This is a genomic window from Ruegeria sp. CI5, assembly GCF_056536885.1.
Genome location: NZ_JBQFQN010000001.1, coordinates 57672 through 504783, shown reverse-complemented (window position 1 = coordinate 504783; position 447112 = coordinate 57672). Strand labels below are relative to the sequence as shown.

The window sequence follows — 447112 nt, the reverse complement described above, 5'->3', positions numbered from 1 at the left end:
CCAGCCACGGCGACGAGGACGGCCCCGAGACGTTCCGCGCCAATCTGACGGTCGATCCCGAGAGCCTACCCGAGTCCGACCGCCGTCATGCCGCCACCATCCGCGAGGACTACTGGCGCGACCTCGAGACCACGCTGGCCCAGCCCGGCTATTTCGACGAGGATGGCGAATTCTGGATGCCGCACCAGTGGCGGCTTACCCTGCCAGCGAAGCTGGATCCGTTCACCGCCTATTTCGTGACCGGTCAGGATGTCACCCTGCGCCAGGCCCCAAACCGCGGCGCGCCCATTCTGGACCTGATCAGCCACGAGGTGGTGATCGTGCCGGACTATCTGGAAGAGGCCGAATATCAGGGCGTCATCCTGACCGACGGAACGCGCGGCTATATCTATTCCGAATTCCTGTGGTCGATGGTCGGCTATCGCGCGGCCTTCGTGAAGTCGGACAGCGGTGACTGGCAGCTGTGTACGTTCGTGGCCGGGGACTAGGCCGCGCCCTCAGGCGCTGGCCTTCTTCTTTTTCTCGGCGGCGACCTTCTCGGCCAGATCGCGGGCAATGGCAAAGGCGCCCTTGATCTTGTCGCTGTCCTTTTTCCAGTCGCGCCGCACCACGATCTTGTTGTCCTTGACCTTGGCCAGCCCGCGCTGGTTCTGGATGAACTCGACCAAACCTTCCGGCGAGGCGAACTTGTCATTGTGGAACTGGATCGTGGCCCCCTTCGGTCCGCCGTCCAGCTTGGCAATGCCGGCGCGTTTGCACATGGCCTTGATCCGCACCACCAGAAGCAGGGTGTTCACCTCTTTCGGCAGCGGGCCGAACCGGTCGATCAGCTCGGCGGCAAAACCCTCCAGCTCGACCTTGGTCGACAGCGACGACAGGCGGCGATAGAGGCCCAGCCGCACGTCCAGATCGGGCACATAGTCTTCGGGGATCAGTACCGGAACGCTCAGGTTGATCTGCGGCGCCCACTGGTCGTCGGCCTCGCTCAGCCCCTCCATCTCACCGGCCTTGATCTTGGCGATCGCCTCTTCCAGCATCGACTGGTAGAGTTCATAGCCCACGTCGCGCATCTGGCCCGACTGTTCCTCGCCCAGCAAGTTGCCCGCGCCGCGAATGTCCAGGTCCTGGCTGGCCAGCGTGAACCCCGCCCCCAGCGTATCGAGCGACCCCAGAACCCGCAGCCGCTTTTCGGCGGCCGGCGTCAACCGCGCGCGCGGCTTGGTGGTCAGATAGGCGTAGGCGCGGGTCTTGGACCGCCCCACCCGGCCCCGGATCTGATAGAGCTGCGCCAGCCCGAACATGTCGGCCCGGTGCACGACCATTGTGTTCGCGGTGGGAATGTCCAGCCCGCTTTCCACGATCGTGGTGGCCAGCAGGATGTCATACTTGCCGTCATAGAAGGCGTTCATCCGGTCGTCCAACTCGCCCGCGGCCATCTGGCCATGGGCCACCACATAGGTCAGTTCCGGCAGCTGTTCCTTCAGGAATTCCTCGATCTCGGGGAGGTCCGAGATGCGCGGCACCACATAGAAACTCTGCCCGCCACGATAGTGCTCACGCAGCAGTGCCTCGCGGATGGTGACGGCATCGAACTCGCTGACATAGGTGCGGATCGCCAGACGATCGACGGGCGGCGTGCCGATGATCGACAGGTCGCGCACGCCGGTCAGGCTCAGTTGCAGGGTGCGCGGGATCGGCGTTGCGGTCAGTGTCAGCACATGCACGTCCGAGCGCAACTGCTTGAGCCGCTCCTTGTGGGCCACGCCAAAATGCTGCTCTTCGTCGATGATCAGCAGGCCGAGATTCTGGAACCGGATGCCCTTGGCTAGCAGCGCATGGGTGCCGATCACGATATCGACCGTGCCCTTGGCCAGCCCCTCGCGGGTCTGCTGCGCCTCTTTGGCCGAGACGAAACGTGACAATTGCCGGACTTCCAGCGGGAAGCCCCGGAACCGGTCCTTGAAACTGGCGGCGTGCTGGCGCGCCAGCAGCGTGGTGGGAGCGATCACCGCCACCTGCAGTCCGGACATGGCCGCAACAAAGGCCGCACGCATGGCGACCTCGGTCTTGCCAAAGCCCACGTCGCCGCAGATCAGGCGATCCATCGGCGTTCCCGAGTGCAGGTCCTCCATCACGTCGGCGATGGCGCGCAGCTGGTCCTCGGTTTCCTGATAAGGGAAGCGGGCGCTGAACTCCTCCCACGCGTGGGGCGGCGGGTCCATGATCGGGGCCTTGCGCAAGGCGCGTTCGGCCGCGATGCGGATCAGCCGGTCGGCCATCTCGCGGATGCGTTCCTTGAGCCGCGCCTTCTTGGCCTGCCACGCGCCACCGCCCAGCTTGTCGAGCAGGCCTTCCTCGTGCCCGTATTTCGACAGCAGCTCGATGTTTTCGACCGGTAGGTACAGCTTGGCGCCTTCGGCATATTCCAGCAGCAGGCATTCATGCGCGGCGCCAAGGGCGGTCACGACCTCCATGCCCATGTACCGGCCGATGCCGTGATCGACATGCACCACCAGATCGCCGGGGCTGAGCGACTGGGTCTCGGTCAGGAAGTTCTCGGCCTTGCGGCGTTTCTTGGGCTGGCGGATCAGCCGGTCGCCCAGCACGTCCTGCTCCGAGATCACGGTCATGTCGGGCGTCTCGAACCCGTGCTCCAGCGCCCAGACCGCCAAGTGCAGGCCGCGCTTGCCGATCCGCGAACCGTCGGGCACCGGGATTGCCTCGGCCAGGCCCTCATCCTCGATCAACCCGGTCAGGCGTTCGCGCGCGCCTTCGGAATAGGACGCGACCAGAACCGGCCCCTTCTCAAGCTTGTTTTTGATGTGGCTGGCCAGCGCGCCGAACAGGCTGATGCTTTCCTGCTGGCGCTCGGGGGCAAAATTGCGCCCGATCCGACCGCCCGCGTCGATCACCCCCGGGCCGCTGGCCTGTGGCAGAGGGCCGAACTGCAGCACCCGCCGCTGCGCCACCGCCTTGGTCCAAGCAGCGTCGTCCAGATACAGCAGGCCCGGCGGCGTGGGTTTATAGACCGAATCCATCCGCGAGCGATTCTCGAGCGCCAGGCGTCGGGTTTCGTATTGATCGGCGATGCTGTCCCACCGGGCCAGACGCGCGGGCGTGACCTGATCGTCCAGCGTGATCGTCGCATCCGGCAGATAGTCGAACAGCGTTTCCAGCTTTTCGTGGAACAGGGGCAGCCAGTGTTCCATGCCCTGATGCTTGCGCCCGGCGCTGACCGCCTCGTACAGCGGATCATCCGTGCCGGCCGCACCGAATTCGATGCGATAGTTCTGACGGAACCGGGTGATGGCGGCCTCGTCCAGTATCACCTCGGAGACCGGAGCCAGCTCGACCAGATCGAGCTTTTCCGTGGTGCGCTGGGTGGCCGGATCGAAGCGGCGCGCGCCGTCCAGCACGTCACCGAACAGGTCCAGCCGCACCGGCCCTGCTTCGCCCGGCGGGAAGATGTCGATGATTCCGCCGCGCACCGCATAGTCGCCGGGCTCCATCACCGTGGGGCTTTGGCTGAACCCCATGCGCACCAGAAAATCGCGCAGCGCGGCCTCGTCGATGCGCTGGCCGACCCGAGCGGTGAACGCCGCCTGCCGCAGCACGTCGCGCGCCGGCACGCGCTGGGTGGCCGCGTTCAGCGTGGTTAGTAGGACAAAGCGCTCAGGCATCTGGTGCACCAGCGCCGCCAGGGTCGCCACCCGCGCCGCCGCGATGTCGGGGTTGGGCGACACCCGGTCATAGGGCAGGCAATCCCAGCCGGGAAACAGGATCACCGGCATGTCGGGCGCAAAGAAACGCAGCGCCGCGCGCATTGCCTCGGCACGTTTGTCGTCGCGTGCCACATGCAGAACCGGCCCGCCCGAGCGGGCAACCTCGTTCAGCACCAGCTGCGCGTCAAACCCCTCGGGGGCGCCGCCGACTGTCACGTGGTTCGGAGCCTTCATCACGCTGCCTTTCTGAATCTGCTATCCCAGAACGCCTATCGAAAGGTTCTGATACATGCCCCACATCGAAGTGACCAGTATCGCAAACATGCCGATGACCTGCGTCGCCAGCCGGCATCGATGCAGCGCCTTGGACACAGCTTCAATCGTCAACTCCTGCCGCCGCAGGTTTCGGGCCACCCGCAGGCTGTTTGCGCCGACAAGAACCATCGGGAACAACAGCAGGAACACCGCCTGGGCGAACTCGACCTGATAGTAAAACCCCAGTGTCGCCAGCCCCGCGAACAGGAAACAACACAGCGCCAAGATCACGACCCCCGAAACATCGGCAATGTAGAGGATGCGATTGGTGTTGATCCGCACGATGTCTAGCAGGTCGGTCTCGGCCTGGCCTCCGACGCGGCGGGCGCGCACGACCAGATCATAGGGAACGCCCATCACCCAATGGCTGGCTGTCGACCACAGCACCGCAAGCGCGATCCAGTACCACAGATTCGAAAAGCTGCGCATGTCGATGAGTTCGAAAATCGAGGAGTACCAGTCCAAACTCGGTCCTTTAATTCAAAATTCTCAGGCGGTTCTATCGCAACGGCGCGGCTATTGGTACCCTTGAGACCTGTGCAAATTCATGCCACCCAATGCGCGAATGTTCAAGGAGAACGCGCCATGAAACCGACAATCGCCCCCTACCCCTACGGCCGCTTTCGTCGCGCCCGCCAGTCCGAGGCGATCCGGGGCCTGGTACGCGAGAACACCCTGACCGTTGATGACCTGATCTGGCCGGTGTTCGTGCGTGATGGCGAGGGCATCGAAGAGCCCGTGCCCTCGATGCCCGGCGTGGTGCGCCGCTCGGTCGATCTGATCGCCAAGGCGGCGGCCGAGGCGCAAGCCATGGGCATCCCGGCGATCTGCCTGTTTCCCTACACCGATCCCAGCCTCAAGACGCAGGATTGCGCCGAGGCGTGGAACCCCGACAACCTGTCGAACCGCGCCATCCGCGCGATCAAGCAGGCCGCACCTGAAATCGCGGTGATGACCGACGTCGCGCTGGACCCCTACAACATCAACGGCCATGACGGTTACGTGGTGGACGGCAAGATCGTGAATGACGAAACGGTCGAGGCGCTGGTCAAGATGACGCTGGCTCAGGCCGAGGCCGGAGCCGACATCATCGGCCCGTCCGACATGATGGACGGCCGGATCGGCGCGATGCGCCAGGCGCTTGAGGCCGCCGGCCATCACGACGTCATGATCCTCAGCTATGCCGCGAAATATGCCAGCGCCTTCTACGGACCCTTCCGCGATGCGGTGGGGGCATCGGGCGCGCTGACCGGCGACAAGAAGACCTATCAGATGGACCCGGCCAACTCGAACGAAGCGCTGCGCCTGATCCAGCGTGACCTGACCGAGGGCGCCGACATGGTGATGATCAAGCCCGGCATGCCCTATCTGGACATCTGCCGGCGGGTCAAGGACACGTTCGGCGCACCCACCTATGCCTATCAGGTGTCGGGTGAATACGCGATGATCCAGGCCGCAGCGCAGAACGGTTGGATCGACGGCGAAAAGGTGATGCTGGAAAGCCTGCTGGCCTTCAAACGCGCGGGCTGTGACGGCATCCTGACCTATTTCGCGCCGCAGGTCGCCCGGCTGCTGCAAGGCTAATCCCACGGGACTCCGCGATTTTTCGCCGATCGGCCGGCCTTGGTCTGCCGGTTTTCCCGTGACACCCGACGCCGTTCGGCGTATTCTTGCACACAAGACCGGGACCACCCGGCTTTTCAGGCACATCGACAGAGAAAAAGAAACATGAGCAGCTCCAACACACCACGACTGAGCCGTCGCGGCTTTGCCTTTGGCATGGCCGGACTGACCCTGACCGCCGCTTGCGGCAACGGCGTCGGAAACTCGAACGCGGCAACGATCGATGCCCGCGTCGATGCCACGCTGACCGAGATGTATACCCGCTACCCGAACACCCAGGAAATCGCCAACAAGGCCAACGGGATGCTGGTCATGCCGCTGATCACCGAGGCGGGCTTCGTCTTTGGAGGCGGCTACGGAAAAGGCGCACTGCGCATCAATGGCGCCACGGTCGACTACTACTCGGCTGTCAAAGGCACTGCGGGGCTGCAGATTGGCGCCCAGCAATACGCCCATGTCCTGTTCTTCATGACCGAAGACGCCCTGAACGATTTCCGCCGCTCAAGCGGATGGACCGCCGGCGCGGACATTGGATATGTCGTCAGCGACCAGGCGGACCAGTTGTCGACCGACCTGACCACCCTGCGCAAACCCGTGCTGGCGGCGGTCTTCGGTCAGGCTGGGCTGCAATTGGGCGCGACGGTCGAAGGCATCAAATACACGCGCATTATTCCCTGACCCCCTGACCCCCCTCAAGAAAACTCCGTCACTGGCCAATGCCGTGGCGGAGTTTTTCGTTTCAGGCGCAGATTCCGCGGCGCGGCCTCTTTCGGTCGCCAGAGCCATGAATTAACCTTCGCCTGATCTGCAAATTCAAATGGTGCGCTGCTGATGGGTGTCGTCTTTCGCTGGTTGATGCGTATCGCCTCGGGTCTGGTCCTGCTGACCCTCGCGGCGATCGGTCTGGTGTATTTCCTGGCCAGCCAGTCGCTGCCTGACTACGACCAAACGCTGCAGGTCAAAGGCCTGAATGCCCCGGTCGAGATCGTGCGCGACACAGCCAACGTGCCTCACATCCTGGGGCAGACCGACCCCGACGTGTTCTTCGGTCTGGGCTATGCGCATGCCCAGGACCGGTTGTGGCAGATGACGGTCATGCGCCGGACCGTGCAGGGACGCCTGTCCGAGGTTTTTGGCCAGCGGACCGTGCATATCGACAAACTCATGCGTCGGCTGGATCTATACGGGCTGGCGCATCAGTCCTTCGAGGTTCAGGACGATTACACCAAGGCCGCTCTTCGCGCCTATGCCGCCGGTGTCAATGCGCGGCTGGACGAAATCAACGAAAACGCCCTGGGCCGCGGCGCGCCCGAAATGTTCTTGTTCAACGCACCGGTTGCTCCTTGGCAACCGGGTGACAGCATAGCCATGATCAAGCTGATGGCGGTTCAGCTATCCGGGCATTTGCAGGACGAAGTGCTGCGGGCGCGCACCTCGTTGATGCTGAACGATCCGCAGCGGCTGTCAGATATTCTGCCGGACGTGCCTGGCGCGGGCATTGCAGCGCTGCCCGAATATGCGGCGCTGTTTCCCAACCTGCCCCGCTATGCCGCCAATTCTGAACCGGCGCCCTCATGGCTGAACCCGGTCCCGCAGCGCGGGTTGGCGGGTGCCTCGAATGCATGGTCTGCGGCTCCGTCGCGCTCGGCCACCGGTGGAACCCTGTTGGCCAACGATCCCCATCTGGGCCTGACTGCGCCGGGGATCTGGTATCTGGCGCGTCTTGAACTGGCCAAGGGCGGCGTGATCGGCGCCACCATCCCCGGCATTCCGGCGGTTATGTCCGGCCGCAGTGACCGGCTGGGATGGGGCTTGACCTCGTCCTATCTGGACGATCAGGACGTGCATATCGAAAGAGTGAATCCCGACAACCCCGAGGAATACCTGACGCCCGAGGGATTCAAACCCTTCAAGTCGCGCCCTTCAATCATCGAGATCAAGGACGCCCCCCCGATCACTCTGACCCTGCGCTGGACCGAGAACGGCCCCGTCCTGCCCGGCACCCATTACAACTTGGAAACCATCACACCGCCGGGGCATGTCGCCTCGCTGTCTTGGACGGCGCTCAGCCCGCGCGACACCTCGATCAGCGCCTCAATGGCGCTGATGAGCGCGGATACCGTGCGTGAAGCGATTGAAGCCGCTGAGCTGTTCATCGCACCGTCGCAAAACCTGTCGGTAGTCGACAAGACGACCGTCGGCATGAAACTCATCGGCGCAATGCCCAGCCGCGACCTCAACAACCAAAGCCGCGGCCGCATCCCGACGCCGGGCTGGATCGCGGCAAACCGCTGGCAGGGGCGTCTGCCCTATTCCGACAACCCCGAATTCGTGGCTCCGGCCGGCGGCGTACTGGGCAACACCAACAACAAGATCATGGACCGGCCCTTCCCCCTGCACGTGTCCTATGAATGGGGCGATACGCAGCGCGTCCACCGCTGGGAATTCCTGATGCAATCCCGCGAGGTGCACACCCGCGACAGCTTCATCGAGGCGCAGCTGGACACGGTCAGCTTCACCGCGCGGTCGCTGCTGCCGCTAATTGGGGCCGACCTTTGGTTCACCGGCGATGCCGCGCCCGAAGGCACCCTCGAACGCCAGCGCCAGATCGCCCTGACCCTGCTGGCCGAATGGAACGGCGAGATGAACGAGCACCTGCCCGAGCCGCTAATCTACGCGGCCTGGGTCCGCGCGCTGCAAAAACGCCTGATCGCCGATGACCTCGGGCCGCTGGCCAAGGAATTCAAGCATGTCGAGCCCCTGTTCATCGAACGCGTCTACCGCGACATCGACGGGGCCTCGGCCTGGTGCGACGTCCGGCAGAGCGCGCCGGTGGAAACCTGCACCGACATGGCCCGGCTGGCCCTGGACGATGCGCTGGTCTGGATCTCCGAACGTTATGGCAGCCAACTGGAATCCTTGCGCTGGGGCGATGCCCACCAGGCCACCCATGACCACCCGGTGCTGGGCGAGGTTCCGGTGCTGCGCTATTTTGTTAACATCCGCCAATCGACCAGCGGCGGCGACAACACCCTGCTGCGCGGGCGCACCTCGGGCGAAGGGCCTGACCCGTTCCAGAACGTGCACGGCGCGGGCTATCGCGGGGTCTATGACTTTGCCGACCCCGACAGCTCGGTCTTCATCACGGCCACCGGGCAATCGGGCCACTTCCTGTCGCGCTACTATGACGATCAGGCGCAACTTTGGCGCAGGGGTGAGTACATTCCAATGTCGCTGGATCTGGATCTGGCCCGCGCCGCCGCCGTCGGGACCACCCGTCTGATGCCGCAATAGGCGGGGTTTCGGCGGACCCCCGCCCCTTTTTTGTCGCCCCGTGGACGTGGCCCCGTGGCTTGGCCTACCATTCCGGAGCGCCCGGACCGCAGCGCGAGGGGGAAAATCATGGCCAGTTTGCGCGATACCCTGAACAATCTAGCCCGCGACTATGCCATCGCCTGGAGCTCGGGTGACGCCGATGCCGTGGCCCAATTCTTTACGTCGGATGGGCAGATCACGATCAATCGCGGCGACCCTATCGTCGGCCGGGCGGCCATCGCGGAAATGGCGCGCGGGTTTCAGACTGACTTTCCCGATCTTGAAGTGCGCTGCGATATGCTGCGATGGGCCGGTCCCCACGCCATTTTCGTCTGGACCCTTGAAGGGCACCATGCCCAGACCGGCAATGCGGTGATCACGCGCGGCTGGGAAGAATGGGAGCTGGATGCGGAGTACAAAATCCAGTCGTCGTTGGGCTGGTTCGATGCCGACGACCATCAGCGCCAGATCGACGGGACCTGACCGTCAGAGGCCCGCAAACTGGTTGGCCTGCTTGTCGGTCCAAAGAACGGTGATCTCGAACCCGTCCTCGGTCTGTTTTTCGCCGCGCACCACGTCCTGTCGGAACAGCCAGGCGCGTTTGTTGCCGTCGGCGAACCCCAGTTTCAGAACCTCTTCCCGGCGCACGCCCTGCAGGATTGTGGCGATCTCGGACAGCAGCGGGTCGATGCCCTCACCGGTCACGGCCGAGATCGGGAACACCGCCGGATCGCGCTCGGCCCGGGCCTGCACGGCCTGCCGGTCTTCGTCGGACAGAAGGTCGATCTTGTTCCAGACTTCAAGCTGTGGGCGGGTATCGTCCACACCCAGCGAGGCCATGATCGTGCGCACATCCTCGGCCTGCTCTTCGGTCTCGGCATGGCTGATGTCGCGGACATGCACGATCAGATCGGCGGCCAGAACCTCCTCGAGCGTGGCGCGGAAGGCCGCGACCAGTTCGGTCGGCAGGTTCGAGATGAAACCCACGGTGTCCGACAGGATCACCTCGGGGCCGTCGGGCAGTTCAATCCGGCGCATGGTCGGATCCAGCGTGGCAAACAGCATGTCCTTGGCCATGACTTCGGCCCCGGTCAGGCGGTTGAACAGCGTCGATTTGCCCGCGTTGGTGTAGCCCACCAGCGCCACGATCGGATAGGGCACCTTGGCCCGCGCGGCGCGGTGCAGGCTTCGGGTTTTCACGACCTTCTGCAACTGGCGGCGCAAGCGGACCAATTGATCGTCGATCGCACGCCGGTCGGCCTCGATCTGGGTTTCCCCCGGCCCGCCGACAAAGCCCAGCCCACCGCGCTGACGTTCAAGGTGGGTCCAGGCCCGCACCAGGCGCGTGCGCTGATAGCTGAGCGCGGCCATCTCGACCTGCAGCACCCCCTCGCGCGTGCGGGCGCGGTCCGAGAAGATTTCCAGAATCAGCCCCGTCCGGTCGAGGATCTTGACCTTCCAGGCCTTTTCCAAGTTGCGCTGCTGAACCGGGGTGACCGGCCCGTCGATCAGAACCAGCTCGATCTCGTTTTCCGCAAAACGCGCGCCCAGTTCCTCGATCTTGCCGCTGCCGAACAGCAGGCCGGGCTGCGCGCGTGGCAGGCGCACGATCTCGGACCCGATCACATCCAGATCGGGCAAGGCGGCAGCCAGCGCCACCGCCTCTTCCAGCGCCGGAACCGGGTCGCGGCGCTGGTCATCTGACTTGATATCGGGATGCAGCACCCAAGCCCGGGTGCGCCTCCGGTCATGTTCCATCAAGAGGCGTCTTCGCCCTCATACAGGTTGATCGGCTGCGACGGCATGATGGTCGAGATCGCGTGCTTGTAGACAAGCTGCGACTGTCCGTCGCGGCGCAACAATACGCAGAAATTGTCGAACCAGGTGATGACACCCTGCAATTTCACGCCGTTGATCAGGAAAATTGTAACGGGAACCTTTGCTTTCCGTACATTGTTCAGGAAGGCATCCTGAAGATTCTGTCTGTCCGAAGCCATATTTTGTTATCTCGCCGTTGTTCTTGCTTACGCGCTGCGGACCAACGCGCTCCCTCCGCGCGAGTATGGAGTGACGCGCAGAGATATTCCAGATGAAAAATCAGGCAGTAACGTGAAGGCCCGAATTGGCGGTTCAATCCCGCCACAGGGCCGGAGTGATCAACGCGATGATCGCCAGAGTCTCCAGCCGGCCGATCACCATCCCGGCGCACATGGTCAGCTTGGACCCGGCCGACAGATCGATCAGACGGATCGGCAGATCGGTGGCCAGTTCGATCAACGGACCGGTCGTGCTCAGCACCGCGACGCTCAGCACCATGGCTCGCTCAAACCCAACCCCCTCGGCGGCCAGAACGACATCAAGCAACGCAAGCGTCAGCGCGAACATCATCAGAAAGACCCAGGCGATGAACGCACCCTGACTTTGGATGCGGCGGTTGCCACCGCCTGCCCCGCTTACCGATGACGGGTGGATCAGCCTGTCCAGTTCACGCGCGCCATTCAGGTACAAAGCATAAACCCGCAACAGCTTGACCCCGCCGGCGGTGGTGGCGACTCCGCCCCCGATAAGCGCAAGCCCCATCAGCACAAGCCCCGGTGTTCCCAGACCGGACAACTGTTGCGCGTCGTTCCAATAAGCGCTTTCGAACCCGGCCGTCGTCAGGAACGACATCACCGTGAACAACATGCCCCAGATGACGTTCAGCGTTTGCAGGCCCGTCACCTGCCCGCCGATCTCGGCAACCCCGGCCAGCACCCGGAAGACCAACAATGCCGCCACGCCGACAACGATCATCAGGCCGATCCGGAATTCCGGATCGTGGTCCAGCCGGGAATAGCCGGTTGTTGCGGTGTCCTTTGAGAAGGTCAGGCGGGACAAGGCAAAGAACAGGAACAGAAACAGGATGGCCTCGCCGGTGATCCCGGCGGTGGACCCTTCCAACCCGCCCACTGGCGATATGCCGGACGTGGCCATCACCGACATTGCGTGGCAGATGGCCGTCAGGCCCTTTTCTCCGGCGATCAACAGCAAGACCCAGATTACCGCTGTGAGGCTGGCATAAACCGGGGTCAATGTCGCCGTCACACGGAGCAGTCGCCCCCGCGGGTCAACCCTTTCGCTCTGGGCTACGCCGGAAACCGGGCGGCCCGGCTGTCCGCGCGCGGTAATCTCGAACCCGCCCAAGGACAGAGGCGCCAGGATCGCAGCCGCCGAGATCCACATCAGCAACCCACCCATCCAGCCGACGAGTGCCCGCCACAGGTGAACCGGCGCCGACAGGCGCTCGGGGTCGGGAAACAGGTCCGCTCCGGTGGTGGTGATGGCGCTGACCATGTCAAAATAGGCGTTCAGAAAGGTCGTGTTCCCCAACGCGTCATGGACCGGAACGGCCAGAAACAACGGCAATACCGTCAACGAGCCCAGCAGGACCGCCAACTGCCCCAAGGTTCCGCGCCGCGGCTGCCGGCTGGCCGTCGCCAGGCCTACGATCGTGACCAGGAACAGCCCAACCAAACCCGAATAGAAGAACGACCGCGACGTTGGATGGTCATCCAAGGCAAGGGCGTAGATCGCCGGGATCCACATCGCCAGGGACACAACCGCCGAGATCAACAGAAACAGCGGTAGCCGCCGAATAACGCTGATTTTGGGTGCGCGGGCGACAGCCATCAGAAAAAGTCGATCGAAACCTGCATCAGGCGTTCGACCTCGGGTACATCATTGGCCATTGCAAAAATCGCAACCACGTCCTTTTCGTCAATCCGCAGACTGCCAGTGGGCCGCAGGACCTCGTCGCCCTTGCGCACCGCGCCGACCAGGACGCCTTCGGGAAAGTCGATGTCGCGCAGTTTCTGCCCGGCCATTGGCGAGGTCGACAGCACTTCGGCCTCGATCACTTCGGCCTCGGCATCGCCGATCGAATAGACCTGTCGCACCCGGCCATGCCGGATATGGCGAAGGATCGAACTGACGGTCGTGGCCCGCGGGTTGATATAGGCGTCAATCCCCAATGGCCCCATCAAGGCCACCATGCTGGGGTCGTTGATCAGCGCAATCGCCAGCGGACAACCTTCGGCCTTGGCCCGTACCGCAGCCAGCATGTTGGTCCGGTCATCATCGGTGACGGCCAGCATCGCGTCCGCGCGCTCGATCCCCGCTTCGCTCAACAGCGCGGAATCCAGACCGTCGCCGTTCAGAACGATCGTACGCTCCAGCGACTCGGCGGCCAGTTCCGCACAGCGCCGGTCACGTTCGATAACCTTTGCACGGATGCGTCCCTCGCGCTCTTCCAGCGTCCGGGCGACTTCGAGGCCGACGTTCCCGCCGCCCACGATGACCACGCGATCCTGTTTTTTCTGTGATTTACCGAATACTTCCATCGTACGATCAACGTCTTGGACGCTGGTAAAGACATAGCATTCGTCACCGACGAACAATTGGTCCTCGGATTCCGGCGCAAACAGCGTTCCGTCGCGGCGAATACCCACCACGATGGCGCTAAGCGTTGAAAACAGGTCTGTCAGTTGGCGCAGGGGCGTGTTGACGATCGGGCAATCCTCGGCGATCCGAATACCCAGAAGCTGCGCCTTGCCATCCATGAACAGTTCCGTGTCAAAAGCCGCAGGCGCCGACAGGCGGCGCATGGCTGCTGCGGCCACTTCACGTTCGGGGCTGATCACCACGTCGATCGGAAGATGGTCGCGGCGGTACAAGTCGCGATGGATCGCTTCGAGGTAGGATTTCGACCGCAACCGCGCGATCTTGCGCTGGATCGAGAACACCGAGTGCGCCATCTGGCAGGTGACCATGTTCACCTCGTCCGAATGGGTCGCGGCGATGATCATGTCGGCGTCACGGGCTCCGGCCCGCTCGAGCACGTCGGGATAGCTGGCGAAGCCGGCGATGCCCTGAACGTCCAGAGTCTCGGTCGCCCGGCGTACCAGGTCAGGGTTGTTGTCCACAACGGTGACGTCATTCAATTCGCCCGAAAGGTGCCGAGCAATCTGCCAGCCCACCTGGCCGGCGCCACAAATGATGACCTTCATGCCTTTGGCCTTTCTGCCTGAGCGTTTTGAATGACAGATGCCCACAGAGCGGTCAATCGAATTGTCATGACGGCCTGTGTGATGCAAGATAAGCGAATGAAAACAGTGCTTCGATTGCTTGTTCCCCTTGCCCTGCTGGCCGGATGCGGGCCGTTGTCGATGTATTATCGCGAAGGCGAAAGCGTCTCGCGGATGCAGGCCGAAACGACCGAATGCCAAGTGCAGGCGCTGAAGGATGCACCGGTTGCAAACCAGGTGCGCCAAAGCCCGCCCACCTATTGGCCGGGCCGCACCTATTGCGACGGGCGCGGGCGATGCTACCGCACCGGAGGATGGTGGGAGCCGGGCCGCGTTTACACCGTAGATGTAAATCAGGGGCTGCGAAACACGGTCGAGGCGCAGTGCATGGCCAAGAAGGGATACCGCCCCGTCAGCCTGCCGCCCTGCAAACAGTCGGTCAAATCGGGCGTTCCGCCGACCCGAACAACCGTCCTGCCGCCATTGGGCACGGCCTCTTGTTTCGTCAAATTCGACGACGGGTCATTCCAGATCATCACGCCGGGGTTGCCGGGCTGATCGACTGACCTCAGTCCAGATCGTCGGGTGACGATCGCCGGCGGAGTGACAGGAACAAATGTGCTGCGATGGCGGCCGCATAGAATACAAGTACTGCCACAAACATCGAGCCTTCTCCGGCGCGCCAAAGGATTGCAAGCAGAACAGGTGTGCCCAGCAGGTTTCCCGCATTTCCCATCTGCGCCATCGCCCCATAACTCAGCGCCTGATCCCGGGCCGAGCCATTCAGTTGAGGAACCGCCGCGAAACTGCCGCCCTGCACCAGGCCCAACACCGCAAACAGTGCAATGCCGACAATGGGCAGAGGCGCTCCGAAAAACAGCAGGGCAAGGGCAGCCATCCCGGCCGCAAAACCAAGATTTACAACCGTGACCGCGGTCAGGAACGTCAAGAGCACGGGTACCGCGATCCACGACAGCACGATACCTGCCAGCGGCATCAGACTGGCTACAAGAACCGACTGATCTTCGGGCATACGGCCGGGCAGGATCGCCAGCAACGACACGAAGGTCAGTGTATAGAAGAACCATCCGATCGCCGGTGCTGCCATGCGAGGCGAGCGGTAGGTTTCTAGATGCGTCTGCAGGATGGACCCCAGCCCCCACCCATGCCGTTCCGTCGCGATGGGCGGAACCTTTGGCGGAAACAGGGCGACCAGTCCTGCAATCAGCGCCATCAGGAACCCGTGGCCCATGAAGAAATCCGCCAATCCAAAACGCTGGATCAACGGAAGGCCGAACCAAGCGTTCAGCGCAAAGGCAACTCCAAAGAAAGAACTCCACAACACCATGGCGGCATTGCGCGCGGCTCCGCGTGTGATCTGTGCGATCAGCGTCGGAGCAGCAACCACGATCGCCAGATGCGAAACGCCCTCGATGATCCGGCTGCCCAGCATCACGTGAAAACCGGGAATGGTGGACTGGAACACCGATACAACGCCGCCCAGAAGCAAACCGAACACCAGCAGGCGGACCGGTCCTAACTGCGCGGTAATGGCGCCTGACATGGCCCCCAGCACGGCGCCCATCAAACTGATGATCGACAACAACCAGCCGATCGAATCCCCATAGCCTGGGTACAATGCACCGACCGCGTCGAAGGCAACGGCGATCTTGGCGAATTGCGTGGCCGCGCCCAGTCCGGCCACCCATAACAGGATCACCTGCAGGAATATGCGAAAAGATTGTGTCACACCCGAGTTCTACCCTCGCCCCCCGGCGAGGTGAACGCATATATTATGCGGCGCGTACGCGCGTGCCGCTGACAAGGCGCACTGGGGTTCCATCGGCCAGATACAGCCGCTCCCATACGATTTGGCCTGCGCTGATGGTGATCTGGTCGTGCATGGCCTGAGAAGTGATGAAAGCTTTGGGATTTGGCACCTGAAGGTCCCACCAACCCTCGTCCGTCAGCTCCATTTCGGCCTGGCGGATCTCGTCGGTCGCAAACTGCCACAGCGACACCCCCAACAACGAGTGCTGGCTCGCTGACCAATCCCGTGCGCGGCTGGGTGAATAGGCCAGACAAACATGGCTCGCTTCGTCCACCAGATGCAGACAGGCTTGCGAAGTGCCGACAAGCCGCTTCAGTGCTGCATCGTCGGCGCGGTGATCCGAAAGCGCCGCGAAAACCGCGGCCTGTTGTTCAGGGCTTGGGGTCTGGACCCCGTTTTCCCAGCGCGACACCGTGGCCTGATCGACCCGCATCACATGTGCAAGCGCCGCCTGCTTCATCCCGGTGGCCCGCCGAAGCCGTTTGAGACGACGACCAAAGGCGGGAAATCCCTTCTGGATCATCGATAGCGTCATGGCCGGGCGCCTCCCGTTGTCCTGCCGGTATGGCCGGCCCCTATTCCGCCGGTTCAGGCTCGTCTAGTTGCGCCACCCGCGCGCCCGACTTGTTCGACGTGACTACACCCAACGATTTCAGCTTGCGGTGCAAGGCGCTGCGTTCCATTCCAACGAAACTGGCCGTGCGGCTGATATTGCCGCCAAAGCGATTGATCTGGGTCAGCAGATACTCACGCTCGAACGCCTCTCGTGCCTCGCGCAGTGGCAGCGTTGCCAGAGCGCCCGACAGCACGACCCGGCCGGAATCGTCGGCCTTTTCCTCCTCATTCGGCAATTCCCGCGCTTCGATCGGTCCGGTGCCATCACCAAGGATCAAGACCCGCTCGACCAGGTTCTTCAACTGGCGCACGTTGCCGGGCCAACTCATGGTCTGCAGCAGAGCGACGGCCTCTTCCGACAACTCGCGCACGGGGAGGCCCTGGGTTTCGTTGCACATCTCGATGAAATGCTTGGCGAGGACAGGAATATCCTCGCGCCGTTCTTCCAAAGACGGCACCGCGATCGGGACGACGTTGAGGCGGTGATACAGCTCTTCGCGGAACCGGTCCGCGGCAATCTCGGTTTCAAGGTCGCGGTTAGTGGAAGAGATCACACGCAGATCGACACGGACGTTGTCCGAGCCACCCACCCGCTGAAACTGCTGATCAACGAGAACGCGCAAGATCTTGGACTGCGTGCCCAACGGCATGTCGGCAACCTCGTCGAAATAGACCACACCGCCATGGGCCTGTTCGAGCAGACCGGATTCAACGCCACGCTCGGCGGATTCACGGCCGAACAGAACTTCTTCCATGCGCTCGGGCTCGACCCCGGCGCAGTTGACCGTGACAAAGGGCGCGTTCGCCCGGTTCGAGTGGGCGTGAATGTAGCGCGCGGCGATTTCCTTGCCCGATCCGGCGGGACCGCGCAGCATGACCCGACCGTTGGATTTGGTCACCTTGTCCAACTGGCTCAGCATCGCGCGGAACGCAGCCGACTTGCCGATCATATCGGAATTGCTGACTTCCTTGCGCTTGAGCGAGGCATTCTCGCGACGAAGGCGCGACGTTTCCATCGCGCGGCGGATCACCACCATCAACTGATCGATGTTGAAGGGTTTTTCGATGAAATCATATGCCCCCTGCTTGATCGCAGCGACGGCGATTTCGATATTTCCGTGCCCCGATATGATCACCACCGGAACATCCGGATTGTCGCGTTTGACCGCCTTCAGAATGTCGATCCCATCCATGCGGCTGTCCTTGAGCCAGATGTCCAGGATCAACAGCCCGGGTGGTTCCGCGTTGATCGCAGCCATGCACTCGTCCGAGTTGCCGGCCAGCCGGGTGGAATATCCTTCGTCCTCCAGAATGTCGGACACCAGTTCGCGAATATCGCGCTCGTCATCTACGATCAGAATGTCGCTCATCTTTGGCCTGCTTTCAGTGTCTTGGATTTAATTGCCTGCTTTTGCGGCGCTGCGACCGGGGCCGTGTTGGCCTTCGGCAACCGGATCACGGCCATTGCGCCAAAATGGTCCTGTCCGTCGAACACGGGCGCATCCTCAAGGGTCAGCGTGCCGCCGTGTTCTTCAATAATTTTCTTGACGATGGGAAGGCCCAGGCCAGTCCCTTCGTCGCGCGTCGTCACATAGGGCTCGAACAGCCGCGCCCGGTCTTCCGGCAGCCCGATGCCGTTGTCCGCGATGGTGATCAGTGTTCCGTCGTCATCCGTGGACAGGCGCACCTTGATCTGCGGGCTGAGGTTGTCGGGCGGGCCCTTCTTTTTCAGGGTTTCGATCGCTTCGCCGGCGTTCTTGATCAGATTCGTGAGCGCTTGGTTCAACATCGTCGCGTCCACATCAGCCAATACTGGCTTGTCCGGGATCTCCGCATCGATCTGAACGTCTGGCTGACCGGCCTGCTGCAGCAGAACCGCCTCACGCACCAAGCCCGCGATGTCTTCCTCGTGCCGGTCGGGCTCGGGCATGCGCGCGAACTTCGAGAATTCGTCGACGATCCGGCGCAGATCGTTGGTCTGACGGACGATCACGTCAGTCATGGATTCCAGGCTGGCGCTGTCCTCTTCATCCAGCTTCCGCGCAAACTTCCGCCGGATGCGTTCGGCGCTCAGCTGAATGGGGGTCAGCGGGTTCTTGATCTCATGCGCGATGCGGCGTGCAACATCACCCCAGGCCGCCATACGCTGGGCGCTGACCAGATCGGTCACGTCGTCAAAGGCGACCACGTAACCTTCCAGCCTGCCGTCCTCGCCGCGTCGGGTCGCCATCCGGACCAGCAGGTTTTCCAACTGTCCCTTGCGGGTGACCTTGATTTCGTCCTGAATTGCTTCCTGGTTGCCTTCTTTCAGCGCTTCGAACAAAGGCAGGAACTCGGGCACGGCGATGCCAATAGCCAGTTGTTGCTCATGGCCTTTCCAGTCAAGCAAGCGCTCGGCCGAGCGGTTGACGAATGTCACCTGACCATCCGGATCCACCCCGACAACGCCAGAAGTCACCGAGCTGAGCACCGAGTCGAACAGTCGGCGGCGGCTTTCGATCTGGCGGGTGTTTTCCAGCAGCGTACCCCGCTGCGCCTTCAATTGCCGGGTCATCTGGTTGAAATAGCGCCCCAGCATGGCGATTTCGTCGTCGCTGGCCTCCTCGATGACCTGCACGTCCAGATCACCGGCCCCTACCCGCTGCGCGGCGGTGGTCAGGCGACCAACCGGGCGCGAGAGCCGCTCGGCGAACCACATACCCAGCGAAACGGCCGCCAAAATAAGGATTACCGCGAACCCCAGATACAGCAGCCCGAACTCGAACAGCACCCTGCCCCGTTCGTTTTCCAACTGTTGATAGAACTGCGCGGTTTCCTTGGTGTCGTCCAAAAGGGTCAACAACTGGCCATCTACGGCGCGGCTGACATACAGGTATCGGTCCAGATAGGCGCGCAGCGGCACCAGAGCCCGGAATTCGTTGTTGGGCCAGTCCGCGATGATCAACAGACCCTCGTCTCGGGCCTGCTCCAACTGCTCGGGTGTCGGCGGTTCGTAGTTGAACAGATAAGACCTGTCTCCGCGGGCCCGGATTTCACCACTGCCGTCAATCACGTAGGCTTCGCGCAGTCCGCGCTGAATCTGTGCCTGCCCCTGGGCCAGCACCTCGCGCAGCTCGGCATCCGAGATGTAGAAGTCCAGCTTGCGTGCATTGTCCAGAAACCGCGCAAGAACCGTGGCATCCTGCGTCAGACCCTGTTCGTGCTCTTGTTCATAGGCCTCGGCGGCCGTCAGCGAAGATCCGACCACCTGCCTGACCCTGTCCGAGAACCATCCCTCAAGCCCGATATTCACGGTCAGACCGGCAAAAATCGCAACCGTCACCGTGGGCACCAGCGCCAACAGCGTGAACGCCCCGATCAGCCTCAGGTGTAGGCGAGAGCCCGCCGATTTGGCCCGGCGCGCCGCAATAAGATTGCCCAACTGCCCCAGAACCAGGGCCGCCACGACCAGAATGTAGACAAGGTCTGCCAGCAGAATCAGCCGAAGCGTGGGGGCATTCGCACCCAGGTCAAACGGCCCGATTACAAGGTAGGTCGCAAGTGTCAGGACCGGCCCCAACACAACCAGCCCCAAGGTGCCGAAATTGCGCAGTTTCCGGGACTTACGCCACCGATTCAGGGATAATGCCGGCCGTTTCTGTGCCCGGGATACCACCGTCTGCCCTCATCCTGATGTGCCGCTTTCGCGGCGTACCGCCATATGTCGTGGTCTTTTCCGGGATCGTGCCCGGATGCCACGGTTTGTGTGGCGAGATTACATCAGTTTGCGTCGACGTGTCACCTGAATATCGAGATCAGTAATTTTTTTGCGCAGCGTATTCCGGTTGATCCCCAGCAAATCAGCACATTTTGCCTGATTTCCTCCGGTCGCATCCAGAGCGATTTCGATCAACGGTGCCTCGACCTCGCGCAGAATGCGCTGGTACAGACCCGGTGGCGGCAGCATGTTTCCATGAAGGTCGAAGTAACGCCGCAGATGCCGCGCAACCGACGACGACAGCTTCTCTCGTTCGCTCCCGCTCAGCAGTGGTTCGGCCTCGGGCTGACTGCCCAAGACGGCCTCGACCTCGGACTTGGTGATTTCGTCGGATCGGCTGGTCAGGCTCAGCCGTCGGATCGCGTTTTCCAATTGCCGCACGTTGCCGGGCCAGGAATACCGGCGCACAAGTTCGATCGCGTCAGGGCCCAACCGCCGCTTTGTGCCGTTTTCGCGTTCTTCACGGGCCAGAAAATGCTCGGCCAGCAACAGGATGTCGTCGACCCGCTCGCGCAGGGCTGGCACATGGATGGTGGCACCGCAGAGGCGGTAGTAAAGGTCCTGCCGCACCCGCCCGCTTTCCATCGCCTCGGTCAGGTCCGACTGGCTGGTCGCCATGAAGCGCGGAACGTGGTCGCCGGGCGTATCCATCATCCGCACGATCCGGGCCTGGATTTCATCGTCCAGGTCTGCAATTTCGTCGATCAGCAAGGTACCGCCGCGCACTCGGGCCATGACCCGGGCCGGACCCTCCAGGTCGCGCAGGTCTGCTGCAGTAGCAGTCACAAAGGGCAGTGTCCGCCGGTCTGAGAAATCGTGAATTGCCCGCGCAATCGAAGATTTGCCCGTGCCACTTTCACCGGAAATCATGACCGAGAGATCGGTGTTCATGACCCGGGCAACCAACCTGTACAGGGCTTGCATCACCGGCGTCCGGCCAACCAATGGCAGCTCGTCGGGGCGGTCTTCGGATGTGTCCGCGGGTTCGATCTGAACCCGCTGCTTGCGGTCCAACGCCCGGGCGGTGCGCTTCATCAGATCCGGCAGGTCGAACGGCTTGGGCAGATAGTCATAGGCATCCGCCTCGGCCGCCTGGATCGCCGTCATGATCGTGTTCTGGGCCGAGATCACGATCACCGGCAAGCCCGGCCGGTCCTGCGCGATTTTGGGCAGCATTTCCAACCCGTTGCCATCGGGCATGACCACGTCCGAGATCACCACGTCGCCCTTGCCCTCGCCGACCCAACGCATCAGCGTCGTCAGGGACGAGGTCGCATGCACCTTGCAGCCCGCCCGCGTCAGGGCCTGGGTCAGAACCGTCCGGATCGTTCTGTCATCATCTGCAACCAGTACCGTGCCATCCATCTGGTGTTCTCCTTGATTATTCTTTGTCCTGCCCTGCCTCGCGCGGCGCGCGGCGCAGTGACAGCCGGAAGACTGTCCGCCCCGGCACCGACTCGGCCGTGATCCAACCGTCGTGGTCGGATACGATCTTGCTGACCAGTGCCAAGCCAAGGCCGGTGCCGTTTTCCTTGCCGGAAACGAACGGGTCGAAAATGTCGCCGCGGATGTCCTCGGGCAGGCCCGGGCCATCATCGATGATCTCGATCTGCAGCGGTAACGAGTGGCCCGAGCCATCACTGCGCCGCAGGCGGAAGGAATGTTCGAAATAGGTGTGCAGGCGGATCGTCCCGCCCTCGGGGCCGGCGGCCTCGGACGCGTTCTTGAGCAGGTTCAGAACCACCTGTAACAGCTGATCCGGATCACCATAGGCCAGTGGCAGCGACGGGTCGTAGTCCTCGATTATGGTCATGTCCGCGCCAAAGCCCAGCAGCGCCGAGCGGCGCGCGCGGTCCAAAACATCGTGGATGTTGACCGGCTTGAACTCGGGCCGCGAGAGGTTTCCGAACTGCTCGACCTGCTCAAGCAACTTCACGATCCGGCGGCTTTCGGCAACTATAAGATCTGTAAGTTCAAGGTCTTGCGGGCCGATATTCATGCTCAGCAACTGTGCGGCACCGGTGATCCCGGCCAGCGGGTTCTTGATTTCATGGGCCAGCATCTCGGCCATGCCGATCGCCGACTGCGCCGCCGATTTGACCGTGTTGCCGCGGGTCATTCGGCTGGCCAGTTCGCGCGGCGAGACGATCATGATCATCGACCCCGGATGCCCCAGCAGAGGCGCGATCTGCAGCGCGCATTGCAGCGGCGCGCGATTGCCCGAACCCACGTCCACGTCATTCACGAACAATGGCGTGCCCTGTTCGCGGGCGCGCGTGAACGCCTCTTCCAACGGCGCGTCCACGGCGATCTGGTCCCAGACCGGATGCCCGACCACCGATTTGCGCGAAGCGTTCAGGAACCCCTCACCCGAGGAATTGACGTCGGCGATGCGATCCTCGGGGTCGATGATGAAGGCGGGAACCGGCAGCGATGCCCAGATGACCTGATCCGAAATCATGCTGCCACCTCGGCATTTTCCGTCAACGCGTCGCCGATCAGCCGCAGAACTTCGGCCGGATCGCGCGAGGTCAGGACAGCGCGGCGCAGCGACGCCGGCGTTCCGGCCTCGTCCATGTACCAGCCCAGATGCTTGCGTGCGACACGCAGCCCCAGATCGGTGCCATAGAACCCCAGCATCGCTTCATAATGCGCCCGCACTATGTCGGCCAGATCGTCGCCCTCGGGAACCTCTGGCGCCGGCGTCCCCCACAACTCGTGCGCGATCTGCGCCAGCAGCCAAGGTTTGCCCTGCGCGCCACGGCCCACCATGACGCCATCCGCGCCCGACTGTTCCAGCGCCGCCTGCGAACGCTCAGGGCTGGTGATGTCGCCATTGGCCACGACCGGAATGCTGACGGCCTCTTTGACCGCCCGGATCGCGGCCCAATCCGCCTCACCCTTGTAGAACTGACAGCGCGTGCGCCCGTGGATCGTCACCATCTGAACGCCGGCCTCCTGCGCCCGCCGCGCCACGTCCGGCGCGTTCAGTAGCGTGTCGTCCCAGCCCAGTCGGGTCTTGAGCGTCACCGGAACGTCCACCGCGCCCACGACCGCCTCGATCAAGGTCAGGGCGTGGTCGGGCGTCTTCAACAGGGCCGAGCCGGAATAGCCGTTCGTCACCTTCTTGGCCGGGCAGCCCATGTTGATGTCGATCACCCGCGCGCCCCGGTCGGCAACCTGCCGCGCGGCCTCGGCCATCCAATAGGCGTCGCGCCCGGCCAGTTGTACGGCGGTGTTTTCCACATCCGCTGACAGTTCGGCCCGTTCGCGCACGCCGGGCTTGGCCTGCACCATTTCCTGGCTGGCGACCATCTCGCTGACCACCATCCCGGCGCCGAACCGCATGACGAGGTCGCGAAACGGCCGGTCGGTGATTCCGGCCATCGGCGCCAGCAGAACCGGCGGGGTCAAAGTTTTCTCGGCAATTCGCAGCGTCAACGTGCCTAATCCTTGAGCATTTGCGGTTTTCATATCGAATCCGGGGCATATGAACAACAAATCCGCGACCAACAAGCCCGCAAAATCATCATGTGCCTAATTTTTAATCGACTTACCGCGAGTGATTGCCTCTGCTTTCACCGCCGCCTAAACACGGAAGCCAAACGAAGGTCGGAAATTCAGACATGACAACCGCCGCAATCATCGTCGCCGCCGGGCGCGGCCTGCGCGCCGGAGGGGGCCAGCCCAAGCAGTGGCGCCCCTTGGCCGAGCGGCGTGTGGCCGACTGGACGATCGAGCGGATCAGGGCGCAGGTGCCACTGGTCGTGCTGGTCCTGTCCCCCGATGACCCCGAGGCTTGGGCGGACTTCGCCGACAGCGGCCTGATTCTTGCGCCCGGCGGCGCAGACCGGGCCGAATCCGTGCGCAACGGGCTGCAGGCGCTGGCCGATCGCGGCGTCAGCAAGGTTCTGATTCATGACGTAGCTCGGCCCTGTGTCAGCGCGCGGGTCATTGGTGACGTGCTGGCGGCCCTCGACACCCACGCCGCCGCGGCGCCGGGGCTGCCCGTCACCGATGCGCTGTGGACCGGAGAGAACGACCAGGTAACCGGCACCCGAGATCGCGCGGGCCTGTTTGCCGCGCAGACGCCGCAGGGGTTCCGCTATGACGCCATCGTGTCCGCGCATGCGGCGCATCCCGGCGGGGCCGCCGATGATGTCGAGGTTGCCCGCGCCGCCGGGATCGACGTGGCCATCGTGCCGGGCGACGCGGACAATCTGAAAATCACACGGCCCGAGGATTTTACCCGGGCCGAACGCATATTGAGGTCAGACATGGATGTAAGGCTGGGCAACGGATATGATGTGCACCGGTTCGGGCCGGGCGATCACGTGATCCTGTGCGGCGTCGAGGTCCCGCATGAGCGGGGGCTGCAGGGCCATTCCGACGCGGATGTGGGCATGCACGCCGTCACCGACGCGATCTATGGCGCGCTGGCGCAGGGCGATATCGGCCAGCACTTCCCCCCTTCCGACCCGCAATGGAAAGGCGCCGCCAGCGAGATCTTTCTGCACCATGCGGTGGATCTGGCCGCGCGCATGGGCTTTCGCATCTCGAACGTCGACTGCACGCTGGTCTGCGAATACCCCAAGATCGGCCCGCACGCTGCGGCGATGCGGCAGAAAATAAGCGAAATCATGGGGCTGGACGCCGACCGCGTGTCGATCAAGGCTACCACGTCCGAGCGTCTGGGCTTTACCGGGCGCAAGGAAGGCATCGCCGCTATCGCGACCGCCTGTCTGGTGAAGACATGACCCTGGCGCGCCTGATCGGAACCGTGGGCGGGGTCGGGTACCTGCGCCCTGCCCCCGGTACTTGGGGCTCGCTGGCCGCACTGCCGCTGGCCTTGGCGCTGCACGTGCTGGGCGGCTTCCCGCTGCTGGCCGTCGCAACCGTCGCCGTTTTTGCGGCCGGCACGTGGGCCACGGGCGTCATGACTGCCGGGCAGGACGATCACGACCCTTCAGAGATCGTCATCGACGAGGTCGCGGGCCAATTCATCGCTATCTGGGCCGTGTCTTATCCGGCCTGGGCGCATGACATCGCGGTCACCGCCCTGTGGCCGGGCTGGATCGCCGGGTTTTTGCTGTTCCGCTTGTTCGACATCACCAAGCCAGGCCCCGTCGGCTGGGCCGACCGTCGTGGCGACCCCTTGGGCGTGATGCTCGATGACGTGATCGCGGGCGTGTTCGCGGCCGTGGGCGTTCTGATCCTGGCCGGGATCTCACATGGAGTACTGGGCTTATGACCGTCGCCGAACTGCTCGACCGCGCCAAGGCGCTGAACGTCATGATCGCCACAGCAGAAAGTTGCACGGGCGGCATGGTCGCCGCCGCGCTGACCGACATACCCGGCAGCTCGGCCGTGGTTGACCGAGGCTTCGTCACCTATACCAACGCCGCCAAGCAGGACATGCTGGGCGTGCGTGCCGAGACGCTGGAGGCCCATGGTGCCGTTTCTGAAGAGGTCGCCCGCGAGATGGCCGAGGGTGCGCTGGCGCATTCCCAAGCGCAGCTTGCGGTCTCGATCACCGGCATCGCGGGGCCCGGCGGGTCCGAGTTCAAGCCCGAGGGCCGGGTCTGTTTCGGCCTTGCAGTCACAGGCCGCCCCACCCTGACCGAAACCGTCGAGTTCGGCGCCGTGGGCCGCGCCAATGTCCGACGCGCGGCGCGGGATCATGCGCTGAAACTGCTGGAAAACGGCCTTTCCGAACTAGCCTAAATTTTTAGCACTTGCCCGGATAAGGCGCACTTTTTGTCACCACTTGGAAAAAGGACGCCAAAACAGGCACCTTTTTCGCACCCTGCCTCTTTTTTCCTCGGCGCCCGTTCGGTTGAACCCACGGCACGTCACTCACACCGCGCCCCTTGGCGCAGCTTCAGGAAAGAGGAGAACGGCCCAATGAACGGAGCCGATACCGCCTGGATCATCGTCGCGACGGCGCTGGTCCTGTTCATGACTTTGCCGGGCCTGGCCCTGTTCTATGGCGGACTGGTGCGCGCCCGCAACGTGCTGAGCGTTTTCATGCACTGCTTCGCGATCGCCTGTCTGATGAGCATCCTGTGGCTGGTCGCCGGGTATTCAATCGCCTTCGGTGACGGCGGTTCAGGGCTGTGGGGCGGGCTGGGAAAGGCGTTTCTGAACGGCGTCGATGCCGACAGCCTGTCGGGCACCCTGCCCGAGGTGCTGTTCTTTGCCTTCCAGATGACCTTTGCCATCATCACTCCGGCCCTGATCGTCGGCGCCTATGTGGAGCGCGTGGGCTTTGGCTTCGTGCTGGTCTTCTCGGGCCTTTGGATGCTGATGTGCTACGCGCCGGTGGTGCATTGGATCTGGGGGGGCGGCATCCTGACCGATGGCGGCATTCTGGGTGAAATCGGCGTGCGCGACTTTGCCGGTGGCATCGTGGTGCACGAAACCGCCGGTCTGGCCGCTCTGATCATCGCGTGGGTCCTGGGGCCGCGCAGGAACCGCACAACCCCGCCGCACAACCCCGGATACGTCATGATCGGGGCCGCGATGCTGTGGGTCGGCTGGTTCGGCTTCAACGGCGGCTCGCAGCTGGCCGCGGATGGCGGCGCGGCCATGGCGCTGACGGTCACGCATATCTCGGCCGCCACCGCATCGCTCAGCTGGGCGCTGTGGGAGCGCATCAAATACGGCAAGGCCTCGCTGGTCGGTCTGGTCACCGGGACTATCGCGGGTCTGGCCTCGATCACTCCGGCCTCGGGCTATGTCGATCCGGTTCAGGCGCTGATCATCGGCGCGGTCGCCGGCATCCTGTGCCAGGAGGCGGTAAACGTGGTCCGCAACGTGTTGAACATCGACGATACGCTGGACGTGTTCGCCGTGCATGGCGTGGGCGGCATTTTCGGCACCATCATGATCGCCGTCTTCGGCCTGGGCGCCTGGACCGCGCAGCTGGGCGGGCTGGTGATCGTGGGTGTCTTTACGTCAGTTGTCACATTTGTGCTGATCAAGGTGGTTGCGCTTGTCACCCCGCTTCGCGTAGACGCCGAGACCGAAACGAACGGGCTCGACCTGTCGGTCCACGGCGAACGGGCCTATGACATGAGCAGCTAAGCCCACCTTGGCTGACTCGACTGCCCATCCGGGCATCAAGCGGACCTCTTGGGAGGTCCGCTTTTCTTTTGCGCCAACCCCTCTCGACATCGGGCCGGTCGGCAGGCTATCAGCCCGCAACGTCATTTCAGCACCGAGGTCCCGCCATGATCCCCAGTTCCTTTCCCGACAGCACGGAAATCGCCCGCCTGACCGCGCGGATGCTGCTGGAGATCAAGGCGGTGCATTTCAACGCGCGCGAGCCGTTCACACTGGCCAGTGGCCTGCCCAGCCCCACCTATATCGACTGCCGCAAGCTGATCTCGTACCCGCGCATCCGGTCGACCCTTATGGACTTCCTGACGGTCACCGTCATGCGGAATGCCGGGTTCGAAGCCTTCGACAACATCGCCGGCGGTGAAACCGCGGGCATCCCCTTCGCCGCGATGGTGGCCGAGCGCATGGCCCTGCCGATGACCTATGTGCGCAAGAAGCCCAAGGGCTATGGCCGCAACGCCCGGATCGAAGGGGCCATGACCGAAGGCCAGCGCGTGCTGCTGGTCGAGGACCTGACCACCGACGGCGGCTCAAAACTGTCCTTCGTGGACGCGATCCGCGAAACGGGCGCCACCTGTGGGCATACGGCGGTGATCTTCTATTATGGCATCTTCCCCGAAACCGAAAAGACGCTGGGCGATCATGGCGTGCAACTGCACCACCTGTGCACCTGGTGGGACGTTCTGGCCGAGGCCAAGGCACAGGGCACGTTCGACGCCGAAACGCTGGACGGGGTCGAGGCCTTCCTGAACGACCCGCGCGGCTGGCAGGACGCCAACAAGAGCTGACTGTCGAGCCATTGTTGCCGGCCAGGAAACACTGGCCGTCAGCCTTGCTACCTATCCACAAGATGTTGACGAATGACCGATCCCTGCGGCAAGATGCAGGAGCGGAAGATATGCACAGCATATCCCCAGAAAACATACAATTTGCCCCGACTCACGGGGCCGCGATATGACCTTTGTCCCATGGGGACAGCGAGAGCAGCAATGAACGAGATCAGCAGTATCGAGCAGGCAGCGGCGCAGATTCAGAACGCCGAGACCATGCCGCATTCCATCGAGGCCGAACAGCAGCTTCTGGGCGCGATCCTGACCAACAACGACCTGTATGACCGGGTCGCCTCGATCATCGGGCCCGAGCATTTCTATGACCCGGTCCATGCCCGCATCTATGAGGTCGCCGCCGCGCGCATCGCCAAGAACGCGCTGGCATCGCCGGTGACGCTGAAATCCTTCATGGCCGAGGACGAGGGTTTGAAGGAACTCGGCGGCCCGGCCTATCTGGTCAAGCTGGCCGGGGCCTCGATCAGCGCCTTCGCCGTGCATGACTATGCCCAGATGATCTATGATCTGGCGATCCGGCGCGAACTGATCCGGCTTGGTCGCGACATCTCGGACAAGGCCGCGCGGGTCGAAGTGGCCAGTGAGCCCAAGGAACAGATCGTCGAGGCCGAGCAAAAGCTCTACAAGCTGTCCGAACAGGGCCAGACCGAACAGGGGTTCAAATCCTTCCTCAAGGCCGTGACCGAGGCGGTGAATGTCACCAACGAGGCCTATCAGCGCGGCGGCGGCATGGCCGGGATTTCGACCGGGCTGGTCGATCTGGACAAACAGCTGGGCGGGTTGCACCCGTCGGACCTGATCATCCTTGCCGGGCGTCCGTCGATGGGTAAGACCTCGCTGGCGACCAACATCGCGTTCAACGTGGCCAAAGCCTATAAGCGGGGTCAGCGCGCCGATGGCACCGAGGGTGCGGTGGACGGCGGCGTCGTCGGATTCTTCTCGCTGGAAATGAGCGCCGAGCAGCTGGCCGGACGGGTTCTGGCCGAGGCGTCCGAAATTTCCAGCCACAAGATCCGTCAAGGCGACATGACCGAGGACGAGTTCCGCCGTTTCGTCGATGCGGCCAAAGCGCTGGAAGCCTGTCCGCTTTACATCGACGACACACCGGCTCTACCGATCTCACAATTGGCGGCCCGGGCGCGGCGGCTCAAGCGGACGCATGGGCTGGACCTGCTGGTCATCGACTATCTGCAGCTGTGCCGCGGCATGTCCGACAACCGCGTGAACGAGATCGCCGAGATCTCGATGGGCATGAAGGCCATCGCGAAAGAGCTGAATATTCCCGTCATCGCCCTGTCGCAGTTGTCGCGTCAGGTGGAAAACCGCGACGATAAGCGCCCGCAGCTGTCCGACCTGCGCGAATCCGGCTCGATCGAGCAGGACGCCGACGTGGTGATGTTCGTGTTCCGCGAGGAATACTACAAAGAGCGCGAAAAGCCCGGCGATCACGAGCTGGAGAAGATGGAAGAGTGGAAGCAGGCGATGGAGCGCCTGCACGGCAAGGCCGAAGTCATCGTCGGCAAGCAGCGCCACGGCCCCATCGGCACGGTCGAGCTGTCCTTCGAGGCGCAGTTCACCCGATTTGGCAACCTTGTCAAACCCTGGCAGCAGGGTGGCCAGATCGAAGGCTACTAAGCCCATCAGGCCCGAATCCATGTGCCGCGGCCCAATGCGCCGGATGAACGATCTGGATCAGCCAACGGTTTTGGCCCGGATAGGCGGACAATGCTGGCAGGCTGTCTTGCCCGCGTTCAAGCCCGCCCGGACCTGCGCAACCCGGCTACAAGCCGCCCATGGCAAGGACTTTACGCGCGTTTGCAGCGCATTCCCCCTTGACCTCGTGCGGCGCAATGTCATGAACGGGTCATGAGTACTGCACGTTTGACGATCAACCTTCATGCGCTGGCCAGTAACTGGCGGGCGCTGGACGCAAAAACCGATGTCGAGACCGGAGCCGTGGTCAAGGCCGACGCCTATGGTCTGGGCGCCGGACCTGTGGCCAACACGCTGGCCGAAGAAGGCGTCCGCAAGTTCTTTGTCGCCGTTGCCGAGGAAGGAGCCGCCGTCCGCCAAGCGATTGGCCCCGGCCCCCTGATCTGCGTCTTTTCAGGCCATATGGAGGGCGACGCCGACCTGTTGCGCGATCACGACCTTGTGCCGCTGATCAACTCGCCCGAGCAATTCCAACGCCACCTGCAGGCGCTACCGGTCCATCCGTTCGGGATTCAGTTGGACAGTGGCATGAACCGCCTCGGGCTGGAGCCTTCCGACTGGGCCGCTCTGCGCAGCCGGGCCGAGGCGCTGAACCCTGTCGTGGTCATGTCGCACTTGGCCTGTTCGGACGAACCGGACCATCCCATGAACCGGCAACAGCTGAAAACCTTCCGCGAGATGACCGATGGCGAATCGGCTCCGCGTTCGTTGGCGGCCACCGGTGGCCTTCTGCTGGGGCCGGAATTCCACTTTGATTTCTGTCGGCCCGGCATCGGCCTGTATGGCGGCTTGCCCTTTGCGGGCGCCAAACCTGTGGTCACCGTCGATCTGCCGGTGATACAGGTGCGCGACCTGGCGGTCGGAGAAACCGTCGGCTACGGCAACACGTGGAAAGCCCGGCGCCCCTCGCGGATCGCAACCGTGGCCGCGGGCTATGCCGACGGGCTGCACCGCGCCATCGGTGGCGGCATCGACACGTTTGCCGGCGACCTGCCCTGCCCCGTCGTCGGACGAATCTCGATGGATCTGATCACCGTCGACGTGACCGACCTGCCGCACACGCCCGAACGTCTGCGCATTCTGAACGGCCATCAGACGGTGGACGACCTAGCCGAGGCCGCGGGCACCATCGGGTACGAGATCCTGACCTCACTCGGCAGCCGCTATTCGCGGGGCTATGTCGAATGAATCCACTCGCATGGCTTGGCGAACTGGGCCGCGCGGTCCTGAACCTGCTGGCGGCGTTCGGCCGCGTGGCGCTGTTTGCATTGGATGCTCTGTCACACATCTTTCGCCCGCCGTTCTACCCGCGTGAACTGGGCATGGCCCTGCTGAACATCGGCTGGCTGTCGCTGCCGGTCGTCGGCCTGACGACCATTTTCACCGGCGGCGCGCTGGCGCTTCAGATCTACGCCGGCGGCGCGCGTTTCAACGCCGAGGCCGTAGTGCCCCAGATCGTCGCCATCGGTATGGTCCGCGAGTTGGGCCCTGTCATGGTCGGCCTGATGATTGCCGCGCGCGTCACCTCGTCGATCGCCGCCGAGATCGCCACAATGAAGGTGACCGAGCAGATCGACGCCCTGGTCACCCTGTCGACCCACCCGATGAAATACCTGGCGGCCCCACGCGTTCTGGCCGCATTGATCACCGTGCCTGTTCTGGTTGCCGTGGGCGACATCATCGGCATCGCAGGCGGATACGCCGTGGCGACGCAGAACCTCGGCTTCAACCCGGCGGCCTACCTGAAAAACACGGTCGATTTCCTCGAGCCGCTCGACATCCTGTCCTCGCTGGTCAAAGGGGCGGCGTTCGGCATGATCGCAGCGATCATGGGCTGCTATTTTGGCATGCATTCGGGACGCGGCGCGCAAGGCGTGGGCCGCGCAACCAAGGGCTCGGTCGAGGCCGCCGCTGTCCTGATCCTTGCCGCCAACTTCGTTCTCACGGGGGTGTTCTTCTCGCTATGATCCGGATGGAGAACGTACACAAGGCCTTCGGCGACAACCAAGTGCTCAGGGGCATGAACCTCGAGATTGCCAAAGGCACGTCCATGGTGATCATCGGTGGCTCGGGCACCGGAAAATCCGTGGCGCTGAAATGCATCCTTGGTCTGATCAAACCCGACAGCGGCAAGATTTTTGTCGATGGGCAGGACGCCCAGACCGGTGACCGAGACGCCTTTCTGGCCAGGTTCGGGATGCTGTTTCAAGGCGCGGCCCTGTTTGACTCGTTGCCCGTCTGGCAGAACGTGGCCTTCCGCCTGCTGCGCGGCTCGTTGAAACGACCGACGGACGAGGCACGTGAAATCGCGATAGAAAAACTGCGCCGCGTGGGCCTGCGCGCCAAGGTGGCAGATCTCTACCCGTCCGAACTGTCGGGCGGCATGCAGAAACGTGTAGGTCTGGCCCGCGCCATCGCCGCCGAGCCCGAAATCATCTTTTTCGACGAACCCACCACGGGGCTGGACCCGATCATGTCGGGCGTCATCAACGACCTGATCCGCGAAATCGTGACCGAAATGGGCGCCACCGCGATGACCATTACCCACGACATGAGCTCGGTCCGTGCGATTGCCGACAACGTGGCGATGCTGCATGACGGGGTGATCCAGTGGACCGGGCCCGTCAGCCAGATGGATTCCTCGGGTGATCCCTATGTCGAGCAGTTCATCAGTGGGAGTGCGGAAGGGCCGATTGAGGCGGTGCGATAGTTTACTGGAGAAGCGATGGACCCGTTTGAGCAACTAGAAATTGCCATCAAAGACGTCAAACAGCTCAACGATGGCGATTTATCCCCCACAAACAACTACGAATACGCGCAAGCAATCGCAGGAGACTTGTTCGAATATTATGGGCAGATTGTGCAACTGGCCAAGTTATGCGGACAACCGGTCCAGACCCTGGACCCCTCTCATGCTGAAGACCTAGAGAGAGCTTGCAATATAGTTTTGAACCAAATTCAACGCATGGAACTAGCGTTTCGGTTAAGAAAAGGTGCAACTAGCATTGCTATTGAGCATGAGAACCATTTGGTCAGGTTATCGAAAGATCAGGTTGAAGAAATCGAGGAACATATTAATGAGGCTCGGCAAAAAATACGCTCCTCTGATGCTTTTGAAGAAAAACACAAGCGCAGACTTTTGAACCGACTTGAAAAGCTTCAAGCAGAAATAAACAAAAAGATTAGCGATTTGGACGTAATGCTTGCAGGGGTGACCGAAGTCACCGCGGTAGCTGGTCAGAGCGCGAAGAACCTGAACCCCGTTGTAGATCTGTTCAAAAAAATCTTCACAATCGCAGAAGGCGAGACAGACGAGCCACTTGGCCTTCCAGCGCCTCCAAAGCAAATTGAAGATAAATCCGGAGAAGCAGAATCCTAAAAGTCGCTACCCTCTCGCTGCTGATCCTCTACCCCATCGCGTGGTTCGCCCCGCTGATGCGCGCGGGCCTGCTGCCGATCTTCGGCCTCAGCGAGATCAGCGTCATCACCGGCCTCCAGTCCTTGTGGAAATCCGACATCTTCCTCGCGCTGGTCGTCACCGTCTTTGCCCTGTTCGCCCCGTACATCAAAACCATCGGCACCGCGCTGGTCCAATGGGACCTGCTGGACCCGCGTGTCCAACCCGCGCTGAACATCATGGGCAAGCTCGCCATGGCCGATATCTTCCTCATCGCGCTCTACATCACGTTGGCCAAGGGCATCTCATACGCAACGATCGAAACAGCGTGGGGCCTGTACCTTTTCACCGGCTGCATCCTTGCGTCGATCGCGCTGGGATACGTTACCGAAGTGAAACTTGGTTCACGAAACCTCCGGACCTGATTGATTGAAAACGCATTTCTGGCTATGATGGCCAGTATTCGAGCAGCCAAGTCATTTTTGTTTCAGGGTCCGACGCGGACCGTCTTGCACGTTTGATGGATACTCCGCCCGGGCCCGGTTTTGCCGGTTTCCAAAGGAGTAGGACTGCCATGGCCGCCCTCCATTCGATTTCAATTCATTTCCAGAACGTATTCCTGCGACTGACTTTTTTCCTGATCTGCGCCGCCGCTCTGTTTGCCGTATCCGCCACCCTGCTTGCCGCCGTGAATGTCTGGCCTTGGCTGACGATGCAGGCTGGATTGGGCAGTCAGGACATTCCGAACGCCGGCGTCTACATCCAGATCGGCCTGACCGCTCTGGTTCTGATGCTCGCCTTCTACCTGCCCTCCAGCGCGCGCATGATGGCGTTGGAAAACGCGCATCGGAAGTTCTCGCTGCAAATGCAGGACGTGGTCGATGCCTACCAGATCGCCCATGCGGCTGACCGCAGCGGCGTGTTCGCGCTGGCCTCGGAATTTGACGCGGTCAAGGAGCGCATGGCCTTCCTGCGCGATCACCCCGACCTGCAATCGCTGGAGCCCGAGATCCTTGAACTGGCCGCGCAGATGAGCCAGGTCAGCCACGAACTGGCCGAAACCTACGGCGCGGCCAAAGTCGCCCGAGCGCGGGCGTTCCTGCAACAGCGGCAGGAAGAGGTCGAACTGTTCCAGCAAAGGATCGAAGACGCCCAGACCATACAGCATGAATTGCGCCAATGGACCCGCGACATCGAGATCGAGGAGTCCATCGCCAAGGCGCAACTGGCCCGCCTGCGCGAGGAATTGTTCGAGCTTTTGCCCGAGCTGTCAGCCCAGTTGCAGACACCGCCGGACGACAGCGACCCGACCGCATCGAGCGTCATCGCCATGCCCCCGCCCCGCGCCGCCGAATAGCCACTCACTCACCAGATGCGGCAGCACCCGCCGCGAAGGATGGCCCTCCCGGGCCTGACGCCGCGGCCCGTCAGTCCGGATTGAACACCGGAAGGGCTTGAAGAGCCGCGCAAGCTCGGGCACGAATTGCGCCATGGCAAAGACGACGACTTTCACCTGCTCGGCCTGTGGCGCCTCGCATTCCCGCTGGTCCGGCCGCTGCGACGGCTGTGGCGAGTGGAACACCATAGTTCAAGAGGCCCCATTGTCGGCAGGCCCGGCCAAGAAATCGCTGGGCGGCAAACGCGGCCAGGCCGTCACCCTGACGGACCTCTCCACCGAGGAGGCCCCGCCGCCCCGCACAGTCTGCGGTGTCGAAGAACTGGACCGTGTCCTGGGCGGCGGGCTGGTCCCTGCCTCGGCCCTGCTGGTGGGCGGCGATCCGGGCATCGGCAAATCCACCCTGCTGTTGCAGGCCGCCGCGCGCTTTGCCCGGTCGGGCCTGAAAACCATCTATGTCTCGGGCGAGGAAGCCAGCGCCCAGGTTCGCATGCGCGCGCGCCGTCTGGGGCTCGAGGACGCGCCGGTTCAACTGGCGGCCGAGACCAACCTTCGCGACATTCTCACCACGCTCGAGGCCGAGAAACCCGGCCTTGCCATCATCGACTCGATCCAGACCATGTGGGCGGACAATGTCGACAGCGCACCGGGATCAGTCAGTCAGGTCCGCGCCGCCGCGCACGAGCTGACCAGCTTTGCCAAGCGCCACGGCGTGTCCATCATCATGGTCGGCCATGTCACCAAAGAAGGCCAGATCGCCGGCCCCCGCGTGGTCGAACACATGGTCGATACCGTCCTCTATTTCGAGGGCGAGCGCGGCCACCAGTTCCGCATCCTGCGCGCGGTCAAGAACCGCTTTGGCCCCGCCGACGAGATCGGCGTGTTCGAGATGACGGGCAAGGGTCTGGCACAGGTCACCAACCCCTCGGCCCTGTTTCTGTCGGAACGCGGCACACCCACCCCCGGCTCGGCCGTTTTCGCAGGCATCGAGGGCACCCGGCCGGTTCTGGTCGAACTGCAGGCGCTGGTCGCGCCCTCGCCCCATTCACAACCTCGCCGCACGGTCGTCGGCTGGGACAGCGGACGGCTTGCGATGATCCTCGCCGTGCTCGAAGCGCGCTGCGGCATCCCCTTTGCGGGGCTCGACGTCTATCTGAACGTGGCCGGGGGCCTGAAGATCAGCGAGCCCGCGGCCGACCTTGCCGTGGCTGCCGCCCTGCTGAGCGCGCGCGAGGACACCGCCCTGCCCGCCGACACCGTGGTTTTCGGAGAAATCTCGCTATCCGGGGCACTTAGACCAGCGCCGCAGACCGAAAACAGGTTGAAAGAAGCGCAAAAACTTGGTTTCACAGCAGCAATTGCTCCGGCAGGCGGCAAAACCGGTACTGTGGCAGGTCTGACACTCACCCGACCCTCTGATTTAGTTGGGTTTGTTGGCGAAACCTTCGGAGCAGGTTAAAGTCGCGCCTCGAGGGGCAGAAAAAGAACAGGCGAGGGCCATGGAAGGTTTTACAATAATTGACGGGCTCGTTGCCCTGATCATCGTGCTGTCGGGGATTCTGGCCTATTCGCGCGGCTTCATGCGCGAGGTCATGGCCATTGCAGGTTGGGTCGCCGCCGCAGTTCTGGCCTTCATCTTTGCACCGCAAGCCGTGCCGCTGGTCAAGGAAATCCCGGTGGTCGGAGACTTCTTGCGTGACAGCTGCGAATTGTCGGTGATTACGGGCTTTGCCGCGGTGTTTGCCATTGCGCTGATCGTGGTCAGCATCTTCACCCCGTTGTTCTCGTCCCTGGTACAGCGCTCGGCGCTGGGTGGGCTGGATCAGGCGCTGGGGTTCTTCTTCGGCATCGCCCGCGGCATTCTGCTGGTTGCCATCGCCTTCTTTGTCTACGACACCGTGATGACCGGCCAGTCCTACACGATCGTCGATGAAAGCCGCTCGGCCAAGGTATTCGAGCAGTTCAGCGACAGGATCGAAGAGCAGAACCCCGAGGCCGCCCTGGGTTGGGTGACCACCCAGTACGAAGAGCTTGTTGCATCCTGCACAGCGGATTCTCAGGGGCAGTAACAGCTACCAGCCAAGCAAAACGAAGCAGCCCGGCGGCCAGCCGGGCTTTTCTTTTGTCAGAGGGTCAGACGAACCCTTCGCCCCCACAAACCGAGCAGCGGTTGGTTTTCAGGCCAAAGCATCCGTCGCACCGGCTGAACTGGGGCTTGCCCAAGTGATCTCGACCCTTCAGGACTTCGCCCTTGCCATTGCATATCTGGCAAGGGGCACGTCCCATTCCGCGGCACCGATGGCACCGGCGTTTGACGTGCTCGTCCTTTTTCTGGCTCGGTCGTCCCTGCCACATACCTGTTTTGTCCTCGGTCAAATGCTGCCGGCGTCATGCCACGCAGCGCGTTCAAAACACGGGAAACACTCATGTTCGCGGCCCCATCAAACCAGAAACCCGGCCTGCGGCAAAACGAATTATGATCCTTTGGTGACATGGGGGGCATTAGGCATTATGTGAGGGCCAACTCGCCATGGAATCGGAGCTGCCTGTCTTGCATAGCCCGCAGATGCCCCCCGCCCACCCGTTCGATGATGACAAGCTCCGCGAGGAATGCGGGATTTTCGGGGTCGTCGGCGTCAAGGATGCCGCCAATTTCGTTGCTCTTGGTCTGCATGCCCTGCAGCACCGCGGGCAGGAAGCCGGCGGGATCGTCACCCATGATCCTGAACTCGGCTTCAACTCGGCCCGTCGATTTGGCTATGTGCGCGACAATTTTACTTCGTCCGACGTGATGGAAAGCCTGCCCGGGCCGATCGGGATCGGCCATGTGCGCTATTCCACGGCCGGGTCCAAGGGCCAGACCGCCATCCGTGACGTACAGCCATTCTTCGGCGAGTTTTCGATGGGCGGCGCCGCGATTGCGCACAATGGCAACATCACGAACGCCAACGCCCTGCGACGCGAGCTGATCGAGCGCGGCTCGATTTTCCAAAGCTCGTCCGACAGCGAATGCATCATCCACCTGATGGCCCGCTCGCTACAGCGCAACATCCCCGAACGGATGGAGGACGCGCTGCGCCGGGTCGAGGGTGCCTTCTCGGTGGTCGCCATGACCCGCACGAAGCTGATCGGCGTCCGCGATCCTCTGGGTGTGCGCCCGCTGGTATTGGGCAAAATCGGCGATGGCTGGTGCCTGGCCTCGGAAACTTGTGCCCTGGACATCATCGGTGCCGAATTCCTGCGCGAGATCGAACCCGGCGAAATGGTTGTGATCAATGCCCAGAACGGTGTTGAGAGCCACTTCCCGTTCCGCCGGCAACCCAGCAAGTTCTGTATCTTCGAGCATGTCTACTTCTCGCGCCCAGACTCGATTCTGGGTGGACGCTCGGTCTATGAGACACGCGAAGCCATCGGGCGCGAGCTGGCCAAGGAAAGCCCCGTCGAGGCGGATCTGGTCTGCCCCGTGCCCGACAGCGGCACGCCCGCGGCCATTGGCTACTCGCTGGAGTCGGGCATCCCCTATGCGATGGGGATCATCCGCAACCAATACATGGGCCGCACCTTCATCGAACCCACCGAACAGATCCGCAACATGGGCGTGCGGCTCAAGCTGAACGTGAACCGCGCCCTGATCGAGGGCAAGCGGGTGATACTGGTCGACGACTCGGTCGTGCGCGGCACGACCAGCCGCAAGATCAAGGAAATGATCCTGGATGCCGGCGCGAAAGAGGTGCATTTCCGCATCGCCTCGCCGCCCACGGCCTGGCCCTGTTTCTACGGCGTGGACACCCCACAGCGCGAAAAGCTGCTGGCCGCCACGATGACCGAGGAAGAAATGACCAAGCATCTGGCGGTCGACAGCCTCAAGTTCATCTCGCTGGACGGGCTGTACCGGGCGGTCGGCGAATCGCAGGGCCGCAGCAAGGACTGCCCGCAATACTGCGATGCATGCTTCTCGGGCGAGTATCCCGTCACTCCGGCGGACATGGTTGAACAAGGGTTCAAGATGCAACCGGCGGCCGAATAAGGCCGAAATTCAGAGACTTCTCCAAGGGGCCGCAGGGCCCCTTTTTTCATGGGCCGGATCGGCGTGGCGAAACATGGCCGAAACCTGCTGCACCGGCTTTTCCTTCCCCTTTGGCTCTGCTAGCCAACCGGCTGCTCACTCACGCAATCACACGGAGGCCGGGCCACCGGGCCGGCCAGTTTAAATGGCAAATCCCAGAGTCGACAGCGCGGCCACCCAAAAGGGCGCGCTCAGCAAGAATGGTACGACCGTCCTGGGCGTCTTTGGCCCGCAGAACGACATGCGCGCCCTGATGCGCTCATCGTCTGGACGGGTGAAAGAGGTCAAGACAGGCAGCCGCTTTGGTTCGGGCACGATCGTGGCCATCGACAAAGACGGCATCATGCTGCGACAAAGCGGCCGGACCCAGCGCATCGCCATCCCCGGAAGCTGATCCGGGCTTGACGGGCTGCGCGCTTGGGTTCAAACCCCGCGCATGACCGATCAGACCAAAACCGCACTTATTACCGGCGCGTCGCGCGGCCTTGGTGCCGCTCTGGCGGAGGCGCTGGCGCCCGAGTATCACATCGTCGCCGTTGCCCGTACCACCGGCGGGCTGGAAGACCTGGATGACCGCATCAAGGCCAAAGGGGGCGCGGCCACCCTGGCGCCGATGGACATCGCCGACCCCAATGCCATGGCTACGCTGTGCCGGGGCATCCATGACCGCTGGGGCAAGCTGGACCTGTGGCTGCATACGGCCATCCACACCGCACCGCTGACGCCCGCAAATTTCATCGACCCCAAGGATTGGCAAAAGTCCGTGGACGTGAACGCCTCGGCAACTTCGGTGCTGATCCCCTATGTCGCGCCCTTGCTGGGTGAGGCTGGACAGGCCGTATTCTTTGACGACCCGCGTGCCGGCGAGAAGTTCTGCGCCACCTACGGCGCAACCAAGGCCGCGCAGATCGCCATGGCGCGCAGCTGGGCCGCCGAAACCGTGCGCACCGGGCCGAAGGTTCATGTGTTGCAGCCCAGGCCGATGGCCACAGCCCTGCGCGCGCGTTTCTTCCCCGGTGAGGACCGGTCGAAGCTGGCCAGCCCCTCGGACGAGGCAGCGCGCCTGCTGTCCATGCTGGGCTGAGACCTTTCGGTCAGATCGACGGGAAAGATGTTGCGGCGCCCCAAGCGGGCGCCGTTTTCATTCGATGTGAACGCCCTGCCGGCCCGCCAGATCGACAAAGAACTGCCACGCCACCCGGCCCGAACGCGCGCCGCGCGTGGCCTGCCATTCGATCGCCTCTGCCCGCAGTACGTCGGCATCGACGCTGACGCCATAGGCCGCGCAATACCGGTCGATCATCGCAAGGTATTCGTCCTGATCGCAGGGGTGGAACCCCAGCCACAGGCCGAACCGGTCGGACAGCGAAACCTTTTCCTCGACCGCCTCGGACGGGTTGATCGCGCTCGAGCGCTCGTTCTCGATCATGTCACGCGGCATCAGGTGGCGGCGGTTTGACGTGGCATAGAACACCACGTTTTCGGGCCGGCCCTCGATCCCGCCGTCCAGCACGGCCTTCAGCGATTTGTAGTGCTGGTCGTCATGGCTGAACGACAGGTCATCGCAGAACAGGATGAACCGGTAAGGTGCGGCGCGCAGGTGGTTCAGCAACCGCGCGACCGAGCCCATGTCCTCGCGCTGAAGTTCGACCAGCTTCAGGTCGGGAAACTCGGGCTGAAGGGTCCCATGCACCGCCTTGACCAAGCTGGACTTGCCCATGCCGCGGGCACCCCACAACAGCGCGTTGTTGGCCTTGTACCCGGCAGCGAAGCGGCGCGTGTTGTCCAGCAGCGTATCGCGCGACCGGTTGATGCCCACCAGCAGATCCAGATCGACGCGGTTGACATTGTGCACCGGCTCAAGCCGGTCGGGCCCGATGTGCCAGACAAAGGCGGGCGCGGCCGAGAAATCGGGCGCGGCCAACGGCGCCGGGGCCATGCGCTCCAAGGCGTCGGTGATGCGGTTCAGGGCTTGGTCGTCCATGGGTCCTCCGAAGTCTTGCGGCCGATTTCAACCACGTTCACGGGCCGCCAACAAGACCCGGATGAAGAAAGGGCGCACCCGCCAAGGCACGCCCTTCCCCATTTACTGCTCGGGTTTATTTGCCGTCTTCTGCGTCAAACTCGTCCATCATCGCATCATCGGCGGCTTCTTCATCGTCATAGTAGCCTTCGGCCCGCAGCTGTTCTTCACGCTTTCTCTCGACCCGGGCCACCAGGAAGATCGAGATCTCGTACAGGCCATAGACCACGACGAACAGGATGATCTGGGTGATCACGTCCGGCGGGGTCACGATGGCGGCCAGAACCAGAATGCCCACCACGGCATATTTGCGCACCGCGCCCAAGCCTTCGGCGCTGACCAGCCCGGCCTTGCCCATCAGGGTCAACAGAACCGGCAGCTGGAAACACAGGCCAAAGGCCACGATGAACTTGATCGTCAGGTTCAGGTATTCCTGTGCCGAACCCTGGAAAACCACGCTCAGCGGCGCAGTGGCACCATCCGCTAAGGCCTCACCCTCGGCCCCGAATTGCTGGAACCCAAGGAAGAAGTCATAGGCCAGCGGCGTGACCACGTAAAAGGCAAAGCTCGCGCCCAGCAGGAACATGAAGGGCGAGGCCAGCAGGAACGGCAGGAAGGCGTTCTTCTCGGATCGATAGAGCCCCGGCGCCACGAACCGCCACATCTGCATACCGATATACGGAAAGGCCAGAATGAACCCACCCAAGAGCGAGACCTTGATCGCCACGAAGAAGCCCTCCTGCGGCGAAATGAAGATCAGGTCGCAGTCCTGTCCCCGCTCGGACAGAACATCGCACAGGGGCTGGGTCAGAAAGTTGAAGATCGGCGTGGCTACCGTGAAACAGATGATCATACCGATCAAAAATGCCACGACGCTGTGGATCAGCCGCGTGCGCAGCTCGGCCAGATGCTCGATCAGGGGGGCCGAGGTATCTTCGATCTCGTCGGTCTTGCTCATGTCTTGCCTTCGGTTCTCAGCGCGGCTTCGGCCTCTTCAGCCTTGGCCAGGGCCTCGGCGGCTTCTTTCGCTTTGCGCTCGGCAGCCGCACGGGCGGTTGAGGCCTGGATCTTCTTGGCCTGCTCGGCGCGCTCAGCAGCAAGTTTGCCGGTTTCGCTGTCGGGGTCGAACTTGGTCGGGTCCATGCTCTTGGCCATGTCCTGGGCCGCCTGCTTGACGCCGTCCATCGCACTGCCCACCGGGTTGGTGGCCGCGTCCAGTCCTTTCTTTATGTCATTCACGCCCGCCTGGTCGGCCGCCTCGTTCATGGCGCTTGAGAACTCGCGCGCCATGCCGCGGGCCTTGCCGACGAACCGTCCGACATTGCGGAACAGAACCGGCAGGTCCTTGGGCCCCACGACGATCAGGGCAACGATGCCGATGACCAGAAGCTCGGTCCAGCCCAGATCAAACATGGGCGATTAGACCTTGTCTTTGTCGGACTCGGGCGTGACATCCTTGGCCAGCTCGGACGCGTCCTGTTCGATCTCTTCGGTACCGTCCTTGACGCCTTTCTTGAATGCGGTGATGCCCTTGCCCACTTCACCCATCAACGAGCTGATCTTGCCGCGGCCGAACAGCACCAGCACCACGACGGCGATCAGCAGCAGGCCGGGAAGGCCGATATTGTTGAGCATGTCTCTTCTCCTTCTACGTCGGCGCGCCGCGCCGGGAATGTGATCTGGAAGCCTGTCTACGCCCACCGGGCCGCCGAAAAAAGTGACGCAAGTCAAATCCGCGTTCAAATCCGGGCCGCTCGGGCGCTTTTTGCGGGCTGGCAATTCTCTACTGACAGGTTTATGTCAGTTGCAGGCGACTAGGAACAGGGCATCGAAACCTGGTCAACGGAGACTCACATGACCCATGTTGCTGAAATCGTCACCTTCACCCTCGCCGATGGCACCACGCCGGAGGAGTTCGTCAGGCTCAGCCAGACGACCGAGGCCTTCGTGCGCGCGGCCCCGGGCTTTGCCCACCGACAGCTGAGCCAGGGCGAGGATGGCCGCTGGACCGATTATGTCATCTGGACCGACATGAAGGCCGCGCAGGACGCCGCCGCGCAGTTCCCGCAGCAGGATTTTGCCGCCGGTCTGATGGCGGCCATCGACCCCGCCAGCATCCAGATGCGTCACGAGAAAGTGCTATGGAACATGACCGCCTGATCGCGGTCCGGACGGCGTGTCATGCGCCGCACTGACCGCCTGTTCGACATCATCCAGATCCTGCGCGACGGCAAACTGCACCGCGCGCAGGACATCGCGGACCGGCTCGAGGTTTCGGTCCGCACCATCTATCGCGACATGGACACGCTGGTGGCGTCGGGCGTCCCGGTCGAGGGTGAACGCGGCGTGGGATACATGGTGCGCGAGCAGATCACCCTGCCCCCGCTGAACCTCACCCCGGCCGAGCTTGAGGCCCTGAACCTCGGCATGGCGATCGTGGCCGAGGCCGCCGACCTCGACCTGAAGGCCGCCGCCGAGTCGCTGGCCGCCAAGATCGACGCGGTACTGCCCACCCAGGTGGTGGCCGAGGCGGATGCGTGGAAATTCGCCGTCTACCCCTTTGCCGATGCCGCGCGCGGGCTGGCGCATATGGCTCCGATCCGGGCGGCCATCAAATCGCGCCAGAAGCTGCGGCTGACCTACCGGCGAATCGACGGAACCCTGACCGAACGCACGATCCGCCCCCTGCACATGGAATACTGGGGCCGGGTCTGGACCCTGACCGCCTGGTGCGAGCTGCGCGACGCCTTCCGCGTGTTCCGCATCGACCTGATCGAAAGCGTCACACCGCTGCCCGAGATATTTGCGGACGAGCCGGGAAAGCGGCTGGCTGACTACAACCCGACCGCCTGATCCCGTTTTTCGCGCAAGGCTACTTGGAACGGCGCTCAGACCCTCAGCGCAGATAGGTTTCGGGGTCGACGGACTCGAACCCTTTGCGTACCTCGAAGTGCACATAGGCGTTCTCACCCCCGCGCAGCTTGGCAATGCTCTGGCCGCGGCTGACCCGGTCGCCCTTCTTGACCGAGATGTTCTCGACATTCGCGTAGACCGTCAGCAAATCGTTGGTGTGCTTGACGACGATGATCGGGATCTGATCCGCATCCGCCGTAATGGCCGCCACGGTACCGGCTTCGGCCGCCTTGACCGATGCACCGGGCGAACCGGCGATGTCGATCCCTTCGTTCTTGCCCTTGGCATACGGGCGAATGATCTTGCCAGTTACCGGCAGAGCCAAGGCTGACGAGCTGGAATTCGTCGGGGCCTCGGCCGTCACGTCCGGAGCGGGCGTCAACGGCGCGACTTTTTCGTCCGGCAGCGGCTGCGTTGCACTGGGCGGCGTCGGGGTGGGCGATCCCTGCCCCGGTTCGGTGGTCGCCGTGGGCGCTGCGGCGGCAGCTTGGCGCGGTGCAGCCTGATTCTTGACGGGGATCAGCAGAAACTGCCCTTCGCGCACGGCGAAGTCCGAACCCAAACCGTTCCATTCAGCCAGCGCATCGACCGGAACCTGATACAGGCGCGAAATGGTATAGGCCGTCTCACCCCGCTTGACCTTATGCCGGATCGGCTCGTCCGTCGAGGTGACGGGTGCCGGTTTGGCCGGCTCAAGGTTCGTGACCCGCACGCCGCCCGTGTCCGGCGCCTGATCAATCGCGGTCGTGGCAATCGAGGCGATATCGACGTTCCCCGCTCCGGCGCCGACGGACCGTGGCAAGGCCAGCACCTCGCCCTCGCGCAGCTGGTCGGTGGGCTTGAGACCGTTGAACCGGGCCAGCTCGGCCTCGGGCAGACCGACCCGCGCAGCCACGGCGGCGACGTTGTCACCCCGTTGCGCGACGGCAACCTGATATGTCGGATAGGTGATCACGCCACGGCTGTCCGGCGCCGGTCGGTTCTTGGTGGCTGATTGTGCGGCCGGAGTGGTCGAAAAACCGCCGACCTGACCGCGCAGGTCGTAATCCAGCGGGCCTTCGCAACCGGCAAGCACCAGCGCGGCCACCATCGCCGTTGTTCCACGACCCAAGACTGACTTGGAAACTGCTCTCATATCACTGTCCTCAACACCTGCCCCTGTTTGCCGGGGTTCTGGCGCCCAATTCCTAAACCTACGTTACGCCTCGTCCTTTCCAAGCCCTTCCAGCAAGGGCACGAACCGAACAGGCAACAGTTCGTCATATTCCAGCCCGGTCTCGGTTCTGGTGACCCGTATCAGGGTCTGAACCGCATCCGACTGCCCAACGGGCAACACCATGATACCGCCGATTTTGAGCTGCGCCAAGAGCGGGCCCGGCGGGTCCTCGGCTGCGGCGGTGACAATGATGCGGTCAAAAGGAGCCTGTTCGGGCAACCCAAAAGATCCATCTGACAGCATCGCCGTGATATTCGTCAGACCCAACTCGCGAAACAGCTCACCGGTTTCGCGTACCAGACGCTTGTGGCGTTCCACGGTGTAGACCCGCCGCGCCAGCTTGGACAGCACTGCAGCCTGATACCCCGACCCCGTCCCCACCTCGAGCACCTTGTCGCGCGGCGTGACCTGCAGCGCCTGCGTCATCAGGCCCACGACCGAGGGCTGGCTGATCGTCTGGCCGCATGCAATCGGCAGCGGCGTGTCCTCGTAGGCACGCTCGGCGAACAGGCCCCGCACGAACTTGCCGCGGTCGATCTGCTCCATCGCGTCCAGAACACGCGCATCCGTCACCCCGCGAGACCGCAGGGCGAACAGGAACTGCATCTTGGTTTCAGGGTCCAGTCCGGTCATTCGATCGTCTTCAACGCCTCCAGCGCATCATCGGCGGTCAGGTCGGCCCGCATCGGCGTGACCGAGATATAGCCGTCCAGGTTCGCCGCAGCATCCGTTCCCGGAGCCGTCGGGTTGTGCTGATAGCCCCCCTTGATCCACAGGAAACGGCGGCCCGAGGGCGAGCTGTGCGGTTCCACCCCAAAATGCGTGTCGCGTCGGAATCCCTGACGCGCGACGCGGGTACCAAGAACTTCATCGGCAGGCACCGGAGGGAAATTCACGTTGTAAAACAGGCGGTAGTCTTCCTGCGCGGGCGGATCAGCCTCAAGAATGCGTCGTACCAGGTCCGCTCCGAACCGCGTGGCGGCCTCGAACGGGTCGTCCAACCCAAGATTGCGCGGACCAAAATACTGCGACAAGGCGATCGCCGGAATGCCCTGGAGTGCTGCCTCCATCGCGCCGCCGATCGTGCCGGAATACAAAGTGTTCTCGGCCGAATTGTTGCCCCGGTTCACGCCTGAAAGAACCAGATCAGGTCGCGCGTCCTTCATCACGTCATGAAGCCCGGCCAGTACGCAGTCGGCCGGCGACCCTTCGGCCGCGTAACGACGCTCGCCCAGTTTGGCCACCATCATGGGATGGGTATAGCTGATGCAATGCCCGACCCCTGACTGTTCGAAAGCCGGAGCCACGATCCAGACCTCACCATCCGGGCCGGCGACATCCGCAGCAATCGCCTCGAGCGCGATCAGGCCCGGGGCGTTGATCCCGTCGTCATTTGTCAGAAGTATGCGCATTGCCTGCCTGTGCCCCCGCGTTTCGCCCTTGATAGACGGCCCCAAAGGATGCGGCAAGCGATGCCCCGGCGCATTCTGCGGCATTCGCGCACCACTCGCCGGGAAATCGACCGGTTGCGGCGTCTAGGCTGGAAAAACGAAGCAGCGATCCCGCCGGATGGTCAACCACATCACCCGGCCCGGATTGGGCACGAACACGTTCGGGACGGTCGCCTTGAGGATCGAGCCGTCATAGTCCATCCGAAACTCGATCAGGCTTTCGTTGCCCAGAAAGCGAGCGCGCTCGACCACGCCGCGGGCTGCAACGCCATCGGTCGCCGTCGGCAGCGGTCCCTTGCCATTGCGATCAAAGTCCAGCCGCACATGCTGAGGGCGGAAAACGATTTCGACGTCAGTGCCATCAGGAACACCCGGTGCCAGGAATTGACCAAATGGCGTTTGCGCCAATGCTCCATTCACCTGGGACTGCAACACATTGACATCACTAAAAAATGCCACGGCAGCCTTGTCTACGGGTCGGGTGTAGACATTGTAGGGCGCACCCTGCTGCACGATCTTGCCGCGGCGCATCAGTGCAATCTCGTCGGCCATGCGCATCGCTTCTTCGGGCTCGTGCGTGACCAGCAGCACGGCGGCGTCCTCTTCCTTGAGGATGGCGAGGGTCTCGTCGCGGATGCCGTCGCGCAGACGGTTGTCGAGGCCAGAAAACGGCTCGTCCATCAGCATGATCCGCGGACGCGGCGCCAACGCTCGGGCCAGCGCGACCCGCTGCTGCTCGCCCCCTGACAGTTGATGCGGAAACCCGTCGATATGGCGGATCAGGTCGACCTTTCTCAGCAACTCTTCGACACGTTCCCGTTTTTGCTCTTTGGCCCCCTTCAGGCCAAAAGCCACGTTGTCGGCCACGCTGAGGTGCGGAAACAAAGCGAAATCCTGGAACATCAGTCCGATCTCGCGACGTTCCGGCGGCACCCTGAACACCGTGTCACAGACCAACTTGCCATCGACGTAGATTTCGCCCGAGTCCTGCATTTCGACGCCGGCAATCATCCGCAACGTAGTGGATTTGCCGCAGCCCGACGGGCCCAGCAGACAGGTCACCTGCCCCGCCTGAACAGTCAGCGAGACATCATCCACCACCGTGCGCCCGCCGAACCGACAGACCAGATTGCGGATTTCCAATCGCGGAGGAGCTGTGTTGATTGCCACCGACGGACCCCAATTGCCTTTTCCCGATCAAATTCATCGGGCTTGCGCCGGGATAACAACCCCGCCCATCGGGCGCAAGAGAGGCGCTAGGTCAGCAGCTCGAACGGCACGCCCGCGCGGACCTTGCCGTTGACCTGAATCTCAAGCCTGTGCGGCCCCGGAACCAGCCGAAACGTGGTGGCGTCGCCCTTGAGTTTGTGACGCTTGCTCAGCCGCAGGCGGCCATCTGACAGATTGGCCTGCTTGAGCTTGTGAACCTTAGGTGAGATTTTCCCGCCAGGTCGCTGAAAATGCACGATATAGTCAATCAAGACCGGTTGATCATCAGGCCCTGAAACCGAGACGGTGAACTCCAGAACCCCGCCGATGCGGGCCTCGCCATTCACCGCAACATCCACCTCCAAAGGTGCGTCGGGATCGTAGCCCAGCAGCGCCATCGCCCCGTCATGGCCGGACTTGACCAGCCCGCGCAGCGCGTGTGCGGTGATCCACCGCATCTCGCCGGCCTCCTGCGCGCCCGAGGCATGCCACGCCTTCAGGCGGTTCGATGCCAAGTCGGGGTCTTTCTTGGTGATGTCGTTGAGATGGTTCGCCACCGACCGCGTGACATAACGCGTCGGATCCGAGTGCAACCGATCCAGCAGTGGCAGCGGGTCCGACAGGTCCAGCCCGACCGCCTGCCCCCAGGGCAGCCGCGGGCGCGTGCCTTCGGAGACCAGCCGCCGGACGTGATAGCTGGAATGCCCGCACCAGTCCTGCATCCGGTCCAGCACCAGATCGGGATGGCCGTTCAAGAATGGCCGGATCGCCCATTCCATCGAAAATCGCTGAGTGATCTCTGCAAGCACATCCAGCGCCACGTCGGGATGGTCCGCGCCGACCTGCGCCACCCACTCGCCCAATGGGGCAAAGATGAAGTCACCGAAATCGTCATCACTCAGGGACGGGTCCAGAGGCGGTGGCAACGCCCGAAGGATCACCGGGGCCACGTCGGGCACTGCGCCGGGAAAGGCCGTCTGCAAACAATCGGCAATCCACGCGATCCGCTGCTTCAGCTCCAGCTCCGGTAGGCGCGACATGACCCGAGCCTCGAACGACTCACCGTCAAAACCGGGGTCGGCCTGCGTGAACAGGCCGGCCAGGTAACGGGCCTTTTCCGCGTTGAACAGCTGATCCTTCAGCGAAAACCCCTGCGCCACGGTCACATCGTCAGGTTGGTCGCGCCACCATCCAGCAGGATGTTCTGCCCCACGATGAACCCGGCATGTTGCGAGCACAGAAACGCGCAAGTCGCGCCGAATTCCTGCCGCGTACCATAGCGCCGCGCCGGGATCGTGGCCGCGCGCTCGGCCCGTGCCTCGTCCAGCGAGATGCCCTTCTGCGCCGAAACCCCGGCATCCAGCGAGTCCGCCCGGTCGGTGGCATGAATGCCGGGCAACAGGTTGTTGATGGTCACGCCGTAGGGCGCAACCTGCCGCGCGGTTCCGGCCACATAGCCGGTCAGCCCCGTGCGCGCAGCGTTCGACAGGCCCAGCACCGCGATGGGCGCCCGCACAGATTGCGAGGTGATGTTCACCACCCGGCCCCAACCCTTGTCCATCATTGACGGCAACAGCGCCTTCATGAAGGCGATCGGCGTCAGCATGTTGGCATCCAGCGCCTTGATGAAATCGTCGCGATCCCAGTCGGACCACAGGCCCGGCGGCGGACCACCGGCGTTTGTCACAAGGATATCAACGCCCTGCGCGGCCTCGATCACCTGCGCCTGGCCTTCGGGCGTGGTCACGTCGCAGGCGACCGTCTGCACCTCGACACCGTAATCGGCGCGCAACCGGTCGGCCTGCGCCTCCAGCGCGTCAGGCCCACGTGCGTTCATCACCAAATCGACACCCTCGGCGGCCAGCGCCTCGGCGCAGCCCAGCCCCAAGCCCTTGCTGCTGGCACAGACCAGCGCGCGTTTTCCTTGTAGTCCCAGATCCATGTGATCCCCCCTGTCATTTGTTACCCGCATGTCTAGCACCGGCCAGACAGGGATGACCAGATTGGCGTCGGCAAATCAGTAGAAGAACTCTTCCCGCACGATCTTGCCGTTGACCACGTGATAGACGCCGACCTCGCGCATGTCGAAAGCTTCACCGCTTTCCTTCACCTTGCCCTGCACTTCAAAAATCACGGCAAAGCTGTTTTCACCATGCAGGAACGGGTCGCTGACCGACGCGCCCGAGACCTCGTGCGCGCTTTCCCACCAATCATGCTTGCCGCGGATGCCCTCGATGCCGTGGGTCTCGCGGCCCATGCCCTGCATGTCCATCGCCTCGACCGAGACGGCATCGGCTGCATACAACTTGTCCAGATTCTCCTTGGCGCGGTTTTCGCGGCAACCCGCCACCAGTTCCTGGGCGATTTCTTTCAAATTCATTGATCCACTCCATTATTTGTTCACTATATGTTCTTATTGGCATATCCACCTGATTCGAACCACCCCCTTTGTCTTGCCTCGGCAGGATTCCCCGCCTATACGCGCCTTCATGCTTGATACCGCCTCGAACCAACCCACCCTGCCGCCCGAGATCGCGCGGCGCCGGACCTTTGCCATCATCTCGCACCCGGATGCGGGCAAGACGACCCTGACCGAAAAGTTCCTTCTGTATGGGGGTGCTATCCAGATGGCCGGACAGGTGCGCGCCAAGGGCGAGGCACGGCGTACGCGGTCGGACTTCATGCAAATGGAAAAGGACCGGGGTATATCGGTCTCGGCCTCGGCCATGTCGTTTGACTATGGCCCCTACCGGTTCAACCTGGTGGACACACCCGGTCACTCGGACTTTTCCGAGGACACCTATCGCACGCTGACCGCCGTTGACGCCGCGGTCATGGTGATTGACGGGGCCAAAGGCGTGGAAAGCCAGACGCAGAAGCTGTTCGAGGTCTGCCGCCTGCGCGATCTGCCGATCCTGACCTTCTGCAACAAGATGGACCGTGAGAGCCGCGATACGTTCGAAATCATCGACGAGATCCAGGAAATGCTGGCCATCGACGTGACCCCGGCCAGCTGGCCCATCGGCGTGGGGCGCGATTTCATCGGCTGCTACGACATGCTGCGTGACCGGTTGGAACTCATGGACCGCGCCGACCGCAACAAGGTGGCCGAAAGCATCGAGATCAACGGGCTGGACGACCCCAAACTGGCCGAGCATGTGCCCGCAGAACTGCTGGACAAGCTTCTGGAAGAGGTCGAGATGGCGCGCGAATTGCTGCCTGCGCTGGACCCGCAGGCGGTGCTTGAAGGCCACATGACCCCGATCTGGTTCGGCTCGGCCATCAACTCGTTCGGCGTCAAGGAACTGATGGAAGGCATCGGTGCCTATGGACCGCAGCCGCAGGTGCAATCGGCCGAACCGCGCCAGATTTCGCCGGACGAGAAAAAGGTGGCGGGCTTTGTCTTCAAGGTGCAGGCCAACATGGACCCCAAGCACCGCGACCGGGTGGCCTTTGTCCGCATGGCCAGCGGCCACTTCAAGCGCGGCATGAAGCTGACCCATGTGCGCAGCAAGAAGCCCATGGCGATCACGAACCCGGTTCTGTTTCTGGCCTCTGACCGGGAACTGGCCGACGAGGCATGGGCCGGCGATATCATCGGCATCCCCAACCACGGCCAGCTGCGCATCGGTGACACTCTGACCGAGGGCGAGGCGATCCGCGTTACCGGAATTCCATCCTTCGCGCCCGAGCTGTTGCAGGGCGTGCGCGCGGGCGATCCGATGAAGGCCAAGCACCTGGAAAAGGCGCTGATGCAGTTTGCCGAGGAAGGCGCGGCCAAGGTGTTCAAACCCTCGATCGGCTCGGGCTTTATCGTCGGCGTGGTGGGCGCGCTGCAGTTCGAGGTGCTGGCCAGCCGGATCGAGCTGGAATACGGCCTGCCGGTGCGGTTCGAGGCCTCGCAATTCACTAGTGCGCGCTGGGTGTCGGGCGACAAGGCTGAGGTCGAGAAGTTCGTAAATGCGAACAAGCAGCACATTGCTCTCGATCACGATGGCGACATCGTCTATCTCACCCGCCTGCAATGGGACATCGACCGCGTGGTGCGCGATTATCCCAAACTGACGCTTACCGCGACCAAGGAAATGATGACCTGATGCTGACCCCGCCCCCCGCCAAAGCGACAGAGGCCGTCATCGCATGACCGCAGCCGGGCCGAGCTGGGGCATCGTCTCGACGGTGCGTGGATCGGCCCGCGACATTCTGAGTTTTGCGGCCTACCACCTGGATCTGGGCGCGGATCACCTCTACCTCTACCTTGATGAGCCCAACCGGCGGGCTTTTCGCCCCCTGCGCCGCCACCCCAAGGTGACCGTCCGCATCTGCGACGATGCGTTCTGGGCAGCGCGCAAACGAGACAAGCCCGAGCGCCACCAGGTCCGCCAGACCGTTCATGCGACCTTTACCTATCGCCACACCGATCTCGATTGGCTAGCGCATATAGATGTGGACGAGTTCCTGTGGCCCACGGCCCCCATCGCGGACTTGCTGGGCGAAGTGCCCGAAACGGTGCACGCGGTTCGGGTTCGTCCGATCGAGGCCCTGGCCTGCGGCAACGATCTCTACAAAGCGTTCATCCCCCAGGGCCCCGAACGCGAAGCGCTTGTCGAGACGATCTATCCAAACTACGGCGCTTTCGTTCTGGGCGGCTTTCTTAGCCACGTACAGGGCAAGCTGTTCGTGCGCACGGGGATGGAGAACCTCAATTATCGCATCCACAATCTGTTTCAGAACAAGGTCATCTTGCCCTGCAAGACCGAGATGCCGCAGATCGACCTGTGCCACCGCCACGCCCCGGATTGGGAGCATTGGTGGTCACACTATCGGTTTCGACTGGAACGCGGCTCGTACCAGCCCGGCATGGCTCCGAACGTACATCGCGATCGGGGCGGGTTGAACATGAACGAACTGCTCAGTTGGATCGAGGCCGAAGAAGGCGAGCAAGGTCTGCGCAAGTTCTTTGACGAACTCAGCGCCACCGACCCGCAGGTTCGCGCGCGCCTGCAGGAACGGGGCCTCATCAAGCACCGACCGCTTGATCTTGAGGAAAAGCTGCAGAAACACTTTCCCGGAAGCTGCTGAATTGTTGCACGAAATCGCCAGTGACGCGATGTAGCGGTATAGATGAAACTGTCTTCATTTGACCCTGCCACACCTTTTTGTTATGTCCGCATCCAAGCCGAAACGCGCATGGTGCGCATGGCCATCCGGGCCCGGCATTTTTCATACGCGCGGGCCAGGTCAGTGTCCGCATGAACCGGACATACATGACGAAATTCAACGATCTGAACCTGAACCCCAAGGTCCTCAAAGCTATTGAGGAAGCCGGCTACGAAACCCCGACCCCGATCCAGGAAGGCGCCATCCCACCGGCGCTGGAAGGGCGAGACGTTCTGGGCATCGCCCAGACCGGCACTGGCAAGACCGCCAGCTTTACCCTGCCGATGATCACTCTGCTGGCGCGCGGCCGCGCCCGGGCGCGGATGCCGCGTTCGCTGGTGTTGTGCCCGACGCGGGAACTGGCGGCGCAGGTGGCGGAAAACTTCGACACCTACACTAAGCATCTGAAGCTGACCAAAGCGCTGCTGATCGGCGGCGTCAGCTTCAAGGAACAAGAGGCCCTGATCGACCGCGGCGTCGACGTGCTGATCGCCACGCCCGGCCGTCTGCTGGACCATTTCGAACGTGGCAAGCTGCTGCTGACCGGCGTGCAGATCATGGTCGTGGACGAGGCTGACCGGATGCTGGACATGGGGTTCATTCCCGATATCGAACGCATCTTCTCGCTGACGCCCTTTACCCGGCAAACGCTGTTTTTCTCGGCTACCATGGCGCCCGAGATCGAGCGGATCACCGACACGTTCCTGTCCGCCCCGGCCCGGATCGAAGTGGCCCGTCAGGCCACCGCGTCCGAGACCATCGAACAGGGTGTCGTGATGGTCAAAGGCGGCCGCCGCGACCGTGAGGGCAGCACCAAGCGCAAGGTCCTGCGCGCGCTGATCGATGCCGAAGGTGACAAATGCACCAACGCCATCATCTTCTGCAACCGCAAGACCGATGTGGACATCACCGCGAAATCGCTCAAGAAATACGGCTATAACGCCGCGCCGATCCACGGCGATCTGGACCAGTCGCAGCGGATGAAGACGCTGGACGGGTTCCGCGACGGCTCGGTACGTCTGCTGGTGGCGTCTGACGTGGCCGCGCGCGGGCTCGACATTCCGTCGGTCAGCCATGTGTTCAACTTCGACGTGCCCAGCCACCCCGAGGACTATGTGCACCGCATCGGCCGCACCGGCCGCGCCGGGCGCGAGGGCAAGGCGATCACCATCTGCTCGGCCCGCGATGAAAAGGCGCTGGATGCGATCGAGAAACTGATCCAGAAGGAAATCCCGCGTCTGGACAACCCGGTTCAGGCCGAACGGGCCGAGGCCGAGGACAAAAAGCCCGAAAAGAAATCGCGCGCCTCGACCCGCAAGGACGAGGTCAAGAAGGACAAGCCCGCCAAGGACGCCGCGTCGAACGACAAACCTGCCAAGGAAAAGCGTGGCAAAGGCCGTGGACGTCGCGACGATGGCGGTCCGGCCGTCGTCGGCATGGGCGATCACTTGCCCAGCTTCATCGCACTCAGCTTTGACGAACGCCGCGCGGGCTGACCCGCCTGCATGGCAAAAAGTTCAGAAGGCGCACGGACCTCCGCGCGCCTTTTTTTGCATCTCAGATCGCGGCGACCAGGATCAGGATCGAAAGGCCCAGCAGGACCATCCCCGCAATCTCGCGCTGGGTCACCGTCTCGCGGAACACCAGAACCGAGGCCATGAGGCTGAAAATCAGCTCCACCTGCCCCAGCGCTTTGACGTAGGCTGCGTTCTGCAGGCTGAAGGCCCAGAACCAGCAGAACGACCCGCCCAGGCTGGTCAGCCCGACAAAGATACCGGTGCGCCGCGTGTCCCACACCGCGCGCAGCTCGGCCCGGTCGCGCCAAACCAGCCACAGCGCCATAGACAGGAACTGGATCGAGACCACGACCGCCAGCGTCACCAGCGCCCGAAACCAGGCCTCGCCATCGCCCAGTTGCAGCGACGCGCCGCGATAGCTGACCGCAGAAAAGGCGAACAAGACGCCCGATCCCAACCCCAGTTGCGAGGCGCGGTTGGTTAGGTGACGCCACCACGCCCCACTGCCGCCCGGTGTTTTCGACAACAGGAGAACCGCCAGCAGCCCCAGCAGGATGGCCCCGAACGCACCGGTTGAAACCCGGTCGCCCAGCACGACGAAACCGACGATTGCGGTCTGGATCACCTCGGTTTTCTTGAAGGTGATGCCGACGGCAAAGTTGCGCTGTTTGAACAGCGCCACGACGCAGATCGTGGCAAGGATCTGGGACAGCCCGCCGATGGCGGCATAAAGCCAGAACAGAGGCGGCAGCGCCGGCAGCGGCAGACCGCTGAGCCGGATCGCTCCTGCCAGACCCAGCAGCACCAGAGGCATCGAGTAGGCAAAGCGCGCAAAGGTCGCGCCGGTCGCCGACAGCTTCACGCTGCTCAGCGATTTCTGCAGCATGAAGCGCACCGTCTGAAAGGTGGCGGCGGCCAAGGTTACGGGAATCCACAAACTCATGACTTCCCTTCTGTCGTCAAATCAAGGTTTTGGCCAGAGCGGATGCGCCACCGGATCCTTGGCGCGCCAGATATACTGCCGGAAAACCTGCCCGTAGGAACGATAGACATAGGCCTCGTTGCAGGCCAGATAGCGCTCTTTCCCTCGGCGATAGAGCGCGGGCAACCGATACCATGGCGCCGCCGGGTTCATGTGATGAACGACGTGCAAGTTGTTGTTCAGAAACAGAAAGGCAAGCGGCCCTCGGTCTTCGACAATCACCGTGCGGGCGCGCGACTTTTCGTGCGCGCGGTGTTCCAGAAAGGTGCGGATCTTGACCAGCGAAAGTCCCAGATAGGCCGAAAGGACAAAGGCCCAGACCGGCATCGCTGATTGCGCCACGACCCACAGAACCACCGCCACGCCGAGCAGATGGAAAGCCCAGGCTAGCCAGATGTCGCGGTCCCCGCGCACCGCACCGCGCCAGTCGTCGCGCAGAAAAGCCAACTGGCCGATGATCGGACCCAGCGCCATGCGCCCCGACAGCGTGTTGTTCGCCTGATAGACCCACCGCTGCCACCGCGGCAGCCTGATCCAGACCGCCGGGTCCAGATAGTTGGACTCCGGATCGTCATAGGGGTCGGTCAGGTTGGCATCCTGATGGTGCGCCAGATGCAGATCGCGGAAGCGGTTGTAGGGGATGAACAGGGTCAGCGGCAGCGCCATCAGCGCCTCGTTCAACCACTTTGCACGGAACGGGTGGCCGTGCAGCGCTTCATGCGTCAGCGAAGAATGCAGCGCCGCGACGACACCCATCATCGGCACCGCCAGCCACAGCGACCACGCCGCCACGCCGAAAATCGCAATCAGCCAAAGGGCATAGCAGGCTACGATCAGGGCAAAGGTCGGCCATTCGGGGGATTTTGGGGTGGTCGCCTCAGCCATGCCGCCCCCAAGAAATTCCGGCCCAGATGCGTTCGTAAATCACGTAGAGCGTCAGCCCGATGGCCGTGTTCACCACCGCCAATACGCCTCCGACGGCGGCCGAGCCGGTGGCGATCAGCCCCACCACGGTCATGACCGCAAGGCCCATCGCATTCCAAATGATTGCCTTCACGACAGATCTTCGCCGCGTTTCCATTCCGGTCCCCAGTCTTTTTTTGGTTTTCACATAAGCGTTACCTGCCGCCGGCCCTGTCGAGAATTCCGAATATGATTAACAAATCTCAGCGACCGTGATATTTATCATCACATGCAGGAAAATTTCGACAAACGAGACCGCGCCGCGCAGTTCCGCCTGCGCCTGGCCCGCGCGATGGACCAGCGGAAGATGAGCCAAAGCGCACTGGCGCGCACCATCGGGGTCGATCGCTCGACCGTGTCCCAGTTGCTGACCGATACGGGCGCGCGCCTGCCCAACGCCCATGTGGTGGGCAGCTGCGCCTCGGCTCTGGGGGTGTCGGCGGATTGGCTGCTCAGCCTGTCGGACCGACCCGAGAGCGCGGCCGAGTTGCTGGCCAGTTCGCTGACCATGACCGAGGCCCCCCGCGCGCTGGTGGACGAACGCATATTTGAATGGCACCAGCAGGCCGCGGGCTACAAGATCCGCTATGTTCCGGCCACCCTGCCCGACATGCTGAAAACCCGCGCCGTGCTGGAATGGGAATACGCGCCGCATCTGGGCCGAACCGCTGACCAGGCCATCGGCGCTTCCGAGGACCGCCTGACCTGGATGCGCGGTGCCCAGTCTGACTATGAAATCGCCATGCCGCTGTACGAGATTCACAGCTTTGCGCATGGCACCGGCTATTATGACGGGCTGCCCCTGAATGAGCGGCTGGACCAGATCGATCACATGCTGGAGCTGTGCGAGCAGCTGTATCCGCGCATGCGCATCTACCTGTTCGATGCCAAGCGACTCTATTCCGCGCCGGTCACCATCTTTGGTCCGCTGCTCTGCGTTTTCTATGCAGGCAGCCATTACATGGCCTTCCGCGACCGGGACCGGATCGAGGTTTTTACGCGCCATTTCGATACCTTGGTCCGCGAATCTGATCTTACTGCCCGGCATTTTCCGACCCATCTTCGCCAGCTGCGCGCGGCCATTTCGGCCGGGTAACGCCAGTCCACGGGTGCAATTTCCCACCTGATCCCCTATATTGAGGTGCGCGAAAATCCGAACGATCCGACCCAAAGGAGGATATCAGGAATGGACGCTCTCAAAACCGCTCAATACGCGCGCGCCCTGTATTCGGCGCATGGCGACAAGGCCGAGGCCGAAGCCGCCCAGAAAGCCCGCGAATTCGAAGCCGCCGGAAACGTGGAAGAGGCACAGAACTGGCAGGCCGTCCGCGCCTCGATCCGCCAGATGCGCGGCCCAAACCAGGGCTAAAGCTTGGGGTCGGGGTTCACGGTATGCCCATCGACGGCGATGACCTGCCCCGACACCAACCGTGCCGCATCCGAGGCCAGGAACACCGCCATGGCGGCAATGTCATGCGCTTCGACGAAGCGGCCCATCGAAGTACCCGCCGCATAGCCCCGATAGACCTGATCGCGGGTCATGCCCTTGGCGGCCGCTTCGCGCTGCAGCACGCCCTCCATCCGAGGGCCTTCCACCGCGCCGGGGCAGATGACGTTGCAGCGCACGCCGTGCGGCCCCAGCTCCATCGCCAGGGTCTTGCCCAACCCGATCACCGCCCATTTCGCCGCCGCATAGGGCGCGCGGTTGGGATAGCCGTACTGCCCGGCGGTCGAGGATGTGATCAGCACCACGCCGCGCCCCTGCCGTTTGAGCATCGGCGCCGCGTATTTTGCGCACAGAAACGCCCCGTCCAGATTGACGGAAATACATTTTTTCCAATCGCTTAGCGCCACATCTTCGACCAATGCGGTCGGCCCCGCGACCCCCGCATTCGCGCACAGAACGTCCAAACCGCCCCACTGCACCGCGATCTCGCCGAACAGCTCTGCGACGGCAGCCTCATCCGATACATCTACCTGCGACCACCCCCAGTGATCCGGGCAGGCCCGTAACGCCTCGGCGTCCACATCCGCCACCCAGACCTGCGCGCCGGCGGCGTCGAACGCTTCGGCCATCGCGCGCCCCACGCCCGAGGCCCCGGCGGTGATCAGAACCCGACCGGTCATGACGGTTTGCGGATCGCCGCCCCTGCGCCCTCGGGATAGGGCAATCCGGCCTGCGCTTCGGCGATGCGGGCCATTGCGGCTTCGATCTGCGGCGACGGCGCACAGGGCCGACGGGTTTCCAGGCTGACATGCAGCAGAAAGCTCTCGCCCGTGGCGAGCAGTTTGTCGCCCTCGTACATGCTGTGGAACAGGTGCAGCTTCTTGCCCTGCCCCAACAGCATCTGGGTGCGCACCTCGATTTTCGCCCCGGCATGGGCCTCGTCCAGATACCGGATGTGATTTTCAGCGGTGAAATAGCTGCCGCCCGAGGCGATGTAGTCGGCATCGCAGCCGATGATCTCCATGAAGCGGTCGGTCGCGGCGGCAAAGGCCTCGAGATACCGCGCCTCGTTCATGTGGCCGTTGTAGTCGGTCCAGTCGAGCGGCACCGCGCGGGCCAGAGTCAGGATCGGCTGGCTCAGATCCGCCTGATCCAGCGTCGGCAGGGCACCCGGCTTCAGCAGCGCGTCATGCTGGTTCAGCACTGCCCCCGCGCCCCAGTCGCGCGCCTTCAGCGCCCGCATCATGCCCACCAGATTGTTGTCACGAATGCGCTCCAACTCGCGGATCGAGTGCATCCCCGATTGCGCGTCCGACTGGTCGGCGATCATATCGACCAAATCATCGGTGAACTCGGGCACATCCATCAGCTTGGTCCAGGGCCATTTCAGCGCCGGGCCGAACTGGGCCATGAAGTGCCGCATCCCGGCCTCGCCCCCGGCCACGCGATAGGTCTCGAACAGGCCCATCTGCGCCCAGCGGATGCCAAAGCCCATCCGGATCGCCTCGTCCACCTCCTCGGTCGTGGCCACGCCGTCCTTGACCAGCCACAGCGCCTCGCGCCAGACGGCCTCGAGGAACCGGTCGGCGATATGCGCGTCGATCTCCTTGCGGACCTGCAGCGGGAAAAAACCGACCGAGCGCAACACGTCCTTGGCCTGCCCGACCTGTTCAGGCGGGTTGACGGCCGAGGGCACCAATTCGACCAGCGGCAGCAGATAGACCGGGTTGAACGGGTGCGTCACCACGATCTGTTCGGGCCGCAGCGCGCCTTCCTGCAGCTCGGATGGTTTGAACCCGCTGGTCGAGGACCCGATGATCGCCCCCGGATCACAGGCCTCCTGTAGCCCCTTGTAGACCTTCCGCTTCAGATCCAGACGCTCGGGCACGCTCTCCTGTATCCAAGTGGCCCCCTGCACCGCGTCGGCCATGTCGCCATGAAAGCTCAGCGCGCCTTCGGGCGGCAGCGGCACATCGCTCAGCCCGGGCAGCGACCGCCGCGCGTTGTCCAGGACCTCGCCGATCTTTCGCTCGGCCTCGGGGTCCGGGTCGAACACCCGCACGTTCCAGCCATTCAGCAGAAACCGCGCGGCCCATCCGCCGCCGATCACGCCACCACCGATGATCGCTGCCGTCTTCATCTTCTCTCCTTCGCCCCGAACGTCCAGGCCGCACCGGGGGCCATCGTTATTCGACAGGTTTTGCGAGGGTCGCCCCGCCCGTCAGGACGCCACAGGCGCCCGTTTGACCAATCCCAGCTTCTCACGCACTTCCTGCGGCCCGATCACCCGCGCGCCCATGTTCTCGATGATAGTGCCTGCGCGCTCGACCAGTTGCCAGTTTTCGGCCAGCACCCCCTTGTCCAGCCACAGGTTGTCCTCGAGCCCCACGCGCACGTTGCCGCCGGCCAGAACCGAAGCCGCCACATAGGCCATCTGATGCCGCCCCAGCGAGAACGCGCTGAATGTCCAGTCGTTGGGCACGTTGTTCACCATCGCCATGAAGGTGTTCAGGTCATCCGGCGCGCCCCACGGCACGCCCATGCACAGCTGCACCAGCGCGTTCGGGGCCAGAACGCCCTCTTTCACCAGTTGCTTGGCGAACCACAGATGGCCGGTGTCAAAGGCCTCGATCTCGGGCTTCACGCCCAGATCGGTCATCATCTGCCCCATCGCCCGCAACGCGCCCGGCGTGTTGGTCATCACATAGTCGGCCTCGGCAAAGTTCATGGTGCCGCAATCCAGCGTGCAGATCTCGGGCAGACATTCGGCCACATGGGCCACGCGTTCCGAGGCACCGATCATGTCGGTCCCCTCGGCCACGGGAAAAGGGGCTTCGACTCCGCCGAACACGATGTCACCGCCCATGCCGGCGGTCAGGTTCAGAACCACGTCCACCTCGGCGTCGCGGATGCGGTCCGTCACCTCGCGATACAGGTCAAGACGGCGGCTGGGCGCGCCGGTTTCGGGGTCGCGCACATGGCAATGAACCACCGCCGCCCCGGCCTTGGCGGCCGCGATCGCACTGTCGGCGATCTGCTTGGGCGAACGCGGCACATGCGGGCTGCGATCCTGCGTCCCACCCGAGCCGGTCACGGCACAAGTGATGAATACTTCGCGGTTCATTTCCAAAGGCATGGTGTTATCCCCAAGTTATACACGGCTTCGCCATGGGTTTTCCCCAGGCTTCTCCCCGGATTCCGATTTGCGTCTGGCCCCGACTCTGGCGCAGCCTTGACCAGACAACTTGCCAGAATGCGAATCAGACTTGATGAAATCCGCAAAAAACATCCTCCAGCCCGAGCACCGCGCGCTGAAAACCGCCGTTCTGGTGCTGGACGAGTGCAACACGCTCAGCTTCGCCTCGGCGGTGGACCCGATGCGCGCCGCCAACCGGCTGGCCGACCGCCCGGCCTTCGACTGGGACTACGTGACCGCCACGCCCGAGCCGGCGATGCTGACCAGCGCGTTGCAAGTGCCGGGCATCCCGCTGGCGCGTCTCGACCACTGCGACCTGATGATCGTGATCGCGGGGTTCAACCTGGTGCGCCACGCCACCCCCAGCCTTCTGGCCGGGCTGCGCCGCATCGCCAATACCGGCGCCACGATGGCGGGCATCGACGGAGGCCCCTGGCTGTTGGCCGAAGCGGGGCTGCTTGACGGTCACGCCGCCACCACCCATTGGGAAGATCTCGAGACCTTCGCCAGCCGCTTCCCCGAAGTCGACGTGCGCCCCGACCGGTTCACCGTGTCCGGCAACCGGCTGACCTCGGGCGGCGCGATCCCCGCGGTCGAGATGATGCTGCATATCATCGCCGCACGCCACGGCGCCGGCTTCGCGGCCCGTGTCTCGGGCCTGTTCCTCTACGAAGGCGCCCCCGAACCCGGCAGACCACAGAGCCGTACTGGGGCACCACACCGCCACAGTGCCCTGACCGCCCGCGCCAACGCGATCATGCAGGCCGCGCTGGACGACCCGCTGCCCCTGGCCGAGATCGCAAAGGCCCTGGGAACCAGCCCGCGCACCCTGCAGCAGCAATTCCGCCTGCGGCTGAACACCACGCCACAGGACCACTATTTGCAACTGCGCCTGGCCGAGGCCCGCCGCCTGGTCACCGATACCGACATGCCGCTGATGGATGTGGCACTGGCCACGGGGTTCACGTCACAATCCAGCTTTGCGCGCGCTTTCCGCACGGCGCATGGACTATCCGCCCGCGACCTCAGGCAGGACCGCACCCAGCCCACCCATCACTGACGGGCGAGCTTCATCTGGTCATAGATTTGGGGGGAGTTGGCCACGGCGACGGGCGCAGCGCCCCCATCCCTCAATACGGCATCGGATGCGCGCGATGGGCCGCGTTGATCTCGGCCATAACCTCATCGGACAGCACGACATCCCGCCCCTCCAGGATCCGCTCCAGCTGCGCCTGCGTGGTCGCGCCGAAGATGACCGAGGTCATGAATGGCCGCGCCTGGCACCAGGCCAGCGCCATGTGCACCGGGTCCAGCCCGTGTTTAGCGGCAATCGCCAGATAGGCTTCGACCGCGTCGAAAACCCGGTCGCCTTTGCGCCCGCCCATCTGCGGCACGATCGACATGCGCGATCCCTCGGGCACCGCCCCGCCCTGATACTTGCCGGTCAGAAATCCAACGGCCAGCGGCGAGAAGGCCAACAGACCCACATCCTCATAGGCGCTCAACTCGGCCATGTCGGTGTCATACAGGCGGCACAGCAGCGAATACTCGTTCTGGACCGACGCCACCCGTGGAGCCCGCATCTCGTCCGACAGGCGCAGCCACTGGGCGGTGCCCCAGGAGCTTTCGTTCGACAGGCCGAAGGCGCGGATATTGCCCTTGTCCACCTGCGCCTGCAGCGCCTCGAGGCATTCGCGCATATTGTCCAGAACCGCCTGCCTGTCGCCGCCCGAGGGGTCATAGTCCCAGTTCTGCCGGAACATGTAACTGCCGCGGTTGGGCCAATGGAATTGGTACAGGTCGATGTAGTCGGTCTGTAGACGCCGCAACGATCCCTCGATGGCCCCGGGGATCGTGCTGGCCGAGATCGGTGCTCCGTCCCGCGCATGCGCGAAGCCGGCGCCCGAATGCTTGGTCGCCAGTACATAACTGCCGCGGCGGGCCGGATGTGCCGCATTCCAGTTGCCGATGATCTGCTCGGTCTTGCCCACGGTCTCCTTGGTGATCGGGTTGACCGGATACATCTCGGCGGCATCAAGGAAATTGATCCCGGCCGCGAGCGCCGTGTCGATCTGACGATGCGCATCCGCCTCGGGGGTCTGCGTGCCGAATGTCATGGTTCCGAGGCATAGGTCCGAGACCTGGATGCCCGTGCGGCCCAACGGTTTCATTTTCATCAATCAATCTCCTGTCGCGCGGATCGCCACGCCTGCAATCTGATTTCGGTCCCGAGTCAGCCGGATTCGGCCTTTTTCTCCCAACGGCCGGATTCCTCCGACCAATACTGCGCCGCGCAACCCGCCGCGGTCAGCGTCTTCCATTGACCGCGCGCATGATCCACCGCGCTTGGATCGTTGCCATCGAACAGGATGCAAACCCGCTCCGAGGCGGTCACCTCATCCGGCGTCACCTCGGCCCCGTCCACCGCCATCAGGCAAGACGGGTTGTTGGCAGCGTCAGCCTCGGTGGTCAGCAGAATCGGCTGAACCGCGTCATGCGGCCCACCTGCCTGCCCATGCGGCAGAAACGCGTCTTCGGGGCCCAGCCAAAGCCTTTCGTCCAGCCAGTCCATCCGCGCAGGGTCAGTGCCTCGCACCGCAATCCGCCACCCGGCCTGCCGTGCCTTGTCCAGCAACACCGGCAATGTCTGCTCAAGTGGATGGCGGGTCAGGTGGTAGAAGTAGACGGCGCCCATCGACCTACTCGAAATTGTCCTGCACGAAACGGCTGAGCGCACGGACGCCCCAACCCGTGGCGCCCTTGGGCGCATAGGACGTTTCCGCCGCGACCGAGGCCACGCCCGCGATATCCAAATGGATCCAGGGTGTTTCTTCCTTGACGAAACGCTGCAGAAACTGCGCTGCGGTGATCGAACCGGCCGGCCGGCCGCCCACGTTCTTCATGTCCGCGATGCGCGACTTCAGCAGATCGTCATAAGCCTGCCCCAGCGGCATACGCCACGCGCCTTCATCCTCGGCCCGGGCCGCCTTCAGGAACGCGTCGCAGAAGGTGTCGTTGTTGGAAAACACGCCTGCGTTTTCATGCCCCAGCCCGATGATGATCGCGCCGGTCAAGGTAGCCAGATCGATCATGCCGACCGGATTGAACCGCTCCTGCGCGTACCACATGACGTCACACAGCACCAAACGCCCCTCGGCGTCGGTGTTGATGATCTCGACCGTGTCGCCCTTCATCGACTTCACGACGTCGCCCGGCCGCGTGGCACTGCCCGAGGGCATGTTCTCGACCAGCCCGACCAGGCCCACGACATTGGCCTTGGCCTTACGCTTGGCCAATGCACGCATGGTGCCTGCGACGACACCTGCGCCGCCCATGTCCATGGTCATGTCTTCCATACCAGCGGCCGGTTTGATCGAAATACCGCCGGTGTCGAAAACGACCCCCTTGCCGACCAGAGCCAGCGGCGCGTCATCAGCATCGCCGCCATTCCACTGCATCACGACGACTTTCGAGGGGCTGTCCGACCCTTGCCCGACGCTCAGCAGGGTCCTCATGCCCAACTCGGCCAGTTTGTCTTCGTCCAGCACCTCGACCTTCAGACCCAACTCCTCCATCTCTTTCAGACGGTTGGCAAATTCGCTCGTTGTCAGGATGTTGGCCGGTTCGTTCGTCAGGTCGCGGGTCATGCGCACACCATCAGCAACCGCATAGAGCGGTGCGAAGGCGGCCTCGGCGGCGTCGGGCTTGGCGTGGCAGATGGTCACCGCGCCCTTTGCGTCATCGTCCTTGGTTTTGTGCGCGTCGAAATCATAGCTGCGCAAGGCAATGCCCAGGGCCAGTTCCTCGGTCCGCACCTGGTTGCCCGCCATGACCAGCAGGTCCTTGCCGCCTGCCAGCTTGGCCAGCGCGGCTCCGCCCTTGCGGGCTTCGTCCGGTTCGGGGCGGCGTGGCAGGACGAGAATGTCCAATGCCTCTGCCTCCATCCCGCCGGGCCAAGCCAACGAGATCACGTCGCCAGTCTTGACCTTGGCGAAACGGTCGCTTTCCACCAGCCGGGCCACGGCACCACGGGTCAGTCGGTTTGCGCGGCGCGCGGCGGGGTTCATCTTGCCATCGGCGGGTATGAGAATGGCCACCCGGCCTTGGGCCTGCGCCATCAGGTCCAGTTCGAAGGCTTGAAAACGGATCGGTACCAGACTGCTCATTTCTTGCTCCTGAAAAACTCTGCCCACAGACCTAGCCCGCGCCGCCGCCATTGACCAGATAGCAGTTTTCCCCGCCCGCCAATTGCATTAAGGTCGCGCCAAAATGACCGGCAGGCTCGGGGGAGAAAACTTGGCATCATTCGGCAGGCATAGGCCGTCGCGCATGTTTTTGTGCCTTGGCGATTCTGGCAACAGGCCTGCTGGACGCCACGTGCCGGGGATGCGGCCGTGATTCTGGACCGGTACTTCGCCCGCCGCTTTTTGCAGAGCTTTCTGGTGATTGGGGCCATCTTCCTGACACTGATGATCCTGATCGACCTGATCGAACAGGCCCGTCGGTTCAATGACGCCGACCTGTCATTTGGCCAGGTTCTGCAGTTGACGCTTTTGAACACACCCGCTGCGATCAGCGAGATGCTGCCGCTGTTGATGATCCTGTCGACCATTGCCCTGTTTGTCGGCCTCGCCCGCAGCTCGGAGTTGGTGGTGACCCGAGCGATCGGCCGCTCGGGTATCCGCGCGCTGGTGGCACCGGTCCTTCTGGCGCTGATAATCGGAACTCTGGCGGTGGCCCTGCTGAACCCGATTGCGGCGGCCACGTCCGAGCAGTACCGGCATTTCTCGGATCTATACAAAAACGGTGGCAGTTCCGCTCTCTCGATCAGCCGCGATGGGCTTTGGCTGCGTCAGGGCTCGCCGCAGGGCCAATCGGTGATCCATGCCCGCGCATCGACCAACGACGCCGAGCTTGAATTGATCGACGTGTCCATCATCACGTTTTCGCCCGAAGGTCTTCCGACCCGTCAGATCATCGCCGACGGCGCTCGCCTCGACGACGGGGCCTGGATCCTGCGCAACACCAAGGAATGGCCCCTGTCCAGCGACACCAACCCCGAGACCCACGCCGTCACGCATGAGACCCTGCGGCTGCCCACTTCGCTGACCCGTCAGCGCATCCTTGAAACCTTGGGCCAACAGGACAGCGTCTCGGTCTATGACCTGCCCCAACTGATCCGCGACCTGCGCGAGGCGGGCTTTTCAACCAAGCAATACGAGGTTTGGCTGCAGGTGCAGCTGGCGCGCCCATTCTTCCTGATTTCGATGGTGTTGATCGGCGCGGCTTTCACCATGCGGCACGTGCGGTTCGGCGGCACCGGCGTCGCCGTGCTGACGGCTGTTCTTCTGGGGTTCGGCGTATACTTCGTGCGCAATTTCGCTCAGATTTTGGGAGAGAACGGCCAATTGCCAATTGTGATTGCGGCCTGGGCACCGCCGTTTGCGGCCATATTGCTGTCGCTCGGCCTTCTGCTGCACGCGGAGGACGGCTGATGCGGCGCCTTCTGCCCCTTCTTTTGTCCAGTGCTGCGTTCTTTTCCGGTCCGGGGCTGGCATTGGCCCAAACCTCGGAGACCAGTACGCCCGCGTCTGACACGGCACAACAACAGGATCAGCCTGCCTTGCTGGTGGCTGACAGGATCTTCATCACCCCGGATCGCAAACTGGTGGCCGAGGGCAATGTCGAAGCCTTTCAGGGCGACGTCAAACTGTCCGCACAGCGCGTGGTGTTCGACCGCGAGTCGGGCGAGCTGACGCTGGAAGGTCCGATCCGGATCGATCAGGGCGGACGCTCGACCGTCCTTGCGGACTCAGCGCAACTGGATGACGGCATCCAGAACGGGTTGCTGACCGGCGCACGGCTGGTGTTCGACCAGCAGGTGCAGATCGCGTCGGTTCAGGCGACCCGCGCGGCAGGACGATACACGCAGTTCAGCAAGGTCTCGGCCACGTCCTGCCATGTCTGCGCCGACGGTCGGCCGCCCCTCTGGCAAATCCGGGCCCGCAAGGTCACGCATGATCAGCTCGAACGGCAGTTGTATTTCGAGGGCGCCCAGTTCCGCATTCTGGATGTGCCGGTTTTCTACTTTCCAACCCTGCGGCTGCCGGACCCGACACTGGACCGGGCAACCGGATTTCTTGTGCCGTCAATCCGCACGACCTCGCAGTTGGGTACCGGCGTCAAGACGCCGTATTTCTTCAAACTGGGCGATCACAGGGATCTGACGCTGACCCCCTACCTGTCGTCCAAGACCACGACGCTTGGCTATCGCTACCGGCAGGCCTTCAAGAACGGCCGCATCCAGTTTGAAGGGGCCTATACCCGCGACGATGTCCAGCAGGAGCAGGATCGGGGCTATTTCTTTGCGAATGGCTGGTTCAATCTTCCGAACGACTTCCGGCTCACCTTTGACGTCCAGACCGCATCGGACGACTCATACCTGGCGGACTACGGGCTGCCTGACTATGACCGTCTGCGCAGCGAGATCGCGCTTGAGCGCATCAAACGAGACACGGCGTTTCGGACCAGCTTCATTCACTACAAGACCCTGCGCGACAGCGAGGAACAGGATGAGATCCCGTCGCAGGTCTTCGATCTGTTCTACCAGAAACGCTATTTCCCAGCGTCCGCTGTCGGCGGCGAGGTGCGGTTGGGCTTCGTCACCCACACCCACACCCGGACCAGCGATGAGGATATCATCGGGCGCGATGTGGCGCGCGCGACATTCGACGCCCAGTGGCTGCGCAGCTGGACCTTTGCCTCCGGGCTGCGCGCGGATGCTGAACTGGGGGCTTCGGTCGACACGTTCGACATTCGCAACGACAGCGCCTACCCCGACCAGATCACCCGGTCGACCCCGCGTGCGGCTCTGACACTGCGCTATCCGATGACCCGGCGCGAAGCCTCTGGCGCGACCCAGTTTCTTGAGCCGATCGCGCAGTTTGGCTGGACTCATGTTTCGGACACCGATGTGCCCGATGACGAAAGCACCTTCCAGGAATTTGACCAGGGCAACCTGTTGTCCCTGTCGCGCTTTCCGGCCGAGGATCGACGCGAAGACGGCACGACGGCGGTCGTGGGCGTGAACTGGGCTCGGTATGCCCCGGGCGGTTGGCGGGCATTGGCCACGGTCGGCCAGGTCTTCCGCTCGACCGCCGATCCGAACTTCACCGCTACGTCCGGCCTGCAGGGAACTTCGTCCGACCTGCTGCTGGCAGGGCAGATCAAGACGAACAATGGCCTGACGCTGGCCGCACGTGGATTGATGGATGGCGATTTCAGCTTTACCAAGGCTGAATTGCGCGGAACCTGGGCCAACGAGGGGACCCAACTGGGCGGAAGCTATATCTGGCAGCAGCCGGACCCGGCCGAAAACCTTGACATGGAGACATCCGAGATACGGTTGACCGCAGGTCAACGACTGGATGAAAACTGGAGAGCCAACGCTCTGGCCCGCTATGATCTGGCAGAATCCGAACCGCTGCGGCTGGGCTTGGGTGTGACGTATGAAAATGAATGTGTGCAGGTTAACATGTCCGTCAGCCGGCGATATACTTCGACATCAAGTATTGAGCCTTCGACGGAATTCGGCTTTACCGTTGCACTGACAGGATACGCCGTTGAAGGCGGGGGCAAGAAGTATAGAAGAAAATGCAGCTGATTTCAGGTTTTTCCAGGTTCTTTCGTTCCCGTTGGCTGACGGTATTTGCGCCCGGCCTCGCGGTCGCCATGCTGACAGTTGCGCCTCAGCAAGCCCCCGCGCAAAGCTTGTTTTCACCGGCTATCCGCGTGAATCAGGATATCGTCACCTGGTACGAACTGGATCAGCGCCAGCGGTTTCTCGAAATTCTGGGTATCCCGGGCAGCTCGGAGGCCGAAGTCCGCAAGGCGCTGATCGACGAGCGCCTGCGCAAACAGGCCATGCGCGAAGCCGGCATCCAGCCCACACCCGAAGACATTCAGGTTGCGATCGACGAATTCGCCTCGCGTGGTCAGCTGACCCCGGATCAGTTCCTGAAGGCACTGGCTGATGCGGGCATCGACCGCGAAACCGTGCGGGATTACGTATCCAGTCAGCTGGCATGGCGCGACTATGTCAGCGCCCGCTTTATCTCTCAGGCCCGTCCGACGGACGACGAAATTGACCGTGCAATGGGTCAGACCGGCGGTGGCGGTCTTCAGGTTTTGCTGTCCGAAATCATCATCCCCGTGAATGCGCAAACCTTGGCACAGGCCGAAGCCTTGGCCGACGAGATCGCCCGTGTCGAAACCATCGATGCATTTTCGGCCGCCGCCACGCAGTACTCGGCAGCGCCGACACGCGAAAATGGCGGACGCCTGGACTGGTTGAACGTCAGCAACCTGCCTCCGGCGCTGCAACCGGTTATCCTTGGCCTGAAGAATGGCGAGGTCACGGCCCCGCTGAGCCTGCCCAACGCCGTAGCCCTGTTCCAGATGCGCGGCCTGCGAGAAGTGGCCGCCAGCACGCCGCGGTTCTCCAAGATCGACTATGCGGCCTATTACCTGCCTGGCGGACTCAGCCCCGAAACACTGCAAAGAGCCGCCGAACTGAAGGAAACGGTGGATACCTGCGACGACCTGTACGGCATCGCCAAGGGGCAACCGCCCGAGGTACTCGACCGGGTCTCGGCAAGTCCGTCCGAAATCCCGCGCGACATCGCGCTGGAACTCGCCAAGCTGGACCCAAACGAGGTGTCGACCTCTCTGACCCGAAACAACGGCCAGACGCTGGTGTTCCTCATGCTGTGCAATCGGACGCGCGATCTGGGTGAGGACACGTCGCGCGAGGACGTGGCCAACGCGCTGACGCAGCAACGCCTGCAGGCATTCGCCAACAGCCTCGTCGAACAGCTGCGCGCCGACGCCACCATCATCGAGCAATGACCGCGCCCATCGCGCTCAGCTGCGGAGAACCTTCGGGCATCGGTCCGGAGATCGCCGCCAAGGCCTGGGCCGCATTGCGCGACAGCTGCCCATTCTTTTACATCGGCGACGCCGGTCACCTGCCCGACGACATCCCCACGACCGAGATCGTAGACCCCGCCCAGGTGGCTGACATCTGCGCAGACGCGCTGCCGGTGTTGCCGCTGACCTTTCCGGCCCCGAACCTGCCCGGCCACCCCGATCCAGCCAATGCGCCTTCGGTGATAGACGCTATCGAAACCGGCGTGTCACTGGTGCAATCGGGCGCGGCCTCGGCCCTCTGCACGGCACCGATCCACAAGAAGGCCCTGATCGACGGCGCCGATTTCGCCTATCCTGGCCATACCGAATTTCTGGCGGCGCTGGCAGGCCGTTCCCGCGTGGTGATGATGCTAGCCAGCGAGCAACTCCGCGTGGTACCCGCCACGATCCACATCCCACTGTCGCAGGTGCCCTCGCGTCTCACGCCCGACCTGCTGCGCGACACGATCGCAATCACCGCCGACGGCCTGCGCCGCCAATTCGGCATCCCGCATCCTCGCATCGCGGTGGCCGGGCTCAACCCCCATGCCGGCGAGGGTGGCAAGATGGGCCGCGAGGAACTGGACTGGATCGCCCCTCTGCTGGCCGATCTCACCCCCGAGGGCTACACCGTCACCGGCCCGCACCCGGCAGACACGATGTTCCACGCCGCCGCACGCGCCCGCTATGACGCCGCCATCGCCATGTATCACGATCAGGCGCTGATCCCGATCAAGACCCTCGACTTCGACCGTGGCGTGAACGTGACCCTGGGCCTGCCCTTCATCCGCACCTCGCCCGACCATGGCACCGCGCTCGACATCGCCGGACAGGGCATCGCAAACCCCACCAGCCTGATCGAGGCGCTGAAACTCGCCCAACGCATGGCACAAAGCACTTGATCCTTCATCTGGCGCCAAATATCCCCGCCGGAGGCAAAAATTCTCTGGCGCACCGCCTGCCCCTCGCGCCACGGTAACCGGATCATGAGCGCAATCGACACCCTCCCCCCGCTGCGCGAGGTCATCGCCAAGCACCAGCTCTCGGCGCGCAAGTCGCTGGGTCAGAACTTCCTGCTCGATCTCAACCTGACGGCCAAGATCGCCCGGCAGGCCGGCGACCTGAGCCAATGCGACGTGCTGGAGATCGGCCCCGGCCCCGGAGGCCTGACCCGCGGTTTGCTGGCCGAAGGTGCGCGCAAGGTGGTGGCGGTGGAAAAAGATATCCGCTGCATCGCCGCGCTTCGGGAAATCGCCGCTGCCTATCCCGGGCGGCTCGAGGTCATCAATGGCGACGCTCTTGAAATCGATCCGCTTGAACATCTGACCCCGCCCATCCGCGTGGCGGCCAATCTGCCCTACAATGTGGGCACGGAACTGCTGGTGCGCTGGCTGACCCCGCCGGAATGGCCACCCTTCTGGCAGAGCCTGACCCTGATGTTCCAGCGCGAGGTGGCCGAGCGCATCGTGGCGCAGCCCGGCACCAAGGCTTATGGGCGGCTGGCGATCCTGGCCCAGTGGCGGGCCGAGGCGCGCATCGCCATGTCCCTGCCCCCCGGTGCGTTCACGCCGCCGCCCAAGGTCAGCAGCGCCGTGGTCCACCTGACCGCCCTGCCCGAACCCCGCTTTCCGGCCGATGCCGGTATTCTGTCACGTGTCGTGGCCGCTGCGTTCAATCAACGCCGCAAGATGCTGCGCGCGTCGCTCAAGGGGATGGCCCCCGATATCGAGGACCGCCTGAACGCCGCCGGCATCAAGCCCACCGACCGTGCCGAGCAGATATCACTCGAAGCGTTCTGCGCGCTGGCGCGTGAGATACAAAAAACCTGATCCCGAACGAAAACGGCCCCGGACATCTCTGACCGGGGCCTTTGAACTCTGTGCGCAACCGCTATGGCTTATTCGGCAGCCTCTGGTGCATCACCGCCGCCTTGGGGGGCCTGCTCTTCTACGGCCTTAGGCTTGCGTGCGCGCGGTCTCCGGGCAGGTTTGTCCTTGCGCTCGGCCGCTTCGGCCTTGGCGCCCGCGCTTTCGGGCGTCTCGACAAGCCCGGATTCAGGAGTATCCGAATCGGCGTTCAGATCAACGATGTCCGGCTGCGGAGCCTCGGCCGGGTCCGCCTGGCGTGCGGCTTCACGTTCCTGCCGTTCCGCCCGCTCCCGATCGCGCTCGGCCTGACGCTCGCGGTTCTGGCGTTCCTGCTCTTCCCGACGCGCTTCCATTTCGCGTTGCGCCTCGCTCAGCAGGCGCAGGTAATGCTCGGCATGTTGCTGAAAGTTTTCGGCAGCGACGCGGTCATTGGCCAGCTGTGCATCGCGCGCCAGCTGGTTGTACTTGTCAATGATCTGCTGCGGCGTGCCGCGCACCTTGCCCTCGGGCCCCGAGCTGTCGAAAACCCGGTTAACGACGTTTCCACCAGAGGGACGATTGCGGTTGTTCTTTGCCCGCGAGCGGGATTTGGAGGATCTCATCTTACTGTACGTCAGCCTTGTCTTGCACTGTCGATCCACCCGTATTCTGCGCTGCTCTGTGGCCTGTGCCGTCACGGGATGTCGACTTTTTTGGGCTTGGCGTCAGGGGTGCGCCGAAGGGGCGTCAACCGCGCTGACTACTCTGAGTAAGCATGTCCTGAAGGCGCAGACAAGGGGTTAATACACCAAATGCCGGGTTTTTTACCCCGACCGGCGTAAATCGGCCTCAGAATCCGCGGCTAGCCCGGCATTCTGGCGCCCACCACCCGGTCCCGCCCGTCCAGATCAGGAACCACACGGATATCCGCCAGCCCCGCCGCGTCGAACAACGCGCCGACCGCCTGCGCCTGTGTCGGGCCGATTTCCACCAGAAGCCGTCCGCCGGGCACAAGGTGATCAGGGGCGCCGGCCGCAATCCGGCGATAGGCGTCCAGCCCGTCCGCTTCATCCGTCAAGGCCAGGCGCGGCTCGTGCTCGCGCACTTCGGGCGACAGGCCGTCCATCTCATCCAGGGCGATATAGGGCGGATTGGAAACGATCAGGTCGAAATGGCCACCAATGTTTTCGAACCAGTCCGAGCGCTGGATTTCCGCCCGGTCCTGCACCCCATGGGCCACTGCATTCGCACTTGCCTGCAGACAGGCGGCCTCGCTCAGATCGACGCCCAGCCCGGTTGCGCTGGTGCGTTCTGCCAGCAGGGTGATCAGGATGCAGCCCGAGCCGACGCCCAGGTCCAGCACGCGGTCGAACGGCTGGCTGAGGGCCGCTTCGATCAGCGCTTCAGTTTCGGGGCGCGGGTCCAGCACGTCGCGGCTGACGCGGAACCGTCGGCCGTAGAATTCGCGCTCGCCCAGAAGATGGGAAACCGGCACCCGGATCGCGCGCAGCGACACCAGTTGCTCATACCGTTCGGCGATCTCGGGCGAGAGCTCTTCGGGCGCAATCAGGGTCACGCGGCTGGCCTCGATCCGGGCGGCATGGGCCAGCAGAACCCGGGCGTCCCGCGCCGGGTCGTCCACACCTGCGGCCCGCAGGCGCGCGGTGGCGGCCACCATGGCCTGTGCCGCTGTCAGCGCCGCGATCATTGCGCCATCTCCGCCAACAGGCGCGCCTGATCATCGGCGGTCAGCGCGTCGATCACCTCGTCCAGATCGCCCTGCATGATCTGGTCGAGCTTGTAGAGCGTCAGGTTGATCCGGTGATCTGTCATCCGGCCCTGCGGGAAATTATAGGTACGGATGCGCTCGGAGCGGTCGCCCGACCCAACCTGGCTGGCCCGGTCGGCCGAGCGTTCACTGTCGATCCGTTGACGTTCGAGGTCATAGAGACGCGTCTTGAGCACCTGCATCGCGATCTCGCGGTTGCGGTGCTGTGACTTCTCGGAACTGGTCACCACGATCCCTGTCGGCAGGTGCGTGATCCGCACGGCCGAGTCGGTGGTGTTCACATGCTGCCCGCCTGCGCCCGAGCTTCGCATCGTGTCGATACGCAGGTCATTGGGGTCGATCTGGATGTCCACGTCCTCGGCCTCGGGCAGAACCGCCACGGTCGCCGCCGAGGTGTGGATGCGCCCACCGCTTTCGGTTTCGGGCACGCGTTGCACGCGGTGCACCCCGGATTCGTATTTCAGCCGAGCAAAGACGTTGTCGCCCTTGATATGGGCCACCACTTCTTTGATGCCACCCAGTTCGGTCTGCTGTTCTTCGATGATCTCTAGCTGCCAGCCGCGCGCCTCTGCATAGCGCTGATACATCCGCAGCAGGTCGCCCGCGAACAAAGCCGCCTCGTCGCCGCCGGTGCCGGGGCGGATCTCCAGCATCGCCGGCCGCGCATCGGCCGCGTCCTTGGGCAGCAGCGCCAGTTGCAGCGCATGCTCGACCTCGGGGATGCGCGCCTTGAGCTGCGGGATCTCCTCCTCGGCCAGCTCTTTCATTTCGGGGTCGCCCAGCATCGCCTCGGCCTCGGCCAGATCGGCCCGCAGCTGGCGCCATGCTGCGATCTGTTCGACCACCGGTTTGAGTTCGGAATATTCCTTGGCCAAAGCCGCGATATCCCCGCCCGAGGCGCCATCGGACATGGCCGCTTCGAGGTACTGGAATCGCTGGGTGATCTGTTCAAGACGTTCTTCGGGGATCATTGGGGCGGTGTCTATCATCCGACGGCTTTGGTCAAGGCCCCGGCTTGTGCTAAGCTATGCCCATGAAACGGATCATGGCCCTGCTGATCGTCTGCGCAACGCCCGGTCTGGCCGATGTCATCGGCCCCGGTGGCAAGGTGCAGGATTGCTATTGCACCGACACCTCCGGCGCGCGGGTGGAACTGGGTGAGATGGTCTGCCTGCAGGTCGATGGCCGCATGTTCATGGCTCAGTGCCAGATGTCGCTGAACGTGCCGATGTGGCGCGAGGTGTCCGAGGGGTGCCTGTCTTCAGGACTGCAGAGCCGCCAGCCAACCGTCGACCCGGGTGCGGTTGACGTCGAAATCCCGTCGGCCAAATCGTAACCGTCCATAGATGCGCAACGTGTCGCCGTCCTGCTGGGCGGTAGTGTAGTCGGGAAAGCCGAACACCCGGCTGCGGGACACATAGGTGATCAGGTCCTCATCCACCGATCCGGCCAGCACCGTCGTACGCGGCGTCGACCGCGCCATCTTGTCCAGCCGCGCGAGGCCGTCCGGCCCGGTCTGCACCACGCGGATCACGCCTCCGGGCAGGTCACGATCTGCCTCGGCCACGACTGGCACATGCCAGCGCGCGGGATCGGCCGGTGCCAGCCGCACATAGAGGCCAAGCCCGACAACCGCGGCGACGATCAACCAAAGAACCATGCGTTTCATTCCAATCAGACCTTCCGGCAGAACCCTAGCCGCCCGCCGGTACCTGGCAAGACCTGCCGGCCCCGCTTACCGTGACGTCACACCGGGCAGGATGCACAGCAGCTCGAACAGCAGGTTGGCCGCCGTCAGCGCAGTGTTGCCCGACGGATCATAGGGCGGTGAGACCTCGACCAGGTCGCAGCCGACCACGTTCATGCCCCCCAGCGCGTGGATCAGCTGCAGCGCCTGCGGCGTGGTCAGTCCGCCGATCTCGGGCGTGCCGGTGCCGGGGGCGTAGGCTGGGTCCAGGCTGTCGATGTCGTAGGTGACATAAACCGGATGTTCGCCGATTTCCTTGCGGATCAACGCTCCGATTTGAGTCAGGTTTTGTTGCCACAACTCCCACGCAGGAAACTGCCGGAACCCCCAGCCCTTTGCCTCGGTGAAATCGCTGGCCGCATAGCCCGAGCCGCGGATACCGACCTGAAAGGTCCTGTCGGGCACGATCAGCCCCTCTTCATACGCGCGGCGGAAGACGGTTCCGTGGGTCTCACGCTCACCGAACATCTCGTCATTGACGTCGGCATGGGCGTCCACATGCACCAGGGCAACAGGCCCATGTTTTGCGGCAACGGCCCGCAGAATTGGCAATGTGATCGAATGATCGCCCCCCATCGCCACCGGGATCACGCCCTGCGCAAGGATCGCGTCATAGCTTTCCTTGATGATCCGAAGGCTGTCGGCCAGCGAGAAGGTGTTGATCGCCAGATCTCCGATATCGGCGATCTGGAGGCTGTCGAAAGGCGCGGCGAAGGTGGCCATGTTGTAGGGCCGGATCATCGCGCTTTCGGCGCGGATCTGCTTGGGGCCGAACCGGGTGCCCGACCGCCACGAGGTTCCGATATCCATCGGCACGCCCAGCACCGCCACGTCCAGCCCCGCCAGCGTATCGGCCGCGGGCAACCGCATGAAGGTGTTCGGCCCCGAAAACCGCGCCAGATCATTGCCGCTGATGGGTTGGTTGAATTGGCTCATGGCGTGCGCGCCCCCTGTCCCGTTGGTTCACCTGATACCGGCCATAGCAAAACCATGGCTAACCAATGGTTAAAGCCGCCCGTCTTTCGCCAGTTTGGTCCATCCCAGCAGGCAGATGATCTGGGTCGCCACATGCGCCCCCGCGATCGCCGTGGCGCCGGATGTATCGAACGGCGGAGACACCTCGACCACGTCGCCGCCCTTGATGTTGATCCCGGCAATGTCGCGCAGGATGATCTGCGCCTGGATCGAGCTGAGCCCGCCCCAGACTGGCGTGCCGGTGCCAGGGGCAAAGGCCGGGTCCAGCCCGTCGATGTCAAAGCTCAGATAGACCGGGCTGTCGCCCAGGATGCCCTTGATCTTCTGCGCCACGGCGGCTGGGCCGGATTCATAGACCTCGCGCGCGTCGATGATGTTGACGCCCAGCGTGTCCTCGTTGGTGGTGCGGATCCCGACCTGGACCGAGCGTTTCGGGTCCACGATTCCCGACTTCACCGCCTTGTAGAACATGGTGCCGTGGTCCACCCGGCTCATGTCGTCATCGGCCCAGGTGTCGGTATGGGCGTCGAACTGCAACAGCGACATCGGCCCGTATTTCTCGGCATAGGCCTTGAGGATCGGAAAGCTGATATAGTGGTCGCCCCCCAGCGTGACCGAGGCCACATCCGCCGCCAGAATGGTGCGGATATGGTTGGTCAGCGTGTCGGGAAAGGCGGGAATGTTGGCATAATCATAGGCCATGTCACCATAGTCGATGATCGCCAGCTCGCTGAGCGCATCGAAGGGCCAGCCATAGGGCGCATCGGGCGATTGCAGGGCGCTGGCCTCGCGGATCGCGCGCGGGCCCAGACGGGTGCCGGGGCGATTGGTCACCGCCTGATCAAACGGCACGCCGGTCACGGCGATATCCACGCCTTTCAGGTTCTTGGTGTAGAGCCGCCGTAGAAAGGATGTGGCCCCGCCAAAGGTGTTTTCATAACTCAACCCCTTCAGGTCGGGGTTGGTAAAGGCCTCATCGACCTGATTTTTTGCGTCTTCCAATGCCATTGTGGCCCGTTTCCTTCCTGATATTGACCGGACCGTCAGGTCAACGGCTGCGCCTTTTCGACGATGCGCGCAAAGAACGAGGCACCCACCTGTGCGATCTCGTCGTTGAAATTGTACTTGGGGTGATGCAGCCCCGGCCCGTCGCCCTGCCCCAGGAACAGATAGGCGCCCGGACGTTCCTGCAGCATGTACGAGAAGTCCTCGGCCCCCATCTCGCGCCCGGAGTTAGCAATCACCCGATCAGCACCTGCCACTTCGCGCGCCACCTCGGCGGCGAAACCGGTCTTGTCTGAATCGTTGACCGTGGCCGGATAGCCCACGACATAATCCAGCGTCGCCGTAACGCCGTAGGACGCCGCCTGCCCCTGCACGATTTCCTCAAGTCGGGTCATCACCATCTGCTGCACCGCCGGATCGAAGGTCCGGACGGTGCCGTTCAGATAGGCGGTGTCGGGGATCACGTTGTTCACGGTCCCGGTGTGGATCTGGGTGACCGAGATCACCAGATCGTCCAGCGCATAGTGGTTGCGGCTGACGATGGTCTGGATCGCCTGCGCGATTCCGCAGGCGGCCATGACTGGGTCGCGCGTGTCGTGCGGCATGGCACCGTGGCCACCCACGCCCTGAATGTGGATGTCGAACGTATCGACCGCCGCCATGATCGGCCCGGGCGTGGTATAGAATGCGCCCTCGGCAAAGCCCGGCGCATTGTGCAGCGCATAGACCTCGGCGATGTCGAACCGGTCCATCACGCCCTCTTTGACCATGATATCGGCGCCGCCTCCCTCTTCTTCGGCGGGTTGGAACAGCAAAGCCACGCGGCCCCGGAAATTCCGCGTCTCGGCCAGGTACCGCGCCGCGCCCAGCAGCATTGTGGTGTGCCCGTCATGCCCGCAGGCATGCATCTTGCCGGGATTCTTCGAGGCATAGTCCACACCCGTTTCTTCAGCGATCGGCAGCGCATCCATATCGGCGCGCAGCCCGATCGTGGGGCCATCGCCCTGCCCGTTGATGATCGCAACGATCCCGGTCTGGGCGATCCCTTCGTGCAGCTCGTCCACGCCGAATTCGCGCAGCCGTTCGGCCACAAAGGCGGCGGTCTGATGGCAGTCGAACTCCAGTTCCGGGATCGTGTGCAGGTGCTGGCGCCATTCGGCCATGTCGGCGGCGTAATCGGCAATTCGGTTGACGACGGGCATCGGGGGTGGACTCCTGATCCAAGCTGCGGGATGGATGCATCTGACACCGGAACAAGGGGCTTCGCAATGGCTGAAAATCCACTGATCCACGATACTGACGCCGGAATCGAGCGGCTGCTGGAAATCATGCGCCGCCTGCGTGACCCCGAAACCGGCTGCCCGTGGGACATCGAACAGGATTTCGCCACCATCGCCCCCTACACGATCGAAGAGGCCTACGAGGTCGCCGACGCCATCGAACGCCAAGCCTGGGACGAGCTCAAGGGCGAGCTGGGAGACCTGCTGTTCCAGTCGGTCTTTCACGCGCAGATGGCCGAAGAGGCTGGGCATTTCACCTTTCAAGACGTGGTGCGCACCATGTCGGACAAGATGGTCGACCGCCACCCGCATGTGTTCGGCGACGAGAGCCGCGACAAGTCCGCCGAACAGCAGACCCGCGACTGGGAGGCGATCAAGGCCGCCGAGCGCGCGGGCAAGGAACAAAAGGGCGCGCTGGACGGCGTGGCCGCCAACCTGCCCGCCTTGCTGCGCGCCTACAAGCTGCAGAAACGCGCCGCGCGGGTGGGTTTCGACTGGCCCGATGTCAGCCATGTGCTGGACAAGATCACCGAAGAGGCCGCCGAACTGGCCGAGGCGCGCGATAGCATGGACGCCGACGCGCTCGAGGACGAATTCGGCGACCTGCTCTTCGTGATGGTCAATCTCGGCCGCCATCTGGGCGTCGAGCCCGAGGCCGCGCTGCGCCGCACCAACGCCAAGTTCACCCGCCGGTTCGAACAGGTCGAAGCCCGGCTGGCCGCTCGTGGCAAGACGCCGTCAGACAGCACGCTGGAAGAGATGGACGCCCTGTGGGACGCGGTGAAAACCGAAGAACACCGCGCCAACGGCAAACTCCCGCCGCTCAAGGCCGCAAGCGACGCCTGAAACGGCTGGACAAGCCGGGCCGCGCTTGCCAGTGTCCGCCCTTCAAGACCCCGGAGACCCCATGACCGCGCGCAAGATCATCATCGACACCGACCCCGGACAGGACGACGCCGTCGCCATCCTGCTGGCCCTGGCCAGCCCCGAAGAGATCGAGGTGCTGGGCATCACCGCCGTCGCGGGCAACGTGCCCCTGCCCCTGACCGCGAGAAACGCCCGCATCGTCTGTGAACTGGCGGGCCGGACCGACGTGCCGGTCTATGCGGGATGCGACGCGCCGCTGAAACGCAAGCTGGTCACCGCCGAGCATGTGCATGGAAAGACCGGGCTGGACGGCCCGGTACTGCCCGACCCTCAGATGCCGTTGGCCGAGGGTCATGGCGTCGATTTCATCATCGACACGCTGCGCGCGCAGGACCCCGGCACCGTCACCCTCTGCCCGCTGGGGCCGCTGACGAACATCGCCACGGCCTTCCAGAAGGCCCCCGACATCATCGAACGGGTGCAGCAGATCGTGCTGATGGGCGGCGCCTATTTCCAGGTGGGCAACATCACCCCGGCTGCCGAATTCAACATTCATGTCGACCCCGAGGCCGCTGATATCGTGTTCAAATCCGGCGTGGACATCGTGGTGATGCCGCTGGACGTGACGCACAAGGCGCTGGTCACCAAACCGCGCAACGACGCCTTCCGTGCCCTTGGCACCAAGGTTGGCATTGCTGTCGCCGAAATGACTGAATTCTTTGAACGTTTCGACAAGGAAAAATACGGCAGCGACGGCGCGCCCCTGCACGATCCCTGCGTGACCGCCTACCTGATTCGGCCCGAGCTGTTCTCGGGCCGCCATGTGAACGTCGAGATCGAAACCCAGTCGGACCTCACGCTCGGCATGACCGTCGCCGACTGGTGGGGCGTCACCGACCGCAAGCCCAACGCGCTGTTCGTCGGAGACGTGGATGCCGACGGGTTCTTTGCCCTTCTGACCGAACGGCTGGCGCGGCTATGAGCGCCGCCCTGCGCCTTGCCCGCCCCGAGGACCTTGATCGGCTGATGGGCCTGGTCGCCGCCTTTCACGCCGAGGCCGGGATCGAACAGGACCCCGACCAAAGGCGCGATGCACTGACGCCGCTGCTGGAAGGCATCCCGCATGGCTGTATCTATCTGATCGGCCCGTCGCGCGCGCCGTTGGGCTACATCATCCTGACCTTCGGTTGGTCGGTCGAGTTCGGGGGGATGGACGGGTTCGTCGATGAAATCTACATCCGGCCCGCCATTCGCGGCCGCGGCATTGCCACTGAGGTTCTATTGGACTTGCCCAAAGCACTGGCCGGGGCCGGCCTGACGGCCCTGCATCTGGAAGTGGATCGAACCAACGAGGCCGCGCAGAAACTCTACCTTCGGACCGGTTTCAAACCGCGCGACCGCTACATGTTGATGAGCAAAAAGCTCTAGCGTGACTCACCGCGGAAGATCAGCCCGGGATTGTAGTACATCTCTTGCACCGGATCGTTCTGCGACACCGGCTCGCCGGTGATCGGGTAGGTGTCAGGCCCTGCGCAGGCCGCCAGAACCCCGACGGAAAGCACGGAAATAACGAGAAGGATTCTTGAAGCGGACATCACGTTCTCCTTTTCTGCTGTACCGTCAAGCTACGCCCGACAACGTCGCACTTGTAGGAACAAGTTCACACATAATCACATTTATGCTTGCATTTTTTCTTCCTGCCTGAATCAAACTCGGGCGTAAAGGGAGATTACCCTGCAATTCCATCGGGTTCGGCAGAGTCGTCCGCCAGTGACATTTCGAAGAACAACAGCTGGCCTTGGGCGATCTTGGGTATATCCGAATAGGCATCGCGCAGCTTGAACCCCAGCGACAGATACAGCCGAGTCGCCGCTTCCAGCGGTTTTCCGGTGTCCATCCGGATCATCTCAAACCCGTCTTTGCGGCACTGGGCAATCAGCGCCTGCATGATCGCACACCCCGCACCAGTGCCCCGAGCGTCATCGGTCACGAACACGCGCTTGATCTCGGCGATACCCGGACCGATCGTCTGAAACATCCCGCAGCCGACCGCCAGCCCGTCCAGCATCGCCAGCCGGGTCCCGCCCTTGGGAGGCATATGCTCGATTTCGATGGCGGACAGAACAGCTGCATATTTCTCGGGTGGATAGAACGTGTTCACGACCTGTCGCGACCGTTCATCCAGCGTCAGCAGGTAGGCGTGATAATCCCAACACAAACGCCGGACAGCATCGAACTGGTCCGGCGTTTTAGGTTCAACGATACTTAGCATGACGGACCCCCGGCCAATGTCGGGGGTCAGCCTAGCAGCTTGTGCCTTACTTGCGAAGGATCGAACGCCCCGCGTATTCGGCGACCTCGCCCAGCGTTTCCTCGATGCGGATCAGCTGGTTGTACTTGGCCAGCCGGTCCGACCGCGCCAGCGAGCCGGTTTTGATCTGACCGCAGTTGGTGGCCACGGCCAGATCGGCGATGGTGGCGTCCTCGGTCTCGCCCGAGCGGTGCGACATCACGTTGGTATAGCGGGCGCGGTGCGCCATATCCACGGCGCGCAGGGTCTCGGTCAGCGAACCGATCTGGTTCACCTTGACCAGCATCGAGTTGGCGCAGCCCTTCTCGATCCCTTCGGCCAGACGCGCGGGGTTGGTCACGAACAAGTCGTCACCTACCAGCTGCACCTTGCCGTCCAGCTCGTCGGTCAGCGCCTTCCAGCCGTCCCAGTCATCCTCGGACATGCCATCCTCGATCGAGATGATCGGATAGTCGTTCACCAGGGCTGCCAGATAGGCCACGTTCTCGTCGCTGCTGAGGGTCTTGCCCTCGCCCGACAGGACGTATTTGCCGTCCTTGTAATACTCGGTGGCGGCGCAATCCAGCGCCAGGTAGATCTCGTCACCCGGCTTGTAGCCCGCCTTCTCGATCGACTTGAGGATGAAATCCAGTGCCTCGCGGGTCGAGGCGATGTTGGGGGCAAACCCGCCCTCGTCGCCGACACCGGTGGCCAGCCCGGCGGCCGAAAGTTCCTTTTTCAGAGTGTGGAACACTTCCGAACCCATGCGCACCGCTTCGCGGATGTTGCTGGCGGCCACGGGCATGATCATGAATTCCTGGATGTCGATCGGGTTGTCGGCATGTTCGCCGCCATTGATGATGTTCATCATCGGCACCGGCAGAACCCGCGCCGAGGTGCCCCCCACGTAGCGATAGAGCGGCTGGGTGGTGAAATCCGCCGCCGCCTTGGCCACGGCCAGCGACACGCCCAGAATGGCGTTGGCGCCCAGGCGGCCCTTGTTCGGGGTGCCGTCCAGCTCGATCATGGCGGCGTCGATCGCCACCTGCTCGGTCGCGTCAAAGCCCACCAGCTCTTCGGCGATCTCGCCGTTCACGGCGGCCACGGCTTCGAGCACGCCCTTGCCCATGTAGCGGGACTTGTCGCCATCGCGCTTTTCCACCGCCTCATAGGCGCCGGTCGATGCGCCCGAAGGCACGGCGGCCCGGCCCATGGTGCCGTCTTCCAGAACCACGTCCACCTCGACGGTGGGGTTGCCCCGGCTGTCCAAGATTTCGCGTGCGTGGATGTCGATGATGGTGCTCATGATACCGGTCCCTGAAAATGCGTTCGGTTGCATGCCTCATACCAGCACGCGGGGAAAAGTAAACCGGGTCCGTTATCGCTAACACGCATATTTTCCGGCCTTTAGCGCCAACAGCGGCGTGTTTGCGCCAACAGGTCAGCAGACCGCCGGAGCCATGGCCCGCGCAATGCGCCGTTCGCGGATGAACGTGTACATGCCCGACCCGATGATCAGCGACGCGCCGATCATGGTCATCAGGTCCGGCCGTTCGCCGAACATCCACATCCCTGCCAGGATCGAGAACAGCAGACGCGTATAGCGGAACGGGGTCAGGGCCGAGGCCTCGCCCACGCGCATTGCGGTCACGATCCCCAGATAGCCTAGAACACCGAATCCAACGGCACCGAGATAGGGTCCGATCTGCCCCATCTGCAGCGGCGCCAGAGGCTGCGCCGAGGTCAGCATCAGCACGCCGCCGGCAATCGCGACTGCCGCATAGGCCTGCAGCGCCACCACGGCCGAGGCCACCCGCGCGTCCAGCCGACGGGTGATCAGGTCCCGCGCGGCAATGGCGATGACGCTGGCCACCACGAACAGAGCCTCGGGCCGAAACCCGTCCAGACCGGGGCGGATGATCATCAATACACCGATGAACCCGACACCGATTGCGCTCCAACGGCGCCAGCCGACCTGCTCGCGCAGGAAGAGTGCGGCCCCCATCGTGACCACCAGCGGCATCGCCTGGAACACGGCCGCAACGGTTGACAGGTCGACCATGGACAAGGCCGTGACAAAACTCAGCGCCCCGACCGCCTCGGTGCACGCGCGGATCACGAACAGCGGTTGCCAGGCGGCCGAGTCAAAGATCGGCTTGCGTGTCACGATGGCCATGGCGGCAAAGACTAGCGCGCAGAACAGCCCCAACACGATCATGACCTGACCGGTCGGCACGGTGACCGACAAATGCTTGATGAACATGTCCTCAAGCGTGAAGGCGGCCATAGCGCCGATGACCAGCAGGATGCCGTTCGCGTTGTTCATGTCATTGCCTATTGAATTCGGACGGCTTAATTGCCGCGTCGCAACGCAGAAGACCCGGATCGCGCCCCCGTGGCAAGCGCGAAGAGGGCTTGGAATCATGAATAGATTTTAGATGACCAATCGCTTTTGGTGATGTGTCCCGGCCGGATCAGTCCTTGTCCAGCGGAACTCCGTACAACTCCAGCCGATGACCTTTCAGGCGATAGCCCAGCTTCGAGGCGATCTTTTCCTGCAGGGCTTCGATCTCGGGGTCCACGAATTCAATCACCTCGCCCGAGTTCATGTCGATCAGGTGATCGTGGTGGTCGCGCTCGGCGTCCTCATAGCGCGCACGCCCGTCGCCGAATTCCAGCCGTTCGAGAATGCCGGCCTCTTCGAAAAGTTTGACGGTACGATAGACGGTTGCGATCGAAATGCCCGCATCCAGCGCCGAGGCGCGTGCGTACAGTTCCTCGACATCGGGATGATCATCACTGTCCTGCAGTACCTGCGCGATGGTTCGACGCTGGCCGGTCATGCGCAGGCCTTTGGCTTCGCAACGCGCGATGATCGTGTCCGCCATGTCATCCCCCAGAATCCGTTCGGGTTTCTGTCTTAGTACGTCCGCGCAGATTTCGCCACTGTGATTTGCGCCCGCTGCGCCTTAGCCCGCCAGCCGCAGATCGGCCCAGACCGGCAGGTGGTCCGAGGCGATATGCGCGGGCCGTTCCCCGTGCACGCCGTGGGCCAGCGCCTCGAGCCCACCGCCCAGCGCGATCCGGTCCAGCGCGCCCAGAGGCTGCGCGGCGGGAAAGCTGGGCACAGGCGGCAGGAACCGCATGTCGGGAGCCAGACGGTCAAGAATCGGTTGGCGTGACCATTCGTTGAAATCCCCTGCCCAGACGGTGGGCATCCGGTCCAGCGCGCGGCCGTCCTGCCGCAGGTGGATGATCTGCTGACGGCGCCACGCCGAGAACAGCCCCAGATGCATCCCCATCACCCGCAAAGGCCCGATATGGGTGTCGAACTCGACCCGGACCGCCCCGCGCGGCTCCAGCCCCGGCAGATCGTGATGCGCGGCGCAGCGCACCCGGATGTGGTCTCCCCGCCAGATCACCGCGTTGCCATGCCAGCCCAGACTGCCCGCACCGCCCAGATCGACGATCTTCCACCCGGCCTCGTCCAGCATGAAATGCGGCAGCGCCGCCGGGCGCGGCGGCAGGCGTTTGTCGGCCTCTTGAAGCACCACGATATCGGCGCCCAGCCGGTCCAGCACCTGCAGGATGCGCTGCGGCTGGCGTCGCAGGTCCAGTCCGACGCATTTCTGGATGTTGTAGCTGGCAAGGCGCAGCTTGGGCAAAGTGGTCATCGGTTTTCTACGGTTGTACCCCGTCAGGATTCGCAGGATCGCGCCTGGACGCAAGCCGATAGTTCAGCACAGATGCCAAAACCCGCTCAGGTCCCGCAAAAGGTGGCATGCACCACCTCGTCCTGCGTGGGCGGGCGTATCAGGTCGGCGGCGTCGGGCTGGTCGCCATAGGGCCGGGCCAGCACTGCATTCAGCCGGTGGAACGGGGCATAGTCGCCCTGAACGGCGGCCTGGATCATCTGTTCGACCCGGTGGTTGCGCGGGATGAAGGCGGGGTTGGCCGCGTGCATCACCGCGGCCGGGTCCGCCTCGCGCGTCAGTCGCGCGCGCCACCCCTCGGCCCAGCTGTCGAAAGCCGCTGGATCGGTGAACTGGTCCCGCGCCGCATCGCCGCCCAGCGCGCGGAAGGTATTGGTGAAATCGGCCTGACTCTGCGCCATCCGCGTCAGCAGGTGCGAGATCAGCGCAAGGTCGCCGTCCTCCTCGGTGGTCAGGCCGATCTTGGCCCGGAACCGGCGCAGCCAGTGCTGCTGCATCAATTCGGGCATGGCATGTACGATCTCGGTCGCCTCTTCCACGGCGGCCTGCTTGTCCTCGATCTGCTGGATCAGCGCCGTCGCAAGCTGTGCAAGGTTCCACACCGCAATCTCGGGCTGGTTGGAATAGGCATAGCGCCCCATCCGGTCGATCGAACTGTAGACGGTGTTCGGATGATAGCTGTCCATGAAGGCGCAGGGGCCATAGTCGATGGTTTCGCCCGAGATGGCGCAGTTGTCGGTGTTCATCACCCCGTGGATGAAGCCCACCGCCATCCACTGCGCGATCAGCGCGGCCTGCGCGTCACGCACGGCGCGCAGCAGGCCCATCGGCCCGACGGCGTCCGGGTAGTGGCGCGCGATGGCATAGTCGGTCAGCCGCTGCAGGTCGGCGATCTGGCCGCGTGCGGCGAACACCTGGAACGTGCCCACCCGCAGATGGCTTTGCGCAACGCGCGTCAGCACCGCGCCGGGCATCGGGCCCTCGCGCAGCACGACCTCGCCAGTTTCTACCGCCGCCAAGGCGCGCGTGGTGGGAATGCCCAGCGCATGCATCGCCTCGGACACGACATATTCGCGCAGAACCGGCCCCAGCCAGGCCCGCCCGTCCCCCTGTCGCGAAAACGGCGTGCGCCCCGAGCCCTTGAGCTGAATGTCGCGGCGGATCCCGTCCGTGCCCACCACCTCGCCCAACAGCACCGCGCGCCCGTCGCCCAGCTGCGGGTTGTAGTTGCCGAACTGGTGGCCGGAATACAGCTGCGCCAGCGGCTCGGCCCCGTCCGGCAGGGCATTGCCCGCAAACACTTGGGCCATGTCCTGCGCGTCACCGGGCGAAATGCCCAGCACCTGCGCCAGATCGTCATTGAAAGCCACCAGTCGCGGCGCGCGCACGGGTTCGGGCGACTGGCGCGCATAAAAGGCGCCGGGCAGCCGGGCATAGGAATTGTCGAAGGGGATCGTCAGGGTCATGGCGCAAACATATGATCTGTGCGCAGTATTGCCAGCACCAAATCCCATCGCCGTGAAAGGCCCGCCATGACCGCCGACCAGATCATCGACCACCTGCAACTGCAGCCCCACCCCGAAGGCGGCTGGTATGCCGAGACATGGCGCGCGGACAACAGCGGCCGCCCCACTGCGACCTGCATCCATTTCCTGCTGAAACAGGGCGAGGCCAGCCACTGGCACCGGGTCGATGCGACCGAGATCTGGCTGTTTCACGCCGGCGCGCCGCTGATCCTGTCGATCAGCGAAACCGATACCGGTCCTGCAAGCGATCACATGCTGTCCCCTGACCTGAGCGAGGGCGCGCCACAGGTCATCGTACCCGCCGGGCATTGGCAGGCCGCCCGCAGCACCGGGGACCACACGCTGGTCAGCTGCGTCGTCTCGCCCGGGTTCCAGTTCGACGGGTTCGAATTGGCGCCGCCGGAGTTCGACATTCCCCGGGGTTAAACCTCAAGCCCTGCCGAACCATGCTTGAACTTGCCCTGCCCGATGCGGCAAGGTTCGCTTGTGTATGATTGAGCAAGGACGAGGGCGCGATGCGGCTGATCAAGACTTTGGTGACCGTGGCCGTGATCCTCGGCCTGGGCGTGCTTGGGCTGCGGTTGGCCTTTCCTCTGCCCGAGACCAATTTCTCGGAGCAGACATACCGCCAGCCGGCGGATTGGACTGGTCCGCTGGGCCAAGCCATCGAGCCGGCGATGCAGCGCAACCCCGGACTGGACGGCGTCCGCCCTCTTGGTCAGGGGCATACCGCATTTGCCGCCCGCGCCATTCTCGCGCGTGAGGCGGTCTCGTCCATAGATGCCCAATACTATATCTGGCAGGATGACGTGACCGGCCTGATGTTGCTGGACGAATTGCGTGCGGCGGCGGAACGGGGCGTGCGCGTGCGCCTTCTGGTCGATGACAACGGCATCTCGGGGCTGGACCCGCTTCTGGCTGAACTGGATGCCATGCCAACGGCCCATGTCCGCATCTTCAACCCGTTCACGCTGCGCAATCCCAAGCTGCTGTCCTATGTGTTCGATTTCGGCCGGTTGAACCGCCGCATGCACAATAAGTCCATGACGGTGGACGGTGTGGCCACGATTGTCGGGGGCCGAAACATCGGCGACATCTATTTCGACTACGGGGCCGGGACGCATTATCTGGATGTCGATACCATCGCGATCGGTCCGATCGTGGACGAGGTGGCCGAGTCGTTCGATGCCTACTGGAACAGCGGCTCGGCCTATGATGCCGCGTTGTTCCTGCCCGCTGCGACCGCCCCAAGCCTGAAAGCACTGGCCGAGGCCGCGCGCCAGACCGCGGCCGGGGCCGGATACCAAAAGGCGATCCGCGACAATGAACTGGCCGACCGCATCGCCGCCCGCGATCTACCGTTCGAATGGAGCGCGGTCGAACTTTTTGTCGATGACCCGGCCAAGGGGCTTGGAGAGGTCGAGGACGAGAACCTCATGGTCGAGCGTCTCATCGCCTTAGCCGAAAACTCCGAGACTTCGCTGGATCTGGTCTCGGCCTATTTCATTCCCGGTCCCCGCGGGGCCGAGCTGCTCGAACGGTTGGCGTCATCCGGGGTCAAAGTCCGGGTCCTGACCAATTCACTGGATGCGACCGATGTGATGCCGGTTCATGCCGCCTACATGGCCTATCGCGACGACCTGCTGGCAAGCGGGGTTCAGTTGCTGGAGCTGCGCGCGTTGCGCGACGAGCACAAGGAACGCAGCCTGCCCGAAATTCTTGCAGGCTCCGCCTCGGGCCTGCATGCAAAGGTTTTTGGCTCGGATGGCAAACGGATCTTCATCGGCTCATACAATCTGGACCCGCGTTCGGCCCGGCTGAACACCGAGATGGGGCTGCTGATCGAGAGCCCCACGATCGCGACAGATCTGGCCCGGCAACTGGACACGCCGGAATTTGCCTATCGCGTCGAGATGGATGATGACGGTGGGCTGGTCTGGGTTCAGCAGACCAAGGACGGGACGACCACGACCTTTGAGACCGACCCGAACACCTCTCGGTTCCAGCGCGGCCTTGCCGCCGTCGTCAGGTGGCTGCCGGTCGAGTGGATGCTCTGACCACCGCCGGCGTCAGTTCAGGACCGCGGTCGACAGGTTCAGAACAGTCGCAAACGCCACCCATGCCAGATAGGGCACGAACGCCCATGCCGAAACGCGATCCACCGGGCGGACGTGTTTGATGAACAGAACAATCACCACCAGAAGCGACAGAATTACAGCCAATGCCAGCCAAGGCTGGTGCAGCACGAAGAATGCGGGCGACCACAGGAAGTTCAGGCCCAGCTGCGCCCACCACAGGCGCATTGCGGGCGATCCCCGGTCGCGTTCGAACTGCCGCCATCCCGCCATCGCAATCAGCACGTACAGAACCGTCCAGACCGGGCCGAACACCCAGCCCGGCGGGTTGAAGACCGGTTTGTTCAGGTTCGCGTACCACTCACCCGGCCCCGTCAGAGTGCCGATCAGTATGCCGCCACCCAGTACCAGAACCAGAAATGCGATACGTGTCAGTGTCTTGGTCATGCCGGTTCCATCCGCAGGTGCACTGCCGCTCAGCAGGTCCCGACCGGTATAGCCGCGCGGGCCGCCGACGAAAAGACACCACGCTGCGGGTTCTTCGCGCCTTCCAGAGAGACCGTCGCGCCCTGAATCTCGGCCCCCGACACGGTGATCTCGCGTCCGCCGCCCGTGTCATCCACGTCGATCGTAAAGGCGATTTCCGCACCGGGCGGCATGGCCCGGATGTCCAGATCGACCATCGACTGTCCGTCCTGAACCTGAGGCAACCCGTTCAGATACTCGGACCCCGAAACCATCTCAAACGGCTGAAACACTTCGACCCCTGCCCCCGCGCCAGTGATATCAAAGATCAGCCCGCCCTGCGACGAGGACAAATCCAGACGCACCGTTGCAGCAGACAGGCTGCAATCGCTGGCGTTGCGAAGAACGAAGCGGTCCTTTGGCGCTCCCTCGACGAACTCAACCTGCACATCAGCCATGGCGGGCACTGCGAGCATGAACGCGACGGCACAACCGGCCGCATTTTTGACAAGGGAACCGATCATCTTCATCTCCGGCGTTGTTGTGGCTACTGCTACGATTACGCCCGAGCGCCTTGGCAGGATCATTTTTCGCCGCGTTTCAGCGCGGTGCGCCCTGCGACACCCGGCTGACCGTGCCCCCGCCGACCAACGCCTTGACCCCGGTGGTGCCCGGGCAAGAGGTCGGCATTCCCCGCGCCACACGCACCGCCAGATAGGCAAAAGCCTGCGCCTCGAGCATGTCGCCATCCAGCCCCACGGCCTCGACCGGATCAACCGGGCAGTCCAGCGCCACGCGCAGCATCTCCATCAAAACCGGGTTCTTGCGCCCGCCGCCGGTGACCAGCACCCGGGCGGGCGGTTTGGGACAATGCTCCATCCCCTGCACTACCCCGGCGGCGCTCATGCCTGTCAGGGTGGCGACGGCGTCAGCGTCGCTCAATTCCTTCACCAGTCCGATCATCTCGGCGAAATCGTTGCGGTCCAGAGATTTGGGCGGCAGACGGTTGAAATAGGGCTCGGCCAGGAACAGCTCCAGCGCTCCGGTCTCGACTGTGCCCTGCCGGGCCAGCGCGCCGTCGCGGTCCATCGGCAGGCCCAGACGCGCCTGCACCAGGTCGTCGATCGGCGCATTGGCCGGGCCGGTGTCAAAGGCCAACAGCGCACCCGGCGCCTCGGGTCCGTCAAAGGACGGGTCCACATAGGTCAGGTTGCCGACACCGCCGAGGTTAAGAAAGCACAAGGGCGTCGTGGCCCCGACATATTTTGCGCAGGCAAAGTGGAAGAACGGCGCCAGCGGCGCGCCCTCGCCACCCATGGCCACGTCATCGCTCCGGAAATCCCAGACCACGGGCACACCCAGCGCGACCGCCAGCCCCTCGCCATCGCCCACCTGCAACGTGCCCTTGCCGCGCGGCTCATGCGCAAGGGTCTGGCCGTGAAAGCCGATCAGGTCCACGTCCTCGAATTCCGACAGCAGTTCGGCATGGGCGCGGGTCACCAGATCTTCGGCCGCGTGCACCTCGGGGCCGCTCCATTTTCCCAGCGCGGCGCGCAGCAGCTTGCGCTCGTCCTCGGTATAGGGCCGGTAGGCACTGTCGCCGAACCGCAGGATCTGCCGCCCGTCGGTTTCCACCACCGCCGCATCGACCCCATCGAGTGAGGTGCCCGACATGGCCCCCAGTGCCCGCACTGCCCCAACTTTGCCTCGGGCCTTATTCATGGCCTTTTCCTTCCCTCGTTCGCCGCCTATAACGTGCCCCGCAATTCAACCCCGAGGCAAGACATGACGTATCACCCCAAATCGGATTTCATCGCCACGATGATCGAGCGCGGCTTTCTGGCCGATTGCACCGATTATCAGGGCCTTGACGATGCTCTGACAAGCGGGGTGCAGACAGCCTATATCGGGTATGACGCCACCGCCCAATCCCTTCATGTCGGGCACCTGATGAACATCATGGTTCTGCGCTGGTTCCAGAAGCTGGGGCACAAGCCGATCACCCTGATGGGCGGCGGCACCACCAAGGTGGGCGATCCCTCTTTCCGCTCGGACGAACGCCCCCTGCTGGGCCCCGAGCAGATCGACGCCAACATCGCCGGCATGCAGAAGGTGTTCGACAAGTACCTGTCCTATGATGACAGCGACACCGGCGCGCTGATGCTGAACAACGCCGAATGGCTGGACGACCTGAACTACCTCGATTTCCTGCGGGACATCGGGCGGCATTTCTCGGTCAACCGGATGCTGTCCTTTGAATCGGTGAAATCGCGGCTGGACCGGGAACAATCCCTGTCGTTCCTCGAGTTCAACTACATGATCCTGCAGGCCTATGACTTTCTGGAGCTGAACCGTCGTTACAGCTGCATCCTGCAGATGGGTGGATCGGACCAGTGGGGCAACATCGTCAACGGCATCGACCTGACCCGACGCGTGCTGGATCATGAGATCTATGGCCTGACCACGCCCCTGCTGACCACCAGCGACGGGCGCAAGATGGGCAAAAGCCAGGGCGGCGCCATCTGGCTGAACGGCGACATGCTGTCGCCTTACGAGTTCTGGCAGTTCTGGCGCAACACCACCGACGCCGACGTGGGCCGCTTCTTGAAGATCTTCACCGAGCTTCCGGTGGACGAATGCGACCGAATGGGCGCGCTGCAGGGGTCCGAGATCAACGAGGCCAAGATCCGTCTGGCCAACGAGGTGACGACCCTGCTGCACGGGGCCGAGGCCGCGGCCAAGGCCGAGGCCACCGCGCGCGAAGTGTTCGAAAAGGGCGGTGTGGGCGGCGACCTGCCCACCCTGACCCTGACCGCCGAGGATCTGGGCGACGGCATCTCGGTCGTGCAGCTGATCGTGAAGTCGGGCCTGGCGAAATCGGGCAAGGAGGCCAAGCGCCTGATTTCGGAAAACGGCGCCCGTCTGGACGACGCACCGCTGACCGATGCGGGGCTGATGATCGACGCGGCGGCCTTGTCCTCGCCCATCAAGCTGAGCGCCGGCAAGAAACGGCACGCGCTGGTGCAGCTGGGCTGAACCGCCTGACCCCGAACACGACACACGACGGCCGCCCTTAGGCGGCCGTTTTTCTATCCGCGCTCGACCGAGCCCAGCGGCAGGTCCAGACCGGCCGGCGTCACAAACAATTCGATCTGATCGCGCGACAGCGCCCAATGATCGGCCGCCAGCTGCCCCGCCGCCGCCTCGTCACGCGCCTCGATCGCGGCGATGATGGCGTCATGCTGGGCGCAGGCCAGAGCCAGGCTTTCACCCATCCCGTCCTGATCGGGGCGGTAGAAGGTCATGCCGATACGCGCATGGTCGATCAGCAGCCGCTGAAACGACGGCAGCAGGTAGACATTCGCCGCCATCTCGCCGGTGATCTCGTGGAACTGGTTATTGGCCAGCGCGCGATCTTCGGCCGAGCCCGCCCGCAACGTTTTCCGAAAAGCCGCCTGCGCCGCCTTCAACCCGTCGATCTGGTCGCCCGTGGCGTTCTGCGCCGCCAGCCGCAGCACCGCGCCATAGATCATCGGCGCCACCAGGAAGAAATCGCGCAGCGTGGCATAGGACATCTGCGACACCCGCGCGCCCCGGTTTTCACGCAGTTCAAGATAGCCCTGCCCGGCCAGATGCCGGAACACTTCGCGCAGGGGCGTTCGCGACAGGCCGAACGCTTCGGACAGCTGCGCCTCGTCCAGGTCATCGCCGGGGCGCAGATTCAGCGTCATCACCGCCGCCTTCAGATGCGCGGCCAGCGCCGCCTTGCGGCTTTTCGTGTCGTCTTTCATCCCCAACCTTCGCTTTGGTCGAATCGCGACACCCAGGATGTCGCCCCTGCTCTTGCCCGATAAAATGCACCTTGTACACAATCAGCCTGACCGCCCGTGATAGACTGAGCGCATGACCCGCCCGCAACATTTCTGTTTCATCCTCGTTCCCGAGTTCTCGCACCTGGCCTTCTCCTGCGCGGTCGAGCCGCTGCGGATCGCCAACTGGGTCAGCGGCGAGGAACTGTACCGCTGGTCCTTCGCCTCGGAGGACGGCGCGCAGGCGGTGTGTTCGAACGGGTCCGTGACGCTGGTGCATGGTGGGCTGACGGACCTGCCGAAATGCGACCAGATTTTCGTTCTGTCAGGCATCCACATGCGCGATCACGTCAGCCGCCCCCTGCTGGCCGCGCTGCGCCGCGAACGGGCGCGCGGAACGGCCATCGGGGCGCTGTGTTCGGGCGCATGGCTGCTGGCCGAGGCCGGGTTCCTGAACGGGATGCAGGCGGCGATCCATTGGGAATATCACGACGCCTTCATGGAAGCTTTCCCGGACGTGAATCTGGTGCGCAGCGTCTTCGTGGCCGATGAAAAGCACATGACCGCCTCGGGCGGCACCGCAACGGCCGACCTGATGCTGCACCTGATCGAGCGCGACCACGGGCAGGACCTGTCGATCGCGGTGGCCGACCAGATGGTCTATAACGCCGTGCGCAACGCGACCGCCGATCAGCGTGTGTCGCTGCAATCGCGCAACGGCATGCGCAACGCGCATCTGGCCAAGGCGATCCAGATCATGGCCGACCGCATCAACGACCCGATCTCGCCGGCGGTGATCGCCGAACAGATCGGCATCTCGACCCGCCAGCTGGAACGGCTCTTCGGCAAATACCTCAACGCCTCGCCCAAGAAATACTTCATGGAACTGCGGCTGGACCGCGCGCGCAACCTGTTGTTGCAAACCGAATCCTCGGTCACCGACGTGGCCTTTGCCTGCGGCTTTGAAAGCCCGGGCCATTTTTCACGCGTGTACCGCGCCGCCTTTGGCGTCACCCCGATGCAGCAGCGCAGCCGGCTGGACTGAGTCACTGCCGACTGGACAGGACGGGCCATCTCGGATTATTTGAACGAACGTTCAGATCACTGGGGAGGAGCCCGCCATGCAATTGTCCACCACCGCTGCCGTCATCACCGGCGGCGCCTCGGGCCTCGGAGAGGCCACCGTCCGTTACTTTGCCGAGAACGGTGCGCAGATCACCATCCTCGACCGCGATGCCGAGCGTGGCGCGCAGGTCGCGGCCGAGATCGGCGGACATTTTGCCCAGACCGACGTGACGGACGAGAACTCGGTGGCCGCGGCCATTGCGCTGGCGATGGACAAGATGGGCAAGATCACCGCCTGCGTGAACTGTGCCGGCATCGCCTATGGCATCAAAACCGTCGGCAAGGACGGCCCGCATCCGCTGGACGCCTTTCAGCGCACCATCGACATCAACCTGGTGGGCACCTTCAACGTGTCGCGTCTGGCCGCCGCCGAGATGGCCAAGAACGCGCCCGAGTCATATGGCGCGCGTGGCGTGATCATCAACACCGCCTCGATTGCCGCGTTTGACGGACAGAAAGGTCAGGCGGCCTATGCGGCGTCCAAGGGCGGTGTCGTGGGCATGACCCTGCCAATGGCGCGCGATCTGGCCTCGACCGGGATCCGGGTCATGACCATCGCGCCCGGCATCTTCATGACGCCGATGCTGGCCGGCCTGCCCGAAGAGGTGCAGCAACAGCTGGCCGCCGACGTGCCCAACCCCGCCCGCTTGGGCGACCCGCGCGAATACGGCCGGCTGGCCGGGTTCATCGTCGAGATGGGCTATCTGAACGGCGAAGTCATCCGCATCGACGGCGCCCTGCGGATGCGCTGACATGACCGCATGGCGTGGGCAGAGCCGATCTGCCCGCGCCTTGGGTCGAGCCTGGCTAGGCCCCGGCCTCGGCCTTTTCTTCCAGTTCCAGCCATTCCTCCTCGGCGGCGGCCAGCTTCTCCTGCCGCTCGACAAGGGCCTCAGTCGCCTTCTGGAACTTCACCGGCTCGCGGGTGAACAGCTCGGGGTCCGACATCAGCTCCTCCAGCTTGGCGATCTCGGCTTCCAGCCGCGCGATCTCGGCGGGCAGCTTCTCGAGCCGGTGCTTTTCGGAAAAGGACAGGCCGGCTTTCGGCTTGGCTTCCTGCTTGACCTTCGGCTTGTTCTCTTTTGGTTTCTCAGTCTTTTTCTCGACCATATCGCCGCGCTGCGCGACATAGTCCGACCAGCCGCCTGCATAGACCGTCGCGCGGCCGTTGCCCTCCATGGCGATGGTCGTGGTCGCCACACGATCCAGGAAATCGCGGTCGTGGCTGACCAGCAGCACGGTGCCGTCATAGTCGTCCAGCAACTCCTGCAACAGGTCCAGCGTCTCGACATCCAGGTCGTTGGTCGGTTCGTCCAGCAACAGCAGGTTCGACGGTTTCGCCATCAGCTTCGCCAGCAGCAACCGCGCTTTTTCCCCGCCCGACAAGGACTTGACGGCCGCTCGTGCCTGCCGCTCGTCGAACAGGAATTCCTTGAGGTAACCCACGACATGCTTGGGCTGGCCGCGCACCATCACCTGATCGGCCTTGCCCGAGACGCGCATCTCGGGGTCGCCGGTCAGGCTGTCCCACAGGGTCATCTCGTGGTCCAGCTGCGCGCGGGTCTGGTCGAAGACCGCGATTTCCAGATTGGTGCCCAGGCTCACGGTGCCTTCATCCGGCGCGACCTCGCCCAGCAGCATCTTCAGAACGGTAGTCTTGCCAACGCCGTTCGGACCGACAAAGGCCACCCGGTCGCCGCGCTGTACCAGCAGGTCCAGGTTGCGCACGATGGGCTTGCCGTCGAATGCCTTGCTGAGACCGCGTGCCTCGATCACCTTGCGCCCCGATTTCGGACCGGAGTCCAAGGACATGGCCGCCGACCCCTGACGCTTGATCTGCGCGGCGCGTTCGGCCCGCAAGGCCTGCAGCGCCCGCACCCGGCCCTGGTTGCGCTTGCGGCGGGCGCTGATCCCTTCGACAGCCCAGCGGGATTCGGACTTGATCAGCCGGTCCAGCTTGTGGCGTTGCTGATCTTCCTCTTCCCAGATCTTGTCGCGCCAGGCCTCGAAGGCCTCGAACCCCTGCTCCTGCCGGCGCACCTCACCGCGGTCGATCCACAGTGTTGCCCGGGTCAGCGCCCGCAGGAACGCGCGGTCATGCGAGATCAGGACAAAGGCCGCCCGTGTCGCGCCCAGTTCACGTTCAAGCCAGCCGATGGCCTCGATGTCCAGATGGTTGGTCGGCTCGTCCAGCAGCATCAGGTCGGGGGCCTCGGCCATCAGCTTGGCCAGCGCCGCGCGCCGCCTTTCACCGCCCGAGGCGGTCTGAACCGCGCGCGAGGGGTCGAATTTCAACCCTTCCCCGGCCCGTTCCACCTTGTACAGCTCGCCGGGTTCAAGCCCGCTGGCCGCATAGTCGCCCAGCGTGGCAAAACCCTCCATCGTCGGGTCCTGCTCCATGTAGCCGACGGATTTGCCGGGCGGCACCACGATCTCGCCCCGGTCCGGTTCGACCAGACCGGCCATAACCTTCATCAGGGTGGATTTACCCGAGCCGTTCCGCCCGACCAGCGCAACGCGGTCGCCGGGCTGAACCACCAGGTCCAGGTCGGAAAACACCGGCTCTCCCCCGAAGGTCAGCGAGATACCGGACATCTGCAACAAAGGAATACGTGCCATAAGCGCCAGCTAAACCGGCAGACATTGGGCGTCAACGCCCCAGCCTCACCTTTTGACAGCAGCGCGGCTTCAGCCCGCGATCATCCGCAAGAGGCGTTTCCGCGCCGCGGGAATCGCACCGATCTCGACGCCGGTGAACACATGCAGCGTGTTCAACTGGCGATCCACCACCGCATGGTCGCTGACCCAACCGCCCATCATCAGATAGGTGCGCAGCAGCGGCGGCATTCGCAGCATGGCCTTTTTGGCATCCGGGCGTCGCCGCAGCCGCGCGGCAAAGCGAAACACGTCCGGCGCCTTGACCCGCGGCAACCAGCGTTTGGGCGCAAGGTGGCGATGTTTGAGCATCGCGAAGGCATCCAGGTATTCCGCAGTCTCAGTCCCTGCGAAGGACGAGCATCCAAACAGCAACTGGACGCCGTTGCGGTCGACGAAGGCCGTCATCGCGCCCCAGGCCACCCTCAGGATATCGGGGTCTGTCCAATCGGGATGGATGCAGAACCGCCCCATTTCCACCATGCGCCCATCAAAGCTCTGCAACGCGGAAAGGTCATAGAACTGGGCCGAATAACTCCGGCTGATTTCGCTGCCGCTGTCCATGACCAGCATCCGGAAACAGCAGACTAACTGGCCGCCTGCCTGCGAATCCTCGACCAGAACATGGGCGCAGGCAACATCGAAGTCGTCCTGATCCGTCTCGGCTGTTCGGAATGCAAGAGTACGAAGATTCTGGGCCGCCCGCACGTCCTCGGGACACCGCGCCAGGCGCGCGCGGTAGCGGCCCTTGTCCAGCAAAATATCATCGGCCATGGTCGCATCCTCCACGGTTTCTCACCGATTGCGATCTGCCTGATCCCATGCACCAATAGTGTGACCGCCGTGTGAAGCTTTCAACCTGCGGCCGGAAATTAGCTGGCCCCCGGGATGTTCGACGGGCTGAATTGGCCGATGTTGCCCAGCAGCTGCCGCAGGAAGCCTTTGTCCTGAACACTGGAGTCCGTCACACGGCGATCCAGCACGATGACATAGCCGTCTTCGAGACCGAATTTCTCGATATTGCGGACGACGCCACGCTGGTCAAAGCTGATCGCCACCAATTCGCGCGAGACGACCTCGGGGCGTTTGGGGCCATAGTGGCGAACGCGCGACGCCACATAATAGAAACCCGAATCCTTCAACACACCTGACGAGCTGGGCGCGCCAGCCTTTTCCAGAACCGTGTCGCGGGTATCGACGCCAACCTTGATCTCGGCCAGCTCTTCCGGGGTGGGGATATAGCCGTGTTTCTTGTAGACCGGGGTACAGGCAACAGCGGTGGCCAGAACAAGCGTGCAGGCAACCGCCCTGGACGCCGGTTTCAGCCTGTTCAGTACTTTCAACATGTTCACCCTCTTGCCTTGGTCCCTTGCGGCTTCTATCCGATTACAGAAACCCATGCCCCGGTTCAACACAGGAAAGGGTCACAATGTCCGACCTCTCAACATTGCGCGTCGCCGATCTGCCGCAAAACAGCCCGACCGCGTTCGAATTGCGCCCCCCTGCCCGGCAACTCGAGGAAATTCGTGATGCGTTGGGCCTGCTCGGGCTGCGCAAGCTGAGTTTTGTCGGCGAGCTGCGCGCGAAGGGCAAGCGTGATTGGGTGTTGACCGCCAAGCTGGGCGCAACCGTCATTCAGCCCTGCGTGGTGTCGCTGGACCCGGTCACGACCCGGATCGAGGCCCCGGTGCGGCGCGTTTTCTTGGCCAATTGGACCGAACCCGACGAACCCGAATTCGAAATGCCCGAAGATGACGAGACCGAAGCCTTGGGCCCGGAAATCGATCTGGACCAGGTGATGCGCGAGGCATTGTCCCTTGCGTTGCCCCAATACCCCCGGAAAGACGGTGCACATTTGGGCGGCGCGAACTATACCGAACCGGGCAAACAGGCGATGACCGACGAGGAAGCCAAACCCTTTGCCGGGCTGGCATCCCTGCGTGACGCACTGAAAAAAGACGAGTGACAGAGGATCGATTTCCTGTCATAGCAGGCGCTCAGAAAAATCGCTTGAACATGTCGAGAATCGCAGTATTTTCGCGCGCTCATCGGAATTTGGGTTGGACATCGCGGGGCTTGTTCCCTAAACGCACGTCACACCACGAGAAAACGAAGAATGAAACCCGGCCTGCAGCGAATCTGCTGGCCCTTAGTAGACAAAGGTTGAGACCATGGCCGTCCAACAGAACAAAGTTTCCAAGTCGCGTCGCAACAATCGCCGCGCACACGACGCTCTGGTTGCTGCAAACCCGAACGAATGCGCGAACTGCGGCGAGCTGAAGCGCCCGCACCACGTTTGTGCAGCCTGCGGCCACTATGACGACCGTGAAGTCGTCGCTCAGGCCGACGACATCGACCTGGACGAAGACGCGGCCTAAGCCTGATTGAACGCAGGTTCTGGCATGACAGCGCAGCCCACGCAGACCGGAAAGATCATCATCTCGGTTGACGCAATGGGCGGGGATTCAGGTCCCGGCGTGGTCGTGGCTGGAATCGCGAAGTCAGCAAAGAAGAACCCCGAGATCGGATTTCTTCTGCACGGCCCGGAAGATGTGCTGAGCAAGCTTGTATCGAAACGGCGTGTCCTCGACGGACGCGTCGTTTTTCGTGATTGCCCTGACGTGGTCACGATGCAGGACAAGCCCAGCCAAGTGGTGCGCAGCGGCAAGAACACCTCGATGTGGTCGGCGCTGGAATCGGTGCGTCAGGGCGAGGCCCATGGTGCCGTGTCCTGCGGCAATACCGGCGCGTTGATGGCGCTGTCGATGATGCGGCTGCGCAAACTGCCCGGTGTGAACCGCCCCGCCATCGCGATTCTGTGGCCATCCCGCAACCCTCAGGGCTTCAACGTCATGCTGGACGTGGGCGCGGATGTGCGGGCCGACGCCAAGGATCTGCTGCAGTTTGCGCTGATGGGCGCTTCTTATGCGCGCAACGGCATGGAACTGACCCGCCCGCGTATCGGGCTGCTGAACGTCGGCACCGAAGAGCACAAAGGCCGCGCCGAACTCAAGGAAGCCCATGCCCTGATCACCGAATTCGCGGATCAGGCAAACTTTGATTTCGTGGGCTTCGTGGAAGGCAGCGACATTCCAGGCGACAAAGCGGATGTCATTGTTACGGATGGGTTTACCGGAAACGTCGCCATCAAGACCGGAGAAGGCACGGCCAGCCTGATCGGTGACCTGCTGCGCGAGGCCTTCAAGTATTCGCCCCTATCGCGCCTGGCCTCGGTTCTGGCCATCACCTCGCTGCAGCGATTGAAGAAACGCATCGACCCGCGCCGCGTCAACGGCGGGGTCTTTCTGGGCCTGAATGGCACTGTCATCAAATCCCACGGAGGCGCCGACGCCACCGGCGTGTCGGCCGCGATCAAGCTGGCTTTCACCCTGGCCAAGTCCGGCTTTGCGGAAAAATTGGCAGCACGGGTTGCATCCACGGCTGAGCTTGAACAAGATGCGGCGCAATCTGCGCTGCAGAGCAAATAAGAACAAAGAAGGCAGTACCCCAGATGGCAGGCCGTTCAGTCGTTGTAGGTGTCGGGCATTACCTGCCCAAGCGGGTGGTTCCGAACTCCGAATTCGAAAAGACACTTGATACGACCGATGAATGGATTCGCACCCGTTCCGGTATCGAGCGTCGGCACTTTGCGGCCGAAGACGAAACCACGTCCGATCTGGCAACCTATGCGGCCAAAGCCGCTCTGCAGGACGCCGGTCTGACAGGCGATGACATTGACGCAATCGTTTTGGCGACCTCGACCGCGGATCTGACGTTCCCGTCGGCCGCCACAATGGTTCAAGCCAATCTGGGCATGACCCGAGGGTTTGCCTTTGATGTTCAGGCCGTCTGCGCCGGTTTCGTGTTTGCGCTGAGCAACGCCAACGCCCTGATCCTTTCGGGTCAGGCCAAGCGGGTGCTGGTGATCGGCGCTGAAACTTTTTCGCGGATCATGGACTGGACCGACAGATCGACTTGCGTGTTGTTCGGGGATGGGGCCGGTGCTCTCGTGCTCGAGGCGCAGGACGGTGCCGGAACAAGCGATGATCGGGGTATCTTGTCCACGGATCTGCATTCGGACGGACGTTACAAGGACCTTCTGTACGTGGACGGCGGGGTGTCGACGCAATCGACAGGCCATCTTCGGATGCAGGGCAACCAGGTGTTCCGCCATGCGGTCGAAAAGCTCACCGCTACGGCCGAAACCGCCCTGGAGCGCGCCGGACTGAACAGCCAGGACGTCGACTGGATCGTGCCGCATCAGGCCAATATCCGCATCATTCAGGGCACCGCAAAGAAGATGGGCCTGCCCATGGATCACGTCGTAGTGACCGTTCAGGACCACGGAAACACATCGGCCGCCTCGATTCCCCTGGCCCTGTCGGTGGGCAAGGAACGGGGCCAGATCAAGCAAGGTGATTTGATCGTGACCGAGGCGATTGGCGGCGGATTGGCATGGGGCTCGGTGGTCCTGCGCTGGTAACCGGCGCATTCCGGCTTACACAGCCGCCCGCAATTCATTGATATTGACAGCGAATTTGCGCTACCCCTATGCTCGAAAATCAATAGGGGAAATGTCATGGGCGATAATACACTGACGCGAATGGATCTGAGCGAAGCCGTGTTTCGCGAAGTTGGGCTGTCACGCAACGAAAGTGCACAGCTTGTCGAAAGCATTCTGAACCACATGTCGGACGCGCTGGTGCGTGGCGAACAGGTCAAGATTTCGTCCTTCGGCACTTTCAGCGTTCGTGACAAATCAGCCCGTATTGGACGCAACCCGAAAACCGGTGAAGAGGTTCCGATCCAGCCGCGCCGCGTGCTGACTTTCCGCCCGTCGCATCTGATGAAGGATCGCGTCGCCGCCGGGAATCGCAAGTAAACCCGGGGCCAGGAGGATATGAGCAAGTCACCCGACGCGTTTCGCACCATCAGTGAAGTTGCGGATTGGCTCGGTGTTCAGGCCCATGTCCTGCGATTCTGGGAAAGCCGGTTTGCACAGGTCAAACCGGTTAAACGGGCTGGCGGTCGCCGTTACTACCGCCCCAACGACATGCGCCTGCTGGGCGGCATCAAGAAGCTGCTGCACGAGGACGGCATCACGATAAAAGGCGTTCAACGCATCCTGAGGGAACAGGGCGTGGCCCATGTGGCGGCGCTGTCACCCGACATCGATGTCAGCGCAGAATCACCACAGACGCCACAGGACGTGGTGGTGTCCTTTCCGCCCAAATCGACCGGTCAGCAAATCGACCTCGATCTGCAGGCCGGCACTGATGGTCCCGGATCGCCAGAGCCTCAGGAAACACCCAGTTCCCCAGACCCCGAGCCGGCGCCCGCGCCCACTGCGGTCAACGGGGACGATGGCATCAGCCCTGCCCCGCTGTTCGGCGGCATCGCCTCCAAAGCTTGGCAGACTACGGATTTTGACGCTGAGGCGCTGCGCCAGATCGCCCCGATCGCGAGGGACCTCAGGGCATGGCTCAGCCGGGTCGAAGGTCAAAAGGCGGGATAAGAAGAAAGGCAATGTTTTCCTCTTGCCCCTGCCGGGAAAATCATTATGAACAGCCCAACGTCGGGCTATGGCGCAGCCTGGTAGCGCGTCCGTCTGGGGGACGGAAGGTCGCAGGTTCGAGTCCTGCTAGCCCGACCAAATCACACCGACGTTTATGGCAGACAGGCCAGATCCCGCTCTGGCACCAGGGGGGATCGGAATGACAGGTGTATGCCCGAACCAGCAAATCGAGGCGATGATCGCGCGCGGTGAGATCTCCGCCGAGCCGGCCATTCTGCCCGCTCAGATCCAGCCCGCCAGCCTTGATCTTCGTTTGGGAACAGTTGCTTACCGCGTCCGTGCGTCATTTCTGGCGGGCGAAAGCCGTTCGGTGTCCGAACGGCTGGCCGAGTTCGAAATGCACCGGATCGACATCACCGACGGCGCCGTTCTCGAAAAAGGTTGCGTCTACCTTGTGCCCCTGATGGAAGCGTTGTCCCTGCCCGGTGACGTGACCGCTGTCGCCAACGCCAAAAGCTCGACCGGGCGTCTGGACCTTCTGACCCGTACCATCACCGACGGCGGAACCGAGTTCGACCGGGTGCCCGCAGGCTATTCGGGGCCCCTCTACGCCGAAATCTGCCCGCGGTCCTTTTCTGTTCTGGTGCGTCCGGGCATGCGGCTGAACCAGATCCGTTTCCGGCAAGGCCAGGCGGTTTTGTCCGATGCAGACCTGACCGCTCTGCATGCGGAATCACCATTGGTCGATGGTCCGGCCGTCATTCAGGACGGTCTGGGGTTTTCGGTCGACCTGCGCCTGCCCAACACTGACCTTGTTGGCTATCGCGCGAAACCGCATACCGGCGTGATCGACCTTGACCGGATCGGCGAATACGACCCACAGGAATACTGGGAAGAGGTGCGTACCAAGGACGGGCGGATCATTCTGGATCCGGGCGCATTCTATATCCTGGTCAGCCGAGAGGCGGTTCACATCCCACCGATGTACGCGGCCGAAATGGCGCCCTATCTGGCGATGGTGGGCGAATTCCGGGTGCACTACGCGGGCTTTTTCGATCCGGGCTTCGGTCATGCCGAAGCCGGAGGCGCCGGGTCACGTGGAGTTCTGGAAGTTCGCTGTCACGAAGCGCCCTTCGTACTGGAGCATGGACAGGTCGTAGGGCGGCTGGTCTATGAGCGTATGGCCGAGATGCCGACACAGCTGTACGGCGCAGGAATTGCTTCGAACTATCAGGGCCAAGGCCTGAAATTATCGAAGCATTTCAAGTCCGCACAGTAAACCTCAGAACCGCATGAACCGCCGCATCTGGCGGGTCAGCTGCTTGGCCTGTTTCATGCTCGGGCTCTGTCCGCCTGCACTTTGCGCCATGCGCCGGTCGGTCTGAGGATCGCGCGCCTGGCTCTGTTGGCCCGGCTTGCGGGTCGCACGATCGGCAAGGTCAAAACCTTTGTCGACACCGCGCGTGACCAGCCTGCGCATGACTTGCCGAACGATCATGTCGATGATGCGGTTTGCGTTCATTTCGGTCTCCGTTCCTCTGCGCCGAACCTAACGGCGATATGCGCCGACAAATGGGCGACGCAATCAATCTTCCTCGAACAGTTCGGACTGATCATCGTCACCCGTTTCATCTTCGTTAGCCTCGCCGATCGGCATCGCCCCCGGCGGTGGCCGGTTTTCCAGCAAGCCAGCAGCGCGCAGTTCCTTAAGGCCCGGCAAGTCACGCGCGCTTTCCAGACCGAAATGATCCAGGAATTGAGGCGTTACGACAAAGGTCACCGGACGGCCCGGCGTCATGCGGCGACGGCCCAGCCGGATCCACTCCATCTCCAGCAGCTGGTCGATGGTTCCCCGCGACACGGACACGCCGCGGATTTCTTCGATCTCGGCGCGGGTGCAGGGTTGATGATAGGCCACGATCGCCAGGGTCTCGATGGCGGCACGGCTCAGCTTGCGGGTCTCGACCGTTTCCTTCTGCATCAGGAAGCCCAGATCGGGGGCCGTGCGGATGGCCCACGCCTCGCCCACTTTGACCACGCGGACCCCGCGCCCTTCATAACGTTTCTGCAGCAGTTCCAGCGCTTGCGCGGCGTCGCAGCCATGCGGCATCCGCGCCTCAAGATCGGCCACTGTCACCGGTTCGGCGCTGGCGAACAGTACCGCCTCGACCATACGCTCCTGCTCAGCCAGCGGAGGCGCTTCGAACAGGGTGCCGGTGCCGTCGTCTTCGGGGGCGTCAGTCACGTTTGTCAGTCCTTCTGCGCAGTTGGATCGGAGCAAAGGTCTCGCTTTGCTTGATCTCCATATGTCCTTCCTTGACCAGTTCCAGCGAGGCCGCAAACGTCGCCGCCGTGGCCGAGCGCCGCCGCACCGGGTCAACGTCCCAGCCGTCGGGCAGGTAGGTTTCCATGTCGGTCCAGGTTCCGGCAAATCCGATCAGCGGGCGCATCCGTTCCAGTGCCTGTTCCATCGTGAAAACGGCGTCGCGGTCCATCACGAAGGGCCGGAACTCGTCTCGGGTGCGGATGCGGGCATAGCCCTGCATCAGGTCCAGCAAGGTGGCGGAATAGGTGACCGTGCGGATGCGGGTCACGTCCTCGCCCTGCCCGCGCCTGAAGAAATCGCGCCCCAACTGGTCGCGCGCCATCAGGCGGGCGGCCGCGTCGCGCATCGCCTGCAGGCGTTCCAACTGAAAGGCCAGGTGCGCGGCCAGTTCTTCGCCCGTCGGCCCCTCTTCATCGGGGTCAGGCGGCAGCAGCAGCCGGGATTTCAGAAAGGCCAGCCACGCCGCCATCACCAAGTAATCGGCGGCCAGTTCGATCCGCAGGGCGCGGGCCCGTTCGACAAAGGCCAGATATTGCTGCGCCAGCGCCAGAACCGAGATCTTGCGCAGATCGACCTTTTGCGTCCGCGACAGGGTCAGCAGCACGTCCAGCGGGCCTTCAAACCCGTCGACGTCCACGATCAGCGCCTCGGCGGCCAACCGATCGGCGACCGAAACCGGGTCTTCGCTGAAAAGGTTATCCGTCATATACCTGCCCGCCCATCAGACGGGATAGTTCCGTCTCGGCGGCACGGATGTCAAGTTCCTCGGGCGATTGGCGCTGTGCCAGCGCCTTGTCTGCGCGGGCTTGTGCCGCCTCGGACATCTCGCCCGCAGCTTCCATGACCGCCGCCCTGTCGGCAAGCGAGCCGTTGCAGTGCAGCACAACATCGCATCCTGCGGCCAGCGCCTGACGTGACAGGTCGGCCAAAGACCCGCTGAGCGCCTTCATCGAGATGTCGTCGGTCATGATCAGGCCCTCAAACCCGATCTGATCTCGGATCACAGCCATCATCTGCGCAGAGATCGTTGCCGGTCGTTCATCAAGCTGCTCAAAGACCAAATGGGCCGTCATGCCCATCGGCAGATCGTTCAAGGCGCGAAACGGGGCAAAATCGGTCTGCAACAGATCGTCCAACGGCGCATCGACATGCGGCAGATCGAAATGGCTGTCCAAAGTCGCCCGCCCGTGGCCGGGAATATGCTTGACGATGGGCAACACGCCACCGTGCAGATGACCCTGCGCAACAGCCCGGCCGATTTTCGCGACCGTAGCAGCATCGCTACCGTAGCACCGGTTGCGCAAAAAGGCGTGGGTGTCCGGACGCGCCAGATCCACCATCGGTGCGCAGTTGCTATCGATCCCCATGGAATACAGTTCATGCGCGATCAGGCGATACCGAAGGTACATGGCCCGCTCGGCATGTTCGCCGGCACGCTCCGCATGATCCAATGGGGGCATCCATTGCCGCGCAAGTGGCGCGCGCAAACGTTGGACCCGTCCGCCCTCTTGGTCGATGGTGATCGGACAGTTTCGACCGACGGCCTCGCGAAAGTCGTCACACAAGGCACGGACCTGATCCGCAGTTTCGATATTGCGGGCAAACAGAATGAACCCAAACGGGTTCATCTGGCGAAACAACGCCTTTTCTTCGGGTGTCAATCGCAGCCCGGCCGCATCCGTGATCGTGGCGCCAAACCTCACCGCACGGCAACCGGGATACAGTCAGCGTCCTGTGCGACCAAGGCGGCGCAGAACTGGCGCGAGTCGCTCAGGTCATCGAACCCCAGGACCCGCAGACGGTAAAACGTGCGGCCTCCGCTTGAGGTTTTCTGGATAACCCTCTGCTTGCCATCCATATATTCACCAAACCGACGATACAGCCTGTCCCATTCGGCCTGCGCGACCTCGGGGCTTTCAAACGCACCCAGCTGCGCCAGCCGGGTACCTTTGGTCAAGGTGTTCGGGTCGACATCCAACCCTACAGCAGCTTTGACCGCGGCGTTGATCGCGTCTTCACTGACTGCAGGCTGTACAGCCGAAGCTGCGCGCGCCGGGCGGCGGAGCGGACGCAGAGACCGGCGCACGCCCGGCAGGGCCGCGATTTCGGGATCGGGCAGCTGAGCGGCAAGATCGGCCGGATCAATGGCTGGCTCGTCATCGTCCAAGTTCAGGGATGCAAGCTGCACGCCCTCTTCGGTCTGCGGTGCCTCAGCGGCAGGCGCGCCGGACAGTTCGGCCACCACGGCGTCAACCGCGCCTTGGCGCAGTTCGGCGGCTTCCTGGTTCGAGATTTCCTGTTCGACGACATGCACGGCGGGGGTCGGCTTCAGCTCACCCATCGCCACGTCTTCATCCGTCAAGGAAACGGGGCGCGGCGCAAGGATCAGCCGGTCGGCCGGAGGCGCTGCGGTCCCAACCGCCGCAACTGCATTGACCGCAAGACCCTGGTGATCGGCGGGTGTGCCCCCGGGAGTTTCCGGCTGCACCCGCATCGGCCCCTCGGCCGCGCGTACGACCGGTACGCCGCTCACATCGCGCATGACCAGCTTGTACCCCCAGATCGCGACGCCAGCGACAAGCGCCAGAGACGCGGCAGCACCCAGCAGGTTGACGACCCGCCCGAGGGCCGCGCCCGCCGGCACACCCTCAGCCTGGTCCATCATGTCGTCTGGAAATTCATACCCATCTTCGGGCTGGAACTGATTCGAGTAATGCGCGTGCTCGGGGCTGGTCTGCCCCGAGAAATCGTAACTGGTCATATCCGCCTCACTGCCCGTTTCGCGCCTGAAATTGGGGCGCGCGGGTCATTTCTTGCCTACCTCGGGCCGGCGGTTCGGGCAGTGTTGGTTACCGCATCTCCTGCGCCGGCGTGACACCAAGAATACCCAAGCCTGCTGAAATCACAACAGAAACGGCCCGGGCCAGCGCGATTTTTGCCTGGCTTGTTGCCGCGTCACCATCTTGCAGGAAGCGCAGCGACATTTCTTCGTTGCCCTTGTTCCACAACGCATGAAAATCCCCTGCAAGTTCATACAGATAGAAGGCAACGCGATGCGGTTCGTTGGTACGCGCAGCGATCTCGACCAGCCGTGGCCATTCGGCCAGCTTTTTGGCAACAACCAACTCGGCCGCGTGGTCGATCTTGCTCAGATCGGCAGCTTTGAGGGTTGCATCGTCCGCGGCAATGCCCGCTTCGGCGGCCCGGCGCAGCACGCTCATGACCCGGGCATGGGCGTATTGCACGTAGAACACGGGGTTCTCGCGGCTCTGCTCAAGCACCTTGTCGAAATCGAAGTCCAGCGGCGCATCGTTCTTGCGGGTCAGCATCACGAACCGGGTTACGTCCGGACCAACCTGGTCGACCACATCACGCAGCGTGACGAAATTGCCGGCCCGCTTGGACATCTTGAACGGCTCACCGTTTTTCCACAGTTTCACCAACTGGGTCAGCTTGATGTCCAGCGGCACCTTGCCGTCTGACAGGGCCGAAACGGCGGCCTTCATCCGCTTGACGTAACCACCGTGATCTGCGCCGAACACGTCGATCAGCGCATCGAATCCGCGGCTCACCTTGTCGTAGTGATAAGCGATGTCCGGGGCAAAATAGGTCCAGCTGCCGTCGGATTTCTTGACAGGGCGGTCCACATCGTCGCCATGCGCGGTGGACTTGAACAGGGTCTGCTCGCGGGGCTCCCAGTCTTCGGGGGTTTTGCCCTTGGGCGGCTCAAGAACGCCTTCATAGATAAGACCCTTGTCGCTGAGCGACTTCAATGCGGCCTCGATCTTGCCGGTTCCGTACAGCGACTTCTCCGAGAAGAATACGTCCATCTCGACGCCCAGCGCCTTCAGATCGGCGCGGATCAGATCCATCATCGCGTCGGTTGCAAAAACGCGGACCTCGGCCAGCCACTCGCTTTCAGGTTTGTCCAGCAAGCTGTCACCGTATTTTTCCTTCAGCGCCTCACCGATCGGGATCAGGTAGTCGCCCGGGTAAAGGCCTTCGGCGATCTCCGGGCTCAGGCCGTTGGCCTCGCGGTACCGCTCGAACGCGGACCGGGCCAATACATCCACCTGCGCACCGCCATCGTTGATGTAGTATTCACGGGTCACGTCGTGGCCGGAATAGGCCAACAGGCTGGCCAGCGCGTCGCCGAACACTGCGCCACGTGTGTGGCCCACATGCAGCGGTCCCGTGGGGTTGGCCGAGACGTATTCCACGTTCACCTTCAGCCCCTGCCCCATGGTCGAGCGACCATAATCCGTGCCCTGTTCCAACACTGCACCCAGAACGCCCTGCCAGACCGACGGAGCAAGCCGCAGGTTGAGAAAGCCCGGACCTGCAACCTCGGCACTCGTGATCCGCTCATCGGCGGCCAGTTTCGCGGCCAGCGCATCGGCAATGTCACGCGGCTTCATCTTGGCCGGCTTGGCCAACACCATCGCGGCATTGGTCGCCATGTCTCCATGGGCGGCGTCGCGCGGGGGTTCGACCGCAACGTTGTCAAAGCTCAGCCCGTCGGGCAGCGCGCCTTCGGACTGCATCTGCATCAGCGCGTCCAGAACAAGGCCGCGGATCTCGGAGAACAGGTTCATTTCGGATGTCCTTTTGCTTGCGCAGCGGTTTACCACGCAAGGCGGCAAGGTCAATGCAGGCGAGCGGTCCAAGCCAGCTTTCGCAACATGCAGCCCTAAACCTGCGGGGGCTGCGTGCCGGTCAGGCGGGCATGATCCTGCAAGGCAAACCGATCGGTCATGCCCGCAATATAGTCCGAAACGATCCGGGCCAGCGCGGTCTCGTCCGGCGCCGCTTCGATATCCGAATGCCAATGCCGAGGCATCTGGCGCGGGTCGCTCAGATAGATCGGGAACAGCTCCTCGACTACGCGACTGACCTTGGCGCGCACCTCCATGACGCTGGGCGCCCGGTACATGTGGGTAAAAAGAAACGCCCGGATATCGTTGAGCCGCGCCCAAAGATCATCCGAGAAGCGGATGACAGGCGCACCGAGGTGACGAACATCCTCGACTGTTTGCGCTCCTGATCTCTCCAGAACCTCGCGCGAGGTGTCGATTACATCCGAAACCATCACGCCGAACACCCGCCTCAGCGCCTCGTGACGACGCCGGTAGAAATCCAACCCGGGATACTTGCGATCCACCTCGGCATAACACTCCCGAACAATCGGTAATTGGGCGATCTCGTCGTCGGTAAAAAGTCTGGCCCGCAGGCCGTCGAACAGGTCATGATTGTTGTAGGCGATGTCGTCGGACAGTGCCGCAACCTGCGCTTCTGCGCTGGCATGGGTGTGCAGTTCAAGGTCAAAATCGGCATTGCACTCGGCCAGCGCCCAGGGCAGATCGCCCGTAACCGGGCCGTTGTGCTTGGCGATGCCTTCAAGGCATTCCCATGTCAGGTTGCACCCGTCGAAATCCGCGTAATGCCGTTCCAGCTTGGTGACGATGCGGATCGCCTGAGCGTTGTGGTCGAAGCCCCCATAAGGCGCCATCAGCGCGTGAAGAGCGTCCTCGCCCGTATGGCCAAACGGCGTGTGGCCCAGATCATGCGCCAGGGCCACGGCCTCGGTCAGTTCGGGGTTCAGCCCCAATGCCCCCGAGATCGTGCGCGCGACCTGCGCCACCTCGATCGAATGGGTCAGGCGCGTGCGATAGCTGTCGCCCTCATGCTCGACAAAAACCTGTGTCTTGTGCTTAAGACGTCGGAACGCGCTGGCGTGTATGATCCTGTCCCGGTCCCGCTGAAAGCACGACCGGAAACTGCTTTCTTCCTCTGGCACCAGCCGCCCGCGCGCCCGGCCCGGATCGGCAGCAAATCCTGCTCGCTCCAATGGTCTTGTCCTTGTCGCCTGTCTCCGGGGTTTCTATATTGTAGACCAACGAGGAAATAAACCTTTGGAGCATGGCATGAATCTGCCTCCGAGAGTCACAGAACGCGCCTTCGAGAGGCTTGCCGAGATCGGCGCCGCCGACAACGGCAAGGCCCTGCGCATCGCCGTTGAAGGCGGAGGGTGTTCAGGCTTTCAGTACGAAATCGCATTGGACGAGCCCAAGGACGATGATCTGGTGCTGGAAGGCAAAGGCCAGAAGGTTGTCGTCGACGAAATATCTTTGCCGTTCCTGGAAAATGCGACGATTGATTTCACTCAGGAACTGATCGGCGCCCGGTTCGTGATCGACAACCCCAACGCAACCTCTTCCTGTGGGTGCGGCACGTCTTTTTCGATGTGATCAATCGTGGGGGCGTTGCGCCCCCGTCCTCTGAATATCTCCATGATCTGCAGGAGCGCCCGCTGTCCCGCGATCAGGCCTTAGGGCGCGGTTTACCGTGTTGGGCCCCGCGCCCACTGGGCCAGTTCGTCATCGCGTCATCCGTCCCCAAACGCCCCCGGTGCCCGCGGCAGGCCTGACTGACACCTTGTGATGGCCTCCGTTCTGGGCGATAGGTTTCGGCAGAGCTTCGGAGGGACCGGGATGAAAATCGCAACATTCAACATCAACGGCATCAAGGCGCGGGCCGAGGCTCTGCCCCGCTGGCTGGACGAAGCCCAGCCCGATGTAGTCCTGCTGCAGGAAATCAAATCCGTCGACGAAAACTTTCCCCGCGAGATCTTTGAGGAACGCGGCTACAACGTCGAAACCCATGGTCAGAAAAGCTTCAACGGCGTGGCGATACTTTCGAAGTATCCGCTCGAAGATGTCTCGCGCGGGCTGCCCGGGGATGAAGAGGACGAGCAGGCGCGATGGATCGAAGCTACCGTCATCGGCAAGCGGGCACTGCGGATTTGCGGGCTTTATCTTCCCAACGGGAACCCTGCTCCGGGGCCGAAATTCGACTACAAGCTTGCGTGGATGGAGCGGCTGTATGAGCGCGCCCGCGATATTCTGGCCACGGAAGAGCCGGCCCTCATGGCCGGGGACTACAACATCATTCCGCAAGCCGAGGACGCGAAACGCCCGGAGGCCTGGCGCGAAGACGCCCTGTTTCGGCCGGAAAGCCGCGCGGCGTTTCGCAAGGTGCTGAACCTTAGCTTCACCGAAGCGTTCCGCGCGCGGACACAAGGCCCGGGCCACTATTCGTTCTGGGATTATCAGGCCGGCGCGTGGAACCGGAATGACGGCATTCGCATTGACCATTTCCTTCTGACACCGCAAGCGGCGGACCTGATGCGCGATTGCCAGATCGACGCCGCAGTGCGCGGACATGAAAAACCGTCCGATCACGTCCCTGTTTGGGTGGAGCTCGACATCTGACCCGTCAGGCCGTCGGATCGTAGTCGTAGATCCAGTCGTATCGACGCGTCAGGCGCGGACCGATCAGGGCCAAGGCCGCCTGCGCGGCCAGTCGTGCAGGACCGCGCAAATGAAAGTTCCGCGCGTTGGCACCGGCAGCTGCGACCACCTTGCGCGCGCGGGGTTTCCTCGTGCTTTCATAGGCTTCGAGTGCGCGGCGGACACCCGACTGTTCGTCAAAAGATCGGGCCAGGATCCAAGCATCCTCAAGCGCGAGGCACGCCCCTTGAGCCATAAACGGCAATGTGGGATGCGCGGCGTCCCCCAGAAGGACAACGCGACCATTCTGCCATTTCTGTGCCACCGGGCGCAGAAACAAAGCCCACAGATGGACATCCTGCACCTGCGCAAGCGCGGCGCCGGCCGGACCGCCGAAATCGGAAAAACGCGCCCGCAGGTCCTCGGGGTCACCGCGCAGGCGCCAGCCCTCTTCCCGCCAGTCGGACCGCTCTTCTACCGCCACGATGTTCAACATGGACTGCTTTCGCAGCGGATAGGTCACGACATGACGCCCGGGGCCCATCGTCAGCGATGCCATGGGCTCGGCTTCGTGGTCGGTCCAGGGCACCGTTGCCCGCCACGCCACCTGATGCGTGAACGCGGGCGCTTCGGTTCCGTTCAGGATGGGCCGGATACCGCTGCGCCCGCCATCCGCTGCAACGGCGAATTCAGCGCGCAGCCGGGTGCCATCCTGCAGCGCAATCTCGGCTTCGGCTGGATGCTTCCGAACATTGGTGACGCGGGCATTCAGTCTGATCGACACCCCTGCGCGCTCGGCCGCCTTTTGCAACACGTCCAGAAGGTCAGCGCGGTGGAAATACCACGTGGGTCCGGCCGAGGGTGCCGGAAGACGGCTGACGACGCGGCCTCGCCGATAATCGCGCAGAACAGTGCCGTGAGAGAGTTGTGCGACCCGACCGGGATCATCCACGACACCCAGCGCACGCAGGACCGCCATGCCGTTGGCGCTGATTTGCAGGCCGGCCCCGACCTCGGTCAAGGCCTCGGCCTGCTCGAGAACGGTCACCCGTGCACCGCGTTGCTGCAAGGCCAGCGCAGCGGCCATTCCGCCGATCCCGCCGCCGATGACACAGATTTGCAAACCTTCGATCTTCATGACACGGGCCTAACGCAAAAAGGCCGGAGCCACAGGCCCCGGCGCTTGTCTTTTTTGAAAGAACCCAGCGATCAATCGTCGCGGTGAACTTTTTCGCGACGCTCGTGACGCTCTTGCGCTTCCAGCGTCATGGTCGCGATCGGACGCGCATCCAGACGCTTGAGCGAGATCGGGTCGCCGGTTTTTTCGCAGTAACCGTATTCGCCCTCGTCGATCCGGCGCAGAGCGGCGTCGATCTTGGCAACCAGTTTGCGCTGACGGTCCCGGGTGCGCAGCTCCAGCGCACGGTCGGTTTCTTCGCTGGCGCGGTCTGCAACGTCGGGAATGTTACGGGTGCTGTCCTGCAGCCCCTCGATCGTGTCCCGGCTGCCTGCCAAAAGTTCGTGTTTCCAGTTCAGCAGCTTGCGGCGGAAATACTCAAGCTGGCGTTCATTCATGAAAGGTTCATCTTCGGCCGGACGATAGTCCTCCGGCAGAAAAACTTCCTGCTTCATATTGGCTCCCTCGGTATGGCCAGAAACGTCTTTTGCGGTCGTGTCGCCTGACATTTGGCACCCCCTTCTGCGCAGCGTTTAACTGACGGGACGGGGAATGTCACTATCCAAACGCAACCCCAACGCGCCGTTATGAGAACCGGTATAAATATGAGACTTTGGACACCAAATCGTTGCCATTCTGTGAAAGCGAAACGACCATTTTGCGGCAGAACACCCGCGAGCGGATGATGGAATCGGTGCGATTCGTCCCTCGCGCCCGTCGTTGGCAGCCCGCGACGCTGCGGCCCGGCTTGTCATTCGGCCCCGCCCTAGGTAACCCGGTTCCCGTCTCCTGTTGCTGCGACCATCATACGAGGGCCCCATGACCGCACGTTTCAAAGGCACAGCCGAATACGTTGCCACCGACGACCTGACCATTGCCGTAAACGCAGCCGTCACGCTGGAACGACCGCTGCTGGTCAAGGGTGAGCCCGGAACGGGCAAAACCGAACTGGCCAAACAGGTCGCCGGCGCGCTGGGTCTCAGGATGATCGAGTGGAACGTCAAGTCGACCACCCGCGCGCAGCAGGGTCTTTACGAATATGACGCCGTCAGCCGTCTTCGCGACAGCCAGCTAGGCGACGAACGTGTGCACGACGTGTCGAACTATATCCGCAAAGGCAAGCTGTGGCAGGCCTTCGACGCCGATGAAAAGGTCGTGCTGCTGATCGACGAGATCGACAAAGCCGATATCGAGTTCCCCAACGACCTGCTGCAGGAGCTCGACAAGATGGAGTTCTATGTCTACGAGACCGGCGAAACGATCCGGGCCAAACACCGCCCCATCGTGATCATCACCTCGAACAATGAAAAGGAACTGCCAGACGCTTTCCTGCGCCGCTGTTTCTTCCACTACATCCGCTTCCCCGACGAGGCTACGATGCGTCGCATCGTCGAAGTGCATCACCCAGGCATCAAAGAGGCGTTGCTGACCACCGCCCTGACCCAGTTCTACGAAATTCGCGAGACGCAGGGGCTGAAGAAAAAACCCTCGACCTCCGAGGTGCTGGACTGGCTCAAGCTGCTCCTGGCTGAGGATCTGGATGCCGAGGACCTGAAACGCGACGGGGTAAATGCCCTGCCCAAGCTGCACGGGGCATTGCTTAAGAACGAGCAGGACGTGCATCTGTTCGAACGGCTGGCCTTCATGGCGCGCGCCAAGCGCTGAAGCCCGCCCATTCATGAATACTTGGTGATCACGGCTTGCCTTGCGGCAAGCCTGATGCCAGCATTGCTGCAACAAAGATCAAAGAACACGACACCGAGCACGCTGAAGAGCAGGACCGCCCGAATTGACCCAAGCGCCGCGCATTCGCCCCCTCAAGCCCGAAGACCGGCCGAGCTGGGACTTGTTGTGGCGGGCATATCTTGAATTCTACGAAACGGTCTTGCCCGACGAGGTCTACGACAGCACGTTTGCGCGCCTGCTGGGGGATGATCCGCAGGACTTTTCATGCCTTGTGGCCGAGTTGGACGGCGAACTGATCGGGCTGACCCACTTCCTGTTTCACCGCCATGCTTGGAAGATCGAAAACGTCTGCTATCTGCAGGATCTCTATGCCAGCCCGCATGTACGCGGCACCGGTGTCGGTCGAGCGTTGATCGAGGCCGTCTATGCCGAAGCCGATCGAAAAGGCGCGCCCGATGTCTATTGGTTGACGCAAGAGTTCAACCATACGGCGCGCCAGCTTTATGACCGCGTCGGCCAACTGACGCCTTTCCTCAAGTATCGGCGTCCATGAAACGTCTGGCTGGCATATTTCTTGGCTTTGTCCTTGCCGGCTGCAGTTCGGTCGACCGGATTGAGTTGCCCGATGAAATCAAGGTGACCGAGGCCGCGGCACCGGTGACTCAGGCTTTCGGCACGCCACGTCCTTTCCCGCCGGCCCGGTCGAATACGAACATCGCGGCGGATTTCCTGGAGCTGCATTTCTCGCTGGAAAGTGGCACTGCCCTGCCGGTGTTCACGCGGTTCGAGGGTCCGATCACAGTTCGGCTGACGGGCGCCCCTGCCCCCACGATGCAATCCGACCTGACGCGTCTGCTGACCAGACTGCAGCGCGAAGCCCGGATCGACATCCGCCAGGTCAACGATGGGCAGGCCAACATCACGATCGAAGCAGTGACCCAGCGCCAGATCCAGCGGCTGCTGCCGCAGGCCGCGTGTTTCGTCGTGCCCAACGCGTCCAGCCTCGAGGAATACAATCGCGACAAGCGCAAGACCAAAAGCAGTTGGCGCGCACTGCGCAGCCGCGAGCGATTGGCGATCTTCATTCCCAACGATGTCAGCCCCCAGGAAATGCGGGATTGCCTTCACGAAGAACTTGCACAGGCGATCGGGCCTCTGAACGACATGTACCGCCTGCCGGATTCGGTCTTCAACGACGATAACTTCCACACTGTCCTGACCGGGTTCGACATGCTGATCCTGCGCGCGACCTATGTGCCGGAGCTTCAGACCGGCATGACCCGGGAACAGGTGGCGCAGGTCATACCCGGGGTCATCGCCCGCCTGAACCCTCGCGGTGCCAATCTGCCCGTCCAGCCAATCTCGGAGACCCCGCGTGAATGGATCGACGCCGTGCAACTGGCGGTCGGCAAGGGCCGAGCCTCGCCGCGGCAAATGCGGGCCATCGACCGCGCGATGCGGATCGGCCGAGAGCAAGGTTGGACCGATCACCGCCGGGCGTACCCCCATTATCTGAAGGCCCGTTTGGGTGAATTCGACGCCCCCGAGGAAGCGCAGCGCGAATATGCCATCGCCCTGCAATACCTGCGCGCGACCCCCGGGACCGAGCTTCAGCGCGCGCATATCACGGTTCAGACGGCAGCCTATGCCTTGACCCAGGGGCGCGGCCCCGAAGCCCTGCCGGACCTCGACCGGGCCATCGCGACGATGACGCGGGCCGAAAACGCCTCGATGTTGGCGACGCTGCTGCTGCTGAAGGCCGAGGCCCTGAAGCAAGCCGGCAAACCCGAACAGGCACGCTCCGTCAGGCTGGACAGTCTGGGGTGGGCGCGCTACGGGTTTGGCTCGGAATTGGTGGTCAGCTCGTTGATGCAGGACGTCGCGCTGGGGGCCCCGTAACATCGCAAAAGGCGGATGACGAACACATGCTAGTGGTTGTGGGAATGGCGGTCCTGGGGGCGGCTCTGGGCGCGCTGACGGCACGAAAACGCAAAGGCAGCGGCGCCGATATCGCCCAATATGCGGCCGGCTACGGCATCGCATTTGCATTGGCGGGGCTGGCCATTTCGCTTGTTCTGGTGCGGGTGATAGGCTGAGCCGATGTTCATCCCCTTTTTTGAAAACCTCAGAAAAGCAGGCATCCCCGTCTCGTTGCGGGAATACCTGACTTTTCTGGAGGGGATGAAAAAGGGGCTGGCCACCTACGACATCGAGGCGTTCTACTACCTCGCCCGTGTCTCGATGGTGAAGGACGAGCGCAACATCGACAAGTTCGACCGCGCCTTTGCCGCCAGCTTCGAGGGGCTGTCCGAGATCACCATGGATCAGGTGCTAGAGGCCGTGGATATCCCGGCCGAGTGGCTGGCCAAGATGGCCGAGAAGCACCTGTCAGACGAGGAAAAGGCCGAGATCGAGGCACTTGGCGGATTCGACAAGCTGATGGAGACGCTGCGCGAGCGGCTGAAGGACCAGCAAGGCCGCCACCAGGGCGGCAACAAGTGGATCGGAACGGCGGGCACCTCGCCCTTCGGCGCCTATGGCTACAACCCCGAGGGCGTGCGCATCGGCCAGAAGGAAAGCCGCCACCAGCGCGCAGTCAAGGTCTGGGACAAGCGCGAGTTCCGCAATCTGGACGACACGGTCGAACTGGGCACCCGCAACATCAAGGTCGCCTTGAAACGCCTGCGCCGCTGGGCCCGCGAGGGCGCCGCCGAAGAGCTGGACCTCGACGGCACCATCCGCGCCACGGCCGAGCATGGCTATCTCGACGTCAAGACCCGGCCCGAGCGGCACAATGCGGTGAAAGTGCTGCTGTTCCTCGATGTGGGCGGCTCGATGGACCCGCACATCAAGGTGGTCGAGGAATTGTTCTCGGCCGCGCGGTCCGAGTTCAAGCACCTGGAGTATTTCTATTTCCACAACTGCCTGTACGAAGGCGTCTGGCGCGACAATCGCCGCCGCTGGGATGCGCAGACCCCCACGCATGAGGTGCTGCGGACCTACGGCCCCGACTACAAGTGCATCTTCGTAGGTGACGCGTCGATGTCGCCTTACGAGATCGCCTATCCCGGCGGCGCCAACGAGCACTGGAACGCCGAGGCCGGCCAGGTCTGGCTGCAACGCGCGCGCGAACAGTGGACGTCGAACCTGTGGATCAACCCGGTGCCCGAGAAATACTGGGAATACACCCATTCCATCGGCATGATCCGCGAGATCTTCGAAGACCGGATGGTGCCGATGACGCTGGCCGGGCTGGAACGCGGCATGCGCGAGCTGACGCGATAGCGCCAGCCCGGCTTTGGTTTTATCCCGCGATTGCCTGAATTCCCAGGAACAGCAGACCTGACAACAAGGCCGCCGCGGGCACGGTTATCACCCAGGCCGCGATGATCGTCAGGAAATGCGACCGGCGCACCAGCTTGCGGCGGCGGCGCTCTTCGGGGGCAAGCACCGGGCGTTCCGGCACGGCACCGCGCGCCTTGATCAGGCGTCGCTCGGCGTCCCACTCGCGGAAGAACCCGACACCGAACACCGCACCCACGGCGATGTGGGTTGAACTGACCGGCAGGCCAAGCCAGCTGGCCACGATCACGGTGATGGCGGCGGACAGCGCCACGCAATAGGCGCGCATCGGGTTCAGCTTGGTGATCTGGCTGCCGACCACCCGGATCAGCTTGGGCCCGAACAGGAACAGGCCGAAAGAGATGCCGAAGGCGCCGATGATCATGACCCAGGGCGGAATGCTCACCGCATGGGTGAAATCACCCACCGCCGAAGCCTGAACGATCGCGGCCAGAGGCCCGACAGCATTGGCCACGTCATTGGCCCCATGCGCAAAGCTGAGCAGCGCCGCTGAAATGATCAGCGGGATGCCGAACAGGATCTTGAGCGACTTGTTGCGGTTCTCCAGCCCTTCGGCCTGACGGCGAATGACCGGAATTGTCACCATCCAGATCAGCACTCCGCTGACCAGGCCGATCACCAGCGCCGTCTGCAGGTTGATCTTGAACAGATGCTTGAGGCCTTTCAGCGCAAGGTACGAGGCAAACGCCCCGGCCATGATGCCGACCAGAACCGGGACCCATTTGCGCGCCGCGGCGATCTTGTCATCCTGATAGATGATCCGCGCTTTGATGAACCACAGGAACCCGGCGGCGATGATGCCACCCAGAAGCGGCGAGATGACCCAGCTTGCTGCGATCTGGCTCATCTTGACCCAGCTGACCGCGCCGAACCCCGCCGCCGCGATCCCTGCCCCCATGACGCCCCCCACGACCGAATGCGTGGTCGAGACCGGAGCGCCGACCCAGGTGGCCAGGTTGATCCAGAGCGCGGCAGACAACAGTGCGGCCATCATGGCCCAGATGAAGACGGTTGCCGTTCCCATGCTTTCGGTATTGATGATGCCTTTGGCGATGGTCGAGACCACGTCTCCACCCGCGATCAGCGCGCCGGCGCTTTCGAAAATTGCGGCAATCGCGATGGCGCCGCCCATGGTCAGCGTGTTCGCGCCCACCGCCGGGGCCATGTTGTTGGCCACATCGTTCGCCCCGATGTTCAGCGCCATGTAGGCTCCGAACATGGCCGCGATCACGACGATCATCGTGTTGCTGGCCTGTCCGAACAACAAAGCAGCCGTGATCCCGGCGATCACGATGAACACGAAGGCGATGCCCGATCCGACGAACGGCCGCCCGACCTGCGCCGTTGCAACCTCGAGGCGGGAAAACCGACGCAGGTCACGATCCAGTGTTTCAAGGTGCCGGGCTTCTAAATCATTGTTGGCCATTTGTCCCTCTTGCATAGCGCGCTTGCTCAGCGTGCGCTGTGCCCTAGAAGGCTTTTGCCTTCATTTCAACCTTTGAAATATGGAAACTGCGATCTGACGCCGCGCGATTTCCGTCTCACGAACTGCCCCAAGTCGCCCATGTTGCCCGAAAGTGATGAGGAACGACTTGCCCCCGCATCCCGATCCGCCCATATCTGAGATATGTTGCGTCTGACCCCAATTCTGCTGGCGATCGCCTATGCCATTGTGATGTATCGGATTTCCGTCTGGCGCACCCATCGCGAGCTGGATGCGAAGTCGACCGAGCTGGCCGATCCCGAGTTAAAGCGGATGACCGACCGCCTGGCCGCCGCCTTGGATGTGGCGCGCGTGCCGGTCTATATCTACGAAATCGACCCGGTGAACGGGCTGGCCGCGCCGGACGGGCGCATCTTCATCACCCGTGGATTCTATCGCAAGTTCCGCAACGGCGAGGTTTCGGCCGAGGAGATGGCCAGCGTCATCGCGCATGAACTGGGCCATGTGGCGCTGGGCCACGCCCGGCGGCGGATGATCGATTTTTCCGGTCAGAACGCGATGCGGGCGGCGCTGATGATGCTGCTCAACCGGTTCATTCCCTTCATCGGCGCGTGGATCGCAAATGCGCTGACCGCGCTGCTGGCCTCGCGCCTGTCGCGGGCGGACGAGTACGAGGCGGACGAATACGCAGCCGCCCTGCTGACCAAGGCCGGAATCGGGATCGGGCCGCAGAAATCCCTGTTTCACAAGCTTGAGGATCTGACCCAACAGCGGGCGGGCGTGGTTCCGGCCTGGCTGATGAGCCATCCCAAGACGGACGAGCGGATTGCCGCGCTGGAGGCCCTTGAGCAACGTTGGGAGCGTGGCTGAGGGTTTGGATGCAAGAGGCCAGCCTCTCGCGCTCTCCGGGATACTTTGGGCCAGATGAAGCGGTCAGGCCGCCAGAGCCTTGCCGAGACGTGGCAGGCGGGCCTTTTTCATCAATGCGCGCAGGGTCCAGATGTCGCCCGACAGGCGGTTGGCTTCGGTCAGGACCGACTGAGCCACCTGTTCGACACTGATCGGATCATTTTGCCAGATGCCGTGAAGGAAGCTGTCGGGGTCGATACGTGCAAGGCCCTCTTCCGCCAGAATATTCCTTGGAAAGTCTTTGGCATTCACGGTGATGATCGTGTCGGCCGATGCGGCGACCGCGGTGGCCAGCACATGCGTGTCGGCCGGATCGGGAAGCCAGAGGCGCTGTTCGAGGCCGGGTGCCTCGGGGCGTTCGGCCTGCGGCCAACGTGCCTGCACCAAGGCGATTTCGGCCCGGGCCTGCGCCTCGCCCTCGGGACCGAGTTTGCGGGCAGCGCGGGCCCATTCTTCGAGGATGCGAGCCGACCAGAGCGGGGTGAAGTGGCCCTGCGCGGCCACGCCCAGCAGCATCTCGCGCATCACCGTCGGATAGATGACGCAGGTGTCGAGAACCGCCTTCACAGCCGGTAGAACACGGATTTCAGATAACCGCTCTCGGCCAGTTGCGGCAGTTGCGGATGGTCGGGTCCGGCAAAGCCGGTGTGGATCATCTGCGCCTGACGCCCGGCCCGGCCGATGCCACGGGCGCAGGCCTCGCGAAAACGGGTCAGGTCGGCGGCATGCGAGCAGGAACACAGGCCCAGATACCCTCCCGGTTTGACAAGAGGCGCGGCCAGGCGGGCGATCCGCTCATAGGCCCGCAGCCCGGCATCCAGCGCCTGTTTCGACGGCGCAAAGGCCGGCGGATCGCAGATGACCACGTCGAACTGCGCACCGTCTTCGCCCAGTTGCGTCAGCACTTCGAAGGCATCGCCCTGTCGGGTTTCAAAGCGGTCGCCAAAACCCGAAGCAACAGCGCCCTGCTCGGCCAGAGTCAACGCGGCGGCTGAGCCATCGACCGACAGCGCGTGGTCGGCCCCACCGGCCAGCATGGCCAGGCCAAACCCGCCCACGTGGCTGAACACGTCCAGCACATGCGCGCCGGGGCCCGCCAGCCGGGCGGCAAAGGCGTGGTTGGGGCGCTGGTCGTAGAACAGGCCGGTTTTCTGGCCCCCGGTCAGGTCCGCCATGTAGGTTGCGCCGTTCATCGGAACGGGCAGCGGAGCATCGGGCGCGGTGCCGCGCAGGGTCTGATTCACGTCATCCAGACCTTCCAGCCCACGGGTGCGGCCCGAGGCGTTCTTGAGCACGGTCGTCACCCCCGTCACCGCGACCAGCGCGTCGGTCAGAAGGTCCAGATGCGCTTCAGCCCAGGCGGCGTTGGGCTGGATCACGCAATCGTCGCCGAACCGGTCGATGATGACGCCGGGAAAACCGTCGGCCTCGGCATGGACCAGCCGGTAGAAAGGCGCATCGAACAGCCGTTCGCGCAGGTCCAGCGCGCGGCGCAGGCGGGTTTCGAACCAGCCGGCGTCCAGCTGTGCCGACAGGTCACGATCCAACACCCGGCACATGATCTTGGAATCCGGGTTCACTGCCACCAACGCGATCGGGGCGCGTTTGTCATCCTCTAGCACGGCCAGCGCACCAGGCGCGATCTTGCGGGTGCGCCGGTCGGTAACGATGTCATTGGCATAGACCCAAGGAAAGCCGTGGCGCAGACCGCGCGCATTGGCTTTGGGTTTCAAACGGATTCTGGGGCGGTCGGGCATGTCGGCATGGGTCATGGCGCCCTCATAGTCGCGATTGCGCGGGCAGAAAAGCCCCTCTGGCTATCCGTCAGCGTTGGCGCGCCCGCCAGCCGCCGCGCCGGCGCGGAGCCTGCGCGGTGTCCAGCCCTTCGCGCAGAACCTGTGTCATGGGATGGTCGGCATCCTGTGCGGTATAGACAGCATGCAACTCGGTCAGCGCCTGCTTCTGGTCGCGCCCGTCCGGCAGGCTGAGCGCCCAGTCCAAAAAGATGCTGCGACACTCGGGCAGCGTGATTCCGTCGATGCGATAGGCCTCGCGGATCAGGCCCTTGGGGTCGTTCGGGTCGTCACTGCGCGCCATCCGCACTCTCCTCGATCACCGCGCCGATCACTTCGGCTGCGGCAGCATAGCTGTCCTGCAAGGCGGACTGTAACTGTTCGACCTGCTCGAACCCGGTCGCCCGGCACAGAAAGGCCGTGCCCCCCTGCCCGATCTTGTCGGCCTCGATCACCTTGCCAGACAGTAGCCGCGCCGCGCATTGCACCGACCAGCATAGGTCATATGCGTCCTTCAACACCTGCGCCTGAGCGACATCCAAAAGACCCGCAGCGACCGCTCCGTCCAAGCCCGAGTCGACGTCGCGCTGTGGCGCTCCGGACAACAGTGCGCCGGTTTCGGCCATCAGTTCGATATCCAGCAGACGGCCGGGGCCGTTCTTGACATCCCAGACACCGGCGGGAGATTTCGCGGCCGCGAGGCGTGCGCGCATGTCGGACACTTCGCGCAGGGCCTGATCCTTGTCGCGCGGGCGAGACAGGAACTGCATTCGGAAAGCTTCGAAATCGTCTGCCAGATCCGTGTTGCCTGCAACTGCACGCGCGCGGGTCAAGGCCAGATGCTCCCAAACCCAGGCTTCCTCCTGTTGGTAATGAGTGAAGCTGGCCCAGCTTGTGGCGACTGGCCCCTGATTGCCGGACGGCCGCAGTCGCATGTCGACCTCGTACAACCGTCCTTGCGCCATCGGTGCCGACAGGGCGGTAATCAGCGCCTGTGTAAAGCGCGCATAGTAGGTGCGCGTGGCCAGTGGCTTGGGGCCGTCGGACATGTCCACCGCTTGCGGGTCGTAGATCACGATCATGTCCAGATCGGATTGCGAGTTCAGCCGAGCGGTCCCCAACGACCCCATGCCCAGCACCACAGCGCCACGCCCTGGGGGAGAGCCGTGCTTCTGCGAAAACTGCCGCTCTACGCAGGGTAAGATCGCGGCGATGACAACCTGCGCGAGGTCCGCGTATTGCCGCCCGGCCTGCAACCCGTCGATCAGACCGCGCAGGTGGTGCACACCGATACGGAAATGCCATTCCTTGCACCAGCGCCGCGCCAGATCCAGCTGCGTTTCATAGTCCGACTCAGCCGCCAGCGCGTGGGACAGTTCAGCCTGCAAGGCGGACTGACCGGGCCAATCGGCAAAGAAGCTGCCACCGATCACCGCGTCGAACACCTGCGCATTGCGCGACAGGTGCGCGGCCAGTGCATGCGAGGTTCCGACGATGTCGACCAGCAGGTCGATCAGATGCGGGTTGGCTTCGAACAGCGAAAACAGCTGCACACCAGCGGGCAATCCGGCCAGAAACCCATCCAGCGCCAGCAGCGCCTCGTCGGGACGGGCGGTCTTGGCCAGCCGGGACAGCAATTCGGGTTTGAGCCGCTCGAAAATGCGCGCGCCCCGTTGCGAACGCAGCGCGGGATAGGTTGTCCACCGGGCCAGAACGCCGGCGTCGAACTCGACCGGGGGCGCTGCGGTCGGCGTGGGGCCGCCGCCGGGCGCGAAAAAGCCCTCGGTCAGCTCGTGCACCTCGGTCAGGCGGCGTGTCAGATCGGCTGTCAGGTCGGCGCTGGTGGTGCCCATCAGGCAGGCGATGCGCTCGATCCCGTCGGACGACTGCGGCACCTTGTGGGTCTGCGCGTCATGCACCATCTGGATGCGGTGCTCGACCTCGCGATGGGCGCGGTAATGGTCGGTCAGCTTGTCGGACACGTCCTGCGGCACCCAGTCCTTGGCCGCCAGCGCCGCCAGCCCTGGCACCGTGCCGCGCACCCGCAGTTCGGGGTCACGGCCCCCGGCGATCAATTGCCGGGTCTGGGTAAAGAACTCGATTTCGCGAATGCCGCCCTGCCCCAGCTTCATGTCATGGCCGGGGATCGTCAGAGCCCCACCGGTGCCCTTGTTCTCGCGGATGCGCAGGCGCATGTCGTGGGCGTCCTGGATGGCGGCGAAATCCAGATGGCGGCGCCAGACAAAGGGCCGCAGGGTTTCCAGAAACCGCTGCCCGGCGGCGATGTCGCCGGCGCAAGGGCGGGCCTTGATATAGGCTGCACGCTCCCATGTGCGACCCAGGCTTTCGTAATAGCGCTCGGCCGCCTCGGTCGCCATGCAGACGGGGGTGACCGCGGGATCCGGGCGCAGGCGCAGATCGGTGCGGAACACGTACCCATCGGCCGTCTTGTCGCTGAGCGTAGCGCAGAAATTGCGCGTGGCCCGCACCATGCCCTGCCGCGCCTCATAGAAATCGTCGGGATCGTACCGGGTTTCGTCGAACAGCACGATCAGGTCGATATCCGAGCTGTAGTTCAGTTCGTGCGCGCCCATCTTGCCCATCGCCAGGATCACCATCCCGGCGGCGGTCTCGACGTCGTCTTCGGTCATGCCGGACAGCTTCTTGCGCCGGATCAGCGCCGCGATCTCTGCCTTGGCAGCGATGTCGACGGCAAGCGCCGCGAAGTCGGTCAGTGCCGTCGTGACTTGCTCGAGGTTCCAGGCTCCGGACAGGTCGGTCAGGGCCGTCAGTAAGGCAAGCCGATGCTTGGCCTGCCTCAGGCCCGGTTTCAACTGGTCAGGAGCCAACGCGCGCGCGTCGTCCATGATCTGCGCAAGGGCGTGCTGCGGCCGATCCAGCGCCGGGGCCAGCCAATTGCGCTCACGGTCGATCAAGCTCTTGAGGTACGGGCTGCTGCCTGCGGCACCGGTCACCAGTTCGGACTGATCAGCGGTCAGATCCGGCACTGCGGCGCAGGCCTCTCGCCCCAGTTCGGGATCGTAGGGACGCGGGGCGCGGCGGATGGTGAAATTGTCGGTCATGGGCGAATTCCGGTCAGTTAACGTCGACCGGAGTGTCCTGGCTGAAGGTATTGATCCAGCCATCATCCCGGCGTTCCCACAACGAAGAGATCAGCATCGCCTCGCGCGCGGACGCACCGGGCCGCCGATAGTCCGCCCGGTAGGACAACAGGACAATATCCGCGGTCAGAACGCGCAGTTGCGCCGCGCTCAACCCATATGACTCCATGGTCGGGCTGTCTGCGAACTGACCCACATGATCCTCGCGATTGGCGAAACCGGATGGGTAGACGCCCAGAAAATCGGTGCTCAGCAACGCCCGGTCCGCCTGCGCATCACCCTCGACCAAAGCCGTCCAGACCTGCTGCTCGAGGTTCAGGATTTCTTCAAGCGTCGGGGCGGGCTTGTCGTTGTGCGTGTTCATGCTCGCACGTTGCGCAGGATCAGAACCGTCGTCAACCGGGCCCCTAAATGTAAATCTTTTTCACATCGCCCCTTGCATCCGGGCCGGACCACCCCATCTAGATCAATGTGAACATAATTTACATCAACCTGGAGAGCCCAAATGACCGCATTGTCCGAACACGCCGTCCCCCGCAACCCGGGATGGTTGCACCGTGCCGAGGCCTGGCTTGACGACAAGGGCAAAGGCGCCTGGATCGCTGCCATGGTCCTTGGTTTCATCTTCTTCTGGCCCGTCGGCCTGGCCCTTTTGGCCTATATGATCTGGAGCAAACGCATGTTCAGCAAATCCTGCAGCCGCCGCCATTCCTGGCACAGCCACATGAGCGCGATGAAGCCCTCGGGCAACAGCGCATTCGACGCCTACAAGGCCGACACGCTGGCTCGCCTGGAACGGGAACAACAGGATTTCGAAGCCTTCCTGCACCGCCTGCGCGAAGCCAAGGACAAAGCCGAGTTCGACCAGTTCATGAACGAACGCGCTCAGGAGAATACGGCGGACGACAAGGACGAAACCGCCTGATACCCTACCGCCCTGCCCCTCTCTGTGGGACAGGGCAAACCTCAACAACCGACCGGAAATTCCTTCATGTCTCATCTGCCCGACCCGGATCGTCAGCCGGACTTCTACAAATCCGTGGCGATCAAACGTTTCTTCGCGTGGCTGTTTGATATCGCCTTCATTTCGCTGCTGTGCACGGTTGCCATTCTGCTGACCTTCGGCATGGGCCTGTTCGTCATCGCGCTGATCTATGCGGTCGTCAGTTTCATCTACCGTGTCGTCACCATCGCAAACGGGTCTGCCACGCTGGGCATGCGCTTTATGGGAATCGAGCTGCGCGACGCATTTGGCGAACGCATGGATACCGGCAAGGCCGTCGCGCATACAGCCGGTTACTTTGTCAGCATGGCGTTTCCGATCCTGCAGATCATCTCGGTCATCATGATGCTGACCAGTGCCCGCAACCAGGGCCTGACCGATGCCTTCCTCGGCACCGTAATGCTGAACCAGCGCGCCTGACACGGCCCGTTTCTGGGACTTGGCGACCCCAGAAACGGTTGCTATCATCGGCCCCGAGGAAACACGGGGCCTTCATGCGACACACGCTGCCGATTGCGCCGCAGTTCTATGTGACTGCACCACAGCCCTGCCCTTATCTCGAGGGCAGGATCGAGCGTAAGCTGTTCACCGCCCTGCAGGGCGAAGGCGCGGATCAGCTGAACAACTCTCTGTCGCAGCAGGGTTTTCGCCGGTCTCAAAACGTTCTGTACCGGCCCTCTTGCACCGATTGTGCGGCCTGCCTGTCGGCCCGGATCGACGTCTCGGCCTTTTCTCCGACCAAAAGCCAGAAACGCGCGGCGCGGCGCAATGCGCATCTTCAGCGACGCGCGACCTCACCTTGGGCCACCGACGACCAGTACGAGCTGTTTCGGCGGTACCTGGACACACGGCACGCTGATGGCGGCATGGCGGATATGGACGTGTTCGAATTCGCCGCGATGATCGAAGAGACCCCGATCCGCAGCCGCGTCGTTGAATACGCCGACCCCAAAACCGGAAACCTGATCGCCGTCAGCCTGACCGATGTTCTGGATGACGGGCTGAGCATGGTCTATTCCTTCTATGATCCGAACCAGCCGCAAAGCTCACTGGGAACCTATATGATCCTCGATCATATCGACATCGCGCGCGAGGCCGGGCTGCCCTATGTGTATCTGGGCTATTGGGTCCCCGGCAGCCCCAAGATGGGCTACAAGGTGAAATTCGCCGGGCTCGAGGTCTATGTGAAAGGCGGGTGGCAGCGTGTGGACGACCCGGAGGCATTCACCGACTCAACGCATCACCCGCTTTCGACTGCTCCGATTGCCGAGCAGGTCGCGAATATCCAACTTCCCGATCGCCACCCTACCAAAGGTTGAATTCCGATGCAGCAAGGTTTGCACGCCGTCACCTTGGTGGTGCCGGACTATGATGACGCGATCGCGTTCTACACCAAGACGCTTAGGTTCCGGCTGACCCAGGACATCGATCTGGGCGAAGGCAAACGATGGGTTTTGGTTACGCCCCCCGGCAGCGATGGGGCTGCTCTGCTGTTGGCCAAGGCTGACGGAGACAGCCAACGGGCCGCAATCGGTAATCAGACCGGAGGTCGTGTCGGGTTTTTCCTCAGAACCGATGATTTCGCCAGCGATCACGCAGACATGCTGGCCAACGGGGTCCGGTTCGAGGAAGAGCCCCGCCATGAACCCTATGGCATCGTTGCCGTCTGGCAGGATCCGTTCGGGAACCGTTGGGACCTGATCCAGTTCACCTGACAACCGGCGTCAGCCGGGACCAAAGCAAAGGGGGCCTCGCGGCCCCCTTTTCAATTTGATAACGCCATCACCGATCAGTTCGGGATCAGGTCCGGCACGATCGTCACGATCGACGGGAAGAACCACAGGATTCCGATGCCAACCACCTGGATCAGCACGAAGGGGATGATCCCGCGGTAGATATGGCCCGTCGTCACTTCTTTCGGCGCCACGCCGCGCAGATAGAACAGCGCAAAGCCAAATGGCGGCGTCAGGAACGAGGTCTGCAGGTTCACCGCCACCATGATCGTCACCCATTTCGGGTCGAACGACCCGCCATAGATCACCGGACCCACGATCGGGATCACGATGTAGATGATCTCGAGGAAGTCCAGCACGAAGCCAAGGATGAACAGCACCAGCATCACGATCAGGAAGACCGTGAACTCGTTGTCAAAGCTCTTCAGGAACTGCTGGATGTAGTGTTCCCCGCCGAACGAGATCACCACCAGGTTCAGCAGCTGCGATCCGATCAGGATGGTGAACACCATCGAGGTCACCTTGGCGGTTTCCCGCACCACCGGTGTCAGAACACCGCTGGCATACAGCACCCAGCAGGCGAACAGCAGGCCGAACAGCGCATAGAGGTAGGTGGCATAGGCCAGGATGAACGCAATCCAGGTCTCGACGCTTACATCGCCTTGGTTCACGCGGAGGTCAAAGTTGACACCCAGCAGAAGGCAGATGATGACAGCGAAGGTGGACCAGATGATCACTTTGCCCGACCGTCCCTGATCCTGCAGTTTGCGATAGGCCGCCAGCATGATGGCCCCGCCTGCCCCCAGCGCTGCTGCCGGAGTCGGGTTGGTCACACCACCCAGGATCGATCCAAGTACCGCGATGATCAGAACCAGCGGCGGGAATACCACGCGGATCAGATCATTGGTCGCACAGCGCGCCGCCGCTTCCTTGCAGCCATACATGGCAAGCCCGAAAGGCAGCGCCAGCAGCAGGAAGGTGGCCCCCGACGAGGTGGTCGGCGCAATCAGCAGCACATCGACCAGCAGCATCAGGATCAGCCCGATTGCACCCACGATCAGCGGTTGCGGCGATCGCGAGGGCGCGATGCCGCGACCCAGAACCAGCGTCAGACCCAGCAGTACGACCATGACCGCGACACCGGTGCCGATCGGGGCGGCAGCCGCAATCTTGGCTTCACGGGCCGAAGCCAGTTCTTCTTCGCTCAACCGGTGCGCTTCGGTTGCGCCGCCGGCGGCATCGATGGCTTCCTGCTCGGCCACGGCCTGGTCCCAGGCCGCCTGACCATGCAGGTCGATCATCGAGGCCTTGCACTCTTCGGACACATTGGTGCGCAACGAGGCTGCCTCACCGATATCCGAGAAGCCGGAAACCGTGATGTTCTGGCTGCCGATGACACCGGCGCTGCCCAGCAGAACCGCGCCCACGATCAGTGCGACCGGGGCACCCAGCAGCCAGGTCAGGCCTTCCGAGCGGGTGATGGTCTCGCCGCTGCCCCCTGACAGTTCGACCGCAGGTGCCTTGTGCGGGTTGAGCAGCGCGTAGCCAAAGGCATAAAGCGCATAGAGCAGCGCCAGCATGATCCCCGGCAGCAGCGCCGCCTGGAACAGCGTCCCCACCGAAACCACGGCAGGCTCGCCCAGGTAGGTCAGCGCGTCGGTACAGCCCGCTTCGACCGCGCGGGTCTCCTGCGCCGTCGAATACAGGTCACCCGCCAGCGTGCCCAACAGAACGATCACGATCGAGGGCGGAATGATCTGCCCCAGCGTGCCCGAGGCCGCGATCACACCCGTCGCCAGCTCTGGCGAGTAGTTGTTGCGCAGCATGGTCGGCAGGGCCAGCAGGCCCATCGTCACCACGGTCGCGCCCACGATACCGGTCGAGGCCGCAAGGAATGCCCCCACAACCACGATCGACACCGCCAGACCACCCGGCAGCGGGCCAAAGACGCGCGCCATCGTGGTCAGCAGATCGTTGGCGATTTTCGAGCGTTCCAGCGTGATGCCCATCAACACGAACATCAGCACCGCCAGCAGAGTCTCGATCGACTGACCGGCCAGAACTCGTTCGTTGATACGGTTCACGATGAAGGATACGTTGCGGTCCAACGCGGTTTCCCAACCCTGAACAAAGACCGGCTCGGCGATCCTTGGCAGGTCCGGGTATCGGAACACGGATATCACATCGGGTTTCACACCCGAATTTACGATGTCCCGATAGGCTTGCGAGCTTGTGTCGATCGCCTGGTGGATCAGCAACCCGGCGCTGTCCAGCGCGGCGATGATCCCGAATGAGATGATTCCGGCCCCGCCGATGGCAAACGCCACCGGAAAGCCGCTGAGAATCCCGCCAAACAGGCAGAGGAATACGATAATGAGGCCTATCTCGACGCCATCAAGTCCGAATAGCATTGTCTTGGTCTCCGTCCTTAATGTGTGCCTTCGTAGGCTTCTTCGCCCTCGCCAAGGCTGTCCTTGTCGAGGTATTTTCCAGCGCTTTCCGGGCCTTCGACGAATTCGAGATAGGACCGGTAGAAGAACGCGATCGCGTGCAGGAACACCATCGCGGCAAAGGCCACAAGCAGGATCTTGAACAGGAAGTAGGCATTGAAGCCGTTGGGGCTGAAACCGATGGTTTCGACGTTCCAGCGCAGCGCGCGGGATTTCATCACCAGCCGGTCCAGCGTGTCGCTGGCCGAGGGCTTCGGCACGATCAGGTGACGCCACATGAAGTACCAGCCATACATCCAGGTCAGCACGGCGATGGGCATCATGAACAGGATCGAGCCCAGCATGTCGACCACGCGCTTGGCCCGGTGCGAGATGCCGGCATAAACGAGGTCAACGCGGACGTGGCCGCCCTGCACGAAGGTGTAGGTGCAGCACAGGCAAACGACGAGCGCGTTGTATAGCTTCAGCTCTTCGGCGTACCAGCTGATATCCATCTGAAACGGGATACCCAGACCAAACGCCATGTCAGGTCGCGCGAAAACGCGCTGCATGAATACGATGACGATTTGCTGGATCACCATCAGCAGGCCCGCCCAGGCAAAGAAACGCCCGGTCGTGTTGGCGAACCCTTCCAAAACGCGCACCATGCCCCACATGAAGCCACGGAAGTAAAGCCCGATCGCGGTCAGCACGAGGAAGATCGTGAAGACCACGAAAAAGAACTCGACCGACCCGCCGTAGTAGACAAAGCGCATGATCGCTTCTTTGTCCGACCAGTTCAGCCACAGCTGCGGATGCGTTATGGCGTATCCGAAATTATAGAAGGCTTCGGCGATGCTCTGAACGAACCAGACCAGTCCGTTCCACAGGGCGCCGAAGAACGAGATACCGTTTTCGTCCTGCATAATGTCCCCAGGTCCCGTTGGTTGCGACGCTGATTATAGCGGAAGACCGTGCGATCCGCGCATCTGCAACAGGAAAGGTTTCCCCGCACGTGGCGGGGAAACCGTTTGATTGCCAGACGGCCAGTTAGCCCAGAACGCGGTCGCGCTGCGCGGTGTAGACGCCCGAAGACATGTTCAGCCACGACGACGAGGCTTTCATCGATGCCATCGCGCTGTCGTGGATCTTCTTGAACAGCTCGTCGCTCATGTTCTCGGCCAGAACTTCCTGGCTGGCTTGTCCGAAGGCATCCCAGACACTGTCGGGGAATTCCATGACCTTTACGCCACCGGCCTGCAGACGCTGCAGCGCCGCGCCGTTGTTGGCCAGGAACTGTGCCAGGTTCCACTGGTGCGCTTCGCCGGCAGCGATCTCGATGATCTTCTGGTGCGCCGGCGAGAGGCTTTCGAACACGTCGCGGTTGGTGGCCAGCGACAGGCCTGCGCCCGGCTCGTGGAAACCGGCGGTGTAGTAGATCTTGGTGATCTCCTGAAAACCGGCCTTTTCGTCGGCCCAGGGACCGATCCACTCGGTGCCGTCGATGGCACCCGAGGACAGTGCCTGGTACACTTCCGAACCCGGAATATTCTGAACCGATGCGCCCAGTTTGCCCAGAGCCTTGCCGCCCAGACCCGGCATACGGAACTTCAGGCCGTTGAAGTCTTCGGGGCTGTTGATCTCTTTCGAGTACCAGCCGCCGGCCTGCGCACCGGTGTTGCCTGCCAGGAACGATTTCAGGCCGAAGATCTGGCCCAGTTCGTCATGCAGCTCCATGCCGCCATCGAAATAGTACCAGTTCACCAGTTCCTGCGCGGTCATTCCGAACGGAACGGCGGTGAAGAACGCATAGCCCGGGTGCTGACCGACAAAGTAATAGTCAGCGGCGTGATACATGTCAGCCTGACCCGACGAGACCGCGTCGAACACTTCGAACGCGCCCACCAGTTCGCCCGCGGCCTTGATGTCAACGGTTAGGTTGCCGTCGGACATTGCGGTGATGCTGTCGGCGCAACGCTGCGCGCTGTCGAACACGCCAGCCAGACCGCGGCCCCACGAGGTAACCATGGTCAGCGTGCGCTTGCCCTGCGCATAGGCGGGTGCCGCCAGTGCGGTTGCCGCTGCGGCCGAGCCGCCCAGTGCCGAAGTCTTTAGAAACTTACGACGATCCATAAGAGTAATCCTCCCCTTCATAGTCACGACTCGGGCAGCGCCCGAGCCAGTCGTTTACGGTAGCGTCACCCTAATGAAGGCCGTTTGAAAAGGAATACCTATTACTACGTAGATCAGATGGTTTTTTCTGCGGAACGCGCAATTGAGGGGCTCATTTTTTCCCGCAAACCGCGAGTCCTGGGCGTTTCGAGCGCCGGAATGCCCAATCTCTTTGCAATTTCACCCCCGCTTGCGTATCGATTCGACCATGGGGAAACTCCGCGCTCTGCTTTCACTGACCTACGCTCAGAAGCTGTCGCTGGTGGCGGCCATTCCGCTGGTCGTGGCCGTGGCCGCGATCGCGGTCATGGTGGCCTACGAATCCCGCGCGACGGCTGAACGCGAGATCAAGGCGTTGGAGCGTCGGCTGATCGAGGCCAAGAAGGAAGAGCTGCGCAATTACGTGACACAGGCCCGAAACGGGTTCGCTTATATCTACGGACGCGCGTCTCCGGATGACAAGGTCGCCCAGAATCTGGTGACCCAGATCCTGTCGGCGATGATCTACGGAAAGGACGGGTTCTTTTTCGTATACGATTATGACGGCAACAACCTTGTCAGCCCGCGCCAGACCGAGTTCATCAATCAGAACTGGGAAGGCCTGACGGACAGCGAGGGTGTTCCGGTCGTCGACGAGTTCATCCGCCTAGCCCGGCAAGGTGCCGGATGGCACAATTTCATGTGGCAGAAGCCCTCGACCGGGGAAGAGGCGATGATGATCGCCTATGTCGTCGGCCTGCAGGATTGGCGCTGGGCCGTGGGCACCGGTGTATTCATCGACGACATCGTCGCAACCGTTGCAAATGCCCGCGCCGAGGTCGAAGCGCGCGTACAACGCACGTTCCTGTATATCGGCGGAATCGTTCTGGCGGCGGTTCTGATCGTCTTCGCCTCGGGGATGCTGTTGAACATCCGCGAACGCCGGCTTGCGGATGCCAAGCTGAAGGAACTGACCAAGCGGGTCATCGACGCGCAGGAGGAAGAGCGCGGCCGCGTGGCGCGTGAACTGCATGACGGGATCAGCCAGATCCTGGTCGGGGTGCGCTATGCGCTGGACAATGCCCGGCGGCGCCTGTCCAAGGGCGATCATGACGGCGCACGTGCGCCGCTGGACAAGGGCATCGACAACCTGGGCACCGCGATTACCGAAGTGCGTCGCATCAGTCGCGACCTGCGGCCCGGCGTATTGGATGACTTGGGCCTTGGCCCGGCCCTGAAGGCGCTGACCGATGATTTCCGCGAACGGACCGGGATCGAGACCGAGTTCTCGACCGTCGTGTTCCGCAATCGTCTGGACCAGGACAGCAAGATCGCCCTCTACCGTATCGCGCAAGAGGCGCTGACGAATATCGAACGCCATTCTGGCGCAACCCGCGTCACGATCGACCTGCGCGGCCACAAGAAGGGCGCGACCATGCGCATCACCGACAACGGCCGTGGCCTTCGGTCACGACCGGGCCGGGTCAGCACCGGGATCGGGCTGCGCAACATGCAAGAGCGCATAGAACAGCTTGACGGATCCCTGCGTATCCTGTCATCACGCGGCGCACAAAGTGGTACAGTGATCGAAGTCAGCCTGCCGCTGAGCCACCTGTTGCCGCCGCAGGAAGACGCGACACCCAAAGGAAAGGCCGGTTCCTGATGACCGAAACGATCCGAGTCCTTATCGTCGACGATCACCCCATGGTCGCCGAGGGCATCCAGTCGATCCTCGAGAGTTTTGACAACATCAAGGTCGTCGGCACGTTGGGCAATGGCCGAGACGCGGTGGATCAGGCCGCGCGCCTGCAGCCCGATGTCATCCTGATGGATCTGAACATGCCGGGGCTCGGGGGGCTCAGCGCCACGGAGCTGATCCTCGAACGGCTGCCCGACACCCGCATCCTCATTCTGTCGATGCATGACAGCCCGGAATACATCTCGACCGCATTGAGCCACGGGGCCAAGGGCTATGTTCTCAAGGATGTGCCGACGGACGAAATCAAGCAGGCCATAGACGCGGTCATGCGTGGAGAGCGCTATTTGTGCACCGGGGCGATCGGATCGCTGGAACCGAAAGAGGATGCGGCGCGCGAAGCACTCACCGGACGCGAGCAGACGATCCTTCTGGAATTGGCGCAGGGCAAGTCGAACAAGGAAGTCGCGCTGGCGCTGGATATTTCGGTTCGCACGGTCGAAACCCATCGCAAAAACATCAAGCGCAAGCTGGGCATCTCATCGACTGCCGGCCTGACCCGATACGCGCTGGAACATGGCGTTCTGCAAGGAACCGGCGTGGCCTTCTGACGGCCGCGCCATCAGCGCAGCTTCCGCGCTTCAACGGATTCCTTCGCCGAAAAAGATCAGCGTGCCGTCCTCATCCAGAACGTGAAACTCTCGCTGTTGATATGGCTGATCGAATGGCGCACGAACCCGCCCTTCGGGGAGGTCCTCGAGTTTGGGACGCAGGCTTTCGTACAAGTCGTCTATATCCTCGACATCAACATAGAAGGATTGCTCGTGGCCCAGCGGCAGGCCATCCGCGCGCGGCGGGCATTCCAGCAGGCGAATTGCAACCGGGCCAAGCCTGAGAAAAGCATAGTTGTCTTGCGTGAACCCACACGCGAAACCCAGACGATCGCAGTAGAATGCAATTTGCCGGCTCAGCGAGGAACACAGGACAAAGGGGGTCAGCTGAACAATACGTGGCACCTTGCACTCCCTGGCAGGATCTGACTGCTCCACCCTATCACGGGTCAGTCCAGAAGCTCATCGTTTCGCACCCCCTCCCTGTCGCGATGACACGGCAGCACACGGCCGTAGAGCTGCCGTGTACGCTCGACCCCGCCACACATGCCTTCGGCCTCGACAAAGGAGAATATCCCCACGTAGCGCGGCCGTGCACCCGACACTGGCGCCACGCGATGCAAGGAATAGCGCCCCCGAAAGATCTGCAGATCACCGGGATTGAGCTCCAACTGGCGTACCATTCCCATATTGCCGTCTAGAACCGAGGCCACCTTGTCAAAGTTCTCCTCCTCAGCGGTGCGCAGGTTCGGCGCGTATTCAAAGGCGCCGCCTTGCTCGCCATTCTGGATCGCCAGAGTAACCGTGTAGTTGTTAGTGTCGAAATGCCACGGAAAGCCCTGCCCCTCTTCGACCACGTTGATGATCACATCCGCCAATGGATCATCGTAGCGAAAGAACCGATCCGCGGGTTCATTCAGCGCTTCGCGTATGAAGGGCAGAAATCCTTCGAACTCGTAGATTCTGCGCAGGGGACCGGTAGACGGGAAATTGTCGGCCGGAACAAAGGCGTTCGACCGGTCATAGAACCGACGGATCGGGTGGGCGATACCAAAGCGGGGATCGTCCTTGGTGAAATAGGCGTTGGTCCGGTTGAAACTGCGATGCGCACTCGGCGCGACGGCTTCGGCTTCGGTCAACAACTGACCCAACCCGTCTTCGTGGACAAATCCGGGTAAAACTGCGCAACCATCTTTGTCGAGGTCACGACGAATGTCATCGATCAACCGATCATAGGCCGCCGAATTCGGACGATCTATCGGATAGCGCCCGAGGTCCACCAGATCCATCAGCATGCCGTCCTCCCTGACTTGTTCGCAGCCCCAGCCTGACCCAGCCCGGACCCCGCATCATGCCCGTTTCAGACATCGCTCTGACGCATTCTGACCTCGACCACCGCTCGGAACTCGGCAAAACTCGGCCAGTATTTCCGGAAATTTCCCCACATGCGGCAATCTGCGCAACAAAATGTCGCAAAATTCGACACCAGAGTCAGGAAATTGGCCAGATTGCCTGTTGACGCCCCTTCGCGCCGCCCATAATGTCTGCCCCACGCAAAAAGGAGCCTCTGGCGATGAGAACGCTAGTCGTAATCGTAGGAACCACGCGCATGGGCCGGTAACGGTAAACCATAATCGAACCCATGCGCCTCCGAAACTTCGGGGGCTTTTTTTTGTCAAACGCAAGACACATGTCGCGAACGGAGCAAAGCAGATGACACGTGAGATGACCGGCGCAAAGATGGTGGTCCAGGCCCTCAAGGATCAGGGCGTGGACACGGTATTCGGATACCCCGGCGGCGCCGTGCTACCGATCTATGACGAGATCTTTCTGCAAAATGACATCCGTCACATCCTGGTGCGGCATGAACAGGGCGCGATACATGCCGCCGAGGGCTATGCCCGTTCAACCGGCAAACCCGGTGTCGCACTGGTGACCTCGGGGCCCGGCGCGACCAACGCGGTAACCGGCCTGACCGACGCGCTTCTGGATTCGATCCCGATCGTGGTTCTGACCGGTCAGGTGCCGACGTTCATGATCGGCTCGGATGCGTTCCAAGAGGCAGACACGGTGGGCATCACCCGGCCCTGCACCAAGCACAATTGGCTGGTCAAAGACACCAACTCGTTGGCGGAAACCATGCACGAGGCGTTTCATGTCGCCACCGCGGGCCGTCCCGGTCCTGTGTTGATCGACATCCCCAAAGACGTTCAGTTTGCCACCGGCAAATACAACGCGCCGAAACCATCGACCTCGCATTATCAACCGGCGCTCAAGGGCGACATCGAAGAGATCACCGAACTGGTCGCCGCCATCGAAACCGCCAAGCGGCCCGTGTTCTACACCGGCGGCGGCGTGATCAACTCAGGCCCCGCTGCCAGCCAACTGCTGCGCGAGCTGGTCGACGCGACCGGGTTCCCCATCACCTCGACCCTGATGGGCCTGGGCGCCTATCCGGCATCGGGCAAGAACTGGGTCGGGATGCTGGGCATGCACGGTCTGTACGAGGCGAACATGGCCATGCATGACTGTGATCTGATGATCAATGTCGGCGCCAGGTTCGACGATCGGATCACGGGGCGTATCGACGCCTTCTCGCCCAAGTCGAAAAAGGCGCATATCGACATCGACCCGTCCTCGATCAACAAGGTGATCCGGGTGGACATCCCCATCGTGGGGGACGTGGCGCATGTTCTGGAAGACGTGCTGAAGGTCTGGAAGGCGCGTGGTCGCAAAACCAACACCGAAGCGATCGCCAAGTGGCAGGCCCAGATCTCGGACTGGCGCAAGGTCAACTGCCTTGCCTACACCAACAGCGAAAAGGCGATAAAACCCCAATACGCGCTGGAACGGCTCGAGGCGCTGACCAAGGACCACGATCGCTATGTCTGTACCGAGGTGGGCCAGCACCAGATGTGGGCCGCGCAATTCCTTGGGTTCGAAGACCCCAACCGCTGGATGACCTCGGGCGGGCTGGGCACCATGGGCTATGGCTTCCCGGCTTCGATCGGGGTGCAGATGGCACACCCGGACGCGCTGGTGATCAACGTCGCGGGCGAGGCCAGTTGGCTGATGAACATGCAGGAGATGGGCACCGCCGTCCAATACCGCCTGCCGGTGAAACAGTTTATCCTGAACAACGAACGCCTGGGCATGGTGCGCCAGTGGCAGGAACTGCTGCACGGCGAACGCTACTCGCATTCGTGGTCCGAGGCCCTGCCCGATTTCGTCAAGCTGGCCGAGGCCTTCGGGGCCAAGGGGATCATCTGCAAAGACCCCGCCGATCTGGATGACGCGATCATGGAGATGATCAATTACGACGGTCCGGTGATCTTTGACTGTCTGGTGGAAAAGCACGAGAACTGCTTCCCCATGATCCCGTCGGGCAAGGCCCATAACGAGATGCTGCTGGGCGAGGCCGAAACGAAGGGTGTCATTCAGGCTGGCGGCGCGGTGCTGGTTTGATATTGCTTGCGGACACAGGGCCACGCTGTCGGCCCTGATGGACGCTCACAGGACAGGACGGAACATGCCCGGCATCCCCACTCAGACATCTCCACGCGAGAACCTGCAGATTTTTGCGGGGCGTCGCGGCTGGCAGTTGGGCATTCTTGTCCCTGCGCTGGTGCTTGGGGTCTTTGTCATCTGGCTCGGCCTCAGCTGGAGCGAGATCGCGGCCAATGGCACCGCCGGCTTTCCGATCGACTTTCGGGTCTTCTGGGCCGCCGGACGTCTGGCCCATCTGGGTGAGCCTCTGTCGGCCTTCAGTGTCGACAGCCTGACCGCCATGCACAACGTCATCAAGGAAGATGACTGGATGCCCTGGTCTTACCCGCCGGCGTTTCTTGCAACGCTGCAACCCTTGGGCGCCCTTCCCTTCCCCATTGCCTGGCTGGCCTTCTCGATCGCGTCGATCGTCGCGATGATATTTGCCGCCCGGCCGTTCGCGGAAGGCATCACACCGGTCTGGTTCGCATTTGCGCTGCCGCCCGCGATATTGCCGACCCTGTTCATGGGGCAGACCGCAGCCCTGTGGATGGCCGGTTTGCTGGCGGCACTTGCAGCGCTCAAGAACCAACGTTTGGTTCTTGCCGGCTTTTTTATCGGCCTTCTGACGCTCAAACCTCAGCTGGGCATCCTGATTCCCTTTGCTTTGCTGGCGTGCCGGGCGTGGCCGACCATCATTTCGGCCGGCGTCACGACCCTGGTCATCTCGGGGTTGGCGACTGCGCTCTACGGTCCGGAATACTGGCTGGAAATGCGCAACATGATGGCGGTCCACTTTTCGGTGGTGCGTGAAACCATCGTCGAAAACAATCTGATGCTTAGCCCCTATTCGACGCTCGCCAGCTTCGGGCTGCCCGAGCCTGTCGCCTTGGCCGTTCAGTGGACGATCACAGCCTGCGCGGCCATCATGGTCACGATCACATGGCGCAGCCCCCGGATCGGTTTTGACCTGCGTGCCGCGGTGCTGGCGCTGGCGGTCATGCTGTCCACCCCATACCTGTGGTTCTACGAATCTGCTCTGATCTCCGCTGCGGGACTATTCCTCTTGCGCGCAGGTGTATTGACGAACAGCCCATGGGGCCTGGCGCTGGCCGGAGCGATGTGGCTGGGTGCCGCCCCCGCTTTCTTCGCCTTTCTGTTCCGCGGCGAGGTCGACATCTCGATCCGCCTGCTTTTTGCACCGCTTTTGTATCTTTCCTGTCTGGTTTGCATCGGTGCCGTTGTTCAACGGCTGCGGGCGCCAGACAATTCCTCTGCCAACGATGAGGTCTTCCAATGACTGCACTCAAGATCCGAAAAGGTTCCACCCGCCACTCGGCCTACAACCTGCGCCCGACCTTCTCGGACGTGCAGGAACGCCACACGATCGCTGTTCTGGTCGAAAACGAACCGGGGGTTCTAGCCCGGGTCATCGGGCTGTTCTCGGGGCGCGGCTACAACATCGAAAGCCTGACCGTGGCCGAGGTCGACCACACCGGACACCTCAGCCGCATCACGATCGTCACCACCGGTACACCGCAGGTGATCGAACAGATCAAGGCTCAGCTGGGCCGCATTGTCCCGGTGCATGACGTGCATGACCTGACTGTCGAAGGCCCTTCGGTCGAACGGGAACTGGCGATCATCAAGGTCGTCGGCGAAGGCGACAAGCGGGTCGAGGCGTTGCGCCTTGCCGACATTTTCCGGGCCAATGTCGTGGACAGCACGTTGAATTCGTTCATCTTCGAAATCACCGGCGCGCCGGACAAGATCGATGCATTTGCCGATCTGATGCGCCCGCTGGGCTCTGTCGAGGTTGCACGGACAGGCGTCGCGGCCCTGCTGCGCGGCAACTGATTTTTCGCGAACCCATCAAAACGCCGCGTCGCGCAGATCGACGGGGCGTTTTGCGTTTTCGGATCGAATTCCGCGGGTGCGTAACTGAGCACTGATAGGAAAAAGACCATACAAATAGGCTTAATGCCTATTGCGTTCGCGCCTGAGCGCGTTACGCTTGGACCAGAACAAGCAAACTGCGTGTTCCATGGGGTCAATTTTACGATTTCTTGACTGGCGACCGGCCTTTCTGGCCGCTCCGGTCGTGTTTCCCGAACCGTTGCAAACCAGAGTGAGACATGGCCGTAGACACTCGCACGCCCGCCGAGCTGCGCAGCATGCTGGGGGCGAATCTCAGGCAACTTGCCGACCGCTATCCTTCGGTCGCCGAACTGTGCAGACAGCTGGGTGTCAACCGCACGCAGTTCAACCGGTATCTTTCTGGCGAGAGTTTTCCACGCCCGGACGTTCTGGACCGGATCTGCCGGTTCTTTGACGTGGACGCCCGCATTCTGCTGAAACCGCTTGAGGAAATCCCCGCGCCCCGGCGCTGTGACCTGCCCGAAAGCGTGGTCCAGTTCCTTCGGCCCGGACTGGCAGCCTTGACCGAGGACACGTTTCCAAGCGGCGTCTATCTTGTGACGCAACATGGCGGCGAAGCCGATCCACGCGCCCATCATTGGCTGGTTCAAACCCGGCACCTGCATCAGTGTGCTGTCCTGCGCGGCTTCCTGCCGCCGGCCATGGCCGGTACGCGTTCCGCCACGGGCCGTGAACTTCGTGGCTTCGCCGCCTGCGCCGGACCCAATATCTACGCAGTCTTGTCGCGCGAGGCTGGTCGTGACAGCAAGACGATGGTGATCCGCAAGGACATGACCGATGGCAACGGCGTCTGGATCGGTTCGTGCATGGAGCACTCTGCGGCTACTCCGCACATCTACAGATTGGAAATCCGCCATCTGGGCCACGATTTCCGGGCAACGCTGGAGGCAGCAAGACTGGCGCGCCGGACATAGGAAACCGCCCAAACTCCCGTGCATGTCGTTGTGAGAAAAGCCGGAGTCGCAGAAGTGTAAGCGAGGGCTGGCCCCGGATGCCTAGGCTGGTGGAGAAGCGAGGAGAACCAGATGGCCAGCACCCCAACCGAACTGTCGGCTGTTCGTCAGAGCATTGAAACCGCTCTGGGCCTGCCCAACGCACATTATACGGACCCTGCCCTGCACGCCGAAGAAACTCGCGCCCTGCTGCTGGATGGCTGGGCCGGTCTCGCGGTCACCGCCGATGTCCCCGAGCCCGGTGACGCGGTTCCGCTGGAGTTCATGGGTATTCCGCTCCTGTTGCTGCGTGACCGTTCCGGTACGGTCCGTGTGTTTCAGAATATCTGCCGTCACCGCGGCATGATCCTGGTCGGAGAGCCCCGCAAGATCGAAGGCGCCATTCGCTGCCCCTATCACAGCTGGTGCTATTCCACCGAAGGCCGGCTGGTCGCCACGCCGCATGTGGGCGGTCCGGGCCAGAACGCACATGACGCGGTCAGCAAATCGGAACTCGGCCTGATCGAGGTGCGCAGCCATATCTGGCGCGACGTGGTTTGGATCAACGTCTCGGGCGACGCGCCGACGTTCGAGGATGCCAACGCCAGGCTGATCGAGCGTTGGGCCGAGTTCGACAAGCCGCTGTACCACGGCGGCCCGGAAAGTTCCTTTCGGTTGGACGTCAATTGCAACTGGAAGCTGGCGGTCGAGAACTACTGTGAAAGCTATCACCTGCCGTGGGTGCATCCCGGGTTGAACAGTTACTCGCGGCTTGAGGATCACTATCACATCCAGGAGCCCGGCCTTTATTCAGGTCAGGGAACCTTGGTCTATCGGCAACTGAAAACTGAGGACGGTCGGGTTTTTCCCGATTTCGAAGGTCTCAGCGAGAAATGGGACACCGCAGCCGAATACATTGCCGCCTTCCCCAACGTGCTGCTGGGCGTGCACCGGGACCACGCCTTCGCCATCATTCTGCGGCCCGAGGCCCAGAACCGGACCTCGGAGCACATCCACCTGTTCTATTCGGCGCCGGATACCGATGCGGATCTGCGCGCCCGCAATGCCGAGCAGTGGAAAGTGGTCTTTGAAGAGGATGTGTTCGTCGTCGAAGGGATGCAGCGCGGCCGCGCGGCGCCGGGGTTTGACGGCGGTCATTTCTCGCCGGCGATGGACGGGCCGACCCATCTGTTCCACGACTGGGTGGCGCAGTGTCTGATGGCACATCGCACCGAACTGGCCGCTGAATGACCGACCTGCACACCCGCCTTCTGCAGGCGCATGCGGCGGGTGACATCGCGGCTTTGGCTGAATTGTACGAACTGGCCGCCGCAAGCCAGCAGGACGACGACGCCCGGAGCTTTTTTCTGACCCACGCCTATGTCCATGCGCTTGAAGCCAACCTGCCCGGCGCGGGACGTCTGCGTCAGATGCTGGTCGACATGGGCCGCGAAGTGCCCGATTCCTGACCCCGAGAACCTAGGCTTGGGCCGGCTCGGCGACCGGCCCCGCCGCTGCATCGTCTTCGGTGATCTGCCGATACAGGTGCCAGCTGGCATGACCGAACAGAGGCAACACGATCAGCAATCCCAAAAACCAGGGCACCATGGCGACAAAGGTCGTGACCGCAATGAAGGCACCCCAGCCCAACATGACCCGCTTGTTCACGCTGACATAGGCATAGCTTGAGATCATGGCAGTGACGAAGTCGAGTTCCCGGTCCAGCAGCATCGGGATCGACAACACGGTGATCATGTAAAGCAGGATGGCAAAGATCGCGCCTACAGCAGTGCCGACAGCCAGCATGGCCAGACCGTTGGGTGTCAGAAATACCTCAAGCGATGACGACACGTTTGTCATTGTCGACAGCCCCATGAACAGCGCAAAGATCATGTGGCCGAGAAAGAACCAGAACAGAAACATCACGACGATGATCGCGCAGATCGACGGCAACTGACGGCGGCTCTGCTGGATCACGACACCGAAGATGGCGCCATAGTCCAACGGCTCATTCCTCTCGAGCCGGTGCGATACCTCGTACAAACCCACGGCGGCGAACGGCCCGATCAGCGGAAAGCCGATGGCAGCCAGCACCAGCCAGAACGAGGTGCCCGTTTGCACGGTTACCCAGGCCATCAACCACCCGACCAGAACGTAGAAGCCGCCGAACAGCAGGCCAAAGACCGGTGCGCGGCGATAATCCTGCCAGGCGCGATGCAGCGCCGTGCGCAACATGCCGATATCCGCCGGTTTCAGCGTTGGCACTCCGAATGGCTTTTCCATGTTACGTTTCTCCTCCCCTTGCCCTCAGGCCATGGCCGGGCGTTTTTGCGGCCAATGCGTCACGGCGTGATAGGCGGCCCCCAAAGCCAGCAGTTGCGCGTCGCTGCCGCGCGGCCCGAACAATTGCATTCCCATCGGCAGTCCTCCGGGGCCGAACCCCGCCGGTATCGAAAGGCAGGGCAGACCTATCAGGCTGACCGGCGTGACCACCTGCATCCAGCGATGATAGGTGTCCATCGCGACCCCACCAATACTGCGCGGATACGGCTGATCCACAGGGAACGGCCACACCTGAGCTGCCGGCAACACCAGCGCATCATACTCGGCAAACAGTTCGACCGCCCGACGGCACCAATCCGAACGGGTGACGCTGGCTGCATGGACCTCCATCGCCGTCAGGGCCAGACCCCGCTCCAGCTCCCATTGCGCGGTGTCCTTCAGGGCGTCTTTTCGGTCGGCCAAGGGCAGCAGACTTGCTGCTACGCTCCACGACCGCAGGGTGATCCAGCTGTTCCACAGGCGCTCGGCATCGAAGGGCGGCGGTACGTCCTCGACGGTTGCGCCGAGTCCCTCAAAAATCGCCAACTCGTTGCTGCATTGGGTCAGAATCCCTTCCTCGGTCGGGAATGCGCCGCCCCAATCTCCCAGCCATCCGATCCGCATCCCGTCCAGGCTTTCGACGGACAATGGGGTGACGGGTTCGCAGGGAACGCTCAAAGGCTGCCTCGGATCGGGGCCAGAGATCACATCCAGCAATAGTCCGATATCCTGCGGGCTGCGGGCCATCGGTCCCAAGGTCGAGAGCTGGTGCAGGAACAAATCACCCTGTGGTTCCGAGGGAACCCGGCCCCAGCTGGGCCGGAAACCGTACACGTTGTTCCACGCGGCCGGATTGCGCAGGCTGCCCATCATGTCCGACCCATCCGCCAGCGCGACCATCCCAGTGGCCAAGGCCACCGCTGCGCCACCCGACGACCCACCGCAGGACCGGGCCGGATCGTATGGGTTCCGGGTTGCGCCATAGACCGGATTGAAGGTGTGCGAGCCCAACCCGAACTCCGGTGTGTTCGTCTTTCCGATCAGGATAGCCCCAGCAGCCCGCAACCGTGCTGCGATCAGGTCGTTGACGGCTGGGACGTGATTGCGAAAAACCGGCGACCCCTGGGTCGACGCGATGCCAGCCACATTGACCAGGTCTTTGACGGCAATCGGAAGCCCATGAAGCGGCCCGCGGCCCGACTTGTCGTCGGCGGCCCGGGCTTGTGCCATAAGCACATCCTCGTCCTGCAGCGCGACGATTGCATTGACCTGCCCGTTCACCTGGGCAATCCGGTCGAGCGTCGCGCGCATCAACTCAGCGGCTGACAAATGCCCTGTCGCGAGTTTCTCGAGAAGATCAGCGGCTGAAGTATCACTTAGGTTCATGGGGTTACGTCCGAGCTTTGCTTGCGCTCAGCCTAGCGACCCCATGTGTGCATTTAAACCCGGTGTTTTGGATATATCTTTTCCACGCGGATCAACCGCGCGGCATCAGTCGTCCGACTGCGCCTCGGCCCGGCTTTTGCCCGAGACCTTGAGAGCCAGAGTGGCCGCCATGAATGCATCCAGATCGCCGTCCAGAACCCCTTTGGTGTCCGACGTCTCGTAGCTGGTGCGCAGGTCTTTGACCATCTGATAGGGCTGCAGAACATAGGACCGGATCTGGTTGCCCCAGCCGGCATCGCCCTTGGCTTCGTGCGCGGCGTTGATCTCGGCGTTTCTGCGGTCCAGTTCCATCTGGTACAGGCGCGATTTCAACGCTTTCATGGCGATGTCGCGGTTCTGGTGCTGCGATTTTTCCGAGCTGGTCACCACGATGCCGGTCGGGATGTGGGTGATCCGCACCGCCGAGTCGGTGGTGTTGACGTGCTGACCGCCCGCCCCCGAGGACCGGTAGGTATCGACACGGATATCGGCCGGGTTCACTTCGATCTCGATATTGTCGTCCACCACCGGATAGACCCAGACCGAGCTGAACGACGTGTGCCGCTTGGCCGCCGAGTCATAGGGCGAGATGCGCACCAGCCGGTGCACGCCGCTTTCGGATTTCAGCCAGCCATAGGCGTTGTGGCCCGAGATCTTGTAGGCCGCCGACTTGATCCCCGCCTCTTCGCCCGGGGTTTCCGACTGCAGCTCGACCTTGTAGCCCTTCTTCTCGGCCCAGCGGACATACATCCGCGCCAGCATCGAGGCCCAGTCGCAGCTTTCGGTGCCCCCGGCGCCGGCGTTGATTTCAAGGAAGGTGTCATTGGCGTCGGCCTCACCGTCCAGCAGCGCCTCGAGCTCTTTTTCGGCCGCCTTGTCGCGCAGCTTCTTCAGGGCTTCCTCGGCATCTTTGACGACCTCTTCATCGTCCTCCATCTCGCCCAGTTCGATCAGTTCGATGTTGTCGCTCAGATCGGTCTTGATCGACTCGTAGGTTTCGATGGCATCGACCAGAACCTGCCGTTCGCGCATCAGCTTCTGCGCGTTTTCGGGGTTGTCCCACAGGTTGGGGTCCTCGACACGGGCGTTGAATTCCTCCAGCCGGTGCGGCGCGGTTTCATAGTCCATACGCTGGGCCAACAGCTCCAGCGATTTTTGGATCTCGGCCACGATGTTCTGGATTTCGGCGCGCATGGTCAGGTCCCAACTTGCTCAATCAGGCCTGCGTGATAGCAAGAGGTTCAGGCCACCACAAGATGACCCGAAAGGCAAATGCAGCACGGACCGGAGCAGTTCCTGAAGAAATGGCATCTGGCCGACCCGCGGCTGGTGGCTGATACCGGCGCGGCAAGTGTCTGGCGGGCCAAACGTGATAACGGGTCTAAAGTCGCGCTCAAACTCTATCGCCGCGCCGATCGCGGAAACGAGGCGCCGGGATGCAGCCTGCTGGCCGCCTGGCGCAACCGGGGCGCCGTCGCGATCCTGGCCGAAGACCGTCAAGCGGTCATGATGGAGTGGCTCGAGGGTCCGACCCTGGGCGATCATGCACGGACGGGCAACGTTGCCGACGCCCTGACACTACTGGCTGAAACGGCGCGGAACCTGCATGCTGATCCGATTGTCGAAGTGAGCGGGCTGAGGCCTTTGGAGCAAGTGTTTGCACCGCTTTTCGACGTCGGATTTGCCGATCAATGTACGCGGCCCCTGCAACCCGATATGCGGCGCGCCATAGCTTTGGCTCAGGATTTGCTGCAGACGCAGCCCGTGCATCTCCCCCTGCATGGAGACCTGCACCCCGACAATGTCATCCTGACCTCATCCGGCCCGCGCGTGATCGATGCCAAGGGTTATGTCGGGGATCTGGCGTTCGAACTGGCAAATGCGCTGCGGCACCCAAAAGGCATGCCGGACCTGGTGCGCGAGGTCGGGCAGATTTCCGCGTGTCTGGATCTGTACGCCGCCGCGATGAATGTATCGCGGGCGCGTCTGGCCCGGTGGGCGGCGGCCAAATGCGCCCTGTCCATATTCTGGCGGTCCGGCGGATCGGTCGAGAGTGACCCGGAAGCCGATCTGCTACGCCTGTTTCTAAGCGCTGCAGATCAGTAAAGTCCGCCGCCCTGAAGGTCGCCCTGGCTGGCCTTGGGCCCCACGATGATGGTCTGCCCGGTCGAGGTCTGGACCTGGCGCCCGCCATTGGTCACCTCTTCGAACAACGGCAGATCGGACCCCATCGCAAAACCACCGTCATAGACACGGTCGATGAACCCGTCGACGCCATCACGGAAGTACTCGGCCACCACATAGTCACCCGATGCGTCATCCGGCAGACGGGCACCGCTGAAACGGTCGATCTTGATGAACTGCCCACCCGGCGGCACTTCGAACGGACCGCCGCCGTATTTCTCGACGGCCTTTTCCATAAAGCTCTGGAATACCGGACCGCACAGCGTGCCGCCGTAAGCACCCCGCCCCATCGGGCGCGGGCGGTCGTACCCGATGTAGCACCCGGCGACGATGTTCGAGGTAAAGCCGATAAACCAGGCGTCCTTGGATTCGTTGGTCGTACCGGTCTTTCCAGCCGTCGGAACCGGCAGATTGACCACGCGAGACGCGGTGCCGCGATCGACCACGCCCTTCATCATCGACGTCAGCTGATAGGCCGTGATTGCATCCATCACCTGCTCTCGGTCGGTCACGATCGTGGGTGAGGCATCGGGCTCCAGCCAGCTGGAGTTGCAATCCAGGCACTGCCGGTCATCATGCCGATAGATCGTTTTGCCGAACCGGTCCTGGATCCGGTCGACCAAAGTCGGTTCGACGCGCTCGCCGCCGTTGGCGAACATCGCATATGCCGCCACCATCTTGTAGAGCGTCGTCTCCTCGGCCCCCAGCGCATTGGCCAGGTAGGGACCCATGTTGTCATACACACCGAACCGCTCCGCGTATCCCGCAACCACCGGCATCGAAACCTCTTGCGCCAGCCGGATGGTCATCAGGTTTCGCGACTGCTCGATCCCGGTGCGCAGGGGCGTCGGCCCGTAGAATTTGTTGGTCGAGTTCTTGGGCGTCCAAAGGCCCTGCGGTGTGTTCACTTCGATCGGGGCGTCCACGACGATGGTCGCGGGGCTGTAGCCACTGTCCAGTGCCGCCGCATAGACGAAAGGCTTGAAGGCCGATCCCGGTTGGCGCTGCGCCTGCGTGGCCCGATTGAACACCGAGTCCTGGTACGAGAACCCACCCTGCATCGCCAGAACGCGGCCCGAGTTCACATCCATCGCCACGAAGCCCCCTTGGACCTCGGGAATCTGACGGGCGGACCACTGGCCCTCTTCCCCGGCAACGACCAGGATCACGTCGCCGCGTTTGAAGTTTGCCTTGAAGTCGCCCTGCATCCATTTGATGTCGCTGCGCGGGATGATGCCGTCGGCCGGACCGTTCTCGATCCCCACCGTCAGCTGTTGTTCAGCAACATCCAGCACGACCGCGGGGTACCATTGCGTGGGCAGCACCACGTCGCGCGGGATTTCCATGATCGCCAGAGCTTCGCGCCACTGCGCTTCGTCTGCCAGTTTTTCCTCGGGGATGGTTTCACCCGTGCCGCGCCACTTGCCGCGCGATCGGTCATATTTCTGAAGCGCCTCGCGCAGGGCGCGCGCGGCTTCGACCTGCATCTCCTCGTCAACCGAGGCCCGGACGGTGAAACCACCGGTAAAGAACTCGCCCTCGCCGAAATCCTCGCTCAGCTGGCGGCGGATTTCGTCGGTGAAATAGTCGCGCGGTGGCAGTGCGGTGCGGAAGCTTTCGAAATCACCGTTCTGAACCGAACGCAGAGGTTGCGCCACTTCGGTCTCGTAGGTTGCCTGATCGATGTATCCGTTCTGATACATCTCGCGCAGCACGTAGTTGCGGCGATCCAACAGGCGCTGTTTCTGGCGCACCGGGTGATAGTCCGAAGGCGCCTTGGGCATCGCAGCCAGCGTCGCGGCCTCATGCGGGGCCAGTTCCTGCAAGGTCTTGTTGAAATACGTCTGTGCAGCGGCGGTCACGCCGTAGGAGTTTTGGCCAAGAAAGATCTCGTTGAGATACAGCTCAAGGATCTGTTCCTTGTTCAGCGTTTTTTCCAACCTGGTCGCGAGGATGATTTCCTGAATCTTGCGTTCGACCCGCCGGTCGCCTGACAGCAGGAAGTTCTTCATCACCTGCTGGGTGATGGTCGACGCGCCGCGCAGGGTCTCGCCCTTGGATTGGACCGCCTCGACCCCGGCGGCGATAATCCCGCGCGGGTCGTACCCCTGATGCGAATAGAAGTTCTTGTCTTCCGCCGAGATAAACGCGTGCTTCACGAGGTCCGGGATTTCCTCGGACGGGGTGAACAGGCGGCGCTCCTGCGCGAATTCGTCGATCAGTTGACCCTTGCCCGAATAGATACGGCTGATGGTGGGCGGTTTGTACTGGGCCAGCGACTCGTGGCTGGGCAGGTCGCGGCCATACATCCAGAAGACCGCGCCAATCACCAGCGCGACCATGAAAATACCCAAGGTGACGAGGCTGAAAACCGCCCCGAAAATCGAAAGAATGAACCGGATCACGTTGCTGCCTTTTGTTCGCGGTGACGCCTATATAGTGTCGCTGCACCCAAGGGTCAAAACACACGGGCGCATTCTAGCCACTTTGCGCCGCAGGGTCACTGCCCAATCAAGCCGCGGCGGATCAGATCCTGCTGGCGCCAAGCTTCAAGACCTTGGTGAATTCCTTGCGCCATTCCGATGCGCCACTCGGGATTTACGAGGTTTTTCAGGTCTCTGGGGCTGGAGATGAATCCGATCTCGACCAGAACCGAGGGAATGTCGGCTGCCTTGAGGACGGAAAACGACGCACTGCGGATCGGGCGCCGATTCATGGGGCCGCCCTGCTGCCCCATGCCGTGCGCCAGTGCATGGGCCAAAGCCTCTGAGCGCGGCTGGGTCTCCTGCCGTGCCATGTCCAGCAAAACGTCAGCGATCTGGTCGTCCGAGCCGCTCAGGTCGATACCCGCGATCAGGTCGCTGCGATCGTGCCGTTCGGCCAGTTTCTGGCTGGCCACGTCCGAGGCCTCATCGGAGAGGAAATAGACAGTGGCCCCATGAGCCTGCCCCTCGGACAATGCATCCGCGTGCAACGAAATGAACACATCGGCGCTGGCCCGATGGGCCAGAGAAATGCGGCGTTCGAGCGACACGAAGTGATCGTCCACCCGGGTCATCACGACCTCGTATCCGCCGGCGCGCAGCAAGAGTTCCCGAAGTTCGCGCGCAAACGTGAGCATCAGGGTTTTTTCGTTAACGCCACCCGATTCCGCGCCGGGGTCGATGCCACCATGCCCCGGGTCCAGCATCACGCGCAGCGGTCGTTCGCCATCTCGCGGCACAACCGGGGGCAAGACAGCAGGCGCAGGCAAATCCCAGCCCGGATTGCGCGGCGCACCCGCGCTGGCGGCAAAACTGTCGAAATCCGTACCTTTCAGGTTCAGCGTCAGAACCGCGGCCCCGCTGTCGGGGTCCACGCGCATAGCCGCCGTATCGACGGCCAAGGGCGCCCCCAGATCCAGCACCATCCGGGACCAACCGGGCACATAGGCGCCGAACTGGACCCCGCTGATCCGACGGGTCTGCAACAGCTTGGCCCGGTCAAGCCCGCTCCAGTCGACCTCCTGGAAATCGATCACCATACGGTACGGGTCTCGAAGCGTGAAAACGCGATACGGGACGCCTTGGCTGAGCCCCAGCTCAAGCGTCACCCCCGCCCCCTTGCCGTCTGTGATCCGGCTCTGCTCGGGCAGGACCCGCGCCAAGGCGTTGAAGTCCTGCGCCAAAACGGCTCCGGCCAGCGCCCAAATCAGCGCACATACAAAGAAGATCCTGCTCATGGCCTCAAGTTTTTCCGAGATCGTTTGGCAGGAGCCTATCGCAGCGTGGCCGGTTTGTGAACGCCTCAGTCCGACTTCTGCGCCGTCCGGCGATCCGCCATGAAGCTGCGCAGCCGTTCCAGGCCCTGCTCGATGTCTTCGGTCGACCGGGCGTAGGAAAAGCGCAGGGTCGTGTGGCCGCGCACCGGGTCGAAATCAAGCCCCGGCGTTACGGCGACGCCGGCCTTGTCCAGGATCTCGGCGGCAAAGGCGCGGCTGTCCTCGGTCAGGTCCGAGACATCGGCATAGACATAGAACGCCCCGTCGGGTGGCGCGATGTTGGTGAACCCGGCCTCGGGCAGGCCCTTCAGCATCAGGTCGCGGTTGCGGCGATAGACGGCGAGGTTGCCCTGCAGTTCGTCCTCGCAATCCATCGCGGCCAGCGCGGCGACCTGGCTGGCATGGGGCGCGCAGATGAACATGTTCTGGGCGATGCGCTCGACCACGCGCACCTGATCTTCGGGCACCACCATCCAGCCGACGCGCCAGCCGGTCATCGAGAAATACTTGGAAAACGAGTTGATGACATAACACTCGTCGGTCAGTTCCAGCGCGGTGACCGCCTTGGCCTCGTATTCCAGCCCGTGATAGATCTCGTCGCTGATGAACGAGGCCCCCTGCCCCCGCGCGGCCTCGATCAGCGCGCCCATGGCGGCGTGGTCCAGCATGGTTCCGGTCGGGTTCGCGGGCGAGGCCACCATCAGCCCCTGCAGGTCGAGCCCGGCAAAATCCTGAGGCACCGGTTGCAGGCGGTTTGCCGGTGCGGTCGGCAGATCGACCGGCATCAGACCCAGCGCCCGCAGAATCTGCCGATAGGACGGATAGCCCGGCGCGCCGATTCCCACCCGGTCTCCGCTGTCGAACAGCGCGGTGAAGGCCAGCAGGAATCCGCCCGAGGATCCGGGCGTGATGACCACCCGTTCGGGGTTCAGGTCGACGTCGTACCACTCGCCATACATCCGGGCGATGCGTTGCCGCAGCGCCGGCAGACCCAGCGCGACGGTATAGCCCAGCGGGCCTTGCCGCATCGCGTTGGCCAGCGCCTCCAGCGCGCCTTGGGGCGCGCCGGTTCCGGGTTGGCCGACCTCCATGTGGATGATGTGGCGCCTGGCCTCTTCAGCGCGGCGCGCGGCCTCCATCACGTCCATCACGATGAAGGGATCAACGCCCGACCGGGTTGAGTTTCGCATGCCCATCTCCCATGTTGCGACCATGGCTTTTGAACGCGGATCCCGGCTGGCGTCAATCCCGGCAATTCTGCTGGCGGTGGCGCTGTGGATGGCGTCGACCGCGCAAAGCCACGCGCAAAGCCTGATCCGCGACCCCGATATAGAACACGGGCTGCGCGAACTTGCCTTTCCGATCTTGCGCGCCGCCGGCTTGAACACCAACCGCGTGCGGGTGATGGTCGTCAAGGACGGCACGTTCAACGCGTTCGTCATCGACTACAACACGATCTACCTGAACCACGGACTGATCCTGACGGTCGACAGCCCCGAGATGCTGCAGGCCGTGATCGCGCATGAGGCGGCCCATATCGCCAACGGGCACCTCGCCCGCCGGGCCGAGAACCTTCGGGCGGCTCAACGCGCGGCCGGTTTCGGTACCGCGCTGGCTCTGATTGCCGCCGCTGCGGGCGGCGGAGAGGCCGCCGCGGGCATTGCCGCCGGCACCCAAGGGGCCGCAATCCGCAGTTTTCTGGGCCACACGCGGGCCGAAGAATCCTCGGCGGATCGCAGCGCCGCCAGCTACCTGCGTTGGGCCGAGATTTCTCCCATCGGCATGGTCGAACTGCACCGCAAGTTCGCCGGCCAGGAATTGCTGAGCGAGATCAATCAGGATCCCTATATGCGCTCGCACCCGACCAGCCGTGAACGCCTGCGCGCCGCCGAGGAATTTCTGTACCAATTCGGGGATCGGGCGAAATCTAACCCCAATGCCGACTACTGGTTTGCGCGGGTCAAGGGCAAGCTGTCCGCGTTTCTGCGCTCTCCCGACTGGACCCTGCGGCGGGCCAAGGAAGAAACGGCGCAGGATATTCGCCTGATGCGCGAGGCCGCCGCCCATCATCAGAACCGAAACCTTTCGGCTGCGCGGGCAGCCATCGATGGTGCGCTGGCAATCCGCACTGACGATCCGTTCTATCACGAACTGAAGGGGCAGATCCTTTTGGAGAACCTTCGGGTCTCGGAGGCGGTCACGGCCTATGCCAAGGCGTCCGAGCTGGCTCCGACCGATGCATTGATCATGGCAGGCTACGGGCGCGCCCTGCTTGCTGACGGACAGACGAAAAAGGCCCTGCAGGTGTTGGAAAGCGCACGCGCCCGCGACTACCGGAACGGCCGCCTGATGCAGGATCTGGGAATGGCCTATTCAAAGGTCGGCAACAACGGTATGGCATCCGCCGTCACTGCCGAGCGCTTCGCTCTTGAGGGGCGTCTGCTGGATGCCGGAATTCACGCAAGACGAGCCATTGGTCAGTTGCCCGAAGGCTCGACGGGTTGGCAACGGGCACAGGATGTGCTGATTGCCGCAGAACAAGCTGAGAAATCGAAAAGGAACCGGAAATGATCCTCAGACACGCAGCACCTGCCCTTCTGGGGCTTTCCCTGATTACCGGTCCGGCCAATGCGCTGGATCTGTCCTCGATGACCGAATCCGAAAGAGCAGAGTTCGGCGCGCAAGTGCGGGAATACCTTCTGGAAAATCCCGAAGTCATTCTCGAGGCGATCAACATCCTTGAGCAACGCAACGCCGCAGCCGAAGCACAGGCCGACCAGCAATTGATCGCTGAAAACGCCGACGAGCTGTTCAATGACGGCTATAGCTGGGTCGGTGGCAACCCGGACGGCGACATCACCCTCGTCGAGTTCATGGATTACCGTTGCGGATACTGTCGCCGCGCGGTTCCCGAAGTGGACGCGCTGCTGGCCGAGGATGGCAACATCCGCCTGATCATCAAGGAATTCCCAATTCTGGGCGATGCGTCGGTTCTTTCGTCCCGCTTTGCCATCGCCACCAAGCAGGTCGCCGGGGATGACGCTTACAAGCAAGTCCATGACGCCCTGCTGGAATTCACGGGCGAGCCTTCGGAAGTGACGCTGCGCCGCATCTCGGACGGGCTGGGACTGGACAGTGACGCCATCCTTGCGGCGATGGACAGCGACGAAGTGACCGAAGAAATCGCCAAGACGCGGGCACTGGCGCAGCGCATGCGGATTTCGGGCACCCCATCTTTTGTTCTGGGCACCGAGATGCTGCGGGGCTTCCTGCCCGCAGATCAGATGAAACAGATCGCTGACGGTGTACGGGCTGAACGCGGCTGAAGCAGCTGGGGCGGCCTGATCGCCGCCCCGTTGAAACGACGCCCTACTCGTATGGATACGGGGCGTCGCATTTCATCGAAACGACCCATGTTGGAGTTCCAGTTTTTCTGAATTGGGTCGCGGGCACGGATTTGCCACGAATTCCCGATGGAATGACGTCACGCCCCTGCCGTTTGCTTTCAGCCAGAATTGCCTGCAGGTCCTGGGGATTGTCGTACTTGCGAATACCGGTGTTTTCAGAAATTGGGCCGGTTGGGCAGTAGGTCGCCCTAGCGATCTGTTTTGCCAAATCATAGGCCGCCTGGGCATCCTGACCGGTTTTGAACGATACCGCGACCCGAGACGCCAGCTGCGGGTCGACATTAATGATCGGGGTCAAACGGCCCCGCGGTTTGCCGGTCCCGCCCGGGCTGAGCCGGACGTCTGCGCGCGTTGTCACTCCGTCATTTCCGAAACCGGACACATGCACCGACATATACCCAAGTTGCGTCCCCGGTGCAGACTGCGGAACTGGAACACTGAAGAAACCGGGGCGTTTGTCCGACCCGGTAGAGGGGCTGCTGCACGCAGAAAGAAGGACGACGGCAAGGGCCGTCACGAAAGGCATTGGTTTCAAAGAATCGAACTCCGGTCCATGTCAGTTGATATCGCGATTGATACCGAGAAAATGGTCCTAAAAATGGCTTATGAAGAATTAGTTCTGGATCGAAGTTAAAGTACTACTCCGCCGCTTCTGCAGCAGCGTCCAGTTCGGCGGCTTTCTTTTCCACCTGTTCAACGATGTGGTCGATCATCTGTTCGTTCGACATCTTGTGGCTGGCCTTGCCCGCCAGGTAAACCATGCCCGAGCCCGCGCCCCCGCCGGTAAAGCCGACATCGGTCATCAGCGCCTCGCCGGGGCCGTTCACGACGCAGCCGATGATCGACAGGCTCATGGGCGTCTTGATGTGTTCCAGCCGCCGTTCCAGCGTCTCGACCGTCTTGATCACGTCGAACCCCTGCCGCGCGCAGGACGGGCACGAGATGATGTTCACGCCCCGATGGCGCAGGCCCAGAGATTTCAGGATCTCGAACCCGACCTTCACCTCTTCGACCGGATCGGCGGACAGGCTGACGCGGATCGTGTCGCCGATCCCCATCCACAGCAGGTTGCCCAGCCCGATGGCCGATTTGATCGTGCCGCTGACCAGCCCGCCGGCCTCGGTGATGCCCAAATGGATCGGAGCGTCGGTGGCCTCGGCGATGCCCTGATAGGCGGCGGCCGACAGGAACACGTCGCTGGCCTTCACGCTGATCTTGAATTCGTGGAAATCGTTGTCCTGCAGGATGCGGATATGCTCCAACCCGCTTTCCACCATCGCTTCGGGGCACGGCTCGCCGTATTTCTCCAGCAGGTGCTTTTCCAGGCTGCCTGCGTTCACGCCGATGCGGATCGAGCAATTGTGGTCGCGCGCGGCCTTGATGACCTCTTTCACCCGCGCCTCGTCACCGATATTGCCCGGATTGATGCGCAGGCAGGCGGCACCGGCCTCGGCGGCCTCGATCCCGCGGCGATAGTGGAAATGGATATCCGCCACGATCGGCACCGGGCTTTCGCGCACGATCTCCTTCAACGCTTTCGACGACGCCTCGTCCGGGACCGAAACGCGCACGATATCGGCCCCCGCCTCTGCCGCAGCTTGTACCTGCGCCACGGTCGCGGCGACATCGGTCGTCAGCGTGTTGGTCATGGTCTGAACGGCAATCGGCGCGTCGCCACCTACCGGGACATTGCCAACCATGATCTGGCGGGATTTGCGGCGATAGATGTCGCGCCAAGGGCGCACATGGTTCAGAGACATGAAAACGGATCCGCGTCAGCCTGGGGTCTGGCCTTTAGATAGTCCGGGGGCAAGCTCGCCGCAATGGCAAGATCACTCTGCCGGCGCCTCGGCGGATTGTGTCTGAAGCTCAGCCACCAGCTGTTTGAGCGCAATGTTTTGCTCAGCCTCAAGATCCGCCACGGCATAAGTCTCGGCCACAGCGTCCTTGGACAGAACCACACCCTTGGCGACGGTTCCCGGTGCACCAGCCGGCCCATAGAGCTCGCCGTTCATCGAGAAATACACGTTGCCCGACGCACCGGCCCGCAGTTGCGGCGGCTCTTCCGTCAGGGGAACCTCAAAGCTCTTGCCGTTTTCGACGGTTCCCAACGTGCCTTCGAAGATCACGCTGCCATCCGCTGCGGTGACCCGCATCCAGGCCGGTTCGACCGCGACGATTTTCAGCGACGTGTCGACCTTTTCAACCACCTGTGGAAGGGTCGCGGCAGTTCTTTCGACGGTATGAATTTCAGCCAGCGCGATTTCCGGGACTTCCGGCGGACGGAACGTGCCTACGGTCCGAGGATCGAGTGTGGAAATCGGGGCATCCCGCGCAACCATCACCGGTACATCCAGTGCTTGGGGGCGGTAGAGACGGTCCAGCGCTTCGGGGTTGGGAATTTCAGCGGCCGCAACCTCGGTCGTTCCGGACTCGGTCCGGATGGCCGACAGCGGGTCAAGATCGGACAGCACGACCGGGGCCTGTTCGACGGGCGAGACCTGAACCTGCTGGATCTTGTTCAGAACCGACCAGCCACCGTACCCGATCCCGGCAATCAGCGCGAGGAGGACAAGCGACGAGCCTACGGCGCGCGGCTCGATCTGGCTGAACACGGACTCGCGGCCGGGAACGTAGGGCGTGTTCGGCGAAATGAACGGATCGCGCCCCATCGGGCCACGGTTCGGAAGGTCCCCGACCGATTTTTTGACCACGGATGCCTGTGCGGACATTCCATGTGCCACTTCGAACCCGCTTTCCTTGCAGAATGCGGCAAAAGTGTCGTCGGGGTTCATACCCAGATAACGGGCGTAAGAACGCACATACCCGGCTATGAAGCCGGGTGTGTCGAATGCGTCGGGATCGGCATTCTCGATGGCAGCGATGTAGTTGGCCTTGATCCGCAGTTCGCGCTGTACGTCGAGAAGAGACTTGCCCATCGTCGCGCGCTCACCGCGCATGACGTCGCCAAGCCGTACTTCGTAGTCGTCGAAGCCCTTGGGCCTGACGTCCACGTCTTCTTCGGAATTGCGCTGTGTCCTGCGCCCAATCATTCCTGCTGCCCCATTCTGCCCATCGCGTGTTTCACGCTAACGGCGAATCGTCCCCATAACGATTCGTCCGCTACTTTTGTTAGCGTAAGCTTAACACGCGGCAAACAAGTTGCACATGTCGGCGTTAGGTTAACCAGCAAGTTCGGCGCGATTTAGCGCACAATGTGACCAAAGTTCGTCCATGGCCTGAACCAAGCGGTTCATTTCGTTGGGTCCATGGACCGGCGAAGGCGTAAAGCGCAGACGCTCCGTCCCCCGCGGAACGGTCGGGAAATTGATCGGCTGCACGTAGATCCCGTAGTCGTCCAGCAGCATGTCGCTGAGCTTTTTGGTGTGCACCGGGTTGCCCACGATCACCGGAACGATGTGGCTGCCGTGATCGATCAGCGGCAAGCCTAGACCCTTCAGTCGCAGCTTGAGGATCTTGGCTTGGGTCTGATGCTGCTCACGCAGTTCGGGCGCTGTCTTGAGATACGCCACCGAGGCCGCAGCACCGGCCGCGACCGATGGTGGCAGCGAGGTGGTGAAGATGAAGCCCGGCGCATATGAACGGACCGCATCGCACATCTTCGCGCTTGCTGCGATATACCCACCCATCACGCCGTAGGCTTTGGCCAAAGTGCCATTGATGATGTCGATCCGATGCGCCAGGCGGTCCCTCTCGGTCACACCGCCGCCGCGCGGGCCGTACATGCCAACCGCGTGCACTTCGTCGATATAGGTCAACGCGCCAAATTCGTCGGCCAGGTCGCAGATCTGTTCGATCGGACCGAAGTCGCCATCCATCGAGTAGACCGACTCGAACGCGATGAGCTTCGGCGCCGCCGGATCGTCGGCTTGCAGCAACTCGCGCAGGTGCTCAACGTCATTGTGACGGAAGATCCGCTTGGCCCCGCCATTGCGGCGCACGCCTTCGATCATCGACGCGTGGTTCAGTTCGTCGGAATAGATGATCAGCCCGGGAAACAGCTTGGGCAGCGTGCTGAGCGTGGCGTCGTTGGCGATATAGGCGCTGGTGAACAGCAAGGCCGCTTCCTTGCCGTGCAGATCGGCCAGCTCGGCCTCGAGCCGCTTGTGGTAGACGGTCGTACCCGAGATGTTGCGCGTCCCGCCAGAGCCCGCTCCGGCTGCGTCGATCGCCTCGTGCATCGCCTCCAGCACGACGGGGTGCTGCCCCATGCCAAGGTAGTCGTTGCCGCACCAGACGGTGATGTTCTGCTGTGACCCGTCCGGACGCGTACGCACGGCATGGGGAAAATGTCCGTTGCGGCGTTCGATGTCGATGAAGGTCCGGTAACGGCCTTCGTCGTGCAGCCTGGCAATCGCTGAGTCGAGCTGAGCAGTGTAGTCCAAAGGACCCTCCTTCGTGACCCCGCCGCAGGGTGATTGCACGGCAAGGCTGTGTTCCGATGCGTATCATAACCGATTTTTCGACCGCATCCGCGCCTATTTTCAGGTTTCCTGCCTAACGCCCAGACAGGGGTCGCAACTTTGATTTGCATCAATTATCGCCTTGAACCCGCAGCGACAAGTAAAGTTGAGACCATAAGGCGCGAGGAAACGACGCAGGTTAAGTGCCGTTTCGCGCAGAATGCTTCCGATCAGACGCGCGTTTTCCCGCCGCTACGGGCTGGACGGCGCTGCCAGCGCTGTTAGGGTCCGCCGCAATATCTCATCCATTCAGGAGTACACCCATGTCGCTTGACGCCACTCTGAGCAAAATCGACTCTGACCTCTCAGCCTCCATCGAGCGGCTGATGGAGTTTCTGCGAATCCCGTCGATTTCCACCGATCCGGCCTTCAAGAAAGACGTGGACAAGGCGGCCGACTGGTTGGTCGACGACCTTAAAAGCATAGGGATCGATGCGAAAAAGCACCCGACCCCGGGCCACCCGATGGTCGTGGGCCATGTCGGCGACGACGCGGACGCCCCGCACGTGTTGTTCTACGGCCATTATGATGTGCAGCCCGTTGATCCCTTGGACCTGTGGAACCGTGACCCGTTCGACCCGGCGCTGGAAGAGACAGAACACGGTCAGGTCATCCGCGGACGGGGCTCTTCGGATGACAAGGGCCAGTTGATGACATTTGTCGAAGCTTGCCGCGCCTGGAAGGCGGTCAACGGCAAGCTGCCTTGCCGCATCACATTTTTCTTCGAAGGCGAAGAGGAATCCGGTTCACCTTCGCTGGTCCCATTTCTCGAGGCCAACAAGGAAGAGTTGAAGGCCGATCTGGCGCTGGTCTGCGACACCTCGATGGTCTCACGCGGTGTGCCCTCGATCGCATCGCAACTGCGCGGCATGCTCAAGGACGAATTCACCATCATCGGTCCGCGCATCGACCTGCATTCCGGCCACTACGGCGGCCCCGGCTTGAACCCGCTGCGGGAAATCTCGCGGATCGTTGCCTCGTTCTACGATGAGGAAACCGGACGGGTCGCTGTGGAAGGTTTCTACGAAGGGGTCCACGAAGTCTCCGCCGAGCAGCTGCGCCAGTGGGAGAACTGTGGTTTCGACGAGGCCGAATACCTCAACTCGGTAGGCTACACGCGACCTCATGGTGAGAAAGGGTACTCGACCCTGGAACAGCAGTGGGCGCGCCCGACGCTGGAGATCAACGGGCTGTGGGGCGGCTACAATGGCGCCGGTTCGAAAACGGTGATCCCCAGCCAGGCGCACTGCAAGATCACCTGTCGCCTAGTCGGTGAAATGGACCCGGACAAACTGCGCGACAAGATCCGGAAGCATGTTGAAGACCGGCTCTCGCCTGACGCCAAAGTCGTCTGGGACAATGATCTCGAAGGCTCCCCCGCATCCGTGATGAACCTGGATCGCCCGGAATTCGAAGCGGCACGCGCCGCACTGTCCGACGAATGGGGGCGCGAAGCCGTTTTCACCGGCATGGGAGGATCGATCCCGGTGGTGGGATATTTCAATACGGTCCTGGGCCTCGATTCAATGTTGGTCGGCTATGCCAACGACGATGACGCAATCCATTCGCCCAATGAAAAATACGACGTGAAGAGCTTTCACAAAGGGATCCGCTCGTGGGCCCGAATTCTGGACGCTCTGAGCCGATAGCCGCGAAAATCGCAAGGCGCTGCCTTGCGCTCCGGGATACTCCGAGCCGGGTGAAGCGCGGATGCGAACTTCATCCGGCCGGCGGTATCCCGGCGTGTCGCGGGCAACGCGGCCGGGGGCACCGCCCCCTTAAGCCGCAGCCCGCAGACAGACCGTATTACATGTGGATCACGCGCCCGTAGGCGTCCAAAACCGATTCATGCATCATTTCCGACAAGGTCGGGTGCGGGAAGACTGTATTCATCAGGTCTTCTTCGGTGGTCTCCAACTGGCGACCGACGACATAGCCCTGAATCAGTTCGGTCACTTCCGCACCAACCATATGGGCGCCCAGCAACTCGCCGGTTTTCGCGTCGAATACGGTTTTGATCATGCCTTCCGGCTCGCCCAATGCAATTGCCTTGCCATTGCCGATGAACGGGAAGCGGCCAACTTTCACATCAAAGCCAAGCTCCTTTGCCTTCGCCTCGGTATAGCCAACCGACGCGACCTGAGGATGACAATAGGTACATCCCGCGATGCTTTCCGGCTTTACGGGATGGGCATGTTTGCCAGCGATGAGTTCTGCGACCATCACGCCTTCGTGGCTGGCCTTGTGCGCAAGCCAAGGCGCTCCGGCGATGTCGCCGATGGCATAGAGGCCATCTACCCCAGTCCGGCAATATGCATCCGTCACCACATGGGTGCGGTCAATTTTGACGCCCAGCGCCTCAAGCCCGAGGTTCTCGACATTTCCGACGATCCCAACGGCAGAGATGACAGTATCGAAATCGTGCTTTTCGACCTTGCCGCCGGTTTCGATATGAGCCGTCACCTTGCCTTTGCCGCGATCCAGCTGCTTGACCATGGATTTCTCCATGATCTTCATGCCCTGTTTGACAAACGATTTCTTGGCGAACGCGCTGATCTCGGCATCTTCGACCGGCAAGACCCGATCCATCACTTCGACCACGGTCGTGTCTGCGCCCAACGTATTGTAGAAGCTGGCAAACTCGATCCCGATCGCTCCGGACCCGATAACAAGCAGCTTTTTCGGCATCCGGGCCGGTTGCAGCGCATGTTTGTAGGTCCAGACCAGATCGCCATCTGCTTCCAGGCCCGGCAACTCGCGCGCACGGGCACCGGTGGCCAAGATGATGTTCTTCGCCGTCAGCTCCTCGGTGCCCTTGTCGGTCTTGACCGTCACTTTGCCTTTCGACGGGATTGTCGCCTCGCCCATCACGACGGTGACTTTGTTCTTCTTCAGCAGATGACCGACGCCGCTGGTCAGTTGCTTGGCAACCCCGCGCGAGCGTTTGACGACCGCGTCCAGATCGTAACCGATCTTGTCGGCACTCAAACCGAAATCCTTTGCGCGCTCCATCAGGTGGAACACTTCGGCCGACCGCAGCAAGGCCTTGGTCGGGATACAGCCCCAGTTCAGGCAGATGCCGCCCAGATGCTCGCGCTCGACCACGGCGGTCTTGAGGCCCAGTTGGGCCGCACGAATGGCAGCCACATAGCCGCCGGGGCCCGCACCGATTACGATCAGATCAAAGGATTGTGCAGCCATGTTTACCTCTCGGCGCAGGTCGATTGAAAACTAGTTTACCGTTAAACTATTTTTTTGAACGCATCAATATGCTGCCCCGCGACACATGTGACGCAGGGTCATCAGAATAAGAGCGCGCGCTATTCAGCCTATACCCCGCGTCCCTCGAAGGCTAGAAAAGACCTGCAACCATGTTCGAATTTCGGATCTACAGATTTTAGGGAACAATCATGGCCAAGACTCTCAAAGATTTGTTGCTTGCCCTTTTGAACGCCACACTGATCCTTGTGGCTCTGTGTCTGTTCCTTGGTTGGAAGCTGGCGCGAAGCGTCGAGAATATTCAGGACAACTTCAGAGAAAGCCTGCAAATCGTTCAGCCGCTGCGTGAACAGGCGCAGGGCGTCCGAGAGGATCTTGCAAGTCTGCGCGCTGATCTGTCCGGTATTCGCATCCTGGGAGATGATGAGCCGGAGTTGAAGCAGAAGCTTCAGCAGGCGCTGGTGCGATTGGACGAGGTTCAGGCCAAGCTGGAAACCACGCAGGCTCGCCTCAACGAACTGGTCGAAAACCCTCAGCTACTGATTGATTACGCAATCACCACGGCCGTCGATGCCACAACGGCCAGGCTGATCGAATTGCGCGGATGTGGGAAGGCGGCCTAACCCGCCGCCTGCAACTCACGCACCGTTGTGCCGTATCCGCCGCCGCTGACATATGCGGCTTCGGGTGCCGTCGTCTCACGGGCAAGCGCCGCGTTGCGGTACGGGAAACGCCCGAATTTCCGGATCACCTCACGATGGGCGCGGGCATGCAGCAGATTGCTTGCACCATGTTCCGGCATGCGCTGGCACATCAGGCGCACACAGCGCTCCTGATCGCACAGGTTCTCTGAATGCATCATCGGCAGGTAGAAGAACTGTCGGGCGGGCTCGTCGATCTTCAGATCCCATTCCTTGTCGACGGCACATTTCGCTGCTGCCAGTGCCGCCTTGTCGGATGAGAAGGCTTTGCCGCTGCCTCGGAACATGTTGCGCGGAAACTGGTCCATGAGGATGATGTAGGCCAGCGATCCGCTGGGATATGTCAACCACAGAGAGAACTTTCCCTCGCACGCGGCTTGCCATGTCTCAAGGAAGCGGTCCCGTATCTGCGCATCCAGCGCTTCATCTTCGCGGTACCACCCCTCGGGGCCTACTTCATCCAACCAGAAACTCAGTACTTCTTCAGGACCAACCATTGCCCTTGACTCCGTCTGTTCCCCCCCGAGGGACGTAACGTCATATAAGTCGGTTTTACAGACTTGTTACAGTAACATATTGCAACATTGACGACATAAATCCGGCGGTCAGGCAGGTTGGTGTTCTTCCTCTTCGTCCTGCGCGGCTTCGATCGCGACTTCTTGCGCAACTTCCAGTGCGACCGGCGATGCCGTCGGGTACAGCGGCGACATGGTGCCAGTCTCGTCCACGGGCACCGAGGCCCGCTGGGTCATCCGGTAGACCGCATAGACCGCCATGGCAAACAGTAGTGCGGCAATGAACAGGAAGAAGCCGGACGGCCCGAACACGGCATCCCCCATCAACCAACCGGTGATCAGCGGGCCGGCAATTGCGCCAAGCCCGTTGATGAAAATCAGCCCGCCGGACGCGGCCGCCATATCTTCGTGCTCGAGGTAGTCGTTGGTGTATGCGATCAGCAAGGAATACAGTGGATTGGACATGCCACCGATGACAAAGGCCGCAGCCAGCAAAACCGGGAAGTCGACCCCGAAAACCATGCCCACCGCCGCACTGATGCCGCCCACGACCGACACCAGCAGGATCAACAGGCGCCGGTCCATACGATCCGAAAACCAGCCCAACGGATACTGCAGAACCAACGCGCCGATGTAGAATGACGCCACGAAGGTTGAAATCTCGACCAGTGTCAGCCCGGCCCGCGCGCCGTAAACCGCGGCCATGCCGAACTGAGCCGAGAAGATGCCACCCAACAGGAACATGCCAACACAGCCCAAGGGCGACGTGTCCATCAACTGCCTGAGCGTCATCGGCTTGGTCGTATCAAACGCCGGCGTCGGTGAAATCGACAACAGGATCGGAGCAAAGGAAACGGAAACCAGGATCGAGGCAATCACAAAGGTTTCGTACCCGGCCGGGTCACCGACAAGCATCAGTGCCTGCGCGCTGACAATACCGATCATCTGGACGATCATGTAAAGCGACAAAGCCTGGCCACGGTTTTCGTTGCTCGCGGCGTTGTTCAGCCAGCTTTCGGCGGTCACGTACACGCCGGAAAAGCAGAACCCGATCACAACACGGCCCAGCGACCACGCGATTGGATCGGTCAGCATCGGATAGCTGATCATCACGGCAGAGATGAAGGACGCCAGCGCCGCGAAGACCCGCACGTGCCCGACCCGCCGTATCATCTCGGGTGCAAGACGGGATCCGCCCAGAAAGCCCACGAAATACGCGGACATGACAAATGACATCTGCAGGGTCGAAAACCCTTCGATCTCGCCCCGGACACCCAACAGGGTGCCCTGCAGGCCGTTGCCGATCATCAGCAGACCCATTCCGAGTAGAAGCGCCCACGCGCTGGCAAGTACCTGAAGCATGTTTGCACTCCAAATCCGCTGAACAATGGCTTTCGTTAAAGGATCAAACGATGTCCCGGTCGCGCTTGTCTACGACATTCACCAGATTCGATCCCGCGATCCCGCCCTCTAAGGGATCAAAAGCGACGCGTCACCATAGGAAAAGAAGCGATAGCCACTTTTGATCGCATGATCATAGACCCGCAGCATCCTGTCCCGTCCAATCAGCGCCGAAACCAGCATCAGAAGCGTCGATTTCGGCAGATGGAAATTGGTCATCAGCGCGTCGGTGACCTGAAACTGGAAGCCGGGGTAGATGAAGATGTCGGTCTCCCCCTCCCAAGGCTGGATCGATCCATCGCGCGCGGCACTTTCGATCAGTCGCAAGGCGGTGGTGCCAACCGGGATGACGCGGCCACCCGAGGCTTTGGTCGCCTGAATCTCGGCTGCGGCCTGCGGGCTGACCTGTCCCCATTCGGCGTGCATCTTGTGGGTCGTCACATCCTCGACCTTGACCGGCAGGAACGTTCCGGCCCCGACGTGCAGGGTAACATGGGTGAACTCGACACCTCGATCCGCAAGGGCCTGCAACAATGGCTCGTCAAAGTGCAGAGAGGCGGTCGGTGCCGCCACAGCCCCGGCCTGCCGTGCCCAAACGGTCTGGTAATCGGTCTTGTCACGCTCGTCCGCCGGCCGTTTGGCCGCGATGTAGGGGGGCAAAGGCATTGCTCCGGCCTGCTCGAGCGCCCGGTCGAAATCATCGCCCTTCAGATTGAAGCGCAAATGGGCCTGGCCGTCGGCGACCCCTTCCAGAACCGCGCTGAGGTCGTCGGAGAACACGATCTCTTCGCCCACCCGGATCTTCTTGAGCGGTTTCAGCAATGCGCCCCAGGTGCCGTCGGCGCGGGGCTCCAGCAAGGTGGCCTCGATCGCGGCCGAGACCGGACCCTGGGCGCTGTCACGGTGACGCCGGCCGCTCAGCCGGGCCGGGATGACGCGCGTGTCGTTCAGCACCAGCCGATCACCGGGGCGAAGCCAGTCGGGTAGGTTGAACACCCGATCATCCGAGATCGCGTCACCCTGTGCCACCAGCAGGCGCGCCGAAGACCGCGGGCTGGCGGGCCGCGTGGCAATCAGGTCATCCGGCAGGTCGAAATCGAAATCACTCAGCTTCATGGCCGCGCCATACATCGCCCGAACAGATTCGGCCACACTCTGCGTCAGCGGTCCTCGCCCCGGCTTCCCACCGACGGGCTGGGTCCGTCCGGTGCGACAGGCGTTGCGTTGGGGCCGTCGGAAACTGTTGGGGCAGGTTCTCGTAGCAAGTTGCGCAGAAACAGTGGCGCCAGACCGGACAGCGGGTTCACGGACACTTGCGGGGCCGAGATCGGGCCCACCAGCGTATAGTTGAACGCGAAAACGCCCTCGCCCTTCTTGGTCAGGACGCTGCCAATCGCGTTCACCATATAGATCGGAGAGATCGCGCCGCGAAGGTTCAGGAACTTTCGTTCGGTATCCACCGTCCCGTCGAAGGACAGCCCCATCGACGGTCCAACCGCACTGCCGCTGAGAATCTTGACCTCGGTCGGCGTGATCCGCATCTCGCTGTCGATTGATGAGAAGTAGATCCCCTGCCCGGCCATCTCGGTCAGTAGACCGACCAGACTGATGGCATTCAGCAACGCCGCCATGGCCGGAGCATCCTGGATCCGCGTGTCCGTGATTTTCAGGGTCAGATCGTAGTTGCCCGGGCCAGCCACCGGATTCAACCGGAGTTGCAGCTTTCCTCCTCTGGCCTGGGTCAACAAACCGGCAGACCGCAGTACCGCACCGGCGTCCACGGATTGCAGGCTGACCGCACTGCGCGATCCGCTGGGCACAACCTGCCCCTGGACCGGGGCGCCTCCGTTGACCTGAGCGGAAAATCCACCCTTCAACCCTCCGGTCGTTTCGAAATTGCCCTTCAAACCGGTCAGGGCCACTTCCTCGGTCACCTGCAGCCGGTCCAGCGCCACGTCAAGGTTCGGACCTCGACCCGATGACGCGCCGCCGCCGCTGCCGCTGCCGAACGTCGCTTTGCCCAGGTTGAGAACGCCGCCCAAAACGCGGATATCCGGCGCCGCGGCACCACGGCCGATCAACTCGGCCGGAACAGCCAACCAATCGCCCAGTTCAAAAGAACTGAACTGAACCCGATCCAAAGCGCCATTTGCGATCGAGATCGAGGCCACCGCGCGCAATCCGGCGGCATCAATCCGCAGGCTGTCCACTCGCAGTTGATCGCCCAGCGTCGCCTCGGTGGCCAACGTCCCGGCAGTGGCTGCGGATTTTTGCCACCCCAGTTCGGGAATTGCCATTCCGACGCCGACCAGATCAGAGGTCGCGGTCAGCTTTGTCGGCTCTCCCCCTCCAATTCCAAGACTGATCTCAGCCACGCCTTGCCCGGTCAGCATACCGGACGGCAATCCGGCCTTCAGTTCATCCATCAACCGCGGGGACAGTTCGATCTGCCCACTGAGTGTGCTGCGTTGTGCTGTCTTGCCGCCGATCGGTTGTCGCCAAGTCGCCTGTATCGGCACCTCACCGAACAGACCGTCTCCGTCTATGGCCACCTGGGTCTGATCCCCGCTCAGGCGCAGTTTGGCGGCGCTGATGCGGAAGCCCGGAACCAGTTTTTCCGTATCCAGATCAATCAATTCTCCCAGAAAGTGAAATTGCGTGTCCTCGAATTTCAACCCCTTGATCAAGGGCAGAGACAGAGTGCCGCCCAGTCGCACGCTGCCCGAAGCCAGATCAACCGGAAGGTTTGCCTTGGTCAGCAATTGCAGCGGCGCCCGGTCAAGCAACGACAAGGCCGAGGTCACACTGCCACTGGCCTGAACACGCACAATGCCCGGTGTATTCTTTTTGATGTCTGTATCCGGGATGATGAACGACGTCCCAGAGGCATCAACCGCGCCACCGTCATCGGCGATCACCACGCCCTTGCGGGCGGTCACCGTGAATCGACGGCCAATCAGCGTGGCCTGCCCACGCCCGCCTTGGATCGGCGGCAAGGTCTTGGCAAACCGAACCAGCGCATCATCGAAATCGAAATCAAGATACAGTTCGGGCTTGGAATCTCCGGGCCGCAGCCTCAGAACGAAGTCCATGTCCGACAGATTGCCTTCGTACAGGTTCTCGGTAACCCATTTGCGCGGCTTCGGAGCCAATCGGGGCGGCCAGTAATGCAGCAGCTTGTCCGATGCCATGTGCCCCAGCCGCGCGTTCAGATCCACGCTCCACCCCTCCGGCAGGCCCACAAGCTCGCCCGAAGCGCGCAACAGGTCTTCGCCATCCTCGACCACGACCTGCCCCAGCTGCAGCCGGAAGGGGTTCAGGCGCACTTGAAAGTCCAGATCGGCCTGCTTGACCTCTAGCGCATCAACGAACAGGTCGGCTGGGTTCACCCGGATACCGTTCAGACGGAACTGCACCGCCATGCTTTCCAGCGCGCCGGCCTCTACACCCTTCAGATAGGCTTTGCCCTCGCCCTGTACGCTGCCCCAGCCCGACACCACGGAAACCTCGTTGAAATCCAGAACCTGCTGCGCCGGGTCATAGGTGAAATACGTGCGGGCCGAGTCGAACGGAACCGGTCGGGTCTCGGGGTTGGGCTGAACGGCCCCGGCCCCAAGGTTCAAGGTTGCAAATACCGGCCCGAGCGCGCCGGCCCCGTCGATACTGCCGCGCAATGCGCCCGAGATCGGCGTGTCCAATACCTGCAACCAGGCCAGTGCCGGGGATTGCGCCGCGACGTCGGTCGCTGGAAGATCGGTGATCGAAATCCCGAACTGCGCCTCGGGTGAGCCGAGCGTGCTGGTGTAGTTCGCTTCGATCATGCTGACATAGTCACGGCCCGCCAGCACCGAAAACCCGGTCGCCAGGCGCAGGGCGCCTTCGCTCCGCGTCGCCAGAATATGCCCGCCGTCCAGAACCCAGGACCGCCCAAGGCGCAGATCCCGATAATCCAGCGTGATGGCGTCAAGCTCGACCGAGGTCAGGGACGACAGAACCGGTGACAGGAAAACCTGATCGGACTGTTCAATCAATTCGGCCAAGGTTGGCGCATTCTGCACGGGCGCGCTGCCGGAACCGACGGTCAGCGAGAGCGATCCGTCCTCGGCTCGGGTCAATGCGATCTGCGCGCCGTTGAGAGTAATCCGCTTGGGCCGGACATGGCCGCGCAGCAGCGGACGCATCGCCAGGCTGGCCTGCATGCTCGAGACCTGAGCGATCTGGCGTCCCTCGGCGTCGCTGATCGAAACATCGCTGAGCCGCAGACGCGGGCGCCATTCCTGATTGATGATAAAGCTGACATCGCCGAACCGGATCTGCAGGCCGCCCAAAGCGTTTTCCAGACGCGTTTCGACCCGGTCGCGCAGCCATTCTGGCGCATGGATCCGATGGCCGAACACCATGACCCCGGACAGGACGGCCAGAAACACCAGCAGGAACACCCCGCGCAAGGCCCACAGCCCGGCTGTCCGCCGACGGGATCGGCGGCGCGGCGGTTTCCCGCCCTTCTCAGCCTCGTCCTGTTCGTCTTGCGCCAATTTGCCGTCCACGTCTTTCAACCTGCCCGAGCCGCCCTATGATACGCGGCATCACCTACAAATCCTGACCGGAGTTCAAAATGCCTGACGTTGCAGACATCGCCCCCGATTTCACCTTGCCCCGCGATGGCGGCGGCACGGTCACCCTGTCGGACCTGCGCGGTCGTCCCGTTGTTCTGTTCTTTTATCCCCGCGATGATACGCCGGGCTGCACCAAGGAATCCATCGGTTTCTCGGAGCAGCTTCAATCCTTTGCCGACGCCGGTGCACAGGTTTTCGGCATCTCTCGCGACAGCGTTGCCAAGCACGACAAGTTCGTCGCCAAGCACGGGCTGACCACTCCACTGCTGTCCGACGAAGGTTCGACCGTGTGCGAGGATTACGGCGTCTGGGTCGAAAAAAACATGTATGGCAAGAAGTCGATGGGGATCGAGCGCTCGACCTTCCTGATCGACGCCGACGGAAAGATCGCCCGCGTCTGGCGCAAGGTCAAAGTTCCCGGCCATGTGGATGAGGTGCTGGAGGCCGTACGCGCGCTTTGACGCTGCGAGCCATCCGGTCTAAGAGGCGGCAGTTTTCATCCAACCCGAGGATTACCGTGGCCAAAACCCTGACCCAGATGGCAACCGAGGTTCTGACCACTGCGGATGGGCGGTCCAAGACCGCCCTTTCCAAACGCTATGCCGCCGAATGGTTTGCGGCGCGCAACAGCGACGCCCCCGCGATCGATGTCGGGACAGCTACGCCACCGTTGCATCCGTCGCGTCCTGACAAGCCCGAGCTGCTGTCGCCGCGCGACGTGCCGCGCCGTCGCCCCGGTTCGGAGGCTGGACGCATCGCGCTGCTGCACGCTGTGGCCCATATCGAGTTGAATGCCGTGGACCTGCACTGGGACATCATCGCCCGGTTCGGGCATGTGCCGATGCCGGTCGGTTTCTACGACGACTGGGTAAAATGCGCCGAGGAGGAATCGCGCCATTTCGAAATGATCTGCGACTGCCTGGAAGCGATGGGCAGCCACTACGGCGACCTCCCGGCCCATGCCGGGATGTGGCGTGCGGCCGAGGACACCGCCGAAGACCTGATGGGCCGGCTGGCGGTGGTGCCGATGGTGCTCGAGGCGCGCGGCCTCGACGTGACACCGGGCATGATCGACATCTTCCGCAAGGCCAAGGCCGATCAGGCCGTGGCCGCGCTTGAAGTGATCTATGCCGAAGAAGTCGGGCATGTAGCCTATGGCTCGAAATGGTTCCACTTTCTGTGCGGCCGCGAGAATGCCGACCCCAAGGACGTGTTCCACCAACTGGTCCGGCGCTATTTTCATGGCGCGCTCAAGCCGCCCTTCAACGAGGAAAAGCGGGCCGAAGCCGGCCTGCCGCCCGATTTCTACTGGCCTTTGACCGAGGATCTGACGCCCCCGGGAGACGCGAAACGCTGACGGAATCGCGCCGCTTTCGGCAATTTTCTGCCGATGACGTGCGGGAAAACACCGTAATTGTCGACCAATCGGTTAACAAACTTGCCCAACCGGGACCGGCCCTTTAAGCAATCGGCCCAAGGGGCGGCGATCCACTCACGACCGGTCCCGACATTGGGGATGAGAGGTAAGGCGCGTGAGAACCCGTCTGGCAATCAAACTACACTCACTGCTCGAACGGCACTTCCCGGAACGCCGGGTCTTCCTGAAATCCGACAATGACACACGCTTCATCCGGCTCAGCTCGGAGACGCAGATCGTGGCAGCGCTTGGCGTTTCGATCATGGTCGGCTGGACGGCGGTCGCCACGGCGATCCTGCTGATGGACAGCATCGGGTCGGGCAACTTCCGTGAACAGGCCAAGCGCGATCAGGCGACCTATCAGGAACGGCTGAACATCCTGTCGCAGGAACGCGACGCGCGGGCCCAGGAAGCACTGGCCGCGCACGCCCGGTTCAACTCGGCGCTTCAGCAGATCTCGGCGATGCAGTCGGAACTGCTGGAATCCGAAAACCGTCGACGCGAGCTGGAAACCGGCATCGAAGTCATTCAGACCACCCTGCGGTCGACCATGAAGCAACGTGAGGAAGCCCGGGCGCAACTCGCCGAGCTTCAGGAGAAATCCGATGGCGCATCGGTTGCGATGTTCGCCTCCGCCGCTCCGGCACAGATCGAATTCATGGCCGACGCCCTGACCCGGACAGCACAGCAGCGGGACCAGATCGCAACTGATGCACAGGCGGCACTGGACCAGCGCGATGAGCTTGAGCTGGAAATCCTGCTGATGCAGGAACGCAATGACGAGATCTTCCGCCAGTTGGAAGAAGCCATGGTGATCTCGGTTGAACCGCTGGACAAGATGTTCCGCGAGGCCGGAATGCCCACCGACCGGATGCTTGACGAAGTGCGGCGCGGCTACAGCGGCATGGGCGGCCCGCTGACGCCGATTTCCTTCAGCACCCGCGGCGAAGAGCTTTCGGCAGATGAGGTGCGCGCAAATCAGCTTCTGCAGCAGATGGACCAGCTGAATCTGTATCGCATAGCGGCCGAAAAGGCCCCGTTTGCCACACCGGTCAAATCGGCGTTCCGGTTCACCAGCGGATATGGTTATCGCCGCGACCCCAAAACCGGCGGGCGCCGGATGCACAAGGGCACCGACTTTGCGGCTCCGACAGGCACGGATATCTTCGCCACCGCCGACGGTGTCGTGACCCATGCGGGCTGGCAATCCGGCTATGGCCGTCTGATCAAGATAAAGCACGCCTTCGGGGTTGAGACACTTTATGCCCATAACTCGAAGATCCGCGTGAAGGTCGGCCAAAGGGTCTCGCGCGGGGATCACATTGCTGATATGGGTAATTCCGGACGGTCGACCGGAACGCATCTGCACTACGAGGTGCGCGTGAACGGAAAACCTGTAAACCCAATGGACTTCATCAAGGCTGCGAACAATGTTTTCTAAAAGCAAAATCAACGAGCCCGCACCCAAGGCATCCGAAACGGCCAAGCCGGCAGCCCCGGCGCCTCAGGCGACCCCTGCCCCGACCGAACAGAAGGCCGCAAGCACCGCGCCCAAGCCCAAGCCGCCGGCATCGGTTCTGTCGTCGGACCTGCATATCACCGGCAACATCAAGACCACCGGTGACATCCAGGTCGAAGGAACCGTCGAAGGCGACATCCGCGCGCATCTGCTGACTATCGGCGAAACCGCGACCATCAAAGGCGAAGTGACCGCGGACGACGTGGTTGTGAACGGCCGCATCGTGGGTCGTGTACGGGGTCTGAAAGTACGTCTGACCTCGACCGCCCGGGTTGAGGGCGACATCATCCACAAGACCATCGCCATCGAAAGCGGCGCGCATTTCGAAGGCTCGGTTCAGCGTCAGGACGATCCGCTGAACCCAGGACGCAGCGGCAAAACCGGAGCCAATCCGGCGGCTGAAGTCAGCCAGTAAACCGCTCCAAGTACCGAGTTCCAAGAACGCCGCGGCCACTGTCCGCGGCGTTTTTCTATGCCCATCAGGCAACAATCCGTCCCCCTATCAAGACCGCAAAGCCCTGCACGCGCGATACATTTTCACAAAAGGTGTTTTTTGAATTAAACTTCACCTCGTTGAAATTGGGAGGTTTTATCATGCGAGCAAAACTGATGGCCGAATTCTTCGGCACGTTCTGGCTGGTTCTCGGCGGTTGTGGCAGCGCGGTGCTGGCTGCCGGAGTTGCCGATGTGGGCATCGGATGGCTGGGCGTGTCGTTCGCCTTCGGCCTGACGGTCCTGACCATGGCCTTTGCGGTCGGACACATATCGGGTGGTCACTTTAACCCCGCGGTCAGCCTGGGGCTGATGATCGGTGGGCGTTTCCCGTCCAAGGATCTGCTGCCCTACTGGGCTGCGCAGGTGCTTGGGGCGATACTGGCCGCAGCCGTTCTGTACGTGATCGTGAGCGGCGCACCCGGCTTCGAAGGCGTTGGTAGTTTTGCCTCGAACGGGTATGGCGAGGCCTCGCCCGAAGGTTATTCGATGATGTCGGCGCTGGTGATCGAGATCGTTTTGACCGCCTTTTTCCTTATCATCATTCTGGGCGCGACGTCCGAAAAGGCTCCGGCCGGGTTTGCGCCCATTGCCATCGGCCTTGGGCTGACGCTGATCCACCTGATTTCGATCCCGGTCACCAATACGTCGGTGAACCCGGCCCGCTCGACCGGGGTGGCGCTGTTTGCCGATGGCCCCGCCTTGGCGCAGCTGTGGCTGTTTTGGGTCGCCCCGCTGATCGGTGGCGCTTTGGGGGCCGCGATCTGGAAGATGATGGCCTCGGACGAATAGAAACCCGTCCTACTAATGCAAACCCCCTCCCGGCCTACGCCGGGAGGTGACTCTGTTATACGGTTGCGTGGGCCACACCCGCGGCAAGAATTCGACCGGTCGGATCAGGGTGGTTGAATTTCCGGAACGAACCGCCAGAATTCGCAGAACTCTGTGAAAGACCTGATCATGATTTCCTGGCCAAAGTTCCGGCGCAACGCTTCCGCAATTCCCGCATCCACCGCCTGGATTGCGATGGCCAGTATTCCGCTGGTTCATTATTTCTGGCCAGACCTCGGCGCGGTCTCTGATCGGGATCAGACTGTTCTGTTCGCTCTGACGATCTTTGCCATTCTGGCCCTATCCGAGATTTTCATCGCCAGAATCCATCGCAAGCCGGGCAGCGGCTTGGTCTACAACCCGGAAAACTTCAAAAACCCGGCGTATCTGGCTGATTTCTGGATCAAACTTATTGGTCTCGCGGCCAGTCTTGCGCTGCTTGCGCTGTTCTACTCCACCGCCGACCTCTACCGGGATGAATGGTATCAACCGTTCTTTTCGCTGTTTGCCGACTACTGGCCTCTGATCCTTGCGGTTGTCCTTTCCGTTGTCACGGCGGTTCATTTCTCGATGCGACATCCGCGCGACGGCATGTGGCATCTGGGACGTGTGGTTTTGTCTTTTGGTCGCCAATCCACCGGAGCCCGCGAGTTGAAATCCTTTCTTCTTGGGCTGGGCGTCAAAGGGTTCTTTCTGCCACTGATGTTCTGCTATCTGGTCTATGACTGGGGCTTTCTGCAGACCCGTTCGCTGTGGGATGCGCAGGACTTTCAGCAGGTCTATGCATATCTCTACCGCTTTGCCTTCTTTCTGGACCTGACGATCGTCACCATTGGCTATGCCACTGCCACCCGGCTTCTGACCTCTCATATCCGCTGGACCGAGACGACGGTGAGCGGATGGCTGGTCTGCGTGATCTGCTATGCCCCGTTCTGGCAACTGCTGTCGCGCAGCTATTTCAACTATGTCGAGGATGGGTTCGCCTGGGGTGTCTGGCTGTGGGACTACCCTGTCCTCTACGGATTGTGGGGCGGCGCCATCCTGTTCTTCCTGGCGGTCTATTGCCTGACCGCCGCACGGATGGGTCTGCGGTTCTCGAACCTGACCTATCGCGGGCTGGCCTGCGACTTTCCCTACAACATCAGCAAGCACCCCTCCTACATCAGCAAGAACATCACCTGGTGGATGATTTCGATCCCGTTCATCGCGGTCGACTTCTGGGCAGGTCTGGCCAACTGTCTGGCCCTGCTGGGCGTGAACCTGATCTATTTCGCACGGGCCTGGCACGAAGAGCGCTGCCTGTCACGCGCGCCGTCCTACCGAGCCTACAAAAAACACGTGAACGAATACGGTCTTCTGGCCCGCATCCGACGCGGCCTGAGCGGCTGGACCCGGAGCGTTGCCAGACAGGTGAATTGATCGCGCGACGCGCGTGTCAGCGCCCTGTCATCCAGATACCGTCGGGCCAGAAGGCGTGGAAGGCAAAGGCGAACATCACATCATGCACGACATCCCGTCCGGCACCATCCGTGACGCGGATTGATCCTATGTCGCGTCCCTTGTCGACGCGCCCGGCGTCCAGAGCCGAGGCTTGCCCCGCCGACCAAACGATGACAACGCCTGCTTCTGACAATCGCCCAGCCGCACGCAATCGCGTCAGAGGCCAGGCCCGCTCTCCGACACGCACCACCCGTTCGAGCGGTTGAATACCATGCGGAGGCAGCGCGCCGTCATACAGGAACGGTCTGCGCGCGCTGTCATAACCGCGATAGGGGTTGCGCCCGTAGTCCCGCGCAAAATTCGGCTCGGCCATTACCAGACCGTCGGGATTGCGCTTGCGGAACTGGTCCCACCCTTCCATCCACGCTGGCAGCGCTGTCAACTGAGCACCGGTCAACTGGCCAACGATCGCCTCGCCGGTGGCTTGCTGCCACCAGGTTTCGGTTTCGCGGTCATACATGATCATGTCCGAATTTCGCAGCTTTCCGGATACGCCAAAACTGAGCACCCGTCCCGGGACACGCCGATCAAACACCAGCCCCGAATTGCACAATGGGCAATATGTAACCGCGACTGGACGGTTGCCGATGCGATCATTCACGATCTCATGCCAGATCAGATATCGCAGCGGATAGGCGCGCGGGCGCGTACCGGGCAGCTCCACCGTGATCACGGCCTCGGTCAGCCCCAACCCGGCTTTCGCTGAAACCGGGACAAACTCGGGCTTGTCGATGGCCGGGATACCGTCTTTCGGCGGTCCGCCGGACCGGACCGCAGACCAGTCACCGATCGAGGTGACCGAAAAATCGGTTTTGGGCCATTCGTCGCGCCACAGGCTCGGGTCCGCGGACACCGCGGTTGCGCAGAACAGCAGAAGGGCAAACAGACAGCTTCGCATGAGGCACCTTTGGATACCTGCCATCGTGCGTCAGGCCGTGCGGTCGGGCCAAGCCCCTTACACAGGGACGTGAAGCGCCGTGCGCGGACAACCCGGCGCGCAGTCCGCGCCGGGTCTAGGGATCATTCGGTGACGGTCACCTTGGTCATGACGTCCGGTTGGCCGACCACCGCGCCGTTCGGGCCTGTGCCGCGTTTGATCGCATCAACAACGTCCATGCCGTCGGTCACCTTGCCCACCACCGTGTACTGGCCATTCAAGGTCGGGGCCGGTTCGAACATGATGAAGAACTGCGAATTTGCGCTGTTTGGATTGCTGGCGCGAGCCATTCCGACGATGCCGCGCTCGTACGGAACTTCGGAAAACTCGGCTGGCAGGTCCGGACGGTTTGAACCGCCGGTACCGGCGCGACGCATGTCGCTGCCCAGTTTACCGTATTCCACGTCCCCGGTCTGTGCCATGAACCCCTCGATCACGCGGTGGAACACCACCCCGTCATACTTGCCTTCGGCGGCCAGAGCGGTGATCTGCTCGACATGCTTGGGAGCGACGTCCTCGAACAGGTCGATCGTGATCGTGCCGTTGGCCTCACCCTCGACTTCGATCTGCAGGCCTGCGGCCAGCGCGGGGCTGGCCAACAAGGTAAAAACGGCGGCCAGCTTATACATCGGCGGCCACCTTGACGCTGATCATGCGGTCGGGGTTCGCAGGCGGCTCACCACGGGTGATGGCATCGACATGCTCCATCCCCTCGATCACGCGGCCATATACGGTGTATTGGCCGTTCAAAAAGTGGTTGTCCTTGAAGTTGATGAAGAACTGCGAGTTGGCCGAGTTCGGGTTGGCCGAACGAGCGGCACCCAAGGTGCCCCGGTCATGCGGCAGCTTGGAAAACTCGGCTGGAAGGTTCGGCAAGGACGAGCCGCCGGTGCCCGCCATGCGGATGTTGAAGCCGTCTTCCATGTCGCCGTGCTGCACGTCGCCGGTCTGGGCCATAAAACCGTCGATCACCCGGTGAAAGGCCACGTTGTCATACTCGCCCGCGCGCGCCAGTTCCTTCATGCGCTCGCTGTGCTGAGGCGCCACGTCCGGCAGCAGCTCGATGACGACGTTGCCGTCCTTCAGCTCGATGATGATGGTGTTTTCGGGATCCTTGATCTCGGCCATGGGGCTCTCTCCTGTGGAAATGATTTGCGCAAATACCTATGCGCCGGACGCGGGAAAGCCAAGTGACGCATTGACCTGAGGGCAAAATGCAGGAAAAGAACCGCTGACGCGTGGTGACAACGGCGAGGATGATACGATGGGCTGGAAAACTCTGGACGACATGGATTTGCAGGGCAAACGCGTTCTTGTGCGCGTGGACATCAACGTCCCGGTTCTGGATGGTGCCGTGACCGATGACACCCGGATCCAGCGGATCGTGCCCACGGTCCGCGACATTCTGGCCGCTGGCGGCAAACCCATCCTTCTGGCCCATTTCGGCCGACCCGGCGGTGAACGTCGGCAGAACCTGTCGCTGAAACAGCTGGTGCCCACGCTGGAAGCCGCCTTTGGAACCAAGGTCCGTTTCGGAGAGGATTGCGTCGGATACGAGGCTGAAATCGCTGCCGCAAACCAGGGCGACGGCGAGGTCTTGCTGCTGGAGAACACCCGTTTTCACGCCGAAGAGACCCAGAACAGCATGACCCTGGCCGAAGGTATGGCCAAGATGGGAGACATCTACTGCAATGACGCCTTCTCGGCGGCTCATCGGGCGCACAGTTCGACCGAGGCACTGGCGCGCCTTCTGCCCTCCTGCGCCGGGCGCCTGATGCAGGCAGAGCTCAGCGCACTCGAAGCCGCTCTGGGCAACCCTCAGCGTCCGGTGACCGCTGTGGTCGGTGGGGCCAAGGTATCAACCAAGCTGGATCTGCTGGGCAACCTGATCGAGAAGGTCGACAACCTGATCATCGGCGGCGGTATGGCCAACACCTTTCTGCTGGCCAAAGGGCTGGACGTTGGCAAATCGTTGGCCGAGCACGCGATGACCGATACTGCAGCCGAAATCATGGCAAAAGCAGACAAGGCAGGCTGCCGGATCGTCCTGCCCAGCGATGTTGTCGTTGCCGAGAAATTCGAAGCACACGCCCCACACAAGGTCGTCCCGGCGAACAAGTGCCCCGCAGATTCGATGATCCTGGACGCCGGGCCGGACAGCGTCGCCGCAATCTGCACCATCTTCGAACAGAGCAAGACTCTGATCTGGAACGGCCCATTGGGGGCATTCGAACTGGAACCCTTCGACGCGGCGACAAATGCCGCTGCATTGAAAGCCGCAGAACTGACGCAGGCGGGCAAACTGGTTTCGGTCGCCGGTGGCGGCGATACGGTTGCAGCCCTCAACGCGTCGGGCGCCGCGCAGGATTTCACCTACATCTCGACCGCCGGCGGTGCGTTCCTGGAATGGATGGAAGGCAAAACCCTGCCCGGTGTGGCAGCGCTGGCCCAATAACCCCATTCTAGTTGGCGATCGGCATTCGTGGTATTCTCTCACAGACCGGGAGACGGGCCATGAAAGCCGTTGCCACGTTTGCTGTTATCCTCCTGCCCAGTGTTTCTGGCGCGCAGTCCCATTGCGCCGGTCAAACTCAGATCGACGCCACTTTCTGTGCCAAAGAGAAATGGGAAATCGCTGATAAAGAACTGAACCGCCTCTGGAAAGAGGTCAAATCAGCGGCGGACAGGCGCGGAAACGGTGAGGCTTTGTTGAACGAACAGCGCGCTTGGTTGAAACGCAGGGACGCAACTTGTGACCCCGAACTCAAAAGCGATGGCAGTGCCGCGCAATTGTTCTATTGGTCTTGCATGGAAGAACAGACCCTGAATCGAAATCAGGAACTGTCCGCTTTGCGTTGAGCGGATACCTACGCGGTCATGGCTCTTCGAGCATCACTTTTTTCGTCGAATTGCAAAAAGTGCGAATCGGGGGATTCACAACCCGAATCACCTGTGACATAGTGCTGACAGATGCCCGCAAAGGGCACGTTTTTGAGGCAGTATTCATACGGCGGTCAACAGAGTGTCCCGTTCCAATCGGCCCGGTCTGGGCGCAGTCGCATTCTTTTCGGTGGCTTTCATGCTGGGTGTCTATTTCACCTTTGCTGCCGTTCAGGGCGACTACGGCCTGTTCCGACGGATCGAGATTTCAGCGGAACGGGACGCTCTGTCACGCGACCTTGCGGCGCTGAACGCCGACATAGCTCGGATGGAAAACCTGACCCGACGCCTTTCAGACACCTACCTGGATCTCGACCTGCTGGATCAGCAGGCCCGAACCGTATTGGGAATGATCCGGGCTGATGAAATCGTCATCCGCTAACTAGCTGTTTGCCCGACCGCCCCGGGTTCCTCTGCAGTTGGCAACTGATACCCGAAAGCGTCGATTTCCCTTCGGAACAGGTCAGCCACCAGGTCCACGGCTTCGCCGTCCCAGTTTTCACCGTAGAAAACATCGAACTGCTTTGATTTCCGAATGCCGGAATTCAAACGCTTGTCGCCGAGGCTGACATCGCCAAGGCCGAAGTCATCCAGCACCTGCGCCAAATCGCTGTCCAGGCTTTCGTATCGCAACACCCGATCAACCGCGATCTCCCCGCCCTCAGAATACAGATGGAAGTCAGAGAAGAACTTCAGGCGAGTCCGGCAAAAGCTCAGGAACAGTGCGCTTGCGTCGTTTATCTGTGTTCCGCGCTGATGCATCCAGAAATAGAACGCTGAGACAGCCTTGTCCCAAGGGTTTCTCTCAACGCAAATGCTGCTGCAGCCCTCCGCAATATCAGACAGATACCGATTGACCACGCCGATCCCATTGTGGGGATACCGAGCCTGCACTTCGCCTTTGGCTCTTTCCCGCAAAAGCTGGACCGACCGGCGGACGATGTATTGCTTCCCCGGACGTTGAAGTTCGGCTTCCTTGCCGAACGGTGTTGCGAAATCTCCGTCCTGCAGTTTCGCGCTCAGTGCAATTTCAATGGATGATCCGGCGGTTTTCTTCGTTTTGATGAAAACCAGCTTCGGCTCTCTGAGGATCATCATGCCAATCTGTCTCCGGCGCCTGTTCAAAATTGCCTGCCAATGGAAGCATACTAACCGTGCATAGGGCGAACCAAAAGGCGAAAACCTGCCGGATATCGGGTAGAAACAGATACCCCCACCCCGTCCAGGACGCTGCGTCACATTTCCGCTCGCCAGAAAGCGCGAAATGCTTTATGAGATAGTTTAACGCTAAACTATCTTGCCGGAAGGGAGAGGTCGCCACGATGGCTGCGCGAAAAACCACAAAGAAACCAAATGTTTCTGCGGAAGAACTCAAAACCTACTACCGCGAGATGCTGTTGATCCGCCGATTCGAGGAAAAGGCAGGTCAACTATACGGCATGGGTCTGATCGGCGGTTTTTGCCACCTTTACATCGGTCAGGAAGCCGTCGTCGTGGGGCTCGAAGCTGCGGCCGAGGATGGCGACAAGCGCATCACCTCCTACCGCGACCACGGCCATATGCTGGCCTGCGGCATGGATCCGGGCGGCGTCATGGCTGAATTGACCGGACGCGAAGGCGGCTTGTCCAAGGGCAAGGGCGGCTCGATGCACATGTTCTCAAAAGAAAAGCATTTCTATGGTGGCCATGGAATCGTCGGCGCACAGGTTCCGCTGGGTGCGGGCCTTGCCTTTGCAGACAAGTACAAAGACAACGGCCGCGTGACCTTTACCTATTTCGGTGACGGCGCAGCGAACCAGGGTCAAGTCTATGAAACCTTCAACATGGCGGCCATTTGGCAATTGCCGGTGGTCTTCGTGATCGAGAACAACCAGTACGCGATGGGCACGGCGCAGTCGCGCTCGACCTCAACCAAGGACATCTATCACCGCGGCGAGGCGTTCGGCATTCCCGGCGAAATTGTCAACGGCATGGACGTTCTGGCAGTGAAAGAGGCCGGTGAAAAGGCCGTGGCGCACTGCCGGGCTGGGAAGGGCCCGTATATCCTCGAGGTCAAGACCTACCGCTATCGCGGCCACTCGATGTCGGACCCCGCCAAGTACCGTACCCGCGAAGAGGTGCAGAAGGTGCGCGAGCAAAGCGACCCGATCGAACACGTGCGCGAGCTGCTGCTGACCGGCAAGCACGCCACCGAGGATGACCTGAAGGCGATCGACAAGGAAATCAAGGAGGTCGTCAACCAGGCCGCCGAGTTCGCCAAGGAAAGCCCCGAGCCGTCGCTGGACGAGCTCTGGACCGACATTTACGCCTGAGAGGACGAATAAGACATGGCAACCGAAATTCTCATGCCCGCCCTTTCGCCGACCATGGAGGAAGGCACACTGGCCAAGTGGCTGGTCAAGGAAGGCGACACCGTAAGCTCTGGCGACATTCTGGCAGAGATCGAAACCGACAAGGCCACGATGGAGTTCGAAGCCGTCGATGAAGGCATCGTCGGCAAAATCCTGATTGCCGAAGGCACCGAAGGCGTGAAGGTCAACACGCCGATCGCGATCCTGGTGGAAGAGGGAGAAGACGCCTCGGCCGTGACCGTGGCTGCCCCCGCAGCCGCAGCGGAGGCCGAAGCCGCCCCGGCGGCGGTTGAGGCCCCCGCTCCTGCCCCTGCTGCACCGGCCGCGCCTACCGTGGACCTGTCGCCGGACTGGCCAGCAGATGCCGAGATGAAATCGATGACTGTCCGTGAGGCTCTGCGCGACGCGATGGCCGAGGAAATGCGCTCGGACGAAGACGTCTACCTGATGGGCGAAGAAGTCGGTGAATACCAAGGCGCCTACAAGGTGAGCCAGGGCCTGCTGGACGAATTCGGCGCAAAACGCGTGATCGACACGCCGATCACCGAGCATGGCTTTACCGGCATTGCCGTGGGTTCCGCCTTTGGCGGCCTGAAGCCGATCGTCGAGTTCATGACTTTCAACTTCGCCATGCAGGCGATCGACCAGATCATCAACTCTGCCGCCAAGACGCTGTATATGTCCGGCGGTCAGATGGGCTGTCCGATCGTGTTCCGCGGCCCCAACGGCGCCGCGGCGCGCGTGGCGGCCCAGCACTCTCAGGACTATGCCGCCTGGTACATGCAGATCCCGGGCCTTAAGGTCGTGATGCCTTATTCGGCAGCCGACGCAAAAGGTCTGCTGAAATCTGCCATCCGCGATCCCAACCCGGTCGTGTTCCTGGAAAACGAAATCCTTTATGGCCGCTCGTTCGACGTGCCGCAGGTGGACGATCTGACCGTGCCGCTGGGCAAGGCCCGCATCTGGCGCGAAGGCACCGATGTGACCATCGTCAGCTTTGGGATCGGTATGCAATACGCATTGGAAGCCGCCGACAAGCTGGCTGAGGATGGCATCAGCGCCGAGGTGATCGACCTGCGCACCATCCGCCCGATGGACACCGGTGCGATCATCAACTCGGTGATGAAAACCAACCGTCTGGTCACCGTCGAGGAAGGCTGGCCGCAAGGTTCCGTCGGCAGCTACATCAGTTCCGTGGTCATGCAGGAAGCGTTCGACTATCTCGACGCGCCCGTCATCACGCTGACCGGCAAGGACGTGCCCATGCCCTATGCGGCGAACCTGGAAAAGCTGGCGCTGATTACCACCGACGAGGTGATCGCCGCCGTCAAACAAGTGACCTATCGGTAAGGAGCGACTGACAGATGCCCACCGAAATTCTGATGCCCGCCCTTTCGCCGACCATGGAGGAAGGCACGCTTGCCAAATGGCTGGTCACGGAAGGCGACACCGTCTCCTCCGGCGACCTGCTGGCCGAGATCGAGACCGACAAGGCCACGATGGAGTTCGAAGCTGTCGACGAAGGCGTCGTCGGCAAGATCCTGGTTCCTGAAGGCACCGAGGGGGTCAAGGTGAACACCCCCATCGCCGTGCTACTGGAAGAAGGCGAAAGCGCCGATGACATCGCCGAAGCCCCGACCAAGGCACCCGAGGCTGCGCCCGCAGCCGACGCGGGCAACGAGGCTGCCGCCCCTGCGGCATCCGAGGCGCCCGCCCCTGCCCCGGCACCGGCGGCCCCGGTCAAAGCCGATGGCGGACGCATCTTTGCCTCGCCGCTGGCCCGTCGCATTGCCGCCCAAAAGGGTCTGGACCTGGCGCAGATCAAGGGCTCGGGCCCGCATGGCCGCATAGTCAAAGCGGATGTCGAAGGCGCAACCGCTCCGGCAGCGGCACCGGCTGCTTCGGCAAGCGCGGCGCCCGCCCCTGCTGCTGCTCCTGCAGGCCCCTCGGCCGACATGGTGGCCCGCATGTACGAAGGCCGCGAGTACGAAGAGGTCAAGCTGGACGGCATGCGCAAGACCATCGCCGCCCGTCTGGCCGAGGCCAAGCAGACCATCCCGCATTTCTACCTGCGCCGCGACATCAAGCTGGACGCGCTACTGAAATTCCGCAGCCAGCTGAACAAGCAGCTGGAAGCCCGTGGCGTGAAGCTGAGCGTCAACGACTTCATCATCAAGGCCGTCGCCAACGCGCTGCAGCAGGTGCCCGAGTGCAACGCCGTCTGGGCGGGCGACCGGGTGCTGCAGCTGAAACCCTCGGACGTGGCCGTGGCCGTCGCGATCGAAGGCGGGCTGTTCACCCCGGTCCTGCAGGACGCCGACACCAAGTCTCTGTCGGCCCTCTCGACCGAGATGAAGGACCTGGCCGCGCGCGCGCGCGAGCGCAAGCTGGCCCCGCATGAGTATCAGGGCGGCACCTTCGCGGTTTCGAACCTGGGCATGTATGGCATCGACAATTTCGACGCCATCGTGAACCCGCCGCATGCGGGCATCCTGGCCGTCGGCACCGGCGCCAAGAAGCCAGTCGTGGGCGAGGATGGGGAGCTGACCGTGGCGACCGTGATGTCGGTTACCATGTCGGTCGATCACCGGGTGATCGACGGCGCGCTGGGGGCACAGCTCCTGCAAGCCATCGTGGACAACCTCGAAAACCCCATGGTCATGCTGGCCTGATCCAAGTCACAAAAATCAAAAAAGCCGCCTCGGACCCCGAGGCGGCTTTTTTCGTACCTGAGAACAGGCTTACTGATCCTTGCCCAGCATGTGATCCATCGAGATCGAGGGCTGGTCGCACCCCGCCTCACCCACGATCTTGGCGGGGATACCCGCTACGGTCTTGCAGGGCGGCACATCCTGCAGCACCACCGAACCGGCGGCAATGCGGCTGCAATGACCCACGCGGATGTTGCCCAGAACCTTGGCCCCGGCCCCGATTAGAACGCCATCCTCGATTTTGGGATGACGATCCTCTTCTTCCTTGCCGGTCCCGCCAAGAGTCACCGAATGCAGCATCGAGACGTTGTCGCCCACGACCGCAGTTTCACCGATCACGATGGAGTGCGCGTGGTCGATCATGATACCCTTGCCGATCTTCGCGGCGGGGTGAATGTCGATCCCGAAGATTTCCGAACTGCGCATCTGGAAGAAATAGGCCAGATCGTGCCGGCCCTTCTGCCAAAGCCAGTGGGCCACGCGATAGGCCTGCATGGCTTGGTAGCCTTTGAAATACAGAATTGGCTGCAGCAGACGGTGGCAGGCCGGGTCGCGCTCGTACACGGCCATCAGGTCCGCGCGGGCGGCATTCATCAGCGCCTTGTCATCGGCATAGGCCTCTTCGACGATTTCACGCAGAACCATCATCGACATCTCGTTCGAGCACAGCTTGGCAGAGATGCGATAGGACAACGCACGTTCCAGAGACTTGTGGTGCAGGATACAGGCATGCACCAGTCCGCCCATCAAAGGCTCTTTTTCGACGGCGGCCTGTGCTTCGGCCGTGATCCGGTCCCAGACGGGGTCAACTGACGTTACTTGGGTGCGCGTTTCAAACATGGCTTTTGATCCTCTGCTGCGCCTAGAATAGCCATCTAGGCCCAAAAAGGCCAAACGCAAACCCTTGATGTGCAACACAACAGAAAATGAACCGGTTCGAACTCAGGGAATTTGAAACACTTATCCTGTCCCGGCTGGAGGAATTGGAACGCAATTCCCTCGCCGGTCAGGACGCTCAATCCGTGGTCGAGCTTGACCAGCAGGCGGTCGGGCGGCTCAGCCGAATGGATGCGCTGCAGAATCAGGCCATGGCCAAGGCGCAACAAACACGACGAGATCTCGAAGCCCGAAGGCTGAGAGCCGCCCTCGACCGGATGGCCGAGGGCGAATTCGGGTATTGCGAGGATTGCGGTGACGACATTCCGCGCAGACGGCTGGACCTGGACCCGGCCGCCAGCAAGTGCGTCAGCTGCGCGGCCGGTTGAGTTGAAACCGGATAAGATGGCGCAGTACCGTCTCGAAACACCGGCAATACTCGGTGTCGCTGAAACTTGGCTCGTCTGCCAGCGGGCGACTGCGTGCCGCTGCCATCAATGCTCCGTTCCCGTAAACAGGATGCAAACGACCCGTCGCGGCCACGTGACGGTCAGCCAACTCGGCCTCGGCGATCATGCGCGCGCACAGCCGCTCACGCTGGGCTTGCGGCACGGTCAGCAAAACCCGCGCCGCAGAACTGACATCGCCGTGCAAAACAGGGCGCATGATCCCTCTACCCCACACTCAGACTCGCGGCCGCGCCCGGCCCGTAGCTGGCCGAAACCTGCGCCACCTCGACCTCGTAGAGGCCCGCGACGCCGTCCGAAGACTGTGCCGCCGCGGAATAGGTCCAACTTGGCGTCGTGGCGATCTCTTCCCGAACAAGGGTGCCACCTGACCGAATGCGGATCAAATAGGTCTCGGACTCCTCGCCCAGCGGCACATCCAGCACGTCCCAATCGTCGCCGTCGATCCGGGTTCGGCGTACCCAGGTGAACAGGTCATCGCCCCCGTGTCTTTCGACCTTCAGATGAACTGGCGCGTAGGGGCGCAGACCGTTTCCATCAAACGCCTCGACCTTATGGACATAGGAATCGTCGTCGTATCCGCGGGTTGCAGGCCCGATCCGGTAGTGCCGGGCAATTCGGCGTTCGGTCCGCAGCAGACTGGTCTGAAGAACCCTCTCGTCAAGCAACACGAACACGGAACCCTCCGGCCAGATTTCGGGCATGACTGCGTCCGTACCCAATTGGCCACGCAGGCGGCCAGACAGGGCATAGACCCCGGGTTCCTGCAAGACGGCATCCGCGAATTGAAACACTTCCCAATTTCCGGGCGTGCCGTCTCCGATCGCCGCCAAGTTGGCGCCGGTCAGAAGCGAGTCACGCGACCGCGACTGCAAGACGCCATCGACAAGGCGCACGCGCAGCGGCGCACCTTCATCCCATACCCCTGCGCTCGCGGACGGCAAGGCGGATTCGGTGAGCCCGATCACAGCCTGACCAGTCACCAGATCGCGCAACGCGTAGCCCTCGTCGCTGTCCGAAGAATAGACGGCGACGCTGCCTTGCCAGGGATCGGCCGTGACGGCCAGATAGGGGGCGTGCGGCTCTTCGGCGCCTGTAATGAGTGGCAGATCCAGAAAAATCGGAAGAACCGGTACTGGGGCCACAAAGGGTTGTGACACAAACCCATCATCCGCCATGTCGGACGGCGAATAGACCCCGGGCTCGATCCGCACGGCATCTGCCAGCTGGATGTCAGCCTGTTCCAACCTGTCTATGCGATACAGCGCACCGGCTCCCCCATTCCAGGATGGAAGTCGAACAATGTCGCCGGCGCCCAGATGCATCTGCGACGGCGGCAGCGCGAAGCGAGCGGTATTGCGCGCGACGCGGGCCTCGGCCAGCCACCGTTCGACCGTCTGCCGTCCTTCGGCGCGAGTCATCGACAGAGGCATTTCGTTCACGGCTACAGAATGGGTCCGATCATCGGGCAGCACGGCCTCCTCCGCGACCACATCGTGGTCCGCATCCGACTGCACGAAGCGTAGACGCACGCGGCCGGCCATTTCGGCCTCGGCACCACGCTCATCCTGTCGGATCGCAGCACATGCAGCTCGACCGGCAGTCCGCCCTCGGCCTGCACCGCCTCGACATAGGCGTTGCCCGACAGCAGCAGCTGCCCGAACAGCGCCTCCAGCAGCTCGGCCTTGCCCTGCGCCGCGTTCGGCCGGCGCATCAGGCGCAGAACCGGGTGGGTCTCGTACCGCTGCGCGTCGTCCTGCAGAACCAGGGGCAGCGCCGCCGCGGCCTCGGCAATCAGCTTGACCGACCGGAACCCCACCAGGTTGCCCGAAAACCCCGTGCGCGTCAGAGAGGCGGTGTCGCGCGGGCTCCAGGCGACTCGCCCGCCGGTCTGCCAGGCCACCACCGGCCCGGCTGCGCTTGCTTTTGCCTCGGGGGCTTTCCCAGCCGATCCAGGACGCAAGAAATCGAATACCATGTCCAGATGCTCCTTTCTGCCGCCGCTCTGCCCGGCTTGTTGAAAGGAGTTATGACGGAAAGATCTTTAAGCCTCGGGAATGGGGCGTACGGCCGTTGTGCAACGGCTGGGGAACATGTGCCCGCAGGATAAACCTCGGCATCCGACAGAAATGCGCTACCCTCTGCATTTGAGCATCACGAGGGACCAGCCATGTATGAAAGCGCAGTGAAAACCGGAGGGATCGCCGTCGTGACCGGCGCCGCCAGCGGAGTCGGTCGCGTCGCGGCACAGCGTTTTGCCCAGGCCGGGCTGGACGTCATACTGGCCGATCTTCCGGGACAGGCGCTGGACGAAACGACGCAAGACCTGAAGGCAGGCTTTGACGCGGCAAACATCACCGCGGTGCCGACGGATGTCACCTCTCAAGCCGACATGGAGAATCTGGCCGACACAGCTTTCGCCGCCGGGCAGGTCGCCGTCTTGATGAACAATGCAGGGATCAGCCTGCCGACGAAAACATGGGAGTCATTCGACAACTGGCGGAAAATTCTCGACGTGAACTTTCTGGGGGTGCTGCGCGGCGTCCAAGCCTTTTTGCCCCGCATGATCGAGGCTGACCGCCCGGCCGTCGTCATCAACACCGGGTCAAAGCAGGGGATAACATCTCCGCCAGGCAACCCCGGCTACAACGTGTCCAAGGCCGCCGTCAAAACGCTGACCGAACAGCTCGCGCACGAGCTGCGCGAGGCCGGCGCACCGATCACCGCGCATCTCTTCGTTCCGGGCTTTACCTATACCGGCATGGTCGCGTCATTCCTGCCCGAAAAACCGGCCGCCGCCTGGACCAGCGAGCAGACCGTCGACTATTTCCTCGACCGCATGGCCCAAGGCGATTTCTACATCCTCTGCCCTGACAACGACGTCGATGCCGTACGCGACCGCCGTCGCGTTCAATGGGCCGCCGAGGACATCATCTACAACCGCCCCGCCCTTTCACGCTGGCATCCCGACTACGCCGAGGCCTTCGCAAAGTTCGAAAAACCCAAGGGCTGATCACAAAACCCGCACCCGCGGCCGCCGGTAGACCGCCGCCGGCCCCACCACCAGCTCATGCAGTCCCCAGACCAACGCATCGACCCGGTCGGGCGAGCCCTGCCCCTCGAATCCGCGCGCCGTCATCTGGCACATCTGCTCCTCCAGCGCCTCCAGCCCGGCCACATGGAACACCCGCCCCTGCTCATAGAGCGCCGCCACCGGCTCGGCCCGTGCCACCTTCCCGCGCGAGGCCCGCACCGCCCGGAACGGGACCAGAGGGTCCACCTGACGCACCACCTCTTCGACCAACTGCCCGCCCTGGTTGACCTCGGCCACCAGCCGCTCGGCCCCGAATTCGTCCATCGCATCAATCGCCGCGCGCGCCCAGCCCGCCGGGCCAACGCCCTGCACCGTCCGGTCGGCCAGCACATAGGAGCGCCAGTCCTCGGGCGGCCCCTGCAGCTGCGCGCCGACCACCACGATCCCGCAGGCATCGGCGCCCGATCCGCCCGTCACCGCCGGGTCCAGCGCCACCACAACACGGTCCAGCTCGGGCACCGCCTTGACCCGCGCCGCATCCAGCATCGAGCCAGTCCACAACGCCCCCTCGGCATCCGACAGCAGCACCCCGTCCAGTTCCTGCCGCCCCAACCGCGTGCCCGCATACCGCACGCGCACCTCGTCCAGGAAGGACTCCGCCAGATTGGCCCGGTTCGCCTCGGTCGGCGCATGGGTCTGCACGGTGGACGGCGATGCCAGCAAGTCCTTCAAAACCTTCACATTGCGCGGCGTGGTGGTCACACAGACCCGAGGCCGCTCCCCCAACCGCAGCGCAAATTGCAGCATATCCCAGGTTTCACCCGCCTTCTTCCACTTGGCCAGCTCATCCACCCAGGCCGCATCGAACTGCGGCCCCCGCAGCCCCTCGGGATCATGCGCCGAAAAGGCCTGCGCCTCGGCCCCGTTGGGCCAGACCAGCTTGCGTTCCGACGCCTTCCACTGCGGCCGCCGGTCAGGCGGAGAGCACTGCATGATCCCGCTGTCGCCAAAGATCATCACGTCCCGCACCTGGTTAAAGGTCTCACCCACCAGCGCCACGCGCCGGGCCTCACCCTCATCAAACGGCTTGGCCCCCTCGACCACGGATCGCACCCACTCTGCCCCGGCCCGCGTCTTGCCCGCGCCACGCCCGCCCAAGATAACCCAAGACCGCCAGTCGCCCTCGGGCGGCAGTTGATGCGGCAGCGCCCAGAACTCGAACAGGAAAGGGAGGGCACATAGCCCTCCCTCCCCGATCTCACTCAGAAACCTGTCCCGCACCGCAGCAGGCGCGGAGGCGAGCCAATCGGCACCCGATCTCAGATCGGGCCCGCTCCAGGTCGAGCGCATAGCCCCCTTGGGCAATTCCCGCTTGTCTGTGACATTGTTCGACAAAGCTTGTCTCCACTTTCTGGCAACTTCGGATCAGCCCCTCTAGCTGCCCGAGTTGTCTGGCTGAACTCGCCAGGTCTGCGTCCTCCCCGGTCTCGATCCGCTTGCGCAGGTCTTCCGCCGCTTGCCGCAAACCGCGAATGGACACCTCCAACGACTGCAACAGCTCGGCCGTCCGGGACATCCGCTCTTCCGGGGTAATCAAAGTCATGTTTGCCTGTGACCTCATGCGTGAGTGATCTCCGCACGAGAGAAATGAAAAACGGCCGCCGGGTCGCCCCGGGGCCGTTGCCCACTTCTTCTAGCATGACACAACTTATACGCGAAATCGGACGCTCAGTCAAGCTCCGACGCAACAACGCGCAACAAGTAACGCACTGCCAGTGTTAACAAAATCCTAATCCAGATCAGGGACCGCAACCAATTCTGTGATCGGCAAGATTTCCGCGACGGAGTAATTTCCGTCGTGCGTTTCAAAAACGGATTGCACACGCAATCTGCATAAACACCAAGAACCGCAAGCATACGAAAAATTTCTGAAGGACAAAAAATGTACCATCCCCTCAGCTATGTCTCGGTAATCTGTCTGGGAGGCCTGATGCTCTTCGGCACAGTGGCGCAGGCTCAGACAGGGCACCGCGGACCTGATCTTGGCAAGATCGCCAGCGAGATTGGCATTCCGCAATCTGCGCTCCAAAGCTGCCTGGGCGATCGTCCCAAGCCCGGCAAGCGCCCCGAGCGCCCTGACGCGGGTATAATTGCTTCGTGCCTGTCCAAGGCCGGGCACCCCTCCACCGCACAGGCAGTCGAAAAGGCGCTGGCTGCCGCCGCACCGACGCCTCGTCGTTGACCATCCATTTGCAACGAACAGGACACCGGCAGCTTTGCCTGCCGGTGTCGGCTTGACATTCGCCTCAGCAGCGCTCATCTACGCCACAGCGCTGCCGCGTGAGCACGCGGACTGAACCGAGGTCCGAGATAGCGCCCAATTTTCCCAGTTCCCATTCACGCAGGGTTCTTGACGCAAAAGCCGGATGTTGCGGGACTCGCCCGCAAATCCTGAGGCTGCGCACACTCCCTGCCGGTCGTGCAATCCGCACGGCCAGCTACTCTTGTTCGCGCACGGCCAATGCCGGCGCGGATTACAAAGGAAGACGACTTGTTCGATTTCGACATGCTCGGCCTCGCGCCGGCACTGAACGACGCGCTCGAGCGCGCAAATTTCACTCAACCCACACCGATCCAGAACCAGGCCATCCCGTTGGCCTTGGAAGGACATGACATTCTGGGCCTTGCACAGACCGGCACCGGCAAGACGCTGGCCTTTGGCCTGCCGCTGATCGACCACCTTCTGGCGCAGCCCGGCAAACCGGCACCCAAAACCGCCAAGGCGCTGATCCTCGCCCCAACCCGCGAACTGGTGAACCAGATCGCTGAAAGCCTCCGCACGCTTACCAAAAAGACGAAACTGCGCGTGGCCACAGTTGTCGGCGGACAGTCGATCAACAAACAGATCATGTTTCTTTCGCGTGGGACCGATATTCTTGTCGCGACCCCCGGTCGTTTGATCGACCTGATGGAACGTGGCGCGGTCGATCTCGGCTCGGTTCGGCACCTAGTTCTGGATGAGGCCGACCAGATGCTGGACCTCGGCTTCATCCACGCTCTGCGCAAAATCGCGCCGCAACTGGGCACTCCGCGCCAGACCATGCTGTTCTCGGCCACCATGCCGAAGCAGATGGAGGAACTCAGCCGCGCCTACCTGACCAACCCGCAACGGGTACAGGTCTCGCCTCCGGGCAAGGCGGCCGACAAGATCACCCAGTCGGTGCATTTCGTTGAAAAGCCGGGAAAACCCGCAAAGCTGCGCGAGATCCTTTCGCGTGATACCGACGCCCTGACGCTTGTGTTCTCCCGGACCAAGCATGGTGCGGAAAAGCTGATGAAAGGGTTGGTGGCCGACGGCTACAACGCAGCATCGATCCATGGCAACAAGAGCCAGGGCCAGCGGGATCGCGCCATCAAGGCCTTCCGCGCCGGCGAGATCACAGTTCTGGTTGCCACCGACGTGGCAGCCCGTGGCATCGACATTCCAGGGGTGGCCTATGTCATCAACTATGACCTGCCGGACGTTCCTGACAACTATGTGCACCGCATTGGCCGCACCGCTCGGGCCGGCCGCGAAGGCGAAGCCATCGCCTTCTGCGCACCGGATGAATTTGATCTGCTGCGTCAGATTCAGAAATTGATGAAGATCGAGATCCCGGTCGCCAGCGGAGCGGCACCCGAAGCCGCGGAGGCCGCCAAGCCCGGCAATCGCCAGCGCAATCGACGCCGTGGCCCGAAACCGCAGGGCACAAATGGCCTCGCCAACCGTCGGCGCCGTCCGCGCCGCAAATCGGCCGCATAAAAAGACTGCGCGCATGTCTCCTTGCGCGCAGTCTTTTTCCAGGATTTTGACTTTTCATTTCTCAGGCGGGTTGTCCGCCTGATTTATGCTGGCCCTGCTCTCGACCAACGAGCGGATCAGTTACCCGAATTGTTCCGCTCGGCTTCGATCTCACGCCATTTGGCAACGTTTCGGTTGTGTTCCTGCAGCGTCTTGGCGAAGGCATGGCCGCCAGTTCCATCTGCGACGAAGAACACGAAGTCGGTTTCGTCTGGAGCCACGGCAGCTTGCAAGCTGGCCAGTCCCGGGTTGGCAATCGGCGTGGGCGGCAAACCGTCTATCAAATAGGTGTTCCAGGGCGTGTTCCGCCGAAGCTCGCTGCGGCGAAGGCCTCGGCCCAGCGTACCCTGACCCTTGGTCACGCCGTAGATCACTGTGGGATCCGTCTGCAGCTTCATGCCTTGCTTCAGGCGGTTCACAAAGACACTGGCAACCTGACCGCGCTCTTCCGGAATGCCTGTCTCCTTCTCGATGATCGAGGCGAGGATCAGCATTTCTTCGGGGCTGGACAGGGGCAACCCGTCTTGACGCGTCTCCCAAACCCGCGCAATCCGCTCTTGCTGCCGGTCCTGCATCTTTTGCAGCAAAGCCGTTCGCTCATCTCCGGGTGAGATTTCGTAGCTGTCCGGGGCCAACATGCCTTCAGGCGGAATTTCCGAGACCTCTCCGGTCAAGGCATCCACCGCCTTCAGCCCCTCAACGACCTGCCAACTGGTGACACCTTCGGCCAAGGACACGCGGTATCGCGTATCGGCTTGGTTCCGCTTTTCCTGATAGACTTCAGGGACTTCGTCCTCACCAACGACAAAAGATGCGACCTCGACGAAATTCAGTGTTGCAGGGTCCAGCTCGCGAACCCGTGTCTGAGTGCGGGTCACACCGATGCGGTACTCGACCTCGGTTCCGCATGTGCTGGCGCCGCTGCGGGTGACTTCGTCGATGATTTCCGCCATCGAAGCGCCTTCGGGGATCAGGAAACTACCCGCTTTCAGCTGCTGCGACTTGTCGGTGTAGTCTGCCGCCATACGGAAGATCGTTGCGCTGCTGATCGCGCCCTGATCCTCCAGGTCACGGCTGACCTTGTTCATGTTCGAACCACCCTTCACCCGAAGGCAAATGGCGGTATCGAGCGGGCCCTCAGCCTTGTACTGCGACTGCCCCCAAAGGATCAGACCGCCAAGAAGAAACATGGCGACCACAAGAAAGGTCAGCGCATTGGATGCCAGAGCCCGCCACATTTACGATGCTTTCCCGAAAATCACGCTGGCATTGGTGCCACCGAAGCCGAATGAATTCGACAGCGCCACGTTGATTTCCCGCTCGCGTTTGGCATTCGGCGCAAGGTCGATCGGCGTTTCCACCGCCGGGTTGTCCAGATTGATCGTCGGCGGGGCGACCTGATCGCGGATCGCAAGGATCGAGAAGATCGCCTCGATCGCGCCCGCGGCCCCCAGCAAGTGCCCGGTGGCCGATTTAGTCGAACTCATCGTCGCCTTGCTGGCATGTTCGCCCAGCAGCCGTTCAACGGCCCCCAGTTCGATCGTGTCGGCCATGGTCGAGGTGCCATGCGCGTTGATATAGTCCAGATCCTTCGGCTCGAGCCCTGCGCTGCGCAGTGCCGCCTTCATCGAGCGTTCCGCCCCGTCGCCATCCTCGGCCGGCGCCGTGATGTGATAGGCATCGCCCGACATCCCATAGCCCAGAACCTCGGCATAGATTTTGGCGCCGCGGGCCACGGCATGCTCGTATTCCTCCAGAACCACGATGCCGGCGCCCTCGCCCATCACGAATCCGTCGCGGTCGACGTCATAGGGGCGGCTGGCGGCCTTGGGGTTGTCGGCATATTTGGTAGACAGCGCCTTGCAGGCGTTGAAACCGGCAATCCCGATCTCGCAGATGCAGCCTTCGCCGCCGCCGGCGATCATCACGTCGGCATCTCCCGACCGGATGATCCGGCTGGCATCGCCGATCGCGTGGGCACCGGTCGAACAGGCGGTCACCACCGAATGGTTCGGGCCCTTGAAGCCAAAGCGGATCGAGACCTGACCCGAGGCCAGGTTGATCAGCGCACCCGGGATGAAGAACGGCGACACGCGGCGCGGACCCTTGTCACGGATCAGGTTGGCGGTTTCCGCGATCGACCCCAGACCACCGATACCCGACCCGATCAGAACGCCGGTGCGCAGACGCTCTTCCTCGTCCTCGGGCAGCCAGTTCGCGTCCTTGCAGGCCATCTCGGCGGCAGCGATCGAATACAGGATGAAATCCTCGATCTTGCGCTGCTCCTTGGGCGGCATCCAGTCATCGGGGTTGAAGGTCCCGTTGGTCCCGTCACCGCGTGGCACCTCGCAAGCATAGGTCGTGGTGACCCCTGCAGCTTCGGCATCGAACAAGGTTATCGGACCGGCACCTGACTCTCCGGCCAGCAGCCGCGACCAGGTTTCCTCGACCCCACTGGCCAGTGGAGTGACCAATCCCAGACCGGTTACAACGACTCTGCGCATGAAATGCCTCTTGCCTGCTTCCTGTTTGAGAAACGCTCATACCCCGGCCCGGGGTCCGGGGGCAAGAGCAACAGCGTATTCCGCACCGGCAGCTTGCCGCCTGCCTCCGCGCTGCACACGGCGCGCGGCCAAAGCAGAACCACACGAGCCGCCCCCGACGACCTGTCGGGGGCGGCTCGGACGGATTAGGCCGCGTTACTGGAACTGTGCCACTGGTTCATGGGCGGTTTTGGCTACCGCCAATGCCTCGGACAGGTCGACCGTCTTGCGGAACAGCGCCCGTCCGACCAACGCACCCGAGATATTGGGAATGTAGGCCAGACGCGAGATGTCGTCGCTGCTGCGCACGACGCCGCTGGCGATCACCGGTGTGCGCGAATGCGCGGCCAGCCCCGAAATCAGGCCCAGCTGCGCCTCGACATCCACCATGTCGCTGTCGATATCGGTGACCAGAATGGCAGCCAGCGGAGCATCGGCAAACGCTTCGATGAAAGCCTCCGGGGTGAACGCACTTTGGGTACGCCAGCCGTCGGTCATCACGTAGCCCTGCCACACGTCCACGGCCAACACGATCTGGTCTGGGTATAGTTTGGCCAACTCTTTGAACAGATGAGGATCACGCGCCGCCAGGGTGCCAATCACGATGCGGCCTGCCCCTTTGTCGATCCAACGCTCGACCTGCTCGCGCGAGCGGAACCCGCCCGCCAGTTGAACAGGCAGCTCGGCGCTGCGGATGATCTGTTCGACCAGCGCAGAGTTCGTGTCCCGCCCCTCGATCGCATCGAAATCGGTCAGGTGCATCCACTCGGCACCTGCGGCGGCCCAGCCTTGGGCCGTTTCCACCGGATCGACATGCCAGATCATTGGTTCGTCCAGACGGCCCTTGTCCAGCGTGACACAGCGGCCGCTCTGCAATTCCATTGTAGGATAAACCCTCATGAGCACACTCCTCCGCTCAATCGTTCCGGATATCCATGATAGCATACTGGTCGCGCGCAGGTTCGCGTTTCTCAGTTTCGGCAAACGACGATCCGTTTGCGGCACCGCAAAAAAATGAAGCGTTTCAGTTCCGGGCCGGAGGGCCGTCGCGTCGAAACAGTTTCACCGGGCTGTCCCGATACTCTGTCTCGCGAAGCAATTTGTATCCAAGCTTGGCCGCCAACTTTTGCGAGGCCTCATGATCCGCGTCAATCATCGACACCAACGGCCCGGGCATGATCCGGTCGAACCAGTCATGCGCGGCCTGCACGGCCTCGTGCCCGTATCCCAAGCCATGCGCCTCGGGCGCCAACACCCAACCGGCCTCGGGGAAGGTATCGAAATCCTCGCCCAGACAGCGGTTGCCATAAAAGAACCCGGCCTGACCTATCAATTTGCGATTCGCCTGCAAGAACACGGCCCATTGCCCGAATCCAGCCATCTGCCAGTGTCCCGCATTGCGCAGGAACGCGTCCCACGCCTCGCCACGGGTACGGGGTTTGCCGCCGATATGGCGCACCACGCAGGGGTCGCGCCAAATCTCCGCGAACCTTTCAAAGTCCTCGGGACGCATTGCGCACATCATCAGGCGCGCGGTGTTGATCATCGGGGCGGATCTTTTCATGCCCTTACCCGGTGTTTTGTTGCCTCATCGCAAACAGTGCAAACCGATTTTCCACGAGGCAAGCGGGAATTCGAGCGGGCAAAAAAAAACGGCGCTTCCGTTGCCCGGAAGCGCCGTTTTCGGTCAAATTCAAAGCGATCAGGAAGCTTCGCTGATGAACTTCACGGCGTCGCCGAAGGTTTGGATGGTCTCGGCTGCATCATCGGGGATCTCGATGCCGAACTCTTCTTCGAAAGCCATGACCAGCTCAACGGTGTCCAGGCTGTCCGCGCCCAGATCGTCGATGAAGGACGCGTTCTCGGTGACTTTGTCCTCTTCAACACCCAGGTGCTCAACAACGATCTTTTTAACGCGATCTGCGACGTCGCTCATGTCTATTCCTCATTCCATTTCAGGGCGGTCTGCCCGGTTCTGCCCTTGCCCGCTCGGGGTGGCCTTGGTTTGCCCGATCCGGGCGGTTTGGGTCCCGGGTCTCCGGGAAAGTAGAAGGCCGACCTGAACGACCGGCCCCTGATTACATGCGCCGCCTATAGCACAGACGACGCAAGAGGCAAACGCTTTCGCATCTGCCCCTGGCTGCGCCTACAACATGGCCATGCCGCCGTTCACATGCAAGGTGGTTCCGGTAACATAGCCCGCTTCGGGGCTTGCAAGGTACAGAACGGCCGCCGCAATTTCAGATGGCTCGCCCATCCGACCGGCGGGAACTTGCGTCAGGATGCCGGATTTCTGCTCATCGGTCAGCTTGTCGGTCATCGCGGTCGTAATGAAACCCGGCGCGACGGCATTGGCGGTGATGCCACGGCTCGCGACCTCGTAGGCCAGCGACTTGGTCATGCCGACCATGCCCGCCTTGGACGCGGCATAGTTCACCTGACCCGGGTTGCCGGTTGCACCAACAACGGACGAGATGTTGATGATGCGGCCCCAGCGCGCCTTCATCATGCCCCGCAGCACACCCTTGCACAGCTTGGCGGTGGCGGTCAGGTTCACGTCGATCACGCTCTGCCATTCCTCGTCGGACATGCGCATGAAGATGTTGTCGCGGGTGATGCCTGCATTGTTGACCAGAATATCAACGGACCCCATGGCATCGGCGGCCTGTTTCGGCAACGCGGCCACGGCCTCGGGATCACCCAGATTGCACGGCAGGACATGAGCGCGCTCGCCCAGGTCATCCGCCAGCTTCTGCAGCGGTTCGACGCGCGTGCCGGACAGACCAACAGTAGCCCCTGCGGCGTGCAAGGTGCGTGCAATCTCGCCCCCGATCCCGCCCGAAGCCCCGGTGATAAGGGCGCATTTTCCAGTCAAATCAAACATACCGGTATCCTTTTCGAGTGTCCTGTCGGACCAGCTTTGAGTTAATCGCCTGCCTGCAGCGCTTTTTGAACGTCTTCCGGCGTACCAACGGCGGAGCAGGCAATGGACCGGTCGATTTTGCGGATCATGCCCGACAGAGCCTTGCCCGCACCGATCTCCCACGCTTCGGTCACACCCTGCGCCACCATGTACTGAACGGATTCGCGCCACCGGACCGAACCGGTGACCTGTTCGACCAGCAATTGCCGGATCAAGTCGGGGTCGGTCACCGCCTCGGCGCGGACATTGGCAACCAGAGGAACCGCCGGCGCCTTGATTTCGACACCCGCCAAAGCTTCGGCCATCACGTCGGCGGCAGGCTGCATCAGGGCACAATGGAACGGAGCGCTGACCGGCAGCATCACAGCGCGCTTCGCGCCCTTTTCCTTGGCGATTTCAGCGGCGCGTTCAACGGCGGCTTTGGCACCTGAAACCACGACCTGCGTAGGGTCATTGTCATTGGCAGCCTGGCACACCTCGCCCTGTGCGGCCTCTTCGGCCACGGCGCGAACGGCGTCGAGATCCAGTCCCAGGATCGCGGCCATCGCGCCCTCGCCCACCGGAACGGCGCTCTGCATGGCTTGACCGCGGGTGCGCAGCAGGCGAGCAGTGTCCGCGACACTCAGCGCGCCGGCTGCGGCAAGGGCCGAGTATTCGCCCAGCGAATGACCGGCCACGAAGGCGGCCCTTGTCACATCGACCCCTTCGGCCTCAAGCGCGCGCATCGCCGCCATCGATGTGGCCATCAACGCCGGCTGCGCGTTCTGCGTCAGAGTCAGGGTCTCGATGTCGCCATCCCAGATCAGGCTGCTGAGGCTTTCGCCCAGCGCTTCGTCCACCTCGTCAAACACGGCCTTGGCGGCCGGATAAGCGTCGGCCAGCGCCTTGCCCATGCCGATGGTCTGGGCGCCCTGCCCCGGAAAAACGAACGCAAGTGTCATTGCAACCTCTTGGATGACGTTAGGTTGCGCCGGGGTGTAAACCGAGTGAGGTTCCGGCACAAGCACTGCCTGCACTCTGCGTGACGGCACCGGGTCTGTGCGCCACACGCTATTGTCTATGTGCGTCACACGGTTACCTTGGCCACAGCAGAAAACCCGGAGCGCAAGATCAATGTCCCTAACCAACACCAATGTCAGCTATGGCAGCGTGACCAAGACATTCCACTGGCTGACCGCATTGTTGATCTTCACCGCCTTGCCCTTGGGGTGGTTCGCCAACAACCTGGCCCATGCAATCTATGACCCGACCATCCCCACCACCGAGGCCGATCTTGCCCAAGCCGCACGGCTGTTTTCCCTGCACAAAACCGTTGGGATCACCGTCTTCTTCGTTGCGCTGGCACGCATTCTCTGGTCGCTCACCCAAACCAAGCCCGGACTGCTGAACGCCGACAACAAGCCCGAGGCCTTTGCGGCTGAAACGGTCCATTGGCTGCTGTACGGGTCCTTGGTTCTGGTTCCTCTGTCGGGTTGGATCGACCACGCTGCTACCGAAGGCTTCGCGCCCATCCTTTGGCCATTTGGGCAGAACCTGCCACTGGTGCCGAAGTCCGAGCATCTGGCCGAGGTGATGGCAACGCTGCACTGGCTTTTCATGCTGGTTCTCGTCGCAGCTTTGACCCTGCACATCGCCGGAGCACTGAAACACCACGTCATCGACAAGGACAGTACTTTGCGGCGAATGTTGCCCGGGGCGTCCGCTGCGCCGGTTCCGCCGGAACAGAAGCACTCGATGGTTCCCGCCGCGGCTGCTGGGCTTGTCTGGGTTGGCGTTCTTTCAGCCGGCCTGCTGACCGGCAGTTTTTCAGACAAGCCAGATGCCGAGGTTGAAACGGCCGAGTTGGCGGCCGTTCAATCGGATTGGCAGGTGGAAGAAGGCACGCTTGCGATCGCGATCACACAACTGGGCAACCCTGTAACCGGTCAGTTTTCAGACTGGACCGCCGCAATCACGTTTGACGACCCCGTCGAACCCGGTCCGGCCGGGTCGGTAGAGGTCACGGTCTCCATCGGATCTTTGAGCCTGGGTACGGTAACCGATCAGGCCATGGGGGCTGATTTTTTCGACAAGGCGCAATTCCCTACGGCTCAGTTCGATGCCGAGATATACAAAACCGAAACGGGGTATGAAGCAAGGGGACCGCTGACCATCCGCGATCAAACACTGGACGTTGTATTGCCCTTCTCTTTGGACATCCAAGGCGAGACTGCCAAAATGTCCGGCACGATGGACCTCAACCGCCTCGACTTCGGGGTTGGCCAATCGATGCCGAAAGAGGACTCGCTGGCCTTCGCCGTCACCGTTTCGGTCGAGTTGACGGCAACACGCAACGCTCAGTAAGCCGACAACACAAAAAAACCGCCGGGGCTTCGGCCACCGGCGGTTTCTCTGGTTCTGAAGCCCGGATCAGTCGGCCTTCTGCGCCTCGATCGAAATCGCGATAGCAACTTCATCTCCGACGAAAGGCGCGAACTTGCCCAGTTCGAAATCGCTGCGCACCAGGGTGGTGGTGGCATCGAACCCGGCCCAAGGCTTGCCCGCCATCGGATGCTCGCCGACCTGGTTCAGCTTGGCGTCCAGCACCACTGGCTTGGTCACACCATTCAAGGTCAGATCCCCGGTGATCTTTGCCGTGTTCTCACCCGTCACCTCGATCGAGGTCGAGGTAAATGTCACCATTTCCTCGGCGGTCGCCGCGAAGAAATCTTCGGACATGAAATGATCTTCACGGGGCTTCCAACCGGTGATCATCTCTACCACGGGCATCGAAACCGTCACGCTCGACGCTGCTGGATCTTCCTGGTCAAACATGATTTCGCCCTCGAAACCCGAGAACATGCCGGTGGTGGTCGAAAAGCCAAGATGGTTGTAGCTGAAAACAACCTGGCTGTGGCTCGGGTCCAGAACGTATTTTTCCGGGGCCGCGATGGCCGAGGTCGCCGCCGTGGCAAGTGCTGCTGCAATAAGGGTGGATTTCATGACAATCTCCGAAAGTTTTCAAAGCGCAAACCGGTTGGGTTGCTCCAAAACAAAGATGTGCCGCCCATGGGCGGCACACAACCTTCATTCTCTCACAAATTCTGTTCCTCAATGAACAGAATAAAATTCAAGCGAAAATTGTTACGCTTCCGCTGAGTTGCCCTTTCAGCGCTCGGCTGACATCCGCCGACTCCAGCGGCAGCTTCATCAGAAGGCTGCCATCGACTTCAAAGAGTTCAACCTGGTCGTCCACGAACCGGGCTCCGCCCAACGTATCGTAGCTGCGGCGCAGGACGGTCTGCGGACGCCCGTTTTCGTTCTTCTGCAGCACCCGAACCTCGCGGCGGATCGGGTCGAAATATGCGTCGGGGCGCGGATCCAGAACCTCGATGGTCAGCAGGCTCACCCCGAGGATCAGGAACATCAGCGACGCGACCAGCTTGATGGTCCAGACGTCGGCCCCGATGACCGAACCCGGCATCAGCCACATCGAAAAGGCCGATACGATCAGAAATGCACCCAGCACACGGAACAGGACCAACCGGGCCTTCCAATTCGGTGCAAAGGTAATAAGCACGGGCACGGATTTGTCGTATGCTGCGCCGGCTGCGGACTGTTGAAATGTGTTCGTGTTCATGACGGCCATCGCTTTTGCCCTGTCCAAGTTTCTTGAGACCCCCCGGGTAACGCCGGGCTTGCAAACAACCTCAAGCCGAAAAGCGTCAGGATTTGGGCAGCCCAAAGGTAATTGGGCGGCGTGAGAAAGGCATTCATGGCAGGGCTTGCCCCCCATCCAGAAACGTGTATACGGGGCCATCCTTCGCAATACGCATGAACCGCGCAGCCTCTCGTGGCAGGGTCGCGAAGGGTTGCTGGCCCCGCCTATGAAATGCGCCTTGATATAAATAGGAGTGAACATGCCACTGTATGAGCATGTAATGATCGCGCGTCAGGATCTGTCCAACGCGCAGGCCGAGGGCCTGATCGAACACTTTGGCACCGTAATGGCTGACAACGGCGGCAAGATCGTCGACAGCGAGTACTGGGGCGTCAAAACGATGGCCTACAAAATCAACAAAAACCGCAAGGGCCACTATGCCTTCCTGAAGACCGACGCTCCGTCGGGCGCCGTTCAGGAAATGGAGCGCCTGATGCGCCTGCATGAAGACGTGATGCGCGTTCTGACCATCAAGGTCGACGAACATCCCGAGGGCCCCTCGGTCCAGATGCAGAAGCGCGATGAGCGCGATGGCCGCCGCGAGCGCCGTTGATCAACGCCTGAGGAAAGGACACCAAACCATGGCCGCAAAACCGTTTTTCCGCCGCCGCAAGGTCTGCCCGTTCTCGGGCGAGAACGCGCCGAAGATCGACTACAAAGACACCCGTCTGCTGCAGCGCTACATTTCCGAGCGCGGCAAGATCGTGCCTTCGCGCATCACCGCCGTTTCGGCAAAGAAGCAGCGTGAACTGGCCCGCGCCATCAAGCGCGCCCGCTTCCTCGCCCTGCTGCCCTACGCCGTGAAGTAAGGAGAGACTGACATGCAAGTTATCCTTCTGGAACGCGTTGCGAAACTGGGTCAGATGGGCGATGTCGTCGACGTCAAGCCCGGCTACGCCCGCAACTTCCTGCTGCCGCAAGGCAAAGCGCTGAGCGCGTCCGAGGCCAACATCGCCTCGTTCGAAGCCCAGAAAGCACAGCTGGAAGCCCGCAACCTGGAAACCAAGAAAGAAGCTGAAGCTCTGGCTGAAAAGCTGGACGGTCAGCAGTTCATCGTGATTCGCTCGGCATCGGACGCCGGCGCGCTGTACGGCTCGGTCACCCCGCGTGACGCAGCCGATGCCGCAACCGCTGCGGGCTTCACCGTTGACAAGAAGCAGGTCGTTCTGGTCTCGCCTATAAAAGAGCTGGGCCTGCACACGGTTTCCGTCAAACTGCACCCCGAAGTCGAGGTCGAAATCAAACTGAACGTTGCCCGCTCGGAAGAAGAAGCCGAGCTTCAGGCATCGGGCAAATCGATCCAGGAACTGGCCGCTGAAGAAGAGGCCGCCGCAGATTTCGAAATCGCGGAACTGTTCGACGACATCGGCTCGGCCGCTTCGGAAGACGAAGAATTGGTTGCCGCCGATGCTTCTACCGAGGAAGACGAACCCAAAGCCTGATTTGATCAGGTCTGCTAATCTCAAAGGCCGCGCTGCATTGCGCGGCCTTTTTCTTTCGACTGGCAATTTTTGGCCACCACAGCGCGCCGGACTTGCGACCCCGGGCCACTTTCGTATCATCCAGCCGCGTAACAATCCGGAGAAGTTGCATGGCAAAGGTCCTGCGTCGAATAATGCTTTCAGTGCTTCTGGCTGCCCCAATTGCCGCCTGCAGCGACCCATCTGGCAAAGCGACGAAGGAACAGGCATTCGAGCCGCCGCTCCACCCCAACGAAACGCCCGAATTGCGCGAATCGATCAACAAATGGGCTGATCACTACGAACTTCCGCGAGAGTTGGTCCATAAGCTGGCGATCCGCGAAAGCACGCATCGCCCCTGGGCGACGAACCGGCCATATTACGGCCTGCTGCAGATCCTTCCCGCCACCGCTCGTTCGATGGGCTACAAGGGCGACGCCAAAGGTCTTCTGGATGCTGACACCAACCTGGAGTATGCGGGCAAGTATCTTCGCGGCGCATGGATGTTGGCCGACGGCGATCAGCAGCGCGCGATCTTCCTCTATGCAAAGGGGTACTACCCCGAAGCCAAGGCTCGCGGAATGCTGGTTGAAACTGGCTTGCGGTCCGAATAGCTTGAACGGGGCAATCGACCCGGTCTATACAGCATTCAATTTGACCGAGAATACCTCACAGGACGAAATAATCCGGAGGTTGTCTGTTGCCATTAGCACTCAATAACTCCATGTGATATGTACAAATGGGTTGCGCAATCTGTTCAAATTGACGCAACGTAGGCTGTGATACGGGCAGATACGGCATTTTTCGGGGGAAATGCCGTAGGGACAAAGGTTGGACGAGTGAAACTTATTGACTTGGCCACAATTGATCATGATGAACGGTCGGCTTACGACATCATCAATTCTGTCTGCAACGAACTTGGGTTCGACTATGCGTCCTATGCGACGACCCATCCCGTGAATGGTGACGTCCAAGGTTACGCGAACTACCCGGACGAGTGGAAGATCCACTACGCCACGCAAGGCTACCATCACCTTGATCCCACCCTATATCAGTCGGCGCTCAGCATCGCGCCGGTGGACTGGGGCCGCTTCAATCACGACGACAAGTTCAACGCGGTTTTCCGCGACGCTCATGACTTCGGGATCACCGACCGCGGCCTGACGGTTCCGGTTCGGGGACCTTATGGCGAAACTGGCTTGCTCAGCGTGACCAAGGATTGCACGGACGAGGAATGGAAAAAGCTAAAAAAGCACGTGATGGGCGACCTCCAGATGGCCGCGGTTCACGCGCATGACACCGTCATGCAATCTGGCCTTTTGGCCAAGGCTCTATACCTTCCAACCCTATCCTCGCGCGAAAAAGAAATCCTGCAATGGGTCGCCGAGGGCAAGTCCCAGCAGGATATCGGAGATATTCTGTGCATTTCGCACCGGACGGTCGAGGTGCATATGCGTTCCGGACGAGAGAAACTGGGCGCACTCACGACCGCCCAGGCGATCGGCCGTGCCATTGGTCTGGGGTTAATTTACCCCGGTTAACAATTAAGGCAGAAAAATACGGGATATCCCCAATAGTCTTGTTTCGAAACTTGGTTAATCTGCTCCTTACGGTAACCAAACTGTAGGGGGATGGAATGATCATCGTTATTGATGGCATCAACCAGCATAAGTTCAAAGACGTCTTGGATGAGATGTTCAAGCTGCGAGCACGCGTGTTCGGGGATCGCTTGGGCTGGGAAGTGAACATCCAGGACGGGCGCGAATTCGATCAGTTCGACTCGCTCAATCCTGCACACGTGGTCAGCATCAACGACGAGGGGGACGTCGTTGGGTGCATGCGCCTCTTGCAGACGACCGGCCCGCACATGCTGGCCGATGTTTTCAGCTCGATCCTTGATGGCGAGCCGCCGATCCGCAGCGCTCAGGTCTGGGAAGCCACGCGGTTCTGCGTCGATACGAAACGGCTCGGCCGGGGACGTGGTAAAAATTCCGTATCCTACGTGACCAGCGAGGTCATGATTGGGTCATTCGAATACGCTCAGGAAGCTGGAGTGCTCGACTCGGTCGCGGTCATTGATCCGGTTATGAACCGGGTGCTGCAACGGTCCGGAAATGCTCCGTACGACTATGTCGGAACGGCCAAGCCGATGGGCAAAGTGGTCGCAATGGCCGCCCTTATGGATTGTTCGGACGAGCGCATCCAATCGATCCGCGAGTATTCGAGCATCGACTACGACGTGTTCCTGACCGACGATCAGGCGCTCGAACTGTTCAATTCGGGTCAGCAAGCCAAGCTTGCACAGGCCGGTGCCGCCAATCTTGACCACCAGCCACTGACCGATCTTGAGAAATACTTCGTCGAGCAGATGCACGCTGCGACGACGAAAGAAGAAGTCCAGGCCGTACTCAAATTGATCGAGAGCCTGTCGGACCGCTTCACCCCAGAGCAGAAAACCGCTCTGTTGCAAACCCCCCGTGCTTTTGCTCATGAGGCCTGACCCCCTCACCTCATAAGTCCAAAAGCCACCCATGCGGAGCCGTCTCATTCCAGGCGGCTCCGCTCTAATTTCGGCAACCGATCCGCCGCTGGCGCCATACGTTCCGGTTCTTGGCAGCAACAAAAAAGGCCCTCCGAAGAGGACCTGATTTCATTTCTTTCTGTCCGGACAATCGCCGTTTGACCGGCCGGGTGCGGCGGCACCCGGACCGACCTGAAAACGCGGCTTATTCCTCTTCGAGGGCTTCGATTGCCTTCTGCAGCTCTTCCTTGCTGACTTCCTTTTCGGTCACTTTGGCCAGCTCGACCACGTAGTCCACAACCTTGTCCTCAAAGATCGGCGCGCGCAGTTGCTGCTGCATCTGAGCGTTCTGCTGAACGAACTCGAAGAACTGACGCTCCTGACCCGGGTACTGGCGAGCCTGGTTCATGATCGCCTGGGTCATCTCAGCGTCGGTGACTTCGACTTCAGCCTTCTGGCCCAGCTCGGCCAACAACAGGCCCAGACGCACGCGGCGCTCAGCCAGTTTGTTGTGCTCTTCGGTCGGCTCGATCTCATCGTGGTTGTGATCGGTCACCTCGGGGTTTTCTTCATGCCACAGCTGATGCGCGATCTGCTTGGCTTCGGCTTCGACCAGGGTCGGCGGCAGGTCGAACGACACTTTCTCGTCCAGCGCGTCCAGCAGCGCGCGCTTCATCACCGCGCGCGACGCACCCGCGTACTCGGCTTCCAGACGCTCGGCAATCTGTGCCTTCAACGCAGCCAGATCCTCAGCGCCAAACTTCTGTGCCAGTTCGTCGTTGATCTCGGCGGCAACAGGTTCCTTCACCTCTTTGACGGTGCAGGTAAACACGGCCTCTTTGCCGGCCAGGTGCTCGGCACCGTATTCCTCGGGGAAGGTAACGGTGACGTCCTTGACTTCCTCGGCCTTCACGCCAGCCAGCTGGTCCTCGAAACCGGGGATGAAACTGTTCGAGCCCAGCACCAACGGGTAATCCTCGGCCGAACCGCCTTCGAAGGCTTCGCCGTCAACCTTGCCGACGAAATCGATGACGACCTGATCGCCTTCCTTCGCCTTCGAACCCTTGCGGCGGGCTTTGAAATCCTGAGCGGTTTCAGCCAGGTTCTGCAGGGCTTCTTCCACGGCTGCGTCGTCCGCCTTGACGACCAGCTTCTCCAGCTCGACCGATTTCAGGTCAACTTCGGGGATTTCCGGCAGGGCTTCATAGGACATTTCGACGTGAACGTCGTCGCCTTCTTTCCAGTCTTCGTTGGTCATCTTGACCTGAGGCTGTAGCGCCGGACGATCACCACTGTCTTCGAAGTGCTTGTTCATCGCACCGTCGATGGTTTCCTGCATTGCTTCGCCCAACAGGCGCTGGCCAAACTGCTTCTTCAGCAGTGCCATGGGAACCTTGCCCTTGCGGAAGCCTTTCATCTCGATTTCCGGCTGAGCTTCGATCAGTTTCTCATTGACCTTCTCGTCCAGCTCGGCGGCGGTGACAACGATGTTGTAGCCGCGTTTCAGACCCTCGTTCAGCGTCTCGGTAACCTGCATTCTGGTAGTCCCCATAGGATTCGGGGCGCGCAAAACGGGCGCGCCGGGCAAATTTGACGCCTTCTATTTGCCTAGCCGCCGAAGGGCAAGGGGCAAGGTGCCAGATTGGCCTTGTTTTGCCACCCTGCCCCACAAAAAACGCCCCGGACAGAGCCGGGGCGCCATGAATTCAAAACAACGTCGGGATCAGAACTTCCAGCGGGCCCCCAGGACCCAAGCTTCGTTCTTGTCAAACGACGTCCCGTCGTTGAAGTCGTGGTTGCGATATTTCAGGTAGGCATCGGTGTTAATGCTGTCGATGCGCTGCACCACTGCGATACCCCAGGACTCGGTGCTGGACCCGTCCGTGTTGAAATCGGAACCATCATAGTAGTCGATGCCGATACCGGTCTTGCCCCAGGACACCCAATTATCCTCGTAAGCAATTTTGGTGTACCAGAAGTTGGGATCGCTTTCGCCCGACACGTTGTTTCGGGTACCGGCAGCAGCGGTGAAGCTGAAGCCGCTGGGCAGCAGTACCGATGCCGAGCCGATCGTGTCTTCACGGTCGCCCGAACCGTCGTCGAAATCACGCACCGCATAGGCCACGCTTGCCGCGAACTCGATGCCACCGGCAAAGGTGTTGTTGTAGTTCAGAGCAACGTCGTAATAGTCGTCGTCATCACTGCTGGACAGGATGTTTTGACCATAGGCGAAGCTGGCCGAAAAGCCGCTGAAATCCGGCGTGTCATACCGCACGCGGCCACGGCGCGCGCCGTCAAAGTTGCTGCTGGAGTCGCCGACGGTGATGTCGCTGAGGGTTCCGTCGGTTCCGCGGTAGAAGAAGCCCGAGTTTTCATCGTTGGTGAACGAATACAGCGCGGTGCCGACATAAGACAGGTCAGTTTCCGCTGCACCGTCAGACGCCATGCTGCCCTGACCGGCCGAGAATTTACCCCAGCCACCTTTCAGCGCAAAATCCACGTGACGAATGTCTTCCCGGGTCCAGCCGCTGAAATCGGTGCCCAACTGGTTCCACTCACTGGAGTTCGGAAGACCCAGCGCGGTTTCAAAGCGGAAGGTGAATTCGTTCTGGCCAAACGGCTGCATCAGGCTCAGGCCGACGCGGCTGTTGGACAGGTCGTTGTCCAGCAGGCGGGTATCGGTTTCTTGGCCGTCGTCAACCGAGATGATTGCCGGGTTGAACTGCCCATACAGCAGAACATAGCCACCGCTGTTGTTCTCGTATTTCAGCTCTGCCGCGGCGGGGATGGCCGTGGTGGCCGCAAGAACAGCGGCGACTGAGGAGAGTTTGATATTCAATGTCATAGCACTCACCATGAAAGGTTCGGGTTTCAGGTACTGCCCAGATGTTCAGTGGAACTGTCCGGTTCCAGAGGCCCCTACGCCATTCAGCTCGATCATTGCAAATCCGCCACAAAGACAAAGTGGCAGCAAAGCAAAATGTCCGTGTTATCAATATTTTAACAACAAACGTGCACAGGCTTCAGACGGCCCGCAAGAGAATTCTGCCATCCGGCCATGCGTTTGGCAAACACTCGCTATGCATTTGCGCGGTCTTGACAGCAAAAACCTGCCGATATTCTAGCCTTGCGCCTTGGGAACACGCAAGAACTTCATACCTGAAGACGCTTGAGCACACCGGGCAGTTGCTCGGGAAGGTCTTCCGCGATCAATCCCGGGCCAAAAGCGCGCGCACACTCCACGTGAAGCCAGGCGGCGGTTTCGGCCGCTTTCAGCGGGTGCAATCCACGTGCCAGCAGCCCGGTTAATAAACCCGCCAACACGTCGCCCGCGCCTGCGGTCGCCAGCCACGGCGCGGCCCGATCATAGTGGGCCGAATGGATCGAGCACCGACCGTCCGGCCCCGCAATCACAGTGTCCGGTCCCTTGAAAAGAACCACGCACCTTGCCCTGCCGGCCGCCTCGCGCACGGCATCAACCTTTGAGAAAGCCGGTCCATTCTCGGGATGTAAGGAAAGCTTGGCCGAGATGTCGGGGAACAGACGGGCGAATTCACCGCCGTGCGGTGTCAGGACGCAGTTTTCATGCAGGATCGCCATCAGTGACGCCGGATCCTCGGCAAATGCCGAAAGAGCGTCGGCATCCAGCACGGTTGCCCTTCCGGACTCCAATGCCACGGGGACCAGCGATCGAGCCTTGTCCAGGCCCAATCCGGGCCCGAGGCACAGCGCGTTCAGGCGTTGGTCCCGCAATGCAATGGCCAGCCCATCCGCGCCTTCGATCTGCTCAATCATGACCGCGGTGACTTGGCTGGCGACTTCCTGCAATGCGGCGGGAGGGATACCCAGCGTGACAAGACCAGCGCCCACGCGCAACGCTCCGCGCGCAGCCAATCGCGCAGCGCCTGTTTTTCCAGTTTCGCCCGTCAGGATCAGCGCATGACCGTGACCGTATTTGTGATCGAAAGCCGATTTCTGCAGATCAGGCAGATTTTCCGGGTCCAGCAACACGCTCGGCCGGCCATCTGGTGTTTCTTCAACTGACAGAGCCGGCAGACCGATATCGACAACGGACACCCTGCCACAGCACTCCGGTCCCTCGGCCAGATAATGGCCCGGCTTTGCGGTATGAAACGTCACCGTCAGGTTGGCCGAAGCGGCGCAGTCTTCGGGGGCAAATCCCTCTGACACCAGACTCCGACCACTGTCCGCGCATAGGCCGCTGGGAATGTCCACACAAACGACACGTGGGCAACCACCTTCCGACTGCGACGCTTTCCACTGGCCGAATTTACGCATTGTCCGTGGCAGCCCGGCTACCGGTCTCGTCAGCCCGGTTCCGAACAAGGCATCAACCGCCAGAACAGTATCCGAACAAGGCGCGGCATAGGCATCAAGCGCGTCATCGGACAGCGCATGGCACGAACCCATCGCGCACCAGCGCTCATAATTCGCCCGCGCGTCTGCAGGCAACTTCTCGGGGTCGCCCAACAGGAAGAGGTCCACGACCCACCCCCACTCTTTCAGAATGCGCGCAACTACAAGACCGTCGCCGCCGTTGTTGCCCGGCCCGCACAACACCGCGGCCCGCCCAGACCCCGCCGCCAGGTCAGGCCATGTTTCAAAGACGGCCTCGACCACACCACGACCTGCGCGCTCCATCAGTTCCAGGCCGGTGACAAACCCGGATTCGATTGCGGCGCGTTCGGCCGCCCTCATCTGGGACGAAGTCAGCAGTTTTGGCATCCGAAACCCTCGCACGATTCAAATCAGATTACTTTTTGTGCAACTTGCCTAAAAATTGGCCCGCTGCCCAGAATCCCTTCACCAGCAGACGGTCAATTCGGCAATCGCATTGCCGCCCGATCTTAGACGTGATCACTGCCATTCTGACAACCATGCGAGGTGAGCCCGGATGAAAAAGATCGAAGCGATCATCAAGCCGTTCAAATTGGACGAAGTGAAAGAGGCCCTGCAGGACGTTGGTGTCCAGGGCCTCAGCGTGATCGAAGTCAAGGGCTTCGGACGCCAGAAAGGACACACCGAACTGTACCGCGGCGCGGAATATGTGGTGGACTTTCTGCCCAAGGTCAAAGTCGAGGTCGTACTGGATGCCGATCAGGTCGATGCGGCCATCGAAGCCATCGTGTCGGCCGCCAAGACCGACAAGATCGGGGACGGCAAGATCTTCGTCTCGTCCGTTGAACAAGCCATTCGCATCCGGACCGGCGAGACCGGCTCGGACGCGCTGTAAAACCAATTCTGCAATCTAGAGGAACATAGTAATGAGCAAGGACGCAGTTCTTCAGCTGATCAAAGACGAGGGTGCCGAGTATGTCGACATCCGCTTCACCGATCCGCGTGGCAAGCTTCAGCACGTGACCGTCATGGCCGACCAGGTCGACGAAGACTTCCTTGAGGAAGGCTTCATGTTCGACGGTTCGTCCATCGCCGGCTGGAAGTCGATCGAAGCATCGGACATGAAACTGATGCCCGATACCGAAAGCGCGTATGTCGATCCCTTCTATGCGGAAAAGACAATCTGCCTGCACTGCTCGGTCGTGGAACCCGATACCGGCGAAGCCTATGAGCGTGACCCGCGCGGCACCGCGCAGAAGGCCGAAGCCTACCTGAAGTCTTCGGGCGTCGGCGACGTGGCTTACATGGGCCCCGAGGCCGAGTTCTTCCTGTTCGACGATGTCCGTTTCTCGAACAGCATCAACAAGGTATCCTACGAGGTTGATGCAACCGACGCGTCGTGGAACACCGACACCGAATACGAGATGGGCAACATGGGCCATCGTCCGGGCGTCAAGGGTGGATACTTCCCGGTCAACCCGATCGACGAAGCCCAGGATCTGCGTTCGGAAATGCTGTCGACCATGAAGCGTCTGGGCATGAAGGTCGACAAGCACCACCACGAAGTAGCCTCGTGCCAGCACGAGCTGGGCCTGATCTTCGACAGCCTGACCAAGCAGGCGGACGAGCTGCAGAAATACAAGTACGTCATCCACAACGTCGCGCACGCCTACGGCAAATCGGCCACGTTCATGCCGAAGCCGATCGCGGGTGACAACGGCACCGGCATGCACGTCAACATGTCGATCTGGAAGGACGGCAAACCGCTGTTTGCAGGCGACAAATATGCCGACCTGTCGGACGAAGCCCTGTGGTTCATCGGCGGCATCCTCAAGCACGCCAAGACCTTGAACGCCTTCACCAACCCGTCGACCAACAGCTACAAGCGCCTGATCCCGGGCTTCGAAGCGCCGGTTCTGCGCGCCTACTCGGCCCGCAACCGCTCGGGTTGTGTCCGTATTCCATGGACGGAATCGCCGAAAGCCAAGCGCGTCGAGGCCCGTTTCCCCGATCCGTCGGCAAACCCCTACCTGGCGTTTGCGGCACTGCTGATGGCCGGCCTGGACGGCATCAAGAACAAGATCGATCCGGGCGAAGCCATGGACAAGAACCTGTACGATCTGCCCGCCGAAGAACTGGCCGGTATCCCGACCGTCTGCGGCAGCCTGCGCGAGGCGCTGGAATGTCTGGCGGCCGATCACGACTTCCTGCTGCAGGGCGACGTGTTCACCAAAGACCAGATCGACGGCTACATCGCACTGAAGATGGAAGAGGTCGAAACCTACGAGCACACTCCGCACCCGGTCGAATACGGCATGTACTACAGCTGCTGACCCCGGTCGGAAGTCCAATGAAAAGACCTTGGGGGCGTCCTGTCGGGCGCCCCTTTTCAGTGCTGCAGGGCCCCGATATTTCCCTTTGTGACAGGCGCCTTTGCCGCTAGGCTGAAGATCAATTCAATTATCAGGATTATTCATGCGCCTTCTCGCCCTGACCCTCTCCGCTGCACTTCTTGTTTCAGGCGCTGCGGCGCAGACGATCGACCGGATCAAAGAAACGCGCGAAATCCGGTTTGGGTTTCGTACAGATGCCGCCCCGCTTTCGTTCATCAACGACAAGGAGCGACCCGACGGGTTGTCCGTGATGGTCTGCGATCAGGTTGCCCGAGCCATCGCCAGCCGACTGGGTGCGGATGACCTCACCGCACAGTTAATTCCGGTGCAGTCGGATACACGCTTTGACATGGTCGCCTCTGGCCAGATCGACCTGTTGTGCGGCGCGGCGACAATCACACTGTCGCGGCGGGAAACCGTCGATTTTTCGATCCCGATCTTCGTGGACGGAACATCCGTTTTGCTGCCGATAGATGCGGAAACCACGATGGCATCGCTTTCCGGCAAGAAAGTCGGCATGCGCAGCAGCACGACCACCGAAGAAGCCGTGTTCAACTCGTTCGGATCAGCGGGGATCGAGGCAAAGCTCGTTCGGTTCGCCTCACATCCCGACGGGATCAAGGCTTTGAGGGACGGAGAGATCGACGCCTATTTCGCCGACCAATCCATCCTTTTGGTGAATTATCTGGCAGCCGGATTGAAGGACGACTTCAAAATCTCGCAAGAGATTCTGACGATTGAAAAGCAAGGCCTGGCCCTTGCGCGCGGCGATGATGACTTTCGCCTGATGGTCGACGAGATCCTGTCGCAGATGTATGCCCAAGGCACGATGGAAGAGATCTTTCGCGCCGCACTGCCCGGGATTGAACCCAGCGAGGCCCTGAAAGCCCTGTACGTTATCGCACCCACCCTGCCCTGATTTCCAGGAGGTCCCCATGCGCCTTACGGTCCTGTCCGTTTTCATTGCACTGAGTGCCCCCGTGGCGGCGCAGTCCGCTCCCTGCGGGAACACAGGCGCTGGTTTTGAAGCCTGGAAGGCCGACTTTGCCAAGCAGGCGCGCAAAGCCGGAGTAAAGAAAAAAGGGCTGCAGGCTCTGGCGCAAACCCAATACGCCACGCGAACCATCGCCGCGGATCGGGGGCAAAAAAGCTTCAAATACTCCCTCGACAAGTTCATGAAGGTTCGAGGGGCGGATACGATCGTGGTCCAGGGCCGCAAGCGAAAGGCCCGAAACCCGGAATTCTACGCGGCGCTGGAGCGTCAGTACGGTGTCCCGGCCGGCGTTCTGATTGCCATTCACGGCATGGAAACCGGGTTCGGAAACTTCATGGGCGACAGCCAGGTTGTTTCCGCAATCACAACATTGGCCTACGATTGTCGCCGGTCCGACTTCTTTGTTCCCCATGCCATCGGAGCGCTGAAACTGGTCGATCAGGGGGCGATCACGGTGGCAACAAAAGGGGCAAAACATGGCGAGTTGGGCCACACCCAGTTTCTGCCCGGCAATGCTCTGACCTATGGCGTGGACGCCACGGGTGACGGGCGCGTGGACTTCTACAACATGACGGATGCGTTGGCCTCAACCGCAAATTTTCTTCGGCAGAAAGGGTGGAAACCCGGCCGGGGCTATCAACCCGGCGAACCGAATTTTGCGGTGATCCAGCAGTGGAACGCCGCCTCGGTTTACCAAAAATCAATTGCGATCATGGCCGCTCGAATCGACAACTGAGGCTTTGTCAGCAACCTGACCGCCGCACTCATTTCCGCCACATTGCTGCCACAGTGTCGGGCGGAAAGCTCTAATTTCTTGGTTTCCAAAGCGTAATCAATCGTCGCAAAAATTCATTTTTTTGCAATATGGTCAAAATTTGACCCTCATCACCAACTAGAGTGTTGGTTCAGTATTCGTACGGCAGAGGGCAAGACTGTGACCACGAAGCACAGATACCACGGCGGCCTGCAATTCAACGGCGACACGAACGGCGCGTTGGAGCGGTTCGGCCATATTGTGGTGGCAACTCTTGAGGACTACGGGCATCTTGTGGAACGCAAGACCCTGCTGAGCCAGACCGAGGCAACCATCGTGTCCAGCCAGTACCTTGTCCGTTTGACCCTCGAGTCCGAACCCCGGGAGACCAGCGACCGCTATGGGCGTCTGGACCGTACGGTTGGTCTGAAGACCATGGTGCGCCCATCGGCGGCACGACCGCGCAACCGATTGGTGATCTCGGTCTCGCCTGTTTCCGGCCTGGTGGATGACACCGAGATTTCCGAGTTGATGCTTGTCGTCATGCTGTATCGGATGGTCGACATCTGCTCGACGCAACGTGTGGAATGGCTGTCGCCGAAAACCGTTTTGACGATCGAACAGTTCATGGGCGCGTTTGACTCGTTGATGCCACGCAAGCAGCGGAACCGCCGCGAAGCGTTCGAGGCGGTCAGCGGACCCTTCGCGGGCCTTGAGCCCGCTGCAACTGATGACCATGAAGCCGTCAAATCACCGGCAAAGCCGCCGCGCCCGATTCAACTGACCGATGAGCAATTGCTCAGCATCGCCTTCCGTTCCGACGAGGCCGACGCACCCGCTTCCGATGCAACGGCCGCGACGGATGGCGATGAAGACCGGCCCAGTGACGCGTTGCGATTGACCAGCTGGGCCCTGACCGGTGCCGTGGCCAGCCTGTCGGCGCCGATCGCTCTGTCGATGGCCGCTGTGAACCTCATCCGGGGCGAAGACTTTCGCCTGAACACTCAGGTCCTGGCCTATACGGTCGCCATCGTGTCGCTGAACTCAAGTGGCGCCTTTGCCGATGTCGCCAATGCGATCGGACTGTGACTGAATTACCAGAAGACCCTCCTTGGAGGCCCCGCCATCAGGCGGGGTTTTCCATTTCTGGCATGTGCTCGACCGGCACGACATAAGTGTGGATCGAGAACACCACGGCCCGTGTCTCGGGCAACCGCAAAAGCGTTTGTCGCTCGCTGCGCAGGTATCGGGCAGTACCACGGTCACGGATCTCGCGCGGGGCGCTGGCGCTGCGGGGCTGGTGCAGTTCGGGGTCGTCGTACCACAGCGCGTTGAACCGCCACAAAGGCCGGCCGACCTGAATCCCGTCGAACAGGCGCTGTACCCGGCGCGCGATGTTGGGATCATAGCTGTCGACCGGCGCGTGAATGGCGATCAGCGGTCGCATGAATTTCTCGGACAGACGCCAACTGGCGGGAAAGCACAGGATGGCGCCGGTCAGCACATGCTCGTCGCCCCGTTTCTGCAGGATGCAGAAATCCTCCTGCGCCAATAGGCAAAGCGTATCCAGAGGGTTGTCGCGGTCAATCGGAACGGCCACGCCATCCGGGCGCTGCGCGGTGTTGGTCGCCTCGGGATAGCCCTGCGCCAGAACCAGATCCAGCAGTTCGACGGCGGCCGGGTGGGCCTGCGGGTCCAGCGCCAGAACGTCGTCCCGGCGGGTTTCAAGCAGGTGCTCGCGGTGGCGCATCTGCGCGGCGAAGGCATCATCGCGATGCAGCCAGTCGTCCATCGTGGTCGGCGCGATCCCTGGCAGCGGGCGCTGTTGGGTCGGATCATAGGGCAGAGTCTTTTGCAGAATGGCTGTCATGGCCTTGGGTTAGCACTCGAAACAGGCCTTGTCGGTCAAAAAGCGACTGGCAAATCGTCGCAATTCACCCAGACGGGGCCGCCCTGCCCCTTCAGGCTGAACCGGTAAGCAGGGAGGCGCGCCGTGAACCACCACTACCGAGACACCCGCAAGATCGACCCCAGCCGCGGCGCGACGCTGGGCGACGGCACTCCGAACGACAATGACCGGATCGAAATCGGCCCCACACAACTTGCATTCAACGAATGGGCCGCCGCCGGTTTGCAGTTGCCCAACCTGGACCGGATGCGCGAATATCGCTGGAAACGGCTGACCCAGGCGATCGTCGACCGGGGCTATGGCGGGCTGCTGATGTTCGACCCGCTCAACATCCGCTATGCGACCGACAGCACCAACATGCAGCTGTGGAACACCCACAACCCGTTCCGTGCGGTGCTGCTGTGCGCCGATGGTTATATGGTGATCTGGGACTACAAGAACTCGCCCTTCCTGTCGAAATTCAACCCGCTGGTGCGCGAGCAGCGCTCGGGCGCGGACCTGTTCTATTTCGACCGGGGCGACAAGGTGGATGTGCAGGCGGACGTGTTCGCCAACGAGGTGCGCGTGCTGATGCAGGACCACGCCCCTGGCCACACCCGTCTGGCGGTGGACAAGATCATGCTGCACGGCCTCCGCGCGCTCGAGGCGCAGGGCTTCGAGATCATGGAGGGCGAAGAGGTCACCGAAAAGACCCGCGCCATCAAGGGCCCTGACGAGATCCTGGCCATGCGCTGCGCCAGCCACGCCTGCGAAACCGCCGTGGCCGAGATGGAGAAGTTCGCCCGCGCCAATGTGGGCGACGGCAAGACGTCCGAAGATGACATCTGGGCCGTTCTGCACGCCGAGAACATCAAGCGCGGCGGCGAATGGATCGAAACCCGCCTGCTGGCCTCGGGGCCGCGCACAAACCCGTGGTTTCAGGAATGCGGGCCGCGGGTTACTCAGAAGAATGAAATCATCGCCTTTGATACCGATCTGATCGGCAGCTACGGCATTTGCGTCGACATCTCGCGCACCTGGTGGATCGGGGATGAAAAACCCCGCCCCGACATGGTCTATGCCATGCAGCACGCGCACGAGCACATCATGGCCAACATGGAGATGTTGAAACCCGGCGTGATGATCCCCGACCTGACCGCCAATTGCCACAGGCTGGACGACAAGTTCCAGGCGCAGAAATACGGCTGCCTGATGCATGGCGTGGGCCTGTGCGACGAGTGGCCTTTGGTGGCCTATCCCGACAAGGCAGTGCCAGGCTCATATGATTATCCGCTGGAACCCGGCATGGTGCTGTGCGTCGAGGCCGCCGTGGGCGAAGTCGGCGGCGATTTCTCGATCAAGCTGGAAGATCAGGTTCTGATCACCGAAGACGGCTATGAAAACCTGACCCGCTATCCGTTCGATTCCGCGCTTATGGGGCTCGACTAGGCCTCAATCAGCCCAGTGAGAGCGACGCACATTTCCGTGCCAATCCTCAAGCACCGGCTCTGCCGATGCGCCCGGTGAAAACGTGTCTTGGGGCCAGTGCAGTCCGGCGGCAAATCCGATGGCCGTGGCCAGAAAAACGGCAACCGCCGTACCGACCTGTACAGCTTCGAAATGCGCTGCGTTTGTCGAATTTGTCATCTCCGCGCTCCTTGATCCTTTGTTTCGGTTAGGCCGAACATGGGAGCTTCTGAATCATTGTAAAAACGAATTGTTGTTCGCTTAGACTTCACAAATTGTGATCACTTCCCGGACAAAGGACGCCTCACGATCACCGCCTGCGCCCTCACCTTCCCGTGACGGTCCTGTCACAAGGGTTGAGACTGCACTGCCTTGTTCACAGTATTGCGCCTAGCATCACAGCCTGAGGACCCGACATGCCCACAGAACGCGTCACATTTTCCGGTCACGATGGTGGCAAGCTGGCTGCTCGGCTGGATCTCCCCGATGGGCCGGTGCTGGCAACTGCGTTGTTTGCGCATTGCTTTACCTGCTCCAAGGACATTCCCGCGGCCCGGCGCATCAGCGCGCGGCTTGCAGCGATGGGATTTGCCGTTCTACGGTTTGACTTCACCGGGCTGGGCCATTCCGAAGGCGAGTTCGCCAACACGACTTTCACTTCGAACGTTGAGGATCTGATCGCCGCTGCGCAGTTTCTTGCGGGTCGGAACATGGCGCCTGACCTGCTTGTCGGGCATTCTTTGGGCGGGGCCGCGGTCTTACGGGCGCGGGCCGGTATACCCTCGGTAAAGGCGGTGGTCACGATCGGCGCCCCGGCCGATCCCGGCCATGTGGCTCATCACTTTGAAGACGCGCGGGGCCAGATCGAACAGGATGGCAGCGCCGAAGTTCTGCTGGGTGGGCGCCCCATCCGCATCGGCCGAGAGTTTGTGCGCGACATCTCTGAATCCGAACTGACGCCCTCGATTGCCGAGTTGAAGGCCGCGCTGCTGATCCTGCATGCGCCGCGTGACGAAACAGTCAGCATCGACAATGCCAGCACGATCTTTCTGGCCGCCAAGCACCCTAAAAGCTTTGTAACGCTGGACGACGCAGACCACCTGATCACCCGTCCGAAGGATGCAGAATACGCCGCCGACGTCATCGCCGCCTGGGTATCGCGCTATGTGCCGCTGTCGCCGCCCGCCCCGCCGCCGGGCGCGCCCGAAGGCGTTGTGCGCGTGACCGAAGTGGACCCGGGTGGTTTTCTTCAGGACATTCAATCAGGTCCAAGCCATCATGCCGTGGCGGATGAGCCGGCCTCTTACGGCGGGACTGATCGCGGCATGTCGCCTTATGGCTTTGTTTCTGCCGGGCTTGGGGCGTGCACTTCGATGACCATCCGAATGTATGCGCGACGCAAGCAATGGCCCCTGACCGGGATCAGCGTGGATGTCTGTCACAACAAGGTGCACGCGCAGGACGCGGGGTTGGCGGGGGATGGAAAGGTCGACCAGTTCCGCCGCAAGATCCGACTGGACGGACCGCTGGACAATGACCAGCGGACCAAGCTTCTTGAGATTGCCGACAAATGCCCGGTGCACCGCACGCTTGAAAATTCGGCGCATATCACCACCGAACTGCTGCCGCCGGAACCTGTTGCGGCTCCGGCGTGAACCGATATCCGGTCCGGATGGCCTATCGCCGAGGCGCAGGCCTGTGGATCGGGGGCCGTGCCGCCGGTGGGCGGGCCACGGGCGGTCGAGGACGCGCCGGCGGCTTGGCGATCGGAGGTTTGGGCCGCGCAGGCGGTTTCGCAATTGGCGGCTTGGGTTTGGGCGGCGGTTTTCCACCCGGCGGTTTACCCGGCGGCGGTGGGCGGTCCACGTCAATGTCGACATTCACGTTGCGGTAATAGTCGTTCCACAGCATCGAGTCATAGAACGGGTCATATCCGTATCCTACACCGACCGTGACGCCTTCACAGCCCGAGAGGGTGAATCCCCCGGCCCCAAGCCCCAGAACGATGACGGATCGCTTCAAAAAGGTTCCTGCCATTTTCACGCCCTCACTGCACTGACCGGAATGACGCGAAGATGGCATTCAGATCCTCGACATAGCCAGGATCTGCACCGTCGCGCAGGATGGTCACCACAACCGCAACACGGTTGCGCGGCAGGTCGATCACCGTCGCGGTGAAGTTGATCCCGCGCCCGTCACGGGTGCCGGTGCCGCGAATGACCCGGGCCGGCAAACCGCCGATGCGCATGTTCGCATCACTTGTCACCTCTGGGTTTTTCACCAGAAACTTGTCGACATCCTGCAAGTAACGGACCCCGTCCTCGATGCTGGCAACGCCGAACGGCGAAACGAACCCGATCCAGACCGAGTCATCTGTGACCGGGCGCGCAGCCATCACCCGGCTTACGGACCGGGTATCGCCCAGTTGTGTATCCTCAAGATCGCGTGGGCCGCCCGTGCGCAGCATCCAGAAATCCGGGACATCGAACTGAAACAGCGCACGCCCCCCTTCGGTGTAGGTGACCGGCGTATCGCTCAGCCCCGCACCCGTCATGCCGACCCAAAAAGCCGCGCCGATGGCAAAAAGGTTTTTCTTAAACAAGCTGATATCTCTATTTGTTGGTGTCATCGTCCTGAGGATGAGCGATGCAACCCGCGCTTGTCCAGTTTTTAAAGAGTTTTGCTCAGGGGGCCCGCCCGACCTGCGTTGCCGCCTAGTCTGCATATACGCCGACTGTCGCATCGCCGGCCTCTCCCACAAATCGTATCCGCGTACCGTCCGACTGAACATCGTAACAGGCCCAAAAGTCAGACGGTGGCCAGATCGAACAGTATCTGTCATCCCGCACCGCCCAGCGCCCCGAGCTTGGTCGACCCGAGAAATACTGCGTGGCCATAGACGGCTCGAAGACCTGTGTGGCTCCGTTGTCATAAGCCAGCGTCCGGCCCGACAGGGCGTCGAGAATCTGCGCGCCCGTCAGCGGTCGGAACGTGTCGGCCGCCAGAATTCCGGGCCAAACCAACAAAATCAGGGCAAACCGTCTCATCCCGCGTCTCCTGCCTTGTCCCAACGGTCCGGCGAGTCTATCACCCGCGCCAACACCCATTGCCAACCGAAAAAGGTGCCGCCGCCCATGATTCCCCGCTATTCCCGCCCCGAAATGGTTGCCGTCTGGTCGCCCGAGACCAAGTTCCGCATCTGGTACGAGATCGAGGCCCATGCCTGCGACGCGATGGCCGATCTGGGCGTCATCCCGCGCGAAAACGCCGAGGCCGTCTGGAAGGCCAAGGACGTGGAATTCGACGTGGCCCGCATCGACGAGATCGAGGCCGTGACCAAGCATGACGTCATCGCCTTTCTGACCCATCTGGCCGAGCATGTCGGCAGCGATGAGGCCCGCTTTGTCCACCAGGGCATGACCAGCTCGGACGTGCTGGATACCTGCTTCAACGTGCAACTGACCCGCGCCGCCGACATCCTGATCGCCGATCTCGAAGGCCTGCTGGCCGCGCTCAAGCGCCGCGCCTACGAGCACAAGGACACTGTCCGCATCGGCCGCAGCCACGGCATTCATGCCGAACCCACCACCATGGGCCTGACCTTCGCGCGCTTCTACGCCGAGATGGACCGCAACCTGTCGCGGATGCGCGACGCCCGCGCCGAGATCGCCACCGGCGCCATCAGCGGCGCGGTCGGCACCTTCGCCAATATCGACCCCCGCGTCGAAGAACATGTCTGCGAAAAGCTGGGCCTGGTGCCCGAGCCGATCAGCACGCAGGTCATCCCGCGCGATCGCCACGCAGCCTTCTTTGCCACGCTGGGCGTGATCGCCAGCAGCATCGAGAACATCGCGATCGAAATCCGCCACATGCAGCGCACCGAGGTTCTGGAGGCCGAGGAGTTCTTCTCGAAAGGCCAGAAGGGCTCGTCGGCGATGCCGCACAAACGCAACCCGGTGCTGACCGAGAACCTGACCGGCCTGGCCCGGTTGGTGCGCATGACCGTGATCCCGGCGATGGAGAACGTGGCCCTATGGCACGAGCGCGACATCAGCCACAGCTCGGTCGAGCGCAACATCGGCCCCGACGCCACCGTGACCCTGGATTTCGCCCTGTCGCGCCTGACCGGGGTGATCGACAAGCTGGTGGTGTATCCGGACAACATGCTGGCCAACATGAACAAGTTTCGCGGTCTGGTCATGAGCCAACGCGTGCTGTTGGCCCTGACTCAGGCCGGCGTCAGCCGCGAGGACGCCTATCGTCTGGTGCAGCGCAACGCGATGAAGGTCTGGGAAGAAGGCAAGGACTTCAAAACCGAACTGCTGGCCGACCCGGACGTGACCGCAGCGCTGAGCAAGGAGGAGATCGAAGAGAAATTCGACCTTGGCTATCACACCAAGCATGTCGACACGATCTTCGAGCGGGTATTCGGCGAGTAACCCTCGACGCAGGAACGGCTTTTGCCGGGGCCCGGGTCGCACAGCGCGATCCGGGCCCCTGTCTTTTGCGGAAACGTCGGAAATCGGCTATGCTGGGTGGGCAATTTCCGTTCAAGGAGAGCCCACCATGATCCGCACGACCCTCTGCGCACTGGCCCTTGCCCTGTCCGCCTCGTCCGCTTTCGCCTGCCAAGGCCACAGCAAGCAATCGCAATCCTGTGCGCCCGGTACGACTTGGGATTCGGCCTCGGAAAGCTGCGTGAAAAACGCCAGCAGCTGAATTCTTGTCCTACTTGTGAATAAAAGCGAGCCATTGGTTGTTAGCTTTTTTGAAGAACGCACTATGCTTCTTGCGAGCAGCCCTTGGAACGGAGTAGGACAATGCGCCTTTTGATGGCCACGGCACTAGCCCTTCAGACCTTTGCCTTTGCCCCTGCGGTCAGTGCCGCCGGCGGTGACAGCAGCCCCCCAAAACCGACGAATACCACCAAGAAATGCCTGTTCGGCCGCGTCTATGACGAAGCAGCCGGCCGTTGCGTCAAGCCGAACAAGACCAATTTCAGCGAAGAGCAATTGTATCAGGCCGTGCGTGAGCTTGCTTATGACGGCCAGCTCGAAAATGCGCAGAACGTGTTGCGGGTCATGGATCAAGACGATGATCGCGTTTTGACGTATTGGGGTTTCACCTACCGCAAAATGGGCGAAGCCGAGCTGGCCGAAACCTATTACCAACGCGCAATCGAATCCAATCCTGACAACATCCTGGCCCGCAGCTATATGGGCCAAGGATATGTCACCGAAGGGAAAACCGAACTGGCCATCGCGCAATGGCGCGAGATCAAGGCACGCGGAGGAGAAGGCACCTGGGCCGAAGCGTCTCTGCGCGAAGCGATCCGCACGGGGCTGACTTACAGCTACTAGGTTCAGTCTTTCTTTACTCGACTCTCGCTAATTTGCCTGCGGAACAAAAATTGACACCGCAGGCAGATGCAAGATTCACATGCTTTGGTACAGACCGCACCGGGTAATTCTGCTCCGGCCGAGAAACAGACGGATGACGCCCCTCGCGTCGTACCTCCTCAACTCACGCCCGGCCAGAAGGCCGCCATCATCGTACGCCTGCTGTTGAACGAGGGGGCCGATCTTCCGTTGGAGGAGTTGCCCGACGAACTGCAGGAACGGCTGACCCTCCAACTGGGCCGGATGGGGCTGGTAGACCGCGTGACCCTCGCTGCGGTCGCGCAAGAATTCGCAGATGCGCTGGACAGCGTCGGACTTGCCTTCCCGCACGGCTTGGCTGGGGCGCTTGACGCAGTAAATGGCAAGATTGCCCCGGCGACCGCCGCCCGGCTGCGCAAGGTCGCGGGTGTGCGCCAGGTCGGCGATCCATGGCTGCGCCTGCGTGACACCCCTGCCGAAGACCTTGCGCGTATGGCTCAGGCCGAAAGCACCGAAGTTGCAGCCGTCATGCTATCCAAGCTAGATACGGCGAAGGCAGCACAGTTGTTGGCGCAATTGCCCGGGCCGGTGGCCAGACGGATAACCTATGCCGTATCAAAAACCGCCAACGTGACGCCCGAGGCGGTGGAGCGGATCGGCTGGTCCCTGGCCGCGCAACTCGATCAACGCCCAGTTCCGGCCTTCACCGATTCACCCGACACGCGCGTCGGGGCGATCTTGAACCAATCCCCCCCATCCACGCGTGACGGGCTGCTGGACGCGCTCGATGAGGAGGATTCTGAGTTCGCCAGCGCTGTTCGCAAGTCCATTTTCACCTTTGCGCACATCGCCACGCGCATCGCTGCACGGGATGTGCCTGCCATCCTGCGCGAAGTCGATCAGCCAATTCTGATAGCCGCTCTGGCTGGCGCAAGAACCGAGGATGACAAAGCCTCGGTCGACTATCTGCTGTCCAACATATCCGCACGGATGGCCGACAACCTGCGCGAGGAAATTGCTGAACGCGGCAAGGTCAAGCAGGCCGAAGCAGAGGAGGCCATGACCCAGATTGTCGGTGCGATCCGCACACTCGTGGACGCAGGCACAATCACCTTGGTCGAAGCGGACGCCGATGGCAACGAGGACTAAGGGCTGCCCGCCGCTGGCTCGGATGCCGTAGAACCAGGGCTCGGGACAATGCTTGTGGTTGTTGCGCGCCGGCTGTATGTCTGAATCCGCAATTCACAACACCCGGTGAGATCCCCCGATGCCCGTCGAAAAGTCGGAACTGAGCCGCTTTGAGCTTGGTCAATACTATGTCGCCAACCTGTTCCTGAAAGGCATGATCGGCGCAATGCGCCTTTTGCCCTATGAACGGCGCATTGCGACGATGGGGGCGATCGTGCGCGGGTTGGCCCCGGCGGTTGGGTTCACCAAACGTGTGCGAAGCAACCTGAAACTGACCTGCCCTGACCTGCCTGAAGCCGAAGTCAAACGCATTTGCCGTGCGGTGCCCGACAACGCAGGCCGCGCGATTATGGAACACTTCTCGCCCGAGGATTTCACTGAACGGCAGAAGAACGCAAAAGTATCAGGTTCAGGTATCGCCGCCTTTGAACAAGCGGTGGCCGAAGGTCGGCCGGTGATGATGATCACCGCACATTTCGGCCACTACCTTGCTGCGCGGATCGCTTTGCAGGCGCGCAGCGGCAAGCCGATTGGCTGCCTGTACCGCCGCATGGCCAATCCGTATTTCAACGAGATGTATGTCGACGCCTTCCACAAAACCGGCGAGCCGATGTTCGAACAAGGTCGGCGCGGCATGGTGGAAATGGTTCGGTCCCTCAAAAAGGGCGGCATCATCGCCATCGTATCGGACCTGCACGCCCATGGCGGTGAAGAATTGACGTTTTTTGGCAAACCCGCAGTCACGTCGGTATTGAACGCGGAATTGGCGATGAAATACGATGCCGTTCTCATTCCTTGTTACGCGGTGCGCCAAGCCAACGGTATCGATTTCGAGATCGTTTTGCATGATCCGGTGCCGCATACGGACCCCAAGACCATGACCCAATTCATCAACGATGACCTCGAAGGCATGGTGCGGAAACACATGGGCCAATGGTTCTGGATTCACCGACGGTGGAAAGCCTGGAATGGGCTGGGTGTGCAGCCTCAGGACATGCCCTGAGCCGCCCTCTACTTCACCCTTGTTGAGGCGATGATCGGGCCACTGCCGGTACCCTGAATCAGAACCACCGCGGGCAGGTCCGAAGACAGTTCGATCTGAAAACTCTGTTCAGCCGACCCATTCCATCGGCCCGCTTCATGCCATTCCTCAACGACATTCGCGTAGTCCAGATCGTGTCCGGCCAGCTCGCCCCGTCGAATCGACGCGTGGCGCAAGGGCGTGTATTGCACGACCACGACGTCATAGTTTTTCGCGTCGACGAGGTCGACCGGGGCAACGCGGACCGTTACCGTGTTCCCGGACCTCTGCGCCGAAACCGACGCGGTGGGCGCAGCGGTCAAATGCGCGTCGATCAAACGGTTCAAGTCACGGGATTTGGCGCCGACGACATCCTGCTGTCCGTTGATCACCATCTGTGGAGTGTAGATCATCGAACGGCCGCCGCGCCGCGCATAGGCGCGCTGACGGTCCGTATGCGCCGGATAGGCGTACTCGTCCTTCCAACCGATGTAGTCCCAATAGTCCACGTGCAGCGCCAAGCCGATCACGTCGTCGCGCTTGGCGAGATCGTGCATGATCGCATCTGCCGGTGGGCAGGACGAACACCCCTGCGAGGTAAACAATTCGACCACCACCGGGCTGTCCGCCCAAGCTAAAGACGCCGACAGGAATACGGACGCAAGAACTGTGGTCAGGGCTGATCTTTTCATTTCACTCTCGGTTTGAGGGGCCTGCAAGCACCGGTGTACTCCGCCACCGGATCAAGCGCCAATCAAGGTTTCTTGAGACAGGTTTCGGCGGCAATCCGCAAAAATGTGTGCAATGGTATACAAAAATTGCCGCACCCGCCCTGTTGGACCTTGAACCGCAGGCCATGGTGATGCAGATACCGCTCAGCGAATCCCAATTCCACGTCATTTGAGAGGGAGGCCACAGATGCCCATCAAAGTCGGACAGGATACCGCCAAGACACGCCGCAGCCTGAGCGTGAATGGCAAGTCCATCTCATATTACTCGATCCCCGCCGCGCAAGAGGCCGGCCTGGGCGATTTCTCCAAGCTTCCCGCCGCGCTGAAAGTGGTGCTGGAAAACATGCTGCGGTTCGAGGACGGCGGTTTTTCGGTCTCGGTCGATGACATCAAGGCCTTTGCCGAATGGGGTGCCAACAACGGGAAGAACCCGCGCGAGATCGCTTACCGCCCAGCCCGCGTGCTGATGCAGGACTTCACCGGCGTTCCGGCCGTTGTCGACCTGGCCGCGATGCGCGACGGCATCAAGGCGCTGGGTGGCGATCCGCAGAAGATCAACCCGCTGAACCCCGTCGATCTGGTCATCGACCACTCGGTCATGATCGATGAATTCGGCAACCCGCGCGCCTTCCAGATGAACGTGGACCGCGAATATGAGCGCAACATGGAGCGCTACCAGTTCCTGAAATGGGGCCAGAGCGCGTTCAACAACTTCCGCGTGGTACCGCCGGGCACCGGCATCTGCCACCAGGTGAACCTGGAATACCTGGCCCAGACCGTCTGGACCGACACCGACCAGAACGGCGAAGAAGTCGCATATCCCGACACGCTGGTCGGCACCGACAGCCACACCACCATGGTCAACGGCATGGCCGTTCTGGGCTGGGGCGTTGGCGGGATCGAGGCCGAGGCCGCGATGCTGGGTCAGCCGATCTCGATGCTGATCCCCGAAGTGATCGGGTTTGAACTGACCGGCGAGATGGTCGAAGGCACCACCGGCACCGACCTGGTTCTGAAGGTCGTGGAGATGCTGCGCGCCAAGGGCGTGGTGGGCAAGTTCGTTGAATTCTACGGCGAAGGCCTGGACCGTCTGCCGCTGGCCGACCGTGCAACCATCGCCAACATGGCGCCCGAATACGGCGCGACCTGCGGCTTTTTCCCGATCGACAACGAAACCCTGCGCTACCTGCGCAACACTGGCCGTGACGAGGACCGCATCGCGCTGGTCGAAGCCTATGCCAAGGAAAACGGATTCTGGCGTGGGGCGGACTATGCTCCGGTCTACACCGACACGTTGTCCCTGGACATGAGCACGATCGTTCCCGCGATCTCGGGCCCCAAGCGTCCGCAGGATTATGTGCCGCTGACCAACGCCAAGGCCGCCTTCCGCCAGGAGATGGAAAACACTTTCAAGCGCCCGATGGGCAAGGAAGTGCCGGTCAAAGGCGAAGACTACACCATGGAATCGGGCAAAGTCGTGATCGCTTCGATTACGTCGTGCACCAACACCTCGAACCCCTATGTGATGATCGGTGCGGGCCTTGTCGCACGCAAGGCGGCGGCTTTGGGCCTGGACCGCAAACCGTGGGTGAAAACCTCGCTGGCCCCAGGATCGCAGGTCGTATCCGCATATCTTGAGGCCGCTGGCCTGCAGGAAGATCTGGACAAGGTCGGCTTCAACCTCGTTGGTTACGGCTGCACCACCTGCATCGGCAACTCGGGCCCGATCCAGAAAGAGATCTCGGAAGCCATCGCCGAGGGCGACCTTGTGGCGACCTCGGTCCTGTCGGGCAACCGCAACTTCGAAGGCCGGATCTCGCCGGACGTGCGCGCCAACTACCTGGCTTCGCCGCCGCTGGTGGTGGTCTATGCGCTGGCCGGTACGCTGGACATCGACCTGACCTCGGAACCGATCGGTCAGGACAAGGACGGCAACGACGTCTACATGAAGGACATCTGGCCGACCCAGAAAGAGATCGCCGAACTGGTCGAGGCAACCGTAACCCGCGAGGCATTCCAGTCGAAATACGCCGATGTCTTCAAGGGCGACGAGAAATGGCAATCGGTCGAAACCACCGATGCCGAGACCTATGACTGGCCGCCGACGTCGACCTACATCCAGAACCCGCCCTACTTCCAGGGTATGGGGGCACAGCCGGGCACCATCTCGAACATCGAAGGCGCCAAGGTTCTGGCCATTCTGGGCGACATGGTCACCACCGACCACATCTCGCCGGCTGGTTCGTTTGCAACCACCAGCCCCGCGGGCAAATACCTGCTGGAGCGCCAGGTGCAACCGCGCGAGTTCAACTCGTACGGATCGCGCCGTGGCAACCACGAGGTCATGATGCGCGGCACCTTCGCCAACATCCGCATCAAGAACGAGATGCTGGACGGCGTCGAGGGTGGTTACACCAAAGGCCCGGATGGTCAGCAGACCTCGATCTATGACGCATCGATGGCCTATCAGGCAGAAGGCACTCCGCTGGTCGTGATCGGTGGCGAACAGTACGGCGCCGGTTCCTCGCGGGACTGGGCGGCCAAGGGCACCGCGCTGCTGGGCGTCAAAGCCGTGATCGCAGAAAGCTTCGAGCGTATCCACCGCTCGAACCTGGTGGGCATGGGCGTCATCCCGTTCGAGTTCACCGCGGGCGACAACCGCAAGACGCTGGGCTTGAAAGGCGACGAGACCTTCTCGATCCACGGTCTGGACACGATCCAGCCGCTGCAAGAGGTGCCCTGCACCATCACCTACGCAGACGGGACCGAGAAGACCATTACGCTCAAGTGCCGCATCGATACCGCGCCCGAGATCGAATACATCGAAAACGGCGGCGTGCTGCACTATGTGCTGCGGAACCTGGCCAAGGCCAGCTAAGCCGGCACAAAGCCAAGAACGCAAGGGCGCCCCGAACGGGCGCCCTTTTTCGTTTCAGGTCTGGCCACTATCGCGTTGTGTTCCGTGCAGATAAGCGGTCTGCTGGGGGCATGGAAAAAGTTGCCTTGATAACTGGTGGTGCTCGCGGAATTGGCCGGGCCATCGCGGTTGATCTGGCCGTGGATCATCGCCTCGCCCTGACGTGGCACAAGACCGAACCGCAGCCCTTGCCCGATGACCGACCGGCCCTGACCCAGCAAAGCGATCTCACGCAAGAAGGTCAGCCCGAAGACGTGGTGCGCCGCGTCATCGACAGGTTCGGGCGGCTGGATGTGATCATCAACAATGCCGGGCTGGTTCAGGCCACGCCGAAGGACAGCTTCAGCCGAAAGGACCACACGGCTATTCTTGATCTAAACCTGCTGGTACCGGCCGCGCTGCTGGCTGCCGCGTTGCCTCACCTTCGGCGCGGGGCGTCGATCGTCAGTATCTCGTCGGTCAACGCCGAACTTCCGCCACGTGACGCCGCGACCTATGGGGCCAGCAAGGCCGCGCTGAACTTGTGGACCCGCGCCATGGCGAAAGAATTGGGCCCGAACGGCATTCGCGTCAACGCGGTGGCACCCGGAGCGATCAACATCCCCGAAGCCCCAAGACCCGACGATCTGACCGACCTGTTCGTTCAGAACACGGCGCTGGGGCGTGTTGGGATACCCGAGGACATAGCGCGCGCAGTTCGCTTTCTCGCATCCGAAGACGCGTCCTTCATCACCGGAGAGGTGCTGACCGTCTCTGGCGGGTATCGCCTTTAACCCCGGCGTTACTGCGCGGCGGCTTTTTCCAATGCGGGTCGGATAGTGCTCTCGATCACGCGCTGGGTGATCGGACCGGCAAACCGCAGGATGATCGTGCCGTCACCATCGATCACATAGGTCTCGGGCACGCCGTAGACGCCCCAATCCAATCCCATGCGGCCATTTTCATCGCGCCCGATGGCGGCATAAGGATCACCCAGTTCGCTAAGGAAAGCGTCGGCGTTGGCCAGTTTGTCTTTGTAGTTGATGCCGTAGACCGGAATACCTTCCTGCGCCAGTTTCTCGAGGTTCGGATGCTCGGCGCGGCAGGGAGCACACCAGCTGGCCCAATAGTTCACCAGCTTGACCTGGCCGTCGCGCAGGGTTGCGTCGTCGAACCCCTGTTTGCCTGGAAACTCGGCCAGGACAACGGGCGGCGCGGGCTGGCCTTCGCGGGCCGAGGGCAGCGCGTTGGGGTCTTCGCGGAACATGCCGATGGCCGCCAGCACGGCGAAGGCACCGAAGATCAGCGGCGGAGCAATCATCAACGGCGAGATCTTAGCCATTGCGCGACATCCTCTGTTCGATCTTTTCCATCTCGGCCCGGATCTTGCGGCCACGCAGGATGCTGAAAACCACCAGCGCCACCAGCAGGGCGATCGAGGCCGCGTAGGAGGACAGAACCGTTTCGGCGTATTTTCCCAGATCAGGCATCATCCGTTTACCCTTTCCCGTGCCAGCAGCGCCTTGATGCGCCGCGCGCGGATTTCGGTGCCGGTTCGGTACAGGACCAGCGCGATGAACAGCAGCACGAAGCCGATGATGCAGGTCAGCAGCGGGTAGAAGAACACGTTGCTGACCTTCTCGGTGGTGTCCGTGCCGGTGATCGCACCTGCGCGCATCACCGATGCGCCCTGATGCAGGCCTTGGTTCCAGAAATTCACCGCATAGCGGCTGAGAATGGCAAAGACCGAGCCCACGATGCACAGGACCGAGGTCAGGTCCGCCGCCGTGTCGGGGTCTTCGATCGCCTCCCACAGGGCGATGTAGCCCAGATAGAACAGGAACAGGATCAGGAACGAGGTCAGGCGCGGATCCCAGGCCCACCAGGTGCCCCACATCGGCTGCCCCCAAATGGCGCCGGTGGCCAGCGCGATCAGGGTCATCACGATGCCGATCGGCGCTGCGGCGCGTGCGGCAAGGGCACTGACATGGTGCCGGCGCACCAGCCAGACCAGCGAGGTGACCAGCATCATCAGCCAGCAATTGATGGCCATCAGCGCCGATGGCACGTGTAGATAGATGATCTTGACGGTCGACCCCTGCTTGTAGTCATCCGGCGTGAAGAAGAACCCCCACACCAGCCCGACGACCAGAAACAGGGCCGAGCTGATCCAGAAGAACGGCAGGACCCGCTCGCTGGTGGCGAGGAACTTGCGCGGGTTGGCGTATTCCCACAGGGCGTTGGCTTTGGCTGCTATCGACATGGGCCTTATCTAGTCCGAGTCGGGGGCGTTCTCAATTGACATCGGTCAACGTGCCCCAATCATCTGAGGTTGATGCGCAGCACCGCCGCGCTGGCAAAAGGCAGAAGGGCGACCGTGGCGGCGGTGATCCCGGCCAGCATCAGCAGCGGGGTCTGGACCTCCATCCCGGTGGCGCCGCGGCGCGCGACCTCGGCCCCGAAGATCAGCGTGGGCACGTAAAGCGGCAGCACCAGCAGCGACAGCAGAAGGCCGCCGCGCTTGAGCCCCACGGTCAGGGCTGCGCCGAAAGTGCCGATCACGCTGAGCGCGGGCGTGCCAATCAACAGCGAGACGACCAGCCAGCCGAAACCGGGGCCGGGCAGGTTCAGCAGCACACCCAGCACCGGCGCGGCCAGCACCAGCGGCAGGCCAGTGGTGATCCAATGCGCCAGCGCCTTGATCGTGACCACCGATTCCAGCGGCAGCGGCGCGGTGGCCAGCAGATCGAGCGACCCGTCCTCCCAATCCAGTGCCAGCAGGCGATCGAGCGACAGCAGGCAGGCCAGCAATGCGCCCAGCCACAGCACCCCCGGCGCGATGGTCGCCAACAGCGAGGATTGCGGGCCCACCGAAAACGGGACCAGAACGGTGACGATCAGAAAGAAGGCCAACCCGAGGCCGAACCCTCCGCCCGCGCGGAAAGACAGTTTCAGGTCGCGCAACAGCAGGGCGATCACAGGAAGCCTCCGTCGAAGTCATCCAGCGCCTTGGGGCGCGCCTTGTTGAGGCCGACATCCAGGACCTCACCATCGAGACCCAGGTCGATATGGGTGGCAATCAGGGCCGAGCCGCCCTGCCCCAGATGCGCCCGCACCGCATCGGCGAACATTGCCACGGCGGTCTTGTCCAGTGACACGGTGGGTTCGTCCAGCATCCAGATCGGTCGGCCGGTCACCAGCATCCGCGCCAGACCCAGCCGACGTTTCTGACCCGCAGACAGGTTGCCTGCGTGACGATCGGCCAGTTCGTTCAGGGCGAAGGCCTCCAGCGCGGGCTGGATGTCGCGCGTGCCAAAGACCGAGGCCCAGAAGGTCAGGTTCTCGGTCACGGTCAGGGTGGGTTTGAGTCCGTCGGAATGGGCGGCATAGGCGATCCGGTCCTCGGCCCCCTCGATCCGGCCCGAGAGCGGCAGTTGTAGCCCGGCTAGCGTGCGCAGAAGGGTGGTCTTGCCGATCCCGTTCGGACCGCGCAGGATCAGCGCCTTGCCCGGGGGCAGCGCGAAACTGAGGCCTTCGAGCACGGGCACGCCCCCTCGGGCAATGGCAAGGTCGGTCACGGTCAATGTCATGAGACCCGCTTATCCGATTGGTTGCGGGGGAAAAAGGACGGATTTGCCGCAGGGCCTTTTGGCGGGGTGGGATGTGAGGGGCCAGATGAAGCGGTCAGACCGGCAACAGGGCCAGAGCGATACGCCGGCCTTCGGACAACAACACGTTGTAGGTGCGGCAGGCGGCGGGCGAGTTCATGATCTCGACCCCGATGCCGGCCTCTTCGAGGGTCGACCGCAAATCAGATGGTATGTGAGAAAGATCAGCGCCGGTGCCGATGAACAGAACGTCAACCTGATTGGCCAGCCCTAGAAGGCTCTCGCTGTCCGCAAAACCGCCCCACGGTCCGGTCCCTCCGGGGCCTGTCAGAACACTGCCTTCGTGAACCTCGCCGCCTATGCGGAAGAAACCCGGCCCATAGCCGTCGATCGGAACTGCGTTGGTATATGTGATCTCGTTCAGGCGCATGTGATCTTCTATCCCCAAAGCGGCAAGCCCGACAAGGCCGCAGCAGCGATGACTGCATACGCGATCACGCGGTAGACCCGTTCCCTGGCAGGCTGAAACATCCAGCCGCCCAGCCAATTTCCTGCCAGATTCGGAACGGCAAGCGCCAGCCCCAACCCAACCGTTGACCAGGTCAATTGCCCGAACGCAGCGAGATATCCGAAGATCAGAAAATCAAAGGCCAGAAGGAACAGCAGGATCGTGGCCCGAACAACTGCCACAGGCAACGGGCGAGACATGTAGAACAGGATTACCGCCGGACCCGGAATGCCTGCAACGCCCCCCAAAAAGCCGGCCGCAGCGCCGATGGCAGTTACCATGTTGCGCCGGACTGCGCCGTTGTACCGCAGCCCCGAAATCAGCACGACCAGCATGAACAGGGTCACGAGGCTGACAGCGTAGCGAAAAACCTCAGGCTGGACTCGGGTCAATATCGACAGTCCGACCGGCAGCAGAAGTGCACACCCGACGACAAGTCGCACGAGATCGCGTTTGTCGACATCAACCCAGGCGCGGCGCAGATTGGGAAGTGGTCCGAAGACATCCATGCAGGTCAACGCGATCAAAGCCCCGAACGGACCAAGATACGGCGTCGACAGCGGCAGAAAGATCAGCGCAGTGCCGAACCCGGAAAACCCTCGAACGATTCCACCCGCGAGGGCTGCAAAAATGATGACGGCCAATCCCGTTGGGGATTGGCCAAACACATCAGGCATCAATGTTGGCAAACTGGTTGCCGGCCGTGTTCGATGGCTTGGACCAATCGCGTTTGACGCCCAGCCACAGCAGGATGGTCGAGGCCACGAAGACCGACGAATAGGTCCCCACGATCACGCCCCAGATCATCGCGAAGACGAACCCGCGGATCACGTCACCGCCGAGCACATACAGCGAGACAAGCGCCAGCAACGTGGTGACCGAGGTCATGACGGTTCGGCTGAGCGTTTCATTGATCGAGAGGTTCAGAACCTCTTTCAGGTCCTTCTTCTTGTATTTACGCAGGTTCTCACGCACCCGGTCGAATACGACCACGGTATCGTTCAGCGAGTAACCGACGATTGTCAAAAGCGCGGCGATAATCGCGAGGTCGAACCGGATCTGCAGCTCGGAGAAAATCCCGATCGTCAGCAACACGTCATGCACCAGCGCGGCGACCGCCCCCAACGCGAACTGCCATTCAAACCGCAGCCAGATGTAGACCAGCACCGCTCCGATCGCCAGAACCACGGCAATCACGGCGGTTTGGATCAGCTCGCCCGAGACTTTCGGGCCCACGGATTCCACCGAAACGAACTGGATATCTGGGATTACCGCCTGCAAGGCGCCTTCGACTGCCGCGATGGTGTCGGCCGTGACAGACTCGGCACCGTCCTGCGCTTGAATGCGGATCATGGCCACGTTCTCATCAGGCCCGAATGTCGGGTCGAAGATTTCGGTGATGGTGACATCCCCGAGGCCCAGCGGCGCAATGGCGTCGCGGTAAACACCGACGTCCAATTCCTGCGTGCTCTGGGTCCGGATCGTGGTACCGCCCCGGAAGTCGATCCCGAAGTTCAAACCCTGCAGCATGAACGAAGCGAATGCGATGACCATCATCAGGCCCGAAATGCCCAGCCAGACTTTCCAGCGGCTGAAGAAATCGAACGAGGTGTTTTCGGGTACGAGTTTCAGTCTCATGTCAAACCTCGATCGTTTTCGGGCGGCGCCGTTCGAACCACATGATGATCATCAGTCGCGTCACGAAGATCGCGGTGAAGACCGACGTCAAAATGCCCAGGCCAAGCGTGATGGCAAAGCCGCGAACCGGGCCGCTGCCGATGGCAAACAGAATAACGGCGGTGATGAAGGTCGTGATGTTGGCATCCAGAATGGCCGACAGGGCCTTTTCATAGCCCAGGTCGATTGCCCGAGCAGGACCTTTGGCCGATTTCAGCTCTTCTCGAATACGTTCGAAGATCAGCACATTGGCATCCACTGCCATACCGACCGTCAACACGATCCCGGCAATGCCCGGCAACGTCAGTGTCGCGCCAATCAGTGACAACAGCCCAAAGATCAGCCCGACGTTAATCAGCAAAGCGATGTTGGCGAAGACGCCAAAAAGACCATAACTGAGCGCCATGAAGATCAAGACTGCTGCAAAAGCGACTGTGGTGGCGACCTTACCCGCGTCGATGCTGTCTTGGCCCAGTTCGGGGCCGATCGTACGTTCTTCGAGGAACTCAAGACCCGCCGGCAGCGCGCCGGCACGCAGCAGAACAGCGAGGTTCGTGCTTTCTTCGACGGTGAAGTTGCCGGTGATGATGCCGGAACCGCCAGGGATATGGCTTTGGATCACTGGGGCCGAGATCACCTCGTCATCCAGCACGATTGCAAAAGGGGCACCGATATTGTCACGGGTGTAATCGCCGAATTTGCGGGCGCCGGATGTGTTGAACCGGAAGCTGACCGCCGGGCGTCCGTTCTGATCGAATGAAGGCTGTGCGTCGACCAATTCCTCGCCCGTCACGACGGGTGCGGATTCGATGGTGTAGTACACGCCGTTTTCGTCGATCGACGGCACGACCTCTTCACCGACGCCGGGCACGACGTCCGGATCGGTGCCGCGAGCCACGACCGGATTGAAGGTCAGTTGTGCCGTGGTACCGATGATGTCCTTCAACTCGCTGGCACTGCCGATCCCGGGCACCTGAATCAGGATCCGGTCGGTGCCCTGACGCTGGATGGTCGGCTCACGCGTGCCAACCTCGTCGATCCGGCGGCGCACGATTTCAAGTGCCTGACGCACCGTTCGATCATCCGAGGCCAGTTTCTCCGCCTCGGACAGTTTTACAATCAGGGTGTCGCCGTCGGCGCTGACTTCGATATCCGTGGCGCCGACCCCGGTCAGCGTCTGCACCTGACGGGCCAGCCCGCGCACCGCTTCCAGAGCGCTTGGCATTCCGTCCGGCTGGCTGATACGAACGCGAATCTCATCCGGGGCCGAGGGTTGACGGCGGATCGTTCCGACCGTCGCCCGTTCGTCCCGCAGGGCATCACGAACTTCGGGCCACATGGCCTCCATCCGCGTCTCGTAGACATCGCCAACCTGAACTTCGGCCAACAGATGCGCCCCACCGCGAAGATCAAGCCCCAGGTTGACCAATGACGACGGCAGCCAATCGGGCCATTGCCCCGCTTGCGCCTGCATCTCGGGCGTGTCGATGCCCAGTTCGATGGCGGCCTTGGCGTCGTTCGATTGTTCGACCCGCGTGTAAAACGCGTTCGGCAGGGCCATCAGCAGGCCAACCACGCAGACCAGCCAGATCAGGACCCGTTTCCAGGTATCAATTTGCAGCATTACCCTGCCTTTTCAGGAAGTTGCGACGCGAAGTTACTTCGCCGGTTCGGTCTTGTTCAGCACCTGAGCGATGGTCGACTTGACCACACGAACCCGGACGCCGTCCGCGATCTCGACCTCGATCTCGTTTTCGCCTTCCTTGACCTTCGACACTTTGCCGATGAGGCCACCCTGAGTGACGACCTGATCGCCGCGGCGCACTGCCTCGACCATGGCCTGATGTTCCTTCATCTTCTTCTGCTGCGGACGGATCAGCAGGAAGTACATGATCGCGAAGATCAGGATGAGCGGGAGAAACTGGGCGATTGCGCCACCTTCCATGGGACATTCCTTTTTTCTTGAGGTCGCGGAGTGAGCACCGCGAATTTGCCGGGAAACTATGCCTTGAAATCAACCTTTGCAAGCGATGCCCGACTTGGCATGCCGTGCAACAGTGTCACGATCCCCGAAGATGATGAATTACACCGCAGATATCCACTAGGATGGTACGGGGCTTTGGGTATAGTCAAAGTCAGGGAGGACCCATGCGGAGTTTCGTCAAGGCCCCATTTCCATTGGGTGTTTTGCTGTCCATGCTGTTTGCGGCTTGGGCCTTTTCGGTGCCTGTCATGGCACAGGATGCCCCGCAGGACGTACCCGAAGCCGACAGCGCCGCCGCCGAGACCTTCATGGCTCCGGTCATCGTTGACGGCGACACCTTGTTTCACATTCGAGGCTCCAGCGCCCTGCCCGCTCCGGAAAGGGCCGAAAACATTCAGGACGCGATCATCAAGGTCGCCGAATCCTCGGATGCCACGGATGTCGACATCACCTATCAGGACACCGAGATAGGCACCCGCATTCTGGCGGACGGGCAGATGGTCACCATCGTCACCGAGGCCGATGCCGAGCTGGAGCAGATGGAACTGAGCGTCCTGACGGTCTTGCATGGCGACGCCATCCGGGACGCGATCATGGCTTACCGGGCAAACCGCACGGACGAGGCGCGTGTGTCGGGTGCGATCGAAGCGGCGGCGTGGACGTTGGGGTTCATCGTCTTCGTCCTGGTGATCCTGTGGCTGCACAGGCGCGTTCGGCGACGCACCCTGATCTTTGTCCGGCGATACCTGAGGGACGTTGAGGAAGCTACAGCCAAAAGCGTGCAGGCCGAGGCTATTGCCGCACTGATCCGATACGGGCTGAATTTTGGCCTGCTGATCATCTTCTTTCTTGGTTTCTATTACTATCTGTCGTTCGTCCTGCTGGCATTTGCCGAGTCGCGGTACTTTGCGCAGCTGCTGCTGACCTACCTGACCGAACCGGTTCTGCTGATCTTCCGGGGTATTCTCAGCTACATCCCGAACATGATCATGCTGGCGTTGATCGCCTGGGTGACGATGTACATCATCAAGGGCATGCGGGTGTTCTTCGACGCGGTCGAGGCCGGCACTTTCGACATGGGCGATTTCGAGAAACATTGGGTCAATCCCACGTTCAACATCGCGCGTGTCGTGGTGATCCTGATCGCCCTTGTCTTTGCGGTTCCGTACATCCCGGGCTCGGACTCGGCGGCCTTTCAGGGGCTGACCATCCTGGTTGGTGCAATGCTCTCGCTGGGCGCGAACTCGGTTGTCAGCAACATGCTGGCTGGACTGTTCGTAATCTATCGCCGGTCGACGTCGATCGGTGACCGCATCCAGATCGGTGACCACATCGGTGATGTCGTGCAGATCAAACTTATGGAAACCCACCTGAAGTCCATCAAGAACGAGCTGATCTCGATTCCCAACGCCCAATTGATGAATTCGGACGTGGTCAATTTTTCCAAGCAGACCGACGGCAAGGGCCTGCTTCTGCACACGACGGTCGGGATCGGCTATGAAGAGCCCCCCGAAAAGGTCGAAGCCATGCTGATCGAGGCAGCCCGCCGTACCGATGGCCTTCGCGCCCGCCCCGAGCCATTTGTCCTGTGGACCGCGCTGGCCGATTACGCGATCAACTACCAGATCAACGCCTACACGACCCGTGGCAACTCGATCCCGCGGATCAAGTCCGACCTCCACCGCAACATCGTCGAGGTGTTCAACGAGAACGGTGTTCAGATCATGACGCCGTCCTACGTTGCCGACCCGCCCGCGCCGAAGATCCCGAACCATCCCTGGGACGGTCGACTGGCACATGAAGCGGTTGAAGACACCGACAACTAGGCCGTTTTTCCAAGCCAGTGCTACACCCTGCCCGTCAGATGGTGCATAAGCGGGCCTAGTGATTCACTTGCCAAGGATCTGACCTATGCACGACATCCGCGCAATTCGCGAAAACCCAGCAGCTTTCGACGCCGCGCTCGCGCGCCGGGGGGAAGCTCCGGTATCGTCAGACCTGCTGCGCCTGGATGAAAGCCGTCGGGCCAAGATTCTGGCAGCCGAAACGGCTCAGGCCGAACAGAACAAGGCCAGCAAGGAAGTCGGCGCAGCCAAAGCGCGCGGCGACGAAGCCGAGTTCGAGCGTCTTCGGGCACTTGTGGCCGAGAAAAAGGCCGAAATCGCCCGTATGCAGACTGAGGCCAAGGATATCGACGCCCTTCTGACTGACCAGTTGGTTCGCATCCCCAACTTGCCGGCCGAGGACGTACCCGACGGCAAAGACGAGAATGACAATGTCGAAGTCAAACGCTGGGGCACGCCGCGGGACTATGACTTTGAACCGAAGGAACACTTCGAGATCGCCTCGGTACAGAACGGCATGGATTTCGAGACTGCGGCCAAGCTGGCAGGATCTCGTTTCGTGCTGCTGTCGGGCGGTGTGGCGCGCATTCACCGGGCGCTCGCGCAGTTCATGCTGGATACGCATACCAACGAGAACGGTCTGACCGAAGTGAACGGCCCGGTTCTGGTGCTCTCCGAGATGATGCAGGGCACCGGCCAGCTGCCGAAGTTCGGCGAAGACAGCTACCAGACCCGCGAGGGGTGGTGGCTGATCCCGACCTCCGAGGTGTCGCTGACCAACATCGTCAACAATTGCGTCATCGAAGAAAGTTATCTGCCGCGCCGCTACACGGCGCATTCGCTGTGCTTCCGCTCCGAGGCGGGCTCGGCCGGCAAGGACACGCGCGGTATGTTGCGCCAACACCAGTTCGAAAAGGTCGAGATGGTCTCGGTCACGCATCCCGAAAAATCGGACGACGAACAGCAGCGCATGCTGCGCTGTGCCGAAGGCATCCTGGAAAAGCTGGGCATTCCCTATCGTACCGTCGTCTTGTGCACCGGCGACATGGGGTTCGGCGCGCGCCGGACTTTCGACATCGAGGCCTGGTTGCCCGGCCAGAACACCTATCGCGAGATCAGTTCGGTTTCGACCTGCGGAGATTTCCAGGCCCGTCGCATGAATGCGCGCTTCCGGCCTGAAGGCGGGGGCAAACCTGAATTCGTACACACGCTGAACGGATCGGGGCTGGCGGTGGGGCGCTGCTTGATCGCGGTTCTGGAAAACGGCCAGAACGCCGATGGCACCGTGACCTTGCCCGAGGTGCTTTCGCCGTATCTTGGCGGCAAGCTGACCCTGCAGGCTGACGGCACGCTGGCGTAACTTTTAGCGGTCACCCCACCCGCGACCGCATTGCTTCGGATCAAGGCAAGGAAGTTACTACTTCTTTGCCTTTTTCTTGGCCTTCTTGTCCTTTTTGTCTTTCTTGGACTTACCGCCGGCCTTCTCTTTTTCCTTCTTGGATTTCTTGTCTTTTTTCGACTTGGCCTTGGATTTTATCTTTTCCTTCGCCTTCGAGATCGCCGCTTCCATCTCTTTCTTTTTCTTCGCTGCCTTTTCGGCCTTGGCTTTGGCCTTGGCCTTCTTCCGGGCCTTGGCCTCTGCTTCAGCTTGCTCAGCCGCCACCTTGGCCTCTGCCTCGGCTTTCTCGGATACCATCTTGGCCTCTGCTTCGGCCTTGCGCGCAGCAGCTGAGGTCCGAGATTGCGCCGTCTTGCGCGTTGGGGCATTCGGTGGGCGGGTCTTGGCCACGGGTGCAGCGCCGGAGGTGGCCTGTTTGGCGGCGGCGATCAATCCGGGCGCCCGGCGCGCTCCGATTCCGGGAACCGCGACCAGCGCAGCCGGCTTGGCCTTGGCCAGGTCCTCGGCCGTCTTGAAGCCATTGTCGTTGAGAGCGCGGCCAAGTGCTTCTCCGATGCCGCGAACCTTGGTCACCGCTGTCATTCCAAAACTCCTAAACGATCCGACTTAAAAACTACGTCCGACAGGCCGCAAGACAAGGCTTCGGTCTGCATAACCTTTGGAAAACCGCCTTTAACTGCCCCGGGCCAACTCACCGGTTTCACCCTGCCGCGGAAAGGGAACCAACCGCTTGGCATCTTCATCCCACAGTTTCAGGTTCAGCGCGGCCACCGCCTCGGGAAACTTGATCCGGCGGGGTGTGTATTCAGGTGGCAGATTGTAGTGACAGGCGCGCAGCCGATAGGACGGGATGCGGGCATTGAAATGGTGGATGTCATGCAGAGTGATGCAAGCGACCGCGTTGTCGAACCACCATCCGAAATCCAGTGCTGACGAGCCCTGAAGCGCCGCCAGTTGCGGGTCCAGATCCGGGCGGCGATCCCAGTAGGTGTCCTCGAAATTGTGCTGCAGATACACTAGAAACACACCCAGCATTCCACCGAGAAACGAGAATGCCAGCCAGACGAGTATGCCTGTCATGCCAGCAATCCAATACAACAGCCCGAGGAAAACCACGATGGACAGGTTGTGCAGCACGACCCCGCGGACGCCGAACCGCACCGTGTTTTTGGGCCAGCGATAGCGGATGAAATAGGTGAACAGGGCCCCGACCGGCACCAGGATGAAGGGATTGCGGTAAAGCCTGTAGAACAGACGGGTTTTCCAATCCGCTTCATTCCATTCCCGCAAGGTCATCGTGTTGATTTCCCCGGTCTCCCGATGCTCGAGATTGCCGATGCCCGCGTGATGCAGATTGTGGTTCTGTTTCATCACTTCGAACGGAGCGAAGGTGAACGGCGACAGCACGTGGCCAGCCCATTCATTCTGCCGTCGGGTTTCGAACAGCGAATGATGACCGCAATCATGCTGCAGAACATAGAGACGCACTGCCGAAAAGGCGAACACGATCCCAGCCGGGATCATGATGAACCACTGATCCACATAGACGATCGCCAGCGTCAGCGATGCGAAATACACCACGAACGTCCCGAAATAGCTGAGCGCGGCCAGCCGATTGTCCTGCACCGCGTACTGTCTCGTATATTCTCTCAGGTCCATCCAGCCCGCTCCCCACGATGGTCCGGTTCAATAGTCCTTGCGAAATTTTGCACGTCACTGGCACGCGCAAATCGCGCGCGAAATGAATGCACGCATGCGAATGCTAGCGCGATGCTTGGGGGCTGTCACGCCCCAAGCCCGAAAATGCTGAAAATTGGCGCAGTTACGCCTTGCCCTTGAGATGTTTGGCCAGCGCACCCGCGTTTTTCTTGCGGCGCCCCTTGTAGGGGTTCTTGTCCCCCTGCCCGCGCAGCGTCAGCCGGATCGGGGTTCCGGGCATATCGAAATCCTCGCGGAGACCGTTGACCAGATACCGCGAGTAGCTTTCCGGCATCTTGTCCGGGTGCGAGCACATGACGACAAAGCCCGGCGGGCGTGTCTTTGCCTGGGTCATATATCGCAGCTTGATCCTGCGCCCCTGGGGGGCTGGCGGTGGGTGCTGCTCCAACATGGCGGTCAGCCAGCGGTTCAAGGCCGCGGTGGGAACCCGACGGTTCCACACATCGTGGGCGCGCAGGATCGCATCCCGCAGCCGCTCCAACCCCCTGCCCGTCTTGGCCGACACGGTCACAAGAGGCGCGCCGCGCAGTTGGGGAAGCAGGCGTTCGAACGAGGTTTTGAGCTCGCGCAGTTTCTCCTGCTTGTTATCCTCGACATCCCACTTGTTCACCGCGATCACCACGGCACGTCCTTCACGCTCGGCCAGATCGGCAATGCGCAGGTCCTGCTGCTCGAACGGGATCGCCGCATCCAGTAAGACAACCACGACTTCGGCGAACTTGACGGCGCGCAGGCCGTCCGACACCGAGAGTTTCTCGAGCTTTTCCTGTACCTTGGCCTTCTTGCGCATACCGGCGGTGTCAAAGATGCGCATGGGGGTGCCACCCCAGTCCAACTTCAGACTGATGGCGTCACGGGTAATGCCGGCCTCGGGACCGGTCAGAAGTCGATCTTCACCCAGGATCTTGTTGATCAGTGTGGACTTGCCCGCATTCGGACGCCCAACAACGGCCACCTGCAACGGCTTGTCCGGCGTAATTGCAGGGGTTTCGCCCTCGGTTTCCCCATCCTCGTCCAGATCGATATCCGTTTGCGGAACGTCCTCTGGCTGCTTTTCTTCCATGGCGTCAGCCAAAGGCATCAACGCCGCATATAGGTCGGTCATGCCTTCGCCGTGCTCGCCCGACAGGCGGATCGGCTCGCCCAGACCCAGGTTGTAGGCCTCGAGCACACCGGCATCCGCCGCCGCCCCCTCGGCCTTGTTGGCCGCCAGGATCACATGCTTGGACCGCTTGCGCAGAATCTCGGCAAACATCTCGTCGGTCGGGGTCAGGCCCACACGGGCGTCGATCATGAACAGGCAGACATCGGCCATGTCCACGGCACGCTCGGTTAGGCGCCGCATCCGGCCCTGCAGGCTGTCGTCGGTGGCATCCTCCAGCCCGGCCGTGTCGATCACGGTGAAGCGCAGGTCACCCAGCCGCCCTTCGCCCTCACGCAGATCGCGGGTAACGCCGGGCTGGTCGTCTACAAGCGCAAGGCGCTTGCCCACAAGGCGATTGAACAGGGTGGATTTGCCCACATTGGGGCGCCCCACGATGGCGAGGGTCAAAGACATGATACTCAACTTTCAAGACTCAGACGCGCCCTTTAACGCATCTTGTCGTCAACGGAAAGCGTGCAGTTGCCCCTTGGTCGAAACCACGTAGAGGGTCTGGTTCGCGACGACCGGTGCCGTTGTCGCCCCGCCCGGAACCTCGACCTGATGCACCAGCGTTCCGTCGACTGGGTTGTAGAACCGCAGATAACCGTCGTTCGAGCCGATGACGATACGTCCGCCCGCCATGATGGGGCCGTAATGCGCAAAGATCGGTCCGCGACGGTTGGGCTTGTCCTTGACGAAGCCCGGCAGGTCGATGGCCCAGACCACAGACCCGTCAGACACGTCCAACCGCACCAACTGGCTGCGGTCGCTGATCAGGAAAACGCTGTTGCCGACTGGCCAGACGGCATCGACCGCGCCTTCGAAAGCGGTCCAGATCCGTTCCCCCGAGCTGGCGTCGAAGGCGACCGTGCGTCCCGAGTGGTTGCCGATGTAGATCGAGTTTCCGGATACGATCGGGCCGCCCGTCACATCCACGATCTGCGCTGCGGCCCGCCCCCTGCGGCCGCCGGCGACAGACGCGTTCCAGCGACGGATACCGCCTTTGCGGAAAGCGGCCGCCACATCACCGGACCCGAACGCAAAGACTGCGAACTCGTTCGCCAATACTGGTGCCGGAGCGCCCAGAACATTGCCCACGCTGGGCGTGCCCTCGATCTGCCAGGCAATGCGCCCGTCCTTTGCATCAACCGCCCAGCCAGTCTGATCCCCCGCCACAAGGTAAAGCAGGCCGCCAGAAACCAGCGGCGCTCCGCTACCGGTCGCGTTCAGTTTCTTTTGCCAGCGAATACCGCCGGTGCGCGCATCCAGAGCGGTCAGACGCCCGAAACCGGACGAAAGGTACAGCGTGTTGTCTGCATAGGCGATGCCGCCCCCGGTTGCCTGCTCTTCGCCATCCGTGGCGGGGACGAGGTTTGTTCTCCAGACCAGTTGCCCCTGAGGAGAGACCGCGGAAACGGTTGCCGCCGCGTCCAGGGTGTAGATCAAGCCACCTGCGACGACCGGATCAGCGGTGATCCTTTGTTTGCGCCCGTCGCCGGCCCCGATCGAGGTTGACCAGATGCGCTGCGGCGCGGGGCTGAGCGCCGCGTTGGTGGTACGGAAAGCCGCGGTTCCCGGACTCTGTGCCCATTCGGCGTTGCGCTTCGCTGCCGGCAGGCTGATCGGTTTGGCACCGGTCGTCTGAACGGTTTCCAGATCCTGGGCCGGGCGGATGTCTTCACGCTCGCCCGGCAGGATCACTTCGGGTTCCTCGCAGGCACTCAGCGCCGTCAGCGCCAGGGCTGCGACCGGCAAACCAAATCGGGAAAATAGTCTTTTTGCCATGAAACTCCGAACTCGCCTGTCTTGGTTCACTGAAATGGGCCGCGTATCAACCCTGCTGTGCGGTGATCGGTTCGGGCGTTCCGCCCAGCGCGACGATCAATTGGGTTGCACGCTGCTGGATGTCGGCACTGACCTCTGCATCCTGACGGATGGACTGCAGACGTTCCAGCGCGGCCTGAGTGTCACCATCGGTGAGGTCGATCAGGGCCAGTTGTTCTTCTGCCAGCAGACGCAGCGGCGCGCCCGGAGCGGCCAGCGCCTCGAACTGTTGCCGGCGCTCGCCGGCGGGCATGGTTTCGGACTGCAACAATAGGGCCTTGAAGGCAGCGATCGAGCGGTAGATTTCCGGCAGATCACCCTGAACCGCAATCGCGTTCAGCTGTTCAACGGCCTGTTCGACCGATCCCGACTCGGTCATTGCGCCCGAGAGGAGAAAGCCCAAAACAGCCTGTTCGCCGGCCGAATTGGCCGTGACCTGCGCCAACGCATCCGCACGTTCGGCAGCGTCGTTCAACTGCATCGCGGCCAGAATATCGTCGCCCAGCTTCTGGGCCTGACTGGCATCGCGCGCCTTGCGGTATTCATTGAAAGCGGCGCCGCCCACGATCAGAACAACGGCCAGAACACCGACCCAGCCCCATCGACGCAGCTGCAGGTAGAGCCGGTCGCGGCGCACCTCTTCGGTGACCTCATCAATGAAACTGTCGACGTCGCTCATTACTGCCCCCGGGCGTTGCATTCAGCTTTCTGGCGCCATGTCATACCTCGGCGCCATCAGCAAGCCAAGTACCCGAAACGCACAATTGCTCAGCGTCTGGGCGCTCTTGCGAAAAAAAACAATCCGAACTATTCAGTTCAGTATGGACTTACCGCACGCACGCCCCCATGTCATTGCGTGCTCACCGGCATTTGTGCGGACATAATATTTTAAGGAGAATGACGGCATGCGATTGATATCCCTCGTCAACGCCGCATTGGTCATCGTTGCATTGTATTTCGTGGTTTTCGAGCGCGATGCCCTGTTTGCATTTGCCGGTCGCGAAGATGCTGCGAGCCAGTCTGACGCTGGCGCTGAGGCAAACGACGCCTCGGCCGTGCAGGCCGTTGGGGTTGTAGCGTTGCGCTCCACTGCGCGCGAAATCGACAGCGCGGTTTTGCTGCGCGGTGAAACCAAAGCAATCCGTCAGGTCGAAGTTCTGGCGGAAACCACGTCAACCGTCATTTCGGAACCCAAGCGTAAGGGCACCTTCGTCGAGGCCGGCGATCTGCTGTGCGAATTGGATCCCGGCTCACGCCCGGCACAGCTTGCCCAAGCCAAGGCCGCCAAGCTGGAGGCGGAAAGCCGTGTGCCCGAAGCCGAAGCACGGCTGGAGGAAGCGCATGCGCGCGTTGCCGAGGCCGAAATAAACCTGATTGCAGCCCGCAAACTGTCGGAAACTGGCTTCGGCTCCGAAACCCGGCGGATCGCGGCCGAGGCCGAGATGAGTACCGCAAAGGCCGGTATCAAGGCGGCCGAGGCCGAGTTGAAGGCTACGGAGGCGGGCATCGAGGCTGCGGAAGCGGCGGTTTCGGCTGCCGAACTGGAATTGGATCGCATCACCATCGAGGCCCCGTTTCAGGGCCTTCTGGAAAGCGATGCCGCCGAATTGGGCAGCCTGATGCAGCCCGGATCGTTGTGCGCGACCGTGATCCAGCTTGATCCGATCAAGCTGGTTGGCTTTGTTCCCGAAACTGAAGTGAACCGTGTCACCGTCGGCGCTCCGGCGCAGGCACAATTGGTGACCGGATTGCAGGTCGAGGGCCGCGTGACCTTCCTCAGCCGTTCGGCGGACGAAACCACACGCACGTTCGAGGTGGAAGTCACCGTCCCGAACCCCGAGCTTCTGATCCGGGACGGGCAGACCGCAAGCATCCGCATCGCGGCCGAAGGCGCCAAGGCTCACCTGCTGCCGCAATCGGCGTTGACGCTGAACAACGAAGGCCAGCTAGGCGTTCGGACGGTCGGAGCCGGTAATATCGTCGATTTCGTACCCATCCGCCTGTTGCGCGATACGGCCGACGGTGTTTGGGTCGGCGGTCTTGCGGAAACCGTAGACATCATCGTGGTCGGACAAGAGTTCGTGACTGCGGGTGTGGTCGTAGCGCCCACCTATAAGGACGTTTCCCAATGACGGGCATAGTCAGCTGGGCCGCCGACAGGGCCCGAATGGTTCTGGCATTCATTGCCATCTCGCTGATCATCGGCGGGTTTGCCTATGTCAGCCTGCCCAAAGAAGGCGAACCGGACATCGAGATTCCGGCCCTGTTCGTGTCGGTTCAGTTTCCGGGCATTTCGGCCGAAGACAGTGAAAACCTGCTGATCAAGCCGATGGAAACCGAGCTTGCGGATCTGGACGGCCTGAAGGAGATGACCGCCACCGCCGCCGAGGGCTATGCCGGGATCGCGCTTGAGTTCGACTTTGGCTGGGACAAGACAGCCATTACCGCTGACGTGCGCGACGCGATGAACAGCGCGCAGGCCGACTTCCCCGAAGGCGCCGAGCAATACACGCTGACCGAGATCAACTTCTCGGAATTCCCGATCGTCATCGTGAACCTGTCGGGTGCCGTGCCCGAACGCACGATGGCGCGGGTCGCCAAGGACCTTCAGGACGAGCTCGAGGCGCTGGATTCGGTCCTTGAGGCCGGGATCGCCGGCAACCGCGATGAAATGCTGGAAGTGGTCATCGATCCGCTGCGGCTTGAGGCGTACAACGTCACCGCGGCCGAGCTGATCAACGTCGTGCAGAACAACAACCAGCTGATCGCCGCTGGTGAGGTCGAAACCGAACAGGGTGCGTTTTCGGTCAAGATTCCTTCGTCCTTCAAGACCGCACAGGATGTCTATGGACTGCCGATCAAGGTCAATGGCGACCGGGTCGTGACCTTGGGCGAACTGGCCGAGATCAACTATACCTTCGAAGACCGCGAAGGGACCGCCCGCTTCAACGGCGAACCGACCGTGGCGCTGCAGGTCGTCAAACGCAAGGGTTTCAACCTGATCGACACCGTGGCCCAGGTGAAAGAGACCGTCGCCAAGGCCGAGACCAAGTGGCCAGCCGAGCTGCAGGCTGCCGTGAATGTCGGCACTTCTAATGACCAGAGCCGCATCGTCGGCTCGATGGTCAGCCAGCTGGAAGGTTCGGTTCTGACGGCCATCGCGCTTGTGATGATCGTGGTACTGGCTTCGCTGGGTACCCGCGCGGCGCTGCTGGTGGGATTCGCGATTCCGACCTCGTTCCTGTTGTGTTTCGCGTTCCTGGCCATCATGGGCGTCAGCATCTCGAACATCGTCATGTTCGGCCTGATCCTGGCTGTGGGGATGCTGGTCGATGGCGCGATCGTGGTCGTGGAGTATGCCGACAAACGCATCAAGGAAGGCGTCGGCCCGATGCACGCCTATGTCGAGGCAGCCCAGCGGATGTTCTGGCCCATCGTCTCGTCAACCGCTACGACGCTGTGCGCCTTTCTGCCCATGCTGTTCTGGCCGGGCATTCCGGGTGAATTCATGGGGATGCTGCCGGTCACGCTGATCTTCGTTCTGTCGGCCTCGCTGATCGTGGCGCTGATCTACCTGCCGGTGATGGGCGGTGTCTCGGGCCGGTTGAGCCGTGTGTTCGACCGCAGCTCGGATTGGTTGCGCGCGCGGACGCCGTGGTGGGTGCGTGCCGTCTTGGTTCCGCCGTCGGTCTACATGATCTTCCTGGGCGCAATGCAGCTGCTGAACCCCACGTATCTACTGCCGGAAGGCGCAGGCGGTGGGTTCTTGCTGGGCGCGGTTCTGTTCCTGTTCGGCGCCTTCGCCGGATCGGTCACGCTGAGCGCAGCCCGGATCGAGCGCAAGCCGGACGAACGCGTCCACACGGCCAAGGAACATACGCCCTTCGGTTATGTCATCAAGTTCTTGGTCGGCAATCCGATCATGCCGATCGTCTCGATCGTGGCAGTAGGCTTTGCGGTGATGACGGTGATGACCATGTACGGTCAGAACAACCGCGGTGTTGAATTCTTCGTCGAAAGCGAGCCGGAACAGGCCACCGCCTATGTCCGCGCACGGGGCAACCTGTCGCTGGCCGAAAAGGACGCGCTGGTTTTCAAGGCCGAACAGGTGATCAGCCAGCATCCGGCAGTGATCAACGTGTTCTCGTTCGCCGGTGAAGGCGGCCTGAACCAGAACAACGGTGGGGCGCAGGCTCCGGCGGACACGGTGGGCCGCGTGCAGTTCGAGATCATCCCGTGGGAGGATCGCCCGAACGTGTCAGAACCTGTCGCAGGCGGATTGTTCGATAAGCACACCGTCGCGCCCGAGTATGACGGCGATTTCGTGATCGAGCAGTTGAACGCCGAGCTTGCCAAGCTGCCGGGTTTCGTTGTCGAGATCCTGCCGCTGGAACAAGGTCCGGCCTCGGCTAAGCCCGTGCACCTGCGGATCAAGGGCGACAACTGGGATGACCTGACCCGCGCCACACTGACCGCGCGCGAGGTGTTTGAAAACACCCCGGGCCTGATCAAGATCGAGGACACCCTGCCCTTGCCCGGTATCGACTGGCAGATCGACGTCGACGTGGCCAAGGCAGGACGGTTCGGGGCCGACGTGGCAACCGTGGGCGCGATGGTGCAGTTGGTGACCCGTGGCATCCTGCTGGGCGAAATGCGCCCCGAAAGCGTGGATGAAGAGATCGAGATCCGCGTCCGCCTGCCCGATCAGGATCGGGTCCTGTCCACGTTGGATACGCTCAAGGTGCGTACTCCGGACGGGCTGGTGCCCTTGTCGAACTTCATCACCCGCAAACCGGTGGCAAAGCTGGCCGAAATCAACCGCGTGGATCAGGAGCGCTATTACGACGTCAAGGCCGACGTGGAGTCCGGCCTGAGCAAAGTGGTGATTGACACCCCGGACGGAGAACAGCGACTGGCCGTTGTACGCGAAGTGACCGAAGGCTCGGAACCTGAAGGTGCGACGATCAACGGTGCCGATGGTACGGCCTTTACTCTGGTTCAGCTGACCGGTGAGGACAGCTTGCAGGAGGTGCAGGCCGCTATTGATGACGGCGACGCCCGCCTGACGCTGATCAACCCGAACGAGCGGATCGCGGTACTGACCGAGTGGCTGGACACTCAGCCCTTTGCCAACACGATCACCTGGGAATGGACCGGAGACCAGGAAGACCAGGCCGAAAGCCAGGCCTTCCTCTCCAGCGCCTTTCTGGCCGCGCTGGGTCTGATGTTCGTGATCCTCCTGGCGCAGTTCAACTCGTTCTACAACTCGGTGCTGGTGCTGCTGGCCGTTGTTCTGTCCACCACCGGCGTGTTGATCGGGATGATGGTGATGCAACAGCCCTTCTCGATCATCATGACCGGGACGGGCATCGTGGCGCTGGCGGGGATAGTGGTGAACAACAACATCGTTCTGATCGACACCTACCAGGAATACAGCCGCTACATGCCCCGGATCGACGCCATCGTGCGCACGGCCGAGGCGCGGATTCGTCCGGTTCTGCTGACCACGCTGACCACGATGGCGGGCCTGACGCCGATGATGTTCGGCCTGTCACTGGACTTCATCAACGGCGGCTATTCGATCAATAGCCCCACCGCGCTGTGGTGGAAACAGCTGGCGACGGCGGTGGTGTTCGGCCTGGGCATCGCCACGGTTCTGACCCTGATCGTGACGCCCTCGTTCCTGGCGTTGCGGGTGTGGGTGACCACTTATGCCGTGTGGCTGGGCAAACTGATGGCGCGGGTCACTGCAGGAAAGTCCAGCCAGATCGCGCAGGACATGGCGATCGGAGACTCGGCCCGCCGGATGCAGGCAACCGAGATCATCTGGACCGAGGTCGAGGCCACCGATGCCGAGGAAAGCCCGGGCGACACACCGGGACATCCGCTGAAAGCGGCAGAGTAACACAGGAAACGGGCCGGTTCTGCCGGCCCGTTTTTTGTTTGAGACCTTAGCCGCAGAGGTTTCAGGCTGCCTGCGTATCCGATTGCTGGCGGTTCCACAGCTGGGCATAACGCCCTTCACGGCGCAGCAACTCGTCGTGGGTGCCCCGCTCGATGATCTCGCCCTTTTCCAGAACAACGATCTGGTCGGCCTCGGCGATCGTGCTCAGGCGGTGTGCGATGGTGATCACCGTGCGCCCCTCGCCGGCGCGGGCCAGGGCATCCTTGATGTCCTGCTCGGTGTCGGTATCCAACGCGCTGGTGGCCTCGTCCAACAGCAGGATCGGCGGGTTCTTCAACAGCGTCCGCGCAATGCCCACGCGCTGCTTCTCGCCGCCTGACAGCTTCAGGCCACGCTCGCCCACCTTGGTCTCGTACCCCTCGGGCAGAGAGGTGATGAAGTCGTGGATCTGGGCGGCCTTTGCGGCCTCTTCGATCTCGGCCTGGGTCGCGCCTTCGCGGCCATAGGCAATGTTGTAGCGGATCGTGTCGTTGAACAGCACCGTGTCCTGCGGCACCACCCCGATGGCGGCGTGCAGGCTTTCCTGCGTCACGTCGCGCACGTCCTGCCCGTCGATCCGCAACGCGCCCTCGGTCACGTCGTAGAACCGGAACAGCAGCCGACCGATGGTGGACTTGCCCGAGCCGGTTGCGCCTACGATGGCCACGGTCTGCCCCCCCGGCACCACCAGAGAGACGCCGCGCAGGATCTCGCGGTCCGGATCATAGCCAAAATGCACATCGTCCAGTTCGACCCGGCCTTCGGTGATCTGCAGGGGCTTGGCGACTGGCTTGTCCACCACTTCGGCCGGCTGCTCCAGCAGCTGAAACATCTGGCCCATATCGACGAGGGCCTGACGGATCTCGCGGTAGACGGTGCCCAGAAAGTTCAGCGGCACGGTGATCTGGATCATGTATGCGTTGACCATCACGAAATCGCCCACCGTCAATTGCCCGTTCTGAACGCCGATCGCGGCCAGAACCATCACCCCGATCAGGCCACAGGTGATCAGAAAGGACTGACCGAAATTCAGGAAGGCCAGCGAATATGCCGTTTTCAACGCGGCCTGCGCATAGGCCTTCATCGACACATCATATCGTTCAGCTTCGCGCCGCTCGGCATTGAAATACTTGACGGTTTCGAAATTCAGCAGGCTGTCGATGGCGCGCTGGTTTGCCTCGGTGTCCTGGTCATTCATCTCGCGCCGCAGTTTCACCCGCCATTCGGTGACCGTGAAGGTGAACCAGATGTACAGCGCGATGGTGACGGCCACCACGACCAGATACCAGACGTCGAACAGCCACATCAGAACCACCGCCACCAGCAGCAGTTCCAGGATCAACGGGCCGATCGAAAACAGCAGGAAGCGCAGCAGGAACTCCACGCCCTTAACCCCACGCTCGATGATCCGGCTGAGGCCGCCCGTGCGCCGGGTCACATGGTAGCGCATCGACAGCTGGTGGATGTGCTGGAAGGTCTCGAGCGCCAGTGCCCGCAGCGCGCGTTGACCCACCGGCGCGAACAGCGCATCGCGCAACTGCTGGAACCCCACGGTCAACATCCGCGCCACGCCATAGGCCACGGTCAGCCCCACGGCGCCCAGCGCCAGCGGCGGCACGCCCTCGCCCGCCAAGGCATCGACCGCGCCCTTGTACAGGATCGGCGTATAGACCGCGATCAGCTTGGCCAGAACCAGCATGGCCATCGCGAAGACCACCCGCCGTTTGACCCACGGCTCATCTTCGGGCCACAGGTACGGAGCCACTTTTCGGATGGTCAGCCAACCCGACTTGCGTTCGTCCATCTGTGGCATGTCTGCGGAATGCATAGGCGCAAGTCTTCTCATGTCTGACCCGGAAAGCTTCGAGGCCGGGCGAAAACCCGGCCCCGCAAGACCTAAGCCTTTATTCCGGGATGGTGAAGACCTGGCCTGGATAAATCAGGTCGGGGTCGCGGATCAGGTCGCGGTTCGCATCGAACAGGCGGACATACAGAACACCGTCGCCAAAACGCTCTCGCGAGATCGCCCACAGGGTATCGCCCTTCTGCACGGTAACAGACCGAATCGGCGTGCTCTGGTCAGCACCCGGCACCGCATCCTGCGCCTCGGCCGCCTGCAGAACTTCAACCGGCTCGCGCTTGAATGGCGTTTCCAGACGGCTCAGCACCGTTCCGTCCGTGTCGACTTCGTCAACGCGCAGGGTATAGACACCGGGATCGACTTCCTGGATTTCCCCGCGCCAATCACCGTCCTGCCCTGGAGTGATGTCGGCCACCAGCTTGTTGTTCAGATAGAGCCGAACCGCAGCACCCTCGGACACACGGCCGGACAATTGGACATCGCCAGCGTCGGAATAGCCGATCGTATCAAGCGCAACCTGCTCGGGCGACGCGTCTTCGGACGACGGCGACTGGACAAGCTCAACCCCTTCCTCACCGGACCGCAAAACGGCCACCTGCTGGCTTTCGCTGGATTGAGTCTCGGTCGTGGCCTCGGGTGAGGTTGCTTCTTCGTCCTGCGCCCCGGTAACGGTCTCGTCCGCTTGCGCGACCTCGGTGTCCTCTGCGACTGCGGCCGCAGACGGCTGTTCCGCTGTTTCGTCCTGCGCGGCAGTGTCCGTGCTGACGACTTGCTCGTCCGTAGCGGGTGGCGCAGGCGGTTTGGGCAACGCGGCAATCAGATAGTCATCCGATTGCGCAGACCGGGTACCGTCACCGGCTTCAAGGACCAGACCTCGCGCGGCCTCGCTGAAGGGGATGGTGACGAATTCGGCGAACTGGCCGCTGCCATCGACCGTGAAGCTGTGGATCGGCTCGCCATCCAGCAGGATACGGACTTGACTGCCCGGGTCGCCTTTGCCGGACAGCAGCGCATTGCCGTCGGGCTCCACGAATATCTGGTCGAGCGTCGGAACAATTGCGGCCGCAGTAGCCTCGGGCGAGGGAGCAGCCTCTGCCGGCTGTTCTTCAACTGTCGCGTCCTGCGCGGCCTGCTCGTCGGTCGCGGTGATCTCTTCGGCTTCCGTCGCGGTTGCTTCTTCGGTCTCGGTCGAAGTCTGAACCTCATCCGCGTTGTCAGGTTCCGCAATGACCTGCGAGTCCCCTGCATCCGGGCTTGGTGCCGGTGCGGCGGCTGGCCCTTCGCTGGCGCTTTCGGCGATGGCCTCTTCCGTAGTGGACTGATCATGCTGCGCGGGACCGAAGACACCCGAAAGATACAAGCCCCCGGCGCCAATCACAGCCAAGATACCCGCAAGGATACCCCAGACGAATGCACCCGACCTACCGCTTCCCGATTTGGCGTCCATGTTTTTTCCTTTACTCCGCAGCGCAAATGCCTTCACTCAAAAGCTTTCCGCCGAACGGTTGAGCCAATTTATCAATCCCGCTATCACGGGTCAAAACCTCTGACACAACCCCGGAGTCGCTGTTTGATGTCCCAGAAATCGATCTGTGTGTATTGCGGGTCACGCAATGGCGCGAATTCGGCCTACACAAAGGCCGCAGGCACCTTTGGGCGGCTGCTGGCCGTCGAAGGCTGGCGACTGGTCTACGGTGCGGGTGACGTGGGCCTGATGGGCGAAGTCGCCCGGGCTACGCAAGCGGCCGGAGGCGAAACCTTCGGCGTGATACCGGTTCATCTGCTCCGGCGGGAAGTGGGAAAAACAGATCTGACGCGTTTCGTGGTCACCGAAACGATGCACGAGCGCAAGAAAGTCATGATCATGAATGCGGATGCCGTGGTCGTGCTGCCCGGCGGACCCGGGTCGTTGGACGAGTTGTTCGAGGCGCTGACCTGGCGCCAGTTGGGCCTGCATGACAAACCCATTCTGGTGATGAATGTGGACGGATACTGGGACGCGCTTCACACGCTTTTGGATCAGGTGATCGACGCAGGTTTTGCGGATGCTTCCTTGGCCCGTTTCATCACATGGGTAGACGACGCCGAGTCCGCGATGAACGAATTGCGCAAGTTATTGAAATAATGGGCGTCACGGGCGGTTTCCCCGCCCGTGTGTCCTGAACCAGCAAGATCAGGCGGTCGAGGTGCGCAGCTGGCGTTGCAGCACCTTTTCGACCTTGTGAAGTGGATGGTTGGTCAGGGTCTTGTCGACTTCGGCGACGACTTTGGCCAGAACTTCGCTGTGAAGGCGCCGGCGCAGCAGGCCCAGGACCTGTGGGCTGGCGACCAGAACAAGCCGCTTGTACGCACCCTTCAGCCCTTTTTTATTGAGCAGGTTGGCCACATCCTGAACGAATAGGGATTTGGCATGGGTGCGCCAGGTGTCTTCTTCCACCGCAGACTTCTGGTTCGGCCCGGTATCGTTACGCCGTCCCGCCCGATCCGAGGGCTTGCCCCGCGCGGCGAGATGATCCTGTTCCTCAACCGATACGACCACCAGATTGGGATTCTCGGCATCCGTCACGTTTTCAGTGAACAGTGCTTTTTCCCCGTCGGCGATGATGACCCAAGTACCCTGTGCAAGTGCGACCATTGCGATCTCCCGTTGTGGTTTTCGTGGCCGTCCCCCGCCCGGACAAGAATAGCCAAAGTTCGTGCACCCACGGCACAATTTGGCAGCTATTCCCTCATTGTTTTGGTTTTGGCGGTTCTCTCCTCCCGCATGTATCAGCTAATCACTCTTTGGCGTCTTGCAACGGCGCATGCGCGCAAAAGTTGACGTTTCGGCAAGTTTCCACCCGAGGCGCAGATCAGGCAGAAATTTCGACAAGCGTAATCTCGGGTGTAACACCAAACCGGACCGGAAGGATCGAACACCCGATGCCGCCGGAAATTACCATATCCTTCCCACCTTCGCGCACCGGGCCGTAGGCATAGCGATTGCCAAACCGCGAGGGCACCACGGGCGACCACCCAAACAGCCTGATTTGCCCACCATGCGTGTGACCGGACAGAGTCAAGGCAACGCGATCTGGCACTTGGGGGAATATATCCGGTTCATGCGCCATCAGGACGACGGGCGCGTCATCGGCAATCTGTCGCAACGTGCCGGACAGATCGTCCAGGCCGCGGTATCGCCCGTTGCCCTCCACAATGGCCAGTTGGTCTTCGAGGCCCGCCAGCCAGATTCCCGGGTCATCGAGTTTCTGCGCAGAATTGGACAGTACCGGGATGCCATTCGCGGCCAATGCATCGGCATATAAGTTCGGCCCACCGCCCCGGCGTTGCGCGGCCGTATCATCCCACCAATCATGGTTTCCCAGCACCGCGAAAACCCCATGCCGCGCGGTCAGCCCGGCTAGAACCGAGGTGATGTCCTCCATCGCGACCGGCTTCGAAACCATTCTGTGGCTGGCGGTGAAATCCCCCAGCAGCAAGACCAGATCGGCATCCAGCGCATTTGTGCGCCTTACGACCTGCTTGATACGCTTCAAGGTAACGAAAGGCTCGCCCGCGTGGAGGTCCGCGATGACCGCGATCCGCAGCGGAGGCGCCGTCCAGTCCGCGCGCCTAAGCTTCCATTTGCGAACCCGCAGCCGCATAGCCGGTTCGATAAAGAACCCGTACAGCGAAACAACAAGGCCTGCCAGCGTCACCGCCAGCAGGCCCTTGATAAACCCTCGTCGGGTCAAGTCTTACATCCGCGATGCAACGTTTTCCCAGTTCACTAGGTTGTCGAGGAAGTTCGACAGGTAAGCCGGACGCTTGTTGCGGAAATCAATGTAGTAGGAGTGTTCCCATACGTCGCAACCCAGCAGCGCCGTCTGGCCGAAACACAGCGGGTTCACGCCGTTTTCGGTTTTGGTAACCGCCAGCGAACCGTCGGCATTCTTGACCAGCCACGCCCAGCCCGAACCGAACTGACCGGCACCGGCCGCGCTGAACTGCGATTTGAACTCCTCGACCGAACCGAAGCTTTCAACCAAAGCCTTTTCCAGCTCGCCCGGCATCTTCGACTCGCCCGGACCCATCATTTCCCAAAACTGGTTGTGGTTCCAAAGCTGGCTGATGTTGTTGAAGATCCCGTTCTGTGCGACGGCCGACTTGTCATAAGTGCCGACGATGATCTCTTCCAGCGTCTTGCCGTCCCACTCGGTCCCGGCGATCAGCTTGTTGCCGTTGTCGACATAGGCCTTGTGGTGCAGATCATGGTGATATTCCAGCGTTTCCGCCGACATGCCCTTGGCTGCCAGCGCGTCATGTGCATAAGGAAGATCAGGAAGTTCAAAAGCCATCTCGGCCCCCTGTAAATTTGTGTTGCGTTCCCAAGGTTAAATGCTTTGGCAACCGCCGCAGGTCAAGGCCCGAGCGCAGAAAACCCGGAGGTCCGCGATGCTGACGCAGGCGCGCAAGATGTTCTACCGTGCTCGCGGTCATTATGCAGGCAACCTGAATGGCGAGGTGTTCCGGCTGGACCCCTACCATTCGAAATTCTGGCGCAAGGCCTCGGCCGGCAACTGGGAGCCCGAAACCTTCGCCGTGCTCGACCGCCATCTTTCGCCAGACCGCGACTATCTGGACATCGGCGCATGGATCGGGCCGACGGTTCTGTATGGCGCGCGCAAGGCCCGGCATGTCTGGTGTTTCGAACCCGACCCGACCGCCTATCGCCACCTGGCCTGGAACCTCGATCTGAACGACATCCGCAACGTCTCGGCCTTTGGCGTGGCTTTGTCCGACCGGTTCGGCGTGGCCCGCATGGCCTCGGTCAGGGGCGAGCGTGGCGATTCCACAAGTTCGCTCTTGCATGACGGCGCGCATGGAACCGACGCGCTGACCATCGCCTGGGATCTGTTCGCCACAGCGACCGACCTGTCGGGCGTGTCGCTGGTCAAGATGGATATCGAAGGGGCGGAGTTTGCGGTTCTGCCAACGCTCTCTGACTGGCTGCGGGACCAAAAGCCAGCCCTGTATCTGTCGCTGCACGCGCCCCTGCTGGGCGAAAACGATCGCACAGACCGGGTCGAAGCCCTGCTTGCGACCCTGTCCTTCTACCCGAACATGCGCGATGAGGCGGGGCAGCCAATCTCGGCCAAAGACCTGCTGAGCCCAAGTGCTTTGGCCCAGTTCCGAAGCGTGTTGTTCACGGGATAGAATACGGCGACAAGAATTCTCTTTAAACGAGAAATTACCCTTGCGCTTTCAGTGATGCTCTGGTCATTTTCCTGCGTTAACCTCTGAATACACAGGAAAATTGACTTGAAACTCATCCTATTTGTTGCTGCCGCAGTTTTTGCACAAACCGCCGCTGCAGAAACAATCGCTTATCATTGCAAGATGACCAAACAAGACGCCCCTGGCTGGATTGCACCCGAGTATGTGTTCCAGATTGACCTCTCTACTGCATCGGCAATGGCCGCCAGTTCACATCAGGATTGAGTCAAAGCAAAATTCAAGGACCGCGGCGCCAACCGGTATCGTATCATCTGGAACCTCGATCGAAAAATGGTCGCGGGGGGCAATGCCCGTGTACGATATCAGGCGAACCTGAACACAAGTGAAAATACGGTTGCCGTTCGCATGGCGTTCGTGCGGGGGAATTTTGCGAACAAACCCTACGGAGTCGGGACCTGTTCCAAGGTAAAGTAACGAAAGCCCCGGCAGAACCGGGGCTTTCCATTTATGTCAGAAATACCCAACCTCGCTGCCGGGCTGCGCCGCAACCTTCAGCAGCTTGAAGACGTAATCCGCAACCGAACGGAAGCAGACCACGCGAAAGGTTTCCTCGTCGTCCATCCAGAACGCCCCCGCAACCTGCGCCAGGCGCGTGCGCCGGATCCGACCGGGCTGGAAGACATCGGACGAGAAATCGACGGGCGCAACCTTGCCCAGCACCTCACGCGCGGTCGATCCCGAGACCCGGAACACCGCCCGCGCGTCCGAGACGTTGACCGCCAGCGCGTGAACGCCGCTCAGCGCGCCCTGCATGGCGGCCAGTTTGGCCTCGACCTCGGCGTAAGGAACCAGCACCAGCAGCTCGTCCGGCGACATCCAGCAGACGCCGGTCTCGCCATCGACGAAAGCCTCGCGCTGGCCGGGCATCTTCTGGCCGGTGGCGTCCTTGACCGCCTTGATCACCAGCTTGTCGGACAGATCGCCGCGCAGGGTGATCATCCCCTGCAGGCCGCATTCCTCGATCCGGGCGATGCCGTCAAAGCTTGCGTGGTTCAGTGCGCTGATGGGTTCAGACATTCTGCTTCTCCCCGTCCTTGTCGTAGAACACCGGGTCCACGATCTTTGCCTTGTAGATTTTGTCGTCGGTGCCCGGGAATTCGATCACCTCTCCCATGCGGTTCGGCCCGTTCTTGACCAGCCCCATGGCGATGCCCCGGCCCAAATTGGCCGAGTAATAGGTCGAGGTCACGCGCCCGATCACGTTGCGCTGGCCGTTGGCATTCACGCCCTCGCCCACCGCATAGGCGCCGTCGGGCAGAACCGATCCATCCACAGTTTCCAGACCCACCAGTTTCCAGCGGTCCGGGTCGGTCATGTGAGAGCGTTCCTGCGCCCGCTTGCCCAGGAAATCCTCTTTCTTCTTCGAGATCGCCCAGTGCAGCCCCAGATCCTGCGGGATCACGGTGCCGTCGGTCTCGTCCCCGATCATGATGAAACCCTTTTCCGCCCGCAGAATGTGCAGACATTCCGTGCCATAAGGCGTCACGCCGAACTCTTCCCCGGCCTCCATCAGGGCATCCCAGAAGGCCTGACCCTGGCTGGCTGGCACCGCGATTTCATAGGACAGTTCGCCCGAGAACGAGATGCGGTAGGCGCGGCAATCAAAGCCGCCGATCTGGCCGTCGCGCCACTCCATGAAGGGCAGCGCCTCGCGGCTGACATCCATGCCGCCCAGCTTCTCCAGCACCTTGCGGGCGTTGGGGCCCACCACGGCGACCTGGGCGTATTGCTCGGTCACGTTGGCGACATAGACCTTCCAGTCCCACCACTCGGTCTGCAGCCATTCCTCCATATGGGCATGGATGCGCTCGGCGCCGCCGGTGGTGGTGTGGCACAGCCAGGTGTCCTCGTCGATCCGGGCCACCACGCCGTCGTCGATCAGGAAGCCGTTTTCCGAGCACATCAGGCCATAGCGGCATTTGCCGACCTTCAGCGTGGACATCATGTTGGTGTACATCATGTCCAGAAACTTGCCCGCGTCCGGGCCCTTGACGATCAGCTTGCCCAGGGTCGAGGCATCCAGCAGCCCGAGGTTTTCACGGGTGTTCTTGACCTCGCGGTTCACCGCGTCATGCACGGTTTCCCCGGCTCGGACATAGGCGTAAGGGCGGCGCCAGTGGCCCACCGGCTCCCAATCGGCACCATTCCGGTCATGCCAGTCATGCATCGGCGTGCGGCGGATCGGCTGGAACACCTCGCCGCGCGCCTCGCCCGCGATGGCGCCCATCGAGATGGGCGTGTAGGGCGGGCGGAAAGTGGTGGTGCCGACCTTGGGAATCTCCGACTCCAGCGCATCAGCAAGGATCGCCAGGCCGTTGATATTGCTCAGCTTACCCTGATCAGTCGCCATGCCCAGCGTGGTATAACGCTTGGTGTGCTCGACGCTTTCATAGCCTTCGCGCGCGGCCAGTTGCACATCCGAGACCTTCACGTCGTTCTGGAAGTCCAGCCACGACTTCATGCGCAGCTGCACCTCGGCCTTGGCGGGCATCAGCCAAACGGCCTGCATGGGCGCTTCGGTCTCGGCCTCGCCCTGCGGTGCCTTGGTGTTCTTCGGCTTGAAGCCGGCTGCCTTGGCCGCGGCCTTGCCCGCGGCGTGGGCATCGGCCAGCACCTCGCCCAGCGCCAGCGGCCCGTTGGCCGAACCCGCCGGCACGACAAAGCCTGCCCCATCCGCGCCCAGCGGCGGACGGTCGGGATCGGGGCGGAAATGGGCGTTGGCTTCGTCCCAGATCAGCTTGCCACCGCAATGGGACCACAGGTGCACCACCGGAGACCAGCCGCCCGACATGGCAACCGCATCGCATTCGACCTCTTCCCGGGCGCCGCCGATGCCTTCCTGGTTGCAGATCGCGACCTTCTTGACCCGCTTGCCGCCCTTGACCTTGGCGATGGCCTTGCCGGGATCGACCCGGATGCCGAGGCTGCGCGCCTCGTCCGCCAGCGGCCCGGCCGAGGGACGGGCATCGACGACGCGCAAAACATCCACGCCCGCCTGTTTCAGGATGATCGCTGTGCGGTAGGCGTCGTCATTGTTGGTGGCGACGATCACGCGCTCGCCCGGGGTCACGCCCCAGTTGACCACATAGTCGCGCATGGCCGAAGCCAGCATCACCCCCGGCACGTCATTGCCGGCAAAGGACAGCGGGCGCTCGATCGCGCCGGTGGCCGTGACGACCTGTTTGGCGCGGATGCGCCACAGGCGGTGGCGCGGGCCCTGGGTGCCCGGTTTGTGGTCGGTCAGACGCTCGTATCCCAGCACGTAGCCGTGGTCATAGACCCCGGCCCCCATGCAGCGCGACCGCAGGGTGACATTGTCCATTGTTTCGAGTTCGGAAACCAATTGTTCCACGAACTTATCCACAGGCTCGTCGTTGACGGTGCCGCCATCGACGGGCGCGCGGCCACCCCAATGGGCGGTCTGTTCGATCACCATGACCTTGGCGCCCGATTGCGCCGCGGCCTTGGCCGCCTGCAGGCCCGCAACACCGCCGCCGATCACCAATACGTCGGTGAAGGCATAGAAGTGTTCATAGGTATCCGCGTCGCGACTGTCCTTGTCGGGCGCCTTGCCCAGACCGGCCGACTGGCGGATGAACGGCTCGTACACATGTTTCCAGAACGGCTTGGGGTGGATGAACGTCTTGTAGTAGAACCCCGCCGGCAGGAACCGCGCCAGCGCCGTGTTCACCGCGCCGATGTCATATTCCAAGCTGGGCCAGTGGTTCTGCGAGATCGCGGTCAAGCCGTTGAACAGCTCGGTCGTGGTGGCGCGCTGGTTCGGCTCGAACCGATTGCCCTGCCCCAAACCGACCAGCGCGTTGGGCTCCTCGGCACCGCTGGCCACGACGCCGCGCGGACGGTGGTATTTGAATGACCGGCCGACCATCATCTGATCATTGGCCAGCAGGGCCGAGGCCAGCGTGTCGCCCTGATAGCCCTGCATCGCGGTACCGTTGAATGAAAACGTGACCGGTTTCGACCTGTCGATCAGGCGACCTTGATTTGCGAGACGGGTGCTCATGTTGCGGACCTTTCGCAGGTGGAGGCACCAAGGCCTCCGGCAGATGTGTTCATGAGAAGACGAAGCATCAGGAGAACTCTCTCCACGTCCAACCCGGCCGTTTGGCCGAAATCGCATCGCGGATCTCCTGCGGCGGCTCGGTGACCTGGGCCGAATAGGTGCCGAACACCTCGAGCGTCGCGGTGCAGCGCGCGGCGTGGAACCACTTGCCACAGCCGTTGCTGTGGCGCCAGCGTTCGAGATGCACGCCCTTTGGGTTTTCGCGCATGAACAGATAGTCATGGAAATCGTCGTCCGAGGACCCGGGACCGAAGCGTTTCAGATGCGCTTCGCCACCGGCGGTCAGTTCGGTCTCTTCGGCGTCGACGCCGCAATAGGGGCATTTCAGGATCAGCATGTGGCTACTCCTTGCTTGAATTCTTTCGACCAGACGCCCAAGTCGAGGGTATGGATATTTTGACCATAATTCTGACCGTTGCAGGCACGCTTGCCGTCTTTGGACTGATCGCGTTTTTCATTTTCCGGTCCGAGGAAAAGAAGGCCATCAAGCCAAAATCCGACAGCCCGAAAAGTTCTGAGACCATTCACGGAGCACATTGGGGCGACTGACATCAATGCGCGACCCCGGCGGCAACGCTTTCGTCGATGAAGCGGCCCTCTTTGAACCGATCCAGCGAGAACGCCTCGGTCAACGGGGAATGTCCGGTGGCCATCAGCTGGGCCATGCCCCAGCCCGAACCCGGGATGGCCTTGAACCCGCCGGTGCCCCAGCCGCAGTTGATGAAGCAACCGCCCAGCGGCGTCTTGGACAGGATGGGCGACCGGTCGCCGGTCATGTCGACGATCCCGCCCCATTGCCGCAGCATCTTGAGCCGCGAGATCATCGGAAAGGTCTCGACCAGGGCCCGGACGGTTTCTTCGATATGATGGAAGCTGCCGCGCTGGGTGTAGTTGTTGAACCCGTCTGTGCCACCACCGATCACCATCTCGCCCTTGTCGGATTGCGACATGTAGCCGTGTACGGTGTTGGCCATCACCACCACGTCCATGCAAGGCTTGATCGGCTCGGACACCAACGCCTGCAGGGCCAGCGCCTCGACCGGCAGACGGAAGCCCGCCATTTCAGCGAGTTGGCCCGAATGGCCCGCGACCACGATGCCCAGCTTGTCACATTCGATGGCGCCCTTGGTCGTCTCGACCCCTGTGACGCGACCGTTTTCAGACCGGACGCCCGTAACCTCACACTGCTGGATGATGTCCATACCCATATTCGAACAGGCACGCGCATAGCCCCAGGCCACCGCATCGTGGCGTGCGGTGCCGCCGCGCTCTTGCCACAGCGCACCAAGGACCGGATAGCGCGGGCCGTCGATGTTGATGATCGGGACCAGCTGCTTTACGCGCTCGGGCTCGATCCATTCAGTCTTGACCCCCTGCAGCGCGTTGGCATGCGCCGTACGCTGATAGCCGCGCACCTCGTGCTGGGTTTGCGCCAGCATCATCACGCCGCGCGGGCTGAACATCACGTTGTAGTTCAGATCCTGGCTCAGATCCTCGTACAGGCCGCGCGATTTTTCGTAGATCGCAGCGGACGGGTCCTGCAGATAGTTCGAGCGGATGATGGTCGTGTTCCGCCCGGTATTGCCGCCGCCCAGCCAGCCCTTTTCGATCACTGCGACGTTCTGGATACCGTAGTTCTTGCCCAGATAATACGCCGTCGCCAAACCGTGCCCGCCGGCACCGACGATGATCACGTCATACCGTTTCTTGGGTTCTGGCGAACGCCAGGCGCGCTCCCATCCGGTGTGATAGCGCAGCGACTCTCGCGCTACGGCAAAGGCTGAATAGTGTTTCATGAGCGAATCCGTCCGGTTCGTGATTGGCCGAAGATATGCCGTGCGGCGACAGATTACCCCTGCCGTACAGCGCCGCAATATCGCACTATTGCGACATGTAGGCCATTCGCGGCCATTTGTCCCTTTTTTCCGGGCGCGCGCAGGTCTAAGTGAGGGCAACAATTCCGGAGAGATCATGACATTCTGGGTTCTGCTTCTGCTCTTTGCGCTGTCGATCACCGCATTCCTGGCCTTTGGCCTGACCCGAACCCGCCGGCGACAGGAACATCCGGCGACTTACGATTTGCGGGTCTACAAGGAACAGCTGGCCAGCGTTGACCGCGATCTGGCCCGCGGAGTGATCGCCAAAGCCGACGCCGAGCGGGTTCGGACCGAGATTTCGCGCCGTATCCTGGCCGCCGACGCGCAAATCCGTACCGGTGACGCGACGACCGGGCCGTCGACCACTGTTCGGTTGGCCGCCATCGGGTTCGTTGCCCTGGTTCTGATCGGCGGAGCGTTTGCTTTGTACCGCCAACTGGGCGCTGCCGGATACCCTGATCAGCCGCTTTCAGCGCGCATGGAGATGGCCGCCGAACTGCGTGAGAACAGACCCGGCCAGGAAGAGGCCGAGCAGATGGCCCCGCCCGTCGAAGCGCCTCAGCTTGAAGACAGCTATGCCAACCTTCTGAACCAGCTGCGCACGACCGTGGCCGACCGACCGGACGATCTTCAGGGTCACATTCTATTGGCGCAGCACGAAACCAACGCGGGCAATTTTCAGGCCGGTTATGAAGCCCAGCGCCGTGCAATCGAGTTGATGGGGGATGAGGCCCCGGCGGACGCCTATTCGAACTTTGCAGAAATGCTGATCCTGGCGGCAGGGGGCTATGTCTCGCCCGAAGCCGAAGCGGCCTTGCGCCAGGCACTGGAACGCGACCCGCAATCGGGACCGGCGCGCTATTACTGGGGACAGATGCTGCTGCAGATCGGACGGCCGGACCAGGCCTATCGCGTCTGGATGGACACGCTGCGCACTTCGCCGCCGGGGGCGCCTTGGGCCAACGCCATTCGCGCCCAGATCGACGAACTTGCCTGGCGCGCCGGCGTCTTCAACGCGCCCGAAATGGCAGCTGCTCCGTCAGGTCCGGGGCCCAGCCAGTCGGATATGGAAGCCGCGGCGGAAATGACGCCCGAGGAGCGTCAAGAGATGATCCGTGGCATGGTTGACGGATTGTCGGACCGGCTGGCGACCGAAGGTGGTTCTCCGCAGGACTGGGCCCGACTGATCTCGGCGTTGGGGGTGCTGGGAGAAACCGAGCAGGCCGCCGCGATCCGCGATGAAGCCGCGACCAAGTTTGCCGAAGACCCTGCCGCGCTTGAACTGATCAACTCGGCCGCGCAGCAGGCTGGCCTGTCGCAATGATCCAGGACGTGTTCGAAGATTTCGCAGCCGCACTGCCCCCGATGCAGGCGTTGATGGGTCTGGACCTGGGCGAAAAGACGATCGGCGTGGCTGTTTCCGACCGCATGCGCGGTGTGGCCAGCCCACTTGAGACCTTGCGCCGCAAGAAATTCAAGCTGGACTCTGCCCGTCTTCTGGAAATCGCTGCCGACCGCGAGATCGGAGGGATCGTTCTTGGCCTGCCCATGAATATGGACGGATCCGAGGGTCCAAGGTGCCAATCAACCCGCGCGTTTGCCCGCAACCTGTCCCAACTAACCGACATCCCGATCGGATTCTGGGACGAGCGTTTGAGCACAGTTGCGGCAGAAAAGGCACTTTTGGAGGCGGATACGACACGAAAACGTCGCGGACAGGTTATCGACCACGTCGCGGCGGGTTATATCCTGCAAGGAGCGCTGGACAGGCTGCGCTTTCTTTAACGAGCCCGGAGACCGGCGATGACGAACATGATTTGGAAAAGGAACGAGGTCGAAAGCCCCTGTGTCCAGATCTGCGTCGTGCATCCGACCGAGCGTATCTGCACCGGCTGCTATCGCACCATCGACGAAATCACGCGCTGGTCGAAAATGGACAGTTCGGAACGCGCCGAAATCATGAATGACCTGCCTGCCCGCAAGCCTCGCTTGGCCAAGAGACGGGGTGGTCGCGCGGCCCGTCTGGACAAATCCTGACAATCAAAGGGCTTTGTCGGTCTTCCGACCGTCTTCTTCATCTTTCGCAGAGTCTGCGCATGTCTTCACACCGGACCGTTGCCCGGCCTTCAATTCACTGCGGAACAAACGGGTGATTTCCGACTTGCTGGTCTGCGACCGCCGAAGACTGGCTTCCTGAAAATCAACTTCGACAGCCGCGCTGGTCATGGATTTTCTTTTCAAAAACTTGATCAGCCGCATACGAGCCTTCCTGAATAAATCTGCGTCGCTGCGGGCCGGTCGAGAGCTCGGAAAAAGGGGGGTCGAGCCGTATGACTATGCGTGAGTGAGTGGCGGCCCGCAGCGACGATTTGCGCATACCGGAGTCAGGCTCTTGAGAAAGGGGGAAAACCTGCCGTCGCGCTTCAATTTTTTTACCAATTAGACAAATCAGCCGGAGAGACTCAACAGTTACAATGCCTTCGCGCCTCGCGGTTGGGCGAAAAGGACGTAACGTAACAAGTTGGACCGACCCGCGACAGCGTCATGTGTCAATCCAGGATTTGCCCCCGGACGCGCAGCGCGGCCCAATCATTCGGGCCGCGCGCCATCGTCATCCGGCAGCCAGCCACGCCTTGGCGTTTTCAATCTCTTCGGACGGGAAAAACTGGGTACGTGTACCCAGAATGTGGCCACCCACGCGCTGCGCGATGTTCTGCCATGCCTTGTCGCCGACGATGGCTGCCCGATCCAGCATTCCCACGTGACCGCGGGCCAGACGGAAATGCGCGGCCAGAGCGGTCAGCCCTTGCCAGCCATCGAACTCCCTCAGATCGATCAGCAAGCGGAACGCATCCCGGTCGCCCAGGATGGCATCCAGATCGGCTTCGGCCTTTTCGTATTCTTCGGGGTCCAGCTTACCCATAAGGCTGACCTGCACGCATGGCCCGCCCAAATCCACAATGTGGATCGCGCCCAGGGATTCACGGATCCAGCGGCGCGCTTCTTCCAGCTCGGCCAGCTCGAATACCTGCACCGGACAGGGCATCAGCGGCGCAGCCAGGCGCACGCTGGTCTGGACCCATCCCTTGTCTGCGACGACCGCGGCGCGATCGAACCCGCGCCAATGGCTTAGGCCCAGCTTGGTATCTTCCCAAGCAGCGCCCAGATCATAGCCTTTGAACTCGGGGCCGACGATAACCAGCAGGCGGACGGCGTCATGTTCCGCCAGCGCAGCCTCGATTGCGGGAACCAGAGTGCTTGTGTAATCGGCGCTTGTAACTTCGCCGGACAATTCGATTTCGATCAATGCACCGTCGGAATTCTTGTGGACCGTAATCATTTTGAGCCTCCAAAGCCAAAGAATGGCAGAAGGTTACGGGGATTCGATCCATTCGGCCACACCGCCCGGCAGCTCGGGCCGGAAATAGGCAATCATCCGTCCGTCCGGCCCCGCCGTTGCCCCCGCGCCCCAAGGCGCGACCCCATGCAGACAATGGCGATGCAACACGTAAGTTTCGCCGGGCGAGGCCGACACTTCGATACGCGGGCAGGTTTCGAACACTTCGCGACGAGCGGCCTGATAGGCCTCGGTGATATCGGTCTGCGCCCACTGAGCGCGAGGAACACCGGCCAACGCAGCCTTTAAAGCCGCGCCCATGATCCTGTGGCTGCCATCCCAAACGACCAGAGGCGCAGCATCTGCGCTCGCCTGTGTCAGTGGGATACCCAGGACCCATGCGTGGGGTTCTTCGATCTTGCGCCGACGGTCGGGGCCGCCGGGTTTCAGGCCATCCACATGCGCCGCGTCGCGCTTGGCCCGGTATCGGGCCGCCGCCTCGCTCTCGCCTCTGCGCGGGCGCGGATAGCCGGGATAAACGACCGAGACCTGCCCCTTGTGCAATTCGATCGATCCATAGTGTTCATCCAGAAACGCGACAGCCTGCCCGCTCAACGGGGCTGAGGCCCCGACACGCCCTGCCCCGTCATTGGGCAGAGCATCGACGCCGATGAACCAGGTGCCTTCGCAATCCAACCACTGCCGGTGGGCTGGGTCACTGGCGGCCTGCTGCGCCAGTGGCAGGGCGTGGGCCACCCAGTCTGCTATGGGCTGGTCGTAGGGGAATACTTCCCAACCCCGCGACCAGAAAGGCCTTACCACCCTACTGCCTTGCGCAGCATATTCAGGGCCACCAGCGTGAGGAACACGGCAAACACCCGTTTGAGCGGCTTGGGGTCCATCGCATGGGCCAGTTTCACCCCCCAGGGCGCGGTGATCATCGTCATCGCAACAACCACACCAAAGGCCACAAGATTGACGGCGCCGATTGTCAGCGGCGGACGGTGTTCAGCTGCGATCGGCAGAAACAGAAAGCCCAGTACCGAGGGTACGGCGATGATCACGCCAAACCCCGCGGCCGTCGCAACGGCCCGATGGATCGGTGTGTTGTAGAGGCTCATCAGAGGCACCCCAAAGCTGCCGCCGCCAATTCCCATCAGCACCGACAGAAACCCGACCAACGGCGAAATCACCAACCGCTTCAGCCCGCCGGGCATGGCATCACCCAGTCGCCATTCGGATTTGCCAAGTCCCAGATAAGCGCCAATCACCATTCCAAGGATACCGAACAGCGCTTGCAACGCTTCCGTGCGCAAGGCCGAGGCGACCAGTACACCCACTATTGCACCGACTGCGATACCCGGACCCCAACCGCGTAGAATATCCCAATCGACGGCGCCTTTCTTGTTGTGACTCAGCACCGAACGAACCGAAGTCACGATGATCGTGGCAAGTGACGTCGCAAGACACAGCTGCATCAGCTGCGGGCCACCATATCCCAGCGTTTGAAACGCGTAGAAGAAGGCCGGCACCAGAACGATCCCGCCACCTACTCCCAAAAGGCCAGCCAAAACACCGGCGAGCGCGCCGATCACAAGCAAAAGGCCCAGCATCTGGGCCAGCAACATCGTATCGGGCATCCGTACCCCTTGGTCCCCGGCCCGTGGGCCGTCTTAAATTACTTGCGCCGCCTCGGCATCCGGTGCAACGCGGGACAGCGCGCCCAGAACCACGTCGGGTCCGGCATGGTCTTTGACCGCGCCTTCGGACAAAGCACGCCTCCAACCACGAGCGCCCGGGCGTCCTGTGAACAATCCCAGCATATGTCGGGTGATCTGGTGCAACCGCCCCCCGCCGGCAAGATGCCGATCGATATAGGGCAGCATTTTCATCACGACTTCAACCGGATCCGCCTTTTGCCCCGACCCGTAGATCAGCGGGTCGGCATCGGCCAGAATATCGGTCGGCTGATGATAAGCAGCCCGGCCGATCATCACTCCGTCCAGTCCGGCGTCCAGATGCACCTGGGCTTCGGCCAGTGTCGTGATGCCTCCGTTGATCGAGATGTGGAGATCCGGAAAACCGGCTTTCATCCGGTGAACCAGATCGTAGTCCAGCGGCGGTATGTCCCTGTTTTCTTTCGGGCTAAGCCCTTGAAGCCAAGCCTTGCGGGCGTGGATCGTCACGCGCCGACAGCCGGCAGCGCGAATCCGATCCAGAAAGTCGGGCAATACGTCCTCGGGGTTTTGGTCATCCACGCCGATCCGACATTTGACCGTGACATCGACATCAACAACTTCCCGCATGGAGGCCACGCAATCGGCGACCCGGCCCGCCTCTTTCATCAAGACGGCTCCAAACGTTCCTGATTGAACCCGATCCGACGGGCAGCCGCAGTTCAGGTTGATCTCGTCATATCCGGCCTCAGCCCCCAATGCGGCCGCCTGAGCCAGCTCCCGCGGGTCAGAACCACCCAATTGCAGAGCAACGGGATGTTCTTCGGAGCTATGGTCCAGAAGATGCAGCGCGCCACCCCGTACCAGAGCAGGGGCCGTCACCATTTCCGTGTACAAAAGCGTTTCAGCACTGAGCAAACGGTGCAGATACCGACAGTGCCGATCGGTCCAATCCATCATCGGCGCAACCGACAAGCGCGCAGCGCGAGTGGCTTCGCTGCGATCAGCAAGTGCCCGAGATTGAGACCCCGCCATCAGTGCACGTTCCTTCTTGTGGCCCAGACAAAAGTGCGGCGCCCGGCCAAGCCGGGTCCGCGCTAGGCGTCTACCACTGTTTGACGCCGGATTTCCACCGTCGGATTGCTAGGCCCGGACGTCCGTTGGAGATTGTTCCGAGCGCTCGGCAAAACTGCCGCGCGTCCGGTTGGCGAAAGCCACCAGCGACAGCATCACCGGCACCTCGACCAAAACACCCACCACCGTGGCCAGAGCCGCACCCGAATTCAGGCCGAACAGGCTGATGGCGACGGCCACCGCCAGTTCAAAGAAGTTGGACGTGCCGATCAGTGCGCAGGGCGCCGCAATCCGGTGCGGCACGCGCAGGGCAAAGGCCGCCGCATAAGCCACCGCAAAGATTCCGTAGGACTGGATCAGGATTGGCACGGCGATCAGCGCGATGACCGCGGGTCGGTCCAGGATTACCTGCCCCTGCAGGCCGAACAGGATGACGACGGTCGCGATCAGGCCGACAACGCCCCACGGCTTGACCCGGTCGCGGAACGCCTCGATCCGCTCGGCCGAGCCCAGCCGGTTGCGCGTCCAGACGCCCGCCGCCAGGGGCAGCGCCACGAACAGGACAACCGACAGGACCAGCGTCTGCCACGGAACCGAGATGTCGGTCACGCCCAGCAGGAAGGCCACGATCGGGGCGAAGGCAAACACCATCACGATGTCATTCACCGACACCTGCAGCAGGGTATAGTTCTCGTCCCCCTTGGTCAGATGCGACCAGACGAACACCATTGCCGTGCAGGGTGCCGCACCCAGCAGGATCAGCCCCGCGATATATTGCTGGGCATCGGCGGGCGCGATCAGGTCGGCGAAGACGTATTCGAAGAACAGCACGCCCAGCGCCGCCATGGTGAAGGGCTTGATCAGCCAGTTGACCACCAGGGTGATCGCCAGCCCCTTGGGTTGTTTTACCACGTCGCGCAGGCTGCTTGGGTCCACCCCCACCATCATCGGATAGACCATGGCCCAGATCAGCACCGCCACCACCAGGTTGACATTGGCCAGCTCGGCCGCTGCGATGGCCTGGACCAAACCCGGCGCGAATGAGCCGATGGCGATCCCGGCGGCCATGGCCAGCGCGATCCACAGGGACAGGTATCGTTCAAAAACGCTCATGCAGAGATCTCCGAAGTTGTCTGGGGCTGCAAGCGCCCCGCCGCCAGGGCGGACAGCGCGACCATGGCGGCCGCCGTCCCCAGCATCAAGGGCAACCCGCCCCATTGATAGGTCAGGCCAGACAGCAGCGTACCCAACAGCCGCCCGCCCGCATTGGCCATGTAGTAGAAGCCTACATCCATCGTCACCCGCTCGGCCTGGGTGAAGGCCAGGATTAGATAGGAATGCAATGAGGAATTCACCGCAAAGACCGCACCAAAGGCCAGCAAACCGCCCACCAGCGTCAGCCACGGCGCGGGTCCGGAGGACAGCAGCGCGGCCAACGTCAACAAGGCCGGCACGCAGGCCAGCCCCCAGGCCCAACTGCGCGCCGTTGCGACCAGGTCGGCCTCATCCCGCGCCCCTGCCCGCAGCAGACGCGGGGCGGCGGCCTGAACAATGCCGTACAGAATGATCCACAAGGCCATGAACCCGCCGATCAGAAAAAAGGCCGAGCGGTTGCCCGCTTCGCTGCCATCCGACAGCACAGCGTAGAAATAGATCGGGATGCCGACGACGAACCAGACGTCGCGCGCGCCGAACAGGAAGACCCGCGCCGCGGACAGCCAGTTCACATTGGCCGATTTTGAGAAGACCTCGGAGAATTTCGCGCCTCTGCGGCCCTTGGGCAGCCCCGGCGGCATCGCCAGCAGCACCGCCACGAGGATCAGAAACAAGACCCCCGCCATGCCCAGCACGGCACCCGTGAAGCCAAACCCGGCCAACAAGGCCGCCCCCAGCAGGAAGCCCAACCCCTTCACCGCGTTCTTCGACCCGGTCAGCACCGCGACCCAGCGGAACAGCCCGCCGCCTTCTGTGGGGGCCAACAGCTTGACCGCCGATTTCGACGACATCTTGGTCAGGTCCTTGGCCACCCCGCTGGCGCCCTGCACGACCATCACGAAGGCGACCGACACACCGATGGTCCAGCCCGGATCCAACTGCGCCAGCGCCAGCAAGGCCAGCACCTGTATCGTCAGCCCCGCGTACAGGGTCGCGGTCAGCCCGAACCGCACGGCGATCCACCCGGCGGCCAGGTTGGTGGCCATCCCGGCGATCTCGTACAGCACGAACAGATAGGCCAGCTGAACCGGCGAAAAGCCCAGCGTGTGAAAATGCAGCAGCACTAGCATCCGCAGGGCGCCGTCGGTCAGCATGAAGGCCCAATAAGCTGCCGTGACGGCCATATAGGCCGACAGCCCGTCCGGACGTTGGGAAGCGCTGGTCAAAGCGATGCCCCGACCATCATCGCGACATCCACCAGCCGATGCGCATAGCCCATCTCGTTGTCGTACCAGGCATAGACCTTTACCTGCGTTCCGTTCACCACCATGGTTGACGGTGCATCCACGATGCTGGACCGGGTGTCATTGGTATAGTCGGTCGAGACCAGAGGACGCTCCTCATAGCCCAGAACGCCGGCCAGATGGCCCTCGGCCGCGGCCTTGAACAGGGCGTTCACTTCTTCGGCGGTGGTTTCGCGTTCTACCTCGAACACGCAATCGGTCAGCGAGGCATTCAGCAGCGGCACCCGCACCGCATGCCCGTTCAGCCGCCCCGTCAGTTCGGGATATATCAGAGTGATCGCGGTTGCGCTGCCGGTGGTCGTGGGGATCAGCGAGTTCAGCGCCGACCGGGCACGGCGCAGGTCCTTGGCCGGACGGTCCACGATCGTCTGCGTGTTGGTGACGTCATGAATCGTGGTGATCGAGCCGTGCCGGATGCCCAGGCTCTCGTGGATGACCTTGACCACCGGGGCCAGGCAGTTCGTGGTGCAGCTGGCCGCGGTCACGATGCGGTGGCGCGCCGGGTCATAGGTGCCTTCGTTCACGCCAAAGACGATATTGGCCGCATCACCATCTTTGACAGGCGCCGAGACCACCACCTTCTTCACAACGGCGTCAAAGTAAGGGGCCAGCTTTGCCTCGGTCTTGAAGACCCCGGTGCAGTCTATGACGACGCCGACGCCTTCAAGCGGCAGATCAGACAGGTTGCGGGTTCCGATGAAAGGCAACCGCACGCCGTCGATGGTAACCGAGCTTTCATCATGGCGAAACTCGGCGTCCCAGCGGCCATGCACGGTGTCGAACTCCAGAAGATGCGCGTGCATCGCGGGGTCCCCCACCGCGTCATTGATCCAGGCGATCTGCGCGCCTTTCTCAAGCAGGGGTTTCAAGGCCAGCTTGCCGATGCGGCCAAGGCCGTTGAGAGCATAAACGGTCATGCGGTTTCTCCGGTATGGGTCTGGCCGATGTCATCCACGGCCTTCTGAAGGGACATACGGTCTAGGGTTTCGAACGGCAGCGAGGAAAAGGTCAGGATCCGGTTGCGCAACGCGCCGTAGGCCTGCTGGAAGGCAAGGCGTTTTTGGGCCTCTGTTCCCTCGGCCTTCACCGGATCGGGCATACCCCAATGCGCGCTGACCGGCTGCCCGGGCCAGGCGGGGCAGTCTTCGTTCGCAGCCTGATTGCATACGGTGAACACGAAATCGAACTTCGGCGCGCCCGGGGCCTGGAACTCGCTTACATTCTTGGCGCGCAGGTCCGAGATGTCGTGCCCATTCTGCCGCAGCACCTCAAGCGCCGCTGGGTTCAACTGGGACCGCGGACGTGTACCGGCAGAAAACACGTTGAACCGGTCGCCGCCAAGCTGCTTCAACAGGGCCTCGGCGAAAATCGAGCGCGCGGAATTCCCGGTGCATATGAACAACACGTTGTAGGCACGCTCGGTCTTGGCTACAGGCGCGTCAACGCCGTTGAGCGGACCGGGCGCGCAGAGTTCCGGGCGCCCACGGCAGCAGTCCAGCAGAAGGTAATCGAACGTCTGCCGCACGGCGTCCATATCCACCGAGTAGCGCAAGGACGTCCCGACCCTTTCCTGCGTCACAAGGCCAGCCTGCATCAGCGCGTTCACGTAGTTGGACAGCGTATTCGGCTTGAGGTCCAACGCCATGGCAATCTCGGTCGCGGGTATGCGATCGGGATACCGGCGCATCAACAGCCGGAAAACGGCCAACCGAGACGGATGACCCAAGGTAGACAGGCGGTCGGGAACCACTTTTTCCATAATTCATGGATATTCGAATTATAGACGAAATCAAGTGCCCGTTTGTGGCGCGTTTAAACCGCAGGCAAGATTTACGATTGGCCACAAAGATACCCCTCGCCCAAAAGGGAACGACGGGTGAATTGATATTGAAGAAAATGGTGCGGCCGAGAAGACTCGAACTTCCACGGGTGTTACCCCACAGCGACCTCAACGCTGCGCGTCTACCAATTCCGCCACGGCCGCACTGCCTGTGACTTGGTAGGCGGCGTATAGACGCTTGGCAAAAGGATGTGAAGAGGCAAAAGCAACCGCATTGGAATTCCCGGCCCGCAACCATATCTGTGGGGTCATGAAACCCGATGCCACATCGCAGCAGGAGCATCCGATGCCGACACCCGATCCCCGCCCCGTCATCCAAGTCGACATCGTATCCGATGTCGTATGCCCGTGGTGCATCGTCGGGTTTCGCCAGCTTGATCTGGCGCTGGAGCAAGAAAACGTGCTGGCGCAGCTCCGGTGGCACCCGTTCGAGCTGAACCCGACTATGGGTCCGGATGGCCAGAACCTCCGAGAGCACATCATGGAAAAGTACGGCTCGACCGCCGAGCAGAGCCAGCAAGCCCGAGACCGGCTGACCGCGCTGGGTGCGGATTTGGGTTTCACGTTCAATTTCAATGACGACAGCCGCATAGTGAACACCTTCGCTGCACATCAACTTCTGGACTGGGCCGAAACGCAAGGCAGGCAACACCCTCTGAAGCTGGCCTTGTTCAAGGCCTATTTCACAGATCAGCGGGATGTTTCGAAAGTTGAGGTATTGCTGGATGCCGCTCAGACCGCCGGCCTCGACCCAGACGCCGCCCGCGCGGCATTGGAATCGGGCGCGCATGCAGGCCCGGTAAGGCAAAAGCAACAATTCTGGACCAGCCGAGGCATCACCGGAGTTCCGGCAATGGTTTTTGGCGGCAAGTACCTGCTGGCGGGTGCGCAGGGCACCGAGACCTACGCTCAGGTCCTGCAGCGATGCCGGGCCGAGGCCGCCTAACCTCTTTCGCTTGGACAGCAGGACGGCTATGAGGCGCGCATGGAATGGAAGATCACCGACGGACTGACCGACTATGACACCGCCGTCGCCTTCATGGAGGCGCGGGTGTCCGAGATTGCGGCCGGAACCGCGGACGAATGCATCTGGTTCTTGGAGCATCCGCCGCTCTATACGGCCGGAACATCAGCCAAACCCCAAGACCTGACCGACCCGGATCGATTCCCGGTCTATGCCAGCAAGCGCGGGGGTGAATACACCTATCACGGACCTGGCCAGCGGGTCGTCTATGTCATGCTGGATGTCGGAAAGCGCGGCCATGATGTCCGCCGCTTTGTCAAACAGCTGGAAATCTGGGTGATCTCGGCACTGGCCGAGTTCAACGTCCACGGAGAAATCCGCGAAGGCCGTGTCGGTGTGTGGGTGCCGCGCAAGGACAAGCCGCTGACCGTCAGCGGCGAACCGGCCGAAGACAAGATCGCTGCGATCGGCATCCGCTTGCGGAAATGGATCAGCTTCCACGGCATCTCGATCAACGTGGAACCCGACCTGGAGCATTTTTCGGGCATCGTTCCCTGCGGCATCCGGGAGTTCGGCGTGACCTCGTTGGTGGACTTGGGATTGCCGGTCACAATGGCCGATGTCGATGTGGCTCTGCGCAAAACCTTTACTGACGCTTTTGGCCCCGAGGTGGTCTGACCCCCTCGCATCGACCATGGCCTCGAATCGCAGAATTTGACCATGCGGAACGACAATCCTCGATGCAGGGTTCTTCTGTTTCTCAATATGGTCGCAAATTTCCGAAGATTGCCGCGAATTGCCTTAAAATTTAGGGAATCTCCTTCTTCCTTCCACACAACAGCCGCAGTTTGAGGTATCATGAATATACCGTTCAAGAGTGAGTGGTATGTTAACCGGTGATCGCGGCCAGCCCGCGAAAATCGATCAAGTGTTTGGTTACGAGTCTGCCGTTCCGACCCCATATCGGAACGGCAATTCTCGTTTTTGGGCCTCAGTTTTCGCCTGATTGGTCCGCGGCATGGCCGAAACGCATGGTCTGCGGGCAAGCCCGACCGGCCGTTTCCACCTCAAGCGTCAGGTGGCCGATTCCAAAACTGTCGCGCATTGCTTGTTTCACCGAACCGCGCACCTCTTCAGCCTGCGACCAGGCCCAGTCTTCGACCACCAGATGCGCGGTAAGCGCGGGCTGGTTTTCCTGCATGCTCCACAGATGGACATGGTGTACCTCGCGCACGCCATCCGTGGCCTCAATTACCGAGGCGACATCCTCGGGGTCCAGATCGGGCGGCGCGCCAAGCATGAGAACACGGATCGTTTCTCCGATCTCGCTTTGGACATGCCACAGGATGTAGAGCGAAATCAGAATGGTGACGGCCGGGTCGACCCAAGTCCAGTTGAACAGGATCACGGCCACCCCGGCCACGATCACGGCAACCGATCCCAGCGCGTCAGCAACGTTGTGCAGAAAAGCCGCGCGGATATTCATGCTGGTTTTGGCCATGCTATAGGTCAAAAGCGCGGTGATGAGATCCACCACCAACGCCAGCACGGCAATCCATACCACAAGCCAGCCGTCAATCGGCTCAGGCTGAAAGAACCGCGTCACACCTTCGTACATCAGGTACACGGCGATAACGATCAGTGTGGTATAGTTGACCAGCGCCGCGACCACTTCGGCCCGACCGTATCCGAAGCTCATGCGCGGGTCGGCTGGGCGGCGGGCGATCTTGCGGGCAAAGAACGCGATGATCAGCGCAATCGCGTCGGAAAAGTTGTGCAGCGCGTCAGCGATGAGCGCCAGCGACCCCGAAAGGATCCCGCCGACCACCTGTGCCAGCGTCAGAAACATGTTGACCGCGATGGCCCATGCCACCCGCGCGTCTCCGGCATCGGCGTCGATTTGGGCGTGGTGTTTGTGTCCGGCGTGGGAATGATCATGCACCATGATGTAGTGTCCTTGTCTGGGTCATGGTCCATACCTAATTCCTCTAGTGACTAGAGGTTCAATGGAGGATTGCAGAAAATGTTCTCGATCGGGGATTTGTCCCGGCGCACAGGCGTCAAAGTCGCCACGATCCGGTTTTACGAAGAAAGGGGCCTGCTGCCACCGCCGGAACGGACCGCTGGCAACCAAAGGCGCTATGACCACGCCGCGCTCGAGCGGCTGCACTTTGTCAAACACACGCGCGATCTTGGGCTGCCATTGGCCGATGTCGAGGCCCTGCTGTCATTGGAAGGCGCCCAAGGCGCCGATCTGAACCGGGCGCACGAAATCGCCGAACGGCAACTGACGGACCTGCAGGATCGGATTGCAAAGCTGCGTCGGCTCGAGACCGAGCTTGCCCGGATCGCAGCCGCCTGCGACGGGCAGCACGACCACGTCTGCTCAGTCTTGCAGGCGTTTGGGGATCACGATGCCTGTTCAGGGGCGCATCAGGCTCCCCCACCCGTCACGCCAGCGCAGCCCTGATGCGCTCGGCGTGTTTGGCGATCTCGTCGAAATCGCCCATTTTGCCGGGCGGGCGCAGAGAGACGCCCTCGTGCCGGGGCAGAACATGGAAATGCAGGTGAAACACCTCCTGCCCTCCGGCCGCCTCGTTGAACTGCTGGATGGTCACCCCTTCGGCGTCAAAGGCGCGCATGACCGCACGCGCCAGTTTCTGAACCGTGGTCATGACTGCGGCCAATTGCTCGGGTGTGGCATCCAGCACGTTGCGGCAAGGCGTCTTCGGGATCACCAGAAGGTGTCCGTCCGCGCGCGGCATGATATCCATGAAAGCCAGCGTGTCCTCATCCTCGTAGACGCGGGTCGAGGGGATCTCGCCCCGCAGGATCTTGGCAAAGATGTTTTCGGGATCATAAGCGGTCATGGTGGGTCTCCGACAAAGGGGCTGCGTGCTGTTCTGCGTCCAAGCCCGCAGCGGGTCAAGGCGTGATTCCGCCCTTGCGAAGCCCCTGTCCTTGCAATTCGCCTGATCACCCCCAGATACCGGTCATCCAAGGCTGAAATCGCACGGGTGTCCTCCTGCCCCGCGACAATTAATCTTGATCCAGATCAAACTCGGCCATTGAAGGCCGCCCCCTTGCATTCTAAAACCAGCAGGAATCCCGCGCGCCGGAGAGGTCCGGCTGCGCGGTCTATTTGCAACAGGAGGCACCTAAATGGCAGACGCAGCCATTCATGGTCACGATCATGAAGACCAGCGCGGGTTCTTTACCCGGTGGTTCATGTCGACCAACCACAAGGATATCGGGATCCTATACCTGATCTTCTCGGCCTTTGCCGGGTTAATCTCGGTCGCGATGACCATCTACATGCGGCTTGAACTGATGCATCCGGGCGTTCAGTACATGTGCTTGGAAGGCTTCATGGCCGATCCCTGTACCCCGAACGGGCACCTGTGGAACGTGATGATCACCTATCACGGTGTTCTGATGATGTTCTTCGTGGTCATCCCCGCGCTGTTCGGCGGTTTCGGCAACTATTTCATGCCGTTGCAGATCGGTGCGCCGGACATGGCGTTCCCGCGGATGAACAACCTGTCCTTCTGGCTGTACGTCGCCGGTACCTCGCTGGGCATCGCATCGCTGCTGGCTCCCGGCGGCAACGACCAGGCCGGCTCGGGAGTGGGCTGGGTTCTGTACCCGCCGCTGTCGACGACCGAAGGCGGCATGTCCATGGACCTGGCGATCTTTGCCGTGCACGTATCGGGCGCCTCCTCGATCCTCGGCGCGATCAACATGATCACTACCTTCCTGAACATGCGTGCCCCGGGCATGACCCTGTTCAAGGTTCCGCTGTTCAGCTGGTCGATCTTCGTCACCTCGTGGCTGATTCTGCTGTCGCTGCCGGTTCTGGCGGGCGCGATCACCATGCTGCTGATGGACCGCAACTTCGGCTTCACCTTCTTTGATCCGGCCGGTGGCGGTGACCCGATCCTGTACCAGCACATCCTGTGGTTCTTCGGTCACCCCGAAGTGTACATCGTGATCCTGCCAGGCTTTGGCATCATCAGCCACGTAATCGCCACCTTCTCGCGCAAGCCGATCTTTGGCTATCTGCCGATGGTCTGGGCGATCATCGCAATCGGCGCGCTGGGCTTTGTCGTGTGGGCACACCACATGTACACCGTCGGCATGTCTCTGCGCCAGCAGGCCTACTTCATGCTGGCCACGATGGTCATCGCGGTTCCGACGGGCGTGAAGGTGTTCTCGTGGATCGCCACCATGTGGGGCGGCTCGATCGAGTTCAAGACGCCGATGCTGTTCGCCTTCGGCTTCCTGTTCCTGTTCACCGTCGGCGGTGTGACCGGTGTGGTTCTGTCGCAGGCCGGTATCGACCGTGCCTATCACGACACCTACTATGTCGTCGCGCACTTCCACTACGTGATGAGCCTGGGCGCAGTCTTCGCCATCTTTGCAGGTGTGTACTTCTACTTCTCGAAGATGACAGGCCGTCAGTACTCGGAGTTCTGGGGCAAGGTGCACTTCTGGATGTTCTTCATCGGTGCAAACCTGACCTTCTTCCCGCAGCACTTCCTGGGCCGTCAGGGCATGCCGCGCCGGTATATCGACTATCCCGAAGCCTTCGCTCAGTGGAACTTCGTCTCGTCGATCGGTGCGTTCGTCTCGTTCGCTTCGTTCCTGCTGTTCTTCGGGATCGTGTTCTACGCCCTGTTCCGGGGCGCCAAGGAAACACGCCCGAACCCGTGGAACGAATACGCGGATACGCTGGAATGGACCCTGCCCTCGCCGCCGCCCGAGCACACGTTCGAGCAGCTGCCCAAGCAGGAAGACTGGGACAAAGGCCACGCGCACTGATCCCTTCCCGAAAACAGGAAACCCCGCCTTCACGGCGGGGTTTTTCTTTTACTGTTCGCGCTCTATCGGCCATCGCATTCCGCGGGCGGTCGCAATATCGTTGAAAATCGGGTATCCTTGGGGCGCCGCATGTCCGGCCAATCTCCGAGGTCACCATGCCCGATATTGATTTCTGGTACTCCATCGGCAGCACTTACAGTTTCCTGACCATCATGCGTCTGGACGACTGGTGCGCAGAACATCAGGCGCAGGTTAACTGGCGCCCTTTCGACGTGCGCGCGGTCATGTCTGAACAGAAGAACATTCCGTTTGCGGGCAAACCCGTCAAGTCGGCCTATATGTGGCGCGACATCGAACGCCGGGCAGCCAAGTACCATATCCACGCCAAGCTGCCGGCCCCCTATCCGATTTCGAACCTCGAATTGGCCAACCAGGTCGCGCTGCTGGGAATCCGGGAAGGATGGGGCAAGAGCTTTACCCAAAACCTTTACAGGATCTGGTTTGAGGACGGTATCGAAGCCGGCAGTGAAACCGCCATGTCCGAGGCTCTGTTCCGCTGCCAGCTGGACCCGCTGCCGGTCCTAGCCCGCGCGCGCAGCCCCGAAATCGAAACCGCGTTGAAAGCTGAAACCGAAACGGCGGTGGGCCTGGGCGTATTCGGCGCGCCCAGCTTTGTCACGCGGGGCGAAGTGTTCTGGGGCGACGACCGGCTTGAGGATGCGCTGTCCTGGGCGAGGGTCGGACACGTCGTTTGAAATTGGCAATCGACACCGGATCAGCAGGCGCTATTTTTGCAATATGCCCTACCATTGGAACGACAGCTCGAACTCGGAACAGGAATTGCGCCTTTGGCCGCACAATTCCCTGCCACCGCGCGGCGCGATAGCCGTCGTGCTATCGGTTTTCCTGTTTGGACTGATACCCCTGCTGGCAGTTCTGGGATCGGTTCTGCTGTGGGGGCTATTGCCGTTCCTTCTGTTGACGGTGGCGGGCCTATGGCTTGCGATCCAGGCGAACTATCGGTCCCGAAACGTGTTTGAGGTACTGACCCTTACCGGAACCCAAGCACGCCTGATCCATCACAGCGCCCGGACCGGCCAGCAGGAATGGGCTTGCAATCGATACTGGGCCCGTCCGGAAATGCACAAGGCCGGCGGACCCGTCCCGAACTATGTGACCCTGTCGGGTGAAGGACGGGTGGTCGAGATTGGCGCGTTCCTCTCAGAGGAGGAACGCATTGCCTTGTACGATGATCTGGTAAAACGGCTGCGCGAACCGCCACCCGAGTAAAGCGCGTCAGCAGTCGCCGTTAGAGGCGGCGCACAGGTGGTCTTTGACCAGCGGCCCCACCTTTCCAAAGTCCATCTGGCCTGTGTAGTTGGCCTTGAGCTCGCCCATGACCTTGCCCATGTCCCGGATCGACCCGGCACCGGTCGCCGTGATCGCCGTCTGGATGGCCTTTGCGACCTCATCATCATCCAACTGCTTGGGCAGGAATTCCTCGATGATCTTCACCTCGCGCAGTTCGCGCTCGGCCAGGTCCAAACGACCGCCTTCCTCATAGGCCCGCGCGCTTTCCTTGCGCTGCTTGCTCATTTTCCCAAGAATCTCAAGAACATCCGCGTCATCGCAGCCCTTGGCCTCTTCGTTTCCGGCCGCGCGCAGCGCGATGTCCCGATCCTTGATCGCGGCATTGACCAGCCGCAGCGTCGACAGACGCTCGGCATCCTTGTCCTTCATTGCTTGCTTCAGGGCAGTGGTCACCCGAGTTCGCATATCCATCTGTTCTGTCCATCCCCATGGCAACGGAACCCCGAACATATCTAAACAAAATCCGAGGCACAACAGCAGACACATAAGGCTAAATCATTGAAAAACAACAATAGCCCAAAATTTGAACAGGGTTGACCCGAGACCCCAACCCCCTTAGTTATGCGCCGATTTACCCGATAGGAGAGTCGCGCCATGGCCCATCAAGCCACGTCCAAGCCCACCGCATGTCTGGCTTTGGCCGACGGAACGCTCTTCTTCGGAACCGGGTTCGGCGCCACGGGACAAACCGAGGCCGAGCTGTGTTTCAACACCGCGATGACCGGATATCAGGAAATCATGACCGACCCGTCCTATGCCGGGCAGATCGTGACCTTCACTTTCCCACATATCGGCAATGTCGGCGTCAATCCCGAGGATGACGAAACAGCCGATCCTGTCGCCGCGGGCATGGTCGTCAAATGGGACCCGACCGAGCCGTCGAACTGGCGCTCGGCCGAGCGGCTGACCGACTGGCTGGCACGCCGCGGCCGGATCGCCATCGGTGGGGTCGATACCCGCCGGCTGACCCGCGCGATCCGCCAGCAAGGCGCTCCGCATGTCGCGCTGGCTCATGACCCGCAAGGCAATTTCGACATCGAAGCGCTGGTAGCAGCGGCGCGTGGTTTCGCCGGGCTGGAGGGCATGGATCTGGCCAAGGACGTGACCTGCACCCAAAGCTACCGCTGGGACGAAATGCGTTGGGCTTGGCCGGACGGTTACCAGCGGCAGGAAGCGCCGGTGCACAAGGTGGTCGCGCTGGACTACGGTGCAAAGCGGAACATCCTGCGCTGCCTGGCCTCGGCCGGTTGCGACGTGACGGTCCTGCCCGCAACCGCAACCGCGGCTGAGGTACTGGCGCACGACCCTGATGGCGTATTCCTGTCCAACGGCCCGGGAGACCCGGCGGCCACCGGCACCTATGCTGTGCCGATGATCAAGGAAATACTTGAAACCACGGATCTGCCGATTTTCGGGATCTGCCTTGGTCACCAGATGCTGGCACTGGCGTTGGGCGGCAAGACCATCAAGATGAACCACGGACACCACGGCGCCAACCACCCGGTAAAGGACCTGGAAACCGGCAAGGTCGAGATCACCTCGATGAACCATGGCTTTGCGGTCGACGCCCAATCGTTACCTGCCGGGGTGGTTGAAACCCACCGGTCGCTGTTCGATGGCTCGAACTGCGGCATCCGCATGTCCGATCGCCCGGTGTATTCGGTTCAGTATCACCCCGAAGCCTCGCCCGGCCCGCAAGACAGCTTTTACCTGTTTGAACGGTTTGCCGCGGCCATGGCCGACCGAAAAGTGCGCGCTTAATCCCGCAGGTTTGCGGGCCGCGTCAACGTTAACCCGGAATTAACCTTGATTGAGCAACTCTGACCCGACACTTCGGGCAGGGTGCTATGATGGTTGAATTGAATTTTCTGGGTCACGGGCCTGCGACCCCGGTTTCCGGCATTGGCCCGCGCAAACCTTTGGGCACTTGCCTGATCGACTTGGGGGTGATCACCCCCGCTCAACTGGATCACGCCCTGAAACTGCAGGAGCGGCAGAACGCTCCTCTGGGCGAAATTCTGGTTGGCGAGCATATGGCCTCGCGCGGCGATGTGTTGTTGGCGCTGGGCCAACAACATGGGCTGCAGATCGCCGATCTGGAAAACACGCCGCCACCCGCTGACCTTTGCGCGCTGCGCCCGATGCAGTTCTGGCTGACGCACAACGCCATTCCGTGGCTGCGAGTCGGGCCCGTGCTTTTGGTCGCGACGGCATACCCAGACCGCTTTGATGAAATAAGGTCCGGGTTGGCAGATTGCGCCCAGACAGTCCTGCCGGTTCTGGCCGCACCCGATGACATCGACCAAGCCATTGCCCGACACTACGCAAAATCTTTGGCTGAGGCGGCGGAAACACGGGCGCCGCTATCGCAAAGCTGCCGCTCATGGACTGCGAGTTCACGTCTCCTGCCGACCCTCTTGGCGCTGGTTGCGCTTGTGGGCCTGAGTCTGCAACCGAATGCCGGGCTATCCCTGCTGTTCTGGGCAGCAGTCTCAACCCTGATCCTGTTCCTGATTCTTCGGCTGGCCGGGTTGATATCGTATCTCTTCCCCAAAAAGGCCGAGAAACCAGACGGTCTGCTTGCGCAACACCGCCTGCCCTGCGTGTCCATTCTGGTGCCGCTGCACAAGGAACGGGAAATCGCCGGTGCGCTGATCCAACGGCTGAAACGCCTGACCTATCCAAAGGCGCTGTTGGACGTGATCCTGGTCTTGGAAGAACATGATGACGTCACCCGGTCAGCGCTTGCGCAGACCACCCTGCCCAGCTGGATCCGAACGCTGGAGGTGCCCGATCTTGGCAACCTGACCACCAAACCACGGGCGATGAACTATGCGCTGGATTTCTGCCGAGGAGAGATTTTGGGCGTCTGGGACGCCGAGGATGCGCCTCTGCCAGACCAAATCGAGACCGTGGTGGAGCAATTCGCCCGCGCGCCCGATGATGTGGTCTGCCTGCAGGGTGTTCTGGACTACTACAACCCGCGCACCAACTGGCGCTCGCGTTGCTTCACCATCGAATACAGCGGTTGGTTCCGCGTGATCCTGCCCGGAATCGCACGGTTGGGTCTTGTGGTGCCGCTGGGTGGAACGACGTTCTTCTTCCGCAGGGACAAGCTGTTGGAATTGGGAGGCTGGGACGCTCACAACGTGACCGAGGACGCGGATTTGGGGGTTCGGCTCAGCCGCGCGGGCTATCGCACCGAAATAGTGAAAACCGCCACGTATGAAGAGGCCAATTTCCGCGCCTGGCCTTGGGTGAAGCAACGCTCGCGCTGGCTCAAAGGGTTCATGGTCACATACCTTGTCCACATGCGCTCGCCCCTGGCATTGATGCGCGATCTGGGGATGTGGCGCTTTCTGGGTGTCCAAGCCTTTTTCCTGGGGACGGTCGGACAATTCCTGCTTGCCCCGGTGCTGTGGGTCTTCTGGCTGACCTTCATGGGGCTGACGAACCCATTTGAAGCTGTATTGGCACCGCAAATCTTGAACGCCTGTGTCTACCTGTTCCTGACCGCCGAGGCCGCGAACATCCTAGTTGGAGGCTTGGGCGTGGTGGCCGGCGGTCGCCGTTTCCTGCTGCCGTGGGTCCCGACCATGGCACTCTACTACCCCTTGGGCGTGGCAGCAGCATACAAGGCGCTGTGGGAACTGGCGGTCAGACCATTCTTCTGGGACAAGACCCAGCACGGACAGGCCAGCGAAGAAGTGCAGCCAGACAAGGAAGCTATTTCTCGCGCCGGATTGCATCCTGCTTCAGCCGGGTCATGAACGCGACCGAGATATGTTCCTTCAGAGCTCGGTCGGCGGCTTCTTCGTCATGAGCCGCGATTGCCTCGACGATCCCCTTGTGCTCACTCTGAGCGATCTCACCGCGGCCCTGCGCGGCCAACGAAGTCGTTGCCATCAGAGCCATGGTGCGATGGACAAGGTCCAATTGCTGAACAAGGTAGCGGTTGTGCGACGCAAGGTGGATCTGCTCGTGGAACCGCCGGTTGGCCCGGGAAAGAGCCACTGGATCATCCACAAGCGCGTCATCGGCTTCGACCATATCCTGCAGGACTTTGATTTCCTCATCCGTGGCGTGGCGCGCGGCCAGTCGGGCCGCCAGCCCTTCCAACTCACGCCGCACGACATACAGCTCGGCCATCTGGTTGTGGTCCAGCGAGGCCACGATGAGCGACCGCCCGTCACGTTCCAGCAGCGACTGCGTCTCGAGCCGCTGCAGCGCCTCGCGGATCGGGGTGCGCGACACGCCGAACCGCTCGGCCAGTTCGCTTTCCACCAGCCGGTCGCCGGGTTTGTACACCCCCACGTCGATCGCTTCGAGGATCAGGCTGTAGGCATCGGTCTGGGGCTGTCGGGACTGGTTCATTGGGTCGGGTCTCTCCTCGTTCGAACCTGTCTATCCGGGCCATGGGTCTGCAATCAAGTGCGCCATTGAAAACCTGGTGGCCGCGTCCTAAACCCAAGCCTATGGTCAAGCCTGCATTTTCACATGTCACCCAATGGGTGTTCGATCTGGACAATACCCTTTATCCGCCTCACATGCGCCTGTTCGATCAGATCGAGGTGCTGATGACGGAATACGTGGTCGAAGCCCTGCGCGTTGACCGGGCCGAGGCTGACCGGCTACGCCAGAACTATTGGCGCGAACACGGCACCACGCTGGCCGGGCTAATGGCCGAACATGATCTGGACCCCGAGCCCTATCTGCACGCGGTTCATCAGGTCGACCTGAGCCACATGGAACCCGATCCTGCTCTGGCCGCGCATATCCGGGCTCTGCCGGGGCGGCGCATCGTCTACACCAACGGCAGCGCGCCCTATGCCGAGCGGGTTCTGGCCTCGCGCGGGTTGGATGGGCTGTTCGACGCGATCTATGGGGTCGAACATGCGGGATATCGGCCCAAACCGGACAAGGCCGCGTTTGAAACGGTCTTTGCCCGCGACGGCATCCACCCCGACCGCGCCGCGATGTTCGAAGACGAGCCTCGCAACCTGAAGGCCCCGCATGACATGGGCATGCGTACCGTGCATGTTGCCCCCGATCCGCATGACGCGGATCACATCCACCACCACACCGATGACCTGACCGCCTTTCTCGCGCGCCTGATCTGAATCACCCGAAACTGCGACGAAATGCGCCTGCGCGCAGCCCGAAACTGCGACGATCCGCGCATTCTGCAGCTGCAAAGTCGTTCCTAAATCAGGCTCAGCGACGAACAGAACTGGAGACGCCCGATGACCGCGATCGAGATGCCCGGCCGCCTGCCTTTTTGGCAGCGCCTGCTTTTTGCAATTCCCCTGTTTGGCTGGCTGGCCCGCGATGCGGCCAATGGCAAGCCCGAGGATCTCGGCTATACCGTTGCGGCGCTGGTCAGCATGTGGGGCTGTTCGGCCCTGTTGTTCGGCCTGCCGGGCCTGTATCTGCCGGCCCTGGCGATGGTGCCGGTGATGTTCCTGATTCTGGTCCTGATTTCACGCGGCTAGACCACGGGACAGGATGTCACTTGGCGCAGGCCCTAGAACCGCACTAGGGTCCGCAGGCAACGGAGAGTGACGCGATGACCGACAGTTGTGACATCCTGATTTCCGGCGGCGGCATCGCCGGGCTGACCGCGGCGGCCGTATTTGGCGCCGCAGGGTTCGACGTGATCTGCGTGGACCCGACCCCGCCCGTCACCGACCGCGACGCCGACGGGTCCGACCTGCGCACCACTGCGTTTCTGCAACCGGCGCACGGCCTACTGCAGCACTGCGGGTTGTGGGACCGGCTGGAACCCCATGCCGCGCCGCTGCAGATAATGCGCATCGTGGACGCTGGCGGCGATATCCCCGAGCCGCGCGTGGTGCGCGATTTCAACGCCGCCGATATCTCGGATCAACCCTTTGGCTGGAACCTGCCCAACTGGCTGCTGCGGCGCGAGATGGTGGCCCGGCTGCACGAACTGCCGAATGTCGATTTCCGCCCCGGCAACGGCACCGTCAGCCTGTTCACCCGCACCGCCGAGGCGCGTGTGGGCCTGTCCGACCGCACGCGCATCCGCACCAAGCTGGTGATCGCCGCCGATGGCCGCAACTCGCCCATGCGCGAGGCTGCGGGGATCAAGGTCCACACCACGCGTTACGGGCAAAAGGCACTGGCCTTTGCGGTGACCCATCCGATCGCCCATGAAAACGTCTCGACCGAGATCCACCGGTCCGGCGGGCCGTTCACGCTTGTCCCCCTGCCCGACTGGCAGGGCCAGCCCTCGTCGGCGATCGTGTGGATGGAGCGCGGCCCGCGCGCGGTCGACCTGCTGAACCTGCCCGAGGCCGAGTTCGAGGCCGCGATGACCGAGCGGTCCTGCGGCCTGTTCGGACCGCTGAAACTGGCCTCGCGCCGGACGATCTGGCCGATCATAAGCCAATCGGCCGAGCGCCTGTCGGCCCAGCGCGTGGCCCTGATGGCCGAGGCCGCTCATGTGGTGCCCCCGATCGGCGCGCAGGGGCTGAATATGTCCTTGGGTGATCTTCGCAGCCTGCTGGACCTGGCCCAGGCCCGGCCCGAGGGTCTGGGAGATGCCCAGATGCTCGACGCCTATCACAAGGCCCGCCATGCCGAGATCGAACTGCGCGTCAAGGGGATCGACCTGCTGAACCGCGCTTCGATGGTCGAGGCACGGCCGTTGCGCGATGCGCGCGCCGCGGGGCTGAACGCGCTTTATTCGATGCCGATGGTCCGCAAGACGCTGATGCAGATGGGCCTGGGCGTCCGCTGAGGCCCGTACCGGCCTACAGCACCTGATCCAGAACCCGCTTCAGCCGGGCCACCGTTTCGTCGACATCATACAGCTTGTCCAACCCGAACAGGCCCAGGCGGAAGGTGCTGAACCCCTCGGGCTCGTCACATTGCAGCGGCACCCCGGCGGCGATTTGCATGCCCAGCGCGGCGAATTTCCTGCCGTTCTGCACCTCGGGATCGTCGGTATAGCTGACCACCACCCCCGGCGCGCCAAAGCCTTCGGCCGCGACCGAAACGACCCCCTTGTCGCGCAGCATCGCCCGCACCGCGTTCCCCAGCCGCCATTGCGCATCGCGCAACTTTTCGAACCCATAGTCGCGGGTCTCCAGCATCGTGTCGCGGAACGCCCGCAGCGCATCGGTGGGCATGGTGGCGTGATAGGCATGGCCGCCGCCCTCATAGGCCTGCATGATCTGGCGCCATTTCTTCAGGTCCAGCGCGAAACTGTCCGAGGTGGTCTCGGCCAGCCGCGCTTCGGCGCGGTCGGACAGCATGACCAGGCCGGCGCAGGGCGAGGCGCTCCAACCCTTTTGCGGGGCCGAGATCAGAACGTCCACGCCGGTGGCCTTCATGTCGATCCAGGCACAGCCCGAGGCGATGCAGTCGAGCACCATCAACGCGCCGACCTCGTGCGCGGCGGCAGCCATCGCCGATACATAGTCATCCGGCAGAATGACCCCGGCCGAGGTTTCCACATGCGGCGCGAACACCACGCTGGGTCGCTGGCTGCGAATGGTTTCGACCACCTCGTCGATCGGCGCCGGCGCAAAGGGCGATGGGCTGGAATTCCCCGTTTGACGGGCCTTCAATACGGTGGCCGAGGCCGTCAGCCCCCCGGTTTCGATGATCTGGCTCCAACGATACGAAAACCAGCCGTTGCGTACCACCAGCACGTTGGCGCCGCGGGCGAACTGTCGGGCCACGGCCTCCATCGCGTAAGTTCCCCCGCCCGGCACCACGGCCACGCCGTCCGCGCCATAGACCTCACGCAGCATCCCTGAGATGTCGCGCATCACCTGCTGGAATGCCTGCGACATGTGGTTGAGCGAGCGGTCGGTGAACACGACCGAGAATTCTTCGAGCCCGTCCGGATCGACTGTATTCAACAATGCAGGCATGCTGTCTCCTTTTCTGGGTTGCTCACTTTCTGAAGGCTTTGCATCTGTTGGTAAAGTGCTCATTGACCCTCATTCGCTTCCCTTAAGTCAACGGTCAGAAGCCTGGCTGCACACCCGATTCAATAGCCTGATAGGCCGAATTGACGCCAATTAGTGTCACCTCTCCCTTTACACCTTGACGTGTTTCTGAACAGATACACACATCTTGAGCTTGAAAGGATATTTTAGACCGTGAACGTTCAAAAGCGGATCAGTTTTCAATTCGTTCGGGACGAAGTGAAGCGGCGGATCGAGACACGGGTCTGGCCCCAAGGTTCCTTGCTGCCGACCGAAACCCAGCTTGCCGAAGAGTTCAACTGCGCGCGCGCAACCGTCAACCGTGCGCTGCGCGAACTGGCCGAGCAAGGGTTCGTCGAGCGCAAGCGCAAGAGCGGAACGCGGGTCAAGAAATCACCCAGCAAACAGGCCAAGCTGGAACTGTCGCTGGCCCGTCAGATCGTCGAAGACCAGAACCAGACCTACCGCTATGCCCTGGTCGAGCGCAGCATCGACAAGAGCCCGGGCTGGCTCAGCTCGCAACTGGGTCTGCCGCCGCAATCGCAGATCCTGCATCTGGTGTGCATGCACTATGCCGACAACCGCCCGTTTCAGCACGAAGAACGCTGGATCAACATTTCGGCCGTCCCCGAGGTTGAAGATGCCAATCTGGAAGAGGTCGGGCCGCATGAATGGCTGTTGAATGCGAACCCCTTCATTGACGCCGAGCTTGCACTCTACGCCATTTCCGCCGACAGCCACTTGGCAGATTATATGGGAACGACGACCGGGGCCGCGATGATTCAGCTTGAGCGCACGACATGGAAAGACGGACAGCCGGTTTCGTTTGCCCGCCTGACCCACCATCCAGGCTATTGCATCCGTACCCGCTACTGACCGCTACCCAATCGGCCCGGACAGGCGTTCTTCGCTCAGCAGTACATTTGCTTCGACATCCCCGGCCCCCGGCAGGGTCATGATGCGCCGACGCAGGACCCGTTCAAAGTCCGCCAGGTCGCGCGCGACCACGCGCAGTCGGTAGTCATACAGGCCCAGTACGTGTTCCACGGTTTGGACTTCGGGAATGGCGCTGACGGCGCGTTCGAAATCCTCGAGGCTGACCTGCCCTTTGCGGGCCAGCTTGACGCCCAGAAATACGGTGACACCGAACCCCAGTGCCTCGGCGTTCAGGCGCAGCCTGCGCCCTTTGATGATGCCCGCCTGCTCCAGCCGCCGGATCCGGCGCCAGGTGGCAGGCTGCGACAGACCGAAACGCCGCCCCAGCGCACCTGCGCTCTGTGTGGCGTCCTGCGCCAAGGCGCGCAGCAGTTTGCGGTCCAGTTCATCCAGTTCGATCATACCGGCAGCACCTCGTCCCGCTTGACCCGCGCGATGTGCATCAGGGCCTCGATATCGGCGATATGCGGCAGGGTCAGGATACGGTCGCGATAGACCTGCTGATAATGCGCCATGTCCCGCGCGATGACGGACAGGCGGACATCCACCCTCCCCAGAAAGGTCTGGATCTCGATCACCTCGGGCACCTTGCGGCCGGCTTCGGTGAATTCGTCGAAGGCGCGCGGCTGGGTCTTGTCCAGGGTCACCCGCAGCGACACCTCGACCGCATAGCCCATAGCGGACCAGTCAATCACGGCCTCCTGCCCCTGAATGATCCCGACGGCCTGCATCTTCTCGATCCGCCGCCAGCACACGCCATTGCTGATCCGGCACCGCTCGGCCAGTTCGGCGGTGCTCAGGCTCGGGTCGACCTGAAAATGGCGCAGGATACGGCGGTCGATGTCGTCAAGCATGACTTTTTTAGTTTTTTCGGTTTCTGAGAATTATTCTTCGCTTCTGTCGTCAATATCCAATGTCATCGCTCTCGCCAATAGCAATCACCGCAGATAGAAACGCAGCAATCGAAACAGAAAGGACCGGCAAAATGCGCGTCTATTACGATCGCGATTGCGACATCAACCTGATCAAGGACAAGAAAGTGGCCATTCTGGGCTACGGTTCCCAAGGCCACGCCCACGCGCTGAACCTGCGCGACTCAGGCGCCAAGAACCTGGTCGTCGCCCTGCGCGAAGGCTCGCCCTCGGCCAAGAAAGCCGAAGCCGAAGGCCTGCAGGTGATGGGCATTGCCGAGGCCGCAGCCTGGTGCGACGTCATCATGTTCACCATGCCCGACGAGCTTCAGGCCGAGACCTACAAGAAATATGTGCATGACAACATCAAGCCCGGCGCGGCAATCGCCTTTGCCCACGGCCTGAACGTGCATTTCGGCCTGATCGAGCCGAAAGAGGGCGTGGACGTCATCATGATGGCCCCCAAAGGCCCCGGCCACACCGTGCGCGGCGAATATGTCAAAGGCGGCGGCGTGCCCTGCCTGGTGGCGGTCCACACCGACGCGACCGGCAAGGCGCTGGAAATCGGCTTGTCCTACTGCTCGGCCATCGGCGGCGGTCGTTCGGGCATCATCGAGACCAACTTCCGCGAGGAATGCGAAACCGACCTGTTCGGTGAGCAGGCCGTTCTGTGCGGTGGTCTGGTCGAACTGATCCGCTGCGGCTTTGAAACCCTGGTTGAGGCCGGTTATGCGCCCGAGATGGCCTATTTCGAGTGTCTGCACGAGGTGAAGCTGATCGTGGACCTGATCTATGAAGGCGGCATCGCCAACATGGACTACTCGATCTCGAACACTGCGGAATACGGTCAATACGTCACTGGCCCCCGCATCCTGCCCTATGAGCAGACCAAGAAGGCGATGAAAGAGGTTCTGAACGACATCCAGCAGGGCAAGTTCGTGCGCGACTTCATGCTGGAAAACCAGGTCGGTCAGCCCACGATCAAGGCTTCGCGCCGGGCCAATGACGAACACCAGATCGAAGAAGTCGGCAAAAAGCTGCGGGGCATGATGCCCTGGATTTCGGCCGGCAAGCTGGTCGATCAGGAAAAGAACTAAGCCCGAACGGCTTGGACCCAAGGGCGGCCCCGGTGGCCGCCCTTTTCATGCAGAACGGATGAACGGCCAGCGATGGTGCCTCAACCTAACATACGCGACTGGAGCGGCGTCATTGCCCTGGGCCTGATCTGGGGCGGCACCTTCATGGTCGTCGCGATGGCGTTGGAAGGCTATGGCCCGATCACGGTGGCCACGGCGCGGACGACACTGGGCGCGGTGATGCTGCTGGCCTTGATGGGTCTGACCCGGCGGCGCATCCCCAGCCTGACCCCCAGTCTCGCGTGGTCGGTATTCCTGATCGGCATCCTGTCCACCGCGCTGCCTTTCGTGCTGCTCAGCTGGGGGCAGCAATATGTACCCTCGGCCTTTGCCGGGCTGTCCATGGCCGCAATTCCGTTGATGGTGCTGCCGCTGGCGCATTTCTTCTCGGATGAACCCCTGAACCCACGTCGTTTCGTCGGGGTATCGCTGGGCTTCACCGGAGCGCTGGTGCTTATCGGCCCAGGGCTGGCGCAACTGGGCAGCGGGGCCGAGCCGCTGGCACAGCTGGCCTGCATCGGGGCGGCGTTCTGCTATTCGGTGGCGTCGATCCTGACCCGGCGCTGCCCGCCGATCGACCCGGTGGTACTGGCCGCACTGACATTGGTGGTGGGCGCAGTGATCCTGGTGCCCATCATGCTGGCGACCGAGGGCGTGCCCGCACCGCAAGGCCTGCGCCCCACGCTTGCGCTGATCGTACTGGGCCTTGTGCCCACGGCCTTTGCCACCCTGCTGCGGGTGTCGATCATTCGCAGCGCCGGGTCGGTCTTCATGACGCTGGTGAACTATCAGGTGCCGGTCTGGTCGATGATCTTCGGCGCATGGATCCTGTCCGAGGCGCTGCCGCTGCGGTTCTACATAGCATTGGCGCTGATCCTGACAGGCATGGCCATCAGCCAATGGTTCAGCCTGCGCAAGTTGCTGTTGGGCTACTGACGCGCGGCGGCTTCGACCTCGGCCACGATCCCATCGACCACCTGTGCCAAAAGGGCGTCATCCTCGCATTCCGCCATCACGCGGATCAAGGGCTCGGTGCCCGACTTGCGGATCAGCAACCGCCCCTGCCCGTTCAGCCGCGCCTCGGCATCAGCAATCGCGGCCTTGACCGTTTCCGCTTCCAGCGGGGCCTGCCCTTCGCCATAGCGCACGTTCTTCAACAGTTGCGGCACCGTCTCGAACTGCTGCGCCAGATCCGAGGCTTTGCGCCCCGAATTCACCATCTCGGCCAGGAAATGCAGCCCCGCCATCAGGCCATCACCCGTGGTGGCATAGTCGCTCATGACGATGTGGCCGGATTGCTCGCCGCCAAGGTTGAACCCGCCTTCCCGCATACGCTCGACCACATAGCGGTCACCGACCGCCGTCCGTTCCAGCCGCAGCCCGCGCGCGCCCAGAAACCGTTCCAGACCCAGGTTCGACATGACGGTCGCAACAAGCGCGCCGCCTTTCAGCCGTTCGGAAGTGGCCCAGGCGGTAGCCAGAAGGGCCATGAGTTGATCGCCATCGGCGACCTGTCCGGTTTCATCCACGATCACGACCCGGTCGGCATCACCGTCGAGGCAGATGCCCACATCCGCCCCATGCGCCACGACGGCCTCGGCCGCCACGCGCGGCTGGGTCGAGCCGCAGCCCAGGTTGATGTTCTTGCCGTTGGGTGCCGTTCCCACCGGGATCACCTCGGCCCCCAGCTCCCACAGGACCTCGGGCGCGGTGCGGTGCGCGGCGCCGTTGGCGCAGTCGATCACCACCTTGAGGCCATCCAGACGCAGCTCGCGCGGCAGAGATGACTTGACCCGCTCGCCATAGCGGAATCGGGCGTCATCGACGCGCCGGGCACGCCCGATATTCCGCGCCTGCGCGGGTTTGACACCCTCTTCGATCAGTTGTTCGATCTCCAGCTCGGCCTGGTCGGACAGTTTGAACCCATCGGGGCCAAAGAACTTGATCCCATTGTCTTCGGCCGGGTTGTGGCTGGCCGAGATCATCACACCCAGATCGGCCCGCATCGACCGGGTCATCAGCCCGACCGCCGGGGTCGGCACCGGCCCCAGCAGCAGCACGTTCATGCCGGTCGACGTCAGACCCGCCGTCAGCGCGTTTTCTAGCATATAGCCCGACAGGCGCGTATCCTTGCCGATCACCACCCGGTGAACGCCCGAGCCATCCCGGCGGAAGTACCGCCCCACCGCCGCGCCGATCCGCAACGCCATCTCGGCCGTCATCGGATAGGTGTTGGCGGTGCCCCGCACCCCGTCGGTTCCGAACAGCTTGCGCATACCTGTTACTCCACAAAGTCCTGCCTGCGACCCGATTACCGGACAGCGGCCCACAGGCGCAAGGCCTGAGCGGTTTCGGCCACGTCATGCACCCGGATGATCTGCACACCTTGCGACAATCCAGCCAACGCAACGGCGATTGATCCCGGCGCGCGGGCATCCTTGCGCGGTTCCGCACCGATCCGGCCGATGAAGCCCTTGCGTGACACGCCCAGCAGGATCGGGCAGCCCAACCCGTGAAACAGGCTGAGATTGCGGAGCAGGGTCAGGTTGTGGTCCTCGGTCTTGCCAAAGCCTATGCCCGGATCAACGATGATCCGGCCCCGATCCAGCCCGAGACCTTCCAGCCGGGCCACCTGCCCGGACAGGAAATCGTAGACGTCCAGCAGAACGTCGTCATAGGTCGGGTTGTTCTGCATCGTGGCCGGGTCGCCCTGCATGTGCATCACGCAGACCGGCGCGTTGATCTCGGCGCAGAAAGCGCCAAGTGCAGGATCGAAGGTAAAGCCCGAAACATCGTTGATCAGCCCCGCCCCGGCCTCGACCGCGGCCGTGGCCACGGCGGATTTGCGCGTGTCGATCGAGATCAGCGCCGGTGTCTCGGCCCGGATCGCGCGGATCAAGGGCTGGGTGCGGGCGATCTCTTCGTCCTCGGGCACAAAATCCGCACCGGGGCGCGTGGATTCACCGCCGATATCCAGAATGGTCGCACCGTGCGCGACCATTTCCCGGGCTGCTGCACACGCGGCGTCGGGGGTGTTGTGCTTGCCACCGTCGGAAAAACTGTCGGGCGTGGCGTTCAGGATGCCCATGATCTGCGGCTGCGTCATCTCCAGCCCAGCAATCGCGGTGCGCGGTTGCATCAGCCGGTCGAGCCAGGTTTCAGGGATATCGGCAGCCGCAACGATACGGGGTGCCGCGTCACGCTGCAGACATTCGGCATGGGTGAACCACAGGTCCTGCCCCGCCAGCGGCAAGGCCCCGTCCGGGCGCACAGGCCCGTGTTGCACCAATGGGCGATAGTAACTGGTCACAGTTTCGCCTGCTCCACCGGAACCGCCCGAAGCGGCGTTTTAGGCGACTCGGGCAGTTCCCCGCCAATGACCAGCATTTCGCTGGCCTCAAAGGTGGCGGCGAACCAGGCCGCCAACGCCACCGCATCGGACGGTGCCGCCGAAGGCCCATCGACCGCATCCAGCACGATCTTGGACGGTGCCCAGACACAGATCTGGCCGTTCTTCATGGCCCAGTCCAGTTCGGTCCGGGTCGAGACGACGACACAGCGATGATCACGCGCGGCCAGCACCCAGGCGTTCTGCTCGATCGCCAGCAGGTCGATCCGGCGCTGGGTCATGGCGTGGCCGGTCTGAGGCACCGGCAGATCTGAGGCGCCCACGCACAGAATCAGCGGTCGCTGTCGGTTTTCCAGTTGGTCGATCCAGCCCGACAAATTTTCGGACTCAATCGCTGCGTTCGACAGAAAGACCAGCCGGGGATGTGGGCGCTCTTCCTCGATGACATCGTGATGGACCGCATCCTTGCCACGAACGATCTCGACACCCAAAGCACCCGGGCCGCGATCCAGTTTTTCAATGCGGACAAAAGCTCTTACCGCCTGAGGTTCAAGCAGGATCCGCTCAGCTATTCGATCCGCCAGCGTCTCGAGCAAGTTCAGGCGCTCGGCCGCCAGTTCATAGGCGATGGCCTCGGTCACCCGGTCGTAGGACAGGATGCGGTCGACATCATCGTCGATGTTTTCGGTCAGCGGCCGCACTTCGACCACGATGTTGAAACAGATGCGCTGGGTTGTGCCCCGCTCGGCCTGAAAAGCGCCGATCTCGACCTCGACAATGTGGTCGCGCAACGAGATACGATCCAGCGGCCCGCGTGGCGCAGTCGCCTCGGACCGTTCGGACGGGTGCGCAAAGGCAAGGCGGATTTCAGTACTCATGGCACGGGCCTTTTCGGGCAGCTTGGACAGGTTTGCCCAATTTAGTGGTTCCGCGCGGCTATAGCATTCAAGCAAACGCCATTCCAGCCGCCGAATGCGGCGTCAGGTGACGCGGTACCAACTCATCATACCCGATGCGGCGTGTCCAAGCATATGGCAATGCAGCAGCCAGTTGCCCGGGTTGTCGGTGACCAGCGCAATCTCGCGAGTCTCGCCGCGTTCGACCAGAACCGTATCGCGCCATGGCCCAAGACTTCCGTCCGGCAAGATCAGCCGAAAATGGTGGCCATGCAGGTGCATCGCGTGTGGGAACACCGTTTCGTTCACGAAGGCGATCCGGTGAACGCTTCCCAAGGGCGCGTCCATAAACGGGTCATCGGGTCGCTCGGCGTAGCCATTCAGCGCCCAGAACCGCCCCAGCTGAGCCAGTTCCCGACCCGAGAGCTCGGTCTCGCCAATCCGCGCGCTCTCGAGCCAGCGCATGGCACCCCCCTGCAACCTCATCTCGTGCTGCGGTACGTTGTTGAGGTCCGTCAATTCCGGAAGCGGGTTCGGCGGCAATGGCCGAACTCCCGACCGGGGAGTGGAAGCCGCCCGCCCTGCCACCGCAAATCGGGCCAAACCAAACGCGCCGTCACGTTCCTGACTGAACAGGCTGGCCGTTTCAGCATCCGCAGCCAGCACATCCACCAACAAATCCGCACGTTGTGCCGGGGCCAGCGGGAACGTGTCCTCAATCGGGATCGGCTCGGCCAACGGCATTCCATCCATCGCGACAATCCATCCGGTCATTCCGTCCAAGCCAACGGTGAAGACACGCGCATTCGCAGCGTTGATCAACCTCAGACGCAGTCGTTGGTTTTGTTGAACAGGAAAGGATGGGTCGAATGCACCATTGACCGTGATGAGGTTTCCCAACCGTCCAGCATGGCTGAGGTCATGGCCGTTGTCGAAATCTTGGGTAATCTGGGCCGTTTCCGGATCAAGTCGCCAGTCATCCAGCATCAGCACCAGATCCTGCTCCACATCCGGCGCTTCGGACTCGTGCAGGATCAATGGGCCATACAGGCCACGGGCCACCTGTTCGACTGACTTGTTATGCGCATGATACCAATAGGTTCCGGCGTCCGGCACGATGAAATCATAGTCGAAGGTCGCGCCGCCTGGAACCGCATCCTGAGTCAACCCCGGCACGCCATCCATAGCGTTGTCGATGCGGATACCGTGCCAATGAACCGAAGTGGCTTTCGGTAATTCGTTCACCAAGCGGCGCTGAACCCGCTCGCCTTGCTGCAGATGGATTGGGCTGCCCGGCACCTGCCCATCAAAGCCCCAGATAGCGGTTTCCGGAAACCCCGGAGGGGCAATCAACTGAGCGCCCTCGCGCGCAGTCAGGGTCAGCGGCGCGGAGCGCACTAGCGTTGGAAACACCGCAAGCGCGGCGGCAGATTTCAAAAGGCTTCGGCGGCTCAGATTCATTGCGGGTCTCCTTGCCCGCAATATAGCCCTTGGTTTCACCCGCGCCATCAACGTTCCAGCGCGGGTGCGTCAATGCGCGCTAGTTGCTCGCAGTGCGGTAGTTGTGGCGGTAGAAGATATGCACACCGATGCGCGCAGTTTCCTTGTAAACGCGCGACCACGACGGGCGCACCGCCTTGGTGTGGTAATGCGTGGCCCCCGACGTGAGCGGATCGCTGACCCCCTCGATCGCGGCCTTGGCAACTTTGGCCACCCGCTCATAGGCTTTCTTCTCGTGAATGACTTCCTTGCGGCCGTCACAGGTATAGGTGAACTGGCACTGGTATTTCTTGCCTGTTCCCTGGCGGATCACGCCGCAGACGGTGTTCGGGAAACGGGTGCTTTCCACCCGGTTCAAAATCACCTCGGCAACCGCGAATTGGCCGCGCACGCTCTCTCCGCGCGCTTCGAAATACAGGGCCTCGGCCAAGCATTTCAGATCTTCGCCGCCGCTGGCTTTGGGTTGTTCGTCCAGCCAGGCCTTGGTGTAGGAAACCTCGACCGGTTGGACCTCTTTCCTGGGTTGGAACAGCTTCAGATAGTCGCGAAAGCTTTGTCCCGGCACCTCGTTGCGCGACACCAGTTCGCGCTTGGCAGTCTCGGTGGCTTCCCTCTCGGCAACGGACGCACTCGGCATCACGGTTGCCGCCGCAATGGCAACAGCCAGTATGTATCGTAGCATCAGATAACCTCGCACAGGCACTTCACGCGCCATACCCTCCCCCGGCGGGCGCGACGGGGTCTTAACGCAGAAGGCGCGAAAGGTCCAGTTCTGAGGAAAAAGCAAGAAAAATCTTGCCCGCGGGGCCAAAATTAATCAGCCACAGGTCCATCCCGAAACCACTATTCCTAGGGCTTTGACGGCCTGTCAACCCCCAAGTTTTGACGAAATCGCCAACTGAGCGGCAGCCAGCCGAGCGACCGGGACTCGGAAGGGTGAACACGACACATAATCGAACCCCAGATCCCGACAAAGGGCGATTGATTCGGGGTTGCCGCCATGTTCACCACAGACCGAAAGCGTGACATCGGGCCGAGCTGTACGCCCCCGCTCCGAGCCCAGCTTGAGCAGTTCGCCGACTCCATCGGCGTCCAGAACATGGAACGGATCCTCGGTGAACACCCCCTGCCGGACATAGGCTGACATGAAGCGTCCCGCGTCGTCGCGCGACAGACCATAGGTCATCTGTGTCAGGTCATTGGTGCCGAAACTCAGGAACGAGGCATGAGGAGCGATTTCCTCGGCACGCAAACAGGCCCGGGGCGTTTCGACCATCACACCCAACCGGTATTCAAACTCCTGACCTCGCTCGGCCGCGACGGCTGCGGCAACCGTGTCCACCCGCGCCTTGATCAGTTCGACCTCGCGCTTGGCCGAAACCAGCGGGATCATGACCTCGGGCACTACCGGCGCGCCATTTTTACTGGCTTCGAGCGTCGCCTCGAAGATCGCGCGGGCTTGCATGTCATAGATCTCGGGCACCGTGATACCAAGGCGCACGCCCCGCAACCCCAGCATGGGGTTGTACTCGCTCATTTCGTCCACCCGACGCTCGACATCCGAAACCGGAAGGTCCAGCGCTTCGGCCAGTTCGCGCTGCCCGCTGCGTGTGGTCGGCAGAAACTCGTGCAGAGGCGGATCAAACAATCGGATGCAGACGGGCTGGCCTTCCATGATCCGGAAAAGCTGCACAAAATCATCGCGTTGCATCGGAAGCAACCGTTCCAGAACCGCCGCGCGCCCCGATGAAGTCTGAGCGAAAATCATCTCGCGCATCACGATCAGGCGACCGGGGTCAAAAAACATATGCTCGGTTCGGCACAACCCGATCCCCTGCGCCTGGAAATTCCGCGCAGCCTGCGCGTCGGCAGGTGTGTCGGCATTGGCACGAATTGATATGTCACGCTCGGCGTCGGCCCAACTCATCAATGTCTGAAAACAGTCATCCAGAGCAGCTTCAAGCATCGCCGGCTCGCCTGCCAACACCTGGCCCGAGCTTCCGTCAATCGTCAGAATGTCGCCAGTGGTGAAAACGCGGCCGTCCGGAACGGAAAGCTGCTTTTTCTTGGTCTGAAACCGCATCTCGGACGCGCCGACGATACAGGGCAGCCCCAGGCCGCGCCCGATCACGGCCGCATGGCTGGTCATGCCACCTTTTTCGGTCAGTACTGCGACCGCGGCGTGCATGCCGCGCACATCCTCGGGCGAGGTTTCACGGCGCACCAGAATGCAGGGCTCGCCGCGTGCGGCGCTGGCCTGTGCCTCGGCCGAAGTGAACACGATCCGGCCGGTGGCCGCTCCGGGACTGGCCCCGATGCCCGTGGTCAGCACGTCACGCTTGGCCTCGGGATGAACCTGACGGTGCAGCAACTCATTCAACGAATGCGGATCGATCCGCATGACGGCTTCCTGCTGGGTGATGATGCCATCCTCGGCCAATCGAACGGCGATCCGCATGGCGGCGCGGGCGCTGCGCTGAACGCGGACCCCGTCCAGAATATGCACCTTGCCGTTTTCGATCACGAATTCGACCTGCATCTCTTCGCGCAATTTGCGCCGCATCAACGCCGCATGGGCCTTCAGGTCGGCAAAGGCCTGAGGCGCAACATCCTCGAGCGCTTGCCCGCGCGGGTCTTTTTCAAGGTACAGGGCGGCAACCCCCTCGCCCAGCGCATCACGCCCCTGGCTTTGGCTCAGGTAGCGGCCTGTGATCTGCGGCATGCCGGTCGAGGTATCCACCAGCTGCAGCACACCCGATCCGCATTCGCCCTGACCGACGCCCGGGATCATCTCCTGAATGACAAGGCCCAGTCCGGCATCCGCCGGAGCGCCCTTGGCCTGCCGCAGCAGACGGGCGGACGTACCATCCCACGCCCGCGCCATCGAGCGCAGGACCGCCAGCAACTGCTCGCCCCGGTCCTGGGGGAACGCTTCGTCCGTTTCGTCCTCATAGGCGCGCAGGGTCTGGCGCAGGCCTTCGCGGCCATCGGCTTCGATGTCGTCGAAAACATCCGCGTCCAGTCGCGCAACGTGGATCGCATAGCTTTGGACGAACCGCAGATACAATGCGGCGGCGGCCTCGGGGCCCATCTTGTCGGACAATTCCACGAAACGGGCATCGTTCATCCCAATGTTCAGAACCGCGCCGGGGCCACCCCAGTCAGGGTCCTCGGAACTGGGACGCACGCACAGCAACGCCGATGCGTCGAACTGTTCAAGTATGGCTTCGATTGCCGGGATATCGCCGTCAGCGATCCGCCGCACCTGATCGAAGGACAGGGCTACCGTACGCGGTACGGGAAGGTCCAACCGCACAAGGCGCTGCAGACATTTCGCCCGGCCGCCATGGGTGTCGGCGGCGACAGGAGCGTCAGGAGTGATGAGCGTGGTATGCGGATTATTCTGCACTGCGGCACCTTTTGGTTTCACCGCAGCATAAGCGCCCCAGCCTTCCGCGCAAGGGCCTTGTGGGCGCGCCAGAGCGCGCCCTTTGGGTCAGCCTTCGATCTTGGTCAGGTCCGCGACGCTGGAGCAGATCTGGCGGATCTGGCTCAGCATATTCAGGCGGTTGCGGCGCAGCACGGCATTGTCGGAATTGACCTGGACGTCCTCGAAGAACGCGTCGATCGGCCCGCGCAGCGCGGCCATGGCCGCCATCGCCGCCGGGAAATCCTCGGCCTTGAGTGCCGGTGCAATCTTGGCCTGTGCCTGATCCAGCGCGGCGAACAGGGCCTTTTCGCTGTCGGTCTCGGCGAATTTCAGATCGGCACCGAACGAGTATTCGACCCCGTCCTTCTCCTCGGCCTGGGTCAGGATGTTGTTGGCGCGCTTGAAGCCCTGCACCAGGTTTTCGCCATCTTCGGTCGCGATCACCACATTCAACGCGCGGGCGCGCTTGACCAGCAGGTTGAGGTCGTCATTGCCGTCCATCGCGATGCAGGCGTCTATCACGTCGTGGCGAATGCCCTCGTCACGTAGGAAGACCTTGAGGCGGTCGTGGAAGAAGGTCAGAAGATCCTCGGACGTATCGGGCACCTTCCGTTCAAGATGCAGAAAATCCGTCACTTGGTGTTTCCCGGCCTCGTTGCCCGCAAGCTTCTCCATCACCGCGCGGAACGCTGCTCCGAAAACACCGTGATCGGCGATCTCATCCAACAGCTCTGCGACATGCTCGTCGTGCAAGGCCTCGTTCGAAGCCGCTTCGGCCCGAACCAGTTGCGCGTCGAAGAAACGGTCGAGATTCATTCGCAGATCATTGTTCAGGATCAATCGGGTCACCCCCAACGCCGCGCGGCGCAGCGCAAACGGGTCTTTCGACCCGGTCGGCTTCTCATCAATCGCCCAGAACCCGGCCAGCGTGTCCAGCTTGTCGGCCAGCGCCACGGTTACCGAGAGCGGCGCGGTCGGCACGTCATCCGACGGGCCCAGCGGCGAGTAGTGCTCCTGCGCCACGGCGGCCACGGCGGCGTCTTCTCCAGCCGCCTCAATGTAATACCGCCCCATAAGCCCCTGAAGTTCGGGGAATTCATAGACCATCTCCGAACTCAGATCGGCCTTGGCCAGCCGCGCGGCCTTCTCGGCCTGGTCCGGGTCGGCGCCCGTGACCGTGGCCAGTTCGCGGGCCAGCGCGGCAATGCGGTCGATCCGCTGCGCCTGGGTGCCCAGCTTGTTGTGGAAGGTCACGTTTTCAAGTGCACGGGTCCATTGCGTGATGTCTGCCTTGGCGATGCGCAGGTCATTCTCCCAGAAGAATTTCGCATCGGCCAGACGCGCCGACAGCACCTTCTGGTTTCCGGCCAGAATGGTCGCGCCATTGTCGGTGGTCTCGCGGTTGGCCACGGTGATGAACCGTTCGATCCGCCCTGTCTTGGGATTGCGGACCGAGAAGAACTTCTGGTGCTCTTTCATCGAGGTCTGCAGCACCTCGGGCGGCAGGTCCAGGAATTCATCGTCGATCTGCCCCATCAGCACCACCGGCCATTCGACCAGCCCGGCCACCTCGGCCAGCAGGCCCTTGTCCTCGACCACCTCCAGACCGGCGGCAAAGGCCATGTTCTGTGCGTCGTTCCAGATGTGCTCGGCCCGTTCCTCGGGCGACAGCACGACAAAGGCGCGCTTCAGCTTGGCGGCGTAATCCTCGAACCCGGTCACGGCAAACCGGCCCGGCGCCATGAAGCGATGGCCCTCGGTGGTGTCGCCGGCGGTGATCCCGTCGATCTCCATCGGCACGATCTGCGTGCCGCTTTCATCGCTGAGGATGCACAAAATCGAATGCAGCGGCCGCACCCAGCGTAGGGCCCCACTGCCCCAGCGCATGGATTTCGGCCAGGGGAAGTTGCGGATCGTGTCGGCCAAAACTTCGGCCACGATCTCAGCCGCCGGACGGCCCGGCTTCTCGATGGTGGCGAAATAGACCGCACCTTTGGGCGTGTCCCGTTCCTCGAGCTGGTCGCGGCTGATCCCTGCGCCCCGCAGGAAGCCTTCGATGGCTTTTTCGGGCGCGCCAACCTTGGGTCCCTTGCGCTCCTCGCGGATGGTGGGGCTTTCCGCCAGCAGCCCCTCGACCGCCAGCGTCAGGCGGCGCGGCGTGGTCAGGGCGTGCGCATGGGCATAGGTCAGACCGGCCTCGACCAGACCGTCGGTGATCCGTTTTTTCAGATCCTCGCCGGCGCGGGTCTGCATGCGCGCGGGGATTTCCTCGGAAAACAGTTCGATCAGCAGGTCGGGCATTTTCGATCCTTAGAAATTGACGATCGTCTGGATGACGATGGCATTGGCGATATCCACGAAGAATGCGGATACAAGGGGGAGCACGATAAAGGCAATAGGCGAAGGCCCGTATCGCTTGGTTACGGCGGTCATATTGGCAATTGCGGTCGGTGTCGCGCCCAGCGCGAAGCCGCCGAACCCCGCCGCCAGCACCGCCGCGCGGTAGTTGGCGCCCATGACTGGAAACAGAACCCAGATCACGAAAGCCACCGCAAACAATGTCTGCGCCGTCATGATCACCACGATGGACAGGCCCAGATCGGCTATCGTCCACAGTTGCAGGCTCATCAGCGACATGGCCAGAAACGCGCCCAGCGCGAATTCCGAGATCAGCGCCAGCGACGGCGTGCGCGACACCGGCGCGGCGCGCGGGGCCAGCAGCGGGCGCAGGTTGCCGATCACGATACCCATGATCAGGCAGGGCACGAACAGCGGCAGTTTCAAACCCGCGGCCAGGATCACCTCGGACAGAGCATAGCCCGCGATGATGGCCATGTTCAGGTACAGCAGCACCCGCATCATCGTCAGGTGGTCGATCTTCGCGGCTGCGTCTGACGGCTCGTCGGGTACGCCGATCGTGTGTTCCTCGTCCGGGCGGTTTGGCGACAGGTCGCGCCCTTCGATCAACAGACGCGCGATAGGGCCACCGACCAGCGCCGCCAGAACCAGGCCCAGGGTCGCCACGGCCACCCCCAGTTCGGTCGCGCCCTCAAGCCCGGTCACCTGCCCGACCTCGGGCGCCCAGGCGATGGCGGTGCCATGGCCGCCGATCAGGGCAGCCGAGCCGAAAAGAACGCCGGACTGCGCCGGATAGCCGAAGGCCACCGCCCCCGCTGCGCCGATCAGGTTCTGCGCAACGATCGTCAGCAACGTCAGGATCAGCAGTAGCAGCAGAGGCTTTCCGCCCGCGATCAGGTCGGACAGCCGGGCATTCAGGCCGATCCCGGCAAAGAACAGCACCAGCAGGAAATCCCGCGCGGTCAGGTCGAACTCCAGTTCCATACCGAACAGCAGATACAGCGTCAGAACCGCCAGCGAAGCCAACAGACCTCCGGTGACGGGTTCGGGAATGTTGAATCGGCGCAGAACCTCTGCGCGGGCGTTGATCTCGGCGCCCATCAGGTAGACGGCAAAGCCCAGCGTTGCCGTCAGAAATCCGGGGATATCAACGATGAACCCCATCCCGCCCACTCAGTTTTCCGGTTGGGGCGGGCACTCTTCGCCGACAACCGTTCCGTCATAGGCCTTTTCGCCGCAGTTGTTCAGGGCATGCCAGGCAAAACCCGAACCGTCCTGCGTTACCGCCACGATCCGATCAACGCCATAGTGGATGTTCTTGACCCCTACGAACGCGCGGGCGGATCCGTTCGCCAACGCCTCGGCCAGAGTAGCCGCATCATAGCAGTCGAACCAACCCGGGGCCGTCAGCGGCTCGGCCTCTTCGGCGCTCATGTAGCGGACGGCCAGTTGTTCCGGCTTCAGATCTGTCTGGAAACAAGCCCGATACCGGATCGGAGAGCTGTCGGCGTCGACCGCCTGAAACGCGCTGTAGGCAATTGGCACCGGTTGGCCGGTCGCGGTTTCGGTCAGAACAACATCCTGACCGGGTGAGGGTTCGACCTCGTAGTAGTAGCCGTAGACCTGCAGGTAATACATGCTGACGCCAGCAATGACGGCGCAAGCGACCAACAGAATTGCCAGCATTTTCCCGGTCATGCGCGATCCTCCTGTGGGGTGCGACGAGCCATCAGGCCTCGAAACCCGCGGCCTCGGTCTGCACGAAAGCATCGGCGCATTGCTTGGCCAGCGCGCGCACCCGCCCGATATAGGCCTGCCGCTCGGTCACCGAAATCACGCCGCGCGCGTCCAGGAGGTTGAAGATATGGCTGGCCTTGATGCACTGGTCATAAGCAGGATGCGCCATGATGATCCGCTTGCCCGTTTTGGGGTCAACGTTTTCCTGGCTCAGGATCGCGGCGCATTCTTCCTCGGCCTCTTCGAAGTGGCGCAGCAAAACCTCGGTGTTGGCCACATCAAAGTTCCAACGGGCGTATTCCTCTTCGGTTTGCTTGAAGATGTCGCCATATGTCAGCGGGCTGGGCGATTGCGGGTCGTTGAAGGGCATGTCCATTACGTGGTCGATGCCCAGAACATACATCGCCAGCCGTTCCAGACCATATGTCAGCTCGCCCGAGACCGGCGCGCAGTCATGGCCGCCGACCTGCTGGAAATAGGTAAACTGGCTGACTTCCATGCCGTCGCACCAGACCTCCCAGCCCAGGCCCCATGCGCCCAGGGTGGGGCTTTCCCAGTCATCCTCGACGAAACGGATGTCGTGCAGGTCCATGTCGATGCCGATGGCCTGAAGGCTCCCCAGATACAGCTCTTGCAGGTCCGGAGGGCTGGGTTTGATCAGCACCTGGTACTGATAGTAATGCTGCAAGCGGTTGGGGTTCTCGCCATAGCGCCCATCGGTCGGACGGCGCGACGGTTGAACGTAGGCCGCAGCCCAGGGTTTGGACCCCAAAGCCCGCAGGGTGGTTGCAGGGTGGAACGTACCGGCACCGACCTCCATGTCGTATGGCTGCAGGATGGCACAGCCCTTCGAGGCCCAGTAGTTCTGAAGCCGCAGGATGATTTCCTGAAATGAACGTGGTGCGCTGGACGGTTCGGTCATGACATTCCCTTTGGGCGCGGATTTGCCCGGTTCCGGTCGGTTTTGCCCTTCCTATGCAAGGGGCCAAGGGGCGTCAACGGGCCAATGCCCGCCTGCTGTCACTGTGCCGCCACACCAGAAATTCCCCGTATCGTGGGCATAGCGTTTTCACCCCTGAATCGCGTAAGTTGAGGCAAAGCCAAAACACTGCATAAAACGGGCAGAAAATGACACGCATATTCGTTGCAATTCTTTTAATGATTACAGTCGGCCTGCGCGCTGCGTATGCTCAACAGGGGGCCGACGCAGGCGTCTGGGTTCAGGTCGAAGCGCAGCCATCGCTGCGCGAGGCACAGGACCGGGCGCAAGTCTATGCCAATGCCCTGCCCGACGTGAACGGGTTCCGCCTGAACAGCGGCTGGTACGCCATAGTGATCGGCCCCTATCTGCGGGCCGACGCCGAGCAGGTGCTGCGCGTCTACCGGGCCGAACGGCAGATCCCCTCAGACAGTTTCATCACATTTTCAGGTGCCCTGGGGCAGCAGTTCTGGCCAATCGGCGCCAATGTCCTGAACCGCGGCGCAATCACAGCGCCCGTTCAGCCCGAGCCGCAGCCAGAGCAGCCTCAGGCCGGTCTGACACCGCAACCTTCGGACGAGACGAGATCACAGGCCCTGCAGTCCGAGCGGCTGCTGAGCGGACAGGAACGAAAAGACCTGCAAACCGCATTGCAGGCTGCCGGGTTCTACAGTTCGACCATTGACGGGGCATTCGGCCAAGGTACACGCCGGTCGATGGCGGAATGGCAGCGGTTCAATGGCTTTGAACCGACCGGTGTCCTGACGACGGCACAGCGCAAGGCTTTGATGGATGACTACAATGCCCCGCTGATCAGCGTCGGCATGGCCCGTCACGTCGATGATCGCGCTGGGATTTCCGTCGACCTACCGCTTGGGGTAGTTGCCTTCGACCGATACGAGGCGCCGTTCGCGCATTTCAATTCCAGCGGTGATCTGGACGCACGGGTCGTTTTGATCAGCCAGGAGGGCAGCAAAACCACTTTGCGCGCGCTGTTCGAGGCGATGCAATCGCTCGAGATCGTGCCGCTGAACGGCCCGCGTGAGCTGCGTGGCGACAGGTTTACCATCGAAGGCCGTGGCAACGGGATCGTATCCTATACACAGGCCAATCTGAGCGACGGCAAGATCAAAGGCTTCACCCTTGTCTGGCCCGAAGGCGATGACGCACGCCGCGCCCGGGTTCTGGCCGCAATGACCGCCAGCTTTGAAACCACCGATGGTGTTCTTGATGCTGCGGCTGGCGCCAATGCCGAGCAAAGCATCGACTTGATGTCCGGTCTGCAACTCAGAAAACCACGGTTGTCGCGGTCGGGCTTTTTTGCCGATCCCAACGGTCTGGTCCTAACCGTGGCCGAGGCGGTGCAGAACTGCACCCGCGTCACCCTTGAGGACGGTCAGGAACTGCAAACCGCGTGGAGCGATCCCGAACTGGGCGTGGCGGTCCTGCGCCCCAACAAGACGCTGGCACCGATGGCCGTTGCGGCCTTGAATGAAGCCCAGCCTCGCCTGCAATCCGAAGTGGCCGTCGCGGGGTACTCATATGAGGGCGCTTTGGGGGCTCCGACGCTGACCTACGGCAAGATCGCCGATATCCGCGGGCTGAACGGAGAGGCCGGCGTGACCCGCCTGAGCCTGACCGCACAACCCGGAGACGCTGGCGGCCCGGTATTCGATGATCACGGCAACGTGGTCGGAATGCTGCTGCCTGCGCAGACGGAGGGGCGAACCCTGCCCCGCGATGTCAGCCTGGCTGCCGCGGCCGATCGCCTTCACGAGATCCTGTCAAAGGCCGGGGCAACGGCTCAGACCGCGCAGGAGACCGGGCAAGTTTCGCCTGACGAGTTGAACCGCCGCGCGACTGGCATGACCGTGCTGGTGAATTGCTGGGGTTGACCGAAAGTCACGAATAGAATTTGAGGGCGCCGCAGGACATTGCGGCGCCTTTTTTAGCCCTTCAAGATATCGGGCGTGACGTGCACAAGGGTCGGCACGGGCGCGTCAAAGGCCGCGCGAACGGCAGCCTGCATTTCAGGTAGCGAGTTCGGAGCGGCCGACCGCGCACCGAAAGCCTCGGCCAGCTTGCAGAAATCAGGGTTGCGCGCGACAACCGCATTCGGAGCAATCTGGCTGCCGACCATGCTGTCCTCGATCTCTTTCAGCTTTCCGTTGTCCCAAAGGATGATGGGCAGCGACAACCCCAGCTCGACCGCCGCACCCAGTTCCTGCATCGTATAGTGGAACCCGTAGTCACCCGCGATCACGGCAGTTGGCTTTCCGCGCCGCGCAACCGCGCCGCCGATCCCGGCCGGCAACGCATAGCCCAGAGTGCCGAACCCGGTCGGGTGGTGCCAGTGGTATGGGCGCGCCATGTCCCAGACCTCTTTCGCGACATAGGCGAACTGGGTCATGTCGGAATAGATCATGGTGTCGGCGGGCATCGCTGCACGCAAGGCGTCGGCAACCGGCACGATACCCGGTCTTTCCGCGTCGACCTCGGCGCGCCACCGTGCGCGGGCTTCGGCCACCTCTTCCGGCGACCAGCCGGTGGCCGGTTTGCAGTCTTGGGTCGCGGACCACAATGCATGGGCAAAACTTTCGCCGTCGGCCTGCAGCTTGACCGCCGCCCGGTGCCGGTCGGCCAGCACCTCGGGGTCGAGGTCAACCCGCACCAAGGTCGCGTTGTGGCCCAACCGGTCGCGCCAAAGGTCGACCTCACCCAATTCGGCACCGACCGCGATGACCAGATCGGCCGACCCAATCACCTCGGCACTGCCGGGTCGCGGCAAGGTCGCGCCGAAATCCAGGGTATAGCCGCTGCCGACCAACCCACGCCCCGCATAAGTGGTGAAACAGGCCGCACCGAGCTGAGACAGAATCTGACGCCACAGGTTCGACCGTGACCCACCACCCAATATGAACAGCGGCCGCCGTGCGATGTTCAGCAGCGACAGAACCGGCGCAATGTCCGGCGCCAGAGCCTTGACCCGCACCGCGTCCTGGTTCGGAAAAGGAGCGGGGTCGGCCTCGGCCTCCAATTGCGCGATCGGGACCTGGATATGCTTGGGGCGCGGGCGTTTCAGCGCGAACTCCTCAAAGGCGCGTTCGATCAGGCCATAGGCCGATTGCGCGTCGTTTGCCTGGCAGGACCAGTCGGTCACGCATTCAGCGGCCGCGCGCTGGTCTTTCATCTGGTGCAACTGGCCACGCTGCGCCTGCGTTTCGCTCAGACAGGACGACAGAACCAGCATCGGAACCGAGTCGGTATAGCCCTGCCCCATCGGCGTCATGACGTTGCACAGGCCAGGACCAGTGATCACGTAGGCTACGCCGGGCTTGCCCGCCGCCCTTGCATAACCGTCAGCCATGAAGCCCGCGCCCTGCTCATGCCGCGCCAGCACATGAGTAATGCCCGCTTCTTCGATTCCACGGTACATTTCCTGATTGTGCACACCGGGGATGCCGAAAATCACTTCGACCCCCCGATCCTTGAGCATGTGCGAGATTTGGGCGCCCAATGGTCTTTTCATCAGCCTCTCCAGAACCGAATGGTGAACAGGACATACACGGCCATCAGCTCCAGCCGGCCGGTCAGCATTCCGAAGGTCAGCAACCACTTGGCCGTGTCGTTCAGCCCGGCGAAATTCCCTGCGGGGCCGATCTGATCACCCAAACCGGGGCCAACATTTGCAAGCGCCGTCGCTGCACCGGATACCGCTGTGACGAAATCCAGACCAGTCAGCGCCAGCGCCCAGGACAACGCCCCCAGCGAAAGCACGAAGAACATGAAGAAGCTCATGACCGATGTCAGGACATCGCGGCTGATGGCGCGGCCATCATATTTGGGCACGAACACCCCGTGCGGGGACCGGATCCGACTGATCTGAGCCTTGATGGAAGCAATCAGCAACTGATAGCGGAAGATCTTGATGGAGCAGGCCGTAGAACCGGCGCAACCACCGATCAGACCTATCATGAAGAACATCATGATCGGAAAACTGCCCCAGGTCATGTAGTCGACACTGGCGTAGCCGGTGCCGGAAATGATCGAGGTGATGTTGAACAACGACTCGCGCACCGCCTGTTCCCAGTGATGTGGAAAGACCGATGTCAGAAAGACAGCCATGATCACCACCAGAACGGCAATCGTGGCCAGAAAGGCCCTGATCTGGCTGTCTTCCAGGATCGAGCCTGTCCGGCCGTTGACGAATTGTACATACCGCACGAACGGCAGCGCAGCCAGAATCATGAATATGGACGCGGCGTATTCCGCGGGCCCCGAGAACGTACCGAACGAGGCGTCATAGTTCGAGAACCCTCCGGTGGACATGGTTGTGAACGCATGAACGACCGCGTCGAAAAAGTTCATTCCCAAGCCGGCATAAACCAGGGCGCAGGCTACGGTCAGGAATACATAGATCAGCGAAATCTGGCCCGCGATCTCTTGCGCGCGAGGAAGGATTTTCCCCATGGTTTCAAACCCTTCCGAGCGGAAGATCTGCATTCCGCCGACCTTGAGCTCGGGCAGGAAAACCATGGCCACGACAATGATGCCGATCCCGCCCAGCCATTGCAGCAAACCGCGCCACAAAAGCAGGCCACGCGGCAGATCATCCAACCCGGAGATTACGGTCGACCCGGTGGTGGTCAGCCCGGACATGGCTTCGAAATAGGCATCGACAAATCGAAGCTCGGTCTCACCGAACACGAAGGGGATTGCCCCGAACAGCGGCAGCGCGACCCAGACGCCAGTGGTCAGCAAAAAGGTCTGACGGATGGTCAGCCCCTCGCCCACACCGTTCGAGCAGCTCATGGCCAGAACCACGCCGGTCAGGATCGTGATGACACCGCTTTCAAAGAAAACGTTCCACTCGCCCCGACCCTCGATGATGTCCGCAAGCATCGGCAACAGCATGGTCGCCCCAAGTATGGCGACCAGCAAGCCAATCACATATCCGACCGGGCGAAGATCCATCATGACGGGCAGCGTTGGCGCGCCGGCCCGAAAGTGTCAAGCAGATGATCTGTGATCAGTCGTCCATTTTTTCAGCCACGGGCGGCATGGCCGGTGGCTTGGACGGCGCACGCGTGCGGCGCGTGGCCGGTTTCGGTGCCTCGGCGGGTTTGGTTGTTGCAGCCGCTACGGGCTTTTTGGCCTTGGCTTCTTCGGTTGAAGCCGCAGGTTTTGCCTCGGTGGGCTTGGCCTTGGGCGTCACGGCCGTTGCGGGTTTCTCCGATGCGACCGGAGTGACGCGCTGTGCAGGAGTGGCCGTTGCGACGGGCTGCGGCGGTTTTTGAGCCGTTGCAGGCGGCGTTTTGGGCTTGGCTGTGGCCTTCGTGACCGGTTTCGGTGCGGCTTTTGCGGGTGCCTTCGGCTTCGGAGCCGGCTTTGCGACCGTCTTGGCCTTGGCCCGGACCACAGGTTTCGCCTTCTTCGCGGCGGGTTTGGCCGTGGCTCGCGCCACCGGTTTCTTGGCCGACTTCACGGCCGGCTTCGTTGGTTCGGTGACCGACGCAACCGGGATCGGGAACACGGTTTGAGCAAATGCCTGCATCACTTTCATCTGGCTGGTCACGGCATAGCCGGCCAGACGAACGGCGGCGGCCTGCAGCTCAAGCTGTTGGGCAATGGGATTCATTCCAAGTCTCTCCTGTAGCAATGAAGCAGCCCGATTTCCGAGGTAGAAAAGCCCTTGCCGTTCCGATCGCGCGGACGGACGAAGGTGTATTGCAGTCCAAGGCGTAACACGTCCCGGCTTCCTTTCGGGGTGGTGCGCCACAACTGACATGGCGCGCCACAGCTGCATTCACCTTCAATGTATGCAAATAATCGCGCGCATGCAGCATTTTCTGCTGCATTGCGGCAAAAAGGCGCCTAGCACCCAATATACGCCGGTTTTCGCGGCGCTTTTCGGGTCAGCCGACGTGGAACAGCGTCGTGAACAGGCGCGGGTCCAGGCTGGTGGATGCAAAAGTCGGCCCCTCGGTCAGAATCGATACCGCATCGTGGCTGTGCAGACTTTCCTGATGGCTGGCGATGACGCGGAAGTCACCCACGTGATGATCGGCCAGCAGCTCGGCACAGAACAGACGCGCGGCGTCTTCGACAAAGATGGGGTTGGCGGCGTTCAGCTCAGCAAAGGCCTGTTCGTCTTCGCGCTTGACCATCACCTGGGTTTCGGTGGGGACGGCACGGCGGCACAGGGCGATCAGATCCTCGAACCACAGGCAATCGGCGTCACAATCGACCACGACCGAAATGCGCGCCACGGAACGCTGCGAATGCGGCGTCGCAAGCTGTCCGCGCACCGACCGGGCGTGTTCGCTGAGTTCCAGCGAGCATGGGCAGGTCGAAGAATAGACATAGTCGAGATGCATGATCTTCTGACGCACGCCGCCTTGCTCGACCAGTTCAAGCGCGATGTCGTAATACTGATATCCCTCAAGCCCCGAACGCAGGCTTTTGACCCTATCGGGATAGGAGAAGCGCATCTGAAGCCTTGCATCGAAACTGTCGAGGTCGGTCAGATAATCGCTCAGCGCAGATTCCATCACCTCGAAACTGAACGTACGCTCGGCATGCTTGTAGAAGGACCGCATGATCCGGGACATGTTGATGCCCTTTTTCTCGGCTTCGAGGCTGACGGTGCCCGTAACCGAGGTTTCCAGCGTCAGGTCCGGACCGTTCTTGCTGTGAAACCGGATCGGCAGGCGGAAATTCGAGATGCCCACATGCTGGATCTGCTGTTTCGCACCGCGGATCAGGCTGGACGGGCCGTTCTGGAGATCGGGCAACGCAGATTTGTAGGCTTCGTCGACTTTGAAGTCTTCGGGGTATTCACGTGACATCGAAGGGTAGTTGTCCGGCATCAACCCGGGCACCAGGCGCGCAACCGCCGGATCAAGCTGGCTGATCTCGGCCACGCTGGCGCCCTTTGCCCATTTCCGCAGGACCTTGAGAGCCTCAGCGGCCTCGTTCCGATCAGGTTTTTCGTCAATGTCGCGCGAATGAATGTTCATTGGCTGCGTATCCTCGGTGTGTCGTCAGGCCATCTCTGACTGCGGCGGAAACCACAGTGTAACCCAATACGGGTGAGATAGCAGCCCGGATCGAAAAAACCATCGCAAAACCGCCATTTCCGAACGGATTGCGCCCTTTTATCCGGACGACATTGCACGGTTGCCGATGTGTTCAATGGCGCGTGTGCGCCGTCACACCGCAGCAGCCGACAATGCCTGCCGAATATCCTCCAGCAGATCGTCAGCATCTTCGAGCCCGACAGAAAAGCGGATCAAACCGGGCGTGATGCCCAATTCGTCTTTCTGCGCATCGCTCAACCGCTGGTGCGTGGTCGTTGCGGGATGGGTTGCGATGGACTTGGCATCGCCCAGATTGTTCGAGATCACCGGGATCGTCAGCGCGTTCAAGAACCGGAAGGCCGCGTCTTTGCCCCCCTTGATGTCCAGCGACAAGACCGTACCGCCCTTGCCCCCCAGCTGGCTCTGCACCAGAGCGTTCTGGGCATGAGATTTCAGGCCCGGATACATGATCCGCTCCAGCGCCGGGTGCCCCTCCAGCGCCTCGGCCAGCTTCTGCGCCGTCTCGGCCTGGGCATTGACCCGCAGCGCCAACGTTTCCAGCCCCTTGAGCATGACCCAAGCGTTGAACGGGCTGAGCGCGCCGCCGGTGTGTTTCAGGTAAGGCTCTACCGTGCCGCGGATGAATTCCTTGGTTCCAAGAATCACGCCGCCCAGCGCGCGGCCCTGCCCGTCGATATGCTTGGTGGCCGAGTAAACCACCACATCCGCGCCCTGCGCGATCGCTTGCGAAAACACCGGGGTCGAGAACACGTTGTCGACGATCACGGTGGCCCCCACCGCATGGGCCAGTTCTGCCACCGCGCGAATGTCGATGACTTCGAGCGTGGGGTTCGACATGGATTCGAAGAACACGGCCTTGGTGTCGGGCCGGATCGCGGCCTTCCATTGGTCCAGGTCGGTGCCGTCGACAAAGGTCACCTCGACACCATAGCGGGTCAGAATATTCTCCAGAATGTACAGGCAGGACCCAAACAGGGCCTTGGCTGAGACCACGTGATCGCCCGCCTTCAGCATCGAGGTCAGCGCCCCGTTCACGGCCGCCATACCGGACGCCGTCGCAAAACCATCTTCGGCCCCCTCAAGCGCAGCGATGCGCTGCTCGAACATCGCAACCGTCGGGTTGCCATAACGGGCATAGATGAACTCGTCCGGGCCAGTCTCGATGAACCGAGCTTCGGCCTGCTCGGCGGTGTCGTAGACGAAGCCCTGCGTCAGGAAAATCGCCTCGCTCACTTCGTTGTACTGGCTACGACGGATACCGCCGTGGACGGCTTGGGTGCGTTTGTTCCAGCTTTCGCTCATGTCTTTACCTTTCGGCCCCGAAACCCGAGGGCAAATCAAAAAAACCCCAGACGCGGTCAAGCGAAAGGGGTCTTTCATCCTGACCTTTTAGCGGTGTTGTTTAGCGTGGCCCGCAATCCGGTAACAAATCGCCACGTGGTTTCTGGATTGCGCATACGCCTCGGGCGCGCGGGCGTCAAGCCGCGACATCCACCGCGCACTTGCCCTTTGCGGCGAATGGCTCATGATCGTCCCACAACACGGAGGCCCCATGACACACCCGATCGACCTGTATTTCTGGCCCACGCCGAATGGCTGGAAAGTATCCATTGCCCTTGAAGAGATGGGGCTGCCCTACCAGACCCACCTTATAAACATCGGCAAAGGCGATCAGTTCGCGCCCGAGTTTCTGAAAATCTCACCCAACAACCGGATGCCTGCGATCGTCGACCCAGACGGCCCGGATGGCGCACCGATCTCGGTTTTCGAAAGCGGCGCGATCCTGATGTACCTTGCCCGCAAGACCGGCCAGTTCTACGGGTCGACCGAGCGTGACCGGATCGCGGTCGAGGAATGGCTGATGTGGCAGATGGGTGGCGTCGGACCGATGGCCGGTCAGGCACACCACTTTCTGAAATATGCCCCCCAGTTGGACCCGCCGCAGGACCTGCCCTATGCCAAGGACCGCTATCGCACCGAGGTTGCGCGCCTGTACGGCGTTCTGGACCGGCGCCTTGCCGACAACGAGTATGTTGCCGGCGACTTCTATTCGATCGCCGATATGTCGATTTGGGGCTGGGCGAGCCTGTGGGAGGGTCAGCAGCAGACGCTGGAGGACAAGCCCCACTTTGCCCGGTGGCTGGAAACCGTGGGAGCCCGCCCCGGAGTTCAGGCGGGACGTGCCCTGCATGCCGAGCTGCGCGGAGATCATCGCAGCAAAGACGCGCAGAACGTTTTGTTCAAACGGTAGCGTTCACCAAATGCTGAAATTTCAGGCAATTAGGTGCGAATCGCACCTCTTTCTGCATCAAGACCCTGACGACAGTTGAATTGCGCGTTGGCCGTTCTGTAACTACAAGCGGTAACAAGGAGTTAAGGTTTGGCGACATTCAATTTCAGGGTTCCGATTTACGGGTTCGACCAATGGACCGGCGCATCGACGAACAACACAGTCGGCTATCCTGTCGGAACGACCTTTTCCTTGAATGCCGGTGCCGCACTGACCTTGATCAACGTTCAGGATGACGACGGCACGGCCAGCCAGCTGTTCTCGGACGGTTACATCGACACGCCCGGAGACGGGTCGTCGCCCAGTACGGCCAACAACGACCAGGTATTGAGCCAGGCGGTGACGATCAACGGACAGACCTTTCAGCCCGGCGATCAGGTCGAGCTTGAGTTCGGTTTTACGACAACTTCCGGCGACACGTTCTGGGTCATTCGCATCGACGGTGTGAATGTCGGCATCAGCGGTCCTGTCTTGCCAACGCCCGGTACGACCTATGAGGTTGCCGGCAGCAGTGATGGTCAGGCATCGCCGATTTCGAATATCCCATGCTTTACCGCCGGCACACTGATCACTACCAAGAACGGGACAAAAAAGATCGAAGACCAGTCGGTCGGAGATCTGGTTCTGACCTACGCCGGCAGCTATGAACCGATCCGCTGGATCGGGCGCCGTGAGCTGGACAGCGTCGACTTCTCCGCCAATCCGAAACTGGTTCCCATCCGGATTTCCGCCGGCGCGCTCTGCGCAGGGCTGCCAACACAGGACCTGACCGTTTCACCCCAGCACCGCATTCTGGTGCGGTCAAAGATCGCGCAGCGCATGTTCAACACCAACGAGGTGCTGGTTTCGGCCAAGTCGCTGCTGCCGCTGGACGGCATTGACCGGGTCTGTGCCACGGAGTCCGTTTGCTATTTCCACCTTCTTTTCGACACGCATCAGGTCATCTTTGCCAACGACACCCCAAGCGAAAGCCTCTTCGCCGGTCCCCAAGCGCTGAAATCCATCCCCGAGGCGGCTCGCGCCGAGATATTGGCCCTGTTCCCCGAGCTTGAGGACCCCGGCTTTGAACCGCGGCCAGCCGCCCTGATTCCAAAAGGTCACAAGCAGCGCGGTCTGATTTCGCGTCACCTCAAGAACGGTCAGGCGCTGTTGGCCTGATCGTCATTGGGTTTTTTCTGACCCGGGTCGGATTGTGCGCGAGCTACCGTCAGGTCTTTCGGCAGACGAACGTGGTCGCTGACAGTGGCATCGTCATGCCCTGCGGACCAAAGACGCGCTTCAATTCAGAGAACATCCGCGCCGCCACGTCCGTGGGATCCACGCCGCCGCGCTCTCGTATTTCATCGACCAACGGGTTTCCAAAAACCAGAGCGTGGGCAAAGGCTTCCGGGTTGACGATGGTCTTCGTCAACCGGATCGTTTCGTGTTCGATATCCGTCCAGCCTGCGGCCCTCAGATCAGCCCGGACAGCCTCGGGGTCACCATAGTGAAACGGTACCTTGTAGAATCCCGGCGGATCCTGCGGAAAGAAATGCGCCCCCACATCGTGCGCGACTTGCGAGAACGGGTTTTCGGACATCGGGCTCCACACGTTGAAAACATAGCGCCCACCCGGTCTGAGCACCCGCGCCGCCTCATGGAACGAAGCGGGTTTGTCGGGAAAGAACATGACCCCGAACTCGCAGGTAATCAGGTCGAACGCGCCGTCTTCGAACGGTAGATCCATCGCGTTGACGACCGCGAACTCGACGTTGTCCGCCGCCGAGAATTTGGCCTTTGCAACCTCCAGCATGGGCGCGTTCAGGTCCGAGATCAGAACTTGGGCCTCGCTCGGCAGCACATCGCACAGCTTGCGGCTCAGGATCCCCGTACCCGCGGCCAGTTCAATGGCCTTGGCCACCGGCTCTTCGGCGCAACGGGCGGCAAGTCTGTCTGCGTAGTCAGTGAAGATATTCGGGCCCAACCCCGCGTCGTAATGACTTGGAATATTGCCCACGAAACCAGCCGAATTTGTTGACATCTGCGCTCCCCCCCGGCAACCGCATGATGCAAAAGACTAGCCGAAATTGCGCGTTTTGGCGAACTCATTGTGCTCTGCAGTCGGCTGGGGCCGGTAGGCATCCGCCCCGTCACCCCGCACCAGCAGGTCCAGCATGCCCGATATGTCCTCGATCTCTTCCGCGATCACATGGGTCACCGCATGGGCCCGCTGCATCCGCCCGGTTACCCGCAGCAACCGCCCCGAGATCACCGCTCGGCGGAACCGCTCATAGATCTTGCGCCAGACAATCACGTTCACGATGCCGGTCTCGTCTTCGAGCGTGATGAAGATCACCCCTTTGGCCGTACCAGGCCGCTGCCGCAGGATCACCAATCCCGCCACAGCAACCCGCGCACCCTCGGGCGGGTCGTCCAGTCGGTCGGCTGGAAGGCAAGCCGGTGGTCTGGGCCATGGGCGGCCCGAACTGGGCTGTGGTGTCGATGCGATACGCATAAGAACAAAAATAGAACAAATGCCCTGAATGTCCAGATGCAGGGGACCGCAACCACAGCCAGAAAGGTCATGCGCTACGCGCGACCGCAGCGCAGACAAGGGTCACTTGGCGTCATGCGCGTTGAACGTGGCCAAACCTTCCCGCAGAACCGCCTTGGCCTTGGCCAGGTCATCCCCGTCCAACGCATCCAGCGCCCGCAAAACGTCACTGCGCAACCGCAGAGCCTTGGGGCCCGGTGCTCCGACCGGATGAAGCTCATCGTCATTCGCTGCTGCCAATGCACCATGGCTGATCCCGTCGATCACCTCCACGATTTTCGCCTGGCTTTCGCCAAACCACGCGGCAATGTCATGCTCGGCATCGCCCCGCTCGTTCATCCCAACCACAATCTTTGCGTCCTGAACCGTCAACGGCATCTGCTCACTCCCTTATCAAATCACGGTCACACGACCAGAACACAAATCCATGCACGCAACAATCGAAACCGCTATCCGAGCCTCAACCTTTGATGGAATAAACCGGTCAAACCACTCGGTTGCGGCGCGAACGCGTGGAATTTGGGCGACAATGACGGACCGTTTGCCCGATCACGCCCCGATTGGTCGCAAATGGCACTGGAAAGACCTAAATCCCTTGACTAATGAGGAACCTGAACACCGCAGAAGGAAGACGCGAGCAATGGCAAAGATCACCTATGTCGAGCATGGCGGCAACGAACACACAGTCGAGGTCGCCAACGGCCTGACCGTCATGGAAGGCGCCCGTGACAACAACATTCCCGGCATCGAGGCCGATTGCGGCGGCGCTTGCGCCTGCTCGACCTGTCACGTCTACATCCATCCCGATTGGGTCGAGAAACTGCCTGCCAAGGACGACATGGAAGAAGACATGCTGGACTTCGCCTACGAGCCCGACCCGGCCCGTTCGCGACTGACCTGCCAGATCAAGGTGACGGACGAACTGGACGGGCTGGTCGTCCAGATGCCGGAAAAGCAGATCTGATGCGACGGCGCATGCCCCGCTCGTCCGGCGGCATGCGCTGCGGCTTCAAAGCGCCGCGTCCGGCGGTGCGCTTTTGGCCATGCCGCGTGCGCGGCGCGCTGATGGCTGCATGCCTGTGGCTGGCGGGTCCTGCCTTGGCTGCCGAAACCATAACGACCGCCCGCTACACGGATCCGACCACCCGCTATCCCCACGGCGTTCTGGGTGACCAGATCGAATGGGGTTCGATTGAACTCACGTTTTCAGATGGCAAACGCCGCAGCTTCACGCTGCCCGATCATCTGGTCTTCGAAGACCTCGCGCCCCGCGTGATCGACGTCACGGGCGACGGTCTTCCAGAAGTCATTGCGGTGGAGAGTGACGCACGACAGGGCGCGCGCCTTGCCATCTACGGCCCGCAGGGCCGCATGACGGCGACACCGCATATCGGCACCCGTTTCCGTTGGCTTGCCCCGGTCGGAGCCGCCGACCTCGACGGCGACGGACATGTCGAAATCGCCTATGTCGATCGCCCCCACTTGGCAAAAATCCTGCGCATCTGGCGCTTTGCCGACGGCCAACTGACGGAAATCGCCGCGCTCCCCGGCCTGACCAACCACCGGATCGGAGAGGATTTCATTTCAGGCGGGCTTCGCTCCTGCGACGGCAAACCTGAATTGATCGTCGCCAGCGGCGATTGGCGCCGGATCAATGCCGTCCGCTACGATGGCGGCTGGCAAACCCAGGATCTTGGCCCGTTGAAAAACCGACAAGCCCTTATGAGCGCGCTGAACTGCTGATCCGGGGATTCATCTGGTCAAGAAATCCCAAGGTGCGGCCGCCGGCCGAGCCCCCATTTACCAGCGGGCCCTCAAACCGTCAAAGCGCCCGCCACCCGATATCGCGGCGATGGAAGCCGCCCGGCCAATCGATGGCCTCGACCATCGCATAAGCGTTGTCACGCGCCTCCTGCAGTGTTGCTCCGCGCGCCGTCACGTTCAGAACCCGGCCCCCTGAGGCCACAATCTGCCCGTCCTGCGCTTTGGTGCCTGCGTGAAAAACCATATAGCTGCTGTCCTCGGGCAAGTCATCCAGCCCCCGGATCACGCTGCCTTTTTCATATGCCCCGGGATAGCCCTGCGCGGCCATCACCACGGTCAAGGCGTGATCGTCGGCCCAGTTGACCCGCGCCTCGTCCAGCCGCCCTTCGGCCGCCGCATGCATCAGGTCCAGCGCCTGCGCCCCCAACCGCATCATCAGCACCTGACATTCCGGGTCGCCAAAGCGCACGTTGTATTCCACCAGCCTCGGCTGCCCGTCCTTGATCATCAGCCCGGCGTACAGCACCCCTTGAAACGGCGTGCCGCGCCGGGCCATCTCGGCCATCGTCGGGCGCACGATCTGTTCCATCGCCCGCTCCTCAATCTCAGAGCTCAGAACCGGAGCCGGAGAATAGGCGCCCATGCCGCCGGTGTTCAGGCCGGTATCGCCCTCGCCCACGCGCTTGTGGTCCTGCGCAGTGCCGACCGACAGGATGTTCTCGCCGTCACACAGCACGAACAGCGAGGCTTCTTCGCCGTCCATGAATTCCTCGATCACCACCTCGGCCCCGGCCCCGCCGAAGGCGCCGCCGAACATGTCGTCCACGGCCTCCAGCGCGGTCGCCTCGTCCATCGCCACGATCACGCCCTTGCCAGCGGCCAGACCGTCGGCCTTGACCACGATCGGCGCGCCCTGCTGGCGGATATAGGCCTTGGCCGGCTCGGCCTCGGTGAACCGGGCATAGGCGGCGGTCGGTGCACCGGCCGCATCGCAGATTTCCTTGGTGAAACTTTTCGAGGCCTCCAGCCGCGCCGCCTCGGCCGAGGGGCCGAACACCAGAATGCCCGCCTCGCGCAGCCGGTCGGCTACCCCGGCGGCCAAGGGCGCCTCGGGGCCGATGATCACGAAATCAATCGCGTTTTCCTCGGCAAAGCTGACCACCGCGCCGCCATTCTCGATATCCAGCGCCGCGCAATCGGCGATCTGCGCGATCCCGGCATTGCCCGGCGCCACGATCAGGCGGTCGCATTTGGGGTTCTGCATCACCGCCCAGGCCAGGCTGTGTTCGCGCCCGCCGCTGCCGAGAATGAGGATGTTCATGAAAGTCTCCGATCTGCTTGGCCTTGCCTGCGCGGCGTTCTAAGCTGCGCGGGCAATCGAAACAAGGCGCTGAAATGTCCGACCTGCTTGACGATCCGATTCCCGGCCAGAATACCCCCGAATACTCCGTGTCCGAGATCTCGGGCGAGGTGAAACGCACGCTGGAAGGCACATTTGGCCGAATCCGCGTACGGGGCGAGGTCGGGCGCGTGTTCAAGGCGCGCTCGGGGCATTTGTACTATGACATCAAGGACGACCGGAACGTGCTGGCCTGCACCACCTGGAAAGGCCAGATCGCGGGCCTGTCGGTGGTGCCGGAAGAGGGGCTCGAAGTCGTCGTCACGGGCCGCCTCACCGCATTCGGCGCGCAGTCGAAATACAACCTGAACGTCGACGAGGTGGCCGTAGCCGGGCAAGGCGCGCTGATGGCGCTGCTGGAAAAACGCAAGAAACAGCTCGAGTCCGAGGGCCTGTTCGCGCCCGAGCGCAAGAAACCCCTGCCCTTCCTGCCGCAGATCATCGGAGTCGTCACCTCGCCCTCGGGCGCGGTGATCCGCGACATCCTGCATCGCCTGCGGGACCGCTTCCCGCGCAAGGTTCTGATCTGGCCCGTGGCCGTTCAGGGCGCCAATTGCGCGTCCGAGGTCGCCAACGCGATCAGGGGTTTCAACCACCTGACGCCCGGCGGCGCGCTGCCGCGCCCCGACCTGATCATCGTCGCTCGCGGCGGTGGTTCCATCGAAGATCTGTGGGGCTTCAACGAGGAAATAGTCGCCCGCGCCGCCGCCGCGTCCGAGATCCCGCTGATCTCGGCTGTGGGGCACGAAACAGACACAACCCTGATCGACTATGTCTCGGACCGCCGCGCGCCCACCCCCACCGCCGCCGCCGAACTGGCTGTGCCCGTGCGCATGGAACTGCTGGCCTGGACCGGCGAACAGGGCGCGCGTCTGTCCCGCGCGGCCACCGACGCGGTACAACGCCGAGCCCAACGCCTGCGCGATCTGTCGCGCGCCCTGCCGCGCCCCGAGACCTTGCTGGACGGGCCGCGCCAGCGACTGGACCTGATTGCCGATCGTCTGGCCCCGGCCTTGCAACGCGGTGTGCAGAACCGCCGCCTGCAGGTGGTGGAACTGTCGGGGCACCTGCGCCCGTCAACGTTGCGCAACCTCGTGGCCGCGCGGCGCGACACGCTGCGCAACCTGTCCTCGCGCCTGTCGATCCGCCCGATCCAACGCGACATCCAGCAGCAGCGCGACCGAGTCAACCAACTGGCCCAGCGCATGACGGCCGCGCAGACTCTGCGGGTGGACCGGCTCCGCCAGCAACTAGATGCGACTGACCGGTTGCGCGAGACGCTCAGCTACAAAGCCACGCTTCAACGCGGCTACGCCGTGGTGCATTCCGAAAGCGGCGTGGTCACCACAAAGGCGCAAGCCAGCAAGCACGCTGCACTGACCATCGAGTTTGCCGATGGAGAACTGAAGACCGCACCGCTGTCCGGGACGACCCCGACCGCCAAGAAACCGTCCAAGCTACCAGCCCCGGATCAAGGGTCGCTGTTCTGACGAAGGCCAATGTTCAGACGCCGACCTCGGGCCCGTAACAGACCATATCTTCGTCGACGTCGGCTGCTTCGTACAGTTCGGTGGCTTCTGGGTTGCCCTCGAACTGCGCGATTAACCCCTGGGACGAGCGGGTAAAGACCCAGCATTGCGGGTCTGGGCGATCTTCGTAAACAAAGCAAATCTGGCCGTTCTGTTCGTACCAGATGCCCTCCTTGCAGTCGCCATCCAAAAACGACCAGACTACGCGCCGGTTGGGCAAATACCGTTCGACGCCATAGGTCGTTCCACCGAAGCCGTAGAACAGGGTTTTGCCGCGTGTATAGGCATCGAATTCTGCCCCTGACAAAGTCTGCGCGACGACCGGCTGGGCCAGCAAAGATCCGAGAATCAACGAACGTATCCACATCGTTTCATTCTGGCAGATGCCACGGCCGCGCGCCAATCTTGGAACGCCCTGCCCCAACGTTATGGGTTGAGCGTGAACTCAGTTCGCGGCGACACTGAATCGCATCGGAGCCATCGGAAGGCAGGACATGACGATACTCGTACTCGCAGCGCTGGCCTGTGCCCTGGCCTACCTGGCCCTGACGGCCCGTCCGGCCAGCCTGCTACGCACGGCGCTGAAAACCGCAAGCGTCGCCCTGTTGGCGGTCGAGGCCGCGGTGCAGTCCGGCCCTCTGCTTCTGATCCTGGCGCTGTCTCTCTGCGCCTTGGGCGACGCCCTTCTGTCGCGCGAAACCGACGGCACCTTCATGGCCGGCATCGGGGCATTCGCCGCCGGGCATCTGGTATACATCGCCCTGTTCCTGACCCATCCGTCAAGCGACACCGACCTGATCCTGGACAAACCCGGATACGCCTGGACGCTGGTCATTCTGGGCATCGTGATGGCCACGCTGCTGGCCCAGCGGGCCGGTGATCTGCGCGGACCGGTCCTGGCCTATATCCCGATCATTCTGGGCATGGGCATCACCGTTCTGGCCCTGCCCGAGGCCGGAGCGCTGCGATGGGCGCTGCCGGCCGCGATGGCCTTCATCGCCTCGGACCTGATCCTGGCAACCGAAAGGTTCCTGCTGCCGCCGGGACACCCAGCTCTGCGCCTGACGCCCTATCTGGTCTGGCCGCTCTACTGGGGTGCGCAGTTCGGCTTTTTCCTGGCCTTCACCTGACCCTTTGCAACTGCCGCCATTCCGCATTAGGTGAAGGGGACACCTGCGGAGACCAAGATGGCGTTTTTTACCAAGCTCAAGGACCGGCTGTTCAAATCCTCGTCCCGCCTCGAACAGGGGCTTGAGGCAATCGTCGAGGACGGCGGCGAAGAAACCACCGCCCCTGACCCGGTGATTCCCCAGCCCGAGCCCGAGCCGCAACCCGTCCCAGAAATCCCCGAACCCGCGCCCACGCCGCAACCGGTCGAGACACCCTCGCCCGAGCCGGCCGATCCGGTGCCTGCCCCGCCTCCGCCGGAACTGCCGGAACAGGCGCAATCCAAAGGCCTGATCGGGCGTCTGTTCGGTCGCGGCGATGCCGGGCCGGTGGTGCGTCGCACGCTGGACGACGACATGCTCGAACAGCTCGAGGAACTGCTGATCGCCTCGGACATGGGTGTCGACACCGCCCTGCGCGTCACCGCCAACATGGCCGAGGGGCGCTATGGCAAGAAACTCTCGACGCAGGAAATCAAGCAGCTGCTGGCGCAGGAAATCGCCCGCGTGATGGAGCCGGTCGCCAAACCGATGCCGATCTACCCCAAGCGCCCGCAGGTGGTGCTGGTGGTGGGCGTCAACGGGTCCGGCAAGACCACGACGATCGGAAAGCTGGCCAGCCAGTTCAAGGCCGCCGGCAAAAAGGTGGTCATCGCCGCGGGCGACACCTTCCGGGCCGCCGCCGTGGAACAGCTGCAGGTCTGGGGCGATCGCGCCGGTGTACCGGTCCTGACCGCGCCCGAAGGCTCCGACCCCGCCTCGCTCGCCTTCGACGCCCTGACCAAGGCGCAAGCCGAAGGCGCCGACCTGCTGATGATCGACACCGCCGGTCGCTTGCAGAACCGCGCCGACCTGATGGAGGAACTGGCCAAGATCGTCCGCGTCATCCGCAAGATCGACGAGACGGCGCCCCACAACACGCTTCTGGTGCTCGACGCCACCACCGGTCAGAACGCGCTCAGCCAGGTGGAAACCTTCCGCAAGCTGGCCGATGTCTCGGGCCTGGTGATGACCAAGCTCGACGGCACCGCCAAGGGCGGCGTGTTGGTGGCGCTGGCCGACAAGTTCGGCCTGCCGATCCACGCCATCGGCGTCGGCGAACAGATCGACGATCTTGCCCCCTTCGACCCCGAGGAATTCGCCGCCGCCCTGACCGGACTCGCCCCCAACTGACCTTCATCTGGCCCCAAATATCCTCGGGGGTCTGGGGGTGGAAAACCCCCAGCCTCTCCACCAGCGAAAGACCCGCAGCGTGAGCGACTGGCTGATCTCCCTCGAAGGCACCGAGGCCGGACACAGGCTGGCCCTTGGCCTCGCCCTGATGGCGGCCTTCCTACACGCGGTTTTCGGCGCGCTGCAGAAGGGTCGGCATGACCCCTGGCTGTCGCGCGGGGCGATCGACGCCTGCTATTGCCTGATGGCCGCACCCTTTGCGTTCTTCGTCGTGCCCTGGCCCGAACCTTTCATGTGGCCGATATTCGCCGTGGTCTGGCTGATCCATGTCGCCTACAAGACGCTGCAGGCGATGGCCTATACCAAGGGGTCCTACACCGTGGTCTACCCGGTGGTGCGCGGCACCGGCCCGCTGTTTACCGTCATCGGCGCCTATCTTCTGTTCAATGAAACCTTCTCGCCGACCCAATGGCTGGGCGTCGCCGTGCTGCTGACTGGCATCTTCGGGTTGGCCGCCTACAATTTCCGCTTCCTGGAAACCAACCGCGAGACTTTGGGCATCGCATTGGCCCTTGCGGTCGCAACCGGCCTCTTCGTGGCGCTCTACACCACCTATGACGCCTACGGCATCCGCGCCACGGCCGATCCGTTCACCTTTCTGGCCTGGTTCTTCATGATCGACGGGGCGACAATGCCGATCTACGCCTTCCTACGCTGGCGGGCGATGGTTCACCGCCCGGCAATCGGGCCGTTGATGCTGCGGGGGCTTGCAGGCGGGCTGATCGCCCCCATGTCTTTCGGAGCGATCATGCTGGCCACCCGGCTGGACAAGGTCGGCGAAGCCGCGGTGCTGCGCGAAACCTCGACCGTCTTTGCCGCCCTGATCGGCTGGCTGGCCCTGAAAGAGACCGTGGGGCCTCGGCGCATAATCCTGATGGCACTGATTGCATTGGGCGCGGTAATAGTTGAAATGGGCGGGTGAACAGCAGGACGACAGGCATGGCAGACAAGAAAGAGATCAATCCGTTTCTGAAACAGGTGCTGGAACTGGGACCACCGCTGGCCTTCTTCTTCATCTACCTGCGCCTGCGCGACGACAGCTTTCTGATCGGCGGCACCGAATATTCCGGCTTCATCGTCGCCACTATCATCTTCGTTCCGCTGATGCTGGGGGCGATGGGCATCCTGTGGTATCTGACCGGCAAGCTCAGCCGGATGCAGATCTTCACCGCCATCATGGTCATCTTTTTCGGCGGCCTGACCGCCTGGTTCAACGACGAGCGGTTCTTCAAGATGAAGACCACGCTGGTCTACGGGTTCTTCTCGCTGATGCTGGGCATCGGCCTGCTGCAGGGAAAATCCTACCTCGCCTATGTTCTGGACGAGATGCTGCCCATGCGCCACGAGGGCTGGATGATCCTGACCCGCCGCCTGTGCGCCTGTTTCGCCGTGCTGGCGGTGGCCAATGAACTGGTCTGGCGCACGCTGTCCACAGATCTGTGGGTCAAGATCGAAACATTCGGCTTTCCGATCGCCTTGATGGGGTTCCTGATGCTGCAATTCAGCATTCTGCAAAGCTATATGGACGATCCGGACAAGCAGTAATGCGTCCCTGACACGGGCCGGCGAACCTTGGGGAAACCTTCGGAAAACCGGATAAAATCCTTGGCTTAGCTCCAAAGCTGTGGAAAGCTGGGAAACCACCCACACCACTCATCCGGAGAACCGTGTCTTCCATGACCGCCTTTCCGAACAGCGGGTTCCTGTCCGAAGCTTCAGACCGGCTTCGTGATATGCTCTCTGCGCTAGCCACTTCTGTCTCGCTGGACCGCGGCGAGGTCTTGTTCGAACAAGGCGACGAGGGGGACGCCCTCTACGCTTTGCTGGAAGGCGCTTTGGAGGTGTCCTTCCTGGCCATGAGCGGGCGCAAGTTGGCGCTCAGCCTGATGCGCCCGGGCGAAGTGTTCGGCGAAATCGCCCTCTTCGACAGCGGCCCGCGCACCGCCACCATCACCGCAGCCGAGCCGTCGCGTGTACTGCGCGTGCGCCGCAAGGATCTGATGGAACAAATCCGCAAGCACCCCGAACTGGCCGAGGACATGATCCGGCTGGCCGGACTGCGCATGCGCTGGATGGGGGCGCAGTTGAACGAGCAGGTATTCCTGCCGATGCCTGTGCGACTTGCGCGAAAGCTTCTGCTTCTTGCCAACCAGCAGGACGCGCCGTCCGAACGCATCGCCCTGTCGCAGAGCGAGCTAGCGGAATTCGTTGGCGCGACGCGCGAGGCGGTATCCAAGACGATCTCGACGTGGAAACGCTCGAACGTGGTCGAGGCTTCACGCGGTGGGCTGCAGATCCACGACTTTGACGCCCTGCGCCAACTCGCCGAATCCGATCTGATCTGACCTGCTGCCCGGAAAATGGCCCGGATGTGATCCGCTTCACATACAACGGGATTCGCTTCCATTAGGTAATGAATTGTTACCGTAGGGTGCCAGAGTATCATCCCCGATATCTGTCCACTGGCATCTCCCTGCACCAGAGCCACGCGCCTCCCCGGCGTGTGGCTCTTTTGATTTGCGCAGCCAAAACGAAAATCGGCCGGAGCATCTGCCCCGGCCGATCATGTTGACCAAACTGGCTGTCCTACTCTTCGAGGCTCAGCGCGACGAAGCGCGGATCGCCACCGCGGCGCACCAGCAGCAGCAGCGACTTGCGCCCCGCCTCCCGAGCCTCGTCCATCCGATCCTCGAGATCGGAGATCGACGACACTTTCTGCTGACCAGCCTCGGTGATCAGGTCGCCTGCCCGCAGGCCTTTGGCGTAGGCTTCGGAGGCCTCATCCACATCCGTCACAACCAGACCATCTGCGTCCGCGTCCAGACCCAGATCTTCGCGCAACGTGTCGGTCAGCGGCGAAATCGTCAGGCCAAGGATGTCTGCATTCTCGTCCAGCGGCGCCTCTTCCGCACCATCATCATCGCCGGTTTCCGCACGCTCGGCATCCTCGCGACGCCCAAGAGTGACAAGCACGGTCTGAGTGCTGCCGTCCCGCTGAACAACCACGCGCACGGACTTGCCGACCGGTGTCTCACCGACCTGCCGCACCAATCCGCGCGTGTCCTTCACCTCGACACCATCAAAGCTGAGAATCACATCCCCTGCGAGCAGACCCGCTTCTTTGGCAGGGCCGTCCGGCACATCGCTGATCAGCGCGCCGCCCGGCTTGTCCAGGCCCATCGCCTCGGCCATATCCTCGGTCACGTCCTGAATGCGGACACCCAGCCAGCCGCGGCGGGTTTCGCCGAATTCCCGCAACTGATCGACAACCTTGGACACCACGTTCGACGCCATCGAGAACCCGATACCGATCGACCCGCCATTCGGCGACAAGATCGCGGTGTTCACACCGATGACCTGACCGTCCATGTTGAACAGAGGACCGCCCGAGTTGCCCCGGTTGATGGCCGCATCCGTCTGGATATAGTCGTCATAGGAACCGCTGAGCTCGCGATTGCGCGCCGACACGATCCCTGCAGATACCGAGAACCCCTGGCCCAGCGGGTTGCCCATGGCAACCACCCAGTCCCCTACAAGCGCTGTGTCGCTGTCGCCGAAAGTCACGTATTTCAGTGGACCCGACGCCTCGACCTTGAGCAACGCAATGTCCGTTTTCTCATCCGTTCCAATAACCTTGGCCGGCAGCTCTTTTACCGGCTGACCATCGCCGGGGAAGAATTCGATCAGAATTTCATCCGCCTCTGCGATGACGTGATTGTTGGTGACGATGTAGCCATCCTCGGAAATCACGAACCCCGATCCCAAGGCATTGCTGCGGCGCGGGCGATTGTCCTGGTCGCCATTGCGGTCCTGGAACTCGCGGAAAAAGTCCTCGAACGGGGAACCCTCGGGAACGATCCCCTGCGCGCCCGACTGCCCCTCGATCAGGGTCGTCGTGGTGATGTTGACCACGGCCGGGCTGATCCGGTTGACCAGCGGCGCCAGGCTTTCCTGACGGGCCTGTGCAGCCAACGTCTGGAGCAACAAAAGGGAAACCGCGGCAAAAGCCAGCCACAAAAGCCGCGCCATCGTCACCACATCGTCCCGGCGGACGGATACACTGCGTGCTACTGCCTGCACTTGGTCTCTCCTTGTCGACATTGTTCTGTTGGTGGCTGCCTGAGCAGCTTGCTGGGAAACAATGTAGTCAGTTTGTGACCGCCCGCAACTCGGGAAGTTGAGGAATTCACTGCCAGTTTACTTCAACCGATCAAAACCCCAGCCGATTGGCCGTCCACAACAGGACGAAGCCACTGACCACACACAGAAGTCCGACCAATCTGCGGGCCGGTTCGGGGATGCTGCGCAACGCCTCAAGCATCCGCTCGACAAGCGAAGGGGCCAGCGCATAGGCCAGCCCCTCGACAATCAACACCAGCCCGAAGGCCAGCAGGATCATACCCATTATTGGGAGGCCGGCGCGGCGGGCGCCGAACGGCCTTGCGGAGATCCGAGGTAGTTGAAGAACTCGGAATCCGGGCTGAGCACCAGCGAGCTGTTGCCGCCTTTCAGAGCGTTCTCATAGGCCGAAAGCGAGCGGTAGAACTCGAAGAACTCCGGGTCCTTGCCATAGGCTTCGGCAAAGATCGCGTTCCGTTCGGCATCAGCCTCACCGCGAACGATCTCCGCCTCACGGCGGGCCTCGGAGACCAGTTCGACCACGGTCCGGTCAGCCTGGGCACGGATCCGCTGTGCAGCTTCTTCACCGCGCGCCACTTCGTCGGCCGCCTCGCGTTCCCGCTCGGCGCGCATCCGGGCAAAGGTCGCTTCGAGGTTGGCCTGCGGCAGGTCGGTACGTTTCAGGCGAACGTCGATCACCTCAAGGCCCAGATCGCGGGCCTCGGCGATCGCGCCGTTGCGAATGCGCAGCATCAGCGCCGCCCGGTCCGAGCTGAGAATGTCATTCGAGCTTACCGAACCCAGAACCTCGCGGGTTTTGGCGCGCAGGATCGAATCCAGACGCTGCTCCGCTGTGTCGATGCCACCGGCACCCACGGCCTCACGGAACTGCCGCACATCGGTGATCCGATAGCGCGCGAAGGCGTCGACCACCAGGCGGCGGTCATCCAGCGGCGTGACTTCCAGCGGCCCGACCTCGCGGCTTAGAATACGGTCATCGTAGCGCACGACCTCCTGAATGACCGGAATCTTGAAGGCCAGGCCCGGGTCTTCCTTGACGTCGATCACGCGACCGAATTGCAGAACCAGCGCTTTTTCACGCTCGTCCACGATGAAGATCGCTGAGAGGGCGATCACAATAACCACGAAAATGGCAGGTAGGAGAAAGGTTGATTTACGCATGTCTTAGTTCCCCTCACCCGAGTTGCGGCGCAGTTCGTTCAGCGGCAGATAAGGCACGACGCCCTGCCCCTGGCCTGTTGCGCTGTCATCCAAGATGATCTTGTCCACGTCGCCCAGAACCTGCTCCATCCGTTCAAGGTACAGACGTTTGCGGGTCACATCCGGAGCTTTCGAGTATTCTTCGAGAACCGCGCCAAACCGGCTGGCCTCACCCTGAGCTTCGTTCACGACCTGTGCCCGATAGCCTTCGGCCTCTTCCAGCACCTGCGCGGCTTCACCACGCGCGCCGGCCAAAACCCGGTTCGCATAGGCATCGGCCTGCTTCTCCAGCCGGTCGCGTTCCTGTCCAGCCGACTGAACCTCGCGGAAGGCATCCTTGACCGGTTCCGGTGGGTCGGCGCCGTCAAAGTTCACACGGACGATGTTGATACCCGAGTTGTAGCTGTCCAGAGTCGACTGGATCAGTTCCTCAAGCCGTTCGGCGATGATAGCACGGTCGCGGTTCAGGATCGGCGCAAGGTCCGACTGCGCGATGATCTCGCGCATGGCCGACTCAGACACGGCCTGGATAGTTTGTTTCGGGTCGCGCAGGTTGAACAGGTAGTCCGCAGGATTCGAGATATTCCAGACCACCTGGAAATCGATATCGACGATATTTTCGTCTCCCGTCAGCATCAGCCCGGCGTCCGAACCGCGACCGCCCGATCCGATGGTTTCGGTCTGTTCGACCTTCACCGGGATGACTTCGGCCGTGACAACAGGCCACGGGGCAAAGTTCAGACCTTCGGTGCCGATTCCGGTAAAGCGACCGAACAGCAGTTCAACCGACTGCTCTTCGGGCTTGACCGTATAGGCGCTGGCAAAGCCCCACAGAACCAGAGCGGCAACCCCGCCCAGCAGGATGGTGCCCTTGGTAATTGCCGGGCCGCCACCGCCGCCCTGGCCGGATCCGTTGCCGCCTCGGCCCCCGCCGCCGCGCCCGCCCATCAGCACGCGCAGCTGCTCCTGGCCTTTTTTCATCAACTCGTCGATCTCGGGGATCTGCGGCCCGTCGCCTTCGGGCGGGCGTCGCCCGTCCCCATTGTTTCCCCGGTTTCCTCCGCCACCGGATGAGCCTCCGCCCCCCCAGGGGCCTCCGCTGTTGCCCGCCATGTGTTTCATTTCCCTTGTTTTGGCCCGTGTGCTTACGGGATCACTTGTAACCTGTGTGCGCGCGCTTGCAAATCAAGCGGTACGCACGGGTTGCCGCATGGTTACCAGTTCTTCGGCCATCACCGGATGAACTGCAACCGTGCGATCGAAATCTTCTTTGGTGGCGCCCATTTTCACGGCGATGCCCGCCAACTGGATCATCTCACCCGCGCCAGGGGCGACAATGTGACAACCCAGCACCTTGCGGGTGGCCTGGCTGACGATCAGTTTCATCAAAACCCGCTGGGTGCCCCCTGCGAACGCCTTCTGCATCGGCTTGAACGAAGTCGCGTAGACCTCGATCGGCTCTTGCTCGGCGGCCTGTTCCTCGCTCAGGCCCACGGTGCCCATCTCGGGCTGGGTGAAGATCGCGGTCGGGATCAGCTCATGATCCACCGGGGTGGGGTTGCCCTTGAATACGGTCTCGACAAAAGCCATGCCCTCGCGGATGGCGACCGGCGTCAGGTTTACCCGGTCGGTCACGTCCCCGATGGCATAGATCGAGGGCACCGCGGTCTGGCTGTATTCGTCCACGACAATCTGCCCTTTGCGGCCACGTTCGACGCCCAGCGCCTCAAGGCCAAGATCATCGGCATTCGGCGCCCGGCCCGTGGCATACATAACCACATCGAACAGCTGTTCAGACCCGTTGGTCGCCTTGACCCAGATCTTGTCGCTCTGCTTTTTCATTTCGAGCACATTGGTGCCCAGATGCACATCGATCCCGTTTTGGCACATCTCTTCGCAGATCAGGCCGCGCGCCTCGTCGTCGAAACCCCGCAGGATTTGCGCGCCGCGATAGAACTGCGTGGTCTTGACGCCCATGCCGTTCATGATCCCGGCGAATTCGCAGGCGATATAGCCGCCACCGACGATCAGCATGGTCTCGGGCAGTTTCTCAAGGTGGAAGATATCATTCGAGGTGATGGCCAGATCTGAGCCGGGGAATTCGGGCACCACGGGGCGCCCGCCGGTGGCGATCAGAATGTGCTTGGCGGTCTTTCGAGTTCCGTCAGCCAGCTCGACCGTATGCGGATCGAGCAGTTTCGCGCGCTGGTCAAAGGTTTCGACGCCGTTGTTCTTGAGGATATTGCGATAGATGCCTTCCAGCCGGTCGAGTTCGGCATGCAGCTTGCCGCGGAACTGCGGCCAGTCGAAAGCGCCCGGCTGAATATCCCAACCATAGGCACGAGCGTCCTCGACCATTCCCGCGTATTCGCTGGCAAACACCATCAGCTTTTTGGGAACGCAGCCACGGATCACGCAGGTTCCGCCATAGCGGTCCTCTTCGGCCAGCGCGACCTTCGCGCCGTTTTCGCCCGCCGCCACACGCGCCGCGCGGACACCGCCCGAGCCGCCTCCAATGACGAAAAGATCATAGTCAAAGCTCATGCCGCGTTCCTTTTGTCAGCCTGCCTGAAATTGCCCTGAGTATTTGGGGGCGTGAATGATCGTGCCAACCCCTTGGCCCGGAAATCGCACACCGCTGTGAAGCCGGGTGCGCGATTGGCTCAGTCGGCCAGGTCCGAAAACAGGTTGTCGTGTTCGTCGCCCAACCGATCCAGCTCGATCGTACCGCTGTTGAAATCGCGCAGCTCGACCCGGCCGTCGCCGTGGCCGATCACGACCTTGTCGCAGATGTCGATGAACAGTCCATTTTCAACCACACCCGGTATCTGGTTCAGCACCAGTGCAAGTTGCCTTGGGTTGCCGATGCGTTGCAGGTGCAGGTCGAGTATGTGATTGCCCTCATCCGTCACGGTCGGCGCCTCGCTGTTCATCCGCAGGGTCGCCGACGTGCCCAGCACGTCCATCGTGTCCAGCAACTCCTCGATCAGCGTGCGCGTGGTCTGCCAGCCAAAAGGAATGACCTCGACCGGCAACGGGAACGCGCCCAGCGCCTCGACCTCTTTCCCTGCATCGGCGATCACGATCATCTGGTCGCTGGCCGTGGCAACGATCTTTTCCTGCAGCAACGCCGCACCGCCGCCCTTGATCAGGTTCAATTCACCGTCGAACTCGTCGGCGCCATCGATCGTCACGTCCAGCCAACCCGCCTGATCCAGCGAAACAACCTCGATCCCGACCTCGCGCGCCAACTGTGCCGTAGCCGTTGACGTAGGGACGCCTTTGATCCGCAGACCTTCGTCCCGCACCCGCTCTCCCAGACGACGCACCAACCATGCCGCGGTCGATCCGGTACCCAGACCCACGCGCATCCCGTCCTCGACCATCTCGGCCGCGCGATAGGCGGCGACACTCTTGGCCCGGTCGATGGGTGACAACTCTGCTGTCATTGCGGCTTCCCCTCAGTTCTTTGGGGAACTTATACGGAAAGCCCTGCCCGACTGCGAGGCCCAAAATCCGCGGGACCGACGCAATAATCGATACATGAATACGCGTTTCCCATCGGAAACGTCGCAATCAAATCTTCAGTGCTCGGCTCGGTGGTGTAAATAAAGCGCATACAGTTTCCCAGCGGTTCGGGCAGTTCAAAACGACCCGGCCGCCAACTCGCCACAAGGCTCAGCGACCAGACATGTTTCTATCCGTCTTCGATATGTTCAAAGTGGGCGTTGGCCCATCCTCGTCCCACACGATGGGGCCGATGGTGGCGGCCGCGCGGTTCCTCGATCTGATGCGCGCCTCGCCATTCGAATTCGCTGGCTTGCGCGCGTCTCTGCATGGATCTTTGGCCTTCACCGGCGTCGGCCACGCCACGGACCGCGCCACGATCCTGGGGCTGGCTGGGTTTGTCCCCGACAGCTATGACCACGACCGTGCCGAAGCGGCACTGGCCGCAATTGCCGAAACCGGCACTGTCACACCCGAGGGTCTGCCGACCCTTCAGTTCGACCCAAAGGCCGATCTGGTCTTCGACTACGACAACACCCTGCCCGGCCATGCCAACGGCATGATCCTGATGGCCACCGACGCGCAGGGCGACGTGATCTTGCGGCAGGTTTATTACTCGGTCGGCGGCGGCTTTGTCCTGACCGAAGAGGAACTGGCCGAAGGCAAGGACACCAATGACGGCCCGCCGGTGCCCTTCCCGTTCAAGACCGCCGCCGAAATGCTGGAAATGGCGCGCAGCAGCGGCAAGACGGTCGCCGAAATGAAACGCGCCAACGAGATCGCGCGCGGCTGCGCCGACAGTTTCGCGAAGGGCACCGCTCGACTGTGGGAGGTGATGAACGCCTGTATCGAGCGCGGGCTGACCACCGAAGGCATCCTGCCCGGCGGCCTCAAGGTGCGGCGCCGCGCCAAGGCGATCCACGATGCCCTGATGGCCGAGCGCGGCATGAACCTGAACGCGCCGCACACGATCAACGACTGGATGAGCGTCTATGCGATGGCGGTGAACGAGGAAAACGCCGCCGGCGGTCAGGTCGTCACCGCCCCCACCAACGGCGCGGCGGGCGTGCTGCCGGCGGTGCTACGCTATTACCTCGATCACGTTCCAGGCGCGTCAGAAAGCCATATCGAGGATTTCCTGCTGACCGCCGCCGCTATCGGTGGTCTGGTGAAGTACAACGCTTCGATCTCGGGTGCCGAGGCTGGCTGCCAGGCCGAGGTCGGCAGCGCGGCCGCAATGGCCGCGGCGGGTCTTTGCGCGGTGATGGGCGGAACACCCGAACAGGTGGAAAACGCCGCAGAGATCGCACTGGAGCATCATCTGGGCATGACCTGCGACCCGGTCGCCGGGCTGGTGCAGGTTCCCTGCATCGAGCGCAACGGGCTGGGCGCGATCAAGGCGGTTTCGGCGGCGTCGCTGGCCCTGCGCGGAGACGGGCAGCATTTCGTGCCGCTGGATGCGGTGATCGAGACCATGCGCCAGACCGGCCATGACATGCACGAGAAGTACAAGGAAACCTCGCTGGGCGGACTGGCCGTCAACGTGCCAAACTGCTGAGGGATCAAACCGGGAGGGCAGCTCAATGCGTGGACATTGCCTGTGCGGCAGAATCGGGTTCGCGGTCGACCCTCCGGTCCTGTCTTGTGTTTCCTGCCATTGTGACAGCTGCCGCCGCCAGTGTGCCGCGCCGATGACCACATATTTTGGGGCCCGCGACGGACAGTGGCGTTGGACCGGAGAGGAACCGAAGCGGTTCAACTCTTCCCCCGGTGTCGAGCGCAGCTTTTGCCCGCATTGCGGAACGCCGATCTCGTTCCGATCCACTACGATGTCCGACGTTCTGCACCTTTATGTAGCGACACTGGAGAACCCCGAAGCCCTGCGGCCAACGCTGCATGTCGCCCATGAAGAGAAACTGACGTGGCTCGAACTGGGCGACGGGCTGCCCACTTGCATCGGTCCGGACTACACAAAGGTTCAGCCTTTGCCCGAGGACTGACGACGGGCCTTTCCCATTCTTCGGGAAACGTCTAGCGTCGCGGCCATGACACAGGATCGTCCCGTCTTCGGCATCGTTTTGATGCTTGGTTTCTGCGTGCTTGCACCGCTGGGCGATGCCTTGGCCAAGCTGTTGGGAGAAACCACTCCGCTTGGCGTTCTTGTGCTGGTGCGTTTTGCGGTGCAGGCGGCCATCCTGATCCCGCTGGTGGCGCTGACGGGTCGGACCTGGCGGATGCGCGGGCGCGTGCTGCGGCTGACCGTGCTGCGCACTCTGCTGCACATTGTCGGAATCGCCGCGATGTTCAGTGCGCTGCAGTACCTGCCTTTGGCCGATGCCGTCGCCATCGCCTTTGTCATGCCATTCATCATGCTGCTGCTGGGCAAGTATGTGCTGGGTGAAGAAGTCGGGCATCGTCGTCTGATCGCCTGCATTATCGGCTTTGCTGGCACGTTGCTGGTAATCCAGCCCAGCTTTGCCGAGGTTGGTGCTCCGGCCCTTTTGCCGCTTATCGTGGCTGTCGTCTTTGCCCTGTTCATGCTGGTGACCCGGCAGATTGCCAAAGAAACCGATCCAATCGCCCAGCAGGCCGTGTCCGGGCTGCTGGCCACCGCGGTCCTGGCCCCAGTGCTTGCGATCGGGGCCCTGACAGGTCTTCCGGATCTGGCACTGACCCTGCCGCAAGACAACGCTCATTGGTTGCTGTTGGCCATCGGTGTTCTAGGAACCGTGGCACATCTGCTGATGACATGGGCGCTGCGGTTCGCGCCTTCGGCAACGCTGGCGCCGATGCAGTATCTGGAAATACCGGTGGCGACGTTGATCGGCTGGCTCATCTTTCACGACCTGCCAAACGGTCTGGCGGCCCTGGGGATCGCCATCACGATCGCGGCCGGGCTTTATGTCATCCTGCGCGAGCGGGCCAGCGCCCGGTCTGCCCCGACGCAAACGCCCGCATGACAGCATCAAGAGCGTCGCGCGGCACCATGACCAGCAACCCGGGTCCGTCGACCTCGAGGGTAACTTGAGCCAGCGCACGGTTCGATGTTCCGACCCGCCCGTCCGGCTCAAGCACCAGACCGTCGATAGGCCATTCCAACCCCGAACTGCGTCCGGTTACACGCTGAAATGGAAACAATGACACTGTGTCGCCCGGCGTGAGCGACAGTGATATGCTGGGCGGGGCGTGAAAGACCACTTCGCGTGCGCCCAGCAGGACGCACAGCCTGTCTTGGTGGCAAACCAGCGTATTGAGCACCGCCAGCTGGTGGTCCAGCCGACCTCCGAGAAACCCGACGCCCAAGACCAGCGGCGCGCGAATATTGCGTAGGGCCTTGTCGAAATCAGTGCTGTCCTGTTCCCGGATCGGAAACAAACGGTCCTCTGGTATCCGTGCAAGATAGGCGCGTTCCAACGAATCGAAGTCGCCGATCACCGCATCCGGAACGCGCCCCGAATCGATCAATGCGGCGGCCCCGCCATCCGCAGCTACAGCGCCATTGACGCGATTCAGCGCCAGATTCAGGTCATCGGGGCCGATTTCCCCTCCTCCGAACAGGGCAATTGGTCTTTTGGAATGAACAATTTCGCCGTTTTTTCCAAGATTGACCATTTTTCCCGCTTTTGGACACATTGAGACCACAAAATGATAGGTTCTTTAGAACAGGTTCGAGCTGACAGACGCGCCCAGCGTCGCGCGGGTTGGCTCTGTGTAGTTTGTAGAGGACGTGCGTCTGATGGTACAGAACAACAAGGTATTGACCGTTTCCTACGGAACCTTCTCATGCACTTTGGAAGGCTTTGACGATTCCTTTGAGACGATGAAGGCGATTGCCGAATACTTCCGCGATCTTGCCGCGGATGACAGGTATTTCGGCTCCGAGCCTCCGCAACCAGACGCAGAAATGTTGACCCGTATCGCTCAGCGTGACGCTTCGCGCCGTGTGGAAGCCAAGCAAAACGACACCGGACTGCTGCTGCGCGCCACGGACGAAGCCCATGATGCGGCCCCGCAACAACCCGCACCCGCAGCCAGCACACCGGCGCCCGCCAGCCCTGACCTGAGCGTGGTCGACACAGCACCGGCGGCTGGTGCTGCCGCATTCTTTGCCGATGCCGAGCCAGTCGAATCCGCAGCCCCCCAAGGCGCCGACAGCATCGCCGCCAAGCTGCAGCGCATCCGCGCGGTCGTCTCGCATAATGACCAGACGCCCCCCGCCTACAGCGAAGACGAAGACAGCGGTTTTCTAGCCTCGCCCGAGCCCCAGATTGACGCCATCTCGGCCGCATTCGAAGCCGGAGCGCTCAGCCCCGAAGATCTGGGTGCAACTGAAGAGGTGATGCAGGAAGATGCTCCGGTAGAAGCCACACAACAGCCCACGGACCCGTTTGTCGACCTGGCCGAGGAAGAACCTCAGGCCGCGGTCGAATTCGAAGCGGAAGAAGAATTCTCGGCAGCATCGGAAGTCGAAGCGGAGGCTGATGAAGGCGCCGAGGATGCTCCGGAAGTTGAAGCTGATCTGGAAGAGGCTGAGGAAGCCGCGGCGGAAGAAACGTCCGAAGACGACCAGGCCGCCAGTGATGAAGAAGCCTCGTCCGAGATTCTCTTTGCTGATCTTGAAGAGGACACCGACTCGGAGCCCGAGGCTGACGACATCCTCAACATTCTGGGTGATCAGCCCGAAGATGCCGATGAGGAAGTCTCTGAACTCGCGGAAGACGGCGTCCTGACTGCCGAAGACGAAGAGAGCATCCTGGGTGAGATCTCGGAAATAGAGGCGGAAATGGATGCGCGCTCGAAACGCGACGCAAACAAGCCTCAGGACGTGGACTCGGACGTGTTGCGCCTGATGGAGAAGGCCGACGCCCAAATGGACGACCCGGCCACTTCGGACAAGCGGGAAACTTATTCCCACCTGCGCACAGCTGTAGCAGCCACCGAAGCTGAAGGCGGCAAGGCCCGCGATGCGGATGAGGACGAAAACCAGAAATATCGTGGAGACCTGGCCTCGGTCGTCAGCCCCCGTCGTCCGGAAATCCATGTCACCAGCATGCGCCCCGAGTCGGATACGGCCGCGCCGCTCAAGCTGGTTGCCGAGCAGCGTATCGATACGCAGGACGCGGACGCCGGTCCGGTCACCCCGCGCCGCGTGACCGCAGCACAAGACGACGACGCATCCGAAGAAGGCGGCTTTGCCCATTTCGCTCAGGAGCAGGGCGCACAATCCCTGCCCGACCTGCTGGAGGCGGCGGCGGCCTACCTGTCTTTCATCGAAGGTCAGGAGCAGTTCTCGCGTCCGCAGCTGATGAACAAGGTGCGGTCACTCAAGCAGGATGAGTTCAACCGCGAAGAAAGCTTGCGTTCGTTCGGCCAGCTTCTGCGCGATGGAAAGATCGAAAAAGCCGGCGGAGGGCGCTTTGCCGCCTCGAACCAGATCGGCTTCCGCCCCGACGACAAGCGCGCCGCGGGCTGACAAGACCCCCCAACTGCCCAAGACAGGCCGGAGATCCTCTCCGGCCTTTTTTGCATTTTGCGTGAAAGCTCAGAACTTGAACGCCAACGCCACGTACGGGCCGGTCAGTATAAGATCGACAACGTTGCGGCCGTCCTCAAAATCAACGCTCAGATGACGGTAGCCGGCTGCAACATCGATGGTCTCGGTCCAACTCCAATTGGCTTGAACGAGGGCTTCCCACTGGAATTTCGACCCATAGCCAAAACCACCGATGTTGCCCATAGCCGCAAGTTTCCACCGCTCATTCAGCGCGCGAGAGTATCGTGCCCCAATGATTGGATCTGTCCAGCTTTGGTCAGTGCTTGCCGTGAAACCGGCCACGGTTGTCGACAGATCAAGATCCCAATGGCGCAGCCCGCCCAGCACCTCAATTCGGGACTGGCTGTCCTCTGCCACCGCGTAGCTGCCCGCGAGCGAGGTCATTATCCCGTCCAGCTCCCAGCTCGCGGCGTTGCTGAATGGTCCGATGGAAACGGTGTCGCCCAAATTCAGATAGTTGAACTCGCCTCCGATCGACCAACGCCCTTTCCGGGCCTCGCCCGCGATCAGGAATGCGCTGTTTAGAATGTCGAAGATGGATTTGCTGCCATCAACCGGAGGGTTCGGCCCAATGTCCAGAGAGGTTCTGAAATCCGGCCCCCAGAGATAAGGGGCAATGACGAACTCCCAATCATCAGCCCAGACGGCGCCCGAACTCAAGGTTGAGAGACTGGTCAATGTGACCAAAACAGCATTTTTCATCAAGGATCCACCTGCCGACTTGTGCTTACCGAAACTGTTTTTCGGACAAGCCTGTCACGTCGGCAGGTTTCTTACAACGGTCTGGCCTATTGCCGATCTTGATCCGGGTCTTCTTTGCCAACGCCACGAAACACAAATTTGAATGGCAGCGCCCACAGAACACCCAAAACCACATAGACCAGCAGTTCGACCAGGATCGATGGTCGGTCCAGCCAGTTCACGATGGTGACCACTGCCACAATGTACAGCGGCAGCCCCACCAGCAACAGAACCAGCGACCACCGTCTGCGGGCCTTGTAGCTGAGGCCGGGTTTGTCCGCGCCTGCCATCAGTCGGCAAACGGGTCGGTCACCAGGATGGTGTCGTCCCGCTCCGGGCTGGTAGACAGCAGCGCCACCGGGCATTCGATCAGTTCTTCCACCCGGCGGACATATTTGATGGCGTTTGCCGGCAAGTCTGCCCAGCTGCGCGCGCCCTCGGTGGACTCGCTCCAGCCCGGCATTTCTTCATAGATCGGTGTGCACCGCGCCTGCTGATCCGCAGCCGTGGGCAAATAGTCCAAACGCTTGCCGTCCAGTTCGTAAGCGACACAGATTTTCAGCGTCTCGAACCCGTCCAGAACATCGAGCTTGGTCAGGGAAATTCCGTTGACGCCGCTTGTGGCGCAGGTTTGCCGCACGAGGCAGGCGTCGAACCAGCCGCAGCGCCGCTTGCGGCCTGTCGTGGTGCCGAATTCATGTCCGCGCTCTCCTAGTCGCTGCCCGTCGGCGTCGTGCAGTTCGGTCGGGAACGGGCCTTCGCCAACACGAGTAGTGTAGGCCTTCACGATACCCAGAACGAAGTCGATCGACCCCGGACCGATCCCCACGCCCGTCGCCGCCTGCCCTGCAATCACATTCGAAGAGGTCACAAACGGATACGTGCCGAAATCGATATCCAGCAAGGCACCCTGAGCGCCTTCGAACAGGATGCGCTTGCCCGCTTTGCGCTTTTCGTTCAGCACCTTCCAGACGGGAGCCGCAAAAGGCAGGATCTGCGGAGCGATTTCCTTCAACTGGGCGATCAATGCGTCACGATCCACGGCATCGATACCCAAACCCTTGCGCAGCGGGTCGTGGTGTTGCAACGCCCTATCGACCCGAGCCTCGAGAGTCGCCTCATCCGCAAGATCGGCCACACGCACCGAGCGGCGACCAACCTTGTCTTCATAGGCCGGGCCGATCCCGCGTCCAGTCGTGCCAATCTTGGTGCCCTTGCTCGCTGCTTCCTCGCGCGCGCGGTCCAGCTCGCCGTGGATCGGCAGGATCAAGGGTGTGTTTTCCGCAATCATCAGCGTTTCAGGTGTGATCTCGACGCCTTGCGCGCGGATCGTTTCGATCTCTTTCAGCAGATGCCAGGGATCCAGGACAACCCCGTTGCCGATGACGCTCAGCTTGCCACCACGCACCACACCAGACGGCAGTGCATGCAGCTTGTAGACCTCACCATCGATGACCAGCGTATGCCCGGCGTTGTGCCCGCCCTGAAAACGCGCGATCACGTCTGCCCGCTCGCTGAGCCAGTCGACGATCTTGCCTTTTCCTTCGTCACCCCATTGGGCGCCGACAACAACCACATTGGCCATATCCGGTCCTTTTTGCGCTGAATTACCAAACCCGGCCCATATAGCGGGGCGCAGGCAACAGGGAAACCGGTAATTCGCCGCAGCCACCAATCGCGCCGACGCGCAATGCTCTTGTCGGGGATCATGGCCACCGGACGGAGTCCGCGCCGTTGTTCATCTGACCCAGAAGATACCGGGATACCCCCCCGGAACGGGCAGCAACTGCAAAGTCACCCGGGGTTAAAGGCGTACCGGCATTCCGTGAGGCGTCTTTAGATACGCCTCCTCCCAAGCTGCGCGCATTTCGTGGACTTCTTCGGGCAACGCCGTTTCCTGCTCGGCCAAAACCGACTCGAGCGTTTCGAGCCAGGCCATGAAATAATCGTCGCCCCCGTCCAGCTCGCGGTTCAGCCCGTGGCGCCGCAAAGTCTCGGAGAACCGAGCGGCCCAATCGCTCCAGGAAATCCGGCCGGCCTCGTTCAACGCCACCGTCACCGCAAACACCTGAGCGTGCCAGGGGCTCTCAAAAACCGGACTTGGGGCGTTGTGATCGGGACAGATGCTCATGCGGGTTCCAGATAGCTTTGCCAGAGATCCAGAATCACCTCGTCGTCCGGGTGTTCGGGATTGGCCCACAGTTCCGACGCGGGAAAAGCAACGGCATAAAGCGGCTCGGGCGCTTCACCCAGACCATGCGCGCTGGAGTCCGGCAAGACATGTGCGCCGTGAAACCGCAAAATGCGTCCGGTCGCGCCCGCTCCGTATGCGGGCAGCCGCGTGTGCCCCCCTTCAACAAGACGATTGGCAGAAGGGCGCAGCGTGCGAACGGTCTGGCCGACCTCAAAAGCGGCAGGGATGTTCGACGGGCGATCGGCCGGTCCACCTTTAGCCAGAACTCTGGCCACCGCATCCGCCGGCAGTTTTCGCGGAGCAAGCGGATGTGGCCTGTCAACGCCCTGCCCGCGCAGATCCTCGATCTGCAGAACCCCGGTCTCGACCAACAGGTTGGCCAGGGCCGAAATCCATTTCTCGTAATAGCTGTACCGGGCATAGTCCTTGGGGGACAGCCTTTCTCGCGCATGGCGCGACGTGTCGATGTTCCATTGGCCCAACGCGCCGGCAGCCAGCGTCACTGCAAGGGCCCGCGCGTGCCAGTCTTCGGCAAACACCGGCACGTCTTCAGGCTCGGGGCGTACCGGCCCGTCACCGAACCGCCCGCCCATGTCGTGGACACCGGTCATGCCGACACCTTCGGCAAACCCGTGCCGATCATACTGTCGCGCGTGACCAGCGCGGCGAGGTCTGCTTCGCTCAGACCATCAGTGCCTTCTGGGCGCATGGGCAAGACCAGATACCGTATTTCGGCGGTCGAATCCCAGACACGAACTGCGGTACCCTTGGGCAGTTCAACTCCGAACTCAGCCAGGACGCGGCGCGGCTCGCGCACGGCACGGGCGCGGTAAGCGTCAGATTTGTACCAGCCCGGGGGGATGCCCAACAGCGGCCATGGGTAACAGCTGCACAAGGTGCAAACGACCATGTTGTGCGTCCGGGGAGTATTCTCGACCACGACCATATGTTCGCCCTGCCGGCCATAAAACCCCATCTCAGAGAGCACAGGCGTGGCATCGTCCAGCAGGGCGCGTTTGAACTCCGGGTCAGACCAGGCTTTGGCGACAACCTTCGCACCGTTCTGCGGACCGATCCGGTTCTGATAGGTGTCGATGATCTCGTCCAGAGCGGCCGGGTCGATCAATCCCTTGCGGGTCAGGATCGTCTCAAGCGCTTTGACGCGCAAAGCGGGGTCCGGGGGCAGCAACGCGTGCGGGTGGTCGTGATCGTCATGTGGCATGGCCGCAGCCTGAGCCAGGCACCGCCGTGTGTCCAGCCCCATTTGGCCTGTTCGGCACAATCCCCGGCGGTGATGGCAACTCGTGGCTTGCCCCCGGCCTCAAACTTGCTTAAGTACCCGGCGATACACGCCACGCCGCACAGGAACACCATGGAAAACGTCGTTCTCATCATCCACCTTCTTTTGGCTTTGGGCCTGATCGCCGTTGTTCTGCTGCAGCGGTCCGAAGGCGGTGGCCTGGGCATGGGTGGCGGCGGTGGTGGCGCCATTGCAGGACGTTCGGCAACGACGGCACTGGCAAAGGTGACCTGGATCCTTGCAGCCTGCTTCATCGTCACCTCGATCACCCTGACGATTCTTGCCGCGGAAAAATCGGCTGGAAGCTCGGTCATCGACCGACTTGGCGTTCCGGCTCAGGACGCGACCGAAGAGAGCACACCTGCTGTTCCCTCGGCCGAGGACCTGCTGCCGCCGGCGCAGGGCGACAACGCGCCGCTGATCCCACAGGCCGACTGATCCACAAAACCTAGAAATCTGAAAGAGAACCACAACAGCATCTTGCGGTTCTCTTGCGCTTTTTGCGCGAATCCTTTATACGTGAAGTCCCGTGATGCTGCGGTTTTTTGGAACCGCCGGGCAGTTGATGTTGACGTCTCACGGGGGCAGCCGAAGAAACATGGCACGATTTATTTTCATCACTGGTGGTGTTGTTTCATCCTTGGGCAAAGGGCTGGCGTCCGCTGCTCTGGGTTCGCTTCTGCAGGCTCGGGGATACTCGGTTCGGCTGCGCAAGCTGGATCCCTACCTGAATGTCGATCCCGGCACGATGTCGCCGTTCGAACATGGTGAGGTTTTCGTCACCGACGACGGGGCCGAGACCGACCTGGACCTGGGACACTACGAGCGCTTCACGGGTGTTGCCGCACGAAAGACCGACTCGGTCAGTTCGGGGCGGATCTATTCAAACGTTCTGGAAAAGGAACGCCGCGGCGACTATCTGGGCAAGACCATTCAAGTGATCCCGCACGTGACCAACGAGATCAAGGACTTCATCGCCATCGGCGAGGATGAGGTCGATTTCATGCTGTGCGAGATCGGCGGCACCGTGGGCGACATCGAAGGCCTGCCCTTCTTTGAAGCCATCCGCCAGTTCAGCCAGGACAAACCGCGCGGCCAGTGCATTTTCATGCACCTGACCCTGTTGCCTTACATCAAGGCCTCTGGCGAGCTGAAGACCAAGCCCACCCAGCACTCGGTCAAGGAACTGCGCTCAATCGGCCTGGCGCCCGACATTCTGGTCTGCCGTTCCGAAGGACCGATCCCGCAGAAAGAGCGCGAAAAGCTGGCCCTGTTCTGCAACGTGCGCCCCGACGCGGTAATCGCCGCGCAGGATCTCTCGACCATTTACGACGCGCCGCTGGCCTATCACCGCGAAGGTCTCGATCAGGCCGTGCTTGACGCATTCCAGATCAGCCCGGCGCCCAAGCCCGACCTTTCGAAGTGGGAAGACGTCAGCGACCGCATCCACAACGCCGAGGGCGAAGTGAAGGTCGCGATCGTCGGAAAGTACACCCAGTTGGAAGATGCCTATAAATCCATCGCCGAGGCGCTTACCCATGGCGGCATGGCCAATCGCGTCCGGGTCAAGGTTGAGTGGGTCGATGCCGAGATCTTCGACACCGAAGACCCCGGTCCGCATCTGGAAGGGTTCCATGCCATTCTGGTGCCCGGCGGTTTTGGCGAGCGCGGCACCGAAGGCAAGATCAAGGCTGCGCAATATGCCCGCGAACACAAGGTGCCGTATCTGGGCATCTGTCTGGGCATGCAGATGGCAGTGATCGAAGCCGCACGCAACGTGGCCGGCATCTCCGGCGCGGGGTCCGAGGAATTCGACCACGAGGCCGGCAAAAAACGCTTTGAACCCGTGGTCTATCACCTCAAGGAATGGGTCCAGGGCAACGCCAAGATCGAACGCAAGGTTGGTGACGACAAGGGCGGCACCATGCGTCTGGGTGCCTACAACGCGGTTCTGACCGAAGGCTCGAAAGTGGCCGAGGTCTACGGCAGCACCCAGATCGAAGAGCGGCACCGCCACCGTTATGAGGTGGACACCAAGTATCGCGAACAGCTTGAGAAAGCAGGCCTGAACTTCTCGGGGATGTCACCCGATGGACGCCTGCCCGAGATCGTCGAATGGTCGGACCACCCGTGGTTCATCGGCGTGCAGTACCACCCGGAACTGAAATCCAAACCTTTCGATCCGCACCCTCTGTTCCGCGACTTCGTTCGCGCGGCCAAGGACACGTCACGTCTGGTCTGAGGCGGACTGTACGGCTTGGTCTTGCTTTGCGAAGCGTTCCGGTTCAGTTTGAGCCGGAACGGACAAAAGGAGCAGACCGCGTGAGCAAAGGATACTGGGTTGCCCATGTCGATGTAGACGACATGGAGACCTACAAGACCTACATCGCTGCCAATGGCGAGGCGTTTGCTGAATACGGTGCCCGTTTTCTGGTCCGCGGTGGAGATCGTCAGGTGCGGGAAGGCGCAGCGCGGGCGCGAACCGTCGTTATCGAATTTCCCAGCTACGAGGCCGCCCTGGCCTGCTATGAAAGCGACCTGTACCAAAAGGCTAAAGCCTTGCGCGATCCAGTTTCATCCGGTGATCTGGTGATCATCGAAGGGTATGACGCCTAGCACGGACACGGTGACAGAAATACGGATTCCCCAATGCCACTGCTAAAGAACTTCCTGCAGGCTTTGCGCCCTCCTCAGCAGACCACGCTGCCGGACCCTGATGCGGAACTGGCGCTTGGCGCTTTGCTGGTGCGTGTTGCGCAGGCCGACCGCGACTACAAGATCGAGGAAATCAGCCTGATCGACCGCATCCTGGCACGGCTGTACCAGCACAACGCGATCGAGGCCGCCAAGGTCCGCGCCACCTGCGAGAAGCTGCACGCCGCAGCCCCCGACACGGATACGTTCGGCAAACTGATCCGCGAAACGACGGATTTGCACGAACGTCTGGCCGCGATGGAGGCCCTTTGGGAGGTTGTGCTGGCCGACGGCAATTCGGACGAGGGCGAGATCAAGATCGTCGAAGAAGCGCGTATCGCCATGGGCCTCAGCTACAATGACAGCCAAGCCGCGCGCGAACGGGTGCAAAGCCGCTTGGACGCGGGCTGAGTGGCCGCTATATCTAGGCCATGTTCAACGCCTTCCTGTCCCGGCTGACCCAGCCGCAGCCCGACCCACTGACCGATGACGACGCCCGGCTGGCCTTGGCCGCCCTGCTGGTTCGCCTCGCTCGGTCCGATGATGACTATGCCGATACCGAGATGTCGCGCATCGACAAGGTTCTGGCCGAGCGCTACGGCCTGTCCCCGTTCGAGGCCGCAGGGCTGCGCGCCCAGGCCGAAGATCTGGAGGCCGAGGCCCCTGATACCGTCCGCTTTACCCGTGCCATCAAGGATGCGGTGCCGTACGACCATCGCCTTGGCGTGGTTCAGGCGCTGTGGTCGGTGGCGCTGGCCGACGGTCAGCGCTCGCAGGACGAGGACTCGCTACTGCGGCTGGTCGTCAGCCTCCTGGGCGTCAGCGACGTGGATTCAGCCCTAGCCCGGCAGAAGGCCGCCAAATCGTGACGGCGATGCTGGGCATGTACGACATGCCCGCTTTGCAACCGGCCAACGATCGCTTTTGGAGTTTGATTCGCGCGCATTTGGGCGAAGGTCCGAACCATCTGACCCGCGATCGTGATTTCTGGGACATCTGGCAGGACCCTGACTTGGTCTTTGCCCAGACCTGCGGTATGCCCTATCGCACGCGCCTGCACGGCAAGGTGCATCTGGTCGGCACTCCAGATTATGACCTGCCGGGCTGTCTGCGGGGACACTACTGCTCGGTTTTCGTGGCCCGCGCTGAAGACGCGCGCGATCTGCCTGAACTGGCGGCCGGTTTTTTTGCTTTTAACGAGGCGCTATCCCAATCGGGTTGGGCCGCCCCGGTCACGCATCTGTCCGAACTGGGCCTTGCTCCGGCGCGCCTGCTGGAAACCGGTGGACACGCTTTGTCGGCGCAGGCCGTGGCCGATGGACATGCCGATTTCGCATCGCTGGACGCGCTGACATGGGTGCTGCTGCAAGAGCATACCGATCTGGGCAAGCGCCTGCGCCCGGTGGAAAGCACGCGCCCCACCCCGGCGTTGCCCTACATCACCGCGATCACGCGCGATCCGGTCCCGGTCGCCACCGCGGTTCGCGCCGCGATTTCAGACCTTTCCCCGGCTGATCGGGCAGCGCTGCACATCCGCGGGTTGATCGACATTGCAGCCGATCTCTACCTGGCCGTTCCCAACCCGCCATCGCCTGCGGCTTTGCTGCCTGAAAGCTGACCAATTTGACCACTGACCGTGGCCGAATCGGAGGTTTCGGGACTTGAACTTGTCATTTGCGCATTGCATTGCTCTTGTTTTTCGGCCCTAGTACCGCACCAACGCAATCAACAACACCAGGACGACCCGTGACAGACAGCACTCCCGTCATCGAGATCAAGAACCTGCACAAAAGCTTTGGCAATCTCGAAGTCCTCAAAGGAGTGGACATCACCGCCCATCGCGGCGACGTGGTGTCGCTGATCGGATCATCCGGGTCGGGCAAGTCCACCCTGCTGCGCTGTTGCAACCTGCTGGAAGACAGCCAGGAGGGCGAGATCCTGTTCAAAGGTGAGCCGGTGCGTTGGACCGGAACCCGCGATCACCGCCGCCCCGCCGATCCCAAACAGGTGCTGCGCATCCGTACCAACCTGTCGATGGTGTTCCAGCAGTTCAACCTTTGGGCCCACATGACCATCTTGCAGAACGTGATGGAAGCCCCGATCACCGTGCTGGGCCGTGACCGGCACGAGGTCGAGGACAGCGCCCGCAAATACCTGGACAAGGTTGGCATCGGCGACAAATGCGACGCCTATCCCGCGCAACTGTCGGGCGGCCAGCAACAGCGCGCCGCGATCGCGCGAGGCCTGTGCATGGAGCCCGAGGCGCTGCTGTTCGACGAGCCGACCTCGGCACTCGATCCCGAGCTGGAACAGGAAGTGATCAAGGTGATCAAGGATCTGGCCGCCGAAGGCCGCACCATGATCATCGTCACGCACGACATGCAGATGGCGGCCGACATCTCAAGCCACGTGGTGTTTCTGCACCAGGGCCTGATTGAAGAAGAAGGCTCGCCCGAAGATATTTTCACTGCTGCCGAATCCGAAAGGCTTCGGGGCTTTCTCTCCGCCACAAAGGCGGCGTAAAATCAGGACAGAACCAAACAGGGGAGTTACCAATGAAAAACCTGATTCTGACCACTGCAGCGCTGGCGCTTGGCGCTGGTATGGCCATGGCCGACACGGTCCGCATGGGCACCGAGGGCGCCTATCCTCCGTACAACTTCATCAACGACGCCGGCGAGATCGACGGCTTCGAGCGTGAGGTCGGCGACGAGCTGTGCAAACGCGCCCAGCTGGAATGCGAATGGGTCAAGAACGACTGGGATTCGATCATTCCGAACCTGGTCTCGGGCAACTACGACACCATCATCGCGGGCATGTCGATCACGGCCGAGCGTGATGAGGTCATCGACTTCACCCAGGACTACTATCCGCCGACCGCTTCGGCCTATGTCGCAACTTCGGCGGATGCTGACGTGACCGGCGGCGTGGTCGCCGCACAGACCGCCACCATCCAGGCTGGCCACGTGGCCGAGTCGGGCGCAACGCTGGTTGAATTCGCAACGCCCGAGGAAACCATCGCCGCCGTGCGCAACGGTGAGGCTGATGCCGTTCTGGCCGACCGCGACTATCTGGTGCCGCTGGTCGAGGAATCGAATGGCGAACTGGTCTTTGTCGGCGATCCGGTTCCGCTGGGCGGTGGCGTCGGCATGGGCCTGCGCGAAAGCGATGCCGAACTGCGCGGCAAGTTCGATGCAGCCATCACCTCGATGAAAGAGGACGGCACCCTGAACGAGATGCTGAAAAAGTGGTTTGGTGAAGACACCGCCACCTACGCAGCTGACGGCTCGGTCGTCACCAACTAAGCATCCGGTCCTGCGGTTCGGCGCCACGCGCGCCGAACCCACCCCGGCCCGCGCCGGACCCGACGTTCGAAAGACGCCCCATGTTTTCCTACTGCGCTGATCCCGACACGCTCGGCACGTTCCGCTGGTTTTCATGCTATCTGACCAACGGCGTGCACTGGTCGTTCTACCTGTCGTTCATCAAGGTTCTGGCCTTGCTGGCGGTGACGGCCCCGGTGGCGTTGGCTTTCGGCTTTGCGGGGGCAATGGCGGCGCGGTCGCATGTCCCGCCGCTGGGCTGGCTGGGCAAAGGCTATATCGCCATCGTGCGCGGTGTGCCCGACATTGCGTTTTTCCTGTTCTTCGTGATCGCCCTGGACCAAGGGTTCGAGTGGATGCGGCATCAGGTGCTGTGTCCCGACTGGACCGATCCGATTCGCCAGGGGAACGACTTTCTCGTCTGCCCCGCCGCCAAGCTGCCGCTGGGCACCGCACCGGAATGGGTGCACGAAACCTACGGCTTTTTCCTGGCCGTCATCACCTTCTCGATCGTGTTCGGTGCCTTCGCCGCCAACGTGCTGTACGGCGGCATGCGCGCCGTGCCGCTGGCGCAGCTTGAAACCGCCGAGGCCTATGGTATGACGCGCCGCCAGACCTTCTGGCGCATTCTCGTGCCGCAGATGTGGGTCTATGCCCTGCCCGGCCTGTCGAACCTGTGGATGGTGCTGATCAAGGCCACGCCGCTGCTGTTCCTGCTGGGGGTCGAAGACATCGTCTATTGGGCGCGCGAGCTGGGCGGCACCAAGACCTCGAAATTCACCGCCTATCCGCATGGCGACTGGCGCATGTGGTACTTCCTGTTCCTGCTGGTTTTCTACCTTGGCATGACCCGCGTTTCCGAGATCGGCCTCGAACGGCTGATGCGCCGGCTATCTCACGGTCAGGCCACATCGGGCGGAGAGCTGCTGCGCAAGGAGACCACCGCATGAGCTGCCTGCAGACCATCCAGGATTACGGCCTGCGTTCGATCGGGTTTGGCGAGCGCCTGCTGCCGCGCAGCGATTTCACCCTGTGCGAACAGTTTACCCTGATCGGTTCAGGGATGATCTGGAACATCTATTTCGGCGTGATGGCGCTGGCCACCGGGTTCTTCCTGGCCACGGCCGTGGCCCTGGGCAAGGCGTCCAGCCGCAAGTGGCTGCGCAAACCGTCCGAGTGGTTCATCTTCATCTTCCGCGGCTCGCCGCTGTTCATCCAGTTCTTCTTTGCCTACTTCTTGTTCCTGTCGCTCAAGAAGACCTACCCGATGTTCGACGCCTTCACCTCGGCCTGGCTGGGGGCGCTGATCGTGCTGTTCCTGAACACTGCCGCCTATTCGGGCGAGATCTTCTATGGCGCGCTGCGGTCGATCCCCAAGGGAGATATCGAGGCCGCCGATGCCTATGGCATGTCCGGCTGGTCGCGCTTCCGCCGGATCGTGTGGCCCACCATGCTGCGACTGGCCTGGCCCGCCTACACGAACGAGGCGATTTTCCTGTTCCATGCCACCACGCTGGTCTTCTTCTCGGCCTTTCCGGCCTGGCAGCAACGCGGGGACGCGCTTTACTATGCCAGCTATTTCGCCGACAAGACGTTCAACCCGTTCGTCCCCTACCCGATCCTGGCGTTCTATTTCATCCTGCTGACGCTGGTGATCGTGGGCGTGTTCGGCCTGATCAACAAGCGGCTGAACCGGCACCTGCCGGTGGCGCGCAAGGCCAAGATTCGGTTTCGCCTGAACCTGGCGCGCTGAGGCGCCGGGACTCAGGCCATCCGCAACCGGCCCAGCATCGGGCAATCCACCGAGCCTTCGGCGCAATTTGCCGTCAGCTCGCCCAGGGCGGCCTCCAGCCGTTGCAGTTCGGCGATCTTGCGGCGGACGCTGTCCATGTGACCTTTGGCCAATGCGCTGACCTCGGCACAATCGGCCGCGCCGCCCTCGGACAGGTCCAACAAGGCCTTTGCATCGCCCAGCGAAAACCCAAGGTCACGGCAGCGTTTCAGAAACCGCAACCGCCCCACATCCTGCGCGGAATACAGCCGCCGATTGTTGGCCGCCCGCGCCGGGCGCGGCACGATGCCTTCACGCTCGTAATACCGGATGGTTTCGATTCCCACGCCGCTTTGACGGGCCGCTTCACCGATCGCAATCATGTGACCTCGTTTCGCTTGATCCTGTAGTGGCTACAGGATTTATACCTCTGCCCACACGCTGCGGCAATGCTGCGGCCCCTGAATGACGGAGGAACAAAATGCGCGGATTTCTCGGCCTCAGCTTTGCCGGATCCCTGTCGGCCCTGGGCGTGGGCGCATGCTGCGTGCTGCCGATGACGATGATGTTGCTGGGCCTTGGCGGCAATTGGCTGGCCGTCTTTGGTCAGATCGCGGCGCTCAGCTACTATGTTCTGGCGGCCTCGACGGTGCTTATCGCGGTGGCGTGGCTGGTGGCCTATCGGCGCGACAAGATGCGCCATCTGAAATGGGGCTTGGCGGCCAGCACCGCGATGACCGCCCTCGCCTGGGTCGTCGTGTTCAACGAGGCCCGCATCAACGAATTTCTGATCCAACAGATGTGAGACCATGACAGACACGCCCGTAACGCTTGAAAGCACTCTGACCTGCCCCGCCTGCGGCCACGCGCAGACCGAGACCATGCCCACCGACGCCTGCCAGTGGTTCTATGAATGCAGCGCCTGTCACACGGTACTGAAACCCAAGCCGGGTGATTGCTGTGTCTATTGCTCGTACGGAACCGTAGCCTGCCCGCCCATTCAGCAAGGCGACAGCTGCTGCGGATAATTTGATCAAATATCGTGACAAGGGCATAAAGCTCGACTAGGTTTGCCGCAGCACAGCTACGGAGCCCCAGATGGACCTTGCCGCCCTGCATACATTTCGCGTCGCCGCCTGTGACCTGAACGGCCAGATGCGCGGCAAACGCGTGCCCCCGTCTTACGCCGACAAGCTGGACAGCGGCGCGGTGCGCATGCCGTTTTCGGCGCTGAACGTCGATCTGTGGGGCGCCGATATCGAGGGCAGCCCGCTGGTGTTCGAAACCGGCGACGCCGATGGCGTACTGCGCCCGACCGAGCGCGGCCCGGTGCCGATGCCCTGGCTGACCACACCCACGGCGCTGGTGCCGATGTGCCTGTACGACGATCACGGCACACCCTTTGCCGGCGATCCCCGCCACGCGCTGGCCGCAGTCCTGTCGCGCTATGCCCAGCGCGGATGGAAAGTTGTTGCCGCGACCGAGCTGGAATTCACCCTGCTTGACTCCTCGGACGCGCAACCAAAGCCCCCGCACAACCCGGTCACCGGCCGTCGGCTGCGCGGCGAGGCGGTGCTGTCGATGGCCGAAATGGACGCCTTCGACGCCTTCTTCACCGAGCTTTATGACGGGTGCGCCGAAATGGGGATTCCCGCCCAGACGGCAATTTCCGAAAGCGGCATCGGCCAGTTCGAGATCAACCTGAACCATCAGGATGCCATGCGCTGCGCCGATGATACGTGGCTTTTCAAGGCATTGACCCGTGGGCTGGCCCGCAAGCACGGCTTTACCGCGACCTTCATGGCCAAACCCTATGCCGATGATGCGGGGAACGGAATGCATGTTCACTTCTCGGTGCTGGATGACCAGGGTCGCAACGTCTTTGACAATGGCGGGCGTGAAGGGACCGAAATCCTGCGCTCTGCCGTCGCCGGCTGTCTGGCCGCCATGCCAGGCAGCACGCTGATCTTTGCTCCGCATGGCAATTCGTACACGCGGCTCGTGCCCGGAGCCCATGCCCCCACAGGCGCGGCTTGGGCCTATGAGAACCGGACCGCCGCGATCCGCATTCCGGGCGGTGCGCCCGCCGCCCGCCGGATCGAGCACCGCGTGGCCGGCGGCGACATCAACCCCTATCTGATGCTGGCCGCGGTTCTGGGCGCGGCTCTGATCGGCATCGAGGACGGCCTTCAACCCCCGCCCCCGATCACGGGAAATGCCTACGAGATCGAAGGGCTTCCGCAATTGGCAGGGGACTGGGATTCGGCCATTTCGGCATTCGAGACGGACCCGATCATCGCGCGCATCTTCTCCGGGGATCTGATCCGAAACATGGTGATGACCAAAAGGCAGGAATCCGCACGCTTTGCCGACATGGACCCCGACAGTCACTGGTTGAGCTATCTGGAGTCCGTATGATCCTCTTGCCCGTGGATCGAGACTCGGGTAGATTGAATTTGATCAAATTTGGTGACTCATGAAAATCGGCATACTGCAGACCGGCCACGCGCCCGAACCGCTGGAACGATCGTTCGGCGACTACGACCTGATGTTTCAACAGCTTCTGGACGGCAACGATTTCGAGTTCGTGACCTATGCGGTGGTGGATGATGTGTTCCCCGACAGCGCAAGCGACTGCGATGGATGGGTGATTACCGGCTCGCGGCATGGCGCCTACGAAGATCATCCGTGGATCCCCAAGCTCGAGCAACTGATCCGCGAGATCCAAGCGGCACGGAAACCGTTGATCGGGGTCTGTTTCGGCCACCAGATCATCGCTCAGGCGTTGGGCGGCAAGGTTGAAAAGTTCGACAAGGGTTGGGCGATCGGACGCACGGAGTATGACTATGACGGGCGCAAGGTTTCGTTGAACGCATGGCACCAGGATCAGGTGACGGCCTTGCCCGACGGCGCCCAGCTATTGGGTAGCAACGCGTTCTGCAAGAACGCGATGGTTGCCTACGGGGACACGATTTGGACGGTGCAGGCACATCCCGAATACTCCAACGATTTCATTCAGGGCCTCATGGAGACACGCGGTAAAGGCGTGGTGCCCGACGCCCTGATGGACGACGCAAAAACCCGATGGAACGCTCCGGATGACAACGCCAATATCGGGCGTTTCATGGCAGAGTTCCTTAAGAAAGAGAGGGCCTGATGGCCGACTGGACAGACCAACTTCCACAAGCAGCACGGGATTACATCGACGGGCACCGGCTGGACGAGGTCGAATGCATCATCTCAGACCTGCCGGGGATTGCCCGCGGCAAGGCAGTTCCGGCATCGAAATTCGCCAAGCAGGCCTATTTCCATCTACCCGACAGCATTTTCTACCAAACCATCACTGGTGACTGGGGTGAGGCCGCGGGTGAGGATGGGTTCATCGAACGCGACATGATCCTCAAGCCCGATTTCAGCACGGCCTCGGCGGCACCGTGGACCGGTGACTGGACCCTTCAGGTGATCCATGACGCCTACGACAGGGACGGCGATCCGATTCCGTTCAGCCCGCGCAACGTGCTCAAACGCGTGGTCCAGCTGTACAAGGACAAAGGGTGGAAACCGGTTGTCGCGCCCGAGATGGAGTTCTTTCTGGTTGCCCGCAACGTGGACCCGGCCAAGGGGATCGAGCCGATGATGGGCCGCTCGGGCCGTCCGGCTGCCGCGCGGCAGGCCTATTCCATGACCGCCGTGGATGAATTCGGCCCTGTGATCGACGACATCTATGATTTCGCCGAGGCACAAGGGTTCGAGATCGACGGCATCACCCAGGAGGGCGGCGCCGGTCAGCTTGAGATCAACCTGCGCCATGGCGATCCGGTCAAGCTGGCCGACGAGGTGTTTTATTTCAAACGCCTGATCCGCGAGGCCGCGTTGCGTCACAACTGCTTTGCCACCTTCATGGCCAAACCGATCGAGGACGAGCCGGGATCGGCCATGCACATCCATCACTCGATCATCGACATGGAGACGGGCAAGAACCTGTTCTCGGGGCCTCAGGGCGGCGAGACGGACGCGTTCTACAACTTCATCGCCGGTCTGCAGCTGCACCTGCCCGCCGGGCTGGCGGTGATGGCGCCCTACGTCAACTCGTACCGGCGCTACGTCAAGGACCATGCCGCCCCGATCAACCTGGAATGGGCGCGCGACAATCGCACCACGGGGATACGTGTGCCGCTGTCGGGTCCCGACAGCCGGCGGGTGGAAAACCGCATCGCCGGGATGGATTGCAACCCCTATCTGGGCATCGCCGTGTCGCTGGCCTGTGGCTATCTTGGTCTGGTCAATCAGGACCGCCCGCGCCGTCAGTTCTATGGCGACGCTTACGAAGGTGACGGCGACATCCCGCAGGTCATGGGCAACGCGCTGGATCTGTTCGACGAGGCCGAAGCCTTGCATCAGGTTCTGGGCCCCGAGTTCGCACGGGTCTACAGCATCGTAAAACGCGCCGAGTACGAGGAGTTCCTGCAGGTGATTTCGCCGTGGGAGCGTGAACACCTGCTGCTGAACGTCTGAGCCATGTGCGCCATGAACCTGCTGTACAGCAATGACAAACGCGGCAGCTACCCGCCCAGCTGGTATGCCGCCACCGCGCACCCGCGAACCCCGACCGAGCCGCTGCGCGGCGATGTCACCGCCGACGTTTGCGTAGTGGGTGGAGGGTATACGGGCCTTTCGACCGCGCTGCACCTGGCCGAGGCCGGTTTCAGGGTAGTCCTGCTTGAAGCGCATCGCGTGGGTTTCGGCGCCTCGGGGCGCAATGGGGGCCAATTGGGCAGCGCCCAGCGCATGGATCAGGAAGACCTGGAAAAGCTGGTCGGGCGCGACGACGCGGCCACGCTGTGGGATCTGGCCGAAGACGCCAAGACGCTGGTCAAATCGCTGATCGAACGCCACGGCATCGATTGCGACTTGAAACCGGGCATCGCCACGTTGGGCTTCAGCGACGGCGAACGCGCCGAATTGCACGCTCACGCCGATCACCTGAAAACCGCCTATGGCTATGACCAGATCGAGCTTCTGGATGCCGAAGCCGGGCGCGCGCTCTGCCCCTCGCCGGCCTATGCAGGCGGGTATCTGGACATGGGCGCGGCCCATCTGCACCCGCTGAACTATGCGCTGGGTCTGGCCGAGGCCGCCTTGACTGCCGGCCTGACGCTTCACGAAAACACCGAGGTGCTGGGCATCGAGGAAGGCCCGCGCGTCACCGTTCGCACCGAACATGGTTCGGTCACGGCCGACCATCTGGTTCTGGCCTGCAATGGCTACCTAGGCAACTTGAACCGCAAGGTCGCCACGCGGGTCATGCCGATCAACAATTTCATCGCCGCGACCGAGCCGCTGGGCGCCGAGGCCGCAAAGGTTCTGACGCAGGACGTGGCCGTTGCCGACACGAAATTCGTGGTGAACTATTTCCGCCTCAGCGCCGATGGGCGACTGCTGTTCGGCGGTGGCGAGAGCTATGGCTATCGCTTTCCATCCGACATCGCCGCCAAGGTCCGCAAACCGATGACCGAGATATTTCCGCATCTGCGCGACGTTCGGATCGACTATGCCTGGGGCGGCACGCTGGCCATAACCATGCGGCGGATGCCCTACCTGACGCGTCTGGCGCCCAACATCCTGTCGGCCTCGGGCTATTCCGGTCATGGGGTCGGCACCGCAACCCATGCCGGTCAGTTGATGGCGCTGGCCATCCAGGGCCAGTCCGAAGGGTTCGACACGATGGCCCGCGTGCCCGCTCTGCCTTTTCCCGGAGGCTCGGCCCTGCGCAGCCCTCTGCTGGTGCTGGCGATGACTTGGTATGCCCTGCGTGATCGGCTGGGCCTTTGACCCACGACTTGTGACGGTTCGGTGAAATTTCGCCCAGCAGGCGAATGAAGGCTTGGTTTGCTCAGCTTTTCATTTTATCTTTTCCAAACATAGAATTTGGGATTATCAAATATGACGCTGCCACCCAACGTCCATGACGCCGAACCCATCCCTGCCGCCGCCAAAGACGCGATCGAGTCCCTGATGCAATCCGGGGACCTGTTCCGCTATACCGCGCCGCAGGACGCGCCGGTTGCTTTGCTTGAGGCAGAGTTCGCCGAGTTGCTGGGCAGCAAATACGCGCTGGCGGTGTCGTCCTGTTCGGCGGCTCTGTTCCTGTCGCTCAAGGCACTGGGGCTGCCGCGGGACGCGCGGGTGCTGATCCCGGGCTTTACCTTTGCGGCGGTGCCCTCGTCGGTGGTGCATGCCGACTGCCTTCCGGTCCTGTGCGAGGTGGGCGACAATTACCGCATCGACATCGACGATTTCGCGGCCAAGCTCGACGACGCTCAAGCGGTGATCATCAGCCACATGCGCGGCCATACCTCGGACATGGACGCGATCATGGCGCTGTGCGACGCGCGCGACATCCCGGTGATCGAGGACGCGGCCCATTCGCTGGGCACCACTTGGCATGGCCGCAACATCGGCACCATCGGCAAGGTGGGCTGTTTCTCGTTCCAGTCCTACAAGATGATCAACGCAGGCGAAGGGGGCATCCTTGTCACAGACGATGCCGACCTGGTTGCCCGCGCCGTGATCATGTCGGGCGCCTATGAGCACAATTGGAAAAAACACAAAGGCCCGCACGGCCAGAACGCGCCCGATCTGGAGCATGCCTTTGCCCGCTGGCAGAACAAGCTGCCGCTCTACAATCTGCGCATGAGCAACCTCAGCGCCGCGGTGATCCGCCCCCAACTGCCCGAATTGGCGCGGCGGGTGCGCGACGGGCTGGCCAACCACGATTATGTCGCGCAGCGCCTGAACAGTTCACCGCATATCCACGTACCCGACCCGTTGACACCAGAGCGACGTGCGCCGGACTCGATCCAGTTCAACCTGGTCGACCTGAACAAAGACCAGATCAAGGCATTTGCCGCTGCCGCCGAGGGCCGCGGCGTCAAGGTGCAGGTCTTTGGTCTGAGCGAGGACAATGCCCGCGCCTTCTGGAACTGGCAGTTTCTGCCAGAGCAGGTCGAGCTGCCTCGAACGCGCGCAATGCTGATGTCGGCCTGTGACGTGCGCCTGCCGGTGCGCCTGACCCGCGCGGAACTGGATGTAATCGCTGACATCATCCTGGCCTCGGTCGGCGAGGTTACCGCGCCCGAAGTGGCCTTCGGCACCTGACCCCAACGCCAGAAAGAAAAGGCCCGGATTGTCCGGGCCTATCTGGTATCAACTGAGCTTGGAAAGCTTCTGCTGCAACTCGGCCAGTTGTTTCTTGATGTCGTCCAGGTCTTCTTTGGACTCGGACTTGCCTTCTTCGTCCTTGTCCGGCCCGGACCAATTGCCCGACAGCCCGCCTGTCATGGCCTTCAGGAACGCCTGCTGCTGCGCCTGCATTGCTTCGAACCCGGGCATGCTGCTCATGGGGTTCATCGCACTCATGTTTTCCATCATCTTGGCCTGGCTTTCGCGCAGCATCTCAAAGCTGGATTGCAGGAATTGCGGCATCATGCCCCCGCCCGGCACCATGTAGCTGCGCACAAGGTCATTCAGCACGTTCACAGGCAGAACGTTTTCACCCCGGCTTTCATGTTCGGCAATGATTTGAAGCAGATACTGTCGTGTCAGGTCGTCGCCGGTTTTCAGGTCGATGATCTGAACCTCGCGCCCGTCGCGGATGAACCCAGCGATGTCCTCGAGCGTGACGTAGTCGCTGGTCTCGGTGTTATACAGCCGACGGCTGGCATACCGCTTGATCAGCAGAGGTTTATCTTTGTCCGACACCGTTTACCCTCCCCAAGGATGATGCGTTGCAGCAGAGGTTATGCGACTGCAGAACAAAAAGAAAGGGCAGGTCAATGGACCTGCCCTTAGCGATTGCACCAATTTGGGAGGGATGGGTGCGTTTCGCGGATCTTGCTTACTTGGCAGCCGTTGCTTTCTTGGCAGCAGCGGTTACTTCGTTGGTGGCTTTCTTGACGGCCGCGGTGGTTTCTTCCGCAGCTTCTTTGCCGGCAGCCATCAGCAGCTCGACAGTTTCCGACTGAACTTTCTTGGCGATTTCAGCGAAAGCAGCCAGGTTCTCGGCAGCAACTTCAGCCGAAGCGCTGGCGAAATCGGTTGCTGCTTTGGCGTAGTCGGCCGGCTCTGCTTTGGCTTTCGACATCTCGCTCAGCTTGGCCAGAGTTTCCTTGGTCCATTTGTTCGAGATTTCAGCCGATTTCTCGGCAGCTTCCAGAGCAACACCCGACAGCTTTTCGTTCAGCGAAGCGGTCGATTTGAATGCATTTTCAACGGCGGAGGTGTCCACCGGGAACGCGCCCATCATGTCTTTCATGATCGCAGTAAAGTCTTGGGTCTTTGCCATTGTCCTAATCCTTTCAGCCGGTCCGGGCCCACCCCGGGTTTCATCAGCTTGAGGACAATATGATTGCTGCGGCGCAGCATTTCAAGATTTTTGTTGCTGCGGCGCAGAATTTTTTAGTTTCAATGTGAAATCAAGACTTTGGTTTGGCGACTACATAGGTTCCTGGCGCCGGAGCCAACGGTGGGTGGCTCGAATCACCGGGTTCGCGTGCCGGAACCTGCTTGCCAGACCGCTTTTTCAACCAGGCTTCCCAGCGGGGCCACCAGGAGCCTTCGTGGAAGCTTGCCTCTTTCATCCAGGTGTCGGCATCCGCCTTGAGATCGGTGTTGGTATAGTGACCGTATTTCTTTTTGCTGGGCGGATTGACGATGCCTGCAATATGCCCCGATTCCGAAACGATGAAGGTTTTGCTGCGTGATCCCATTTTCTGCACGCCGCGATAGCAGTCTTTCCAAGCGGCGATATGGTCCGTCTCGCAAGTGATCGACATCAACGGCACATCCACGTTGCGGACATGCAGCTTGTGGCCCATCAATTCGAACCCGTCCGAAGCGAACTCGTTGCGCTGACACAAGCCACGTAAATACTGCACAGCCATTTTCGCGGGCAGGTTCGCGCCGTCCCCATTCCAGTACAACAGGTCAAAGGCGGGTGGCGTCTCGCCCAGCATGTAGCTGCGGATCGCCGGTCCATAGACCAGGTCGCGAGACCGAAGGAACGACATCGTGCGCGCCATGATCCATGACCGCAGCACACCTTCCTTGTTCACCTCTTCCTCGATCCCGTCGATGAAATCATTCTGCAGGAAGGGGGTAAACTCGCCCTGATCCGAAAAATCGGTCAGCGCCGTAAAGAACGTGGCGGATTTGATCGACTTGTCACCGCGCTGCTTCAAAAGCGACAGAGTGAGGCTCAAGGTCGTTCCGGCAATGCAGTACCCGACCGCATTGACTTGTTTGACCTTGCAGATCTTCTTGGCCTCTTCGACCGCCGTCAGGAATCCGTCCTGAACGTAGTCTTCCATTCCCGTTTCGGCATAGCTGGCATCCGGATTGACCCAGCTGACGACGAACAAGGTATAGCCCTGATCGGTGATCCACTTGATCAGGCTGTTCTGTGCCTTCAGATCCAGGATGTAGAACTTGTTGATCCAGGGCGGGAACAGAACGACGGGGGTTTCATAAACCGTCTCAGTCGCAGGACTGTACTGGATCAGTTCCATCATCCGATTTCGATAGACGACTTCTCCGGGCGTTGTGGCCAGGTTGCCGCCCACCTTGAACGCGTTTTCGTCCGCCAGCTTGACGATCAACTCGCCATCATTCGCTTCGAGATCGGCAACAAGATTCTCCAGCCCCTGGATCAGCGACTGGCCATCGGTTTCGATCGCCTTCTGCAGAGCGTCGGGGTTGGTCGGCAGGAAATTCGTCGGCGACATCATGTCGACAATCTGCTGCGAGAAGTATTTCAGCCGCCGCTTGTCCTTGGCGTCCAAGTCCTCGACCGACTCCACCGCGTTCGCGATGGCTTCGGCATTTGTCAGGTATTGCTGGCGGACGAGACGGAAATAGGGGTTCGTATCCCACAGCGGGTTCGAGAAACGTTTATCCTTGCTCGGAGCCTCGTCCGCTTCTCCTTCACCCGCCATCAGGGCCTGCTGCGCCGCAGCAAAATTCAGGACGGACTTGCCCCAGTATTCCAGCTGTTGTTCCAACAACTTGGCCGGGTTCTGCAAGGCCTCGGCCCAATAAGCAGTTGCTGCTCTTGCAAAAAGTTCCTGATTCGGGCCGTCCAGCGCGGGAGTATGAGCTTTTTTCGACGCCATCACCTCGATCAGCCGCTTGGACAGATCTTCGACTTTCAGCATGTTTTCCTTAAGGCGTTCAACGTGTTCGTCGCTTAAGTCGGGCATGTGGCCTTCACTTGTTGTCATTTTTACAAATCCCCCCTAACCTCGCTGCTGTGCAGAATATCGTCGTGGGCACCGGGGGGCAAAGCGACGAATGGTCCGAACTCTCAGGCTGACATTTAGGAGGCCATTCCCGTGCGTTACATGATGACCTACGACCTGATAGAAACCATGCGCAACACCAACCAATGGCTTGGTGCAACCGCAAGCGCGATGGCGTCCTACCCCCAGTTTTCCATGATCCCCAATCCGGCATTCAACTGGATGGCCGCGTGGGGCGAAGTAACCGAACGCACGTTTCAACGCATGGTCGTGAAACCCGATTGGGGTATCCGAACGTTTACCTGCGAAGACGGCAAAGATCATCTGGTGGATGTCACCTCCGTGCTTGAACGCCCGTTTGGCGATCTGGTCCACTTTCGCGTGAATGGCCGCAAAGAGCAACCGCGCAAGGTGCTGTTGGTTGCGCCGATGTCCGGACACTACGCCACCCTGCTGCGCTCGACCGTCAAGAGCCTGTTGGTCAATTGCGAAGTCTATGTGACCGATTGGCATAACGCGCGCGACATCCCCGTGTCCGAAGGCAAGTTCGATGTCGAGGACTACACCCTGTACCTTGTCGATTTCATGAAGGAGCTGGGGCCGGACACGCATGTCGTCGCTGTCTGCCAGCCCGCGCCCCTGACCCTTGCGGCGACGGCGTACCTTGCCGAAACCGACCCCAAGGCGCAGCCCAGCACGCTGACGCTGATCGGTGGCCCGGTTGACCCTGACGCAACCCCGACCGAAGTCACCGATTTCGGCCGCCGGGTGACCATGGGCCAGCTTGAGGAAACGATGATCCAGCGGGTGGGCTTCAAATACAAGGGCGTGGGACGCATGGTTTATCCCGGGCTTCTTCAATTGGCATCCTTCATGTCGATGAATGCCGAGCGCCATGGCAAGGCGTTCTCCGACCAGATCCAGCGCGTCATGCGGGGTGAGGCGTCGGATCATGACGCCCACAACCGTTTCTACGATGAATATCTGGCCGTGATGGACATGACGGCAGAGTTCTACCTCTCGACGGTCGAGCGGGTGTTCAAGAACCGTGAGATCGCCCGGAATGAGTTCATCGTGGCTGGCCACAAAGTCGACATCGGCAAAATCACGGATGTGGCGGTCAAGACGGTCGAAGGCGCCAATGACGACATCTCGGCCCCCGGTCAGTGTATCGCGGCGCTGGACTTGTGCACCGGCCTGCCCGACAGCAAGAAGGCCAGCCATGTCGAACCCGGCGCGGGCCATTACGGTATCTTCGCCGGACGCAGTTGGCGTGACAATATCCGCCCGCTGGTCATAGACTTCATGAACGAAAACAGCCGCAAACCGCGCCGCCGCGCGGCCAACAGCAACAAGGTTGCTTGATGTCCGCAGACCCGGCGCCTGCCCTTCCGTTCGCCTGCAACTGCGGTGAGATTAGCGGCGAGATCACGGCCAAAGGGGTGTCCAGTGGCACCCATGTCGTCTGTTTCTGCCCAGATTGCCGCGCCGGACAGCTGTATTTTGGTCAACCTGACCCCGCACCGGGACCGGTAGACATTTTTCAGATGTCGCCCGAATATATCCGCATCACCAAAGGCGCCGAGTACCTGGCCGTGATGCGGCTGGGACCCAAAGGTCTGTTTCGATGGTACGCCAAATGCTGCAACGCGCCTTTGACGACCACCACCAGCAGCATGAAATTCCCCTTTGCCGGATTTGATGTCGCCAGATTTTCCGATCCATCCCCTCTGGGGCCTGTGAAGACCCGCGCCCATGTCCCGCAGGCGAATGGCAAATGGAAGCACGAGAATGTGGCTCCTGCTGTTTTCGGCATGATCCGCAGAGTCATTGCGGCGCGCCTTTCCGGTCGTTGGAAGCAAACTCCGTTCTTCGACGTCGAAACCGGCGATCCGGTCGTGGCTCCGCATGTCATCAGCCTTGAAGAACGCAAGGCGCTGTACGACTAGAAAGCCCGCACGGGTATGTTCAACCAGTCGGACAGCGCGTCGGTGGTTTCACCCGGCGCTTCAAGCGTCGGAAGATGCCCCGCCATGTCCACCACATGCAAGGCTGCACCGGGGATCAACTCGGCCATGAAACTGTGTTTTCTGACCGGCGTCAGAGTGTCGTGTGCCCCGCACAGAACCAATGTCGGCACCTTTATTCGCCGCAAGGTGCCCTGCTGATCCGGGCGGCGCTGCAGAGCGCGCATTTGGCGCACGAACAGTTCCGGTCCCAGCTCCAGCGCCATTTCCAGCATGTCGTTCAATATCGGGATCCGCTGCGGTCCGGGGGCCAGCGTGTCCGAACCCAGAACCTTGCGCATGACATCCTCAAGACGGCCAGCCTGTGCCGCAACGATCAGCTCTTCGCGGTCAGCGGCGATCTGGGGGGTATCGGCCTGCGCATCCGTCGCCATGAGGCAAAGGCGGGTCACGCGTTCCGGGGCGCGGCGCACCAGTTCCAACGCAACAATGCCCCCCATGCTCAGACCAGCCAACGCAAAGCGGTGCGGCAACTGGTCCAAAAGCGCCGAGGCAATCTCTTCGATCCGATCACCGCCGCCGATCGGCGCGACCATTACCGGCCTGGTCTGAGACAGCCGGGTTGTCTGTGGCTGAAACAGCCGTGCATCGCACATCAATCCTGGCAACAAGACCAGCGGCTCGATCACGCAGGGCCTCCTTGTACTGGCCGATCGGCTCGGCCGTTTTGTTGATCAGGATGAGAGTTTCGGCGCAGACGGGCAAGAAAAACTTTAAGGATAGCGGATTGCGCGAAATTCGGGAAAGTCCGCATAGCGCCGCCGGCGTTCGCTCAGAGTCTCATCCGGATCGGCACCGGCCCTGAGCAGACTGCCACGGGGCGCAATGTAGCTGTCGATCCGGCGCAGCGGGGTGGGCCGCCACACCAGATTGAAGGCGCAGAGTTTGGGAAAGAACCAGATCTCGGAATAATCCAGATGATCGTGCATCCACCAGGCCAGATCGCGCCAGTCCCTGCCTTGCGCGTAACGGTCGGCAAACCATGGAATCACGATCGAGGCTCCGGCAATTCGCGCCTCGCCTGTGCCGCGGTCCCAGATGTGGCATTCAAGGGGATGATCGTTGCGGGCGCAGTTCAACTTGTTCTCGTTTCCAAACCGGTTCAGCGAGGGCGACCGGTATCCAGACCGGACGGCAACACGCCCGAATGTTTCCTCCAACGGGTCCAGAAGGGTTTCGCAAAATGCACGGCCGGTTTCGATGGCAAGACCCGGGTTGTCCGGCAGGTTCTGTTTTTCGTGAAAGCTCCCGATCTCGGAATACAGGAAATCGCGCATGAAGAAATGGCGCGACAGGCGCACGCGGCCCAAGGTCTCGAGGCTCCACATGCTGCCTGGTCTGCGCATTTTCAGTACCCGTTCCAACGAAAGGCCCCATCCGGCGCGAGGGCCGAGTACGGGTTGAACGCAACTTCCCAGATCGTACCATCCGGTGCCCGAAAGTACCCATGGTGCCCGCCCCAGAACACGTCCGAGGCTGGTTTCAGGATTTCGGCCCCCGCTGCCTCGGCAGCTTGCAGCAGTTCGGCGACACCCTCCTTGGATCGGCAATTGTGGCTGAGCGTCATCGCGCCGCGACCCAGGGTTTCAACGCCAACCCCGATTTCTTCGGCCAGCGCGGTCAATGGGTACAGACCCAGCGTCTGGCCGATCAGGTCAAAAACGATCACCCCGTCCGGGCTGTCGGTGCGGCGCCAGCCCAGCGCGTCGTAAAAGCGGGCTGCGGCTCCGGGATCTTCGGCCCCGATCGTGATCAGGCTGACGCGTTGCTCCATCACTCCACCCCCAAACCGTTCAGCCATTGCAGAATACCTGCCGCCGTCGCATCGGTCTGCCCCGGCGACATCAGCCGCCCGGCAATGACGTGCGATTGCGGGTCGTCACCCGACCCCATAGTTACGGTCTGAACGGTCGCAGGTGCCCCCCAGTCTTCTGCAACTTTGTGAGTCAGGTCGGGCCGAACCACCTGATCGTCATCCGAGAACCAGAACAGAGCCGGCACCAGCGCACCCGAAAAATCCAGCTCGTAGACGGTATCGACCAGAACAGACATCGGAACCACCGCCTCCCACGGATAAGAGGACGACCAATACAGGTTCTTTTCCGGATCAGGGCCCGACACCTCGCGGGTTTCCCCCATCAGCAACGGCAGCCAGCTGCGCGCCCAAGGCAGTGACGGTATCCAGGATCCGGCCGCCTGCACCCCGAAATTGGGCGAGATGAACACCATCCCGACCACGTCCTTGCTCAGTTCGGGGTCCAACGCCGCGGCTGCCGCCAGGGTTCCCCCGGTCGAGGTCGAGACCACGATGACCTTGTCGCCCACGGCGCGGGCGGCGGCCAGGCCTTCGGCCATGTCCCGCATCCAGCCCGAGGCCGTCCCTTCGGCCATTGCCAGCCCGTCGCGCCCGTGCCCCTGCAGGCGCGTATAGACCAGATTGGCCCCCAGCGCCTCAGCGATCCTGTCGGGCACCGGGCGGATTTCCTCGGACGAGGCCGAGAACCCGTGCACATAAAGCACCGAATAGGGCGCGCGCCGTTCTTTGAATCCGTCCTGCCAGATCACCCGCTTTTCGACGCCCGGTACGATATCGTCATAGGCGGACTCGATGCTTTCGAAATAGACCTGAACCCCCTCGCCGAACTTGCGCGGATCGAACCGCGGGTGCAGATCCACCTCTTCGCGCGGGCCGAACCAGTAGATCAGCCCGCCGACCACCATCAACGCCAGCAAGGCCCGTCCGAGAAACCGCCCCAGCCGCCGCATCAATTTGCCCCCATCACGTCGCGAACCGCATCCTCGATCAGCCCCAGGCATGGCCCGTCCGAGAACCGGTGATCCGCATCCTTGACCAGCAACAGCCGCATGTCCGGACCGCTGGCATGGTCGAGCAGCCGTACCGCCGTCTCGGTGGAAACCGCCGTATCCGCCGTGCCTTGCAGAAACCGTACCGGGAACGGCAGGTTCAACGGCGACCGCAACACCAGCCGCGTCCGCCCATCCTCGATCATCCGCTTGGTGATGATGTAAGGCTCCATGTAGTCCGAAGGCAGTTCAACATGCCCCACCGTCTCCAGCGCCTGTTTCTGTTCGTCGGTGAACGAGGCCCAATAGCCGTCCTCGGTGAAATCCGGCGCCGCAGCGATGGTGACCATCCCCGCGATCCGCTCGGGCATGGCCCGCGCCAGCAACAGCGCCTGCCAGCCGCCCATGGACGAACCCACCACAATCAGCGGCCCTTCGGTCAGCGCTGAAACCGCCGCAACCGTGTCCTCATGCCAATCCCCGATGCACCCTTCCTCGAACCGGCCGGAACTTTCGCCATGCCCGGAATAGTCGAACCGCAGATAGGCCTGCCCACGTGCCCGGGCCCAGTCCTCGAGATGCACCGCCTTGGTGCCCTCCATGTCCGACTTGAGGCCTCCCAAGAAAACGACCGTGGGCCCCACCCCATCGCTCTTGTGATAGGCCAGCCGCCGCCTCTGTGGCGTTTCCAGAAATGTCGTCGCTGCCATGAAACCCTCACTTGCTTTTCCAGCATCATGCACGCACCGCGCCCAAGTGCAATTCCCGCCCCTCCGTCATCTGGAGGCAGATATCCCGCGGCACGCTTGGAGCAGAGCCCTCTGCCCGCCAACGCTTGACACAGCCACCACCACCTGCCAAACGGACCCGACACCATAACCCGCAACCGGGCGTTCAGTGGGCGCCAAACCGACGAGGAGAGCCAGACCATGGCCCTGGATTCAAAATCCGTCTCTCTTACCTTCCCCGATGGCAATTCCCGATCCTACGCGGCAGGCGTTACGCCGGCCGAGGTCGCTGCCGACATCTCCACCTCGCTGGCGAAAAAGGCCATCTCGGCCACCGTCAAAGGCCAGCACTGGGACCTGCAGTGGCCCATCGAACAGGATGCCGAAATCGCCCTTCACACGATGAAGGACGAGGCTCAGGCCAACGAGCTGATCCGCCACGACTTCGCCCACGTGATGGCCCGCGCGGTGCAGGAAATCTGGCCTGACACCAAGGTCACCATCGGCCCGGTCATCGAAAACGGCTGGTATTACGACTTCGACCGCGCAGAACCCTTCACGCCCGAAGATCTCGGCCTCATCGAGAAAAAGATGAAAGAGATCATCAACAAGCGCGATCCCGTCACCACCGAGATCTGGGACCGCGAGCGTGCCATCGCGTTCTACAAGGCCAACAACGAGCCTTACAAGGTCGAGCTGATCGAGGCGATTCCGGGTGACGAGCCGGTGCGCATGTACTGGCACGGCCACTGGCAGGATCTCTGCCGCGGCCCGCACCTGCAACATACCGGCCAACTACCCGGCGACGCGTTCAAGCTGATGTCCATCGCCGGCGCCTACTGGCGTGGCGACAGCAACCGCCCGATGCTGCAGCGTATCTATGGCGTTGCCTTCACCGGCAAGGAAAAGCTCAAGGCGCACCTGCACATGCTGGAAGAGGCCGCCAAGCGCGACCACCGCAAGCTGGGCCGCGAGATGGACCTGTTCCACATGCAGGAAGAGGCCCCGGGCCAGATCTTCTGGCACCCCAACGGCTGGACCATCTACACCCAGCTTCAGGACTATATGCGGCGTGCCCAGCACCGCGGCGGCTATGTCGAGGTCAACACCCCGCAGGTGGTCGACCGCAAGCTGTGGGAACGCTCGGGCCACTGGGACAAGTACCAGGAAAACATGTTCATCGTCGAAGTTGACGAGGAACACGCCCGCGAAAAGGCCGTGAACGCGCTCAAACCGATGAACTGTCCGTGCCACGTGGAGATCTTCAAACAGGGCCTGAAATCCTATCGCGACCTGCCGCTGCGCATGGCCGAATTCGGATCCTGCGCGCGCTACGAACCCTCGGGCGCGCTGCATGGCATCATGCGGGTCCGGGGTTTTGCCCAGGACGACGCGCATATCTTCTCGACCGAGGACCAGATCGGCGACGAATGTGCCCGCTTCATCGGGTTTCTGACCGATGTCTACAAAGATCTGGGCTTTGACAGCTTCAAGGTCAAATTCTCGGATCGCCCCGAACAGCGCGCCGGCTCTGACGAGGTCTGGGACAAGGCCGAAGAAGCCCTGCTGACCGCCACCCGCGCTGCGGGGGTCGAGCCGGAACTGAACCCCGGCGAAGGCGCCTTCTATGGGCCGAAGCTGGAATTCGTCCTGACCGACGCGATCGGACGTGACTGGCAGTGCGGCACCTTCCAGGTGGATTTCGTCCTGCCCGAACGGCTGGACGCCACCTATATCGGCGCTGATGGGGGCAAACACCGTCCGGTGATGCTGCACCGCGCCTGCCTGGGGTCGTTCGAACGGTTCATCGGCATCCTGATCGAAGAACACGCCGGCAAACTGCCGTTCTGGCTGGCGCCGCGTCAGGTCGTCGTGGCCTCGATCACCTCCGAGGCCGATGACTATGTTCTGGAAGTGGTCGAAACGCTCAAGGCTGCCGGTGTCCGGGCCGAGGCCGACATCCGCAACGAGAAGATCAACTACAAGGTCCGCGAACATTCCGTCGGCAAGGTGCCGGTGATCCTGGCCGTCGGCCACCGCGAGGTCGAAGAGCGCACAGTCAGCGTCCGCCGCCTGGGCGAGAAGCAGACCCAGGTCCAGCCGCTTGACGCTGTAACAAAAGAGCTGGCGCACGCGGCAACGCCCCCCGATCTTCTGTAACAATCGGCACAGTCTTGCCGCCAATCCGGCCCCCAGCACGGGGCCGGATTGAAACATTTCTGGATTTCCTAATTTATTACAGTGTGTTAACTTGCAAGGGGCGTTAACGCTCCCTGACACAGCCGTGAGACACGGGCTCGTGAATTCAACAGAGCAGTGTCAGCCGTTACCTTTGTCACTGTCACAAGCAGACATACGCAATCACGAAAAGGATTACCTGAGATGTCGAACACCGCCAAAACCCTCGTAATCGCAAGCGCCGTTGCCGCAGCCGTTGCGGGCTCTGCAACCACCGCCGCCGCTCAGGCCAAAGAAAAGTGCTATGGCGTATCGCTGGCAGGCCAGAACGACTGCGCCGCCGGACCGGGCACCACATGTGCCGGCACCTCGACCGTGGACTACCAAGGCAACGCCTGGACGTTGGTCGATGCGGGCACCTGCGCCGACATCGAGCTGCCCAAATCCGCGGACGGAACGCCCCGCAAAGGCTCGCTCGAGCCGCTGGAACGCGATCTGCCGGCATAAGGCACGGGAAGGAATGTCAGGGGCGGGCTAAACCAAACAGCCCGCCCTGTTTCTTGCTGAGAAGGATCACGCGATGTTGGATGACGCCCGCAGAATGCAACGGCTGCCCGCCGCGCCCGGGGTCGGCTACAAGCCGCAGCACTATGCCGAGATCCTTGACCAGCCCGGCCCGGTCGGCTGGCTGGAAATTCACGCCGAAAACTACATGGGCGACGGCGGCCGACCGCTGGCGCAGCTACGCCACCTGTCCGAACGGTTTCCCATTTCCGTGCACGGCGTGGGCCTGTCCATCGGTGGCGAAGGCCCGCTGGACGCCGAGCACCTGGCCCGCCTGAAGCATCTTGTGGGCTGGCTGAACCCGGCCAGCTTTTCGGAGCATCTGGCATGGTCCACCCATGACAGCCAGTTCCTGAACGATCTGCTGCCCCTGCCCTATACCGACGCCACACTGGCCCGCATCTGCGATCATATCGACCAGGTACAGCAGACGGTGGGCCGGCAGATGTTGCTGGAAAATCCCTCCAGCTATCTCGCTTTTACCGAAAGCACGTGGTCCGAACCCGACTTCTTGCGCGAGGTTGCGCGCCGGACCGGATGTGGCCTGCTGTTGGACGTCAACAACGTCTTCGTCTCGGCCACCAATCTGAATTACAGCCCGCGGGCCTATATTGACGCCTACCCTCTGGACCAGGTTGGCGAGATCCACCTGGGTGGCCATGACGAGGATCAGGACGATCACGGCCAACCCCTGCTGATCGACAGCCATGGCCGCGCCGTCGTCGATCCGGTCTGGGCGTTGCTGGATTATGTGCTCGACCAGTCGGGCCCCAAACCCGTGCTGATCGAATGGGACAATGACGTGCCCGACTGGCCCACCCTGCGCGCCGAGGCAGAACGCGCGCAATCCGCGCTGGACCGGATCCCGGCATGAGCGTCTCGCAATCAGAATTCCGGGCGGCCCTGCTGGACCCGACGGCTCCCGTGCCCGAGGGGTTGCTGGACGATCAGGCCCGCCCCGCCGGACGCCGCTTCAGCGTCTACCGCAACAACGTGGCCGTGTCGCTGACCGAGGCCATGCACCAGGCATTTCCGGTCATAACCAAGCTGCTGGGTCCGCAGAATATGGACGGTCTGGCCGGGATCTATCTGCGTCGGAACCCGCCTAGCTCTCCGCTGATGATGTTCTATGGCGAGAACTTCCCCGAATTCCTCGCCGACACCGAGCAACTGGCGCATCTTGGCTATCTGCCCGACGTGGCACGGCTGGAGTTGGCATTGCGCCGGTCCTACCACGCCGCCGACAGCCAACCGATCGCGCCCGACGCGCTGGCCGCCCTGCCGCCCGAAGACCTGATGCAGGCCCGGCTGGGCTTTGCCCCGGCCATGCAGTTGATCCGATCCGACTGGCCCATCCACTCCATCTGGCGGTTCAACACCGAAGACGGCGCGCCAAAACCTCAGCCCGGTGCGCAGGACGTGCTGATCACGCGCCCCGAATTCGACCCGTCGCCACACCTGCTGCCGCCCGGCGGGGTCGACTGGATCACCGCCATGCAGGCCGGCCAGACCATTGGTCAGGCCTTCGAGGCAACCACCGCCCGGACTCCCGCGTTCGACCTGGGAACCACCCTGGCACTGCTGTTGCAGGGCAGTGCAATTACTTCAATGACTATCGAAAGGCCGGAAACATGACTGCCCTGATCTCTATGCATAATTCCGCACTTGGAAAGCTGGACCACGCCTCGAACTGGCTGACACCGACCGTGGCGCGGCTGACTTTCATAGCGGTTCTTCTGGTCTATTACTGGAACTCGGCCATGACCAAGCTGGGCAGCGGCTTTTTCGGGTTCCTGTTCCCCTCGGATGGGGCCTATGTCCAGATCTTCCCCAAGGCCATGGAGGCCGTCGGCTACGACAGCTCGCAGCTAGGGTTCTTTACCTGGCCCGTTGCCGTCGCCGGAACCTGGGCCGAGTTCATCCTGCCTGCGTTGCTGCTGGTGGGGCTGCTGACCCGCCTTGCCGCCCTGGGCATGATCGGGTTCGTCTGGGTCCAGACCTTCACCGATGTCACCGGGCACGGGGTCAAACTGGGTGGTCTGTTCGACAACACCATCACTCTGATGGATCAGCGGGTCATGTGGACCTTCCTGTTCGTGGTGATCGTGATCAACGGCGCGGGCCCACTCTCGCTCGACCGGGTCCTGCGCCTGAAATGATCTAGAAATGCGCTTTGGGTTCGTCCGGCTTGCCCGCGGCGATCCCAAGTAGCCCGGCGACGCCGGCGAAGGCAATCGGGAACATGGTGAACACGCCAAAGCCAAAGGCATAGTACATCCCCGCAGCGGAAATCAGCAGAAGCACTCCCGCCACCAGCGCACGCGCATGCGCCATGGCCCCCCCGGCAATCGCCAGCAACGGCGCCAAAAGCGATGCTGTCTTGATAAGCTGGGGGTTTTCCACCTGCTCTGCCAACCCCTCGATCTCGCCGTAACGATCCACAAGCTCGACAAACCCGTACCCAAAAAAACCGACGATCATTCCGACCAGACCGGCAATGACACCCAATATCATGGCTGCGTTTCGCATGAAGTATTCCTGATTGTTGCGCCGGTTCAGATAGTCACCCGATCAAGCAATGCCAAGGGCTGCGCGGGTTTGCGGGGTCCAGCCCAGGAACAAGTGACCGTCACGTTCGATCAGCGGACGCTTCATCAGGGCAGGATGATCCGCTAGCAGTTCCAGCGGTGGTCGCGAGCGTTGATCGTCGTCCAATCCACGCCAGGTTGTCGAGCGGGTGTTGAGCAAGGCTTCGCCGAACTGGTCAAACGCTTTGGCCAGCACCTCCGAAGGAACACCCGCACCTCGGACATCAATGAATTCGGCATCAGGCAGTGATTTCAATGCCTTACGGCAGGTATCGCAGGTCTTCAGGCCAAAAAGGCGCATGATGTATCTACTCCGGTCGTTGCAGCAATTTCGGGCAAAACGAATAGGTTAACCCAGTATTCCTTGATTTTTTACTTCACCGTGCAATGTTGAAAAAGGCGAAACACACAATTTACGCCGTCTCGTTCGTTCGGAACTGCGTGGGTTTGTGGTCGCTTTGACTATGCCCTGCCGATTTGCTGGGTGACGCGCAAGGAGAAGGAGACACGGGAAATGCCAACCGGCACCGTGAAGTGGTTCAATACGACCAAAGGCTATGGTTTTATTGCCCCCGATGAAGGGGGTAAGGATGTGTTTGTGCATATCTCGGCCGTAGAACGATCCGGCCTGACCGGACTCGCCGACAATCAGAAAGTCTCGTACGAGTTGCAGGACGGACGTGACGGCCGCCAAATGGCGGCTGATTTGAAGCCATTGTAAAAGGGCCCGCCAACTGGCGGGTGCGACGAAACAAGGTCAACGGCCAATTGACAGGCCGTTGTCCACCCTCTTCCCGGATAGTCTAACCTCGCGTCGGGTCGGCCTCGTTGCGGTTTGTCCAGTTATCGCCCATGGCCACAATGCAGGACGTCCCGGTCGCATAGGTTACGACAAGGGTCCAGTCACCGCGACGGCTGGTCCACACCTCCATGATCTGCTCGGGTCCCCGAACACCAGAGGCGGTCTGCTGCGCCCCAAATTGGTGGCGCAGTTTGTCATGCATCCGCGCCGTGGGCTCGCAGATCACCTCAGCGATTGGCGACTTTGCGTAGGCCGGCTGGCCCAGCAACAAAGCGATCGCCGCAGTTCTAAACATCAAGCTGAACGTCATGCCCAAAGTGTAACAGGATCATGACAATTCGAACAGGTGGCGATCAGCCTTCGCGGATCACCGCTTCGAACTCGCGCCATTCGCGCGCGGTCATGCCCGAGTTGTCCTGCGTCAGCTGCTCGCCCTTCAGCATCCGACGCAGCGCTTCGACCATCTGCGCCGACAGGTTGACCGCACCTAGGCGATAGTCTTCGAACGCCTTGTACGCGAATGGTACCCAGTCGGCCACGATCTTGCACATGGTTTCGGCATAGACGCGGATCTCGTATTGCGCATGCGGATCTGCCCGCAGGCGCAGGAAGTGGAACAGATTGTGCAGGTCCACCTTCCAATACCACTGCGTGTAGATGTTTGCCGGCAGGTTCATCCGCGCCAGTTCGCGCGCCAGACCCTGCTGGCCATCCTGGCCGATCATCGCTTCGTAATTGTCGTAGCAGCGGGCGCTGTCGGCCTTGAGAATGTCCAGCACGCGCGCAGCCTCTTCGCCCTGCAGCGCCTCGCCCCGCCCCTGATTGTTGATCGCTGATTGCGCAGCCAATTGATCCGGCGCGGGAATGTAGAATTCCCGATCAAGGATCGAATAGCGGGCCGAGTATTCGTTGACGTTGGCCGTCCGGTGGCGGATCCACTGGCGGGCCACGAAGACCGGCAGTTTCACGTGCAGTTTCACTTCGCACATCTCGAACGGGGTCGAGTGCCAGTGGCGCATCAGATAGCGGATCAACCCCTCGTCATTCTGTACGGACTTCGTACCTTTGCCATAGGACACGCGGGCCGCTTGGCAGATCGCAGCATCATCGCCCATATAGTCGATGACCCGCACGAACCCGTGGTCCAGAACAGGATGCGCAGTGTAGAGGTGCTGTTCCATACCCGGAGCCACGACACGGCGGGTCGACTGCGTTTGTGCGCGTTGCTCTTCGATCTCGGCCAGTTGTTCGGCGGACAGCGGCATGGACATACCTCGTTTTTGAAATGAGTCGCCGACCACTATATATCGGCAACATCAGCACTGAAACCGCCATATGTGTGCTGCGTCGCGCATTTTTCGGTTTCTCTGCGACCGCCCCCTCGACACGCCCCTGCAGCGCGCTAAGCTGCACACAATCATCAACACCGAAAGGATCGCCGAGATGGGGCTGAGATACCTCCACACCATGGTGCGCGTGAAGGATTTGGAAAAATCCATGGCCTTCTACAAGCTGCTGGGACTCCAGGAAACCCGCCGTTACGACAGCGAGGAAGGGCGGTTTTCGCTGATCTTCATGGCTCCTCCGGGTCAGGAGGACAGGCCGATCGAGCTGACATGGAACTGGGATGGCGATGAGGGTTTGCCAAGCGACAGCCGCCATTTCGGCCACCTAGCCTATGGGGTCGACAACATTTACGAGACCTGTCAGCACCTTGCCGACAATGGCGTCGTCATCAACCGCCCTCCCCGCGATGGGCGTATGGCGTTCGTGCGCTCGCCTGACAACATTTCGGTTGAACTGCTGCAGAATGGCGATGCCTTGCCCCCGGCCGAACCTTGGGCCAGCATGGAAAGCACCGGCCACTGGTGATCCGCTGGCTGACAGGATTGGGGCTGGCCGTTCTGGCCAGCTCTGCTGAGGCCCAAAACTGCCGGCTGGCCTTGGCGCTTGCTTTGGACATATCCGTTTCGGTCGACGCCAAAGAAGACGCCCTGCAGCGGCAGGGCCTGGCTTCAGCCCTGATCGCTCCTGAAGTCCGGAAAGCGTTCTTTTCCTCGCCGCTGCCCGTAGCCCTGACGGTTTATGAGTGGAGCGGTCGCGACGCCCAGTACATCGTCCTTCCCTGGCGCCTGATCGAGACCGAGGCTGATCTGCTTGTTGCAGCGACACAGGTGAGCGAGTCCCAAAGATCTGACAGCGGCTCGGCCACTGCCATGGGATATGCCCTGGCTTTCGGGGCCTCTCTGATGGAGCAGGCTCCGCAATGCCTGTTTCAAACGATTGACCTGTCCGGGGACGGCTCGAACAATGACGGCTACGGTCCGCAGATCGCCTATCGCCACTTTCCCTTCGACCGCATAACCGTGAATGGGTTGGTCATAAATGCGGCGGATTTCGAAGGGGAGCTGTTCCTCATCCCGTTTTTTGAGAACAACGTCTTGCATGGGCCAAACGCCTTTTTGGAAATCGCGCAAGGGTTCGAAGACTTTGAGCGCGCCATGCGACGCAAGCTGGAACGGGAATTGACCAGCCTTCAGGTCGGCGCGTTGGGGCGCAACGCAAAATGATTACCCGTGCGCTGGCTCTGTGTTGTTTGGCCGTGGGCAGCCCGGCCGCTGCTCAATGCCGGCAAGCCCTGGCGCTTGGGTTGGATGTTTCAGGCTCAGTCGACAGCAACGAATACCGACTTCAATTGGACGGCTTGGCCGCTGCATTGCAACGGCCGGAGGTGGAACGGCTGATCCTGTCGAATCCCGAAGCCCCCGTTCGCATCGCCGTTTTCGAATGGAGCGAAGCAGGTTTCCAGCGGCTGTTGGTCGGCTGGACCGATATTCGGTCCCCGAACGATTTGTCTGGGATTGCTCGACGCCTACAATCCACCCGTCGGTCATCGGCACCTCAGGGCACAGCGGTGGGGTCTGCCATGCAGTATGGGGCTGATTTGTTGGATACCCAAGCCGCCTGCTGGAAGCGGACGCTGGACCTCTCAGGAGATGGCAAGCACAATGTCGGCCTCCATCCCAGACAAGCTAAAGCCCAACTGCAGGCAACCGGCATCACGATCAATGGGCTCGTGATCGGAGCCGATGATCCCAGCACCGGGGACAAGCGGTATGTGCAAATCGGAGAGTTGTCGGCCTATTACAACGCTTGGGTCATTCTGGGGCCCGGAGCCTTCGTCGAAACCGCTTTGGGATTTGAAGCCTACGAAGACGCGATGACGCGCAAGCTGATCAGAGAGCTGGATTCGCTGACCCTGTCCCAAGTTTTGCCATTGAACGGCGGTAGTCAGTAGATGTACCGGATCTGATCCGTCCAATACCGTTCAACCCGGCGCAAAGCGCTGGTAATCTCTTCGATCCCTTCGGTGCCCAGGACACCCTTGGCCTGCAGCCCTTCGGCGTGGCGCGAGAAGAGATCGGCCACGATGTCACGGATTTCCCGTCCCCGAGGTGTCAGACGCACCCGCACCGAACGTCGGTCAATCTCGCATCTCTGGTGATGCATGAACCCCATTTCGACCAGTTTCTTGAGGTTGTAGCTGACATTGCTGCCCTGATAATAGCCGCGGCTTTTGAGTTCACCGGCAGTCACCTCGTGGTCGCCGATGTTGAACAGCAACAGCGCCTGCACCGCGTTGATTTCCAGAACGCCGACCCGCTCGAACTCGTCCTTGATGACGTCCAGAAGCAACCGATGCAGACGTTCAACCAATGCCAGCGCCTCAAGATAGCTGGACATGAACCCCTTGGTTCCGGGTGCGGAGACCTGCAATTCCAAACTCATCCGATCCTCCGATTCAATCGCGCCGTTCAGGAAACTTTGACGCGAAATCCCGAAGAATCAGTTAAGTCTGTTTTCCCATTACTTTTGAAATACTTGCGAGATATCGAAGATCATGCTCGTGTAGTGTTCAGGGGCGGCGACCTGCCCGGTCACCCATTGGTAGAGGTCCTGATCGTTTTCGTGCAACAAAGCTTCGTACAGGTCCAATTCGGCCGCAGACATCCGCTCAAGCCGCTGGTCGGCATAGGCGGACAGAATGATGTCCATTTCCTTGATGCCGCGCCGCATCGACCGCATCTTCAGCCGCTTGATCCGGATGTCGTTCATTCGCCTTTCTCCAGCTTCAGCCGCAGCGTTTTCTCGACCCGCGCAAGGCGCTCGGAACTGGCGCGCATCTCACCTCGGATGGCGCGCAACTCCGCGACCAGCGGTGCCAGCTCCATATCCGCGGCTTCCGCGATATCCGGAGCATCCATGCCCTCGCCTTCACCGGTTAGAAGCCACATGATCGACACGTTCAACATACCTGCCATCATCGACAGCTTGTTGGCGCGCGGTTCTGACAGGTCATTCTCCCAGGCCACCACAGTGGACTTCTTGACACCCAGCCGACGGGCCAGTTGGGTCTGGGTCATGCCGGCGGCTTCGCGTGCGCCTGCAACCCGGTCTCCGAATGTCGCGGCCTCGGGTCCGAACCAGTCGGTTTCGTCGCTCATCAAACTCTCCAGTTCTTCAAAAGCATATCGCTTGATCGTGTTTCGGCGGCACCCTATGACAGTCCTGAGCAACATACAAACCGGGGCCCGCCATGAGCTTTCTGTCTGCGACACTGTCGCGCGTCAAACCTTCGCCGACCATTGCCATGACGGCCAAAGCCGCCGAGTTGAAGGCCGCCGGACGGGACGTCATCGGCCTCAGCGCAGGTGAGCCCGATTTCGACACGCCGCAGAACATCAAGGACGCAGCCGTTGCCGCAATCGCCGCCGGTAAAACGAAATACACCGCGCCTGACGGCATTCCCGAGCTGAAACAGGCCGCTTGCGCCAAGATGAAACGTGACCACGGGCTGGACTACACGCCCGCACAGATCTCGGTCGGAACAGGTGGCAAGCAGACGCTGTACAATGCGCTGATGGCGACGATGAATCCGGGCGACGAAGTTATCATTCCCGCCCCCTACTGGGTCAGCTATCCGGACATGGTGCTGCTTGCGGGCGGTTCGCCTGTCGTGGTTGAGACCACACTGGAAAACAGCTTTAAGCTGACCCCAGACCAGTTGGAAGCCGCAATCACGCCAAACACCAAATGGTTCATCTTCAACTCGCCGTCGAACCCGACCGGCGCAGGGTACAGCCGCGCCGAACTCAAGGCTCTGACCGATGTTCTGATGCGGCATCCTCATGTCTGGATCATGTCGGACGACATGTATGAACACCTCGCCTATGACGGGTTTGAGTTCTGCACGCCAGCCGAAGTCGAACCCGGGCTGTATGATCGCACGCTCACGTGCAACGGTGTCTCCAAGGCCTATGCCATGACCGGCTGGCGTATCGGCTATGCCGCAGGCCCTGTCGAGCTGATCGCGGCCATGCGCAAGATCCAGTCGCAATCCACGTCGAACCCTTGCTCGATCAGCCAGTGGGCCGCGGTCGAGGCCCTGAACGGCACCCAAGACTTCCTTGCCCCGAACAATGAAACTTTCAAACGCCGACGCGATCTTGTGGTCGGGATGCTGAACCAGATTGACGGCATCACCTGCCCCACTCCCGAGGGCGCATTCTACGTCTATCCGTCCATCGCCGGGTTGATCGGCAAGACCACGCCGGCCGGCACGGTCATCGACACCGACGAGGCCTTCGCGACTGCCCTATTGGAGGAAGCCGACGTAGCCGTAGTTTTTGGAGCGGCGTTCGGCCTCAGCCCCAATTTCCGCGTCAGCTACGCGACTTCAGACGAAGCCTTGACCGAGGCCTGCACCCGCATCCAGCGGTTCTGCGCGTCCCTGAGCTAAGACCGAGGTTCAACATGTCCGCAGCACTGCCCGAATATTACTTTCGCGTCCGCGAGAACGGCGCGGTCGTGTTCAAGATCGACACGGAGAACCGGCAGCGCCGGATCGAAATGGACCAGATCGCGGTGATCAACATCCGCAACGGCGAGGTCAAGCCACATGGTCAGGGTACCCTAACCGAAGCGGACAAAACCGAAATCGCCCGTTGGATGAACGAACGCAAAGCCCTGCTTGCGCGGCGCGACGTCGACGACATCCACCGCACGATCGATCACCTGAACCTGACCACGCAATGGGCCCAGTCCAAGGCGACCGATACCCAATTGGAAGACATCACGGACCGGTTGCTGCTGGCGATGCACGACTTGCGCACGGTACTGGTGCGCAAGAAGGCCGACCGGCTGGAGAAGGGTTGAGCCTGGCGGTTGTCGCTACGCGGCGGGCGCACCTACCACGCGGACGGATCGCAGCCAGAACCGTCCCATCAGCATGACCGCCGCGCAGGCAAGGCCCAGAACAAGGCCAAGCCAGACTCCGATCCCGGCCATGCCTTGCACGAAACCAAAGTAGTAGGATGCGGGGATCCCCACGACCCAATAGCTGAGGCCTGCCATAACCATAGGCACCTTGGCGTCTTGCAACCCGCGCAGAAGGCCCAGAGCGATTACCTGCGCGCCGTCCACCAGCTGGAACAGGGCCGCCATGGCCAGCAGACCGGTCCCGATGGCCAGAATCTGGGGACGCTGCGGGTCGTCCGGTTCGACAAATACCGAGATGAGCGGCTCGGCGCAGGTCAGGAACAGGATGATTGTCAGCACGGACACCACAAGGGACATGCCCGTGACCGCGATTGCGCCTTTCTCGAGATGCGGTCGATCCTTGCGCCCCAGCGCATTGCCGGCCCGGATCGTTGCTGCATTCGACAGGCCCAGATGCACCATGAAAGTGGCCGAGGCCAGGTTCAGCGCAATCCCGTGCGCCGCCAGCGGCACCTGTCCGATCCAACCCATCATGAAGGCGGACATGGCGAACAGAGACACTTCGGCCAACAAGGTCAGACCGATGGGCACACCCAGCTTCAGGACGCTCAGCAACATTTCCCAATCCGGGCGCCAGAACCGCTGGAACAGGTTATGCTCCGGCAGGACTTTCACCGCGTAAATGATCACCGCCACCAGCGACACGGTCTGCGTGACCACCGACGCAATCGCGGCACCCATCACGCCCAGTTCCGGCGCGCCCCAGTTGCCGAAGATCAGCGCATAGTTCGTAAGTCCATTGACCACTGCCGCCGCGACGGTAATCCACAGCACGATCTGCGTGCGCTCCAGAGCGGCCAGATAGGATTTAAGAACCATCACCACCAGCGCCGGGAACAGGCCCCAGCCCGCAACCCGCAGATACTCGGACGCGGTTTGCGCCACTTGTGGATCCTGATCCGTGGCGATCAGAATCGGGTAGGACCACCACAGCAGCGGCATGATCAGCATGCCATACAGCAGCGACAGCCACAGACCCATTCGGGTGCTGCGCCGAATGCTGGTTTCATCCTCCTCGGCGGCCGCGGTCGCGACCATAGGCATGACGGCCAGGCCAAATCCGCCTCCGAAAAGAAACAGAACAAAGTAAAAGCTGCTGGCCAGCGTCACCGCGGCCAGTGCCTCGACGCCATACCAGCCCAGCATGATCGTATCCGTCAGGCCAATGGCGAATTGCGCCAGATGACCACCGATCAACGGCAGCCCCAGCACAGCAATGGCCCGGAAATGGGCGGGATATGTCATGACCTTTCTCATCCCGCCAGCCATATGCGCGGCCCCGAGCCGGGGCAAGGGGAGATCTCTGAAATTTCACTTCGAGACCTCGATGACGCCCGTCGGGCCAATCAGGTGACGCGCGCCTCGGGGTGTATCGCCGTACCAAGGATGTGATCCGACCGGTGGACCACATGATGTGCCTGCCCCACGATCAGAGGATCGGGCTGGCCCACGATGTCATGATCCTTGTCCGGATAATCCAGCGTCGACAGGAAATGCCGCATGCAGTTCAGCCGGGCGCGTTTCTTGTCGTTCGACTTGACGATGGTCCAGGGCGCGTCGGCGGTGTCGGTATAGAAGAACATCGCCTCTTTCGCCTCGGTATAGTCGTCCCATTTGTCCAGACTGGCTTTGTCGATGGGCGAAAGTTTCCACTGCTTCAGCGGGTCGGTCTCGCGGCTCTTGAAGCGGCGCAGCTGCTCATCCCGCGTCACCGAGAACCAGTACTTGTACAGCTGGATTCCCGACCGAACCATCATGCGCTCCAACTCGGGCGTCTGGCGCATGAACTCGAGGTATTCGTTCGGGGTGCAGAACCCCATCACCCGCTCGACCCCGGCGCGGTTGTACCAGGACCGGTCATAAAAAACCATTTCGCCGACGGTGGGCAATTCCTGGATATAGCGCTGGTAATACCACTGGCCCTTCTCCTCCCAGGTCGGCTTGTTCAGCGCCACCACCCGGGCCTGACGCGGGTTCAGATGCTCCATGAACCGCTTGATGGTGCCGCCCTTGCCGGCGGCGTCGCGACCCTCGAACAACAGCACGAACTTCTGCCCGGTCTCCTGCGCCCACAACTGCACCTTCAACAATTCGGCCTGCAACTGGGCCTTCTGCTTTTCATAAGCCGCCCGGGACAATTTCGAGCGATACGGATACTCCCCGCTTTCAAAGGCCTGCCGGATCTTTTCGCGGGTGGGCGCTTCGGTGTCCGCGTTCGGTTTGGCCATGACGGCCACGGGGGCTGCGTTCGTCTTTTTTTGGGTCACTGCGTCCATATGCTCTCTCCTGTGTCACTGTCCGCCGAAACGCCTAGCAAATTTGCATCTTTTCCGCGTTGATCCGTATCAAGTTGACTTCGGCGACGGCTCCGAAAACTCTGCAGGTGTGAACTCAGTCAGGGGCATCCGGCATGGACAGCGAATTCTTCGACCTCAACGGCCACCCTTTCTTCGTCCGCCGCTGGGGCGATCCCAACCTGCCTACGCTTTTGATGTTGCACGGTTTCCCGGAGTATGGCGGCGCGTGGTCCGACCTGGCCCCGCACCTTTCGGACCGCTTTCACTGCATCGCGCCGGACCAGCGTGGCTATGGTCAAAGCTGGGCGCCCGAGGGTATTTCGAACTATGCGCTGTCCAAGCTGGTGTCGGACATGGCCGTGCTGATCGAGCAGTTCGGCGACCCCGTCACTGTGCTGGGACATGATTGGGGCGCCTCGGTGGCTTACGGTCTTGCCATGTTCCACCCCAAGTTGGTCAGCCGCCTGGTCATCGCCAACGGTGTTCACCCTGTCCCGTTCCAGCGCGAATTGGCGGCAGCGGGCAAACAATCTGAGGCCTCGCAATACATCAACCGCCTGCGCGCGCCCGATGCAGCCGAATTTCTTTCGGCCGACAACTTCGCCAAGCTCGAACAATTCTTTCGGCATGGCATGGGGTTGGACTGGATGAGCGACGCGCGCATGGGCGACTATCGCACCGAATGGGCCCGCCCCGGACGGCTCGACGCCATGCTGAACTGGTACCGGGCCTCACCCCTCGTGGTGGCTGAGCCGGGCGCGCCCTGCACGGACCTGCCGGAACTGCCCGTTGACAGATTGACAGTCTTCTGCCCGCATTTGCTTCTGTGGGGGCCGCGGGACAAAGCCTTGCTTCCCGAATGCACCGATGGGCTGGAGGAGTTCGCACCCAACCTGACCCGCAAGCAGATCGACGGTACAGACCATTGGCTGCATCACCAGAAACCTCAGGCGGTGGCCGACGCTATTCTCGATTGGGTTCAGGACAACTGAGCCAACTCTTCGCCCGACGCCGAAGGACGCAAGAGGCAGCGCCCTTCACCGATGGCCCCAGTCATCCGGATTGTCCGAATTGTTCGGAGACAACCCCAGAATGTCGCCCTTGGTCGAACAGCCAAGCCCCAGAACGGTGCGGTTGGCGTAGGAGAAATAGGCGCAGACCTGATTGATCTCCAGGATCTCACCATCGTCCCAGCCAACAGATCGCAACGCGTCAATATCCGCCGCCACCAGGTCGGCCGGGTTCTCGGTCAGTTTTCGGGCGTATTCCATCGCCGCCACCTGTGCGGGGTCCAACGGCGCCGTCTCGGGTGTTTCCGCCTCGATCGCCGCGCGGATGGCCATACCGCGCTGCTCGTCGCCCAAGAGTCGCTGCAACCCGCTGAAATGATGCTCGACACAATAGCCGCAGCGATTCAGCGAGCTGACCCAGACCCCGAGCACTTCCAGAAACCACTTGGGAACCGAGTTTCCCGAATGGTGCAGCACGTTCTTGTAGAGCGCCATGTGACCTTCCATCGAATGTGGACGCAGGGAATGCACCATCATGATGTTGTCCACATTGTTCCCAGGCCCCGTGACCCGGTCATACAGCGTCTTCAACCGACCGCGGGCCTCGTCGAATGGTATCGTCTTGATCCAGCTCATCACCTGCTCCTCCACGATTTCCGCAACTCAGCGGGAAAACCACCCGTTTTGCAACCCGCCACCGCCCGCAAGTTTGATACAACACCTCGCGTCCCTCTTCCCCCGACCCACATCACCTGCCATAATGGGCCCAACCCAAAAACAAGAGCAGCACCCATGCCCGACGACCTGTTGACGCCCGAATCCGCCACCACCTACGACGCCTCCTCGATCGAGGTCCTCGAAGGTCTGGAGCCCGTGCGCAAACGCCCCGGCATGTATATCGGCGGCACCGACGAACGGGCACTGCACCACATGGTGGCCGAAATCCTCGACAATTCGATGGACGAGGCCGTTGCCGGCCATGCCAACCGTATCGAGGTGGAACTGCACGACGATTACGCCCTGACTGTGCGCGACAACGGCCGCGGTATTCCGATCGACCCGCACCCGAAATTCCCCGATAAATCCGCGCTCGAGGTGATCCTGTGCACCCTGCACGCGGGCGGCAAGTTCTCGGGCAAGGCCTACCAGACCTCGGGCGGTCTGCACGGCGTGGGCGCCTCGGTTGTCAACGCCCTGTCGGATTCGATGGTCGTACAGGTGGCCCGCAATAAGGAGCTGTACGAACAGCGCTTTTCGCGCGGCATCCCACTGGGTCCGGTCGAAAAGGTGGGCTCGGCTCCCAATCGGCGCGGCACCACCGTCACCTTCCACGCCGACCCCGAAATCTTCGGCCACCACAGGTTCAAACCCGCCCGCCTGTTCAAATCGATCCGCTCCAAGGCCTACCTGTTCTCGGGCGTTGAAATCCGCTGGAAAACCGCAATCGACGACGGCGAGACGCCTACCGAGGCTACCTTTCACTTCCCAGGTGGCTTGTCGGACTACCTCAAGGAGACGATGAACGGCTCCTCGACCTATTCCGAACAGCCCTTCGCCGGAACCGTCGATTTCAACGAGAAATTCGGCACCCCCGGCAAGGTGGAATGGGCGATCAACTGGACGCCGTCGCGCGATGGCTTCATCCAGTCCTACTGCAACACCGTTCCGACGCCCGAGGGCGGCACCCACGTGGCGGGCTTCTGGGCCGCGATCCTCAAGGGCATCAAGGCCTACGGTGAACTGATCAACAACAAGAAGGCCGCCCAGATCACCCGCGATGACCTGATCACCGGGGGCTGCGCGCTGGTCTCGTGCTTCATCCGTGAACCCGAATTCGTCGGCCAGACCAAGGACCGTCTTGCCACGGTCGAGGCGCAGCGGCTGGTCGAAAACTCGGTCCGCGACCATTTCGACAACTGGCTGGCCGCCGACACCAAATCCGCCGGCGCCATTCTGGACTTCCTCATCCTGCGGGCCGAGGAGCGCCTGCGCCGACGGGCCGAGAAGGAAACACAACGCAAGTCCGCCACTAAGAAACTCCGTCTTCCCGGCAAGTTGGTGGACTGTAGTAGTTCAACACGTGACGGCACCGAATTATTCATCGTCGAGGGCGACTCGGCTGGCGGCTCGGCCAAGATGGCCCGCGACCGCAAGACACAGGCCCTGCTGCCCCTGCGCGGCAAGATCCTGAACGTACTGGGCGCGGCCAGCTCGAAACTGGGTACCAACGCCGAGATCAACGACCTGACGCAGGCCCTTGGCGTCGGGCTGGGCACCAAGTTCAACATCGACGACCTGCGCTATGACAAGGTCATCATCATGACCGACGCCGACGTGGACGGCGCGCATATCGCCTCGCTGCTGATGACGTTCTTCTTCACCCAGATGCGCCCGATGATCGACGCGGGCCACCTGTACCTGGCCTGCCCGCCACTCTATCGCCTGACCCAAGGCGCCAAGCGCGTTTATTGCCTGGACGAAGCCGAGCGCGACGAGTGGCTGGAAAAAGGCCTGGGCGGCAAAGGCAAGATCGACGTCTCACGCTTCAAGGGTCTGGGTGAAATGGACGCCAAGGACCTGAAAGAAACCACGATGGACCCCAAATCGCGGAAATTGATCCGCGTCACCATCGACGAGGACGAACCCGGCGAGACCGGCGACCTGGTCGAGCGTCTAATGGGCAAGAAACCCGAACTTCGGTTCCAATACATTCAGGAGAACGCGCGGTTTGTTGAGGAATTGGATGTTTGAGTTGGAAGGTGTCGATTGGAAAAAATCACTAGGCAAATTCGAAACAACATATTTGATGGCCTGCGCCTAGAAAAAGTATTTTATGCTGGTGAGTTGGGTGACGTTGATTTCTTGGGCCGCCTCTATGATCTACGTGCGCTTCCCAGTTACGATCAAAGATTCAAGACTGCTGATCAGGACATCTGGCAGCATTGCGAAAACAACGATGACTGGCCGATTGACTGGGTGTTTACGGACGCAAGGTTCAATTTACTTGGTTGTTCCGATGATGTTTTTCTGAGCTTCTTGTGCGAGACAGTTCACCCAGTTGTTCGACCAGACGTTTTTGAAGCTTCAAAGATCGTTGGCCACTACAATGATCAATTGGCCAGATCGGGTTGGAAACTAGTTGAGTCTCAAAAAATCGCAGGAAGAGCCGTATTCATTGCGCAACGAACTACAGAATTCCACAGCCAAATTCAGCGCGCTAGTACGGTTGCAGAGAAGCTTTCTTCGAATTGGATGCAGACGGAAATTAGGCGCATCCAAGACTCAATTGAAACCGATCCTGCTTTAGCAATCGGAACAGCGAAAGACTTAGTAGAATCTTGCTGTAAGACCATTCTTGCTCAATTGCCAGACGCAGAGATCCCCCAGAAGTCTGACGATTTGCCGACACTATCAAAGAAAATGTGCAAAGCATTGTCACTAGTTCCTGAGGGTATTCCGAATGAAGCAAAAGGCGCAGAGAGCATCAAACGAACGCTCAGCAACCTTGCATCAATTACGAAAGGGATAGCGGAACTACGCGGTTTGTATGGCTCAGGGCATGGGCGCGACGGAAAGCACGTCGGGCTAGAACCTAGGCACGCACGGCTAGCGGCCTCTTGTGCAATTGCATTTGTGGATTTCGCAACCGAAACATACCTGCAACGTCACAAGGACTGCTAAGCGCAAGCGAGCCGTAGGGGGTTTACCAACCCACTTCCCCTCGGACAAATCACCTCGCAACGGCGGGGTAAAACCCCATCCTACCCCAACCACAAACCCCGCGCCGCCCAAGGGGTGGCTCTACCGCATCTCTGTTACTTTGTATCGTTTACGGCAGTGAACAGACCGCCCCAAGTCACACACCTTGCATCCTAACCCCCTTGCCTAACCCGTTGATCCCGTTCACACTTACTCTCAACCCGTCAACCAAGAACGAGCTTTGAGGTTCCGAGCGTCCAAGACCCAATTTGAAAAACGGATATCCGAACGGGAGGACGACATGAAAACTTTGACCCTCGGGCTGGCCTTGACCCTGAGCGCCTCGGCAGCCCCCGCGCAGCAGATGCTCAGCACCGCATCCCCCATTCCCGACGGGGCCGAGACCCGGTTCTGCTATTACGACGGCATGGCCTATTCCGAGGATGCCTTTGTGCTGATGGTCGGTGACAACACCGTTACCAGCACGGTGAGCACGGTGCAGGAACGCCTGTTGCGTTGTTACCGTGAAAGCGACGGCGTGCTGCGTTGGCGGCCGCAGAGCACGTTTCAGGTCAGCAAATAACGCCTGAACGGCCCCTAGCCCAGCTTCTGGTCCAGCCAGTCCGCGATCTGTGCGCCTGGCTTTTCCCAACCGGGCTCCATGAACAGAAAATGCGCGTGACCTTCTGCGGACAGAAAGGTCGCGCGGTCGCCATAGAGTTTCGCCAAGGCACGGCAGGTGTTGGGGTTCACCGCCCTGTCTTCCGAGCCTGAAACGATCAGAACCGGGCAGTCGACCTTGTCGATATCAACCTTCATCGCGTGGTGATCGTCGAACATCCAGAAAAACATCTCGAACATCACCCGCCCGCTTTCCGGGCCAAGTCGATCGAACACGGCATGTTGCTGAGCCTCGGGCATTTTGTTCAGCGCGAAGGGGGCCATCAGGTCGAAATCGACGCGCATGGGCTGCTTCCAGAACGCCCCGCCCTCCATTAAGGCGCGCGGCACGGCGCGTTCGTCATCGGTTTCCGGCAGGGTGCCCCAGGCCGCGTTCGGGTTGATCAACACGATGGCGCTGGCCAGTCCGCGAGACGCAACCTGCTGGGCAACGACGCCCGCAATGGCATGCCCGAGGATCACGGGTTTGCTGCCCAACCCCTGGACGAATTCGGCAATGTCGTTGGCATAATCCATTACGCTGGTGTCGGTCAGACCCGCATCGGGCTCGGCTGCGGGATCGCCGCCGTGGAACCTCAGCGCCGGGGTGTGCACCGTCCAGCCACGGGCGCGGAAGAACTCCGCATAGTCCGCCATGCACCACGGCCCGGCAAACGCCCCGTGGATCAGCACAATCTCTTTGGTCATCACGTTCTCCCTCCGGCTCCTGACCCGAGTATGGGCATCCTGACACGCGTTACAACTGCACGTGATCGCTGTTGCGTGGGAAGGCTGACCACTTAAACTCGGATGCATGAGCTTCATCACCGACTACCAGCTGCCCCTGCTGTTGCTGTTCTTTCTGGCCGGATCGATTGGCACCGCGTTCCTGTTTCGCAAACCAGCGGGTCACCGGGCATGGAAGCTGGCCGACCTCGTGTGGGTCGTATTGGGTGGGCTGGGCGCGCTGGTGGCGGTCATGGCGGGGCTCTACAAATCCGACAGTTCAAGGCTGGACCGACAAATCGACGTTGCCTATGCGGCGACACTGGCCTTCGATCGCGACGCCGCGCGGTTCCGGCTGCGGTTCTGCGATCCGGCCTATGACCCGGACACGGCGGTTTTGTGCGACAAGGTCGAGTTCCTGTCGGCCTCGACCGCCAGCAACGCCGACCTGCCGCTGTTCATCGCCGTCACCAACGAAGTTGCGCCGCTGCAGGGCCTGAACTTCATCTTCGGCGCACGGTCACGAGACCAGATGGATGACATTCAGGACATGGCTGCCAAAGCCGATGCCTTCGACATCGAACAATTCCTGGTTTTCACCACGCTGGACGAAGAAACGCAGACCGCGATCGACAACATGCGGCGGAAAGTGCCGGCAATCGCCGGAGACTATATGATCCTTGCGCAAAGCTATGATGACCTGATCGCTCAGGTCGCCAAACTGAAGGGAGAGTGGGAGTATCTTCAGGAAAACGCCCACATTCTCGTGCTACAGATCATCGCGCTGTGTCTGGTCAGCTTTGCGGCACCATTCAGGTTGGGCAAATCTGTTGTCGAGTTGCGGTCCAACCTCATCACCGAGCCGGCAGCGCGGCAGCCACCCCCCGAAGCATCTGCGACCGGAATTACTGAGGTGGCGCCTCAGAACGCGCCCGATCACGGCGCCCGACACCTGTAATGGCACGCGCCCGCAACAGAGTCGCGCGCGGCAGAGAGCGCATGAGCGCCCCCTCCTTCCCCGGTTGATCCGGATATCCGCCGGCAGCCTTGTACAGTTGCGCCGGCAGCAGCAGGCCCTGATCACCAGACGCCAGTCCAAAGACCCGGCTGCGCAGATTGACCCAACCTGCCGTCAAACTCGGCATCAGGCCTGAGGACCGGAACCCAAGGCGAAACACACCCGGACGCCGCGTTACGAGGTGCTCGGCCACCGCGTCGGTCCACCTTGGCTCAAGCTCGGTCCCCGGACGGATCAACAGCAACCAGTCGCCCACCGCGGCGTCGAATCCCACGCGGAGCTGTGCGGCACGAGACCCGGCCCCGGCAACGATCCGGGCCCCTGCTTCATCGGCAATACGCAATGTATGATCGGTCGACCCTCCGTCGGAGATGACAAGCTCGCGGATCAGCCCGGCGTGCAGTCCCTCCATCAGGGTCATCAGCGTGCGCGCAAGGTCGGTCTGGGAGTCGAATGTCGGAATCACGATGCTGATCGGGGCGGACACGTTCGAAACCTCTGGTCTTGGCAACGGGTTCGCTTATATCACCGCTCTCAGGGCAATGACGAGGACCCAAAGATGAGCACCCGCCGCATTTTGCGCCTGACCGGCACGGATACCGACAGCTTCTTGCAAGGTCTGGTCACCAATGACACCCGCAAGCTGGACGATGGTCTTGTCTACTCGGCCATCCTTACCCCGCAGGGCAAATACCTGGCCGATTTCTTTTTGAAACGCGATGGCGCCTCGGTGCTGCTGGACGTGGCTGAGGGGATTGCGGATGCACTGATCAAGCGGCTGAACATGTACAAGCTGCGGGCGGATGTGCGTATCGAGGAAACCAACCTGCACCTGCAACGCGGAACCGGGCCCGCACCGGAAGGCGCCATGCCCGATCCTCGTCACCCCGATATGGGCTGGCGCGCATATTCTGACGCCCCCGAAGCCGATGATGGAACGGATTGGGACGCAATTCGGGTGCGTCATTGCATCCCGGAAACCGGGATCGAGCTGACACCGGACACGTATATCCTCGAGGCCGGTTTCGAGCCGCTCAACGGCGTCGATTTCAAGAAGGGCTGCTATGTCGGGCAAGAGGTAACCGCCCGCATGAAGCACAAAACCCAGTTGCGCAAGGGGCTGCGGGTTGTCGCCATCGACGGCGCGGCTCCGGTCGGCTCCGAAATCCTCTCGGCGGGAAAGCCGGCCGGCACCCTGTTCACGCAATCGAACGGGCAGGCCATCGCCTATCTGCGCCTTGATCGGGCGGGCGACGACATGCAGGCCGGAGACGCCCGCCTGCGTCTGCTGGATTGAGCCTGTTGCCCAACCGGCACGGCCAACGATCAGGCCGCTTTGCAAACGTTTTATCCGGGCCTGCCACACGGTAAGACTTGAGGCACTTGGCTGATCGGGTGCCTACATGCTCCAACTGTATTCAGCCATCTGGCGCGCCAGCGCCGGACGGCAAGTCATACTGATCCTGTTGTCCTTGTCGGTCGCGGCTCTTGCCGCGGCCCCGTTGGAGTTTCAACGGGACATCATCAACCATCTGACCTCGGACAATATCGAGGCGCCACATCTCCTGCTGCTGGGTGCCGGAATGATGGGGGTGATCCTGCTGAGCCTCGCCCTGAAATGGGTTCTGGGATATCGCGCGGGGACATTGGGCGAAGACATGATCCGTCGGATCCGTCAGCTTTTGCTGGCCCGCACCGTGGACGTGGACGAGTCGGGCGAAAATGTCCGCAAGGGAACCATGACAACGGCCATCTCTGCCGAAGCCGAAGAACTGGGCAAATTCGCCGGAGGCGCATTCTCGGACCCGGTCGTACAGATCGGAACCTTGGTCAGTGTGATTGGCTACATCTCGTCGACGCAACCCTGGCTGGGACTGATTGCCCTTTCGATGATCGCGCCGCAGATCCTTATCGTTCTCGTCTCGCAAAGAAAGGTGAACGTGTTCGTGGCGGACCGCGTCCGCATATTGCGTAGCGCGACCGACCATCTGACGATCGAGGACATCGAGGCCGTGACTCAAGAGGTGCACGACCAGTTCGATGCGATCTACGACACCCGACGGCGGATGTTTCTGTGGAAACTGTCGGCCAAGTTTCTGCTGAGCGTGATCAACGGTGCAGGCACCGTCGGTGTTCTGATGCTGGGTGGATGGCTGGTTCTGCAAGGAGAAACCGACGTCGGAACCGTGGTCGCCGCGACCAGCGGTCTGGCCCGGATCCAGGGGCCGACCGGGTTTCTCATCGCTTTCTATCGGCAGGTCAGCGCCAATCGCATCAAGTTCGAGCTGTTGCTGGAACTGTTTGGCCCGGACCGCGCCCGCTACCGCCGGGGCGGGGCCGCCTCGCAAGAAAAAAACCGCGCCGAATAGCGGCGCGGTTTCTTGGACTTTCTCCGAGTATGACGCGACGTTACGCGCGCTCGGAATATTCCATGGTCTCGGTGTTCACGACGATCATCTCGTCCTGCGCGATGAATGGCGGCACCATGACTTTGACGCCGTTGTCCAGAACCGCCGGTTTGAACGAGTTCGCCGCAGTCTGACCTTTGACGACCGGTTCGGTCTCGACGACCTTGCAGACGACTTTCTGAGGCAGCGTCGCGTTCAGCGCCTCGCTTTCATAGAATTCGACCACGATGGTCATCCCGTCCTGAAGGAACGGACGACGGTCACCCAGCAAATCTGCAGGCAATTCAATCTGTTCATAGGTCTCGGCATCCATGAATACCAGCATCCCATCGCTTTCATACAGGAACTGCTGGTCTTTCTGCTCCAACCGAACACGCTCGACCTTGTCCGCGGAACGGAACCGCTCGTTCAGTTTCGAGCCGTTGCGCAGGTTCCGCAATTCCACCTGTGCAAACGCACCGCCTTTGCCCGGTTTGACATGATCGACCTTGACCGCCGCCCACAGACCGCCGTTATGCTCAAGCACATTGCCCGGGCGAATTTCGTTCCCATTGATCTTGGGCATGACATATTTCCTTCACACATGGTTGATGCGCCAGTTGTCGTCCCTATATCTGGCGGGATCAATCCATGCAATACAACGAAACCTAGTGCTGCACCCGCAGAGAGCCATGCAAATGACGCAACGCAACTATGCAATTTAGGTGTATCCGAATCGCACTAAATAGGTCATAAGGACCGCCACGCCGAAAATTACAAGAGCAAGAACAACAAGGAAAACGAGATGAGAGATTTCGTTGACGGCACCGCCTTTAACAATGAGCAAGGCAACCGTGCCCGCAAACTTTTCGCGGCCGTTGTGCTGGCTGCACTCGATGATGCCATCGCCGATGACAAGAAATACGGCAATGGCCCGGAACAAATCGCCCGCTGGGCACGCTCGCGCGATGGGCGCGAAGTGCTGTCCTGCGCTGGCATCGACCCGAACGAACGGGTTGTCCACGGACTGATGGAGTTCGTTGGCCGTGGCGTGCGTACCTCCGTCGCCCTGTCGCGCGAAGAAAGCGAACGCCGCAACGCTGCACAGCAGGCCGAAGCCGCCTAAGGCTTTGCCCGACCCAAAAACGCGCGCCGGTACTTTCGGCGCGCTTTTTTTTGCCCTGTACGCAGCGGAATAGTCGCATTCGTCTTGCAAATGGCCCGATCCACGCTTTCGTCGGCTGAATAAATGCGGTCATCTGCCAACATCCGCAGGAGGCTCAGATGGTTCGCGCGATCATGATTCAGGGAACCGGCAGCAACGTCGGCAAGTCGATGCTTGTGGCCGGGCTGGCCCGGGCCTTTGCGCGGCGAGGGTTGAAGGTTGCCCCTTTCAAACCGCAGAACATGTCCAACAACGCCGCAGTGGCGGCAAACGGAGGCGAGATTGGCCGCGCCCAGGCGCTGCAGGCCCGGGCGGCGGGGCGCGCGCCCCATACGGACATGAATCCAATCCTTCTGAAGCCGGAAACCGATACCGGTGCGCAGGTGATCGTTCAGGGCAAGCGGGCGGGAACGATGCGGGCCAAGGACTATCGCAAGGACAAATCCAAACTTCTGAACGCTGCGCTCGAAAGCTTTGCCAGGCTTTGCCAAGATGCCGACCTTGTGCTGCTCGAGGGCGCCGGCAGTCCGGCCGAGACCAACCTGCGGGCAGGCGACATCGCCAACATGGGCTTTGCCTGCGCCGCAAATGTGCCCGTCATACTGGTGGGAGACATTCACCGGGGCGGTGTCATAGCGCAGATCGTCGGCACCCATGCAGTGCTAGAGAACGCTGACCTTGCAATGATCCGCGGCTTTGCGGTCAATCGTTTCAAGGGAGACGTCAGCCTGTTTGATGACGGGCGCGACGACATTGCGGCACGCACCGGATGGCCTTGCCTGGGCGTCGTTCCCTGGTTTGACGATGCTTGGAAACTACCGGCCGAAGACATGATGGATATCCGCTCGCACGCCGGCGGCACCTGCAAGGTTGCGGTGCCGCAGTTGGAGCGCATGGCGAATTTCGACGATTTGGACCCGCTGTCTGCCGAGCCGGGTGTTTCGGTCGAGATCATTCCGGCTGGCCGCCCCCTTCCCGGTGACGCGGATCTGGTGATTCTGCCGGGCAGCAAATCAACGATCGGAGATTTGGCCTTTTTCCGCAAACAGGGTTGGGACATCGACCTGTATGCCCATGTACGGCGGGGCGGCCATGTTCTTGGCCTCTGCGGCGGGTATCAGATGCTGGGCCGGGTGATCGCCGACCCCGACGGAGTGGACGGCAGACCCGGCAGCGTCGATGGGCTGGGTTTGCTGGACGTGGAAACGGTTATGTCCGGGGAAAAGCGGGTCGAACTGCGATCAGCGCAGGCCTTGCCCGGCGGCGAGCCTGTCACCGGCTACGAAATCCACATGGGACGCACCCAAGGTCCGGATACTGCCCGTGCGTGGTTACAGGTGGAAGGGCGCCCGGAAGGCGCCGCATCGAGAGACGGGCGCGTTCTGGGAAGCTATTTGCACGGCATTTTCGCGTCAGACGCCTTCCGCGCGTCGTTTCTGCAGCGGTTTGGAGCCAGGTCGGAACTGGCATACGAAGTCAGTGTTGAGCAAACGTTGGAGTCTTTGGCCGATCACCTTGAACAGCATATGGACCTTGATGCCCTGCTGTCACTGGCAGCCGAGCCTCGGTTCGGCTGAGCGTCAATCCAAATTCTGAGCGGCCAAAGCGCGGTTGATCTCGCGCCGCACCAGCTTGCGAATGTTGCGGGTGATACGTTCACCCAGCGCGCCCTGCAGTTCCTGACGGACGATGTCTGCGATTAACTCGCGCAATTCGTCTTCATCCATCGTGCCGGTCGCCATCGCCGGCGTTTCCTGATCCAGCTTCACCTCGGCCTCAGAGGCATCCCGGTTGTCCCGGATAAACGTGGCAGGCGTTGATTCCTCGTCGCTGTCAGCGTCCATCTCAGCTTCGGACGCAGCCGCATACTTCAGCGCCGAAAACCCGGTGTCCGAGGCCCAACTGACCTTGTCAGTGCGCGTGCCGGAATAAGCGTCGTCGCTTTCACCGTCAGGCTCCCACTGATCTTCGGTCCGCGCAATCGCAGCCTCAAGAGCTGCGATCTTGGCGCTCAGGCTTCCGGCCAGATCCCTGCGGCCTTCGCGATCATCCGAAGACTCACCGCCGATGTCATTGATTGCCGGCGTTCCGGGACGAACGATATCGCAAGACCGCAAACGCATAGGTTGTGACAGGTCGTTGGCCGGGCGCACCGCCTCGACATTCGCAGCATGCTGCGAGGCCGCCTCAGCCGAGATCTTTTGGGCCAGTTTCAAAGGTGCTTTTGGATCCTCGGCCGGTGTGCCAACCCGCAGGGCATCCGTCAAAACCAGGCGTCCCGGCTTGCGGGCCGCAGTCGCTTTGATCAGGTTCGGGACCTTGCGCCCTTCTTCGCTGACCAAACGCTTGATCGACGACAATACGTCTTCGACACCTGCTTTGACACTGCTATCCGTCATTGTTCTCTACCGCTCTGACCTTTTGGACCAGTGTATCCAATCCGGTCGAACCTAACAACAGATAGTGTGGCTGATCACTCGCGCCGCAAAGCTTTGAGAACTCGATCCAGGTCGCGGCTTTGCTTGCTGATCTGTGCAGGCGCCTTTTTGACCAGGTTGTAGTAGAGCGTCGGGTCATAAATCTGGACCGCCAGTCCAAGGCGCTCGGCCGTCAACAGACCTTGTGCCTGCAACAACTGATAGGCAGCCAGAGACCGTTCCGTCCGCGAGGCAACTTCGGCCAATTGTGCGTCCAGCAAATCCTGCTGAGCGGTCAGAACGTCCAGTGTGGTCCGAGCCCCCAAGGTGGCCTCCTCGCGAATCCCGTCAAAGGCGACCTGCGATGCGCGTACCCGTTCGACGGATGCCCGCAGGCTGGCAGTGGCCGTTTCAAAGCGCACATAGGCGTCCGTCACACCCTGAGTGATGTCTTTCTGCACATTCAGGAGATTGGCACGCGATGCGTCCCGCTGAGCCATTGCGCGGCGCACGTTGGCCGCCAATCGGCCACCGGCATAGATGGGTTGATTGAAATTCAACGAGATGGACGCATCGTTGGTATAGTCGTCGTTGTCATAGCTTTCCGTGATCCCCGCGTCCGCGTTCAGGCTTACATTCGGACCCAGGCCCGCGCGCTGCTGCTGCACGGTCAGATCCAAGGCACGCACCTGATGCTGCGCCGAAAGGATTGCCGGGTGGTTTCTTTGTGCCAGGCTGATGGCCTCGGCCAGAGAACCGGGCAGCTTCGGCAGACGCGGCTGGCCCGCAGTACGGCCCGGCTGTTTGCCGACGGCGTTCACATATTCCGCTTGGGCAGTGCTCAGGTCGCCTCGCGCATCGGCCAGATCAGCCTGCGAGCTTGCCAACTGCGCTTCGGACAGCGCGACGTCGGTCCGGGTGACCTCACCGACTTCAAAACGGTCCTGCGTGGCCCGCAGTTCCTCGCCTGAGAGATTGACGTTGTTCTGGCGAATCTGAACCGTTTCTTCCTGTAGCAGAACACTCAGATAAGCCGTCGTTGCGCGGAACAGAACCTGTTGCTCAATATCGATCAATGCTTGGCGAGTTGCCAGAACTGTTTCCTGAGCCGACTGTTTCCCGAGAATCGATGCACCGCCATCATAGACCAGCTGGCTCAGCGTGAGTCCCGAGAAGAAGCGCGACGGTTCGACCGTCGACACCACTGTTCCGGCGCGAGACTTGGCATAATCCTGGCTGACACGGACGGTCCAGTTGATGATCGGGCGCAGGGCCGACAATGCGATTGCAACGTCTTCGTCGGCTGCGCGCAGCAAGGCGCGGTTCTGTTCCAACAGCCCGCTTGTGTTGTATGCACCGATGAACGCGTCGGTCAGATTGTCCGCCAAAACCGAGCGCCCCGGCATCACGCTCAGCGCGATTCCCACCGTCAGAGCGACTGCCTTGACCAGCTTCCCTCCAGCCGTTCCAAGCATACCCAAATCCTCTCAAATCAAAATAACGCAAGCCCGCAGGCAGTTTGCGCCTTTGTTTTCAACTAATCAAGGGACCGCGGAAAACCGCTGATCGACTATAGCGAAAATGCACACTCGGCCGAAAACGCCGGCAGTACCGGGGCGTTTGCGTTGAAGCCATGACGCCATGTCACCCGCCCATCGGACTTTCGACCAATGCGAACGGTGCCCAGGTTGCCTTCGACGAACAGGCAAGCGATGCGGCCATGATCTTTCAGTTGATCGAGCAAGGCATCGGGCAGACGTTCCACACCGCCCTGGATGATGATGACATCATAGGGGCCATGCTCGGCCGCCCCCTGCTCCAAAGGTCCGACATGAATGATCGCGTTGTCGATATCCGCCTCCATCAGGCGGGACTGCGCGTCGGCTGCGTTGGCCTCGTTATCCTCGACGCCCACCACAAGCTGCGCCATGTTCGCGGCGACGGCGGTCGAGTATCCGAACGCCGGGGCGATATCCAGAACCACCTCGTCATTCGAAATATTCAATGCATCCAGCATCTTCGCCAGAGTCCTCGGCTCCAGCAGGCAGCGCCCGTTTCCCAGATCGATCAGGTCGCCAGCATAGGCCACTTCGCGACTGGCATCCGGCACGAAATTCTCGCGCTGGACCTTCAGCATTGAATCGATGATCGGGAATTTGGTGACATCAGAGGGCCTGATCTGAGTGTCTACCATCGTGTGGCGTCGGGCTGCGAAATCCGTCATGTGACCGCTCGTATATTTCCCATGGTTGCTCGGCTTTTGCCACATCCGGTCCCGCCCGGCAACGGCCAGCCCGGCAAAAATTGCAGGTCGCGACAAAAGTTGCCACTGCGCTGACCGGCCATCCAACGCCATGGCCGGCGGAATTTTCAGCAACCCTCTGGACGTTGTTCTGGAAAGCTGCTAGAACCGCGTCTGCACCACGTCAAGTAATTGAAATTGCTTGAAAAGGCGAGTTGGCGGAGTGGTGACGCAGCGGATTGCAAATCCGTGTACACCGGTTCGATTCCGGTACTCGCCTCCAACTTTCTTGCCTCGCACTGCATCGCTGTTCTCTGGTCCTAATAATAATCGACTGGAACAGTTTGTTGATACGAAACGCCAAAATACGTGCGGAGATGGTTAGCGCAGCCGAGCTAACCAGTAACTATCGGGCAAGGGTTTAGTCAGCGCAGGAGCACCACCTACGCACTCGATCCATGCAAGACACCCCCGGAAACCGTGCGCTTTGCGCTGACCGTCGGCTCAGACCGCGCTTCTACCTTGCGGAATCACCTCGTATCCCGGCTCTTCCGGTTCATCGTCCTGCATCTCGGCCGGAAAACCGGGCGCGGTAATGCTCAGCCCGGTTGCATCCTCAAGCCGTCGAATGACATTGGGCGACAGCTCGCGCGCGCCATAGCGGGCGATGGCGTCGTCGAAAATCTTGATCATCAACGGGTTCATCTCCAACGGCACGCCGGCGCGGGCGGCGACCTCCTGGAACAGGCCGATATCCTTTTTCACCAGATCCATGGTGAAGGAAATATCGCGCGAGCCGTTCAGTATCACCTGGCTTTCGGTCTCATGCACGAAGGACGTGCCGGACGAGATCTTGATCGCCTCGTAGGTCGTGTTCAGGTCCATCCCAGCGGCCTTGGCGGTCACCAGCGCCTCGGCGCAGGTGATCAGGTTGGCAGTGGCCAGATAGTTGGTTAGCACCTTCAGAACCGAGGCCGTGCCCAGATCGCCGGTATGCAGAATGCGCCGGCCCATCGTCGTCAGGAACGGCAGAATCCGCTCGAACGTTGCCCGGTCGCAGCCCGCGAAGATCGAGATATTGCCCGTGGCCGCCCGGTGGCACCCGCCCGAAACCGGGCAGTCCACCGCCGCCCCGCCGCGCTCGATCACCATGGCCGCCAGGCGTTTGACCTCGGCCTCGTCAGTGGTGGACATCTCCATCCAGATCTTGCCGCGGGTGACCTCGGGCAGCATCTGCTGCATCACCGCGTCCGAGGCAGCGGGTGACGGCAGGCAGGTGATGACCGCATCGCAATCGCGCATCATCTGGGCCGGGCTTTCACCGGCTTTTGCTCCCTTGGCGGCGAACTCCGCCACAAGATCGGGGTTCAAGTCGTGTACCGTCAGGTCGATACCGTTGCGCAGCAGCGACCCCGACAGCTTGCCCCCCACATTGCCCAAACCGATGAAACCGACCTTCATGTTCTGCCCTCCCGCAGGCGCAATTTCGTTGGCACGAGTATTTCCGTTGCCCATCGACAAAAGAAACGAATAATAAGTCAATCTAAATGCAAAATATTTTGGTGCTGAATGGACCGCCTGCCCAATCCGGCCTGGCTTCGCAGCTTCGAAGCCGCCGCCCGCCATCTGAGTTTCACCACCGCCGCGCAGGAACTGGGCCTGACCCAGACGGCGGTGTCGCTGCATATCCGCTCGCTCGAGGCGGACCTCGGGCAGCCGCTTTTTGCCCGCAACGCCCGACACCTGTCGCTGACCGAGCTGGGCCAGTCCTATGCGCTGACCGTGCGCCGGGCGCTGTCGGATATTGCGCTGTCCACCAACAGCTTGTTCGGCCCCGCCTCGCGGCAGGCGCTGACCATCCGGGCGGCGATATCGACGATGACCTACTGGATCGCGGCCGAGCTGCCCGCGTTCAGCGCCCAGCACCCCGAGATCCCGGTGCGGCTGGTGTCACATATCTGGAACGACTCGGCCGCGCCTGCGGATGTGGACGTGGAAATCCGGCTGGGCTATGGCGACTGGCCCGGAGTTGCGGCCGAACAGCTGTGCTCGGAACGGCTGGTGCCCGTCTGCCGGGCGCAGGACCCGGCGCCAGACCTGCAAAACGGCCCGTTGATTCACATTCTGGGGTATGAGGACAACTGGTCGCGGTACTTCGAGGCCACGGGCACCGACCTGCCCGACCGCCCCGCGCGTAATTCGGCGGATACGACCGTCACGGCGCTGCAACTGGTGATGGCCGGCGCTGGCTATGCCACCGTTCTGGAGCGGTTCGCGCGCAACGCCATCGCCCAGGGCGCGCCGATCCGGGTTGCGGGGCCGGCGATTCCCTTTGCCCAGTCGCATTATCTGATCCGCAGCGTCAGCGCGGCGCCTCCGTCCATCCCTGCCCAGTTGTTCCTGGCCTGGCTGCGCGACCGGCTGGCCGGCGATGCCGCGGATTGATCCCGGCAAGTCGCTTTTTCGATCCGACGCGAGGCACTTGGCCCCGCGCGCTTGACAACCCCCCTGCCCGTGCCGCATGTCGCTTGCGTTGGTGTCTGTGCAAGCAGATGAAAAGGGAATGCGTCAGCGGTTTTCCGTCAAACGCAGCCGCCCCCGCGACCGTGACCGGAGAGGGTGCCCAAATGCCACTGGCTGCTGGCCGGGAAGGCGGGACATCCGACAGAGCGCCGCTCTGACATCCGCAAGCCGGGAGACCTGCCAACGCCCGAAGACAAACCGGACGGGGTGTTCCGGTGTCGGGCCCATGTCCGCAACGTGGCCCGCGCATACCCCGTCCCCCGACAACCGAGTGAGGGGGGATGAGAGACGTGACCGAGACCACACCAGTTGAACTGCTGGTCTGCACCACCTGCCGACGCGGGCTACCCATCGAGGATGACGCCCAGCGCCCCGGCACGCTGCTGCACAAGGCACTGGCAGCCGCCGACCTGCCCGCGGGCATCACCCTGAAGCCGGTCGAATGCCTGTCGAACTGCGATCAGGGCTGCTCTATCGTTCTGCGCGGCGGGCCGTCGCGCTGGACCTTCGTCTATGAAAACCTGAACGAATCCGACCATGTCGAGATCATCGTCGAAGGCGCCACCAAATATTTGGCCGCCGATGATGGCCTTGTGAAATGGCGCGACCGCCCTGAACATTTCCGCAAGAACTGCGCCGCCCGCATTCCCCCGATTGGAGCCTGAGCATGAGCACCCTCGAAAAACTTCCCGTCACCGTCATCACCGGCTTTCTCGGCTCGGGCAAGACCACGCTGATCCGCCATCTGATGCAAAACCCGCAGGGCAAGCGGCTGGCCGTGGTGGTCAACGAATTCGGCGATGTAGGCGTCGATGGCGAAATCCTGAAAAGCTGCGCCATCCCCGACTGCCCGGCGGAAAACATCATGGAACTGGCCAATGGCTGCATCTGCTGCACCGTGGCCGATGACTTCATCCCCACGATCGAGGCGCTGATGGCGCTCGACCCGCGCCCCGATCACATCCTGATCGAAACCAGCGGTCTGGCCCTGCCGAAACCGCTGCTCAAGGCGTTCGACTGGCCCGACATCCGTTCCAAGATCACCGTGGACGGCGTGATCGCTCTGGCCGATGCCGAGGCCGTGGCCGCAGGCCGCTTCGCCCCGAATGTCGCGGCGGTGGGTGCCCAGCGCATGGCCGATGACTCGATCGACCACGAAACGCCCCTGTCCGAGGTGTTCGAGGATCAGATCTCGTGCGCCGACATCATCCTGCTGACCAAGCCTGACCTGGCCGGCCCCGAAGGCGTGGCCAAGGCGCGCGAGATCATCGCCGCCGAGGCGCCCCGCCCCCTGCCCGTGGTCGAAGTGGCCGAGGGTGCGGTGGACGTGCGCGTGGTGCTGGGGCTGGAGGCCGCAGCCGAGGACGACATGGACGCCCGCCCCTCGCATCACGATGGCCATGACGACCACGAACATGACGATTTCGAAAGCATTGTGGTCGAGTTGCCAGAACAGACCGACCCGGCGCAGCTGGTCGCCAATATCGAGCGTCTGGCGAACGAGCTGAACATCCTGCGGGTCAAGGGCTATGCCGCCGTTCAGGGCAAGCCGATGCGCCTGCTGGTCCAGGCGGTCGGCGCGCGGGTGCGGCACCAGTATGACCGCCCGTGGAAACCCGAGGAAGAGCGCCGCTCGCGCCTTGTGGTCATCGCCGAGCATGACGACATCGACGAGGCCGCGATCCGCGGCATCCTGACGGGCGTCACCGAGGCCGCCGAGTAAGCACCGATGCACGTCGTCTTCCGCGAAAGCCACGGGCTCGAAGAAACCGAGACCCCGACCGATCTGGGCCAGAGCCCGGCGGATCTGGTGGTGCTGTCCTTTTCGGACAGCGATCTGGGTGCTTTCGCGGCCGGCTGGCATCGCGGCGGCGGGCCCGAGGGGCGGATGCCCTCGTTGCGGCTGGCCAACCTGACGGCGCTGAAGCACCCGTTGTCGGTCGACACCTATGTTGAGCAGACGCTGGAGGGCGCCAAGGGCATCCTGATCCGGCTGATCGGCGGCGTGCCCTATTGGTCCTACGGGTTGCATCAGGTGCTGGCGCTGGCGCAGGCCAAGGGCATCGCGCTGGCGGTGCTGCCCGCCGACGGGCGCGAGGATACGCGGCTGGACGACTATTCCACCCTGCCGGTCTCGACCCTGCGGCGGCTGGCGCATCTGTGCGACACCGGCGGCGAGGTGGCCGCGCAGGCGGCGCTGGCGCAGATGGCGCTGGCGGCGGGACTCTATGCCGGGCCGGTGATGGGGGCCAAGACTCTGCCCGACTGCGGCGCGTGGTGCCCGGATCGCGGCGTGATTGCGCCCGAGGACGCATTCGCGGGCGAAGGCCGGCGCATCATCGTGACGTTCTACCGCGCCTACCTGACCGCGGCCGATACCGCGCCGGTCGCGGCCCTGATCCGAGAAATCCGCGCGCGGGGTCATCAGGCGGTAGGGCTGTTCGCGCCCTCGCTCAAGGCGCCTGCGGCGGCGGAATGGCTGGCCGAGATTATCCCCGAGATGACGCCCTCGGCGATCATCAATGCCACCTCGTTTTCGGGCAAGGGCGCGTCGGGCACATCGCCCTTGGACGTGGCGGGCGTGCCGGTATTTCAGGTCGCGCTGGCCACTTCGCGCCGCAAGGCCTGGGCCGAGGCCGAACGCGGCTTGTCGCCCGCCGATCTGGCCATGCATGTGGTCCTGCCCGAGGTAGACGGGCGTATCACAGCCGGTGTCGCCTCGTTCAAGGAGCCGGGCAAGCGCGACCCGCATCTGGAATATTCCCGTTTCGCCCACCGACCCGAGCCCGACCGGATCACCGCCATCGTCGACCGGGCGATGGCCTGGGTGGACCTGGCCGAGAAACCAAAGGCGCAACAGGTCCCCGCGCTGGTCCTGTCCACCTATCCGGGCAAAGACTGGCAGATGGCCCATGCGGTGGGGCTGGACGCGCTGGCCTCGGCCGAGGCGATCCTGTCCGACCTGCAGGGCGCCGGCTATGACACCGCCCCCGCCGAACCGATTGCCGATACCCTGCTGGACGCCCGGATTTCCTGGCCGGTCTCGGCCTACCGCGCGGCGCTGGCGCAACTGCCCGAGGCGTTGCGCGCCGATCTGGAAACCGTCTGGGGCGCACCCGAGGACGACCCGACCTGTGCCGATGGGGCCTTCCACTTCACCGCGCTTCGGCGCGGCAAGGCGCTGGTGGCGTTACAGCCCGAACGCGGCAGTCCGGAACTGCGCGACGACGAATACCACGACCTGTCGCGCACGCCCCGGCACGGCTACGTAGCCTTCTACCTGTGGCTGCGGCACGGGTTGGGCGCCGATGCGCTGATCCATATCGGCGCCCACGGAACGCTGGAATGGCTGCCGGGCAAATCGGTGGCGCTCTCGGCGGAATGCTGGCCCGAGGCGCTGATCGGCGATCTGCCGGTGATCTATCCGTTCATCGTGAACGACCCGGGCGAGGCCGCGCAGGCCAAGCGCCGGATCGGGGCGGTGACGCTGGGCCACATTCCTCCGCCGATGAAGCAAAGCAGCACGCCCGACCGCATGGTGCGGCTGGAATCGCTGCTGGACGAGTTCTCGAACGCCGACGGGCTGGACCCCAAACGGCGCGACCGGTTGCAGGCCGATATCCGTGATGAGGCGCAGGCCATCGGGCTCGAGGCCGATCTGGGGCTGGATCAGGCCACCAGCACCGCCGAGGCTATCACCCGCATCGACCGCTTCGTCTGTGACATCAAGGAAAGCCAGTTCGGCGACGGGCTGCACGTCTTTGGCCGCGCGCCGCAGGTTGCGGGCAATTTCGATACTGCCGCGTCAGCACAGACCGAACGGCAGGCCCTGCTGGATGCCTTGGCCGGCAAACGGATCGAGGCTGGCCCGTCCGGCTCGCCCTATCGCGGGCGCACCGACGTGCTGCCCACCGGGCGCAACCTGTTCACCACCGATCCGCGCTCCGTCCCGACCCGCGCGGCCTATGCGCAGGGGGTGAAACTGGCCGAAGAACTGGTGCGCCGCCACCTGCAGGAGGAAGGCGACTATCCCAAGGGCCTGATCGTCGATCTGTGGGGCTCGGCCACGATGCGCACGGCGGGCGAGGAATTCGCCATGGCGCTGCACCTACTGGGCGTCAAACCGGTCTGGGATCCGGGGTCAGAGCGCGTCTCGGGCATCGAGGTCTTGCCGATCACCGATCTGGAGCGCCCGCGGCTGGACGTGACCCTGCGCGTCTCAGGCCTGTTCCGCGACGTGTTCCCGACCCTTTCGGCGCTGTTCGGTCAGGCGGTCCGGGCGCTGTCAGAACGCGACGAGGCGCCCGACTGGAACCCCTACGCGGGCCAGCCGCCCGCCGCGCGGGTCTACGGCCCGGCGCCGGGCAGCTATGGGTTGAACATGACCCACCTGTCGGAAACCTACACCGACGAGGCACGCGCGCAGGCCGGTCAGGCCTGGCTGGATGCCAGCGCCTTTGCCTTCGAGGGCGAGCACATTGCCCACGACCCCGACGGGATCACCCAGCGCGTGGCGCAGGCCGACAGTTTCGTGCACCTGCAGGACCTGACCGAGACCGATCTGCTGCTGGCCAATGACTATGCTACGCATGAGGCCGGATTTGCCGCCGCGAAGAAGCTGACAGGCGGGCAGGCGCAGCTGTACCACCTGGACAATACCCGCCCTGAAACGCCCCGCGCCCGCACCCTGCCCGAGGAAATCAGCCGCGTGGTCCATGCGCGCGCCGCCAACCCCGACTGGATCGCCAGTATGCAGCGCCACGGATTCCGCGGCGCGGCCGAGATCGCCGCGACGCTGGATCACATGGCGTCTTTCGCACATCTGTCGGGCAGCGTCGCCCCGCACCTGTTCGACCTCTATCACGATGCCACCCTCGGCAACCCGGAGGTGGACGCCTTTTTGCTGCAGGCCAATCCGCAGGCTCATCAGGCCATGCAGGACCGGTTCCGCGCGCTGTTCGAGGCCGGGCTGTGGAACACCCGCCGCAACTCGATCCGCGCGGATCTGGAGGGGTTGGGATGAGCGCCCCGGTCGTTCAGGGCTGGTGCCCCGGCGCCCACCGCCCGATGATGTCCGGCGACGGGTTGGTGGTGCGGGTGCGCCCGCGTCTGGCCCGGCTGAGCGCCGCGCAGACGCTGGGGCTGTGCGATCTTGCGCTGCGGTTCGGTAACGGCACCATCGACCTGACCAACCGCGCCAACCTGCAACTGCGCGGCGTGGCCGAAGACGATCACCAGCCACTGCTGGCCGAGTTGTCGGCGCTGAGCCTGCTGGATGCCGAACCGGGCATCGAAACCCGGCGCAACATTCTTGTGTCGCCGCTGTATCAGCCGGGCGACCTGACCACGCGTCTGACTCAGGCATTGATCGACCGGCTGGGTGATCTGCCCGCCCTGCCCGCCAAGTTCGGCTTTGCGGTGGATACCGGCGAGGCGCGGCTGCTGGCCGGGGACTCGGCCGATATCCGATTGGAGCGAGGACCTGCGGGCCTGATCCTGCGCGCCGACGGGGCCGAGACCGGCCGCTTGGTGACCGAGGACGCGGCGATCGACTGCGTGATCGATCTGGCCAGGTGGTTCTCCGAGCGCTTCACTTCTGACATCCGCCGCATGGCCCGCCTGATCGCGGTGCAGGCTCTGCCCGACGAATGGCAGGGCCACGCCCCCGGCCCCACGGCACCGGCGATGCACCCCGGCAACAGCGCAATCGGCCCGATCTATGGCGCGGCCTTCGGGCAACTGCCCGCCGCCGAGTTGCGTGCATTGGTCGAGGCCTCGGGCGCCGCCGCCCTGCGCGTCACGCCCTGGCGGCTGTTCTTGCTGGAAGGCGGGGCGGCGATCCCGGCCCCGGCCTTCGTGACCGACGGCGCCGACCCCCTGTTGACCACCGACGCCTGCTCCGGCGCGCCATTCTGCCCGCAGGCGCAGGCTGAGACCCGCGCCATCGCCCGCGCGCTGGCCCCGCGCGTGTCCGGCAGTCTGCATGTCTCGGGCTGCGCCAAGGGCTGCGCACGCATGGGCGCGGCCGATCTGACGCTGGTGGGCCGCGACGGGCGATTTGATCTTGTAAAACACGGCCGCGCGGGGGATGAGCCCGTCCAGCGCGGGCTGGACCCCGAAACACTGAAGACCATGGACCTGACCTGATGCCCTATGAATACGAAACCGACGGCGCGGCGATCTATAAGCAATCCTTCGCCACGATCCGGTCCGAGGCCGATCTGGCCCGCTTTGATCCGGACGAAGAGCAGGTCGCCGTCCGCATGATCCATGCCGCCGGGATGGTCGGGCTGGAAGAATTCATCCATTTCTCGGACGGCTTCGTGCGCACCGCCCGCGCCGCGCTGGAAAACGGCGCGCCGATCCTGTGCGACGCGCGGATGGTGTCCGAAGGCGTCACACGCTTTCGCCTGCCCGCTGACAACCAGGTCATCTGCACCCTGCATGACGAGCGCGTGCGCGCGCTGGCCGAGAAGATGGGCAACACCCGATCCGCCGCCGCGCTGGAACTGTGGCGCCCGCATCTGGAAGGCGCACTGGTCGCCATCGGCAACGCGCCCACGGCACTGTTTCACCTGCTGAACATGCTCGAGGACCCCGACTGCCCCCGCCCCGCCGCGATCATCGGCTGCCCTGTGGGCTTTGTCGGCGCGGTCGAATCCAAGGACGCCCTGTGGGAGGCCCAGCCCGTTCCCAGCTGCATCGTCAAGGGCCGCCTGGGCGGCAGCGCCATCACCGTTGCCGCGATCAACGCCATCGCAAGCCGGGCGGAATGAGCATGGGCACGATCTATGGCGTGGGCCTCGGCCCCGGCGATCCTGATTTGATGAGCGTCCGGGCCGACCGCCTGTTGCGCGGCGCGAAACACGTGGCCTATTTCCGCAAGCCCGGTCGTACCGGGCAGGCGCGCAAGATCGTGAACGGGATAATCCGCGATGATGCGGTCGAGTTTCCCATGGAATACCCGGTCACGACCGAGATCCCGGTCGCCGATCCGCGCTACAATGCGCTGCTGGCCGAGTTCTACGAACGCTGCACCGCGCGCTTGAAAGAGCTGGCCGATCAGGGCGAGGACGTGGTGGTGCTGTGCGAGGGAGACCCGTTCTTCTACGGCTCGTTCATGCATCTCTACAGCCGCCTGCGCGACGTGGTGCCCGTCGAGGTGGTGCCGGCGATCACCGGCATGTCAGGCGCGTGGACGGCCTCGGGCGATCCGATCACCTGGGGCGACGACATCCTCACGGTGCTGATGGGCACTCTGCCCGAAGAGGTTCTGGCCGACCGCATGGCGCGCACCGACGCGCTGGTGGTGATGAAGATCGGCCGCAACATCGACAAGGTGAAGCGTGCGCTAAAAACTGCGGGCCTGTTCGACCGAGCCTGGATCGTGGAATACGCGCAGATGCCCAACCAGACCGTTCGCAAACTGAGCGACGCCTGCACCGAGGTCACGCCCTATTTCTCGATCATCATCGTGCATGGACGGGGGCGGCGGCCATGAGCGGCTGGGTCAAGATCGCCGGGCTTGGCCCCGGAAACGAGGCGCTGGTGACCCCCGAGGTGACCGCCGCCTTGGCCGAGGCGACCGATGTGGTGGGCTATATTCCCTACGTCGCGCGGGTGGCCGAACGGCCGGGCCTGACCCTGCACGCCAGCGACAACCGGGTCGAGATCGACCGCTCGCAGCACGCGCTGCGCATGGCGGCCGAGGACAAGCGGGTGGTCGTGGTCTCGTCGGGCGATCCGGGCGTGTTTGCCATGGCCGCCGCCGTGTTCGAGGCGCTGGAAAACGGCCCCGACGCCTGGCGTAACATCCAGATTGACGTACTACCCGGTATCACCGCCATGCTGGCCGCCGCGGCCCGGGCGGGCGCGCCGCTGGGCCATGATTTCTGCGCCATCAACCTCAGTGACAACCTCAAGCCCTGGGCGGTGATCGAAAAACGCCTGCGGCTGGCCGCGCAGGCCGATTTCGCAATGGCCTTTTACAATCCGCGCTCGAAGTCGCGGCCCGAAGGCTTTGTAAAGACGCTGGAAATCCTGCGGCAGGAATGCGAGCCCGAGCGTCTGATCCTATTCGCCCGCGCCGTATCGCGCCCGGACGAGGCGATCCGCATCGCGACCCTGGCCGAGGCAACGCCCGACATGGCCGACATGCAGACGGTGGTGATCGTCGGCTCGTCGCTGACCCGCGTCATCGAGCGGCCCATCGGCCCCATCGTCTATACGCCAAGGTCCACGCCGGAATGACCCAGCCAGTCCAGAACCTGCGGCACGCTTGTCAGTTCGACCCGGCGGGGCAGCCTGGGCCGGTCGATCATCAGCACCGGGATGCCCAGCGCTCGCGCGGCATCCAGCTTGGCGCGCGCGCCGGTGCCGCCGGCGTTCTTGGACACCACCAGTTCAGTTCGGTGCCGGCGCATCAGCGCTGTGTCGTCTTCAACCGAAAACGGCCCGCGCGACACGACCACGTCGCAATCGGCGAAGGGCAGCGGGCCGGGTTCATCGACCAGCCGCAGAAGATAGTGGTGCTGGGGCTGCGCCGCGAAATCCTCAAGATGCATGCGCCCCACCGCAAGGAACACCCGACGCGGCGGCCCGGCCAGCGCGGCGACGGCGCCGGCGATGTCGGGCACGCGTTGCCACCGGTCACCGGGCGCGGCCGTCCATTCCGGGCGGGTCAACGCGGCCAGCGGCGTCTGCGTCTGCTGGCAGGCGGCGATGGTATTGCGGCTCATCCGCGCGGCAAAGGGATGGGTGGCGTCGATCACATGGGTCACGCCGTTGTCGCGGATGTGACGCGCCAGACCCTCGGCCCCGCCGAAGCCACCCACGCGCGTCGGCAGCGGTTGCGGCCGCGGGTTGTCGACCCGGCCCGCATAGGAATAGGTTGCCGCCACACCCAAATCCGCCACGGCGCGGGCCAATGCGTTGGCCTCGGTCGTGCCGCCAAGGATCAGGAGGTTGGGCATGTCTGAGACTCCGTGGCTGACCATTCTGGGCCTGGGCGAGGATGGACTGGATGGCCTGTCGGCCGCAAGCCGTCAAGAGCTGGAGCGCGCCGAGGTCATCATGGGCCCGCCCCGGCACCTGTCACTAGTTCCCGAAACCGGGGCCGAACGCATCGAATGGCCGGTGCCGTTCGCCGACGGGCTGCCCATCCTGCAGGGCCTGAAGAGCCGGCGCACGGTGGTTCTGGCCTCGGGTGATCCGTTCTGGTTTGGCGCCGGGTCGGTGATCGCGCGCAATTTTGTCCCCGAAGACTGGGTGGCACGGCCGGGGCAGTCGACCTTCTCGCTGGCGGCCGCGCGGTTGGGCTGGCCTCTGGAAAACGTTGCCACCTTCGGCCTGCACGCCGCCCCCCTGACCCGCCTGCGTCCGCATCTGTCGCGCGGCCTGCGCGCCATCGTCCTGCTGCGCGACGGGGCCGCTGTGGCCGAGCTGGCCCGCTATCTGACCGAGACCGGGTTCGGCGATACGACCCTGCACGTGATGGAGGCCCTCGGCGGCCCTCGGGAACGCGCGCGCAGCATGTCCCTGACCGAAGCCCTGCTGGGCGCCTTCGAGCATCCGGTCTGCGTGGCGCTCGAGGTTTCGGGCGACGGGCCTGTGCTGCCGTTGGCCTCGGGCAAACCTGACGAGATCTTCGAGACCGACGGGCAGATCACCAAACGGCCGGTGCGCGCGTTGACCCTGTCGGCGCTGGCGCCTGCGCGGGGCGAGCATCTGTGGGACATCGGCGGCGGCAGCGGCTCGATCGGCATCGAGTGGCTGATGTCCGACCCGACCCTGACTGCCACCACGATCGAGCCGCGCGCCGACCGCGCCGCGCGCATCCGCGCCAATGCCGACGCGCTGGGACAGGATCGGTTGCAGGTCATCCATGGCCGGGCGCCTGACGCGCTGGACGGCCTGCCCTTGCCTGACGTGGTGTTCATCGGCGGTGGGCTGAGCGACGCGCTGCTGGACTGGCTTGCGGCCAACCTGCCCTCGGGCACGCGGCTGGTGGCCAACGCCGTGACGCTGGAAAGCGAAGCGGTGCTGGGCCAATGGCACGCCAAGCTGGGCGGCGACCTGCTGCGGATCGAGCTGGCGCAGGCCAGCGACCTCGGTCCCCGGCGCGGTTGGAAATCGGCCTATCCGGTCGTTCAGTGGAGCGTGACATTATGATCGTGGCCGGGCTTGGATTTTCGTCCACCGCGACCTGCGCCAGCCTGCGGGCCGCGTTCGACCGCGCCACTGCCGGGCAGGCGGTGGACGCGCTGGCCACCGCCGCCGAGAAGGCCGGCCATCCGGCGCTGGCCGAATTTGCCGCCGCCTGCGCCCTGCCCCTGCATTTCGCGGACCCGGCCGATCTGGCCGGGCAACGCACGCTCACCTGCTCGCCCCGCAGCCGCGCCACCCATGGCACCGGCAGCGTGGCCGAAGCTTCCGCCCTCGCCGCCGCCGGACCGGGCGCGCGGCTGCTTTCACCCCGACAGATCTCGGAAGACCGCCTTGCCACCTGCGCGGTCGCTATCGGAGGACAGACATGACCGTTCATTTCATAGGCGCCGGACCGGGCGCCGCCGACCTTCTGACCCTGCGCGGACGCGACATCATCGCCGCTTGCCCGGTGTGCCTGTATGCCGGGTCGCTGGTGCCCGAGGAGATCCTGGCCCACTGCCCCGAAGGCGCCCGGATCGTGAATACCGCGCCGATGGATCTGGATCAGATCATGGCCGAAATTCAAGCCGCCCATGACGCCGGTCAGGACGTGGCCCGGCTGCATTCGGGCGACCTGTCGGTCTGGTCGGCGATGGGCGAACAGATCCGGCGCCTGAAACAGATGGGCATTCCAGTCAGCGTGACCCCCGGCGTTCCGTCCTTTGCCGCCGCGGCAGCCGCTTTGGGCACCGAACTGACCCTGCCCGGGCTGGCGCAATCGGTGGTGCTGACGCGGACGCCGGGGCGCGCCTCGTCCATGCCCGAGGGCGAAACGCTGGAAAACTTCGCCCGCACCGGCGCCACACTGGCCATCCACCTGTCGATCGGCAATCTGGACAAGGTGGTGGCCGACCTGACCCCCGCCTATAGCGCCGATTGCCCGGTGGCCGTGGTGTACCGCGCCAGCTGGCCGGACGAGCGGATCATCCGCGCCACGCTGGGCACGTTGAAGGACTCGCTGGACGAAAGCATCTCGCGCACCGCGCTGATCCTGGTCGGGCCGGCACTGGCCGGTGAAGGCTTCGACGAAAGCTGTCTGTATTCAAAGACCTATGACCGTCGCTATCGTCCGCAAAGCGCCGACAGCCCGTGGTCGAGCTGGAGTCACGGCGATGACTAACCCGCCCGGACTGCTCATTTCGGCCCCATCCTCGGGGACGGGCAAGACGACCGTGATGCTGGGCCTGCTGCGCGCGCTGGCCGAGGACGGGCTGACGGTGCAGCCTTTCAAGAGCGGTCCCGACTACATCGACCCGGCCTTTCACCGGGCGGCGGCGGGGCGGGCCTCGTTCAACCTTGACAGCTGGGCGATGGGCGCGCCGTTGCTGGGCGCGATTGCGGCGCAGGCCAAAGGTGCCGACATCGTGGTGGCCGAAGGGTCGATGGGCCTGTTCGACGGAGTCGCCAAGCCGGGAGAACTGGGCCACGGGTCAAGCGCCGAGACCGCGCTGCGCATGGGCTGGCCGGTGGTTCTGGTGCTGGATGTGGGTGGTCAGGCGCAATCGGCCGCCGCAACGGCGCTGGGGTTCCGGATGTATAACCCCGACCTGCCCTTTGCCGGCGTGATTCTGAACCGCTGCGCCAGCCCGCGCCACGAACGCCTGACCCGTCTGGGGATGGAGCGCGCGGGCCTGCCGGTTCTGGGCGTCCTGCCCCGACGCGGCGACCTGACCCTGCCCGAGCGGCATCTGGGTCTGATCCAGGCGGTCGAGCACCCCGATCTGGAAAGTGCGATTGCCGGCTACGCGGAATTTCTGCGCGCGCATGTGGATCTGGAGGCGATCAAGAGGGCGGTCTCCTCGGGCCCCGCGGGGCCGTCGTCGGCCGCGCTGCCGCGCCCTCCGGCGCAACGGATCGCACTTGCCCGGGACGCGGCGTTTTCCTTTACCTACCCGCATCTTCTCGAAGGCTGGCGCGCGGCCGGGGCCGAGATCCTGCCCTTCTCTCCGCTGGCGGACGAGGCGCCGGCCCCGGATGCCGATCTGGTCTGGTTGCCCGGCGGGTACCCCGAACTACACGCCGGAACCCTGGCAGCGGCAGAGCGGTTCCTGACCGGCTTGCGCAAACATGCCGAAACGCGGCCCGTGCATGGCGAATGCGGCGGCTACATGGCCCTGGGCGAAGGGCTGATCGACAAGGACGGCACCCGTCACCGGATGGCCGGGCTGCTGGGCCTTGTCACTTCGTACGAGAAGCGCAAATTCAACCTGGGCTATCGCCGGGCCGAGTTGCTGGCCGACATGCCTGGGTTCTCGGCCGGGACCGCGCTGCGAGGGCACGAGTTCCACTATTCCTCGATCGTCGAGCAGCCCGATGCGCCCCTGGCGCGGGTTTTTGACGCCGAAGGTGCCGAAGGCCCGCAGACCGGATCGCGCCGCGGACATGTCACCGGTACTTTCTTCCATCTGATCGCAGAGGCCAGCGCATGAGCGGTTTCGTTTCCTTCATCGGGTCCGGCCCCGGCGACCCGGAGTTGTTGACACTCAAGGCCGTGGACCGGCTGCAGAAGGCCGACGCGGTTCTGTTCGACGATCTCAGCAGCGGGCCGATCCTGAGCCATGCGCGCAAGGACGCCGACCTTGTGGGCGTGGGCAAGCGCGCCGGGCGGCCCTCGCCCAAGCAGGACCATGTCAGCCGCCTGCTGGTGGAATACGCCCAGACCGGCCAACGGATCGTGCGGCTGAAGTCGGGCGATGGCGGCCTGTTCGGGCGGCTCGAGGAGGAACTGGTGGCCCTGCGCGCTGCCGGCATCGCGTACGAGATCATACCGGGCATCCCCTCGGCCATTGCCGCCGCCGCGGCGGCGGGCATCCCGCTGACCCGGCGGCTGACCGCGCGGCGCGTGCAGTTCGTCACCGGCCACGATGTCAGCGGGAAGCTTCCCGAGGACTTGAACCTGCCCGCGCTGGCCGACCCGGGTGCGACGACGGTGGTGTTCATGGGCAAGCGCACCTTTCCACTGCTAGCCGGCGCGCTGCACGCGCATGGGCTGCCTCTGGATACCCCCGCGCTGATGGCCGAGTCGGTCTCGACGCCAGAGCAATCGCTGCACCGGTCCACCGTCGGTGCCTTGGCCGAGCGCCTGGGCTCCGAGATCGGTACCGCGCCGGCGCTGATCCTATATGGTCCGCTGGCGGAGAGCGACGATGATTGATCTGGTCTTGATCGGGATCGGCACCGGCAACCCGGACCACGTGACCTTTCAGGGCGCGCAGGCGATCCGCACGGCCGATCTGATCCTGATCCCGCGCAAGGGCGCCAACAAGGCCGATCTGGCCGGGGTGCGCGAGGAAATCATCCGCAAGGTCACCGACACACCGCCCCAAATCGCCTATTTCGACATCCCCGAGCGCCGGTCGCAGGATGGCTACCTGCGCGGCGTGGATGAATGGCACGACTCAATCGCCCTGCGCTGGCATGAGGCGATGGCCCGTCACCCCGAGGCGCGCACCGTCGCCCTGCTGATCTGGGGCGACCCGTCGCTCTATGACAGCTCGCTGCGAATCGCGGCGCGGCTGGACCCGCAGCCGAACACGACGGTGATCCCCGGCATCACGGCGCTGCAGGCGCTGACGGCGGCCCATGCCATGCCGATCAACGAGATCGGCGCGCCCTATCTGGTCACTACAGGCCGACGCATCCGCGACGAGGGCTGGCCCAGCGCTGCGGATACGGTTGCGGTGATGCTCGATGGCGAATGTTCGTTCCAGACTTTGGACATGGCCGATTTTGACATCTGGTGGGGGGCGTACGTGGGTATGCCCGAGCAGATCCTGATCAAAGGTCCGCTGGCGGATGTGGCCGACGAGATTCTCCGCACCCGCGCCGAGGCCCGCGCCCGGCACGGGTGGATCATGGACATCTACATTCTGAAAAAGCGCGGGAATTGATGCGAAAGGTCGCAAATGGCGATTGCGCCACAGCGGCATTCACGTCTAAATGGACGGGTCTGGTCCTGCCGGAGACATCCGGATGCTAAGAGGGAATTTGGTGCGGCCTGCGCGCAGGTCAAATCCAAAGCCGCCCCCGCGACTGTAAGCGGTGAGCCCTGTTCAACCAGCCACTCCCGATCCGTTCGGGGGGAAGGCGAACAGAGGCGCTGACCCGCAAGCCAGGAGACCTGCCAGGCGAACAATGAAACACCGGCCGTCGGGTGCGGCGGCACAGGAGGACAGAAAATGACGACACAAACGCAAACCGCATCAACGGCACGCGCTGGCATTCTTTCGGCAGTGTTCGCGGCAGCCCTGGGCCTGGGGATCATCACCCTGGCCGGTCACGTTCAGGCATCGGCGCTGCATGACGCCGCCCATGACGTGCGCCACGCAACCGGCTTCCCCTGCCACTAAACAATGTTCAGTCGCATTCTGACCAGCGCGTTGTTCGCTGGTGCTGCAGCCGGGTTGATCGTCGCCCTGCTGCAGTTGGTATTCGTGCAGCCTGTGTTGCTGCATGCTGAACTGTATGAATCCGGAGAGTTGGTGCATTTCGGAGCCGAAGCCGTCTCGGCCCATCCCGAACTGCCGGGCATGTTCTCGGACCTGACCCGCGACGGGCTGAGCGTGGTGTTCACCATGCTGACCTATACCGGCTATGCGCTGGTTCTGGTCGCCCTGATGTCGCTGGCCGAAGCCCAGGGCCACCCGGTTGACGGGCGCACGGGCGTGCTGTGGGGCCTTGCCGGTTTCATCGCCTTTCACCTGGCGCCGGGCTTCACCCTGGCCCCCGAGGTTCCGGGCGTTGCCGCAGCCGATGTGTTTGCGCGGCAGATCTGGTGGTGGGCAACCGTCGCGGCTGCTGGTGTGGCCATGTGGCTGGTCGCCTTTGGTGGCAACATCGTCAGCTATCTGGTTGCGGCCGTGCTGTTGATGGCCCCGCACCTGATCGGCGCGCCGGAACCCGACGTGTTCACCGGGCCGGTTCCGACCGAGATCGGGGCCCTGTTCGCAGCACGCGCCTTTGGCGTCGGCCTTGTGGCCTGGGTGCTGCTGGGTTCGTTTGCCGGGTATTTCTGGCAAAGCGAGGGCAAGCGCGTCGAAGCCGCGGCCTGATCCCCAAAATCCCACGACCCGCCGGCGCCCAACCGGCGGGTCATTTGCTTTTCAAGGAAACAAGATGACACGCTCGCTTGCTCTTTTTGCGATCGGTCTGGTCTTTGGCGGGGGTGCCGGGTTCGTGCTGGCTGCAGCCAACGGCGTCACCTTCGACGGCCACGACCATTCCGACCCCGCTCAACATGGCGGCCACCACGTCGAGGCCATGGCCCATGACCATAGCACCGCCATCAACCTGCCCGCCGGACCGGACGCGCCGGGGCTGGAGATCGCCGTCACCCCCGACCCGATGGCGGGTTGGAACCTGCATGTGATGCCAAAAAACTTCCGCTTCTCGCCTGAGAATGCCTCATTGACGGACAAGCCCGGCGAAGGCCATGCGCATGTCTATGTGAACGGCGTCAAGCTGGCGCGGCTTTATGGCAACTGGATGCACATCCCAGACCTGCCCAAGGGCGAAGCCACCATCGAGGTCTCGCTGAACGCCAACAGCCACAGCCCGCTGGCCGTGGATGGGGTGCCTGTCAGCGCGTCCGTCACGGTTCAGGTGGACTGAAACGCGGGGATCCGCGCCCGCAGACACAAGCGAAGCCGCCCGCACGGCCGGGCGTCTTCGATCCAGCCATTCGGACTGTTCAGAATGGTCCGACAGGTCGCCGCAATGTCATCGGCATCTGCAACCGGATCGATCCCTGAAAACACGTAAGACGCCAGGCTTTCCCCCTGCATCGCAACCACGGTCGGCTCGTCGCAGCCGCTGAAACAGGCGTGCTCGGCGATCTCGACCTGCCCGTCCAGTCCCGCAACGCGCAGGGCGTCCGATACGGCCTGACGCTCGGCCAGCAAGTCGCGCTCGCCCGCGCAGCTGCTGCAGATCAAAACACGCATGCCACTCGCCTGCCTTTTCCGTTTCACACTGTCGCTTGTGCGGGTTTCGCACCCCCGGCGCAAGCCCGCCACCCACGATATTGTGACTGTACGCAGCCGGGAATTCGGGAAGACTCGGGTAAACCATGACCTGGAGAGCCCGTGATGAAACATCTTGTGTTTTTTCTCGGCCTGCTGGCGCTTCCCGCGCTGGCGGCCGATATCGAACCCAGGCCGGGTTGGGCCGTCCACCCGACGACCAAGACCCATGACGCGCTGGTGGCCGACACGATCGCGGCGGTCAAGGCAAACGGTCTGATCGTGGTCACGCAGGCCGGGCCGACCAAGGCCGCCGCCGCGCGCGGCATCACCATTCCGGGCAATCGGGTGATCGGGGTCTTCAACAACGACTATGCGGTGCGGATTCTGGAACAATCGGTGCCCGCGATGATCGAGGCGCCGATCCGCCTGTACGTCACGGAAAACGAGGACGGGACCGCGACGCTGTCCTACAAGACGCCCAGCCTAGTCTTTGCCCCCTACACCGGCGGCTCCGACGCCTTGCCCGCGATTGCCGAAGAGTTGGACGCCAAATTCGCCGCCATCGCCGATTTGGCTGTCAAATAGTCACACTGGCGTGATGCGGCTTGCGCCGGCCCGGAACCTCCGCAATCTGCTGCGCAACGGAACTTACGGAGCTTGTTCGATGCAGGACCTGTCCCCCCGCGCTGCGGACCTTCTGGCGCAACGGCTGTACGAGGCCGGGTGCCGCCACGCCTTCGGCATGCCCGGGGGCGAGGTGTTGACCCTGGTCGATGCGCTGGAACAGGCCGGGATCACCTTTCACCTGACCAAGCACGAAAACTCGGCCGGTTTCATGGCCGAGGCGGTGCACCACCGCGACGGCGCGCCGGCGGTTCTGGTGGCGACTCTGGGTCCTGGGGCCATGAACGGCATCAATGTCGTGGCCAACGCGCTGCAGGACCGGGTGCCGATGATCGTGCTGACCGGCTGCGTCGATGCCGACGAGGCGCTGACCTACACCCATCAGGTCATGGATCATGCGCAGGTCTATCGCTCGATCACCAAGGGTACGTTCACCCTGACGGCCAAGGGCGCCGACATCATCGCCGACAAAGCGGTGTCGCTGGCCACGCAGGCGCGACCGGGGCCGGTGCATATCGACGTACCGATCTCGGTCGCCGATACCCGGGTGTCTATCGCCAAGCGCCGACGGCTGACCCGGGCCGCCCGCGTCGCGCCCGAGGGCACATGCCTGGAGAAGGCCCGCCGCTGGGTGGCCGAGGCCGAGCGTCCGCTGGCGATCATCGGGCTGGACGTGCTGTATGACGACTCGCGCAGCGTGGTGCGGGCGTTTCTGGAACATTTCGGCATCCCGTTCGTCACGACCTACAAGGCCAAGGGCGTGGTGCCCGAGGATCACCCGCTGTGCCTGGGGGGCGCGGGGCTGTCGCCCTTGGCCGACACGCAGCTTGTGCCGCTGGTCGAACAGGCCGACCTGATCCTGTGCCTGGGCTATGACCCCATCGAAATGCGCCCCGGCTGGCGCGAGATCTGGGACCCGGACGAGAAACGCGTGATCGACATCTCGGCCGTGGTGAATGACCACTACATGCATCAGGCGGGGCTGAACCTGGTGGCCGATACCGGCGCCACGCTTGAGGCGATCGCCAAGGGCAACCCCGCCCGCCCGACCTGGCCCCAAGGCCAGCCGGCGCAGGCCAAAGCCGCCTTGGCCGCAGCCTTTCCGACCGATGACGACTGGGGCCCCGCCGCCGTGATCGCGGAGGCTCGCGATACCCTGCCCCCCGAAACCTTGGCCACCGCAGACAGCGGCGCGCACCGCATCCTTCTCAGCCAGATGTGGCAGTGCCCGGAGCCGCGCGGCCTGATCCAGTCTTCGGCGCTGTGCACGATGGGCTGCGCCGTTCCGATGGCGATCGGCCTGAAACTGGCCGAACCCGACCGCCCGGTCATCAGCTTTTCCGGCGATGCCGGGTTCCTGATGGTGGCCGGTGAGTTGTCGACCGCCTCGGAAATGGGAGGAAACCCGATCTTTCTGGTCTTTGTCGATGCCAGCCTGGCACTGATCGAACTGAAGCAGCGCCAGCGCCAGATGGGCAACCGGGGCGTCGATTTCGACCGGCATGACTATGCCGCGATGGGCCGGGCGTTCGGCGGCAACGGCCACACCGTGCGCAACCGTGCCGAACTGCGCGCTGCGCTGAAGGCCGCGATGGCCGCCGACACGTTAACCGTGATCGCCGCCGAGATCGACCGCGGAGGCTATGATGGCCGCATCTGACGGGCCGCTGAAGGGCGTCAAGGTTCTGGATTTGTCGCGCATTCTGGCCGGCCCGACCTGCACGCAGCTGCTTGGCGATCTGGGCGCCAGCGTGATCAAGGTGGAAAACCCGGCCACCGGTGGCGACGATACCCGCCAGTGGGGGCCGCCCTATGTCACCGATGCGGATGGCAACCCGACCGATCAGAGCGCCTATTTCATGGCCGCGAACCGCAACAAGAAGTCCGTCGCCATCGATATCGCCACGCCAGAGGGGCAGGCACAGATCCGGCGGCTGGCCTCTCATGCTGACATCCTCATCGAGAATTTCAAACCCGGCGGGCTGGCCAAATACGGGCTGGACCATGAAACCCTCTCGCGGGACTTTCCGGGGCTGATCTACTGTTCGATCTCGGGCTACGGCCAGACCGGCCCGAACGCGGCCAAGCCGGGCTATGACCTGATGGCGCAGGGCTATGGCGGGATCATGTCGCTGACGGGCGAACCGGATGGAGCCCCTATGAAAGTCGGCGTGGGCATCGCCGACGTGATGTGCGGCATGTACGCGACCGTCGGCATTCTGGCGGCGCTGCGCCACCGGGATCAGACCGGCGAAGGCCAGCAGATCGACATCGCACTGGTCGACAGCCAGATCGCATGGCTGATCAACGAGGGTGTGAACTATCTGACCTCGGGCCAGGTTCCACAGCGGCGCGGGAATGGGCACCCCAACATCGTGCCCTATGATGTTTATGAAACCGCCGAAGGACACGTCATTCTGGCCGTGGGAAATGACAGCCAGTTCCGGCGTTTCTGCGGCTTTCTGAAGCTGGGTCACCTGCCCGACGATACGCGGTTCGCCACCAACCCGGCCCGGCTGGAACACCGCGACGCATTGAACGCCGTTCTGCGGCCCGCGCTACAGCGGCTGGAGACCAAGGCCGTCATCGATGGCCTCGAGGCGCTGAAAGTGCCGGTCGGGCCGGTTCAGACGCTGGATCAGGTCTTTGCCTCGGATCAGGTGGCGGCGCGGGGGATGCAAGTGGATATGCCAGCCCGGCCCGGCCCGGTGCGGCTGATCGGGAATCCATTGAAGTTGTCCCGCAGCCCGGTGACCTACCGCTCTGCTCCGCCCGAGTTCGGCGCTGACACGCAAGCGGTTCTGAACGCGGAAAACCCCTTCGAGGATTGAAACACTCTGCCTTTTTCGGCGGCAAGTCGCTGAAACATGTCATTGAATCGGCGATTTTTTTCGCTTTTTGCGAACACAAGCTTTCACCAATTCGAGAGCAGGCCCGATACTGTTACGTCCCGTCTGCACACTCTGCTAAGTCCAAGAGTGTGAGTTTTTGCAACCAGATCGGACCCAAGCATGCAGCAAGATGTTTTCGGACAGATGAACACCCTTACCCACCCGGACAGCGCCGAAGCGTGGAATGGTGTTCTGCTTGGTTTCATGGCTCACGCAGCCGTCACACCTCAGCATCTGGGCAAGGTGCTTGAGCTTGAACCGGGCTTTGCGCTTGGACATGCCATCAAGGGGCTGTTCATGGTTCTGTTGGGGCGCAGGGAAATGATGGAGGTCGCCCATCAGGCCGCCGCCGCCGCAAAGAGTGCGGCCGCTGAGCAGCCGATTTCGGCCCGCGAGACACTGTATCTTGAGGCCCTGGATCACTGGCTGGCAGGCCAGCCCACCCGCGCCGTGCAAACCTTCGAGGCAATTCTGCGAAGCCACCCCGATGACACGCTGGCCATGAAACTCAGCCACGCGACCCGCTTCGTGTTGGGTGACTCCGCAGGGATGCGACGCTCGATCGAACGGGTTCTGCCAGCTTATGCGCCTGATCACCCCGGTCGTGGATACCTGCTTGGGTGCCATTCCTTTGCGTTGGAAGAAACCGGTGCCTATGAAAAGGCCGAGATCGCGGGGCGGCAGGCTCTGTGGATGGTTTCGGACGACGCGTGGGGCCTGCACGCAGTCGCCCACGTGCACGAAATGACGGGCAATGCGCAATCCGGTCTGGACTGGCTGGCCGGGCGCGAGGCTGCCTGGTCCCACTGCAACAACTTCCGCTATCACGTGTGGTGGCACAAGGCGTTGATGCATCTGGATCTGGGTCAGATCGACCAGGTGCTTGATCTGTACGACCACGAAATTCGCCAGGACAAGACAGATGACTATCGCGATATTTCGAATGCGACCTCGCTGTTGTCGCGGCTCGAGCTTGAAGGGGTGGACATTGGCACCCGATGGGAAGAACTGGCCGACCTGAGCGCCGCCCGCACCGAAGACGGCTGTTTGATCTTCGCCGATCTGCATTACCTTCTGGCACTGACTGGTGACAACAGGCCCGACTCGACCGCCAAGTTGCTGGCCCGTATTCACAAGGACTCGCAACAGCCCGCAACCGACACGGCACGTCGCATGGCCGACCCGGGCTTGGCCGCTGCCATTGGCCTCGAGGCATTTGGAAAAGGCGATTATCTTCAAGCCTTCGAGCATCTTGCAAATGCGCGAAATTCGATGCAATTGGCCGGCGGCAGTCACGCCCAGAGGGATGTTTTTGAACGCATTACGATCGATTCCGGCCTGCGTGCCGGACGCCTCGACGATGTCGAGCGCATTTTGGACGACCGCAAGGCCAAACGGTCCGGCACCGAAGACAATTACGCCCTCGCGCGCCGCGCTCTGATCAGTTCGGCCCGCGACCAATCCGGTGTGCAAAGCGTACCGGCTGAATAACAAGACGATCACAAAGGACAGAGAAACGAATGGCGACCGCATCGCCCGCTTCTGATTTTGCACCGGTGGCGGCATCCTCCGCCCCTGCTGCCACAACCCGCGACCCGCGGCTGGATTTCTATCGCGGTATTGCGATGTTCATCATCCTGATCGCGCACATCCCGAACGACCCTTGGGCCAGATGGATCCCGGCCCGTTTCGGATTCTCGGACGCGACTGAAATCTTTGTTTTCTGCTCGGGCATGGCTTCGGCGATCGCCTTTGGCGGCGCGTTCGAACGCAAGGGCTGGTGGATGGGTACCGCCCGGGTCAGCTTCCGCATCTGGCAGGTCTACTGGGCCCATATTTGCCTGTTTTTCTTTGTCGCCATGTCCATGGCAGCACTGGATCTGTCCGGAGCCTTCGACAAAAGCTATGTCTCGGGATTGAACCTGCAGCATTTCTTCAACGACCCGATGCCACAGATGGTGGGGCTGTTCACCCTGACTTATGTGCCGAACTATTTCGACATCCTGCCGATGTACCTGGTCGTTCTGGCAATGATGCCGATGTTCATGGGCCTGTCGCGCCTCAGCATCTGGGCGGTCGGGTTGGTCTCGGTCGCGATCTGGCTGGTGGCGCAGACCGGTATGCTGGCGCTTCCGGCCGAACCGTGGTCGGACCGCCAGTGGTTCTTCAACCCGTTTGGATGGCAGTTGCTGTTTTTCACCGGCTTTGCATTCATGCGAGGCTGGATTCCTGCGCCGCCGGTTTCCAAGACGCTGATCTGGGCCGCGGCATTGTTCCTTGTCCTCTCGGCCCCATTCGGATCGTGGAAAGTGTTCTTGTGGGTCCAGGCGGCCGCACCGGATCTTGCCGAGAACATCCGAAAGGTCTGGCCCCTGACAAGCGAACTGCGCGAAAAAACCGATTTCGGCCTGTTCCGGTACATGCACTTCCTGTCGCTGGCCTACCTGGGATGGGTGGCTGCTGGGCAACATGGGCATCGCCTGATCGCCACCGGCAACACGATGGGCGCGCAGCTGTGGCGGTGGATCCTGAAGCAGATCACCAAAGTGGGCCAGCAGTCCTTGGCGGTTTTTGTATTTTCCATGGCAGCGGCACGACTTATCGGCGTTTTCCTCGACGAATTTGGGCGGGATTTCGCCACCGTTCTGGCCGCAAATCTAATTGGATTTGCATTGATCATCGGCGTGGCTTATCTGGCCGCTTGGTTCAAATCACACCCATGGAAATCGAAGTCATGAAGTTCACGCGTCGTGCATTCCTTGCGTCGACTACGGCGCTGGCCTTCGCCCCGGCCACCTTTGCCACCGGTGGCGAGGTGCCATTCGACCGGGCCGACATCATCGCCCTTGCCCGCGATCTGGCCAGCCGCCCCTACGAGGCGCGCGAAACCGTTCCGCAGGCGTGGCAGGACCTCACTTACGAGCAGTACCGCTCCATCCGTTTCCGGCTGGACCGTGCACTCTGGTACGGGACCGATACGCCGTTCAACGTCGATTTCTTCACCCCCGGCCTCTACTTCCCGCGAACCGTTCAGGTCTCGGCAGTTGAGAACGGGATGACCGCGCCGGTTGCCTTCGACCTTGAGATGTTCGACCGGGCCGAGGATGTCCCCGATCTGCCCGTAGACGAAACGCTGGGTTTTTCGGGTTTCCGGCTGCGCACCGAGATGCATCGCCCTGGCAAAACTGACGAGTTCTGCGTCTTTCAGGGAGCCAGCTATTTCCGTGCCATCGGCCTTCACGAGGTCTACGGCCTGTCAGCCCGTGGTCTTGCACTGAAAACCGGGGATCCCGAGGGCGAAGAATTTCCGGATTTCATCCGATTTTGGCTGGAGCGCCCAAAGCCCGGCCAGCGCAACATGATCGTTCACGCCCTGATGGACAGCCCCAGCGTGACCGGCGCCTACCGGTTCGACATCACGGCCGGCGCCGACTGCATCATGGAGGTGCAGGCAACCTTGTTTGCTCGGGAAGAACTTCCCCATGTCGGGATCGCTCCGGGGACGTCGATGTTCCTGTTCGATCAGACCAATCACAACCGGTTCGACGATTTCCGTCCGGCCGTGCACGACAGCGACGGGCTGATGATCCGAAACGGGGCGGGAGAAGTGATTTGGCGCCCGCTCGCCAATCCCAAGAGATTGCAGGTGTCCTCATTCGTCGACATGAATCCTCGCGGGTTCGGACTGATGCAGCGCAAACGCGCGTTTTCCGACTATGCCGACCTCGAGGCGCAATACCACAAGCGCCCCGGGCTTTGGGTCGAGCCGATGGGCGATTGGGGTAAAGGTACGGTCACTCTGGTCGAAATTCCGGCCGATCAGGAGATCTACGACAACATTGTCGCCTATTGGCGTCCTGCGGAACCGGTCGCTGCCGGTGCTCAGCTCGACTTGTCGTACCGCCTGATCTGGGGCGAGGAACCTCAGCGGACCGCCATGCCGCGGGTGATCAACACCGCAATGGGCGAGAACACTTTCGGCGAAGGACGGCTTGCGGTGATCGACTTCGAAGCCAGCGAGTTGTTCGACGATCCGGACGCCCTCAGCGTGTTCGTGCAGTCGCCTCATGCGGAACCTTCGGACGGGGTTCTGCAACGCAACCCGGATACGGGCGGTTTGCGTCTGGCCTTCTCGTTTCAGCCCGGCGACCGCGACCACGTCGAATTGCGCGCGCAACTGAGGCTGGGTGACGAGCCCGCTTCGGAAGTCTGGATGTACAGATGGACAGCATGAACCCGGACCTGAAGATCATGCCGCCCGAGGCACCGCTGGCAATGCCGGAGCAGGACTTTGGCGCCGGGTTTCGGGACGCCCAAGCGCCTGCGGATGCCTGCCGGTCGTCGGCGGGCCTTTGGCGCGCATTGGCGTTTTCCCCGGCCATGGCCGCCTCGGTTGCTTTGCTGTGGGTCATGGCGGACTGGTTCGACGCCGAAGGGATAAACGTGGTCGAAGCCATCCTGTTGGCATTGATTTCGTTCAATTTCTTCTGGATTTCCTTCACGGTCTGCACCGTCCTTCTGGGCATGGTCTCTCTGGCCCGGCAAGAGCGTCCGGTACGGCAGGGTCGCGCGCAGCCACTGCGGGTTGCTTTGCTGATGCCCGTCTACAACGAAGTGCCGTGGAACGTGTTGGGCAATGCCCGCACGATGCTGGAAGAATTGCGCGCCCGAGGGGGCAAGCATCACTATGCGATGTTCATCCTGTCAGACACCCGCGATCCGGAAATCGCGGCCCAGGAACAGGCCAGCATCGAGGCGCTGCGTACCACGCTCGCCCCGGGGCTTGAGCTGTATTACCGACGCAGAGAACAGAATACGGACCGCAAGGTCGGCAATATTGCTGATTGGGTCAGCCGCTGGGGTGGCGCTTGGGATGCAATGCTGGTTCTGGACGCCGACAGTCTGATGACCGGGCGCGCGATCGCGCGGCTGACCGACGCGCTGGCCCGCGATCCCGGCGCCGGCCTGATCCAAAGCTATCCGCAACTGATCGGTGCCCAGTCCGTCTTTGCACGGATGCAGCAGTTCGCCAATGGTGTATACGGCATCGCATTTGCAGAGGGCCTGTCCCGTTGGTGTGGCCAGGAAGGCAACTATTGGGGCCACAACGCCATCATCCGTACCAAGGCCTTTGCGACCTGTGCGGGTCTGCCCAAGCTGCGCTCGCTCTCGGGCCAGGAACAACTGATCATGAGCCACGACTTCGTCGAGGCCGGGTTGCTGCGCCGCGCCGGTTGGGGCGTTCGCTTTCTGCCGCGCATCCGAGGCTCGTACGAGGAAACACCGCCGACATTGATCGACCACGCCCTACGCGACCGCCGCTGGTGCCAGGGCAACCTGCAGCATCTGCGTCTGCTCGGCTCGACCGGGTTTCGGGCCGTGTCGCGGTTTCATCTGTTCCACGGCGCCGTCGGATACCTGATGTCACCCTTGTGGTTCGCACTGCTGGTCATGTGGGCGTTGATCGGTCAGGGCAAGGATGCTTCGGTGCTGCACTATTTCAGCCCCGACAATCCGATGTTCCCCCAGTGGCCGGAAATGACCGAAACGCGGCATGTTCTGATCATCCTTGTCATGTACGCGATGCTGCTGGCCCCCAAGACTCTGGGTGCACTGGCATTGCCCCTCAGCGGTGTTCGCTATGAAGATTTCGGTGGCCGGACCCGGTTTCTTGCGTCATTCCTGTTCGAGGTCGTGCTGTCGATCCTGTACGCACCGATCCTGATGGTGCAGCAGATGATCGCCGTGTTCCGCACCGTTCTCGGTGTGCAAAAAGGCTGGACCCCGCAGGCACGGGATGGCGGCACTTATGGGCTGCGGACGCTGATCGTGTGTCACGCGCTCGAAACCATCAGCGGCTTCGCGCTGAGCGCGGGTATCCTGGCCGGGTTGGTCTCGGTCTGGTTGGCTCCGATCGCCATCAGCCTGACCTTTGCGGTACCGCTCTCCGCACTCAGCGGCGTATCTGCGGCAGCAGCGCGTCGCATGGTCGGCATGCCCGAGGATTTCCACGAGCCCGCCATCACGCGGGCGGCACGTTCGCATCGCAACGAGTTGAAACGCCTGATCGAGGGCAAAGGAACCATGACCCCGGCGGAATGATCACCCGCCGGGCAACCCTTCGTACCAATCCAGCATCATGTCGGCCCAGCCCCGCGGAACTGTATGACCGCCGGGAAACAGAGCGAACTCCAATGCGCTGCCGTCAGCACAGGCGGTCCACTTGCGGCGCATGAATTGGCCTGTCGTTGAAAACCCGTCCGGACGGTTGTCGGCGCATTCGTTGGCCTGCCGCCAGATTTCAAGCCCGGCGAAGATGTCGCCCTGAAGGAACCGACCGCCGCCCAGTGCGCGCCCCTCCAGCGGCACCACGTTGTCGGTCCAGCCATGTGTGTGGAACAGGCGCACGGGCCCCGCACAACTTTCGGGATGCGGGCGCCAGAAACCTCCTGAGACAGGCACGTAGGCCGAGAATGCCTCGGGATCGGCGCAGGCCAGATAGTTCACCATGAAGCCGCCGGCCGAGAACCCCCCCAGCACCACGCGATGGTCATCGACCTCGAACCGTTGGACCGCATCCGCAACAACCTCCTTCAGGAACGCGGCTTCGTCACGCCCGTCCCACCCCGGATAGAAGTTCCAGCTTTTTTGCCCGTTGCGTTCGGCCCCCTCGGGCGCCATGACCGCGTATCCCCGGGCCAGCAAGGGTTCGACCATGCCGCGGTTTTTCATGGTTCCCTGCGCGCTACCGCCATACCCGTGCAGGAACACGACCAACGGCGGGTTGGAGTCTTCCGGCAGCTCGATGCGATAGCTTCCGGTTTTAGTCTCGCAAACACCCTGATCCTGCCCACACGCGGCCAATGCCGGAGTTGCGGCGGTTGCGATCAACACAGCCAACAGATCCCTGAGCCTCATCACGCCCCCTCCGAATACGCCTGCACCGGCAGCCCGGCCCGCACCCAGCCCGGACCTGCGGCTGACCCCAGCATCCCTTCGGGCACGTCAAGAATGTTGCCGTAGCCCGCCTCGGTCAACCTGTTGCCCAGCCGCGCTGACCGCACACCACGGGCGCAGATCAAGGCAATCGGCCGCCCCTTGTCACCGCCAGACAGGCGATCCAACACATCCAGAAAGTCTTCACGGCGCATGTCCAGCGGTTGGGCGCCCTGCCCGATGCCTGAGGCCCGCCATTCGCGCGGGGTCCGAATGTCGAGCAACAGGATTTCCCCTGCAACAGCCTTTTCGTGCGCCTGAGCGACGGTCAACGTACCGCCAGAAAAGTCTTCGGGGATCAGACGGTATTCACGGATCGCAAAACCCGCGAGAACAGCGGCCGCGCCCCCAAGGAACACGCCTCTGCGGCTGAGCCTGGTTGTGATCGCCAATGTGCACCCTCCGGTTTCTCCAAGCCGGTTTTATCACGGGTCCGCCTCCGACGCTGCGCCGAAAAGCCGGGTACGGATCAAGTTCGCGTCATTTTCGCGCAGGCTTTGGCCAAAAATTCGCGGGGAGTAGTGCAAGGTGAAAAACTTGCAATAGCTGGACAGTCAATAAATTATCCTTACAAAATCAACAGCACCCTGACCGCTCAGCCCGGAGTATCGCAGTTGTCCCTATTCCTTATCGCGGCCCTTCCCTTCCTCGGAGCTGTCTTTCCCGCCCTGCTGATCCGCGCCGGGCGCAACGCGGCCGCATCGGCAGCGGGATTGACCACGTTTCTGGCCTTGATGGGGCTGCTGATTCATATCCCAGACGTCATGAACGGCACGGTGGTCACCGCGCGGTTCGACTGGATTCCGGGGCTGGGGTTGAACGCCAATTTCATGCTGGACGGGCTGGGATTTCTGTTCGCGCTGCTGATCCTTGGCATTGGTCTGCTGATCATCCTGTACGCGCGGTTTTACCTGTCGCGTGAAGACCCTATGGGTCAATTCTATACCTATCTCCTGCTGTTCCAGGGCGCGATGGTCGGTATCGTTCTGTCCGACAACATACTGCTTTTGCTGGTTTTCTGGGAATTGACCTCGCTCAGTTCGTTCTTGCTCATCGGCTATTGGAAACACCTGCCCGAAGGCCGCCAGGGCGCGCGGATGGCGCTGGCGGTCACCGGGTCCGGCGGGCTGGCGATGATCGCAGGAATGCTGATCCTGGGCAATATCGTGGGGTCCTATGACCTGAGCGTGATCCTCCAGAACCGGGAGCTGATCCAGTCTTCGCCCTACTACCTGCCGGCGTTGATACTGATCCTGCTGGGATGTTTCACCAAGTCGGCCCAGTTCCCGTTCCATTTCTGGCTGCCGCATGCAATGGCCGCTCCAACGCCGGTTTCGGCCTATCTGCACTCGGCCACGATGGTGAAGGCTGGCCTGTTTCTGATGGCGCGCATGTGGCCGGTTCTGGCCGGAACCGAGGCGTGGTTCTATATCGTCGCCACCACCGGCCTGATAACCATGCTGATCGGTGCAGTGATCGCGCTGTTCAAGGATGACCTCAAGGCGCTGCTGGCCTTTTCGACGGTGTCGCATCTGGGGCTGGTCACGATGCTGCTGGGGTTCGGCACCAAGATCGCCGTCGTGGCCGCCATCTTCCACATCATCAACCACGCCACTTTCAAGGCCGCCCTGTTCATGACCGCCGGGATCGTGGACCACGAAACCGGCACCCGGGACATCAAGCGCCTGGGCGGCCTGCGCCATTTGATGCCGATCACCTTTTCGATTGGAACAATCGCCGCATTGTCCATGGCAGGGATTCCACCTTTGAACGGATTCCTGTCGAAGGAAATGATGCTGGAAGAAACCGTGCACACGGTCTGGCGAAACTCGCACTATCTGGTGCCAGCCCTTGCCCTGGTAGCCGCGATCTTCTCTGCCGCATATTCCTTCCGGTTCGTGTCCCACGTCTTCCTGGGCCCTGAACGCGAGGATTACCCTGCGCACCCGCATGACCCGCCGGTGGGGCTGTGGCTGGCTCCGGCATTCCTGGTCGTGCTGGTCGTGCTGATCGGCCTGAACTCGGCCGCCATCGTCGGCCCCTTGGTTGCGGTTGTGTCTTCCGCGGTGATCGGCGGCGAGAAGCTGCCCTATTACTCACTGAAGCTGTGGCACGGGTTCACGCCTGCCTTGTACATGTCGATCGTCGCAACTTTTGGCGGCCTCTTCCTGTTGGCTTTGCACCGCCGCGGCGAGCAGGTCTGGAATATCCTGCCCCGCCCCGAGGCCAAGACCATCTTCGACGCCGTGATCGGCGGATTGACCGCCGCCAGCCGGTGGATCACGGACGAGCTGCACAACGGTGTCATCAGCCGCTATGCGATCATCCTGATCGCCTTTACGGTCGGCCTTGGATACTATGCCTATTCGACCGGCACGATTGGCGTGGAAACGCGGGTTCCGCTGCCGGCTCCAATCATTCCGATCATCGGCTGGCTGTGCCTGATCGTGGCGACGATGGGCATCATGTGGTTCCACCGGAACCGTTTGCTGTCGCTTGTTTTGATCGGTGTCGTCGGCCTGATCGTGTCGATGGCCTTCAACTATCTGTCCGCGCCTGATCTAGCCCTGACGCAGATCTCGGTCGAAGTCGTCACGATGATACTGCTGCTGCTGTCGCTGAATTTCCTGCCGACCGAGACCCCATGGGACAGCAGCGCGGCACGGCGTTGGCGTGATGCCGCCATTTCGGTAGTGGCCGGTATCGGCGCCGGGGGCTTGATCTATGCGCTCATGCTGCGCGATTTCGCCTTCCCGACGATTTCGGAGTTCCACCTGGCCAATTCCTACAAGGGTGGCGGAGGCACCAACGTGGTCAACGTGATCCTGGTGGACTTCCGGGGATTTGATACCTTCGGCGAGATCATCGTGCTGGGGATCGCGGCCTTGATCATCTTTGCCCTGACCGAGGCCGTGCTGGGCACCAGTGTCCGCGCCTACCTGCTGAACCGCAAACCGCACTGGCCCCAGTCAGGTGACTCACACCCGCTGATGATGGTTGTTGCCACACGTGTGATGATGCCGATCGCCCTTATGGTGGGCGCCTACATCTTCTTCCGGGGGCACAACCAGCCCGGAGGCGGGTTCATCGCCGGTCTGGTGGTCGCGATCGCCTTCCTGATGCAGTACATGGCCAGTGGCTATACCTGGGCGATCGAGCGGCAGCGGTTCTACTACCATGGCACCATCGGCTGGGGTGTTCTGATCGCTGCGGCCACGGGTTTGGGCGCCTGGTTCAACGAGCGGCCCTTCCTGACCAGCGATTTCGGCTATCTGCATTGGCCGCCGCTGGAAGAGTTCGAATGGGCCACGGCCATGCTGTTCGACACAGGCGTGTTCCTTGCCGTTCTGGGCGCCGTGATGTTGGCGCTGGACAGCCTGTCGCGCTTTGCGTGGCGGCCGGGCATGGCACAGGAATTCCCGATGGACATCAACCCGTTGCGGGATGATCTGGCCGAAGAGCAAGAAAAAGCGAAGGAGCAGGGCTGATGGAAGCACTCGTCGCATCGGCCGTTGGCGTTCTGACCGCCGCAGGGATCTTTCTGATCCTGCGCCGTCGGACCTTTCCGGTCATCCTGGGCCTGTCTCTGCTGACCTATGCGGTCAACGTGTTCCTGTTCGCCACGGGACGGCTGGCCGTGAACGCGCCTGCAGTTCTGAACAAATACGAAGAGGTTCCCTATACCGATCCATTGCCGCAGGCCCTTGTTCTGACGGCGATTGTGATCTCGTTCGGGATGACAGCTGTGATCGTGATGATCGCTCTGGGCGCCTACCTGTCTTCGAAGGATGACCATATAGACATGGCCGCGCAGGACAGCGTGGATGACGCAGGAGAAGACGCATGAACCACTGGATCGTTGCGCCGATCGTCCTGCCCGCGATCCTGGCCCCCTTCATCATCATGGTTCTGCGGTACCATCTGGACCTGCAGCGTATCTTTTCAGTCGCCGGTGTGGTGGGCTTGCTCGGCATCGCGCTGACCATCACTGCGCAGGCGGCGGGCGGCGAGATTCATGTCTACGAACTGGGCGATTGGCCGGCTCCGTTTGGCATTGTTCTGGTCCTTGACCGGTTGTCCGCGATGATGGTGTTGCTGACGGCGTTGCTGGCCTTGCCTGTCGTGCTGTACGCCATCGCGTCCGGGTGGGACGAACGCGGCAACCACTTTCACCCGTTGTTCCAATTCCAGCTGATGGGTGTCTGCGGCGCCTTCCTGACCGGGGACGCTTTCAACCTGTTCGTATTTTTTGAGGTGTTGTTGATCGCCTCCTACGGCCTGATGACCCATGGCGGCGGCGCGGTACGCCTGAGGGCCGGGGTGCAATACGTCACCTACAACCTCTTGGGGTCAACTCTGTTCCTGTTTGCATTGGGCACGATCTATTCGGTTACCGGTACCCTGAACATGGCCGACCTCGCCGTGCGCGTCGCGGAAATTCCGGCCGAAGACACCGCCCTGTTGCGCGTGGGTGCGGTTCTTCTGCTGCTGGTCTTCTGCATCAAGGCCGCTGTCCTGCCGCTGCATTTCTGGCTGCCGGCCAGCTATGCCAACGCGCCGCTGCCAGTTGCCGCGCTGTTTGCGATCATGACCAAGGTGGGGGCCTATTCGATCCTGCGGGTCTATACTTTGGCATTCGGCCCGGATGTTGCCGTCACCGAAGGACTGGTTGGTGACTGGCTACAACCTGCCGCGCTGGTGACCCTTGCCATCGGCTCGATCGGTATTCTGGGCACGCGGCACATCGCGCGCATGGTTGCGTTTTGCGCCATCGCCTCGATGGGAACGCTGCTGGTGGCTATTTCCTTGTTCACCGAGACGGCCACAGCCGCCGCTCTGTACTACGTCTACCATTCAACCCTTGCGACCGCACTGCTGTTCCTGGTGGCCGATCTGGTGATGGAACGTCGAGGAGGGGCCATTGCGCCCCGCCCGCCGATGCCGCAAAGCGGGCTGATCTCGGCGCTGTTCTTCGTAGGAGCCATAGCGATGGCGGGCATGCCGCCGTTGTCGGGGTTCATCGGCAAGCTTCTGGTGCTGGATGCGTCTTGGTATGCGCCGGATGCCACCGCAGTCTGGGCGGTCGTTCTGATCGGGTCCTTCGTCACCATCGTGGGACTGGCTCGCGCCGGGTCCCTGATCTTCTGGAAAAGCTATGACGCCAGCACCCAGATCGAACCGGAACCCGAAACCGAGGCCACCAACGATGATGAACCCCCGCACCGGCCCGCGCCTGAACCGCAGCCGGGGCTGGCGTTCACCTCGGTGTTCGGAGTGGTTCTGGGCCTCGTCCTGCTGACCCTGTTCGCCGGACCCTCGCTGGACTACACTCGCAAGACCGCCGCGCAACTGTTCGCGCCGGAACAGTACATCTCGGCCGTATTGGGAAGGGAAGACTGATGAAACTGCTGCGCCGGATATTTCCCCACCCTCATCTGAGCTTCCTGCTGACTCTGGTCTGGGTGTTGTTGGCCAACGCGCCCTCGCTGAACTCGTTGGTGTTTGGGTTGCTTCTGGGGATCATCATTCCCTTCATCACACAACCCTACTGGCCCGACCGGCCCGTCCTGCGGAACTGGCCCATGGTCGTTGAGTACATGATCGTGGTTCTGTGGGACATCGTGGTGGCCAACGTGACCGTGGCCCGCATCATCCTGTTCAAACGCGACGCGGACAGACAACCGAACTGGATCTCGATCCCGCTGGAACTGCGCACACCCGAAGCGATCACGGTACTGGCTGGAACCATCACCATGACTCCGGGCACCGTCAGTTGCGACCTCTCGGCCCAAGGGCATTGTCTGCTGGTCCATTGCCTGGACGCTCCGGATCCGGGCGCGGTACGAGACCAGATCAAGCAGCGTTACGAGCGCCGCCTGAAGGAGATTTTCGAATGATCGAATATGCAATCTATTTTGCCTTTGCCTGCTTTGGGGCCGCGATCATGATGTGCCTGTGGCGGATCATCACCGCCGACGGTGTGGGAACGCGAGTGCTCGCCCTTGATACGATGGTGATCAACACCATCGCCCTGATGATCCTGTACGGCCTGCATCTGGGCACCGAGATCTTTTTCGAAGCCGCAATGATCATTGCCATGCTCGGCTTTGTTTCGACCGTGGCATATGCGCGCTTTATGCTGCGCGGCAACATTATCGAGTGAGGCCGCCATGGAATTCATCTTCGAGCTTCTGATTGCATTTTTCCTGATCGTTTCAGGGATTTTCGGCTTTGTCGGGTCTTTTGGCATGATCAAGCTGAAGGATCCGATGTCGCGGCTGCACGCCCCGACCAAAGCCACCACGCTGGGCGTGGGCGGTGTGTTGCTGGCCTCGATCTTTCATTCGATCCTGATCGAACAGCGCCTTTCCATGCATGAACTGCTGATCACGCTGTTCCTGTTTCTGACGGCTCCGATCACAGCTCTGTTCATTGCCAAGTGGCACATTCACCGCCATGAAGCCCCTGAGGATCTGCCGGACGCGGGCGAAGACAAGCTCTGGGCCACCCACGCGGTCGAGCAGGTCGAAGACGTCCCGGACCACAGCGCGAACTGACTTCATGAAGACATCTTCGTTGCCACTTACCCGCGATCTGGTTCTGGTGGGCGGAGGGCATACGCATGCGCTGTTCCTTCGGAAATGGGGGATGAACCCCCTACCCGGCGCGCGGTTGACCGTGATCAATCCTGGCCCGACCGCACCCTATTCCGGGATGTTGCCCGGATATGTCGCGGGGCACTACGCCCGCCGCGACCTGGACATCGATCTGATCCGGCTGGCACGGTTTGCGGGGGCCCGGATCATTCTGGGTGCCGCGATCGGCCTGGACCCGAACCGGCGGCTGGTGAATGTGGCCGATCATCCTGATGTCGCTTTCGATGTTGCCTCGATCAATGTCGGAATAACATCGGACATGCCGTCTTTGCCCGGGTTCACGGAACATGCCATCCCGGCAAAACCTCTTGGTCCCTTTGCCGCAAAATGGGCCCAGTACCTGGAGACAACCGACCCTGCTTCGGTGGCGGTCATCGGCGGCGGTGTCGCGGGCGTCGAACTGGCGATGGCCATGGCTCATGCCCTGCGCGCCAAGGGTCGGCAAGCAACGGTCGCTCTGATCGACAAGGCGCAAATCCTGACCGCGATAAACCCCAAAGCCGCCCAGACCATTCGGCGGGCGATGGAAAAGCTTGGCATCGACTGCATCGAACAGGCCGAAATTGCGCAGATCACACCCGAAGGCGTGCAACTGACCGATGGGTGTCAGATCACGGCCGATTTCACAACCGGCGCGGCGGGCGCCCGTCCCTATGACTGGATCGGCCAGACCGGACTGGACCTGCACGACGGCTTTATCCGAGTGAACGGGTATTTGCAGTCCAGCGATCCATCGGTCTTCGCAGTCGGCGACTGCGCTCATCTGGATGACACGCCGCGCCCCAAGGCCGGTGTCTTTGCCGTGCGAGAGGCTCCTGTTCTCTTCAACAACCTGCGCGCAGCTCTCGGCGCTGGAACCATGCGCCGGTACAAGCCGCAGAAGGATTACCTGAAGCTGATCTCGCTGGGGGAACGCTCGGCACTGGCCGAGCGCTTTGGGACGTCATTCAGCGGACCTGTGATGTGGCGGTGGAAAAACCATATCGACCAGAAGTTCATGCGTCGCTTTCGTGAGCTGCCCCAGATGCCAGGCCCCGCGCTTCCCCGTCATCATGCGGATGGCCTGCGCGATGCTCTGGGCGACAAGCCCATGTGCGGCGGTTGCGGCGCCAAGGTAGGTCGCGGCGCCTTGCAGGCCGCGCTATCCGCGGTACAGAGATCCGATCGTCCGGATATCACGCCCCTGTCCGGGGATGATGCCGCAATGCTGACCTTTGAAGGCGTCCGGCAGGTGCTGACGTCAGATCATTTGCGCAGCTTCGTTCCGGACCCTGTTCTGATGACCCGCATCGCGGCCATTCACGCACTGGGGGACATCTGGGCGATGGGTGCGACCCCACAGGCCGCGACGGCCACTCTGATCCTGCCGCGCATGTCCTCCCAGCTGCAACACCGCACCATGGCTGAAATCATGGCAACCGCGACCGAAGTCATGCGCAGCGCCGGCGCTGAGATCGTCGGCGGCCATAGCTCGATGGGCGATGAGCTTACCATCGGTTTCACCATCACGGGTTTGTGCCAGTCTGATCCGATCACCCTTTCGGGTGGGCGGCCCGGTGATGTGTTGATCCTGACCAAACCTATTGGCAGCGGAGTCCTGATGGCCGCAGAAATGGCAGGGCAAGCCAACGGCGAGTGGGTAGTGTCCGCCTATGACCACATGACGCGGCCGCAGGGTGACGCCGCACGCATTCTGACCCAAGCCCATGCGATGACCGATGTCACCGGATTCGGACTGGCCGGGCATCTCGTTGGACTGTGCGAGGCATCTAACTGCGGCGCAGTCCTGAATCTCGACGCAGTCCCGGTCATGGAGGGGGCGCTGGAGCTTAGCCAGCAAGGGGTCCGGTCCAGCTTGTTCAACGACAATCATTCCATCGCGCCCGAAGTTCCAATTGACGGCAAAGCCGATCTGCTGTTCGATCCTCAGACCGCAGGTGGGTTGCTGGCTGCCGTTTCGGCCGACCACGCTCTAAATATCTGCGATCATTTGCGTGCCGCTGGTTACCCGGCTGCAGTCATCGGTGTATTGAGCGACACACCCGGCCTGCGCCTTCAGAGCTGAGCCACAATCCCTTCAATTTCCGACGCGACCTGATCCAGCCCGTCTGTAGTCAAGGACGTGGCATGCACGCGCGCAATCACATCAAACTGGTGGTTTTTCCGCGACTTTTCGTAAGCCGGGTCATAGTGCTGCTCCATCAAGGCGCGCGTCAGAGCTTTCTTGTTGCCCTCGGCAATCTGAGCCATCCACGCATCCACGACATCATGCCCCCGGTGAAACCGCAGCGGCGACAGGCGGTCCTGCAAACGCTCGGCATCGGACAGAATGTCGTCATAGGCAGCGACCAGATAGTCCGTTCGCGCCTCGATATCTGCCGTGACAAGGATTCGCGGCGCTTGGCACAGGCTCTGCCAGACCGCTGGGGGCAGGATCAACGAACCGATTTTTGACGACTCGGCCTCGACCAACACGGGCCGTGCCGGATCAAGGGCGCACATGGCCGAGGCCAAGGCAGATTCGAACGCTTTCTGGCTGGGTTGTCCGCCGGGTTGTTCGCCCAGCAGCGAACCGCGGTGATTGGCCAACGCTTCGAGATCCAGAACCTGCACCCCGCGCGTTTGCAACTGGGCCAGAAGTTCCGTTTTTGCAGTGCCGGTGTAGCCATCCAACGCCACCAGCTTGAACGGCAGCGGATCATCGTAGAGGTACTGCTTCACCAGACGCCGATAGCTGCGGTATCCGCCCTCGATCACCTCGGCTCGCCAGCCGATCTGCTGCAGCATCCAGGTGAAGGATCCTGACCGCTGACCGCCACGCCAGCAATAGACCAAAGGGCGCCAACCGCCCTCGTGGTGGCTGAGTTGCGTCTCGATATGGATGGCGGCGTTGCGAAACACCAACGCGGCCCCCAGCTTGCGCGCCAGAAACGGGCTCTGCTGAACGTAGATCGTGCCGACACGTGCGCGTTCCTCATTGTCCAGAACCGGGAGGTTGATGGCGCCGGGCAGATGGTCTTCGGCAAACTCTGCCGGGCTGCGCACATCGATGATCGTATCGAACGGATGCGCGTACAGCTGCGACAGGTTTGAGAATTTCAGGGCCATGACAGGGGTTTAGCGCGCAGGATGGCAAAAGAAAAGAAGGCCCCGCTGATGTCATTCATCGGCTTCGGGCGCGATAAGGTCCGGCCCACTGGCCCGGTTGGAGTTTACGGCCGTGCCGACCCTGTGAAACTGCAACACATCCTCGGCGCCGGGTTTCATCAGGCGGGCTGCCCCCTTGCCGACCTCGCCCAGCCACAAGGCCCAATCCGCCGGCTCGATGATCAACGGCATTCGGTGATGAACCGCACGCACATTGTTGTTGGCTGCGGTCGTGACGATCGCGCAGGTCCCCTGCCGCGCCTCACCCTCGCCCCAGTTCTGCCAGATGCCGGCAAAGGCGATGGGCGCACCATCGCTGCGGTGGAAGTACCAAGGCAGCCGCGCACCGTCTTGGGTCTTGGTCCATTCGTAGAAACCCGTGGCCACGATCAGACAGCGCCGATCGCGGCAAGCTGCGCGAAAGGCCGGTTTCTGGGCCAGGGTTTCGGCGCGGGCGTTGATCAGCAGCGGACCGTCGTTTTGGGTTTTATACCAATGTGGCAAGAAACCCCATCGCAGCGGGTCCAACTGCCGCCCTCCCTCTCTGGCGCGCACGACATGCACCTGATTTGTCGGGCAGATGTTATAGTTGGGCACCGCCGGCAATGCGTTTGAAGGCCGCGCAGCAAACAGCTGCGCCATGGCATCGTTGGGAAGAGTTATTGCAAACCGTCCGCACATGGGTAATGAACCAACAACAAAAGTTTTAATCAGGCATAGGGTCTCGCGCAGTCAGATGACAAATCAAGCACCAAATTCCCTCAAGGCCAAGGCGGTGGCGGATCTGGACTCCGGCAAGCTTCCTCAGGCTCTGAAGAAAGCTATCCTCGGCATCAAGAAATTCCCGAAAGACGCGGACTACCACGCGATTGCCGGGTTCGTTCTGACCGAGATGAAGCAGTACAAGAAATCGCTGCCGCATTTCCAGGAAGCCGCCCGTTTGAAACCGGACGACCCGCAATTCGTCGAAAACATCGCGAATGGCCTGATGCAGACCGGCCAGATCGCACGCGCCTTGGCCTATGCCGAAAAGATGGCCGAAAAGATGCCCGGCAACCGCGAGATCGTCCGGGTGATCGATGAAATCACGCTCAAGGGCAAGAACTGGCGCAGCATTATCGAGAACGCCACCAAGCGCCTGATGACCGATCCAGACAACCCCAAGCTGCTGTCCACCCGCAGCAGAGCCTATGGGCGCGTCGGCTTCGTGGATGCGGCCTCGGCCGATATTGCGCGTGCATACGAGCTGGATCCAGATGACGTGGGTATTGCTTTCCGAAAAGCGATTGACCTGCATCAAAGCGGAAAGAAAAAGGACAGCGAAAGGATTTTGTGGAATATCCTCGACAAAGACCCCAATCATGCATCAGTTCTGTTCCAGCTGTCGACGATGGTTGCCAAGGACAAGGCCGAAGAATTGTTGCCCCGGGTTGAGGCCGCAATCGCAAAACTGGAACACCCGAATTCCACACTAGAATTCGCCTTGGCGCAGCTTCAGTCGAAGATCGGTGGGTTGGAGGCCGCCCTTGCGCAGTTTGCAGTCGCAAACAGGGTGCAACACGACGAAAACCCGTACGATTATGAAGAAGAAGAACACAGACTTCACCGTATCCTCGGCCTATTCCCCGACAGCTCGTCCGTCCCAAGTTCCGGGTTGGCGGAAATACCCCTGCCGATTTTCGTGATCGGACAGCCTCGCTCAGGCACCACCTTGATGGAAATGATGCTGAGTTCCGTCCCCGACATCGCGGGATGTGGCGAGCTGACCCTCGCATCCGACCTGTCGGCGCCATACTTGAACGAAAAGAAGGCTTTCTCGGACGCAGAAGCTGCGGAATTCGCCAAGCATTTCCGCGAGTTGATGCCTCCGATCCCCGAGGGCTCGATCGCTTTCGTCGACAAGATGCCGCACAACTACCAGCGGGTTGGTTTTCTTTTGGCAGCCTTCCCCAACGCCAAGATCATCAACATGCTGCGCGACCCGCGCGACGTGGGTCTGTCAAAATGGATCCGGCGTTTTCCCGCGGGCGGAATGCGATACGCATCGAACCTGAACTCAATCGCGCACTCGGCCAACATGTATCGCCGCTACATGCAACATTGGGATGCCATCTTCGGGGATCGCATCCTTACGGTGCCCTACGAAAAACTGGTGGCCGATCCCGAAACCTACAGCAAGCAGGTTGCAGAATTCTGCGGGATCGAATGGCGCGAAAGCATGATGCACCCGGAAGAAAACAAGAAACAGGTGCGTACGGCCAGTATCGACCAGGTGCGCAACAAAATCTCGACCAAATCGGTTGGCGGCTGGCGTCAGGTTGCGGATTATATCCGGCCCATGTTGGACGGTTTCGACCCCGAGTTGTGGCCCGAATACGAATTCGATTAAGCCGAAACCCAACAAAAAAGGCCGCATCCTTGGATGCGGCCTTTTCTTTCTTTGTGTCAGCAATCACTTCTGCTGAATACGTCCGTCCAGATAGGGCGTGTAAGGTGCATTGGCCGCAAGGTATTCCGCGGTCACATCCGCAAGATCGGGACCGAAGTCATAGGCATTCTTGTCCTCGCCAGAGAACATCTTGTACCCGTCGCCACCGTTGCGGACATAGTTGTTGGTCACCACCAGATAGGTCTTGGCCGGATCGATTGGCACATAGCCATCTCCCTCGGCCACCATGACCTCGGTCACGCGGCCTTCGTTGGGGGCAACCGACGGATCCCAGGTGAATTTCAACCCTGCCACCTGCGGGAAGCGACCCTTGACCTCTTCCACTTGGCTTACGCCGTTTTCCAGCGCATCGATGATGCCCTGCCCGCTGATCTCGAAGGTCGAAAGCGTGTTCTGGAAGGGCAGAACAGTCAGCACCTCGCCCATGGTCACGTCGCCCGCGTCGATCGAGGCACGCAGGCCACCCGAGTTGGCGATGGCTATCTGAACGCCCTGATCGGCGACCCGCGCCAGCATGGCATCGGCCACCAGGTTACCCATCTCGCATTCCTGCACGCGGCAGATCGACCGGTCACCTTCGATCGGAGCCGCGGCGTTGGCCACGACCTTGTTGCGGATCTCGTCCAGCGGCTTGGCCAGTTCTGCGATGCGATCCAGGGCAGCCTGATCCTCGGTCACGGTGTTGTCCATGATCAGCGGCTCACCGACCGCCTCGACCACGTTGCCGTCGTCATCAAAGGTCACGCTCAGCTCGCCCAGGAATTTGCCATAGGCATAGGCCTGAACGATCTGCACCCCGTTCACCACGGTCGGATATGGCCCGGCGGCCTTGTCCGAAGTGTTCGACAGGTAGGTGTTCGAGTGTCCGCCCACGATCACGTCAACACCCGTGGTTTCCTGCGCGACCCGCTGGTCGACGCCATAGCCCGAATGGCTGAGCACGATGATCTTGTTGATGCCTTCCCCCGTCAGCTTGTCCACCTCGGCCTGAACCGCCGGAACAGGATCAGAGAACACGACATTCGGCCCGGGTGAAGCCAACTCGTCGGTGTCTTCGGGGGTCAGGCCGATCAGGCCAATCTTCTCTCCACCCACTTCGATCACGGTCGATTTCTTGATCCGGTCAGTCAGAAGTTCTTCGTTCTCGATGTTCGCATTCGACATCAGAATCGGAAATTCGACCGCATCGACGAAACCGGCCAAAACCTCGGGGCCGTCGTCGAATTCGTGGTTGCCCACGGTCATCGCGTCATAGCCCAGCTTGTTCATGAACTCGGCCGCGACCTTGCCCTTGTAGTAGGTATAGAACAACGACCCCTGGAACTGGTCGCCGCCGTCCACGAGGATCGAGTTCTCGGCCCGCGCACGCGCATCGTTGACCGCGGTCACCAGACGCGCCGAACCGCCGAAGCATTTGCCCTCGGCATTGTCCTCGGCGCCACAGCCGCTGTCATATTTGTTGATCGGCTCGAACCGGGAATGGAAGTCGTTGGTGTGCAGAATGGTCAGCTTGTAGTCGGCCGCCGCCATGCCTGCAGTCAGGCCAAGGGCCGCCACGGATGTCAGGAAACGGGTAATCATTTGAAACTCCCTGTTATTGATTGTCAGGATCGTGCGCCGAGGGCGGCAAAGAGTCAAAGGGGGAAATGCGGCTTGATTCTACCCCGCGCGCGGGGCATCACGGCGCCATGCTGATCTACAAGATATTCCGGGCCGAGGAATGGGCGGCCCTGCAGGCACAGGGCGAAACCCGGGGCGCGCCCATCGATGTGGCGGATGGGTTTGTGCATTTCTCCACCGCAGAACAGGCGGCCGAGACCGCGGCTAAACACTTTGCCGGGGTCGAAAACCTGACCCTCGTGGCCTGCGATGCCCAGAAAATGGGCGATGATTTGAAATGGGAGGTCTCGCGCGGCGGGGCCTTGTTCCCGCATCTCTATCGCAACATGCGCATGACGGATGTGGTCTGGGCCAAACCGCTGCCGCTGGTAAACGGCGCACACCGCTTCCCCGAGGAGATGCAATGACCGGCCATATCGACCCCGACCGCGCCCAGTTCGAGGCGTTCAAAGCGCTGGACCGCGATCACCCGATCGAGATGCTGAACCTTGTGCGGTTCCGCGCCAAGGCCGTCTATCCCGCAGGCCACGACCTGGCCGGCGCGGGGCTGAGCGGCGCAGAAGCCTATCGCCGGTATGGTGCCGAAACCGCCCCGATCATCGCGCGGCTGGGGGCCTCGATCATCTGGCGCGGCACGTTCCAGACAACGCTGATCGGCCCGAAGGGCGAAGCGTGGGACGAGATGTTCATCGCCCGTTACCCCTCGGCCCATGCGTTTCTGGAGATGGTGACCGACCCGGCCTATCGCGCGGCGGTCATTCACCGGCAGGCGGCGGTGGCCGACTCGCGCCTGATCCGCACCGCCCCTACCCCAACCGGAGCGTCCTTCGGATGAAACTGACCGAGAAACTGGCCCTGGCCGCGCTACATCGCCTGGACCCAGAAACCGCGCACGGCCTGTCGATCAAGGCGCTGAAAACGGGTTTGACCCCGGCGCCCGGTCCCGTCACCTCGACGCGCTTGCGCACGCAACTTGCCGGGCTGGACCTGCCCAACCCGGTGGGGCTGGCCGCCGGGTTCGACAAGAATGGCGAGGTTCTGGGCCCGCTGTCGCGCGCGGGCTTCGGATTCATTGAGGTGGGCGCCGTGACCCCGCGCCCGCAGCCGGGCAACCCCAAGCCGCGACTGTTCCGCCTGACCGAGGACCGCGCCGCCATCAACCGGTTCGGCTTCAACAACGAAGGGATGGAGGCGATGGCCCGGCGTCTGGCGCACCGCCCCAAGGACGCGGTGATCGGCCTGAACCTGGGCGCCAACAAAGACAGCACCGACCGGGCGCGGGATTTTGCGCATGTGCTGGCCCATTGCGGGCAATGGCTGGATTTCGCCACGGTGAATGTCTCGTCACCCAACACCGAAAAGCTGCGCGACCTGCAGGGAAAAGACGCGCTGAGCGCCCTGCTGGCAGGTGTGCTGGACACCCGCGATGCCTTGGCGCGGCGGGTCCCGGTGTTTCTGAAGATCGCACCCGACCTGACGGATGACGAATTGCGGGACATCGCCGATGTCGCCCGTGACACGGGCATCGACGGTGTGATCGCCACCAACACGACCTTGTCCCGCGAAGGGCTGCGCAGCCCGCACAAGGATCAGGCCGGCGGATTGTCGGGCGCGCCCCTGTTCAAGAAATCGACCCGCGTTCTGGCTCGGCTGAGCCAGATGACCGGCCGGCAGATTCCGTTGATCGGCGTGGGCGGCATCAGCACCGCCGAACAGGCCTATGCCAAGATCTGCGCCGGGGCCTCGGCCGTGCAGTTCTATACCGCGATGGTCTATGGCGGCCTGTCGCTGGCGGCCGAGATCGCGCGGGGGCTGGATGCCCTGCTGGCGCGGGATGGGTTCAAATCGGTGGCCGACGCCGTCGGCAGCAAACGAGAGGATTGGCTGTGATCGAATACTGGCACAACCCACGCTGTTCAAAATCGCGCGCCGGGCTGGCCCTGCTGCAGGACCGCGGCGCCGAAGTCACCGTTCGCAGATACCTCGAGGACGCGCCCAGCGCGGATGAGCTGCGCGCGGTTCTGTCCCGGTTGGGCATCCCGGCGATCGAGATGATGCGCAGGGGCGAGGCGCGGTTCAAGGAACTGGGACTGAGCAAGGAAACACCCGAAGAGGCCTTGGTTCAGGCCATGGCCGAAAACCCGATCCTCATCGAACGCCCCATCGGGATCACCTCCGAAAAGGCCGCCATCGGCCGCCCGCCCGAGAACCTGCTGACCCTGCTCTAGGCGACCTGCGCCTCGAGCCGGGGATAGCGCAGTCCCAGCGTCACCGCGCGGGCGGTGTTCAGCACCATCAGCGCGGCCCACAGCCCGTGATTGCCCATGGTCGGCACCAGCAGGAACAGCGCCACCACATAGATTGCCACCGACTGGATCATGGCGATGCGCATGGCGCGGGTCCAGGTGGCGCCGATGTAGATGCCGTCGAACATCCAGCTGGCAACGCCGACCACCGGGGCCAGCGCCGCCCAGATCAGGTATTCGCGCGCCGTGATCCGCACCTCGGGCGCGGTGGCCATCAGGTCGATCAATGCGGGCCCTGCCACAAAAAACGTGGCCCCCAGCACCAGAGCCCCACCGACGCCCCATTGCGACGCCATGACCGAGGCGCGCCGGACCTGGTATCGGTCCTTGGCTCCGACGGCGCTGCCTACCAATGCCTCGGCAGAAAAGGCGAACCCGTCCAGTGCAAAGGCGGTGATTTCCAGGAACTGCAGCAGCACCTGGTTGGCGGCCAGCGTCACGTCGCCCAGATCGGCGCCCACGAACAGAAAGGTGGTGAAGGACCCGGTCAGCAGGACCGACCGGATCATGATGTCGCCATTGACCTGCATCATCCGGCGCAGGCGGGCGGGGTCGAAGATCCGCGCCCAATCGCGCCATTGATTACCCCCGAACGCATCGCGGCACAGCCACAGACCCAACGCCAGACCCGTCCATTCGGCAATCAGCGTGGCCACCGCCACCCCTTCGACGCCCCAGCCCAGCCCCAGCACGAACCACAGATCCAGCAGGATGTTCAGCCCGTTCATCCAAACCTGCAGGACGAACACGCCGCGCGTGCGCTCGACCGCGATCAGCCAGCCGGTCACGGCATAAAGCGCAATGGTCGCGGGCGCGCCCCAGATGCGAATCTCGAGGTATTTGCGCGTCAACGCCTCGACCTCGGGGCTGGCGGGCGACAGCGCGAAGGCCCCTGCGAACACCGCCACCTGCGCCACGATAAAGAACAGCCCCGCCGCGCCGCCCAAGAGCAGGCCGCGCATGAGCAGCGCACCGGTTTCGGCCGTGTCTCCCGCGCCTCGGGCCTGCGCCGCCAATCCGGTCGTGCCCATGCGCAGAAAGCCGAACACCCAGTAGATCGTGGCCAGAATGACCGCGCCAATGCCAACCGCGCCGATCGGGGCGGCCTGCCCCATCTGGCCGACCACGCCGGTATCTACCGCGCCCAGAATCGGCACCGTCGCGTTGGACAGCACGATCGGCACCGCGATCTTCAGCACCCGTCTGTGCGTGATGGGTGCCGAGGCGTCCCGCATTTTGCTCAGCCCTTGGCCGAAGGCTCTTGCGGCATCAGGAAATGCCCTGTGGCCTGTGCGAACAGCTTGGCGTGGTTGTCCTGCCAAGCCTCGACGCGCACCGAGGCATACCGCCGCCCTGCCCGGCTGATGAAGGCGCGTGCATAGGCATCGCGCGGCAGGCCCGAGCGCAGGTAATCCACCGTGAAATCGATGGTCTTGGGAAAGCGGATACTGTGATCGGAGATGATGTCCTCGGCATCGATCTCACCGCTTTCGATGCGCGGGAACAGGTGCTCCCAGCTGAGCGTGATCACCGCCGTCACCTCGAGAAAGGCCGCCGTGACGCCCCCATGAATCGCCGGCAGGAACGGGTTGCCGATCAGCTTTTCGTCGAAATTCAGAACTCCGGTCAGTTCGTCTCCGCGCCGGTCGAAGCTGATATTGAGGAACCGGATATACGGAACCCCCTCGACCAGCGCCTTGAGGGCCGCGTCGCGGCGCTGTTTCACCACCTGCATCGGTTCGGGACGGGGTCTTGCCATCTCACTTCCCCTCGACTGTGAAGGCGCCCGAGGCGGTGGCCACCGGGCGATCCTGATCGTCGTCCATGGCAGTTGCGCGCACGAAGGCCACATTGCGCGTGATGTGATAGCAGGTCGCGCGGGTGGTGATCGTCTGGCCGGGCGTTGCGGCGCGCATGTAGTCGATGCGCAGATCGATGGTTGCTGTGCCGCCCGGCGCCGCCGGGTGGCTCATGACCGCAGCCCCGCAGCAAGTATCCAGGCTGGCCGACACAGCCCCGCCGTGAATCACGCCAGTGCGGGGATCGCCGATCAGATCCTCGTTGTAAGGCATGGTGATCTCGGCCTCACCCTCGCCGATATGGGTCAGCGTCAGGCCCAGGGCCCGCGCATGGGGGATCGCCTCGATGAACTGGCGGGCGAGTACTGTCTTGTCGACCATGAGGTTCAGTCCTGTTGTCCTGCCCCTTTATGATCTGCTCTGCGCGCAAAGGGCAAGCCCGCCTGTTGCGCTTGTCCGCACAACGCCCTAGGTTGCAACCGAGGAGAACAGGAATGTCCGACAAGCGTTTGTCATTCAAAGAGATGTGCGCCGAGTTCGACGTGACTCCGCGCACCCTGCGCTACTACGAGTATATCGAGCTGCTGCAGCCAGACCGGGAAGGACGGTCCCGGTTTTACGGTCCGCGCGAGCGTGCGCGGATGAAGCTGATCATGCGTGGCCGAAAGTTCGGGTTTCCACTTGAGGAAATCCGGCAGTGGTTGTTGATCTACGAAGATCAAGGCAACAAGGCCCAGATGGCTACCTTTATAGAAATGGCCGACCGCCAGATGGAAGAGCTGCGTCAGCAGCGTCAGCAACTGGACGAAGCTATGGACGAGTTGCAGCGCCTTCGCGATCAAACGGCCAACTCCCTGACCTAAATCGGCCAGTTCGAGCCCCCAAATCCATCCTTCATTACACCGGAAATCTGCATTTTTCGGCTGGCGCCCTGCCGCCTGCCCGTCGGCTTCGAACCGCGCCGGTACAGTGGATTTGGCTGACCCAACGGAAAGAAAATTGCCAACCCGCCGCTTTACGCGACCGGAAGTTACGTCAATTTCTTTGTGACGCAGCGTCTGGATTACGTAAACGTCAATCTCATGTTGTAAAGCGGCCATCGACTGCGCAACTTTCTCATGACGCCAGCGACGAGAGGGTGACCAATGACCGAAGATCTTATGACCATCCGCGAGATGTGCGAGACCTATGACGTCACGCCGCGGACCTTGCGGTTCTACGAAGCCAAAGAGCTTCTGTTTCCGATCCGTGAGGGCCAGAAACGGCTGTTCACCAAACGTGACAGGGCGCGGCTCAAGCTGATCCTGCGCGGCAAACGCTTTGGTTTCAGCCTGGAAGAGATTCGACAGCTTCTGGATCTGTACCATGTCGGCGACCAGCAACTGACCCAGATGACCCGCACCTATGAAATCGCGTGCGAGCGTCTGGCGGACATGGAAGCCCGCCGCGAGGAACTGACTCAGGCCATTGACGATCTGAAGGAGCAGTTGCGCTGGGGCGAGAAGGTCATCGCCTCGATGAAACAGGAAAAGAAGGCGGCCGAGTAACTCCGCGCCGCCTGCCACCCGGACATCTGAATTAAGGGAGCTTCAAATGCCCGTTTACAACGCGCCTACCAAAGACACGCAATTCGTTCTGCATGACGTTCTGAAAATCTCGGCCTCGGATATTCCGGGCTACGATGAGCTGGAGCCCGAGTTCACGGGCGCCGTTCTGGAAGAGGCCGGCAAGGTCGCCGTCAACCTGCTGCACCCGCTGAACGTGGTCGGCGACACCGAAGGCTGCCGGCTGGAAAACGGCGTCGTCTACACCCCGACCGGGTTCAAGGACGCGTTCGAGCAGGTCAAGGAAGGCGGCTGGACCGGTCTGGATATGCCCGAGGAATATGGCGGCCAGAACATGCCTTACGTTCTTGGCACGGCCGTGGGCGAGATGTTCTCGGCCGCAAACCAGGCCTTCACCATGTATCAGGGCCTGACCCACGGCGCGGCCTCGGCCATCCTGGCGCACGGCACCGATGCGCAGAAAGACACATATTTGCCCAAGATGGTCAGCTGTGAATGGACCGGCACCATGAACCTGACCGAGCCGCATTGCGGCACCGATCTGGGCCTGATGCGCACCAAGGCCGAGCCGCAGGGCGATGGCAGCTACAAGATCACCGGCCAAAAGATCTTTATCTCGTCCGGCGATCACGACATGGCCGACAACATCATCCACCTGGTGCTGGCCAAGATCCCCGGCGGCCCCGAGGGCATCAAGGGAGTGTCGCTGTTCATCGTGCCCAAGTTCCTGGTGAAC

455 protein-coding genes, 3 tRNA genes, 2 pseudogenes and 3 riboswitches (2 of these 463 only partly in view) are annotated in these 447112 nt (G+C 62.1%); of the genes and pseudogenes, 234 read left to right on the top strand and 226 right to left on the bottom strand.

All coding sequences use genetic code 11. The annotated features are described in order from the left end of the window. Positions 1 to 488, top strand: the 3' portion of a protein-coding gene (locus tag ACR0BA_RS02540; protein WP_480726299.1) for an SH3 domain-containing protein. The gene continues 190 nt to the left of window position 1, outside the view; only the last 488 of its 678 coding nucleotides appear in the window; its start codon lies off the left edge, out of view; it ends in the stop codon at positions 486 to 488. 9 nt (positions 489 to 497) lie between these two features. Here ACR0BA_RS02540 and mfd read toward each other — a convergent pair whose 3' ends face one another. Both mfd and ACR0BA_RS02530 read right to left on the bottom strand, forming a co-directional pair. Continuing rightward, positions 498 to 3956 carry a transcription-repair coupling factor gene (mfd, locus tag ACR0BA_RS02535; protein ID WP_480726298.1) on the bottom strand — a complete coding sequence of 1153 codons (3459 nt, stop codon included), beginning with the start codon at positions 3954 to 3956 and terminating at the stop codon, positions 498 to 500. A 21-nt stretch (positions 3957 to 3977) separates the two neighbouring features. Beyond that, a complete protein-coding gene (locus tag ACR0BA_RS02530) occupies positions 3978 to 4502 on the bottom strand; it encodes a component of SufBCD complex (RefSeq protein ID WP_170338895.1) in 525 nt (174 codons plus the stop codon). Between the two features lie 120 nt (positions 4503 to 4622). On the opposite strand from ACR0BA_RS02530, the gene hemB reads away from it, so the two are divergent. The 4 genes from hemB to ACR0BA_RS02510 all read left to right on the top strand — a co-directional run bounded on the left by hemB (position 4623) and on the right by ACR0BA_RS02510 (position 9458). After that, on the top strand, positions 4623 to 5621 hold the full coding sequence (gene hemB / locus ACR0BA_RS02525; protein WP_480726296.1) for a porphobilinogen synthase: 999 nt from the start codon (positions 4623 to 4625) through the stop codon (positions 5619 to 5621). A gap of 144 nt (positions 5622 to 5765) precedes the next feature. Next, positions 5766 to 6338, top strand: a complete 573-nt coding sequence (locus tag ACR0BA_RS02520; RefSeq protein ID WP_093962230.1) for a lipid-binding SYLF domain-containing protein — start codon at positions 5766 to 5768, stop codon at positions 6336 to 6338. Between the two features lie 153 nt (positions 6339 to 6491). Then, positions 6492 to 8954 (top strand): penicillin acylase family protein, encoded by a 2463-nt coding sequence (locus ACR0BA_RS02515; RefSeq protein ID WP_480726295.1) that lies wholly within the window; start codon positions 6492 to 6494, stop codon positions 8952 to 8954. 108 nt (positions 8955 to 9062) lie between these two features. Continuing rightward, positions 9063 to 9458 (top strand): SgcJ/EcaC family oxidoreductase, encoded by a 396-nt coding sequence (locus ACR0BA_RS02510; RefSeq protein WP_480726293.1) that lies wholly within the window; start codon positions 9063 to 9065, stop codon positions 9456 to 9458. Between the two features lie 3 nt (positions 9459 to 9461). Here the strand turns inward: ACR0BA_RS02510 and hflX are convergent, their stop codons facing one another. The 4 genes from hflX to trkA form a co-directional block, all read right to left on the bottom strand. Continuing rightward, entirely contained in the window at positions 9462 to 10733 is a 1272-nt protein-coding gene (gene hflX, locus ACR0BA_RS02505) for a GTPase HflX (protein WP_480726291.1), read from the bottom strand. Further along, positions 10733 to 10972 carry an RNA chaperone Hfq gene (gene hfq / locus ACR0BA_RS02500; RefSeq protein ID WP_005982826.1) on the bottom strand — a complete coding sequence of 80 codons (240 nt, stop codon included), beginning with the start codon at positions 10970 to 10972 and terminating at the stop codon, positions 10733 to 10735. Before hfq ends, hflX begins: the two co-directional genes overlap by 1 nt. Positions 10973 to 11105: 133 nt before the next feature. After that, complete coding sequence (locus ACR0BA_RS02495; protein ID WP_480726290.1) at positions 11106 to 12644, bottom strand: TrkH family potassium uptake protein; 1539 nt, start codon at positions 12642 to 12644, stop codon at positions 11106 to 11108. Beyond that, complete coding sequence (gene trkA / locus ACR0BA_RS02490; RefSeq protein WP_093962234.1) at positions 12644 to 14020, bottom strand: Trk system potassium transporter TrkA; 1377 nt, start codon at positions 14018 to 14020, stop codon at positions 12644 to 12646. Before trkA ends, ACR0BA_RS02495 begins: the two co-directional genes overlap by 1 nt. A gap of 96 nt (positions 14021 to 14116) precedes the next feature. Between trkA and ACR0BA_RS02485 the strand changes: the two genes are divergently transcribed. After that, on the top strand, positions 14117 to 14596 hold the full coding sequence (locus tag ACR0BA_RS02485) for a hypothetical protein (RefSeq protein ID WP_170446311.1): 480 nt from the start codon (positions 14117 to 14119) through the stop codon (positions 14594 to 14596). A gap of 10 nt (positions 14597 to 14606) precedes the next feature. Here ACR0BA_RS02485 and ACR0BA_RS02480 read toward each other — a convergent pair whose 3' ends face one another. The 7 genes from ACR0BA_RS02480 to dusB form a co-directional block, all read right to left on the bottom strand. Continuing rightward, positions 14607 to 15788 (bottom strand): MFS transporter, encoded by a 1182-nt coding sequence (locus ACR0BA_RS02480; protein ID WP_480726288.1) that lies wholly within the window; start codon positions 15786 to 15788, stop codon positions 14607 to 14609. 43 nt (positions 15789 to 15831) lie between these two features. Next, complete coding sequence (locus ACR0BA_RS02475; protein WP_480726287.1) at positions 15832 to 16404, bottom strand: helix-turn-helix domain-containing protein; 573 nt, start codon at positions 16402 to 16404, stop codon at positions 15832 to 15834. Between the two features lie 40 nt (positions 16405 to 16444). Further along, a complete protein-coding gene (ntrX, locus tag ACR0BA_RS02470; protein WP_170338876.1) occupies positions 16445 to 17854 on the bottom strand; it encodes a nitrogen assimilation response regulator NtrX in 1410 nt (469 codons plus the stop codon). Then, on the bottom strand, positions 17851 to 20139 hold the full coding sequence (locus ACR0BA_RS02465; RefSeq protein WP_480726285.1) for a sensor histidine kinase NtrY-like: 2289 nt from the start codon (positions 20137 to 20139) through the stop codon (positions 17851 to 17853). The genes ntrX and ACR0BA_RS02465 overlap by 4 nt, the downstream gene beginning before the upstream one ends. A 99-nt stretch (positions 20140 to 20238) precedes the next feature. Further along, entirely contained in the window at positions 20239 to 21606 is a 1368-nt protein-coding gene (locus ACR0BA_RS02460; RefSeq protein WP_480726284.1) for a response regulator, read from the bottom strand. A 16-nt stretch (positions 21607 to 21622) separates the two neighbouring features. Beyond that, on the bottom strand, positions 21623 to 22702 hold the full coding sequence (locus ACR0BA_RS02455) for a two-component system sensor histidine kinase NtrB (protein WP_480694466.1): 1080 nt from the start codon (positions 22700 to 22702) through the stop codon (positions 21623 to 21625). Continuing rightward, positions 22699 to 23715, bottom strand: a complete 1017-nt coding sequence (gene dusB, locus ACR0BA_RS02450) for a tRNA dihydrouridine synthase DusB (RefSeq protein WP_480726283.1) — start codon at positions 23713 to 23715, stop codon at positions 22699 to 22701. The genes ACR0BA_RS02455 and dusB overlap by 4 nt, the downstream gene beginning before the upstream one ends. A 152-nt stretch (positions 23716 to 23867) precedes the next feature. On the opposite strand from dusB, the gene ACR0BA_RS02445 reads away from it, so the two are divergent. From ACR0BA_RS02445 to ACR0BA_RS02365, 17 genes are all read left to right on the top strand, one after another. Then, positions 23868 to 24998, top strand: a complete 1131-nt coding sequence (locus tag ACR0BA_RS02445) for a bifunctional 2-C-methyl-D-erythritol 4-phosphate cytidylyltransferase/2-C-methyl-D-erythritol 2,4-cyclodiphosphate synthase (protein WP_480726281.1) — start codon at positions 23868 to 23870, stop codon at positions 24996 to 24998. Further along, positions 24995 to 25492 carry a phosphatidylglycerophosphatase A family protein gene (locus ACR0BA_RS02440; RefSeq protein WP_480726280.1) on the top strand — a complete coding sequence of 166 codons (498 nt, stop codon included), beginning with the start codon at positions 24995 to 24997 and terminating at the stop codon, positions 25490 to 25492. Before ACR0BA_RS02445 ends, ACR0BA_RS02440 begins: the two co-directional genes overlap by 4 nt. Then, entirely contained in the window at positions 25489 to 25965 is a 477-nt protein-coding gene (locus ACR0BA_RS02435; RefSeq protein ID WP_480726278.1) for a CinA family protein, read from the top strand. The genes ACR0BA_RS02440 and ACR0BA_RS02435 overlap by 4 nt, the downstream gene beginning before the upstream one ends. A gap of 180 nt (positions 25966 to 26145) precedes the next feature. Continuing rightward, positions 26146 to 27327, top strand: a complete 1182-nt coding sequence (locus ACR0BA_RS02430; RefSeq protein ID WP_480726276.1) for an ammonium transporter — start codon at positions 26146 to 26148, stop codon at positions 27325 to 27327. 146 nt (positions 27328 to 27473) lie between these two features. Continuing rightward, positions 27474 to 28151 (top strand): orotate phosphoribosyltransferase, encoded by a 678-nt coding sequence (locus ACR0BA_RS02425; protein ID WP_170390327.1) that lies wholly within the window; start codon positions 27474 to 27476, stop codon positions 28149 to 28151. A gap of 201 nt (positions 28152 to 28352) precedes the next feature. Beyond that, positions 28353 to 29843 (top strand): replicative DNA helicase, encoded by a 1491-nt coding sequence (locus tag ACR0BA_RS02420; protein ID WP_170338856.1) that lies wholly within the window; start codon positions 28353 to 28355, stop codon positions 29841 to 29843. 231 nt (positions 29844 to 30074) lie between these two features. Continuing rightward, on the top strand, positions 30075 to 31109 hold the full coding sequence (gene alr, locus ACR0BA_RS02415; RefSeq protein WP_480726274.1) for an alanine racemase: 1035 nt from the start codon (positions 30075 to 30077) through the stop codon (positions 31107 to 31109). Continuing rightward, the gene (locus tag ACR0BA_RS02410; protein ID WP_170338351.1) at positions 31106 to 31888 is read left to right on the top strand and encodes an MlaE family ABC transporter permease; all 783 of its coding nucleotides are present in this window, start codon (positions 31106 to 31108) and stop codon (positions 31886 to 31888) included. Before alr ends, ACR0BA_RS02410 begins: the two co-directional genes overlap by 4 nt. Beyond that, complete coding sequence (locus tag ACR0BA_RS02405; protein ID WP_170370572.1) at positions 31885 to 32631, top strand: ABC transporter ATP-binding protein; 747 nt, start codon at positions 31885 to 31887, stop codon at positions 32629 to 32631. The genes ACR0BA_RS02410 and ACR0BA_RS02405 overlap by 4 nt, the downstream gene beginning before the upstream one ends. Before the next feature lie 15 nt (positions 32632 to 32646). Then, a complete protein-coding gene (locus tag ACR0BA_RS02400) occupies positions 32647 to 33300 on the top strand; it encodes a hypothetical protein (RefSeq protein ID WP_480726273.1) in 654 nt (217 codons plus the stop codon). Further along, the gene (locus tag ACR0BA_RS02395) at positions 33294 to 33743 is read left to right on the top strand and encodes a paraquat-inducible protein A (protein WP_222457184.1); all 450 of its coding nucleotides are present in this window, start codon (positions 33294 to 33296) and stop codon (positions 33741 to 33743) included. The genes ACR0BA_RS02400 and ACR0BA_RS02395 overlap by 7 nt, the downstream gene beginning before the upstream one ends. Before the next feature lie 149 nt (positions 33744 to 33892). Then, a complete protein-coding gene (locus tag ACR0BA_RS02390) occupies positions 33893 to 34675 on the top strand; it encodes a DNA repair protein (protein WP_480726271.1) in 783 nt (260 codons plus the stop codon). Between the two features lie 133 nt (positions 34676 to 34808). Then, on the top strand, positions 34809 to 36173 hold the full coding sequence (radA, locus tag ACR0BA_RS02385) for a DNA repair protein RadA (protein ID WP_170390331.1): 1365 nt from the start codon (positions 34809 to 34811) through the stop codon (positions 36171 to 36173). A 40-nt stretch (positions 36174 to 36213) separates the two neighbouring features. Then, positions 36214 to 36783 carry a CvpA family protein gene (locus ACR0BA_RS02380; protein ID WP_093962256.1) on the top strand — a complete coding sequence of 190 codons (570 nt, stop codon included), beginning with the start codon at positions 36214 to 36216 and terminating at the stop codon, positions 36781 to 36783. A 497-nt stretch (positions 36784 to 37280) separates the two neighbouring features. Then, entirely contained in the window at positions 37281 to 38741 is a 1461-nt protein-coding gene (gene purF, locus ACR0BA_RS02375) for an amidophosphoribosyltransferase (protein ID WP_093962976.1), read from the top strand. A gap of 184 nt (positions 38742 to 38925) precedes the next feature. Beyond that, on the top strand, positions 38926 to 39174 hold the full coding sequence (locus ACR0BA_RS02370) for a hypothetical protein (protein ID WP_093962257.1): 249 nt from the start codon (positions 38926 to 38928) through the stop codon (positions 39172 to 39174). Between the two features lie 42 nt (positions 39175 to 39216). Continuing rightward, complete coding sequence (locus ACR0BA_RS02365; RefSeq protein WP_480726269.1) at positions 39217 to 39864, top strand: SDR family NAD(P)-dependent oxidoreductase; 648 nt, start codon at positions 39217 to 39219, stop codon at positions 39862 to 39864. Positions 39865 to 39921: 57 nt separating this feature from the next. Here the strand turns inward: ACR0BA_RS02365 and ACR0BA_RS02360 are convergent, their stop codons facing one another. The 4 genes from ACR0BA_RS02360 to ACR0BA_RS02345 form a co-directional block, all read right to left on the bottom strand. Beyond that, positions 39922 to 40764, bottom strand: coding sequence for an ATP-binding protein (locus ACR0BA_RS02360; protein WP_480726267.1), 843 nt, complete (start codon positions 40762 to 40764; stop codon positions 39922 to 39924). Positions 40765 to 40879: 115 nt separating this feature from the next. After that, complete coding sequence (gene tatC / locus ACR0BA_RS02355; RefSeq protein WP_170390335.1) at positions 40880 to 41761, bottom strand: twin-arginine translocase subunit TatC; 882 nt, start codon at positions 41759 to 41761, stop codon at positions 40880 to 40882. Next, positions 41758 to 42216, bottom strand: a complete 459-nt coding sequence (gene tatB / locus ACR0BA_RS02350; protein ID WP_170358981.1) for a Sec-independent protein translocase protein TatB — start codon at positions 42214 to 42216, stop codon at positions 41758 to 41760. The genes tatC and tatB overlap by 4 nt, the downstream gene beginning before the upstream one ends. A gap of 6 nt (positions 42217 to 42222) precedes the next feature. Then, positions 42223 to 42438: a twin-arginine translocase TatA/TatE family subunit gene (locus tag ACR0BA_RS02345; RefSeq protein WP_170338833.1), complete on the bottom strand. Its 216-nt coding sequence runs from the start codon at positions 42436 to 42438 to the stop codon at positions 42223 to 42225. A gap of 219 nt (positions 42439 to 42657) precedes the next feature. Here ACR0BA_RS02345 and ACR0BA_RS02340 point away from each other — a divergent pair, with 219 nt between their 5' ends. After that, positions 42658 to 42963, top strand: coding sequence for a hypothetical protein (locus ACR0BA_RS02340; RefSeq protein WP_149774521.1), 306 nt, complete (start codon positions 42658 to 42660; stop codon positions 42961 to 42963). A 21-nt stretch (positions 42964 to 42984) separates the two neighbouring features. Beyond that, on the top strand, positions 42985 to 43656 hold the full coding sequence (locus ACR0BA_RS02335) for a helix-turn-helix transcriptional regulator (RefSeq protein ID WP_480726265.1): 672 nt from the start codon (positions 42985 to 42987) through the stop codon (positions 43654 to 43656). A 43-nt stretch (positions 43657 to 43699) separates the two neighbouring features. On the opposite strand, the gene ACR0BA_RS02330 is transcribed toward ACR0BA_RS02335, so the two are convergent. The 7 genes from ACR0BA_RS02330 to ACR0BA_RS02300 all read right to left on the bottom strand — a co-directional run bounded on the left by ACR0BA_RS02330 (position 43700) and on the right by ACR0BA_RS02300 (position 49972). After that, positions 43700 to 44851: a LysM peptidoglycan-binding domain-containing protein gene (locus ACR0BA_RS02330; RefSeq protein ID WP_480726263.1), complete on the bottom strand. Its 1152-nt coding sequence runs from the start codon at positions 44849 to 44851 to the stop codon at positions 43700 to 43702. A 63-nt stretch (positions 44852 to 44914) separates the two neighbouring features. Continuing rightward, positions 44915 to 45565 (bottom strand): protein-L-isoaspartate(D-aspartate) O-methyltransferase, encoded by a 651-nt coding sequence (locus tag ACR0BA_RS02325; RefSeq protein WP_170338827.1) that lies wholly within the window; start codon positions 45563 to 45565, stop codon positions 44915 to 44917. After that, positions 45562 to 46344: a 5'/3'-nucleotidase SurE gene (gene surE, locus ACR0BA_RS02320; protein WP_480726261.1), complete on the bottom strand. Its 783-nt coding sequence runs from the start codon at positions 46342 to 46344 to the stop codon at positions 45562 to 45564. Before surE ends, ACR0BA_RS02325 begins: the two co-directional genes overlap by 4 nt. Before the next feature lie 123 nt (positions 46345 to 46467). After that, entirely contained in the window at positions 46468 to 47553 is a 1086-nt protein-coding gene (locus ACR0BA_RS02315; RefSeq protein WP_170338320.1) for an ABC transporter ATP-binding protein, read from the bottom strand. Between the two features lie 86 nt (positions 47554 to 47639). After that, positions 47640 to 48752, bottom strand: coding sequence for a hypothetical protein (locus ACR0BA_RS02310; protein WP_480726259.1), 1113 nt, complete (start codon positions 48750 to 48752; stop codon positions 47640 to 47642). A 2-nt stretch (positions 48753 to 48754) separates the two neighbouring features. Beyond that, positions 48755 to 49534, bottom strand: a complete 780-nt coding sequence (locus ACR0BA_RS02305; protein ID WP_170363330.1) for an SDR family oxidoreductase — start codon at positions 49532 to 49534, stop codon at positions 48755 to 48757. A 75-nt stretch (positions 49535 to 49609) separates the two neighbouring features. Then, a complete protein-coding gene (locus ACR0BA_RS02300) occupies positions 49610 to 49972 on the bottom strand; it encodes a nuclear transport factor 2 family protein (protein WP_093962268.1) in 363 nt (120 codons plus the stop codon). A gap of 109 nt (positions 49973 to 50081) precedes the next feature. Between ACR0BA_RS02300 and ACR0BA_RS02295 the strand changes: the two genes are divergently transcribed. The 3 genes from ACR0BA_RS02295 (at position 50082) to ACR0BA_RS02285 (ending at position 54248) form a co-directional block, all read left to right on the top strand. After that, on the top strand, positions 50082 to 51689 hold the full coding sequence (locus ACR0BA_RS02295; RefSeq protein WP_170338819.1) for a peptide chain release factor 3: 1608 nt from the start codon (positions 50082 to 50084) through the stop codon (positions 51687 to 51689). Between the two features lie 43 nt (positions 51690 to 51732). Continuing rightward, the gene (locus tag ACR0BA_RS02290) at positions 51733 to 52674 is read left to right on the top strand and encodes a glycosyltransferase family 2 protein (RefSeq protein WP_480726257.1); all 942 of its coding nucleotides are present in this window, start codon (positions 51733 to 51735) and stop codon (positions 52672 to 52674) included. Between the two features lie 185 nt (positions 52675 to 52859). Next, positions 52860 to 54248: a DEAD/DEAH box helicase gene (locus ACR0BA_RS02285; RefSeq protein WP_480727445.1), complete on the top strand. Its 1389-nt coding sequence runs from the start codon at positions 52860 to 52862 to the stop codon at positions 54246 to 54248. A gap of 61 nt (positions 54249 to 54309) precedes the next feature. On the opposite strand, the gene ACR0BA_RS02280 is transcribed toward ACR0BA_RS02285, so the two are convergent. From ACR0BA_RS02280 to ACR0BA_RS02270, 3 genes are read right to left on the bottom strand one after another with little or no spacing between them, the layout of a single operon-like run. Continuing rightward, positions 54310 to 55212, bottom strand: coding sequence for an EamA family transporter (locus ACR0BA_RS02280; protein WP_480726256.1), 903 nt, complete (start codon positions 55210 to 55212; stop codon positions 54310 to 54312). A 21-nt stretch (positions 55213 to 55233) separates the two neighbouring features. Beyond that, on the bottom strand, positions 55234 to 56136 hold the full coding sequence (locus tag ACR0BA_RS02275) for a fatty acid desaturase (RefSeq protein WP_480726254.1): 903 nt from the start codon (positions 56134 to 56136) through the stop codon (positions 55234 to 55236). Next, a complete protein-coding gene (locus tag ACR0BA_RS02270) occupies positions 56129 to 56332 on the bottom strand; it encodes a DUF2061 domain-containing protein (protein WP_149774534.1) in 204 nt (67 codons plus the stop codon). Before ACR0BA_RS02270 ends, ACR0BA_RS02275 begins: the two co-directional genes overlap by 8 nt. Positions 56333 to 56443: 111 nt before the next feature. Between ACR0BA_RS02270 and ACR0BA_RS02265 the strand changes: the two genes are divergently transcribed. Beyond that, positions 56444 to 57310 carry a helix-turn-helix domain-containing protein gene (locus tag ACR0BA_RS02265; RefSeq protein ID WP_480726253.1) on the top strand — a complete coding sequence of 289 codons (867 nt, stop codon included), beginning with the start codon at positions 56444 to 56446 and terminating at the stop codon, positions 57308 to 57310. Between the two features lie 90 nt (positions 57311 to 57400). Beyond that, complete coding sequence (locus ACR0BA_RS02260) at positions 57401 to 57583, top strand: hypothetical protein (protein WP_093962276.1); 183 nt, start codon at positions 57401 to 57403, stop codon at positions 57581 to 57583. Here the strand turns inward: ACR0BA_RS02260 and ACR0BA_RS02255 are convergent. The 3 genes from ACR0BA_RS02255 to bcoG all read right to left on the bottom strand — a co-directional run bounded on the left by ACR0BA_RS02255 (position 57580) and on the right by bcoG (position 60797). Further along, the gene (locus ACR0BA_RS02255) at positions 57580 to 58341 is read right to left on the bottom strand and encodes an SDR family oxidoreductase (RefSeq protein WP_480726251.1); all 762 of its coding nucleotides are present in this window, start codon (positions 58339 to 58341) and stop codon (positions 57580 to 57582) included. The genes ACR0BA_RS02260 and ACR0BA_RS02255 overlap by 4 nt on opposite strands. Continuing rightward, entirely contained in the window at positions 58338 to 59801 is a 1464-nt protein-coding gene (locus ACR0BA_RS02250; protein ID WP_480726250.1) for a carnitine 3-dehydrogenase, read from the bottom strand. The genes ACR0BA_RS02255 and ACR0BA_RS02250 overlap by 4 nt, the downstream gene beginning before the upstream one ends. An 81-nt stretch (positions 59802 to 59882) precedes the next feature. After that, positions 59883 to 60797, bottom strand: coding sequence for a 3-dehydrocarnitine:acetyl-CoA trimethylamine transferase BcoG (gene bcoG / locus ACR0BA_RS02245; RefSeq protein WP_480726248.1), 915 nt, complete (start codon positions 60795 to 60797; stop codon positions 59883 to 59885). A 133-nt stretch (positions 60798 to 60930) separates the two neighbouring features. On the opposite strand from bcoG, the gene ACR0BA_RS02240 reads away from it, so the two are divergent. Continuing rightward, the gene (locus tag ACR0BA_RS02240; protein ID WP_480726247.1) at positions 60931 to 61917 is read left to right on the top strand and encodes a GlxA family transcriptional regulator; all 987 of its coding nucleotides are present in this window, start codon (positions 60931 to 60933) and stop codon (positions 61915 to 61917) included. A gap of 70 nt (positions 61918 to 61987) precedes the next feature. On the opposite strand, the gene ACR0BA_RS02235 is transcribed toward ACR0BA_RS02240, so the two are convergent. Genes ACR0BA_RS02235 through ACR0BA_RS02225 form a run of 3 tightly spaced genes read right to left on the bottom strand, consistent with a single transcriptional unit; the run spans position 61988 to position 65023 of the window. After that, a complete protein-coding gene (locus ACR0BA_RS02235) occupies positions 61988 to 63034 on the bottom strand; it encodes an aldo/keto reductase (protein WP_480726246.1) in 1047 nt (348 codons plus the stop codon). Between the two features lie 56 nt (positions 63035 to 63090). Next, on the bottom strand, positions 63091 to 63552 hold the full coding sequence (locus ACR0BA_RS02230; protein ID WP_170358951.1) for a DNA polymerase III subunit chi: 462 nt from the start codon (positions 63550 to 63552) through the stop codon (positions 63091 to 63093). 4 nt (positions 63553 to 63556) lie between these two features. Then, on the bottom strand, positions 63557 to 65023 hold the full coding sequence (locus ACR0BA_RS02225; RefSeq protein ID WP_480726245.1) for a leucyl aminopeptidase: 1467 nt from the start codon (positions 65021 to 65023) through the stop codon (positions 63557 to 63559). A 228-nt stretch (positions 65024 to 65251) separates the two neighbouring features. Between ACR0BA_RS02225 and lptG the strand changes: the two genes are divergently transcribed. The 5 genes from lptG (at position 65252) to rsmA (ending at position 71653) form a co-directional block, all read left to right on the top strand. Continuing rightward, positions 65252 to 66352: an LPS export ABC transporter permease LptG gene (lptG, locus tag ACR0BA_RS02220; protein ID WP_170402654.1), complete on the top strand. Its 1101-nt coding sequence runs from the start codon at positions 65252 to 65254 to the stop codon at positions 66350 to 66352. Continuing rightward, positions 66352 to 68520 (top strand): LPS-assembly protein LptD, encoded by a 2169-nt coding sequence (locus ACR0BA_RS02215; RefSeq protein ID WP_480726243.1) that lies wholly within the window; start codon positions 66352 to 66354, stop codon positions 68518 to 68520. The genes lptG and ACR0BA_RS02215 overlap by 1 nt, the downstream gene beginning before the upstream one ends. A 128-nt stretch (positions 68521 to 68648) precedes the next feature. Beyond that, positions 68649 to 69764, top strand: coding sequence for a peptidylprolyl isomerase (locus tag ACR0BA_RS02210; RefSeq protein ID WP_367646308.1), 1116 nt, complete (start codon positions 68649 to 68651; stop codon positions 69762 to 69764). After that, complete coding sequence (pdxA, locus tag ACR0BA_RS02205) at positions 69761 to 70726, top strand: 4-hydroxythreonine-4-phosphate dehydrogenase PdxA (RefSeq protein WP_480726242.1); 966 nt, start codon at positions 69761 to 69763, stop codon at positions 70724 to 70726. The genes ACR0BA_RS02210 and pdxA overlap by 4 nt, the downstream gene beginning before the upstream one ends. Before the next feature lie 84 nt (positions 70727 to 70810). After that, positions 70811 to 71653 (top strand): 16S rRNA (adenine(1518)-N(6)/adenine(1519)-N(6))-dimethyltransferase RsmA, encoded by an 843-nt coding sequence (gene rsmA / locus ACR0BA_RS02200; protein ID WP_480726241.1) that lies wholly within the window; start codon positions 70811 to 70813, stop codon positions 71651 to 71653. A 68-nt stretch (positions 71654 to 71721) separates the two neighbouring features. On the opposite strand, the gene ACR0BA_RS02195 is transcribed toward rsmA, so the two are convergent. The 3 genes from ACR0BA_RS02195 to prfA form a co-directional block, all read right to left on the bottom strand. Then, positions 71722 to 72294, bottom strand: a complete 573-nt coding sequence (locus ACR0BA_RS02195; RefSeq protein WP_170338278.1) for a DUF4167 domain-containing protein — start codon at positions 72292 to 72294, stop codon at positions 71722 to 71724. A 239-nt stretch (positions 72295 to 72533) separates the two neighbouring features. Beyond that, positions 72534 to 73379: a peptide chain release factor N(5)-glutamine methyltransferase gene (prmC, locus tag ACR0BA_RS02190; protein WP_170437758.1), complete on the bottom strand. Its 846-nt coding sequence runs from the start codon at positions 73377 to 73379 to the stop codon at positions 72534 to 72536. Further along, positions 73376 to 74431: a peptide chain release factor 1 gene (gene prfA, locus ACR0BA_RS02185; protein WP_480727443.1), complete on the bottom strand. Its 1056-nt coding sequence runs from the start codon at positions 74429 to 74431 to the stop codon at positions 73376 to 73378. Before prfA ends, prmC begins: the two co-directional genes overlap by 4 nt. Positions 74432 to 74487: 56 nt before the next feature. On the opposite strand from prfA, the gene ACR0BA_RS02180 reads away from it, so the two are divergent. Then, on the top strand, positions 74488 to 74796 hold the full coding sequence (locus tag ACR0BA_RS02180) for a hypothetical protein (protein ID WP_425328542.1): 309 nt from the start codon (positions 74488 to 74490) through the stop codon (positions 74794 to 74796). Here ACR0BA_RS02180 and ACR0BA_RS02175 read toward each other — a convergent pair. The 4 genes from ACR0BA_RS02175 to ACR0BA_RS02160 form a co-directional block, all read right to left on the bottom strand. Beyond that, entirely contained in the window at positions 74722 to 75129 is a 408-nt protein-coding gene (locus ACR0BA_RS02175; protein ID WP_480726239.1) for a DUF1499 domain-containing protein, read from the bottom strand. The two genes, ACR0BA_RS02180 and ACR0BA_RS02175, sit on opposite strands and share 75 nt — an antisense overlap. Positions 75130 to 75195: 66 nt before the next feature. Then, entirely contained in the window at positions 75196 to 76143 is a 948-nt protein-coding gene (gene speB / locus ACR0BA_RS02170; protein ID WP_480726238.1) for an agmatinase, read from the bottom strand. A gap of 69 nt (positions 76144 to 76212) precedes the next feature. Beyond that, a complete protein-coding gene (gene speB, locus ACR0BA_RS02165) occupies positions 76213 to 77190 on the bottom strand; it encodes an agmatinase (protein ID WP_480726236.1) in 978 nt (325 codons plus the stop codon). Between the two features lie 35 nt (positions 77191 to 77225). After that, positions 77226 to 78389, bottom strand: coding sequence for a M20 aminoacylase family protein (locus tag ACR0BA_RS02160; protein WP_480726234.1), 1164 nt, complete (start codon positions 78387 to 78389; stop codon positions 77226 to 77228). Between the two features lie 66 nt (positions 78390 to 78455). Here ACR0BA_RS02160 and mazG point away from each other — a divergent pair, with 66 nt between their 5' ends. The 3 genes from mazG (at position 78456) to ACR0BA_RS02145 (ending at position 80762) form a co-directional block, all read left to right on the top strand. Continuing rightward, the gene (mazG, locus tag ACR0BA_RS02155; protein WP_480726232.1) at positions 78456 to 79313 is read left to right on the top strand and encodes a nucleoside triphosphate pyrophosphohydrolase; all 858 of its coding nucleotides are present in this window, start codon (positions 78456 to 78458) and stop codon (positions 79311 to 79313) included. Positions 79314 to 79374: 61 nt separating this feature from the next. Next, positions 79375 to 80316 carry a nucleoside hydrolase gene (locus ACR0BA_RS02150; protein ID WP_480726230.1) on the top strand — a complete coding sequence of 314 codons (942 nt, stop codon included), beginning with the start codon at positions 79375 to 79377 and terminating at the stop codon, positions 80314 to 80316. Beyond that, complete coding sequence (locus tag ACR0BA_RS02145) at positions 80313 to 80762, top strand: GNAT family N-acetyltransferase (protein WP_170358922.1); 450 nt, start codon at positions 80313 to 80315, stop codon at positions 80760 to 80762. Before ACR0BA_RS02150 ends, ACR0BA_RS02145 begins: the two co-directional genes overlap by 4 nt. Here ACR0BA_RS02145 and ACR0BA_RS02140 read toward each other — a convergent pair. From ACR0BA_RS02140 to ACR0BA_RS02110, 7 genes are all read right to left on the bottom strand, one after another. Beyond that, positions 80759 to 80929, bottom strand: coding sequence for a hypothetical protein (locus tag ACR0BA_RS02140; RefSeq protein WP_170338259.1), 171 nt, complete (start codon positions 80927 to 80929; stop codon positions 80759 to 80761). The genes ACR0BA_RS02145 and ACR0BA_RS02140 overlap by 4 nt on opposite strands. Positions 80930 to 81063: 134 nt before the next feature. Continuing rightward, complete coding sequence (locus ACR0BA_RS02135) at positions 81064 to 81606, bottom strand: GNAT family N-acetyltransferase (protein ID WP_480726228.1); 543 nt, start codon at positions 81604 to 81606, stop codon at positions 81064 to 81066. Between the two features lie 46 nt (positions 81607 to 81652). Beyond that, positions 81653 to 82930 carry a phosphopyruvate hydratase gene (eno, locus tag ACR0BA_RS02130; protein ID WP_170366178.1) on the bottom strand — a complete coding sequence of 426 codons (1278 nt, stop codon included), beginning with the start codon at positions 82928 to 82930 and terminating at the stop codon, positions 81653 to 81655. A gap of 135 nt (positions 82931 to 83065) precedes the next feature. Continuing rightward, positions 83066 to 83950: a DMT family transporter gene (locus ACR0BA_RS02125; protein ID WP_480726226.1), complete on the bottom strand. Its 885-nt coding sequence runs from the start codon at positions 83948 to 83950 to the stop codon at positions 83066 to 83068. Positions 83951 to 84098: 148 nt separating this feature from the next. Next, entirely contained in the window at positions 84099 to 84512 is a 414-nt protein-coding gene (locus tag ACR0BA_RS02120) for a Fur family transcriptional regulator (RefSeq protein ID WP_093962302.1), read from the bottom strand. Between the two features lie 81 nt (positions 84513 to 84593). Next, on the bottom strand, positions 84594 to 85298 hold the full coding sequence (locus ACR0BA_RS02115; protein ID WP_170358914.1) for an endonuclease/exonuclease/phosphatase family protein: 705 nt from the start codon (positions 85296 to 85298) through the stop codon (positions 84594 to 84596). Between the two features lie 86 nt (positions 85299 to 85384). After that, positions 85385 to 86803, bottom strand: a complete 1419-nt coding sequence (locus ACR0BA_RS02110; RefSeq protein ID WP_480726224.1) for a protein adenylyltransferase SelO — start codon at positions 86801 to 86803, stop codon at positions 85385 to 85387. A 66-nt stretch (positions 86804 to 86869) separates the two neighbouring features. On the opposite strand from ACR0BA_RS02110, the gene ACR0BA_RS02105 reads away from it, so the two are divergent. Further along, entirely contained in the window at positions 86870 to 87289 is a 420-nt protein-coding gene (locus ACR0BA_RS02105) for a cupin domain-containing protein (protein ID WP_480726222.1), read from the top strand. Positions 87290 to 87378: 89 nt separating this feature from the next. Next, positions 87379 to 88920: a phospholipase D family protein gene (locus tag ACR0BA_RS02100; RefSeq protein ID WP_170340036.1), complete on the top strand. Its 1542-nt coding sequence runs from the start codon at positions 87379 to 87381 to the stop codon at positions 88918 to 88920. Between the two features lie 12 nt (positions 88921 to 88932). On the opposite strand, the gene ACR0BA_RS02095 is transcribed toward ACR0BA_RS02100, so the two are convergent. From ACR0BA_RS02095 to ACR0BA_RS02085, 3 genes are all read right to left on the bottom strand, one after another. After that, complete coding sequence (locus ACR0BA_RS02095) at positions 88933 to 89385, bottom strand: TspO/MBR family protein (protein ID WP_170372407.1); 453 nt, start codon at positions 89383 to 89385, stop codon at positions 88933 to 88935. 29 nt (positions 89386 to 89414) lie between these two features. After that, positions 89415 to 89927: an aggregation factor core gene (locus ACR0BA_RS02090; protein ID WP_480726220.1), complete on the bottom strand. Its 513-nt coding sequence runs from the start codon at positions 89925 to 89927 to the stop codon at positions 89415 to 89417. Positions 89928 to 90003: 76 nt separating this feature from the next. After that, the gene (locus tag ACR0BA_RS02085) at positions 90004 to 91125 is read right to left on the bottom strand and encodes an anhydro-N-acetylmuramic acid kinase (RefSeq protein ID WP_480726218.1); all 1122 of its coding nucleotides are present in this window, start codon (positions 91123 to 91125) and stop codon (positions 90004 to 90006) included. A gap of 63 nt (positions 91126 to 91188) precedes the next feature. Between ACR0BA_RS02085 and tyrS the strand changes: the two genes are divergently transcribed. Next, a complete protein-coding gene (gene tyrS, locus ACR0BA_RS02080; RefSeq protein WP_170366196.1) occupies positions 91189 to 92439 on the top strand; it encodes a tyrosine--tRNA ligase in 1251 nt (416 codons plus the stop codon). Between the two features lie 53 nt (positions 92440 to 92492). Here the strand turns inward: tyrS and ACR0BA_RS02075 are convergent, their stop codons facing one another. After that, a complete protein-coding gene (locus ACR0BA_RS02075) occupies positions 92493 to 93194 on the bottom strand; it encodes a GntR family transcriptional regulator (RefSeq protein ID WP_480726216.1) in 702 nt (233 codons plus the stop codon). Between the two features lie 112 nt (positions 93195 to 93306). Between ACR0BA_RS02075 and ACR0BA_RS02070 the strand changes: the two genes are divergently transcribed. Together ACR0BA_RS02070 and ACR0BA_RS02065 are read left to right on the top strand one after the other, a co-directional pair. Then, complete coding sequence (locus tag ACR0BA_RS02070) at positions 93307 to 94257, top strand: GlxA family transcriptional regulator (RefSeq protein ID WP_170363296.1); 951 nt, start codon at positions 93307 to 93309, stop codon at positions 94255 to 94257. 76 nt (positions 94258 to 94333) lie between these two features. Next, entirely contained in the window at positions 94334 to 95089 is a 756-nt protein-coding gene (locus tag ACR0BA_RS02065) for a 3-hydroxyacyl-CoA dehydrogenase (protein ID WP_480726214.1), read from the top strand. A gap of 55 nt (positions 95090 to 95144) precedes the next feature. On the opposite strand, the gene ACR0BA_RS02060 is transcribed toward ACR0BA_RS02065, so the two are convergent. The 3 genes from ACR0BA_RS02060 to ACR0BA_RS02050 all read right to left on the bottom strand — a co-directional run bounded on the left by ACR0BA_RS02060 (position 95145) and on the right by ACR0BA_RS02050 (position 98338). Continuing rightward, positions 95145 to 96956, bottom strand: coding sequence for an ABC-F family ATP-binding cassette domain-containing protein (locus ACR0BA_RS02060; protein ID WP_480726213.1), 1812 nt, complete (start codon positions 96954 to 96956; stop codon positions 95145 to 95147). A 69-nt stretch (positions 96957 to 97025) separates the two neighbouring features. Further along, positions 97026 to 97766, bottom strand: a complete 741-nt coding sequence (locus ACR0BA_RS02055) for a GNAT family N-acetyltransferase (protein WP_480726211.1) — start codon at positions 97764 to 97766, stop codon at positions 97026 to 97028. 98 nt (positions 97767 to 97864) lie between these two features. Continuing rightward, positions 97865 to 98338: an outer membrane protein assembly factor BamE gene (locus tag ACR0BA_RS02050; protein WP_093962985.1), complete on the bottom strand. Its 474-nt coding sequence runs from the start codon at positions 98336 to 98338 to the stop codon at positions 97865 to 97867. 83 nt (positions 98339 to 98421) lie between these two features. Between ACR0BA_RS02050 and ACR0BA_RS02045 the strand changes: the two genes are divergently transcribed. The 8 genes from ACR0BA_RS02045 (at position 98422) to ACR0BA_RS02010 (ending at position 103786) form a co-directional block, all read left to right on the top strand. Next, on the top strand, positions 98422 to 98958 hold the full coding sequence (locus ACR0BA_RS02045) for a YceD family protein (protein ID WP_480726209.1): 537 nt from the start codon (positions 98422 to 98424) through the stop codon (positions 98956 to 98958). 205 nt (positions 98959 to 99163) lie between these two features. Continuing rightward, entirely contained in the window at positions 99164 to 99370 is a 207-nt protein-coding gene (gene rpmF, locus ACR0BA_RS02040) for a 50S ribosomal protein L32 (protein WP_093962313.1), read from the top strand. 24 nt (positions 99371 to 99394) lie between these two features. Then, a complete protein-coding gene (gene plsX, locus ACR0BA_RS02035; RefSeq protein ID WP_170449740.1) occupies positions 99395 to 100480 on the top strand; it encodes a phosphate acyltransferase PlsX in 1086 nt (361 codons plus the stop codon). Between the two features lie 23 nt (positions 100481 to 100503). Then, positions 100504 to 101475, top strand: coding sequence for a beta-ketoacyl-ACP synthase III (locus ACR0BA_RS02030; RefSeq protein WP_480726207.1), 972 nt, complete (start codon positions 100504 to 100506; stop codon positions 101473 to 101475). A gap of 96 nt (positions 101476 to 101571) precedes the next feature. Next, entirely contained in the window at positions 101572 to 101874 is a 303-nt protein-coding gene (gene ihfA, locus ACR0BA_RS02025) for an integration host factor subunit alpha (RefSeq protein WP_093962316.1), read from the top strand. A gap of 18 nt (positions 101875 to 101892) precedes the next feature. Then, positions 101893 to 102507, top strand: a complete 615-nt coding sequence (locus ACR0BA_RS02020) for a MerR family transcriptional regulator (protein WP_170358886.1) — start codon at positions 101893 to 101895, stop codon at positions 102505 to 102507. Between the two features lie 61 nt (positions 102508 to 102568). Continuing rightward, positions 102569 to 102645 (top strand) — tRNA-Pro (locus ACR0BA_RS02015). A 61-nt stretch (positions 102646 to 102706) separates the two neighbouring features. Next, entirely contained in the window at positions 102707 to 103786 is a 1080-nt protein-coding gene (locus tag ACR0BA_RS02010) for a 2'-deoxycytidine 5'-triphosphate deaminase (RefSeq protein WP_170390378.1), read from the top strand. Between the two features lie 3 nt (positions 103787 to 103789). Here the strand turns inward: ACR0BA_RS02010 and ACR0BA_RS02005 are convergent, their stop codons facing one another. From ACR0BA_RS02005 to ACR0BA_RS01975, 7 genes are all read right to left on the bottom strand, one after another. After that, positions 103790 to 104029 carry a hypothetical protein gene (locus ACR0BA_RS02005; protein ID WP_093962319.1) on the bottom strand — a complete coding sequence of 80 codons (240 nt, stop codon included), beginning with the start codon at positions 104027 to 104029 and terminating at the stop codon, positions 103790 to 103792. 63 nt (positions 104030 to 104092) lie between these two features. After that, positions 104093 to 104752 carry an SMC-Scp complex subunit ScpB gene (gene scpB, locus ACR0BA_RS02000; RefSeq protein WP_170528817.1) on the bottom strand — a complete coding sequence of 220 codons (660 nt, stop codon included), beginning with the start codon at positions 104750 to 104752 and terminating at the stop codon, positions 104093 to 104095. Beyond that, positions 104745 to 105539, bottom strand: coding sequence for a segregation and condensation protein A (locus ACR0BA_RS01995; protein ID WP_093962321.1), 795 nt, complete (start codon positions 105537 to 105539; stop codon positions 104745 to 104747). The genes scpB and ACR0BA_RS01995 overlap by 8 nt, the downstream gene beginning before the upstream one ends. After that, positions 105529 to 106536, bottom strand: coding sequence for a beta-N-acetylhexosaminidase (gene nagZ / locus ACR0BA_RS01990; protein WP_480726204.1), 1008 nt, complete (start codon positions 106534 to 106536; stop codon positions 105529 to 105531). The genes ACR0BA_RS01995 and nagZ overlap by 11 nt, the downstream gene beginning before the upstream one ends. Continuing rightward, a complete protein-coding gene (locus ACR0BA_RS01985; protein WP_480726202.1) occupies positions 106533 to 107594 on the bottom strand; it encodes an SPOR domain-containing protein in 1062 nt (353 codons plus the stop codon). Before ACR0BA_RS01985 ends, nagZ begins: the two co-directional genes overlap by 4 nt. A gap of 88 nt (positions 107595 to 107682) precedes the next feature. Next, entirely contained in the window at positions 107683 to 109428 is a 1746-nt protein-coding gene (argS, locus tag ACR0BA_RS01980; protein WP_480726200.1) for an arginine--tRNA ligase, read from the bottom strand. 95 nt (positions 109429 to 109523) lie between these two features. After that, a complete protein-coding gene (locus tag ACR0BA_RS01975; RefSeq protein WP_480726198.1) occupies positions 109524 to 110681 on the bottom strand; it encodes a deoxyguanosinetriphosphate triphosphohydrolase in 1158 nt (385 codons plus the stop codon). Between the two features lie 76 nt (positions 110682 to 110757). On the opposite strand from ACR0BA_RS01975, the gene ACR0BA_RS01970 reads away from it, so the two are divergent. Both ACR0BA_RS01970 and xth read left to right on the top strand, forming a co-directional pair. Continuing rightward, positions 110758 to 111081 carry a HesB/IscA family protein gene (locus tag ACR0BA_RS01970; protein WP_093962326.1) on the top strand — a complete coding sequence of 108 codons (324 nt, stop codon included), beginning with the start codon at positions 110758 to 110760 and terminating at the stop codon, positions 111079 to 111081. A 243-nt stretch (positions 111082 to 111324) separates the two neighbouring features. Beyond that, positions 111325 to 112104, top strand: a complete 780-nt coding sequence (xth, locus tag ACR0BA_RS01965; RefSeq protein WP_480726196.1) for an exodeoxyribonuclease III — start codon at positions 111325 to 111327, stop codon at positions 112102 to 112104. A gap of 4 nt (positions 112105 to 112108) precedes the next feature. Here xth and ACR0BA_RS01960 read toward each other — a convergent pair whose 3' ends face one another. Together ACR0BA_RS01960 and dksA are read right to left on the bottom strand one after the other, a co-directional pair. After that, positions 112109 to 113260: an FAD-dependent oxidoreductase gene (locus tag ACR0BA_RS01960; protein WP_480726195.1), complete on the bottom strand. Its 1152-nt coding sequence runs from the start codon at positions 113258 to 113260 to the stop codon at positions 112109 to 112111. Positions 113261 to 113331: 71 nt separating this feature from the next. Continuing rightward, entirely contained in the window at positions 113332 to 113754 is a 423-nt protein-coding gene (gene dksA, locus ACR0BA_RS01955) for an RNA polymerase-binding protein DksA (protein ID WP_170358872.1), read from the bottom strand. A 364-nt stretch (positions 113755 to 114118) separates the two neighbouring features. Here dksA and ACR0BA_RS01950 point away from each other — a divergent pair, with 364 nt between their 5' ends. From ACR0BA_RS01950 to ACR0BA_RS01930, 5 genes are all read left to right on the top strand, one after another. After that, positions 114119 to 114964 carry an AAA family ATPase gene (locus ACR0BA_RS01950; RefSeq protein WP_480726193.1) on the top strand — a complete coding sequence of 282 codons (846 nt, stop codon included), beginning with the start codon at positions 114119 to 114121 and terminating at the stop codon, positions 114962 to 114964. A gap of 124 nt (positions 114965 to 115088) precedes the next feature. After that, the gene (locus ACR0BA_RS01945; RefSeq protein WP_170338202.1) at positions 115089 to 115538 is read left to right on the top strand and encodes a GNAT family N-acetyltransferase; all 450 of its coding nucleotides are present in this window, start codon (positions 115089 to 115091) and stop codon (positions 115536 to 115538) included. Continuing rightward, the gene (locus ACR0BA_RS01940; protein WP_480726192.1) at positions 115535 to 116884 is read left to right on the top strand and encodes a DUF2927 domain-containing protein; all 1350 of its coding nucleotides are present in this window, start codon (positions 115535 to 115537) and stop codon (positions 116882 to 116884) included. The genes ACR0BA_RS01945 and ACR0BA_RS01940 overlap by 4 nt, the downstream gene beginning before the upstream one ends. 26 nt (positions 116885 to 116910) lie before the next feature. Next, entirely contained in the window at positions 116911 to 117081 is a 171-nt protein-coding gene (locus ACR0BA_RS01935) for a hypothetical protein (protein WP_170338198.1), read from the top strand. Positions 117082 to 117085: 4 nt separating this feature from the next. Further along, positions 117086 to 118270: a vWA domain-containing protein gene (locus tag ACR0BA_RS01930; RefSeq protein ID WP_480726190.1), complete on the top strand. Its 1185-nt coding sequence runs from the start codon at positions 117086 to 117088 to the stop codon at positions 118268 to 118270. 19 nt (positions 118271 to 118289) lie between these two features. On the opposite strand, the gene ACR0BA_RS01925 is transcribed toward ACR0BA_RS01930, so the two are convergent. Continuing rightward, on the bottom strand, positions 118290 to 119774 hold the full coding sequence (locus ACR0BA_RS01925) for an inorganic phosphate transporter (RefSeq protein ID WP_093962333.1): 1485 nt from the start codon (positions 119772 to 119774) through the stop codon (positions 118290 to 118292). Positions 119775 to 119975: 201 nt separating this feature from the next. On the opposite strand from ACR0BA_RS01925, the gene ACR0BA_RS01920 reads away from it, so the two are divergent. Further along, on the top strand, positions 119976 to 120662 hold the full coding sequence (locus ACR0BA_RS01920) for a M48 family metallopeptidase (protein ID WP_093962334.1): 687 nt from the start codon (positions 119976 to 119978) through the stop codon (positions 120660 to 120662). Positions 120663 to 120725: 63 nt separating this feature from the next. On the opposite strand, the gene ACR0BA_RS01915 is transcribed toward ACR0BA_RS01920, so the two are convergent. The 5 genes from ACR0BA_RS01915 to ACR0BA_RS01895 are packed head-to-tail and all read right to left on the bottom strand — an operon-like array spanning position 120726 to position 125980. Continuing rightward, on the bottom strand, positions 120726 to 121268 hold the full coding sequence (locus tag ACR0BA_RS01915; protein ID WP_480726189.1) for an RSP_2648 family PIN domain-containing protein: 543 nt from the start codon (positions 121266 to 121268) through the stop codon (positions 120726 to 120728). Continuing rightward, the gene (locus tag ACR0BA_RS01910) at positions 121265 to 122473 is read right to left on the bottom strand and encodes an RSP_2647 family RNA methyltransferase (protein ID WP_480726188.1); all 1209 of its coding nucleotides are present in this window, start codon (positions 122471 to 122473) and stop codon (positions 121265 to 121267) included. The genes ACR0BA_RS01915 and ACR0BA_RS01910 overlap by 4 nt, the downstream gene beginning before the upstream one ends. A gap of 52 nt (positions 122474 to 122525) precedes the next feature. Further along, entirely contained in the window at positions 122526 to 122798 is a 273-nt protein-coding gene (locus tag ACR0BA_RS01905) for a hypothetical protein (RefSeq protein ID WP_170338699.1), read from the bottom strand. Further along, on the bottom strand, positions 122785 to 125577 hold the full coding sequence (locus tag ACR0BA_RS01900; protein WP_480726187.1) for a [protein-PII] uridylyltransferase family protein: 2793 nt from the start codon (positions 125575 to 125577) through the stop codon (positions 122785 to 122787). Before ACR0BA_RS01900 ends, ACR0BA_RS01905 begins: the two co-directional genes overlap by 14 nt. Positions 125578 to 125590: 13 nt before the next feature. Next, positions 125591 to 125980: a DUF4440 domain-containing protein gene (locus ACR0BA_RS01895; RefSeq protein WP_480726186.1), complete on the bottom strand. Its 390-nt coding sequence runs from the start codon at positions 125978 to 125980 to the stop codon at positions 125591 to 125593. A 141-nt stretch (positions 125981 to 126121) separates the two neighbouring features. On the opposite strand from ACR0BA_RS01895, the gene ACR0BA_RS01890 reads away from it, so the two are divergent. The 4 genes from ACR0BA_RS01890 to ACR0BA_RS01875 all read left to right on the top strand — a co-directional run bounded on the left by ACR0BA_RS01890 (position 126122) and on the right by ACR0BA_RS01875 (position 128334). After that, positions 126122 to 126541, top strand: a complete 420-nt coding sequence (locus tag ACR0BA_RS01890; protein ID WP_170338185.1) for a DUF2852 domain-containing protein — start codon at positions 126122 to 126124, stop codon at positions 126539 to 126541. Between the two features lie 66 nt (positions 126542 to 126607). Continuing rightward, a complete protein-coding gene (locus ACR0BA_RS01885) occupies positions 126608 to 127039 on the top strand; it encodes an RDD family protein (protein ID WP_093962341.1) in 432 nt (143 codons plus the stop codon). A 74-nt stretch (positions 127040 to 127113) separates the two neighbouring features. Continuing rightward, positions 127114 to 127938 carry an arginyltransferase gene (locus ACR0BA_RS01880; protein WP_093962342.1) on the top strand — a complete coding sequence of 275 codons (825 nt, stop codon included), beginning with the start codon at positions 127114 to 127116 and terminating at the stop codon, positions 127936 to 127938. Between the two features lie 6 nt (positions 127939 to 127944). Then, the gene (locus ACR0BA_RS01875) at positions 127945 to 128334 is read left to right on the top strand and encodes a VOC family protein (protein WP_170368604.1); all 390 of its coding nucleotides are present in this window, start codon (positions 127945 to 127947) and stop codon (positions 128332 to 128334) included. A 74-nt stretch (positions 128335 to 128408) separates the two neighbouring features. Here ACR0BA_RS01875 and ACR0BA_RS01870 read toward each other — a convergent pair whose 3' ends face one another. The 3 genes from ACR0BA_RS01870 to ACR0BA_RS01860 all read right to left on the bottom strand — a co-directional run bounded on the left by ACR0BA_RS01870 (position 128409) and on the right by ACR0BA_RS01860 (position 132914). Beyond that, complete coding sequence (locus ACR0BA_RS01870; RefSeq protein ID WP_480726185.1) at positions 128409 to 130763, bottom strand: TRAP transporter large permease; 2355 nt, start codon at positions 130761 to 130763, stop codon at positions 128409 to 128411. Between the two features lie 17 nt (positions 130764 to 130780). After that, positions 130781 to 131707, bottom strand: a complete 927-nt coding sequence (locus tag ACR0BA_RS01865) for a TRAP transporter small permease subunit (protein WP_480726183.1) — start codon at positions 131705 to 131707, stop codon at positions 130781 to 130783. 124 nt (positions 131708 to 131831) lie between these two features. After that, a complete protein-coding gene (locus tag ACR0BA_RS01860; protein WP_170338175.1) occupies positions 131832 to 132914 on the bottom strand; it encodes a TRAP transporter substrate-binding protein in 1083 nt (360 codons plus the stop codon). A 247-nt stretch (positions 132915 to 133161) separates the two neighbouring features. On the opposite strand from ACR0BA_RS01860, the gene ACR0BA_RS01855 reads away from it, so the two are divergent. Together ACR0BA_RS01855 and ACR0BA_RS01850 are read left to right on the top strand one after the other, a co-directional pair. Further along, positions 133162 to 134595 (top strand): cache domain-containing protein, encoded by a 1434-nt coding sequence (locus tag ACR0BA_RS01855; protein ID WP_480635613.1) that lies wholly within the window; start codon positions 133162 to 133164, stop codon positions 134593 to 134595. Next, a complete protein-coding gene (locus ACR0BA_RS01850; RefSeq protein WP_480726181.1) occupies positions 134595 to 135239 on the top strand; it encodes a response regulator transcription factor in 645 nt (214 codons plus the stop codon). The genes ACR0BA_RS01855 and ACR0BA_RS01850 overlap by 1 nt, the downstream gene beginning before the upstream one ends. A gap of 30 nt (positions 135240 to 135269) precedes the next feature. Here ACR0BA_RS01850 and ACR0BA_RS01845 read toward each other — a convergent pair whose 3' ends face one another. After that, positions 135270 to 135644, bottom strand: a complete 375-nt coding sequence (locus tag ACR0BA_RS01845; RefSeq protein ID WP_170338682.1) for a bleomycin resistance protein — start codon at positions 135642 to 135644, stop codon at positions 135270 to 135272. A gap of 44 nt (positions 135645 to 135688) precedes the next feature. After that, a complete protein-coding gene (locus ACR0BA_RS01840; RefSeq protein ID WP_170358840.1) occupies positions 135689 to 136534 on the bottom strand; it encodes a HalD/BesD family halogenase in 846 nt (281 codons plus the stop codon). A 418-nt stretch (positions 136535 to 136952) separates the two neighbouring features. Here ACR0BA_RS01840 and ACR0BA_RS01835 point away from each other — a divergent pair, with 418 nt between their 5' ends. The 6 genes from ACR0BA_RS01835 (at position 136953) to ACR0BA_RS01810 (ending at position 143064) form a co-directional block, all read left to right on the top strand. Further along, positions 136953 to 138704, top strand: coding sequence for an acetolactate synthase 3 large subunit (locus tag ACR0BA_RS01835; RefSeq protein ID WP_480726179.1), 1752 nt, complete (start codon positions 136953 to 136955; stop codon positions 138702 to 138704). 64 nt (positions 138705 to 138768) lie between these two features. Continuing rightward, positions 138769 to 140025 carry a glycosyltransferase family 87 protein gene (locus ACR0BA_RS01830; RefSeq protein WP_480726177.1) on the top strand — a complete coding sequence of 419 codons (1257 nt, stop codon included), beginning with the start codon at positions 138769 to 138771 and terminating at the stop codon, positions 140023 to 140025. After that, positions 140022 to 140582 (top strand): acetolactate synthase small subunit, encoded by a 561-nt coding sequence (gene ilvN / locus ACR0BA_RS01825; protein WP_093962354.1) that lies wholly within the window; start codon positions 140022 to 140024, stop codon positions 140580 to 140582. Before ACR0BA_RS01830 ends, ilvN begins: the two co-directional genes overlap by 4 nt. 278 nt (positions 140583 to 140860) lie before the next feature. After that, positions 140861 to 141577, top strand: coding sequence for a helix-turn-helix domain-containing protein (locus ACR0BA_RS01820; protein WP_254429924.1), 717 nt, complete (start codon positions 140861 to 140863; stop codon positions 141575 to 141577). Positions 141578 to 141688: 111 nt separating this feature from the next. Continuing rightward, a complete protein-coding gene (locus ACR0BA_RS01815; protein ID WP_480726176.1) occupies positions 141689 to 142846 on the top strand; it encodes an aromatic ring-hydroxylating oxygenase subunit alpha in 1158 nt (385 codons plus the stop codon). Beyond that, the gene (locus ACR0BA_RS01810) at positions 142843 to 143064 is read left to right on the top strand and encodes a hypothetical protein (protein ID WP_170580842.1); all 222 of its coding nucleotides are present in this window, start codon (positions 142843 to 142845) and stop codon (positions 143062 to 143064) included. The genes ACR0BA_RS01815 and ACR0BA_RS01810 overlap by 4 nt, the downstream gene beginning before the upstream one ends. 10 nt (positions 143065 to 143074) lie before the next feature. On the opposite strand, the gene ACR0BA_RS01805 is transcribed toward ACR0BA_RS01810, so the two are convergent. The 3 genes from ACR0BA_RS01805 to prfB all read right to left on the bottom strand — a co-directional run bounded on the left by ACR0BA_RS01805 (position 143075) and on the right by prfB (position 146536). Then, the gene (locus ACR0BA_RS01805) at positions 143075 to 143878 is read right to left on the bottom strand and encodes a DUF2189 domain-containing protein (protein WP_170338670.1); all 804 of its coding nucleotides are present in this window, start codon (positions 143876 to 143878) and stop codon (positions 143075 to 143077) included. Between the two features lie 24 nt (positions 143879 to 143902). After that, entirely contained in the window at positions 143903 to 145303 is a 1401-nt protein-coding gene (locus ACR0BA_RS01800; RefSeq protein WP_480726174.1) for an amidase, read from the bottom strand. A 105-nt stretch (positions 145304 to 145408) separates the two neighbouring features. Next, positions 145409 to 146536 (bottom strand): peptide chain release factor 2, encoded by a 1128-nt coding sequence (gene prfB / locus ACR0BA_RS01795; protein WP_093962359.1) that lies wholly within the window; start codon positions 146534 to 146536, stop codon positions 145409 to 145411. Between the two features lie 78 nt (positions 146537 to 146614). Here prfB and ACR0BA_RS01790 point away from each other — a divergent pair, with 78 nt between their 5' ends. After that, positions 146615 to 147448 carry an aminoglycoside phosphotransferase family protein gene (locus ACR0BA_RS01790; protein ID WP_480726172.1) on the top strand — a complete coding sequence of 278 codons (834 nt, stop codon included), beginning with the start codon at positions 146615 to 146617 and terminating at the stop codon, positions 147446 to 147448. Here the strand turns inward: ACR0BA_RS01790 and ACR0BA_RS01785 are convergent. From ACR0BA_RS01785 to ACR0BA_RS01775, 3 genes are all read right to left on the bottom strand, one after another. Further along, positions 147442 to 149931: a penicillin-binding protein 1A gene (locus ACR0BA_RS01785; RefSeq protein ID WP_480726171.1), complete on the bottom strand. Its 2490-nt coding sequence runs from the start codon at positions 149929 to 149931 to the stop codon at positions 147442 to 147444. The two genes, ACR0BA_RS01790 and ACR0BA_RS01785, sit on opposite strands and share 7 nt — an antisense overlap. Before the next feature lie 95 nt (positions 149932 to 150026). Then, positions 150027 to 151247 carry an N-acetylmuramoyl-L-alanine amidase gene (locus ACR0BA_RS01780; RefSeq protein ID WP_480726169.1) on the bottom strand — a complete coding sequence of 407 codons (1221 nt, stop codon included), beginning with the start codon at positions 151245 to 151247 and terminating at the stop codon, positions 150027 to 150029. A gap of 65 nt (positions 151248 to 151312) precedes the next feature. Next, complete coding sequence (locus ACR0BA_RS01775) at positions 151313 to 152476, bottom strand: pyridoxal phosphate-dependent aminotransferase (protein ID WP_480726167.1); 1164 nt, start codon at positions 152474 to 152476, stop codon at positions 151313 to 151315. On the opposite strand from ACR0BA_RS01775, the gene ACR0BA_RS01770 reads away from it, so the two are divergent. Both ACR0BA_RS01770 and ACR0BA_RS01765 read left to right on the top strand, forming a co-directional pair. Then, positions 152475 to 153857, top strand: coding sequence for a M48 family metalloprotease (locus ACR0BA_RS01770; protein ID WP_480726165.1), 1383 nt, complete (start codon positions 152475 to 152477; stop codon positions 153855 to 153857). The genes ACR0BA_RS01775 and ACR0BA_RS01770 overlap by 2 nt on opposite strands. Further along, positions 153854 to 154612: a DsbA family protein gene (locus tag ACR0BA_RS01765; RefSeq protein ID WP_093962365.1), complete on the top strand. Its 759-nt coding sequence runs from the start codon at positions 153854 to 153856 to the stop codon at positions 154610 to 154612. Before ACR0BA_RS01770 ends, ACR0BA_RS01765 begins: the two co-directional genes overlap by 4 nt. 43 nt (positions 154613 to 154655) lie before the next feature. Here the strand turns inward: ACR0BA_RS01765 and ACR0BA_RS01760 are convergent, their stop codons facing one another. The 4 genes from ACR0BA_RS01760 to hemA all read right to left on the bottom strand — a co-directional run bounded on the left by ACR0BA_RS01760 (position 154656) and on the right by hemA (position 159099). Continuing rightward, entirely contained in the window at positions 154656 to 154991 is a 336-nt protein-coding gene (locus tag ACR0BA_RS01760) for a hypothetical protein (protein ID WP_480726163.1), read from the bottom strand. Positions 154992 to 155331: 340 nt separating this feature from the next. Then, the gene (gene ispG / locus ACR0BA_RS01755) at positions 155332 to 156453 is read right to left on the bottom strand and encodes a flavodoxin-dependent (E)-4-hydroxy-3-methylbut-2-enyl-diphosphate synthase (RefSeq protein WP_475144252.1); all 1122 of its coding nucleotides are present in this window, start codon (positions 156451 to 156453) and stop codon (positions 155332 to 155334) included. Positions 156454 to 156525: 72 nt separating this feature from the next. Next, complete coding sequence (locus tag ACR0BA_RS01750) at positions 156526 to 157746, bottom strand: helix-turn-helix domain-containing protein (protein ID WP_480726162.1); 1221 nt, start codon at positions 157744 to 157746, stop codon at positions 156526 to 156528. 129 nt (positions 157747 to 157875) lie between these two features. After that, positions 157876 to 159099: a 5-aminolevulinate synthase gene (hemA, locus tag ACR0BA_RS01745; protein WP_170338140.1), complete on the bottom strand. Its 1224-nt coding sequence runs from the start codon at positions 159097 to 159099 to the stop codon at positions 157876 to 157878. A gap of 341 nt (positions 159100 to 159440) precedes the next feature. Here hemA and ACR0BA_RS01740 point away from each other — a divergent pair, with 341 nt between their 5' ends. Next, positions 159441 to 160826, top strand: a complete 1386-nt coding sequence (locus tag ACR0BA_RS01740; RefSeq protein WP_480726160.1) for a dipeptidase — start codon at positions 159441 to 159443, stop codon at positions 160824 to 160826. A 157-nt stretch (positions 160827 to 160983) separates the two neighbouring features. On the opposite strand, the gene lpdA is transcribed toward ACR0BA_RS01740, so the two are convergent. Next, positions 160984 to 162378 (bottom strand): dihydrolipoyl dehydrogenase, encoded by a 1395-nt coding sequence (gene lpdA, locus ACR0BA_RS01735; RefSeq protein WP_170338642.1) that lies wholly within the window; start codon positions 162376 to 162378, stop codon positions 160984 to 160986. 209 nt (positions 162379 to 162587) lie between these two features. On the opposite strand from lpdA, the gene ACR0BA_RS01730 reads away from it, so the two are divergent. Next, positions 162588 to 163019, top strand: coding sequence for a hypothetical protein (locus tag ACR0BA_RS01730; RefSeq protein ID WP_170402480.1), 432 nt, complete (start codon positions 162588 to 162590; stop codon positions 163017 to 163019). Here ACR0BA_RS01730 and ACR0BA_RS01725 read toward each other — a convergent pair. From ACR0BA_RS01725 to ACR0BA_RS01710, 4 genes are all read right to left on the bottom strand, one after another. After that, positions 163016 to 163594 carry a DUF924 family protein gene (locus ACR0BA_RS01725; protein ID WP_170338132.1) on the bottom strand — a complete coding sequence of 193 codons (579 nt, stop codon included), beginning with the start codon at positions 163592 to 163594 and terminating at the stop codon, positions 163016 to 163018. The two genes, ACR0BA_RS01730 and ACR0BA_RS01725, sit on opposite strands and share 4 nt — an antisense overlap. A gap of 108 nt (positions 163595 to 163702) precedes the next feature. Then, positions 163703 to 164974, bottom strand: a complete 1272-nt coding sequence (locus tag ACR0BA_RS01720) for an MFS transporter (protein ID WP_170358807.1) — start codon at positions 164972 to 164974, stop codon at positions 163703 to 163705. A gap of 108 nt (positions 164975 to 165082) precedes the next feature. Further along, the gene (queA, locus tag ACR0BA_RS01715) at positions 165083 to 166129 is read right to left on the bottom strand and encodes a tRNA preQ1(34) S-adenosylmethionine ribosyltransferase-isomerase QueA (RefSeq protein WP_480727441.1); all 1047 of its coding nucleotides are present in this window, start codon (positions 166127 to 166129) and stop codon (positions 165083 to 165085) included. Between the two features lie 44 nt (positions 166130 to 166173). Continuing rightward, positions 166174 to 169560 (bottom strand): YhdP family protein, encoded by a 3387-nt coding sequence (locus tag ACR0BA_RS01710; protein WP_480726158.1) that lies wholly within the window; start codon positions 169558 to 169560, stop codon positions 166174 to 166176. A gap of 68 nt (positions 169561 to 169628) precedes the next feature. On the opposite strand from ACR0BA_RS01710, the gene ACR0BA_RS01705 reads away from it, so the two are divergent. The 6 genes from ACR0BA_RS01705 to ACR0BA_RS01680 all read left to right on the top strand — a co-directional run bounded on the left by ACR0BA_RS01705 (position 169629) and on the right by ACR0BA_RS01680 (position 175307). After that, positions 169629 to 170090: a peroxiredoxin gene (locus ACR0BA_RS01705; protein WP_170338632.1), complete on the top strand. Its 462-nt coding sequence runs from the start codon at positions 169629 to 169631 to the stop codon at positions 170088 to 170090. Between the two features lie 77 nt (positions 170091 to 170167). Further along, on the top strand, positions 170168 to 170986 hold the full coding sequence (locus ACR0BA_RS01700) for a ferritin-like domain-containing protein (RefSeq protein WP_480727439.1): 819 nt from the start codon (positions 170168 to 170170) through the stop codon (positions 170984 to 170986). Positions 170987 to 171161: 175 nt separating this feature from the next. Beyond that, positions 171162 to 172487 carry a DUF5930 domain-containing protein gene (locus tag ACR0BA_RS01695; protein WP_170358803.1) on the top strand — a complete coding sequence of 442 codons (1326 nt, stop codon included), beginning with the start codon at positions 171162 to 171164 and terminating at the stop codon, positions 172485 to 172487. Continuing rightward, positions 172477 to 172980, top strand: a complete 504-nt coding sequence (locus ACR0BA_RS01690; protein ID WP_170338122.1) for a bactofilin family protein — start codon at positions 172477 to 172479, stop codon at positions 172978 to 172980. The genes ACR0BA_RS01695 and ACR0BA_RS01690 overlap by 11 nt, the downstream gene beginning before the upstream one ends. 179 nt (positions 172981 to 173159) lie before the next feature. After that, positions 173160 to 173849 (top strand): aquaporin Z, encoded by a 690-nt coding sequence (aqpZ, locus tag ACR0BA_RS01685; protein WP_170338120.1) that lies wholly within the window; start codon positions 173160 to 173162, stop codon positions 173847 to 173849. A gap of 168 nt (positions 173850 to 174017) precedes the next feature. Next, complete coding sequence (locus ACR0BA_RS01680; RefSeq protein WP_480726155.1) at positions 174018 to 175307, top strand: hypothetical protein; 1290 nt, start codon at positions 174018 to 174020, stop codon at positions 175305 to 175307. A gap of 16 nt (positions 175308 to 175323) precedes the next feature. Here the strand turns inward: ACR0BA_RS01680 and ACR0BA_RS01675 are convergent, their stop codons facing one another. The 3 genes from ACR0BA_RS01675 to ACR0BA_RS01665 form a co-directional block, all read right to left on the bottom strand. Further along, a complete protein-coding gene (locus ACR0BA_RS01675; RefSeq protein WP_480726153.1) occupies positions 175324 to 176286 on the bottom strand; it encodes a DUF3179 domain-containing protein in 963 nt (320 codons plus the stop codon). Between the two features lie 122 nt (positions 176287 to 176408). Then, positions 176409 to 176954, bottom strand: coding sequence for a peptidylprolyl isomerase (locus tag ACR0BA_RS01670; RefSeq protein ID WP_170418314.1), 546 nt, complete (start codon positions 176952 to 176954; stop codon positions 176409 to 176411). Beyond that, positions 176947 to 177453 carry a peptidylprolyl isomerase gene (locus ACR0BA_RS01665; RefSeq protein ID WP_093962382.1) on the bottom strand — a complete coding sequence of 169 codons (507 nt, stop codon included), beginning with the start codon at positions 177451 to 177453 and terminating at the stop codon, positions 176947 to 176949. Before ACR0BA_RS01665 ends, ACR0BA_RS01670 begins: the two co-directional genes overlap by 8 nt. 136 nt (positions 177454 to 177589) lie before the next feature. Between ACR0BA_RS01665 and ACR0BA_RS01660 the strand changes: the two genes are divergently transcribed. The 3 genes from ACR0BA_RS01660 to ACR0BA_RS01650 all read left to right on the top strand — a co-directional run bounded on the left by ACR0BA_RS01660 (position 177590) and on the right by ACR0BA_RS01650 (position 179647). Then, a complete protein-coding gene (locus ACR0BA_RS01660; protein WP_480726151.1) occupies positions 177590 to 178780 on the top strand; it encodes a phosphoglycerate kinase in 1191 nt (396 codons plus the stop codon). Positions 178781 to 178839: 59 nt separating this feature from the next. Continuing rightward, complete coding sequence (locus ACR0BA_RS01655) at positions 178840 to 179184, top strand: lysozyme inhibitor LprI family protein (protein WP_480726150.1); 345 nt, start codon at positions 178840 to 178842, stop codon at positions 179182 to 179184. Positions 179185 to 179347: 163 nt separating this feature from the next. Then, a complete protein-coding gene (locus ACR0BA_RS01650) occupies positions 179348 to 179647 on the top strand; it encodes an FtsB family cell division protein (protein WP_170338112.1) in 300 nt (99 codons plus the stop codon). Here ACR0BA_RS01650 and ACR0BA_RS01645 read toward each other — a convergent pair. Then, complete coding sequence (locus ACR0BA_RS01645; RefSeq protein ID WP_170372347.1) at positions 179644 to 180363, bottom strand: hypothetical protein; 720 nt, start codon at positions 180361 to 180363, stop codon at positions 179644 to 179646. The genes ACR0BA_RS01650 and ACR0BA_RS01645 overlap by 4 nt on opposite strands. A 224-nt stretch (positions 180364 to 180587) precedes the next feature. On the opposite strand from ACR0BA_RS01645, the gene pdhA reads away from it, so the two are divergent. Genes pdhA through ACR0BA_RS01630 form a run of 3 tightly spaced genes read left to right on the top strand, consistent with a single transcriptional unit; the run spans position 180588 to position 184288 of the window. Next, positions 180588 to 181577: a pyruvate dehydrogenase (acetyl-transferring) E1 component subunit alpha gene (gene pdhA / locus ACR0BA_RS01640; RefSeq protein ID WP_093962386.1), complete on the top strand. Its 990-nt coding sequence runs from the start codon at positions 180588 to 180590 to the stop codon at positions 181575 to 181577. A gap of 15 nt (positions 181578 to 181592) precedes the next feature. Beyond that, positions 181593 to 182966, top strand: coding sequence for a pyruvate dehydrogenase complex E1 component subunit beta (locus ACR0BA_RS01635; protein ID WP_480726148.1), 1374 nt, complete (start codon positions 181593 to 181595; stop codon positions 182964 to 182966). 14 nt (positions 182967 to 182980) lie between these two features. Then, entirely contained in the window at positions 182981 to 184288 is a 1308-nt protein-coding gene (locus ACR0BA_RS01630) for a pyruvate dehydrogenase complex dihydrolipoamide acetyltransferase (protein ID WP_480726146.1), read from the top strand. 69 nt (positions 184289 to 184357) lie between these two features. Here ACR0BA_RS01630 and cysE read toward each other — a convergent pair whose 3' ends face one another. Then, a complete protein-coding gene (cysE, locus tag ACR0BA_RS01625; protein ID WP_093962389.1) occupies positions 184358 to 185167 on the bottom strand; it encodes a serine O-acetyltransferase in 810 nt (269 codons plus the stop codon). Between the two features lie 86 nt (positions 185168 to 185253). On the opposite strand from cysE, the gene ACR0BA_RS01620 reads away from it, so the two are divergent. Further along, positions 185254 to 185592: a TraR/DksA family transcriptional regulator gene (locus ACR0BA_RS01620; protein WP_170370659.1), complete on the top strand. Its 339-nt coding sequence runs from the start codon at positions 185254 to 185256 to the stop codon at positions 185590 to 185592. Here ACR0BA_RS01620 and ACR0BA_RS01615 read toward each other — a convergent pair. The 3 genes and pseudogenes from ACR0BA_RS01615 to ACR0BA_RS01605 all read right to left on the bottom strand — a co-directional run. Continuing rightward, positions 185573 to 185869, bottom strand: coding sequence for a DUF7742 family protein (locus ACR0BA_RS01615; protein WP_170358782.1), 297 nt, complete (start codon positions 185867 to 185869; stop codon positions 185573 to 185575). The two genes, ACR0BA_RS01620 and ACR0BA_RS01615, sit on opposite strands and share 20 nt — an antisense overlap. Before the next feature lie 7 nt (positions 185870 to 185876). After that, positions 185877 to 187241: pseudogene (locus ACR0BA_RS01610) on the bottom strand (phage tail protein); the annotation flags it as partial. Next, a pseudogene (locus ACR0BA_RS01605) lies at positions 187190 to 187648 on the bottom strand (phage portal protein); the annotation flags it as partial. The pseudogenes ACR0BA_RS01605 and ACR0BA_RS01610, both read right to left, overlap by 52 nt. A 192-nt stretch (positions 187649 to 187840) precedes the next feature. Between ACR0BA_RS01605 and ACR0BA_RS01600 the strand changes: the two are divergent. After that, positions 187841 to 188683, top strand: coding sequence for an SDR family NAD(P)-dependent oxidoreductase (locus tag ACR0BA_RS01600; RefSeq protein WP_170446510.1), 843 nt, complete (start codon positions 187841 to 187843; stop codon positions 188681 to 188683). On the opposite strand, the gene ACR0BA_RS01595 is transcribed toward ACR0BA_RS01600, so the two are convergent. Then, positions 188684 to 190054 carry a DNA-packaging protein gene (locus ACR0BA_RS01595; RefSeq protein ID WP_480727437.1) on the bottom strand — a complete coding sequence of 457 codons (1371 nt, stop codon included), beginning with the start codon at positions 190052 to 190054 and terminating at the stop codon, positions 188684 to 188686. 592 nt (positions 190055 to 190646) lie between these two features. On the opposite strand from ACR0BA_RS01595, the gene ACR0BA_RS01590 reads away from it, so the two are divergent. After that, entirely contained in the window at positions 190647 to 190946 is a 300-nt protein-coding gene (locus tag ACR0BA_RS01590) for a hypothetical protein (RefSeq protein WP_170358753.1), read from the top strand. A gap of 309 nt (positions 190947 to 191255) precedes the next feature. Continuing rightward, complete coding sequence (locus ACR0BA_RS01585) at positions 191256 to 192506, top strand: DEAD/DEAH box helicase (protein WP_170358751.1); 1251 nt, start codon at positions 191256 to 191258, stop codon at positions 192504 to 192506. A gap of 116 nt (positions 192507 to 192622) precedes the next feature. On the opposite strand, the gene mltG is transcribed toward ACR0BA_RS01585, so the two are convergent. The 7 genes from mltG to fabD all read right to left on the bottom strand — a co-directional run bounded on the left by mltG (position 192623) and on the right by fabD (position 198952). Next, the gene (gene mltG / locus ACR0BA_RS01580; protein ID WP_170338572.1) at positions 192623 to 193783 is read right to left on the bottom strand and encodes an endolytic transglycosylase MltG; all 1161 of its coding nucleotides are present in this window, start codon (positions 193781 to 193783) and stop codon (positions 192623 to 192625) included. Then, the gene (gene fabF, locus ACR0BA_RS01575; RefSeq protein WP_170338075.1) at positions 193784 to 195049 is read right to left on the bottom strand and encodes a beta-ketoacyl-ACP synthase II; all 1266 of its coding nucleotides are present in this window, start codon (positions 195047 to 195049) and stop codon (positions 193784 to 193786) included. Between the two features lie 195 nt (positions 195050 to 195244). Beyond that, positions 195245 to 195988, bottom strand: coding sequence for a 1-(5-phosphoribosyl)-5-[(5-phosphoribosylamino)methylideneamino]imidazole-4-carboxamide isomerase (locus ACR0BA_RS01570; protein WP_170358746.1), 744 nt, complete (start codon positions 195986 to 195988; stop codon positions 195245 to 195247). A 124-nt stretch (positions 195989 to 196112) separates the two neighbouring features. Continuing rightward, positions 196113 to 196652: a GNAT family N-acetyltransferase gene (locus ACR0BA_RS01565; protein WP_093962408.1), complete on the bottom strand. Its 540-nt coding sequence runs from the start codon at positions 196650 to 196652 to the stop codon at positions 196113 to 196115. Positions 196653 to 196790: 138 nt separating this feature from the next. Further along, positions 196791 to 197024 (bottom strand): acyl carrier protein, encoded by a 234-nt coding sequence (locus tag ACR0BA_RS01560; RefSeq protein WP_005982462.1) that lies wholly within the window; start codon positions 197022 to 197024, stop codon positions 196791 to 196793. Positions 197025 to 197234: 210 nt separating this feature from the next. Continuing rightward, a complete protein-coding gene (gene fabG, locus ACR0BA_RS01555; protein ID WP_480726144.1) occupies positions 197235 to 197972 on the bottom strand; it encodes a 3-oxoacyl-[acyl-carrier-protein] reductase in 738 nt (245 codons plus the stop codon). 41 nt (positions 197973 to 198013) lie between these two features. Further along, a complete protein-coding gene (gene fabD, locus ACR0BA_RS01550; RefSeq protein WP_480726143.1) occupies positions 198014 to 198952 on the bottom strand; it encodes an ACP S-malonyltransferase in 939 nt (312 codons plus the stop codon). A gap of 172 nt (positions 198953 to 199124) precedes the next feature. Here fabD and ACR0BA_RS01545 point away from each other — a divergent pair, with 172 nt between their 5' ends. Continuing rightward, entirely contained in the window at positions 199125 to 200354 is a 1230-nt protein-coding gene (locus ACR0BA_RS01545) for a cytochrome b/b6 domain-containing protein (RefSeq protein ID WP_480726141.1), read from the top strand. Positions 200355 to 200420: 66 nt separating this feature from the next. On the opposite strand, the gene ACR0BA_RS01540 is transcribed toward ACR0BA_RS01545, so the two are convergent. Together ACR0BA_RS01540 and ACR0BA_RS01535 are read right to left on the bottom strand one after the other, a co-directional pair. Next, the gene (locus tag ACR0BA_RS01540) at positions 200421 to 200993 is read right to left on the bottom strand and encodes a YceI family protein (RefSeq protein WP_093962996.1); all 573 of its coding nucleotides are present in this window, start codon (positions 200991 to 200993) and stop codon (positions 200421 to 200423) included. A 127-nt stretch (positions 200994 to 201120) separates the two neighbouring features. Beyond that, on the bottom strand, positions 201121 to 201630 hold the full coding sequence (locus ACR0BA_RS01535) for a hypothetical protein (protein ID WP_480726139.1): 510 nt from the start codon (positions 201628 to 201630) through the stop codon (positions 201121 to 201123). Positions 201631 to 201910: 280 nt separating this feature from the next. Here ACR0BA_RS01535 and rpsF point away from each other — a divergent pair, with 280 nt between their 5' ends. The 6 genes from rpsF to ACR0BA_RS01505 all read left to right on the top strand — a co-directional run bounded on the left by rpsF (position 201911) and on the right by ACR0BA_RS01505 (position 205671). Continuing rightward, positions 201911 to 202264, top strand: coding sequence for a 30S ribosomal protein S6 (rpsF, locus tag ACR0BA_RS01530; RefSeq protein WP_480726137.1), 354 nt, complete (start codon positions 201911 to 201913; stop codon positions 202262 to 202264). Positions 202265 to 202292: 28 nt separating this feature from the next. Beyond that, on the top strand, positions 202293 to 202520 hold the full coding sequence (gene rpsR / locus ACR0BA_RS01525; protein ID WP_005608650.1) for a 30S ribosomal protein S18: 228 nt from the start codon (positions 202293 to 202295) through the stop codon (positions 202518 to 202520). A gap of 12 nt (positions 202521 to 202532) precedes the next feature. Then, a complete protein-coding gene (gene rplI / locus ACR0BA_RS01520; RefSeq protein ID WP_093962414.1) occupies positions 202533 to 203153 on the top strand; it encodes a 50S ribosomal protein L9 in 621 nt (206 codons plus the stop codon). 149 nt (positions 203154 to 203302) lie between these two features. After that, positions 203303 to 203785 carry a lytic transglycosylase domain-containing protein gene (locus ACR0BA_RS01515; RefSeq protein ID WP_170338057.1) on the top strand — a complete coding sequence of 161 codons (483 nt, stop codon included), beginning with the start codon at positions 203303 to 203305 and terminating at the stop codon, positions 203783 to 203785. Between the two features lie 225 nt (positions 203786 to 204010). Next, positions 204011 to 204712, top strand: coding sequence for a helix-turn-helix transcriptional regulator (locus ACR0BA_RS01510; protein WP_170338055.1), 702 nt, complete (start codon positions 204011 to 204013; stop codon positions 204710 to 204712). 95 nt (positions 204713 to 204807) lie between these two features. Next, the gene (locus tag ACR0BA_RS01505) at positions 204808 to 205671 is read left to right on the top strand and encodes an acyl-homoserine-lactone synthase (protein WP_170366325.1); all 864 of its coding nucleotides are present in this window, start codon (positions 204808 to 204810) and stop codon (positions 205669 to 205671) included. A 226-nt stretch (positions 205672 to 205897) separates the two neighbouring features. On the opposite strand, the gene tig is transcribed toward ACR0BA_RS01505, so the two are convergent. The 3 genes from tig to ACR0BA_RS01490 all read right to left on the bottom strand — a co-directional run bounded on the left by tig (position 205898) and on the right by ACR0BA_RS01490 (position 210438). Beyond that, positions 205898 to 207229: a trigger factor gene (gene tig / locus ACR0BA_RS01500; RefSeq protein ID WP_170338051.1), complete on the bottom strand. Its 1332-nt coding sequence runs from the start codon at positions 207227 to 207229 to the stop codon at positions 205898 to 205900. Positions 207230 to 207415: 186 nt separating this feature from the next. Continuing rightward, positions 207416 to 208537, bottom strand: a complete 1122-nt coding sequence (locus tag ACR0BA_RS01495) for a porin (protein ID WP_170338049.1) — start codon at positions 208535 to 208537, stop codon at positions 207416 to 207418. Between the two features lie 308 nt (positions 208538 to 208845). Next, positions 208846 to 210438: an NAD(P)H-hydrate dehydratase gene (locus ACR0BA_RS01490; RefSeq protein WP_480726134.1), complete on the bottom strand. Its 1593-nt coding sequence runs from the start codon at positions 210436 to 210438 to the stop codon at positions 208846 to 208848. Between the two features lie 169 nt (positions 210439 to 210607). On the opposite strand from ACR0BA_RS01490, the gene ACR0BA_RS01485 reads away from it, so the two are divergent. From ACR0BA_RS01485 to ACR0BA_RS01465, 5 genes are all read left to right on the top strand, one after another. Next, positions 210608 to 210946: a P-II family nitrogen regulator gene (locus ACR0BA_RS01485; RefSeq protein WP_093962420.1), complete on the top strand. Its 339-nt coding sequence runs from the start codon at positions 210608 to 210610 to the stop codon at positions 210944 to 210946. A 31-nt stretch (positions 210947 to 210977) separates the two neighbouring features. Then, the gene (glnA, locus tag ACR0BA_RS01480) at positions 210978 to 212384 is read left to right on the top strand and encodes a type I glutamate--ammonia ligase (RefSeq protein ID WP_093962421.1); all 1407 of its coding nucleotides are present in this window, start codon (positions 210978 to 210980) and stop codon (positions 212382 to 212384) included. 142 nt (positions 212385 to 212526) lie between these two features. Further along, positions 212527 to 213363 carry an amino acid ABC transporter substrate-binding protein gene (locus tag ACR0BA_RS01475; RefSeq protein WP_480726132.1) on the top strand — a complete coding sequence of 279 codons (837 nt, stop codon included), beginning with the start codon at positions 212527 to 212529 and terminating at the stop codon, positions 213361 to 213363. A 16-nt stretch (positions 213364 to 213379) separates the two neighbouring features. Further along, positions 213380 to 214174 carry a lytic murein transglycosylase gene (locus ACR0BA_RS01470; protein WP_480726131.1) on the top strand — a complete coding sequence of 265 codons (795 nt, stop codon included), beginning with the start codon at positions 213380 to 213382 and terminating at the stop codon, positions 214172 to 214174. 198 nt (positions 214175 to 214372) lie between these two features. After that, positions 214373 to 215281: a hypothetical protein gene (locus ACR0BA_RS01465; protein WP_260063177.1), complete on the top strand. Its 909-nt coding sequence runs from the start codon at positions 214373 to 214375 to the stop codon at positions 215279 to 215281. 37 nt (positions 215282 to 215318) lie between these two features. Here the strand turns inward: ACR0BA_RS01465 and ACR0BA_RS01460 are convergent, their stop codons facing one another. Then, positions 215319 to 216062, bottom strand: a complete 744-nt coding sequence (locus tag ACR0BA_RS01460) for a heme-dependent oxidative N-demethylase family protein (protein ID WP_480726129.1) — start codon at positions 216060 to 216062, stop codon at positions 215319 to 215321. 123 nt (positions 216063 to 216185) lie between these two features. On the opposite strand from ACR0BA_RS01460, the gene dddP reads away from it, so the two are divergent. Continuing rightward, a complete protein-coding gene (gene dddP / locus ACR0BA_RS01455; protein ID WP_170418228.1) occupies positions 216186 to 217529 on the top strand; it encodes a dimethylsulfonioproprionate lyase DddP in 1344 nt (447 codons plus the stop codon). Positions 217530 to 217532: 3 nt separating this feature from the next. Here the strand turns inward: dddP and ACR0BA_RS01450 are convergent, their stop codons facing one another. Further along, the gene (locus ACR0BA_RS01450; RefSeq protein WP_480726128.1) at positions 217533 to 217727 is read right to left on the bottom strand and encodes a hypothetical protein; all 195 of its coding nucleotides are present in this window, start codon (positions 217725 to 217727) and stop codon (positions 217533 to 217535) included. Positions 217728 to 217963: 236 nt separating this feature from the next. Here ACR0BA_RS01450 and ACR0BA_RS01445 point away from each other — a divergent pair, with 236 nt between their 5' ends. After that, the gene (locus tag ACR0BA_RS01445) at positions 217964 to 219202 is read left to right on the top strand and encodes a bifunctional alpha/beta hydrolase/OsmC family protein (protein ID WP_170432047.1); all 1239 of its coding nucleotides are present in this window, start codon (positions 217964 to 217966) and stop codon (positions 219200 to 219202) included. A gap of 22 nt (positions 219203 to 219224) precedes the next feature. On the opposite strand, the gene ACR0BA_RS01440 is transcribed toward ACR0BA_RS01445, so the two are convergent. The 3 genes from ACR0BA_RS01440 to ACR0BA_RS01430 form a co-directional block, all read right to left on the bottom strand. Then, a complete protein-coding gene (locus ACR0BA_RS01440) occupies positions 219225 to 219584 on the bottom strand; it encodes a hypothetical protein (RefSeq protein WP_170338034.1) in 360 nt (119 codons plus the stop codon). 10 nt (positions 219585 to 219594) lie between these two features. Further along, positions 219595 to 220149 carry a hypothetical protein gene (locus ACR0BA_RS01435; protein ID WP_244952358.1) on the bottom strand — a complete coding sequence of 185 codons (555 nt, stop codon included), beginning with the start codon at positions 220147 to 220149 and terminating at the stop codon, positions 219595 to 219597. A gap of 112 nt (positions 220150 to 220261) precedes the next feature. After that, a complete protein-coding gene (locus ACR0BA_RS01430; RefSeq protein WP_170358721.1) occupies positions 220262 to 220594 on the bottom strand; it encodes a hypothetical protein in 333 nt (110 codons plus the stop codon). Positions 220595 to 220681: 87 nt separating this feature from the next. Between ACR0BA_RS01430 and purB the strand changes: the two genes are divergently transcribed. From purB to ACR0BA_RS01405, 5 genes are all read left to right on the top strand, one after another. Then, complete coding sequence (gene purB / locus ACR0BA_RS01425; protein ID WP_170338031.1) at positions 220682 to 221986, top strand: adenylosuccinate lyase; 1305 nt, start codon at positions 220682 to 220684, stop codon at positions 221984 to 221986. A gap of 127 nt (positions 221987 to 222113) precedes the next feature. Continuing rightward, positions 222114 to 222266, top strand: a complete 153-nt coding sequence (locus ACR0BA_RS01420; protein ID WP_141138470.1) for an adenylosuccinate lyase — start codon at positions 222114 to 222116, stop codon at positions 222264 to 222266. Positions 222267 to 222367: 101 nt separating this feature from the next. Continuing rightward, a complete protein-coding gene (locus ACR0BA_RS01415; RefSeq protein WP_480726126.1) occupies positions 222368 to 222907 on the top strand; it encodes a tetratricopeptide repeat protein in 540 nt (179 codons plus the stop codon). Between the two features lie 66 nt (positions 222908 to 222973). Beyond that, complete coding sequence (locus ACR0BA_RS01410; RefSeq protein ID WP_480726124.1) at positions 222974 to 224074, top strand: flagellar motor switch protein FliG; 1101 nt, start codon at positions 222974 to 222976, stop codon at positions 224072 to 224074. Between the two features lie 118 nt (positions 224075 to 224192). Continuing rightward, positions 224193 to 225116, top strand: a complete 924-nt coding sequence (locus ACR0BA_RS01405) for a lysophospholipid acyltransferase family protein (RefSeq protein WP_170338026.1) — start codon at positions 224193 to 224195, stop codon at positions 225114 to 225116. 8 nt (positions 225117 to 225124) lie between these two features. On the opposite strand, the gene ACR0BA_RS01400 is transcribed toward ACR0BA_RS01405, so the two are convergent. Continuing rightward, positions 225125 to 225826, bottom strand: a complete 702-nt coding sequence (locus ACR0BA_RS01400) for a DUF1223 domain-containing protein (protein ID WP_480726122.1) — start codon at positions 225824 to 225826, stop codon at positions 225125 to 225127. 226 nt (positions 225827 to 226052) lie between these two features. Here ACR0BA_RS01400 and acnA point away from each other — a divergent pair, with 226 nt between their 5' ends. Together acnA and ACR0BA_RS01390 are read left to right on the top strand one after the other, a co-directional pair. Continuing rightward, on the top strand, positions 226053 to 228743 hold the full coding sequence (gene acnA / locus ACR0BA_RS01395) for an aconitate hydratase AcnA (RefSeq protein ID WP_170358713.1): 2691 nt from the start codon (positions 226053 to 226055) through the stop codon (positions 228741 to 228743). A gap of 110 nt (positions 228744 to 228853) precedes the next feature. Further along, complete coding sequence (locus ACR0BA_RS01390) at positions 228854 to 229555, top strand: SDR family NAD(P)-dependent oxidoreductase (RefSeq protein WP_480726120.1); 702 nt, start codon at positions 228854 to 228856, stop codon at positions 229553 to 229555. 8 nt (positions 229556 to 229563) lie between these two features. Here the strand turns inward: ACR0BA_RS01390 and ACR0BA_RS01385 are convergent, their stop codons facing one another. The 10 genes from ACR0BA_RS01385 to yajC form a co-directional block, all read right to left on the bottom strand. Continuing rightward, a complete protein-coding gene (locus tag ACR0BA_RS01385; RefSeq protein ID WP_170338525.1) occupies positions 229564 to 230103 on the bottom strand; it encodes a DsbE family thiol:disulfide interchange protein in 540 nt (179 codons plus the stop codon). Then, positions 230096 to 230254 (bottom strand): heme exporter protein CcmD, encoded by a 159-nt coding sequence (ccmD, locus tag ACR0BA_RS01380; RefSeq protein ID WP_480726118.1) that lies wholly within the window; start codon positions 230252 to 230254, stop codon positions 230096 to 230098. Before ccmD ends, ACR0BA_RS01385 begins: the two co-directional genes overlap by 8 nt. Next, positions 230251 to 231024, bottom strand: coding sequence for a heme ABC transporter permease (locus tag ACR0BA_RS01375; protein WP_005982368.1), 774 nt, complete (start codon positions 231022 to 231024; stop codon positions 230251 to 230253). The genes ccmD and ACR0BA_RS01375 overlap by 4 nt, the downstream gene beginning before the upstream one ends. Positions 231025 to 231083: 59 nt before the next feature. Then, positions 231084 to 231740, bottom strand: a complete 657-nt coding sequence (gene ccmB / locus ACR0BA_RS01370) for a heme exporter protein CcmB (protein WP_093962439.1) — start codon at positions 231738 to 231740, stop codon at positions 231084 to 231086. Beyond that, entirely contained in the window at positions 231737 to 232351 is a 615-nt protein-coding gene (gene ccmA / locus ACR0BA_RS01365; protein ID WP_480726117.1) for a heme ABC exporter ATP-binding protein CcmA, read from the bottom strand. The genes ccmB and ccmA overlap by 4 nt, the downstream gene beginning before the upstream one ends. A 94-nt stretch (positions 232352 to 232445) precedes the next feature. Next, positions 232446 to 232799 carry an Mth938-like domain-containing protein gene (locus ACR0BA_RS01360; protein ID WP_170338015.1) on the bottom strand — a complete coding sequence of 118 codons (354 nt, stop codon included), beginning with the start codon at positions 232797 to 232799 and terminating at the stop codon, positions 232446 to 232448. Positions 232800 to 232807: 8 nt separating this feature from the next. After that, on the bottom strand, positions 232808 to 233554 hold the full coding sequence (locus tag ACR0BA_RS01355) for a sulfite exporter TauE/SafE family protein (protein WP_170418202.1): 747 nt from the start codon (positions 233552 to 233554) through the stop codon (positions 232808 to 232810). Further along, positions 233547 to 234515, bottom strand: coding sequence for a protein translocase subunit SecF (gene secF / locus ACR0BA_RS01350; RefSeq protein WP_170363199.1), 969 nt, complete (start codon positions 234513 to 234515; stop codon positions 233547 to 233549). Before secF ends, ACR0BA_RS01355 begins: the two co-directional genes overlap by 8 nt. Position 234516: 1 nt before the next feature. Further along, complete coding sequence (gene secD / locus ACR0BA_RS01345) at positions 234517 to 236178, bottom strand: protein translocase subunit SecD (protein WP_170449548.1); 1662 nt, start codon at positions 236176 to 236178, stop codon at positions 234517 to 234519. A 33-nt stretch (positions 236179 to 236211) separates the two neighbouring features. Beyond that, the gene (gene yajC / locus ACR0BA_RS01340) at positions 236212 to 236499 is read right to left on the bottom strand and encodes a preprotein translocase subunit YajC (RefSeq protein WP_093962445.1); all 288 of its coding nucleotides are present in this window, start codon (positions 236497 to 236499) and stop codon (positions 236212 to 236214) included. Positions 236500 to 236702: 203 nt separating this feature from the next. On the opposite strand from yajC, the gene ACR0BA_RS01335 reads away from it, so the two are divergent. Both ACR0BA_RS01335 and serS read left to right on the top strand, forming a co-directional pair. Beyond that, positions 236703 to 238364: a mechanosensitive ion channel family protein gene (locus ACR0BA_RS01335; protein ID WP_480726115.1), complete on the top strand. Its 1662-nt coding sequence runs from the start codon at positions 236703 to 236705 to the stop codon at positions 238362 to 238364. Between the two features lie 85 nt (positions 238365 to 238449). Further along, positions 238450 to 239742, top strand: coding sequence for a serine--tRNA ligase (serS, locus tag ACR0BA_RS01330; RefSeq protein ID WP_480726114.1), 1293 nt, complete (start codon positions 238450 to 238452; stop codon positions 239740 to 239742). Between the two features lie 57 nt (positions 239743 to 239799). Here serS and ACR0BA_RS01325 read toward each other — a convergent pair whose 3' ends face one another. The 5 genes from ACR0BA_RS01325 to ACR0BA_RS01305 form a co-directional block, all read right to left on the bottom strand. Continuing rightward, positions 239800 to 240363, bottom strand: a complete 564-nt coding sequence (locus ACR0BA_RS01325; RefSeq protein ID WP_480726112.1) for a helix-hairpin-helix domain-containing protein — start codon at positions 240361 to 240363, stop codon at positions 239800 to 239802. Between the two features lie 90 nt (positions 240364 to 240453). Continuing rightward, positions 240454 to 241440 (bottom strand): fatty acid desaturase, encoded by a 987-nt coding sequence (locus ACR0BA_RS01320; protein WP_170358693.1) that lies wholly within the window; start codon positions 241438 to 241440, stop codon positions 240454 to 240456. A gap of 163 nt (positions 241441 to 241603) precedes the next feature. After that, on the bottom strand, positions 241604 to 243058 hold the full coding sequence (gene der, locus ACR0BA_RS01315) for a ribosome biogenesis GTPase Der (RefSeq protein ID WP_170418193.1): 1455 nt from the start codon (positions 243056 to 243058) through the stop codon (positions 241604 to 241606). A gap of 48 nt (positions 243059 to 243106) precedes the next feature. Continuing rightward, positions 243107 to 244429, bottom strand: a complete 1323-nt coding sequence (locus tag ACR0BA_RS01310) for a PQQ-like beta-propeller repeat protein (protein ID WP_480726110.1) — start codon at positions 244427 to 244429, stop codon at positions 243107 to 243109. Positions 244430 to 244475: 46 nt separating this feature from the next. Then, on the bottom strand, positions 244476 to 245147 hold the full coding sequence (locus ACR0BA_RS01305; protein ID WP_480726109.1) for a hypothetical protein: 672 nt from the start codon (positions 245145 to 245147) through the stop codon (positions 244476 to 244478). A 226-nt stretch (positions 245148 to 245373) separates the two neighbouring features. Here ACR0BA_RS01305 and ACR0BA_RS01300 point away from each other — a divergent pair, with 226 nt between their 5' ends. Both ACR0BA_RS01300 and ACR0BA_RS01295 read left to right on the top strand, forming a co-directional pair. Beyond that, positions 245374 to 246600, top strand: a complete 1227-nt coding sequence (locus ACR0BA_RS01300) for an efflux RND transporter periplasmic adaptor subunit (protein WP_480726107.1) — start codon at positions 245374 to 245376, stop codon at positions 246598 to 246600. Further along, positions 246597 to 250373 (top strand): efflux RND transporter permease subunit, encoded by a 3777-nt coding sequence (locus tag ACR0BA_RS01295; protein WP_480726106.1) that lies wholly within the window; start codon positions 246597 to 246599, stop codon positions 250371 to 250373. Before ACR0BA_RS01300 ends, ACR0BA_RS01295 begins: the two co-directional genes overlap by 4 nt. 61 nt (positions 250374 to 250434) lie before the next feature. Here ACR0BA_RS01295 and ACR0BA_RS01290 read toward each other — a convergent pair whose 3' ends face one another. Next, on the bottom strand, positions 250435 to 252240 hold the full coding sequence (locus ACR0BA_RS01290; protein ID WP_480726104.1) for an ABCB family ABC transporter ATP-binding protein/permease: 1806 nt from the start codon (positions 252238 to 252240) through the stop codon (positions 250435 to 250437). A 76-nt stretch (positions 252241 to 252316) separates the two neighbouring features. Then, positions 252317 to 253720, bottom strand: coding sequence for a LysM peptidoglycan-binding domain-containing protein (locus tag ACR0BA_RS01285; protein WP_480726103.1), 1404 nt, complete (start codon positions 253718 to 253720; stop codon positions 252317 to 252319). A 126-nt stretch (positions 253721 to 253846) separates the two neighbouring features. On the opposite strand from ACR0BA_RS01285, the gene ACR0BA_RS01280 reads away from it, so the two are divergent. Next, positions 253847 to 254398: an LOG family protein gene (locus ACR0BA_RS01280; protein ID WP_480726102.1), complete on the top strand. Its 552-nt coding sequence runs from the start codon at positions 253847 to 253849 to the stop codon at positions 254396 to 254398. A gap of 48 nt (positions 254399 to 254446) precedes the next feature. On the opposite strand, the gene ACR0BA_RS01275 is transcribed toward ACR0BA_RS01280, so the two are convergent. From ACR0BA_RS01275 to ACR0BA_RS01265, 3 genes are all read right to left on the bottom strand, one after another. Further along, complete coding sequence (locus ACR0BA_RS01275) at positions 254447 to 254908, bottom strand: host attachment family protein (RefSeq protein ID WP_170368670.1); 462 nt, start codon at positions 254906 to 254908, stop codon at positions 254447 to 254449. 217 nt (positions 254909 to 255125) lie between these two features. After that, the gene (locus ACR0BA_RS01270) at positions 255126 to 256007 is read right to left on the bottom strand and encodes a metallophosphoesterase (RefSeq protein ID WP_480726101.1); all 882 of its coding nucleotides are present in this window, start codon (positions 256005 to 256007) and stop codon (positions 255126 to 255128) included. Between the two features lie 3 nt (positions 256008 to 256010). Next, entirely contained in the window at positions 256011 to 256610 is a 600-nt protein-coding gene (locus ACR0BA_RS01265) for a superoxide dismutase (RefSeq protein WP_170358674.1), read from the bottom strand. Between the two features lie 97 nt (positions 256611 to 256707). Between ACR0BA_RS01265 and ACR0BA_RS01260 the strand changes: the two genes are divergently transcribed. Both ACR0BA_RS01260 and ACR0BA_RS01255 read left to right on the top strand, forming a co-directional pair. Beyond that, the gene (locus ACR0BA_RS01260) at positions 256708 to 257469 is read left to right on the top strand and encodes an FkbM family methyltransferase (RefSeq protein ID WP_170358671.1); all 762 of its coding nucleotides are present in this window, start codon (positions 256708 to 256710) and stop codon (positions 257467 to 257469) included. 105 nt (positions 257470 to 257574) lie between these two features. Then, a complete protein-coding gene (locus ACR0BA_RS01255; RefSeq protein ID WP_480726099.1) occupies positions 257575 to 257754 on the top strand; it encodes a hypothetical protein in 180 nt (59 codons plus the stop codon). Between the two features lie 246 nt (positions 257755 to 258000). Here ACR0BA_RS01255 and ACR0BA_RS01250 read toward each other — a convergent pair whose 3' ends face one another. From ACR0BA_RS01250 to ACR0BA_RS01240, 3 genes are all read right to left on the bottom strand, one after another. Then, complete coding sequence (locus tag ACR0BA_RS01250) at positions 258001 to 258567, bottom strand: sarcosine oxidase subunit gamma (protein ID WP_480726098.1); 567 nt, start codon at positions 258565 to 258567, stop codon at positions 258001 to 258003. After that, complete coding sequence (locus ACR0BA_RS01245; protein ID WP_480726096.1) at positions 258560 to 261574, bottom strand: sarcosine oxidase subunit alpha family protein; 3015 nt, start codon at positions 261572 to 261574, stop codon at positions 258560 to 258562. The genes ACR0BA_RS01250 and ACR0BA_RS01245 overlap by 8 nt, the downstream gene beginning before the upstream one ends. 67 nt (positions 261575 to 261641) lie before the next feature. After that, entirely contained in the window at positions 261642 to 261971 is a 330-nt protein-coding gene (locus tag ACR0BA_RS01240) for a sarcosine oxidase subunit delta (protein WP_480726094.1), read from the bottom strand. A 50-nt stretch (positions 261972 to 262021) separates the two neighbouring features. Between ACR0BA_RS01240 and ACR0BA_RS01235 the strand changes: the two genes are divergently transcribed. After that, positions 262022 to 262183 (top strand): hypothetical protein, encoded by a 162-nt coding sequence (locus ACR0BA_RS01235; RefSeq protein WP_170358663.1) that lies wholly within the window; start codon positions 262022 to 262024, stop codon positions 262181 to 262183. A 2-nt stretch (positions 262184 to 262185) separates the two neighbouring features. Here ACR0BA_RS01235 and ACR0BA_RS01230 read toward each other — a convergent pair whose 3' ends face one another. Next, positions 262186 to 263430, bottom strand: a complete 1245-nt coding sequence (locus tag ACR0BA_RS01230) for a sarcosine oxidase subunit beta family protein (protein ID WP_170581051.1) — start codon at positions 263428 to 263430, stop codon at positions 262186 to 262188. 175 nt (positions 263431 to 263605) lie between these two features. Between ACR0BA_RS01230 and ccmI the strand changes: the two genes are divergently transcribed. The 3 genes from ccmI to ACR0BA_RS01215 are packed head-to-tail and all read left to right on the top strand — an operon-like array spanning position 263606 to position 265548. Beyond that, positions 263606 to 264835 (top strand): c-type cytochrome biogenesis protein CcmI, encoded by a 1230-nt coding sequence (gene ccmI / locus ACR0BA_RS01225; protein ID WP_480726092.1) that lies wholly within the window; start codon positions 263606 to 263608, stop codon positions 264833 to 264835. After that, entirely contained in the window at positions 264832 to 265296 is a 465-nt protein-coding gene (gene ruvX / locus ACR0BA_RS01220; protein ID WP_170446581.1) for a Holliday junction resolvase RuvX, read from the top strand. The genes ccmI and ruvX overlap by 4 nt, the downstream gene beginning before the upstream one ends. Before the next feature lie 18 nt (positions 265297 to 265314). Beyond that, entirely contained in the window at positions 265315 to 265548 is a 234-nt protein-coding gene (locus ACR0BA_RS01215; protein ID WP_170337967.1) for a DUF1289 domain-containing protein, read from the top strand. Between the two features lie 3 nt (positions 265549 to 265551). On the opposite strand, the gene ACR0BA_RS01210 is transcribed toward ACR0BA_RS01215, so the two are convergent. The 10 genes from ACR0BA_RS01210 to ACR0BA_RS01165 form a co-directional block, all read right to left on the bottom strand. Beyond that, complete coding sequence (locus ACR0BA_RS01210) at positions 265552 to 265770, bottom strand: hypothetical protein (protein WP_170358657.1); 219 nt, start codon at positions 265768 to 265770, stop codon at positions 265552 to 265554. A gap of 352 nt (positions 265771 to 266122) precedes the next feature. After that, positions 266123 to 266851, bottom strand: coding sequence for a SpoIIAA family protein (locus ACR0BA_RS01205; RefSeq protein ID WP_170337963.1), 729 nt, complete (start codon positions 266849 to 266851; stop codon positions 266123 to 266125). 33 nt (positions 266852 to 266884) lie between these two features. Continuing rightward, on the bottom strand, positions 266885 to 267670 hold the full coding sequence (locus tag ACR0BA_RS01200; protein ID WP_480726089.1) for a hypothetical protein: 786 nt from the start codon (positions 267668 to 267670) through the stop codon (positions 266885 to 266887). Beyond that, complete coding sequence (locus tag ACR0BA_RS01195) at positions 267664 to 268488, bottom strand: sulfite exporter TauE/SafE family protein (RefSeq protein WP_170337959.1); 825 nt, start codon at positions 268486 to 268488, stop codon at positions 267664 to 267666. The genes ACR0BA_RS01200 and ACR0BA_RS01195 overlap by 7 nt, the downstream gene beginning before the upstream one ends. Before the next feature lie 33 nt (positions 268489 to 268521). After that, entirely contained in the window at positions 268522 to 269559 is a 1038-nt protein-coding gene (dusA, locus tag ACR0BA_RS01190; RefSeq protein ID WP_480726087.1) for a tRNA dihydrouridine(20/20a) synthase DusA, read from the bottom strand. Positions 269560 to 269667: 108 nt separating this feature from the next. After that, positions 269668 to 270711, bottom strand: a complete 1044-nt coding sequence (gene arsB / locus ACR0BA_RS01185) for an ACR3 family arsenite efflux transporter (protein ID WP_480726085.1) — start codon at positions 270709 to 270711, stop codon at positions 269668 to 269670. After that, positions 270708 to 271979: an organoarsenical effux MFS transporter ArsJ gene (arsJ, locus tag ACR0BA_RS01180; protein WP_480726084.1), complete on the bottom strand. Its 1272-nt coding sequence runs from the start codon at positions 271977 to 271979 to the stop codon at positions 270708 to 270710. Before arsJ ends, arsB begins: the two co-directional genes overlap by 4 nt. Further along, positions 271976 to 272974, bottom strand: a complete 999-nt coding sequence (locus ACR0BA_RS01175; RefSeq protein WP_480726082.1) for an ArsJ-associated glyceraldehyde-3-phosphate dehydrogenase — start codon at positions 272972 to 272974, stop codon at positions 271976 to 271978. The genes arsJ and ACR0BA_RS01175 overlap by 4 nt, the downstream gene beginning before the upstream one ends. After that, on the bottom strand, positions 272971 to 273816 hold the full coding sequence (locus tag ACR0BA_RS01170) for an arsenate reductase/protein-tyrosine-phosphatase family protein (RefSeq protein WP_480726081.1): 846 nt from the start codon (positions 273814 to 273816) through the stop codon (positions 272971 to 272973). The genes ACR0BA_RS01175 and ACR0BA_RS01170 overlap by 4 nt, the downstream gene beginning before the upstream one ends. Before the next feature lie 138 nt (positions 273817 to 273954). Then, positions 273955 to 274041, bottom strand: a tRNA-Leu gene (locus ACR0BA_RS01165). Between the two features lie 142 nt (positions 274042 to 274183). On the opposite strand from ACR0BA_RS01165, the gene ACR0BA_RS01160 reads away from it, so the two are divergent. Continuing rightward, the gene (locus ACR0BA_RS01160) at positions 274184 to 274843 is read left to right on the top strand and encodes a DsbA family oxidoreductase (protein WP_480726079.1); all 660 of its coding nucleotides are present in this window, start codon (positions 274184 to 274186) and stop codon (positions 274841 to 274843) included. A gap of 39 nt (positions 274844 to 274882) precedes the next feature. Beyond that, positions 274883 to 275539: a lipoyl(octanoyl) transferase LipB gene (gene lipB / locus ACR0BA_RS01155; protein ID WP_480726078.1), complete on the top strand. Its 657-nt coding sequence runs from the start codon at positions 274883 to 274885 to the stop codon at positions 275537 to 275539. A gap of 313 nt (positions 275540 to 275852) precedes the next feature. Here lipB and ACR0BA_RS01150 read toward each other — a convergent pair whose 3' ends face one another. Next, positions 275853 to 276806: a cation diffusion facilitator family transporter gene (locus ACR0BA_RS01150; RefSeq protein WP_480726076.1), complete on the bottom strand. Its 954-nt coding sequence runs from the start codon at positions 276804 to 276806 to the stop codon at positions 275853 to 275855. 78 nt (positions 276807 to 276884) lie between these two features. Between ACR0BA_RS01150 and ACR0BA_RS01145 the strand changes: the two genes are divergently transcribed. Further along, positions 276885 to 277331: a MerR family transcriptional regulator gene (locus tag ACR0BA_RS01145; protein WP_480726075.1), complete on the top strand. Its 447-nt coding sequence runs from the start codon at positions 276885 to 276887 to the stop codon at positions 277329 to 277331. Here ACR0BA_RS01145 and ACR0BA_RS01140 read toward each other — a convergent pair. Then, positions 277312 to 277731 (bottom strand): HIT family protein, encoded by a 420-nt coding sequence (locus ACR0BA_RS01140; RefSeq protein ID WP_093962481.1) that lies wholly within the window; start codon positions 277729 to 277731, stop codon positions 277312 to 277314. The two genes, ACR0BA_RS01145 and ACR0BA_RS01140, sit on opposite strands and share 20 nt — an antisense overlap. 292 nt (positions 277732 to 278023) lie before the next feature. Here ACR0BA_RS01140 and ctaD point away from each other — a divergent pair, with 292 nt between their 5' ends. The 3 genes from ctaD to ACR0BA_RS01125 all read left to right on the top strand — a co-directional run bounded on the left by ctaD (position 278024) and on the right by ACR0BA_RS01125 (position 280972). Further along, positions 278024 to 279682 carry a cytochrome c oxidase subunit I gene (gene ctaD / locus ACR0BA_RS01135; protein ID WP_480726073.1) on the top strand — a complete coding sequence of 553 codons (1659 nt, stop codon included), beginning with the start codon at positions 278024 to 278026 and terminating at the stop codon, positions 279680 to 279682. A gap of 155 nt (positions 279683 to 279837) precedes the next feature. Next, entirely contained in the window at positions 279838 to 280437 is a 600-nt protein-coding gene (locus ACR0BA_RS01130) for a 2-hydroxychromene-2-carboxylate isomerase (RefSeq protein WP_170358614.1), read from the top strand. A 43-nt stretch (positions 280438 to 280480) separates the two neighbouring features. Beyond that, positions 280481 to 280972 (top strand): DUF2244 domain-containing protein, encoded by a 492-nt coding sequence (locus tag ACR0BA_RS01125; protein ID WP_480726072.1) that lies wholly within the window; start codon positions 280481 to 280483, stop codon positions 280970 to 280972. A 6-nt stretch (positions 280973 to 280978) separates the two neighbouring features. Here ACR0BA_RS01125 and ACR0BA_RS01120 read toward each other — a convergent pair whose 3' ends face one another. Then, positions 280979 to 281464, bottom strand: a complete 486-nt coding sequence (locus ACR0BA_RS01120) for a GatB/YqeY domain-containing protein (protein ID WP_170338416.1) — start codon at positions 281462 to 281464, stop codon at positions 280979 to 280981. 183 nt (positions 281465 to 281647) lie between these two features. Between ACR0BA_RS01120 and carA the strand changes: the two genes are divergently transcribed. Beyond that, entirely contained in the window at positions 281648 to 282814 is a 1167-nt protein-coding gene (gene carA / locus ACR0BA_RS01115; RefSeq protein WP_480726070.1) for a glutamine-hydrolyzing carbamoyl-phosphate synthase small subunit, read from the top strand. Between the two features lie 89 nt (positions 282815 to 282903). Further along, positions 282904 to 284823 carry a glycosyltransferase family 2 protein gene (locus ACR0BA_RS01110; RefSeq protein ID WP_480726069.1) on the top strand — a complete coding sequence of 640 codons (1920 nt, stop codon included), beginning with the start codon at positions 282904 to 282906 and terminating at the stop codon, positions 284821 to 284823. Here the strand turns inward: ACR0BA_RS01110 and ACR0BA_RS01105 are convergent. Further along, positions 284780 to 285427: a GntR family transcriptional regulator gene (locus ACR0BA_RS01105; protein WP_093962488.1), complete on the bottom strand. Its 648-nt coding sequence runs from the start codon at positions 285425 to 285427 to the stop codon at positions 284780 to 284782. The genes ACR0BA_RS01110 and ACR0BA_RS01105 overlap by 44 nt on opposite strands. 101 nt (positions 285428 to 285528) lie before the next feature. Between ACR0BA_RS01105 and ACR0BA_RS01100 the strand changes: the two genes are divergently transcribed. From ACR0BA_RS01100 to ACR0BA_RS01090, 3 genes are all read left to right on the top strand, one after another. After that, complete coding sequence (locus tag ACR0BA_RS01100; RefSeq protein WP_480726067.1) at positions 285529 to 286173, top strand: pyrimidine 5'-nucleotidase; 645 nt, start codon at positions 285529 to 285531, stop codon at positions 286171 to 286173. A gap of 123 nt (positions 286174 to 286296) precedes the next feature. Then, positions 286297 to 286545 carry a hypothetical protein gene (locus tag ACR0BA_RS01095; protein WP_093962490.1) on the top strand — a complete coding sequence of 83 codons (249 nt, stop codon included), beginning with the start codon at positions 286297 to 286299 and terminating at the stop codon, positions 286543 to 286545. Between the two features lie 74 nt (positions 286546 to 286619). Next, complete coding sequence (locus tag ACR0BA_RS01090; protein ID WP_480726065.1) at positions 286620 to 287816, top strand: UbiH/UbiF family hydroxylase; 1197 nt, start codon at positions 286620 to 286622, stop codon at positions 287814 to 287816. A 13-nt stretch (positions 287817 to 287829) separates the two neighbouring features. On the opposite strand, the gene ACR0BA_RS01085 is transcribed toward ACR0BA_RS01090, so the two are convergent. Continuing rightward, the gene (locus ACR0BA_RS01085; protein ID WP_480726063.1) at positions 287830 to 288957 is read right to left on the bottom strand and encodes an aminotransferase class V-fold PLP-dependent enzyme; all 1128 of its coding nucleotides are present in this window, start codon (positions 288955 to 288957) and stop codon (positions 287830 to 287832) included. 231 nt (positions 288958 to 289188) lie between these two features. Between ACR0BA_RS01085 and ACR0BA_RS01080 the strand changes: the two genes are divergently transcribed. After that, on the top strand, positions 289189 to 289890 hold the full coding sequence (locus tag ACR0BA_RS01080; protein WP_170363152.1) for a GntR family transcriptional regulator: 702 nt from the start codon (positions 289189 to 289191) through the stop codon (positions 289888 to 289890). A 3-nt stretch (positions 289891 to 289893) separates the two neighbouring features. Here ACR0BA_RS01080 and ACR0BA_RS01075 read toward each other — a convergent pair whose 3' ends face one another. Then, complete coding sequence (locus ACR0BA_RS01075; protein ID WP_170338401.1) at positions 289894 to 290352, bottom strand: Lrp/AsnC family transcriptional regulator; 459 nt, start codon at positions 290350 to 290352, stop codon at positions 289894 to 289896. Beyond that, positions 290349 to 290804: an Lrp/AsnC family transcriptional regulator gene (locus ACR0BA_RS01070; RefSeq protein ID WP_170338399.1), complete on the bottom strand. Its 456-nt coding sequence runs from the start codon at positions 290802 to 290804 to the stop codon at positions 290349 to 290351. Before ACR0BA_RS01070 ends, ACR0BA_RS01075 begins: the two co-directional genes overlap by 4 nt. Positions 290805 to 290935: 131 nt before the next feature. Here ACR0BA_RS01070 and ilvC point away from each other — a divergent pair, with 131 nt between their 5' ends. Then, positions 290936 to 291958, top strand: a complete 1023-nt coding sequence (gene ilvC, locus ACR0BA_RS01065; protein WP_093962496.1) for a ketol-acid reductoisomerase — start codon at positions 290936 to 290938, stop codon at positions 291956 to 291958. 72 nt (positions 291959 to 292030) lie between these two features. Further along, positions 292031 to 292933, top strand: a complete 903-nt coding sequence (locus ACR0BA_RS01060) for a DMT family transporter (RefSeq protein ID WP_480726061.1) — start codon at positions 292031 to 292033, stop codon at positions 292931 to 292933. Here the strand turns inward: ACR0BA_RS01060 and glmM are convergent. From glmM to ACR0BA_RS01010, 10 genes are all read right to left on the bottom strand, one after another. Next, on the bottom strand, positions 292927 to 294273 hold the full coding sequence (gene glmM, locus ACR0BA_RS01055; RefSeq protein ID WP_480726059.1) for a phosphoglucosamine mutase: 1347 nt from the start codon (positions 294271 to 294273) through the stop codon (positions 292927 to 292929). The two genes, ACR0BA_RS01060 and glmM, sit on opposite strands and share 7 nt — an antisense overlap. A gap of 35 nt (positions 294274 to 294308) precedes the next feature. Continuing rightward, the gene (folP, locus tag ACR0BA_RS01050; protein WP_480726058.1) at positions 294309 to 295307 is read right to left on the bottom strand and encodes a dihydropteroate synthase; all 999 of its coding nucleotides are present in this window, start codon (positions 295305 to 295307) and stop codon (positions 294309 to 294311) included. Next, positions 295304 to 296224 (bottom strand): dihydroneopterin aldolase, encoded by a 921-nt coding sequence (locus tag ACR0BA_RS01045; RefSeq protein ID WP_170402279.1) that lies wholly within the window; start codon positions 296222 to 296224, stop codon positions 295304 to 295306. The genes folP and ACR0BA_RS01045 overlap by 4 nt, the downstream gene beginning before the upstream one ends. A gap of 102 nt (positions 296225 to 296326) precedes the next feature. Beyond that, positions 296327 to 297703 carry a multicopper oxidase family protein gene (locus ACR0BA_RS01040; RefSeq protein WP_480726056.1) on the bottom strand — a complete coding sequence of 459 codons (1377 nt, stop codon included), beginning with the start codon at positions 297701 to 297703 and terminating at the stop codon, positions 296327 to 296329. Between the two features lie 79 nt (positions 297704 to 297782). After that, positions 297783 to 298424: a cell wall hydrolase gene (locus ACR0BA_RS01035; RefSeq protein WP_480726054.1), complete on the bottom strand. Its 642-nt coding sequence runs from the start codon at positions 298422 to 298424 to the stop codon at positions 297783 to 297785. Between the two features lie 186 nt (positions 298425 to 298610). Beyond that, entirely contained in the window at positions 298611 to 301172 is a 2562-nt protein-coding gene (locus ACR0BA_RS01030) for a putative PEP-binding protein (protein WP_480726053.1), read from the bottom strand. A 66-nt stretch (positions 301173 to 301238) separates the two neighbouring features. Next, the gene (glyS, locus tag ACR0BA_RS01025) at positions 301239 to 303473 is read right to left on the bottom strand and encodes a glycine--tRNA ligase subunit beta (RefSeq protein WP_480726052.1); all 2235 of its coding nucleotides are present in this window, start codon (positions 303471 to 303473) and stop codon (positions 301239 to 301241) included. 9 nt (positions 303474 to 303482) lie between these two features. Beyond that, positions 303483 to 304694 carry a sodium/glutamate symporter gene (gene gltS, locus ACR0BA_RS01020; protein ID WP_480726050.1) on the bottom strand — a complete coding sequence of 404 codons (1212 nt, stop codon included), beginning with the start codon at positions 304692 to 304694 and terminating at the stop codon, positions 303483 to 303485. 9 nt (positions 304695 to 304703) lie between these two features. After that, entirely contained in the window at positions 304704 to 305228 is a 525-nt protein-coding gene (locus tag ACR0BA_RS01015) for a DUF6446 family protein (protein ID WP_480726048.1), read from the bottom strand. 31 nt (positions 305229 to 305259) lie between these two features. After that, the gene (locus tag ACR0BA_RS01010) at positions 305260 to 306189 is read right to left on the bottom strand and encodes a glycine--tRNA ligase subunit alpha (RefSeq protein WP_093962505.1); all 930 of its coding nucleotides are present in this window, start codon (positions 306187 to 306189) and stop codon (positions 305260 to 305262) included. Positions 306190 to 306395: 206 nt separating this feature from the next. On the opposite strand from ACR0BA_RS01010, the gene ACR0BA_RS01005 reads away from it, so the two are divergent. Next, a complete protein-coding gene (locus tag ACR0BA_RS01005; protein ID WP_480726046.1) occupies positions 306396 to 308141 on the top strand; it encodes a serine protease in 1746 nt (581 codons plus the stop codon). A 53-nt stretch (positions 308142 to 308194) separates the two neighbouring features. On the opposite strand, the gene ACR0BA_RS01000 is transcribed toward ACR0BA_RS01005, so the two are convergent. From ACR0BA_RS01000 to metZ, 5 genes are all read right to left on the bottom strand, one after another. Further along, positions 308195 to 309775, bottom strand: coding sequence for a thiamine pyrophosphate-binding protein (locus ACR0BA_RS01000; protein ID WP_480726045.1), 1581 nt, complete (start codon positions 309773 to 309775; stop codon positions 308195 to 308197). Then, positions 309775 to 311223, bottom strand: a complete 1449-nt coding sequence (locus tag ACR0BA_RS00995) for a TrkH family potassium uptake protein (RefSeq protein ID WP_480726043.1) — start codon at positions 311221 to 311223, stop codon at positions 309775 to 309777. The genes ACR0BA_RS01000 and ACR0BA_RS00995 overlap by 1 nt, the downstream gene beginning before the upstream one ends. A gap of 52 nt (positions 311224 to 311275) precedes the next feature. Then, on the bottom strand, positions 311276 to 311884 hold the full coding sequence (locus ACR0BA_RS00990) for a hypothetical protein (protein ID WP_480726041.1): 609 nt from the start codon (positions 311882 to 311884) through the stop codon (positions 311276 to 311278). A 277-nt stretch (positions 311885 to 312161) separates the two neighbouring features. Beyond that, positions 312162 to 313265: a GTP cyclohydrolase FolE2 gene (gene folE2 / locus ACR0BA_RS00985; protein ID WP_480726040.1), complete on the bottom strand. Its 1104-nt coding sequence runs from the start codon at positions 313263 to 313265 to the stop codon at positions 312162 to 312164. Between the two features lie 192 nt (positions 313266 to 313457). Then, the gene (gene metZ, locus ACR0BA_RS00980; protein WP_480726038.1) at positions 313458 to 314648 is read right to left on the bottom strand and encodes an O-succinylhomoserine sulfhydrylase; all 1191 of its coding nucleotides are present in this window, start codon (positions 314646 to 314648) and stop codon (positions 313458 to 313460) included. Positions 314649 to 314715: 67 nt separating this feature from the next. Continuing rightward, positions 314716 to 314793: riboswitch (SAM riboswitch) on the bottom strand. 105 nt (positions 314794 to 314898) lie between these two features. Between metZ and ACR0BA_RS00975 the strand changes: the two genes are divergently transcribed. Further along, entirely contained in the window at positions 314899 to 315597 is a 699-nt protein-coding gene (locus tag ACR0BA_RS00975; RefSeq protein WP_480726036.1) for a glutathione S-transferase N-terminal domain-containing protein, read from the top strand. A 129-nt stretch (positions 315598 to 315726) separates the two neighbouring features. After that, entirely contained in the window at positions 315727 to 316794 is a 1068-nt protein-coding gene (locus ACR0BA_RS00970; protein WP_480726034.1) for a Hint domain-containing protein, read from the top strand. A 49-nt stretch (positions 316795 to 316843) separates the two neighbouring features. Here ACR0BA_RS00970 and ACR0BA_RS00965 read toward each other — a convergent pair whose 3' ends face one another. From ACR0BA_RS00965 to ACR0BA_RS00955, 3 genes are all read right to left on the bottom strand, one after another. Next, positions 316844 to 317656, bottom strand: coding sequence for a class I SAM-dependent methyltransferase (locus ACR0BA_RS00965; protein ID WP_480726032.1), 813 nt, complete (start codon positions 317654 to 317656; stop codon positions 316844 to 316846). 36 nt (positions 317657 to 317692) lie between these two features. After that, on the bottom strand, positions 317693 to 318130 hold the full coding sequence (locus ACR0BA_RS00960) for an OB-fold nucleic acid binding domain-containing protein (protein WP_170358563.1): 438 nt from the start codon (positions 318128 to 318130) through the stop codon (positions 317693 to 317695). 102 nt (positions 318131 to 318232) lie between these two features. Next, the gene (locus ACR0BA_RS00955) at positions 318233 to 318547 is read right to left on the bottom strand and encodes a hypothetical protein (protein ID WP_093962513.1); all 315 of its coding nucleotides are present in this window, start codon (positions 318545 to 318547) and stop codon (positions 318233 to 318235) included. 262 nt (positions 318548 to 318809) lie between these two features. Between ACR0BA_RS00955 and ACR0BA_RS00950 the strand changes: the two genes are divergently transcribed. Together ACR0BA_RS00950 and ACR0BA_RS00945 are read left to right on the top strand one after the other, a co-directional pair. After that, the gene (locus ACR0BA_RS00950; RefSeq protein WP_170338356.1) at positions 318810 to 319133 is read left to right on the top strand and encodes a 2Fe-2S iron-sulfur cluster-binding protein; all 324 of its coding nucleotides are present in this window, start codon (positions 318810 to 318812) and stop codon (positions 319131 to 319133) included. 32 nt (positions 319134 to 319165) lie between these two features. Then, positions 319166 to 319912: an FG-GAP repeat domain-containing protein gene (locus ACR0BA_RS00945; RefSeq protein ID WP_480727435.1), complete on the top strand. Its 747-nt coding sequence runs from the start codon at positions 319166 to 319168 to the stop codon at positions 319910 to 319912. A 79-nt stretch (positions 319913 to 319991) separates the two neighbouring features. Here the strand turns inward: ACR0BA_RS00945 and purD are convergent, their stop codons facing one another. Continuing rightward, positions 319992 to 321254, bottom strand: coding sequence for a phosphoribosylamine--glycine ligase (gene purD, locus ACR0BA_RS00940; RefSeq protein ID WP_170390489.1), 1263 nt, complete (start codon positions 321252 to 321254; stop codon positions 319992 to 319994). Between the two features lie 74 nt (positions 321255 to 321328). On the opposite strand from purD, the gene xseA reads away from it, so the two are divergent. After that, the gene (gene xseA / locus ACR0BA_RS00935) at positions 321329 to 322822 is read left to right on the top strand and encodes an exodeoxyribonuclease VII large subunit (protein ID WP_480726029.1); all 1494 of its coding nucleotides are present in this window, start codon (positions 321329 to 321331) and stop codon (positions 322820 to 322822) included. Between the two features lie 13 nt (positions 322823 to 322835). On the opposite strand, the gene ACR0BA_RS00930 is transcribed toward xseA, so the two are convergent. Next, entirely contained in the window at positions 322836 to 323228 is a 393-nt protein-coding gene (locus tag ACR0BA_RS00930; protein ID WP_480726027.1) for a hypothetical protein, read from the bottom strand. Between the two features lie 127 nt (positions 323229 to 323355). On the opposite strand from ACR0BA_RS00930, the gene ACR0BA_RS00925 reads away from it, so the two are divergent. The 5 genes from ACR0BA_RS00925 (at position 323356) to ACR0BA_RS00905 (ending at position 327605) form a co-directional block, all read left to right on the top strand. After that, positions 323356 to 323991 (top strand): lysoplasmalogenase, encoded by a 636-nt coding sequence (locus tag ACR0BA_RS00925; RefSeq protein WP_480635528.1) that lies wholly within the window; start codon positions 323356 to 323358, stop codon positions 323989 to 323991. 57 nt (positions 323992 to 324048) lie between these two features. Then, positions 324049 to 325200, top strand: a complete 1152-nt coding sequence (gene ftsY / locus ACR0BA_RS00920) for a signal recognition particle-docking protein FtsY (RefSeq protein ID WP_480726026.1) — start codon at positions 324049 to 324051, stop codon at positions 325198 to 325200. Between the two features lie 79 nt (positions 325201 to 325279). After that, complete coding sequence (locus ACR0BA_RS00915; RefSeq protein ID WP_093963009.1) at positions 325280 to 326182, top strand: EamA family transporter; 903 nt, start codon at positions 325280 to 325282, stop codon at positions 326180 to 326182. Positions 326183 to 326199: 17 nt separating this feature from the next. After that, positions 326200 to 326805 (top strand): inner membrane-spanning protein YciB, encoded by a 606-nt coding sequence (locus ACR0BA_RS00910; RefSeq protein ID WP_170363125.1) that lies wholly within the window; start codon positions 326200 to 326202, stop codon positions 326803 to 326805. Positions 326806 to 326936: 131 nt separating this feature from the next. After that, on the top strand, positions 326937 to 327605 hold the full coding sequence (locus ACR0BA_RS00905; RefSeq protein ID WP_170337872.1) for a Crp/Fnr family transcriptional regulator: 669 nt from the start codon (positions 326937 to 326939) through the stop codon (positions 327603 to 327605). A 241-nt stretch (positions 327606 to 327846) separates the two neighbouring features. Here ACR0BA_RS00905 and ACR0BA_RS00900 read toward each other — a convergent pair whose 3' ends face one another. The 6 genes from ACR0BA_RS00900 to rpiA all read right to left on the bottom strand — a co-directional run bounded on the left by ACR0BA_RS00900 (position 327847) and on the right by rpiA (position 334049). Continuing rightward, positions 327847 to 329340, bottom strand: a complete 1494-nt coding sequence (locus ACR0BA_RS00900; RefSeq protein ID WP_390895962.1) for a Do family serine endopeptidase — start codon at positions 329338 to 329340, stop codon at positions 327847 to 327849. Positions 329341 to 329470: 130 nt separating this feature from the next. Beyond that, positions 329471 to 329665, bottom strand: coding sequence for a DUF2065 domain-containing protein (locus tag ACR0BA_RS00895; protein ID WP_093962522.1), 195 nt, complete (start codon positions 329663 to 329665; stop codon positions 329471 to 329473). Beyond that, positions 329665 to 330561: a protease modulator HflC gene (gene hflC, locus ACR0BA_RS00890; protein WP_170338336.1), complete on the bottom strand. Its 897-nt coding sequence runs from the start codon at positions 330559 to 330561 to the stop codon at positions 329665 to 329667. Before hflC ends, ACR0BA_RS00895 begins: the two co-directional genes overlap by 1 nt. Before the next feature lie 3 nt (positions 330562 to 330564). Continuing rightward, complete coding sequence (gene hflK, locus ACR0BA_RS00885) at positions 330565 to 331713, bottom strand: FtsH protease activity modulator HflK (protein ID WP_170338334.1); 1149 nt, start codon at positions 331711 to 331713, stop codon at positions 330565 to 330567. Between the two features lie 72 nt (positions 331714 to 331785). Further along, positions 331786 to 333144: a glutathione-disulfide reductase gene (gene gor, locus ACR0BA_RS00880; protein WP_480726023.1), complete on the bottom strand. Its 1359-nt coding sequence runs from the start codon at positions 333142 to 333144 to the stop codon at positions 331786 to 331788. A gap of 119 nt (positions 333145 to 333263) precedes the next feature. Beyond that, positions 333264 to 334049 carry a ribose-5-phosphate isomerase RpiA gene (gene rpiA / locus ACR0BA_RS00875; protein WP_170438000.1) on the bottom strand — a complete coding sequence of 262 codons (786 nt, stop codon included), beginning with the start codon at positions 334047 to 334049 and terminating at the stop codon, positions 333264 to 333266. 242 nt (positions 334050 to 334291) lie between these two features. On the opposite strand from rpiA, the gene ACR0BA_RS00870 reads away from it, so the two are divergent. The 3 genes from ACR0BA_RS00870 to ACR0BA_RS00860 are packed head-to-tail and all read left to right on the top strand — an operon-like array spanning position 334292 to position 337067. Further along, a complete protein-coding gene (locus ACR0BA_RS00870; protein WP_480726021.1) occupies positions 334292 to 335665 on the top strand; it encodes an L-serine ammonia-lyase in 1374 nt (457 codons plus the stop codon). Continuing rightward, positions 335598 to 336107: a GFA family protein gene (locus ACR0BA_RS00865; protein ID WP_480726019.1), complete on the top strand. Its 510-nt coding sequence runs from the start codon at positions 335598 to 335600 to the stop codon at positions 336105 to 336107. The genes ACR0BA_RS00870 and ACR0BA_RS00865 overlap by 68 nt, the downstream gene beginning before the upstream one ends. A 45-nt stretch (positions 336108 to 336152) precedes the next feature. Next, entirely contained in the window at positions 336153 to 337067 is a 915-nt protein-coding gene (locus tag ACR0BA_RS00860; RefSeq protein ID WP_480726018.1) for a DMT family transporter, read from the top strand. On the opposite strand, the gene ACR0BA_RS00855 is transcribed toward ACR0BA_RS00860, so the two are convergent. Continuing rightward, the gene (locus ACR0BA_RS00855) at positions 337012 to 337719 is read right to left on the bottom strand and encodes a thiamine diphosphokinase (RefSeq protein ID WP_480726016.1); all 708 of its coding nucleotides are present in this window, start codon (positions 337717 to 337719) and stop codon (positions 337012 to 337014) included. The genes ACR0BA_RS00860 and ACR0BA_RS00855 overlap by 56 nt on opposite strands. A 124-nt stretch (positions 337720 to 337843) precedes the next feature. Between ACR0BA_RS00855 and ACR0BA_RS00850 the strand changes: the two genes are divergently transcribed. Beyond that, positions 337844 to 339580 carry a hypothetical protein gene (locus tag ACR0BA_RS00850; RefSeq protein WP_170402204.1) on the top strand — a complete coding sequence of 579 codons (1737 nt, stop codon included), beginning with the start codon at positions 337844 to 337846 and terminating at the stop codon, positions 339578 to 339580. A 69-nt stretch (positions 339581 to 339649) separates the two neighbouring features. Here ACR0BA_RS00850 and ACR0BA_RS00845 read toward each other — a convergent pair whose 3' ends face one another. The 6 genes from ACR0BA_RS00845 to nthA form a co-directional block, all read right to left on the bottom strand. Next, on the bottom strand, positions 339650 to 340363 hold the full coding sequence (locus ACR0BA_RS00845; RefSeq protein ID WP_170358536.1) for a porin family protein: 714 nt from the start codon (positions 340361 to 340363) through the stop codon (positions 339650 to 339652). 86 nt (positions 340364 to 340449) lie between these two features. Beyond that, positions 340450 to 340692: a DUF2842 domain-containing protein gene (locus tag ACR0BA_RS00840; RefSeq protein ID WP_170587408.1), complete on the bottom strand. Its 243-nt coding sequence runs from the start codon at positions 340690 to 340692 to the stop codon at positions 340450 to 340452. After that, the gene (locus ACR0BA_RS00835) at positions 340692 to 341987 is read right to left on the bottom strand and encodes an adenylosuccinate synthase (protein ID WP_170337852.1); all 1296 of its coding nucleotides are present in this window, start codon (positions 341985 to 341987) and stop codon (positions 340692 to 340694) included. The genes ACR0BA_RS00840 and ACR0BA_RS00835 overlap by 1 nt, the downstream gene beginning before the upstream one ends. Positions 341988 to 342206: 219 nt before the next feature. Continuing rightward, the gene (locus ACR0BA_RS00830; protein WP_170358534.1) at positions 342207 to 342533 is read right to left on the bottom strand and encodes a nitrile hydratase accessory protein; all 327 of its coding nucleotides are present in this window, start codon (positions 342531 to 342533) and stop codon (positions 342207 to 342209) included. Next, positions 342530 to 343207: a nitrile hydratase subunit beta gene (nthB, locus tag ACR0BA_RS00825; RefSeq protein ID WP_480726014.1), complete on the bottom strand. Its 678-nt coding sequence runs from the start codon at positions 343205 to 343207 to the stop codon at positions 342530 to 342532. The genes ACR0BA_RS00830 and nthB overlap by 4 nt, the downstream gene beginning before the upstream one ends. Continuing rightward, the gene (gene nthA, locus ACR0BA_RS00820; RefSeq protein ID WP_480726012.1) at positions 343204 to 343818 is read right to left on the bottom strand and encodes a nitrile hydratase subunit alpha; all 615 of its coding nucleotides are present in this window, start codon (positions 343816 to 343818) and stop codon (positions 343204 to 343206) included. The genes nthB and nthA overlap by 4 nt, the downstream gene beginning before the upstream one ends. Before the next feature lie 150 nt (positions 343819 to 343968). Between nthA and secG the strand changes: the two genes are divergently transcribed. From secG to ACR0BA_RS00770, 10 genes are all read left to right on the top strand, one after another. After that, a complete protein-coding gene (gene secG / locus ACR0BA_RS00815) occupies positions 343969 to 344334 on the top strand; it encodes a preprotein translocase subunit SecG (protein WP_093962537.1) in 366 nt (121 codons plus the stop codon). Positions 344335 to 344494: 160 nt separating this feature from the next. Further along, positions 344495 to 346138 carry a CTP synthase gene (locus ACR0BA_RS00810; RefSeq protein ID WP_093963011.1) on the top strand — a complete coding sequence of 548 codons (1644 nt, stop codon included), beginning with the start codon at positions 344495 to 344497 and terminating at the stop codon, positions 346136 to 346138. An 80-nt stretch (positions 346139 to 346218) separates the two neighbouring features. Next, on the top strand, positions 346219 to 346512 hold the full coding sequence (locus tag ACR0BA_RS00805) for a DUF1330 domain-containing protein (protein WP_170363112.1): 294 nt from the start codon (positions 346219 to 346221) through the stop codon (positions 346510 to 346512). Between the two features lie 39 nt (positions 346513 to 346551). Beyond that, complete coding sequence (locus tag ACR0BA_RS00800) at positions 346552 to 347001, top strand: tellurite resistance TerB family protein (RefSeq protein ID WP_170340012.1); 450 nt, start codon at positions 346552 to 346554, stop codon at positions 346999 to 347001. A 20-nt stretch (positions 347002 to 347021) separates the two neighbouring features. After that, positions 347022 to 347459 carry a tellurite resistance TerB family protein gene (locus ACR0BA_RS00795; RefSeq protein WP_093962539.1) on the top strand — a complete coding sequence of 146 codons (438 nt, stop codon included), beginning with the start codon at positions 347022 to 347024 and terminating at the stop codon, positions 347457 to 347459. A gap of 5 nt (positions 347460 to 347464) precedes the next feature. Further along, the gene (locus ACR0BA_RS00790; protein WP_170587978.1) at positions 347465 to 348208 is read left to right on the top strand and encodes a phosphate/phosphite/phosphonate ABC transporter substrate-binding protein; all 744 of its coding nucleotides are present in this window, start codon (positions 347465 to 347467) and stop codon (positions 348206 to 348208) included. Between the two features lie 128 nt (positions 348209 to 348336). Then, positions 348337 to 349113 carry an ABC transporter ATP-binding protein gene (locus tag ACR0BA_RS00785; protein ID WP_093962540.1) on the top strand — a complete coding sequence of 259 codons (777 nt, stop codon included), beginning with the start codon at positions 348337 to 348339 and terminating at the stop codon, positions 349111 to 349113. A gap of 32 nt (positions 349114 to 349145) precedes the next feature. Continuing rightward, entirely contained in the window at positions 349146 to 349895 is a 750-nt protein-coding gene (locus ACR0BA_RS00780; protein ID WP_480726011.1) for a transporter substrate-binding domain-containing protein, read from the top strand. An 80-nt stretch (positions 349896 to 349975) separates the two neighbouring features. Next, positions 349976 to 350863: an ABC transporter permease gene (locus tag ACR0BA_RS00775; RefSeq protein ID WP_480726010.1), complete on the top strand. Its 888-nt coding sequence runs from the start codon at positions 349976 to 349978 to the stop codon at positions 350861 to 350863. Beyond that, positions 350860 to 351666, top strand: a complete 807-nt coding sequence (locus ACR0BA_RS00770) for an ABC transporter permease (RefSeq protein WP_170366496.1) — start codon at positions 350860 to 350862, stop codon at positions 351664 to 351666. Before ACR0BA_RS00775 ends, ACR0BA_RS00770 begins: the two co-directional genes overlap by 4 nt. A gap of 11 nt (positions 351667 to 351677) precedes the next feature. Here ACR0BA_RS00770 and ACR0BA_RS00765 read toward each other — a convergent pair whose 3' ends face one another. Further along, positions 351678 to 352067: a MerR family transcriptional regulator gene (locus tag ACR0BA_RS00765; RefSeq protein ID WP_170366497.1), complete on the bottom strand. Its 390-nt coding sequence runs from the start codon at positions 352065 to 352067 to the stop codon at positions 351678 to 351680. 98 nt (positions 352068 to 352165) lie between these two features. On the opposite strand from ACR0BA_RS00765, the gene ACR0BA_RS00760 reads away from it, so the two are divergent. The 7 genes from ACR0BA_RS00760 (at position 352166) to ACR0BA_RS00730 (ending at position 358842) form a co-directional block, all read left to right on the top strand. Next, entirely contained in the window at positions 352166 to 352489 is a 324-nt protein-coding gene (locus ACR0BA_RS00760) for a hypothetical protein (protein ID WP_170443229.1), read from the top strand. Between the two features lie 4 nt (positions 352490 to 352493). After that, positions 352494 to 352712, top strand: a complete 219-nt coding sequence (locus ACR0BA_RS00755) for a GDCCVxC domain-containing (seleno)protein (protein WP_170358525.1) — start codon at positions 352494 to 352496, stop codon at positions 352710 to 352712. Between the two features lie 70 nt (positions 352713 to 352782). Continuing rightward, the gene (locus tag ACR0BA_RS00750; RefSeq protein ID WP_170372208.1) at positions 352783 to 354102 is read left to right on the top strand and encodes a glutamine synthetase family protein; all 1320 of its coding nucleotides are present in this window, start codon (positions 352783 to 352785) and stop codon (positions 354100 to 354102) included. Between the two features lie 58 nt (positions 354103 to 354160). Beyond that, entirely contained in the window at positions 354161 to 354841 is a 681-nt protein-coding gene (locus tag ACR0BA_RS00745) for a type 1 glutamine amidotransferase (RefSeq protein WP_170337836.1), read from the top strand. Beyond that, positions 354841 to 356199 (top strand): glutamine synthetase family protein, encoded by a 1359-nt coding sequence (locus ACR0BA_RS00740; protein ID WP_170368725.1) that lies wholly within the window; start codon positions 354841 to 354843, stop codon positions 356197 to 356199. Before ACR0BA_RS00745 ends, ACR0BA_RS00740 begins: the two co-directional genes overlap by 1 nt. A gap of 12 nt (positions 356200 to 356211) precedes the next feature. Further along, positions 356212 to 357516, top strand: a complete 1305-nt coding sequence (locus ACR0BA_RS00735) for an NAD(P)/FAD-dependent oxidoreductase (protein ID WP_480726009.1) — start codon at positions 356212 to 356214, stop codon at positions 357514 to 357516. A gap of 111 nt (positions 357517 to 357627) precedes the next feature. Further along, the gene (locus ACR0BA_RS00730; RefSeq protein WP_480726008.1) at positions 357628 to 358842 is read left to right on the top strand and encodes a DegT/DnrJ/EryC1/StrS family aminotransferase; all 1215 of its coding nucleotides are present in this window, start codon (positions 357628 to 357630) and stop codon (positions 358840 to 358842) included. Between the two features lie 48 nt (positions 358843 to 358890). Here the strand turns inward: ACR0BA_RS00730 and phaR are convergent, their stop codons facing one another. From phaR to ACR0BA_RS00715, 3 genes are all read right to left on the bottom strand, one after another. Continuing rightward, positions 358891 to 359445, bottom strand: coding sequence for a polyhydroxyalkanoate synthesis repressor PhaR (gene phaR, locus ACR0BA_RS00725; RefSeq protein WP_170337829.1), 555 nt, complete (start codon positions 359443 to 359445; stop codon positions 358891 to 358893). A gap of 136 nt (positions 359446 to 359581) precedes the next feature. Then, on the bottom strand, positions 359582 to 360028 hold the full coding sequence (locus ACR0BA_RS00720; RefSeq protein ID WP_170338288.1) for a phasin, PhaP: 447 nt from the start codon (positions 360026 to 360028) through the stop codon (positions 359582 to 359584). A gap of 130 nt (positions 360029 to 360158) precedes the next feature. After that, positions 360159 to 361961, bottom strand: coding sequence for a PHA/PHB synthase family protein (locus ACR0BA_RS00715; RefSeq protein WP_480726007.1), 1803 nt, complete (start codon positions 361959 to 361961; stop codon positions 360159 to 360161). A gap of 111 nt (positions 361962 to 362072) precedes the next feature. On the opposite strand from ACR0BA_RS00715, the gene phaZ reads away from it, so the two are divergent. Together phaZ and ACR0BA_RS00705 are read left to right on the top strand one after the other, a co-directional pair. After that, on the top strand, positions 362073 to 363344 hold the full coding sequence (gene phaZ, locus ACR0BA_RS00710; RefSeq protein ID WP_480726006.1) for a polyhydroxyalkanoate depolymerase: 1272 nt from the start codon (positions 362073 to 362075) through the stop codon (positions 363342 to 363344). After that, on the top strand, positions 363344 to 363928 hold the full coding sequence (locus ACR0BA_RS00705; protein WP_480726004.1) for a DUF6151 family protein: 585 nt from the start codon (positions 363344 to 363346) through the stop codon (positions 363926 to 363928). The genes phaZ and ACR0BA_RS00705 overlap by 1 nt, the downstream gene beginning before the upstream one ends. On the opposite strand, the gene ACR0BA_RS00700 is transcribed toward ACR0BA_RS00705, so the two are convergent. The 5 genes from ACR0BA_RS00700 to ACR0BA_RS00680 all read right to left on the bottom strand — a co-directional run bounded on the left by ACR0BA_RS00700 (position 363925) and on the right by ACR0BA_RS00680 (position 367521). Beyond that, complete coding sequence (locus ACR0BA_RS00700) at positions 363925 to 364635, bottom strand: alpha/beta fold hydrolase (RefSeq protein WP_170358510.1); 711 nt, start codon at positions 364633 to 364635, stop codon at positions 363925 to 363927. The genes ACR0BA_RS00705 and ACR0BA_RS00700 overlap by 4 nt on opposite strands. An 84-nt stretch (positions 364636 to 364719) precedes the next feature. Continuing rightward, positions 364720 to 365334: a hypothetical protein gene (locus ACR0BA_RS00695; RefSeq protein ID WP_480727433.1), complete on the bottom strand. Its 615-nt coding sequence runs from the start codon at positions 365332 to 365334 to the stop codon at positions 364720 to 364722. A gap of 20 nt (positions 365335 to 365354) precedes the next feature. Beyond that, positions 365355 to 365780 carry a VOC family protein gene (locus ACR0BA_RS00690; RefSeq protein ID WP_480727431.1) on the bottom strand — a complete coding sequence of 142 codons (426 nt, stop codon included), beginning with the start codon at positions 365778 to 365780 and terminating at the stop codon, positions 365355 to 365357. After that, complete coding sequence (locus ACR0BA_RS00685) at positions 365780 to 366772, bottom strand: alpha/beta hydrolase (protein ID WP_480726003.1); 993 nt, start codon at positions 366770 to 366772, stop codon at positions 365780 to 365782. Before ACR0BA_RS00685 ends, ACR0BA_RS00690 begins: the two co-directional genes overlap by 1 nt. Further along, complete coding sequence (locus ACR0BA_RS00680) at positions 366772 to 367521, bottom strand: alpha/beta hydrolase (RefSeq protein ID WP_480726001.1); 750 nt, start codon at positions 367519 to 367521, stop codon at positions 366772 to 366774. The genes ACR0BA_RS00685 and ACR0BA_RS00680 overlap by 1 nt, the downstream gene beginning before the upstream one ends. Before the next feature lie 219 nt (positions 367522 to 367740). Here ACR0BA_RS00680 and thrS point away from each other — a divergent pair, with 219 nt between their 5' ends. From thrS to ACR0BA_RS00655, 5 genes are all read left to right on the top strand, one after another. Beyond that, on the top strand, positions 367741 to 369699 hold the full coding sequence (gene thrS, locus ACR0BA_RS00675) for a threonine--tRNA ligase (RefSeq protein WP_480725999.1): 1959 nt from the start codon (positions 367741 to 367743) through the stop codon (positions 369697 to 369699). Between the two features lie 222 nt (positions 369700 to 369921). After that, positions 369922 to 370224: a BufA1 family periplasmic bufferin-type metallophore gene (locus tag ACR0BA_RS00670; protein ID WP_005982123.1), complete on the top strand. Its 303-nt coding sequence runs from the start codon at positions 369922 to 369924 to the stop codon at positions 370222 to 370224. A gap of 73 nt (positions 370225 to 370297) precedes the next feature. Next, positions 370298 to 371155, top strand: a complete 858-nt coding sequence (bufB, locus tag ACR0BA_RS00665) for an MNIO family bufferin maturase (RefSeq protein ID WP_170366511.1) — start codon at positions 370298 to 370300, stop codon at positions 371153 to 371155. Further along, positions 371152 to 371916, top strand: a complete 765-nt coding sequence (locus ACR0BA_RS00660) for an HvfC/BufC N-terminal domain-containing protein (RefSeq protein WP_170438692.1) — start codon at positions 371152 to 371154, stop codon at positions 371914 to 371916. Before bufB ends, ACR0BA_RS00660 begins: the two co-directional genes overlap by 4 nt. After that, the gene (locus ACR0BA_RS00655; RefSeq protein ID WP_170358500.1) at positions 371913 to 372440 is read left to right on the top strand and encodes a DoxX family membrane protein; all 528 of its coding nucleotides are present in this window, start codon (positions 371913 to 371915) and stop codon (positions 372438 to 372440) included. The genes ACR0BA_RS00660 and ACR0BA_RS00655 overlap by 4 nt, the downstream gene beginning before the upstream one ends. 1 nt (position 372441) lies before the next feature. Here ACR0BA_RS00655 and ACR0BA_RS00650 read toward each other — a convergent pair whose 3' ends face one another. Both ACR0BA_RS00650 and ACR0BA_RS00645 read right to left on the bottom strand, forming a co-directional pair. Then, positions 372442 to 372810 (bottom strand): hypothetical protein, encoded by a 369-nt coding sequence (locus tag ACR0BA_RS00650; protein WP_170358498.1) that lies wholly within the window; start codon positions 372808 to 372810, stop codon positions 372442 to 372444. 42 nt (positions 372811 to 372852) lie between these two features. Further along, the gene (locus ACR0BA_RS00645; protein ID WP_093962565.1) at positions 372853 to 373170 is read right to left on the bottom strand and encodes an ArsC/Spx/MgsR family protein; all 318 of its coding nucleotides are present in this window, start codon (positions 373168 to 373170) and stop codon (positions 372853 to 372855) included. Between the two features lie 213 nt (positions 373171 to 373383). Between ACR0BA_RS00645 and ACR0BA_RS00640 the strand changes: the two genes are divergently transcribed. Next, a complete protein-coding gene (locus tag ACR0BA_RS00640) occupies positions 373384 to 373590 on the top strand; it encodes a cold-shock protein (protein ID WP_008758035.1) in 207 nt (68 codons plus the stop codon). 82 nt (positions 373591 to 373672) lie between these two features. Here ACR0BA_RS00640 and ACR0BA_RS00635 read toward each other — a convergent pair whose 3' ends face one another. Further along, a complete protein-coding gene (locus tag ACR0BA_RS00635) occupies positions 373673 to 373966 on the bottom strand; it encodes a hypothetical protein (RefSeq protein ID WP_170447089.1) in 294 nt (97 codons plus the stop codon). Positions 373967 to 374024: 58 nt separating this feature from the next. Continuing rightward, positions 374025 to 374936, bottom strand: a complete 912-nt coding sequence (gene thyX / locus ACR0BA_RS00630) for an FAD-dependent thymidylate synthase (protein WP_480725996.1) — start codon at positions 374934 to 374936, stop codon at positions 374025 to 374027. Positions 374937 to 375114: 178 nt separating this feature from the next. Here thyX and ACR0BA_RS00625 point away from each other — a divergent pair, with 178 nt between their 5' ends. Genes ACR0BA_RS00625 through ACR0BA_RS00615 form a run of 3 tightly spaced genes read left to right on the top strand, consistent with a single transcriptional unit; the run spans position 375115 to position 376969 of the window. Further along, complete coding sequence (locus ACR0BA_RS00625) at positions 375115 to 375543, top strand: VOC family protein (protein WP_170337804.1); 429 nt, start codon at positions 375115 to 375117, stop codon at positions 375541 to 375543. Continuing rightward, positions 375540 to 376241, top strand: coding sequence for a DUF1194 domain-containing protein (locus tag ACR0BA_RS00620; RefSeq protein ID WP_170435053.1), 702 nt, complete (start codon positions 375540 to 375542; stop codon positions 376239 to 376241). Before ACR0BA_RS00625 ends, ACR0BA_RS00620 begins: the two co-directional genes overlap by 4 nt. Next, a complete protein-coding gene (locus ACR0BA_RS00615) occupies positions 376238 to 376969 on the top strand; it encodes a DUF1194 domain-containing protein (protein WP_480725994.1) in 732 nt (243 codons plus the stop codon). Before ACR0BA_RS00620 ends, ACR0BA_RS00615 begins: the two co-directional genes overlap by 4 nt. Here ACR0BA_RS00615 and ACR0BA_RS00610 read toward each other — a convergent pair. From ACR0BA_RS00610 to ACR0BA_RS00600, 3 genes are all read right to left on the bottom strand, one after another. Further along, positions 376963 to 377460 (bottom strand): MarR family winged helix-turn-helix transcriptional regulator, encoded by a 498-nt coding sequence (locus tag ACR0BA_RS00610; protein WP_093962569.1) that lies wholly within the window; start codon positions 377458 to 377460, stop codon positions 376963 to 376965. The two genes, ACR0BA_RS00615 and ACR0BA_RS00610, sit on opposite strands and share 7 nt — an antisense overlap. Before the next feature lie 78 nt (positions 377461 to 377538). Next, positions 377539 to 377787, bottom strand: a complete 249-nt coding sequence (locus tag ACR0BA_RS00605) for a succinate dehydrogenase assembly factor 2 (protein WP_480694866.1) — start codon at positions 377785 to 377787, stop codon at positions 377539 to 377541. Beyond that, a complete protein-coding gene (locus ACR0BA_RS00600; RefSeq protein ID WP_170363091.1) occupies positions 377784 to 378176 on the bottom strand; it encodes a helix-turn-helix domain-containing protein in 393 nt (130 codons plus the stop codon). The genes ACR0BA_RS00605 and ACR0BA_RS00600 overlap by 4 nt, the downstream gene beginning before the upstream one ends. Before the next feature lie 92 nt (positions 378177 to 378268). Between ACR0BA_RS00600 and ACR0BA_RS00595 the strand changes: the two genes are divergently transcribed. Both ACR0BA_RS00595 and ACR0BA_RS00590 read left to right on the top strand, forming a co-directional pair. Continuing rightward, positions 378269 to 379471, top strand: coding sequence for a pyridoxal phosphate-dependent aminotransferase (locus ACR0BA_RS00595; protein ID WP_170363090.1), 1203 nt, complete (start codon positions 378269 to 378271; stop codon positions 379469 to 379471). A gap of 14 nt (positions 379472 to 379485) precedes the next feature. Beyond that, positions 379486 to 379887, top strand: coding sequence for a hypothetical protein (locus ACR0BA_RS00590; RefSeq protein WP_480725992.1), 402 nt, complete (start codon positions 379486 to 379488; stop codon positions 379885 to 379887). A gap of 15 nt (positions 379888 to 379902) precedes the next feature. On the opposite strand, the gene ACR0BA_RS00585 is transcribed toward ACR0BA_RS00590, so the two are convergent. Next, complete coding sequence (locus ACR0BA_RS00585; protein WP_170358487.1) at positions 379903 to 381255, bottom strand: MATE family efflux transporter; 1353 nt, start codon at positions 381253 to 381255, stop codon at positions 379903 to 379905. Between the two features lie 101 nt (positions 381256 to 381356). After that, positions 381357 to 382286, bottom strand: coding sequence for a polyphosphate kinase 2 (gene ppk2 / locus ACR0BA_RS00580; RefSeq protein ID WP_170363089.1), 930 nt, complete (start codon positions 382284 to 382286; stop codon positions 381357 to 381359). 134 nt (positions 382287 to 382420) lie between these two features. On the opposite strand from ppk2, the gene ACR0BA_RS00575 reads away from it, so the two are divergent. Further along, positions 382421 to 383299, top strand: coding sequence for an alpha/beta fold hydrolase (locus ACR0BA_RS00575; protein ID WP_480725990.1), 879 nt, complete (start codon positions 382421 to 382423; stop codon positions 383297 to 383299). A gap of 45 nt (positions 383300 to 383344) precedes the next feature. On the opposite strand, the gene ACR0BA_RS00570 is transcribed toward ACR0BA_RS00575, so the two are convergent. Beyond that, on the bottom strand, positions 383345 to 383953 hold the full coding sequence (locus ACR0BA_RS00570) for a carboxymuconolactone decarboxylase family protein (protein ID WP_170538854.1): 609 nt from the start codon (positions 383951 to 383953) through the stop codon (positions 383345 to 383347). A 156-nt stretch (positions 383954 to 384109) separates the two neighbouring features. Between ACR0BA_RS00570 and parE the strand changes: the two genes are divergently transcribed. The 3 genes from parE to ACR0BA_RS00555 all read left to right on the top strand — a co-directional run bounded on the left by parE (position 384110) and on the right by ACR0BA_RS00555 (position 387599). Then, entirely contained in the window at positions 384110 to 386068 is a 1959-nt protein-coding gene (gene parE, locus ACR0BA_RS00565; RefSeq protein ID WP_170417968.1) for a DNA topoisomerase IV subunit B, read from the top strand. A gap of 15 nt (positions 386069 to 386083) precedes the next feature. Beyond that, a complete protein-coding gene (locus tag ACR0BA_RS00560) occupies positions 386084 to 386998 on the top strand; it encodes an abortive infection family protein (protein ID WP_480725987.1) in 915 nt (304 codons plus the stop codon). A gap of 319 nt (positions 386999 to 387317) precedes the next feature. Continuing rightward, positions 387318 to 387599, top strand: a complete 282-nt coding sequence (locus ACR0BA_RS00555; protein WP_170368739.1) for a DUF1496 domain-containing protein — start codon at positions 387318 to 387320, stop codon at positions 387597 to 387599. Between the two features lie 14 nt (positions 387600 to 387613). Here ACR0BA_RS00555 and ACR0BA_RS00550 read toward each other — a convergent pair whose 3' ends face one another. Next, positions 387614 to 388384, bottom strand: coding sequence for an alpha/beta hydrolase (locus ACR0BA_RS00550; RefSeq protein WP_480725986.1), 771 nt, complete (start codon positions 388382 to 388384; stop codon positions 387614 to 387616). 106 nt (positions 388385 to 388490) lie between these two features. Here ACR0BA_RS00550 and ACR0BA_RS00545 point away from each other — a divergent pair, with 106 nt between their 5' ends. Beyond that, on the top strand, positions 388491 to 389360 hold the full coding sequence (locus ACR0BA_RS00545) for a hypothetical protein (RefSeq protein ID WP_170337775.1): 870 nt from the start codon (positions 388491 to 388493) through the stop codon (positions 389358 to 389360). Here ACR0BA_RS00545 and ACR0BA_RS00540 read toward each other — a convergent pair. After that, positions 389308 to 389907 (bottom strand): glycosyltransferase, encoded by a 600-nt coding sequence (locus ACR0BA_RS00540; RefSeq protein ID WP_480725984.1) that lies wholly within the window; start codon positions 389905 to 389907, stop codon positions 389308 to 389310. The two genes, ACR0BA_RS00545 and ACR0BA_RS00540, sit on opposite strands and share 53 nt — an antisense overlap. A 72-nt stretch (positions 389908 to 389979) precedes the next feature. Between ACR0BA_RS00540 and ygfZ the strand changes: the two genes are divergently transcribed. Both ygfZ and ACR0BA_RS00530 read left to right on the top strand, forming a co-directional pair. Then, positions 389980 to 390717 (top strand): CAF17-like 4Fe-4S cluster assembly/insertion protein YgfZ, encoded by a 738-nt coding sequence (gene ygfZ, locus ACR0BA_RS00535; protein WP_170337773.1) that lies wholly within the window; start codon positions 389980 to 389982, stop codon positions 390715 to 390717. 106 nt (positions 390718 to 390823) lie between these two features. Continuing rightward, positions 390824 to 391789, top strand: a complete 966-nt coding sequence (locus ACR0BA_RS00530) for an ABC transporter transmembrane domain-containing protein (RefSeq protein WP_480725982.1) — start codon at positions 390824 to 390826, stop codon at positions 391787 to 391789. Between the two features lie 40 nt (positions 391790 to 391829). Here the strand turns inward: ACR0BA_RS00530 and efp are convergent, their stop codons facing one another. Continuing rightward, complete coding sequence (gene efp, locus ACR0BA_RS00525) at positions 391830 to 392393, bottom strand: elongation factor P (RefSeq protein WP_093962584.1); 564 nt, start codon at positions 392391 to 392393, stop codon at positions 391830 to 391832. A 219-nt stretch (positions 392394 to 392612) separates the two neighbouring features. Here efp and ACR0BA_RS00520 point away from each other — a divergent pair, with 219 nt between their 5' ends. Then, positions 392613 to 392933, top strand: coding sequence for a DUF6280 family protein (locus ACR0BA_RS00520; RefSeq protein WP_093962585.1), 321 nt, complete (start codon positions 392613 to 392615; stop codon positions 392931 to 392933). A 158-nt stretch (positions 392934 to 393091) separates the two neighbouring features. Further along, positions 393092 to 394549, top strand: a complete 1458-nt coding sequence (locus tag ACR0BA_RS00515; RefSeq protein WP_480725980.1) for a cobyric acid synthase — start codon at positions 393092 to 393094, stop codon at positions 394547 to 394549. 3 nt (positions 394550 to 394552) lie between these two features. On the opposite strand, the gene ACR0BA_RS00510 is transcribed toward ACR0BA_RS00515, so the two are convergent. From ACR0BA_RS00510 to ACR0BA_RS00500, 3 genes are all read right to left on the bottom strand, one after another. Next, a complete protein-coding gene (locus ACR0BA_RS00510; protein ID WP_480725979.1) occupies positions 394553 to 395371 on the bottom strand; it encodes a hypothetical protein in 819 nt (272 codons plus the stop codon). A 74-nt stretch (positions 395372 to 395445) separates the two neighbouring features. Then, complete coding sequence (locus ACR0BA_RS00505) at positions 395446 to 396864, bottom strand: TolC family outer membrane protein (RefSeq protein WP_475144503.1); 1419 nt, start codon at positions 396862 to 396864, stop codon at positions 395446 to 395448. A 95-nt stretch (positions 396865 to 396959) separates the two neighbouring features. Continuing rightward, entirely contained in the window at positions 396960 to 397613 is a 654-nt protein-coding gene (locus tag ACR0BA_RS00500; protein ID WP_480725977.1) for a protein-L-isoaspartate O-methyltransferase family protein, read from the bottom strand. 227 nt (positions 397614 to 397840) lie between these two features. Here ACR0BA_RS00500 and ACR0BA_RS00495 point away from each other — a divergent pair. Continuing rightward, positions 397841 to 397914: transfer RNA gene (locus tag ACR0BA_RS00495), tRNA-Cys, on the top strand. A gap of 221 nt (positions 397915 to 398135) precedes the next feature. Here ACR0BA_RS00495 and ACR0BA_RS00490 read toward each other — a convergent pair. Then, positions 398136 to 399092 (bottom strand): NAD(P)-dependent oxidoreductase, encoded by a 957-nt coding sequence (locus ACR0BA_RS00490; protein ID WP_480725975.1) that lies wholly within the window; start codon positions 399090 to 399092, stop codon positions 398136 to 398138. A gap of 108 nt (positions 399093 to 399200) precedes the next feature. Between ACR0BA_RS00490 and ACR0BA_RS00485 the strand changes: the two genes are divergently transcribed. The 8 genes from ACR0BA_RS00485 to cobJ all read left to right on the top strand — a co-directional run bounded on the left by ACR0BA_RS00485 (position 399201) and on the right by cobJ (position 408404). After that, a complete protein-coding gene (locus tag ACR0BA_RS00485) occupies positions 399201 to 400076 on the top strand; it encodes a LysR family transcriptional regulator (RefSeq protein WP_480725974.1) in 876 nt (291 codons plus the stop codon). 72 nt (positions 400077 to 400148) lie between these two features. After that, positions 400149 to 400353, top strand: a riboswitch (cobalamin riboswitch). An 82-nt stretch (positions 400354 to 400435) separates the two neighbouring features. Then, entirely contained in the window at positions 400436 to 400819 is a 384-nt protein-coding gene (locus ACR0BA_RS00480; RefSeq protein WP_170390537.1) for a DUF1636 family protein, read from the top strand. A gap of 2 nt (positions 400820 to 400821) precedes the next feature. Beyond that, positions 400822 to 401877: a cobalamin biosynthesis protein CobW gene (gene cobW / locus ACR0BA_RS00475; protein WP_480725972.1), complete on the top strand. Its 1056-nt coding sequence runs from the start codon at positions 400822 to 400824 to the stop codon at positions 401875 to 401877. Between the two features lie 6 nt (positions 401878 to 401883). After that, positions 401884 to 405177 (top strand): cobaltochelatase subunit CobN, encoded by a 3294-nt coding sequence (gene cobN / locus ACR0BA_RS00470; protein ID WP_480725970.1) that lies wholly within the window; start codon positions 401884 to 401886, stop codon positions 405175 to 405177. Next, a complete protein-coding gene (gene cobG, locus ACR0BA_RS00465) occupies positions 405174 to 406301 on the top strand; it encodes a precorrin-3B synthase (protein ID WP_480725968.1) in 1128 nt (375 codons plus the stop codon). The genes cobN and cobG overlap by 4 nt, the downstream gene beginning before the upstream one ends. Further along, positions 406301 to 406930, top strand: a complete 630-nt coding sequence (locus ACR0BA_RS00460; RefSeq protein ID WP_170366531.1) for a precorrin-8X methylmutase — start codon at positions 406301 to 406303, stop codon at positions 406928 to 406930. The genes cobG and ACR0BA_RS00460 overlap by 1 nt, the downstream gene beginning before the upstream one ends. Next, entirely contained in the window at positions 406927 to 407655 is a 729-nt protein-coding gene (locus ACR0BA_RS00455; protein ID WP_480725966.1) for a precorrin-2 C(20)-methyltransferase, read from the top strand. The genes ACR0BA_RS00460 and ACR0BA_RS00455 overlap by 4 nt, the downstream gene beginning before the upstream one ends. Then, positions 407652 to 408404, top strand: a complete 753-nt coding sequence (gene cobJ / locus ACR0BA_RS00450; protein WP_480725965.1) for a precorrin-3B C(17)-methyltransferase — start codon at positions 407652 to 407654, stop codon at positions 408402 to 408404. Before ACR0BA_RS00455 ends, cobJ begins: the two co-directional genes overlap by 4 nt. Here cobJ and ACR0BA_RS00445 read toward each other — a convergent pair. After that, positions 408377 to 409126: a cobalt-precorrin-6A reductase gene (locus ACR0BA_RS00445; RefSeq protein WP_480725963.1), complete on the bottom strand. Its 750-nt coding sequence runs from the start codon at positions 409124 to 409126 to the stop codon at positions 408377 to 408379. The genes cobJ and ACR0BA_RS00445 overlap by 28 nt on opposite strands. Between ACR0BA_RS00445 and cbiE the strand changes: the two genes are divergently transcribed. The 9 genes from cbiE to ACR0BA_RS00400 all read left to right on the top strand — a co-directional run bounded on the left by cbiE (position 409125) and on the right by ACR0BA_RS00400 (position 415970). Continuing rightward, complete coding sequence (gene cbiE, locus ACR0BA_RS00440; protein WP_480725962.1) at positions 409125 to 410324, top strand: precorrin-6y C5,15-methyltransferase (decarboxylating) subunit CbiE; 1200 nt, start codon at positions 409125 to 409127, stop codon at positions 410322 to 410324. The genes ACR0BA_RS00445 and cbiE overlap by 2 nt on opposite strands. Then, positions 410321 to 410689: a cobalamin biosynthesis protein gene (locus tag ACR0BA_RS00435; RefSeq protein WP_480727430.1), complete on the top strand. Its 369-nt coding sequence runs from the start codon at positions 410321 to 410323 to the stop codon at positions 410687 to 410689. The genes cbiE and ACR0BA_RS00435 overlap by 4 nt, the downstream gene beginning before the upstream one ends. Continuing rightward, complete coding sequence (cobM, locus tag ACR0BA_RS00430) at positions 410686 to 411480, top strand: precorrin-4 C(11)-methyltransferase (protein WP_480725960.1); 795 nt, start codon at positions 410686 to 410688, stop codon at positions 411478 to 411480. The genes ACR0BA_RS00435 and cobM overlap by 4 nt, the downstream gene beginning before the upstream one ends. Beyond that, positions 411473 to 412789, top strand: a complete 1317-nt coding sequence (locus ACR0BA_RS00425) for a cobyrinic acid a,c-diamide synthase CobB (RefSeq protein ID WP_480725958.1) — start codon at positions 411473 to 411475, stop codon at positions 412787 to 412789. Before cobM ends, ACR0BA_RS00425 begins: the two co-directional genes overlap by 8 nt. Further along, positions 412786 to 413514, top strand: a complete 729-nt coding sequence (gene cobA / locus ACR0BA_RS00420; RefSeq protein ID WP_480725957.1) for a uroporphyrinogen-III C-methyltransferase — start codon at positions 412786 to 412788, stop codon at positions 413512 to 413514. Before ACR0BA_RS00425 ends, cobA begins: the two co-directional genes overlap by 4 nt. Further along, positions 413507 to 414250, top strand: coding sequence for a precorrin-6A synthase (deacetylating) (gene cobF, locus ACR0BA_RS00415; protein ID WP_480725955.1), 744 nt, complete (start codon positions 413507 to 413509; stop codon positions 414248 to 414250). Before cobA ends, cobF begins: the two co-directional genes overlap by 8 nt. A 43-nt stretch (positions 414251 to 414293) precedes the next feature. Then, a riboswitch (cobalamin riboswitch) is annotated at positions 414294 to 414502 on the top strand. Between the two features lie 36 nt (positions 414503 to 414538). Beyond that, positions 414539 to 414709 (top strand): CbtB domain-containing protein, encoded by a 171-nt coding sequence (locus ACR0BA_RS00410; RefSeq protein WP_005981986.1) that lies wholly within the window; start codon positions 414539 to 414541, stop codon positions 414707 to 414709. Positions 414710 to 414712: 3 nt separating this feature from the next. Continuing rightward, positions 414713 to 415411, top strand: a complete 699-nt coding sequence (locus ACR0BA_RS00405; protein WP_170529106.1) for a CbtA family protein — start codon at positions 414713 to 414715, stop codon at positions 415409 to 415411. Between the two features lie 64 nt (positions 415412 to 415475). Then, entirely contained in the window at positions 415476 to 415970 is a 495-nt protein-coding gene (locus tag ACR0BA_RS00400; RefSeq protein ID WP_480725953.1) for a hypothetical protein, read from the top strand. Here ACR0BA_RS00400 and ACR0BA_RS00395 read toward each other — a convergent pair. Beyond that, on the bottom strand, positions 415958 to 416302 hold the full coding sequence (locus ACR0BA_RS00395; RefSeq protein WP_480725951.1) for a DUF1636 family protein: 345 nt from the start codon (positions 416300 to 416302) through the stop codon (positions 415958 to 415960). The two genes, ACR0BA_RS00400 and ACR0BA_RS00395, sit on opposite strands and share 13 nt — an antisense overlap. Before the next feature lie 144 nt (positions 416303 to 416446). Between ACR0BA_RS00395 and ACR0BA_RS00390 the strand changes: the two genes are divergently transcribed. From ACR0BA_RS00390 to mdoH, 7 genes are all read left to right on the top strand, one after another. Further along, complete coding sequence (locus ACR0BA_RS00390) at positions 416447 to 416908, top strand: DUF302 domain-containing protein (protein ID WP_170366540.1); 462 nt, start codon at positions 416447 to 416449, stop codon at positions 416906 to 416908. 79 nt (positions 416909 to 416987) lie between these two features. After that, a complete protein-coding gene (locus ACR0BA_RS00385) occupies positions 416988 to 418607 on the top strand; it encodes a thiamine pyrophosphate-binding protein (RefSeq protein ID WP_480725949.1) in 1620 nt (539 codons plus the stop codon). Beyond that, complete coding sequence (locus ACR0BA_RS00380; protein ID WP_480725948.1) at positions 418594 to 419778, top strand: CaiB/BaiF CoA transferase family protein; 1185 nt, start codon at positions 418594 to 418596, stop codon at positions 419776 to 419778. Before ACR0BA_RS00385 ends, ACR0BA_RS00380 begins: the two co-directional genes overlap by 14 nt. A gap of 180 nt (positions 419779 to 419958) precedes the next feature. After that, entirely contained in the window at positions 419959 to 421329 is a 1371-nt protein-coding gene (locus ACR0BA_RS00375; RefSeq protein WP_222456948.1) for a tetratricopeptide repeat protein, read from the top strand. A gap of 29 nt (positions 421330 to 421358) precedes the next feature. After that, the gene (locus ACR0BA_RS00370) at positions 421359 to 422576 is read left to right on the top strand and encodes an OpgC family protein (RefSeq protein ID WP_170455941.1); all 1218 of its coding nucleotides are present in this window, start codon (positions 421359 to 421361) and stop codon (positions 422574 to 422576) included. Beyond that, the gene (locus ACR0BA_RS00365; RefSeq protein ID WP_480725946.1) at positions 422573 to 424072 is read left to right on the top strand and encodes an OpgD/OpgG family glucan biosynthesis protein; all 1500 of its coding nucleotides are present in this window, start codon (positions 422573 to 422575) and stop codon (positions 424070 to 424072) included. The genes ACR0BA_RS00370 and ACR0BA_RS00365 overlap by 4 nt, the downstream gene beginning before the upstream one ends. Further along, positions 424069 to 425940 carry a glucans biosynthesis glucosyltransferase MdoH gene (gene mdoH, locus ACR0BA_RS00360; protein ID WP_480727428.1) on the top strand — a complete coding sequence of 624 codons (1872 nt, stop codon included), beginning with the start codon at positions 424069 to 424071 and terminating at the stop codon, positions 425938 to 425940. The genes ACR0BA_RS00365 and mdoH overlap by 4 nt, the downstream gene beginning before the upstream one ends. Here mdoH and ACR0BA_RS00355 read toward each other — a convergent pair whose 3' ends face one another. Beyond that, positions 425941 to 426756, bottom strand: a complete 816-nt coding sequence (locus ACR0BA_RS00355; RefSeq protein ID WP_480725944.1) for a CE1 family esterase — start codon at positions 426754 to 426756, stop codon at positions 425941 to 425943. It lies immediately after the preceding gene. Further along, entirely contained in the window at positions 426756 to 427226 is a 471-nt protein-coding gene (locus ACR0BA_RS00350) for a rhodanese-like domain-containing protein (protein ID WP_170402048.1), read from the bottom strand. Before ACR0BA_RS00350 ends, ACR0BA_RS00355 begins: the two co-directional genes overlap by 1 nt. 222 nt (positions 427227 to 427448) lie before the next feature. Here ACR0BA_RS00350 and ACR0BA_RS00345 point away from each other — a divergent pair, with 222 nt between their 5' ends. From ACR0BA_RS00345 to selD, 7 genes are read left to right on the top strand one after another with little or no spacing between them, the layout of a single operon-like run. Next, entirely contained in the window at positions 427449 to 430322 is a 2874-nt protein-coding gene (locus tag ACR0BA_RS00345; RefSeq protein ID WP_480725943.1) for a monovalent cation/H+ antiporter subunit A, read from the top strand. Next, on the top strand, positions 430322 to 430681 hold the full coding sequence (locus ACR0BA_RS00340; protein WP_170337694.1) for a Na+/H+ antiporter subunit C: 360 nt from the start codon (positions 430322 to 430324) through the stop codon (positions 430679 to 430681). The genes ACR0BA_RS00345 and ACR0BA_RS00340 overlap by 1 nt, the downstream gene beginning before the upstream one ends. Then, the gene (locus ACR0BA_RS00335; RefSeq protein WP_480725941.1) at positions 430678 to 432234 is read left to right on the top strand and encodes a monovalent cation/H+ antiporter subunit D; all 1557 of its coding nucleotides are present in this window, start codon (positions 430678 to 430680) and stop codon (positions 432232 to 432234) included. Before ACR0BA_RS00340 ends, ACR0BA_RS00335 begins: the two co-directional genes overlap by 4 nt. Continuing rightward, a complete protein-coding gene (locus tag ACR0BA_RS00330) occupies positions 432234 to 432731 on the top strand; it encodes a Na+/H+ antiporter subunit E (RefSeq protein ID WP_093962616.1) in 498 nt (165 codons plus the stop codon). Before ACR0BA_RS00335 ends, ACR0BA_RS00330 begins: the two co-directional genes overlap by 1 nt. Further along, a complete protein-coding gene (locus ACR0BA_RS00325; RefSeq protein WP_093962617.1) occupies positions 432728 to 432997 on the top strand; it encodes a K+/H+ antiporter subunit F in 270 nt (89 codons plus the stop codon). The genes ACR0BA_RS00330 and ACR0BA_RS00325 overlap by 4 nt, the downstream gene beginning before the upstream one ends. 7 nt (positions 432998 to 433004) lie before the next feature. Beyond that, complete coding sequence (locus tag ACR0BA_RS00320) at positions 433005 to 433391, top strand: Na+/H+ antiporter subunit G (RefSeq protein WP_093962618.1); 387 nt, start codon at positions 433005 to 433007, stop codon at positions 433389 to 433391. A 4-nt stretch (positions 433392 to 433395) separates the two neighbouring features. After that, the gene (selD, locus tag ACR0BA_RS00315; RefSeq protein ID WP_480725940.1) at positions 433396 to 435555 is read left to right on the top strand and encodes a selenide, water dikinase SelD; all 2160 of its coding nucleotides are present in this window, start codon (positions 433396 to 433398) and stop codon (positions 435553 to 435555) included. On the opposite strand, the gene mnmH is transcribed toward selD, so the two are convergent. After that, positions 435546 to 436598 carry a tRNA 2-selenouridine(34) synthase MnmH gene (mnmH, locus tag ACR0BA_RS00310; protein ID WP_480725938.1) on the bottom strand — a complete coding sequence of 351 codons (1053 nt, stop codon included), beginning with the start codon at positions 436596 to 436598 and terminating at the stop codon, positions 435546 to 435548. The genes selD and mnmH overlap by 10 nt on opposite strands. 51 nt (positions 436599 to 436649) lie before the next feature. Beyond that, positions 436650 to 437318, bottom strand: a complete 669-nt coding sequence (locus ACR0BA_RS00305; RefSeq protein ID WP_480725937.1) for an SOS response-associated peptidase — start codon at positions 437316 to 437318, stop codon at positions 436650 to 436652. Between the two features lie 55 nt (positions 437319 to 437373). Here ACR0BA_RS00305 and ACR0BA_RS00300 point away from each other — a divergent pair, with 55 nt between their 5' ends. After that, the gene (locus tag ACR0BA_RS00300; RefSeq protein ID WP_480725935.1) at positions 437374 to 439026 is read left to right on the top strand and encodes a tetratricopeptide repeat-containing sulfotransferase family protein; all 1653 of its coding nucleotides are present in this window, start codon (positions 437374 to 437376) and stop codon (positions 439024 to 439026) included. 63 nt (positions 439027 to 439089) lie between these two features. Here the strand turns inward: ACR0BA_RS00300 and ACR0BA_RS00295 are convergent, their stop codons facing one another. Next, a complete protein-coding gene (locus ACR0BA_RS00295) occupies positions 439090 to 440667 on the bottom strand; it encodes a bifunctional metallophosphatase/5'-nucleotidase (RefSeq protein ID WP_480725934.1) in 1578 nt (525 codons plus the stop codon). A gap of 107 nt (positions 440668 to 440774) precedes the next feature. Between ACR0BA_RS00295 and ACR0BA_RS00290 the strand changes: the two genes are divergently transcribed. From ACR0BA_RS00290 to arsC, 4 genes are read left to right on the top strand one after another with little or no spacing between them, the layout of a single operon-like run. Next, on the top strand, positions 440775 to 441113 hold the full coding sequence (locus ACR0BA_RS00290) for a DUF952 domain-containing protein (RefSeq protein WP_170390724.1): 339 nt from the start codon (positions 440775 to 440777) through the stop codon (positions 441111 to 441113). Then, positions 441110 to 441541, top strand: coding sequence for a DUF1330 domain-containing protein (locus ACR0BA_RS00285; RefSeq protein WP_170390564.1), 432 nt, complete (start codon positions 441110 to 441112; stop codon positions 441539 to 441541). Before ACR0BA_RS00290 ends, ACR0BA_RS00285 begins: the two co-directional genes overlap by 4 nt. Then, positions 441538 to 442596 (top strand): quinone-dependent dihydroorotate dehydrogenase, encoded by a 1059-nt coding sequence (locus ACR0BA_RS00280; protein WP_480725932.1) that lies wholly within the window; start codon positions 441538 to 441540, stop codon positions 442594 to 442596. Before ACR0BA_RS00285 ends, ACR0BA_RS00280 begins: the two co-directional genes overlap by 4 nt. After that, positions 442593 to 442934, top strand: coding sequence for an arsenate reductase (glutaredoxin) (gene arsC, locus ACR0BA_RS00275; RefSeq protein ID WP_480725930.1), 342 nt, complete (start codon positions 442593 to 442595; stop codon positions 442932 to 442934). The genes ACR0BA_RS00280 and arsC overlap by 4 nt, the downstream gene beginning before the upstream one ends. On the opposite strand, the gene ACR0BA_RS00270 is transcribed toward arsC, so the two are convergent. The 3 genes from ACR0BA_RS00270 to ACR0BA_RS00260 are packed head-to-tail and all read right to left on the bottom strand — an operon-like array spanning position 442931 to position 445192. Further along, a complete protein-coding gene (locus tag ACR0BA_RS00270; protein WP_170337674.1) occupies positions 442931 to 444247 on the bottom strand; it encodes an MATE family efflux transporter in 1317 nt (438 codons plus the stop codon). The two genes, arsC and ACR0BA_RS00270, sit on opposite strands and share 4 nt — an antisense overlap. 5 nt (positions 444248 to 444252) lie before the next feature. Then, the gene (locus ACR0BA_RS00265) at positions 444253 to 444771 is read right to left on the bottom strand and encodes a PaaI family thioesterase (RefSeq protein ID WP_170337672.1); all 519 of its coding nucleotides are present in this window, start codon (positions 444769 to 444771) and stop codon (positions 444253 to 444255) included. Position 444772: 1 nt separating this feature from the next. Continuing rightward, the gene (locus tag ACR0BA_RS00260) at positions 444773 to 445192 is read right to left on the bottom strand and encodes a PaaI family thioesterase (protein ID WP_170358398.1); all 420 of its coding nucleotides are present in this window, start codon (positions 445190 to 445192) and stop codon (positions 444773 to 444775) included. Between the two features lie 113 nt (positions 445193 to 445305). Here ACR0BA_RS00260 and ACR0BA_RS00255 point away from each other — a divergent pair, with 113 nt between their 5' ends. The 3 genes from ACR0BA_RS00255 to ACR0BA_RS00245 all read left to right on the top strand — a co-directional run. Beyond that, the gene (locus ACR0BA_RS00255; protein WP_170337669.1) at positions 445306 to 445674 is read left to right on the top strand and encodes a MerR family transcriptional regulator; all 369 of its coding nucleotides are present in this window, start codon (positions 445306 to 445308) and stop codon (positions 445672 to 445674) included. Between the two features lie 282 nt (positions 445675 to 445956). Continuing rightward, entirely contained in the window at positions 445957 to 446358 is a 402-nt protein-coding gene (locus ACR0BA_RS00250; RefSeq protein WP_093962630.1) for a MerR family transcriptional regulator, read from the top strand. Positions 446359 to 446404: 46 nt separating this feature from the next. Next, on the top strand, positions 446405 to 447112 hold the 5' portion of the coding sequence (locus ACR0BA_RS00245) for an acyl-CoA dehydrogenase C-terminal domain-containing protein (RefSeq protein WP_170438609.1). 1074 nt of this gene lie beyond the right edge of the window; only the first 708 of its 1782 coding nucleotides appear in the window; its start codon is at positions 446405 to 446407; the stop codon falls past the right edge of the window.

Excerpts from the sequence above, each read along its gene's own strand:
- mfd (WP_480726298.1), bottom strand. The coding sequence starts at position 3,956 with ATGAAGGCTCCGAACCACGTGACAGTCGGCGGCGCCCCCGAGGGGTTT.
- hemB (WP_480726296.1), top strand. The coding sequence starts at position 4,623 with ATGAAACCGACAATCGCCCCCTACCCCTACGGCCGCTTTCGTCGCGCC.
- ACR0BA_RS02520 (WP_093962230.1), top strand. The coding sequence starts at position 5,766 with ATGAGCAGCTCCAACACACCACGACTGAGCCGTCGCGGCTTTGCCTTT.
- ACR0BA_RS02515 (WP_480726295.1), top strand. The coding sequence starts at position 6,492 with ATGGGTGTCGTCTTTCGCTGGTTGATGCGTATCGCCTCGGGTCTGGTC.
- ACR0BA_RS02510 (WP_480726293.1), top strand. The coding sequence starts at position 9,063 with ATGGCCAGTTTGCGCGATACCCTGAACAATCTAGCCCGCGACTATGCC.
- hflX (WP_480726291.1), bottom strand. The coding sequence starts at position 10,733 with ATGGAACATGACCGGAGGCGCACCCGGGCTTGGGTGCTGCATCCCGAT.
- hfq (WP_005982826.1), bottom strand. The coding sequence starts at position 10,972 with ATGGCTTCGGACAGACAGAATCTTCAGGATGCCTTCCTGAACAATGTA.
- ACR0BA_RS02495 (WP_480726290.1), bottom strand. The coding sequence starts at position 12,644 with ATGGCTGTCGCCCGCGCACCCAAAATCAGCGTTATTCGGCGGCTACCG.
- trkA (WP_093962234.1), bottom strand. The coding sequence starts at position 14,020 with ATGAAGGTCATCATTTGTGGCGCCGGCCAGGTGGGCTGGCAGATTGCT.
- ACR0BA_RS02485 (WP_170446311.1), top strand. The coding sequence starts at position 14,117 with ATGAAAACAGTGCTTCGATTGCTTGTTCCCCTTGCCCTGCTGGCCGGA.
- ACR0BA_RS02475 (WP_480726287.1), bottom strand. The coding sequence starts at position 16,404 with ATGACGCTATCGATGATCCAGAAGGGATTTCCCGCCTTTGGTCGTCGT.
- ntrX (WP_170338876.1), bottom strand. The coding sequence starts at position 17,854 with ATGAGCGACATTCTGATCGTAGATGACGAGCGCGATATTCGCGAACTG.
- ACR0BA_RS02460 (WP_480726284.1), bottom strand. The coding sequence starts at position 21,606 with ATGGATGGCACGGTACTGGTTGCAGATGATGACAGAACGATCCGGACG.
- ACR0BA_RS02455 (WP_480694466.1), bottom strand. The coding sequence starts at position 22,702 with ATGATTTCGGATCAGGTCATCTGGGCATCGCTGCCGGTTCCCGCCTTC.
- dusB (WP_480726283.1), bottom strand. The coding sequence starts at position 23,715 with ATGAAAACCGCAAATGCTCAAGGATTAGGCACGTTGACGCTGCGAATT.
- ACR0BA_RS02445 (WP_480726281.1), top strand. The coding sequence starts at position 23,868 with ATGACAACCGCCGCAATCATCGTCGCCGCCGGGCGCGGCCTGCGCGCC.
- ACR0BA_RS02440 (WP_480726280.1), top strand. The coding sequence starts at position 24,995 with ATGACCCTGGCGCGCCTGATCGGAACCGTGGGCGGGGTCGGGTACCTG.
- ACR0BA_RS02435 (WP_480726278.1), top strand. The coding sequence starts at position 25,489 with ATGACCGTCGCCGAACTGCTCGACCGCGCCAAGGCGCTGAACGTCATG.
- ACR0BA_RS02430 (WP_480726276.1), top strand. The coding sequence starts at position 26,146 with ATGAACGGAGCCGATACCGCCTGGATCATCGTCGCGACGGCGCTGGTC.
- ACR0BA_RS02425 (WP_170390327.1), top strand. The coding sequence starts at position 27,474 with ATGATCCCCAGTTCCTTTCCCGACAGCACGGAAATCGCCCGCCTGACC.
- ACR0BA_RS02420 (WP_170338856.1), top strand. The coding sequence starts at position 28,353 with ATGAACGAGATCAGCAGTATCGAGCAGGCAGCGGCGCAGATTCAGAAC.
- alr (WP_480726274.1), top strand. The coding sequence starts at position 30,075 with ATGAGTACTGCACGTTTGACGATCAACCTTCATGCGCTGGCCAGTAAC.
- ACR0BA_RS02410 (WP_170338351.1), top strand. The coding sequence starts at position 31,106 with ATGAATCCACTCGCATGGCTTGGCGAACTGGGCCGCGCGGTCCTGAAC.
- ACR0BA_RS02405 (WP_170370572.1), top strand. The coding sequence starts at position 31,885 with ATGATCCGGATGGAGAACGTACACAAGGCCTTCGGCGACAACCAAGTG.
- ACR0BA_RS02400 (WP_480726273.1), top strand. The coding sequence starts at position 32,647 with ATGGACCCGTTTGAGCAACTAGAAATTGCCATCAAAGACGTCAAACAG.
- ACR0BA_RS02390 (WP_480726271.1), top strand. The coding sequence starts at position 33,893 with ATGGCCGCCCTCCATTCGATTTCAATTCATTTCCAGAACGTATTCCTG.
- radA (WP_170390331.1), top strand. The coding sequence starts at position 34,809 with ATGGCAAAGACGACGACTTTCACCTGCTCGGCCTGTGGCGCCTCGCAT.
- ACR0BA_RS02380 (WP_093962256.1), top strand. The coding sequence starts at position 36,214 with ATGGAAGGTTTTACAATAATTGACGGGCTCGTTGCCCTGATCATCGTG.
- purF (WP_093962976.1), top strand. The coding sequence starts at position 37,281 with ATGCCCCCCGCCCACCCGTTCGATGATGACAAGCTCCGCGAGGAATGC.
- ACR0BA_RS02370 (WP_093962257.1), top strand. The coding sequence starts at position 38,926 with ATGGCAAATCCCAGAGTCGACAGCGCGGCCACCCAAAAGGGCGCGCTC.
- ACR0BA_RS02365 (WP_480726269.1), top strand. The coding sequence starts at position 39,217 with ATGACCGATCAGACCAAAACCGCACTTATTACCGGCGCGTCGCGCGGC.
- ACR0BA_RS02360 (WP_480726267.1), bottom strand. The coding sequence starts at position 40,764 with ATGGACGACCAAGCCCTGAACCGCATCACCGACGCCTTGGAGCGCATG.
- tatC (WP_170390335.1), bottom strand. The coding sequence starts at position 41,761 with ATGAGCAAGACCGACGAGATCGAAGATACCTCGGCCCCCCTGATCGAG.
- tatB (WP_170358981.1), bottom strand. The coding sequence starts at position 42,216 with ATGTTTGATCTGGGCTGGACCGAGCTTCTGGTCATCGGCATCGTTGCC.
- ACR0BA_RS02345 (WP_170338833.1), bottom strand. The coding sequence starts at position 42,438 with ATGCTCAACAATATCGGCCTTCCCGGCCTGCTGCTGATCGCCGTCGTG.
- ACR0BA_RS02340 (WP_149774521.1), top strand. The coding sequence starts at position 42,658 with ATGACCCATGTTGCTGAAATCGTCACCTTCACCCTCGCCGATGGCACC.
- ACR0BA_RS02335 (WP_480726265.1), top strand. The coding sequence starts at position 42,985 with ATGCGCCGCACTGACCGCCTGTTCGACATCATCCAGATCCTGCGCGAC.
- ACR0BA_RS02330 (WP_480726263.1), bottom strand. The coding sequence starts at position 44,851 with ATGAGAGCAGTTTCCAAGTCAGTCTTGGGTCGTGGAACAACGGCGATG.
- ACR0BA_RS02325 (WP_170338827.1), bottom strand. The coding sequence starts at position 45,565 with ATGACCGGACTGGACCCTGAAACCAAGATGCAGTTCCTGTTCGCCCTG.
- surE (WP_480726261.1), bottom strand. The coding sequence starts at position 46,344 with ATGCGCATACTTCTGACAAATGACGACGGGATCAACGCCCCGGGCCTG.
- ACR0BA_RS02305 (WP_170363330.1), bottom strand. The coding sequence starts at position 49,534 with ATGGATCTGGGACTACAAGGAAAACGCGCGCTGGTCTGTGCCAGCAGC.
- ACR0BA_RS02300 (WP_093962268.1), bottom strand. The coding sequence starts at position 49,972 with ATGAATTTGAAAGAAATCGCCCAGGAACTGGTGGCGGGTTGCCGCGAA.
- ACR0BA_RS02295 (WP_170338819.1), top strand. The coding sequence starts at position 50,082 with ATGCTTGATACCGCCTCGAACCAACCCACCCTGCCGCCCGAGATCGCG.
- ACR0BA_RS02290 (WP_480726257.1), top strand. The coding sequence starts at position 51,733 with ATGACCGCAGCCGGGCCGAGCTGGGGCATCGTCTCGACGGTGCGTGGA.
- ACR0BA_RS02285 (WP_480727445.1), top strand. The coding sequence starts at position 52,860 with ATGACGAAATTCAACGATCTGAACCTGAACCCCAAGGTCCTCAAAGCT.
- ACR0BA_RS02280 (WP_480726256.1), bottom strand. The coding sequence starts at position 55,212 with ATGAGTTTGTGGATTCCCGTAACCTTGGCCGCCGCCACCTTTCAGACG.
- ACR0BA_RS02275 (WP_480726254.1), bottom strand. The coding sequence starts at position 56,136 with ATGGCTGAGGCGACCACCCCAAAATCCCCCGAATGGCCGACCTTTGCC.
- ACR0BA_RS02270 (WP_149774534.1), bottom strand. The coding sequence starts at position 56,332 with ATGGAAACGCGGCGAAGATCTGTCGTGAAGGCAATCATTTGGAATGCG.
- ACR0BA_RS02265 (WP_480726253.1), top strand. The coding sequence starts at position 56,444 with ATGCAGGAAAATTTCGACAAACGAGACCGCGCCGCGCAGTTCCGCCTG.
- ACR0BA_RS02260 (WP_093962276.1), top strand. The coding sequence starts at position 57,401 with ATGGACGCTCTCAAAACCGCTCAATACGCGCGCGCCCTGTATTCGGCG.
- ACR0BA_RS02255 (WP_480726251.1), bottom strand. The coding sequence starts at position 58,341 with ATGACCGGTCGGGTTCTGATCACCGCCGGGGCCTCGGGCGTGGGGCGC.
- ACR0BA_RS02250 (WP_480726250.1), bottom strand. The coding sequence starts at position 59,801 with ATGAAGACGGCAGCGATCATCGGTGGTGGCGTGATCGGCGGCGGATGG.
- bcoG (WP_480726248.1), bottom strand. The coding sequence starts at position 60,797 with ATGCCTTTGGAAATGAACCGCGAAGTATTCATCACTTGTGCCGTGACC.
- ACR0BA_RS02240 (WP_480726247.1), top strand. The coding sequence starts at position 60,931 with ATGAAATCCGCAAAAAACATCCTCCAGCCCGAGCACCGCGCGCTGAAA.
- ACR0BA_RS02235 (WP_480726246.1), bottom strand. The coding sequence starts at position 63,034 with ATGAAAATGAAACCGTTGGGCCGCACGGGCATCCAGGTCTCGGACCTA.
- ACR0BA_RS02230 (WP_170358951.1), bottom strand. The coding sequence starts at position 63,552 with ATGGGCGCCGTCTACTTCTACCACCTGACCCGCCATCCACTTGAGCAG.
- ACR0BA_RS02225 (WP_480726245.1), bottom strand. The coding sequence starts at position 65,023 with ATGAGCAGTCTGGTACCGATCCGTTTTCAAGCCTTCGAACTGGACCTG.
- ACR0BA_RS02215 (WP_480726243.1), top strand. The coding sequence starts at position 66,352 with ATGCGGCGCCTTCTGCCCCTTCTTTTGTCCAGTGCTGCGTTCTTTTCC.
- pdxA (WP_480726242.1), top strand. The coding sequence starts at position 69,761 with ATGACCGCGCCCATCGCGCTCAGCTGCGGAGAACCTTCGGGCATCGGT.
- rsmA (WP_480726241.1), top strand. The coding sequence starts at position 70,811 with ATGAGCGCAATCGACACCCTCCCCCCGCTGCGCGAGGTCATCGCCAAG.
- ACR0BA_RS02195 (WP_170338278.1), bottom strand. The coding sequence starts at position 72,294 with ATGAGATCCTCCAAATCCCGCTCGCGGGCAAAGAACAACCGCAATCGT.
- prmC (WP_170437758.1), bottom strand. The coding sequence starts at position 73,379 with ATGATCGCGGCGCTGACAGCGGCACAGGCCATGGTGGCCGCCACCGCG.
- prfA (WP_480727443.1), bottom strand. The coding sequence starts at position 74,431 with ATGATCCCCGAAGAACGTCTTGAACAGATCACCCAGCGATTCCAGTAC.
- ACR0BA_RS02180 (WP_425328542.1), top strand. The coding sequence starts at position 74,488 with ATGCCCATGAAACGGATCATGGCCCTGCTGATCGTCTGCGCAACGCCC.
- ACR0BA_RS02175 (WP_480726239.1), bottom strand. The coding sequence starts at position 75,129 with ATGAAACGCATGGTTCTTTGGTTGATCGTCGCCGCGGTTGTCGGGCTT.
- speB (WP_480726238.1), bottom strand. The coding sequence starts at position 76,143 with ATGAGCCAATTCAACCAACCCATCAGCGGCAATGATCTGGCGCGGTTT.
- speB (WP_480726236.1), bottom strand. The coding sequence starts at position 77,190 with ATGGCATTGGAAGACGCAAAAAATCAGGTCGATGAGGCCTTTACCAAC.
- ACR0BA_RS02160 (WP_480726234.1), bottom strand. The coding sequence starts at position 78,389 with ATGCCCGTCGTCAACCGAATTGCCGATTACGCCGCCGACATGGCCGAA.
- mazG (WP_480726232.1), top strand. The coding sequence starts at position 78,456 with ATGGCTGAAAATCCACTGATCCACGATACTGACGCCGGAATCGAGCGG.
- ACR0BA_RS02150 (WP_480726230.1), top strand. The coding sequence starts at position 79,375 with ATGACCGCGCGCAAGATCATCATCGACACCGACCCCGGACAGGACGAC.
- ACR0BA_RS02145 (WP_170358922.1), top strand. The coding sequence starts at position 80,313 with ATGAGCGCCGCCCTGCGCCTTGCCCGCCCCGAGGACCTTGATCGGCTG.
- ACR0BA_RS02140 (WP_170338259.1), bottom strand. The coding sequence starts at position 80,929 with ATGTCCGCTTCAAGAATCCTTCTCGTTATTTCCGTGCTTTCCGTCGGG.
- ACR0BA_RS02135 (WP_480726228.1), bottom strand. The coding sequence starts at position 81,606 with ATGCTAAGTATCGTTGAACCTAAAACGCCGGACCAGTTCGATGCTGTC.
- eno (WP_170366178.1), bottom strand. The coding sequence starts at position 82,930 with ATGAGCACCATCATCGACATCCACGCACGCGAAATCTTGGACAGCCGG.
- ACR0BA_RS02125 (WP_480726226.1), bottom strand. The coding sequence starts at position 83,950 with ATGAACAACGCGAACGGCATCCTGCTGGTCATCGGCGCTATGGCCGCC.
- ACR0BA_RS02120 (WP_093962302.1), bottom strand. The coding sequence starts at position 84,512 with ATGGCGGACACGATCATCGCGCGTTGCGAAGCCAAAGGCCTGCGCATG.
- ACR0BA_RS02115 (WP_170358914.1), bottom strand. The coding sequence starts at position 85,298 with ATGACCACTTTGCCCAAGCTGCGCCTTGCCAGCTACAACATCCAGAAA.
- ACR0BA_RS02110 (WP_480726224.1), bottom strand. The coding sequence starts at position 86,803 with ATGACCCTGACGATCCCCTTCGACAATTCCTATGCCCGGCTGCCCGGC.
- ACR0BA_RS02105 (WP_480726222.1), top strand. The coding sequence starts at position 86,870 with ATGACCGCCGACCAGATCATCGACCACCTGCAACTGCAGCCCCACCCC.
- ACR0BA_RS02100 (WP_170340036.1), top strand. The coding sequence starts at position 87,379 with ATGCGGCTGATCAAGACTTTGGTGACCGTGGCCGTGATCCTCGGCCTG.
- ACR0BA_RS02095 (WP_170372407.1), bottom strand. The coding sequence starts at position 89,385 with ATGACCAAGACACTGACACGTATCGCATTTCTGGTTCTGGTACTGGGT.
- ACR0BA_RS02090 (WP_480726220.1), bottom strand. The coding sequence starts at position 89,927 with ATGATCGGTTCCCTTGTCAAAAATGCGGCCGGTTGTGCCGTCGCGTTC.
- ACR0BA_RS02085 (WP_480726218.1), bottom strand. The coding sequence starts at position 91,125 with ATGAATAAGGCCCGAGGCAAAGTTGGGGCAGTGCGGGCACTGGGGGCC.
- tyrS (WP_170366196.1), top strand. The coding sequence starts at position 91,189 with ATGACGTATCACCCCAAATCGGATTTCATCGCCACGATGATCGAGCGC.
- ACR0BA_RS02075 (WP_480726216.1), bottom strand. The coding sequence starts at position 93,194 with ATGAAAGACGACACGAAAAGCCGCAAGGCGGCGCTGGCCGCGCATCTG.
- ACR0BA_RS02070 (WP_170363296.1), top strand. The coding sequence starts at position 93,307 with ATGACCCGCCCGCAACATTTCTGTTTCATCCTCGTTCCCGAGTTCTCG.
- ACR0BA_RS02065 (WP_480726214.1), top strand. The coding sequence starts at position 94,334 with ATGCAATTGTCCACCACCGCTGCCGTCATCACCGGCGGCGCCTCGGGC.
- ACR0BA_RS02060 (WP_480726213.1), bottom strand. The coding sequence starts at position 96,956 with ATGGCACGTATTCCTTTGTTGCAGATGTCCGGTATCTCGCTGACCTTC.
- ACR0BA_RS02055 (WP_480726211.1), bottom strand. The coding sequence starts at position 97,766 with ATGGCCGATGATATTTTGCTGGACAAGGGCCGCTACCGCGCGCGCCTG.
- ACR0BA_RS02050 (WP_093962985.1), bottom strand. The coding sequence starts at position 98,338 with ATGTTGAAAGTACTGAACAGGCTGAAACCGGCGTCCAGGGCGGTTGCC.
- ACR0BA_RS02045 (WP_480726209.1), top strand. The coding sequence starts at position 98,422 with ATGTCCGACCTCTCAACATTGCGCGTCGCCGATCTGCCGCAAAACAGC.
- rpmF (WP_093962313.1), top strand. The coding sequence starts at position 99,164 with ATGGCCGTCCAACAGAACAAAGTTTCCAAGTCGCGTCGCAACAATCGC.
- plsX (WP_170449740.1), top strand. The coding sequence starts at position 99,395 with ATGACAGCGCAGCCCACGCAGACCGGAAAGATCATCATCTCGGTTGAC.
- ACR0BA_RS02030 (WP_480726207.1), top strand. The coding sequence starts at position 100,504 with ATGGCAGGCCGTTCAGTCGTTGTAGGTGTCGGGCATTACCTGCCCAAG.
- ihfA (WP_093962316.1), top strand. The coding sequence starts at position 101,572 with ATGGGCGATAATACACTGACGCGAATGGATCTGAGCGAAGCCGTGTTT.
- ACR0BA_RS02020 (WP_170358886.1), top strand. The coding sequence starts at position 101,893 with ATGAGCAAGTCACCCGACGCGTTTCGCACCATCAGTGAAGTTGCGGAT.
- ACR0BA_RS02010 (WP_170390378.1), top strand. The coding sequence starts at position 102,707 with ATGACAGGTGTATGCCCGAACCAGCAAATCGAGGCGATGATCGCGCGC.
- ACR0BA_RS02005 (WP_093962319.1), bottom strand. The coding sequence starts at position 104,029 with ATGAACGCAAACCGCATCATCGACATGATCGTTCGGCAAGTCATGCGC.
- ACR0BA_RS01995 (WP_093962321.1), bottom strand. The coding sequence starts at position 105,539 with ATGACGGATAACCTTTTCAGCGAAGACCCGGTTTCGGTCGCCGATCGG.
- ACR0BA_RS01985 (WP_480726202.1), bottom strand. The coding sequence starts at position 107,594 with ATGACCAGTTACGATTTCTCGGGGCAGACCAGCCCCGAGCACGCGCAT.
- argS (WP_480726200.1), bottom strand. The coding sequence starts at position 109,428 with ATGAACCTGTTCTCCGAGATCCGCGGCCTTGTTCTGGACGCGCTGATG.
- ACR0BA_RS01970 (WP_093962326.1), top strand. The coding sequence starts at position 110,758 with ATGAATCTGCCTCCGAGAGTCACAGAACGCGCCTTCGAGAGGCTTGCC.
- xth (WP_480726196.1), top strand. The coding sequence starts at position 111,325 with ATGAAAATCGCAACATTCAACATCAACGGCATCAAGGCGCGGGCCGAG.
- ACR0BA_RS01960 (WP_480726195.1), bottom strand. The coding sequence starts at position 113,260 with ATGAAGATCGAAGGTTTGCAAATCTGTGTCATCGGCGGCGGGATCGGC.
- dksA (WP_170358872.1), bottom strand. The coding sequence starts at position 113,754 with ATGAAGCAGGAAGTTTTTCTGCCGGAGGACTATCGTCCGGCCGAAGAT.
- ACR0BA_RS01950 (WP_480726193.1), top strand. The coding sequence starts at position 114,119 with ATGACCGCACGTTTCAAAGGCACAGCCGAATACGTTGCCACCGACGAC.
- ACR0BA_RS01940 (WP_480726192.1), top strand. The coding sequence starts at position 115,535 with ATGAAACGTCTGGCTGGCATATTTCTTGGCTTTGTCCTTGCCGGCTGC.
- ACR0BA_RS01935 (WP_170338198.1), top strand. The coding sequence starts at position 116,911 with ATGCTAGTGGTTGTGGGAATGGCGGTCCTGGGGGCGGCTCTGGGCGCG.
- ACR0BA_RS01930 (WP_480726190.1), top strand. The coding sequence starts at position 117,086 with ATGTTCATCCCCTTTTTTGAAAACCTCAGAAAAGCAGGCATCCCCGTC.
- ACR0BA_RS01925 (WP_093962333.1), bottom strand. The coding sequence starts at position 119,774 with ATGGCCAACAATGATTTAGAAGCCCGGCACCTTGAAACACTGGATCGT.
- ACR0BA_RS01920 (WP_093962334.1), top strand. The coding sequence starts at position 119,976 with ATGTTGCGTCTGACCCCAATTCTGCTGGCGATCGCCTATGCCATTGTG.
- ACR0BA_RS01910 (WP_480726188.1), bottom strand. The coding sequence starts at position 122,473 with ATGACCCATGCCGACATGCCCGACCGCCCCAGAATCCGTTTGAAACCC.
- ACR0BA_RS01905 (WP_170338699.1), bottom strand. The coding sequence starts at position 122,798 with ATGGCGCGCAGTGACGACCCGAACGACCCCAAGGGCCTGATCCGCGAG.
- ACR0BA_RS01900 (WP_480726187.1), bottom strand. The coding sequence starts at position 125,577 with ATGACCGACAATTTCACCATCCGCCGCGCCCCGCGTCCCTACGATCCC.
- ACR0BA_RS01895 (WP_480726186.1), bottom strand. The coding sequence starts at position 125,980 with ATGAACACGCACAACGACAAGCCCGCCCCGACGCTTGAAGAAATCCTG.
- ACR0BA_RS01890 (WP_170338185.1), top strand. The coding sequence starts at position 126,122 with ATGACCGCATTGTCCGAACACGCCGTCCCCCGCAACCCGGGATGGTTG.
- ACR0BA_RS01885 (WP_093962341.1), top strand. The coding sequence starts at position 126,608 with ATGTCTCATCTGCCCGACCCGGATCGTCAGCCGGACTTCTACAAATCC.
- ACR0BA_RS01880 (WP_093962342.1), top strand. The coding sequence starts at position 127,114 with ATGCGACACACGCTGCCGATTGCGCCGCAGTTCTATGTGACTGCACCA.
- ACR0BA_RS01875 (WP_170368604.1), top strand. The coding sequence starts at position 127,945 with ATGCAGCAAGGTTTGCACGCCGTCACCTTGGTGGTGCCGGACTATGAT.
- ACR0BA_RS01870 (WP_480726185.1), bottom strand. The coding sequence starts at position 130,763 with ATGCTATTCGGACTTGATGGCGTCGAGATAGGCCTCATTATCGTATTC.
- ACR0BA_RS01865 (WP_480726183.1), bottom strand. The coding sequence starts at position 131,707 with ATGCAGGACGAAAACGGTATCTCGTTCTTCGGCGCCCTGTGGAACGGA.
- ACR0BA_RS01860 (WP_170338175.1), bottom strand. The coding sequence starts at position 132,914 with ATGGATCGTCGTAAGTTTCTAAAGACTTCGGCACTGGGCGGCTCGGCC.
- ACR0BA_RS01855 (WP_480635613.1), top strand. The coding sequence starts at position 133,162 with ATGGGGAAACTCCGCGCTCTGCTTTCACTGACCTACGCTCAGAAGCTG.
- ACR0BA_RS01850 (WP_480726181.1), top strand. The coding sequence starts at position 134,595 with ATGACCGAAACGATCCGAGTCCTTATCGTCGACGATCACCCCATGGTC.
- ACR0BA_RS01840 (WP_170358840.1), bottom strand. The coding sequence starts at position 136,534 with ATGCTGATGGATCTGGTGGACCTCGGGCGCTATCCGATAGATCGTCCG.
- ACR0BA_RS01835 (WP_480726179.1), top strand. The coding sequence starts at position 136,953 with ATGACACGTGAGATGACCGGCGCAAAGATGGTGGTCCAGGCCCTCAAG.
- ACR0BA_RS01830 (WP_480726177.1), top strand. The coding sequence starts at position 138,769 with ATGCCCGGCATCCCCACTCAGACATCTCCACGCGAGAACCTGCAGATT.
- ilvN (WP_093962354.1), top strand. The coding sequence starts at position 140,022 with ATGACTGCACTCAAGATCCGAAAAGGTTCCACCCGCCACTCGGCCTAC.
- ACR0BA_RS01820 (WP_254429924.1), top strand. The coding sequence starts at position 140,861 with ATGGCCGTAGACACTCGCACGCCCGCCGAGCTGCGCAGCATGCTGGGG.
- ACR0BA_RS01815 (WP_480726176.1), top strand. The coding sequence starts at position 141,689 with ATGGCCAGCACCCCAACCGAACTGTCGGCTGTTCGTCAGAGCATTGAA.
- ACR0BA_RS01810 (WP_170580842.1), top strand. The coding sequence starts at position 142,843 with ATGACCGACCTGCACACCCGCCTTCTGCAGGCGCATGCGGCGGGTGAC.
- ACR0BA_RS01805 (WP_170338670.1), bottom strand. The coding sequence starts at position 143,878 with ATGGAAAAGCCATTCGGAGTGCCAACGCTGAAACCGGCGGATATCGGC.
- ACR0BA_RS01800 (WP_480726174.1), bottom strand. The coding sequence starts at position 145,303 with ATGAACCTAAGTGATACTTCAGCCGCTGATCTTCTCGAGAAACTCGCG.
- prfB (WP_093962359.1), bottom strand. The coding sequence starts at position 146,536 with ATGCGCGCCGAAATCCAGAACATCGTGGCCGAGATCCAAAAATCGCTG.
- ACR0BA_RS01790 (WP_480726172.1), top strand. The coding sequence starts at position 146,615 with ATGCAGCACGGACCGGAGCAGTTCCTGAAGAAATGGCATCTGGCCGAC.
- ACR0BA_RS01780 (WP_480726169.1), bottom strand. The coding sequence starts at position 151,247 with ATGAGCAGGATCTTCTTTGTATGTGCGCTGATTTGGGCGCTGGCCGGA.
- ACR0BA_RS01770 (WP_480726165.1), top strand. The coding sequence starts at position 152,475 with ATGCCCATCTCCCATGTTGCGACCATGGCTTTTGAACGCGGATCCCGG.
- ACR0BA_RS01775 (WP_480726167.1), bottom strand. The coding sequence starts at position 152,476 with ATGCGAAACTCAACCCGGTCGGGCGTTGATCCCTTCATCGTGATGGAC.
- ACR0BA_RS01765 (WP_093962365.1), top strand. The coding sequence starts at position 153,854 with ATGATCCTCAGACACGCAGCACCTGCCCTTCTGGGGCTTTCCCTGATT.
- ispG (WP_475144252.1), bottom strand. The coding sequence starts at position 156,453 with ATGTCTCTGAACCATGTGCGCCCTTGGCGCGACATCTATCGCCGCAAA.
- ACR0BA_RS01750 (WP_480726162.1), bottom strand. The coding sequence starts at position 157,746 with ATGATTGGGCGCAGGACACAGCGCAATTCCGAAGAAGACGTGGACGTC.
- ACR0BA_RS01740 (WP_480726160.1), top strand. The coding sequence starts at position 159,441 with ATGTCGCTTGACGCCACTCTGAGCAAAATCGACTCTGACCTCTCAGCC.
- lpdA (WP_170338642.1), bottom strand. The coding sequence starts at position 162,378 with ATGGCTGCACAATCCTTTGATCTGATCGTAATCGGTGCGGGCCCCGGC.
- ACR0BA_RS01730 (WP_170402480.1), top strand. The coding sequence starts at position 162,588 with ATGGCCAAGACTCTCAAAGATTTGTTGCTTGCCCTTTTGAACGCCACA.
- ACR0BA_RS01725 (WP_170338132.1), bottom strand. The coding sequence starts at position 163,594 with ATGGTTGGTCCTGAAGAAGTACTGAGTTTCTGGTTGGATGAAGTAGGC.
- ACR0BA_RS01720 (WP_170358807.1), bottom strand. The coding sequence starts at position 164,974 with ATGCTTCAGGTACTTGCCAGCGCGTGGGCGCTTCTACTCGGAATGGGT.
- queA (WP_480727441.1), bottom strand. The coding sequence starts at position 166,129 with ATGAAGCTGAGTGATTTCGATTTCGACCTGCCGGATGACCTGATTGCC.
- ACR0BA_RS01705 (WP_170338632.1), top strand. The coding sequence starts at position 169,629 with ATGCCTGACGTTGCAGACATCGCCCCCGATTTCACCTTGCCCCGCGAT.
- ACR0BA_RS01700 (WP_480727439.1), top strand. The coding sequence starts at position 170,168 with ATGGCAACCGAGGTTCTGACCACTGCGGATGGGCGGTCCAAGACCGCC.
- ACR0BA_RS01690 (WP_170338122.1), top strand. The coding sequence starts at position 172,477 with ATGTTTTCTAAAAGCAAAATCAACGAGCCCGCACCCAAGGCATCCGAA.
- aqpZ (WP_170338120.1), top strand. The coding sequence starts at position 173,160 with ATGCGAGCAAAACTGATGGCCGAATTCTTCGGCACGTTCTGGCTGGTT.
- ACR0BA_RS01680 (WP_480726155.1), top strand. The coding sequence starts at position 174,018 with ATGATTTCCTGGCCAAAGTTCCGGCGCAACGCTTCCGCAATTCCCGCA.
- ACR0BA_RS01675 (WP_480726153.1), bottom strand. The coding sequence starts at position 176,286 with ATGCGAAGCTGTCTGTTTGCCCTTCTGCTGTTCTGCGCAACCGCGGTG.
- ACR0BA_RS01670 (WP_170418314.1), bottom strand. The coding sequence starts at position 176,954 with ATGTATAAGCTGGCCGCCGTTTTTACCTTGTTGGCCAGCCCCGCGCTG.
- ACR0BA_RS01665 (WP_093962382.1), bottom strand. The coding sequence starts at position 177,453 with ATGGCCGAGATCAAGGATCCCGAAAACACCATCATCATCGAGCTGAAG.
- ACR0BA_RS01660 (WP_480726151.1), top strand. The coding sequence starts at position 177,590 with ATGGGCTGGAAAACTCTGGACGACATGGATTTGCAGGGCAAACGCGTT.
- ACR0BA_RS01655 (WP_480726150.1), top strand. The coding sequence starts at position 178,840 with ATGAAAGCCGTTGCCACGTTTGCTGTTATCCTCCTGCCCAGTGTTTCT.
- ACR0BA_RS01645 (WP_170372347.1), bottom strand. The coding sequence starts at position 180,363 with ATGATGATCCTCAGAGAGCCGAAGCTGGTTTTCATCAAAACGAAGAAA.
- pdhA (WP_093962386.1), top strand. The coding sequence starts at position 180,588 with ATGGCTGCGCGAAAAACCACAAAGAAACCAAATGTTTCTGCGGAAGAA.
- ACR0BA_RS01635 (WP_480726148.1), top strand. The coding sequence starts at position 181,593 with ATGGCAACCGAAATTCTCATGCCCGCCCTTTCGCCGACCATGGAGGAA.
- ACR0BA_RS01630 (WP_480726146.1), top strand. The coding sequence starts at position 182,981 with ATGCCCACCGAAATTCTGATGCCCGCCCTTTCGCCGACCATGGAGGAA.
- cysE (WP_093962389.1), bottom strand. The coding sequence starts at position 185,167 with ATGTTTGAAACGCGCACCCAAGTAACGTCAGTTGACCCCGTCTGGGAC.
- ACR0BA_RS01620 (WP_170370659.1), top strand. The coding sequence starts at position 185,254 with ATGAACCGGTTCGAACTCAGGGAATTTGAAACACTTATCCTGTCCCGG.
- ACR0BA_RS01615 (WP_170358782.1), bottom strand. The coding sequence starts at position 185,869 with ATGCGCCCTGTTTTGCACGGCGATGTCAGTTCTGCGGCGCGGGTTTTG.
- ACR0BA_RS01600 (WP_170446510.1), top strand. The coding sequence starts at position 187,841 with ATGTATGAAAGCGCAGTGAAAACCGGAGGGATCGCCGTCGTGACCGGC.
- ACR0BA_RS01595 (WP_480727437.1), bottom strand. The coding sequence starts at position 190,054 with ATGCGCTCGACCTGGAGCGGGCCCGATCTGAGATCGGGTGCCGATTGG.
- ACR0BA_RS01590 (WP_170358753.1), top strand. The coding sequence starts at position 190,647 with ATGTACCATCCCCTCAGCTATGTCTCGGTAATCTGTCTGGGAGGCCTG.
- mltG (WP_170338572.1), bottom strand. The coding sequence starts at position 193,783 with ATGTGGCGGGCTCTGGCATCCAATGCGCTGACCTTTCTTGTGGTCGCC.
- fabF (WP_170338075.1), bottom strand. The coding sequence starts at position 195,049 with ATGCGCAGAGTCGTTGTAACCGGTCTGGGATTGGTCACTCCACTGGCC.
- ACR0BA_RS01570 (WP_170358746.1), bottom strand. The coding sequence starts at position 195,988 with ATGAGGGTTTATCCTACAATGGAATTGCAGAGCGGCCGCTGTGTCACG.
- ACR0BA_RS01565 (WP_093962408.1), bottom strand. The coding sequence starts at position 196,652 with ATGAAAAGATCCGCCCCGATGATCAACACCGCGCGCCTGATGATGTGC.
- ACR0BA_RS01560 (WP_005982462.1), bottom strand. The coding sequence starts at position 197,024 with ATGAGCGACGTCGCAGATCGCGTTAAAAAGATCGTTGTTGAGCACCTG.
- fabG (WP_480726144.1), bottom strand. The coding sequence starts at position 197,972 with ATGTTTGATTTGACTGGAAAATGCGCCCTTATCACCGGGGCTTCGGGC.
- fabD (WP_480726143.1), bottom strand. The coding sequence starts at position 198,952 with ATGACACTTGCGTTCGTTTTTCCGGGGCAGGGCGCCCAGACCATCGGC.
- ACR0BA_RS01545 (WP_480726141.1), top strand. The coding sequence starts at position 199,125 with ATGTCCCTAACCAACACCAATGTCAGCTATGGCAGCGTGACCAAGACA.
- ACR0BA_RS01540 (WP_093962996.1), bottom strand. The coding sequence starts at position 200,993 with ATGAAATCCACCCTTATTGCAGCAGCACTTGCCACGGCGGCGACCTCG.
- ACR0BA_RS01535 (WP_480726139.1), bottom strand. The coding sequence starts at position 201,630 with ATGAACACGAACACATTTCAACAGTCCGCAGCCGGCGCAGCATACGAC.
- rpsF (WP_480726137.1), top strand. The coding sequence starts at position 201,911 with ATGCCACTGTATGAGCATGTAATGATCGCGCGTCAGGATCTGTCCAAC.
- rpsR (WP_005608650.1), top strand. The coding sequence starts at position 202,293 with ATGGCCGCAAAACCGTTTTTCCGCCGCCGCAAGGTCTGCCCGTTCTCG.
- rplI (WP_093962414.1), top strand. The coding sequence starts at position 202,533 with ATGCAAGTTATCCTTCTGGAACGCGTTGCGAAACTGGGTCAGATGGGC.
- ACR0BA_RS01515 (WP_170338057.1), top strand. The coding sequence starts at position 203,303 with ATGGCAAAGGTCCTGCGTCGAATAATGCTTTCAGTGCTTCTGGCTGCC.
- ACR0BA_RS01505 (WP_170366325.1), top strand. The coding sequence starts at position 204,808 with ATGATCATCGTTATTGATGGCATCAACCAGCATAAGTTCAAAGACGTC.
- tig (WP_170338051.1), bottom strand. The coding sequence starts at position 207,229 with ATGCAGGTTACCGAGACGCTGAACGAGGGTCTGAAACGCGGCTACAAC.
- ACR0BA_RS01495 (WP_170338049.1), bottom strand. The coding sequence starts at position 208,537 with ATGACATTGAATATCAAACTCTCCTCAGTCGCCGCTGTTCTTGCGGCC.
- ACR0BA_RS01490 (WP_480726134.1), bottom strand. The coding sequence starts at position 210,438 with ATGCCAAAACTGCTGACTTCGTCCCAGATGAGGGCGGCCGAACGCGCC.
- ACR0BA_RS01485 (WP_093962420.1), top strand. The coding sequence starts at position 210,608 with ATGAAAAAGATCGAAGCGATCATCAAGCCGTTCAAATTGGACGAAGTG.
- glnA (WP_093962421.1), top strand. The coding sequence starts at position 210,978 with ATGAGCAAGGACGCAGTTCTTCAGCTGATCAAAGACGAGGGTGCCGAG.
- ACR0BA_RS01475 (WP_480726132.1), top strand. The coding sequence starts at position 212,527 with ATGCGCCTTCTCGCCCTGACCCTCTCCGCTGCACTTCTTGTTTCAGGC.
- ACR0BA_RS01470 (WP_480726131.1), top strand. The coding sequence starts at position 213,380 with ATGCGCCTTACGGTCCTGTCCGTTTTCATTGCACTGAGTGCCCCCGTG.
- ACR0BA_RS01460 (WP_480726129.1), bottom strand. The coding sequence starts at position 216,062 with ATGACAGCCATTCTGCAAAAGACTCTGCCCTATGATCCGACCCAACAG.
- ACR0BA_RS01450 (WP_480726128.1), bottom strand. The coding sequence starts at position 217,727 with ATGACAAATTCGACAAACGCAGCGCATTTCGAAGCTGTACAGGTCGGT.
- ACR0BA_RS01445 (WP_170432047.1), top strand. The coding sequence starts at position 217,964 with ATGCCCACAGAACGCGTCACATTTTCCGGTCACGATGGTGGCAAGCTG.
- ACR0BA_RS01440 (WP_170338034.1), bottom strand. The coding sequence starts at position 219,584 with ATGGCAGGAACCTTTTTGAAGCGATCCGTCATCGTTCTGGGGCTTGGG.
- ACR0BA_RS01430 (WP_170358721.1), bottom strand. The coding sequence starts at position 220,594 with ATGAGACGGTTTGCCCTGATTTTGTTGGTTTGGCCCGGAATTCTGGCG.
- purB (WP_170338031.1), top strand. The coding sequence starts at position 220,682 with ATGATTCCCCGCTATTCCCGCCCCGAAATGGTTGCCGTCTGGTCGCCC.
- ACR0BA_RS01420 (WP_141138470.1), top strand. The coding sequence starts at position 222,114 with ATGATCCGCACGACCCTCTGCGCACTGGCCCTTGCCCTGTCCGCCTCG.
- ACR0BA_RS01415 (WP_480726126.1), top strand. The coding sequence starts at position 222,368 with ATGCGCCTTTTGATGGCCACGGCACTAGCCCTTCAGACCTTTGCCTTT.
- ACR0BA_RS01410 (WP_480726124.1), top strand. The coding sequence starts at position 222,974 with ATGCAAGATTCACATGCTTTGGTACAGACCGCACCGGGTAATTCTGCT.
- ACR0BA_RS01405 (WP_170338026.1), top strand. The coding sequence starts at position 224,193 with ATGCCCGTCGAAAAGTCGGAACTGAGCCGCTTTGAGCTTGGTCAATAC.
- ACR0BA_RS01400 (WP_480726122.1), bottom strand. The coding sequence starts at position 225,826 with ATGAAAAGATCAGCCCTGACCACAGTTCTTGCGTCCGTATTCCTGTCG.
- acnA (WP_170358713.1), top strand. The coding sequence starts at position 226,053 with ATGCCCATCAAAGTCGGACAGGATACCGCCAAGACACGCCGCAGCCTG.
- ACR0BA_RS01390 (WP_480726120.1), top strand. The coding sequence starts at position 228,854 with ATGGAAAAAGTTGCCTTGATAACTGGTGGTGCTCGCGGAATTGGCCGG.
- ACR0BA_RS01385 (WP_170338525.1), bottom strand. The coding sequence starts at position 230,103 with ATGGCTAAGATCTCGCCGTTGATGATTGCTCCGCCGCTGATCTTCGGT.
- ccmD (WP_480726118.1), bottom strand. The coding sequence starts at position 230,254 with ATGATGCCTGATCTGGGAAAATACGCCGAAACGGTTCTGTCCTCCTAC.
- ACR0BA_RS01375 (WP_005982368.1), bottom strand. The coding sequence starts at position 231,024 with ATGTCGATAGCAGCCAAAGCCAACGCCCTGTGGGAATACGCCAACCCG.
- ccmA (WP_480726117.1), bottom strand. The coding sequence starts at position 232,351 with ATGACATTGACCGTGACCGACCTTGCCATTGCCCGAGGGGGCGTGCCC.
- ACR0BA_RS01360 (WP_170338015.1), bottom strand. The coding sequence starts at position 232,799 with ATGCGCCTGAACGAGATCACATATACCAACGCAGTTCCGATCGACGGC.
- ACR0BA_RS01355 (WP_170418202.1), bottom strand. The coding sequence starts at position 233,554 with ATGCCTGATGTGTTTGGCCAATCCCCAACGGGATTGGCCGTCATCATT.
- secF (WP_170363199.1), bottom strand. The coding sequence starts at position 234,515 with ATGAGACTGAAACTCGTACCCGAAAACACCTCGTTCGATTTCTTCAGC.
- secD (WP_170449548.1), bottom strand. The coding sequence starts at position 236,178 with ATGCTGCAAATTGATACCTGGAAACGGGTCCTGATCTGGCTGGTCTGC.
- yajC (WP_093962445.1), bottom strand. The coding sequence starts at position 236,499 with ATGGAAGGTGGCGCAATCGCCCAGTTTCTCCCGCTCATCCTGATCTTC.
- ACR0BA_RS01335 (WP_480726115.1), top strand. The coding sequence starts at position 236,703 with ATGCGGAGTTTCGTCAAGGCCCCATTTCCATTGGGTGTTTTGCTGTCC.
- serS (WP_480726114.1), top strand. The coding sequence starts at position 238,450 with ATGCACGACATCCGCGCAATTCGCGAAAACCCAGCAGCTTTCGACGCC.
- ACR0BA_RS01325 (WP_480726112.1), bottom strand. The coding sequence starts at position 240,363 with ATGACAGCGGTGACCAAGGTTCGCGGCATCGGAGAAGCACTTGGCCGC.
- ACR0BA_RS01320 (WP_170358693.1), bottom strand. The coding sequence starts at position 241,440 with ATGGACCTGAGAGAATATACGAGACAGTACGCGGTGCAGGACAATCGG.
- der (WP_170418193.1), bottom strand. The coding sequence starts at position 243,058 with ATGTCTTTGACCCTCGCCATCGTGGGGCGCCCCAATGTGGGCAAATCC.
- ACR0BA_RS01310 (WP_480726110.1), bottom strand. The coding sequence starts at position 244,429 with ATGGCAAAAAGACTATTTTCCCGATTTGGTTTGCCGGTCGCAGCCCTG.
- ACR0BA_RS01305 (WP_480726109.1), bottom strand. The coding sequence starts at position 245,147 with ATGAGCGACGTCGACAGTTTCATTGATGAGGTCACCGAAGAGGTGCGC.
- ACR0BA_RS01300 (WP_480726107.1), top strand. The coding sequence starts at position 245,374 with ATGCGATTGATATCCCTCGTCAACGCCGCATTGGTCATCGTTGCATTG.
- ACR0BA_RS01295 (WP_480726106.1), top strand. The coding sequence starts at position 246,597 with ATGACGGGCATAGTCAGCTGGGCCGCCGACAGGGCCCGAATGGTTCTG.
- ACR0BA_RS01290 (WP_480726104.1), bottom strand. The coding sequence starts at position 252,240 with ATGCATTCCGCAGACATGCCACAGATGGACGAACGCAAGTCGGGTTGG.
- ACR0BA_RS01285 (WP_480726103.1), bottom strand. The coding sequence starts at position 253,720 with ATGGACGCCAAATCGGGAAGCGGTAGGTCGGGTGCATTCGTCTGGGGT.
- ACR0BA_RS01280 (WP_480726102.1), top strand. The coding sequence starts at position 253,847 with ATGTCCCAGAAATCGATCTGTGTGTATTGCGGGTCACGCAATGGCGCG.
- ACR0BA_RS01275 (WP_170368670.1), bottom strand. The coding sequence starts at position 254,908 with ATGGTCGCACTTGCACAGGGTACTTGGGTCATCATCGCCGACGGGGAA.
- ACR0BA_RS01265 (WP_170358674.1), bottom strand. The coding sequence starts at position 256,610 with ATGGCTTTTGAACTTCCTGATCTTCCTTATGCACATGACGCGCTGGCA.
- ACR0BA_RS01260 (WP_170358671.1), top strand. The coding sequence starts at position 256,708 with ATGCTGACGCAGGCGCGCAAGATGTTCTACCGTGCTCGCGGTCATTAT.
- ACR0BA_RS01250 (WP_480726098.1), bottom strand. The coding sequence starts at position 258,567 with ATGTCTGAACCCATCAGCGCACTGAACCACGCAAGCTTTGACGGCATC.
- ACR0BA_RS01245 (WP_480726096.1), bottom strand. The coding sequence starts at position 261,574 with ATGAGCACCCGTCTCGCAAATCAAGGTCGCCTGATCGACAGGTCGAAA.
- ACR0BA_RS01240 (WP_480726094.1), bottom strand. The coding sequence starts at position 261,971 with ATGCTGATCCTGAAATGCCCCTATTGCGGCGTCGACGCCGAAGAGACC.
- ACR0BA_RS01235 (WP_170358663.1), top strand. The coding sequence starts at position 262,022 with ATGGATATTTTGACCATAATTCTGACCGTTGCAGGCACGCTTGCCGTC.
- ACR0BA_RS01230 (WP_170581051.1), bottom strand. The coding sequence starts at position 263,430 with ATGAAACACTATTCAGCCTTTGCCGTAGCGCGAGAGTCGCTGCGCTAT.
- ccmI (WP_480726092.1), top strand. The coding sequence starts at position 263,606 with ATGACATTCTGGGTTCTGCTTCTGCTCTTTGCGCTGTCGATCACCGCA.
- ruvX (WP_170446581.1), top strand. The coding sequence starts at position 264,832 with ATGATCCAGGACGTGTTCGAAGATTTCGCAGCCGCACTGCCCCCGATG.
- ACR0BA_RS01215 (WP_170337967.1), top strand. The coding sequence starts at position 265,315 with ATGACGAACATGATTTGGAAAAGGAACGAGGTCGAAAGCCCCTGTGTC.
- ACR0BA_RS01210 (WP_170358657.1), bottom strand. The coding sequence starts at position 265,770 with ATGCGGCTGATCAAGTTTTTGAAAAGAAAATCCATGACCAGCGCGGCT.
- ACR0BA_RS01205 (WP_170337963.1), bottom strand. The coding sequence starts at position 266,851 with ATGATTACGGTCCACAAGAATTCCGACGGTGCATTGATCGAAATCGAA.
- ACR0BA_RS01195 (WP_170337959.1), bottom strand. The coding sequence starts at position 268,488 with ATGCCCGATACGATGTTGCTGGCCCAGATGCTGGGCCTTTTGCTTGTG.
- dusA (WP_480726087.1), bottom strand. The coding sequence starts at position 269,559 with ATGGCGGGGTCTCAATCTCGGGCACTTGCTGATCGCAGCGAAGCCACT.
- arsB (WP_480726085.1), bottom strand. The coding sequence starts at position 270,711 with ATGAGCGTTTTTGAACGATACCTGTCCCTGTGGATCGCGCTGGCCATG.
- ACR0BA_RS01175 (WP_480726082.1), bottom strand. The coding sequence starts at position 272,974 with ATGACCGTTTATGCTCTCAACGGCCTTGGCCGCATCGGCAAGCTGGCC.
- ACR0BA_RS01170 (WP_480726081.1), bottom strand. The coding sequence starts at position 273,816 with ATGGAAAAAGTGGTTCCCGACCGCCTGTCTACCTTGGGTCATCCGTCT.
- ACR0BA_RS01160 (WP_480726079.1), top strand. The coding sequence starts at position 274,184 with ATGCCGACACCCGATCCCCGCCCCGTCATCCAAGTCGACATCGTATCC.
- lipB (WP_480726078.1), top strand. The coding sequence starts at position 274,883 with ATGGAATGGAAGATCACCGACGGACTGACCGACTATGACACCGCCGTC.
- ACR0BA_RS01150 (WP_480726076.1), bottom strand. The coding sequence starts at position 276,806 with ATGGTGCATGATCATTCCCACGCCGGACACAAACACCACGCCCAAATC.
- ACR0BA_RS01145 (WP_480726075.1), top strand. The coding sequence starts at position 276,885 with ATGTTCTCGATCGGGGATTTGTCCCGGCGCACAGGCGTCAAAGTCGCC.
- ACR0BA_RS01140 (WP_093962481.1), bottom strand. The coding sequence starts at position 277,731 with ATGACCGCTTATGATCCCGAAAACATCTTTGCCAAGATCCTGCGGGGC.
- ctaD (WP_480726073.1), top strand. The coding sequence starts at position 278,024 with ATGGCAGACGCAGCCATTCATGGTCACGATCATGAAGACCAGCGCGGG.
- ACR0BA_RS01130 (WP_170358614.1), top strand. The coding sequence starts at position 279,838 with ATGCCCGATATTGATTTCTGGTACTCCATCGGCAGCACTTACAGTTTC.
- ACR0BA_RS01125 (WP_480726072.1), top strand. The coding sequence starts at position 280,481 with ATGCCCTACCATTGGAACGACAGCTCGAACTCGGAACAGGAATTGCGC.
- ACR0BA_RS01120 (WP_170338416.1), bottom strand. The coding sequence starts at position 281,464 with ATGGATATGCGAACTCGGGTGACCACTGCCCTGAAGCAAGCAATGAAG.
- carA (WP_480726070.1), top strand. The coding sequence starts at position 281,648 with ATGGCCCATCAAGCCACGTCCAAGCCCACCGCATGTCTGGCTTTGGCC.
- ACR0BA_RS01110 (WP_480726069.1), top strand. The coding sequence starts at position 282,904 with ATGGTTGAATTGAATTTTCTGGGTCACGGGCCTGCGACCCCGGTTTCC.
- ACR0BA_RS01105 (WP_093962488.1), bottom strand. The coding sequence starts at position 285,427 with ATGAACCAGTCCCGACAGCCCCAGACCGATGCCTACAGCCTGATCCTC.
- ACR0BA_RS01100 (WP_480726067.1), top strand. The coding sequence starts at position 285,529 with ATGGTCAAGCCTGCATTTTCACATGTCACCCAATGGGTGTTCGATCTG.
- ACR0BA_RS01095 (WP_093962490.1), top strand. The coding sequence starts at position 286,297 with ATGACCGCGATCGAGATGCCCGGCCGCCTGCCTTTTTGGCAGCGCCTG.
- ACR0BA_RS01090 (WP_480726065.1), top strand. The coding sequence starts at position 286,620 with ATGACCGACAGTTGTGACATCCTGATTTCCGGCGGCGGCATCGCCGGG.
- ACR0BA_RS01085 (WP_480726063.1), bottom strand. The coding sequence starts at position 288,957 with ATGCCTGCATTGTTGAATACAGTCGATCCGGACGGGCTCGAAGAATTC.
- ACR0BA_RS01075 (WP_170338401.1), bottom strand. The coding sequence starts at position 290,352 with ATGATCGAACTGGATGAACTGGACCGCAAACTGCTGCGCGCCTTGGCG.
- ACR0BA_RS01070 (WP_170338399.1), bottom strand. The coding sequence starts at position 290,804 with ATGCTTGACGACATCGACCGCCGTATCCTGCGCCATTTTCAGGTCGAC.
- ilvC (WP_093962496.1), top strand. The coding sequence starts at position 290,936 with ATGCGCGTCTATTACGATCGCGATTGCGACATCAACCTGATCAAGGAC.
- ACR0BA_RS01060 (WP_480726061.1), top strand. The coding sequence starts at position 292,031 with ATGGTGCCTCAACCTAACATACGCGACTGGAGCGGCGTCATTGCCCTG.
- glmM (WP_480726059.1), bottom strand. The coding sequence starts at position 294,273 with ATGCGCAAGCTGTTCGGAACCGACGGGGTGCGGGGCACCGCCAACACC.
- ACR0BA_RS01045 (WP_170402279.1), bottom strand. The coding sequence starts at position 296,224 with ATGAGTACTGAAATCCGCCTTGCCTTTGCGCACCCGTCCGAACGGTCC.
- ACR0BA_RS01040 (WP_480726056.1), bottom strand. The coding sequence starts at position 297,703 with ATGAATCTGAGCCGCCGAAGCCTTTTGAAATCTGCCGCCGCGCTTGCG.
- ACR0BA_RS01035 (WP_480726054.1), bottom strand. The coding sequence starts at position 298,424 with ATGCTACGATACATACTGGCTGTTGCCATTGCGGCGGCAACCGTGATG.
- glyS (WP_480726052.1), bottom strand. The coding sequence starts at position 303,473 with ATGCCCGACCTGCTGATCGAACTGTTTTCCGAGGAAATCCCCGCGCGC.
- gltS (WP_480726050.1), bottom strand. The coding sequence starts at position 304,694 with ATGGGGTTCATCGTTGATATCCCCGGATTTCTGACGGCAACGCTGGGC.
- ACR0BA_RS01015 (WP_480726048.1), bottom strand. The coding sequence starts at position 305,228 with ATGACCGGGAAAATGCTGGCAATTCTGTTGGTCGCTTGCGCCGTCATT.
- ACR0BA_RS01010 (WP_093962505.1), bottom strand. The coding sequence starts at position 306,189 with ATGACCGAACCGTCCAGCGCACCACGTTCATTTCAGGAAATCATCCTG.
- ACR0BA_RS01005 (WP_480726046.1), top strand. The coding sequence starts at position 306,396 with ATGACACGCATATTCGTTGCAATTCTTTTAATGATTACAGTCGGCCTG.
- ACR0BA_RS01000 (WP_480726045.1), bottom strand. The coding sequence starts at position 309,775 with ATGAAAAGACCATTGGGCGCCCAAATCTCGCACATGCTCAAGGATCGG.
- ACR0BA_RS00995 (WP_480726043.1), bottom strand. The coding sequence starts at position 311,223 with ATGATGGATCTTCGCCCGGTCGGATATGTGATTGGCTTGCTGGTCGCC.
- ACR0BA_RS00990 (WP_480726041.1), bottom strand. The coding sequence starts at position 311,884 with ATGAATCCCATTGCCCAACAGCTTGAGCTGCAGGCCGCCGCCGTTCGT.
- folE2 (WP_480726040.1), bottom strand. The coding sequence starts at position 313,265 with ATGAACATTCATTCGCGCGACATTGACGAAAAACCTGATCGGAACGAG.
- metZ (WP_480726038.1), bottom strand. The coding sequence starts at position 314,648 with ATGAGCGAAAGCTGGAACAAACGCACCCAAGCCGTCCACGGCGGTATC.
- ACR0BA_RS00975 (WP_480726036.1), top strand. The coding sequence starts at position 314,899 with ATGACACACCCGATCGACCTGTATTTCTGGCCCACGCCGAATGGCTGG.
- ACR0BA_RS00965 (WP_480726032.1), bottom strand. The coding sequence starts at position 317,656 with ATGTCAACAAATTCGGCTGGTTTCGTGGGCAATATTCCAAGTCATTAC.
- ACR0BA_RS00960 (WP_170358563.1), bottom strand. The coding sequence starts at position 318,130 with ATGCGTATCGCATCGACACCACAGCCCAGTTCGGGCCGCCCATGGCCC.
- ACR0BA_RS00955 (WP_093962513.1), bottom strand. The coding sequence starts at position 318,547 with ATGCCGTTGACGGTTCAGGACGCAAAGATTGTGGTTGGGATGAACGAG.
- ACR0BA_RS00950 (WP_170338356.1), top strand. The coding sequence starts at position 318,810 with ATGGCAAAGATCACCTATGTCGAGCATGGCGGCAACGAACACACAGTC.
- ACR0BA_RS00945 (WP_480727435.1), top strand. The coding sequence starts at position 319,166 with ATGCGCTGCGGCTTCAAAGCGCCGCGTCCGGCGGTGCGCTTTTGGCCA.
- purD (WP_170390489.1), bottom strand. The coding sequence starts at position 321,254 with ATGAACATCCTCATTCTCGGCAGCGGCGGGCGCGAACACAGCCTGGCC.
- xseA (WP_480726029.1), top strand. The coding sequence starts at position 321,329 with ATGTCCGACCTGCTTGACGATCCGATTCCCGGCCAGAATACCCCCGAA.
- ACR0BA_RS00930 (WP_480726027.1), bottom strand. The coding sequence starts at position 323,228 with ATGTGGATACGTTCGTTGATTCTCGGATCTTTGCTGGCCCAGCCGGTC.
- ACR0BA_RS00925 (WP_480635528.1), top strand. The coding sequence starts at position 323,356 with ATGACGATACTCGTACTCGCAGCGCTGGCCTGTGCCCTGGCCTACCTG.
- ftsY (WP_480726026.1), top strand. The coding sequence starts at position 324,049 with ATGGCGTTTTTTACCAAGCTCAAGGACCGGCTGTTCAAATCCTCGTCC.
- ACR0BA_RS00910 (WP_170363125.1), top strand. The coding sequence starts at position 326,200 with ATGGCAGACAAGAAAGAGATCAATCCGTTTCTGAAACAGGTGCTGGAA.
- ACR0BA_RS00905 (WP_170337872.1), top strand. The coding sequence starts at position 326,937 with ATGACCGCCTTTCCGAACAGCGGGTTCCTGTCCGAAGCTTCAGACCGG.
- ACR0BA_RS00895 (WP_093962522.1), bottom strand. The coding sequence starts at position 329,665 with ATGGGTATGATCCTGCTGGCCTTCGGGCTGGTGTTGATTGTCGAGGGG.
- hflC (WP_170338336.1), bottom strand. The coding sequence starts at position 330,561 with ATGCGTAAATCAACCTTTCTCCTACCTGCCATTTTCGTGGTTATTGTG.
- hflK (WP_170338334.1), bottom strand. The coding sequence starts at position 331,713 with ATGGCGGGCAACAGCGGAGGCCCCTGGGGGGGCGGAGGCTCATCCGGT.
- gor (WP_480726023.1), bottom strand. The coding sequence starts at position 333,144 with ATGAGCTTTGACTATGATCTTTTCGTCATTGGAGGCGGCTCGGGCGGT.
- rpiA (WP_170438000.1), bottom strand. The coding sequence starts at position 334,049 with ATGACAGCAGAGTTGTCACCCATCGACCGGGCCAAGAGTGTCGCCGCC.
- ACR0BA_RS00870 (WP_480726021.1), top strand. The coding sequence starts at position 334,292 with ATGTTTCTATCCGTCTTCGATATGTTCAAAGTGGGCGTTGGCCCATCC.
- ACR0BA_RS00865 (WP_480726019.1), top strand. The coding sequence starts at position 335,598 with ATGACATGCACGAGAAGTACAAGGAAACCTCGCTGGGCGGACTGGCCG.
- ACR0BA_RS00860 (WP_480726018.1), top strand. The coding sequence starts at position 336,153 with ATGACACAGGATCGTCCCGTCTTCGGCATCGTTTTGATGCTTGGTTTC.
- ACR0BA_RS00855 (WP_480726016.1), bottom strand. The coding sequence starts at position 337,719 with ATGGTCAATCTTGGAAAAAACGGCGAAATTGTTCATTCCAAAAGACCA.
- ACR0BA_RS00850 (WP_170402204.1), top strand. The coding sequence starts at position 337,844 with ATGGTACAGAACAACAAGGTATTGACCGTTTCCTACGGAACCTTCTCA.
- ACR0BA_RS00845 (WP_170358536.1), bottom strand. The coding sequence starts at position 340,363 with ATGAAAAATGCTGTTTTGGTCACATTGACCAGTCTCTCAACCTTGAGT.
- ACR0BA_RS00840 (WP_170587408.1), bottom strand. The coding sequence starts at position 340,692 with ATGGCAGGCGCGGACAAACCCGGCCTCAGCTACAAGGCCCGCAGACGG.
- ACR0BA_RS00835 (WP_170337852.1), bottom strand. The coding sequence starts at position 341,987 with ATGGCCAATGTGGTTGTTGTCGGCGCCCAATGGGGTGACGAAGGAAAA.
- ACR0BA_RS00830 (WP_170358534.1), bottom strand. The coding sequence starts at position 342,533 with ATGAGCATCTGTCCCGATCACAACGCCCCAAGTCCGGTTTTTGAGAGC.
- nthB (WP_480726014.1), bottom strand. The coding sequence starts at position 343,207 with ATGACCGGTGTCCACGACATGGGCGGGCGGTTCGGTGACGGGCCGGTA.
- nthA (WP_480726012.1), bottom strand. The coding sequence starts at position 343,818 with ATGCCACATGACGATCACGACCACCCGCACGCGTTGCTGCCCCCGGAC.
- secG (WP_093962537.1), top strand. The coding sequence starts at position 343,969 with ATGGAAAACGTCGTTCTCATCATCCACCTTCTTTTGGCTTTGGGCCTG.
- ACR0BA_RS00810 (WP_093963011.1), top strand. The coding sequence starts at position 344,495 with ATGGCACGATTTATTTTCATCACTGGTGGTGTTGTTTCATCCTTGGGC.
- ACR0BA_RS00795 (WP_093962539.1), top strand. The coding sequence starts at position 347,022 with ATGTTCAACGCCTTCCTGTCCCGGCTGACCCAGCCGCAGCCCGACCCA.
- ACR0BA_RS00790 (WP_170587978.1), top strand. The coding sequence starts at position 347,465 with ATGCTGGGCATGTACGACATGCCCGCTTTGCAACCGGCCAACGATCGC.
- ACR0BA_RS00780 (WP_480726011.1), top strand. The coding sequence starts at position 349,146 with ATGAAAAACCTGATTCTGACCACTGCAGCGCTGGCGCTTGGCGCTGGT.
- ACR0BA_RS00775 (WP_480726010.1), top strand. The coding sequence starts at position 349,976 with ATGTTTTCCTACTGCGCTGATCCCGACACGCTCGGCACGTTCCGCTGG.
- ACR0BA_RS00770 (WP_170366496.1), top strand. The coding sequence starts at position 350,860 with ATGAGCTGCCTGCAGACCATCCAGGATTACGGCCTGCGTTCGATCGGG.
- ACR0BA_RS00765 (WP_170366497.1), bottom strand. The coding sequence starts at position 352,067 with ATGATTGCGATCGGTGAAGCGGCCCGTCAAAGCGGCGTGGGAATCGAA.
- ACR0BA_RS00760 (WP_170443229.1), top strand. The coding sequence starts at position 352,166 with ATGCGCGGATTTCTCGGCCTCAGCTTTGCCGGATCCCTGTCGGCCCTG.
- ACR0BA_RS00755 (WP_170358525.1), top strand. The coding sequence starts at position 352,494 with ATGACAGACACGCCCGTAACGCTTGAAAGCACTCTGACCTGCCCCGCC.
- ACR0BA_RS00750 (WP_170372208.1), top strand. The coding sequence starts at position 352,783 with ATGGACCTTGCCGCCCTGCATACATTTCGCGTCGCCGCCTGTGACCTG.
- ACR0BA_RS00745 (WP_170337836.1), top strand. The coding sequence starts at position 354,161 with ATGAAAATCGGCATACTGCAGACCGGCCACGCGCCCGAACCGCTGGAA.
- ACR0BA_RS00740 (WP_170368725.1), top strand. The coding sequence starts at position 354,841 with ATGGCCGACTGGACAGACCAACTTCCACAAGCAGCACGGGATTACATC.
- ACR0BA_RS00735 (WP_480726009.1), top strand. The coding sequence starts at position 356,212 with ATGAACCTGCTGTACAGCAATGACAAACGCGGCAGCTACCCGCCCAGC.
- ACR0BA_RS00730 (WP_480726008.1), top strand. The coding sequence starts at position 357,628 with ATGACGCTGCCACCCAACGTCCATGACGCCGAACCCATCCCTGCCGCC.
- ACR0BA_RS00720 (WP_170338288.1), bottom strand. The coding sequence starts at position 360,028 with ATGGCAAAGACCCAAGACTTTACTGCGATCATGAAAGACATGATGGGC.
- ACR0BA_RS00715 (WP_480726007.1), bottom strand. The coding sequence starts at position 361,961 with ATGACAACAAGTGAAGGCCACATGCCCGACTTAAGCGACGAACACGTT.
- ACR0BA_RS00705 (WP_480726004.1), top strand. The coding sequence starts at position 363,344 with ATGTCCGCAGACCCGGCGCCTGCCCTTCCGTTCGCCTGCAACTGCGGT.
- ACR0BA_RS00695 (WP_480727433.1), bottom strand. The coding sequence starts at position 365,334 with ATGTGGAGCCTCGAGACCTTGGGCCGCGTGCGCCTGTCGCGCCATTTC.
- ACR0BA_RS00690 (WP_480727431.1), bottom strand. The coding sequence starts at position 365,780 with ATGGAGCAACGCGTCAGCCTGATCACGATCGGGGCCGAAGATCCCGGA.
- ACR0BA_RS00685 (WP_480726003.1), bottom strand. The coding sequence starts at position 366,772 with ATGCGGCGGCTGGGGCGGTTTCTCGGACGGGCCTTGCTGGCGTTGATG.
- ACR0BA_RS00680 (WP_480726001.1), bottom strand. The coding sequence starts at position 367,521 with ATGGCAGCGACGACATTTCTGGAAACGCCACAGAGGCGGCGGCTGGCC.
- thrS (WP_480725999.1), top strand. The coding sequence starts at position 367,741 with ATGGCCCTGGATTCAAAATCCGTCTCTCTTACCTTCCCCGATGGCAAT.
- ACR0BA_RS00670 (WP_005982123.1), top strand. The coding sequence starts at position 369,922 with ATGTCGAACACCGCCAAAACCCTCGTAATCGCAAGCGCCGTTGCCGCA.
- bufB (WP_170366511.1), top strand. The coding sequence starts at position 370,298 with ATGTTGGATGACGCCCGCAGAATGCAACGGCTGCCCGCCGCGCCCGGG.
- ACR0BA_RS00660 (WP_170438692.1), top strand. The coding sequence starts at position 371,152 with ATGAGCGTCTCGCAATCAGAATTCCGGGCGGCCCTGCTGGACCCGACG.
- ACR0BA_RS00655 (WP_170358500.1), top strand. The coding sequence starts at position 371,913 with ATGACTGCCCTGATCTCTATGCATAATTCCGCACTTGGAAAGCTGGAC.
- ACR0BA_RS00650 (WP_170358498.1), bottom strand. The coding sequence starts at position 372,810 with ATGCGAAACGCAGCCATGATATTGGGTGTCATTGCCGGTCTGGTCGGA.
- ACR0BA_RS00645 (WP_093962565.1), bottom strand. The coding sequence starts at position 373,170 with ATGCGCCTTTTTGGCCTGAAGACCTGCGATACCTGCCGTAAGGCATTG.
- ACR0BA_RS00640 (WP_008758035.1), top strand. The coding sequence starts at position 373,384 with ATGCCAACCGGCACCGTGAAGTGGTTCAATACGACCAAAGGCTATGGT.
- ACR0BA_RS00635 (WP_170447089.1), bottom strand. The coding sequence starts at position 373,966 with ATGTTTAGAACTGCGGCGATCGCTTTGTTGCTGGGCCAGCCGGCCTAC.
- thyX (WP_480725996.1), bottom strand. The coding sequence starts at position 374,936 with ATGCCGCTGTCCGCCGAACAACTGGCCGAGATCGAAGAGCAACGCGCA.
- ACR0BA_RS00625 (WP_170337804.1), top strand. The coding sequence starts at position 375,115 with ATGGGGCTGAGATACCTCCACACCATGGTGCGCGTGAAGGATTTGGAA.
- ACR0BA_RS00615 (WP_480725994.1), top strand. The coding sequence starts at position 376,238 with ATGATTACCCGTGCGCTGGCTCTGTGTTGTTTGGCCGTGGGCAGCCCG.
- ACR0BA_RS00610 (WP_093962569.1), bottom strand. The coding sequence starts at position 377,460 with ATGAGTTTGGAATTGCAGGTCTCCGCACCCGGAACCAAGGGGTTCATG.
- ACR0BA_RS00605 (WP_480694866.1), bottom strand. The coding sequence starts at position 377,787 with ATGAACGACATCCGGATCAAGCGGCTGAAGATGCGGTCGATGCGGCGC.
- ACR0BA_RS00600 (WP_170363091.1), bottom strand. The coding sequence starts at position 378,176 with ATGAGCGACGAAACCGACTGGTTCGGACCCGAGGCCGCGACATTCGGA.
- ACR0BA_RS00595 (WP_170363090.1), top strand. The coding sequence starts at position 378,269 with ATGAGCTTTCTGTCTGCGACACTGTCGCGCGTCAAACCTTCGCCGACC.
- ACR0BA_RS00590 (WP_480725992.1), top strand. The coding sequence starts at position 379,486 with ATGTCCGCAGCACTGCCCGAATATTACTTTCGCGTCCGCGAGAACGGC.
- ACR0BA_RS00585 (WP_170358487.1), bottom strand. The coding sequence starts at position 381,255 with ATGACATATCCCGCCCATTTCCGGGCCATTGCTGTGCTGGGGCTGCCG.
- ppk2 (WP_170363089.1), bottom strand. The coding sequence starts at position 382,286 with ATGGACGCAGTGACCCAAAAAAAGACGAACGCAGCCCCCGTGGCCGTC.
- ACR0BA_RS00575 (WP_480725990.1), top strand. The coding sequence starts at position 382,421 with ATGGACAGCGAATTCTTCGACCTCAACGGCCACCCTTTCTTCGTCCGC.
- ACR0BA_RS00570 (WP_170538854.1), bottom strand. The coding sequence starts at position 383,953 with ATGAGCTGGATCAAGACGATACCATTCGACGAGGCCCGCGGTCGGTTG.
- parE (WP_170417968.1), top strand. The coding sequence starts at position 384,110 with ATGCCCGACGACCTGTTGACGCCCGAATCCGCCACCACCTACGACGCC.
- ACR0BA_RS00555 (WP_170368739.1), top strand. The coding sequence starts at position 387,318 with ATGAAAACTTTGACCCTCGGGCTGGCCTTGACCCTGAGCGCCTCGGCA.
- ACR0BA_RS00550 (WP_480725986.1), bottom strand. The coding sequence starts at position 388,384 with ATGACCAAAGAGATTGTGCTGATCCACGGGGCGTTTGCCGGGCCGTGG.
- ACR0BA_RS00545 (WP_170337775.1), top strand. The coding sequence starts at position 388,491 with ATGAGCTTCATCACCGACTACCAGCTGCCCCTGCTGTTGCTGTTCTTT.
- ygfZ (WP_170337773.1), top strand. The coding sequence starts at position 389,980 with ATGAGCACCCGCCGCATTTTGCGCCTGACCGGCACGGATACCGACAGC.
- ACR0BA_RS00530 (WP_480725982.1), top strand. The coding sequence starts at position 390,824 with ATGCTCCAACTGTATTCAGCCATCTGGCGCGCCAGCGCCGGACGGCAA.
- efp (WP_093962584.1), bottom strand. The coding sequence starts at position 392,393 with ATGCCCAAGATCAATGGGAACGAAATTCGCCCGGGCAATGTGCTTGAG.
- ACR0BA_RS00520 (WP_093962585.1), top strand. The coding sequence starts at position 392,613 with ATGAGAGATTTCGTTGACGGCACCGCCTTTAACAATGAGCAAGGCAAC.
- ACR0BA_RS00515 (WP_480725980.1), top strand. The coding sequence starts at position 393,092 with ATGGTTCGCGCGATCATGATTCAGGGAACCGGCAGCAACGTCGGCAAG.
- ACR0BA_RS00510 (WP_480725979.1), bottom strand. The coding sequence starts at position 395,371 with ATGACGGATAGCAGTGTCAAAGCAGGTGTCGAAGACGTATTGTCGTCG.
- ACR0BA_RS00505 (WP_475144503.1), bottom strand. The coding sequence starts at position 396,864 with ATGCTTGGAACGGCTGGAGGGAAGCTGGTCAAGGCAGTCGCTCTGACG.
- ACR0BA_RS00500 (WP_480725977.1), bottom strand. The coding sequence starts at position 397,613 with ATGACGGATTTCGCAGCCCGACGCCACACGATGGTAGACACTCAGATC.
- ACR0BA_RS00490 (WP_480725975.1), bottom strand. The coding sequence starts at position 399,092 with ATGAAGGTCGGTTTCATCGGTTTGGGCAATGTGGGGGGCAAGCTGTCG.
- ACR0BA_RS00485 (WP_480725974.1), top strand. The coding sequence starts at position 399,201 with ATGGACCGCCTGCCCAATCCGGCCTGGCTTCGCAGCTTCGAAGCCGCC.
- ACR0BA_RS00480 (WP_170390537.1), top strand. The coding sequence starts at position 400,436 with ATGAGAGACGTGACCGAGACCACACCAGTTGAACTGCTGGTCTGCACC.
- cobW (WP_480725972.1), top strand. The coding sequence starts at position 400,822 with ATGAGCACCCTCGAAAAACTTCCCGTCACCGTCATCACCGGCTTTCTC.
- cobN (WP_480725970.1), top strand. The coding sequence starts at position 401,884 with ATGCACGTCGTCTTCCGCGAAAGCCACGGGCTCGAAGAAACCGAGACC.
- cobG (WP_480725968.1), top strand. The coding sequence starts at position 405,174 with ATGAGCGCCCCGGTCGTTCAGGGCTGGTGCCCCGGCGCCCACCGCCCG.
- ACR0BA_RS00460 (WP_170366531.1), top strand. The coding sequence starts at position 406,301 with ATGCCCTATGAATACGAAACCGACGGCGCGGCGATCTATAAGCAATCC.
- ACR0BA_RS00455 (WP_480725966.1), top strand. The coding sequence starts at position 406,927 with ATGAGCATGGGCACGATCTATGGCGTGGGCCTCGGCCCCGGCGATCCT.
- cobJ (WP_480725965.1), top strand. The coding sequence starts at position 407,652 with ATGAGCGGCTGGGTCAAGATCGCCGGGCTTGGCCCCGGAAACGAGGCG.
- cbiE (WP_480725962.1), top strand. The coding sequence starts at position 409,125 with ATGTCTGAGACTCCGTGGCTGACCATTCTGGGCCTGGGCGAGGATGGA.
- ACR0BA_RS00445 (WP_480725963.1), bottom strand. The coding sequence starts at position 409,126 with ATGCCCAACCTCCTGATCCTTGGCGGCACGACCGAGGCCAACGCATTG.
- ACR0BA_RS00435 (WP_480727430.1), top strand. The coding sequence starts at position 410,321 with ATGATCGTGGCCGGGCTTGGATTTTCGTCCACCGCGACCTGCGCCAGC.
- cobM (WP_480725960.1), top strand. The coding sequence starts at position 410,686 with ATGACCGTTCATTTCATAGGCGCCGGACCGGGCGCCGCCGACCTTCTG.
- ACR0BA_RS00425 (WP_480725958.1), top strand. The coding sequence starts at position 411,473 with ATGACTAACCCGCCCGGACTGCTCATTTCGGCCCCATCCTCGGGGACG.
- cobA (WP_480725957.1), top strand. The coding sequence starts at position 412,786 with ATGAGCGGTTTCGTTTCCTTCATCGGGTCCGGCCCCGGCGACCCGGAG.
- cobF (WP_480725955.1), top strand. The coding sequence starts at position 413,507 with ATGATTGATCTGGTCTTGATCGGGATCGGCACCGGCAACCCGGACCAC.
- ACR0BA_RS00410 (WP_005981986.1), top strand. The coding sequence starts at position 414,539 with ATGACGACACAAACGCAAACCGCATCAACGGCACGCGCTGGCATTCTT.
- ACR0BA_RS00405 (WP_170529106.1), top strand. The coding sequence starts at position 414,713 with ATGTTCAGTCGCATTCTGACCAGCGCGTTGTTCGCTGGTGCTGCAGCC.
- ACR0BA_RS00400 (WP_480725953.1), top strand. The coding sequence starts at position 415,476 with ATGACACGCTCGCTTGCTCTTTTTGCGATCGGTCTGGTCTTTGGCGGG.
- ACR0BA_RS00395 (WP_480725951.1), bottom strand. The coding sequence starts at position 416,302 with ATGCGTGTTTTGATCTGCAGCAGCTGCGCGGGCGAGCGCGACTTGCTG.
- ACR0BA_RS00390 (WP_170366540.1), top strand. The coding sequence starts at position 416,447 with ATGAAACATCTTGTGTTTTTTCTCGGCCTGCTGGCGCTTCCCGCGCTG.
- ACR0BA_RS00385 (WP_480725949.1), top strand. The coding sequence starts at position 416,988 with ATGCAGGACCTGTCCCCCCGCGCTGCGGACCTTCTGGCGCAACGGCTG.
- ACR0BA_RS00380 (WP_480725948.1), top strand. The coding sequence starts at position 418,594 with ATGGCCGCATCTGACGGGCCGCTGAAGGGCGTCAAGGTTCTGGATTTG.
- ACR0BA_RS00375 (WP_222456948.1), top strand. The coding sequence starts at position 419,959 with ATGCAGCAAGATGTTTTCGGACAGATGAACACCCTTACCCACCCGGAC.
- ACR0BA_RS00370 (WP_170455941.1), top strand. The coding sequence starts at position 421,359 with ATGGCGACCGCATCGCCCGCTTCTGATTTTGCACCGGTGGCGGCATCC.
- ACR0BA_RS00365 (WP_480725946.1), top strand. The coding sequence starts at position 422,573 with ATGAAGTTCACGCGTCGTGCATTCCTTGCGTCGACTACGGCGCTGGCC.
- mdoH (WP_480727428.1), top strand. The coding sequence starts at position 424,069 with ATGAACCCGGACCTGAAGATCATGCCGCCCGAGGCACCGCTGGCAATG.
- ACR0BA_RS00355 (WP_480725944.1), bottom strand. The coding sequence starts at position 426,756 with ATGAGGCTCAGGGATCTGTTGGCTGTGTTGATCGCAACCGCCGCAACT.
- ACR0BA_RS00340 (WP_170337694.1), top strand. The coding sequence starts at position 430,322 with ATGGAAGCACTCGTCGCATCGGCCGTTGGCGTTCTGACCGCCGCAGGG.
- ACR0BA_RS00335 (WP_480725941.1), top strand. The coding sequence starts at position 430,678 with ATGAACCACTGGATCGTTGCGCCGATCGTCCTGCCCGCGATCCTGGCC.
- ACR0BA_RS00330 (WP_093962616.1), top strand. The coding sequence starts at position 432,234 with ATGAAACTGCTGCGCCGGATATTTCCCCACCCTCATCTGAGCTTCCTG.
- ACR0BA_RS00325 (WP_093962617.1), top strand. The coding sequence starts at position 432,728 with ATGATCGAATATGCAATCTATTTTGCCTTTGCCTGCTTTGGGGCCGCG.
- ACR0BA_RS00320 (WP_093962618.1), top strand. The coding sequence starts at position 433,005 with ATGGAATTCATCTTCGAGCTTCTGATTGCATTTTTCCTGATCGTTTCA.
- selD (WP_480725940.1), top strand. The coding sequence starts at position 433,396 with ATGAAGACATCTTCGTTGCCACTTACCCGCGATCTGGTTCTGGTGGGC.
- mnmH (WP_480725938.1), bottom strand. The coding sequence starts at position 436,598 with ATGGCCCTGAAATTCTCAAACCTGTCGCAGCTGTACGCGCATCCGTTC.
- ACR0BA_RS00305 (WP_480725937.1), bottom strand. The coding sequence starts at position 437,318 with ATGTGCGGACGGTTTGCAATAACTCTTCCCAACGATGCCATGGCGCAG.
- ACR0BA_RS00300 (WP_480725935.1), top strand. The coding sequence starts at position 437,374 with ATGACAAATCAAGCACCAAATTCCCTCAAGGCCAAGGCGGTGGCGGAT.
- ACR0BA_RS00295 (WP_480725934.1), bottom strand. The coding sequence starts at position 440,667 with ATGATTACCCGTTTCCTGACATCCGTGGCGGCCCTTGGCCTGACTGCA.
- ACR0BA_RS00290 (WP_170390724.1), top strand. The coding sequence starts at position 440,775 with ATGCTGATCTACAAGATATTCCGGGCCGAGGAATGGGCGGCCCTGCAG.
- ACR0BA_RS00285 (WP_170390564.1), top strand. The coding sequence starts at position 441,110 with ATGACCGGCCATATCGACCCCGACCGCGCCCAGTTCGAGGCGTTCAAA.
- ACR0BA_RS00280 (WP_480725932.1), top strand. The coding sequence starts at position 441,538 with ATGAAACTGACCGAGAAACTGGCCCTGGCCGCGCTACATCGCCTGGAC.
- ACR0BA_RS00270 (WP_170337674.1), bottom strand. The coding sequence starts at position 444,247 with ATGCGGGACGCCTCGGCACCCATCACGCACAGACGGGTGCTGAAGATC.
- ACR0BA_RS00265 (WP_170337672.1), bottom strand. The coding sequence starts at position 444,771 with ATGGCAAGACCCCGTCCCGAACCGATGCAGGTGGTGAAACAGCGCCGC.
- ACR0BA_RS00260 (WP_170358398.1), bottom strand. The coding sequence starts at position 445,192 with ATGGTCGACAAGACAGTACTCGCCCGCCAGTTCATCGAGGCGATCCCC.
- ACR0BA_RS00255 (WP_170337669.1), top strand. The coding sequence starts at position 445,306 with ATGTCCGACAAGCGTTTGTCATTCAAAGAGATGTGCGCCGAGTTCGAC.
- ACR0BA_RS00250 (WP_093962630.1), top strand. The coding sequence starts at position 445,957 with ATGACCGAAGATCTTATGACCATCCGCGAGATGTGCGAGACCTATGAC.